The 327,924-nt window shown below is 68.6% G+C and carries 318 protein-coding genes, 1 tRNA gene and 10 pseudogenes; 155 read left to right on the plus strand and 174 right to left on the minus strand.

Annotated elements, in window-relative coordinates; genetic code table 11:
• Together ACIO52_RS20820 and ACIO52_RS20825 are read left to right on the plus strand one after the other, a co-directional pair.
• Positions 1-286, plus strand: a 286-nt coding sequence (locus ACIO52_RS20820) for an acyl-CoA dehydrogenase C-terminal domain-containing protein (protein WP_402645951.1), incomplete at its 5' end; no start/stop codon positions are given.
• 149 nt (positions 287-435) lie between these two features.
• Positions 436-2,232, plus strand: a complete 1,797-nt coding sequence (locus ACIO52_RS20825; RefSeq protein ID WP_402646579.1) for an acyl-CoA dehydrogenase — start codon at positions 436-438, stop codon at positions 2,230-2,232.
• A 7-nt stretch (positions 2,233-2,239) separates the two neighbouring features.
• Here the strand turns inward: ACIO52_RS20825 and ACIO52_RS20830 are convergent, their stop codons facing one another.
• Complete coding sequence (locus tag ACIO52_RS20830; protein ID WP_218716102.1) at positions 2,240-2,881, minus strand: response regulator transcription factor; 642 nt, start codon at positions 2,879-2,881, stop codon at positions 2,240-2,242.
• Positions 2,882-2,895: 14 nt separating this feature from the next.
• Complete coding sequence (locus ACIO52_RS20835) at positions 2,896-4,296, minus strand: sensor histidine kinase (RefSeq protein ID WP_402645953.1); 1,401 nt, start codon at positions 4,294-4,296, stop codon at positions 2,896-2,898.
• 169 nt (positions 4,297-4,465) lie between these two features.
• Here ACIO52_RS20835 and ACIO52_RS20840 point away from each other — a divergent pair, with 169 nt between their 5' ends.
• Both ACIO52_RS20840 and ACIO52_RS20845 read left to right on the plus strand, forming a co-directional pair.
• Complete coding sequence (locus tag ACIO52_RS20840; protein WP_402645956.1) at positions 4,466-4,912, plus strand: hypothetical protein; 447 nt, start codon at positions 4,466-4,468, stop codon at positions 4,910-4,912.
• Between the two features lie 80 nt (positions 4,913-4,992).
• Complete coding sequence (locus ACIO52_RS20845) at positions 4,993-5,877, plus strand: alpha/beta hydrolase (protein WP_316574557.1); 885 nt, start codon at positions 4,993-4,995, stop codon at positions 5,875-5,877.
• Positions 5,878-5,932: 55 nt separating this feature from the next.
• On the opposite strand, the gene ACIO52_RS20850 is transcribed toward ACIO52_RS20845, so the two are convergent.
• The gene (locus tag ACIO52_RS20850; RefSeq protein WP_402645959.1) at positions 5,933-7,321 is read right to left on the minus strand and encodes a wax ester/triacylglycerol synthase family O-acyltransferase; all 1,389 of its coding nucleotides are present in this window, start codon (positions 7,319-7,321) and stop codon (positions 5,933-5,935) included.
• Between the two features lie 300 nt (positions 7,322-7,621).
• Here ACIO52_RS20850 and ACIO52_RS20855 point away from each other — a divergent pair, with 300 nt between their 5' ends.
• On the plus strand, positions 7,622-8,335 hold the full coding sequence (locus ACIO52_RS20855; RefSeq protein ID WP_402645962.1) for a cutinase family protein: 714 nt from the start codon (positions 7,622-7,624) through the stop codon (positions 8,333-8,335).
• A 2-nt stretch (positions 8,336-8,337) separates the two neighbouring features.
• Here ACIO52_RS20855 and ACIO52_RS20860 read toward each other — a convergent pair whose 3' ends face one another.
• Positions 8,338-8,724: a hypothetical protein gene (locus ACIO52_RS20860; RefSeq protein WP_402645965.1), complete on the minus strand. Its 387-nt coding sequence runs from the start codon at positions 8,722-8,724 to the stop codon at positions 8,338-8,340.
• Between the two features lie 230 nt (positions 8,725-8,954).
• Between ACIO52_RS20860 and ACIO52_RS20865 the strand changes: the two genes are divergently transcribed.
• Together ACIO52_RS20865 and ACIO52_RS20870 are read left to right on the plus strand one after the other, a co-directional pair.
• The gene (locus ACIO52_RS20865) at positions 8,955-10,115 is read left to right on the plus strand and encodes a zinc-binding dehydrogenase (protein ID WP_402645967.1); all 1,161 of its coding nucleotides are present in this window, start codon (positions 8,955-8,957) and stop codon (positions 10,113-10,115) included.
• Between the two features lie 185 nt (positions 10,116-10,300).
• Positions 10,301-10,963 carry a hypothetical protein gene (locus ACIO52_RS20870; RefSeq protein ID WP_402645969.1) on the plus strand — a complete coding sequence of 221 codons (663 nt, stop codon included), beginning with the start codon at positions 10,301-10,303 and terminating at the stop codon, positions 10,961-10,963.
• Between the two features lie 32 nt (positions 10,964-10,995).
• On the opposite strand, the gene ACIO52_RS20875 is transcribed toward ACIO52_RS20870, so the two are convergent.
• Together ACIO52_RS20875 and ACIO52_RS20880 are read right to left on the minus strand one after the other, a co-directional pair.
• Positions 10,996-11,523, minus strand: a complete 528-nt coding sequence (locus tag ACIO52_RS20875) for a hypothetical protein (protein WP_402645972.1) — start codon at positions 11,521-11,523, stop codon at positions 10,996-10,998.
• 143 nt (positions 11,524-11,666) lie between these two features.
• A complete protein-coding gene (locus ACIO52_RS20880; RefSeq protein WP_402645975.1) occupies positions 11,667-12,278 on the minus strand; it encodes a hypothetical protein in 612 nt (203 codons plus the stop codon).
• Positions 12,279-12,559: 281 nt separating this feature from the next.
• Between ACIO52_RS20880 and ACIO52_RS20885 the strand changes: the two genes are divergently transcribed.
• Positions 12,560-12,778, plus strand: coding sequence for a hypothetical protein (locus ACIO52_RS20885; RefSeq protein ID WP_402645977.1), 219 nt, complete (start codon positions 12,560-12,562; stop codon positions 12,776-12,778).
• Here the strand turns inward: ACIO52_RS20885 and ACIO52_RS20890 are convergent.
• The gene (locus ACIO52_RS20890) at positions 12,770-13,408 is read right to left on the minus strand and encodes a hypothetical protein (protein WP_342801905.1); all 639 of its coding nucleotides are present in this window, start codon (positions 13,406-13,408) and stop codon (positions 12,770-12,772) included. The genes ACIO52_RS20885 and ACIO52_RS20890 overlap by 9 nt on opposite strands.
• A 268-nt stretch (positions 13,409-13,676) precedes the next feature.
• Here ACIO52_RS20890 and ACIO52_RS20895 point away from each other — a divergent pair, with 268 nt between their 5' ends.
• From ACIO52_RS20895 to ACIO52_RS20905, 3 genes are all read left to right on the plus strand, one after another.
• Positions 13,677-14,285 carry a hypothetical protein gene (locus ACIO52_RS20895; RefSeq protein ID WP_218716086.1) on the plus strand — a complete coding sequence of 203 codons (609 nt, stop codon included), beginning with the start codon at positions 13,677-13,679 and terminating at the stop codon, positions 14,283-14,285.
• 96 nt (positions 14,286-14,381) lie between these two features.
• The gene (locus tag ACIO52_RS20900; RefSeq protein ID WP_402645980.1) at positions 14,382-15,665 is read left to right on the plus strand and encodes a class I SAM-dependent methyltransferase; all 1,284 of its coding nucleotides are present in this window, start codon (positions 14,382-14,384) and stop codon (positions 15,663-15,665) included.
• Between the two features lie 287 nt (positions 15,666-15,952).
• Positions 15,953-16,756, plus strand: a complete 804-nt coding sequence (locus ACIO52_RS20905; protein WP_402645983.1) for a HEAT repeat domain-containing protein — start codon at positions 15,953-15,955, stop codon at positions 16,754-16,756.
• A gap of 89 nt (positions 16,757-16,845) precedes the next feature.
• Here ACIO52_RS20905 and ACIO52_RS20910 read toward each other — a convergent pair whose 3' ends face one another.
• The 4 genes from ACIO52_RS20910 to ACIO52_RS20925 form a co-directional block, all read right to left on the minus strand.
• Positions 16,846-17,013 (minus strand): CsbD family protein, encoded by a 168-nt coding sequence (locus tag ACIO52_RS20910; protein ID WP_402646582.1) that lies wholly within the window; start codon positions 17,011-17,013, stop codon positions 16,846-16,848.
• Positions 17,014-17,204: 191 nt separating this feature from the next.
• The gene (locus tag ACIO52_RS20915) at positions 17,205-17,573 is read right to left on the minus strand and encodes a MerR family transcriptional regulator (protein ID WP_308248328.1); all 369 of its coding nucleotides are present in this window, start codon (positions 17,571-17,573) and stop codon (positions 17,205-17,207) included.
• Positions 17,574-18,110: 537 nt separating this feature from the next.
• Entirely contained in the window at positions 18,111-18,314 is a 204-nt protein-coding gene (locus ACIO52_RS20920; protein WP_218716083.1) for a hypothetical protein, read from the minus strand.
• A 197-nt stretch (positions 18,315-18,511) separates the two neighbouring features.
• Positions 18,512-18,931 carry an Hsp20/alpha crystallin family protein gene (locus ACIO52_RS20925; protein WP_402645986.1) on the minus strand — a complete coding sequence of 140 codons (420 nt, stop codon included), beginning with the start codon at positions 18,929-18,931 and terminating at the stop codon, positions 18,512-18,514.
• Between the two features lie 156 nt (positions 18,932-19,087).
• Between ACIO52_RS20925 and ACIO52_RS20930 the strand changes: the two genes are divergently transcribed.
• Positions 19,088-19,405, plus strand: coding sequence for a MerR family transcriptional regulator (locus ACIO52_RS20930; RefSeq protein WP_218719173.1), 318 nt, complete (start codon positions 19,088-19,090; stop codon positions 19,403-19,405).
• 5 nt (positions 19,406-19,410) lie between these two features.
• Here the strand turns inward: ACIO52_RS20930 and ACIO52_RS20935 are convergent, their stop codons facing one another.
• The gene (locus tag ACIO52_RS20935) at positions 19,411-19,857 is read right to left on the minus strand and encodes an STAS domain-containing protein (RefSeq protein ID WP_316574549.1); all 447 of its coding nucleotides are present in this window, start codon (positions 19,855-19,857) and stop codon (positions 19,411-19,413) included.
• Between the two features lie 148 nt (positions 19,858-20,005).
• Between ACIO52_RS20935 and ACIO52_RS20940 the strand changes: the two genes are divergently transcribed.
• Both ACIO52_RS20940 and ACIO52_RS20945 read left to right on the plus strand, forming a co-directional pair.
• Positions 20,006-20,743, plus strand: coding sequence for a VOC family protein (locus ACIO52_RS20940; RefSeq protein ID WP_402645990.1), 738 nt, complete (start codon positions 20,006-20,008; stop codon positions 20,741-20,743).
• A gap of 138 nt (positions 20,744-20,881) precedes the next feature.
• Positions 20,882-22,195: a DUF1254 domain-containing protein gene (locus tag ACIO52_RS20945; protein WP_402645992.1), complete on the plus strand. Its 1,314-nt coding sequence runs from the start codon at positions 20,882-20,884 to the stop codon at positions 22,193-22,195.
• Here ACIO52_RS20945 and ACIO52_RS20950 read toward each other — a convergent pair.
• Positions 22,177-23,472, minus strand: coding sequence for an APC family permease (locus ACIO52_RS20950; protein WP_402645994.1), 1,296 nt, complete (start codon positions 23,470-23,472; stop codon positions 22,177-22,179). The two genes, ACIO52_RS20945 and ACIO52_RS20950, sit on opposite strands and share 19 nt — an antisense overlap.
• A gap of 37 nt (positions 23,473-23,509) precedes the next feature.
• Here ACIO52_RS20950 and ACIO52_RS20955 point away from each other — a divergent pair, with 37 nt between their 5' ends.
• Positions 23,510-24,271 carry a MarR family transcriptional regulator gene (locus ACIO52_RS20955; RefSeq protein ID WP_402645997.1) on the plus strand — a complete coding sequence of 254 codons (762 nt, stop codon included), beginning with the start codon at positions 23,510-23,512 and terminating at the stop codon, positions 24,269-24,271.
• A complete protein-coding gene (locus ACIO52_RS20960; RefSeq protein WP_402646000.1) occupies positions 24,268-24,666 on the plus strand; it encodes a VOC family protein in 399 nt (132 codons plus the stop codon). Before ACIO52_RS20955 ends, ACIO52_RS20960 begins: the two co-directional genes overlap by 4 nt.
• A 32-nt stretch (positions 24,667-24,698) precedes the next feature.
• Here ACIO52_RS20960 and ACIO52_RS20965 read toward each other — a convergent pair whose 3' ends face one another.
• Both ACIO52_RS20965 and ACIO52_RS20970 read right to left on the minus strand, forming a co-directional pair.
• A complete protein-coding gene (locus tag ACIO52_RS20965; RefSeq protein ID WP_218719167.1) occupies positions 24,699-24,851 on the minus strand; it encodes a hypothetical protein in 153 nt (50 codons plus the stop codon).
• 48 nt (positions 24,852-24,899) lie between these two features.
• Positions 24,900-25,793 (minus strand): DUF5994 family protein, encoded by an 894-nt coding sequence (locus ACIO52_RS20970; RefSeq protein WP_402646003.1) that lies wholly within the window; start codon positions 25,791-25,793, stop codon positions 24,900-24,902.
• A gap of 145 nt (positions 25,794-25,938) precedes the next feature.
• Between ACIO52_RS20970 and ACIO52_RS20975 the strand changes: the two genes are divergently transcribed.
• On the plus strand, positions 25,939-26,631 hold the full coding sequence (locus ACIO52_RS20975; protein ID WP_402646005.1) for a TetR/AcrR family transcriptional regulator C-terminal domain-containing protein: 693 nt from the start codon (positions 25,939-25,941) through the stop codon (positions 26,629-26,631).
• Here the strand turns inward: ACIO52_RS20975 and ACIO52_RS20980 are convergent.
• A pseudogene (locus tag ACIO52_RS20980) lies at positions 26,600-26,979 on the minus strand (DUF5994 family protein). The gene ACIO52_RS20975 and the pseudogene ACIO52_RS20980 overlap by 32 nt on opposite strands.
• 137 nt (positions 26,980-27,116) lie before the next feature.
• On the opposite strand from ACIO52_RS20980, the gene ACIO52_RS20985 reads away from it, so the two are divergent.
• Positions 27,117-28,304, plus strand: a complete 1,188-nt coding sequence (locus ACIO52_RS20985) for a fatty acid desaturase family protein (protein ID WP_402646008.1) — start codon at positions 27,117-27,119, stop codon at positions 28,302-28,304.
• A gap of 84 nt (positions 28,305-28,388) precedes the next feature.
• On the opposite strand, the gene ACIO52_RS20990 is transcribed toward ACIO52_RS20985, so the two are convergent.
• The 5 genes from ACIO52_RS20990 to ACIO52_RS21010 all read right to left on the minus strand — a co-directional run bounded on the left by ACIO52_RS20990 (position 28,389) and on the right by ACIO52_RS21010 (position 32,879).
• Positions 28,389-29,015, minus strand: coding sequence for a hypothetical protein (locus ACIO52_RS20990; RefSeq protein ID WP_218719162.1), 627 nt, complete (start codon positions 29,013-29,015; stop codon positions 28,389-28,391).
• A gap of 115 nt (positions 29,016-29,130) precedes the next feature.
• On the minus strand, positions 29,131-30,672 hold the full coding sequence (locus ACIO52_RS20995; RefSeq protein ID WP_218719161.1) for a molybdopterin-dependent oxidoreductase: 1,542 nt from the start codon (positions 30,670-30,672) through the stop codon (positions 29,131-29,133).
• A gap of 49 nt (positions 30,673-30,721) precedes the next feature.
• Complete coding sequence (locus tag ACIO52_RS21000) at positions 30,722-31,456, minus strand: anti-sigma factor domain-containing protein (protein ID WP_402646012.1); 735 nt, start codon at positions 31,454-31,456, stop codon at positions 30,722-30,724.
• Positions 31,453-32,100, minus strand: a complete 648-nt coding sequence (sigK, locus tag ACIO52_RS21005; protein ID WP_218719159.1) for an ECF RNA polymerase sigma factor SigK — start codon at positions 32,098-32,100, stop codon at positions 31,453-31,455. The genes ACIO52_RS21000 and sigK overlap by 4 nt, the downstream gene beginning before the upstream one ends.
• 122 nt (positions 32,101-32,222) lie before the next feature.
• Entirely contained in the window at positions 32,223-32,879 is a 657-nt protein-coding gene (locus ACIO52_RS21010; RefSeq protein ID WP_218719158.1) for a fasciclin domain-containing protein, read from the minus strand.
• A 185-nt stretch (positions 32,880-33,064) separates the two neighbouring features.
• On the opposite strand from ACIO52_RS21010, the gene ACIO52_RS21015 reads away from it, so the two are divergent.
• Positions 33,065-33,688 (plus strand): carbonic anhydrase, encoded by a 624-nt coding sequence (locus ACIO52_RS21015; RefSeq protein WP_218719157.1) that lies wholly within the window; start codon positions 33,065-33,067, stop codon positions 33,686-33,688.
• Between the two features lie 51 nt (positions 33,689-33,739).
• Here ACIO52_RS21015 and ACIO52_RS21020 read toward each other — a convergent pair whose 3' ends face one another.
• Positions 33,740-34,276: a DUF732 domain-containing protein gene (locus ACIO52_RS21020; protein ID WP_218719156.1), complete on the minus strand. Its 537-nt coding sequence runs from the start codon at positions 34,274-34,276 to the stop codon at positions 33,740-33,742.
• A gap of 106 nt (positions 34,277-34,382) precedes the next feature.
• A complete protein-coding gene (locus ACIO52_RS21025; protein WP_255587959.1) occupies positions 34,383-35,999 on the minus strand; it encodes a sigma-54-dependent Fis family transcriptional regulator in 1,617 nt (538 codons plus the stop codon).
• Between the two features lie 132 nt (positions 36,000-36,131).
• Here ACIO52_RS21025 and ACIO52_RS21030 point away from each other — a divergent pair, with 132 nt between their 5' ends.
• Positions 36,132-37,247: an NDMA-dependent alcohol dehydrogenase gene (locus ACIO52_RS21030; RefSeq protein WP_218719155.1), complete on the plus strand. Its 1,116-nt coding sequence runs from the start codon at positions 36,132-36,134 to the stop codon at positions 37,245-37,247.
• A gap of 16 nt (positions 37,248-37,263) precedes the next feature.
• The gene (locus ACIO52_RS21035; RefSeq protein WP_342801668.1) at positions 37,264-38,772 is read left to right on the plus strand and encodes an aldehyde dehydrogenase family protein; all 1,509 of its coding nucleotides are present in this window, start codon (positions 37,264-37,266) and stop codon (positions 38,770-38,772) included.
• A 69-nt stretch (positions 38,773-38,841) separates the two neighbouring features.
• On the opposite strand, the gene ACIO52_RS21040 is transcribed toward ACIO52_RS21035, so the two are convergent.
• Both ACIO52_RS21040 and ACIO52_RS21045 read right to left on the minus strand, forming a co-directional pair.
• Positions 38,842-39,183 (minus strand): LGFP repeat-containing protein, encoded by a 342-nt coding sequence (locus ACIO52_RS21040; RefSeq protein ID WP_218719153.1) that lies wholly within the window; start codon positions 39,181-39,183, stop codon positions 38,842-38,844.
• Between the two features lie 316 nt (positions 39,184-39,499).
• Positions 39,500-39,901: a hypothetical protein gene (locus ACIO52_RS21045; RefSeq protein WP_402646019.1), complete on the minus strand. Its 402-nt coding sequence runs from the start codon at positions 39,899-39,901 to the stop codon at positions 39,500-39,502.
• A 231-nt stretch (positions 39,902-40,132) separates the two neighbouring features.
• On the opposite strand from ACIO52_RS21045, the gene ilvD reads away from it, so the two are divergent.
• A complete protein-coding gene (gene ilvD, locus ACIO52_RS21050) occupies positions 40,133-41,824 on the plus strand; it encodes a dihydroxy-acid dehydratase (protein WP_218719151.1) in 1,692 nt (563 codons plus the stop codon).
• Positions 41,825-41,830: 6 nt separating this feature from the next.
• Here the strand turns inward: ilvD and ACIO52_RS21055 are convergent, their stop codons facing one another.
• Positions 41,831-42,781, minus strand: coding sequence for an ABC transporter substrate-binding protein (locus ACIO52_RS21055; protein WP_402646022.1), 951 nt, complete (start codon positions 42,779-42,781; stop codon positions 41,831-41,833).
• A 250-nt stretch (positions 42,782-43,031) separates the two neighbouring features.
• Here ACIO52_RS21055 and ACIO52_RS21060 point away from each other — a divergent pair, with 250 nt between their 5' ends.
• The 3 genes from ACIO52_RS21060 to ACIO52_RS21070 all read left to right on the plus strand — a co-directional run bounded on the left by ACIO52_RS21060 (position 43,032) and on the right by ACIO52_RS21070 (position 45,783).
• Positions 43,032-43,694, plus strand: a complete 663-nt coding sequence (locus ACIO52_RS21060; RefSeq protein ID WP_402646025.1) for a HEAT repeat domain-containing protein — start codon at positions 43,032-43,034, stop codon at positions 43,692-43,694.
• Positions 43,688-44,701, plus strand: a complete 1,014-nt coding sequence (locus ACIO52_RS21065; RefSeq protein WP_402646027.1) for a MerR family transcriptional regulator — start codon at positions 43,688-43,690, stop codon at positions 44,699-44,701. Before ACIO52_RS21060 ends, ACIO52_RS21065 begins: the two co-directional genes overlap by 7 nt.
• A 182-nt stretch (positions 44,702-44,883) precedes the next feature.
• Complete coding sequence (locus tag ACIO52_RS21070) at positions 44,884-45,783, plus strand: SDR family NAD(P)-dependent oxidoreductase (RefSeq protein ID WP_402646030.1); 900 nt, start codon at positions 44,884-44,886, stop codon at positions 45,781-45,783.
• 166 nt (positions 45,784-45,949) lie between these two features.
• Here ACIO52_RS21070 and ACIO52_RS21075 read toward each other — a convergent pair whose 3' ends face one another.
• Positions 45,950-48,331: a glycoside hydrolase family 3 C-terminal domain-containing protein gene (locus ACIO52_RS21075; RefSeq protein WP_316574534.1), complete on the minus strand. Its 2,382-nt coding sequence runs from the start codon at positions 48,329-48,331 to the stop codon at positions 45,950-45,952.
• Positions 48,328-49,179, minus strand: a complete 852-nt coding sequence (locus tag ACIO52_RS21080) for an alpha/beta hydrolase (protein ID WP_316574533.1) — start codon at positions 49,177-49,179, stop codon at positions 48,328-48,330. The genes ACIO52_RS21075 and ACIO52_RS21080 overlap by 4 nt, the downstream gene beginning before the upstream one ends.
• A 135-nt stretch (positions 49,180-49,314) precedes the next feature.
• Between ACIO52_RS21080 and ACIO52_RS21085 the strand changes: the two genes are divergently transcribed.
• The gene (locus ACIO52_RS21085) at positions 49,315-49,917 is read left to right on the plus strand and encodes a TetR/AcrR family transcriptional regulator (protein WP_218719145.1); all 603 of its coding nucleotides are present in this window, start codon (positions 49,315-49,317) and stop codon (positions 49,915-49,917) included.
• Between the two features lie 104 nt (positions 49,918-50,021).
• On the opposite strand, the gene ACIO52_RS21090 is transcribed toward ACIO52_RS21085, so the two are convergent.
• From ACIO52_RS21090 to ACIO52_RS21120, 7 genes are all read right to left on the minus strand, one after another.
• Positions 50,022-50,858: an SMP-30/gluconolactonase/LRE family protein gene (locus ACIO52_RS21090; RefSeq protein WP_218719144.1), complete on the minus strand. Its 837-nt coding sequence runs from the start codon at positions 50,856-50,858 to the stop codon at positions 50,022-50,024.
• Positions 50,855-53,116, minus strand: a complete 2,262-nt coding sequence (locus ACIO52_RS21095) for an acyl-CoA dehydrogenase (protein ID WP_316574532.1) — start codon at positions 53,114-53,116, stop codon at positions 50,855-50,857. Before ACIO52_RS21095 ends, ACIO52_RS21090 begins: the two co-directional genes overlap by 4 nt.
• A gap of 147 nt (positions 53,117-53,263) precedes the next feature.
• Positions 53,264-54,076 (minus strand): enoyl-CoA hydratase-related protein, encoded by an 813-nt coding sequence (locus ACIO52_RS21100; RefSeq protein WP_316574531.1) that lies wholly within the window; start codon positions 54,074-54,076, stop codon positions 53,264-53,266.
• Positions 54,073-55,086, minus strand: a complete 1,014-nt coding sequence (locus ACIO52_RS21105) for a TIGR03617 family F420-dependent LLM class oxidoreductase (protein ID WP_316574530.1) — start codon at positions 55,084-55,086, stop codon at positions 54,073-54,075. Before ACIO52_RS21105 ends, ACIO52_RS21100 begins: the two co-directional genes overlap by 4 nt.
• Positions 55,087-55,186: 100 nt before the next feature.
• A complete protein-coding gene (locus ACIO52_RS21110; protein ID WP_316574529.1) occupies positions 55,187-55,771 on the minus strand; it encodes a TetR/AcrR family transcriptional regulator in 585 nt (194 codons plus the stop codon).
• A gap of 60 nt (positions 55,772-55,831) precedes the next feature.
• Positions 55,832-56,860 (minus strand): phosphotransferase family protein, encoded by a 1,029-nt coding sequence (locus ACIO52_RS21115; protein WP_255587956.1) that lies wholly within the window; start codon positions 56,858-56,860, stop codon positions 55,832-55,834.
• Positions 56,860-57,975: a hypothetical protein gene (locus ACIO52_RS21120; protein ID WP_402646037.1), complete on the minus strand. Its 1,116-nt coding sequence runs from the start codon at positions 57,973-57,975 to the stop codon at positions 56,860-56,862. The genes ACIO52_RS21115 and ACIO52_RS21120 overlap by 1 nt, the downstream gene beginning before the upstream one ends.
• 127 nt (positions 57,976-58,102) lie before the next feature.
• On the opposite strand from ACIO52_RS21120, the gene ACIO52_RS21125 reads away from it, so the two are divergent.
• The 3 genes from ACIO52_RS21125 to ACIO52_RS21135 are packed head-to-tail and all read left to right on the plus strand — an operon-like array spanning position 58,103 to position 60,872.
• Complete coding sequence (locus tag ACIO52_RS21125; protein WP_218719139.1) at positions 58,103-58,711, plus strand: TetR/AcrR family transcriptional regulator; 609 nt, start codon at positions 58,103-58,105, stop codon at positions 58,709-58,711.
• Positions 58,708-60,258, plus strand: a complete 1,551-nt coding sequence (locus ACIO52_RS21130) for a hypothetical protein (protein ID WP_316574527.1) — start codon at positions 58,708-58,710, stop codon at positions 60,256-60,258. The genes ACIO52_RS21125 and ACIO52_RS21130 overlap by 4 nt, the downstream gene beginning before the upstream one ends.
• Entirely contained in the window at positions 60,255-60,872 is a 618-nt protein-coding gene (locus tag ACIO52_RS21135) for a DUF305 domain-containing protein (RefSeq protein ID WP_218719137.1), read from the plus strand. Before ACIO52_RS21130 ends, ACIO52_RS21135 begins: the two co-directional genes overlap by 4 nt.
• A gap of 2 nt (positions 60,873-60,874) precedes the next feature.
• On the opposite strand, the gene ACIO52_RS21140 is transcribed toward ACIO52_RS21135, so the two are convergent.
• Positions 60,875-62,122 (minus strand): helix-turn-helix transcriptional regulator, encoded by a 1,248-nt coding sequence (locus tag ACIO52_RS21140; protein ID WP_316574526.1) that lies wholly within the window; start codon positions 62,120-62,122, stop codon positions 60,875-60,877.
• A 147-nt stretch (positions 62,123-62,269) separates the two neighbouring features.
• On the opposite strand from ACIO52_RS21140, the gene ACIO52_RS21145 reads away from it, so the two are divergent.
• The 13 genes from ACIO52_RS21145 (at position 62,270) to ACIO52_RS21205 (ending at position 75,264) form a co-directional block, all read left to right on the plus strand.
• Entirely contained in the window at positions 62,270-63,283 is a 1,014-nt protein-coding gene (locus ACIO52_RS21145; RefSeq protein ID WP_342800168.1) for a hypothetical protein, read from the plus strand.
• Positions 63,284-63,305: 22 nt separating this feature from the next.
• The gene (locus ACIO52_RS21150; protein WP_402646043.1) at positions 63,306-65,690 is read left to right on the plus strand and encodes a glycoside hydrolase family 3 protein; all 2,385 of its coding nucleotides are present in this window, start codon (positions 63,306-63,308) and stop codon (positions 65,688-65,690) included.
• A 42-nt stretch (positions 65,691-65,732) separates the two neighbouring features.
• On the plus strand, positions 65,733-67,364 hold the full coding sequence (locus ACIO52_RS21155; protein ID WP_402646046.1) for an MFS transporter: 1,632 nt from the start codon (positions 65,733-65,735) through the stop codon (positions 67,362-67,364).
• A complete protein-coding gene (locus ACIO52_RS21160; RefSeq protein WP_402646049.1) occupies positions 67,361-68,719 on the plus strand; it encodes a PucR family transcriptional regulator in 1,359 nt (452 codons plus the stop codon). The genes ACIO52_RS21155 and ACIO52_RS21160 overlap by 4 nt, the downstream gene beginning before the upstream one ends.
• A 359-nt stretch (positions 68,720-69,078) precedes the next feature.
• Positions 69,079-70,452, plus strand: coding sequence for a cutinase family protein (locus ACIO52_RS21165; RefSeq protein WP_316574521.1), 1,374 nt, complete (start codon positions 69,079-69,081; stop codon positions 70,450-70,452).
• A 91-nt stretch (positions 70,453-70,543) separates the two neighbouring features.
• On the plus strand, positions 70,544-70,894 hold the full coding sequence (locus ACIO52_RS21170; RefSeq protein ID WP_316574520.1) for an HNH endonuclease: 351 nt from the start codon (positions 70,544-70,546) through the stop codon (positions 70,892-70,894).
• 162 nt (positions 70,895-71,056) lie between these two features.
• Complete coding sequence (locus tag ACIO52_RS21175; RefSeq protein ID WP_218719131.1) at positions 71,057-71,263, plus strand: cold-shock protein; 207 nt, start codon at positions 71,057-71,059, stop codon at positions 71,261-71,263.
• 52 nt (positions 71,264-71,315) lie between these two features.
• Positions 71,316-71,582 carry a GlsB/YeaQ/YmgE family stress response membrane protein gene (locus tag ACIO52_RS21180; protein WP_316574519.1) on the plus strand — a complete coding sequence of 89 codons (267 nt, stop codon included), beginning with the start codon at positions 71,316-71,318 and terminating at the stop codon, positions 71,580-71,582.
• 8 nt (positions 71,583-71,590) lie between these two features.
• Positions 71,591-71,827, plus strand: a complete 237-nt coding sequence (locus tag ACIO52_RS21185) for a hypothetical protein (RefSeq protein ID WP_402646054.1) — start codon at positions 71,591-71,593, stop codon at positions 71,825-71,827.
• 56 nt (positions 71,828-71,883) lie between these two features.
• Complete coding sequence (locus ACIO52_RS21190; RefSeq protein WP_218719129.1) at positions 71,884-72,363, plus strand: Fur family transcriptional regulator; 480 nt, start codon at positions 71,884-71,886, stop codon at positions 72,361-72,363.
• Positions 72,360-74,585, plus strand: a complete 2,226-nt coding sequence (katG, locus tag ACIO52_RS21195; protein WP_218719128.1) for a catalase/peroxidase HPI — start codon at positions 72,360-72,362, stop codon at positions 74,583-74,585. Before ACIO52_RS21190 ends, katG begins: the two co-directional genes overlap by 4 nt.
• 141 nt (positions 74,586-74,726) lie before the next feature.
• Positions 74,727-75,059, plus strand: coding sequence for a hypothetical protein (locus tag ACIO52_RS21200; protein ID WP_218719127.1), 333 nt, complete (start codon positions 74,727-74,729; stop codon positions 75,057-75,059).
• 40 nt (positions 75,060-75,099) lie between these two features.
• Positions 75,100-75,264, plus strand: a complete 165-nt coding sequence (locus tag ACIO52_RS21205; RefSeq protein ID WP_218719126.1) for a hypothetical protein — start codon at positions 75,100-75,102, stop codon at positions 75,262-75,264.
• 42 nt (positions 75,265-75,306) lie between these two features.
• Here ACIO52_RS21205 and ACIO52_RS21210 read toward each other — a convergent pair whose 3' ends face one another.
• The 4 genes from ACIO52_RS21210 to ACIO52_RS21225 are packed head-to-tail and all read right to left on the minus strand — an operon-like array spanning position 75,307 to position 78,396.
• Entirely contained in the window at positions 75,307-75,930 is a 624-nt protein-coding gene (locus ACIO52_RS21210; protein ID WP_402646057.1) for an SAM-dependent methyltransferase, read from the minus strand.
• Positions 75,927-76,679 carry a PIG-L deacetylase family protein gene (locus ACIO52_RS21215; protein ID WP_316574513.1) on the minus strand — a complete coding sequence of 251 codons (753 nt, stop codon included), beginning with the start codon at positions 76,677-76,679 and terminating at the stop codon, positions 75,927-75,929. The genes ACIO52_RS21210 and ACIO52_RS21215 overlap by 4 nt, the downstream gene beginning before the upstream one ends.
• Positions 76,661-77,701 carry an acyl-CoA dehydrogenase gene (locus ACIO52_RS21220; RefSeq protein WP_402646061.1) on the minus strand — a complete coding sequence of 347 codons (1,041 nt, stop codon included), beginning with the start codon at positions 77,699-77,701 and terminating at the stop codon, positions 76,661-76,663. The genes ACIO52_RS21215 and ACIO52_RS21220 overlap by 19 nt, the downstream gene beginning before the upstream one ends.
• Complete coding sequence (locus ACIO52_RS21225) at positions 77,698-78,396, minus strand: glycosyltransferase (RefSeq protein ID WP_342800158.1); 699 nt, start codon at positions 78,394-78,396, stop codon at positions 77,698-77,700. Before ACIO52_RS21225 ends, ACIO52_RS21220 begins: the two co-directional genes overlap by 4 nt.
• 217 nt (positions 78,397-78,613) lie before the next feature.
• Here ACIO52_RS21225 and ACIO52_RS21230 point away from each other — a divergent pair, with 217 nt between their 5' ends.
• Positions 78,614-79,177, plus strand: coding sequence for a hemerythrin domain-containing protein (locus tag ACIO52_RS21230; RefSeq protein WP_374104877.1), 564 nt, complete (start codon positions 78,614-78,616; stop codon positions 79,175-79,177).
• Between the two features lie 171 nt (positions 79,178-79,348).
• Here ACIO52_RS21230 and ACIO52_RS21235 read toward each other — a convergent pair whose 3' ends face one another.
• Both ACIO52_RS21235 and ACIO52_RS21240 read right to left on the minus strand, forming a co-directional pair.
• The gene (locus ACIO52_RS21235) at positions 79,349-79,510 is read right to left on the minus strand and encodes a hypothetical protein (RefSeq protein WP_402646064.1); all 162 of its coding nucleotides are present in this window, start codon (positions 79,508-79,510) and stop codon (positions 79,349-79,351) included.
• Positions 79,511-79,700: 190 nt separating this feature from the next.
• Positions 79,701-80,519: an alpha/beta fold hydrolase gene (locus tag ACIO52_RS21240; RefSeq protein ID WP_402646067.1), complete on the minus strand. Its 819-nt coding sequence runs from the start codon at positions 80,517-80,519 to the stop codon at positions 79,701-79,703.
• A 93-nt stretch (positions 80,520-80,612) separates the two neighbouring features.
• Here ACIO52_RS21240 and ACIO52_RS21245 point away from each other — a divergent pair, with 93 nt between their 5' ends.
• Positions 80,613-81,242, plus strand: coding sequence for a TetR/AcrR family transcriptional regulator (locus tag ACIO52_RS21245; protein ID WP_402646070.1), 630 nt, complete (start codon positions 80,613-80,615; stop codon positions 81,240-81,242).
• A gap of 225 nt (positions 81,243-81,467) precedes the next feature.
• On the opposite strand, the gene ACIO52_RS21250 is transcribed toward ACIO52_RS21245, so the two are convergent.
• The 7 genes from ACIO52_RS21250 to ACIO52_RS21280 all read right to left on the minus strand — a co-directional run bounded on the left by ACIO52_RS21250 (position 81,468) and on the right by ACIO52_RS21280 (position 87,600).
• The gene (locus ACIO52_RS21250) at positions 81,468-81,680 is read right to left on the minus strand and encodes a helix-turn-helix domain-containing protein (protein ID WP_218719120.1); all 213 of its coding nucleotides are present in this window, start codon (positions 81,678-81,680) and stop codon (positions 81,468-81,470) included.
• 194 nt (positions 81,681-81,874) lie between these two features.
• Positions 81,875-82,849: a helix-turn-helix domain-containing protein gene (locus ACIO52_RS21255; protein ID WP_218719119.1), complete on the minus strand. Its 975-nt coding sequence runs from the start codon at positions 82,847-82,849 to the stop codon at positions 81,875-81,877.
• A gap of 173 nt (positions 82,850-83,022) precedes the next feature.
• Positions 83,023-83,649, minus strand: a complete 627-nt coding sequence (locus ACIO52_RS21260; RefSeq protein WP_316575365.1) for a GNAT family protein — start codon at positions 83,647-83,649, stop codon at positions 83,023-83,025.
• A 2-nt stretch (positions 83,650-83,651) separates the two neighbouring features.
• The gene (locus ACIO52_RS21265) at positions 83,652-84,830 is read right to left on the minus strand and encodes a ThiF family adenylyltransferase (RefSeq protein ID WP_402646073.1); all 1,179 of its coding nucleotides are present in this window, start codon (positions 84,828-84,830) and stop codon (positions 83,652-83,654) included.
• 379 nt (positions 84,831-85,209) lie between these two features.
• Complete coding sequence (locus ACIO52_RS21270; RefSeq protein WP_402646076.1) at positions 85,210-85,407, minus strand: hypothetical protein; 198 nt, start codon at positions 85,405-85,407, stop codon at positions 85,210-85,212.
• Positions 85,408-85,681: 274 nt separating this feature from the next.
• Entirely contained in the window at positions 85,682-87,100 is a 1,419-nt protein-coding gene (locus tag ACIO52_RS21275) for an ammonium transporter (RefSeq protein ID WP_402646079.1), read from the minus strand.
• A gap of 83 nt (positions 87,101-87,183) precedes the next feature.
• On the minus strand, positions 87,184-87,600 hold the full coding sequence (locus ACIO52_RS21280; RefSeq protein WP_402646082.1) for a hypothetical protein: 417 nt from the start codon (positions 87,598-87,600) through the stop codon (positions 87,184-87,186).
• A gap of 245 nt (positions 87,601-87,845) precedes the next feature.
• Here ACIO52_RS21280 and ACIO52_RS21285 point away from each other — a divergent pair, with 245 nt between their 5' ends.
• Positions 87,846-89,366: an alpha/beta hydrolase gene (locus ACIO52_RS21285; RefSeq protein WP_316574507.1), complete on the plus strand. Its 1,521-nt coding sequence runs from the start codon at positions 87,846-87,848 to the stop codon at positions 89,364-89,366.
• Between the two features lie 12 nt (positions 89,367-89,378).
• Here the strand turns inward: ACIO52_RS21285 and ACIO52_RS21290 are convergent, their stop codons facing one another.
• Both ACIO52_RS21290 and ACIO52_RS21295 read right to left on the minus strand, forming a co-directional pair.
• Complete coding sequence (locus ACIO52_RS21290; protein WP_218719114.1) at positions 89,379-90,032, minus strand: response regulator transcription factor; 654 nt, start codon at positions 90,030-90,032, stop codon at positions 89,379-89,381.
• Positions 90,029-91,198 carry a sensor histidine kinase gene (locus ACIO52_RS21295; protein WP_402646086.1) on the minus strand — a complete coding sequence of 390 codons (1,170 nt, stop codon included), beginning with the start codon at positions 91,196-91,198 and terminating at the stop codon, positions 90,029-90,031. The genes ACIO52_RS21290 and ACIO52_RS21295 overlap by 4 nt, the downstream gene beginning before the upstream one ends.
• A 168-nt stretch (positions 91,199-91,366) precedes the next feature.
• Here ACIO52_RS21295 and ACIO52_RS21300 point away from each other — a divergent pair, with 168 nt between their 5' ends.
• On the plus strand, positions 91,367-91,594 hold the full coding sequence (locus ACIO52_RS21300; RefSeq protein WP_218719113.1) for a DUF6480 family protein: 228 nt from the start codon (positions 91,367-91,369) through the stop codon (positions 91,592-91,594).
• Positions 91,595-91,703: 109 nt separating this feature from the next.
• Here the strand turns inward: ACIO52_RS21300 and ACIO52_RS21305 are convergent, their stop codons facing one another.
• The 3 genes from ACIO52_RS21305 to ACIO52_RS21315 all read right to left on the minus strand — a co-directional run bounded on the left by ACIO52_RS21305 (position 91,704) and on the right by ACIO52_RS21315 (position 94,107).
• Positions 91,704-92,357 (minus strand): MBL fold metallo-hydrolase, encoded by a 654-nt coding sequence (locus ACIO52_RS21305; RefSeq protein WP_402646089.1) that lies wholly within the window; start codon positions 92,355-92,357, stop codon positions 91,704-91,706.
• A 388-nt stretch (positions 92,358-92,745) separates the two neighbouring features.
• Entirely contained in the window at positions 92,746-93,258 is a 513-nt protein-coding gene (locus ACIO52_RS21310) for an STAS domain-containing protein (protein ID WP_402646092.1), read from the minus strand.
• A 267-nt stretch (positions 93,259-93,525) separates the two neighbouring features.
• The gene (locus ACIO52_RS21315; RefSeq protein WP_402646095.1) at positions 93,526-94,107 is read right to left on the minus strand and encodes a hypothetical protein; all 582 of its coding nucleotides are present in this window, start codon (positions 94,105-94,107) and stop codon (positions 93,526-93,528) included.
• A 254-nt stretch (positions 94,108-94,361) separates the two neighbouring features.
• Between ACIO52_RS21315 and ACIO52_RS21320 the strand changes: the two genes are divergently transcribed.
• Both ACIO52_RS21320 and ACIO52_RS21325 read left to right on the plus strand, forming a co-directional pair.
• The gene (locus tag ACIO52_RS21320) at positions 94,362-94,742 is read left to right on the plus strand and encodes a hypothetical protein (RefSeq protein WP_402646098.1); all 381 of its coding nucleotides are present in this window, start codon (positions 94,362-94,364) and stop codon (positions 94,740-94,742) included.
• Between the two features lie 86 nt (positions 94,743-94,828).
• Positions 94,829-95,386 carry a type 1 glutamine amidotransferase domain-containing protein gene (locus ACIO52_RS21325; protein ID WP_402646100.1) on the plus strand — a complete coding sequence of 186 codons (558 nt, stop codon included), beginning with the start codon at positions 94,829-94,831 and terminating at the stop codon, positions 95,384-95,386.
• A 33-nt stretch (positions 95,387-95,419) separates the two neighbouring features.
• Here ACIO52_RS21325 and ACIO52_RS21330 read toward each other — a convergent pair whose 3' ends face one another.
• Positions 95,420-96,043 carry a hypothetical protein gene (locus ACIO52_RS21330; protein ID WP_402646103.1) on the minus strand — a complete coding sequence of 208 codons (624 nt, stop codon included), beginning with the start codon at positions 96,041-96,043 and terminating at the stop codon, positions 95,420-95,422.
• A 90-nt stretch (positions 96,044-96,133) separates the two neighbouring features.
• Here ACIO52_RS21330 and ACIO52_RS21335 point away from each other — a divergent pair, with 90 nt between their 5' ends.
• Entirely contained in the window at positions 96,134-96,571 is a 438-nt protein-coding gene (locus ACIO52_RS21335; RefSeq protein ID WP_218719107.1) for a hypothetical protein, read from the plus strand.
• A gap of 68 nt (positions 96,572-96,639) precedes the next feature.
• Here the strand turns inward: ACIO52_RS21335 and ACIO52_RS21340 are convergent, their stop codons facing one another.
• Positions 96,640-97,245 carry a hypothetical protein gene (locus tag ACIO52_RS21340; protein WP_316574503.1) on the minus strand — a complete coding sequence of 202 codons (606 nt, stop codon included), beginning with the start codon at positions 97,243-97,245 and terminating at the stop codon, positions 96,640-96,642.
• Between ACIO52_RS21340 and ACIO52_RS21345 the strand changes: the two genes are divergently transcribed.
• Both ACIO52_RS21345 and ACIO52_RS21350 read left to right on the plus strand, forming a co-directional pair.
• Entirely contained in the window at positions 97,238-97,414 is a 177-nt protein-coding gene (locus ACIO52_RS21345; RefSeq protein ID WP_255587950.1) for a hypothetical protein, read from the plus strand. The genes ACIO52_RS21340 and ACIO52_RS21345 overlap by 8 nt on opposite strands.
• A gap of 407 nt (positions 97,415-97,821) precedes the next feature.
• Entirely contained in the window at positions 97,822-98,331 is a 510-nt protein-coding gene (locus tag ACIO52_RS21350; RefSeq protein ID WP_255587949.1) for a MarR family winged helix-turn-helix transcriptional regulator, read from the plus strand.
• Here the strand turns inward: ACIO52_RS21350 and ACIO52_RS21355 are convergent.
• The 3 genes from ACIO52_RS21355 to ACIO52_RS21365 all read right to left on the minus strand — a co-directional run bounded on the left by ACIO52_RS21355 (position 98,316) and on the right by ACIO52_RS21365 (position 100,963).
• Positions 98,316-99,290, minus strand: a complete 975-nt coding sequence (locus ACIO52_RS21355) for a hypothetical protein (RefSeq protein WP_402646107.1) — start codon at positions 99,288-99,290, stop codon at positions 98,316-98,318. The genes ACIO52_RS21350 and ACIO52_RS21355 overlap by 16 nt on opposite strands.
• An 86-nt stretch (positions 99,291-99,376) precedes the next feature.
• Positions 99,377-99,673 carry a hypothetical protein gene (locus tag ACIO52_RS21360; RefSeq protein ID WP_218719105.1) on the minus strand — a complete coding sequence of 99 codons (297 nt, stop codon included), beginning with the start codon at positions 99,671-99,673 and terminating at the stop codon, positions 99,377-99,379.
• A gap of 48 nt (positions 99,674-99,721) precedes the next feature.
• Entirely contained in the window at positions 99,722-100,963 is a 1,242-nt protein-coding gene (locus tag ACIO52_RS21365; protein WP_316574501.1) for an oxygenase MpaB family protein, read from the minus strand.
• A 434-nt stretch (positions 100,964-101,397) separates the two neighbouring features.
• Between ACIO52_RS21365 and ACIO52_RS21370 the strand changes: the two genes are divergently transcribed.
• Positions 101,398-101,859: a DUF4383 domain-containing protein gene (locus ACIO52_RS21370; protein WP_402646111.1), complete on the plus strand. Its 462-nt coding sequence runs from the start codon at positions 101,398-101,400 to the stop codon at positions 101,857-101,859.
• Between the two features lie 88 nt (positions 101,860-101,947).
• Here the strand turns inward: ACIO52_RS21370 and ACIO52_RS21375 are convergent, their stop codons facing one another.
• Together ACIO52_RS21375 and ACIO52_RS21380 are read right to left on the minus strand one after the other, a co-directional pair.
• Complete coding sequence (locus tag ACIO52_RS21375) at positions 101,948-102,550, minus strand: chloramphenicol phosphotransferase CPT family protein (protein WP_402646114.1); 603 nt, start codon at positions 102,548-102,550, stop codon at positions 101,948-101,950.
• Positions 102,551-102,854: 304 nt separating this feature from the next.
• Positions 102,855-103,265: a Rid family hydrolase gene (locus ACIO52_RS21380; protein WP_316574500.1), complete on the minus strand. Its 411-nt coding sequence runs from the start codon at positions 103,263-103,265 to the stop codon at positions 102,855-102,857.
• A 78-nt stretch (positions 103,266-103,343) separates the two neighbouring features.
• Between ACIO52_RS21380 and ACIO52_RS21385 the strand changes: the two genes are divergently transcribed.
• The 4 genes from ACIO52_RS21385 (at position 103,344) to ACIO52_RS21400 (ending at position 105,498) form a co-directional block, all read left to right on the plus strand.
• Positions 103,344-103,721, plus strand: a complete 378-nt coding sequence (locus ACIO52_RS21385) for a winged helix-turn-helix transcriptional regulator (RefSeq protein ID WP_402646116.1) — start codon at positions 103,344-103,346, stop codon at positions 103,719-103,721.
• A 144-nt stretch (positions 103,722-103,865) separates the two neighbouring features.
• Positions 103,866-104,216 (plus strand): hypothetical protein, encoded by a 351-nt coding sequence (locus tag ACIO52_RS21390; RefSeq protein ID WP_316574499.1) that lies wholly within the window; start codon positions 103,866-103,868, stop codon positions 104,214-104,216.
• A gap of 100 nt (positions 104,217-104,316) precedes the next feature.
• Positions 104,317-104,541 (plus strand): hypothetical protein, encoded by a 225-nt coding sequence (locus ACIO52_RS21395; protein ID WP_402646120.1) that lies wholly within the window; start codon positions 104,317-104,319, stop codon positions 104,539-104,541.
• Between the two features lie 240 nt (positions 104,542-104,781).
• Positions 104,782-105,498: a histidine phosphatase family protein gene (locus tag ACIO52_RS21400; protein WP_218719097.1), complete on the plus strand. Its 717-nt coding sequence runs from the start codon at positions 104,782-104,784 to the stop codon at positions 105,496-105,498.
• A gap of 96 nt (positions 105,499-105,594) precedes the next feature.
• On the opposite strand, the gene ACIO52_RS21405 is transcribed toward ACIO52_RS21400, so the two are convergent.
• The 6 genes from ACIO52_RS21405 to ACIO52_RS21430 form a co-directional block, all read right to left on the minus strand.
• A complete protein-coding gene (locus ACIO52_RS21405; RefSeq protein WP_402646123.1) occupies positions 105,595-107,961 on the minus strand; it encodes an arylsulfatase in 2,367 nt (788 codons plus the stop codon).
• A 476-nt stretch (positions 107,962-108,437) separates the two neighbouring features.
• Complete coding sequence (locus ACIO52_RS21410; RefSeq protein ID WP_402646126.1) at positions 108,438-109,676, minus strand: PucR family transcriptional regulator; 1,239 nt, start codon at positions 109,674-109,676, stop codon at positions 108,438-108,440.
• 137 nt (positions 109,677-109,813) lie between these two features.
• Entirely contained in the window at positions 109,814-111,976 is a 2,163-nt protein-coding gene (locus ACIO52_RS21415) for an elongation factor G-like protein EF-G2 (protein WP_316574496.1), read from the minus strand.
• Positions 111,977-112,299: 323 nt separating this feature from the next.
• Positions 112,300-113,526, minus strand: a complete 1,227-nt coding sequence (locus ACIO52_RS21420; protein ID WP_316574495.1) for an AraC family transcriptional regulator ligand-binding domain-containing protein — start codon at positions 113,524-113,526, stop codon at positions 112,300-112,302.
• 84 nt (positions 113,527-113,610) lie between these two features.
• A complete protein-coding gene (locus ACIO52_RS21425) occupies positions 113,611-113,967 on the minus strand; it encodes a DoxX family protein (protein WP_218719094.1) in 357 nt (118 codons plus the stop codon).
• A complete protein-coding gene (locus ACIO52_RS21430; protein ID WP_402646130.1) occupies positions 113,964-114,647 on the minus strand; it encodes a TetR/AcrR family transcriptional regulator in 684 nt (227 codons plus the stop codon). The genes ACIO52_RS21425 and ACIO52_RS21430 overlap by 4 nt, the downstream gene beginning before the upstream one ends.
• A gap of 197 nt (positions 114,648-114,844) precedes the next feature.
• Here ACIO52_RS21430 and ACIO52_RS21435 point away from each other — a divergent pair, with 197 nt between their 5' ends.
• Together ACIO52_RS21435 and ACIO52_RS21440 are read left to right on the plus strand one after the other, a co-directional pair.
• A complete protein-coding gene (locus ACIO52_RS21435) occupies positions 114,845-115,093 on the plus strand; it encodes a phage tail protein (protein ID WP_218719092.1) in 249 nt (82 codons plus the stop codon).
• Positions 115,094-115,478: 385 nt separating this feature from the next.
• Positions 115,479-115,784, plus strand: coding sequence for an OsmC family protein (locus ACIO52_RS21440; RefSeq protein WP_402646587.1), 306 nt, complete (start codon positions 115,479-115,481; stop codon positions 115,782-115,784).
• A gap of 147 nt (positions 115,785-115,931) precedes the next feature.
• On the opposite strand, the pseudogene ACIO52_RS21445 reads toward ACIO52_RS21440, so the two are convergent.
• Positions 115,932-116,957: pseudogene (locus ACIO52_RS21445) on the minus strand (LuxR C-terminal-related transcriptional regulator); the annotation flags it as partial.
• A gap of 167 nt (positions 116,958-117,124) precedes the next feature.
• On the opposite strand from ACIO52_RS21445, the gene ACIO52_RS21450 reads away from it, so the two are divergent.
• The 5 genes and pseudogenes from ACIO52_RS21450 to ACIO52_RS21470 all read left to right on the plus strand — a co-directional run bounded on the left by ACIO52_RS21450 (position 117,125) and on the right by ACIO52_RS21470 (position 122,549).
• Positions 117,125-118,597 carry an FAD/NAD(P)-binding protein gene (locus ACIO52_RS21450; RefSeq protein WP_316574491.1) on the plus strand — a complete coding sequence of 491 codons (1,473 nt, stop codon included), beginning with the start codon at positions 117,125-117,127 and terminating at the stop codon, positions 118,595-118,597.
• A gap of 67 nt (positions 118,598-118,664) precedes the next feature.
• Positions 118,665-119,162 carry a MarR family winged helix-turn-helix transcriptional regulator gene (locus ACIO52_RS21455; RefSeq protein ID WP_218719088.1) on the plus strand — a complete coding sequence of 166 codons (498 nt, stop codon included), beginning with the start codon at positions 118,665-118,667 and terminating at the stop codon, positions 119,160-119,162.
• 37 nt (positions 119,163-119,199) lie between these two features.
• A pseudogene (locus tag ACIO52_RS21460) lies at positions 119,200-120,694 on the plus strand (MDR family MFS transporter); the annotation flags it as partial.
• Positions 120,695-120,972: 278 nt separating this feature from the next.
• Positions 120,973-121,731, plus strand: a complete 759-nt coding sequence (locus ACIO52_RS21465) for a collagen binding domain-containing protein (RefSeq protein WP_402646590.1) — start codon at positions 120,973-120,975, stop codon at positions 121,729-121,731.
• A complete protein-coding gene (locus ACIO52_RS21470) occupies positions 121,728-122,549 on the plus strand; it encodes a YceI family protein (RefSeq protein ID WP_402646134.1) in 822 nt (273 codons plus the stop codon). Before ACIO52_RS21465 ends, ACIO52_RS21470 begins: the two co-directional genes overlap by 4 nt.
• Positions 122,550-122,601: 52 nt before the next feature.
• Here the strand turns inward: ACIO52_RS21470 and ACIO52_RS21475 are convergent.
• Positions 122,602-122,754: pseudogene (locus ACIO52_RS21475) on the minus strand (CGNR zinc finger domain-containing protein); the annotation flags it as partial.
• On the opposite strand from ACIO52_RS21475, the pseudogene ACIO52_RS21480 reads away from it, so the two are divergent.
• Positions 122,745-123,854, plus strand: a pseudogene (locus ACIO52_RS21480) (epoxide hydrolase family protein); the annotation flags it as partial. The pseudogenes ACIO52_RS21475 and ACIO52_RS21480 sit on opposite strands and share 10 nt — an antisense overlap.
• A gap of 109 nt (positions 123,855-123,963) precedes the next feature.
• On the opposite strand, the pseudogene ACIO52_RS21485 reads toward ACIO52_RS21480, so the two are convergent.
• From ACIO52_RS21485 to ACIO52_RS21495, 3 genes and pseudogenes are all read right to left on the minus strand, one after another.
• Positions 123,964-124,575 (minus strand): annotated as a pseudogene (locus tag ACIO52_RS21485) (type II CAAX prenyl endopeptidase Rce1 family protein); the annotation flags it as partial.
• Positions 124,576-124,782: 207 nt separating this feature from the next.
• On the minus strand, positions 124,783-125,439 hold the full coding sequence (locus ACIO52_RS21490) for a response regulator transcription factor (RefSeq protein ID WP_218719085.1): 657 nt from the start codon (positions 125,437-125,439) through the stop codon (positions 124,783-124,785).
• The gene (locus tag ACIO52_RS21495) at positions 125,436-126,575 is read right to left on the minus strand and encodes a sensor histidine kinase (RefSeq protein ID WP_402646138.1); all 1,140 of its coding nucleotides are present in this window, start codon (positions 126,573-126,575) and stop codon (positions 125,436-125,438) included. Before ACIO52_RS21495 ends, ACIO52_RS21490 begins: the two co-directional genes overlap by 4 nt.
• A gap of 159 nt (positions 126,576-126,734) precedes the next feature.
• On the opposite strand from ACIO52_RS21495, the gene ACIO52_RS21500 reads away from it, so the two are divergent.
• Positions 126,735-127,214: a DUF6326 family protein gene (locus ACIO52_RS21500; RefSeq protein ID WP_402646141.1), complete on the plus strand. Its 480-nt coding sequence runs from the start codon at positions 126,735-126,737 to the stop codon at positions 127,212-127,214.
• A gap of 12 nt (positions 127,215-127,226) precedes the next feature.
• On the opposite strand, the gene ACIO52_RS21505 is transcribed toward ACIO52_RS21500, so the two are convergent.
• From ACIO52_RS21505 to ACIO52_RS21520, 4 genes are all read right to left on the minus strand, one after another.
• A complete protein-coding gene (locus ACIO52_RS21505) occupies positions 127,227-128,099 on the minus strand; it encodes an alpha/beta hydrolase (RefSeq protein WP_316574486.1) in 873 nt (290 codons plus the stop codon).
• A 66-nt stretch (positions 128,100-128,165) separates the two neighbouring features.
• The gene (locus ACIO52_RS21510; protein ID WP_402646144.1) at positions 128,166-128,921 is read right to left on the minus strand and encodes a helix-turn-helix transcriptional regulator; all 756 of its coding nucleotides are present in this window, start codon (positions 128,919-128,921) and stop codon (positions 128,166-128,168) included.
• A gap of 263 nt (positions 128,922-129,184) precedes the next feature.
• The gene (locus ACIO52_RS21515) at positions 129,185-130,615 is read right to left on the minus strand and encodes a phytoene desaturase family protein (RefSeq protein WP_402646147.1); all 1,431 of its coding nucleotides are present in this window, start codon (positions 130,613-130,615) and stop codon (positions 129,185-129,187) included.
• Entirely contained in the window at positions 130,615-132,348 is a 1,734-nt protein-coding gene (locus tag ACIO52_RS21520; RefSeq protein ID WP_402646151.1) for a DUF3556 domain-containing protein, read from the minus strand. The genes ACIO52_RS21515 and ACIO52_RS21520 overlap by 1 nt, the downstream gene beginning before the upstream one ends.
• A 101-nt stretch (positions 132,349-132,449) precedes the next feature.
• Here ACIO52_RS21520 and ACIO52_RS21525 point away from each other — a divergent pair, with 101 nt between their 5' ends.
• Positions 132,450-133,082, plus strand: coding sequence for a TetR/AcrR family transcriptional regulator (locus tag ACIO52_RS21525; RefSeq protein ID WP_402646154.1), 633 nt, complete (start codon positions 132,450-132,452; stop codon positions 133,080-133,082).
• 527 nt (positions 133,083-133,609) lie between these two features.
• Here ACIO52_RS21525 and ACIO52_RS21530 read toward each other — a convergent pair.
• The 6 genes from ACIO52_RS21530 to sigJ all read right to left on the minus strand — a co-directional run bounded on the left by ACIO52_RS21530 (position 133,610) and on the right by sigJ (position 139,878).
• On the minus strand, positions 133,610-134,830 hold the full coding sequence (locus ACIO52_RS21530) for a PucR family transcriptional regulator (RefSeq protein ID WP_402646157.1): 1,221 nt from the start codon (positions 134,828-134,830) through the stop codon (positions 133,610-133,612).
• Positions 134,831-134,872: 42 nt separating this feature from the next.
• Complete coding sequence (locus tag ACIO52_RS21535; RefSeq protein WP_402646159.1) at positions 134,873-136,207, minus strand: lipase family protein; 1,335 nt, start codon at positions 136,205-136,207, stop codon at positions 134,873-134,875.
• Positions 136,208-137,139: 932 nt separating this feature from the next.
• Positions 137,140-137,541, minus strand: coding sequence for a cold shock domain-containing protein (locus tag ACIO52_RS21540; RefSeq protein WP_342800121.1), 402 nt, complete (start codon positions 137,539-137,541; stop codon positions 137,140-137,142).
• A gap of 322 nt (positions 137,542-137,863) precedes the next feature.
• Positions 137,864-138,130: a hypothetical protein gene (locus tag ACIO52_RS21545; protein WP_342800120.1), complete on the minus strand. Its 267-nt coding sequence runs from the start codon at positions 138,128-138,130 to the stop codon at positions 137,864-137,866.
• 19 nt (positions 138,131-138,149) lie between these two features.
• Positions 138,150-138,569: an Hsp20/alpha crystallin family protein gene (locus ACIO52_RS21550; protein WP_402645986.1), complete on the minus strand. Its 420-nt coding sequence runs from the start codon at positions 138,567-138,569 to the stop codon at positions 138,150-138,152.
• 418 nt (positions 138,570-138,987) lie between these two features.
• Complete coding sequence (sigJ, locus tag ACIO52_RS21555; RefSeq protein WP_402646164.1) at positions 138,988-139,878, minus strand: RNA polymerase sigma factor SigJ; 891 nt, start codon at positions 139,876-139,878, stop codon at positions 138,988-138,990.
• Between the two features lie 128 nt (positions 139,879-140,006).
• Between sigJ and ACIO52_RS21560 the strand changes: the two genes are divergently transcribed.
• Both ACIO52_RS21560 and ACIO52_RS21565 read left to right on the plus strand, forming a co-directional pair.
• Complete coding sequence (locus ACIO52_RS21560) at positions 140,007-140,606, plus strand: NADPH-dependent FMN reductase (RefSeq protein WP_402646167.1); 600 nt, start codon at positions 140,007-140,009, stop codon at positions 140,604-140,606.
• Positions 140,603-141,067 carry a YybH family protein gene (locus ACIO52_RS21565; protein WP_402646170.1) on the plus strand — a complete coding sequence of 155 codons (465 nt, stop codon included), beginning with the start codon at positions 140,603-140,605 and terminating at the stop codon, positions 141,065-141,067. Before ACIO52_RS21560 ends, ACIO52_RS21565 begins: the two co-directional genes overlap by 4 nt.
• A 236-nt stretch (positions 141,068-141,303) precedes the next feature.
• Here ACIO52_RS21565 and ACIO52_RS21570 read toward each other — a convergent pair whose 3' ends face one another.
• Together ACIO52_RS21570 and ACIO52_RS21575 are read right to left on the minus strand one after the other, a co-directional pair.
• Entirely contained in the window at positions 141,304-143,088 is a 1,785-nt protein-coding gene (locus ACIO52_RS21570; protein WP_402646172.1) for a phytoene desaturase family protein, read from the minus strand.
• Between the two features lie 224 nt (positions 143,089-143,312).
• Positions 143,313-144,536 carry a hypothetical protein gene (locus ACIO52_RS21575; protein WP_402646175.1) on the minus strand — a complete coding sequence of 408 codons (1,224 nt, stop codon included), beginning with the start codon at positions 144,534-144,536 and terminating at the stop codon, positions 143,313-143,315.
• 227 nt (positions 144,537-144,763) lie between these two features.
• Between ACIO52_RS21575 and ACIO52_RS21580 the strand changes: the two genes are divergently transcribed.
• On the plus strand, positions 144,764-145,366 hold the full coding sequence (locus tag ACIO52_RS21580; protein ID WP_218719063.1) for a TetR/AcrR family transcriptional regulator: 603 nt from the start codon (positions 144,764-144,766) through the stop codon (positions 145,364-145,366).
• A gap of 114 nt (positions 145,367-145,480) precedes the next feature.
• Here the strand turns inward: ACIO52_RS21580 and ACIO52_RS21585 are convergent, their stop codons facing one another.
• The 5 genes from ACIO52_RS21585 to ACIO52_RS21605 form a co-directional block, all read right to left on the minus strand.
• Entirely contained in the window at positions 145,481-148,345 is a 2,865-nt protein-coding gene (locus ACIO52_RS21585; protein ID WP_402646179.1) for an alkaline phosphatase D family protein, read from the minus strand.
• A complete protein-coding gene (locus ACIO52_RS21590) occupies positions 148,342-150,657 on the minus strand; it encodes a PEP/pyruvate-binding domain-containing protein (protein ID WP_316574471.1) in 2,316 nt (771 codons plus the stop codon). The genes ACIO52_RS21585 and ACIO52_RS21590 overlap by 4 nt, the downstream gene beginning before the upstream one ends.
• Positions 150,654-150,929, minus strand: a complete 276-nt coding sequence (locus tag ACIO52_RS21595; RefSeq protein ID WP_316574470.1) for a hypothetical protein — start codon at positions 150,927-150,929, stop codon at positions 150,654-150,656. Before ACIO52_RS21595 ends, ACIO52_RS21590 begins: the two co-directional genes overlap by 4 nt.
• Positions 150,930-151,256: 327 nt before the next feature.
• Complete coding sequence (locus tag ACIO52_RS21600; protein WP_402646182.1) at positions 151,257-151,628, minus strand: nitroreductase/quinone reductase family protein; 372 nt, start codon at positions 151,626-151,628, stop codon at positions 151,257-151,259.
• 443 nt (positions 151,629-152,071) lie between these two features.
• Positions 152,072-152,734 (minus strand): DUF2267 domain-containing protein, encoded by a 663-nt coding sequence (locus tag ACIO52_RS21605; RefSeq protein ID WP_218719057.1) that lies wholly within the window; start codon positions 152,732-152,734, stop codon positions 152,072-152,074.
• Positions 152,735-153,206: 472 nt separating this feature from the next.
• On the opposite strand from ACIO52_RS21605, the gene ACIO52_RS21610 reads away from it, so the two are divergent.
• The 3 genes from ACIO52_RS21610 to ACIO52_RS21620 all read left to right on the plus strand — a co-directional run bounded on the left by ACIO52_RS21610 (position 153,207) and on the right by ACIO52_RS21620 (position 155,641).
• Complete coding sequence (locus tag ACIO52_RS21610; RefSeq protein ID WP_402646185.1) at positions 153,207-154,388, plus strand: universal stress protein; 1,182 nt, start codon at positions 153,207-153,209, stop codon at positions 154,386-154,388.
• A 297-nt stretch (positions 154,389-154,685) separates the two neighbouring features.
• Positions 154,686-155,117 (plus strand): hypothetical protein, encoded by a 432-nt coding sequence (locus ACIO52_RS21615; RefSeq protein ID WP_218719055.1) that lies wholly within the window; start codon positions 154,686-154,688, stop codon positions 155,115-155,117.
• A complete protein-coding gene (locus ACIO52_RS21620; RefSeq protein WP_316574468.1) occupies positions 155,117-155,641 on the plus strand; it encodes a flavodoxin domain-containing protein in 525 nt (174 codons plus the stop codon). The genes ACIO52_RS21615 and ACIO52_RS21620 overlap by 1 nt, the downstream gene beginning before the upstream one ends.
• 137 nt (positions 155,642-155,778) lie before the next feature.
• Here ACIO52_RS21620 and ACIO52_RS21625 read toward each other — a convergent pair whose 3' ends face one another.
• Positions 155,779-156,234, minus strand: coding sequence for a pyridoxamine 5'-phosphate oxidase family protein (locus ACIO52_RS21625; protein WP_308248523.1), 456 nt, complete (start codon positions 156,232-156,234; stop codon positions 155,779-155,781).
• A 321-nt stretch (positions 156,235-156,555) separates the two neighbouring features.
• On the opposite strand from ACIO52_RS21625, the gene ACIO52_RS21630 reads away from it, so the two are divergent.
• Together ACIO52_RS21630 and ACIO52_RS21635 are read left to right on the plus strand one after the other, a co-directional pair.
• Positions 156,556-157,536, plus strand: coding sequence for a PfkB family carbohydrate kinase (locus ACIO52_RS21630; RefSeq protein WP_316574467.1), 981 nt, complete (start codon positions 156,556-156,558; stop codon positions 157,534-157,536).
• Positions 157,537-157,633: 97 nt separating this feature from the next.
• Positions 157,634-158,533: a universal stress protein gene (locus tag ACIO52_RS21635; RefSeq protein ID WP_402646189.1), complete on the plus strand. Its 900-nt coding sequence runs from the start codon at positions 157,634-157,636 to the stop codon at positions 158,531-158,533.
• Between the two features lie 123 nt (positions 158,534-158,656).
• Here the strand turns inward: ACIO52_RS21635 and ACIO52_RS21640 are convergent, their stop codons facing one another.
• Positions 158,657-159,562 carry an NAD(P)H nitroreductase gene (locus tag ACIO52_RS21640; RefSeq protein WP_402646191.1) on the minus strand — a complete coding sequence of 302 codons (906 nt, stop codon included), beginning with the start codon at positions 159,560-159,562 and terminating at the stop codon, positions 158,657-158,659.
• A 249-nt stretch (positions 159,563-159,811) separates the two neighbouring features.
• On the opposite strand from ACIO52_RS21640, the gene ACIO52_RS21645 reads away from it, so the two are divergent.
• Together ACIO52_RS21645 and ACIO52_RS21650 are read left to right on the plus strand one after the other, a co-directional pair.
• Complete coding sequence (locus tag ACIO52_RS21645) at positions 159,812-160,831, plus strand: diiron oxygenase (protein WP_402646194.1); 1,020 nt, start codon at positions 159,812-159,814, stop codon at positions 160,829-160,831.
• Between the two features lie 97 nt (positions 160,832-160,928).
• A complete protein-coding gene (locus tag ACIO52_RS21650) occupies positions 160,929-162,554 on the plus strand; it encodes a flavin-containing monooxygenase (protein ID WP_402646196.1) in 1,626 nt (541 codons plus the stop codon).
• Here ACIO52_RS21650 and ACIO52_RS21655 read toward each other — a convergent pair.
• The 4 genes from ACIO52_RS21655 to ACIO52_RS21670 form a co-directional block, all read right to left on the minus strand.
• A complete protein-coding gene (locus ACIO52_RS21655) occupies positions 162,499-163,509 on the minus strand; it encodes a hypothetical protein (protein ID WP_342800402.1) in 1,011 nt (336 codons plus the stop codon). The two genes, ACIO52_RS21650 and ACIO52_RS21655, sit on opposite strands and share 56 nt — an antisense overlap.
• A gap of 2 nt (positions 163,510-163,511) precedes the next feature.
• Positions 163,512-163,673 (minus strand): hypothetical protein, encoded by a 162-nt coding sequence (locus ACIO52_RS21660; RefSeq protein WP_402646199.1) that lies wholly within the window; start codon positions 163,671-163,673, stop codon positions 163,512-163,514.
• On the minus strand, positions 163,674-164,480 hold the full coding sequence (locus ACIO52_RS21665) for a sigma 54 modulation/S30EA ribosomal C-terminal domain-containing protein (RefSeq protein ID WP_402646201.1): 807 nt from the start codon (positions 164,478-164,480) through the stop codon (positions 163,674-163,676). It abuts the gene before it with no gap.
• A 648-nt stretch (positions 164,481-165,128) separates the two neighbouring features.
• Entirely contained in the window at positions 165,129-166,514 is a 1,386-nt protein-coding gene (locus ACIO52_RS21670) for a rhodanese-like domain-containing protein (RefSeq protein ID WP_218719044.1), read from the minus strand.
• Between the two features lie 98 nt (positions 166,515-166,612).
• Here ACIO52_RS21670 and ACIO52_RS21675 point away from each other — a divergent pair, with 98 nt between their 5' ends.
• From ACIO52_RS21675 to ACIO52_RS21700, 6 genes are all read left to right on the plus strand, one after another.
• Positions 166,613-166,816, plus strand: coding sequence for a hypothetical protein (locus tag ACIO52_RS21675; RefSeq protein ID WP_402646205.1), 204 nt, complete (start codon positions 166,613-166,615; stop codon positions 166,814-166,816).
• 146 nt (positions 166,817-166,962) lie between these two features.
• Positions 166,963-169,149 carry an MMPL family transporter gene (locus tag ACIO52_RS21680; RefSeq protein ID WP_342800399.1) on the plus strand — a complete coding sequence of 729 codons (2,187 nt, stop codon included), beginning with the start codon at positions 166,963-166,965 and terminating at the stop codon, positions 169,147-169,149.
• Positions 169,150-169,235: 86 nt separating this feature from the next.
• On the plus strand, positions 169,236-169,505 hold the full coding sequence (locus ACIO52_RS21685; protein WP_402646208.1) for a metal-sensitive transcriptional regulator: 270 nt from the start codon (positions 169,236-169,238) through the stop codon (positions 169,503-169,505).
• Between the two features lie 20 nt (positions 169,506-169,525).
• Positions 169,526-169,771 carry a DUF2892 domain-containing protein gene (locus ACIO52_RS21690; RefSeq protein ID WP_218719042.1) on the plus strand — a complete coding sequence of 82 codons (246 nt, stop codon included), beginning with the start codon at positions 169,526-169,528 and terminating at the stop codon, positions 169,769-169,771.
• A gap of 40 nt (positions 169,772-169,811) precedes the next feature.
• Positions 169,812-170,225 carry a DUF302 domain-containing protein gene (locus ACIO52_RS21695; protein ID WP_402646211.1) on the plus strand — a complete coding sequence of 138 codons (414 nt, stop codon included), beginning with the start codon at positions 169,812-169,814 and terminating at the stop codon, positions 170,223-170,225.
• Positions 170,226-170,277: 52 nt separating this feature from the next.
• The gene (locus tag ACIO52_RS21700) at positions 170,278-171,051 is read left to right on the plus strand and encodes a sulfite exporter TauE/SafE family protein (RefSeq protein WP_402646214.1); all 774 of its coding nucleotides are present in this window, start codon (positions 170,278-170,280) and stop codon (positions 171,049-171,051) included.
• 348 nt (positions 171,052-171,399) lie between these two features.
• Here ACIO52_RS21700 and ACIO52_RS21705 read toward each other — a convergent pair whose 3' ends face one another.
• A complete protein-coding gene (locus ACIO52_RS21705; RefSeq protein ID WP_255587935.1) occupies positions 171,400-171,525 on the minus strand; it encodes a hypothetical protein in 126 nt (41 codons plus the stop codon).
• A gap of 132 nt (positions 171,526-171,657) precedes the next feature.
• On the opposite strand from ACIO52_RS21705, the gene ACIO52_RS21710 reads away from it, so the two are divergent.
• The 6 genes from ACIO52_RS21710 (at position 171,658) to ACIO52_RS21735 (ending at position 177,680) form a co-directional block, all read left to right on the plus strand.
• Positions 171,658-172,110, plus strand: coding sequence for a hypothetical protein (locus ACIO52_RS21710; RefSeq protein WP_402646218.1), 453 nt, complete (start codon positions 171,658-171,660; stop codon positions 172,108-172,110).
• A gap of 106 nt (positions 172,111-172,216) precedes the next feature.
• Positions 172,217-173,179: a universal stress protein gene (locus ACIO52_RS21715; RefSeq protein WP_402646220.1), complete on the plus strand. Its 963-nt coding sequence runs from the start codon at positions 172,217-172,219 to the stop codon at positions 173,177-173,179.
• Positions 173,128-173,760 carry a response regulator transcription factor gene (locus ACIO52_RS21720; protein ID WP_218719037.1) on the plus strand — a complete coding sequence of 211 codons (633 nt, stop codon included), beginning with the start codon at positions 173,128-173,130 and terminating at the stop codon, positions 173,758-173,760. The genes ACIO52_RS21715 and ACIO52_RS21720 overlap by 52 nt, the downstream gene beginning before the upstream one ends.
• A 54-nt stretch (positions 173,761-173,814) precedes the next feature.
• On the plus strand, positions 173,815-175,569 hold the full coding sequence (locus ACIO52_RS21725; protein ID WP_218719036.1) for a GAF domain-containing protein: 1,755 nt from the start codon (positions 173,815-173,817) through the stop codon (positions 175,567-175,569).
• A 415-nt stretch (positions 175,570-175,984) separates the two neighbouring features.
• On the plus strand, positions 175,985-176,455 hold the full coding sequence (locus ACIO52_RS21730; protein ID WP_402646224.1) for an RrF2 family transcriptional regulator: 471 nt from the start codon (positions 175,985-175,987) through the stop codon (positions 176,453-176,455).
• A gap of 1 nt (position 176,456) precedes the next feature.
• A complete protein-coding gene (locus ACIO52_RS21735) occupies positions 176,457-177,680 on the plus strand; it encodes a globin domain-containing protein (RefSeq protein ID WP_402646227.1) in 1,224 nt (407 codons plus the stop codon).
• Between the two features lie 58 nt (positions 177,681-177,738).
• On the opposite strand, the gene ACIO52_RS21740 is transcribed toward ACIO52_RS21735, so the two are convergent.
• From ACIO52_RS21740 to ACIO52_RS21775, 8 genes are all read right to left on the minus strand, one after another.
• Positions 177,739-178,509, minus strand: coding sequence for an ArsR/SmtB family transcription factor (locus tag ACIO52_RS21740; protein ID WP_402646230.1), 771 nt, complete (start codon positions 178,507-178,509; stop codon positions 177,739-177,741).
• Between the two features lie 6 nt (positions 178,510-178,515).
• A complete protein-coding gene (locus tag ACIO52_RS21745; protein WP_402646233.1) occupies positions 178,516-178,956 on the minus strand; it encodes an SRPBCC domain-containing protein in 441 nt (146 codons plus the stop codon).
• 268 nt (positions 178,957-179,224) lie between these two features.
• Positions 179,225-180,295 carry a metallophosphoesterase gene (locus ACIO52_RS21750; protein WP_218719030.1) on the minus strand — a complete coding sequence of 357 codons (1,071 nt, stop codon included), beginning with the start codon at positions 180,293-180,295 and terminating at the stop codon, positions 179,225-179,227.
• A 37-nt stretch (positions 180,296-180,332) separates the two neighbouring features.
• On the minus strand, positions 180,333-181,574 hold the full coding sequence (locus tag ACIO52_RS21755) for an MFS transporter (protein WP_402646236.1): 1,242 nt from the start codon (positions 181,572-181,574) through the stop codon (positions 180,333-180,335).
• A gap of 36 nt (positions 181,575-181,610) precedes the next feature.
• Positions 181,611-182,666 carry an alpha/beta hydrolase family esterase gene (locus ACIO52_RS21760; protein ID WP_402646239.1) on the minus strand — a complete coding sequence of 352 codons (1,056 nt, stop codon included), beginning with the start codon at positions 182,664-182,666 and terminating at the stop codon, positions 181,611-181,613.
• A complete protein-coding gene (locus ACIO52_RS21765) occupies positions 182,663-183,424 on the minus strand; it encodes a hypothetical protein (RefSeq protein WP_255587934.1) in 762 nt (253 codons plus the stop codon). Before ACIO52_RS21765 ends, ACIO52_RS21760 begins: the two co-directional genes overlap by 4 nt.
• A gap of 1 nt (position 183,425) precedes the next feature.
• A complete protein-coding gene (locus tag ACIO52_RS21770; RefSeq protein ID WP_402646242.1) occupies positions 183,426-184,133 on the minus strand; it encodes a hypothetical protein in 708 nt (235 codons plus the stop codon).
• Positions 184,134-184,163: 30 nt separating this feature from the next.
• Positions 184,164-184,769, minus strand: a complete 606-nt coding sequence (locus tag ACIO52_RS21775; RefSeq protein ID WP_218719026.1) for a PadR family transcriptional regulator — start codon at positions 184,767-184,769, stop codon at positions 184,164-184,166.
• Positions 184,770-184,922: 153 nt separating this feature from the next.
• Here ACIO52_RS21775 and ACIO52_RS21780 point away from each other — a divergent pair, with 153 nt between their 5' ends.
• Together ACIO52_RS21780 and ACIO52_RS21785 are read left to right on the plus strand one after the other, a co-directional pair.
• A complete protein-coding gene (locus ACIO52_RS21780) occupies positions 184,923-185,579 on the plus strand; it encodes a hypothetical protein (protein WP_402646245.1) in 657 nt (218 codons plus the stop codon).
• Between the two features lie 70 nt (positions 185,580-185,649).
• The gene (locus tag ACIO52_RS21785; protein ID WP_402646247.1) at positions 185,650-186,468 is read left to right on the plus strand and encodes an alpha/beta hydrolase; all 819 of its coding nucleotides are present in this window, start codon (positions 185,650-185,652) and stop codon (positions 186,466-186,468) included.
• Positions 186,469-186,572: 104 nt separating this feature from the next.
• Here the strand turns inward: ACIO52_RS21785 and ACIO52_RS21790 are convergent, their stop codons facing one another.
• Positions 186,573-186,950, minus strand: a complete 378-nt coding sequence (locus tag ACIO52_RS21790; protein WP_402646250.1) for a DUF4267 domain-containing protein — start codon at positions 186,948-186,950, stop codon at positions 186,573-186,575.
• A gap of 92 nt (positions 186,951-187,042) precedes the next feature.
• Positions 187,043-187,684 carry a hemerythrin domain-containing protein gene (locus tag ACIO52_RS21795; protein ID WP_218719022.1) on the minus strand — a complete coding sequence of 214 codons (642 nt, stop codon included), beginning with the start codon at positions 187,682-187,684 and terminating at the stop codon, positions 187,043-187,045.
• Between the two features lie 114 nt (positions 187,685-187,798).
• Here ACIO52_RS21795 and ACIO52_RS21800 point away from each other — a divergent pair, with 114 nt between their 5' ends.
• Both ACIO52_RS21800 and ACIO52_RS21805 read left to right on the plus strand, forming a co-directional pair.
• Positions 187,799-191,062, plus strand: coding sequence for a BTAD domain-containing putative transcriptional regulator (locus ACIO52_RS21800; RefSeq protein ID WP_402646253.1), 3,264 nt, complete (start codon positions 187,799-187,801; stop codon positions 191,060-191,062).
• A 47-nt stretch (positions 191,063-191,109) separates the two neighbouring features.
• Positions 191,110-192,030, plus strand: coding sequence for an NADP-dependent oxidoreductase (locus ACIO52_RS21805; protein ID WP_218719020.1), 921 nt, complete (start codon positions 191,110-191,112; stop codon positions 192,028-192,030).
• 589 nt (positions 192,031-192,619) lie between these two features.
• Here ACIO52_RS21805 and ACIO52_RS21810 read toward each other — a convergent pair.
• The 4 genes from ACIO52_RS21810 to ACIO52_RS21825 form a co-directional block, all read right to left on the minus strand.
• Positions 192,620-194,065: a flavin-containing monooxygenase gene (locus ACIO52_RS21810; protein ID WP_402646256.1), complete on the minus strand. Its 1,446-nt coding sequence runs from the start codon at positions 194,063-194,065 to the stop codon at positions 192,620-192,622.
• A 115-nt stretch (positions 194,066-194,180) separates the two neighbouring features.
• Positions 194,181-194,717: an SRPBCC family protein gene (locus ACIO52_RS21815; RefSeq protein WP_402646258.1), complete on the minus strand. Its 537-nt coding sequence runs from the start codon at positions 194,715-194,717 to the stop codon at positions 194,181-194,183.
• Between the two features lie 96 nt (positions 194,718-194,813).
• Positions 194,814-195,719, minus strand: a complete 906-nt coding sequence (locus tag ACIO52_RS21820) for an SDR family NAD(P)-dependent oxidoreductase (RefSeq protein ID WP_402646261.1) — start codon at positions 195,717-195,719, stop codon at positions 194,814-194,816.
• Positions 195,716-197,149, minus strand: a complete 1,434-nt coding sequence (locus tag ACIO52_RS21825) for an amidase (protein WP_402646263.1) — start codon at positions 197,147-197,149, stop codon at positions 195,716-195,718. Before ACIO52_RS21825 ends, ACIO52_RS21820 begins: the two co-directional genes overlap by 4 nt.
• 89 nt (positions 197,150-197,238) lie before the next feature.
• On the opposite strand from ACIO52_RS21825, the gene ACIO52_RS21830 reads away from it, so the two are divergent.
• Positions 197,239-198,267 (plus strand): AraC family transcriptional regulator ligand-binding domain-containing protein, encoded by a 1,029-nt coding sequence (locus ACIO52_RS21830; protein WP_402646265.1) that lies wholly within the window; start codon positions 197,239-197,241, stop codon positions 198,265-198,267.
• A gap of 594 nt (positions 198,268-198,861) precedes the next feature.
• On the plus strand, positions 198,862-200,901 hold the full coding sequence (locus ACIO52_RS21835; protein ID WP_402646267.1) for an erythromycin esterase family protein: 2,040 nt from the start codon (positions 198,862-198,864) through the stop codon (positions 200,899-200,901).
• 255 nt (positions 200,902-201,156) lie between these two features.
• On the opposite strand, the gene ACIO52_RS21840 is transcribed toward ACIO52_RS21835, so the two are convergent.
• From ACIO52_RS21840 to ACIO52_RS21860, 5 genes and pseudogenes are all read right to left on the minus strand, one after another.
• Positions 201,157-201,417 (minus strand): DUF1918 domain-containing protein, encoded by a 261-nt coding sequence (locus tag ACIO52_RS21840; protein WP_218719018.1) that lies wholly within the window; start codon positions 201,415-201,417, stop codon positions 201,157-201,159.
• 505 nt (positions 201,418-201,922) lie between these two features.
• Positions 201,923-202,585 (minus strand): annotated as a pseudogene (locus ACIO52_RS21845) (DUF4389 domain-containing protein); the annotation flags it as partial.
• Positions 202,586-202,695: 110 nt separating this feature from the next.
• On the minus strand, positions 202,696-203,025 hold the full coding sequence (locus tag ACIO52_RS21850; RefSeq protein ID WP_218719016.1) for a spore germination protein GerW family protein: 330 nt from the start codon (positions 203,023-203,025) through the stop codon (positions 202,696-202,698).
• A 302-nt stretch (positions 203,026-203,327) separates the two neighbouring features.
• Entirely contained in the window at positions 203,328-205,079 is a 1,752-nt protein-coding gene (locus ACIO52_RS21855) for a class I adenylate-forming enzyme family protein (RefSeq protein WP_316574452.1), read from the minus strand.
• Between the two features lie 54 nt (positions 205,080-205,133).
• Positions 205,134-206,324 carry a thiolase family protein gene (locus ACIO52_RS21860; RefSeq protein ID WP_402646271.1) on the minus strand — a complete coding sequence of 397 codons (1,191 nt, stop codon included), beginning with the start codon at positions 206,322-206,324 and terminating at the stop codon, positions 205,134-205,136.
• Positions 206,325-206,425: 101 nt separating this feature from the next.
• Here ACIO52_RS21860 and ACIO52_RS21865 point away from each other — a divergent pair, with 101 nt between their 5' ends.
• The 3 genes from ACIO52_RS21865 to ACIO52_RS21875 are packed head-to-tail and all read left to right on the plus strand — an operon-like array spanning position 206,426 to position 210,208.
• On the plus strand, positions 206,426-207,643 hold the full coding sequence (locus tag ACIO52_RS21865; protein ID WP_402646273.1) for an acetyl-CoA acetyltransferase: 1,218 nt from the start codon (positions 206,426-206,428) through the stop codon (positions 207,641-207,643).
• Positions 207,644-207,662: 19 nt separating this feature from the next.
• Positions 207,663-209,195, plus strand: a complete 1,533-nt coding sequence (locus ACIO52_RS21870; protein ID WP_402646276.1) for a carotenoid oxygenase family protein — start codon at positions 207,663-207,665, stop codon at positions 209,193-209,195.
• Positions 209,196-209,203: 8 nt separating this feature from the next.
• Positions 209,204-210,208 carry a winged helix-turn-helix transcriptional regulator gene (locus tag ACIO52_RS21875; protein ID WP_402646279.1) on the plus strand — a complete coding sequence of 335 codons (1,005 nt, stop codon included), beginning with the start codon at positions 209,204-209,206 and terminating at the stop codon, positions 210,206-210,208.
• An 85-nt stretch (positions 210,209-210,293) separates the two neighbouring features.
• Here the strand turns inward: ACIO52_RS21875 and ACIO52_RS21880 are convergent, their stop codons facing one another.
• The 7 genes from ACIO52_RS21880 to ACIO52_RS21910 form a co-directional block, all read right to left on the minus strand.
• Positions 210,294-211,778, minus strand: coding sequence for a carotenoid oxygenase family protein (locus tag ACIO52_RS21880; RefSeq protein ID WP_218719011.1), 1,485 nt, complete (start codon positions 211,776-211,778; stop codon positions 210,294-210,296).
• 48 nt (positions 211,779-211,826) lie between these two features.
• A complete protein-coding gene (locus ACIO52_RS21885; protein ID WP_402646282.1) occupies positions 211,827-212,288 on the minus strand; it encodes a PaaI family thioesterase in 462 nt (153 codons plus the stop codon).
• A 3-nt stretch (positions 212,289-212,291) separates the two neighbouring features.
• Positions 212,292-214,031, minus strand: a complete 1,740-nt coding sequence (locus ACIO52_RS21890) for a class I adenylate-forming enzyme family protein (protein WP_402646284.1) — start codon at positions 214,029-214,031, stop codon at positions 212,292-212,294.
• A 38-nt stretch (positions 214,032-214,069) separates the two neighbouring features.
• Positions 214,070-215,275 carry a thiolase family protein gene (locus tag ACIO52_RS21895; RefSeq protein WP_402646287.1) on the minus strand — a complete coding sequence of 402 codons (1,206 nt, stop codon included), beginning with the start codon at positions 215,273-215,275 and terminating at the stop codon, positions 214,070-214,072.
• Complete coding sequence (locus ACIO52_RS21900; protein ID WP_402646593.1) at positions 215,272-216,930, minus strand: aldehyde dehydrogenase family protein; 1,659 nt, start codon at positions 216,928-216,930, stop codon at positions 215,272-215,274. Before ACIO52_RS21900 ends, ACIO52_RS21895 begins: the two co-directional genes overlap by 4 nt.
• Before the next feature lie 209 nt (positions 216,931-217,139).
• Positions 217,140-218,063: a winged helix-turn-helix transcriptional regulator gene (locus ACIO52_RS21905; protein ID WP_402646290.1), complete on the minus strand. Its 924-nt coding sequence runs from the start codon at positions 218,061-218,063 to the stop codon at positions 217,140-217,142.
• A gap of 37 nt (positions 218,064-218,100) precedes the next feature.
• A complete protein-coding gene (locus ACIO52_RS21910; protein WP_316574444.1) occupies positions 218,101-219,297 on the minus strand; it encodes a thiolase family protein in 1,197 nt (398 codons plus the stop codon).
• 118 nt (positions 219,298-219,415) lie between these two features.
• On the opposite strand from ACIO52_RS21910, the gene ACIO52_RS21915 reads away from it, so the two are divergent.
• From ACIO52_RS21915 to ACIO52_RS21930, 4 genes are all read left to right on the plus strand, one after another.
• A complete protein-coding gene (locus ACIO52_RS21915; protein ID WP_402646293.1) occupies positions 219,416-220,969 on the plus strand; it encodes a class I adenylate-forming enzyme family protein in 1,554 nt (517 codons plus the stop codon).
• Positions 220,970-221,004: 35 nt separating this feature from the next.
• Positions 221,005-222,003 (plus strand): NAD(P)H-dependent flavin oxidoreductase, encoded by a 999-nt coding sequence (locus ACIO52_RS21920; protein WP_402646296.1) that lies wholly within the window; start codon positions 221,005-221,007, stop codon positions 222,001-222,003.
• Between the two features lie 543 nt (positions 222,004-222,546).
• The gene (locus ACIO52_RS21925) at positions 222,547-222,819 is read left to right on the plus strand and encodes a hypothetical protein (protein WP_402646298.1); all 273 of its coding nucleotides are present in this window, start codon (positions 222,547-222,549) and stop codon (positions 222,817-222,819) included.
• A 247-nt stretch (positions 222,820-223,066) separates the two neighbouring features.
• Positions 223,067-225,007 carry a hypothetical protein gene (locus ACIO52_RS21930; RefSeq protein ID WP_402646301.1) on the plus strand — a complete coding sequence of 647 codons (1,941 nt, stop codon included), beginning with the start codon at positions 223,067-223,069 and terminating at the stop codon, positions 225,005-225,007.
• Positions 225,008-225,082: 75 nt separating this feature from the next.
• On the opposite strand, the gene ACIO52_RS21935 is transcribed toward ACIO52_RS21930, so the two are convergent.
• Positions 225,083-225,568: a hemerythrin domain-containing protein gene (locus tag ACIO52_RS21935; protein WP_402646304.1), complete on the minus strand. Its 486-nt coding sequence runs from the start codon at positions 225,566-225,568 to the stop codon at positions 225,083-225,085.
• 706 nt (positions 225,569-226,274) lie between these two features.
• Here ACIO52_RS21935 and ACIO52_RS21940 point away from each other — a divergent pair.
• Positions 226,275-226,466 (plus strand): hypothetical protein, encoded by a 192-nt coding sequence (locus ACIO52_RS21940; RefSeq protein ID WP_402646307.1) that lies wholly within the window; start codon positions 226,275-226,277, stop codon positions 226,464-226,466.
• A 27-nt stretch (positions 226,467-226,493) separates the two neighbouring features.
• Here the strand turns inward: ACIO52_RS21940 and ACIO52_RS21945 are convergent, their stop codons facing one another.
• The gene (locus ACIO52_RS21945) at positions 226,494-227,159 is read right to left on the minus strand and encodes a TetR/AcrR family transcriptional regulator (RefSeq protein WP_402646310.1); all 666 of its coding nucleotides are present in this window, start codon (positions 227,157-227,159) and stop codon (positions 226,494-226,496) included.
• Between the two features lie 97 nt (positions 227,160-227,256).
• Between ACIO52_RS21945 and ACIO52_RS21950 the strand changes: the two genes are divergently transcribed.
• The 4 genes from ACIO52_RS21950 to ACIO52_RS21965 all read left to right on the plus strand — a co-directional run bounded on the left by ACIO52_RS21950 (position 227,257) and on the right by ACIO52_RS21965 (position 230,361).
• Positions 227,257-227,721, plus strand: a complete 465-nt coding sequence (locus ACIO52_RS21950) for a DUF6069 family protein (protein ID WP_402646312.1) — start codon at positions 227,257-227,259, stop codon at positions 227,719-227,721.
• Between the two features lie 80 nt (positions 227,722-227,801).
• The gene (locus tag ACIO52_RS21955) at positions 227,802-228,341 is read left to right on the plus strand and encodes a dihydrofolate reductase family protein (protein WP_218719000.1); all 540 of its coding nucleotides are present in this window, start codon (positions 227,802-227,804) and stop codon (positions 228,339-228,341) included.
• Between the two features lie 512 nt (positions 228,342-228,853).
• Positions 228,854-229,984: an alpha/beta hydrolase family esterase gene (locus ACIO52_RS21960; RefSeq protein WP_402646314.1), complete on the plus strand. Its 1,131-nt coding sequence runs from the start codon at positions 228,854-228,856 to the stop codon at positions 229,982-229,984.
• Positions 229,985-230,055: 71 nt separating this feature from the next.
• Positions 230,056-230,361 (plus strand): hypothetical protein, encoded by a 306-nt coding sequence (locus tag ACIO52_RS21965; RefSeq protein WP_402646317.1) that lies wholly within the window; start codon positions 230,056-230,058, stop codon positions 230,359-230,361.
• A 660-nt stretch (positions 230,362-231,021) separates the two neighbouring features.
• On the opposite strand, the gene ACIO52_RS21970 is transcribed toward ACIO52_RS21965, so the two are convergent.
• Positions 231,022-231,477, minus strand: a complete 456-nt coding sequence (locus ACIO52_RS21970) for an OsmC family protein (protein ID WP_402646320.1) — start codon at positions 231,475-231,477, stop codon at positions 231,022-231,024.
• Between the two features lie 233 nt (positions 231,478-231,710).
• Between ACIO52_RS21970 and ACIO52_RS21975 the strand changes: the two genes are divergently transcribed.
• Positions 231,711-231,992, plus strand: coding sequence for a carboxymuconolactone decarboxylase family protein (locus tag ACIO52_RS21975; RefSeq protein WP_402646596.1), 282 nt, complete (start codon positions 231,711-231,713; stop codon positions 231,990-231,992).
• A gap of 318 nt (positions 231,993-232,310) precedes the next feature.
• Here the strand turns inward: ACIO52_RS21975 and ACIO52_RS21980 are convergent.
• Positions 232,311-233,125 (minus strand): annotated as a pseudogene (locus ACIO52_RS21980) (transposase); the annotation flags it as partial.
• On the opposite strand from ACIO52_RS21980, the gene ACIO52_RS21985 reads away from it, so the two are divergent.
• Positions 233,090-233,425: a class I SAM-dependent methyltransferase gene (locus ACIO52_RS21985; protein WP_402646323.1), complete on the plus strand. Its 336-nt coding sequence runs from the start codon at positions 233,090-233,092 to the stop codon at positions 233,423-233,425. The pseudogene ACIO52_RS21980 and the gene ACIO52_RS21985 overlap by 36 nt on opposite strands.
• 74 nt (positions 233,426-233,499) lie before the next feature.
• Complete coding sequence (locus ACIO52_RS21990; RefSeq protein ID WP_402646598.1) at positions 233,500-233,958, plus strand: spore germination protein GerW family protein; 459 nt, start codon at positions 233,500-233,502, stop codon at positions 233,956-233,958.
• On the opposite strand, the gene ACIO52_RS21995 is transcribed toward ACIO52_RS21990, so the two are convergent.
• Positions 233,867-234,538: a metalloregulator ArsR/SmtB family transcription factor gene (locus ACIO52_RS21995; RefSeq protein ID WP_308248517.1), complete on the minus strand. Its 672-nt coding sequence runs from the start codon at positions 234,536-234,538 to the stop codon at positions 233,867-233,869. The genes ACIO52_RS21990 and ACIO52_RS21995 overlap by 92 nt on opposite strands.
• Before the next feature lie 161 nt (positions 234,539-234,699).
• On the opposite strand from ACIO52_RS21995, the gene ACIO52_RS22000 reads away from it, so the two are divergent.
• The 4 genes from ACIO52_RS22000 to ACIO52_RS22015 all read left to right on the plus strand — a co-directional run bounded on the left by ACIO52_RS22000 (position 234,700) and on the right by ACIO52_RS22015 (position 238,268).
• Positions 234,700-236,067: a rhodanese-like domain-containing protein gene (locus tag ACIO52_RS22000; RefSeq protein WP_402646325.1), complete on the plus strand. Its 1,368-nt coding sequence runs from the start codon at positions 234,700-234,702 to the stop codon at positions 236,065-236,067.
• On the plus strand, positions 236,064-237,347 hold the full coding sequence (locus ACIO52_RS22005; RefSeq protein WP_218718987.1) for an MFS transporter: 1,284 nt from the start codon (positions 236,064-236,066) through the stop codon (positions 237,345-237,347). The genes ACIO52_RS22000 and ACIO52_RS22005 overlap by 4 nt, the downstream gene beginning before the upstream one ends.
• 103 nt (positions 237,348-237,450) lie before the next feature.
• Positions 237,451-237,786, plus strand: a complete 336-nt coding sequence (locus ACIO52_RS22010) for a helix-turn-helix transcriptional regulator (RefSeq protein WP_218718986.1) — start codon at positions 237,451-237,453, stop codon at positions 237,784-237,786.
• Positions 237,783-238,268 (plus strand): SRPBCC family protein, encoded by a 486-nt coding sequence (locus ACIO52_RS22015; protein WP_218718985.1) that lies wholly within the window; start codon positions 237,783-237,785, stop codon positions 238,266-238,268. Before ACIO52_RS22010 ends, ACIO52_RS22015 begins: the two co-directional genes overlap by 4 nt.
• Positions 238,269-238,293: 25 nt before the next feature.
• Here the strand turns inward: ACIO52_RS22015 and ACIO52_RS22020 are convergent, their stop codons facing one another.
• Positions 238,294-238,533: a hypothetical protein gene (locus tag ACIO52_RS22020; protein WP_402646328.1), complete on the minus strand. Its 240-nt coding sequence runs from the start codon at positions 238,531-238,533 to the stop codon at positions 238,294-238,296.
• Positions 238,534-238,857: 324 nt separating this feature from the next.
• Between ACIO52_RS22020 and ACIO52_RS22025 the strand changes: the two genes are divergently transcribed.
• Positions 238,858-239,427 (plus strand): AAA family ATPase, encoded by a 570-nt coding sequence (locus ACIO52_RS22025; RefSeq protein ID WP_316574417.1) that lies wholly within the window; start codon positions 238,858-238,860, stop codon positions 239,425-239,427.
• 621 nt (positions 239,428-240,048) lie between these two features.
• Here the strand turns inward: ACIO52_RS22025 and ACIO52_RS22030 are convergent.
• Complete coding sequence (locus ACIO52_RS22030) at positions 240,049-240,810, minus strand: hypothetical protein (RefSeq protein WP_402646331.1); 762 nt, start codon at positions 240,808-240,810, stop codon at positions 240,049-240,051.
• Positions 240,811-240,943: 133 nt separating this feature from the next.
• Between ACIO52_RS22030 and ACIO52_RS22035 the strand changes: the two genes are divergently transcribed.
• Positions 240,944-241,273 (plus strand): transposase family protein, encoded by a 330-nt coding sequence (locus ACIO52_RS22035; protein ID WP_402646334.1) that lies wholly within the window; start codon positions 240,944-240,946, stop codon positions 241,271-241,273.
• A gap of 57 nt (positions 241,274-241,330) precedes the next feature.
• Here the strand turns inward: ACIO52_RS22035 and ACIO52_RS22040 are convergent, their stop codons facing one another.
• Positions 241,331-242,149, minus strand: a complete 819-nt coding sequence (locus ACIO52_RS22040) for an alpha/beta hydrolase (protein ID WP_342800371.1) — start codon at positions 242,147-242,149, stop codon at positions 241,331-241,333.
• Between the two features lie 78 nt (positions 242,150-242,227).
• Between ACIO52_RS22040 and ACIO52_RS22045 the strand changes: the two genes are divergently transcribed.
• Positions 242,228-243,052, plus strand: a complete 825-nt coding sequence (locus ACIO52_RS22045; protein WP_402646337.1) for a helix-turn-helix domain-containing protein — start codon at positions 242,228-242,230, stop codon at positions 243,050-243,052.
• Positions 243,053-243,137: 85 nt separating this feature from the next.
• Here ACIO52_RS22045 and ACIO52_RS22050 read toward each other — a convergent pair whose 3' ends face one another.
• From ACIO52_RS22050 to ACIO52_RS22080, 7 genes are all read right to left on the minus strand, one after another.
• The gene (locus tag ACIO52_RS22050; RefSeq protein WP_402646340.1) at positions 243,138-243,341 is read right to left on the minus strand and encodes a hypothetical protein; all 204 of its coding nucleotides are present in this window, start codon (positions 243,339-243,341) and stop codon (positions 243,138-243,140) included.
• Between the two features lie 485 nt (positions 243,342-243,826).
• Positions 243,827-244,483, minus strand: a complete 657-nt coding sequence (locus ACIO52_RS22055; protein WP_218718980.1) for a nitroreductase family protein — start codon at positions 244,481-244,483, stop codon at positions 243,827-243,829.
• Between the two features lie 1,273 nt (positions 244,484-245,756).
• Positions 245,757-246,050: a hypothetical protein gene (locus ACIO52_RS22060; protein WP_402646343.1), complete on the minus strand. Its 294-nt coding sequence runs from the start codon at positions 246,048-246,050 to the stop codon at positions 245,757-245,759.
• Positions 246,051-246,131: 81 nt separating this feature from the next.
• Positions 246,132-247,919, minus strand: a complete 1,788-nt coding sequence (locus ACIO52_RS22065) for a hypothetical protein (RefSeq protein ID WP_402646346.1) — start codon at positions 247,917-247,919, stop codon at positions 246,132-246,134.
• A 124-nt stretch (positions 247,920-248,043) separates the two neighbouring features.
• A complete protein-coding gene (locus ACIO52_RS22070) occupies positions 248,044-248,397 on the minus strand; it encodes a hypothetical protein (protein ID WP_316574287.1) in 354 nt (117 codons plus the stop codon).
• Between the two features lie 476 nt (positions 248,398-248,873).
• Entirely contained in the window at positions 248,874-249,098 is a 225-nt protein-coding gene (locus tag ACIO52_RS22075) for a hypothetical protein (protein WP_402646349.1), read from the minus strand.
• A 355-nt stretch (positions 249,099-249,453) separates the two neighbouring features.
• On the minus strand, positions 249,454-249,717 hold the full coding sequence (locus ACIO52_RS22080) for a hypothetical protein (protein WP_402646352.1): 264 nt from the start codon (positions 249,715-249,717) through the stop codon (positions 249,454-249,456).
• 62 nt (positions 249,718-249,779) lie between these two features.
• Between ACIO52_RS22080 and ACIO52_RS22085 the strand changes: the two genes are divergently transcribed.
• Complete coding sequence (locus tag ACIO52_RS22085) at positions 249,780-250,118, plus strand: hypothetical protein (protein ID WP_402646355.1); 339 nt, start codon at positions 249,780-249,782, stop codon at positions 250,116-250,118.
• 563 nt (positions 250,119-250,681) lie between these two features.
• On the opposite strand, the gene ACIO52_RS22090 is transcribed toward ACIO52_RS22085, so the two are convergent.
• Together ACIO52_RS22090 and ACIO52_RS22095 are read right to left on the minus strand one after the other, a co-directional pair.
• Positions 250,682-250,755, minus strand: a tRNA-Pro gene (locus ACIO52_RS22090).
• 377 nt (positions 250,756-251,132) lie between these two features.
• Entirely contained in the window at positions 251,133-252,371 is a 1,239-nt protein-coding gene (locus tag ACIO52_RS22095; RefSeq protein WP_218721071.1) for a CdaR family transcriptional regulator, read from the minus strand.
• A gap of 158 nt (positions 252,372-252,529) precedes the next feature.
• Between ACIO52_RS22095 and ACIO52_RS22100 the strand changes: the two genes are divergently transcribed.
• From ACIO52_RS22100 to ACIO52_RS22115, 4 genes are all read left to right on the plus strand, one after another.
• On the plus strand, positions 252,530-254,038 hold the full coding sequence (locus tag ACIO52_RS22100; protein ID WP_402646359.1) for a flavin-containing monooxygenase: 1,509 nt from the start codon (positions 252,530-252,532) through the stop codon (positions 254,036-254,038).
• A 71-nt stretch (positions 254,039-254,109) separates the two neighbouring features.
• Complete coding sequence (locus ACIO52_RS22105) at positions 254,110-254,658, plus strand: nitroreductase family protein (RefSeq protein WP_308248639.1); 549 nt, start codon at positions 254,110-254,112, stop codon at positions 254,656-254,658.
• A gap of 211 nt (positions 254,659-254,869) precedes the next feature.
• Positions 254,870-255,127 (plus strand): hypothetical protein, encoded by a 258-nt coding sequence (locus ACIO52_RS22110; RefSeq protein ID WP_402646362.1) that lies wholly within the window; start codon positions 254,870-254,872, stop codon positions 255,125-255,127.
• Positions 255,128-255,235: 108 nt separating this feature from the next.
• On the plus strand, positions 255,236-255,751 hold the full coding sequence (locus ACIO52_RS22115) for an AAA family ATPase (protein WP_402646365.1): 516 nt from the start codon (positions 255,236-255,238) through the stop codon (positions 255,749-255,751).
• 206 nt (positions 255,752-255,957) lie between these two features.
• On the opposite strand, the gene ACIO52_RS22120 is transcribed toward ACIO52_RS22115, so the two are convergent.
• The 3 genes from ACIO52_RS22120 to ACIO52_RS22130 form a co-directional block, all read right to left on the minus strand.
• The gene (locus tag ACIO52_RS22120) at positions 255,958-257,133 is read right to left on the minus strand and encodes a cytochrome P450 (protein ID WP_342799968.1); all 1,176 of its coding nucleotides are present in this window, start codon (positions 257,131-257,133) and stop codon (positions 255,958-255,960) included.
• Positions 257,134-257,215: 82 nt separating this feature from the next.
• Positions 257,216-257,425: a hypothetical protein gene (locus ACIO52_RS22125; protein ID WP_342799969.1), complete on the minus strand. Its 210-nt coding sequence runs from the start codon at positions 257,423-257,425 to the stop codon at positions 257,216-257,218.
• Positions 257,410-257,556 carry a hypothetical protein gene (locus tag ACIO52_RS22130; RefSeq protein WP_218721066.1) on the minus strand — a complete coding sequence of 49 codons (147 nt, stop codon included), beginning with the start codon at positions 257,554-257,556 and terminating at the stop codon, positions 257,410-257,412. The genes ACIO52_RS22125 and ACIO52_RS22130 overlap by 16 nt, the downstream gene beginning before the upstream one ends.
• 164 nt (positions 257,557-257,720) lie before the next feature.
• On the opposite strand from ACIO52_RS22130, the gene ACIO52_RS22135 reads away from it, so the two are divergent.
• From ACIO52_RS22135 to ACIO52_RS22165, 7 genes are all read left to right on the plus strand, one after another.
• On the plus strand, positions 257,721-258,935 hold the full coding sequence (locus tag ACIO52_RS22135; RefSeq protein ID WP_402646369.1) for an MFS transporter: 1,215 nt from the start codon (positions 257,721-257,723) through the stop codon (positions 258,933-258,935).
• Positions 258,936-259,017: 82 nt separating this feature from the next.
• Positions 259,018-259,368 carry an Lsr2 family protein gene (locus ACIO52_RS22140; protein ID WP_316574234.1) on the plus strand — a complete coding sequence of 117 codons (351 nt, stop codon included), beginning with the start codon at positions 259,018-259,020 and terminating at the stop codon, positions 259,366-259,368.
• A 101-nt stretch (positions 259,369-259,469) separates the two neighbouring features.
• Entirely contained in the window at positions 259,470-259,985 is a 516-nt protein-coding gene (locus tag ACIO52_RS22145; RefSeq protein ID WP_402646372.1) for a methylated-DNA--[protein]-cysteine S-methyltransferase, read from the plus strand.
• Positions 259,986-259,990: 5 nt separating this feature from the next.
• Entirely contained in the window at positions 259,991-260,482 is a 492-nt protein-coding gene (locus ACIO52_RS22150) for an RNA polymerase sigma factor (RefSeq protein ID WP_374104910.1), read from the plus strand.
• Entirely contained in the window at positions 260,479-261,093 is a 615-nt protein-coding gene (locus ACIO52_RS22155) for a methylated-DNA--[protein]-cysteine S-methyltransferase (RefSeq protein ID WP_218721061.1), read from the plus strand. The genes ACIO52_RS22150 and ACIO52_RS22155 overlap by 4 nt, the downstream gene beginning before the upstream one ends.
• On the plus strand, positions 261,090-261,821 hold the full coding sequence (locus ACIO52_RS22160; RefSeq protein ID WP_316574231.1) for a 2OG-Fe(II) oxygenase: 732 nt from the start codon (positions 261,090-261,092) through the stop codon (positions 261,819-261,821). The genes ACIO52_RS22155 and ACIO52_RS22160 overlap by 4 nt, the downstream gene beginning before the upstream one ends.
• A complete protein-coding gene (locus ACIO52_RS22165; protein ID WP_316574230.1) occupies positions 261,818-262,084 on the plus strand; it encodes an Ada metal-binding domain-containing protein in 267 nt (88 codons plus the stop codon). Before ACIO52_RS22160 ends, ACIO52_RS22165 begins: the two co-directional genes overlap by 4 nt.
• A 4-nt stretch (positions 262,085-262,088) precedes the next feature.
• Here ACIO52_RS22165 and ACIO52_RS22170 read toward each other — a convergent pair whose 3' ends face one another.
• Positions 262,089-263,885, minus strand: a complete 1,797-nt coding sequence (locus ACIO52_RS22170; RefSeq protein ID WP_402646377.1) for an FAD-dependent oxidoreductase — start codon at positions 263,883-263,885, stop codon at positions 262,089-262,091.
• Positions 263,886-263,986: 101 nt separating this feature from the next.
• On the opposite strand from ACIO52_RS22170, the gene ACIO52_RS22175 reads away from it, so the two are divergent.
• Positions 263,987-264,667, plus strand: a complete 681-nt coding sequence (locus ACIO52_RS22175; RefSeq protein WP_308248637.1) for a TetR/AcrR family transcriptional regulator — start codon at positions 263,987-263,989, stop codon at positions 264,665-264,667.
• A gap of 15 nt (positions 264,668-264,682) precedes the next feature.
• Here the strand turns inward: ACIO52_RS22175 and ACIO52_RS22180 are convergent, their stop codons facing one another.
• Entirely contained in the window at positions 264,683-266,743 is a 2,061-nt protein-coding gene (locus ACIO52_RS22180) for an AMP-binding protein (protein ID WP_342799972.1), read from the minus strand.
• A gap of 504 nt (positions 266,744-267,247) precedes the next feature.
• On the opposite strand from ACIO52_RS22180, the gene ACIO52_RS22185 reads away from it, so the two are divergent.
• Both ACIO52_RS22185 and ACIO52_RS22190 read left to right on the plus strand, forming a co-directional pair.
• Entirely contained in the window at positions 267,248-268,870 is a 1,623-nt protein-coding gene (locus tag ACIO52_RS22185; protein ID WP_402646601.1) for an AMP-binding protein, read from the plus strand.
• A 191-nt stretch (positions 268,871-269,061) separates the two neighbouring features.
• Positions 269,062-269,772, plus strand: coding sequence for a hypothetical protein (locus ACIO52_RS22190; RefSeq protein ID WP_402646380.1), 711 nt, complete (start codon positions 269,062-269,064; stop codon positions 269,770-269,772).
• A 6-nt stretch (positions 269,773-269,778) separates the two neighbouring features.
• Here ACIO52_RS22190 and ACIO52_RS22195 read toward each other — a convergent pair whose 3' ends face one another.
• Together ACIO52_RS22195 and ACIO52_RS22200 are read right to left on the minus strand one after the other, a co-directional pair.
• Positions 269,779-270,540, minus strand: a complete 762-nt coding sequence (locus tag ACIO52_RS22195; protein WP_218721054.1) for a glucose 1-dehydrogenase — start codon at positions 270,538-270,540, stop codon at positions 269,779-269,781.
• Complete coding sequence (locus ACIO52_RS22200) at positions 270,540-271,427, minus strand: SDR family NAD(P)-dependent oxidoreductase (protein WP_402646382.1); 888 nt, start codon at positions 271,425-271,427, stop codon at positions 270,540-270,542. The genes ACIO52_RS22195 and ACIO52_RS22200 overlap by 1 nt, the downstream gene beginning before the upstream one ends.
• 184 nt (positions 271,428-271,611) lie before the next feature.
• Between ACIO52_RS22200 and ACIO52_RS22205 the strand changes: the two genes are divergently transcribed.
• From ACIO52_RS22205 to ACIO52_RS22215, 3 genes are all read left to right on the plus strand, one after another.
• Positions 271,612-271,872, plus strand: coding sequence for a hypothetical protein (locus ACIO52_RS22205; RefSeq protein ID WP_218721052.1), 261 nt, complete (start codon positions 271,612-271,614; stop codon positions 271,870-271,872).
• Positions 271,873-271,955: 83 nt separating this feature from the next.
• Positions 271,956-272,651 (plus strand): DUF2993 domain-containing protein, encoded by a 696-nt coding sequence (locus tag ACIO52_RS22210; protein ID WP_342799975.1) that lies wholly within the window; start codon positions 271,956-271,958, stop codon positions 272,649-272,651.
• Between the two features lie 241 nt (positions 272,652-272,892).
• Positions 272,893-273,879, plus strand: a complete 987-nt coding sequence (locus ACIO52_RS22215) for an Acg family FMN-binding oxidoreductase (protein WP_402646386.1) — start codon at positions 272,893-272,895, stop codon at positions 273,877-273,879.
• A 9-nt stretch (positions 273,880-273,888) separates the two neighbouring features.
• On the opposite strand, the gene ACIO52_RS22220 is transcribed toward ACIO52_RS22215, so the two are convergent.
• Positions 273,889-274,284, minus strand: a complete 396-nt coding sequence (locus ACIO52_RS22220) for a RidA family protein (RefSeq protein ID WP_218721080.1) — start codon at positions 274,282-274,284, stop codon at positions 273,889-273,891.
• A gap of 133 nt (positions 274,285-274,417) precedes the next feature.
• On the opposite strand from ACIO52_RS22220, the gene ACIO52_RS22225 reads away from it, so the two are divergent.
• On the plus strand, positions 274,418-275,416 hold the full coding sequence (locus ACIO52_RS22225; protein ID WP_402646389.1) for a helix-turn-helix transcriptional regulator: 999 nt from the start codon (positions 274,418-274,420) through the stop codon (positions 275,414-275,416).
• A 140-nt stretch (positions 275,417-275,556) separates the two neighbouring features.
• On the plus strand, positions 275,557-276,942 hold the full coding sequence (locus ACIO52_RS22230; protein WP_402646392.1) for a DUF1214 domain-containing protein: 1,386 nt from the start codon (positions 275,557-275,559) through the stop codon (positions 276,940-276,942).
• Between the two features lie 7 nt (positions 276,943-276,949).
• Here ACIO52_RS22230 and ACIO52_RS22235 read toward each other — a convergent pair whose 3' ends face one another.
• Positions 276,950-277,117, minus strand: coding sequence for a hypothetical protein (locus ACIO52_RS22235; protein WP_402646395.1), 168 nt, complete (start codon positions 277,115-277,117; stop codon positions 276,950-276,952).
• Positions 277,105-277,902, minus strand: a complete 798-nt coding sequence (locus ACIO52_RS22240; protein ID WP_402646397.1) for a metallophosphoesterase — start codon at positions 277,900-277,902, stop codon at positions 277,105-277,107. Before ACIO52_RS22240 ends, ACIO52_RS22235 begins: the two co-directional genes overlap by 13 nt.
• Positions 277,903-278,037: 135 nt before the next feature.
• On the opposite strand from ACIO52_RS22240, the gene ACIO52_RS22245 reads away from it, so the two are divergent.
• Positions 278,038-278,802 carry a GTP pyrophosphokinase family protein gene (locus ACIO52_RS22245; RefSeq protein ID WP_316574218.1) on the plus strand — a complete coding sequence of 255 codons (765 nt, stop codon included), beginning with the start codon at positions 278,038-278,040 and terminating at the stop codon, positions 278,800-278,802.
• A 10-nt stretch (positions 278,803-278,812) separates the two neighbouring features.
• Here the strand turns inward: ACIO52_RS22245 and ACIO52_RS22250 are convergent, their stop codons facing one another.
• A complete protein-coding gene (locus ACIO52_RS22250) occupies positions 278,813-279,379 on the minus strand; it encodes a hypothetical protein (protein WP_316574217.1) in 567 nt (188 codons plus the stop codon).
• Between the two features lie 46 nt (positions 279,380-279,425).
• The gene (locus ACIO52_RS22255) at positions 279,426-280,340 is read right to left on the minus strand and encodes a serine hydrolase (protein WP_316574216.1); all 915 of its coding nucleotides are present in this window, start codon (positions 280,338-280,340) and stop codon (positions 279,426-279,428) included.
• Positions 280,341-280,560: 220 nt separating this feature from the next.
• On the opposite strand from ACIO52_RS22255, the gene ACIO52_RS22260 reads away from it, so the two are divergent.
• The 3 genes from ACIO52_RS22260 to ACIO52_RS22270 are packed head-to-tail and all read left to right on the plus strand — an operon-like array spanning position 280,561 to position 281,837.
• Positions 280,561-280,848: a hypothetical protein gene (locus ACIO52_RS22260; RefSeq protein ID WP_374104909.1), complete on the plus strand. Its 288-nt coding sequence runs from the start codon at positions 280,561-280,563 to the stop codon at positions 280,846-280,848.
• 47 nt (positions 280,849-280,895) lie between these two features.
• A complete protein-coding gene (locus ACIO52_RS22265; RefSeq protein ID WP_218721045.1) occupies positions 280,896-281,501 on the plus strand; it encodes a bifunctional 2-polyprenyl-6-hydroxyphenol methylase/3-demethylubiquinol 3-O-methyltransferase UbiG in 606 nt (201 codons plus the stop codon).
• A gap of 57 nt (positions 281,502-281,558) precedes the next feature.
• Positions 281,559-281,837 (plus strand): hypothetical protein, encoded by a 279-nt coding sequence (locus ACIO52_RS22270; RefSeq protein WP_218721044.1) that lies wholly within the window; start codon positions 281,559-281,561, stop codon positions 281,835-281,837.
• Between the two features lie 4 nt (positions 281,838-281,841).
• Here ACIO52_RS22270 and ACIO52_RS22275 read toward each other — a convergent pair whose 3' ends face one another.
• Together ACIO52_RS22275 and ACIO52_RS22280 are read right to left on the minus strand one after the other, a co-directional pair.
• Complete coding sequence (locus tag ACIO52_RS22275; protein WP_218721043.1) at positions 281,842-283,215, minus strand: FAD-dependent oxidoreductase; 1,374 nt, start codon at positions 283,213-283,215, stop codon at positions 281,842-281,844.
• A 39-nt stretch (positions 283,216-283,254) separates the two neighbouring features.
• Positions 283,255-283,878, minus strand: a complete 624-nt coding sequence (locus ACIO52_RS22280) for a hypothetical protein (protein ID WP_218721042.1) — start codon at positions 283,876-283,878, stop codon at positions 283,255-283,257.
• Between the two features lie 460 nt (positions 283,879-284,338).
• On the opposite strand from ACIO52_RS22280, the gene ACIO52_RS22285 reads away from it, so the two are divergent.
• The gene (locus ACIO52_RS22285; RefSeq protein ID WP_218721041.1) at positions 284,339-284,887 is read left to right on the plus strand and encodes a dihydrofolate reductase family protein; all 549 of its coding nucleotides are present in this window, start codon (positions 284,339-284,341) and stop codon (positions 284,885-284,887) included.
• Positions 284,888-284,983: 96 nt separating this feature from the next.
• Positions 284,984-285,436 (plus strand): MarR family transcriptional regulator, encoded by a 453-nt coding sequence (locus tag ACIO52_RS22290; protein WP_218721040.1) that lies wholly within the window; start codon positions 284,984-284,986, stop codon positions 285,434-285,436.
• Positions 285,437-285,449: 13 nt separating this feature from the next.
• Here the strand turns inward: ACIO52_RS22290 and ACIO52_RS22295 are convergent, their stop codons facing one another.
• Entirely contained in the window at positions 285,450-285,617 is a 168-nt protein-coding gene (locus ACIO52_RS22295; RefSeq protein ID WP_218721039.1) for a DUF4236 domain-containing protein, read from the minus strand.
• 142 nt (positions 285,618-285,759) lie between these two features.
• Between ACIO52_RS22295 and ACIO52_RS22300 the strand changes: the two genes are divergently transcribed.
• Complete coding sequence (locus ACIO52_RS22300) at positions 285,760-286,227, plus strand: hypothetical protein (protein ID WP_402646404.1); 468 nt, start codon at positions 285,760-285,762, stop codon at positions 286,225-286,227.
• On the opposite strand, the gene ACIO52_RS22305 is transcribed toward ACIO52_RS22300, so the two are convergent.
• A complete protein-coding gene (locus ACIO52_RS22305; RefSeq protein ID WP_218721037.1) occupies positions 286,187-287,194 on the minus strand; it encodes an FkbM family methyltransferase in 1,008 nt (335 codons plus the stop codon). The two genes, ACIO52_RS22300 and ACIO52_RS22305, sit on opposite strands and share 41 nt — an antisense overlap.
• Before the next feature lie 230 nt (positions 287,195-287,424).
• Between ACIO52_RS22305 and ACIO52_RS22310 the strand changes: the two genes are divergently transcribed.
• Together ACIO52_RS22310 and ACIO52_RS22315 are read left to right on the plus strand one after the other, a co-directional pair.
• Entirely contained in the window at positions 287,425-287,694 is a 270-nt protein-coding gene (locus tag ACIO52_RS22310) for a hypothetical protein (protein ID WP_218721036.1), read from the plus strand.
• Positions 287,691-287,840 (plus strand): hypothetical protein, encoded by a 150-nt coding sequence (locus tag ACIO52_RS22315; RefSeq protein ID WP_316574211.1) that lies wholly within the window; start codon positions 287,691-287,693, stop codon positions 287,838-287,840. Before ACIO52_RS22310 ends, ACIO52_RS22315 begins: the two co-directional genes overlap by 4 nt.
• A 6-nt stretch (positions 287,841-287,846) precedes the next feature.
• Here the strand turns inward: ACIO52_RS22315 and ACIO52_RS22320 are convergent, their stop codons facing one another.
• The 3 genes from ACIO52_RS22320 to ACIO52_RS22330 form a co-directional block, all read right to left on the minus strand.
• Positions 287,847-288,476 carry a LysE family translocator gene (locus ACIO52_RS22320; protein WP_402646407.1) on the minus strand — a complete coding sequence of 210 codons (630 nt, stop codon included), beginning with the start codon at positions 288,474-288,476 and terminating at the stop codon, positions 287,847-287,849.
• 33 nt (positions 288,477-288,509) lie between these two features.
• The gene (locus ACIO52_RS22325; RefSeq protein ID WP_402646409.1) at positions 288,510-289,370 is read right to left on the minus strand and encodes a DNA/RNA non-specific endonuclease; all 861 of its coding nucleotides are present in this window, start codon (positions 289,368-289,370) and stop codon (positions 288,510-288,512) included.
• 110 nt (positions 289,371-289,480) lie between these two features.
• The gene (locus ACIO52_RS22330; RefSeq protein WP_218721032.1) at positions 289,481-290,209 is read right to left on the minus strand and encodes a GntR family transcriptional regulator; all 729 of its coding nucleotides are present in this window, start codon (positions 290,207-290,209) and stop codon (positions 289,481-289,483) included.
• 174 nt (positions 290,210-290,383) lie between these two features.
• Between ACIO52_RS22330 and ACIO52_RS22335 the strand changes: the two genes are divergently transcribed.
• Positions 290,384-293,677: a protein kinase gene (locus tag ACIO52_RS22335; protein WP_402646412.1), complete on the plus strand. Its 3,294-nt coding sequence runs from the start codon at positions 290,384-290,386 to the stop codon at positions 293,675-293,677.
• Here ACIO52_RS22335 and ACIO52_RS22340 read toward each other — a convergent pair.
• Positions 293,638-294,327, minus strand: a complete 690-nt coding sequence (locus ACIO52_RS22340; RefSeq protein WP_402646415.1) for a LysR substrate-binding domain-containing protein — start codon at positions 294,325-294,327, stop codon at positions 293,638-293,640. The two genes, ACIO52_RS22335 and ACIO52_RS22340, sit on opposite strands and share 40 nt — an antisense overlap.
• A gap of 330 nt (positions 294,328-294,657) precedes the next feature.
• On the opposite strand from ACIO52_RS22340, the pseudogene ACIO52_RS22345 reads away from it, so the two are divergent.
• Positions 294,658-294,855: pseudogene (locus ACIO52_RS22345) on the plus strand (DMT family transporter); the annotation flags it as partial.
• A 394-nt stretch (positions 294,856-295,249) separates the two neighbouring features.
• Here ACIO52_RS22345 and ACIO52_RS22350 read toward each other — a convergent pair.
• The gene (locus tag ACIO52_RS22350) at positions 295,250-295,882 is read right to left on the minus strand and encodes a maleylpyruvate isomerase family mycothiol-dependent enzyme (protein ID WP_218721027.1); all 633 of its coding nucleotides are present in this window, start codon (positions 295,880-295,882) and stop codon (positions 295,250-295,252) included.
• 215 nt (positions 295,883-296,097) lie between these two features.
• Between ACIO52_RS22350 and ACIO52_RS22355 the strand changes: the two genes are divergently transcribed.
• Complete coding sequence (locus ACIO52_RS22355) at positions 296,098-297,033, plus strand: alpha/beta hydrolase (RefSeq protein WP_402646418.1); 936 nt, start codon at positions 296,098-296,100, stop codon at positions 297,031-297,033.
• A 22-nt stretch (positions 297,034-297,055) separates the two neighbouring features.
• Here ACIO52_RS22355 and ACIO52_RS22360 read toward each other — a convergent pair whose 3' ends face one another.
• The 4 genes from ACIO52_RS22360 to ACIO52_RS22375 all read right to left on the minus strand — a co-directional run bounded on the left by ACIO52_RS22360 (position 297,056) and on the right by ACIO52_RS22375 (position 303,414).
• A complete protein-coding gene (locus tag ACIO52_RS22360) occupies positions 297,056-300,565 on the minus strand; it encodes an indolepyruvate ferredoxin oxidoreductase family protein (RefSeq protein WP_402646421.1) in 3,510 nt (1,169 codons plus the stop codon).
• Between the two features lie 12 nt (positions 300,566-300,577).
• Positions 300,578-302,242: an FAD-dependent monooxygenase gene (locus tag ACIO52_RS22365; RefSeq protein WP_218721024.1), complete on the minus strand. Its 1,665-nt coding sequence runs from the start codon at positions 302,240-302,242 to the stop codon at positions 300,578-300,580.
• A complete protein-coding gene (locus ACIO52_RS22370) occupies positions 302,239-302,754 on the minus strand; it encodes a VOC family protein (RefSeq protein WP_316574202.1) in 516 nt (171 codons plus the stop codon). The genes ACIO52_RS22365 and ACIO52_RS22370 overlap by 4 nt, the downstream gene beginning before the upstream one ends.
• Before the next feature lie 90 nt (positions 302,755-302,844).
• On the minus strand, positions 302,845-303,414 hold the full coding sequence (locus tag ACIO52_RS22375) for a TetR/AcrR family transcriptional regulator (RefSeq protein ID WP_218721022.1): 570 nt from the start codon (positions 303,412-303,414) through the stop codon (positions 302,845-302,847).
• A 102-nt stretch (positions 303,415-303,516) separates the two neighbouring features.
• Between ACIO52_RS22375 and ACIO52_RS22380 the strand changes: the two genes are divergently transcribed.
• Together ACIO52_RS22380 and ACIO52_RS22385 are read left to right on the plus strand one after the other, a co-directional pair.
• Positions 303,517-304,383: a fumarylacetoacetate hydrolase family protein gene (locus tag ACIO52_RS22380; RefSeq protein ID WP_342799995.1), complete on the plus strand. Its 867-nt coding sequence runs from the start codon at positions 303,517-303,519 to the stop codon at positions 304,381-304,383.
• Positions 304,380-306,263, plus strand: a complete 1,884-nt coding sequence (locus ACIO52_RS22385; protein ID WP_402646426.1) for an acyl-CoA synthetase — start codon at positions 304,380-304,382, stop codon at positions 306,261-306,263. Before ACIO52_RS22380 ends, ACIO52_RS22385 begins: the two co-directional genes overlap by 4 nt.
• Positions 306,264-306,356: 93 nt before the next feature.
• Here ACIO52_RS22385 and ACIO52_RS22390 read toward each other — a convergent pair whose 3' ends face one another.
• Complete coding sequence (locus ACIO52_RS22390) at positions 306,357-311,822, minus strand: carboxyl transferase domain-containing protein (protein WP_402646428.1); 5,466 nt, start codon at positions 311,820-311,822, stop codon at positions 306,357-306,359.
• A 284-nt stretch (positions 311,823-312,106) separates the two neighbouring features.
• Positions 312,107-312,361: pseudogene (locus ACIO52_RS22395) on the minus strand (LysE family translocator); the annotation flags it as partial.
• A gap of 152 nt (positions 312,362-312,513) precedes the next feature.
• On the opposite strand from ACIO52_RS22395, the gene ACIO52_RS22400 reads away from it, so the two are divergent.
• Positions 312,514-312,840: a thioredoxin domain-containing protein gene (locus tag ACIO52_RS22400; protein ID WP_316574199.1), complete on the plus strand. Its 327-nt coding sequence runs from the start codon at positions 312,514-312,516 to the stop codon at positions 312,838-312,840.
• Positions 312,841-312,846: 6 nt separating this feature from the next.
• On the opposite strand, the gene ACIO52_RS22405 is transcribed toward ACIO52_RS22400, so the two are convergent.
• The gene (locus ACIO52_RS22405; RefSeq protein ID WP_316574198.1) at positions 312,847-313,437 is read right to left on the minus strand and encodes a TetR/AcrR family transcriptional regulator; all 591 of its coding nucleotides are present in this window, start codon (positions 313,435-313,437) and stop codon (positions 312,847-312,849) included.
• Between the two features lie 185 nt (positions 313,438-313,622).
• Between ACIO52_RS22405 and ACIO52_RS22410 the strand changes: the two genes are divergently transcribed.
• Positions 313,623-314,639: a DUF6670 family protein gene (locus tag ACIO52_RS22410; RefSeq protein WP_402646433.1), complete on the plus strand. Its 1,017-nt coding sequence runs from the start codon at positions 313,623-313,625 to the stop codon at positions 314,637-314,639.
• Between the two features lie 15 nt (positions 314,640-314,654).
• Here ACIO52_RS22410 and ACIO52_RS22415 read toward each other — a convergent pair whose 3' ends face one another.
• Positions 314,655-315,263, minus strand: a complete 609-nt coding sequence (locus ACIO52_RS22415) for a TetR/AcrR family transcriptional regulator (protein WP_402646435.1) — start codon at positions 315,261-315,263, stop codon at positions 314,655-314,657.
• A 250-nt stretch (positions 315,264-315,513) separates the two neighbouring features.
• Between ACIO52_RS22415 and ACIO52_RS22420 the strand changes: the two genes are divergently transcribed.
• Positions 315,514-316,086, plus strand: a complete 573-nt coding sequence (locus tag ACIO52_RS22420) for a maleylpyruvate isomerase family mycothiol-dependent enzyme (protein WP_402646438.1) — start codon at positions 315,514-315,516, stop codon at positions 316,084-316,086.
• A 16-nt stretch (positions 316,087-316,102) separates the two neighbouring features.
• On the opposite strand, the gene ACIO52_RS22425 is transcribed toward ACIO52_RS22420, so the two are convergent.
• From ACIO52_RS22425 to ACIO52_RS22440, 4 genes are read right to left on the minus strand one after another with little or no spacing between them, the layout of a single operon-like run.
• Entirely contained in the window at positions 316,103-317,200 is a 1,098-nt protein-coding gene (locus tag ACIO52_RS22425; protein WP_316574194.1) for a PQQ-dependent sugar dehydrogenase, read from the minus strand.
• A gap of 12 nt (positions 317,201-317,212) precedes the next feature.
• The gene (locus ACIO52_RS22430) at positions 317,213-319,795 is read right to left on the minus strand and encodes a LuxR C-terminal-related transcriptional regulator (RefSeq protein WP_402646442.1); all 2,583 of its coding nucleotides are present in this window, start codon (positions 319,793-319,795) and stop codon (positions 317,213-317,215) included.
• 53 nt (positions 319,796-319,848) lie between these two features.
• Positions 319,849-320,943, minus strand: a complete 1,095-nt coding sequence (locus tag ACIO52_RS22435) for a catalase family protein (RefSeq protein WP_402646445.1) — start codon at positions 320,941-320,943, stop codon at positions 319,849-319,851.
• Positions 320,940-322,757: a peroxidase family protein gene (locus ACIO52_RS22440; RefSeq protein WP_218721012.1), complete on the minus strand. Its 1,818-nt coding sequence runs from the start codon at positions 322,755-322,757 to the stop codon at positions 320,940-320,942. Before ACIO52_RS22440 ends, ACIO52_RS22435 begins: the two co-directional genes overlap by 4 nt.
• 220 nt (positions 322,758-322,977) lie before the next feature.
• On the opposite strand from ACIO52_RS22440, the gene ACIO52_RS22445 reads away from it, so the two are divergent.
• Complete coding sequence (locus ACIO52_RS22445) at positions 322,978-323,733, plus strand: hypothetical protein (RefSeq protein ID WP_316574190.1); 756 nt, start codon at positions 322,978-322,980, stop codon at positions 323,731-323,733.
• Between the two features lie 3 nt (positions 323,734-323,736).
• Here ACIO52_RS22445 and ACIO52_RS22450 read toward each other — a convergent pair whose 3' ends face one another.
• Both ACIO52_RS22450 and ACIO52_RS22455 read right to left on the minus strand, forming a co-directional pair.
• The gene (locus ACIO52_RS22450; protein ID WP_402646448.1) at positions 323,737-326,433 is read right to left on the minus strand and encodes a hypothetical protein; all 2,697 of its coding nucleotides are present in this window, start codon (positions 326,431-326,433) and stop codon (positions 323,737-323,739) included.
• Between the two features lie 6 nt (positions 326,434-326,439).
• On the minus strand, positions 326,440-326,724 hold the full coding sequence (locus ACIO52_RS22455) for a hypothetical protein (protein WP_218721009.1): 285 nt from the start codon (positions 326,722-326,724) through the stop codon (positions 326,440-326,442).
• Positions 326,725-326,945: 221 nt separating this feature from the next.
• Here ACIO52_RS22455 and ACIO52_RS22460 point away from each other — a divergent pair, with 221 nt between their 5' ends.
• On the plus strand, positions 326,946-327,806 hold the full coding sequence (locus ACIO52_RS22460; RefSeq protein WP_402646452.1) for a caspase family protein: 861 nt from the start codon (positions 326,946-326,948) through the stop codon (positions 327,804-327,806).
• Positions 327,807-327,924 lie beyond the last annotated feature (118 nt).

The raw sequence follows: 327,924 nt of genomic DNA on the forward strand, positions 1-327,924 counted from the left end.
GATGGGCGCCCAGGAGCAGCCGACCGAGCTGTACAAGGTCGGCCTGGGTTCGGTCCGCTTCCTGATGGCCGTCGGCGACCTGTTCATCGGCTGGCGCCTGCTGGTCAACGCCGAGGTCGCCCTGGCGGCCCTCGACGGCGGGACCGGGGAGCGGGACTTCTACGACGGCAAGGTGGCCGTGGCCGCGTTCTTCGCGCGCGAGGTCCTGCCCCGGCTGACCGCCGATCGCGCGGTCATCGCGGGGCTGACCGACGACGCCATGGCCGTCGCCGAAGCCGCGTTCTGACCCGAGTCGGCGCCGCGGCGAGACCTCGCGTCTCGCCGCGGCGCCGACCCCGCGGCGGGATTCTCCGGAACCGCCGACCGATCGTCGGTAGCTTGGTGCCGACAGCACAGGGGCTACCGGCCGAGGCGGGCGCCCCGGAGAGGACGACCGTGCGCTCGACCTTGATCTCCCGCCGGGATCTGGACTTCCTGCTCTACGAATGGCTGCGCGTGGAGGACCTGACCAGGGCAGCGCGGTTCGCCGAACATTCCAAGCAGACCTTCGACGGTTTCCTGGAGCTGTGCGAGGACATCGCGACGCGCTACTTCGCCCCGCACAACAAGCGCAACGACAGCCACGAACCCACCTTCGACGGCACGACCGTCACCATGATCCCCGAGGTGGGCGTCGCGGTCGAGGCGTTCACCAAGGCCGATCTCATCGGCGCGAGCATGGACGAAGCCCTGGGCGGGCTGCAACTGCCCGCGACCGTGCAGGCCGCGGGCATGAGCTGGTTCCAGGCCGCCAATGTCGGCACCACCGCCTACGTGTTCCTGACCATCGGCAACGCGAATCTGATCGCGGCGCACGGCAGCGCCGAGCAGATCGACCGGTTCGTCCGCCCGATGATCGAGGGAACGGCCACCGGCACCATGTGCCTGTCCGAGCCGCAGGCGGGCAGTTCGCTGGCCGACATCGTCACCCGCGCCGAACCGCGGGACGACGGCACCTACCGACTGTTCGGGTCGAAGATGTGGATCTCCGGCGGCGATCACGAACTGACCGAGAACATCGTGCACCTGGTGCTGGCGAAGATCCCCGGCGGGCCCGCGGGCACCAAGGGCATCTCGCTGTTCATCGTGCCGAAGTTCCTCGTCGACGAGGACGGCTCGCGCGGCGAGCGCAACGACGTCGTGCTGGCCGGGCTCAACCACAAGATGGGCTACCGGGGCACCACCAACACCGCGCTCAACTTCGGCGAAGGCCGCCACACCCCCGGCGGAGCGCCCGGCGCCGTCGGCTACCTCGTCGGCGAACCGCACCGCGGCCTGTCCTACATGTTCACGATGATGAACGAGGCCCGCCTCGGCGTCGGTCTGGGCGCCACCGCGCTCGGCTACACCGGCTACCTCAAGTCCGTCGAGTACGCGCGCAGCCGCCACCAGGGTCGCGCCCTCACCAGCAGGGACCCGGCCAGCACGCAGATCCCGATCATCGAACACCCCGACGTGAAGCGAATGCTGTTGGCGCAGAAGGCCTACAGCGAGGGCGCGCTGGCGCTGCTGCTGTACTGCAACCGGCTCGTCGACCTGGAGCGCACCACCACCGACCCCGATGCCGCCCGCGCACACACCCGGCTGCTGGAAATCCTCACCGGGGTGGCCAAGAGCTGGCCCTCGCAGTGGTGCCTGGAAGCCAACAATCTGGCGATCCAGGTCCACGGCGGCTACGGCTACACCCGCGAGTACGACGTCGAACAGCACTACCGCGACAACCGGCTCAACCCCATCCACGAGGGTACCCACGGCATCCAGGGCCTGGACCTGCTCGGCCGCAAGGTGATCCAGCACGACGGCGCCGCCCTGCTGCTGCTCAGCGAACACATCGCGGCGACCGTGACCGCGGCCCGCGAAGCGGGCGGACAGCCCGCCGAGCACGCCGAACGACTCGACGCCGCGTGGCAGCGACTGCTCGCCGTCACCGCGGCCATGTTCGCCGCGGGCGACCCGGCGGCGGCCATGGCCAACGCCGCCGTCTATCTGGAGGCGTTCGGCCACCTCGTGGTCGCCTGGATCTGGCTCGAGCAAGAGCTGGCGACCGTCGGCAAGGACGGCGACTTCTACGACGGCAAGCGCGCGGCGGCCCGCTACTACTTCCGCTACGAACTGCCCAAGACCGCACCGCAATTGGATCTGCTCGCCGCGTTGGACCGGACCACCCTGGAGACCGACGACACCTGGTTCTGACCGCAGGTCATCCGCGCAGGCGCAGGACCGCGAGGACCCGGCGGTGGTGGGTGTCGGAGGGCGGCAGGTCGAGTTTGGTGAAGATGTTGCCGATGTGCTTCTCGACCGCGCGTTCGGTGACGGTGAGGGCGGCGGCGATCGCGTTGTTGGTCAGGCCCTGGGCCATCAGTTCCAGGACCTCGCGCTCGCGCGGCGTGAGGCGGGTCAGGGCGTCCTGCTGCCGAGACGCGCCCATCAGCTGCTTGACCACCTCCGGGTCGAGGGCGGTGCCGCCGGTCGCGACCCGATGCAACGCGTCGACGAAATCGGCGACATCGGCGACCCGGTCCTTGAGCAGGTAGCCGACACCGCCCGCACCCGCGGCGAGAAGTTCGGTGGCGTAGCGGGTTTCGATCCACTGCGAGAAGACCAGTACACCGGTGCCCGGGTACGCCCGGCGCAGCTCGATCGCGGCCAGCAGGCCCTCGTCGGTGAACGTGGGTGGCATCCGCACGTCCACCACCGCGACGTCGGGCCGCTGGGCGCCGACCACCTCACTAAGGGAGGTGGCGTCGCCGACCATCGCGACCACGTCGTGGCCGCGCTCGGTCAGCAGCCCGGCCAGGCCGTCGCGCAGGATGGCGCTGTCCTCGGCGATCACCACCCGCAGGGGTCCGGGCGCGCTCACCGGGGACCCGCCATCGGCAACACCATGGTGACCACCGTAGGCCCACCGGCCGGACTGTCGACGCTCAGTGTGCCGTCGACAGCACGGGCGCGGGCGGCGAGACCGGCCAGCCCGCTGCCGCCCGCAGCGTCGACACCGGACGCGAGCGCGCCGCCGATTCCGTTGTCACGCACGGTGATCGCCAAGGCGCGCAGACTGTCGGGCAACACCGTGACGGTGGCCGCCGTCGCCCGCGCGTGTTTGACGACATTGGTGAGCAGTTCGGCGACCGAGAAGTAGGCGATCGCCTCGATCGCGGGGCTCGGTCGGCGCGGCAGCTGCACGCGCAGTTCCACCGGCACCGCGCATCGGGCCGTGAGTGTCTCGAGGGCGGGGCCGAGGCCGAGTTCGAGCGCGGGCGGGTGGATGCCACGGACCAGTTCCCGCAGCTCGGTCAGCGCTTCCTTTGCGCCGGCACGCGCCTCGGCGATGAGGTCGCCGGGATCGCCGCCGGTGGCCAGGCGTTCCTCGGCCCGGCCGAGCGCCATCGCGATGGTGACCAGCCGCGCCTGGGTGCCGTCGTGCAGGTCGCGCTCGACCCGGCGCAGTGTCGCGGCGGCATCGTCGACCGCGGCCCGTCTGCTGGCGCGCAGCTCGGCCAGCTGCCGGTCCCGCGGTGTCGCCGCCAGCAGGTGGGTGATCAGCATCCCGTGCACCCAGCAGACGCCGCGGATCAGCCACGGCAGCGTGAAACACAGGGCGACGCCGATACCGGCCATGGCCAGTGACCGGGGCCAGGTGTCGATATAGAACGAACCGAACTGCGCGAGGCTGTGTCGCTCCACGCCGCTCTCGTCCACCTGGACCGGGTCGAACAGGACCCAGGGAATCGGCGAGATCGCCGTGAAGACGACCATCGCGGTCACGACGAGCACGACGTAGCCGACCACGACGCCCAGCACCGCCTGGGCGAGCAGGAACAGCGTCGCGCGCCAGCTCACCCGATCGGTGAACGCGCTCCTGAGGAATCCGAGCAGGCCCGGTGCGCGGACGAAATCCGGGGGCGCCTCGACCCGGACGCCGAGCAGTCCTCGCCCGAGCGAGCGGTAGATCCGCCCCCACACCCGGCCACCGAGCAGGATCAGTGCCAACAGCGGGATGCCGACGAGCAGGATCGACGCGTACAGCCCGCCACCGAACCCGAAGAACAGATAGCACACGACCACGCAGCCGAGCACGAACGACAAGACGAGGTAGCCGAATTCCTTCCAGGTCCGCGGCTGGAAGGGTGCCCGTGCCACGGTGGCGAGGACGCCGCGACGGCGGGCCGGGTCCGCGGGTGGTCCGGGATCGATCACCTCGGTCTGCGCACCGGGACCAGGGATGATCAGGGTCGGCTCGGCTGGAGTGTGGGTCATGACTCCCATGGTTGTCGTGGCGGACCGGGATCTCGATGGAGCTGCCCACCGGTTTGCCGGTGTAGCCAGCCACACCCTTTCTACCTTGGGCCGCCCGCCACGAACCACCCGCGGAAGTGTCGGCGGCGCGCCTGTTCACGAGTCGGCCCGCACGAACGATGATCACCGCATGAGCACCCTGTGGTTCGTCGTCGTTCTGGTCGCCGGGATTCTCGCGGTACTCGCGATCGTCTCGATCCCGATCATCGTCTGGTTGCGGCGGCGCGGCGCGCGCGTCACCGAGGAGCTGACCCGCGACCTGCGCCACGACGTGCTCGTGCGCGGACCGGAGCAGGCCCTCTATCGGGGCGCGTCCGCGCCGGGGTTCCCGGCGGCGAAAGGCAACGGCGTCGTCGCGCTCACCGCCACCGAGCTGCATTTCCGGCCGTACCTCGGGTCGTCGTTCGCCGTGCCGGTGGCCGAGATCGTGTCCGCGCACGAAGCGAAGGTCTTCCGGGGAGCGGTGACCGGCGGCCGCACCCACCTGGTTGTCGACACCAGGGCGGGCGAAGTCGGCTTCTTCGTCGCGGACAACGCCGCCTGGCTCCACGCGATCGAGCAGGTCACCGGGCGATAGCTCCCGCGCCGCCCCCGGGCCCGCACCCCGATATGGCATCATGAACTAGAACGCGTTCTAGAAATGTCGAGGAGGTCTTCGTGGGATCCGCGCGATCAGTACGGACGGGACCGTTCGTCGTGCCCGCCGTCGACGAGATTCCCGGTGGACGGATGCTCGACCTCCCTGGGCGTGGCCGGACCTACGTCGTGGACATCCCGGGACCGGCCGGCGCACCGGTCTTGATCCTGCTGCACGGCACCGCCTGCACAGCCGTCCTGAACTGGTTTCCGGCGCTGGAGACACTGAGCGCGCGATATCGCGTGGTGCTGTTCGATCAACGCTGGCACGGGCGCGGGATCCAAGCGGCACGGTTCCGCCTCGACGACTGCGCCGACGACGTGGTCGCGGTCGCCGACGCGCTGGGCCTGGATCGTTTTGTCTGCGTGGGCTATTCGCTCGGCGGCATCGTCTCGCTGCTCACCGCCCACCGGCATCCGGACCGGGTCGCGGGGCTGGTGCCCTGCGCGACGCCGTATCGCTTCCAGGAGAAGTGGCGCGAGCGGGCGTTCCATCGCGGTTTCGCCACCGTCGCCGAATCGCTGGGCGACTATCCGTACCGGCGGGCTCGGCGGCTGACGCGCGCCCTGCCGGAACTGCCGCCCGCCCTGGTGCCGGGGCATCTGCGGCAGTGGGCGGTGGGCGAATTCCGCAGTACGAGCGGATGGGCCCTGGCGCCGGTCTTGGCCGAGATCGGGACGTTCGACGCCACCGCGTGGCTGTCGGAGCTGCGGGTGCCGACCGCGGTGGTCATCACCACCAAGGACCGGGCGATCCCGGTGTACCGGCAGATCGAACTCGCGGCCGCGATTCCCGGATCGAGTGTGCATCCGGTCGCGGCGGGTCATGCGGCGTGCGCTGTCGCGCCGGACCGGTTCGTGCCGGCGCTGGCCGACGCGTGCCGGGCGGTCACCGCGCGGCGGTAGTCGACAACCCTGTTCGACGCCGGTGGCGAACAGGGCGGACATTCGGAGGGGGCGATCAGCCCCGCGCGCGGGCCGCGGCCAGCAGTTCGTCGATCACGGCGGGCACCGCTTCGGCCAGCGCGTCGACATCGGGAACCAGGTCACGGCAGGCGATGAAGCCGAAATCGAGATCCCCGCAGTTCGACAGCACCGTGACAGTGAGCCCGGCGCCGTGGAAGACCGGGCCGAACGGGTACATGCCGTCGACCCGCACACCGAGGAAGTACAGCGGCATCGGCGGACCGGGCACGTTCGAGACCACCAGGTTGTGCACCACCGGGTGCCGCTCGGCCAGCTTCAGCGACGAGTAGACGCGCGAGGCCAGGCGGAAGGTGTTGGGCGGGGCGTACTTCGACCAGTCCTGGAGGAAGTCGGCGCCGATCAGGTCGTGCTCGGCCTTGGCGTCGCGGTTGGCCACGGCCAGCGATTCCAGTCGCTCGACCGGATCGGCGATATCGGTGCCCAGACGGCAGAACAGGGTCGAGACCTTGTTGATGCCCTCGGTGTGCCGGGTGGACTCGTGCACCGACACCGGCACCGAGGCGACCAGGGAGCGATCGGGCAGCTCGCCGTGCTCGGCCAGGTAGCGGCGCAGCACGCCACCGACCACGGTGAGCACGACATCGTTCACCTTCACCCCGAACGCGGCCTTGATCTCCTTGATCGCGCCCAGGTCGGTCTTGGTGAACGAGACCGCTCGCGTCCCGGTGACGGCCTGGTTGAACGGCGTGCGCGGCGCGGAGAACGGCAGCGCCATCCCCGCTTCGTTGTTCCGCCGCCGCTGCGCGAACCCCGCGACCATGCCGAGGGTCTTGGGAACCATGCCGAGCATCCCGGCCCTGGCGGGAAACCGGACCGCGGCACGCGCGATGAGTTCGAGGTCGCCGGGCACCGGTTCCGGTCGCCACGGTTCGGGTTCCGGGCGGCTCAGTCCCGGCTCCAGATCGCACAGGTGCATCATCATGTTCGTGCCGGTGATGCCGTCGACGGCCGAATGATGGTACTTGCACACGACCGCCACCTTGCCGTCGTCGAGCCCCTCGACGACCGACATCTCCCACAGCGGTCGGTTCTGATCCATCGGCCGGCTCGCGATCTCCCCGATCAGCGCGGCCAGACCGGCGTGCCCGCCCGGCTCCGGCAGGTCGACGCGCCGGATGTGGTTGTCGATGTCGAAGTCGGCGTCGTCGACCCACAGCGGGTGGTCGAGGTTGAACGGCACCGAGTGGACCCGGCGGCGCATGTGCGGGATGAGCGGCAATCGCCTGCGGAGTTCGTCGCGGAGGTGGTCGAACGAGTACGGCCCGTCGGCCGGGTCGAGAATCAGCAGGGCGCAAACGTGTAGATGCTGGGTATCGGTCTCCAGATAGAGGAAACTGGCATCCAATCCAGTGAGTCGTTCCATAGCCGAAGCCTACTAGAACACGTTCTACTTTTTCCGCCGCTCGAGGCCGAAATAGACGACGCTCACAGCCCAGGCGGCCACGAGACGCAAGCCGGGTAGCCGACGGGGCGCCGGTGGCAAGCGTTTTGGCGAGTACGTGATTCATGACTACCTCCTGCCAGTGCACTCCCCGACATCAGTCGCATTCCGCAAATGTGAAATACCCAAACTTTGCCGTCTGTCGCCCCCCGTCGACCAGTGAGAACGTGCGGAAACCCGGTCTGCCTCCCGCCGACCGCGCCGGCGCAATACAGTGAGCGCATGCGTGGACGATCCCGAATCCTGCTGCGGTCGGCGGCGACAGTCGCGGCGGCACTCGCGTTGACCGCTGTCCCCGCCGCGGCCGCCGAGCCGTCCGCAGGCCCGACCGACTGCGCGCAGGTCCGGGTCGTCACCGTTCGGGGCACCCTCGAACCGCAGATCGGCAGCCTGCTCCTCACACCGCTGGGCAGCCGGATCGCCCTGGAGGCCGGCCGCAGCACCACGGTGACCGAACTCGAATACCCGGCCTCGATGGCTCCCGACAGCGCCGTGCGCGGCGTCGAGAACCTGACCGCGCTGCTCAACGCGACCGCCGCCGCCTGCCCGGACCAGCAACTCGTACTGCTCGGCTACTCCCAGGGCGCCCGGGTCATCGGCAACACTCTCAACGCGCGCACCGCGGTGACCGACCAGGCGGCCGCGCGCATCGACGCCATCGCCCTGTTCGGCAACCCACTGTTCAACGGCGGCGAGCCCTACAATCGCGGCAGCTTCGACCCCGCCCTGTCCGGCACCGGCCCCCTTCCCTCGGGCGCACTCGCCGAATTCGCCGACCGGCTGCGCGACTATTGCAACGCGGGCGACCGGGTCTGCCAGGGCGGCAACCCGGCCGCCGGCTTCGGAAACGCCCTGAGCTATGGGCATTTCGCGTACTTCGTCAACGACAACCGCGACCAGGCCGCGGCCTTCGTGCACGACCGGCTCGGCGCGTAGCCTCAGGGACGATCGACGTCGGCCAGAATGGTCTCGGGCTTGAAGATCACCTTGTAGCGGTACCGGCTGACCTCCGCGGACTCGAGCTGTTCGACGAAGTAGCTCACGTTGTCCGAGAGCCCGAGGAAGTGCTTCTTGTACTCGTCGTCACCGGTCTTGCAGGTGACCTCGAGCTGGTTGTTCTCGTCCTTGATCGAGCACTTGCCCTCGATCGACAGCAGGTACTTGTCGGTGATCCCGTTGAAGAACACCACCCGGCGGTCGATCTTGAACTGGTCCGATTCCTTGGACAGGTTCTTCGACACCACATCGGCGTCGCTCGAGCACCCGGTCGCGACGACCGCACCCACCGCGAGCGCCAGCACAGCGGTGATGAGTTTCGGCTGCATTTCCTACCCCCTGTATCCCGAGAAGCCCGGACGACGATCCCACGCTCCTTGTTCTCGAAGATAGACGACCGCAACACTTTTCGGCCCCGCTCCGCAGTCGATCGATTCAGCTGATCGCGGACAGGGGAGCGGATGCGCCGAGGTGATCGGCCCGGCCTACCCGGACAGCTACGATGACGACCGGGGTCGGCGACCCGAGGGATGGCCCAGCACTCGTCTAGGAGGCGCTCATGCGTGCGACGGTGGTCAGCAAAGGTGAGTTTCGCGTCGAGGAGCTGCCGACGCCGGAACCCGGACCGGGCCAGATACTCGTCTCGGTGACCCGCTGCGGCATCTGCGGCTCGGACCTGCACGCCCGGGTGCACTGCGACGAGCTCGCCGACCTTGCCGCCGCCACCGGCTACGGCAACTTCATGCGGTCGGACCAGCGGATCGTGCTCGGGCACGAGTTCACCGGCGAGATCGCCGACTACGGGCCGCGCACGCACCGTCGCTGGAAGCCGGGCACCCCCGTCGTCGCGATGCCGATTCTGCGCAGAGACCGCGAGCCGGAACTCACCGGACTGTCCGCCCACGCGCCCGGCGGGTACGCCGAACAGGTGCTCACGCAGGAATCGGTGACCTTCGAGGTCCCCAACGGGCTCTCCCCCGACCTCGCCGCACTCACCGAGCCGATGGCGGTGGGCTGGCATGCCGTCCGCAAGAGCCGGATCACCCAGGGCCAGACCGCGTTCGTCATCGGGTGCGGGCCGATCGGACTGGCCGTCGTCACCATGCTGAAGGCCGCGGGCGTGCGCACCGTGGTCGCGAGCGACTTCTCGCCGCGCCGCCGGGATCTGGCCCGCGCCTGCGGCGCCGACGTCGTGGTCGACCCGGCCACCGAATCCGCCTGGGAGGTCGCGCCGAAGCCGCCGCGCATCGCCGGTGCCGCGGACATGCTGAACCTGGCCTTCGACGTCATGGAACGCGTGCGCCGCGTCCCGAAGGTCCCGTGGTGGTACCTGTTCCGTGCGGCACACACCCTCGATCGAGGCCCGGCCGGTCCCGTGGTCTTCGAATGCGTCGGGGTGCCCGGCATCATCGACCAGATCCTGACCGCCGCGCCGCCGTCGACCCGCGTCGTGGTCGTGGGAGTGTGCATGCAGCAGGACACCTTCCATCCCGCCAACGCCATCAACAAGGAGATCGAGCTGCGCTTCGTCCTGGGCTACGACCCCGGCGAATTCCGCGACACCCTGCACATGATCGCCGACGGCACCGTCGACCCCCGCCCGCTGATCACCGGCACGGTCGGGCTCGACGGCATCGACGCGGCCTTCGCGGCACTGGGCTCCCCCGAGCACCACGCCAAGATCCTGATCGATCCGCGCAGCGACAAAATTGCGCCCTGAGGCCGGGGCAAGGGTGTCTCTCGTGCGCCACGACGACTGAAACGCAAATAGTTCAAAAGTTCTGCTAAGCAACGGGTTTCGTTGATACCGTCGCGCGACCGGGCCGACATGTCCGGTGCAGCTCGCGAACCGTCCAGGCGGACGATCGTGAGATGCGTTCTCCCGCTTGATGAATCGAGACCGCCATGTCCTCCACCCTGCGCCTGCGCCGCGCGCTCGCCGCGATCGTCCTGGCCGCGCCGATGGCCGCCGCGCTCACCGCCACCACGCCCGCCCACGCGAGCACCACCACCTGGACAGTCGTCAACCCCAACGGCAACGGCGCGTTCTCGGCGGTATCGGGTCAGCTGACCGTGAAGAACAAGAGCGGCGCGACGGTCTTCACCTGTCCGAGCCTGTCCTCGACCGGCTCGCTGCCCGCCGGCACCCGGACCACCTCCGGGCTGGGCGCCATCAAGAGCACGAATCCGGTCACCTGCACAAGTCCGGACGGGACGTCGTGGCAGGGCATGTTCACCGCGGCCGCGGGGCCGTCCAACTTGACGGCCACCTCCTACTCCGCGGCCACCGGCACCACCTCGATCACCAATGGCGACCAGTTCAACTCGATCAACCTGGTCTTCCGGACCGCCGTCGGCTACTCGTGCGCCTTCTGGACCCATCACACCGCGATGACCTACACCAACGCCACGTCCACCCTGAAAGCCACCACCGCCGTCGTCAAGCTGGCCACCGACGACGGCGGCGCCACGCTCTGCCAGGGACTGCTCACCCAGGGGGAGACGATCACCTTCGCCACCGAGTACAAGCTCACCCCGGCGATCAAGATCACCGCCACCGTCAGCTGACCCGCAGTCCGCGCAGCCGGGCGGCCGACGGGCTACCGACCAGGATCGCCCGACGGTGACGCATCGCCGTCACCGCCCGGCTTCGTCTCGCCCGCGCCGATTCTGCGCGGGCGCATCGCCGGCCGAGGGCCGCCGGCAGAGGCATCCGTGCCGGTGCGTTTCCGACGCGAGGCGCCGAGGTCGATGACGTTGCGTTCGTGCTCGGCGGTGCCACCCGCCGGTGCCGCGGGCCGACCCGCGGCGTCGACCGGCCAGGCCCCGGTCTCGCCCTGCAATTCCGCGCGAGTCACCGGGCGGGTGGGCGCCGGGTCGTACACGGTCTCCGGATACCAGGTGCGACGCCGGGAGTCGCCGCTATCCTCGCGACCTCGCCGCGGCCGCCTGGGCAGCCGGACGACGTTCGACGCCCCGCCCTCGGCGGCACTCGAACCACCGTCGGCGGCCTTCGTCTCTTCCCACTTCCGACGCAGCTGCTCCACCGCGTCGAAACGGCTTCCACCAGGCCCCGACCCGGCTTCCTGGTCCGACATCGAACTAACCGCGAACAGGCGTCGCGACACCCATCGATCCCACAGCGGCCACTCCGAACTTCCTCTCAGGTCTATCCTTCACCTTCACATTCTGCATCAACGCGCCCATGACTCGTCTTCGACCCGTCCGCACCGGGGCTCGGATCACGCGGAAACGGTCGGCCGCCGGTCGGCTAGGTCCGGGCCTTCGGTGTCGTCGGCGGCGTCCTGGCCTCGCTGCGGTACTGGTCCCACCACGAGGCGCTCTCGCTCGGCGCGGCGTTCGGATCCTTCGGCGGCGACGACGGGCTGGGGATGCCGAGGGCCCGCAACCGCCAGTCGTCCTCCCGGATGGCGGCCACGATGCGCACGGGGACGACGGCGGTGAGCAGCAGGTAGTTGCCCACACAGATCATCAGGCAGACCGGCGGAATGGCGACCACCGTCGCGATCCCGAAGGTCCCCAGCTCGATCGGCCCACGGGAGATGGCCACGACGTTTCCGCAGATGCTCGCCAGCACGGCGGCGACGAGCAGCAGCTCATAGACCCGGACCAGACCCGTGGCCTTCTCGTCGCGAATCCCCACGAGCGTGATGAAGGTGCAGGCGACCAGCGCGACGGTGAGACCGGCGACCACCGGCCACAGCCAGGTGAGGTCTTCGGGTATGCCCGCCACCTGGGCGAGCGTGGAGGTGAAGGTGAACGACGCGATCGCCGCGGCGACGACAAGTACTAGCCCTAGGCCCACAAGCAGCTTCGGCACGGTGAACGGAACAGGTCGAGGGAAAGGGTCCGTGTGGTCCATCAGGCTCCATCCTACGGGCTACGGCCACCAAACATGCAGGCCCTCAACAGAGTACGGCCACACACGCACTAGACGCCGTACGGTCACGAGCCCGAGGCGGCCGGGACCCGCCGGTGACCCGAAGACCGGTCCCCCGGCACGGACAAGGGAGCATGCTGGGGCATGCCGCACGACCTCACGCCCGACGCCACGCCGACCCCGCGAGCTTTCGATCATCCGGACTCCGCTCACCTGCTCCGCGCCTACGCCGTCGAGCGACGCGCGATAGTGGGCTTCGGCGCGTGCTCGCACACCTCGAATCCCTTGCCGACACCCAGGGCATCCGACGGATCCTGCTGGAAACAGGCTCCTACAACCGAGCAGCCACCCAGCTCGACCCGTCCGCCGGATACGACCCGATCCCGCCCTCTGTGCCGGGCAGACCCGACTTCAACAGGGCCTACGCGAAGATCCTGAGCGAGCCCGCGGTTGGGGACCCGGGTACGTGGCGCTCAGCGTGAGCTGACGCAGACGACGTAGCGGCGCTCGTCGTAGACGACGCCGCGGTCGCCCGCCGTGCAGACGTTCACGTCCGTGGTGTCGTGGCGGATCTCGAGGACGCGGACCCGGCCGGGAACGGCGGCAGCGCATTCCACGTGCCGGACCGCGTCGCCGGACAGGTCCAGGCAGCCGCCGACCGTCCAGTCGATGTCCAGGCACAGAGTCTCCTGGACGCCACCGGGGAGCGTGCGCGCCTGGGAGCGGTCGACGTCGCCCGGGCAGTGACCGCCCGCCGACGCCAATTGCGTCACTTTGTAGTGAGAATTCGCGCTTCCGCACGCGGCCTGCTGAATATCGGATGCGCCCACATCCACGCAATCGCCGACACTCAGATCCACCCGGGGAATCCGGGACGCGGATTTACTCAATGTGGACGCCACACCGCCGGATAGCTCGAGAATAGTACCCAGCGGCTGAGTTGCCGAAACCTCGGACAGCGAAGCAGTTGCGGGAGAATCATTCTCGGGCGGTCCGGACAGCCGCGCACCGAACCCCGCGATGACGGAAAGCGCGCCGTAGAAGGCCCCAGCCAGGGCGAACACCGCCACTACCGACACACCGGCCACGGCAATGCTCTTTCGACGCGCCATCTGTGTTGTTCCTACTCATCCGCTGGGCGCCCCGACCGACACCCCACTCGCCTGACAGTTCTTACACGGCCGGACACGAACGTGTCGAATTGTGAATCTGCGCAGTTTTACAGCAGAAAGCTGGTCCAGCGCCCAATTCGGGACGGATAACTCTCCGCCGGAAAAGGGTGCTAGGGTCTGCCCGATCTCACTGGCGGACACCACGGTTCGTGCCCTCGCGCACGCCGGTCGGCCGCGCAGTCTTCGTCATGCGTAAAGGAAATCCCTGATGAAACTCGGTCACTTCCCCGCTACCGCGCTCCTGGTCGGCGCCGCCGTCTGGATCTCCTCCGGAGCCGTCGCCGCGCAACCGACGGCACCGGCGCCCCAGGCCACCGCGTCCGGGGTCGAGCAGTCCGTGCGCTACGAAGCGACCCTCACCGAGTTCTCCCGGGTGCTGACCACCACCGTCTCCGGCGGCACCTTCACCACCACCGACGACAACACCGCGGTCACCCTCACCTCCGACGCGGGCGAGGTCGTCGCCCGCATTCCGCTCACCTACCAGATCTCCGGTGCGACAATGCGAGTCGCGCAGACGATCTCCGACGGCGGTCGCCACCTCGTGCTCGCCCCGCAGGCGAACGCCACCGAGATCGGCGAGATGCAGACCATCAGCCCCATGTCCCAGCTGACGAACGAGATCAACCGCAACGTGGTCGGCGTGGTCGTCGGCGGCCTCCTGGGCGGCCTCATCGGCACGGTGCTCGGCTTCGGTTTCCTCAGCATCATCACCGGCCCCGTCGGCCTGGTCCTCGGCGCGATCGCCGGCGGCTACGCCCTGGGCGGCCAGCCCTTCCTCGACGCCGTCACCGCCGTCGTCAGCGGCCGGCCCTGATCCGCCTCCTCGCCGACGATCGACACCGCCACCGCGCAACGCGCCGCGCCCGCGTCGCTGCCATCGCGGCGGCGCGACGCGGGCCATAGTGGTCGTATGGCTAACCAGACCACGGTCGCTGCCGCGTTCGAACCTCTGCTGCGAGCCAGCTTGGGACCGCGCCCCGCGATCGGGTTCGAATTCTGGGACGGCAGCGCGATCCTGCCCGAGGGTGCGAGCCCCGGCACCATGCGCGTGCGATCCGCGGAGGCGCTGCGTCACCTGATCTGGTCGCCCGGTGAGCTCGGGCTGGCGCGCGCCTTCGTCTCCGGCACCGTGGATCTGGACGGCGACATCTTCCGGATGCTGCGGGCGCTTCAGTCCACCGCGCCGAACGACGCCCGCCTCGGTCTCGGCGCGGCCTGGCAGGCCATCGGCGCGGCACGGCAACTCGGCGCACTCGGGCGCCGCCCGCAGCCTCCCGCGGAGGAGGCACGGCCGCGGCGCGGACCGCTGCACACCAAGCGCCGCGATGCGGCGGCGATCAGCCATCACTACGACGTCGGCAACGACTTCTACCGGCTGGTCCTCGGTCCGAGCATGACCTACTCGTGCGCGCGGTTCGTGCCGGAGGACGACGGCTCCCTCGAACACGCCCAGCGCGCCAAACACGACCTGGTCTGCCGCAAGCTGGGTTTGCCCGAGCGGTCGGGCATGCGCCTGCTCGACGTGGGCTGCGGCTGGGGATCCATGGCCATGCACGCGGCCTCGACCTACGGGGCACAGGTCGTCGGTGTCACGATCAGCAGTGCTCAGGTCGAGCTGGCGCGGCGGCGAGTCGCCGAGGCGGGATTGTCGGACCGGGTCGAGATCAGGCTCGCCGACTATCGGGACCTGCGCGGCGAGACGTTCGACGCCATCTCCTCGATCGGCATGTTCGAACACGTCGGCTCCCAGCGCGCCGCCGAGTACTTCGACACCCTGCGCGCCCTGCTGCACCCCCATGGACGACTGCTCAACCACGCGATCTCCGCACCGGGCGGCTCGGTCATGCAGAAACGATCCTTCATCGGACGCTACGTGTTCCCGGATGGTGAACTCGTCGATGTGGGCGAGGTCGTCCTGGCGATGCAGCGTGCCGGCTTCGAAGTCCGTGATGTCGAGGCCTTGCGCGAGCACTACGCGCGCACCCTTCGCCAGTGGGTCGCGAATCTGGAAAACGGTTGGGAACAGGCGGTTTCCCTCGTCGGCGACGGCCCCGCCCGAATCTGGCGACTCTATATGGCCGCCTCCGCGCTGGGCTTCGAGGACGGCGGACTCGGAATCCACCAGGTACTGGGCGTCGTCCCGGAACCGACAGGAGAGGCCGACATGCCCGCGACCCGGCGCGCCTGGGGATAGATCGCGGGACAGCCCACCGCGGGCGATACCCCGCCGGGGTGGCCGATATCGTCCCGAATATCGGCCACGATCTGCGGTAGGTGAATCCGGAACAGATCGTCCTCCCCCGGGTTCTTGATGATCGTCGAAACCCCCGACCAGATCCGGGCCTGACTCCCCGCACTGCGCGGCACACTCCGGCGGGGCCACCTCCACTACTTCCACCGTTGGCCGGAGCGTGTCGTTCGAGTTCAGCCCACCCGAGCGCGGTCGGCGGTGGCGCGGACATCGCCAGGTACCGTTGGCCGGTGAACCCAGCTGACGCGCGCATCCTCCAAGACGGCGATCTCGAGACCCGCGAGGAGAATCTGCGACTGCTGCTCGCGCGGGCGGCCGACGGCGACGCCTCGGCCGCGCAGGCATTGCGCACGTTGGTCCGCGACTATCCCGACTATCACCGCGCGCTGTACAGCCGAGCCCTCAACCGGGCCGCGGTCTTCGGCGACGACACTCTCCGGGAGCCACTGCTGGCGGCACTGGCCGACACCCGGTACAACTGCCAGGCGTGGGCGGCGATGGGCTGCGCGGCGCTCGGATTCCGGGAGGCGGTGCCCGGCCTGATCGCGATGCTGGATCATTCCCAACAGCTGGCGCGAGAGCAAGCGGTGATCGCGCTGGGCGTACTAGGCGACGAGTTGGCCGTCCCGGCGCTCACTCCCGTGCTGGGCGACTCCATCGCGGGGATGCGCGAGCGGGCCGCCGAGGCCCTCGGCCGGATCGGCGGCGATGCCGCCCTGGCCGCGCTCTGGGACGAATTCGAGAATCGCCGGTACTACCGCATCGGCTATATCGCCAGCGCGCTGTCCACCTTCACCCCGGAGGTGATCCCACGGCTGCGCGACGCGGCAGGCAGCGACGACCCGGACCAAAGGTATTGGGCGGCAGTCGCACTCGGCTCGACCGGCGACGACCGTGCCGTGCCGACCCTGGAACGGCTGATGGCCAACGACCGTGGTTCGACCGTCTTCGACGGCATGGTGAGCGTCGCCGCGAAGAAGGGCCTGCGCACCCTGCGGCGGATCCAGGCCGCGATCGCCGCGCGCGAATCCTGACTCCGATCCAGCCGGGCACGACCCGCGGCGAGCCTGCCGGAATCGTCGGCCGCCGCCACATCGTGGAATGGAACCGGACGCACCGAGACCTAGCGCTTGAAGGCGTCTTTGATCTTGGCGCCGGACAGTTTCAGGTTTCCTCTGATTTGATCGGCCCGGCCTTCCGCCTGGAGGGTTCGGTTACCGGTGGCCCGACCGAACACCTTCTTGATCTTGCCCTTGGTCGCCTCGGCGGAATAGGCGATCTTCTTGCTGATACTCATGGCACTTCTTCCTCGGGCCTGCACCGCCGACGAGCCGGCAACGCCTCCGAATTCATGGTCGTGACAGGCGTCGGCGACCATCGTGTCGTTACCAGTCAACGCGCCCCATCCACCGGAGTCAACGGCGTCTGTCCTGCACCGACCGGTCGAGCGCGGCGTCGGCACAGGCGCGCCCGCGCCGCCGGTCAGGTCGGCGGATGGTCGGCGGTACCGCGTTCGTCGAGTTCGCGCTGCAGGTTCGAATTGATGCGCTGCGCCTCGGCGAGTTGGTCCTCGAGAATCACGATCCGGCACGACGCCTCCAGCGCGTTGCCCGCATCGACGAGTTCGCGGACGCGGGCGGCGATGCGCAGCTGGTAGCGCGAGTAGCGCCGGTGCCCGCCCGCCGAACGTTGTGGAGTGAGCAGCCGTGCGGCGTCGAGGCCGCGCAGGAACGCCTGGGTCACGCCGAGGATCTCCGCGGCGCGGCCCATGCTGTAGGCGGGGTAGTCATCGTCGTCGAGTTTGTCCGCCGGGCTGGTGCCGTCGGCGGGATTGATGTTCGGGTGCTGCACGAGACCTCTCGGATTCAACGCCGGAAGGCCCCGGCGCACTGAGCGCCGGGGCCGTGATTACGACTGAGGGATTGATTTCACTTGCGTACACCGGCCACCGAGGCCGGTCTGAGACACCGCATCCGACAACTCCCGGGATGCGGGACTGGTAAATGACTACTCAGTGGCCACCACCTCCAATTCGTCGGTTCTACTGCGGTCGTGCGGGGGGTCTTGCGGTCTTCGTCCCCTCCGGCGGTCCGGCCGAGTGCACCGGATTCGCTTCTCCGCCGGAGGGGACGGTCGAACTGTCATCCCGGGCAGTTCGCCTGCCCGGCCACCTGACTTCATCTTGCAACGACACCGACTGTATACCCAGTCATCGATAATGTCTACACCCGCCGCTACAGATTTCTTCGACCCGCAGCAGCGCTATCCGGTCAGCGCCGCGGGGGCGGCGGCACGCCGTCCATGATCTCGGTCCACCAGGTGTCCAGCGGGCTGGGGTCGGGCCAGATCGCACTCGGCTCGACCCTCGCGACGGGGTCGGTGTGCCGGTCAGTAGGCGAAGCAGGAGAAGTCGTCGTCGACACAGGGAACACTCCAGGCTTGGTCGATACGGTCGGACAGATCAGCGGTGTCGACCGCATGCTCGCCGACGCGCACTGCGGTGACATCGAGGCCCAGGTCACGGTCGGCGGTGCAGACGAAGGTCTCCTGATCGGCACGATCGGCCTGGGTGGCTGTCGGTAAGACGGTCATCGGATCCTCCTCAGCGATCGGACGGATGGGTCTTGCGGTGGCCGGGCGGACCGGCCACCGGGAAGTCGACTTCGGGTCATCGGAAGAGTCGTTCGCGACGTTGTCGATACACATCACCTCTCTTTCGCTTCCCCTCGTCACACCGGGCGAGGTCGGGTGGCGGGAGCGAGGCCGACATCGTCGACCTCCACCCCGGCTCAGGCGTCGATGGCCTGGAGTTCGCTGTCGCGGGAGATCTCGATCTTGCGAGGCTTGGCCTTCTCCGCCACCGGAACCGACACACGCAGAACCCCGTTCCGATAGTCGGCACGAATCCGATCGGTATCCAGACTCTCCCCCAAGAACAACTGACGACTGAACACCCCACGCGGACGCTCCGCGGCGATCATCGACCGATCCGCATCCAGACCCGGCCGCGACGCACGCACCGTCACCACATTGCGCTCGACATCCAGATCCAAAGAGTCCGGATCGATCCCCGGCAGATCGAACTCGACCACGAACTCGTCCCCCTCACGCCAGGCATCCATCGGCATCGCCGCCGGCCGCGCCGCCGTGCCGAACACCTGCTGGCTCCACCGGTCCAGATCACGGAAAGGATCGGTGCGCATCAACATGGCCGCCACCTCCAACTCACTCCATTCTCGATAGGATCGTCGCCAGATAACCTCTGTCATTCGACATAGATATTATTTAGCACTCGACCCAGATGAGTGCAAGCAGCAGAACCAAGTAATCTGATACAGAACCACAGAATCGAGGTGAAGGCGCCGATGATCTCCCCGCACGACCCGATACCGGCAGCACAGGCGGTGTACGCGATCTCCGTAGCCGCGGAACTGGCGGGCATCGGGGTACAGACCCTGCGCCTGTACGAACAACACGGCCTGCTCACCCCCGCTCGCAGCGCCGGCGGCACCCGCCGCTACAGCGGCGACGACCTCACCCGCCTACATCGCATCACCACCCTCACCGGCGAGGGCATCAACCTGGCCGCGGTGGCCCGCATCCTCGAACTCGAAGACACCGTCGCCACACTGCGCGCCGAACGCGATCGACTGCGCTCCGAACGGAAATCGCCCCGCGCGTAAGCGCCCTAGCCGGCGGCAGCGTGCTCCGGCCCCCGCTTGTGCGCGACCAGGGCGTCGACGAGGTAGGTGTGCACCGGTAGCCAGGCGGACAGACCGGCGATGGCAATGACGCGGTCCACGACCGAAGGCACCGGATTCACCAGACTGACCCCGACTCCCTCGGCCATGGCCTGTTGCGCACCGGCCGCCAGGTCCAGAACGGCGCGGCAGCCGAGAAATCCCGCGTCGCCGATGTCGACGACGAGGTGGCCGGTCTCGGCGGCGGCGAGGAAGGCGGCATCGAGCATGCGTCGCCACCGCGGGAGCGTGTAGGCGTCGACCTCACCGCAGACGTACAAGATCACCGCGTTGGGCCGGGCGACCAGTTCGCCCTGCAGCCGCGCGCACACCTCGGCGGGCTCGCCGGGAAGGGGCGGAAAGTGGTTTCCGCCGTGACGGGAGTGGACGCTCACGAGTCCTCGAATTCTCGGGGCACCGGTGCAGGCCCCGAATGCACGATCGGCCCTGTTTCATCAAGGACGGTCGCCGCCTCGATTCCACCACTGTCAGCCCTCGGTGTCAGCGACTGTGACAGCACTGTTGCCGCATAGGATCGGCCCCGTGGCTACGCGGCTGGTGCAGATCCATATGAAAGCTCGCGATGACGGTGCGCTCGGACGGTTCTGGGCGGCGGCGCTCGGTTGGGAGACGGGCAGGGAGGCGCCGGGGGTGACCAATCTCGAGCCCGAGGACTTCGCCTATCCCGATCCGAGCGCGGTCTGTATCGATGTGGTGGCCGATCCCGCGCCCAAGACGGTGAAGAACCGCGTGCACATCGACCTCGCGACCATTTCGGCGACCGAGCAGACGGAGCTGGTCGCGCGACTGCGGGCGCTCGGTGCGACGCCCGCGGACGTGGGCCAGGGCGAGGTGCCGTGGACGGTGCTCGCCGACCCCGAGGGCAACGAATTCTGCGTGCTGGAGCCTCGGGCGGTCTACCGGGGCACCGGGCCGATCGCCGCGGTGGTCGTCGACTGCGTCGATCCCCGGGCCATGGCGGAGTTCTGGGGCGAGGCGATGGACTGGACCGTGCACGAGGTGTCCGACGATCACGCGACACTGCGCTCCGCCGTCGGCGTCGGCCCCTATCTGGAGTTCCTCCGCACGCCGGAGCCGAAGACCGTGCGCAACCGCATCCACCTCGACCTGCGGCCCTATCCGGGCGACGACCACGCGGCGGAGGTGGAGCGGCTGCGGACCCTGGGCGCGACCGATCTCGACATCGGCCAGGGCGAAGTGCCGTGGACCGTCCTGGCCGACCCCGAGGGCCACGAATTCTGCGTGCTCACCCCGGCCTGACGGCAGCACACCACTCGTCGGGACAGCTCCCGGCCTCCAGCAATCGAGCGAACATCGTGTGATTGCGCCGTTATCCGCCCCTGATACGTTCGAAAAGAGGCTGGTACCGGGCGGATTGCGATCCACAATGGAGGCGTCATGAGCGTTTTGTCCGACGACTTGCAAACTCTCAGCTACGAATCGTACGTCTATCTCTACTCGCTGGTGACGATGGAGGTGACCCGTCAGCAGCAGACGAACTCACCCGCCGGTTCCACCCCCGGTTTCGGACCTCCGAACCAGTTCCACCACATGCGCCAGTTCCCGGATGTCGAGTTCCGCGCGGTCGTGCGGCCGAACTTCGACACGCTGTACTCGTCGGCCTGGCTGGATCTGACCCGCGGCCCCGTCCTCGTCCACGTTCCCGACAGCGACGACCGCTACTACATGCTCCCGATCCTGGACGCCTGGACCGATGTGTTCGCTACCCCGGGCAAGCGGACCACCGGCACCGCCGAACAGGACTTCGTCATCGCCGGCCCCGGCTACCGCGACGAGCTGCCCGCCGACGTCACGGTGATCCGCTCCCCCACGCCTCATGCCTGGATGATCGGCCGTACCCAGACCAACGGGCCCGCCGACTACGCGGCGGTGAACAAGTTCCAGGACGGACTGCGGATCACCGAACTGGCCGACCCGCCCCCGTTCGAGCCGGATCCCGCCCTGGTCACCGAAACCGAACCATTGCGGCAGGTCGATACGATGTCGGCGACCGAGTTCTTCGATCGCGCCGCCGCCGCACTGAAAGCCGACCCGCCGCACAGCACCGATTTCTCCCAGCTGGCACGGATCGCGCTGCTGGGCATCGTGCCCGGGCAGGACTTCGACGCGACCCGCTTCTCCCCCGAGGAGCTGGAAGCGATCGAGGCGGGTGTCGCCGCGGCGCGCGCGGCGGTGGCCGCGGCAACGCCTCACCTGGCTCCGCCGGTCAACGGGTGGGTGAGCGTGCACGGCAACATCGGCGTCTATGGCAACGACTACCTCAAACGATCTGCCGTCACGCTGGTCGGGCTGGGCGCCAACCCGCCCGAGGACGCGATCTATCCGCTGCTGACCGCCGACGCCGACGGCGAACCGCTCGTCGGCGACAACGACTACGTGATCCACTTCGACGCGGGGAAACTGCCACCGGCCACGGCGTTCTGGTCGATCACCATGTACGACGCCGAGGGCTTCCAGATCCCCAACGAACTCGATCGCTTCGCCATCGGCGACCGAGATCCCTTGCGGTACAACGCGGACGGTTCACTCGACATCTCCGTCTCCCGCAAGAACCCGGGCCCCGACCTCGAATCGAACTGGTTGCCGGCGGCGAGCGGCCCGATGGGCATCACCATGCGCCTCTACGCGCCGCGCTCCGAAGCACTCGACGGCACCTGGGCGCCGCCACCGGTTCAGCGGCGCAAGGACTGAGCACCGCCGCGGCGCACGGCATAGATCACGATGCCGAGCACGACGACGCCCGCCCCGGCCAGCACGGAGATGGCGGGCAGCGTGCAGGCCAGGACCGCACACCCGAGCAACCCGATGACCGGCACCCACCGCGGCGGGCGACCCTCCGACGAGGTCAGCGTCCACGCGGCCGCGTTCGCCACGGCGTAGTAGAGCAGCACGCCGAAGGAGGAGAATCCGATCGCGGCCCGGATGTCGGCCGTGGCCGCGGCGACGGCGACGATCACCCCGACCGTTACCTCGGCCCGGTGCGGCACCGCGAAGCGCGGATGCACCGCCGCCAGTCCGTGGGGCAGGTGGCGATCCCGGGCCATCGCCAGCGTCGTGCGCGACACACCGAGAATCAAGGCCAGGAGCGATCCGAGTGCGGCCACCACGGCACCGACCCGAACCACCGGCTCGAGCCACCCGGCGCCGGCGACCCGGACGACCTCGGTCAGCGGTGCGCTCGCCCGCGCCAACCCCTGCGGCCCCAGCACGACCACGGCCGCGACCACGACGAACGCGTACACCACCAGCGTGATGGCCAGCGCCAGCGGAATCGCGCGCGGAATCGTGCGCGCCGGATCGCGGACCTCCTCACCCAGCGTGGCGATCCGCGCGTACCCGGCGAACGCGAAGAACAGCAGGCCCGCCGCCTGCAGCACCCCGAATACGGTGACCTCGGAGCCGAGTTCCAGCCGCGCGAACTCGGCGGACTCGGACGTGCACGCCGCGACCACGACCGCGGCCAGCACCGCCAGCACGATCGCTACGATCACCCGGTTCAGCAGCGCCGATTTCTGGACACCGCGGTAGTTCACCGCCGTCACCGCCACGACCGCGCCGACGGCCACCGCGTGCGCGTGCGCCGGCCACGCATAGGTGCCCACGGTCAACGCCATCGCCGCGCACGAGGCGGTCTTGCCGACGACGAAACACCAGCCGGCCAGGTAGCCCCAGAATTCGCCGAGCCGTTCGCGCCCGTACACATACGTGCCACCGGAGGCCGGGTACCGAGCGGCCAATCGCGCCGAGGAGGTCGCGTTGCAGTACGCGACCACGGCCGCCACCGCGAGCCCCACCAGCAACCACGATCCGGCCGAGCGTGCCGCCGGTGCCAGGGCCGCGAAGATCCCGGCGCCGATCATGGCGCCCAGCCCGATCATGACCGCGTCGGTGACCCCCAGGCTGCGGCGCAGGCCGGTCGGCGTTGTGTCGGACACCTTGCTCCCGTCTCGGGTGATCGCGATATCCATCAAATTCATTTGATGGGTTCGGTGTTATCCTGGATCGGTGACGTCGACTCGTCAAGCTGTTCCACCGTTTGTTCATCTGGCCGCCCATCCGGTGCGATGGCAGTTGCTCAGAGAACTCTCGGGCAGCGACTGTCGCGTCCGCGACCTCGCGACCCGCCTCGACCAGCCGCAGAACCTCATCTCCTACCATCTGCGTCTCCTGCGGGAAGGCGGGCTGGTCACCACGACGCGCAGCAGCCACGACGGCCGCGACAGCTACAACCACCTGGATCTGGACCGGTGCGCCGCCCTGCTCACCGCCGCGGGCCCCGCACTCCACCCCGCGTTGCGCCTGCACCCGCACGCGCCTGCCTTCGATCCGCCGTCGACACCGGCGGTGCTGTTCGTCTGCACCGGCAACAGCGCCCGCTCGGTGATCGCCGAAGCGCTGCTGCGCCACCGAGGTGACCACCGGGTCGACGCCGTCAGCGCGGGCACGCGCCCGAAACCGGCGATGCACCCCGCCACGATCCGGGTATTGCGCGAGGAGTTCGGCATCGACATCAGCGGACGATCTCCCCGCGCGCTGACCGAGGTCGACGACACCCGATTCGACGCGGTGATCACCCTGTGCGACAAGGCCCGCGAGGTCTGCCCCGACTTCGGCGAGAATCCCCGCCACCTGCATTGGAGTATCCCCGATCCGGCGGCAGCGGGCGAGAACTACCCGCTCTTCCGCGCCACCGCGAGCGAGATCGACACCCGCGTTCGCTACCTGCTGCCCACCCTCACCGTCCGCACGAAAGGAAGTGCGTCATGACGTCCTCCACCGAATATGTCGGCGTCCGCTATCTCGTCGACGACGTCGCGGCCGCCATCGAGTTCTATACCGGCACACTCGGTTTCACCGTGCACATCAATGCCGCACCCGCATTCGCCGACGTCGTGCGGGGATCGCTGCGGCTGCTGCTGTCCGGACCGGCCAGCTCCGGTGCGCGGGCCACCCCCGCCGACATCGCGACGCCCGGCGCCAACCGTATCCATCTGATCGTCGACGACCTGGCTGCCGAGGTCACCCGCCTGCGCGACAACGGCGTCGTCTTCCGCACCGACATCGTTTCCGGGCCGGGCGGCAGTCAGATCCTGCTCGCCGACCCCGCGGGCAACCTGATCGAATTGTTCCAGCCGGCCGCCCACCCGCCGGGCCGCCACTGACCGAGGCCATGGTGCCCGCGCGGTCGCTCCGCCTAGTCGTGACCGGCGGAGCGCGTAGCCGGGGAGCCGCCGTCCATGATGTCGAGCCACCAGGATTGCAGGGGGCTCGGATCGGGCCAGTCCACGAACGGTGTCTCGGGGGCGGGTTCGGGGCGCGTGGGGTCCGCGTCGAGTTCATCGGTCATGACGGAGGTCTCTCGATAATGCCGCGGCGGCCGAGGGCGCATACGCGGTCAGCCGATATCGGGCAAATGGTGGCCGACGCGGCCGACCGCGTGCAGGATCTGGGCGTTCGCCACGTCGTCCGGGGTGTCGGCCGCGATCACCAGCAGGGTCAGGTGGACGCCGTTCACGCCGACGAGGTGCATGGTGTCGGGCAACTGGCCGATGTCGGGGACCCGCAGATCGATGCCGTCGTCGTGGTCGATGCGGCGCTGGTTGCGGCTGGTCACGTTCCAGTCGAAGCTGATTCGCGCCGTCTGGCCGAGGCGGGGCGTGAGGGCGCTGATCAGATCGTGGAGTTCGGCGGTGAGGTTCACCGTCCGGGGCCACCAGGCGCCGTCGAACAGCTCGGTGTGACTTTCGCTGCCGCGCAACAGCAGTCGCGGGGTGCGGGTCGGCACCGGGAAGGGCTGCCGGTCGCCGCCCATCGCCTGGTGATCGGTGATGGGCCGCGGACTGTCCGCGGGCTCTGGCTCGGACTCGGCGGGGTCTGCTTCGGCCGCGGCCATCAAGGACTGGTGGGCGACCCGTTCGTCGGTGTCGGACGGAATCACCTGTAGCACCAGCATGCTCGCGTCGCGCCCGAACACATACATCGTGTTCCACAGCTCGAAGTGATAGGAATCCAGCCGGACGGTCTCTCCCGCGACGGTGATCCGCGCGGGCGCCGAGGCCCAGCACGACGGGTCGTACACGACCCGCCAGACCGGGCCGAGCCGCACGCTCAGCACCGCGAGCAAGTCGGGAAGTTCGGCGGCCAGGTCGGTCGAACGCGGCCACCAGGCACCGTCGATGTAGCGGTCTCCCGCGGAGCGTGACCGCATCCGCAGCCGCGGCGTGTAGAGCGGGGGAACCTGGTGGCGGGCGGGTGCCGCGGCGGGATGATGAGTTTCGCGAACGCGCATGTCGATCGGTCCTTTCGGCCGGGATCCGAGGAATCGGTATCAGCTCCGGGGACCTGTACACCTCCAGTAGACGCGCGAATCCCGCGCTTGTCAACGTTGTAGGTCTACACTGGCAACGACAACCGAAGCAGACGGAGGTGCCCTCATGACCGAGGCTTCGACCGATGGCGCCCGCCGTCCCCCCAGCGCGGTGACCAGGGATTCCGTGCTCATCGCGGCGCTGATGATCGTCGATCGCGACGGCGTCGCCGCGCTGTCGATGCGGCGGCTGGCCGAGGCGGTCGGCCGGGACCCGATGGTGATCTACCGCCACCTGCCCAACAAGGCCGCGGTGCTCGACGGCGTAGCCGAGTTGGTGTTCGAGCAGTTGATGGTCGACGCCGACGATCCGGACTGGGCCGCACAGCTGCGTGCGGTCGCACGCTCGTTCCGCGCCCTGGCGCTCGCCCACCCGAATGTGGTCCCGCTGCTGGTGACCCGGCCGTTGTCGACCCCGCTCGGCATGCGCCCGATCGCGGTGGTCCGGCCACTCGAGAACATCCTGCGGCTGCTCACCAACGCCGGTTTCGCCGGCGCCGACGCCCTGCACATCTACCGCGCGCTGTTCGGATTCCTCTACGGCCACGTGCTCAACGAGCTCCAGGAGGTGATCGAGCGGCCGGAGGAGTCCGACGAGGTCCTGCGCCTCGGCCTGCACCGTTTGCCGATCACCGAATTCCCGCTGGTGCGCGAACTCGCCCCGGTGCTGGCCGCCTACGATGGCGCGGCCGAACTCGAGCGCGGCCTGGACATCCTGCTCACCGGTCTCACCGCGACCCTGACCTACCCCGCGGGCTGACACCCGCCGGCTCGGCCCCGCCCTCGGACTCCCACCGCTGCTCGGCGGACTCGCCGTCGAGGTCGGCCGGGACCACTCGCAGGTGGAGCCGGTAGCCGTCGACGCCGAGCACATCGACGGTGTGCGGGCGCATGTAGTGATAGCCGTCCAAGCGCACCCGATGACCCCGATTGTCGAAAGTACGTGCGGTGGCCGACCATCGCCGATGTTGTAGCTCAGCCGATGAATCGGTCCGCGCCGGGTCTCGAGCCGCGCCAGCAGGTCGGGCAGCTCGGCGACCAGGTCTGCGCCGTGCGGCCACCAGGTCGTCGAGGCGTCCGCGTGTGGTCCGGCCGATATCCGCGTCATGATCCGGCGCTCCTGTCCCGGCTCGCGCCGACTCCGTCGCACGGCAGTCACCGCGGAGGTCTATGTCGTTAGTCTACGCTGTAGACGTCGGTTGTAGGAGTACGTAGAATCACTATTACGACCAGGCGAGGACCCTCATGGCCATTACCGAAGTCGCGGTTTACGCGCACCTGAGCAGAGCCGATGTCGAGGCGCTCGGCGAGGAACTCGACGCGATCCGTCGCGATATCGAGGATCGGCGCGGCACCCCCGACGCCGACTACATCCGGCGCACGATCGCCTTCCAGCGCATCCTCGACGCGAGTGCGCGGTTGCTCCTGGCGAGCAGCGGCTCACGACTGGGCTGGCTCGTCGGCACCTCGGCGCTGGCCGCGGCCAAGAGCATCGAGAACATGGAGATCGGCCACAATGTGTCGCACGGCCAATGGGATTGGATGAACGATCCCGAGATCCATTCCCGCACCTGGGAATGGGACATGGCCGGGGTGTCGTCGCAATGGCGCTACTCGCACAACTACCGCCATCACATGTTCACCAACGTGGTCGGCATGGACGACGACGTCGGCTTCGGCGTCATCCGGGTGACCAGGGACCAGCAATGGCGCCCTCGCCTGTTGCTGCAACCGCTGCAGAACCTGCTCCTGGCAGCCACTTTCGAGTGGGGCATCGCCCTGCACGGCCTGTACTCCGAACGCGACCGCGCCGCGACCGACGCCGAGAAGACCGCGCACACCAAGGCTTTGGTCCGCAAGATCGGCAGGCAGGCCGCCAAGGACTACCTGTTCTTCCCGATCCTCAGTAGACGGCGCTGGCGCCGCACCCTGACCGCCGACATCGCCGCCAACGCGCTGCGCAACATGTGGGCCTATGTCGTGATCTTCTGCGGCCACTTCCCCGATGGCGCAGAGAAGTTCACACCGGAAGCGATCGAGCACGAAACCCACGGTGAGTGGTACCTGCGTCAGATGCTCGGCACCGCCAACTTCGACGCGGGCCCGATCCTGGGCTTCCTCAGCGGCCATCTGTCGCATCAGATCGAGCATCACCTCTTCCCCGACCTGCCCAGCAACCGCTATGCCGAGATCGCGGTGCGGGTGCGCGCGCTCTGCGACAAGTACGACCTGCCCTACACCACGGGCCCCCTGCCCAAGCAGTACCTGCTCACCCTGCGCACGATCAACAAGCTCGCCCTCCCCGACTCGTTCCTGCTCGCGACCAGCGACGACGCGCCCGAAACCGCGTCCGAGCGCAAGTTCACCACCGTGACACCCGCCGAGCCCGGCGCGATCCGGCGCGGCCTGCGCACCGCCTTGCGCTCGCGGTAGGTACCCGGTCTCGGTGCACCAACCTTCGATGAGCACCGATGCCGTCTGCCCCATCGCGGCGGTACCGACCTCCCGGGATTCCTGTCACTGATGCGCGGCGTGCCTGGGGCTCCGCGCCTCTCCCTTGCGCACCGGCGCGGAAAGACCCGAGCCTCGCCCGCCCGGCGCCGGCCAGTCCTGCGGGATGCCCAAGATGGCGCTCACGCCGCGGATCGCCGACAGCACCGCGTGCAGGTCGTCGAATCCCTGTCCGAAGGCTTCGGTGCGGTCGTCGATGCGGAAGGGGCACAGGCAGGTGTGGGGGCTGTACGGGTCGCGGCGGGGGCGACCGAGCACGATGACCACGGGGCCGGCGGCGGTGTCGACGGCTCGTGCGCCCAGAGGCGGGCCGAACTCGCGGGCGTGCGCGGCGGGGGCGCCGCCGATGCGGGGGCGGGCGGCCACGGGTTCACGAGGCCGATGGGGGTCGTCCGCGTTGTCCGGGGAGCCGAATCGGGCTGTCGCACTGTGGATGTCGATCAGGGCCGCGTAGACCGCCGACAGCCGGTCCGGGCCGCGGACTCGATGAGTGCGCGTACCCGCGACGCGATAGGTGCAGTGCCAGTCCTGTGTCATGGCGTCCTGCCGGGGATCGGCGATCTCCACCCCGAACTCACGGTCGCCGTCGCGGACGGTGCTCGCCACGACTACTTCGCCCAGCTCACTGTTCACAGTTCCTCCTAGGGGTCCAGCGAAAAGTCGCGCCGTCGGGCCAGATGTGCCCGTAGTGCGCAGGGAGTTCGCGCCGCGCCCGGGCGCAGATGGGTGCGATCGCGATGCTCGGCCGTCAGCGGACGGTGACCACCCGGGAATGCCGGCCGGTGGCGCCGTCGGGGAACGGCGCGGCGCGGGTCTCGGTCTGGACGACACCGGTGCCGTCCACGGCACGGACGCGCAGGGTGTGCGTACCCGGCATGGCATCCCACGTCCAGGTCCACTGCCGCCAGGTATCGAGGGAATAGGCCGTGGCCAGCGTGGCCTGCCGCCACGGTCCGTCGTCCACCTGCACCTCGACGGCGGTGATCCCGCGGCCCTGTGCCCAGGCGACGCCGGCCACGGTCACCGGTCCGGCGGCGAGGTTCGCGAACGCGGCGGGGACATCGATCCGCGACGCGGTCTTGATCGGTGCCCGCTCCGACCAGCCGCGCTCGGTCCAGTACGCGCGGGCCTGGTCGAAGCGGGTGAGTTCGAGGTCGACGACCCATTTGGTGGCCGAGACGTAGCCGTAGAGTCCGGGCACGATCATCCGCACCGGATAGCCGTGGGCGACGGGCAGCGCCGCGCCGTTCATGGCCACCGCGAGCAAGGCGTCCGGGTTGCCCAGGACCGCGTCCAGCGGGGTCCCGGCGGTGAAGCCGTCCACACTGCGCGACAGGATCATATCGGCGCCGGGCGCCGGACCCGCTTCCCTGAGCAGGTCGGTGAGGCGATAGCCGGTCCAGGTGGCCGTTCCGGCGAGCGTGCCGCCGACCTCGTTCGACACACAGGTCAGCGTGATCAGTGATTCGACGGCGCGGCGCGCGCTCAACGCGTCGAAGTCCAGCACGATCTCCCGCGCCACCATCCCGTGGATGCGCAGCCGCCACTGCGCGCGGGTCAGCGCCGGCAGTTGCAACGCCGTGTCGATGCGGTAGAACTCCGCGGCCGGGGTGACGAACCGGGTCAGGCCGGGCACCGGGAGATCCATCTCGGGCAGGACCGGCGGTGCCGGGTCGGCCACGCGCGGCGGCACGAAAGCCGCTCGGTCCGCGCCGATATCGCGCAGTCGGCTACCGATGACGCGCCCCGCGGCGCCCGCGGCCACCGCACCGGCGGTCACTCCCGCGACCGCCAGCAGGAAGCCACGCCGGGTGAGACCATCTCCGGGTCGCCGAGCGGCCGGGACGACGAAAAGCAGACAGAGGGTGGCGATTCCCGCGGCCGTTCCCGCCACCGCGGGTATCGCGAAGTCCGGTCCCGCGGTCGGCCGCAGCACCGCGAGAACAGCGACTGTGGTCCCGAACCCGGCCAGGACGACGGCGCCCCGAGCCGGGCTGCGACGCGCGAGCAATCCGATCAGCGCGGCGGCCGCCACCATGACTACGGCCATCGTGATCGCCAGCGCCAGTTTGTCGTTGGTACCGAACCAGCGGATGGCACTGTCCTTCAACCACTTCGGGGTGTGGTCGACGACGGTGGCGCCCAGCACGAAGAACGGGGAGGCGGCCGGATCGAGAACCGCCGCGACCAGGTGTCCGATGCCGAGCACCGTCGCGGCGGCGGCCGTCGCGGCGAGCGCTGCGGTGGCGCGGCCCAGCGGCCGTGGGGTGTACGCGTTGCGGCGGACCATGCTGTCACTCCTGAGGTATCGAGTGTCGGCGCGGCCCGCCGCGGGCGGGTCAGCCGACTGTCATGCTGACGATCACCGGTGTGGTGGGGCCGGCCGAACCACCGGCGGGTTCGACGGTCACCGCGAGGGTGTCGGCGGCGTCGACGGCGGTGACCACCGAGGCCGGACCTTCCATCACCGCAACCGAGCGGGGGGCACCGCCCGTGGGAATGCGCCACAACTGGTACGCGCGGTCGGCGGGCAGCGCGGGCATGTCCTGGAACGACACTGCCGCGGCGCCCAGTGCCGTCGACTGGTGCACCGTCATCGCGCCGCCGCCGGTGATCGCGACCGACGACTCCCGGCTGTCGGGCTGGTCGAGCACCTGTTGCGCGGTGATCGCGCCGGTGCCGTCGTTCGTGCGGTCGATCACGACCGCGACCCCGGTGCCGATGCCGACCGCGACGACCGCGGCCGCGGCGGCGGTCAACCAGCGCAGTCGCCACCCTTTGCCCTGCGTGTCCCGCCGGGTCAGCGGGCGCACCTGCGGATCGAGCCGGTCCAGCGCCCGCATCAGCGCGGCTTCGAGCCGGGCGGGTGGGGGCACCGAGTCGGACACCGTCAACGCGGCCATGGTCTCGCGAATGCGCGACACGGCGGCGAGGAACTCCCGCGCGCGTTCGGGATCCGCGGCCGCGAGCTCGTCGTCGATAGCGCGTCGCTGCTGGGGATCGAGCGCGTCGAGGGCGTAGGGGTAGGCGTCGTCGAGCAACGGCCGAGGGGTCCGCCGATCTGTCTCGCTCATCGGGAATTCCCTCCGGTCAAACAGTTTTCGAGTCGCTTCAAGCCGTCCCTGATCCGGCTCTTCACCGTCGGCAACGGCACGTCCAGGGTCTCGGAGACCTCGGCGTAGGTGCGCCCGCTGTAATAGGCCAGCGCCACCGCCTCACGCTGCAGCTCGGTCATCGTCGCGAGACAGTCCTGGACCGACTGCTCGTCGAGCCGCTGGGTGACCTCCTCGGCCACGGTGTCGTGGTCACGGCCCAGATGGGTGTGCCCGAACACCAGGTCACGGCTGGTCGCCGACTGTTCGGCACGCACCCGGTCGACCGCGCGGCGGTGGGTCAGCATCATCAGCCAGCCGATCGGGCTGGCCTTACCCACGTCGTACTCCCCCGCCAGCGACCAGGCCTGCAGGAACACCTCCTGCGCGATGTCCTCGGCCGCGCCGTGGTTGCGCACCACCCGCAGCGCGAGTCCGAACACCCGCGGGCTGGTCGCCCGATAGAACTCGGCGAACGCCGTCCGGTCCCCGGACGCGATCGCGCCGAGCAGCGTCACCAGCCGCGCTTGCACGGCGTGGTCGGGCTTGGCGGGCGCCGGGCATGCGGGCGCCGGATCGGTCACCACGCGCAACCGGATCGGCGAGGAGCCCGGGCGGTTCGTCATCGTGTGGTCCCTGCGTGCATCAGCATGAGAGGGATTTCGGCCAGCCCCGCGGTACGGATGGGCGCCGCCGAAAACTTTCTTCCGCAACTCTACGGTTCCCGGCGGCGTGACCATCGTCGACCTCACGCCGCGGGCGGCATGAGCACGCTGTCGATCATGTAGACCGTCGCGTTCGCCGTGCGCACGCCACCGCAGACCACGGCCGCGTCACCGACCTTCAGGCTGTCCCCGGAGCCGGTCACCGTGACGGCCGCGCCCTCGACGGTCTTGTGCGTGCCCGCGACATCCTGGGGCGCGAGCTGACCGGGCACCACGTGGTAGGTCAGGATCTTGGTGAGGGTGGCCGAATCGGTCTTCAGCGACTCGATGGTGGCCGGGTCGATCTTCGCGAACGCGGAGTCGACGGGCGCGAAGACGGTGAACTGGCCGCCGTTGAGGGTGTCGACCAGGTTGACCTGGGGATTGAGTTTGCCCGACACCGCCGCCACCAGCGTGGTGAGCATGGGGTTGTTGGACGCGGCGACCGCGACCGGGTCCTGAGCCATCCCGCTCACCGAGCCGGGGCCGCTGGGAACCTGGGCGGCGTATTCGGCGCACCCGGGCCCGACGAGACCCGACGCGCCGGAGCCGTTCGCCGCGGACGCGGTCATCGACGAGGAGGAGGTCGTCGCCGAGGTGGTCGCGGACGAGGTGGTCGAATCGTCGTCGGAACAGGCCGAGGCGCCGAGTACCGAGCCGAGAAGGGCTGCCGCCACGAGGGTGCTGCGCAGGGTTCGCATGGTCGTTCCGTCGCTTCCGAAAGGGCGGCGAGAGTGCCGCGCTGATGTGGACGCAACGGAGTTCGGCCAGCCCGCCCGGCCGGATGGCTCGGGATCGAGACCCGGTTCACCGGACACCCGGCGGGTGACGAAGCCGTCAGGGGGTCGGTGTCGCCACGCGTCGCAATTCAGGCACTATGGGGGTTATGCCCCATTCGAATCCTGTTGCCGCGTGGAAGTCCCTGCGTGATGGAAACGACCGTTTCGTCACCGATACCCTGCAGCACCCCAGCCAGGGTGCCGCGGATCGCGCCAAGCTGGCGGGTGGCCAGCAGCCCTCGGCGATCCTGTTCGGGTGTGGTGACTCCCGGGTCGCCGCCGAGATCATCTTCGACCGGGGGCTCGGCGACATGTTCGTCGTGCGCACCGCCGGTCATGTGGTGGACAGTTCGGTGCTCGGCTCGATCGAGTACGGCGTCGCGGTACTGCAGGTGCCGCTGATCGTGGTCCTCGGCCACGACTCGTGCGGCGCGGTGGCCGCCACCATCGATGCCCTCGACAACGGGACGGTGCCGGGCGGTTTCATCCGTAGCGTGGTCGAACGCGTCACCCCGTCGATCCTGCTCGGCCGCCGGGAAGGTCTGACCAACGTCGACGACCTGGAAGCCCGTCATGTGGAGGAAACCGCGCGCCTGCTCATGCAGCGTTCGTCGACCATCTCCGACCGCGTCGAGGCGGGCCAGCTGGCCATCGCCTGCGTGACCTACAACCTCGCCGACGGGCGCGCCCAGCTGCGCAGCGTCATCGGCGACATCGGCGAAGTCGCCTGAGCGGGTCGGCCGGTTCCGCCTCTGCGGGACCGGCCGACCAGCACCACCTCGTCAGGCGTATTCGGGACAGAACTGCATCTGGGCAGCGACGACGAGGTAGGCGGCGTCGCGGCTCGAATACCCCTTCTCGGTGAGCGCGGTCGCCATCTCGACGTCGGTCGCCCCGGCGGCCCGTTCCTCGCAGATCGCCACGCCCATGTCGAGCGCCGCCTGGCGTGAGGAGTAGTAGATCCCCTCGCGGTCGAGCGTCGCGATGAACGCGTCCTGTTTGGTCGTGTTCTGGCTGTTGCTCGACGCGCTCGGTGTCGAGGGCGCGGTACGTGGAGCGCTGGTGCGGGGTGCGCCCGAACCCGGTGGCGGCTCGGCGGGTCCACCCGGCGGTGGCGTGCTCACCGCGGTCCGGCCGGTGTCCTGGGTGTCTCCGGCGGCGAGCAGCACCGAGGTGGCGCACCCGCCACAGACCAGCAGCAGAACACCGACAACCGCGAGCAACACCCACAGGGTCGTGTTGTCGCGGCGCGGCGGCTGCGGTGGATAGGCCGGGTAGGGCGCGGACGGATACTGCGGTGGAATCGGCGGCTGAGTCACGAATCTCCTTCGGTGCGAGACGAACAGCGGTGCAAGATCGCCATTCATCGCACCCGCGTTATCAACGACCCGCGCGCCCGATTCCCGGTGCCGCCGCGCGTGCGCGTCAGTAGACGGTGATGCGCAGCGCACGCATCTTCGCGTAGAGCGTGGTGCGCGAGATCCCCAGGGCCTGCGCGGTTTTGACCTTGTTGCCCTCGAATCGGCGCAGCGCCTCGACGATGACGTCGCGTTCGGCGCGGTCGATCGGCATGAGTTGCCGGATCGGCTGCTGCGTGCGGTAGGCCTCGGGGAGGTCGTTCACGACGACCGCGCCGCTTCGCCGGTGCCGGATGACGTCGGTGACGACCGCGCGCAATTCGCGCAGATTGCCGGGCCAATGATGCGCGGACAGCGCCGAGAGCGCGCCCGGGGTGAAATACAGCGAGCTGTCCGCGCCCGCCTCGCGTAGCATCGCCGCGACCAGCGCCGGGATCTCGCCGCGGCGGTTGCTCAGCGGCCCGAGTTCGACGCGGTCGGTGCATTCGGCGGCCAGCGCGGCGGCCCGGCCGGTGAGGGTGTCCACCGCTCCGGTGACCAGCACGACGCGCGGCACCTGCCGGTCGGCGACATGGGTGGCGACGAGATCGATCAGATCGTCGGGCAACAGGTCGAGGCCGTCGACGCACACGGTGCCCTGCCGGGCGCGGACCAGCGCGGCGAAGTCACGGGCGAAGACGTCGCTGCCGTCGAGCAGGGCGTTGGCGGCGGTCAGGACGGTGACCGGCTGTTCGGTGGCGTGTTCGCGCGCGGTGCGCGAGCGCCCGGAACCCGGTGGTCCCGCGACCAGGAGCGGGTCGCCGGGCTCGAGCGCCCGGCGGGAGTAGGCGATGCTCGCCCGTTCGCGGGGTTCGACGTTGAGCAGGGTTCCCCCGGCCGGACCGCCGACCCGGGTCGCTTCGACCCGCACCGCCAGCCCGGACTCCAGCGTCAGATCGAAGACCGAGCTGCGCCGCACATCCGGTGCCATCATGCGCAGCAACGCGACGTCGGTGGCGCCGAGCAGGTCCGCGGCGGCCTGGTTGGACATGAGCAGGTCGCGCCCGATGGCCAGCACCGCGCGGCGGCGGGTGCCCGCGGCCTGGAACGCGGCGAGCAGTTCCTTGTCCGACACGCGGGAGCCGTCGAGCAGTCGCTGCTCGATGTCGGCGACCGCGCGGGCGACCAGCGGCGGCAACAGCGGGCTGGCTTCCCGGGCCACCGTCGACAGATCCAGCACACCCTCGATCCGGCGGGTGGTGGGGTGGAAGATGGGATGTCCGTAGCAGCTCATGCGCCGCAGTGGGACAGCGAAGTGCTCGTCGCCGTTGACGGCGATGCTGGTGCGGGTCTCCAGCGCCACCCCCGGCGCGGTGGTGCCGACCGCCTCCTCGAGCAGGGAGGCACCGATGTCGACGCCGAGGTCGTCGAAGACCTTGCGGGCACTGCGATTTCCGCACCACTGATGCGCGACGCGGCCTTCCCGGTCGATGACGATCGTGGTGAAGTCGGTGCCCTCGAGTCGATGGTTGAGGTCGTCGAGGACCACCGCGGCCGCGGCCATCAGCGGACTGGTCTCGTCGATGTCGACATAGCTGATCGTGTCCAGCGCCGAGCCCGGCTCCAGTCCGGCCATCGTCGCCCGATGCCAGGACGCGGCGATCGGTTCCCGCTTGGCCACCATGCCGTTCACCTCGGGTTCCATGCACTCACCGTAGCAATGGTGACCGGGGTCACGATTGTCCAGTTTCTGAACAGTCGCGTCAGCCCACCGTTGCGACTGTGGTTCGGCGTCGCTCCGGACGGGACGCATCGACGAGGATCAGGAGAACCCGCCATGAAGACCAAGGCCGCGGTCGTCTACCAGCCAGGCAAACCGATCGAGATCGAAGAGCTCGAACTCGACAAGCCGCGCGAGGGAGAGGTACTCATCCGGTACCTCTACGGCGGGCTGTGCCATTCCGATGTCCATATCGCCCACGGTGACCTGGAGGCGCGGCTGCCGATGGTGCTCGGCCACGAGGGCGCGGGCATCATCGAGGAGGTCGGGCCCGGCGTCACCCGGGTGGCGCCCGGCGATCACGTGGTGTGCTCGTTCATCCCGAACTGCGGCACGTGTCGCTACTGCTCCAACGGTCAGCAGTCCATCTGCGACATGGGCGCCACGATCCTCGAGGGCTATCTGCCCGGTGGTCGTTTCCCGCTGCGGGGACCGGCCGGTGACTACGGCGCGATGTGCATGCTCGGCACGTTCAGCCAGTACGGGGTGATCCACCAGAACTCCTGCGTCAAGGTCGACGACGACCTGCCGCTGGACAAGGCGGTGCTGGTGGGTTGCGGTGTCCCCAGCGGGTGGGGTTCGGCGGTCAACACCGCCGAGGTGAAACCCGGTGACGTGGTGGTCGTCTTCGGCATCGGCGGGCTCGGCATCAACGCGGTGCAGGGCGCGCGCTTCGCCGGCGCGCGCTATGTCGTCGCGGTCGACCCGCTGCACAACAAACGCGAACGCGCCCTCGAACTCGGTGCCACGCACGCGTTCGCCGACGCCGGTGACGCCCTGGCCACGATCAACGACCTGACCCGCGGCCAAGGCGCCGACGCCGCGATCCTCATCCCGGACCTGATGACCGCCGAGATCGTCAGCGCCGGCTTCGACGCTGTCGGCAAGGGCGGCAAGGTCGTGCTGACCGGGCTCAACAAGCTCGACGAAATCAACATCCAGCTCCCCGGTTCGATCATGACGCTGTTCCGGAAGGAACTGCGCGGCAGCCTCTTCGGCGACTGCAACCCGACCGTCGACATCCCCAAGATCCTCGGTCTCTACCAGAGCGGCGATCTGAAGCTCGACGAGCTCATCACCCGCACCTACACCCTCGATCAGGTCAATCAGGGCTACGACGACCTGCTCAACGGCCAGAACATCCGCGGCGTGCTCGTGCACGACCACTCCTGATCCGAAAGGCACGACGATGACCGAAGTACTCGAACCCACCACCACCGCGGTGCTGCCGCAGGTCCGCGCCTGGCTGTCCACGCCCAAGCAGCTGTTCATCGGCGGCCGGTGGGTCGACGCGGCCTCGGGCCGGACCTTCCAGACCCGCGACCCGGCCACCGGCCAGGTGCTGACCGAGGTCGCCCACGCCGAGGCCGTCGATGTCGACCGCGCGGTGCGCGCGGCACGCATCGCCTTCGAAGGCGAGTGGTCGCTGTGGACCCCGGCCCAGCGCCAGCGTCTGCTGTTCCGCGCGGGCGAGGCGATCTACGCCCATGCCGAGGAATTGGCGCAGCTGGAATCGCTCGACAACGGCAAGTCCGCCGGCGTCGCCCAGGCCGTCGACATCACCTGGGTCGCCGAGCTCTTCCAGTACTACGCCGGCTGGGCCACCAAGATCGAAGGCCGCACCATTCCGGTGTCGGTGCCGTGGGCACCCGGCACCCAGTGGCACGCCTACACCCTGCGCGAACCGATCGGCGTGTGCGGAGCCATCGTCCCGTGGAACTTCCCGCTGCTGATGGCCGCGTTCAAGATTCCCGTCGCGCTGGCGACCGGCAACACCGTCGTGCTCAAGCCCGCCGAGGACACCCCGCTCACCGCCCTGCGGCTGGCCGAGATCCTGGCCGAGGTCGGTCTGCCCGACGGCGTGCTCAATGTCGTCACCGGCTACGGCGACGCCGGGGCCGCGCTGGCCGCCCACGACGATGTCGACAAGATCGCTTTCACCGGTTCCACCGAGGTGGGCAAGCTCATCGTCGACGCCGCCAAGGGCAATCTGAAGAAGGTCAGCCTCGAGCTCGGCGGCAAGAGTCCCCAGGTCGTCTTCGCCGACGCCGATCTGGATCTGGCGATCCCCGGTACGGCGTCGGGATTCCTGTTCAACCAGGGCCAGACCTGCACCAGCGGCACCCGATTGTTGGTGGAGGACAAGATCTTCGACGAGTTCACCCGGGGCGTCGCCGAGGTCGCCGCGGCCAGCAAGATCGGCTCGGGGCTCGACCCGGCCACCGAGGTCGGCCCCCTGGTCTCGCAGACCCAGCTCGACCGGGTCCTGGGCTATGTCGATGCCGGATTGCGGGCGGGTGCGCGAGCACTGACGGGCGGGCGCCGCCACGGCGAGAGCGGCTACTTCGTCGAACCGACGGTGTTCGTCGACGTCGAGTCCTCGTTCAGCGTGTACCGCGAGGAGATCTTCGGCCCGGTCGTGGTGGCGACCCCGTTCAACGCCGAGCAGGGCGTGGCCGCAGCGGCCAACGACACCCCCTACGGGTTGGCCGCCTCGGTGTGGACCCAGGACGTGTCCAAGGCCCATCGCACCGCTCGCCAGATCAAGGCGGGCACGGTATGGATCAACGCGCACAACGCTTTCGACGCCGCACTGCCGTTCGGCGGCTACAAGCAGTCCGGCTGGGGCCGTGAACTGGGTACCGCGGCGATCGAGGCCTATACCGAGCAGAAGTCGGTCAACACCTTCCTCGGCTGACCGTCCCCGACCCGGCCACGGTGGGCACCGCCTCGCAGATCGGCGCCCACCGTGGCTACCGCGCTCGCGTCAGTTCGCGTTGACGGTCACCGCGTCGTCGGCGATCGAGTAGCTGATCGACCCGTTCTCGAAGTAGCTGATCTTGCCGCCCTCGATGTCCTGCTCGTCGGAGGTCGGGTAGCCGAGGCGGCCCCCTGCGCCGCCCTCTGCCTCCCACGCCTGCCGGATCGCGCCGTAGACGGTCTTGGTTCCCGTCGCCAGGTTGAAGTAGATGACACCGCCGGTGAACTCCTGGTACTTGCCACCGTTCGCGGCGTCGAGTTCCTCCGAGATCGGTTCGCCCAGCGGGCTCGACGCGCCGCCCGCTTCGTTGTAGTGGTCGCCGATCGTGCCCTTGACTTCGAATGCCATCCCACAAACCCTTTCGTACGGATACCAACTGGCGATTGCCAGCGGCGACGCTATCGCATAGCGACCGCACCGTACAGAGACTCGTACTGCGCCAGATCAGCTGTACACACGCAATTCTCAGCGACAGACCACGTTCGAGATCGGATGTTTGAAGGGCCATCAGCTACCGACCAGCATCGATAGGGTCGATCGGTCTCCGAGCCAGCGCTTTCCCGCCGTCATCCATACCCAGTCGCCGCGACTCCACACCTCGACACGCCGCGAACGCACCCGATGTGAAGATGTCCTCAATCCGTTCGGACGAACAGTCGACGGGTCACATGGCCTGGGCGGCCACGTACCCGAAGCTCGAGCGGTCCTCGTCGCGGGCCACCAGCTTGCCGTCGACGTAGATCGCGGCGTACGCGTAGCGCGCCTCGGAGTGCGAGATCGCCGCCCAGGTGAAGGATTCCTTGGGGAACCGCACGTCGACGGTGCGGCACCACCGGTCACCCTCCATCGGGTCGGTCAGTGTCACGACCTCGTCGCGCTTGCCGAGCGAGTCGTAGTAGGTGATCTCGTTGCCTGTCTGCGCGTCCGAACAGAAGACGTAGCGGACGTTGCCGTAGGCAGGGACTTCGGCGGCGTTCGCCACCCCACTGCCCGCGACGACGGCGCCGGCGAGGGCGCCGCCCGCTCCGATCATCGCGATGGTGTGCCGGAGGGCGGACCGTGTCATGTCAAGCTGTCCTTTCGCGAAACGATGCGCCGACGGAACGCTCCCGTCGGCGACAGTCCGCACGAGGCACTGCCCGGGCGAACCGAACATTGAATCACAGTGCGGCACTTGCGTTGTCGTTGCGGCGCAGCGACGACCGACTGCCTGGTGCGTCCGGGCCGGCACGACGAGCGCCCAAGTGTTGGCCGCAGGCTGATCAGCTTCGGACCGCGCGGGTCCTACACTCGGGTCATGGCAGACGACACCGACCGGTCGATCGACATCAAGCCCCGTTCACGCGATGTCACCGACGGACTCGAGAAGACTGCAGCGCGCGGCATGCTGCGCGCCGTCGGGATGGGTGACGAGGACTGGGCCAAACCGCAGATCGGGGTGGCTTCGAGCTGGAACGAGATCACTCCCTGCAATCTGTCGCTCGACCGGCTCGCGAAAGCGGTCAAGGAGGGCGTCCACGCCGGCGGCGGCTACCCGCTCGAGTTCGGCACGATCTCGGTGTCCGACGGTATCTCCATGGGCCACGAGGGCATGCATTTCTCGCTGGTCAGCCGTGAGATCATCGCCGACTCGGTCGAGACCGTGATGATGGCCGAACGCCTCGACGGCTCGGTGCTGCTCGCCGGGTGCGACAAGAGCCTGCCGGGCATGCTGATGGCGGCCGCCCGGCTGGACCTGGCGAGCGTGTTCCTCTACGCCGGATCGACCCTGCCGGGCAATGTCGACGGCCGCGACGTCACGATCATCGACGCGTTCGAGGCCGTCGGCGCGTGCATCAAGGGCCTGATCACCCGCGAGGAGGTCGATCGCATCGAGCGGGCGATCTGCCCCGGTGAAGGTGCCTGCGGCGGCATGTACACGGCCAACACCATGGCCTCGGTGGCCGAGGCGCTCGGGATGAGCCTGCCCGGCTCGGCCGCGCCGCCCGCCCCCGATCGTCGCCGTGACGAGTACGCCCGCAAATCCGGCGAGGCCGTCGTCGAGCTGCTGCGCCGGGGAATCACCGCCCGCGACATCATGACGATGGAGGCGTTCGAGAACGCGATCACCATCGTCATGGCGCTCGGCGGGTCCACCAACGCCGTACTGCATCTGCTGGCCATCGCCCGCGAGGCCGGCGTCGGCCTCACCCTCGCCGACTTCAACCGCGTCGGCGAGAAGGTGCCGCACCTGGGCGATCTCAAGCCGTTCGGCCGCTACGTCATGAACGATGTCGACAAGGTCGGCGGCATCCCGGTGGTGCTGAAAGCGCTGTTGGACGCGGGCCTGCTGCACGGCGACGTCATGACCGTCACCGGCAAGACGATGGCCGAGAACCTGGCCTCGATCGAGCTCGGCCTCGACGGTGACGTCATCCGGCGCCTGGATCGGCCGATCCATCGGACCGGCGGACTCACCATCCTGCACGGTTCCCTCGCCCCCGAGGGCGCCGTCGTCAAGAGCGCGGGCTTCGACTCCGACGTCTTCCGTGGCACGGCGCGCGTCTTCGACGGGGAACGCGCCGCCATGGACGCGCTCGAGAACGGCACGATCGTCGCCGGTGACGTGGTCGTCATCCGCTACGAGGGTCCCAAGGGCGGACCGGGCATGCGCGAGATGCTCGCCATCACCGGCGCCATCAAGGGCGCGGGCCTGGGCAAGGACGTCCTGCTGCTCACCGACGGCCGCTTCTCCGGCGGCACCACCGGATTGTGCGTGGGCCACGTCGCGCCCGAAGCCGTCGACGGCGGCCCGATCGCCTTCGTCCGCGACGGCGACCCGATCGTCCTCGATGTCGCCAACCACATCCTCGACGTCGAGATCGACGACGACGAACTGACCGCGCGCAAGATCGGCTGGGAGCCACTGCCGCCCAAGTACACCTCCGGCGTCCTGGCCAAATACCGCAAACTCGTCAGCTCCGCCGCCCACGGCGCCGTCACGGGCTGACCCGGCTCAGCGCACCGTCCGCGCATCCCGGATCGTGGCCGCCAGCCGTTCCAGCAGCGGCGCGGTGGCCGCGGGGGAGAACCGGAAGATCGGCGACCACGACGCGACCTGTCCGGCCGCCACCGCGGGCAGGCTCCGCCACACCGGCCGGTCGGCGAGCGCGTTCGGCCGCAGGCCCGTTGACCGGTCGTCGAGCAGGATCACATCCGCCGCGTACCGGTCGGCCGTCTCCCAGCTCAGCGACTGGAAGTAGCCGCCCGCGTCCACCCGTTCGGGCACAACGAATTCCACGCCGAGCTCGGTGAAGTACCGCAGATCCGCCGAGGCGCGCGGATCGGAGACGTAGAACAGCTCCGGAGACGCCGAGGCGGCGAGTACCCGCACCCCGGGGCGCGCTGCCGACGCGTCCCGCACCGCCTGCGACGCGGCCAGGAAGCGCTGCTGCGCGGCGGTCACCGCGGGAGCGGCGGTATCGGCGCCGAGCGCCTCGGCCAGCGCCCGGTACTGCGCGATGATCTCGGGCAGGCTCCGGCCGGAGACCTCCATGGCGACGACATTCTGGTTCGCGGACTCGATCTTGGTCAGGTTCTCGTCCGGGACGTACCAGAGCCGGCCCGGCACATAGGAATCGGTGACGAGCAGGTCGGGCTCGAGGGTCGCGTACTTCTCGATGTCGAACTCGCCCCACGCGTCCCCGATGACAGCCACCGAGGCGGGGTCGAGGTCGCCGCGCAGGTGCGGCGCGTGTGCCTCACCGAAGACACCCACGATGCGCCCGCGCACCCCGTAATCGACCAGGGCGCCGGCGGAGCCGGTGAACGCGACCACCCGGCTCGGCGTCGCACCCGAGCGAACGGTGCCGCCGCGGCCATCGGGAAACTCCCAGTCCCCCGCACTGTCGGGCGCGTCGTCCGGTCCCCCGCCGCACGCCACCAGGCCCGCACTCACTCCCGCCATCCCCGCCACCGCGAACAACCGTCGGCGACTCAGCACGCGGTCGTGCCGATTCTCGTTCGCGATGACGATCCTCCTCCACACGTGGCTCCTGGTTCGCCACCACTAGACCACACAGAATAAGGCAAGGCAAACCTTATCCAGAGTAGCCACCGGCAGAGCGGAGCACACAGTGACGGAGCGGCGACGAGGTCGCGAGCGCTTGACCCTGACACAGTGACAACGTCTTCACTGGACGCAGGAGGTGGTTCCCATGACCTGGACACCAGAACATTCCGTGGACCCGCGGCTGCTCGCCGCACTGAACGCGCCGACCGCGTCGACCCGACTACAGGCGGCGCTGGCCGCGGGCACCCACCCCGGCCCGGCGCTGCTCGGCGTGCTGATCGACCGTTGCGCCGTGGAGCCGGACTTCTTCGTGCGCGACATGCTGACCTGGGCGCTGACGCGGCTCCCCGCGGAGCTGACCGTGCCCCGGCTGCGCGCCGAGCTGGACTCCGACCACGCTCAGGCTCGCAGCCAGGCGCTGCACACGCTGTCCAAGATCGGGGATCCGGCCGCCTGGCCGGCGATCACCCCGGCGCTGCTGCGCGATCCCGACGACGAGGTGGCGCGCAGTGCCTGGCGGGCCGCGGTGGTACTCGCGCCGCAGGCCGAACACGAGGCATTGGCCGTCGCACTCGCCACCCAGTTCGGGCGCGGTGATCGGGAGGTTCGGCGCAGCCTCAGCCGGGCGCTGACGACGCTGGGCGAGGTGATCGCCCCGGTGCTCGACCGGGCGTCGCGCAGTGCCGACCCCCGCGTGCGCGCGCACGCCGCGGCCACCGAGCAGCTGCTGCGTGATCCGGACGCCGCCTTCGATCTCGATGTCGACGCGGCGAAGCGGGTCGCGGCGCTCGACGGTGCCCCGTGCTGATCGGTGAGGTGGCGCGGCGTTCGGGTGTCAGCACCCGGATGCTGCGCCACTACGACTCGCTGGGGCTGGTGTCGCCCACCGGGCGCACCGTCGGCGGCTATCGCGAGTACTCCGATGCCGATATCCGGCGCATCTTTCATGTCGAGAGCCTGCGGTCGCTGGGACTCTCCCTGCGCGAGATCGCCCGGGTGCTGGCCGATCGGTCGTTCACCCCGCAGGCCCTGGTCGCCGGTCTCATCCAACGCACCGAGGAACGGCTCGTGCGCGAGCGCGAGCTGCTGGCGCGGTTGCGCGCCGTCGAGGACGCCGAACCTGGCGACTGGCGCGATGTGCTACGCATCGTCGAGCTGGTGCGCACGCTCGGTTCGGCGGACGCGCCGCGCCGCCTGCAGGCGGTGCTGAACCCCGCCGAGAACGAGCCGGTACCGACCGAGCTGCTGGCCACGGCGGTGCTCGGCGAGGCCGAGCCCAACATGGCCGGCGCGCTGCGCTGGGCGCTGTCGCGGGCCGGCGCCGACGGCCTGGCCGCACTCGCACCAGGGCTGGCCGCCGTCGACGTCGAGGTCCGGCGGCGGGCCGTACTGGCGGTGGCCGAGATCCCCGGCGAGGCCGCGACCGAGCTGCTCACTTCCGCGCTCGACGACCCGGACCCCGCCGTCCGCGGCCCCGCCGCCCTGGCCGCCGGCAGCCGCGGGGTGAGCGCGGCCGAACCGATCCTGGTGGCCATGGTGATCGCGGGCGCCAATGATGTCGAGGCGGGTGAGGTCCTCGGCGCGCTCGCCCAGGATCCGGGATCCGCCGATCGCGTGCTGGGTGCGCTGACCCACGCGCTGACCGCGCACGCCGACGATGCCGCCATCCGGATCCGGCTCGTCCAGGCCTTGGTCGAGTTGCCCGGGACCCACGCACTGGCGACCCTGCGATCGCTCAGCGAGGACGCCGATCACTCCGTCGCCCTCGTCGCCACCGCCTGCACCGAACTGGTCGCCGCCCGGACCACGAGCTGAGGTCGTCGGGCGTCCGAACGTGAGCGGTGACAACGCCCGGCCCGCGCCGACCGATTTCGCACAATCGCTTGCCGCGCCGCCTCCGAGGTGACATATACTATTAAATATATTTAACTGTGATGGGTCGCCCAACGGCGCATCGACCTGTTGTCCATGCCACGCATGGAGGGAAGTGAGAGACCATGTTGCGTTTTGACGGGAAGGTCGCCATCGTTACGGGCGGCGGCCGGGGGCTCGGCCGCTCGCACGCGCTGCTGCTGGCCTCACGGGGAGCATCGGTCGTGGTCAACGACTTCGGATCCACCGCCGCGGGCAGCGGGTCCGACACCTCCCCGGCCGACGACGTGGTCTCCGAGATCGTCGCGGCGGGAGGGAAGGCCGTCGCGAACTACGACAGTGTGTCGACCGGCGCCGAAGCGATCGTGCAGACCGCGATCGAGGCCTTCGGCCGTCTCGACATCCTCGTCAACAATGCCGGCATCAACCACATGACGCCCTTCGGCCCGGAGGCGATCGAGGGCATCCGCCAGCACATGGAGGTCAACTTCCTCGGCACCGCCGCCGTGACGGCCGCCGCATGGCCCCATCTCATCGCGTCGGGCGCGGGACGGGTCGTCAACACCGCGTCGCCGACGCTGGTCGGTTTCGAGAAGCAGAGCGCCTACGTCGCGTCCAAGGGCGCCGTCTTCTCGTTCACCCGCACCCTCGCCATGGAAGCCCTCGAGGTCGGCATCCGCGTGAACGCGGTCGCCCCCACCGCCTACACCCGCATGGCGGCGGAGGCGGAGATCCCCGACGATCTCAAGAAGATGCTCGAGAAGACGATGACCACCGCCATGGTCTCCCCCACCGTCGCCTACCTCGCCCACGAGGACTGTTCCATCACCGGCGAGACCCTGCTCAGCCAGGGCGGCCTGATGCAGCGCTTCGCGCTCACGATGACCACCGGGTACACCAACACCGAGCCCACGCCGGAGGACATCCAGGCGAACCTCGAGGCGGTCCTCGACGATGCAGGCAGCAAGCCCGTCGGGATCATCGGCACGGAGAACGAGGGTTCGTTGCTCGACCTGTTCGACTGAGCTCAGCCGACACCGAGTTTCCCCGGGCCCAGCGCGCCCGGGGAAACGGAACCAGCCTGGTCGACACTCCCATCGGTGACCCACGCGACCTCGGTATCGAGTGGCTCCACGTCGACGGCGAACCACACCTCGGTCACCTGCTTCCGGCTCGGGGACGAGCGCCGGATCAGCTGATTTCCGCGGTGAGCGGGACAGCGGCGACCGAGGTGCCGACATGCAGGGTGAACGCGCCCGGTTCGACGGTCCACCCCTGGTCGGTCCAGTGCTCGAAGGAGCGCTGCGGCAATTCGATGGTGGCGGTGACGGTTTCGCCCGCCTCGGCCTCCACCGCGACGAAGCCCGCGAGCCAGCGCACCGGGCGGTCGACGGCGCTGTCCTCGCGGGACAGGTAGGCCTGCACCACCTGGCGGCCCGAACGCGCACCGATATTGCGGACGGTGACGGTGGCGGTGTGCCCCTGCACGGTCAGGTCGACGAGCTCCCAGTTGGTGTAGCCGAGACCGTGACCGAACGGGTAGGCCGGAGCCACACCGGATTTCAGCCAGGCGCGGTAGCCGATGTGGATGCCCTCGGGGTAGGGCAGGGTGTTGTCGGCGGCCGGCGTGGTATCCAAAACCGGCACGTCGGCCATCGCCTTGGGCCAGGTGGTGGGCAGCCGGCCACCGGGTTCGGTCACGCCGGTGAGCACATCGGCGAGCGCATCGCCGAATTCCTGGCCCGGGAACCAGGCCAGGATCACGGCCGCCACGTCGTCGCGCCACGGCATTTCGACCGGCGCGCCGGCGTTCACCACCACGATCGTTCGCGGGTTCACCGCGGCCACCGCCGCCACCAGGTCGTTCTGGCGGCCCGGCAGCGACAGGTCCGTGCGGTCGTAGCCCTCGGATTCGATCGCCTCGGTGGTACCGACCACGACCACGGCGACCTCGGAGGTCCGCGCCAATTCCACCGCAGCGGCGAACTCTTCGTCGGCGGAGCGGCGCGGGCGGCCGATGCCGAAGGTGAGGCCCATCGCGGGCAGGCCCTTGTCGAGAGCGGGAACCAGCTCGATCCGCACATCGACCTCGTCGCCCTCGGCGAGAGTCCTAGTGACCCAGCGCTGCGGCGGATTCAGCAACATCTCGACCGGATCGCCGCCTTCGGGGAAGACGGTCTCGCTGAGCACCGTCTCACCGTCGAGCTCGAGGCGCAGTGTGCCCACGCCCGCGTAGCCGATTCGCCACTCCCCCGCCGCATCGGCGCGTAGGCGACCACGGACCTCGACGGAGGTGGCCTGCAGGGCGAACGGCGTACCGAAGAGCATGAGATTGCCCGCGGTGCGGTGCTCGGAGTGCAGGACGGTCTCGCCGTCGAGGAAGCGCAGGTGCAGGCCCGCGGTGCCGGTCTCGGGATCGGTGACGATGTCCAGCGGCACCGCGATCATGTTCTCGTCGAGGTGGACGCCCGGTGTGTGCACCACTGGCAGCACCTCGCGCAGGCCCTGCAACGGCGACCTGGTGTGCGACGGAACAACTGTCGAGCTACCGCCGCCGCCGAGGCGCGGCTGGGCGGCCGCCGCGCCCAGCAGGGCGACCTGGGCGGGCTCGCCCAGCGGCAGCACCCCGTCGTTGGCGGCCAGCACCATCGCCTTGGCGGCGGCATCACGTACCAACCGGCGCGCGGCCGCCTCGGTGAAAACCGGTGGCTGCTGCGGCGTTCCGTTCAGCGCGCCCACACGCTGCGCGAATCGCAGTATGCGGCGGACCTTCTCGTCGATCGCCGCCTCGGATACCGCACCCGCGCGGACGGCCTCGACCAGCGGCGCCCCCCAGAGTTCCCACGGTCCGGGCATGGCGACGTCGGTGCCCTTGGCCGCGCCCGCGGTGGAGCGCACGGCGGTCCAGTCCGAGACCACCACGCCGTCGAAACCCCATTCGCCCTTCAACGGCTCGTCCAGCAGCGGATTCTCGGTCATGGTGACGCCGTTGACCGAGTTGTAGGCGTTCATGATCATCCACGCGCCCGCCGCCACCGCCCGCTCGAACGGGTACAGATACAGCTCCCGCAGGGTGCGATCGTCGACGATCGCGTCGGCGGTGAAGCGCTCGGTCTCGGAGTCGTTGGCCACGTAGTGCTTCGGGCAGGCGCTGACGCCGTGCGCCTGCACGCCGGACACGTAGGCCACGGCCATCTCACCGGTGAGCACCGGGTCCTCGGAGAAGCACTCGAAATGCCGTCCGCCGAGCGGACTCCGGTGCAGGTTGACGGTCGGGCCGAGCACCGCGTACACATTCTTGCGCCGCGCTTCGGCGGCGACGAGCCCGCCGATCTCGGCCAGCAACTCACGATCCCAGGTGGCGGCCAGTGCCGAGCCGGACGGCAGGCTGATCGAGGGGTCGCGCTCGTCCCAGGTCTCGCCGCGCACCCCGGAGGGACCGTCGGACACGGGCATCTCGGCCAGGCCGATGCTCTCCTCGCCCGCGAAGCGGAAGACACCGGATCCGGAGATGAGCCGGATCTTGGCCGCCAGATCCAGTTTGTCCAGCAGGTCGTCGATGTCGTCGGTCATGCCAGTTCCCTCCAGAAGTTCACCAGGTCGGCTGTGACCTGTGCGGGGACGTCTTCGTTCGGCACGTGGCCGATGCCCGGGTACACCGCGGTCCTGGCCCGCAGCTGCCGAGCGAAGTTCTCATGGACCTCGGGGTCCCACAGGTCGTTGGTGTCGCCGTAGGCGACCAGCAGCGGCACTCCGGCATCGCGCAGCGCGGCGGGATCGACCGACGGCGGGGTCTGCATGCATTTCAGAATGCCGAGGATGTTCGCCTTCTCGGTCCGCACGAGCCGGTTGCGCAGGAACTCGGCGCGCTCGGGTGAGGGCGTCCGACCGGCGGCGGCCATGGCATCGCTCATCTGCTGCCACAGGAACTCCTGGCCTGCCGTCTCCACCACCTGCGTCACCATCTGCGGAGGCGGGAACTTGATGTCCTCGACGGAGGACGGCCCCGACGCCAGCAGGGTGAGGCTACGGAACCGCGCGGGTGTCTCGACCACCGCGACGCGGGAGACAAAGCCGCCGAAGGAGTGCCCGACCAGATGCACGGGCGCCCGCGGCGACACCTGATCGACGACACCGTGCAGGTCACCGCAGAAATCGGCCATGGCGTAGCCGGCGATGTCGTCGGGTCCCTCCGACTGCCATTGGCCGCGCTGGTCGTAGGCGACCGCGCGATATCCGGCCGCCGCGAGCAGCGGGAGCATCGCTTCGAAGTCTTCCTTGGAGCCGGTGAAGCCCGGCACCAGCACCACGGTGCCGAGTTCCGGTGTTCCGGAGGGCGGGGTGATCTCCCATCCGGCGAGCGCACCCGCGCCACCCCGCAGCATGATCGATTCGATCACTGCCTCGGTGCTCCGAGTCATCGGCGGTCCTTCCCTCGCAGAATTCCAGTCCGGCAGCCACGAGTGTGCCAGGTTCCCGAGTGGTCACTCGGTACTGTGACTTGTTCGTTATCTTCCGGTTTGCAGGTCCCGCCGTTCGGACTACTGTCGCTGCTCATGACGCCGCATCCCCAACGCCGGAGACGGGGCGAGGACCGCCGCGAGCAGATCATCGACCAGGCGCTGCACAGCTTCGCCGCGAACGGCTATCACCACTCCTCGCTCGCCGAGATCGCCACGCGCTGCGGACTGTCCCAAACCGGCCTGCTGCACTACTTCCCGACCAAGGCGGCGCTCCTCGCCGCGGTCCTGGACTACCGCGATCGCCTCGACTACGACCGCCTGGGCATGAACCGGCAACTGCGCGGCACGGACGCCCTGCAACAGCTGGTCCGCCTGGTCGAGCACAACATGCACGTCCCCGGCCTGGTCCAGCTCTTCACCGTCGTCACCAGCGAGGCGGTCACCAGCGACCACCCCGCCCGTGCCTGGGTCGTCGAGCGCTACCGAATCCTGGAAACCTACCTGGCCGAGGCCCTCGCAGGCGGCGTCACCGACGGAACCTTCCGCCCCGACATCGACGCCCCCGCCGTAGCCCGCCAGATCTCGGCCATGATGGACGGCCTGCAACTGCAATGGCTCCTCGACCCCGAACGCGTCGACATGGCATCCCTGTTCCGCACCTACATCGACGACCTGACCACCCAGCTCTCGAGCTGATCCTGTCGCCCCACAGGACAATCCACCACTAAAGCGCGCGCTCCCGGGCGCGCGGCGGGGATGATCGGACTCGCTGATCGATCAGATGAACGCCCGCCCCGGCGTCACTCGGGGGTGAGTCGGAGCAGGCTGCCGGTGCCGGCGGCGGTGACGAACAGTGCCGGGCCGGGGCCTAGGCAGGCATTGGTCGGCATGCTGCGTGGTGGGAGGGGGTGCTGGGTCAGGGGGAGGCCTTCGGGGGTGAGGACGTCGATGCGGTCTGCGGTGGTGGTGGCGATCCAGAGGCGACCGGTGGGGTCTACGGCGAGTCCGTCGGGATGCGCGGCCGGGAGGGTGGCGAGGATGCGGGCGTGTTCGAGGGCGCCTGCGACGAGGGGGTACGCGGTGATGTGGGCGTGCACTGTTTCGGTGACGTAGAGGGTGTGATGGTCGGGGCTGATGCCGATACCGTTGACGAAGATCGGGCCTTGCGCCATCAGCTCGGGTCGCCCGGTGTCGAGGTCGATGGCCCAGACCTGGCCCGGGGATATGGATTCCGGGCGCCGGAAGTCGGCGTCGGCGCGGGAGTCGGTGACCCACAGTCGGCCGTCGGGTCCGAAGACCAGGTCGTTCGGTGATTCCAGGCCACGGAATGCGTAGTCGACGCGGCCGTCGCGGATGACCTGGATGCCCGGTGCGGCGGTGCTGCGCGCCGCGAAGCGACCGCCGTTCTGCGCGACGTACAGTGCGCCGTCGGCGCCGACGGCGAGGCCGTTGGGGCCGCCGCCGGTGTGATGCTCGGCAGCGACGGTGCCATCAGGGTCCAGGATCAAGACGCTGCCCCGGCTCATCGAGACCAGCGCGATCCGGCCGTCCGGGAGGACGGCCGGGCCTTCGACGAAGCCGAGCCCGTCGGCCACGACCTCCACGCGTAGCGGTCCGTCGCCGAAACGCCCTGTCATCGGGGCAGACTCAGCACGCGGCGGGCGATGATATCCAGCTGGATCTCGATGGTGCCGCCACCGAAGAGGATGGCAGGCAGGCCGAGGAAGTCGAAGGTGTAGGGCTGTTCGGGGGCGCCGACGGCGGCGCGGGGGCCCAGGACCGAGACCAGCGCGCGGGAGGCGTCGCGCTGGGCGATGGCATGCCAGACCTTGCGGACGCTGTCGCCCGCGCCTGCGCCGACAGCGCTGCCGTTCATCCTGATCACGGCGTTGCGCAGGTTCAGCGCGGCGACCGAGAGCTCGAGCGCGGTGTTGCGGCCGAGCACGCACACGGCGTCGTCGCGGGTGCCTGCGTGATCGCCGGATTCCAGCAGGCGGCGCACCAGGGTGCTCGAGCCGTGGCCGAAGGTGGCCGAGCCCATGGCGAGTCGTTCGTTGGACAGGGTGGTGACCGCGATCCGCCACCCATCACCGGGGTTCGCGACCACCTGAGTGTCGGGCACGAAGACCTCGTCGAGGAAGACCTCGTTGAATTCCCAGATCCCGGTGGCCTGCCGGAGCGGACGAACGTCGACGCCGTCGGCGTCCATCGGGATCAGGAAGTACGTCAGGCCCGCGTGCTTGGGCACGGTGGCGTCGGTGCGGGCCAGGCACACGGCCCAGTCCGCCTCCACCGCTTGGGAATTCCACACCTTCTGCCCGGTGATCATCCATCCGCCATCCACCTTGCGTGCGCCGGTGGACAGCCCGGCCAGGTCCGATCCCGCGCCCGGCTCGGAGAACAGCTGACACCAGATGATCTTGCCGAGCAGGGTATCGGTGACGAACCGCGCGCGCTGCTCGTCGTCACCGTGTTCGATCAGCGTGGGGAGCACCCAGCCGCCGATGCCGAGTTCGGGCTGGGTCAGGTCGCGGCGCGCGAATTCCTCGGCGATCACGGCCTGATCGGCCGGGCCTGCGCCGAGCCCGTACGGCGGCGGGTAGTGCGGGGCGACCAAGCCGGCGGCGGCCAACCGGGCCCGGCGGGCCGCTCCTCGCGCGGGAGCCCAACCCGCCGTGGCGATTTCGTCGTCGGGTAGCGTGCGGACTTCGTCGAGGACGGCGCCGACCGTGGCGCGCAGGGCCGGCAATGTCTCGGCGGTGACGAAGGCGAAGTCACGCTCGGCGCGCAGGCACCGCTCCCCCAGCTCGCGAGCCGCCGCGTCTTCACCGCCGACCGTGGCGGCCAGGGCGATCGCGCGCCGCCAGTACAGGTGGGCGTCGTGTTCCCAGGTGAATCCGATGCCGCCGAGCAGACTCACGCAATCGACCGCCTGGTCGATGGCGGCGGGCAGCGCGGTCAGCGCGGCGCTCGCCGCGGCGAGGAGTCGCTGCTCGGCCGGTTGACTCTCGGCGCGGGCCGCGTCCCAGGTCACCGCGCTCGTCACCTCGGCCCGGACCAACATGAACGCCGTCTTGTGCTGCACCGCTTGGAAACTGCCGATCGGACGACCGAACTGGTGTCGGACACGGACGTAGTCGACGGTGGTGTCCAGACACCACCGGCAGATTCCGGTCGCTTCCGCGGCGGCCAGTGTGGTCGTCCACAGCTGCGCGACGGCAGGGTCGATGCCACCGAGGACCCGTGCCGGATCCACGCGGTAGGCCTCGAACGCAGCGCGCCCGAGCGATCGGGTGAGGTCGACGGCTTCGGCGGTAGTCAGCTGAACCGCGGGGACCTCAACGGGGTCGGTAGTGCCGGAGGCGACCACGTCAACGGAGTCGAGCCAGAACCACACGCTCGCTTCCGGATCGCCGTCGATGGCGGCGCGCACCACCACGCGTTCGGCGCCGGGCAGACCGATGGCCGGATCGGAGGTTCCCGATACCACCCAGCCGTCGCCGTCGCGAGTGGCACGCAGGTCGGGGCCGGTGGCGACCGCTCCGGTCATCCCCGCGCCGAAGTCGGCCAGCAGGGCCTGGGCGTCAGCCGCGGCCATGGCGAGCGCGCTAGCGGTCACGGTCGGCAGGTAGGGCCCGGGAAACAGCGTTGTGCTCAGTTGCTCGACGGCGACCGTGAGTGTGGCCAGTCCACAGTCGTCGCCGCCGTAGGTCGCGGGCAGGTGCAGCGCGTGTAAGCCCTGCTCGCACAATGCCGTCCATGCCTCGGCAGGCATGGTCCCGGCCGTATAGTCGGACAGGTGCTCGCGCGTCTGCGCCAGCGGGGCGATCTTGCGCGCGAACGCGGCGACCGATTCCGCCAGTGCCTGCTGGTCTGCGTCTACGGCGAGGGACATCGGAAACTCCTGGGGGCTGAAACAGCGAGTACCTGTGTGGATTTCGACGGCACCGCGTGGTGTCGAGAGGAACGGACAAGAGGGTCTACGACCGGACGAGCACAGGCCGGTGCAGCTCCGCTCGCCCTGTCGAGTGCGACCGGAAGGTCACGACCGCGGCAAGTCCTGCCAGTCGGTCGACAGCCGGGCAGACCACACCGGCGTGCGGTGATCGAGCCGGGCGCGCATCCCCTCCGTGGCGTCGGGACTACCCATCACCCGCAGGTGCAGTTCGGTTTCGAGGTCGGCGACGCGGGTGGGGTCGTAGCCGTGGATCGCGGTGTCCCACAGCAGCCTTTTGCTCAATGCCGCCGACATCGGCGCGACGTTGGTGGCCATGTCGGTGGCCATCGCGCGGGCGGCGGGCAGGACATCGGCGGTGGGCAGGCTGCGGGTGGCGAGGCCGAGCCGCACCGCCTCGGCGCCGTCGATCGTCCGCCCCGACAACAGGATGTCGGCCGCGACCGACAGACCCGCCACCTTGGCCACGGTCCAATGCGCCACCGCGTCGGGCACGACACCGAGGCGCACCTGCGGAATGGCGTAGCGGGCGTCGGCAGCGACCAGGCGGATATCGGCTTGCATCGCCAAGGTCAGCCCGATGCCGATGGCGTGCCCGTTCACCGCGGCGATCACCGGTTTCCGCAGGGCGAAGGCAGGCGGGTCGACCGGGGAGGCGGAAAAGGCGGCACGGTCGGGCCGGTCGAAGGTCGCCGCTCCGCCACCCAGATCCGCTCCGGCGCAGAAGGCGGGGGCGGTACCGGTCAGGAGGATGACCCGGACCGTGTCGTCGGCGTCCAGCTCGCGGTAGGCCCGGCCCAGCGCGCGACCCATCGTGGCGGTGAAAGCATTGCGGCGTTGCGGCCGGTTCAAGGTCACCACCGCGACACCGTCGGCGATATCGATCTCGACCTCGTTCATGCGACCTGCAATGCGGTGACCAGGTCCCGGATGTGTGCGTCGGCGACGGGATATCCCGGGAAATAGCAGCAGATCCGCTCGGCGACCGCACCGAAGCGCGCCACGATCTCGGCGGCGCACTCCTCGGGGGTGCCGTAGACGGCGAGCGTCCGCAGCATCCGGTGATCGATCAGTTCGGTCATGGCCGTGACCTCCCCGCGCTTGGACAGCGCGTTCAGCGCGGGTTGGAGCTCACCCCAGCCCTCCACCTCGAGGACCGGCCGGTAGGCGGGCGTCGACCCGTAGAAGGCGAGCAGCCGGCGAACGCCGACGGCGGCGGCCTCGAGTTCGCCGGCGGTCCGGCCCATCGCGACGATCACCTGGGGATAGATCGCCAGGTCGGCAGCGTCGCGACCGGCGCGGGCGAGTCCTTCCCGAATAGCGGGCACGGTGCGCTCGGCGAAATGGCGGGCGCTGTTGAACGGCATGACCAGCAGTCCGTCAGCCACCTCGGCCGCGGTTCTGGTCATGATCGGGCCGAGCGCACCCAGGCAGATCTCGGGCACGCCATAGGGATTGGGACCGGGAACGAAGGTGGGCGGCATCAGGGTGTGCCGGGTGAATTCACCCTCGAAGCGCAAGGGGGTGCCGTCCTGCCAGGAACCGAGGATGGCCTTGACCGCCAGGACGACCTCGCGCATCCGCGCCGCGGGCCGGGACCACTGGCCGCCGTACCGCTTGTCGATGTGCGCGCGAGTCTGCGAGCCCAGGCCCAGCCGGAACCGGCCCCGGCTGAGCAGGTGCAGGTCGTAGGCCGTGTGCGCCAGGTGCATCGGGCTGCGCGGCAGGGCGATGGCGACGTTGGTCATCAGGTCGACCGGTTCGGCACCGGTTGCCGCCAGGGTCAGCGGCAGGAACACGTCGTGGGGCCCCTCGAAGGTGAACAGACCATCGGCGCCGCACGCGATCAATTCGGCTGCCCGCGAGACGGCTTCGTCGGGACGACCGTTCAACTGGAGATCGACCTTCATCGATCCGCCGCGAACTGCGGAAGCACTGCGATCATAATTACATAATAGCATGTAACGTTATTAGACGGGTGCAGTGAGTCACACATTCCCCCGCCGCCGGTCAGCCCGCGGACACCAGCGCGTACAGCGCGTCGGCCATCCGCGACACGAACAGGTCGGCCTGTTCGCCGCCCCGCGACAGTGCGTGGAATGTCGTTGTCCCCGCGAGTATCTCGAAGACGAGTTCGGCCTCGGCGCCGGGCGGGATCCGGCCGTCGTCGACCGCGCCCGCGAGCAACTCGGCGAACGCCTTGCGCACCGGGGCCCCGATCGCCAGCAGCCGCCGCCGCGCCTCCTCGGTCTGCGAATCCGCCAGCAGGCCGGGCACCCCCGCGCGCGCGGCGGGACTGTCCGCGCGCGCGAGGAAGATGCGCACCCAGGTCGCCAGGTCGGCGCGCAGGTCGCCGGTCGGCTCGGGCGGCGCGTACGCGCCCGGACCGTGAATGGCCTCCTCCAGCAGGGCCTGCCGAGTCGGCCAGCGCCGGTAGATGGCCGGCGAATTCACCCCGGCACGCTTGGCGATCGCCACGACCGTGGTCTGCGGATAACCCACCTCGGCCAGCAGCTGCCTGGCCGCGATGAGCACGGCGAGGTCCTTGTCGGCGTCGCGCGGACGGCCGGGGCGCGGCGAGGTCTCCGAAGTCACTATTACATACTAGACTGTAATGTTATTCGGAGCCGCCGCGACCCGTGCCCACACCTGACCCTAGCCCTCGGCCAGCAACTGCTCGATCCGCTGAGCGCAGAACGCGGTGACGTCGACCTCCGGCGGCAGCTGGAGCCGGTGCGCCATCCGCAGCAGCGGAATACTGAGCAGGACCGCCGCCAATACCTCGTTGTAGCGCAGGTTGCGCACCTTCATCCCACTGCGCTCCTCGTAGCGCGCGATGGTCTCCTCCCGGGTCGGCGTACCCGGAAGTCGTTCGGTGTTCTGGAATTCCGAACACGCCCAGTCCAGGAACAGCATCCAGGCGAGGTCGGCCTCATGGTCGCCGAGGTAGGCGATTTCCCAGTCGAGCACGCCGGTGACCCGGAATTCGTTGTCGTAGAGGATGTTCGACATGCGGGCGTCACCCCAGCACAGCGTGACGTGCTCGGGTTCGTACAGATGGGCGCGCAGCCAGTCCACGGCCCGGCGCAGCGCGGGCGGCTGAGTGGTCGAGGCCCAGCCGAGCGCGGCATCGACATAGCCGATCATCTGCTCGAGCGGCGCCGTCCCGAATTCCGGAAACGCCAGGAAGTCCAGACTCAAGGTGCGCCAGTCGAGCTGGTGGATCTCGGCGATGGTGTCGACGCAGCCCCACCACATCGTGGCCCGGTCGGCGGGCTCGGCCTCGAAGTAGAGCCCGGCCGAATGATAGGACGGCAGGTCACCGGGCGCGCTGCCCTCGATCCGGTCCATCACGAAGTACGGACTGCCGAGGGCCTCGGTGCCCCGATCCAGCCAGCGGACGATGGGCACCGGGATCGCGGTGCCGGCGAGTCTACGCATGACCAATACCTGTCGCAGCAGGTCGTAGTCGGGAAACAACGCCACCTCGGGCGGGCGGCGCAGCACCAGCGACACGGGCTCGGCGTCGTCGCGTTCCAGATCGAACAGGAAGGTCTCGGTCGCCAACCCGCGCGGGCTGGCCGACCAGTTCGTCACCTCGGCGGCGTTCGCACCGGGAATTCCGGCGCACACCACGGGACCGACTGCGGTCGGCAGATCTTCTGCCGCGGGTCGCGCGGTCATCAGTAGCCCTCGTATCCGTACCGGGCGTTGCGCCCCATGAACACCATCTCGACCAGGCCGTAACCGACCTTTCCGTCGCTGCTCTCGACCTTGCAGAAGGTCTCGGTGAGCATGCTGACCTGACGCAGTTCGTCGGTGTCGTCCAGGTCGACGGTGAAGCCGTCACTGTAGGACTCGCCCTTCCAGATGCCCGAGGCGTAGCCGCGGTACATGTCGTAGCCGGCCAGACCGGGCCAGAAATCATGCAGCGCGGTCACGGAGAAGGTACGGACGCTGCCGTCGGCGGCATTCGTCGTGAACGTTCCCTCGGTGACGATCCGGAAGTCGTCGCGGAACTTCAGGTCGTGGGTGACACCGACGATCGGCACGACCGGTGCCTGCGCTTCGATGGGCTGCTGGATGGAGCCTTCGAAGTGCCAGCGCTGCCCGTCGGCGGTCTCACGCTGGGCGAAGTGCACCAACTCGTCGTCGAACTGGAAGATGCCCATGAAATACAGGACACCGTCGGGGATTTCGGACGGCTGCAAGCCGCTCCCCTCGCCCAGACTGCCGCCGCCACCACCGTGCCGGGTGCCCCACGAATGGTCGCGACCGAACCACCAGGTCCTCGGATCGATCTCGATGCGTTCGCCGTCGACCTCGAGCCAGCCGGTGACCGCACCGTTCTGGTAGTAGCGTCGCGCGTCCTCGCGGACCCGCCCGCGGCTGCGGAAGAAGGCAGGCTCCTGCTCGTAGGCGGGGAACTGTCCGGCGAAGTTCAGCTCGAGGCGCACCCCGTGGTCGTTGTCGCCGAGGCTGGCGCGCACCCCGCGCAGCGGCTCGGTGATCTCGTAGCGGTAGGGGCCGACCTGCCAGGCGCCCAGGTCGTCGTACCTGCCGCCGATCTCGCGCGACAGGCGCGCCACGTGCGCTGTGCCGTCGATGGTGACCATCGCGTAGGCGTCCATGACGTTGCGGTTGGGGTAGCGGGCCATGCCGGTCATGACGCTGACCCGGCCGGTGGTGTCGAAGCCGTAGAGCACGATGCGCTCGGTCCAGCGCAAATCGCTCTGGACGACGTGGTCGAACGTGGTCGGCAACTGATGGCAGAGCAGCTCGTCCTGGGGAGTCAGCATGGGCTTTCCTTCGCGAATGTGGGGTGGAACAGGTTTCAAGTTAGCTAATTTGAATACACCATGACGCGTTTTTAAAAAGATCCGATCTCGGCTACGCTCTGCCCAGCCGACGGAGGAGTGAACAACGGTGAGTGAACGCCGCGAGGCTCGATCGGGGCCGGGCCGCCCCCGCGACCCGCAGCTGGATGCCCAAGTGCTGCGAGCCACCCAGGAATTGCTGGTGGAGCAAGGTTTTCAGGCCACCACCATCCAGGGCGTCGCGCGCCGGGCCGGGGTCGTCGCCACCTCGATCTACCGCCGCTGGCCCAACAAGATCCACCTTGTCGAGGACGCGATCTTCGCGCTCGAGACCGGCGTCGTCCCACAGCCCACCGGTGACATCGGCGCCGATCTACTGGCCTGGACCCGGTTGTTCTTCGCCGCCGCCACCCACCCCGCGGCACGCTCGGGCATTCCCGGCTTGCTCTCGGCCTATCACGACGACGAGCAGAGTTACCAGCGGCTGCGTGAGCGCGGCGAAGGTTTGGCGCGGGTCGCGCTACGCGCCACCATCGACGCGGCGATCGAGTCCGGCCAGGTCTCCCCCACCTGCGATCCCGATCTGCTCTTCGAATTCCTGCGCGGCGCAACGCTGCTGCGCGCTCTCACCCGCGGCGACGAGGACGGCGAGCGATTCTGCCGCCAGACCGCCGACGCCCTGGTCACCCTGGCCATCCACCACGAAAGTACGACATGAGAACTCCCTATCGCCGCCTGCTCATCGCCGTGGCGGCCGTACTGCTGATTCCCACCACCACCGGCCTCGCACAGCCCGACACCACCGGGGTCGTCCTGGAGACCCGCACGATCGCCGATACCGCCGTCGCCCGGGCGAGCTGCGCGGGCGATGCGCTCCCGGAACCCGGCCTGCAGGGCGACGTGCCCGCCGCCGACCGCGACAGCGGCCGCAGCACCCAGGGCTACCGATGCAATATCAGCCGCATCGGCGGCTACGCGGGGCGCGGCGCCGGAATCACCTCGACGCAGTTCGACCACTGCGTCTACCTGGGCAGCTTCTTCCCCGGCAATGTACTCGGGCCCGCCCAGGGCGTGCAGGTGATCGACGTCGCCGATCCGGCGAACCCGGTGCTCACCGCAACGCTCACCGAGCCGGCCATGCTGGCCGGGACCTGGGAGAGCCTCAAGGTCAACGCGGCGCGAAAGCTGCTGGTCGGCACCGGCGTTCCCGCTTTCACCGGCGCCGGGCTGATCTCGGTCTACGACATCTCCGACTGCGCGCACCCGCGCCTGCTCAACCCGGGCCCCGGCACCGACCTGCGTCTGCCGGTGCAGATCACGGCGCACGAAGGCGGCTTCTCCCCGGACGGCCGCACCTACTGGGCCTCGGGCGTCATCCCCGGCATCGTCAGCGCCGTCGACCTGACCGATCCGGCCGACCCCCGCGTGATCTGGCAGGGCATGCCGGGTCAGTCCATGCACGGCATGGGCCTGCGTGCCGACGGCAACCGCCTGTATCTGGCGAACAACATGGGCGGGCTGACCATCCTGGACACCTCCGCGGTCCAGCGACGCGACCCCGACCCGCAGGTGCCGATCATCTCCCAGCTGACCTGGACCGACGGCTGGGCGACCCAGCAGAACGTGCCCGTCACCTACAACGGCGTGCCGTTTCTGTTCACCGCGGACGAGGCGGGCTCCGGCGGTGTCAAACTCATCGACATCTCCGACGACACCCACCCGCGCGTGGTGAACACGATCAAGCTGGAGATCAATCTGTCCCAGCACCGCGACAGCGCGATGGCCTCCAGCATGGGCGGCTCGCTGTTCGCCTACGACGCCCACTACTGCTCCGCCGACCGGCCGGTGAACCCCACCGCGCTCGCGTGTGGCTGGATCTCCTCGGGCATCCGGGTGTTCGATGTGCGCGACCCGCTCCGGGTGCGCGAGATCGCGTACTACAACCCACCCGCGCGTACCGGCCAGAACAGTGAGCTGTGGAACTCCCCGCATGCCCTCGCTTCGATCATCGGCGTCCCGCTGCTCAGCGCGCCCTCGGTCCTGCAGGCCGTCGAGTCGGGCGCCTTCGATCCGGAGCAGGCGATCGGCTCGCGTACCGGCGAGGTGGCCTTCGGCGATCTGTCCACCGACTGGTGCTTCTCGGCCCCCGAATGGCGTGGCAATCAGCTGTGGGCGGCCTGTGCCGACAACGGCCTGCTCACCCTGGAGTTGTCGCCCGAGGTGTACCTCCCGCCCGCCGACCAGCACACGACGGTCGGCGCATGAGTCGACGGGTGACCCTCGGCGCCGCAGTGGCCGCCTCGATCCTGCTCCTGCTGGTGCTCGGGGCAGCTCTGCGACCGCTGGTGGTCTCCGAGAACGTCACGGCCACACCGGTGTTGACCCCGACCGAGATCGGCTTCGTGCAGGACATGACCGGACACCATCAGCAGGCGCTGATGATGGTCGACCGTCTCGCCGCCGACGTCGATCCCACGGTGCGGCAGCTGGCCGATCAGATCGCCGCCGCCCAGCGTCTGGAGATCGGCATGATGCTCGGCTGGCTCCGGTTGGCCGCGGTGACCCCGACCAACCCGCACCCGATGTCGTGGATGCCGACCGGCCATCACCACGCCGTGTCGGCCACGATGCCCGGCATGGCCACCCAGGCCGACCTCGACGCTCTCGCCCAGGCCCACGGCGCGGAGGCGGAAACGAAGTTCCTGCGTCTGATGTATCGGCACCACCAGGGCGGGGTGGCCATGGCCCAGACCTTCGACGAATTGTCCACCGGCGGCCCGGTCGAACAGGCGGCGCGCGACATGATCAGCACGCAGAGCCAGGAGTCCGGGCTCATCGGTCTGCTGCTCGGCAGGCGCGGCACGGCAGCCACCGGCTGAGCTCAGCCGAGCCCGACCATGTCGTGGATCGCGCCGCGGACGTCGCTCACCGCCGGAACCGCGGCGAACTCCACCGACTCGTGCCAGAAGTCGGACAGCCGGGCCGCAGTGCGGCCGGTCGGGTTGCCCTCGAACGACAACGCCAGTTCGACCTGCTCGACCGCCTGTTCTGGATCGCCGAGCATCAACTGCAGACGAGCCGAGGAAATCGCGGTCATCGCCGGTGTCAGGAATTCCCGCGGCACCGGTGGGTGGACGTCGCCGAAGGCGATCCGGGCCAGATCCGGCCGGGTCGCGATGAGCTGCCGGTAGCTGTTTCCGAGTAGCCGCGACTGCTGGCCCGGCCCCGGCCAGTCCCGACGCGGGCCGAGGAGCATGCCGATGGTGGCCGCGATCAGGCTGCGGTCGGCGGGGTGATCGGCGGACGCGGTCGCCGCGGCTTCGCCACGGCATTCCGCGGCGACGACGATCGCGCGCTGAAACGCCGCCTGTTCACCGAGAATGCCGTGCGCGTAGGCCTCCAGCTCGGCCAGCGCCACGCGCAGCAGCGGCGTCGCCGTGCGGCGCGCCAGATACTGGGCGAGCTGGGCGATCTCCAGTGCCTCCGCCGGGCTGCCGCTGTCGAGCAACTGCCACGTCGACTCGGTGAGGATCGCAGCCGTCAGCACCGTGTCGCCCGCGGCGTGGGCCAGCCGAGCGGCGGCCACCGAGTAGCGGCGGGCCGCGACGATGTCCTCCACGTCCCAGCTCATGGCGGCGGCGATATCGGCCAGTTCCGCACCGATCCGCAGGGCGCGACCGTGCCGCTGTGCAGCCGAGAGTTGCTGCAACCGTGGCAGATTCGCGGCCAGCCAGGCCGTGACCGCGTGGCGCGGCGCCTGCCCGTCGCTCCATTGCCTGCCTCGCGCCCACGTCACGAGCTGTTCGGCGGCCGCCAGCTCGGTCGCGGCGAAGGCGGGGTGCTGGCCACGGCCGTGCGCGCCGTGTGGCGGTAGCAGCAGCGACGACAGCTGCGTGGGCAGATCGTCCAGTTCGCTGACCGACTCGACGGTCAGCCGGTCGTGCAGAGCAGTCAGCGAGGTGTCCAGTGCAGACTCGTAGGCGGCCACGTGTTCGGCACGCACCACCCGGGCCCCGGTCTCGAGCTGACCGAGGTACGGCTTGGAATAGTTCGTGCGCGCGGCCATCCCCTGCAGGCTGATCCCCGCGGCGGTGCGCGCCGCACGCAACGCGGAGCCGACCTCGCTCATGCGAGGTCCGCGACACTGCGGGCCGACTCGTTCATCGGTGTCGAGAATACGTCGCCGGTGTTCCCCCGCGCGGGGTGTCTGCAAACAGTCTGCAAGACGGCGCTGACCACGTGGTCCGGCCCGTGGATCTCCCTATCGTCCGAGATCGTGAGCAATAGAACTGTCTTGTCCGGTCGGCGCCCGCGCACTGGCGCGCGGGTCGCGCTGATCTCCCTCGCGCTACTGGTCGCCGCCGCGACCGGGGTGACCCCGGCGGGGGCGGCGCCGCCCTACCGACCCACCGCCCCCGTCGAAGCCACCTACTACGCGCCGGGCCCGTGGGCCGTGACCGAGCGGACCGGTATCGACTGCTGCACATCGACCGGCGACAGCTACGACATCTGGTACCCGGCCGACCTCGGCGCCGGCGGCGTCGTGCACCCGGTCATCACCTGGGGCAACGGCACCCTGGCTCACCCGCGCGAATACGCGTATCTGCTCGCGCATCTGGCGTCCTGGGGATTCGTGGTGATCGCCGCCGACCGCACCGACACCGGCACCGGCGTGCAACTGCTCGACGCGGTGCGGTACCTGGCTCAGCAGAACAGCGACCAGACCGGCATCTTCCACGGCAAGATCGACATCACCGCTGTGGGCGCGGCGGGGCATTCGCAGGGCGGCCTCGGCGCGATCAACGCGCTCGCCCGCGGCGGCGGCGCCGTCGATACCGCGCTGACGCTCGAGATGCCGTGGTCGGCGGCCTGCGGGTCACTGCCGACCGTCGACGGCCAGAGCCCCTGCGTCGACCCCACCGCGGTGACCTCGGGCTCGGTGCTGCTGGTCAACGGCACGGCCGACGGCGCCTCGCCCTCGACGCAGCAACTCCCGCCGCAGCTGATCGGGATGCAGTCGATGCAGGCGTACTACGACGCGCTGCCCGCCGGACTGCCCAAAGCCCGCGCCGCGGTGGTCGGCGCCCAGCACAACGACGTCCAGGGCCAGCCGCACTGCACGAATTACAGCTGCACCGAGGGCGTCTACCGCTACCTCGGCTACGTCACCGCCTGGTTCATGGACCGACTGCGCGGCGATTCCGCCGCTCGCGCCGCGTTCCTCACCGAGACCGGCGAAATACTGCACAACCCCCACTGGTCCGATCAAGCCAGCACCATCACCCGCTGACCTAGGAAAGGCTGCGTCTTTCATGCAAGACCACCTCGAGGAACTACTCACCGAACTGGATCTGGACGGCAAGCTCCGCCTGATCTCCGGTGCGAGCCTGTTCCGGATGGCCGGTGACCCCGCGCTCGGACTCGCCGAGATGCCGGTCTCCGACGGCCCCTCCGGTGTGCGCGGCGAGAACTGGGACGAACGCGACCCGTCGATGAGCCTGCCCTCCGGCACCGCGGTCGCCGCGACCTGGGACCCGGCGGTGCTCAGCGAGATCGGCGCCCTGATCGCCGCCGAGGCACGCCGCAAGGACGTCTACGCAGTCCTCGGCCCGACGATGAACCTGCATCGTTCCCCGCTGGGCGGCAGACATTTCGAGTGTTTCTCCGAAGACCCGCTCCTCACCGCCGAGATGGCCGACGCCTACGTGCGGGCGGTGCAGGCGCACGGCGTCAGCGCGTGCCCGAAACACTACGTGGCCAACGATTCCGAGACCGAGCGCTTCACCGTCGACGTCCGCGTCGACGATCGGGCACTGCGTGAGCTCTACCTCTACCCGTTCGAACGCACCGTCGAGGCGGGCGCGTGGATGATCATGGACGCGTACAACGCCGTCAACGGCACCACCATGACCGAGAATCCGCTGCTCGACGAACCACTCAAGGGCACTTGGGGATTCGACGGCGTGGTGGTCTCGGACTGGACTGCCGTGCGCACCACCGAGAGCGCGGCGCAGGGCACCGACCTGTGTATGCCCGGCCCGCCGTACCTGTGGGGTGAGCCGCTGGCCGCCGCCGTGCGCGCGGGCGAGATCGCCGAGTCGGCCATCGACGACAAGGTGCGCCGCATCCTCCGCTTCGCCGAGCGCGTCGGCGCTCTGGACGGAACACCGCAACCCACAACGGTTTTCACCGACGCGCAAGCACAGGATCTGGTCCGCCGGGTCGCCGCGCAGGCCATGGTCTTGGTGCGCAACGACGGTGTCCTGCCACTGGGGCCGGAGACGAACATCGCGCTGCTCGGTCCGTCGGCGGGCGAACCCCGCTTCCTCGGCGGCGGCAGCGCGACCGTGATCCCAGGCCACACCACCACCCCGGTGGAAGGCCTGACCGGCCGCCTGCCACTGACCCACACCGCGGGCGTTCACCTGTCCGAGGATCTGATTCCGGCCCCGGTGGCGATCATGACCGATCCCGAGACCGGCGAACCGGGCCTGTCCGCGCGGTTCCTGAAAGACGACACCGTGCTCGGCACCCAGCACCGCACCACCAGCCGCCTCGTGCTGCTCGGTGAACCGCTGGCGGCGCAGTCGAACACGGTCGAGATGCGCACCCGCCTGCGCGCCGACAGGGCAGGTGACTGGCAGATCGGTTTCGGCGGCGTCGGCCACATCCGGCTCGACCTCGACGGCGAGACCGTGCTGGACGAGAACGTGCCGCTGGATTCCGGCGATCCGGCCGCGGCGCTGCTCGACCCGCCCCAGCGTCACGTGACCCGAACCCTCGCCGTCGGCGACGAGGTCGAGGTGCGGCTCGTGACGAGCATCGAAGAGGCCATGCCCGGCCTCGGGATCATCCTCGGCGCCACCCTCGGCGTCCGGCGTCCCCAGCGCGACGACGAGGAGGAGTTCGCGGCCGCTGTCGAACTGGCGCGCGCGGCCGGGGTGGCCGTGGTCGTGGTCGGCACCACCGAGCAGATCGAGAGCGAAGGTGTCGACCGCACCTCGCTGCGGCTGCCCGGCCGGCAGGACGAGCTCGTCGCCGCCGTCGCCGCGGTGAACCCGCGCACCGTCGTCGTGGTGAATTCCGGCGCACCGGTGGAGATGCCGTGGCGCGACGACGTCGCCGCCGTGCTGCTGTCCTGGTTCCCCGGCCAGGAGTTCGGCGCGGCACTGGCCGATGTGCTCACCGGCACCGCCGAACCCGGCGGCCGGCTGCCGACCACCTGGCCCAAGACCATGGCCGACGTCCCGGTCCTGAACACCACGCCGGTCAACGGCGTCCTCGACTACACCGAGGGCATCCACATCGGCTATCGCGCGTGGCTGCGGGCGGGCACCGAACCCGCCTACCCCTTCGGCCACGGCCTCGGCTATACGACGTGGTCGACCGACGACCTCGTCGTGGCAGGGCGCACCGTGTCGATCACGGTGACCAACACCGGAGATCGCGACGGCAAACAGGTCGTTCAGGTCTATCTCTCGCGCCCGGACAGCGCCGTGGACCGACCGGTCCGCTGGCTTGCCGGTTTCACCGCAGTCACCCTGGCTCCCGGCGATTCCCGGACCGTTGCGATCCCCCTGCCCGATCGCGCCTTCCAGCATTGGGGACCCACCGGCTGGGAGAGCGAGCCCGGCGAGTTCGTCGTGCAGGTAGGCACCTCGGTTGCCGATCTCCCGCACACCGCCCACATCTACTGACCCGACTTGCTCGACCATTCGACCGAACAACGGAGCCTGGCCATGTCCACCAGTACCTCGCAACTCGACAAAGACGACGACAACGACACCGGACGACTCGACAGCGCCTCGCGCACAAGGATTCTCACGGTGCTCGCCGTGATCGTCCTGTTCTCCGAGATCGCCCCGATGCAGTACACGATCGTCGCGGCGGCACTGCAGAAGATCGCGCCGAGCTTCCCCGGTGTCGGGGCCGACATCAACTGGGCCATCATCGTTTTCGGGTTGATCGGAGCGGCCGCGTCTCCGTTGATCGGCAAGATGAGTGACGTGTGGGGCAAGAAGCGGATGTTCCTCATCTGCGGTGCCCTGTTCGTCATCGGCTGTGTGCTCGACGCGACCACCTCGAACTGGGCCGTCTTCCTTCTCGGCCGCTGCCTGCAGGCCACCGCCATCGCCACCGCGGTGATCGCCTACGGCCTCATCCGGGACCTGATGCCGCGCGCCATGGTTCCGCTCGCGCTCGGACTCACCGCGACGGGCTTCGGTGTCGCCTCCATCGCGGGCCCGATCCTGGGCGGCTACCTGGTCGACAACCACAGCTGGCGCGCCATCTTCTGGGTACTGGCCGCGTTCACCCTGGCGATGATGCCACTGGTGTGGTTCCTCGTGCCCGAGTCCAAGCTGCGGGTCGCCGAGCGGATCGACGTCGTCGGCGCGGCGTTGCTCTCCGGCGGCGCCGCGCTCACCCTGATCTACGTCGACAAGGGCCACGACTGGGGATGGGCGAAGCCGACCACGGTGTCCTGGTTGATCGCCGGCATCGCGCTGCTGGTGCTGTTCGTTGTCGTCGAAAAGCGCGTGACGACACCGATCATGGACATGCGGCTGCTCTTCCATCCGCGTGTCGCACTGGTCCTGGGCGGGGCGCTCCTGGCATCGCTGCAGATCGGCATCGTCTCCTATGCCATCGCCTATATGGCGCAGACCCCGCCGGAGTCGACGGTCGTGGCCGGTGTGCGGCAGGCGGCGCTGGCCGAGATCCAGGGCCTGACCGGTCAGGCGTTGCCGCCCGAGGCGGTGCAAGTGGCCCTCGATCCGGGATACAGCTACGGCAGCGGATACTCCCTGCTCGAGTTCGCCATCCGGATCGCCCTGATCGGTTCGATGATCACGATGGTCTTCGGCGCGGTGGCGGGCCTGCTGGCCAAGCGGATCGGTGCCCGGCTGCCGCTGGTCGTCGCCCTGGTCGTCTTCGCCGGTGCCGGCATCGCGTTCGCGCTGCTGCCGCTGACCACCACCACCTTCCTGATCGTGAACTCGATCTTCAGCATCGGCTTCGGGATGTACTACGCCAGCATGCCGATCCTGCTGGTCGAGGCGGTGCCGCAGGAGCAGCAGGGTATCAGCCTCGGCATGCTCGGCGTCATGCAGTCCATGGGCGTGGCGATCGGCCTGGCCGTCGTCACCGCGTTGCTGCACGACAACGGCATGAGCGCACTGGTCTCGGTCGGCGGGCAAGCCCAACCGGCGACCCCGCTGCCCGACCTGTTCGGCGATCACGGCTACCGGCTGGGCTTCTGGGTCTGCGCGGTCGCGTCGGTGGCGGCCCTTTCGCTCGCACTGGTGATGAAGCACGGCCGCACTCCGGCCACCGGCGGCGCCGCTCATCGACAAGGAGAGATGGCGGTGTGACCACGGGCGACACCCACACCAGCGCCTGCGCGCCCGGAGCCGGGCGCATGAGCGTGGCCGGGAGGGCACTGTCGTCGGGCGGCTGGCTGCCGCCCGACGACGAGGCGGCCGGACAGGTTTGGGAAGACATCCTTCGCCCCCTCGCGCGGGAGATCCGCCGCTGCGCCCCCGACCTCACCGCGGCGTCGGTGGCGCGGATGCGGGTCGAGATCCCCGAACTGTTCCCCGACGACCAGGTGGCCGAGGCTAGCCGGGCCGGCATCAGTGCGCACATGCTCCAGCTGGCCGACACACTCGAGCACGGCGGCGATCCCCGGCGCTTCGACCTGCCGGAGCCGGGGCTGGCGCTGATCCGGGCCAGGGTGTGGCGCGGTGTTCCGCTCACCGAGGTCATGCGGCTGTATCGCCTGGCGCAGGAGGGCATGTGGCAGTGGATGTTCACCCGCATCACCGCCACCGCGCCCGGGTCGGTCCAACTGCCGACCGCGCTGCGGATGGCGACGGGATGGCTGTTCGCCTATCTCGACGGCGCGATGATCCGGGCCGAACACGCCTACGAAGTCGAACGTGAGGGCTGGATGCGCAGCGCCGCGGCCGCACAGGCGGCGGCGATCGCCGACATCGTCGCCGATCGGGAGCACGATCCGGCATGCGCCTCGACTCGCCTGCGCTACGAGGTGAACCGGTACCACCTCGCGGCCGTGGCCTGGCTCGACCGCGCCCCGGAGCATTGCGACGCCCAGACCACCCTCGGCGCGGCCTTCGCCGAGCTCGCGCGGCACCTCGGGGCCGAGAACACCCTCACCCATCCGCTCGGCGCGCTGATTCTCGCAGGCTGGTCCGGGTCGCGTGCATCCTTCTCGCCCAGGGCTTTCACCGAACTCCAGCAGGCGCTGCCGCCCGGTGTGCGAGCGGCGATCGGTGGCCCCGCGCACGGACTGGACGGCTTCCGGCGCAGTCATCTCGAAGCCGAGCATGCCCGCCGCGTCGCCACCATGGCCGCCCACCGCGCCGATCCGGTGACTCGCTACGGCGAGATCGCGGTCGCGGCGCTGTGCACGGCCGACCCAGGGCACGCACGCGCGTTCGTCACCAGGGTGCTCGGCCGCCTGGCCGCACCCGACGAGACCACCTATCGGCTCGCAACGACGCTGTCGGTCTTCCTCGGGGAGAACGGCAGTCGCCGCCGCGCCGCCGATCGGCTGCTGGTGCATCCCAACACGGTCAGCTACCGGGTGCAGCAGGCGGAGGCGATCCTGGGCCGCAGTGCCGATATCGGAACCCTCGAACTCCAGGTCGCCCTCGCGATCCTGCCGACCCTGGGCGAATCCGTCGCGCCCGGCCCGGATTCGTGACGCGCGCACAACCCGCACCGACAAGTCTGTCGTCCGGCGACGAGTGCCGCGGCCCGTACCTCGCCTACCGTTCTGTGCCGGTGAGCGTGGGACGGTTCGCCCGGATCCGGCACAGACTCGGTGGAACTGGCGCCACCGTGAAGACCCGTCCCCGGCTCGGCGCGCGGCCGGCCGGGGACGGCGTCGGTCGACGGGTCCGACGACGGACCGCGCAGCCCGGATCGAATCTGAAATGAAACTGTATCTGAAAGTGTGGGCGAAACCCGCGGCGAGCGGCCAGAATTGGCCACGACGGTCCGGCGCGCTGCAACACCTGTCGCACCGTCGCGAATCACCTTCGGCAACAGAGGAATTGGACGATGAACAGGTTGTCGAGATCCGCCGCCGCGACGCTGGTCGCCGCCGTCGTCGCGGCCGGGACCGCGGCGGTCGGCGACGCGCGGGCGGAAACATCCGGCCCGCAGCCCTGCACCCCGTACACCGCGATACTCGGGCCGGGAACCTGGGAGACCACACTCGACGCCGATCCCGAGGTGCCCGTCGGCATGCTCCGGCCTGTCGGCGACGGCCTGCGACGGCAGTTCGGCCGCGACATCACCGTGCTCTACGCCCCCTATGCCGCCAGCGCTTTCGATCAGGGCCTGAGCTACGCCGAGTCCCTGAGCACCCTGGAATCCCGTCTGCGCCAGATGCTGCGTGGCCTGTGCGGCTCGACGCGGGTCGTGCTCGCCGGTTACAGCCAGGGCGCGGACGGCATCGGCGATCTGGCCACCGAGATCGGCAACGGCGACGGCCCCATCGACGCCGATCGGGTGGTCGGGGTCGGGCTACTGGCCGACCCGCATCGCGATCCGAACACCACACTCTCCCTGGGCAATCCGCAGCCCGGCCGCGGCATCGCCGGCACCCGGAGCCGTGATTTCGGCGCGCTGTCGGAGCGGGTTCGCACGCTGTGCGCCGACGGCGACCTGTACTGCTCCCTCGACGCCGCCACCTCCCCGTTCCTGGCCGTGCTGGGCCGGGTCCTGAGCGGCGATCCCACCCCGATCGCGAACTTGCTCCCCGCCACCGCCGATCCCAGCAGTCTGATCGCCCAAGCCGTCACCATGGGCGCCGGCTGGACCGCCACCGCGGCGAACCTGCCGACCATCGTCGACGACCTCACCCGTCTGCCGGAGTCCCTCGCGGCGGGCGACATCCGCGGCGCCCATCAGACCGCACGGGCCGTCAACGCCGCCTTGGCCCCCTTCGTGGAGGCCGCCGCGGGGGTAGACCGGGTCCTGGTCGCCCAGGTCATCCGCGCGGCCGCCGCGGTCGACCCGTCCGGCCGGACCGCGGGCGTCAGCGTCATCGCCGACGCCCTGACCCACCTCGATCTCCTCGGTATCGCCGAGCGCGTCGGCCACCTCCAGGAAATCCTCTGGCGTGCGGTCGAATCCCTCGACCGCAACGACCCTCTCGCCGCCGCCGCCGACCTGGCGGCCTTGGCCGCCACCGGCGCCGACCTCACCGGCTCGGTGCTCGGCCCCGTCGCTGCGGGCATCCGCTCCGACCTCAACGCGACCACCCGAACCCTGCTCAGCGTCACCGATCCCGCCACCGTCGACGAGCTCGTCCAACTGGGTCGCCAAGGCGTGGACATGGCCAACTTCTACGCCTCCGAAGCCCACATCGACTACGGCGAGGACGTTCCCCTCCTGCTGAACTACCTGAGCTCCCAGGTCGTTTCGTAGCCCACCGCACCCGTCTGCGGCGTCGCGGCCGGGTCGGACACGGTGTGCCCGCCTGCGACCCGCCGACCGTCGCGGCACGTATTCTCACCTGGTGCCGACCGGCGGTAGCAGACAGGTGCGCGCCGCGCGCAAGCGCAAGAAGCGGATGGCGCGCGTCACCCATGACCTCACCGACGCGCAGTGGGACGCGCTCAAGACGTCCTGGGGTGGGTGCGCCTACTGCGGCTCCCCCGCCACCTCGCTGCAGAAGGACTGCGTGCAAGCCATCTCGCGTGGCGGCCGCTACACCCTCGGCAACGTCGTCCCCGCCTGCGGATCGTGCAACTCCAGCAAGTGCAACGCCGAGGTCACCGGCTGGCTGCGGCGCAAGAAGCTCGACGAACGCTCCTTCCTCCTGCGCCACTACGAGATCGCGGCCGAGCTCACCACCCGCTTCGCCTAGAGCGGAGCCCGAGGTGACGGTTCGCGGTCGGCGGCGCCGGGCCACCACGGAGCAGACCGTGGGCCCATCGTCGCCGAAGATCGGTGGGTGGTGACCCGTTTACCGATTCCGGTCCGGGACATCCTCCGATCGAGAGGTACCGATCGAACGGAGTGGGAAGCAATGGCTCAAGGCACTGTGAAGTGGTTCGACGCGGAGAAGGGGTTCGGGTTCATCGAGCCCGACGAGGGCAGTGCCGACATCTTCGTTCACTTCTCCGAGATCCGCGGCGACGGATTCCGCACCCTCGAGGACAACCAGAAGGTCGAGTTCGAGATGGACCACAGCGACCGGGGCCCGCAGGCGACCGACGTCCGCGCCCTGGACTGAGAATCCACGCACAATCACGGCCCGCCAGGGCCGGAAACGATCGGAGGCAGCAATGCTCGGACTGGGAATTCTCGGCTGGATCATCATCGGCGGCATCGCCGGCTGGATCGCCAGCAAAGTCATGAAGACCGATGCCCAGCAGGGCATCGTGCTCAATATCGTCGTCGGCGTCGTCGGCGGTCTGCTCGGCGGGTTCCTGCTGAAGGTGCTGGGCGTCGATGTCGCCGGTGGTGGTCTGCTGTTCAGCTTCCTGACCTGCTTCGGTGGTGCGGTGCTGCTGCTGGCACTGGTCGGACTGGTCACCGGCCGCACCCGATAGTCGATGCTGTGGCGGACCCGGGCGTCCGCGTCCGCCACAGCGGTGTCCGGCGACGATTCCGCTCAGGCCCCGAGCAGGCGGATATCGGTGTCGAGCAGCGCCACTTGCTCGGCGAGGCGGCGTTCGTCGATCGGATCGCCGACGCGGTCGAGCAGATCCGCACGCGTGATGAGCAGCAGGCCGCCGCCCGCGGTGTCGGGGGTGACCGTTCTGCTGGTGGCGGTACCGCGGATTCCCGGCCCTAAACACGAGGCCGGTCATATGCTTGACCGATTCCAGACAACGGAGAACACTTTCGGACGTGCCGACGGACACGGAATTCCAGCAGTTGCTGCAGGGAGCGTCCCTCCGCGTCACCGCCCCGCGGGTGGCGGTCCTGCGGGCGGTCCACGACCATCCGCACGCCGATACGGACTCGATCATCCGCGCCGTGCGCTCCAGGCTGTCCGCGGTCTCGCACCAGACCGTCTACGACTCGCTGCGTGCGCTCACCGCCGCAGGCCTGCTCCGGTCCATCCAACCCCGGGGGTCGGTGGCACGCTATGAATCGCGCGTCGGCGACAACCATCACCATCTGATCTGCCGCACGTGCGCGAAGATCGCCGACGTCGACTGCCGCATCGGCGAGGCACCGTGCCTGACGGCCGCCGACGCCCAGGGCTTCACGATCGACGAGGCCGAGATCATCTACTGGGGCCGGTGCCCCGACTGCGCCACCGTCCCCTCCGCCGACGACTCCGCTCGCAGCCCGCACGACTCGTTTCAGGAAGGAATATCGTGACCACCGATAACCGCCCTCCCACCGGCGACAGCGACTCCACCAGCGAGAGCGAAAACCCGGCGATCCCCGCCCCCACCCCGCAGACCGACCGCAGGCCGAACGCCAACAAGGACTGGTGGCCGGAGCAGATCGATGTCTCGGTGCTGCACGCGCACTCGTCCAAGGCCAACCCGCTCGGCGAGGATTTCGACTACGCAGCGGAATTCGCCACCCTCGACGTCGAAGCGCTCAAGGCCGACATCGCCGCGGTCCTGACCGATTCCCAGGACTGGTGGCCCGCCGACTACGGCAATTACGGCGGCCTGTTCATCCGGATGAGCTGGCACGCGGCCGGGACCTATCGCATCGCCGACGGGCGTGGCGGCGGCGGCCAGGGCGCGCAGCGCTTCGCCCCGCTCAACAGCTGGCCCGACAACGCCAATCTCGACAAGGCGCGACGACTGCTGTGGCCGGTCAAGCAGAAGTACGGCACCAAGATCTCCTGGGCCGACCTGCTGGTGTTCGCGGGCAACGTCGCGCTGGAGTCGATGGGTTTCCAGACCTTCGGTTTCGGCTTCGGCCGGCCCGACATCTGGGAGCCCGAGGAGGTCTTCTGGGGTCCGGAGGACACCTGGCTCGGCGACGAGCGCTACGCCGGTGACCGGGAACTGTCCGGCCCGCTCGGCGCCGTGCAGATGGGCCTGATCTATGTGAACCCCGAAGGCCCCAACGGCACCCCCGATCCGGTGGCCGCCGCCCGCGATATTCGCGAGACGTTCGGCCGGATGGCGATGAACGACGAGGAGACCGCCGCGCTGATCGTGGGCGGCCACAGTTTCGGCAAGACCCACGGGGCAGGCGATGCGAGCCTGGTCGGGCCCGAACCCGAGGCCGCCCCGATCCAGCAGCAGGGGCTGGGCTGGCAGAGCTCCTACGGCACCGGCAAGGGCAGGGACGCCATCACCAGCGGCCTGGAGGTCGTCTGGACCGCGACCCCGACCCGGTGGAGCAACGGCTTCCTGCAGAATCTGTACGGCTTCGAGTGGGAACTGACCAAGAGCCCGGCCGGCGCCTGGCAGTGGAAGCCGAAGGACGGTGCGGGCGAAGGCGCCATCCCCGACCCGTTCGACGGCCCGGCGCGCACACCGACGATGCTGACCACCGACCTGTCGCTGCGTGAGGATCCGATCTACCGGGAGATCACCCGCCGCTGGCTCGATCACCCCGAAGAGCTGGCCGAAGCGTTCGCGAAGGCGTGGTACAAGCTGCTCCACCGCGACATGGGACCGCTCAGCCGCTACCTGGGCCCCTGGGTCCCCGAGCCGCAGCTGTGGCAGGATCCGGTGCCCGCGGTCGATCACGAACTGATCGACGAGCAGGACATCGCGACGCTCAAGAGCACCGTCTTGGCCTCGGGACTCTCGATCGCGCAGCTGGTCAAGACCGCGTGGGCGGCGGCGGCGAGCTTCCGCAGCACCGACAAGCGCGGCGGCGCCAACGGTGCCCGCCTGCGCCTGGAACCGCAGCGCAGCTGGCAGGTCAACGAGCCGAGCGAGCTGGCGCAGGTGCTGCCCGTGCTCGAGCGCATCCAGCAGGACTTCAACAGTTCGGCCGCGGGCGGCAAGCGCGTGTCGCTGGCCGACCTGATCGTCCTGGCCGGCTCGGCCGCCGTCGAGAAGGCGGCCGCCGACGCCGGTCACCCGGTCACCGTGCCGTTCCATCCGGGCCGCACCGACGCCACCCAGGACGCCACCGATGTCGAGTCCTTCGCAGTGCTCGAGCCTCGGGCCGACGGCTTCCGCAACTACGTGCGCGACGGGGAGAAGGCACCGCTGGAACGCCTGTTGCTCGACCGCGCGTACATGCTCGACGTGACCGCGCCGCAGCTGACCGCGCTCATCGGCGGGCTGCGTGTGCTCGGCGCGAACTACGCGGGCAGTAGCCACGGCGTCCTCACCGAGCGTCCCGGCGTGCTCTCGACCGACTTCTTCGTCAATCTCCTCGATCAGGGCACCGAGTGGAAGCCCTCGGAGTCGACCGAGAACGTCTTCGACGGTGTCGACCGCAAGACGGGTCAGGCCCGCTGGACGGCCACCGCCAACGACCTCGTCTTCGGCGCGCACTCGGTGTTGCGCGCGGTGGCCGAGGTCTACGCGCAGCAGGACGCGGGCGCGCGGTTCGTCGACGACTTCGTCGCCGCCTGGGTCAAGGTGGTCGACAACGATCGGTTCGACCTGCGCTGATCGGGTGTCGAAGAGCCCGGGCCGACCCTCGGCCCGGGCTCTTTTCGCGTCGAGTTCGCCCTCCGGTCCGCCGCCCGGTGATTGACCAGCGGCCCAGCGGGTATGGCCCGCTCATACCGGTCAACCTGGAGGGAACCATCCATGACCTACCCGAATCCGCACCACGATTCCGCGCCGCAGCGCGCCGACCGACACGACGACGAATTCCCCGACCATGCCCGCACGACCCGCAGCCACGCCGGCGAGGGCCTCGAAGACGGTTACAACTTCCCCGGGATCATCCTGTGCGCGTTGGGCGTCATCGCGCTGGGTCTGTGTCTGACCGCGACCGGCTACGGGTTCACCGGCTGGGCGACCGTCGCCGGCGTCGCGGCGGTCCTGCTCGCCGGCGCGGGTGTCGTCTGGCTGCTGCTCGAGCACCGGCGCATCAAGGCCAAGGAGGGCCTGAAGCTCACCGATCAGCGCGGGCACTGACGGCCACCGCGCTGCGAGACCACCGAGGAAGGAACCCGCGATGAGCGAGTCCGACGACCCGGTCCCCCGGCTCGACCGTGACTTGGCGCTGGATGCGACCGGGCAGGCCGCCGATGTCGCCCGCACGCCCGCGCTGCCGGTGGCAGCCGCGGTGCTCGCCGGGTTCGTGGTCTGGCTGATCGCCCGGCGACGGCGGCGGTCCTGAGTCGCGGCCGGGCCGCCGCGCCCGGCCCGCGGTTCCCCGGCCTCAGACGAGACCCTCGAGGCGGGCCACCGACGGCGGGTTCGGCGGCGAGGCCGCGAACACGTCGATCAGCACATCCTCGTCGCCGTAGTGGGCCGTGGCCGCCAGTCCGGCGGTGCGATGCGCGATCGCGTGTACCTCGTCGCCGGTCAGCGGATAGTCGGCCACCACGTGGCGCCAGTGCGCGCACAGCAGCGTGCCGCCGGGTTCGAGGTGCCCGACCGCACGGTCGAAGGCCTGGCGCAGCGTCTCGGCATCGAGGTAGTAGCAGACCTCGCTCAGCACGATGAGATCGAATTCCTCCGCCGCCCAGCGCTGTCCCAGCCCCCACCGGCGCAACTCCACCGACGCGTGGCCAGAACGCGACAGCCGTGCGCGCGCCGAATCCAGGGCCCGCTCGGCGACATCGGTGCTTACGAGGCGATCGCAGCGCCCGGCGAGTTCCTCGGTGAGCACGCCGATGGAACAGCCGGGCTCGAACCCGGCGCGGTAGCGCGCCCTGGGCAGCATAGCCATCGTCAGCGCGCGTTTGCGCCGCTCGTACCAGCGGAGCGTGAACTGCCACGGGTCGTCGTCGGTGGCGTACATCCGGTCGAAATAGCCTGGCGGCAGGGCGGACTCGGTCACTGGAAGAAGACCTCGTCGCGTGTGGTGAACCGATGCAGGACATGGGGAGGCAGGACGGGACGGTCAGCCGGATGGTCCGACAGCGGACGGATCTGACTGCGGTGCTGTGCCAGTGCCCGTGCCTTGGCCGCGACCGCCGACGACGGCAACGCCAGGCCGAAGGCATTGGCCGCGGCGACTCGCGGATGGTCGGGGCTGCCCCAGTGCCACATCCAGACGGGATACTCGAGCAATTCGGTCGCTGTGTTCGCGCACGCCTCGGCGGTCGCGCGGCCGACGGCTTCGTGGTCGGGATGGCCGTCGTGTCGCCACGTGGCGGCGCATCGAACCCCCGGCCCGCCCAGGACCGCGAGCACCTCGGTGAGCAGGTCGGTGAGTTCGGCCTGCTGCTCGGCGACCCGGCCGTCGGGCATGCCCAGCCGCATCGGCGCCCCGATGGCGAGTTCGTGGGCCGCGTTGGCCGATTCCTCGATCCGCAGGCCGGCCAGCTCGGCCGGGGTGTGGGTGGGCGAGCCGGGGTGCGAGGCTTCACCGTCGGTGACCGAGATCAGGGTGACCGGCAGATCGGCCGATCGCAGGTGCGCGATCAGCCCGCCGACGCCGAGCACCTCGTCGTCGGGGTGCGGGGCGACGACGATCAGATGCCGCCAATGCTCCACGCGCAGTTCGGGTCTGCTTTCGCGCCACGGCGTCCACGCGCCTTCCGCGGTGCCGGGATCGGTCGGGTCGATCAGGGGCATGGCCACCATGAGAACTCCTTGTCCGCCTGGTCTCGTCCGAGGGCGGCGAGATCGCGTTCGGCATGGCTCTGACGCAGGTACACCGTCAGGTCGGCGACTCTGCGCGCATGGGCTTCGTCGCCGCACAGCGGGCCGGCGCCCAGGGCGCGCCCGACACGGTCGAGCGTTTCGGTCGCCGCGTTCTCGACGATCGCGCGCACGGTCCTGGCCCGGAGTCGACCCGCTCCGGTGAGGTCGGCGGGGTCGGCATCGATCGCCTGCGCGGCCGCGGACAGGCTGTCACGGGCGGCCGACAGACTCGCGGTGACCGCGCCCAGATGGGCGAGCGCGTGGTCGTCGGCGCGGCCCGCGGCGGCGCTGCGGTGCAGTGTCGCGGCGACCGCGCACGCGCTGCCGTACCAGCAGGCGGCCACCCCGATGGCGCCGTGCCAGAAACCGGGACGGCTCAGGTACGCGCCGGGGTCACCGATCATCCGCGCCGGCGCACTGTCGAAATCGACGGCGCCGGAATCGGACCCCCGCATACCGACCGCAGGCCAGGTGTGCGGCACCGGCCGGACGACGGACCGGTCGAGCGCCACCGCGAACAACGCGCGCTGACCGTCGATCTCGGCCGTGACCAGTGCGTGTGTGCACATGCTCGCACCCGAGCACCACAGTTTGCGCCCCTCCAGCACCCAGCCCTCGGACACCTCGCGCGCCCGCAGCACCGGAGCAGGCGGCTCCGCGGCCCACACGCCCCAGAGTTGCTCCGGCGCCACCGCGAGTTCGGTCGACGGCCGCCCGGGGGCGCCGTGATCGATCTCGGCCAGGATCGCCGTAGCATCGGTGTGGGCTTCGGCCAGACGCCCGACAACCGTATCCGCGTAGGCGATCTCGGCCAGCGCGCGCCATCGCTCGAGGGTCTGCCCCGAGCCCGGTAACGGCAGATCCAGCCGTCCGGATCTCGCCAGCGACCGCAGTTCCGCGGCGATCACCGGTTCCGATGCCTCGGCGCACAGGCCGGAAACCCGACTGTCGACGCCGGTCATGACACCTCCCGCGATGCGTCCCGCCCGATACGGCGCAGGTGCTCGGCGAACCCGTGCGGTGCGCGCCCGTGCCGCCGCGCGGAGGTGGTGACAGCGACGTCCCCGGCCCAGGCGATGGCGGCTCCGGACGCGCGCAACCGCGCGACCAGATCCACGTCCTCGCCGGTCGGCAAGGCCCGAAACCCACCGATTCCCCAGTAGGCGTCGGCGCGGAAGCCCAGCGCGGCGCCGTGCACATGACTATGACCCTCCGGCCCGTGCTCGAGATACTGCCGCTCGTAGATCCGCCGGGTCCGCGCCGAGTGCGCGTCCCACTGCCGCACCGCGACGACACCCGCCACCACCTCGAAACCCGCTCGCGCGTAGTCGAGCTGGGCCGACAACCACGATGGCTCGACCTCGGAATCGGCATCGGTGGTCGCGAACCAGGTCTCGGACGCACACCCCGAGCCCGCGTGTTCGAAGCCCAGCCGCCGCGCTGCCCCCACATTGCGCTCCCACACCGTCAGCACCTCGGCCGACGCCGCGACCCGCGCCGAACCGTCGGTGCAGGCGTCGAGCACGAGCTGCACGCGGACCGGGACGTCGACCCGGCGGACGGCACGTTCCAGCGCCGCGAGACACCGAGGCAGCAGTCGCTCTTCGTTGCGGACGGGGACCACCACCACGATCCCGTCGATGTCGTCGCCGATCATGGGCGTGTTCTCACAGCCGCCGAAGACTGACTCATAGGGGGCGGCTACCCGTCCTTCGGCAGGGCAAACAGAAGGCCCAGGTCAGCCGGGTCGCTCGCCGCGGCGCGGCCGGCCCGTGGCCCGCGGTCGTCGAAGACGGTGCGCTATCGTCGGCATGTCGACGACGACGCCCGGTGCCCCCGGCGTTGCATGCTGTGACGAGCAGTCTCAGGGAGGAATCGTGGATATCACCCAGCTGATCCTTGACGACCACCACGAACAGCGGCGTCTGTTCGCGATCCTGGAACAGATCAACCGCACCGACACCGAGGCGCTGTCCGCGATCTGGGACCGGCTCGCCGCCTTCCTGGAACTGCACGCGCTGGCCGAGGAGGAGATCTTCTACCCGGCCTTGTTGCACGCCGGAATCGCGGCGAGGCGCACAGGCGCGGTCGAGAGCGAAACGCTCGACGCCATCCACGACCACAACGACATCAGGGACGCGGTGGCCGCGGTCGCGGATCATCAGGTCGGCACCGACGACTGGTTCGCGGCCGTCGCGGCAGCCAATCTCGCCAACAGCGACCACATGGCGGAGGAAGAACGCGAGGGCCTCACCGATTTCCGCCGCCTGGCCGGCGTGCCGCAGCGCCACGCGTTGGCTGTCACCTTCGCCGCCTACGAGGCCCGCCACTACGCCGGCGTGCGGCCGGTCGACAAGGACCCCGTCGCCTACGTCCGCGCCGCCGAGAATCAGGAGCCGCCGCCGAACGGATCGCTCGGTGTCGGCAGTCTCCGCTGATCGTCGCTACGAATCACCGTTCCCGGCCCGGTCCTCGGCGGCCATATCGGTCGAGAACTCGGCGCCGTACAGCTCGATCTCCCACATCTTGTCGATGACCCGCTCGACCGCACGGGTGAGATGTCGGCGGTAGGTGGAAAAGGGCAGTCCGAGTAGTTCGGCGGCGCGTTCCTAGGTGGGCGCGGGTCGCAGGTAGGTGCGGTCGAGTGCCCGGTGCAGCTTCTCGCCGCGGGTTTCGTCGCCCAGGGATTCGCTCATCGTGGTGAGCAGCTCACGCAGCGTGGCGCCGGTGGCCGGACCCGGCCGACCGTGCACGACCTTCGAGCGCAGCAACGGGTTTCGTTCGAGTCGGCCCCCTCGGCCGAGCTCACGCAGTGCCGAGCGCACCGCGTCGGCGAATTCGGGATGGGACAGAACCGGTTCGGCACCGGCGGCGCGGGTCGTATGGCGTCCCCGCCGACGACGCGATCATTGGTCAGGTCGAGCCACCCGGCGATCCTCACCCGCCGCCAGTCGTGGGCGTCTACCGCGTAACGCAGTCCGCCGACTTCGTACCCGGCGTCGTGCGCGCCACGAAAGTCGATGTAGTGCATGAACAGTTGCCAGACGTCGGATTCCGCGAACGCCGGTGCAGCTGTTCAGCGCCCGTGGCCGCTTCGAGAACGATGTCGACGAAACGTTCAGGATCGGCCAAGGGCAGGTAATGCCCGGCGCGGGGGACCACACTCAGCCGTCCGGCGCGGCAGGCCCGAACGAAGCGACGTTCATGTACCCGCAGGTGGTCATGGCGGCCGTTGATCAGCCACACCGGGCCTGGGTGTGAGCCCAGCGCTCCGAGTACGTCGAATCGGCCGAGCTCGGCGACCACGTCCGGGATCACCTCGGTGGCGATGCCTGCGCCGCTGACGGCGACCGCCACCGGCTCGGGCAGCATCGCGTCGAACAGCCGCGCACTCGTCCGCTGGCCGCCATCGGATTGCCGCGACAGCACTCGATGCATGACGGAGAACGGCAGCATCAGCGATCGACTCGGCACGCAGGTGGAGCCGGCGACGACGAGGCCGGCCACTGCGTCAGGAGCCGCGGCCGCGGCCGCGATGCTGACGTATCCCCCTAGAGAATGCCCGACGACCACAGCGCGGCCACCGACGGAATCGATGGCGGCGGTGACTGTTTCGGCAGCGGCGGCGAGCGTGAACTTCTCGCCGCGACGACGTCCGTGGCCGGGCAGATCGACCGCGATCACCGGATGAGTGTCGGCGATGCGATCGGCGACCATCGTCCAAGCCGCCCCGCTCAGCCTGATTCCGTGGACGAGAACCACCGGCAGAAATTCCGACATCACAGCCCTCCTCAAAAAACAACGCTACGTTGCGTTGCATTCAACGTAGCTGAGGCAGAGACTCAACGCAACGTTGCGTTGTATCGTTACGACATGTCCGCAACCGACCCACCTCCCGCAGGCCCGCGCAAAGCCGAGGTCATCCACCTCGCCGCCCTCGAACTCCTCGCCGAGGCCGGATATGACGGCTTGACGATGGAGGCGGTCGCCCAGAGATCCGGGGTCAACAAGACGACGTTGTATCGGTGGTGGCCGTCCAAGGATGCGTTGCTGGCCGCGGCACTGACTGTTGCCGCGCCACTGCGGATTTCCATCCCCGACACCGGTACCTTTCGCGGCGATCTCGCCGCGCTCGGAGTCGAGATCGCCCGATTGCTGACCGCGGAGGACACCGCGGCCATCGCGGCGGCGGTCTTGTCCGCATCGGCGTCGCGACCGGCACTCGCCACCGTCGGCCACCAGTTCTTCAGCGAACGACTCGAACGCGAGCAGGCCATCTTCGACCGGGCGATCGCACGCGGGGAGATCCCGGCCGACGTCGATGTCGGCGCCGTCATAGATCTGCTGGCAGGCTCGCTGTGGGCGCGCTCGGTCCTGCGGGGGCTACCCCTGGGCACCGACTACATCGACACCGTCGCCGGAATCGTCGCGCACGGAACCCATTTCCCCGACGCGCATGCCGAACGCGACGAGGAACATGCGCTCCGCCACGACGGCGCCTGACGGGTCAGCCACCGCGCATGCGTCGGTGTTCCGACGGAAACATCAGCCTGGTGTCGAGTCGTCGACAGCATTCGAGCCGTGGCCCTGAGCAAGGGCCACGGCTCGAATGCTGCGCGGTCGTACCGACGATCGTCCCTCCCCCCGAACTACCCGACCTCCCAGGTCGTTTCGTAGCTCTCGCAGCCGTGGGCTCGACCGCAGCCTCCGGCGGGAAAGGCGTTCAGGTCAGCACGACATCGCACCTCCGGACGTGTTGTCGAGACGCACCCCCAGGACCCTCTTCAACTCGCCGACACTGTCGGCACTGGGTGTCACCACATCCCGTTCCCAACGACTGATCTGGTTTCCGTCCCTGATGCCGATCCAGTCGGCCAACTCCGCCTGCGTGAAACCGGAGGCCGTCCTCGCCGCCCGGATGGCTTTGCCGATCGTGGACATGGTCTCCCCTCTCTCTCGATGCCTCGGCGCGGACCGCATCGGAGCGGGTGTCCATCGGCGAACACTCACACTCCTGAAGCGGTCTCGCGCAGCCACATTCGAACGATAAGGGCGAATTCGCCGCCGAAGCAGGCTGTGACTGCACGGCCACTGACTGTGCACGCACAAACTTCCGCGCCGTGGGAACTCCGTCGCTACGTCGGCGGGGTGTCCGCGTCGGAGGCGCTGCGGCGCCAGTCCCGGGGCGTCATGCCGAACGCCTCCCGGAATCGCCGGGTGAAGTGGGCGGCATCGCGGAAGCCCACGGCACCGGCCACGGCGGCGACGGAACGGTGTGCGTAACCCCGGTCGATCAGCATGTCGCGGGCCCGGACCAGGCGTTGTTCGATGATCCACTGCTCGAGGCTGATACCCGACTGCGCGCAGACCTTGTACAGGTGCCGGACGGAGATGTTGTTGGCGGCGGCGATGCCGGGAATCTTCAGGGTCGAATCGGCCAGGTGTGTCCGCACGTACTCGAGGATCTGTTCGATCAGCAGTTGCTCCGGGATGGCGCCACCATCACCCGGACCGCGGCCGGCCGCCGAGATCAGCAGCGCCCGAACCATTTCCAGGCACGACTCGCCCACCGAGGCGGCGGCCGGGTCGGCTTCGAGCTGGTCGGCGATCGCGACGAGATGCTGGATCTGCGCCGTGACCATCGGGTACAGCGGCGATGCCGCCAGCCGCCCGTGCGCCGCGACGACCGTTTCCGCGGAGATCCCGAGGCGCTCCCTGGACAGCTGCAGACAGAGCGTTCCGCCGAGACCGTGCCAGCCGGAGGCGAACGTGGTGGCCAGGTCGATCACCTCGCAGGCGCCGGGCTCGATCAGCGTTTGCGCACCGAACTGTTCGTGCCTGCGGACCTGCCCGTTCTGAACGGTCACCGTCAGGGTGTCGCTGGGCGTGATCCGCTCGTGCCGCCTGGTGCGGCAGACCTGGTGGCCGGAGACCTCCGAGCGGGTGAGCGCGATCGGACCCAGCATCCAGGCCTGGTGCCGGCTGACCACTTCCGCCGGTGAATCCCACATCTGCAGGTTCGCCCCGATATCGGCTTCCTGCAGGATGGCGGTGACCGCCTCGCGGCGGTCCGCCGGCGTGAAATAGTCGGAGTCGATCAGCACTGCCATCGGTGATCTCCACTTCGGATCCAAGCCGGCGGTGGAGTGCCTCCCGTCGCCGGCCGATGCGCGTTTCGGGTGGTGGCAATTCGGGGCAAAGGTGATTGCATGGGCCTGTAGTCGGCGATGCTATCGCGACATCGCCCGCTCGGAGCCCGATTCGGCAGGGTTGCGCACCGACCTCACCGGCCCGCGATGGCGTGTTCCCTTGCCGCGGTGGGCCGCAACGCCAGAATCCGGCGTTCGGCCGCGGTCGCCGTCGCAGCCCATTCCGGCCGCAACGCCGCGTAGGTGCACACGTCGCGCCACCGGCCCTGGGTTCGGTACAGCTGTCGCAGCCGCGCCTCCGGTGTCAAGCCCACTCCCGCCATCACCGTGTCCATCACCGGATGATCGTGCCGATGCCCCGCCCAGACCCGGTGGATCCCGAGCGGCCCGAAGGCGAAGGCCGCCATGAGCCGCCCCGCCTCGATGCCTCCCGCGCGCAGCGCCCCTTCCGGAATCACGACCAGACCGCCGATCATCGCGTTGCTGCCGAAATCCTCGACCAGCAGGCCGATGGTGCCGACCATGGTGTCCTCATCGGGTGCCGTGATCGCCAGCGTGTACTTGCGCCGCGGGCTCTCACCGCGGGCGCGCAGGGCGGCGTCGAACGCCGCCGCCGCTGCCCGGACACCCATGCTGTCGGTGCCCATGAATCGGGTCAGCTGTGGATCGGTGAAGATCCGCTGATAGGTGCCCAGATCACCGGCACGCAGATCACGCAACCGCAGTCGCGTACCGACCAGTTCCACGTCGCGCAGGTCCACCGTCAACGGACTTCCTCCATCACCTGCGCGAATTCCGCGTCGATCCGCCGACCTTCGGCGGGTATGAGCTCGTCGAGGTCGATATAGCTCCGCCCCGACGGGATCAGCTCGCCGAGCAGGATCCGGCGTGCGGTGTCCGCCACCAGCGCGCCGCCGAGCATCACCCCCGAGGCGAGTTGTGGCCAGCTGGACAGGGTTCGGCCGATCTCCCCGATCGCGTCGCGCATCGCCGGACTCAGCCGCGGCTCGTCGACGACCGCCAGCAGAAACGACAGCAGCTCGTCCCGGTTCATCCTCGCGACATCGGACGAGGTCGCCGTGCCGGTGCGGCCGTGGAACAGCGGGCGCAATGGTTCGAGATCGAAGCGCTCGACATCGAGCAAGCCGCGATCATTGGCGTCCATCAGCACCGGGATTCCCCGGCTCCGCGCGTACTCGCGGGCGGCGACTTTCGCCCACACCGTGTCGCATTCCTCCACGAGCAGATCGAGCGGCCGGGTGCCGTCGACGCCGTCGAAGAACGACCCGATCGATTCCTCGGTCAGCCCGGCCGTGAACACCTCGATGTCGAGATAGGGGTCGATCTCGAACATCTGCCGCGCCGCCAGCACCGCCTTGGAAACCCCGAGATCACCGATCCCCGCCCGCAGCCGGTTCAGGTTCGACAACCCGATCGTGTCGAAGTCGGCCAGGCGGAACGAACCGCCGACCCCTTCCATCGCCAGCGTCACCGCCGCGCTGTTGCCCACCGACAGCCCGACCACACCGATCCGCCGCTCGCGCAGGTCGCGCTGCTGCCCGCGGTCGATCTTGTTGCGGTTCCGATCGGTCCGCACCCGCTGGAAACCCTCGCGCGGCAGCACATGCACCAGCCGGCCGTTCCACGGATAGAACACCCACGTTCCCCACCGCCACAATGCGGTTTCGCCGCAGATCCGACGTCGCGACGCCGCCAGGGACTCCACTGTCTGCGAGACAGCGGGGTCCTCGCAGCGGATCAGTTCGTCGAGCTGATCGTCGATCGTGTCGTGCACCGCACCGACAGCATCCGAGCCCGCCAGCGCTTCCAGATCGCGCAGTCCTTCCGGGCTCGACGCGTCGAGCAGCACGGGACGGAAATGCGATGTCGCGACGCCGGGCGCGAGTACCGGCGGACGCGGAACCGAGCGATGCCGAATCATGTGTGCACAAACCTCCGACCCTCATGAGACGAGCGGACACCGCGCGCCTCCTTCGACCAGGACGCGCAAAGACTACACACAGCACACTTTCAGCTAACTGACCTTCGGTCCACCGGCATGGCGCGCCCGCACTCCGGCCAAACTGCGACGATGACCCGCCGAGTCGACATGACCGGCAATCCAACGCCTCACCCGTCGTCGGTCTCGCTAAAGTCCCGCAAGCATCGATTTCGCGGCGTCGACGGTGCGGCGCCGTCCGGTCCACGGGGGCGGACCACCACGTGGATCGGTGGGCGCCGCCACCGGGCTCCGGGCAGAGCAGCCGTCAGATCGGCGATCGGGTCGTCGACTCCCTCGCGGCCGACCGACCAGTGCTCCCTCACCTGCGTCCCCGTTCGGCGAGCACATCGGCCGCGGGCCCTGGCGGCGAGGTCGGCGGGCAGCGCGAGCGGTTCGACGATCGCTTCGAGGCGGGCCCGAGAAAGAACAGCACCGAGTACCGGTCGACTCCGGCGGGTGGGCTGACCACGCGATGCCGGGTGGCCGTCAGATAGCCCCGGGTGGCGATCTCGCGCATCTCGCCCCGTCCTGTTGCAGCAGCGCGAGATATCCGTAGTCCTTGTGGGCGCCCACCCCTGGTCGTCGCCGGAGGTGTCCCGGCCCGGACAGTGGATGATCTTGCCGTGAGTGGAGGCCTCCTCGTCGAACCACCGATCGATGTATCCCTCTGTTCCATCGGCGGGGCGACGACTCCCGCGCGACCGCCGCCCCCGACAAGGGCTTTCGTTCACCGTGAACCCAACACCGATCACCCCGCGCAGGCCCCGGTCCACATTCCGGCCAGCCCGCGGTCACCAGAAGTGGTCGTTGGGCCGCGGAGCGGGACGGGGCACCGGGACACGTGGGGGCCGGGACACCGGCCGAGGCTGGACCGGAGCGGGGGCCAACGCACCGGGCGGGGTGGTCGGGCTGTAAGCGGACTCGGCGTGTTCGGATTCGTCGATGCCCTCGGCCTCGGATTCGGAGTCGACGCGCAGGCCGACGAGCCTGTCGACCAGCCACGCCAGCAGGAGGGTCACCAGGAACGAGTAGGCCATGACGGCCACCGAGGCGATGGCTTGGCGCTGCAACTGGACGAATCCGCCGCCGTAGAGCAGGCCGTCGCCCCCTGCGGGGTTGACCGAGACGTCGGCGAACAGCCCGACCAGCAGGGTGCCGACCACTCCCCCGACCAGGTGGACTCCGACCACGTCGAGGGAATCGTCGTAGCCGAAGGTGTATTTCAGGCCGACGGCCAGTGCGCAGCAGATGCCCGCGGCCACCCCGATGCACAGGGCGCCGACAGATCCGACGAATCCGCACGCCGGCGTGATCGCGACCAAGCCCGCGACCGCGCCCGAGGACGCACCGATGGTGGTGGGTCGCCCGTCTCGGAGTTGTTCGACGACGATCCAGGCGAACGACGCCGCGCCTGCCGCGATGGTGGTGTTGGTGAACGCGAGGGCACCGAGATCGCCTGCGGCCAGCGCGGATCCGGCGTTGAAGCCATACCAGCCGAACCACAGCAGCGACGCACCGAGCAGGGTGAACGGCACATTGTGTGGGCGAGCGATGCTGCGCGGCCAGCCGTGACGTTTGCCGATCACCAGCACCAACGCCAGCGCCGCCGCGCCGGCGTTGATGTGCACCGCGGTGCCGCCGGCGAAATCGAAGGCCCCCAGCCGGTTCGCGATCCACCCGCCGACCTCCGAGGAGGTACCGGAGGAGTCGGTATCGGTGAAACCGCTGACGTGGAAAACCCAATGCGCCACCGGGAAATACACGATGCTGACCCAGAGCGCCGCGAACACGATCCACGACCAGAAACGAGTCCGACCGGCGATCGCACCGGTGATCAGCGCCGTCGTGATGACCGCGAACATCAACTGGAACATCACGAACGCCATGGTCGGAATCTGGTGGCCGACCGGCCCGGACAACGTCCCCTGAGTCGTGCGCAGCAGCGCGTGCGACATGTCGCCGACGAGCCCGTACCCGGCATCGTCGCCGAATGCCTCGCTGTAGCCGTAGAGCAGCCAGAGCGTCGACACCACACCCAGACAGCTGAAGTTCATCATCAGCATGTTGAGCACACTTTTGCTGCCCACCATGCCGCCGTAGAAGAACGCCAGTCCCGGTGTCATCACCATCACCAGCGCGGCGCAGGCCAGCACCCACGCGGTATCTCCCGAATTCACATTCGTACCTCTTATCCGACGGGATTCCGGCACAGCATCGAGAAGCGCTGTTTCCCGTAACAACCCGCGGTGTTTCGAGTCGATGAATTCAGCGAACCAGGTCGGCCACGGCCGGTTCAGATCCGGCGCATCGTGGCGTCATAGGCAGCCTCGGCCATGTCCGGACGGTCCGGGTCGGGCAGCCAGGTACCGGTGATCGTGGCACCGTCGGTGCTGATGGCGCCGGTGTAGGTCATGCCGAGTCCGGCATGCACGATCGTGTCACCCCGACGGCTCCACCGGTAATTCAGCGGGGCGCCGGAACCGGAATACACGTGCGCGGCGAAACCCGAGCCGGTGTCGTCCGGCCAGATCAATTCCAGGCTGTGGATCTCGGTGTTCCCGACCAGCATGCGGCCGTCGAGTTGCAAGAGCCCGCCGTCCAGGAGGCGGGTCGCGGTGAGAGTCCCGGTGATGTCGTCGTGATCCGCGGTGTGGCTACGCCCGGTCAGTTCCCACGCGCCGAGCAGTACATCGAGATCGTTGCCAGTCATTTCGCATCCTCATTCGGGTAGGTTGTCCGGCCCTGCCGCCGGCCGTCTTTTCCTAGGTCGAATGGGAGCCCGGAAAATCGACAGACCGCATACGCCAGAGCGTCCAGGGCGAATCGCACCACCGATGGCCAGGTATCCCCAGCGACGGAGTCCACAGTCGTTCGCCGGGTAGATGCCGGCGGCCACGCCGCTTCCTAACGTCGACTGCCATGAACGAAATCAGGATCGACCGCTACTGGAAAACAATGGCATCGGCAGTCTCGGTGCTCGTCTCCACGGTGATGCTGACCGGTTGCGGTCCCCAGCCGGCCGCGTCGGGAAGCCCCGATCACATCATCGACTGGCACGATTGCCGCACCAGCGCACAGGACACGGTCGGTGCCCGACTGGCCGCGGCGGGAGCACTGTGCGGAGAGTTCCAGGCACCGCTGGACTACGCCGATCCCACGGGTCGGAAGATCACGATCGCGGTAGCGCGCCGACCCGCGTCCGACCCCGCGCACCGGCTCGGCACCCTGGTGGTGCAGACCGGCGGACCGGGACCGTCACGGGACGGGGTATCGATGCTCGTCGACGGGCCCGAGGGTGGTCATCCGGCAACGGCAGCCCTCGCGGAGCGCTACGACCTGATCGGCATGGATCCCCGGTTCTTCGGCGCCGCATCACCGCTGGAATGCGGTTGGTCCACGAGCGCCTATCTCGGTCTCGCGCAGACCGCGCCGGCGGACCGGCCGGGGTTCGACCGCACCGTCGCACAGGCGCGCGAGCTCGCTCGCCTGTGCGAACCGCAGCGAGAGCTGCTGCCGCACGCCTCGACCCGGGCGATGGCACGCGATATGGACCTGCTCCGGACGCTGCTGGAAGTACCGAAGATCTCGTATCTCGGCTGGTCGTGGGGCACGTACCTGGGCGCCGTCTATCTCCAGATGTTCGGGGAGCACGCCGATCGGTTCGTCCTAGACAGCAGCCTCGATCCCGGTGCGCCGGGCCCGGACCTGACCCGCGCCACCGCACCGGCCGCCGCGGCGGCGCTCGCGGATTGGGCACGCTGGGCTGCCGGCCGCGATGCCGAACTCGCCTGGGGCACAACCCCGGAGGCGGTGCTCGCGGCGATCGACGCGATGTTCGACGCGATCTCGACCGTGCCGGTCGGCATCGCCGAGGTCACCATCACCGCGGACATGGTCGCGGGCCTGCTCCTCACCGTCGACGACTCCGACACGTCCTACACCGACTTCAGCGCCCAATTGCGGGCACTGTCCGACGCGACCCTCGGTCACCCCGTCGACCCGCCCGCCGGCTTGGCGGCCAAACTCGCGCTGTACGCCGACTCGACGGTGCTGCCCGAATTCGGTTTCAGCGCGACGGTCGCCAATCAATGCGCCGACCGCGCCGCCCGCGACATCGAGGACACCTACGCCGATATCGAGAGCCACCGCGCCGCCGAGCCGATGTTCGGGGCCCTCGCCCGCCGCGTCACCCCCTGCCCGCTGTGGCCGGTGAGCCCCGTCGAGCCCGCGACCACCATCGGAAACCGATCGCCCGCCTTGCTCGTCGGCGCCGAGGGCGACCCGGTCGCCCCCGTCGCCGGACAACGCGCGATGCGCCAGGCACTCCCGGCGGCCCGCGCGCTCACCTTGGACAACGCCTTCCGCCACGGGGTCTACCTGTTCGATCGCTCGGCGTGTATCGACAACGCTGTCGAGGGGTACCTGTTGGACGGCACCCTGCCTGCCACCGACTCCCACTGCGCGCGGGATCGGTAGCGCTGCGCTGATTCAGCCGACGGAGCCGGACCCGAGTCCGGCCTCGTGGGCGAGAATCACTGCCTGGACCCGGTCGCGCACACCGAGCTTGCCGAGGATGTGGCGGACATGAGTCTTCACCGTGCCCGCCCCGACGGCCAGCGTCGCCGCGATCTCGGCATTGGACAGACCACGGGCCATGACCCGCAGCACCTCGGTCTCACGCTGGGTGAGGACGCCGACCTGGCGGCGGGCGGCCAGGTTGACCGGCGGGGCGAGGCGGTCGAGCAGGCGGCGGGTGGTGGAGGCGGCCAGCACGGCATCACCGGCGTGCACGGTGCGGATCGCGGCCAGAAAGTCTTCCGGCGGAGCGTCTTTCAGCAGGAACCCGCTGGCGCCGCCGCGCACGGCGGCCACGGCGTAGTCGTCGAGGTCGTAGGTCGTCAGCACCAGCACCTTGGGCTGATGTTCGGTCGCCAGCAAGCGGCGGGTCGTCTCGATGCCGTCCAGATGCGGCAGCTGGACGTCCATGACGACCACATCCGGCGCGACGCTCGCCGCTACCGCGAGTGCGGACAACCCGTCCCCGGCCTCTCCGACGACACGCAGGTCGGGTTGGGAGTCCACCACCATGCGCAAGCCCGCGCGGACGAGAACCTGATCCTCGACGAGCATCACCGTGATCATCGGCTCTCCCACGGGATTCGGGCTTCCAAGAGGTGGCCGCGCCCGGGTCGCGGGCCGAACTCGAGTTCGCCGCCGTAAGCCGCCAGCCGCTCGCGCATCCCGATCAGCCCGTAACCGGCGGGGCCCGGAACGGTGGCGGACCCGTCGTCGGCGATACGAACGCACAGCCGGCCCCGGCCCGAACGCACCGAAATCTCGGCTCGCGCATCAGGTCCCCCATGCTTGACGATATTGGTCAGCCCCTCCTGCACGATGCGGTACACGACCAGATGCACGCCGGAGTCGGGCTCCGCACCGGCCATCTCGATCGTCAGGTCCACCGTCAGCCCGGCGCCGCGAACCTCGTCGACCAGGGCGGGCAGGTCCGAAATACCCAGCGCCGGTACGGCATCCGGTCCCCCGCCGTCGTCCTCACGCAGTACTCCGATCGCTCGGCGGGTCTCGACCAGCGCCTCTCGACCTTGAGCGCCGATGGCCTGCAACGCCTCGATCGCCCGCTGCGGCTCCGCGCGCGCGGCGTATCGGCCGCCGTCGGACTGCGCGATGATCACCCCCAGTGAGTGCGCGAGAATATCGTGGATGTCGCGTGCGATCCGCGTTCGTTCGGACAGCACCGCCAGCCGGGTCCGCTGTTCGATATTGGTCTCGAGCAATGCCGCGCGTTCGGCCAGCGCCGCGAACTCCCTTCGCCGGGACCGCTGCCAGGCGCCCCCGAGCCAGGCCGCGACCACCGTGCTCGCCAGAAACGCGCCGACGATCAGATGCGCCAGCGCGGGCATCGGCAGCTGCGGCCAGCTCCAACCCCCGAGAATCGCCCCACCCAGGCCCGCGGCCAGCCCGATCCGGCTCCAGTACCACCGCCCGTACGCGGCGAGGGTGTACACCATGATCGGCACCGCGACGTCCGCCACCAGAGCTCCGATCGTGGCCCGGACCGTCGCCCATTGCGCCAACGCCACCACCGCCACGGCGACCGCCGCCCATTCCGGCCATCGCCTGCGAAACGCCACCGGCACGAGCAACGCGACCGTGAACCCGAAATGCGCACCCCCGGCCCCCACCAGCACCCCGATCAGCGCGCACACCACCCCCAGAACCAGCGCCGAAACCCCATCCACCAGCGCCGTCCGCTGCCGCATCCAGACCACGACCCGCTCGTCGACCACCCGATCACCCTAGATCGGACAGCGCACCCCGGCCTCCCCCTGTGGTGTGAGATCCGGTCGCCTGACCTCCACCTTCCGGAACATGCCGTCGTCGGGCGTTCCCCCCGCGATTGAAAACGACGACAGCGTCTATAGCGGGGAGAGGGAACCCGAAGAAGAGAGGTGCGAATGAACTCGACAGACCCCGACCCAGCCAACACTCCCGATCTGGAACCGGGAGGCGGCGTGCCACCGGGATCGACGCCGCCGGAATCCGCCCAGACCTCGGGGCTCTCTGCGCCGGAGCCGCGCACCAGCCGCCATTTCCCACCGACCGGGGTGGCGGCTGTCATCGTGGCGGTGCTGTTGGTGGCGGTCTTCGTCGTCGCCGCCGTAGGAGTGGTACTCGCTCGGTGAGGAAAGGGACCATTCTCATGCCACCCGCGAACGGACCTCCTCACGAGGAATCCGACAGGAGATCGCCTCGTCGCCGATTCCCGACGCTGGTTCGGTCCGTGGGAGCGCCTCAGACCGTGACAGGCACGCCGACGTCGAGGCGCTGGTAGCGCACCGTCTCGGGCAGCAGGCCGGCCAGCTGGTCGGTCAGGGTGCGGCCGATGTCGTTGAGGTCGCCGTCATGGATGGGGACGACCAGGTCCGGCCGGGTCTCGGCGACATAGTCCACGGCATCGGCGTACCGCATCCACGGCCCACTCACCGGCAGGAACAGCACATCGAGCGCGGTACCGTCGGGCAGCGCGGGGAAGGCGTCACCGGGATGCAGAATCCGGCGGTCGATCAGGTAGGCGACGTTGGGTGAATCCGGCAGGGTCGGATAGATCGCGGCGTGCTCACCCACCACCGCCCGGACCGTCAAGCCCGCGACCTCGAAAACGGTGTCCGCTGTTGCTGTTTCGAGCTGCCGGGCCTCGACGCCGGCGGCGAGCAGCTTGTCGATCACCACCTGCGGAGCCAGCACCCGGGCGCTCGGCTGTGCGGCCAGCGCCGAGGCGATGCGTCCGCCGTCGACGTGGTCGTCGTGATCATGGGTGATCAGGTAGGCCGCCACGTCCTCGAAGGCCGCCGGTGGCGCCAAGACCCCCGGGTCGATCACGACCACACCGTCTGGCCCCGCCAGCCGCACCGTCGAATGCCCGAGCGACGCTACCGACATGCTCATCGTGCTTCTCCCGTCGTCACGAAAACGCACCTGCCCCTCGGCGACCGCGAGGGCCGTCGGGTCGGCAGCATCGGTGCCGACGCTGCCGGCTCACAGGATCAAGGCTAGCTGTACCTCGAGTGGCGAACTCTGCGCGACGCGACACCGGTATCGGCGGGCGGCGTTCCGGCAGGGGTCGCCTTGTGTCCGCGCCTGCGGGTGGAGCCCGCGGTCGGGATGACGTGGTCGCCCATGACCTGGTCCCACCACGATTGCAGTGGGCTGGGATCAGGCCAGGACACGAACGAGGCATCGCCGAAGGGGGCCGGGTGGTCCAACTGCGCAGGTCGATGGTCGAGCTCACGGGACATGACGGTTCTCGATTGCGGGAAGAGCGGGCGAAGCGGCTTCAAGAGCGGGTGGTCGGGGTGGAGGTGAACCACGGCCGTCGTCGTCGCCGCGTCCGTCCTTGCGAATGCCCAGGGTGGTGGCTACCGCTGATGCTCTGCGCCAGCGGAGGCGCATCGGTCTTGGTCGCGGCCAACGCGGCAACGAATTCGGGATAGACCGGCAGCCACTGGCTCAGCCCGGCGATCTCGGTGACCCGGCCCGCCATCGCATACGGGTGTGCGTCGACCACGCTCACCGCCACACCTCGTCGGCGCGCGTACCCGGTGCACTCGGCCATCGTCAGGACCGCGCGCAACGACAGGAACTCGACATCGGTGAGGTCGACGATGAGATATCTGCCGCCGTCGGCGGAGGTGGCGCTGATCGTCGAATGCAGCAGCCGCTGCCAACGGGTCAGGGTATAGGCGTCGATGCTGCCGCGCACCGCCAGCACAGTGGTGTGCCCGCACGGTTCGGTCTCGGCGTGCAACCGTCGGCCCGCGCCGACCGGATCGGCGGGCGTCGACTTCAACCAGTGGCGTGAATGGCGGGACGTGTTCCACATCGGCCTGGAGCAGGCAATCGATCGTGATGCAGTTGTGGCTGTTCGCGCAGGTACAGGTGGTGGCCGTTTGCCGCCGTTGATTGCCTTGACGAACTTTATCGGTTCTCGACGTGTGGTGCGGCCGGGTGGGGGTATCGCGGCCGTAGGTCGTCGCGACCGCCCGGGCGGATCGCCGATCGAGAACGCGCCCCGTTCAACAACCCAGCAGCGGGGCGCGTTCGCCCCACGAGACGGTCAGCTCGGCCGCGTGTAGTAGTAGATCGTGGCGAATTGTGAGTCACGAGCGATGGTGAGCGTGGGGTAGCCGTGCACCTCGTCGCCATAGGGGAGGCTGGCGAACAGATCGATCGCGTTCGTACAGTCGAACTTCCAGTCGTTGTCGCCTGTCCTCGTCGCCGGGTCGAAACCCAATTGCTTCTTCAACTCGGCGCAGGTCACCGGGCGCAGCGGTTGGCGATGCGTGGGATCTGTGTACATCGACCGGTAGTCCGGGAGTTGTTCCGCCGGCGCGACATAGCTGCCGACATAGCCGCACATCCCTGCCAGGGGCGGACAGCCGAAGCGCCGCATGCCGACGAATTCGAACGACTCGGGAATCTGTATCCGGCGCCGTTCCATGAGTCGTTGCGACTCCGCAGCGGACAGATCCGTGTCCAGCTGCGAGATGACCAGGACGTTGGCACATCCCCAGAGCAGGGCCCCGCACGCCACCAGTGCCGAGACCGACCAGAACCACCGTAGAGGCGAGCGTCGAATCACGATTTCCGCACTCGTCACCGGAGGCATGGCGGGGAAAGCGCCAGGATGCTCGGTCATCGGGGAAGGCCTCCGCGGTCGGTATCGCCGGCGGCACCACGGGAACCCGCACTCGCGCCCTGGAGTCGTCTGCGGGTCCACCCGGTAGCTCCGCCGACCGCGTTGATCGTACCCGAGCGGTCCGCTGTTCGACCTGACGCGGCTGCGCCAACGCCCTCCGGTCGCCAGCGGGCGACTCCCGCTGCGCCCGAGAGCATCCAGGCGCCGATGGGCCGAGCGCGCACGCACCGCTCAGGGCCCCCGTCATGTTTGGCATGCCCATCCTCGGTAACCCGAAGGGTGAGGTGATGGTCATGGTCGATACCGACAGCCGAGTCGGTAGGCAGGCGCTGTTCTACTCGATCGTCGTGATCGCGCTCGCGGCGCTGACCGCCGTGGTCGCCGCGATCTGGGCCGGCGGCCGGGCGGCCTGTGCCGACGCCGCTACCGCGCTGTGCGATTCGGCGGCCGAGACCGCGGTGCTGCTCGGGCCCACCGTGATCCTGCTCGCGGGCGGGGTGGGCGCCTTCGTGCGGACCTATGTGGAATGGCGGCGGGGACGACGCTGGCCCTTGTGGCAGGGCGCCGGATGGTTCCTGTTCGTTCTGATGATCGTCTATCTGGGTATCGGCGCGAGCGCGGTCGCCAGCAGCTGATCCGGTCCCGACCGGGCCGCCGCCCACCGCGCTGTTTCGCCGGGCGGAATCGGGTAAGCGCCCCGCAGACCCCGAACGAGGAGATCATGATGTCCCAGCACGCACTGACCGGAAAGCACGTCGCCATCCTCGCCACCGACGGTGTGGAGCAGGTGGAGCTCGTCCAGCCGCGCGCCGCGGTCGAGGGCGCCGGCGCCACCACCGAACTGCTGTCCCTGCGCTCCGGCACGGTCCAGGCGATGAACCACGATGTCGAACCCGGTGACACCTTCACGGTCGACCGCACAGTCGCCGAGGCGAGCCCGGACGACTACGACGCCCTGCTGTTGCCCGGCGGGACCACCAACCCGGACAAGCTGCGCCAGGACGCCGCCGCGGTCGGTTTCGTCAAGGAGTTCGTCGCCACGGGCAAACCGATCGGCGTGATCTGCCACGGACCGTGGACGCTGGTCGAAGCCGATGCCGTGCGCGGCCGCACGCTCACCTCCTACCCCAGTGTCCGCACCGACATCCGCAATGCGGGCGGCACGGTCGTCGACGAAGCGGTGGTCACCGACAACGGCCTGGTCTCCAGCCGCAACCCCGACGACCTGCCCGCCTTCTGCGCCAAGATCGTCGAGGAGTTCGCCGAGGGCGAGCACTGACCCACGCGGGTGCGGGGTCGGTGCTCGCGATGGTCACACCGGGCGATGGCGCACGTCGGGCTTGCGCAGGTGCGGTTCGGGCGTGGCCGTGTCGTCGAGGACGACCACCTGATCGTCGACGACGACACGATCACCACCGGCCCCCACGACCGCTTCCCGGCGCGCGAACGCGATGTCACGCGCGCTGCGCACCGACAGCCGGCCCAGCGAGGTGGCGGCAAAGAACAGGATCAGCGCGCCGAGCCCGTAGAAGTACGTCAGGTGCAGCAGCGCGCGTTTCAGATCGCCGGTGGCCACGGGTTCGCCCAGATCGCCGAGCCGGAGTAGATCGGCGAGGAACGGCCCGATCACGAACCACGTACCGGCTGCCACGGCCAGCCAGCCACCGGCACTGGCCACCACCCGGTTCCTGCTCATCAGCATGAGCAGCCCGCCGACGATCGCGACCACACCGGGCAGCACCTCCAGCCAGCCCCGTGCCGAAGTCCAGGCCCAGGGATCGTCCGGGGTGAACGCGAAATCGAAGTACGGTCCGAGGAAGGGTATGAGCGCGCCCCACACACCGAGCAGCAGAACCGCCAGCCCGCCCACAGCGCCACGACTGCGGGGAATCCGCACCCGGCTGCCGCCCGAGTCGTTCTCGTCGATGTAATTCATGGTGCCTCCGATCATCGACAACAGGGATACCTCGCCAATACCCCCTGCCGGACGGGATACGCAGCTCGCCACCGGCGATAGCCTCGGAACATGACCGACAACACTCAGCCTGCCCAGCGTCACCAGCGGCCCGCCGGCGTCGACACCGCGACCGTGGCGGCCGTCGGAAAACTGTCCGAGGCGTTGGAGACCACCGAACGTGCCCGCGGACACCTCTACAGCTTCCACCAGCTCACCGGCGGCGCCGATCTCGCGCTCGGTGCGGCCGTGGACATGCTGCGCGAGGCCGGGCACGTCCACCTCGCCGAGAAGCTGGCCACCGAGTTGGTGGGCCGCAACGTCCTGCCCGGCCGCTGGACTTTCCAGATCGTCGAGGAATACGACGAGGGCTACTACGCGCAGTTCCGGCGCATCGAACGCGAGATCCGCGGCGAACTCGTCGACGGGCGCACTCACCTCTACGAGGCCGAGATGAAAGAAGCCCGTCGCACCCACGGCCATCCCGGTCACGAAGCCACCCCGGAGTGAGCAGCGCTCGGACGTCGCAGGTCCGCGCGCCCTCGCGAACAATTCGGAAGCTTTCCGGAATTAACTATTCAGAGTAAATATCTAATCGCGAATAATGATAATTCCGAGAGGCCCGGATTCACGATTTCGACCCCGGAAAGAGAAGAGCGCGCTATATTTTTCGAACACCCCCATTTGCGGCTCGACAACCCGTCACACCGCTGCTCGATATTTCTGGAGATCGCCATGAGATCGACCTCTTCGCTCTTTTCCGCCGGATTTCTCGCACCGGTGGCCGTCGCCACCATATTCTGCTTGGCCGCACCGGTAAATGCCGCCCCGGTCAGCGTGAATTGGAGCTGCCGGGGCACCGTCCTCGGTATCGGCCAAACCTCGAGCATGAACACCTCGGTCACCGGCACCGCGCCGAGCTCGGTGGCCTCGGGTTCCGCGGTGGCCATCACCATCACGCCGGGCGCCTCGTCGGTGCCCAGTTCGGCGTCCGGCTTCACGGTGAACAACATCAGCAACCTGAAGATGACCATTCCGACGCCCGCGAATTCGACCCTGGTCTCGGCGACCGCCTCCGGCGGGACCGTGGCGGGCACGGTCGCCACGTCGGGCGGGAATGTCGTTCTGACGGTGCCGGGTCCGATCGCGGGCGGCACCAGCTTCACGCCGCCGGCGGTGACCATCAACGTCACCGCCGGTGCCGCCGGAACGCCGATCACCAGCAAGTACGCGGGGACCAGCTATGCCAGTCCCGGCATGACGATGACGACCAACGTCTCCTTCGTGGGCAACGTCGCGACGTCGTGCTACCCGAACCCGTCCCCGACCCTCACCACCACCAATGTGACCTGACCCCGCGCGCGGTCGCGGGCGTGAGCATGTCCACGTGCGCGGCGACACCTCCGGGCCGGGTTGCGCGAGCAACCCGGCCCGACGACTATCGCCTCCGATACTGCTTGCCCCACTTAGCGTTTGGCGCACAGCAGCCACTTCGACCGAATATTTCGATGCGCGGTGTCGCATCCCCGGCTATGTCGTACAGTGCATGTCCGGCACCGCCACGAATGCTCCGACGGCCGGAGCGGGTGCCGCTTTCGTGATGTTCGTCAGCCGTGGTCCGAGCTGCCGGTCGATCGATTGACAGGAGCCACCATGCCCGATCTCACACCCCGACTCCCCCGGCCGGAATCGGGCGCCCGGCGATCGAGCCCGCCCTGATCGGTGAGTTCTGGTGAGCGGTTCCATGTTTCAAGTGATCGATGGGAAAGCCTGTGTGCCCGACGACAAGCCAACCCGCCAGGATCCCGGCCGAGCTCAAAAGGGCGCTGGAGTTCTATCACGGATCCGTCGAGGATCTGATCCGCGAGCTGATCAGAGTGCTCGGCGTGAACGAGACCGATCGGCGCGCACTGGAGATCGTCCTGCTCGAAGACGAGAAATCCACGACACCCGGCAGGCTGGCCGAACGGCTCGGACTCACCTCCGCCGGTGTCACGATCATGCTCAATCGCCTGGAGAAGCAAGGCTATATCGCGCGCTCCCTGCACCCGACCGATCGTCGGCGCGTGATCGTGATGGCCACCGAACTCGCGGCCCATCGGGTACAAGAACTCGTCGTACCGATGATCGTCGAGAGCTACAAGATGCTGCTGAACTATTACGACACCGCCGAACTGGAAACAATCGCCGACTTTCTCACCCGGGCCGGCGAGTTGCAGCGAATACACCGGCAACGGTTGCGCGAGGTCGATCCCTACTCGAATCCCTGACAACACCCACGCCGACCGCGCTGTGCCGTCGTCGATAACCACGCTCGGCACCGGGGAGAAAGCAGGAGCTGGATGCACACCGTCGACAACACCGAAGAACCTGGGCGATCCGACCGGCCCGACCCGGTGTCATCGGCCGAGCGGCTTCGACGACGGCTGACGCGCGCAGGCGTGGCGGCGGCGTTGGCGGCCACGGTCATCGGGACGACGCTCGCCGTCCGGGCGGACCCGGACCCGCCGGCGCGGGCGAACGAGGCGAAGAATCTCTCGTGCGAACCTGCTGTAGTCCCGCCCGATTCCGGCGTGGCCGCCGGCGAGCCGGGCGCACTGCTCCCGAACACAGTTTCCGACACACCGAGCGAGGTCTTCACCCCAGGCGACATCGCCCACGCAGACACCTCGACCACTGATCTCTCGCTCGACCCCGACCCCGAGTCGGAGCCGGACCCGGAGCCGGAGCCTGCGAGCACAGTCGACGAGACGGAGACACCGACGACCCCGCCGTCCGAGACCGCCTCGGACGACTCGCCGACGATCTCGGTGAGCGCGAGTTTCTCTGCCACAGTAAGTGTTTCGCTCGAGAGCACGTCCAGCGCGCCGTCCACCACGACCTCGACATCCACGTCGGCGGTCCCCCAGACGACGACTGACGCGGGCACCACCACTCCGAGCACGGCGCCGACCACCACCACGATCACGGGCTCGACCGGTTCGCCTACGACGACCACGGGTCCGGCCGGAAAAACGACGACGACCACGGGCCCGGCCAGCTCGACCACGGGCCCAGCAGCTTCGACCACACCGACCACGGGCCCGACCGGTTCGACCACGACGTCACCGACACTGTCCACCCCACCACCGGCGCCGACGACCACCCCGACACGACCCCCGACGACGACCGAGCTCCGGCTGTCGCCGAAACCTCCACCCCCGACGACATCGCGCCCGACTCCGTCCATCGCGCGCCCACCGGCCCGGCCACCCAAGGCGCCGCCGACGGGATAGACGATCGCGTCGGCGGCGCAGGCCTGCCGGTGACGTCGATTCAGTACCGGGTGGGGCTGCAGGGATTGGACGATCCGGCGCCGACAGCCAGGTCGCACACCCCGCCGGTAACCATCTGGATCGGGGTGATCGCCATCAGCACGAGGAATCCGATGAGATCACCCCGCTGAGCGAGTTCGACCGCGGATTGCGCTGCCCTGGAGGCGGAGTCGACGACCGACGAACCGGTGCCGGCATCGGCGACGGGAGCGGTCGGCTGGGCCGCCGCACTCGGGGCGGGGCCTAGAACGGCCGCCGACGTGAGTGCGGCAGCGGCGAGAAAAAGCGTTGGACGCATCGTGCGTCTCCTTACTTCAGGAATCGGAACGGCAAGACAGGGAACGGATCAGCGGTGCGGCCGACTCATGTCGCGGTTCATGGTCGGGATCTCGATACTGATCGGCATCTGCAATTCGGCCAGGTAGATCAGGGCCGCCTTGCGCAAGAACTCGTCGAGCAGCCAGTACGGATCGCCGATCGGGGGCACCGCGGTGAGCAGACCTTCGCGGACCGCGATGAACGGGCCCCAGCTGAAACGCAGCAGCGGATCCCAGACCGGTTCGCGGGGAATGGCCAGCCCGTCGGCGATCTTGTCGCCCAGCAGAAAGCGGGTGAACGCGCCGAGGACCGGCTTGCTCAGGATGGCGAAGTCGATATTGGCGCCCAATCCCAGCAGCCGGTCGGCGAGCTTGACCCCTTCTGGTGTCACCGCCAGGATCGGGTCGAGAACCTGCGCGGCCTGACCGTTGGCCTCCGGCCAGGAGTTCGGGATGTACTCGTCGCGGACCCCGAGGAGAGACGCGGCCACCTGCCAGGAATGCAGGAAGCCCTCGGACTCGTTCGCCGGCATCGGAACGTTCCAGGAGAGCAGGTATTTCATCACCGTGGTGGCCAGGCTGTGCCAGGTGACCATGATGTCGTTCTGGCTGATCGGCGTGTCCTCCTCGGCGGAGTGCACCCAGTGCGGCGACTGCGGCAGCAGGTGCCGCACCGCGGCGTGAACCAGGCGGGTCTTCACGCACGTGACGATCATTTCCCCGTCGGGGGCATAGGAATTCGCGGTGCCGATGTCGTAGCCGAGCTTGGCGGTCTTGGTGATGCGGTCCTTGAGATCGTGGCCGCCCTTGGAGTAGTAGACCGCCTTGGCCTCCTTGGGAATGACGGTGCTCATCATGCCGCTGGCGAATCCGTAGAGCACCCCGAGATAGAGGCCCCGCTTCTTGTTGAACTGGATCGCCGCGTCGAGCTTGCCGGGGTCGGTCCACGGCGGCAGCTTGCGCGCGTTCTCCATGAAGTCCCGGAGATCGGCGGGCAGTCCGGCCGGGAGTGGTTGTCCGTTGGTCTTCCAGGTCCGGAGCAGTTCGTTGACCCGGGGGACGTCGCCCCGGTCGATCAGCCCGGGAATCAGGGCATCGGCTTCGGGATCCCACACCGTCATCGGGTCCGCGCCCGAGCCCGAGCCCGCGATGGATCCCTCCGGTGACCAGCTCCACGGTTGCGAGCGTGCGGGCGCGGCGACGGCGAAGGCGCCCGCCACTCCCAGCATCCCACCGAATTTCATGGCATTACGCCTGCTCAGTGCGTCCATGACGCCACTCCTCGTTGAGTATCAAGCAATCCGACCGTCGTCGCACAATGCGCACTCACGCACCGTGTCTGACGGAATGAGTATTAACTTAACACCGCGGTCGCCGTCGGGGGCACGTTCCGATTCACGCTCTCCAACAGTCGAACTATTGCCATATATGCAGAGAATGACCGGACATTTTCGGGCAAAACGTCAGTTCCCCCGTTCGCTCGCCGCTCCGCAACCTGCCCTCAACCATCGGAACGCAAAGTAACTTATCGCCCGTGAGCGCGGCGGGACACTGGCTGTCTTCGCCGCGCCGTTAGAGCGGCCGCCGTCCTGTGACCACGGGATTCGCTGTTTGACCAGCCACGACACGGGCAAGCGACAGTCGTCCGAACAACCGCAGGCGGGTCGGCCCGCGGGTCGGCCTGTCACGGCGAAAGGAGACAGCTGTGTCCACATCCGTAGGACGTACCGGAACCGCACGTTCGCTGGTCCAACTGGCGGCGCTCGTCGTCGGAGCCGTCTTCCTGGTGGTGGGCATCCTCGGCTTCGTGCCGGGTATCACCACCGACTACGAGGACCTGCAGTGGGCCGGTCACGAGTCCGGCGCGAAACTGCTCGGCGTCTTCGCCGTGTCGGGACTGCACAACATCGTGCACATCGTCTTCGGCGTGGTCGGCCTGGTCGCGGCCGCCACCGCCACGGCGGCCCGCGCCTACCTGGTCGGCGGCGGCGTCGTCTATCTGGCGCTGTGGCTGTACGGGCTCCTCGTCGACGAGCACAGCGAAGCGAACTTCGTGCCGCTCAACGACGCCGACAACTGGCTGCACCTCGGCCTCGGTCTCGGCATGGTCGCCCTGGGCTTCGCCCTCCCCCGCCGGACGACGACCACCACGACGCACCGTCCGTGATCGAGCACCACGCTCATCACGCACCGGGGCGGTCCCGGCGCATTCTGCCGAGCTGAGACCCGACCGCACCGGCCGGCCTCGACGCCCGTCACTCGAGCGGGCGGCTCCCTCGCCCCAGCACGACCCTGGCCAATTCGGCGGGTGTCGCGGTACTCGTGTCGACGATCGTGTCATAGGGGTAGCCGTGGTCGTGCACTGTACCGAAGTGGCCTCGCGCCAGCCCGATTGTCCTGCCACGCAGCAGTTCCCGCTGCTCAGCCACTGCCAGCGGGCAGGTGACACCCACCAGCTGCACGTCCAGTCCCGCCAGTGCCTCCATCCAGATCGGCAGCAAGTCCGGAGACAGCAGCATCTCGTCGATGACCAGATGATCACCGCCACGGGCGAACTCGGCAGCCGCAGAACACGCCGACCGCAGCATCCGGTAGCCGACGTGCCCGTAGCGGATCACCAGGAGGGGGTGACCGTCCGCATCCTGCTCACTCCGGTCATACCAGAATCCGTCGCGACTGAGCGGACCGTCGCGTCCGCCACCCCACTTCGGCGGCACCAGGCCGAACAAGGTGTCGATCCCCCAGTACACGAACGGGACGTCGCTTTCGTCCTGGATGGCCCGGGCCAAGGTGGTCTTTCCCGCGCTCGAGACACCGTTGAGGAAGACGACCGGCGGCGGACGACCTGCGCTTCGCATTCCCCCACGCTAGCCGCTCACCGAAATGTGCACTCTCCTATCATCTTTCAGATGAAGGGTACGGCGTCGAGGCGAGCCGATACGGACGTGTGAGAATGCGCCGTGGCCATGTCACCTGGGCGCCCGTGCTCGCCCGGACCGGGGTCAGCATCGTCGCCGCAGCGGCCATCCAGGACTGACGCTGGCGCCCCACCTCATCCCGCTGACAGTGCCCGCGCAGGCCCGTCCGCCGCAGGGCCGGGCAGTGAGCACCATGAGCCACAACCACTTCGGCGACTTCCGGCACGACCTCGGAGTGGGAAGGTCAGTCGAGGACGGCGGTCGCCTCGACTTCCACACGCACGTCGGCCTCGAAAAGGTAGTCGACACCGATGAGCGAGGCCGGAGGCATCGGAATCGGCAGTCCGATGTCCGCGGCGACCGACTCCACGCCCGCCATGAAATCGCCTATCTGATCGGGACTCCACCCGGTGACGTAGAACGTCAGGCGCACCACATCCGAGAACGAGGCGCCCGCCCCTGCCAAGCCGAGGGCTGTGTTGCGCAGCGATTGAGCGATCTGTCCGGCGAGGTCACCGGGTGCGACAGGAGTCCCGTCGGCCAGCCGGGAAACCTGCCCGCTGACGTGCACGTGCCGCGATCCGGTACCCACCGCCACGTGGTGATACGGGGTCGGCTGCAGCATGCCCTCGGGCGTGAAGTGCTGAACGGTCATGGTCTCGCCTTCCGTTTGACTAAGTATCGCTAAGCTACCTAGTGGAAAGAAGACACTGCAACGAAACCAGGTTTCAGCATGGATACCGCCGGGGAGATCCGCATCGACACCGCGCACCGCGAGTTGCTCGATCAAGTGCTCGACAAATGGTCGCTCAGCGTCCTGAACGAACTCTGCGAACGCCCGTCCCGATTCAACGAACTACGCCGCGCGATCCCCGCGGTCACACAGAAGTCGCTCACCGCGACCCTGCGCCGACTGGAGCGCAACGGCGTGATCGAACGGATGGTCATCGACACCCGTCCGATCGCGATCGAGTACCGGATCACCCCACTCGGCAAGACACTGCGCCAACCCGTCGACGTACTGCTGGCATGGGCGGCTGAGCACATGCCTTCGATTCACCGCGCTCGCGCGGCCTACGACGCACGCGAGGACACCGCAGAACTGGCTTGACCCCACACTCGGCCGGCGCACGGGTAGCGGGCGCACGCCTCCACGAACCGGCGCTCGAAAGCGCGGCTCCTCTCACGATTCCCCGAGGCCGGAGTCGATTCCCTCCAGCTCGCCTCGGCGTGCCGGCCCTGGTTCACTGTGGGTGTGCGTGGACTCCTGGGGCTTCGAGAGCGAACGAGACCCGACGATTGGTGGGGCGGCGCGGCACTGGGCTTCCTGGTCGTCGCGGTGGCGGACCTGGTCTGGATGATGAACCGGCCCGGTGTCGAGCTGCCGACTGTCGTCGTCACGATCGGCAGCTTCGCAGCGCCCGCCGCCATCGCCATCGCGGTGTCGCTGGCTGGTGTGGTGATCAGTCGCAGAGCAGGTCTTCGACCGTGGTTGTCCGCTGTGGCGCTGCGTCTTTCGCTGAGCTTCGTCGCGCTGTGCGGCGTCGGCGCCATCGCCTATGTCGTGCTGATGCTGCGCGGGCTCGACGCCCTGTCCCGGTTCTGACCGTGTGGGTAGCCGAACACCACTGATGGAGTCGGAGGCGCCCGTCTTCCGACCCAAGACCCACCCGATATGACGGGGGGAGGAACTATTCGGTGTTGGCGTGGTCGATCTCGGCCATAGCCTGCCGATCAGCGCCGACCAGCTCGATCAGGCCGCGGCGGCCCACCGGCTCACCATGCCCACCCTGGCGATCGGCGCCCACCCCGTCGGCGACGCGTTGGAGCGACAGCTCCGACCCATCACCGATGACCTCGTCGGTCAGGTCATCCCGGACTGCGGCCACCTCATCCCGCTCGACAGCCGCACGAACTGCTCGACCTCATGATGCCGTTCCTCATCGCTGAACGACCGGCAGTCGATATCCCGAAGCAGTACACCCCATACACGCAAGAGGCGCGATAAGCACCGAAATCGGTGAACACGGCCATTCAGCGAGAAGGCCGCCGAGATGATCCCGGTCACCGGGAGACCCTCCCGAGGTGCTGTCGAGCCGACTTTAGTGTCCCGAATCGGGCCACAGCGTTCCGTCCCGATCGGCCCGGTTCTCGACGACGAAGGAGTCCTTATGAGTCCGCTGAAATCTCGCCTGTCCGCGACAGTCACCTCGATAGTCGCGGTACTGACACTCGTCACGGCGGGCGGTGGAAGCGCGCTCGCTGCGCCGGCGACCGGTGAAATGACCCTGACTCTTGTCCGTCACGGCGAATCGACGGGCAATGCTTCCGGCCTGATCGACACCACCGTCCCGGGACCCGAACTCACCGCCAAGGGCTGGGAGCAGTCCGCCGCGGTCGCCGAACTCCTCGCCGACTGCAAGTTCGACGGCGTGTATGCCTCGACGATGATCCGCACCCAGCAAACAGCGGCACCGACCTCGCAGCTGTGTGGTCTTCCCACCGTGATCGAAGACGGCATCCACGAGATCGAGGCCGGCATCTACGAGGGCACGCCCGAGCGCGATGCCGGCCGCGACTATTTCGCCGCACCGCTGCAGTGGATTCAGGGCAACCTGGACGCGCGAATCCCCGGGTCCATCAACGGCCACGAATTCAAGAAGCGGATGAATGATTCCATCCAGGACATCCAGGACCGCGGCAGCAAGCGCGCGGCCGTCTTTTCCCACGGCGGTGCCATCATGGTCTGGACACTGATGTCGGTGTCCGATCCTGATCCGAGCAAGCTGCAATCCGATCCGTTGCACAACACCGGCCGCGTTGTCGTGAAGGGCAGCCCGGCGAAGGGTTGGAAACTCGTTTCCTGGGACGGCCACTCGGCAGGCTGAACTTCGGCCCGCGTCCCGCGCAAGCGTCAGGAGCCCGCAGCCCCGGGCTCCTTTCGCTTGTCGCACTTGCGCGTTCGGGCAAGGTATCGGTCAGGTCTACTGCCTCGAGATCGCGACCCTGGCGACCTCGGCGGGGTCGATGAGGTGTGAGTGGTCGTCCGTGCCGACGTCGATCTGGACCACGCTGATGCGGCCGGTGAACTTGCTCGCGCCCGCGTAGTCCTGACTGACCGGGAGCCCGTAGTCCTCGCCGATATCGGTGGTCTCCTCGGCCGAGAACACCATCGGCTGAGTCTGCTCGACCCGGCCCTTTCCGACCGGAGTGCCGTCATAGAACAGCGTCACGTCGCCCCCCTTGGCCAATCCGCCTCCGTCATAGGCGAATTCGGCGCGGACCTGATGGCTGCCTGGTGAGAGGACCTCGCTCGCGGTCGTGATGAACTCGGTCATTCCGAGCAGGTTGTAGACGAACGCCGCGTACCCGTCCTTGAAGTACAGGGCCCAGCCACCGAACCGGCCGCCCTGGGCGATGACCACGCCCTCGGTGGGGCCCGCGGTCGCGATCTCGACCGAGGCGGTCACGCTGAAGGAGCGATTCTTGATATCGATGACGCTGTGCTCGCTGAGTCGCTTCATCCCGGGGAACAACACTTGCGTTGTCCCCTTGATCAGTTGCGGGCGCCCGGCGATGGTCGGGTTGATCCGCTCGAACCGGCGGTCGTCGATCGGCAAGACGTTGTACTTGACCGCCTCGATCAACCACAGTCGCTGGAGCGCGGCGAGTTTGTCCGGATGGTCGGCGACCAGGTCCCGCGCCTGCGTCCAATCGGTGTGACCGTCGTAGAGTTCCCACACATCGTCGTCGAGGGCGGGGAGTTCTTCGTTGGGCAGCCATGGCGTGCTGTGCCGGGTGACCGCGCTCCAACCCTGGAAATAGATGCCCCGGTTGCCCGCCATTTCGAAGTATTGCAGGTTGTGGCGTTCGGCGACGTCGTCGGATTCGAAGGTGTAGTTCATGGCGGTGCCCTCGATAGGCGATTGCTGAACGCCCATCACGAAGGTCGGCTCGGGAATTCCGGCCGCGGCGAGAATGGTGGGTGCCACATCGATCACATGGGTGAACTGCGAGCGCACCTCACCTCGGGCGCAGATCCCGTCGGGCCAGTGCACGACGGCGCCGTTTCGAGTGCCACCCCAGTGCGAGGCGACCTGTTTGGTCCACTGGAACGGCGTGCACATCGCCCACGCCCACCCCACCGAATAGTGGTTGTAGGCGTCGGTGCCGCCGAGTTTGTCCTTGACCTCGGCCATGAACTCCGGCGTCTCGATCGCGGCGAGACCGTTGAAGTTGGCCATCTCGTTGAAGGCGCCGTTGACGGTTCCCTCCGCGGAGGCGCCGTTGTCGCCGATGATGTAATAGATCAGCGTGTTGTCCAGCGCGCCGATGGATTCCACCGCGTCGACGAGTCGGCCCACCTGGAAATCCGTGTGCTCCAGGAACCCGGCATAGACCTCCATCTGCCGTTCCAGCACCGGTTTCAGCGCATCGCTCATCTCGTCCCACGCCGGGATCACGGCCGGACGCGGGGTCAGCTCGGCCTCGGCGGGCACCACCCCCAGTTCCTTCTGCCGGGCAATGATCGACTCGCGCTGGGCATCCCAGCCACCAGCGAACTTGCCCGCGTACCGGTCCGCCCATTCGGCGGGCACATGGTGGGGCGCGTGCGTGGCACCCGGCGCGAAGTACACGAAGAAGGGCTTGTCGGGCGCCAGCGCCTTCTGGGTGCGCACCCAGTCGATGGCGCGATCGGCGAGGTCCTCGGTGAGGTGATATCCCTGCTCCGGGGTTTTCTCGGGTTCGACCGGGGTCGTTCCTTCATACAGGGCCGGGTAGTACTGGTTGCTTTCACCGCCGATGAATCCGTAGAAGTATTCGAAGCCACCACCGCCGGTCGGCCACGCGTCGAAGGGCCCGATCGGCGACGTCTGCCACGGCGGCACCTCGTGGCATTTGCCGAACTGCGCGGTCGAGTAGCCATTGAGTTTCAAGGTCATCGGCAGCGCGGCCTTGGTGTTGGGGCGCACCCCCGACGAACCGGGCGCCGCCGTCGCCGTCTCGGTGATCATGCCCATCCCGACCGAATGATGATTACGGCCGCTGAGCAGAGCGGCCCTGGTCGGGGCGCACAACGCTGTGGTGTGGAAACGGTTGTAGGTCAGGCCATTGTTCTGCAGTCGTTCGGCGGTCGGTGTCGCCGCGGGTCCGCCGAAGGCGCTGGCCGCACCATAACCGACGTCGTCGAGCAGGATCACCAAGACATTCGGTGCGCCTTCCGGCGGCAGCAGCGGCTCGATGGGCGGAAACGTCGTCTCGGGATCCTTGGCGTCATAGGTCACCAAACCCAAGTATTGGCGATCGGGAATCGGAAGATTCTCACGTCCCGAACTCGACTTGTCCGCCACGGTGGACTCCTTGTTCTGCGATGTCGGTGGAACGCCTGCGACGCTCTCGATCGAACGTAGGACCTGGTCGACCGGCGCGGATCACCCGAAGCGGGTGAACCCGACGGATTCGGCGCAGCACGGACGGCTCGCGCCGTGACGCCTTCTGCGCGTTCTGTTCGCGGCACCAACGAGCCCGGCGGCAGGTGGAGCACATTCCACCCCGGGACGGTCGTCGGTTACCCGTCTCCACTGCGATCAAGGACGCGCTGTCGGGCACCGCCGACGTCTACCGGGTCGACTGCCCGGTGAGCCTCGATCAGCCTGCTTCGGTCCAGCAGGGCAATCGAGACCTGGTCGACCCGTGGTGCGGCAGGTTGCGAGCTACCCGAACCAGCGTCTTGTGCTGTGGAGTACGAAATCGACTGGCACGTTCATACGCGCTACCCCCGCCATGTCGACGCCGCAGCCGATTTCGTCACCGCGGTGCCGAATTCCTAGGCCTGGCCATGAGACTGGGACGAGACGAGCCGGTGCACGGTGAGCGCTGCCGCCAGCATGCGCGAATCCGTGGGCTCGGCCGGGTCGAGGCCGGTGAGTTCGGCGATGCGGCGCAGCCGGTAGGTGAAGGTGTTCGGATGGACATGGATGCGACGCGAAGCGGTCTTGCGGTCCGCGCCGTGTCGAAGATGAGCCTCCAGCGCCTCGAGCAGATGCGGGCTCGCGAGCAGCGGAATCACGCGCTGCGCCAATCGTTCTCGCGCCGGACCCGGCCGGGTGAGCTGGTACTCCAGCAGCAGGTCGTCGAGCCGGTAGCTGCCTCCCGGTCGACCGCACAGCCGGGCCAGCTCGGCCAGTTCGCCCGCGTCCACGGCTGCCGCCGGAATACCCTCGCGGCGCACGGTGGAGAATTCCCCCAGGTACACCGTGACCCCGAACTGCCGCGTCAGCCGAGCGGCCAGCTCGTCGAGTCGCGCGGCGTCGACGACGTCGGACTCGGAACTGTTGCTCAACAACGCGATCCCGCTGGTGCCGTCGAACGTCGCGGGAGTGATGGCGCCGGTGAGCTCGTAGAGCGCGCTCTGCAGCAATCGGATCCGGCGCCGGGTCACCAGGTTGACCGCGCTACCGGTGCGCGCCGGTTCGCTCACGTGGATTGCCAGCACCGTGTACCAGTCGGCGAGGATGGTGTCCGCCCGCACGGCGAGTTCTTCGGCGGGCAGCCCGCGCACCAACGCCGAACACAATTCGCGCCTGGCCTCCCGCTCGGCGTGGTAGATCGACTGTTCGACCTCGGTATAGGTCTCGACCACGGTCATGTTGATACGCCGCAGCAATTCGAGCAGCCGGTTGAAGACCTGGATGAACTCATCCATCCGCGTGGGGTCGGCGACCGCCGCGGCTTCCGCGAGTACCGCCTGCGCCGACCGGTGGATCGCGCTGATCAGCATCGACAGCGGGAGTCTGTCCTCGGCATGGCGCTCGGCGACCGGGGCCACGAATGCGGTGACCTCCGCACGGGTGAACTCGCGGTCGGCGCCGATCGCTTCGAGTACCGCCCGCCCACAGGCATAGATCGTCGGCAAGACCTCGGCGGTGAAGTGACCGTCGGGCAGTTCGGCGGGCGCGGTGGCGTCCAGGCCCTCGGTCAGCATGCGCTCCGCGATCTGCGGCCAACGACCGAGCAATCGAGCCGTCAGCGGGGACGAGGCAGAAACCGGGTGTTGCACGAGCATGGCTCCGATTGTGTCTCCACACAGCGAGACGGGGGATGCTCTGGTGAACACGGTGAAAAACTTGGTTGCTATGACAATTCCGAGAACGCATTCTCGGTTCACGAGTGCAGCTCACGCCCGGGCCACGGCCGCGACAATCATACGGCCCCCGACACCTCGGGGCTTTCCTTGCGTGCCCGCGCGGCCACGGCGGCCGGCATCGGCTCGTGCCGCAGGTACCCGCGGGCGAACGCTCCCGCGCCGTGGGTGAGCGATCGCAGGTCGATGACATACCTGCTCAGTTCGAGTTCGGGTACCTCGGCCCGGATGTGGGTGCGGCCGGGCTCGGCCGGTTCGGTGCCGAGGATGCGGCCGCGGCGGGTGGACAGGTCGCCGAGGACGTCGCCCAGCTGGTCGTCGGGGACCGTGACCCGCACCGCGGCGACCGGTTCGAGCAGCAGGGTTCCGGACGCATCCGCCGCGTCGCGAAGGGCGAGGGCACCCGCGGTCTGGAAGGCGGCGTCGGAGGAGTCCACCGAGTGCGCCTTCCCGTCCACCAGTGTCACCCGCACATCCACCAGCGGATATCCGGGAGTGACCCCGCGCGCGGCCTGCGCCCTCGCCCCCTTCTCCACCGATCCGATGAACTGTCGCGGCACCACCCCACCGACCACCCGGTCGACGAACTCGAATCCTGTTCCCACCGGCAGCGGTTCCGCCTCGATCCGGCACACCGCGTACTGCCCGTGCCCGCCGGACTGCTTCACCAGCCTGCCGCGCCCTTCGGCCGCGGCGGCGAGCGTCTCCCGCAGCGCCACCCGGTACGGCTCCACGTCCACTCGCACCCCGAACCGCCCGCGCAATCGTTCCAGCGCGACATCCCGGTGGGCCTCCCCCAGGCACCACAGCACCAGCTGATGGGTGTGTTCGTTGTTTTCCAGCCGCAAGGTCGGATCCTCGGCGACGAGCCGGGTCAGGCTCTGCGAGAGCTTGTCCTCATCGGCCTTCCCTTGCGCTCGAATAGCCACGGGCAGTAAAGGTTCCGGCAGCTGCCACGGCGCGATCAGGAGGGGATTCTCGGTGCCGGACAGGGTGTCGCCGGTTTCCGCGTGGCCGAGTTTGCTCACGAACGCGATATCGCCGGCGACGGCCTCGGTCAGTGCCCGCTGTTGTTTCCCCAACGGTGCGGTGACCCCGCCGACCCGGTCGTCGGCATCGTGCCCGGGTCCGCAGACGCGGACGGTGTCCTCGCCGTGCAGCGTGCCGGAGAACACCCGCACCAGCGACACCCGTCCCACATACGGGTCGGACGAGGTCCGGATGACCTCCGCGGCGAGTTCTCCCGCCGGATCGCAGCGCAGCGCGGCGGGCGCGGCGCCGTCGCCGCGCGCCACGGCCGACAGCGGGTGTTCGATCGGTGTCGGGAACCCGGCCGTGACCAGTTCCAGCAATTCGAGCGTGCCCAGGCCCTGTTCCGCGTCCTCGGCGGCCGGTGCCGCGAACAGCACCGGATGGAAGCTTCCGCGCGCCACGGCTCGTTCCAGGTCCGCGACCAGGGTGTCGAGTTCGACGGGTTCGCCGTCGAGGTAGCGCTCCATCAGCGTTTCGTCTTCGCTCTCGGCGATGATCGCCTCGATCAATCGATCGCGAGCCGGGTCGATCACCCCGAGCTGGTCGGCGGAAGGTTCGGTGCGCTCGCGTTTGCCGCTGCGATAGTCGGCGACCTGTCGCTCGAGCAGTTCCAGCAGTCCGATCGCGGGCCGGTGCCCGTCGGGACTCCTCTGCCCGTAGACCGGCAAGTGCAATGGGAGCACGGTATCGCTCGCTCCGTCGGTCAGCAGTGCCTGACAGGTCTCGACCAGTTCCGCGTACTCCGCCCGCGCCGTGTCCAGATGTGTCATCACGATCGCCCGCGGCATCCCCACCCGCGCGCACTCCGCCCACAGTTCCCGCGTCGCCCCCGCCACGCCCTCCACTCCGTCGGCTGCCGACACCAGGAAAAGAGCCGCGTCCGCCGCGCGCAACCCGGCGCGCAGTTCGCCGACGAAATCCGGGCATCCAGGCGTATCGATCAGATTGATCTTCACCCCGCCCCACAGCACCGGGACCACCGACACCTGCACGGATCGGTGCTGTCGCCGTTCGACCTCGTCGTAGTCCGACAGCGATGTCCCGTCCTCCACCCGGCCGGCCCGATTCACCGTGCCGGTCGCCAACGCCAGCGCCTCCACCAGCGTCGTCTTGCCCGCACCGCTGCTGCCGACCAACGCCACGTTCCGGATGCTCTCCGGTCGCTGCGCCCCGTTCGTCCGGTCCACCATGTCGCACGCTCCCTCGGATTAGGGACCCGGCTCCTTCGAGCTTCCCACCGCAGGTGGGGGCACGTCCATGGTTTCCGGGTGATCGATGCCGCGACCCCGCACGGGAGGTGGTTTGCCGGGGCAACCGGTGCGACACCGACCGCCCACGGACACCCCCCTGCCGCCACCTGTCGCGGGAGTATGCACACCGCGACCGGCACAGGCCGCGGGCACCAAGACCTATGTCCCGCGTGACGCGTATCGAGCCCGGCCGCAGTAGACGTTCGACGTCGGGAATCAATCGCAGCGAATCGCTATCCTGTCCAGTGGGCTGCCTGTCGTCCTCACCCCGCGGCGAGCTCGTCGCGAACTGCCAAGGCCGGCAGTCCATGCCAGCGGCGGACGGCCCGGCGCAGCGCGCGCTCATCGCTGTAGCCGACGCGGCGGGCGATCGACCGCATCGACAGGTCGGGATCGCGCAGCAGGTCCAGCGCGCGTTGCCGACGGACTTGTTCGACCTCGCTGCGCCAAGTCGTCTCATGTTCGGCCAGGCGCCGTTGCAGGGTGCGCGGGCTCATCACCAGCCGCTCGGCAACGGCTTCCAACGAGACGATGCCCTGCTCGAAGACGATGTCGAGCGCGACCCGGAAAGCGTCGTACCAGCGCAGCACCGGTTTGGCGGCGGCCAAGGTCAGCTCGGCGTGGTTCTGCAGAATCTTGCCGAGGCCGGGCTGGCATTGCGGCAGCGGCGCGTGCGCGTCGTCCTCGAGCAGGATGATCGAATTGACCGGCGCCTCGTAGTCGATCCGCGCGGTGCCGAAGAACTCGACCAGCCGGCGATGCTCGCGAGGCGCACGATGCGACAGGCTCACCCGCAGCGGAACGACCGGACGGCCGGTGGCCTCGCGCGACCGCTGCAGGAACAGCGCCAGCACGAAGATCTCGATCGCCTCGACCACATCGGGCACCGCGGGACCGGTCGCGTGCCCGATCGTGAACTGGCTGCCGCTCTGCAGCACCCGTGTCTTCTCCGCGCCCGGATCGCCGATCACGTCCAGATAGTTCAGCGCCTGCGGTGTGGTCTCGATCAGACTGGCGCCGGTCGTGTACAGGTAGTCCCACAGTCCGAGGGTGCCCACCGGCGCTTGCTCGGCGACATGCACGCCGATCGCGGTTCCGGCATCGCTGAGTGTGAGTTGCTCCCACAGAGCGATCATGGTCGGTGTCGACACCCGGGCCAGATCATCGGCCAGCACCTCCGGCCGCAGATCCGGCAGATGCGCGAACTGACCCCGATTCATACCCAGGTCTTGTACGACGCCCGAAACCAACCGGGCCAGGCTGGAAGCCACAGTGCCGTCATTTGCGGCACGAGATCTGCCCGAAGTCACCACAATCCTCGATCGATCAACCTTCGAACCGTCTCCGCGTCCTCGGGAGATTCGAGAACTCAGCAGCGTGAAGAGTTCCGAGGTGACTGTAGCGCCAGATTCGCTGAGGGCCCGGTCTCCAGTTCCCGCCTCTCGGGGACGACCAGCCCACGCACTCGGCCCGATCGCGGCGGTGTTCATCCGCTGACTTGTGCGAAGGCTGCCCGGAGTCGTCGCAGGCCACGATCAGGTGGCGCCGAGTCGGATTCCGGGCAGCGCTGCCGCTCACACCACGTACGTGATCGTCGCTACCACCGCCAGGGCCAGCATGCCGAGGCAGTTGATCCAGAACTCGTATCCGAGGAAGCGGGCCCGGTAGTGGGCGTAGGCGGCGCACACGAAATAGCCGATCACACCGACCGCGGTGGCGAATCCGACACCCGGATACTTCAGTCCGACAAGGAGACCCGCGGTGGCCGCCAGTTTGATGGTGATGAGCGTCCACCACCAGTCGCGTGGAAACCGGACGCCGTCGAGGCATCGCTGGATGAACATCGGCGGGCGCACGGACATGAGCGCGTCCGCGAACAGCGAGAGCGCGAGTAGCGCTGGTAGCCACCAGGGTTGGGGAGCGTGGATCATGGTTTTCCTTCCGGAGGCGTGATGACGAATTCGATGGTCTGTCGCAGTTGTTCGGCCGCGTCGGGCATCGCGATGGCACCGCTGGCCGCGGTCATCAGCAAACCGAGGTAGGCGAGATAGATGGTCCGAGCGCCACGACCGACCTGACTGTGGGGCAGCGCTGTTCGGGCGAGCACGGTTTCGAGTTCGCCCAGCAGGGCGAGTGCGAGGTCTCGAAAGATCACCGACTCATGGTTTCCGCGGACGAGGATCGCCAGGTACTCGCGTGAGAGCTCGGAGTCGAGCGCGAAATGTCCGACGAAAGGAGCGAAGAGGTTCAGCACGTCCTCGGCGGTCGCGGTCGTCGCCGAGGGCACGAGTTCGGTGTGCCTGCTGTTGTGCACCGAGGTTATCCAGTTGTCGTAGATCGAGACGAGCAACGCGTCCTTTTCGCCGGCCGCCATGACAGTCCCGGTGCTCACCTTCGCTTCGGCGGCGATCTGCCGAATGGTGGTCGCTTTGAAGCCCTGGGCACGGAAGAGCCGTTCGGCTGCCGCCAAGACCTTCTGTCGCGTCGCCGCTTGTTGCTCCGACCGCGACTGAACATGTTCATTGAACATGTTCAGAATGCTAGGCCATGGTTGGTCGTGAACGCAAACGCGGGTCCTCGGCCGGTCGATGGCCGCCGCACTGCCGAGCATCGGGCGATCCCCCCGCCTCGCGATCACCCGACGCTGGGACCGATCCACCGGGCGAGGATCAACGCTCGCGGGCACCACCCGATCGACAGGCGCGCAGGTTTGCCCCCGAACGAGGTCTGCTGTAGAACTGATGCGGCCGCGTCGTCGGCCGTCGTCCGATCTCGTCAAATCAGTTGCATGAGAGGACTTTTCAGCACATGGATCCAATTCTCGGTCAGATCGCGCTCTTTCCCTATCCCTGGACGCCGATGGGTTGGGCTCCGTGCGAGGGCCAGATCGTGAAGATCAACGACTACCAGGCCCTGTTCAGCCTGCTCGGCAACACCTACGGCGGTGACGGTCGGGAAACCTTCGCCCTGCCGAACCTGAAGGTCGCCGCCGAGGGGTTGGGCGGCACTCTGCACTACGCGATCGCCACCGAGGGCATCTACCCTCAACGCACCTAGTCCGCGCGGGCGTCGAGCACCCGGCCCCGTCGCTCAGGGGTCGGGTGTCGCGCTTTCAGCGCATGCCCATGATGTCGCAGCCGGCCTGACGCACCTGGTACCGCGCGCGGTACCAGGGCCACGGTTCAGCGCGGCGCGCGCGCCTCTGCCCGTCGCGGCGGCCTACGCTTGACAGATGACCACGGCGGCGGAGTTGAAAGCCCGGCAAGCTGGCGTGAAACAGCGCTACCGAGACGACCCGGCGACCGCGGTCACTCCCCTGCGCGGCGGCGGTTCGTTCGCCGACCCCGGTATCACCTGCACGGTGCGGACCTTCGCCGGTCCGGTGCGCGCCGGCCTGCACCCGGCCACCGGCGGTGACGGTTCCGATGCCTGCTCGGGCGACATGCTCCTCGAAGCGCTGGCCGCCTGCGCGGGAGTGACCTGCCGCAGCGTCGCCACCGCCATGGCGCTGCCCATCACCGGCGCCGAGGTCGAGGCCACCGGCACCTTCGACGCCACCGGCACGCTCGGCATCGACCGGACCGCGGACGTCGGGATATCGCCGATCACCGTGACGATCACGGTCACGACCTCGTCCGACGTGGACCCGGCCGCGCTGACGAAACTCGCCGACCTCACCGAACGGTATTGCGTGGTCGGCCAGAGCCTGCGACATCCGCCGGCGATCCGGGTAGTGCGTGCCGGGTGAGCGAACGGCGAAGGCCGGCCACCCTTCGATCGACGCGAATCCGGCCGATCCGCCGCTAGGCGCCCTTTCCCCGTCGAACACGCGCGCGGTTCGGGTAGCGGCGAGTGGCGCGTAGTGGTCGGTGAACAGTGTGGCGACGAGCTCGCCCCGGCTGGTGACGCCGACCTTGTCGAAGATCGCTTTGACGTGGTCGCGCACGGTGTGGGCGGACAGGAACAAGGTGGCCGCGATCTCGCCGGTGGACCGGCCACGCGCGATCAGTTCGGTGACGTCGAGCTCGCGCCGGGTGAGTTCGTAGGCGGCCACCACCAGCGAGGCCACCTCCGACGGCGTGGCGGGCTCGATTACCAGCGCCGTCATTCCCGGCGCCCCGGCGAGGTCGCGTAGGCAGGAGGCGTGGCAGACCAGCCAACGGCCGGTCGTGCCGCGGATGCGGATCCGGGAATTCTCGCCGGTGATCCGGGCCCGGCCCGCGGTGCTGAGAATCCAGACGGGCAGCGGCAATTCGATGCCTTGCGCGGTCGTGGTGGCAGGGCCGGCCGGCATCTGGGCGAGCAGGTGTCTGGCCTCGTCGTTGATCGAGACCAGGCCACCCTTCGGGTCGAACAGCAACATGCCGGGAGCTGCCGTGCGCCCCGGCGCAACGGGGCCGAGTGGCTGGGCAAAGCTGCGCAGCCGGCGGGCCATCGGCGTGGACAACCCGCTCAGCAGCGCGATATCGCTGTCCTGGAACGGCTTTCGCCCGCGTTCCCGGAACAGGCTCAGCTGACCCCATGGCTGCCCGTCGACGCGGAACACAGCGCGCAGTTCGTCGTCGAAACCGCGCGGGCACATGAAATTTCGATACAGCGAGCTCAGCCCCGGGTCATCGCCGGTCGCCGCGCGCAGACCAGCGACCGGAACCGGCGCCCGCGCCAGATCCCGGAAGAGGTTTACATGTTCGGAGAAGAGCTCTGATTCCCAATAGGTGCCACAGCCGCCTTCGTGGAGGTTCTCCACCCGGACGGGCGCGGTGGTAAGACCGTTGATCGGATCGGTCGCCACCCAGACCGCGGCGTCGAACGGCATTATGCGGCGTAACCGCGTCGAGGTCTCGGCGAACAGCGCGTGCGCGTCCGCCGCCTGCTCGATACCAGCCAGGAGTCGGCCCATCCCGAGCGCAGTCACACCCATGCCCGCAAGCTTGCCGTCCCGGACAAGCGACCGCCATCCCCCATCTGCGGGGTCATCGACCGACCGCGTGCGAAATTCCCACGACGGCGCTACCCCTCGAACGAGGGATGTTCCACGTGCGGCGTGCGGGCGACGCTGGTCCGGTCTCAGTGATCGGAAGGAACACAATGGATCTCGGCATTATCGGTGCGGGCGCGGCGACCGTCGGGCTGCTCGACGCACTCGCGGCCATCGAGGGCGCGCCCGGCGCCATCACCGTGTTCGACGGCTCATCGGCGGTGTGGCGGGGCCGGCCGTACCAGCCGGACCTCGAGGCGGTCCGGGTCAACGCGCCGCCCGCGCTGATGTCGGTGCGCGCCACCGACCGCGCGCATTACCAGCGGTGGCTGCGGGACCGGGGCGAAATGGCCCGGTATCTCGACGAGGGCCTAGGTCAGCCGCTGGTTCCCCGCAGCGTCTACGGCGAATACCTGGAGCAGACCGCCTACGCCGCGATCGATCGACTGCGCCGGAACCGCTGGCAGGTCAGCATGGTGAATTCGATGGTCGTCGGCTTCTCCCGTCCCGGCGCGAGCGACGGCCGAGCGGTCTTGCACACCGCGAACGGCGGCCGTCATCCGGTCGATCGCGCGGTGCTCAGCGTCGGGAGCGGGCGTCCCCGTGACCAGTACGGGCTCACCGGTGCGCCCGGCTACATCAACGAGCCGTACCCCCTGGCCGCCACGATCGCCGGGATACCGGCCGACGCGCACGTGGCGGTGGTCGGTAGCGGTCTGACGGCGGTCGACATCGCCGCGGCGCTGACGACCGGCAACCACACCGGACCGATCAGTCTTCTCTCTCGCAGCGGCGTGCTCCCGTTCGTGCAACAGCGTCCACTCCCGCTCGCACCGAAACACCTCACTCCGGCCAATGGGCTGCGGCTGGCCGCCGCCGGCGTGGTGCACCTGCACCAGTTGGTCGAGCTCATGCGCGCCGAACTCGCCGAGCTGGGACAGGATTTCGAGTCGTTCGCCACCGAGATCCGCGCCGTGGAGGAACCCGTGACCCGGCTGCGCCGTCAGCTGACCGAGCTGGACAACCCGCATCAGGGACGCCGCCTGCTCACCATGGCGATCCGTGTGCTCGGTCCGATCGTCTGGCCGCTGCTGGCCGAGCCGGACCGGAGGATGCTGCGCTCCGAGCACTTCCGTACGATCAGCAGCCTGAGTTCACCGATGGTGCCGCACAACGCGAAACTCCTACTGCGGCTGCTGGATTCGGGCCGACTCCGGCTCCGTTCCGGCCTCGGCGAGATCGAAGCTCGACCCGGCGGCGGTTTCACCGTCCACGACGACGCCGAATGGCACGCCGATGTCGTCGTCAACGCCGTCAACCCGCCCGCGTACACCACACCGAGGGAGACCGAACCCCTCGTCAGCGCGCTACTCACCGGCGGCGCAGCCGAACCGTCGGCCACCGGCGGCCTGCGCGTCGAACCCGGTACCCGCCGATTGCTGGTCGCGGATCGACCCGATCCCACCTGGCACGCCCTGGGCAATCTGGCCGCCGACTCCATGTTCATCGCCACGAACCCGCCCGGGCTGGCCATGGAAGGTGCCGCCCTCGCCCATCACCTCATCGACTCCACGGCCAGTTAGTTGCTTAGTACAAGTAAGCTAGATATAGTTGTATACCGCAAGCAAATATCTAGGGCTGGGAGTAGGCATGGCAGTGTCCCCCGATACGGCTCAGAGCCTGATCAGGGAGCTCTTTTTCATGGGCCGGGCGATCCGCGCTGCGCTCTCCCACCCCGAGGAAGGGGACCTTCTTCCTGGAGGCGTGGGGGTGCTGGGTTCGCTCGAGGCTCGGGGGCCGTGTCGACAGGTGGATCTGGCTGCGGACTTGTGCATCAGTCAATCGACCCTGAGCAGGCATGTCGCCGAGCTGGTGAACTCCGGCAATATCGCCCGCCATGCCGATCCCCTCGACGGCCGAGCCACCCTCATCCGGATCACCGATCAGGGAAGCGATCTGCTGCGGCGCGTCCGAGAGTCGCGGGCCCGGGGATTGCGCGCCGCGCTGGCCGATTGGACCGAAGCCGACGCCGAAGAGGCCACCGCGGTGGTGCGGAAGCTGAGGAATTCACTGGCGGCCGCTCCGCACCGCACCGGTGTGGGTGAGCATCGACCCGATTCGACAGAAAGTCAGGAAGTGGATGTCTAGTTCAGTCGAGACGGAGACTCGGCGCGCCCCCACCGTGATGACGCACCGTCAGGTCTTGGAGGCGATGACCGGGCTGCTGGCGGCGTTGTTCACCGCGCTGCTCAGCACCACGATCGTGTCGACCGCGCTGCCGACGATCATCGGGGACCTGGAGGGGTCGCAGACCGCGTACGCCTGGGTCATCACCACGGCGCTGCTGGCCAATGCCGCGTCCACCCCGATCTGGGGCAAGTTCGCCGATCTGTTCAACAAGAAGCTGCTGGTCCAGTCGGCCATCGTCGTCTTCGTCCTCGGTTCGGTGATCGCGGGCTTCGCGAGCACTGTGCCGATCCTGTTGGCGGCACGCGTCGTCCAGGGCATCGGCATGGGCGGATTGACCGCGCTCGTCGTCGCGATCATCGGCTCCATCGTCTCGCCGCGGGAGCGCGGACGCTATTCCGGCTACATGGGCGCCGTGATGGCGGTGTCGATGTCGGGCGGACCCATCCTCGGCGGCGTCATCGTCGACAGCCCGCTGGGCTGGCGCTGGTGCTTCTTCGTCTGTGTGCCGCTGGCTGTCGTCGCGCTGGTGCTGCTGCAGCGGACCCTGCGGTTGCCCACCGAACGCAAGGAGGGGGTGTCGATCGACTGGTTCGGCGCCGCCCTGCTGACCGCGGGTGTGTCGGTGTTGCTCATCTGGGTGTCGTTCGCCGGCAAACCGGACTACTACGACTGGTTCTCCCGCGAATCCGCCCTGTATGTCGGTGCCGGAGTGCTGCTGCTGCTCGCGACCGTCGTGGTCGAATCGCGCGTCGAGTCACCGATCATCCCGCTGTCGATCGTCACCGAGCGCACCACCGGTCTGGCGATCATCGCCTCGATCGCGGTCGGTGTCGGCATGTTCGGGTCGACCACCTTCCTGGGCCAGTACTTTCAGACCGCGCGCGGCTACTCGCCGACCATGGCCGGCGTGCTGACCATCCCCCTGGTGCTGGGCATGCTCGTCGCGTCGACCGGTTCGGGACAGCTGATCACCCGGTTCGGGAAATGGAAGTCGTTCGTCGTCACCGGCGCCGCGTTGCTGGTGGTCGGGTTCGGCCTGCTCTCGACGATCGATCACGCCACCGATCTGTGGCTGGTGGGTGCCTACATCGCCGTTGTCGGGCTCGGCGTCGGCATGATGATGCAGAACCTGGTGCTCGCCGTGCAGAACACGGTGAGCGTGCACAATATCGGCGCCGCGTCCAGCAGTGTCGCGTTCTTCCGCACGTTCGGCGGCGCGATCGGCGTCTCGGTATTGGGTTCGGTGCTGGCCACCCGGGTGGGCGAGCTATCGGCGAAGGGTTTCGCCGAGCTCGGCGTGACGACCGGTTCCTCGGGGGGCAGCAATCTGAATCTGCACGCCCTGCCCGCACCGATCGTCACGGTCGTGCGCGCCGCCTACGGCGATGCGACCGGACGGATCTTCCTCATCGCCGCGGGGGCGGCGGTCGTCGCGCTCCTGGCGACCGCCGTGCTGCCGAACCGCCCGCTGCGCAACACGATCGACATCGATCCGGCCCTCGATCCGACTGCGACAGCGCCTGCGTCGCAAGATGACGCGGCTGATGCTCTGGATGCCGAACTGGCCGCACTCGCCGAGTCGAGCCAGCCCGGGGAGCGGGTCTGGGAGGGCGCCGAGCGGGTGCTGTCCGAGGCGGACCCGGTGTCGACCACCGCGGCCGGGCGGCATGCGACAGCCGTACAGAACGGTCATCGGGCCGCCGCGGTCGAGGTGTCGTCGCGGGCCGCTCTGCCCACCGCCACGGCGTCCGGGACGGACAGCGGCACGGTGAACGGTCGCGTCCGCCGCGAGGACGGCCGGCCGCTGCCGGGGGCGGTGCTGACATTGATCGATCAGAGCGGCCGTCAGGTCGCGCGGGCGAGCAGCGCCACCGATGGCGGTTATGCGATCAGCGCGCCGACGGCGGGCGGCTACGTGTTGATCGTGTCGGCGATGGGACACCAGCCGACCGCGGTCACGGTGTCGGTCGGCGAGCGGCCCCAGCGCTTGGATCTGAGCCTGGTGGGCTCCGGTGAGTTGTCGGGAGTCGTCCGTACCGCCGACCACGGATCGGCCGTGCCGGGTGCCACCATCACCGTGACCGACCTGCGTGGTGAGGTGATCGGGGCCGCGGTCACGGGCGGCGACGGAGCCTACACGTGCCACGGCGTGGTGGCGGGTGTCTACACCCTGGTCGCGGCCGCCGAGCACATGCGCCCCAGCGCGATCACCTTGACGGTGCCCGCCGACGGAGCGCTCCGCCACGACATCGAGTTGTCCGCGATGACGGTACTCACCGGATCCGCGCGGGCCGACGACGGCAGGGCCGTGCCCGACGCGCTGGTCAGCTTGCGCGACGCCGCGGGTGAGGTGACCGCGACGGTGCGTACCGATGAGAACGGCCGCTATGTCGTGCCCGACCTGCTCGAAGGGCAGTACACCGTGACCACCCGTGGGTATCCGCCGGTGACGGATCAGGTCACCGTGTCCGGTGCCGAGGTCACCCATGACGTGCGGCTCGGCTACGAGCCCGAGGACCACCGATGAGTGGGCTGACCGGCCACGTCCGCACAGCGGAGGGCTGGCCGGTGCCGAACGCGGTGCTGACGGTGACCGACATGTCGGGGCGTCAGATCGCCCGCACGGCGGCCGACGAGACCGGGGCGGTGCGCACCGGCCCCTTGCCCGCGGGAACGCACACCGCGGTGCTCACCGCGGTCGGGTTCGAACCGGTGGCGCGGATCGCGCAGATCTCCGCCACCGGGACAGGCGCGGTCGGTGAGGTGGTACTGGCACCCGCGGCGGGGACGGTGACCTCGCCCCCGCCGGGACCGTGGACGATCGATCCGCTGCATTCGACGGTGATCGCCACCGCGCGCCACCTGGGTATCGCGAGCATCAAGGCCCGATTCGCGGAGGTGAGCGGGCGGCTCGATATCGCCGAGCCGTTCGAGCGGTCCACCGGGCACGCCGAGATCAAGGCGGCGGGCATCGACACCGGCGTCTCGATGCGTGACGATCACCTGCGCTCACCGGAATTCCTCGATGTCGACAGTTATCCGACGATCACGTTCACCGGCCTCGGGTTTCGCCGCACCGGTGCCGACACCTGGGTGATGCCGGGCGAGCTGACCCTGCACGGACAGCGTCGCCCGATCGACCTCGCGGTGACCTACGGCGGCTTCGGGGAAGATCCGTGGGGCGGCGTACGTGCGGCGTTCCACGCCGAAACACTGTTGCACCGCAACGATTTCGCGATCGACTACAGCGCGGTCGTGCGCGCGGGAGTGGCCGCCGTCGGCACCACCGTCAAGATCGAACTCGACATCGAGGTCGTCCGAGGCGAGCAACTACCCACAATGTGAGGCGGGTGGTGGCTCGTTACCGTTCGCACCCTCGAATGCGTTCAACCTCTGGCTATTTGCGCTGATTGGCGTTGAAACGTGCCTTCTTCTCGCGATTCCCGCAGGTGTTCATATCGCACCATTTTCGAGTGCGGCTCCGGCTGGTGTCGAAGAAGGCAGCCCGGCAGGTCGGCGCCGCGCACAAGGCCAATCTCTCGCCCAGCACCCGACCCTCGTCGATGGGACCAGGGTGTGCCGCTGGCCGACCTCGTCGAGGTCGTGAACTACTGGCGCACCGGGTACGACTGGCGATCGTTCGAAGAACGCCTCAACCGAATCGGCCAGTTCCGCACGCTCATCGACGGTCTGGGTATCCATTTCCTGCACCGCCGCTCCGCGCGGGCAGACGCCACTCCCCTGATCTTGACGCACGGCTGGCCGGACAGCATCGCTCGGTTCATCGATGTCGTAGACGAGCTGACGGACCCGAAAGACGCGGGCGCGGAAGCTTTCCACGTCGTGGTTCCCTCGCTGCCGGGCTTCGGTTACAGCGACAAGCCGGCCACCACTGGGTGGGGCACCGAGAAGATCGCGGCCGCATGGGTGGAACTGATGGGAAGACTCGGCTACGACAAGTTCCTGGCCCACGGCGGCGACTGGGGCGGCAATATCACCACTGTTCTCGGTGGCCGGTTCCCGGCGCAGGTTCTCGGCATCCACACGACATTCGCGGAGGCACCGCCCGGGATGACCACGGCGGGGCTGACGGCGACCGAGCGCGCGTGGGCCGAGGAAACCCGCGACTTCTGGCGCCACCGCGCGGCTTACGCCAAACAGCAGGCGACCCGACCGCAGACCATCGGCTACTCGCTCGTCGACTCACCGGTGGGACTACTCGCCTGGATCCTCGATAAATTCGCCGAGTGGAGCGATACCGAGGACAGCCCGTTCGAGACCATTGCCCGCGACCGCATCCTCGACGACGTCACCCTGTATTGGCTGACACGAACCGGCGCATCGGCTGCCCGCATCTACTACGAAAGCCACGACTCACTGGACCCCGAACTCCGGGTCGAGGTCCCGTCGGCTCTCACCATGTACCCCCGCGACACCGAGAAGTGCCCGCGCCCTTGGGCACAGCAGCGCTACCGGCAGATCGTCCGATGGACCACGCCCGCGGCCGGGGGCCATTTCCCCTCGCTCGAGGTTCCCGAGTACTTCGTCGAGGACCTGCGAGAAGGGCTGGCGGCAGTACTGGCCGCCGGTTCGTGCGCATCAGCCACACCGCGGCGGCGAGGGTCAGCACCCAGCCGATCGCTTCGATGAGCAGATGATCGGTCGCATCGGGGACCGATTGCAGCAGGTACACCCGGACGCTGTTGATCGCTCCGTGCGTCATGACTGCCGGCCAAACACTCCCCGACCGCCAACGAAGCGCGAGCAGCAGGGGCGCCCAGGGCAGCATGCCCGCGAAATAGAGGACGACATCCCACGGTGGGCGGTCTCCGACGACGGCGAGCACCGGCAGGTGCCAGACGATCCAGACCGCACCGCTGACAAGGGCCAGCGGCCAGAATCCCCAGGACGCGGCGCGAGTCGCCAGCCAGCCGCGCCAGCCGAACTCCTCTCCGATCGCGAAGACCGACTGCAGGACGAAGACCGGAACGATCCACACCGTCGCCGCCGAGATCTGGTCGAGCGGGTTGAGCGGCCAGATCCCCGATGCCACCGCGATGCCCGTCTGGATGGCGGCGATGGCGGCGATGAGGCCGATGCCGATGCCTGCCCACCGGGGTGTGCCGCGCCACCCGGTGGCGAACGTCTCGCGGAACGTTCCGGGTCGGCGGGCGAGCCACAGGATGATCGCGGCGAGGAGCGGGGTCAGTTGCAGGATCGGAACGATCAGGTTGTTGAGATCCGTGGAGACGAGCCGAAAGACCATCGGGACGGACAGGGTGTAGCACAGCACGATCGCGATCCCGAAGAACCACGCGACATCGGGGAAAGTCGATCCGGTTGAATTGCCGCGCGCACGGACTGTTGTCATGGCTGCCCGCTGCCGCCGGCGACAGAATCCTTGCCTGCCAGTCCTCGCGTCGACGTCGACAACGGGCTGTACAGAACAGAATTCGTTGTCGAAAAGCACGCATCATGGTTCATGCACGGACCGTAGCAACGGGTTTCGTTCACCGAATCCTGGAAAGACCCGGAAATCTACCCTGAAGACTCCCCTACCCGGCGTCCCCCGCACCCGCTAATCGACGCGTCCGCGTCTGGTGTCGTATGCCCACATCGCGATCTCGACGCGGTTGCGGGCGCCGAGCTTGCTCATCAACGAGGCGACGTGGGTCTTGACCGTGCTCAGGCCGACGAAGAGCTCGATGGCGATCTCGGCGTTGGTCCGGCCGCGTGCCACCAGCGCGAGCACCTCCTCCTCGCGCTCGGTGAGCGGGTCGATGGGCTGGACCGGTACCACCGGCGCCTGGCCGGCGAAGGTCGCCAGCAGCCGGCGGGTGACGTTGGGGGCGATCAGGGCGTCCCCGTTGGCCGCCGCGTGGATGGCCTGGACGAGCAGCTCCGGCCCGGCGTCTTTGAGCAGGAAGCCGCGGGCGCCGGCGCGTAGGGCGCCGAGAACGTACTCATCGAGGTCGAAGGTGGTGATCACGACGACCGCCATCGGGTCCGGGACGCCCGGCCCGGCGAGGCGTCGCGTCACCTCGACGCCGTCGAGCCCGGGCATCCGGATGTCGACCAGCAGGACATCGGGACGCAGCCGAGTCGCCAGGTCGAGCGCTGCGAGCCCGTCCGCCGCCTCCCCCACGACCTCGAGATCGGGTTGCGCGCCGAGGATCATCACCAGCCCGGTCCGGACCAAGTCCTGGTCGTCGGCTACGACCACACGAATGCTCATGCCGGCGCGTCCACGGGCAGGACCGCCTCGACCACCCAACCACCGTCGCGCCCCGGCCCCGCGGACAGCGACCCGCCCAGGAGCTGGGCACGTTCGGCCATGCCCAGCAGACCGAATCCAGGTGCCGGGACCGGCCCCGGCGCGGTCTGTCCATCGTCGCTGACCCGCAGCTTGACGGTGTCGCCGTCGCGGCGGACGTCGATCGCGACGCGGGTCGCGCTCCGGGCGTGCCGTGCGGCATTGGTCAGCGACTCCTGCGCGAGCCGGTAGAGCGCGGCGTCCACGGGACGTGCCAGCCGGGTCGACGAACCGTCCAGCGAGACCTCGACGGTGAGCGTCGCGTCGGCGCGCGCCAGCGCAGGCAGGTCCGCGACACCCAGCTGCGGTGCGTAGGCGACGGCTTCGTCCGCACGCAGCACCCGCACCATGGACCTCATCTCTGCCAGAGTTCGCGACGCTTCGGACTCTATCGCGGCCAGGATCTCGACGGCCTTCTCCGGCTGCACGGCGGCGACCACGCCACCGGCCTGTGCTTGCACCGCGATGGCCGAGACGTGGTGGGCCACGGTGTCGTGCAGCTCGCGCGCCAGCGCCACCCGCTCCTGATTGCGGATCTCGCGCTGTTGGCGATGCCAGAGGTCCGCGCGGTAGCGGAACACCGCCGCCAGGGCGACGAACAACAGCACGAGGACGGTTCCGCCGAAAACGTCGGCCAAGCCCGCGGAGGAGGCGTACATCCCTAGCGCGACGACGACTGCCACGAACGCCGTGCCCACGACGATCTCCCGTCCCGAACCCCACCGCACCAGCGAGTAGAGCAGGATCAAGACGGCCATCATGGAATAGCGGGCGAGGTCCCCGGCATAGGCCGTCAGCTGCAGGATCGAGAGCAGCCCCGCGATGCCCCACCCGACCAGGGCGGCCGACAGGGGGCGGATTCGCCGCCAGAGCAGGGCGGGCATCAGCCCCAGGGCGAGCACCGCGACAAGGGGTCGCCAAGCAGAGCCCGGCGCAAGGGCGAGTTCGACCAGGGTGGCGGCCGCGAACACCCCCACCAGCAGCCAGTCGAGACGACCGATGGGCGGGGCGTCTCCGGGCCGCGGCTCATGCCAGAGGGAGCGACGGACGGTGACCACGGCTCCAGCCTAGGGATCGGAGTGCCTCGGCGTATCCGCCGAAAGAACGAGACCCAGACCATGCCATCGGCCAGGTGAACTCCGGCCTCCGGGCCGGTGTGCCCGGCGCCGGGCGCAGCGATCGTGGACCTACCTACCCGTCCCACAACGGAGCCCATGATGAGAACACCGCAACCCACCACCACCCCGGACGCCCAGCCGATGCCGGTGCGAGCCAAGCTCGCCGCCGCGTGGACGAGCTTCATGTTCCTGTACGCCTACGTGGACATCCTCAACTTCTTCACGCCCGGCGTCGTGCAGGACATCCTCGACGGCAGGGTCTTCGAGTTCGCTCTCTCCCAGACCTTTTCGACCTCGGCGCTGACCCTCCTGGCCGTCCCGATCTTCATGGTCGTGCTGTCGATGACGCTGCCCGCCGGGGTGAACCGTGTCGCGAACCTCGTCGTGGCTTCGCTCTACGTCCCCGTCACGGTGTTCAACGTGGTGGGCGCGTCCTGGCTGTACTTCTACGGCCTCGGCATCGTCTTGGAACTGATCCTTCTCGGCCTCATCCTGCGGTACGCCTGGAGCTGGCCCCGCACCGTACCTTCGACGACCAGCCCGGACCCCGAAACCGTTCGCGCGCAGCAGCAAGCGTGAACTGTCTCGGGGTCACCCGGGATGACGCTCGGCGTCGGACTTCCCGCCGCCGAGCGTCCGGTCGACCCATGCGATGACGTCGGCCAGGATGGCCGGCCCCTCTGGTTCATCCTCCACCCCGTGGTAGACGCCCGGACAGGTCATCAGCGTCGCCGATGGCACGCGGTCGACCACCCGGCGGCTGGCGGAGAGCGGATTGATCAGATCGGCGTCGCCGTGAACCACGAGGAGCGGTACGGCGACTCGGGTGGCAGCCGATGCCACGCGATCCATCTGTGCCACGACGTCGATCGCGAAGCGTGCCGTCGCCCGCCCATGAACCAAGGGGTCGGCGTGCCGTTCGGCGACGACGTCGGGGTCGCGATTGACACGCTCGAACCGCAGCCCGTTCGGCAATGTCAGGGTGGCGAAGGTGCGTCCGAGGCTCCTGACCACAGCCAGCTTGAGACGCTGCTTCCGCAGCTCCGAGTCGAAAGCGGGTCCGGTCGCCACGACCGCGGCCACGTCCGTCCCCGGCCGGTCCGCCGCGTAGAGGAACGCGTAGAGCCCGCCCAGGCTGTGGCCGTACAGCACGACCGGCGCGCCGCCCGTTCGCCTGCGCTCGTGGGCGATCAGATGGTCCACGGCCCGCGCCGTCGACTGGTATCGGACGTCGCCGCGGCGTCCTTCGGATCGCCCGAATCCTTCGTAGTCCATGGCAAGCACGGAGAAGCCGGCCGCGGTGAACGATCGAGCCGTGCGGTCGTAGCGGGCGGCGTGCTCGCCGAGACCGTGCAAGAGGACGACACTGGCCCGCGCAGGCCCGCTCGGGGCCCAGTGGTGCGAGGTGAGTCGGGGGCCGACGCCGTCCGGCGTGAAGGAGTCGACGATGGGTGCGTTGTTCACGAGCAGTTCCTTTCCGGTCTGCTCGAGCCTCGCCGCTTCCCCTTGCTCCAGGATTGGACCAACCTGCTAGGTCGGCAGGATCTCCCAACGGATCGTGCCGAACGCGGTGGGCGGGCCGCCGAAGGTGCGGCGACACGTCCTCGTGAGGTGGGAGCTGTCGGTGAACCCGGCCAGGTGAGCCGCGTCGGTGAGCGTCCGGCCCTGCGCGACCGCCGCGGTCGCCCGGAGCAGCCGGAGCCATCGCACGTAAGCCCGGAAGGTGATTCCGAGCTCCTGGGCGAAGAGGTGGGCCAGTCTGCTCTCCGACAGATGAACGCTCGCGGCGAGGTCGCGAAGCCGAATGGGGCGTGAGTCCAGCTCGGCCTGCAGGCGGGCGCGCGCGGCGACGACTCCCGGATGCAGCGGGAGCGAGGTGTGTCCGGGAGGGCGCAGACGCCCTTCCACGTACGCGCTGTGACCGTCGAGCAGAGTCTGTCCCGCGTGATCCCAGGCGTGAGCGTGGGACGGGTCGCCGACCAGCGCGATCAGCTCGGCGCCCAGACACGACTCGGGCTCGACGTGCGCCACGACGCCCCAGGCGTCGACGGCGCTGAACGCGTGCGACTGATCGGCGGGAACGATCGCCGCGGTGGTCCGCCGCTGACGGCCCTGGGGATCCTCGACGACGAACGTCCCCCGATGGGCGACGGCCACCTGCACGGAGTGGTGCGAATGGGCGGGCAGACTTCCCAACGGACCCTCGATCTCGAGCACACCGGGACGCAAGCGCCCGATGCCGGACCACCGCGAGATCAATGGCTGTCGCTCGTCCGGCGCGTGCATCGCCTGAAATATACGCGGCACGGGCGCGCGGCGACCACCGCCGCGAACCGGCAGTCCGGGCATCGGCACCGTGGACAGCTACGCGACCGTTCGGTGTGCCGACGTGCTTGCCCGGCGACCCGCCCCGCGCCGGCGAGCGTCAGCACGCCCATCTCCTGGGCAGCGTCCTTTGCCTTGGCAGCACCATGGTGGCCAGGGCGGTGTCGACAGCCATGCAGCAGCCGAACGCCTGCCCCAGCAACCGGAGCCCCGCCGTGACGGTGTCACCGCCGACGTGGGGCGTGACCGTCGCGGCGAAGCGCCGACAGCGCGGCGAGATGTCCACACATGCCGTGCACCCCGGTACCGGGCGGTGTCGAGGAGGAGCACAGGTAATGGCCGTCGACACCGAGCCAGTACGGATCCAGCGAAAGCCTCGGGCGAGCGATGAGATTCACCAGGTCGAGGGCTCCGCCGTTGATGTCCCCGCCGACATAGTTGGGGTTCGAGCGCTGCAGCTCCCGCGGAGTGCTGACGTGGATGGCGGCGATACGTTCCCGGAAGCCGGGCGCGAACCGTTCGATCTGGCCGATGACGGCCGCCGTCGCATCGCCGTCGTATCGGTGCGGCACATGCGCGTAGGCGTAGATGGGCACCATGTCACCGACCGCACGGCTGGGATCCATGACGGCCTGTTGAGCGACCAGGACGAACGGACGTTCCGGCATCACGCCTCGGAAGGTGTTCCGCTCGGCCGCGACGACCTCCTCGTAGCTTCCGCACACATGAACGGTCCCCGCGGCTCCGACCGCGGGGTTGGACCAGGGAATCCCGCCGTGAACAGCCATGTCGACCTTGAAGGCCGCCGCGCCGTAGCGATGTCGGCGTAGCGCGCGCCGTACACGCCCCGGCAGGCGATAACCGAGGAGCCGCAGCGGCAGCTGTGGACCGGTATCGAACATCACGTAATCGAAACCGGTCAGTTGGTGTACTTCTTTTATGACACAACGGGTTTCGATGCGACCGCCCAGTGCGCGCAGCACACCGGCCATGCCGTCGGCCAGCCGTCCCGTTCCGCCGACCACGCAGGGCCACCCGTGCCTGTGCGCCACGGCGCCGAACATCAGTCCGATCGCCGAGGTCGGCGGACGAGTCAGCGGCGTCCAGGCGTGAGCGGCGTTGCCCGCGAACAGGGCTCGGGCTTCAGCAGTTCGGAAGGCCTGTGACAGCACGGTGGCGGGCACGATGCCCGCGGCCGCGAAGAGTCCGAACTCGACGGGACGACCGGGTACCTTCACCATCGGCGCCCAGATGTCGGGTGCGAGCGTGTCGTAGTCGCGGCTCAGTCTGCCCATCAGCGCGCGCCAGGCACGCCCGTCGACGCCCAGCTCCCGGGCGGTCCGGTCGATGGACCGGTAGAGCAGCCCGGCACCTCCGCCGTCGAGCGGGTGGGCGAGATCGATGTCCGGCCAAGCCCACCGCACCCCGTGGGATTCGAGATCCAGCGACTGAATGAACGGCGACCCGACGGCGCTCGGCACGATCGCGGCGCAGTGATCGTGCAGTAGTCCGGGAAGCGTCAGTTCGCTGGACCGCAATCCGCCGCCGATGGTGTCGGCGGCTTCGGCGACCGTGACCCGCACGCCGGCCCGGGCGAGCGTGATGGCCGCGGCCAGCCCATTGGGACCCGAGCCGACGACCAGTGCGCTCGACATCAGCGCAGACTCCACGCGACCGACACCGGCACCGTATCGTCCCAAGGCTGACGATCGACGACGTCGGCGACATCGATACTGCCGCGTTCGAACTCACCGGAGACCGCATCGACGAGGCGGTATTGCTGGCGCTGCCGATGGATGGGCTGGGCATCGAGCATCACGATGCGCACTTCGCCCGGCTCGAATCCGCAGCGCTTCCGCAGCGCGGCGACGAGCTGCTCGTTGCTCATGTGGCCGTCGCCGAAGTTCCAGCCGAGCACGGTGGATACCATGCGTTCGCCGTCGACGAGCACGTAGTCGTCCTCGTTCAGCCCGGCCATCGCCCGGTGCGCGAGGGTGAACAACCCTTTGCCGTGGGTGTTGAAGGCACGGAAGGCGTATCCCATGTACATCGGAATCTGCGCGGCCTCCTTGCTGCCGTAGAAGCGCTCCAACTGCGCGGCAGGCATGCTCGCGATCGACACCACGTTCTTTTCGATCTTTGCCGATGCCGACGGCTTCACGCACCACAGGGTGGTATCCCAATTGCCGGCGTAGTACCTCATCCCCGGAAGGAAAGACACCTTGCGGGGAAAGAGGTTTCCGATGATGACGATGCACACCAACACCCCCAGCAGAACCAGAGGCAGTGGGGTGGTCATATCGCCGAGTCCGACGGGTGCCTGCCCGACGAACAGCGCCAGCACGGCGAACATCATGAAGACGTTCCACTCCAGCGGCACGCCCATGGGAATGGAGGACAGGATTCCGAAGTGGAAACCCAGCATGATGATCGCGAAGACCCAGGTCGACCAGCCACCGTGCGAGAGCAGCAGTCCGACGGGTGCCACCATTTCGACAACGGTCGACAGATGCGCCAACCACCTCGCGATCCAGCTCGGGCGGAGGTCATCGGGGAAGCGCACGAAGAATCGCCGTTTGATCCATCGCGGTCGAAAGACCGGATTGTTGGCCATCATCGTGGAGATCACGAAAGGGAAATGCTTGTTGAGCTTGGAGGTGGCCGCGCCCATCCAGATGACGACGCAGACCAGCTTGGCCGCGAGGATCATGTCGACGCCGTAGCTCGCGAACAGGAAGGCCACGGTGAACGACCCGTACACCTCGCCTCGCGCAGCGAGGAAGATGACTTTGTCTCGCAGGCCGAGAACCGCCAGCAGTCCCAGCACCGTCCAGATCTGCCAGGCGGGCAGCACTCCGATGTCGGTGCCCAGCGCCTGGACGGGGCCGGTGCCGTCGGAGAACAACGCGGTCACCAGTGCCATCAGGAGCGCCGCGTACAGCACGACATCCCACAGCGTGCGGCTGTCGCCCGCGGTCAGCGGGATCCGATTCGGCCACGGCGCCAAGCGAATCGTCTGGGGACGCAGCCAATACAGAATGGACCCCATCGGCGGGAAGAACCGGTTGTTCAGCGGGCCGAAGCCGCAGCCGAAGCCGACGACCTCGAACAGCATCGTGTACAGCACGGCCTTCTCGAACACGATCGGCTCGGCGTACCAGTCTGCGACATCGGTGAAGCCGTCGATACCGTCGGTGGTCAGCATGATCAACCACGCCGCGAGCACATACAGCGCGATCTTCGCGACGTAGAACAGGTGTAGCACGACGGGTGTTCCGAAACCGACCTCGGCCCAATGCCGGGCCATCGGCATGATCTTCTCGGCGCGAGTGCCTTTGCTCCACTGCTCGAAGTCGATCTCCGGGACTTCCTGCTCGAAGAACCCCATCAGATACTCTCCCTGCGCAACGACATCAGCAATCGACTACGCCGTTCGACACTTCGAGACCGCCGCCGAGACCCCGCCGGGTACGGGGTGGAAGGGGATGCATGACCGAGAACGCCGTGCCGCGCCGTGTCCCGTGGCGTGTGCCGACCGGTTCCACCGCGCAGGATCCGCGAGATCGCATCATCGAGGCAGCGTCGCGATGCCTGGAGCGATTCGGTGTCGACCGGACGTCGATCACGGCGATCGCCCGCGAGGCCGGGGTATCTCGCCAGACGGTCTACAACCACTTCACGACCCGCGAGGACATCATTCTCGAGGCCGTGCAGACCGCGGCGACGGCCGCCTCCGAACGCATCCTCGCCACGGCGCGGACCCAGCCCACGGCCGCGGCTTTCGTGGTCGAACTCTGTTTGGCCGCAATGGCAGAATTCCGACGCAATCCGGCCATCTCGCCGCTGATCCCCGTCTTGGATTGGCCACAGACTCGAGCGCATGCGCTCGAACCCGACGTCATCGCAACTGTCCGGCATTTTCTTGAACCGATCCTGTCCTACTTGCCTGAGCGAGAGCCGTTCCTCGACGAGATGACCGAGACCTATCTGCGCTTCGAGCTCTCGCTGCTGACCATCGAGAGCGCCCGATCCCGCTCGCCCGAGATACTGCGCAGCTACCTGCACCGCGTTCTCGTACCAGCCCTTGGACTGCCTCTGGATTCGCATCACATTGACAGTTAAGACACCCGCTGTCAATGATGAACTTCGACTGGTCGACGTCTACCACTCCAGGGGGACCAATCGGCCCAGGAAGGCCGGTAGCCACCAATGCGTGCCGAGCACTTCCCGGCAAGCCCATCAGCGCCTCGACTACTACCGATTGCTCGGGCTGTGCCGCTCGCCGCCGCCGAAGGCGAAGAGGCCACCCAGACCGGACGTGGCGGCGAAATGCGTCGTCCGAGTTCGACTGCGCCCGCCGGCGCGGCCGTCGACGGGGCTCGACAAGACTCGGCGAACGCGAGTTTCCGCTCGATGCTCACAGCCGTCGGGCCGTGCAGCTGGGCCGGATCGAAGATCTCCACAGACAATGTCGCGACGCACAACCACCCACCGCCCGATGTGCTCATCCTGGATGGTTGGTGGGGCACGTCAGCAGACACCGACGTCGACGTCGCTGGTGACGACTGCGGTCGCGGACGACGAAGCAGTCGGCTTCGCCGCGGAGAACTGGGCGTGCTCCGGGAGGGCTGTGAATCCAAATCCCGAGATCAATCGGCGCGGCGCCGAGGAGGATCCGTGGTGCGCGCAGGGTAGGTGACGATGCGCTGGGCGACCCGCGCGGCCATCAGAGTGGAAACGCCACTGGGCAGCAGCGGGTCGTAGCCGCTCAGTTCGGCGATGCGGGAGAGCCGATAGGTGACTGTGTTGCGGTGGATGAACAGCACCTGGGCGGCAGCATTGTGGTTGAACTCGCGGTCTATGAACACATCGAGCGTCTCCAGCAGCGCAGGATGGTCCGCGAGCGGATCGAGCAGCGCGGCCAGGGCGGGGAGGGTGGCTCCACCCGCTGCCACGGAGTATTCGAACATCATGTGGCTTCGGGTGCAGATCGTTTCGGGCCGGGCCAGGGCGCGGGCGGTCTCGGCGACGGTCTGCGCTTCGGTGTACGCCCCGGGGATGTCCGCCCGGGTGCGTGCGGTCGCGACTCCGATCCAGCATTCAGGCTGAATAGCATTGTTGGACAAACCGATTCGACTCGACAGCGCGGCCGCTGGATCGTCTTCGTCGGCCGGACGCAGAGGGACGAGCGCGATCCAGCCGCCGTTGTCGCGGTAGAGGAATGTACCTGGGAGCAGCCCCAGCCGGTTACGCAGAGCGGTGAGAGTGCCGGGCGCGGGTTCACCGAGCCGTACCGCGGCAACGAGAAACGCCTCCGCGATAGGGATTTCGGGTGCGCCTGTCCCGCCACTGACCTCGCGTCCAGCCAGCAGGTCGGCGGCGATCTCGCCCTGGCGTTCCAGGATGTCCCAGCGTGGCTGGCGACTGTCCTCGATCAGGACGGTGGCGATATGGGTGACCACCAGGTTGAGGTAGTTGGTCAGGCGCAGCCCGAGTTCCGGCAGCAGCGGGTACTCGTCCGGTTCGAGGGCCGAGATGGACTGACTCCACAGGAACGCGGTGCCGACGCGATAATTGGTCAGGATCTCCTCGAGCGACATGCCGTCACGGACCAGCCGCATCGCCCGCTCGACGATCGGGCGCGTGTCGTCTCTGGACAGCTCGTGGTCCATGGTGAGCGACTGGAAGAACAGTGCGATGTTGAGTTGAACGCTCGGTACGAAGTCCGCGTCCAGCATGGAGTGTGGCAGCAGATCATCGGTTTTGAGGGTGGCGGCCAAGCCGGCCGCTTTGGCGTGCGTCCGCTCGACGACCTGCTGCCACTGCTTGTCGCGCGCGACGCCGGGCTCAGGGGAATACCTCTGGGTCATGTGCCCTCCTAAGACACCGGTCCCAAGCGGCGACCGATTCACTCAAGCGCCCGGGAAGCCTTCGGGCAGCGGTGCGGGGAACCCGAGATTGAACGTCGGGCCCGGAGGCAAGCCGCGCAAGACGGCACTGGTCCACGCTACCGACGGAATCCAGCCGGTGACGGCATTCACCCCGTGTTCGGGCAGGGGAACGGTGATGAACCGCAGGTTCGCTCCGCTGTCCCAGTACTTGTCCACTGTCGGCAGCACTGTCGACGGTGGCACGACCTCGTCCCAGATGCCGTGCCACCACAGAATCGGGGTGTCCGGAATGTACTTGCCGAGACTGTTGTCTTCCAGCACTCGCAAGATCGCCGCTTCGGATTCCAACGATTTGCCCGGCATGAAATAGGCACCGAGTGGGCGATAGATACCTGACGGGGCGAGGGTGATGACGCAACGGGACTGGAAATCGCGCAGCAGTTGCCGGCCTTCCTCGGTCAGCAATTCCTCGGGGCGGAACACGTCCGGATACTCCCGCGCCAAGGCCGCGAACCCGAGCCACATGGTGAAATTGCCGATACCCGCGAGACCGCTTTGCGGCTGCACCGCGTACCTCGCGATAGCCGTGAGGTCGCCGGGGGTGCCGCCGATAGCCGTGCCGAGCAGCCGCACGTCGGGGGCGTAGGTCGCGCGCAATTCGGCCGCGCGGATCGAGCCCGAGCCACCCCCGGAGTATCCGTACAGCGCGATGCCGGCATCGGTCAGGCCCAGACCCGCATCGTTCTTCACCGCGCGCAGGCTGTCGAGCACCATCTTGCCCTCGGCGTAGGTGTTGAACGTATTGAACTTGCCGTCGAAGTCGGGGACGTTGAGGGCGAAGCCTTGCATCAGCCAGTAGATCGCGAGCGCGGACTCCTTCATCGTTCCGACCTGCAACGTGTAGGACGGATTGCAGGAGGAATCGGTGGAGTCGATGGCTTCCTGGAACGACACCACCGGCCGGGTACTGCCCTGCCACGGAATGCCCGGCACGATCACAGTCGTCGCCGTCACGATCGGATTGTCGTGGACGTCGTTGGACCGAAACAGCAGTTGCTTGGTGTACACCGGGAACGGGATGCCGACCAGGCGAGTCTGAACCTCCCGCGTGCGCACGATCTGCCCCGGCGCGTAGGACGCGAGGTCCTCTGGATCGTCGTACCAGCGGTCTTCCGCGGGCGTCGGAATCGGCAGCAGATCGTAGAGCTGCGGTTCCGCCGGCAGTTGCGGTAACTGGTTCTGGTCTGGAGGGAATGCGATATCGGTGGCATCACCCGCCGCGGTACCGGCACTGACCAGCACAGTTGCCGCGGATATCGTCGCGACAGTCAAGTGCCGCAACCACGTCTTACCCATTGAACCTCCAGCGTCATTGCCATGAAGTGTCGAAAGCCTCCCGGCACCTCAGACAAGAACATCGCATGACACAGCGCGGAGTCTTCGGCACGATCCCAGCAGTGGATGCCGGCATTAGTGCGTGTGCACAATCGAATCCGAGTCGTTTCACCAGTCTTGATCGACATTGCCGGCCGGATGCTGCGGGGTTGACGGCGCCGGCAATGCCGGCTGCGGCTGCCACGGAATCAGCCATCGGCGCCGACCGGGGCGGCGAAGTACAGGTCAGTCACCTCGCCGCGGGAACCTGCTCGACGGCACGGCTGTCCCATCCCGGCTGCTGTAAGTCGGGTAGGTGTCGTCGTCGAGTTTGTCCGCGGCACGGGGCGGTTGGCGGGGTCGATGTTCGGGTGCCGCACGAAGCGCCTCGGCTTCGACACCGGAAGGCCCCGGCGCGCTGGCGCCGGGGCCTTGATGTACGACTGAGGGATTGGTTTCACATGAGTTCGACGGCCGTAAGGGCCGATCTGAGACACCGCATCCGACAACTCCCGGGATGCGGGACTGGTAAATGACTGTGCAGTGGCCACCACCTCCAATTTCGTCGGTTCTACCTGCGGTGTCTTGCGGTATTCACCCCCTCCGGCGGTCCGGCCGAGTGCACCGGATTCTCTTCTCCGCCGGAGGGGACGGTCGAACTGTCAACCCGGGCAGTTCGCCTGCCCGGCCATCTGATCTCTCCACTGGAACGTCAGCGACTATATACCTCTGCCTCGAGAATGTCTACACTCATCAGAACAGATTTACTCCACTGCCGGGGGTCGCTACGCGGGGTGACGTCCCGTGCCGATGCCAGAGCTCGACCGAGCGCCGCCGACAGGTTTCGACACTGCGACCTTGCGGTCATCGTGACCGGGTGGGCGGCGGCATGTCGCACCGCAATCGGCTAGGGGTCAGGCGGCCAGTGCTCGTCGGCAGCGGGTACGGCGTGACCACGACAGCTGCCGCACGCCGGCCCGCGGCAGCGGAGTCGACGCGATGGCGTCGATGTCGGTGGCAGGCTCGTCGTAGGTCAGGATCCGGACGGCCTCCGGGCCGCGGCCGGTGTCGGTCGCGGTGAAGATCACGCGCTGCCCGGCGTGCAGCGTCTTGTAGCCGGGGGTGTCGATGGCGGTGTAGTCGCAGAACACCGCGGGTCCGCCGTGGTCGGGAGTCAGGAACCCGAACCCCTTCTCGGCATCGAACCAGTCGACTCGGCCGGGCTGCCAGGCGATGGCGTCGGCACCGGGGTGCCGGTGCGGGTCCGGAGGGGTATGCGGATCAGCAGGCGAGGCAAGAGAAGTCGTCGTCGGCACAGGGAACGCTCCATGCTTGGTCGATACAGTCGAACAGATAAGCGGGTGTCGATAACGCGGGCGGATTCGCCCGCGTGCACCGCGGTGACATCCAGGCCCAACTCGGGTCGTCGTCGAAGACGAAGGCCTCCTGGTCGGCGAGGTCGGCCAGAGAGGCTTCGGTAAGACACCGGACGGAACCGGAGCCGGTGGCCGAACCCCCGCCAGGGTTCGGCCACCGGACTCGAGGGGAGTCGGATCGAGCTCCTTGGAAGAGTTCTTCGGGAATCGGTCGATACCCATCACCTCCTCGTCGAGAACAGGGTCGGATCGAAACCAGCGGCTACTCCAGCGGCGGAGGACTGCGCTGGGTGGGCGCCACCCGTCTCGTCGGCCACCGGCTTGATCGCAGCCTCGGCGCCGGGGGCCTCGGGCGGAACCCGGGCGAGTCACCCACGCAGGGCGGACACCCTCGCATTCGGGCGCCGATGGCGTCGATCTCGGCGACCAGGGCCGCGTAGTCGGGATCGAGGGCCACCAGCTCGGTGTCGTACCACCACGCCCGCCCGCGGCCGGTGTCGTTGCCGTAGTTGATGATCGAGGTTGACATCGTCGACCTCCACCCCGGCTCAGGCGTCGATGGCCTGGAGTTCGCTGTCGCGCGAGATCTCGATCTTGCGAGGCTTGGCCTTCTCCGCCACCGGAACCGACACACGCAGAACCCCATTGCGATAGTCGGCACGAATCCGATCGGTATCCAGACTCTCCCCCAAGAACAACTGACGACTGAACACCCCACGCGGACGCTCCGCGGCGATCATCGACCGATCCGCATCCAGACCCGGCCGCGACGCACGCACCGTCACCACATTGCGCTCGACATCCAGATCCAAAGAGTCCGGATCGATCCCCGGCAGATCGAACTCGACCACGAACTCGTCCCCCTCACGCCAGGCATCCATCGGCATCGCCGCCGGCCGCGCCGCCGTGCCGAACACCTGCTGGCTCCACCGGTCCAGATCACGGAAAGGATCGGTGCGCATCAACATGGCCGCCACCTCCAACTCACTCCATTCTCGATAGGATCGTCGCCAGATAACCTCTGTCATCCGACATAGATATTATTTAGCACTCGACCCAGATGAGTGCAAGCAGCAGAACCAAGTAATCTGATACAGAACCACAGAATCGAGGTGAGGACGCCGTTTGATCTCCCCGCCCTCCCCCGGCGACCCTGCACTGCGCTGGCACGGCGATCCCCCGCCACCATGCGGTAGGCGCCAATGGCACCTGGCCGACGAGTTCAGCAACTGGATGATCGCAGCGGCCCCGGTCGCGGCGACCGCCTGACACCGACAACCCCGCAGACCGATACCCGGCCCATCTGTCCTGGGAATTCCGTTCTGCTCGAACACCCCCTGGAGGCTCTCGGCCCGGCTGCCGCGTCCGGCTGACTCGACCCAGGGTTCAGTCGGCCGTCCACGGCCGCAGCTTCTCCGGATTCCGGATCACCCAGATACGGGTGATCCGGCCGTCGGCGATATCGAAGGCGTAGACCGACACGACAGTGCCGTCGAGCTCGGCGACCAGCCCGGGCTGTCCGTTCACCGTGCGTTCGGTGAGGGTCGGCGCGAGGCCGCGGGCAGCGATCTGCATCCACGCGGCGGCGATCTGCTCGCCGCCGACGATCGGGTCGAGGAACGACAACGCGAGGCCGCCACCGTCGGCCGTGGCGACGGCCCGCGGATCCAGCAGCCCGACCAGCGCCTCGATATCCATCGCTTCCCAGGCCCGCTTGAAGTCCCGGACCACCTCGGCGCGTTGGGCATCCGGCGCACCCCGCGCGGAGTCGATGCGGCGGCGAGCACTGGAAGCGAGCTGACGGCAGGCCGCGGGGGTGCGCCCGACCACATCGGCGACCTCGGCGAAGGTGTAGCGGAACACGTCATGCAAAACGAACGCCACCCGCTCGGCCGGCGTCATGGAATCGAGCACGACGAGAAAGGCCATGCTGATCGATTCATCGAGGGTGATCTGGTCCGCGGGATCGGCGGGCCCAGGCCTACCGAACCAGTCGGAGTGACCCGGCACCGGCTCCGGAATCCATTCGCCCACATACTGTTCCCGCCGAACGCGCGCGGAACCGAGCAGATCCAGGCAGATCCGGCTGGCGACCGTCGTCAGCCACGCGCCCGGCGAGGCCACCTGCCGCCGCTGGCTGTCCGACAGCGCGTACCAACGCGCATAGGTCTCCTGCAGGACGTCCTCGGCTTCGGCGAGCGAGCCGAGCAGCCGGTAGGCGAGATTGATCAGCTGCCTGCGCTCGGCGATCACGGTGTTCAGATGCGGGTCGGTCATGTCGGCTCCTGCGGTCTCCTGGTCTGCATCTTCCGACGAAATACCGCTCGGATGTGTGAGGTGACCTGACATTCCGGACGGCTGTGTCGTCGGAAGGTCGAGAAGCCCAGCAAACCAGGAGTTCGAACATGATCAGAATCGGCATCCTCCTCGGCAGTACCCGCCCCTCCCGCACAGGCCCACAAGTCGCGCAGTGGGTCCTGGACACCGCATCGCGACGCGACGACGCCGAATTCGAGCTGATCGATCTGCGTGATCACCCGCTACCGCATCTCGACGAGGCCACCCCGCCGATGTTCGGCCCGTCGGTGCACGCCCATACCCGTGCCTGGGCGGAGCGGATCGCGCCGTTCGACGGTTTCGTGATGGTGACCCCCGAGTACAACGGCGGCGTCCCCGGCGTGCTGAAGAACGCCATCGACCATCTGTGCGCCGAATGGACCGACAAGGCAGTGGGATTCGTCTCCTACGGGGTGAGCGGCGGCGCTCGTGCGGTCGCGCAGCTGCGGGTGGTGTGCAGCACGCTGCGCATGGCCGATGTGAGCCGCCCGGTGGAGATCTCGCTGCTCACCGATTTCGAGAACCACACCACTTTCACCCCGCGTGACCACCATGTCGCCGCCCTGGGCAAGACGCTCGATCAGCTGGTGGCATGGAGCACCGCGCTCGCGCCACTACGGGCGGGCACCGACCCCACCCTCGTCACCTCGAGAGGATCCCGATCATGACCGTACCCAGCTCGCCTTCGCACGCCGACCGCACCCACAGGGACGACGCCCCGCTCCGCCGCCAGATCGCGAAGGTGATCGACGGTCTGCGCGCCGGAGACCTCGAGGCCGTCCGACAGGCCTACACCGCCGATGTCGTCTCCTTCGATGTCGAGCCGCCACTCCAGCATGTCGGGATCACCGCGAAACTCGACAACTGGGCCCGGGTGTTCCAGGTCTTCGAGACGGTGACCTACGAAATCCGGGACCTGACATTCACCATGGGCGAGGACGTGGCGTTCGGGCACGCGTTCGCTCGCCTGCGCGGCACGCTCAGGAATGGGGCGGAAACGGACGGCATGTGGGTCCGTGTCACCTACGGGATGCGCAAGATCGACGACACCTGGTTGATCTCGCACGATCAGGTGTCGGTGCCGCTCGATATCTCGACCGGTCATGGCATGGTCGAGCTCGAGCCCTGAGCACACGCCTACGTCGACATCCGCCGGAGATCGCGCCGGATGCGATCCCCGCTGGTGCTGATCGCCCGGATTGCCCCACCGGGCATCAGGACTGCGACGATGACTGTGGCGGCCTTCCGCCGTGTCGACGAGCGCCTTCCCGGTGGATCCACCGGTTCGCCGAGGTCCACAGGAGCCGGCGTCGATTTCGTGCCACCGCCGGTGAGGCCCTGAATACACTCTGTCGGCGCTGCGGATTACGTATCGGATCCATGGGGGCTTATCGCTGGCGCGTTCGTACGCGCCCGCTTGCCCGGAGCGGCGCGGCTGAATTGTCGAGTCGCTGCGAGCGAATCGAAGTTTCCCGGCCACGTCGACAGCCGCTTCGGGTCGGCGATGACCTGGCCTCGTCGAATCTCACCGACCAGGTCACGACCTGTGATCGCCGCAGCAGCGTACGCGCCGCTGAGCATCGAGCCGACTGTTCCCGGGCCCCATACCGTGCTGGTTCCGGCCAAAAATAGGCCACGGACAGGGGTTTCGGTCCCCGGACGCAGTGGTCCAGCCTGGTCGAGGCGAAGCGCAAGCCCAAAGGGTGCTCCTGCCGTATTTCCGACGAACCGAGTCTGGGTCGCAGGGCTTCCCAACTCGGCGAGCCGAACCCGCGACGACGCCCCCGGATAGGCTTGCTCCATCCGTTCGAGCATTCCGTCGAGCACGATCTTCTTGATCTCGTTGTAGCGGCGAGTATTGCGGTACTCGCCCGATTCGACGTCATAGCCGTCGAATCCCCACAGCCTCGGATCGGCCGGGGTGATCGTCTGCACCTCGATCGTGGCGTGCCCCTCGGGCGCGGCGGCATGGTCCGGGTCACGGCGTGACGAGGACTGCAGGTACATCGGCTGCTGCGCCGCCATCGCGTGTGCCCAAGCACGTCCGTCGCAGAATCCCTTGCCGTCGATAACACTCCGCGAAAAGCGGGTCAACGAAAGCAACGACGTGGCCACACCCCAGTCGGGGATCGCGAAATAATTGCTGTTGAGCTGGCTGTGGACGTCGAATTCGACACCGAAGAATCCATTGATCAACGGATGCGACATCGACCAGTGTTTGACACGTTCGCGATGAAGCCTGGGTAGGTGTTCGAGACCGACCAGCTCCTTGTAGGTTTTGATGATGTCGGCGTCGGAGACCACTGCAGCCGCGGCGATCTCCTCCCCACTCATCAGCCGCACCCCAGTAACCCGCCCGTTGTCCACCAAGATCTTCTCGACCGCGGCGTTGGTACGGATAGTGCCACCATGCGAGGTGATCACCTCAGCGAACCCAGCTGCCAGGACCTGTCCTCCACCGCGCGGGTAGTAGGCGCCTCCGCCTACATAGTCCTGGTAGAAGCCCGCCATTGCCGCCGTCGGCATGCTCAGTGAACTCGAGGCGAGCGCTCCGCATTGCACCGACAGCGCGAGTACGGCACGTGGCGAGAATCCGCACGAGGCCAGGGTGGCGGCATAGGGCATTGCGAGGAACGGCGCCGCCCAACCCGCCGCGGCAACCCACCGCGCCAGCGTCGCCGCCGGGCGATGCGGGCCACGACGATCCAGGCTGTCGGCGAGTCGGTGCATGATCGAGTGAAACCGGCGAACAGCCCTCTGCTCGTCGGGGAACGCTACAAGGAGCTCGGCGAGGAATGATTCCCAGCCGACCGGCACGTTGAGAGCAAAGTCCGGAGCGATAATGCGGTCGAATGCCGACTCTTCCAGCGGAAGCCATTGAATACGGTCGTCGAGTGCGAGTCCGTGGATCATCGCCGAAACGATGCCTCCTGGCCCGCAATCGCCGACATAGTGGACTCCGCAATCGAATTCCCAGCTGCCGCGACGTCGGAAGACGTGCGATGAGCCGCCGAGTACCGAGTATCGCTCGAGCAGAATCACTCGTTTACCCGCCGCTGAGAGATGGGCAGCCGCCGACAGTCCGCCAAGGCCCGCGCCGACGACTACAGCGTCGAACCCCTTTGAAGCGGCGCCGTTGTGCTGCGACATGGCAGTTCCTTTCCGGCATCCGCCCGTACGGCGTCAACCCAATCCGGTATTGATTCCGACATGTTTCTCGTTGGGGGCATACCACCCGGTCACGGTCCACGACTTCTTCGAACCACGCTGAAACCATCGCCAGTCGTGGCGCGGCATGATGCCCGTCCCGCGGATTATGGGACAGCGGGGTGTCGCCGATGGCGTCGCTAGCTGTCACCTGCGCCGGAGACGGTCTAGCCGGGCAGTACGTGGGTGCGGAAATCGGCGTCTTTGCCCGCGAGACCTCGTTCGACGAAAACTGCCATGAACTTGATTCCCGCGGATGCGGCGCGCCTCCGCACAAGCGGTATTCGGTAGATCTGATGAACGAAGCGCAATCCTGCCGCCATAGCGGCCACGATCGGCGTCAGCAGCTTGTGGCGCCGAAGCCCCAACTCCTCGGGGACCCGCAGGCCCCCGTACCGAGTAGAGGCGGGCAGTTTCAGCAGGTTCCAGCCGATGGCTTCATGAGCCTTCAACGGCAGCGCGCGAAACCCCGTTGTCTCGGACAGGCCTCGGTAGTTCGCCGCAACAAGCGCCTTGCTCTGCGCGTCTGGCCGGTACAACAGCCCGAGGATGCGAGCGTCTATGTCGCGTTGTACATCGAGGGAACTTTGAATGCACTCCACCGGGGCACCTTGGAGCCGTGCAACCCACTGCCACATCCGCATCCAGGACTCGATTTCGCGCCGGCTCGTCGGTCCGGCAACCCACTGCGCGATCGCTGCGCGGTACCAACCGAACAGAAATACACCTGCACCGAGCGAGAGGGAACTGACCGGCACTCCGTCGAGCGTCCACTTGCCGCTTCTTTGCAGCCCAATCCGAACCATGGTGTGCATGAGTCGTACCCGAACCCACGTCTCCCACTGCTGACCGCCGGGTTTCATGCCCTCGACATCGAACGTCGAGATGAAGCCCCGGGCGGTTTCGAAAAGGCGCCGACTGTAGTCACCACCGTCGCGTAGTCGCCCGGTCGCGGCGAAAACCGCGGCCGTGTGGCTATCGAGGTAACTCCACGGCAGCGCGCCATGGAAGCCCAGGGCGAATCCGATCGGGTTGCGAGCAGCCCAGTCGACGCCATCCTGCAGTTCGTCGAAGTTCAGCCAGGACGGCACATACTCGACTTCAGCCAGGAAGTCGACCGCGCTTCGAATTCCCTGATCACGCAACGTACGAGCGTTGGCGATCAGATCTCCCTTCATCATGTTCCGCGCTCGCATATCCGCGATCAGCGCCTCGCCCAGAGGATCTCCCACGTGATCCCATGCTTCATAGTCGATTTCCTCGGCTGACGCGATCACCTCCCGCGCCGGTATCAACGCCGCAGCAACAGCATCGGCGACTCGAGCGTCGAAGGATGTATGTCCCGTCGGCGGCTCGAACGACGATGACGAACGAACAAACTGGGGCGCCATTGCTTGCAACCTCCTGGGAATGACCATCTCCGGGCTCCCGGCGCCGTGCGCCGCCATAGAACCCTTCAGTGCTGTATGTGACACTGTCACATACAGCACTTGACACTGTCAAGTGGGCCGGTGGCCTCGACATCCGGATCCCCACATCGCGGTAGCGGCGGCGCTCGGCGAGGGCATCCGTCAGCCCTGTTCAGAACCGGAGGCCGACAGGCTGTAGACACGTACCCATGAGCGACGCCACAGCTGACGTGCCCTCTGTGCAATCACTACACGACCGACTCCTCGTCGCCGCTGTCGCCGAGATCGACGATGTCGGCATCGACCGGGCCAGTTTGCGGTCGATCGCGCGTCGAGCAGAGGTGTCACATCAAGCACCAGGGCACCTGTTCAAGAACAAGACCGGCCTGCTCACGACGCTGGCGGTTCGAGTCATTCGATTGCTCGGCTCCCAGATGAGCGAAGCACGGTCGGCCGCGCACGCAGCGGGAACCAACGGCAAGGACCTCGTCGTGGCCATCGGCGCCGCCTACATACAGTTCGCGGTCAGCCGCCCGGCACTGTTCGCGTTGATCAGCCGCTCGGAAATGCTCGACCATACGATGATCGAACTTCGCGAGTCGCTCGATACCACGTGGCAGGTGCTCACCAGCGCCGTTCGCGACGCGCAAGCAGAGGGGTGGCGAAGCGATCAGCCCGTCGAAGATGTCGCGCTCATGTGTTGGTCAATCGTCCATGGTCTGGCCGCGATCCAGATCGGCCGGCTTCAGCCGACCGAACTACGTGATCATGACGCCGTCGAGTTGATCCACTCCGTGGCCGGCCTCCTCTAGCGAGCTGTCGAGCAGGAGAGAAGTCCTTGCCCTGTCGACCGGCCCACCTTGCGACACCAGGTCGATGGTCGACTGATGCTGCGACGTGGGCGGAACGCGCACCCTGTACGCGTCTCAATCACGCGGCGGCACGGCGAAGGTCGAGCTCGTGAGCGTCGTTCCGTCCCAGCGCTTACCGGTCAACGTCACCGCGACGTGGTTGCCGTCGTCGGTGATATCGAGCACTCCGTATTGCCCGCCGCCAGGGAAGACGCCGTGGCTGTACGGCCCACCCTTCACGCTTCCGGGACGGTCCAGAGCCGCCGCCTGCAGGATGGGAAATCCGCCGCCGCCCTGTGCCGAGTAGTCGGAGTTGGTGCCGTCGTCGATGGCCACCATGTGCGCGTCACCACCGACCATCACGAGGTTCCGCATGCCGGCCGTGGCAATCGCGTCGGCGATGTATCGACGTTCCTCCGGATGCCCAGGCCAGCCGTCGCCCCCCGGATTCGCGGCACCGATCCACGGCAAGGAATTCCCCCAGACGACAAGAGCATGTGTGCGACTCGAACGCACCAGCTCATCGACGAGCCAGGCCCGCTGTGCGGCACCCAGCACCGAATCGGACGTGGCACCCGATCGGTCGTCGGTCATGACGAACCGGACCCGCCCGATCGTGAAGGCCTGATTGATCGTCCCCTCCGGCGCGACGAAGGGGTAGTGGGGAACAACCGTGCCGAACGCAGTACGCGACGCTTCTCTGCCCGGCGAGTCCGCCCCGGCGTCATTGGGGCCGTAGTCGTGGTCGTCCCACACGTAGGCGACCGGACTGCCGCGATAGAACGCGGATTGGCCGGGGCTGGTCAGGACCCGGTCGTACGCGGCGAAGAACGGCCCGGGAACAGTGCTTTCGATATTCCCGTAGTGCAGATCGCCCAGAGCCAGGTGGAGCAGCCCGCGCTCGCGGGCCAACGCGTCGAAGACGGCGCCATCCGACCCGACCCTGGCACAGGAGCCCGCGGTGACGCGGAACGACAACGGCCCCACCGCCGGTGTGCGGAGGTGCCCGACGCCGCGGGTACCGTCCGGCTTCCCATCGACGACGACGGTATAGCTGTAGTCGGTGCCGGGGCGGAGCCCGTCGACCTCCATTCGCGCGATCCGATGCTCGCCCGCCGCGACAGCAGGGGACTCCACCACCGCTCCGTCCGCCGCGGTGAGCCGCGCGCTCGCGCGGCTGTGACCGTCGGCCAGCCGGGCATTGACCGTCACCCCGTCGCTGCGCAAGCCGCCCGACCACGACCACTCGACGCGATCCACGTCGAGTACGGGTGCTGAACTCGCCGGATGCGTAGGGCCGAAATAGATGGCGTACACCCGATTGGCGCCGACCCAGGTGCCGACGAGCAACAGCAACGTGACCACCGCCAGGATCACCAGCTCGAGCGCGGTACGCCGATGCTGCCAGCTCAGCCACAACAACACTGCGGGCACCATCGCGCCACCCGTGAGTAGCATCGCGTAGACCGGCTCGTACTCGATGGCGGCGAAGATCCCGAGGCAGCTGGCCGCGAGCGCGATCAGTACCGCGCCCACCGCCTCCCAGCGCCAGGAGATCAACGCACCGAGCGAAACCAGGGCGGCGAGAGTCAACTGCACCGGCGTTTCGATACGCGAACCGAAGACGAAGCCTTCGCCGTTCGACGGCACTCCGACGGTCATGGTCAACACGGCCAGGGTCAGCGCGGCAGCGGCCGCCGACAGGTGGGCGAGCACGCGGACCAGGCGAGCTCCGGAGATCGTCAACGGGATCACCCCGCGCGGGGAATGGTGCTGCTGCGGATGTGGCGACCACAGACAGCTCCGGCAGGCGACGTGCGCACGGGGCTGCTCGATCACCCACCGGGCTCCGAGGACCAGCGCCAGGCCGATACCGGCACCGCCGAGTACGTCGGTGGGCCAATGCAGTCCCTCGGCGACCCGATCGATCGCGGCGGCAGCGGCCGCCAGTCCCATCACCGTGGTGAGCAGGGAGATCACGCGGCGGCGATGCAGCAACGACGCGACTGCCAGCGGCACCAGACCGGCGATCAGGACAGCCTGGATGACATGGCCACTCGGGTAGGAATCCCACGCACCGGCCAACGCCCCGTCACCCGGGCGCGGGCGCTCGATCGCCGCCCGCAACGCGACACTGGCCAGCAATCCGAACCCCGTCGCGACCGCGTAGCCGACGGCGAGCGCCCGGCACCGTAGCGAGGCCAGCCCGACCAGAACCACCAGTACCAGCACGGTTCTCGTGTCGAATGCCGCAGCCGTGAACCGGGACCACAGGGGCGCGGACAATCCGTCGAACCACGCCGCGGCCGTGCGGTCGAAGCCGTCGACCACATACGGCGACGCGGCGACGACCAGCGACAGCAGAGCGGAGGCCGCGGTGGCCGCCATGAACCCGGCGCCGAGCTGCCACGGTGGGCGAGCGAGCCACTCGGCGCCGTCCACCGGCCGGGTGGTCAGCGGGGTGTTGGTCAGCACTCGCGTCAAACGAGAAGGTGGTGCCGGGTAGCGAACGAACACGACCGCGGCGACTGCCGCATAGCAGGCGGCTGCCACCGCCACCGCGAGCGACAGGCTCAGCAACCAGGCGATATCGGCCACCCAGCCCGGCTGCTGGAAGAAGTTGGCGACCGATCCGATCGTCACGTACAGAGCCCCACCCGCGAGCGTCAAGGCGATCAGCAGATAGACCGGCCGCGGCCGCAGGCCACGAGCTGCGGCGGTATCGGGCTCGCCGGTGGCGGTCGCACTACGCGCGACCGCGTGCCCGGCGATGCTCGCTCGTTTGGCGCGCGAGGCGTCATCGCTGCTGCGCAGGAGCTCGCGCAATTCGCTGGCCAGCCAGAACAACAGTCCGACGCTCATGATGGCGGGGACGAAGATGTGCAACCGATCGACACCGAGCAACGCGGCGCGGGCGCGGTCACGGGGTGAGTAGGTCATGGCGTGGTTCCTTCGTCGAGGATCGTCACGGTCCCTGTGGTGCCGTCGACTTCCACGCGGCGTCCGTCGAGCGCGCGTGCGGCGCCGGGGAGGTTGAACACGGCGGGCACGCCGAATTCGCGTGCCAGGATCGCGGCGTGTGACAGTGGACCGCCTTGCTCGATCACCATCGCGCCGCAGCGCATCAGCAGCGGTGCCCAAGAGGGGTCGGTGGTCGTCGCCAGGAGAATCTCGTCGTTGCCCAGCGGCTGATCCGGTCGGGTCAGCCGACGCGCGACACCGCGAAATCGACCGTTACCCGCGGCCCAACCCTGCAGCTGCGGTCCGGTCGTGGCCGTGGTGGGCGCGATTGTGCCGGGGTCGCCTCGGAAGTTCTGTGGCAGCGGCTCGAGCTGCTCTTGACGAAGCACCCGGCGCCGACGGCGATCGAGCACCGCGGGCACGGGCAGCCGCCTCGTGCGCGCGGCCGCCCGAAACTCACCGACGGTCAGCAATTCGATATCCGCCGCGCGGGTGAGGACACCGTCCCGCACCAGCCGTCGACCGAGTTCCAGATGCACCCGGCGGATCTCCCCGCCCAGCAACAGGATCGCGCTCTTGACTCGTTCGCGGCGCTCGAACTGTCCGCGCGCCTCATCGATGAGCCGTTCCACCTGGCGCAGGCGCAGCCAGCGGCCGATGTCGGACTTGGGGCGTCGCGGGCCCCTGTCGATCATCTCCATGACCGCCTCGATCGCGCTCGGCGCAGTTGCGCGCGGTGACCGGGTCGGCGGTTCCTGCCCGGACTCGGCCCAGGTCGGGCCGCAGGGGATCGCCATCGATGCTCGCGGACTGGGCACGATGACCGACCCGGGAACGGTCGACGTAGCCGCCAGTCGCGCCGCGTCCGCCGCCGAACCGAACCGCGCGAGCAGCAACCGAAGCCCTTCGTGAATGGCGCCCGCGTCCGCCGCGACCGTGATCTCGGCAGCCATGGCCCGGGTGGACAGATCGATCAGCGCAAGGTGGTAGCGCATCAGCTCGCTGTCGTCCAGCACCTCCGATCGGGGTGCGGTGCGGTCGATTTCCTGTGCGGCGTGGATCGCGACGTCGGCGTCGAATACGGCGCGGCGCCGGGCTCGCGCCGCGCGAGCTCGGTGCCGCAGCGCGGCGACGCGGGCGGCGAGCCCGCGCGCGGCATCCGGTGCGATCGCCGATCCCGTGACCGCCGCGTCCAGGGCCGCCCGCCCGTGGAGCCGGACCAGCAGCTGGTGTGGCGCGGTCATCGCGCCGAGGGGCAGCGTGCCGAGATCGTCGAACATCGCCCGCAGCGCCTCCTCGACGATGAACGAGCAGACATCCCAGCGCAGCGGCGGCAGCACTCCGGGAAGCATCTCCGCGATGCCCGCGGTGGTGAATTCCGCGCCCGGCAAGTCCCGCGTGTCGGTGTCGCAGGGGTCCTCATCCGCGGCGTTCACCGTGATCGGCCGGGCCTGGACGATCCAGAGCCGGAGTCCGTCCCAGGCCCATTCGATGTCCTGCGGGCGCCCGGCTCGCTGTTCGATCTCGCGCGCGACGGTGACCAATTCCGCGGCTTCGGCCGGGGCTTCGGCCGGCACCTTCCCGTCCGGCACCAGCACTACTCGCGGCGTCTGCTTACCCGAGACCAGCGTCTCCGCCAATCCACGCACGGTCTCGATCCGCACTGTCCCCGCGGGACCGGTGGGATCCTGGGTGAACAACACCCCGGCCCGGACCGCGGGCACCATCGACATGATCAGCGCGGCCATCGCCACGCCCTCGTCGTCGATGCCGAGCGCACGGCGATAGGCGCGGGGCGCCGGGTGATGCAACGAGGAAAAGACTGACAGCACAGCGCTTTCGACGGCCGCCCGGTCGCTGGGATCGACGTCGAGAACCGAGTGGTACTGACCGGCGAACGACGACGCGTCCATGTCCTCCACCGTCGCCGAGGAGCGCACGGCCACGGCGCGGCCTGCGCCTACCCGCTCCGCGACCGCACACACCTCGTCGATCAGGGTCCGGGGAAGACCCGCGCGGGAGAACGCGGCATCGACTTCAGGGGCGGGCACCGGCTCACCGCGATCGAGACGCGCCAGCAATTCGGCGACAGCGGGCCGACGGGCAACGGCACGGTATGCCGCTGCTGTCACGCAGGCCGCCGCGGGGACCTGGATGCCCCAGCCGATCAATCGGTCCAGCGCTGCGGCTTTGCCGCCGACGAGGCCTCCGCTGCACCCGGCCCCCGACAGGATCAGCACCTCGGTGCAGTCGGCCGACGCGGTGGCGCCGAGCGTGTCGATGCTCGTCATGCCGGGTCGTTCCCACTGGTGAGGCCCAGACGGTAGGCGGCGACGGCACGATCGGCGACCCGCTCCACCGGCTCGTCGCCCGCGGCGGCGCGATCTTCGAGCCATCGAGTCAGATCGTCGCGGAGACCGATGGATCGCCGTGCACCGGACAGCCGGACGGCCGCCGCGGCGGTGAACACGATGCTCGCGCCGAAGACGACCGCCAGATCCCAGTTGCGCCCGGCGGCGGCATCGACCAGCCCGATGAGGGAGATCGCGCCGACTGTGATCATCAGCCCTCGCGCATGGTCGCCGACACTCATCGCGCAACTCCCGTGCCGGTGCGAACATTCCTCATCTTGATCTCCTCGAGTCGGACGGGGGCGGGTCGTTCAGCCGACGCCGCGCCGCCGTCGTTTCCCCAATTCGACCAATCCGGTGACTATTTCGTTAGGGCCCCTGGTCCTGGCCACAGGTGCCTTTCGCCACCGGCGATTCCGGCAGCCGAGGGCGTCGGGACGGTTCCAGTGACACGAGCGCGAGCTGTCGCACCGGAGAAGCGCCGGCGATCCCGCTGGTTTGTCGGCGAAAACCCAGGGCCTCACCGACCGTCACCGACGTCATCCAGCGCCGCCAGAACGCGCTCGGCGTCCACCGTGCCCGGACTCACGAGGTCCACGTCGGCGCCGGGGCAGCTGGATCACCACCAGGGGATCGTCCACCGGAACCGCACAGCGGGTGAAGGTCTGCTGATAGTAGGCCGCGAGCTCCTCGTGCTCGAGCGAACCCGGGTAGGCGACATGCGCCACGCCGTCCGCCCAGCGGCCGCGTAGCCGAATCGACACCGGGTGCGGCGCAGCGAAATTGCGCCACCAGGTCTTGGTCTCGGAGCGCGCCACCCGGACGACGGCGAGATCGCCCACCCGCGCGTACGCCACCGGTAGCGCGATGGGCCGTCCGGAACGTCGTCCCCGGTAGCGCAACTCGGTCATCGTGGGCACACACCGCGCGACCAACGGTATTCCGAGAGCCGAGACCAGGAAGGACGCCCCGATGCCAGGGGCGTGAAAATTCGTCGAGAGGCTCATGATCGGATCATCGTCTCGCCACCACGCACGTCGCCAGAAGCCGAAGTCCCTGTCCCGAGGGCATTTCGGACTCCGAACCCGCTCGCGCGCCGTTGTGTGTCGGGCACCGCGCCGACCGGATGCCGAAGTTCGTGCGCCGGGAGCGAATTCGTTCTACCCGAACCCCGATACTTCGCTCTCGTTCCGAGACTCGTCGAGGCCATCGACATCCAGGATGCTGTCGACCGGTCGGCGAGCGGTCCGCGGGGGCGGCGGCGTTCGGGTGTTGTGCAACCACGGGGTCCGGGCCGCCCGCGCGTGTACGGCACGCACTGTCGTCAGGTCACGTTTCGCGCGTCCCCGTGGCGTCAGACCGGTGTGCCGCCACCGAAGCCACTCGCGAGCAGCAGATCGTGCGCGCGGCGCGCGGACTCGGCGGTCCGCGTGGAGGTGTCCGCTTCCGTCGGCAATTGCTCGAGTCCGTGTGACAGCGCCATAACCGCCTCGGTGAGCGTCGTCACGTGCTGCTCGAGTCGCGTCAGACGATCCGGCTCCGGCTGTTCCTCCACGCCGACCGCGGGCAGGTGCAGTTCGCCCGCGATATCGGAGGTCGCCCCGTACAGAAGGCGGAACAGCGTGATCGGCATCCCGGAGAACACGCGCGGGAGCAGGCCGGGGGAGAATTTCGCGTCCAGCGCGTAGGTCACCGCCGCCACCACTCCGGGAACCTCCGCGAGCTCGATCCCGGCTTCCCGGGCGAACTGCGAGCAGAACTCCCGCAGGCCGTGCCGTACCGGAAGGTGACTCGGTACCCAGTTCTCGAAGTACACACCCCGCAACAGCTCCGGCAGCTGCGCGGACAGATGAGCCGAACTGTCGATACCGATCCGATCGCGCACCGTGTGCAACCACGCACGCAGTGCCCGCATGGCGAACCGGCGATCGTCGGTATCGAGACTTTCGGCTACGGCACGTAGCCACACATGGGCCGTGTGGACCGTCGGGGCCAGCGGATCGTGATGGTTCGACATGAGTTCCTCCTGATTGCCGGCACGGGGTTCGGCGAACTTCGCCGAAACGGCGCGAGACCCCGCGGAAACAGCCACGCCAGGCGCACGAGCCACGCCGTCCACCACGCTGTGCCGGTGTAGCTGGGTGAACGACGTCGTTGTCGCCCACCCGGGGATCGTGCTCGATACCTCCATCATCGGCACCGCGGCCGAACCGCCCCAGATCCGAAGGACACCGCCGTCAAGGCTGAAAGCCCCCCGCGTCGAGGACTTCTTCGTCGGTCGGCGGGCCCGGCCGGCGGTTGTCGTGAGCCTTCGCGGATCTACCGAGGACCAACGCCGCAGCCACGCGGGACCTTCGACCGTATCCGGCCGATGCGGGTCCCGGCGAGGCTGGAAACCGACACCGCCGGATCGGAATTCGTGCTCGCCGGCGGCGCGACCGCGGGCGCCGCCGGCTCAGGTCTGGGAGACCCACCGGTGTCGTCCTGCGGTGCGCCTGCCCCGAGAACTTGCCCACCAACGCATCGGTGACCGACGCGGCAGCGAGTCGGACGCGACCGCCGAGATCGCCGACGCGACGGCGGCCTCCGACGTCGCCTGCCCCGGCGCTGTCACGCTGGACACCAGCGCACCACTGGTCGAGACCCTCGCGGTCGCCGATGACACCTGGCATCGCGGCGCGTTCCCGCCCCGCTCCCCCGGACACCGCCCTCGCGACAGCAGACCACTCGGCAGGAACAATCCCAGCCATCAGGAGACGACCATGACACAGCACACCGAGAGCCCGCACCAGATCGCCTCGGCCGCGATCGTCGTGGGAATCGACGGATCGGAAGGATCGATCAGCGCCGTCCGCTGGGCAGCACGCACGGCCGCGGACCGCGGCCGTGCCCTGCGCATCGTGCACTGCACCGAACCGATCGCCGATCGAACGCCGCGCAGCGCCTACGACGCCTTCATCTACGCCACCATGCAGGACATCCGGCGCGCGGCCGAACAGATGCTCGCCGCCGCCGCCGACGAGGCGCGCGCCGCCGCGCCGGCCGTCACCCTGACCACCGAACTCGCGAACGGGCGGATCGCCCGAACGCTCATCGATGCGTCGGCGCACGCGCATCTGGTCGTGCTCGGCGCGACCCCCGCCGCGGGCGCGCTCGCCCATCTGGGCTCGACGTTGCTCGCGGTGACCGCGCACGCCCACGGTGCCGTCGTCATCGTGCGCGGACCCGATCCAGATCGCCGCGACGGTCCGGTGGTGGTCGGGGTCGACGGCAGCGGCGTCGGTGAACCTGCGATCGGCGCGGCTTTCGCCGAGGCCTCGCTGCGCGGGGCCGAACTCGTTGCGGTGCACGCGTGGAGTGATCTGTCGGAGGGGCAGTTCGGCGGTGTCGACTACCTGGCGATGCCGGTTGACAACTTCGCCGTCGCCGAAGAGGCGCTGCTGGCCGAACGCCTGGCCGGATGGTCCGAGCTGTTCCCCGACGTGGTGGTCCGGCGCGAGGTCGAGGTGTTCGGGCCACGCGAACGCCTGGCCCATTGGTCGCAGACCGCACAGCTGCTCGTCGTCGGTAGTCGGGGTCGTGGTGGCTTCCGCGGTCTGCTTCTCGGGTCGACCAGCAACTGGCTCGCGCAACACGCCGAGTGCCCGGTCATGGTCGTGCATCACGACTGATCCGTGACGCCTGCTGTTCCGACGCCGACGCCGCGTTTGTACCGCGACCGCGTCGACCCACGCGTGCCGACACCGACCTGTCGTCGTCGACGGACGAACCGGAGGGGCAGGTCAGGGCGTGACCGGTGACGCCGCGAGTACCGTTCCCGGCGGCAAACGCATCAACGTCGTTCCCGTGTCGGCACGGCGTACCGGGGCGCGGGACGGCCGAAGGTCATCTGATCGGGCCGCTGGTCCTCGTCTCCCAGGACCTTCGGCCCTGACCTCGACCACGGCGGACCGGCCATGCTCGGGTTCATGATCTCGAGGTATCTGCGGCGACTCGACCCACGCCGATCGGTCCTGTGCCTACTCGCCGGGCTGATGGCGACGTGGGCGTTCGCCGGGGCTTTCGGCCTGATCACCGGCGCGGTGCCGTTGAGCCCCGCGTCCGTCGAGCGGATCCCCCTCCACAGCCCGATCCTGGCGGGAGTGGGGCTCGCGCTGGTGGTCGGCCTGCCGATGGCGGTCGTGGCACTGACAGTCACCGACGACGACACGCACAACGCGCAGACGACGTTGGTGGCCGCGTCCGCGCTGATCGGCTGGATTCTGCTCCAACTCGCGCTGCTGCGCGAGTTCAGCTGGCTACAACCGGTCTGTCTCGTTTTCGCCTTCGCCGTTGCCGCTCTGGGCACGCCACCACTGCACGACCACACCGACCTCCGACCGCGAAGCGAGTTGAACTGATGCATGCGCAGGTTGTCTACGAGTCCATGTTCGGCAACACCGCCGCGATCGCCGAAGCCGTCGCGACCGGCCTACGGTCACATTTCGAGGTGACGGTGTCCCCTGTCGCCGAGGCCGTGAATCACCCGGCACCACAGGTCGACCTGCTCGTCGTCGGTGGTCCCACGCACGCGTTCGGGCTCAGCCGAACCGCCACCCGCCAGGATGCGGCGGGCCAGACCGACGATCCCGTCGAGATCGAGATCGGGATTCGAGAATGGCTCGACGCGGCGCTGCCAGTGCCGTCGCCACGGTCGGCCGCCGCCTTCGGCACCAAGATCGCTCATCCGCCCTGGCTGCCGGGTTCGGCGGCGAAAGGCATCGCCAAGCGTCTGCGACACCTGGGGTACCACCTCGCGGCCGCCCCTGCCGATTTCCTGGTCGAGGACATGACCGGTCCGCTTCGTTCCGGTGAGCTCCAGCGCGCCACCGAATGGGCGGCCCGGCTGGCCGCCGCCTCACCGAGCCTCCCGGATGCGCGATGAGCATGCCGGTCGCGCACGGCCTCTCGCGGGTCGGCGCGATCAGGGCACCAGCACGGCGGCATCGACTCACCGCTGATCATCGCTCGGCCCGGCGCCGAGTTTGAGCTCGTGGCCGGGCGGTGCGCTCGGGCACAGCGTCAGCTGTGCTCGGGTACTTCCCTTTCCCGCAGGCGGATACCGGTGACGATGTCGGGATCGATCGTGATGACGGCGTCCATCATGCCTTCCACCCAGGGCCGCAGCCGCCGCTCGTAGCTCGCGATGCGCCCGGGGTCGGAGACGGTGCGGGCCAGTCCGGTCACCGACACCGACCATCCGACGCGGCGCACCGGATCGATCTCGTCGGCGCCGTAGGTGACCACCACCGGCGAGCTGTGGGAGGCGAGCCCGGTGAGCGGGGAGTGCAGGCGGGTCCGCACGACGATCAACCCGTCCTCGTCGAGGAGGTGATTGACCGGGCGGATCGCCGGCAACGCGTCGCGGGTGTAGACCACCCTGCCCATCGGCACGCTCGCCAGCAGACGCAACGCCTCCGCCCGTCCCAGCTCGACTACCTGGCGCTGCGCATCACCCGCGTTCCCCGAGTCGATCACCGCGGGACTCCGGCGAGAGGCGAACGCCACATCTCGATCAGCCGCACCAGGTTTCGACCTCGCCTTCTGTTCGTCGGTCCGGTCCTGATGAGACCAAATAGGCCGAGCGATGGCCTAGTGCCGAAGGCCCCTTCACGATGGGCCTTTCAGCCCTTCGAAGCAACGATGCCGTGGTGATGCGGAAGGCGGCCACCGACCGGCGGACCACCCTGGGGCATGTCATCGCCCCGACGTTCGAGACCGCGCACAGGCGACCAATGGCGAACCCGGCGTGGACGTTCGGCTCTGCCGGGACGCAACCCGCCACGCCATGCTGGCGTCATGGACCCCAGCACGCATCCGGTACCGATCGCGACCTTCACCATCAATCCCACGGTGGATCTGTCCCTGGAGGTCGCGCGCCTGCGACCCGAGGGCAAGTCACGTGCGCGGCTGCGATCGATACGCGGTGGCGGCGGGGGCATCAATGTCGCGCGCGGTGTCCGGCGTCTGGGCGGTACGGCCCTGGCCCTGCATACCGCGGGCAGAGAAGTGGGCGCGCGGTTGAACCGGCTGCTCGACGACGAAGGGCTCGCGCACCTACCCGTCGATATCGGCGAGGACACCCGCGAGGCCCTCGTCATCGCCGAGCGGGAGTCGGCGAGCAGCTACCACGTCGTTCCCGAGGGGCCGACGTTGTCCGCCGCTGAGGAGCGGCACTGTCTCGACATGATCACCCGAACCGCTCGGCACTGCGACTATTTCGTGCTCTCCGGCAGTGCGACGCCCGGTCTGAGCGCGGAGTTCAGTGCCACGGTGGCGCGCACCGTCGCCGATGCCGGCGCCGCGCTGATCGCCGACATCGCCGGCAGCCAGCTGACGACGATGCTGGCCGAACGCGTCTTCCTGGTTCGGCTGGATCGCGTCGAAGCCGCCGCCCTGATCGGCCGTCCGATCAGCGGGTACGACGACGCGTGCGCGGCCAACGCCCTGCTGCTCGAGCGCGGCGCCTGCGAACACGCGATCACCACGGTCGGTGCGCTCGGCGCGGTGTGCTCCGACAGCAACGGCCACCGCGTGATAGCGGCGCCGCACCTGCCGACGCCGCCGCGCAGCGACGCGTGCGCGGGAGACAGCCTGGTCGCGGCGATCACACACCAGTTGGCTGAGGGCGCCGACGTGCCGCTGGCATGCGAGCTCGGGGTGGCCGCCGCGGCGGCCACCGTCATGCTGCCCGGCACCGACATCTTCGAATCCGCGACGGTGGACACACTCGCGGCTCGGGTCCGCGCAGTGCGGGCGACCGGCTCCGTCACCGAATGACGGTGTCCGGCCATTCCGGGCCCACTGTGCCGAAAGTCCCCGTTGTTCAGGTACAGGTGCCCTGCCGGAGGCCGGCCGGTACGGCGACCCTGAAGATATGAGTGAGATCACCACCGACGACCACGACCGGCAACGGACTTCCGCGGCGCCCGTGGTCGTCGGCGTCGACGATTCAGCCACCGCCATCCGCGCGGCGCAGTGGGCCGCTGTCGTCGCCGACGCCCGGCGCGTTCCGCTGCGGCTGGTCCACGTCGCGGGCCGACATGTCGACGCACCGACGAAGGCGGCAATCCTCGACAGCGCCCGTCGCGCTGTGCTCGACCGGTGGGCACGCACAGCACCCACCCCGGCGCCCGCGATCAGCACGCGGGCGCTGCGCGGGGATCCGGCGACCAGGCTGACCGGCTTGTCGGCGAACGCCTCCGAGGTCGTCGTCGGCAGTGCGAGCCGAACCACGCGGTCGATGCTCGGGTCCGTGGCGACCACGCTGGCGGCGTCGGCGCACTGCCCCGTCGCGGTGATCCGGCCCCCAGCCAGCGGGGCCGCGGCGGTGGGGCCGGTGCTGGTCGTCACCACACCCACGGACAGCGGCGCGTCCCTGGCGCTGTCGGCCGCGATGCGTGCCGCCGCTGAGCGCCGCAGCGAGATGATGGTCGTGACCGTCACCCGACCGGCCGCGCGTACCTCGACGCCTCGCGCCGAGCAGGATATCGAGGCACTGCTGGCCTCTCACGGACGCCACTTCCCCACTGTCCGGGCTCGGCTGGTCACCTACTTCGGCCATACCCGCACCGCCATCGAGAAATTCGGTGCCACAGCGCAATTGGTGGTCACCGCCCGGCACCGCAGACCGTTCTGGCCACAGCTGAGCGGAACCTCGTACCTTGCCCTCCAGCACACTCGTTGCGCGGTCCTGATGGTTCCCGAGCAGCAGGCGCATCCGACCGCCATCGAACGCCTCCGCCTCCGTCGCGCGGCCGACCAGATGATCGGCTGAGTCCTGCGCCCGTGAGCAGAGGCCGCCGCCCATATTCTGCTCGATCCCGACAATCTGCCGATGACCTCGGTCGTCGTCGTTCCTCCGCGCTTCGAGTGAGGGCCGACCACGCCGACGTCGGTGTCAGCCGCACTCGGGAAGCATCAGGTCCTCGATCGGACGACGAGGAGTCATGGTCGGCGCCGCACCGATATCCGGCGCCCATCCCACGCGCAGGAGAGCTTGGGGAAACGCCGTGCCGCCCAGCGCCTCGGTCCGGAGGAAGTCCCGTCGCGACTCGAGCGGCTCTGTGAGCAAGCACGTGGCCAGCCCGATATTGGTGGCGGTCAGCAGCACAGCGCTGACCGCCTCACCGGCACGCAGCCTCGACAGCGCATCGTCGGTCGGTGTGCCGGCCACGAAGAGCTCGGCGTAGTCGACGACCGCAACGTCCGCGCTCTCCGCGGAACCGGCCTCGATCGGCGACCATCGCGGCGCACCTCCGGGAGGCTCCCCAGCGAGCGCAGACCGGCTCGCCGAGAACACCTTCGGGCGAGGCGAGCCCGCGAGGCATTCGCGATCTCTGTCGGAGAGGAGATGCACGACGCCACCCGACGCCGCCGCGCGCTCACGGAACAAGCTCAGGTACCCGGCTGGTATCGGACGCATCTGGTAGGGGCGTTGATCGCTGCGCCGCTCCGTGATCGCCTCGCGCAGCGACTTCTCCAGCATCGTGGCGCGATGCGGTACCCATCGAAGCGACGCCAGAAGCCCGGGTCGGGCAACATCCGGCAGCCGGCGGACGACCGTGGCCCACCCGGCTGCGGCGAAGGCCACGCTCAGATGGTGCAGCGCGATGCCACAGCCCAGCATCGCGTCGCGCGATTCCCGGTCTGTCGCGAACGGCGAATATCGCGGATCCAGGTACAGGTGGACAGCGCGATCGGTCACCCGCCACCGCCACGGCTGGGTGTTGCGCCGGGACGGCGCACGCCCAGCGAGCGTCAGTGCCGCTGTGACGGTGCGGCGGTCGGGCATTGCGGGGTCCATGGGGCGTCGTCCTTTCGTCTGCCTCTCCCACCGTGCCACCGCGCTCCGAGCGAGGTTAGAGCACGAAGGCATCGTCTGAGATGACTTCGGGCCGATACCCGGACCGCCGAGAATCGCGCCAGGACCGCGCCGGACACCTGGGTTTCCGCTCCCGCAGCGAACACCACCCAGGGCCGAAAGACCCCTCGCACGTAGGACCGAAGCCCTTGATGGTGTTGCCTTTCGGCGCGTTGGCACGACCAGAGAAACATGCAACTCTCAGTTACACCTATTTGCGGCCGTCGGCCGCCGAGCCCTGGGAGTGAAATGACCAGCGAGCAGACCTTCGACGAAACCATGAAGACCCTGTCCGAAGCATCGGTCACCGTGCACTTCGACGCCTTCACCGACATCGCCTGGGACAACCCCGACTACGAGATCCGCTGGAACGACCCACGCTGGGTGCTGCCCGACGTGGATCCCCTCGGCAGGCACCCCTGGTACCGGGCCCTTCCCGTCGAACGGCAGATCGCGATCGGCATCTGGCGCCAGGCCAATGTCTGCAAGGTCGGACGCACGTTCGAGGAGATCCTGATCGGCGGGATCATGGCGTTCGCGATCACCCTCCCCAACGGCAGACCGGAGTTTCGCTACATCACGCATGAGGCGACCGAGGAGTGCCATCACACGCAGATGTTCCAGGAGTTCGTCAACCGCTCGGGGGCCGATGTTCCCGGGGCGCGTCGACTGTTCCGTCGGGCGGGGCCGTTCATCTCGCTTGCCGGGCAGTTCACCCCGGCGCTGTTCTGGGCCGGAGTGCTGGCCGGCGAGGAACCGATCGACCACATCCAGAAGGCGTACCTGAGGTCCGATGTCGAGCTGCATCCACTGATCGAGCGGATCATGCAGATTCACGTCGCCGAGGAAGCGCGCCATATCTCGTTCGCGCATCGCTACCTGCGCGAGACCGTCACCACCTACCGGCCCGTCCGCCGGCTGCTGCTGTCGCTGGCATTTCCCCTCATCATGCGGGTGTTGTGTGACGTCATCGTGATCCCGCCGAAGGAGATGACCGATGAGCTCGGCATCCCGAAAAGCGTGATCCGCGAGGCGTTCTGGGACAACGCGGATTCCACCCGGCAATTGCGGGACGTCTTCGCCGATGTCCGCGCCCTGGCGACGGACGCCGGGCTGATGAACCCCCTCGCCCGGCAGGTGTGGCGGTTGCTCGGCATCGACGGTCCGGCATCGCGGTACCGCAGCGAACCCGCGCGCCGTTCGGCCGCCTGAGGCGCGACCCGGTCACCCAGCCGTTGCTTCGCACCGCGTGGGCGCGATCGGGCCGTGCGCCATCACCACACATCAACCTCGACAGGAGTCACACATCATGTCCAGTGAGCCGGAACTTTCACATCCCCAGCACGATTCGGCGGTGGATCTCGACGTGCTCGTGGTCGGCGCCGGACTCTCCGGCATCGCCATGGGCCATTACTTGAAGACGCAGCTGCCGGGCAGGTCCTTCCTGCTGCTGGACGCGCGGGACAGGATCGGTGGCACCTGGGACCTGTTCCGCTACCCCGGCATCCGATCGGATTCCGACCTGCAGACCTACGCCTACGCATTCAAGCCATGGGCCCACGATTCGGCGATCGCGGACGGCGCGGACATCCTCGACTACCTGGCCGAGGCCGTCGACGAGGACGAACTGGCGCCGAACATCCGGTTCGGGCACAAGGTGCTCAGCGCGGACTTCTCGACCGAACAGGCCCGTTGGACGGTGCGCGTGCAGGTGGCGAACGACCGCATCGTCACAATGACCTGCCGATTCCTGTTCAGCGCGGCGGGCTACTACTCCTACGAGCAGGCGCACGCGCCCCATTTCGACGGTCAGGAGAACTTCGCGGGGCCGATCGTCCACCCGCAGTTCTGGCCCGAGGACCTGGACTACCGAGATCGCCGGGTGGTGGTGATCGGCAGCGGCGCGACCGCGGTCACCCTGGTGCCTGCGATGGCCGCGACCGCGGCCCGGGTCATCATGCTGCAACGATCACCGAGCTATGTCCTGCCGCTGCCCGGTACCGACTATCTGGCGGTCGCGCTGCGGACGGTGCTGCCCGGGACTACGGCGTACCGCGTCGCCCGGCGGCTCAACATCGCCCGCCAGCGATTCCTCTGGGAGTTGAGCACACGGCATCCGACAGTGACCCGCCGGATGATCCGCGCGGTGAACAAGGCGCTGTTGCCGCGCGGGTACGAGGTCGACGTCCACTTCAACCCCCGCTACGACCCCTGGGACGAACGGCTGTGCGCGGTCCGGGACGGCGACCTGTTCAGGGCCATCCGTGAGGGGAGAGCCGAAGTGGTCACCGACCACATCGACCGTTTCCTCGAGCACGGCATCGCGTTGACCTCCGGCAGGCGGATCGACGCCGACATCGTCGTCACCGCGACCGGTCTGCGCTTGCTTCCCTTCGGCGGCATCCAGCTGAGCAAGGACGGTGCGCCCATCGACGTCGGCCGGACCATGGCGTTCAAGGGAATGATGCTCAGCGGCGTACCGAACTTCGCCTACGCGATCGGCTACACCAATTCGTCGTGGACGCTGAAGCTGGATCTGGTGTGCGAACACCTGTGTCGCTTGCTGCGACTGCTCGACGAGCGCGGCTACGACACCGTGGAACCGGTCGCCGACAGGTCGGTCGAGCATCGGCCGATGCTCGACTTCCATGCCGGCTACGTACGCCGGGCGGCGGACGCGCTCCCCAAACAGGGCACCTCCGGCCCGTGGACCGTGACGATGACCTACGCCTCCGACCTCGCACGCCTGCGCAACGGCCCGGTCGACGACCCGGCCTTGAAATTCAGCCGGCAGAACGTGGATTCGGCCGTTACCACGCATCGGACTCCATCGGCGGTTCCCGAGATCATGGTCACGGACACTGTGGATAACCGTGAGCTCACGAGGACCGACCGCGCTCCCCGCCGCGACGCCCGGCCGCGGTCAGCGCGGTGAGCGCTGCGCAGCTCACCCATTCGTTCGGCAACCGGTGACTGGTAGGTCCCCAGCTGACCAGGGACGACCCACCGCCGGGGTGCGCGGAGCTGACGCGATAGAACTTGGCCTCCGCGGGAAAACCGCCGTCGGGCAAGCGCTTCGCCTCGACCGCGTCGAGAGCCTCGGCGCAGCGTGGGTCGTCGATCAACTCGGCCTCGGCCAGTACTGTCAGCGCGAACAGGATGTCGTAGTGCCAATAGCACGGGAAGTGCAGCGCGAGAAAGGACCGATCGATGATCGAGCCGTCGGTGCGGCGGCGGAACAGTCGACGGCCGAGGAACAGCTCGGAGGCGCGCAGGACCGCCTCACGAGCCTCACAATCTCGAGTGGTGCGGGCATAGGCATTCAGTGCCCGCAGCGGGACGAGGCTCTCCCCGAAGGACGACACGCGACCGGTCGCTCGCCGATCGCAGTTCCAGCCGCCGTCGGGCCATTGAGCACGGAGCAGACGGGCGGCCAGGCGATCGACCCGCTCGTCGGCCAGCCCCAACCGCAGCAGCGCCCAGATCAGGTTGCCCTCGATCGACGCGTGCAACGTCGGCAGCTTCTGTCCCCGAACCCGGCCCATATGACGCCGCTCGTATTCCGACGACAACACCCAGTCCAAGGCTTGCTCGCGCAGCGGCACCAAGGCGTCGTCACCCGACGGGTACCCGAGCTCGGCCAAGGCGACCAGCACCCAATGCGCCCCCCGCCATTTGGCGCTGTAAGGGTGGAAGGGCAGGGTGCCGTCGGCGAGCCGTTCGGAGAGCAGACGCCCCACGCGCTCGCTGCCGGGTACCGCAGCCACCGCCGCGAGGACCGCGGGATCCCGAGACGGCAATCCGACCACACCGACGAGCGTCCGCCAGCGGATGGACGGCTCCCCGGAGCGGAGCAGTCGTGCGACGATCGGGTCCGGTTCGATCGGCATCCTCAGTGCCTCCGTACGGCCGGTTCCGCCGCCGCCCACTGAGCAGATCGGCGGCGAAACGGTGTCGACGACTGTGCCCGGTCGCTGGTGCCGTCCGGCGCGAGAAGCACCAGGCCGATCGGGAACAGCGCCGGAAAACCCACCACCACGTCGACGACGCGCATCTACACCGCCGCAGGGGTGAGGAGGCCGTAGTGCCCGTCGTAGCGGTGATACAGCACTCGGCCGCGACCCCGCTCCGGGTCACGGAAGAACACGAACGGCCATCCCGTCACCTCCAACCGGTCGACGGCGGCGTCGACACCGAGCTCGGGTGGGCGCGCGGAACTGATCGAGACGGCTTCTCTACCCCCGATCACCTGGTCAGGCCGTGGGTCGAGCTGCGCCAGGCGAAGCCCCGTGGGACCCGACCGGTACAGGACGCTGTCGAGGCCGCTTCCGGATTCGGTGAACAGGTGGAAGTCGTAGTCCAGCAACGCCATATCGAACGCCGCCTCGTCACAGGTCTCCGCCGCGAGGGCGAACGACTTGCGGCGCAGAATCTCACGCTCCTCGATGGGGCGCGGAAAGTAGGGCAGGCGTTGCCGAGGGGCGGCCCCGTGATGCCAGCCCGTCGTGTCCGCGGGCAGGCGATCACCACCGCGCTGCGCTTCCCAGCGCCGCGACAAGCGCTCCAGCCGAACACGCAACCGATCCGCCAGCGCATCGATGGCTTCGCGAGTGGTCGCGGCCGTCACCTGCGCGCGCACCGCGACTCCGGCCATGTTCACATTCGCTTGCGCCATGATCGGCTCCACGACCGCCGGGTCCGCGTGACCCACGAGCCGAACCCGCACCGACAGCACCGGTTCCGACGCTGACCGCAATGCGCAGCCGATCTTCTCGCGCGCGTACTCCGTCGCCGCGGCGGACACGTGCCGCCCCAACGAGATCCGCACAGTCGCCTCCGGCGATTCCGTGCTCTGCAGCATGGCGTTCTCCTTCTGTCTCACCTGATCAGACTCGCCGACCCGGGCGCGCGCGGGCAGGGCCCCAATACCGGCCGACTCAGCGCATTGGGCACAGATTCGGAGGTCTTTCGTCACTCCCCCGACCGACAGCAGGCAGTGCCGCTGCCGGTCCTCGCTCGCTCCGGGTGGCGACTCGCGTTCTTCTCCGCCTGGTGGCTCTTCGTCGATTCGGCCCTGGCACCGGCTCCGACACCATCGGTGCGACATCATCGCGCCGGTCCGGCCGAGCGGTGTCAGGCGCGCCTCGAGTAGATGAAGAGCCGTGCGGCCCGGCAGACACGGACTTCCGGCACTTCTCGCCGCTCCCCCCGACATTCCAGACTGTGACACCGGCCGAGTCCCACCAGGAGGTACCCATGTCGCTCGCCCGTGGCGAAGACCCCGCTCCCCTGCCGCTCGACGACGGCGCCGAATCAGCGACGACGGTGCGCTGGCCGGAACCGAGTCCGCTCCAGGGATGGTGGAACGAGGTGATGAGCTCGGCCGGAGGAGGTCCGAAGCGGCCGTCCGAATGGGCATGACGGAACCCGCGGTGTTTCTCGAGGCCGCTCGCCACCTCGGCGTTCTCCCACCGCCGGTCCGGACCATCGGCCGACGGCGATGCCGAGGTCAGGCCGTCGCCGCTGCCCGGTGGTCGATCCACGCGTTGTAGCCGCCGACCAGGTCGCTGACCTGTTCGACGCCCAGCGAACGGAGCAGCGACGCGGCAACGCTCGAGCGCCAGCCACCCGCGCAGTGCACCACGATCGGCACACCCGTGGGCAGCTCCCCGATCCTGGACCGCAACTGCGCCAACGGGATCGAGGTCGCTTCGGGAATGTAGCCGAACTCCCGCTCGCCGGGGTTGCGGACATCGACGAGGGCGACCCGGTCGGCGTCGAGTAGCTGTCGCAGCTGCTCGACGGTTGTCCTCGGTGCGGCTTGCACGAGATCCGTCAGTTCAGCCGGGAAGACTCCGCCGTGGTCGACTGTGAAGTACCCGACCGCCTCGTCGGACCCGATGCGCGCCAGTCGCAGCGCCGCGTTCTGTTCTTCGCCGGGATAGGCGATCAGCACGATCCGGTCGCCGATCTCGGCCACCATGCCGCCGGTTTCGGCGAAGCGGCCGTCGAAACCGACGTTCACCGATCCGCGCAGGTGCCCGGCAGCGAAGTCCTCCGGGGTGCGGGCATCGAGAACGATCGTGCCGGAAGCCAATTCGTCGCGAACCTGTCGCGCGGTGAAGGACGGAACGGCGCGGCTCGGATCCAGCACGGCACGGTTGCCCTTGTTGAGGGCGGCGTCGACATGGAAGTACTCCGGGACGGCCGGCTGACCGTGGGTGATCAAAGCGACGAAGGATTCCTCACTCATCGGCTGCACCGACGGATTGGTTCTACGCTGCTCCCCGATCGTCGAGGTCAGCTCTGCGGAGAGGTTCTTTCCGCACGAGGAACCCGCGCCGTGTGCGGGCATGACGATCACCGAATCCGGCAGCGTCAGCAGTGTTTCGTGGATGGTGCGGTACATCGCCCTGGCGAGGTCGGCGGTGGAGCCGTCACCGAGGTTGACCAGGTCGGGTCGGCCCACGTCCCCGATGAAGAGCGAGTCACCGGTCAGCACCGCCGTCGGCCGGGCCGTCGGGTTTTCACGCACCAGCAGGCTGATCGATTCCCAGGTGTGCCCGGGAGTGGACAACACCTCCAACTCGACCTCGCCCAGCGAGACGCGTTCGCCGTGCGCGAGCCGGCGAATCGGGTAGGCGGTCTCGGCCGCGGCACCGAATCCGATCCACGCACCGGTCGCGTCGAGCAGCTCGAGGTGCCCGGAGACGAAGTCCGCGTGGAAATGCGTGTTGATCACGCCTTCGATCGTCAGCCCGAATCGCCGCGCGTCGTCGAGATACTCGGTGACGTCGCGCCGCGGATCGACGACGACGGCCCGTCCGGAGCTCTCGTCGCCGATCAGGTACGAGGCATGGGACAGGCATTCGAGGTAGTACTGCTCGAGAATCATCACGCTTCCTCCATTCCGCGACGACACGTTCTCGCTGCCGCTGTGGACAGATTGCCACATACCCCCTAGGGTATGCAAGTACCCCCCGGGGTATCTTGATGTCAGATCTCTACATCTCCGAGGAGGAGCTCATGTGCTACCCGGTCACCTGTTCGACCTGCAAGAAGACCACATGGGGCGGCTGCGGATCGCATGTCGCCAGCGTGATGAATTCGGTGCCCGCATCGCGCCGGTGCACCTGCGAGACACACGCCGACCGCGCCGGTAACCGCGGAATCTTCGGCCGCATCCTGGGCCGCTGACCACCCGAGCCGGGCGCGCGATGAGCCACCGGGTCGAGTGACAACCGGCGGCACCGCTCGCCCTGCCGCCCTCGCTGTCAATTCCCCACTCTCCAGGGGCAGATCCCGCCCGAAAATATACCCCCTCCCGTATAAGGAGCCTCGCATTGAGCAGCAACACCACATCCGCCGGTGAACTGTCGCCGACGACATCGAAACCCGAGCACGGATCCGCCCCGCCGGGGATCCCCGGCGGGGCGCTGGCCCGCTGGGGTGCGCGGATGGCCACGCACACGAAGTGGGTCTTCGGTGTGTGGTTGATCGCGCTGGTCGCCCTCGGCGCCGCGGCGCCGGGCGTGTTCAACTCCCTGGCGGGCGCCGGCTGGCAGGCCAACGGCTCGGAGTCGGTGCGCGTCCGCGAGCTGGCACAGCAGCACTTCGGCGGGAATTCCTCCGCCGCGGTGCAGGTGGTCGTGCACTCGGATTCCGTGCCGGTTTCGGATCCGTCGATGCAGCAGGTCCTCGCCGAGGCGATCGCCCTGCTCCAGGGCGACGACCGCTTCGGCGACGTCATCGCCCCCCAGCCCGGGATGACGATCAGCCCGGACGGTCATACCGGCGTCTTGATCGCCGGCTCCGCCGCGAGCACGGACGAGATGGTCAAGGCGGTCGACGACCTCGGGCACAAGCTGACCGCGCTGTCGACGGCGGACATCGAGGTCTATCCCACCGGCGCTTCCGCACTGTGGAGCGAGTTCAACAAGGCCAACCACGACGCCATGATCAAGGCGGAGATGCTCTCCTGGCCGGTGACACTGGCGATCATGGTGCTCGCGTTCGGCTCACTGGTCGCCGCGGGCCTGCCACTGCTGCTGACCCTCGCAGGTCTGGTGGCCTCCGCCGGCGGCCTGGTGCTGCTCAACTCGGCCACCCCGATCTCGGTGTGGGCGATGAATTTCGCCATGATGTTCGCCCTGGCGCTCGGCATCGACTACGCCCTCTTCATCGTCGCGAGGTTCCGCGATGCGCTGCGAAAGGCCGCAGATACCCCTGCCGCCGTCGCCGAGACGATGGACACCGCAGGCAAGGCGGTCGTCCTGTCCGGCTTGACCGTGCTGGTGAGCCTGTCCGCCGTGTTGCTCGTCCCCGCACCCGCGGTGCGGACCATGGCCGTGGGCATCATGCTCGCCGTCGCATTCGTGCTCGCCGCGACGCTGACCCTGCTCCCGGCGGCACTGGGCGCACTCGGCCCGAAGATCAACGCTGGATCGCTGCCGTACGCCACCCGCCAGCAGCACCGGTCACCCCGGTTCGAGTCCTGGGGAAATCTGCTGCACAGGCACCCCTGGCCCTTCGCCATCGGCTCCCTCCTGGTGCTGACGGCGTTGGCGCTGCCGGTACTCGGCCTGAAGGTGGCCATGCCCTCGATACAGGTCGTGCCCGCCGACGCTTCGGTGCGCCAGGGATACGAACTGATTCAGGCTCAGATGGGCGAGGGCGCGCCCGGTATGTACCAGATCATCGCCCCCGCAGCCGATGCCGAGGCTACCGCCGCCACCGCCAGGACGACCGAGGGCATCGCCATGGTCACACCGCCGATGCCGAGCGCGGACGGCTCCGATCATGTGATGCTCCAGGCGATCCCGGCCGTCGACCCGTCGGATGCGGAGATGGGCGCGATCCTCGATCGCTTGCGCGCCGATCTGCCGTCGCAGGCGCTGGTCGGCGGCGCCCCGGCGGAGAACCTCGACCTCCAGCAAGCCCTCGACGACTACCTGCCGGTGATCATCGGCGTCATCCTCGTGCTCGGCTTCGCACTGCTGCTGGTCGCGCTCCAGGCTCCGCTCATCGCCATCCTCGGGACCGTGGTGAGCCTGCTCTCGACCGCGGCGGCGTTCGGCGTGGCCAAGCTGATCTTCCAGGACGGCCACGGCGCGAGCCTGCTCGGGTTCACCCCGCAAGGCTTTCTGGACGGCTGGGGGCCGGTGTTCTTCTTCGCGATGATCTTCGCCATCGCGATGGACTACACGGTATTCCTGCTCGCGACCGCCAAGGAGCACTATGAGGAATCCGGTGATCCGCACGTCGCGCATGTCATGGGTCTGGCTCATTCGGGCCGCATCATCGCGGCCGCCGCCGCGGTGATGGTCGCGGTGTTCTTCACCTTCGCGCTCGCGGAGCCGCTGCCGCCCAAGGAGATGGGAATCATCCTCGGCGTCGCCGTGCTGCTGGACGCGGTGTTCATCCGCCTGATCCTGCTGCCGGTGCTGCTGCGCTTGACCGGCCACGCCGCCTGGTGGTCACCGGCCTGGCTGCGGCGCGCCTTACCGAAGGTCAGCTTCTCGCACGGCTGACGCGAACGGGGTATGTGTGGTGCGGGTTACCCCACCACACATACCCCCTAGGGTATACTTGAGGTCCGTCCCAGAAAGGATTCGCCATGGTCGGAAATGACGAGAGTATCGCGCTGGTACTCAACCGCCTGCGCCGCGCGCACGGGCAGCTCGCCGGGGTGATCTCGATGATCGAGAACGGGCGCGACTGCAAAGACGTGGTCACTCAGCTCGCAGCTGTGTCCCGCGCATTGGACAAGGCGGGGTTCAAGATCGTGGCCAGCGGACTACGCGAATGCCTGGCCGGCGACGCCACGGACGGCAAGGAACCCATGAGTGAAGCAGAGCTGGAAAAGCTCTTCCTCGCCCTCGCCTGACGACAAGGAAGGTGAACCCGGTGGGAAACCTACCCCGACATCAGGGCTGGACTGTCGAACGAGTTGTGCCACTCATGGCCGGAGCGATCGTGCTGGTGAGCGTGGCCTCGGCCCTCGTCTTCACGCCCTGGTGGCTGCTGCTCACGACCTTCGTCGGCGTCAATCTCGTCTTCTACGCCGCCGTCGGCTGGTGCCCCGCCAGTCTGATCATGGAGAAGGTCGGACTCGAACGCGCCGGCTGCCGAGTCCGACCTACCGGCCACTAGCCCAGTGCAGAACCCGGACCAACCAGAACGGAGACCATCGATGAACCTCGCGCTGTCCACCACGTTGACGACATCGTTCGCCGAAGCGGTCACCCGCACCCGAGCGGCGTTGCAGGAACAAGGGTTCGGTGTACTCACCGAGATCGACATGCAGGCCACCTTGAAGGCCAAACTCGACGCGGACATGGAGCGCTATCTGATCCTCGGTGCCTGTAACCCGCCACTCGCGCACCGCGCGGTGGAGGCGAACCGGCAGATCGGACTGCTGCTGCCCTGCAATGTGGTCGTCCGGGAGGACGCGGCCGTGCCGGGCACCGTTGTGGTCGAGGCGATGAATCCGCAGCTGCTCGTCCAGGTCACCGACCAACCCGCCCTCGCGCCGATCGCCGACGAGGCGGGCCGCCGCCTGCAGGCCGCGATCGACGCACTGACCACCGGCGATCGAGCGCGCTAGCGCGAGCGTCCGACGAGGACATCACGACACCCGCGTCCAGAAGGAGACATCGTTGACGATCCTCGTCTCCGTGCTGCTGGGTGCTGTCATCGGCATCCTGCTCGGCCTCCTCGGCGGCGGCGGGTCGATTCTCGCCGTGCCAGGGCTCGTCTACGGACTGGGGATTCCGCTCGGCCAGGCGGTGCCGATGTCGCTGCTCGTCGTCGGCGTTTCCGCACTGGTCGGCGCCATCCCCAAGATCCGGTCGGGTCTCGTGCAGTGGCGAGTCGCGGGCGTGTTCGCCGTGACCGGACTTCCTGCCGCGTTCGCGGGAAGCGCCGTGAACCGCTACCTTCCCCCTGCGCTGACCCTCGCCGGATTCGCCGTGGTCATGATCGCCGCTGGAACCCGGATGCTCGCGAGTGACGACAGCATCGGTACCGCGTGCCGGGTCGACGGATCGACCATCAATTGGCGCCGCTGCGCCTCCCGTGCCGTGCCCGTCGGACTCGGCGTCGGCTTTCTGACCGGACTGTTCGGGGTCGGCGGCGGCTTCCTCATCGTCCCTGCCCTCGTCCTCCTGCTCGGCATCGAGATGTCGGTCGCGATCGGCACATCCCTGGTGATCGTCACCGCCAATTCGGCCTCCGGGCTGCTCGCCTACCTCGGTGATCTCAGCCTCGACTGGCGCGTCGCCGCGGCGTTCACCGCGACCGCCATCGGCGGATCGCTCGTCGCGGGCCGGTATGGACAGCGGGTCGACGTCGCACGGCTCCAGCGGTGGTTCGCCTTCCTGATCTTCACCGTGGCGGCCTTCGTCATCATCGAAGTGCACTTCCTCCGTTAGCGGCCGCACCGAACCGGTCGTCGGGCCGTCAGCGGTTCGCGATGTCGGGTGCGGCGAGGTTGGCCCGCCGTTCGTCCGACCCGCCCGATCGCCGGGCGGGTTCGGCAGAGGCGCGCTCGCTGGGTCGCTCCGGCCGACGTGACCGAGGGCATTTGGTCCTCACCAGACAGGCGTAATGGCCGTCCCGGAGAAGGGCCCGTCCCGAGCACACTGGCCGCTATGACCTATGGACAAGCCCCCGCGGTCCCCAGCCGGTGGACTATCCGGGCAGGGATTCAGCTGGCGTGCCGCGTCCCGTCGATCCACAACACCCAGCCGTGGCGATGGGACTTCGACAGTTCGCGACTGTCACTGCGCCGCGACCCCGACAGGTCCGGCTATTTCGATCGAGTGCGCCGCTTCCGGGTTGCCGACCTGCGCGCTGACCCAGATCACCGAACTCGTCGCGGGTCGACGACTGCTCAGCAGCCTCATCGGCCATCCCCGGTCCCCAGGTCGTCCTGCGCATCGGTCCGGCACCTGACGACCGGCGACCACCACCCACACCCCGTCGACCTCTCTCCGACGTGCTCGGTGGGAGTAAGTAGCTCACCAGGAGGCACAATCATGTCCACCTTCGAACAACGCAAGACTCGACGCGCGCTACGCGCGGGCCTCGTCGGCACTGCCGGATTCGTGGCGCTGTGGGCCTTCGTGGGCGCCCTCGGTCTCGTCGGCGGTGGCGTCGACCTCGGCGACGAGATCGCCGCCCGCCTCCCGTTCAGCAGTCAGATCCTCGCCGGACTGCTCCTGGCCACGATCGTCGGAGTGCCGATGGCGGCTACCGCGGCCCTCGGGGTGCGCGCCGACCCCAGGACGGCGATCGTCGGGTCGTACAGCGGCCTTCTGCTGGTCGGCTGGGTCACGCTGCAGCCGTTCATCATCGGCCGGTTCAACTGGCTGCAGCCAGTATTCGGGCTGCTCGGCGTCGCCGTGTGCCTGCTCGCCTACCGGCTGCGTCGGCCGAGTGCGCGCGCCGGCTTCTCCCCGCCCCTCCCGTACGGATCGTCGCCGGCATGACGGGCCACAGGCGTCGCTGCTCGAACTGGGGTGCCCTGGCTCATCCCGACGGTGCCGCCGATACCGAGGTGTCCCGGTGAAGACATCGCGGCGGGACAGGCCGGTCATGGCCGGCGTCGACAACTCCCAGCTCGCCCTGGCAGCAGTTCGATGGGCTGCCGAGGAAGCGAGTCTGCAGCACGTGCCGTTACACCTGGTGCACGCCATCGGGACAGGATGGGACCTGGGCTCTCGGCTGGGCGAAGTGGGCCTGCACCACCAGTCATACCTGGACGAGGGCATCGCCGCGCTGGCCGCCGCCGAGCGCGAGGCACGGCGAGTCGCCGGAGCGAACACCATCGATATCTCGACCGAGCTCACGTGGCCTGCCCCCGTGCGGGCACTCAGCAAGAGGTCGCGCTCGGCGCGGCTGCTCGTGCTCGGGACTCGCGGAATGGATGCCTTCGACCGGGCGGTTCTCGGCTCGGCCAGCGCCGCGCTCGTCCGGCGCTCGATGTGTCCGGTGGTCGTCGTTCCCGCCGCCCCGGCGCCCGAGCGCTCCCGTTCCATCCTGGTCGGCATCGATGGGTCCGCGGCCAGTGCGCACGCGGTGGAGGTCGCGTTCGCACAGGCCACGGCGCGCGGCGTCGACGTGGTCGCCTTGCTGGCGTGGACCCGAACCGGCGACGACCCGGCAGCGCTGGACGAGGCTCAGCAGGCGCAAGCCACGTTGTCGGCGTGTCTCGCCGGATACGCCCAGGAGTTTCCGCACGTCAGGGTGCGGCGGATCCTCGCCGAGGGCGATCCCGCCCAGCGGCTCCTCGACGCGGCCGAAGACGCGCAGTTGATCGTCGTCGGCAGCCGGGGCCGCGGCGGGATCGCCGGGTTCACCCTCGGATCGGTGAGCCGTACGGTACTCGACAATGCGCCGGTACCCGTTATCGTTGCGCGCCCACGATCGGGCGATCACCATCGATCGCACGGCGCGCGACCGCACCGTAGGCTGCAACTGTCACAGGAAACGAAAGGTCCGCACCCATGGTCAAGGTCTTTTTGGTCGACGATCACGAAATCGTTCGACACGGCGTAGCCGATCTCATCGACCTGGAGCCCGACCTCGAGGTCATCGGCGAGGCCGGCACCTGCTCGCAGGCGCTGGCTCGCATCCCCGCGCTGTGTCCGGACGTCGCCGTGCTCGATGTCCTGCTCCCGGACGGCAACGGCATCGAGCTCTGCCGTGAACTGCTCTCGGCGAACCCCGCGCTGCGGTGCCTGATCCTCACCTCGTTCACCGACGAACAAGCCATGCTCAACGCCATTCTGGCCGGCGCCAGCGGCTATGTCATCAAAGACATCAAGAGCCTCGAGCTGATCACCGCCATCCGCGACGTCAGTGCTGGTAAGTCCCTGCTGGACAATCGCGCCGCGGCCGCCCTCATGACCAAGCTGCGCACCGAAGCGGCGGGGAAGACAGGCCCCTTGGCCACCCTCACCGAACAGGAACGCACCCTGCTCGCCCTGCTCGGCGAGGGTTTGACCAATCGGCAGATCGCCGCGCGCATGTACCTGGCGGAGAAGACCGTCAAGAACTACGTCTCCCGACTGCTGACCAAGCTCGGGGTCGAACGCCGCACTCAAGCAGCTGTCATGGCATCGAAACTCGACGAGTAGGGACGATATGTCGCCCTGCGCCGGGCACACGCGACAATGGCTCGCCGTGAAACAATGTCGCCCGTGAGCGAATACGGTCTGGACTCTACGAATGGCCCGCAGGTAGGGGTCACCGAGACGCTGTCGCAATTGCGGCTGCGAGAGCTACTCGGCCAGGTCCAGGACCGTATCGCGCAGATCATCGACGTGCGCGACAACATGGACCGGCTGATCGAGGCGATGCTCGTCGTCACTGCGGGACTCGATCTCGACGACACACTGCGCTCGATCGTGCACACCGCCATCGAACTCGTCGATGCCCAGTACGGCGCCCTCGGTGTCCGCGAGACCGACAAGACCAGCAACCAACTCGCGGAGTTCGTCTACGAAGGTATCGACGACCGGACCAGAGTCCTCATCGGTGACCTGCCCCGCGGTCACGGTGTGCTGGGACTCCTCATCCAGGAGCCGACGCCGATCCGGTTGACCAGGTTGTCCGATCATCCCTCCTCCGTCGGCTTTCCCCCACACCACCCGCCGATGAACACATTCCTCGGTGTGCCCGTCAAGGTCCGGGACGAGATCTTCGGGAATCTCTACCTCACCGAGAAGGCCGGCGGTCAGGAATTCACCGACGACGACGAGGTGGTCGTGCAGGCACTGGCCGCCGCGGCGGGCATCGCCATCGCCAATGCCCGCCTGTACGAGGAATCCCGCGTCCGCCAGCAATGGCTCGAAGCGACCAGGGACGTCACGACCGAACTACTCGCCGGCGGCGAGCCGAAGGAAGTCCTCGACCTGGTCACCCAGCGGGCCCTCACCCTCACACAATCCGCGTGCACATTCGTCGCGCTGCCCGAGGATCCCGACGTGCCACCCGAGGAAGTGTCCGAATTGGTGGTGATCGCCGCGGCGGGGGTCGACGCCGAAGCGATCATCGACCAGCGTCTCGCCGTCGACGATTCCCAGTCCGGTGCCGCGTACCGCTCCGATGAGATTGTCGTCTCCGACAAACTCCCCTACAACTTGTTCTCCCCGGCCAGGACCCGCTTCGGGCCCGCCGTGGTGGTCCCGTTGCGGGTGGGTTCCTCGGTGATCGGCGTCCTCACGACCATCCGCCCCGCCGACTCCCCGGCCCTGGACGAGACCACTACGGCCATGCTCGCCGCCTTCGCCGATCAAGCCGCCCTGGTCCTCCAGCTGTCCGATACCCAGCGACGTATGCGCGAACTCGACGTGGTGTCCGACCGCGACCGGATCGCACGGGGCCTGCACGATCACGTCATCCAGCGGCTGTTCGCCGTCGGACTGTCCCTGCAGGGCACGATGCAGCGAGCGCGGACTCCGGAGGTCAAGTCGCGGCTGATGGAGACCATCGACGATGTGCAATCCATCGTCCAGGACATCCGACACTCGATCTTCGACCTGCAGAGCAACAACACCGCCGATTCCTCGAAGTACCGCAAGCATCTGCACGGCATCATCGTCGACACCACCGCCGACACCGGGCTGCGTACCACCGTCCGGCTCGCCGGGCCCGTCACCGTGTTGGCCCCGCCGCTGTCCGACGATGTCGAAGCGGTCCTGCGCGAAGCGGTGAGCAACGTGGTCCGCCACGCCCAGGCCAGTCTGGTCGCGGTCGAACTCCGCGTTGGCGACGAGGTATCGATCGAAGTCGCCGACGACGGTGTCGGCGTTCCCGACGACATCTCGCGCCGCAGTGGATTGGCAAATCTCGCCGTCCGGGCCGAGCGGGCGGGCGGGTCCTTTCACCTCGACAACCGCCCCGAAGGTGGAACCGTCCTGCGCTGGACAGTTCCGCTTCCCTGATCACCCGGCCCAAGGGCCGGTTGGTCCTCATTCCGAGGCCGGAGGTCTCTACCCCGGGTGCGCCGCGAGGCGGACGCTTCATGCATCACCAAGATGCGTGTGCGCCGCCGGTACCGGGAGACAAACCATGACCACACCGACCATCGACGATTCGCGCACCCCAACCACGGTGCCGACCCCCATCTTCCCGAACCTGAGCGGGATGCCACCACGCGACCTGTCCAGGTCGCGGCCGACGGAGCGCGCGACCGCCTCGTCCGGGTGGTCCGCCGGACCCTGATTCCCGGCTCGGCCCACCTAGCCTCAGCAAGCCGTCGTGGGGCAGGCCGAGCCCACGCCGAACCCTCCGTACGTCTTCCGGTTACCCGGCTCACAAAATTGGTATCTCGAATACGAATTATTGTAGGTTCGGGCCATGCAGCTCACCCGCTTCACCGACCTCGGACTTCGCGTTGTCATGCGGCTCGCGGTGACCTCGGACGATCGGCCGGGCAGCCGCGAGGTCGCCGACGAACTGGCGGTGTCCTACGCCCACATGGCGAAAGTGATCACCCGGTTGGCCGAACTCGGAATCGTGGACGCCCGGCGCGGACGGCGCGGCGGTCTCGCCATCACCGAGCTCGGCCGCACCGCTTCGGTCGGCTGGCTGGTGCGGCGGCTCGAAGGCGAGAGCGAAGTCGTCGAATGCGACGGAGCCACCCCGTGCCCGCTGCGGGCGAACTGTCTCCTGCGGTCGGCCCTGCGCACCGCGCAGGAGTCCTTCTTCGCCTCCCTCGACGCCCTCACGATCGAGGACCTCACCCGAACCCCCACCCGCACAGTTCTTCTCGCCCTCCCCCGCGTGGGCGACACCCACTTAGACACCGCCACAACGAACGGAGAATGACATGCTCTCGGCCCCCGCGAAAGAGATCATCCGCGCCACCCTGCCCGCAGTCGGCGCCGCCATCGGCGATATCACCGCCCTGTTCTACCGCAGGATGTTCGCCGCGCACCCCGAACTCGAACGCGACCTGTTCAACCGCGGCAACCAGCGGCAGGGCGACCAGCAGAAGGCGCTCGCCGGCGCCATCGCCGCCTTCGCCGCGCTGCAACTCGAACCGGATCAGGACCGGGTGGACCTCATCCTCTCGCGGATCGCGAACAAGCACGCCTCCTTGGGAATCCGGCCCGAGCAGTACCGGATCGTGCACAAGCATCTCTTCGATGCCATCGCCGAGGTACTCGGTGACGCCGTCACCGCCGAGGTCGCGACGGCCTGGGACGAGCTGTACTGGCTGATGGCCGACACGCTCATCGCGATGGAAGCCGGACTGTACCGGGCAGCGGGCGTCGCCGACGGTCACGTCTGGCGGCAGACGCGGGTGCGCGAGCGCCGCCAGGAGTCGGCCGACGCCGTCTCCTTCGTGCTCACCTCGCTCGACGGCGCGCCGCTGCCGTCCTTCGCACCGGGCCAATACCTGTCGGTGGGTGTCCGCCTCGAAGACGGCGCCCGCCAGATCCGTCAGTACAGCCTGTCCTCGGCGCCCTCCGCCGGAGACTGGCGCATCACCGTCAAGCGCGTCGACCCGCACACGCTGCCCGACGAGTCGATCGCCCCCGCCGGCGAGGTCTCGAACTTCCTGTACCGCAACGTCTTCGAGGGTGACATCCTCGACGTGACCACCCCCTTCGGAGATCTGGTACTCGCGGACGACGACGCGCCGCTGCTGCTGATCTCCGCGGGCATCGGCTGCACCCCGATGATGGGCATGCTCGGTCACCTCGCCGACACCGCCGACCCCCGCCCCGTCTCGGTGGTCCACGCCGACCGCGCGCCCAGCAGCCACGCCCACCGCGCCGAGCTGGCCGAACTCGTCGACCGGCTGCCCCTCGCGGTCATGCACCGCTGGTATGAAGATCTCGGCGCCCGCCGACCCGAAGACGGGCTCCGGGAGGGCCGCGCCGACCTCGGCGAGATCGCCATCGCCGACGGCACCCGCGCCTACCTGTGCGGACCGCTGCCCTTCATGCTCAGCGTGCGCGAGGCGCTCCTGGACAAGGGTGTGGCGGCTGAGAACATCCACTACGAGGTCTTCGGACCGGATCGCTGGGCGCCGGCCCCCGCGTAGATGTCGCACATCGACGAGGTGGGGACACCGAGGTGGCGCGACACCGACGCCAGGCGCCTCAGCGAACCGTTTCGGTCAGCTCGCCTGTTTCCAGCAGGGTCTTGAGGTCGGCAAGGACACGCGGCCAGCCCTGGCCGATGCTCTCCAGTACCGCGCTGCCCGGCAGGAATCCGTCGTGGACCACGGTGAGTTTCACGAGGCCGCCCGTGTCCTCGAGGTCGAAGGCCACCCTGGAGCGCGGTTCGGATGTCCCGCCGTGGCAGGTCGTGGTGCGATGCCAGGTGTAGACAAGGCGGCGGTACGGATCGGCTTCCAGGACAACCTGTTCGGGGTCGTCGGCGACGGTGCCGTCGCCAGCCGTCACGACGATGGTCGAGCCGGGCCGCCAGTCCGACTCGAAGGTATAGCCGGCCCAGTACCTGCGGGTGAAGGCCGGTTCGGTGAGGGCCTGCCAGAGCAGTTCCGGGGTGGTCCGGATGTAGGTGGTGTAGACGAATTCGTGGGTGCCGGTCGCGTCCATGTGGGTCCGTTCCAAGGCATGTTTCAGATCCGAGAGGGCCTCGACGCGGGCCCGGTCGTACTGATTGATCCAGCGTTGCGCGATCTCGTTGATCGGCGCCAGGTTGAGGTAGTGAACCTTCTCTCGGCCCCGCCGGACGGGGGTGACCAGGTTCGCCCGCTCCAGGATCGCGAGGTGCTTGCTCACCGACTGCCGGGCCATGTCCAGGCCGGCGCACAGTTCACGCAGCGTCTGCCCGTTGTGAGCGTTGAGGTCGTCCAGGAGCCGGCGGCGGGTCGGATCGGCCAGTGCCCGGAAGACGTCGTCCACCGTCGGTCAGTTCCAGCTGCTGGCGGGGGGCATCGCGGCGACGGGCTGCCAGCCGCCGTGCTCCAGCCCGTTCTTCAGACTGAACAGGAACTGCCCCCAGCGAGTGGAACAGTGGTGCATGAACTCCACCGGCTCACGCCAGTTCGCATGGGTGAACTTCACGACCGTCTCCTCCGCCACCGGTCCGGGATAGATGTCGAAGGTGATCGTAGTGCCGACCCACTCGCCCGGCCCATCCATACATTCCCACACCACGCGCCGCCCTGGGACGAGCTCGACCACCCGCACAGTGAGGATCGGCTCGTCGCCGTCGCCGAACTCGAGCGCGTGCTCGGGGTCGCCGCTGGCGGACATCCACCACTTCGACACTCCGCTTGGCGTGCTGACGGTGTCGTAGACCTTCTGCTGTGGGGCGAAAACCCCCACACGGTGCCGGATATCGGCCATGGCGAGCCTCCTCTGCAATAGGCAGCCAATCAGCTGCCCATACAATTTAGGCAGCCAATCGGATGCATGTCAACGGCATCGCAGGCCTGCCGGGTATCGATCATGGGGGCAGGGACGCTGAGCCAGCGGCTGGACGGAAGGCTCGGAGAACCATCTGTGCAGCGGTTCGATCGGTGTTGGTCGGCGCCGACGCTTCATCCCACGTCCGGCAGCGGGGTCCTCGTCCGCATCGCGTGTCCCCACCCTCTTCGACTCGGAATCCCGTCGGTCAGCTCAGGCGGCGGTCGAACACCTGGCTACTCACACCCGCGGTCGGCTCCACGGTGATCACGCGAAGATTCACGGCGTCGACACTCAGGTCCATGACCATGAATCCCAGCTCGTGCTGGGTTTCGAAGAGGGCCGGGTGCGCCGACTCCGAGTGGGTGGCGGAGAGCCCGGTCGCGGTCTTGCTCGCCGCGCCCGAGATGATCTGTCGGGTGCCTTTGGTCGCGGCGGTCGGTTCGAGGACCTGGAGGGTGTGGTCGTGACCGGAGAGCAGGAAGGAGACCTTGCCCAGCACATGGTCTTCGAGGAACCGTTTGACGTGCACACCGTTGATCGGTTCGATCGCCAGCCCTTCGTAGCGGCCCGCGTCCCCGTGTGGTCCGTTGCTGAGATACGGCTGGTGGGTGCAGGCGATCTTCCACCGCGCGGTCGACTCGGCCAGCGCGCGGTCGAGCCAGGCGCGCTGCTCGTTCATGTAGGGACCGTCCACCGACCAGTACGGTTCCAGCAATGGTGGCAGGTAGGCCGCGAGCGGGTTGACATCGAGGATGAACAACTCCAGCACGGGGTTCTGTTCGGGCACGCACACCGAGTAGTAGCGGCTCGGCATCCACCAGCGTGCGGATTTGGCGTGATACTCGACTTCGTGGTTGCCGCGGGTCAGCCAGCCGCCGTCGCCGGGGAACACCCCGGAGGTGTCGTGGTTGCCGAGCACCATGGCCCACGGAAAGTCCAGGCCCGCATTGGGATCCTCGAATTTCGTGGTGAATTGGACGTCGTCGGGGGCGTGCGGGCCGGATTCGTAGATGTTGTCGCCGAGGCCGACTGCCATGGTGAACGGCTCGCGGGCGTGAAACTGCCGCGCCGCGTCCGCGACCGCCCATTGGGTGCGGGTACCGGTGCCTGCGTCGCCGGTGATCAGAAGACGCGCGGTATCGACAGCTCGCGGCGCGAACTTCGGCACTTCGGCGGCGACGGCCGCCGCGGGTGTCAGGCCGGCAAGGGTGATCCCTGCGACGGCGCCGGACAGAACGTCGCGGCGGCTGATGCCGGACCGGGTTGAATGCGTCATGGAGGTGGGTGTTTCCTGTCCGGGATCGGGTGCGACTTCAGCGCACTGAACGAATCGGCGCCACGGCCAGCGCGCCGAGTACCGACAGCACGGCGCCGACGACGAAGAGGGCGGTATAGCCGCCCAGGCTGACGACGGCGGAAGCGACGAAGGGACCGAGGATCTGGGGCCCCGCGTTGGCGATATTGAGCACGCCCATATCGCGGGCGGCATCCTCGGCCTTCGGGAGCACCATGGTGACCAGGGCGGTGTCGACAGCCATGAAGCAGCCGAACGCCAGACCATTGACCGCGGCGAAGGCCATCATGCCGGGCCAGGTCGGGCTGATCACCGGGATCATCTGGGCCGCGGCCGCCAGCGCCGCGGAGAGCGCGACGAAGAGCTTTCGGCGGTTCAGCCGATCGGAGAGCACTCCGCCCACCACGGTCGAGAAGGCCATGGTGACAGCGGAGATGGTCGCGAGGACGGCCACACCATCGGCCGGATCCAGCCCCTCGGGCAGCCGGGTGTGGTCCTGGAGAATGTAGAGCTTGTAGCCCACGACCGCGAAGTAGCCCAGCACCAGCAGCGCTCGTCCGATGAACGCCCATCGAAAGTCGTGCTCGCGCAGCACATTCAGGAAGACAGTCACCTGTTCTCGCCATGGCACGGACGCTGTGACCTGCCTCCGCTGTTCGCGGGCGCCGGAGGTGAACAGCACCGCCGCCACCGCGACCAGCGTACCGAGCACAAGATATCCGGTGCGGAAATGCTCGGCGAACACCGAGGCGATCAGCACGCCCGAGACCGATCCGACGGGCAACCCGAGACCAACCGCGGCCGAGGCGATCCCGCGCCTTTCCACCGGCACCCGGTCGGGCACCACCGAAGTCAGCGCGGCCTGATAGACGTTCATGACCGCCTGCCCGAGGCACCAGGCGATGGCGACCAGAAGCACCGTGTTCACACTGCCCAGCAGGGCCATCGCCGCGATCGCCGCGAGCCCGGCCCCCAGGATCCAGGGATTGCGGCGGCCGGAGCGATCCGACAGTGCACCCGCGACCGGATTGAACACCGTCGCGAAGATCGCTGCCACGCCTGCGACCAGCCCGAGGTTGGCGACCTTGTCGGCGGGATCGATTCGTTCGATCTGCAAGGGCAGCAGCACCCCGGCGACACCGGTGTACAGCGCGTACATGGCGGTGTTGGCGGTGAACAGCAGTGACAACAGGCGCCGGTCGGAAGGGACTGCGGCAGAGGTATTCTCGCCGATGCTGTGGTCGGTCTCAGGAAAGGTCACGTGGTTCCAGAATTCTCGGAAAGGTCGAGCCGGCGCTTATGCGGATCGGCGGCAGTGGTAACCGTTCTCGGTCCGATCGATGCGGGAGAAGAACTGCCACACCAATTCCGAGGCGTTGGGGCCACGAGGGTCGGTGAACTGCGCCGAGCGCGCATCAGGAGAGCCACCGGACCAGAAATGGCCTTCGCCGTGGACGGTCCAGGATTGCAGCACGGGGCACGGCGAGTTCGGGAGCTCCCATGTTCGGACCGTGAAGCGGTGGCCCTGGGCAACCTGCGCGACACCCTCACCGATGTTGGACGGTGTGGCGGGAATCGGTTCCGGAACACCTTGGGCGGCAAGGGTCGTGTTGTTGGTCAGTCGCCACTGCTCGACCGCCTCTTGCCCGCACTCGTAGGGCACGGTCTTGTCGGCGTCGCCGTGGAAGGCGATGACCGGCAGCACCCGGCGATGCTCGCCTTGAGCGGAAAATGCTCGCGCCGCCAGCGCTTCCGGTGCGGCGATCGGCAGGTAGGTGCCGACACATCCCGGCACGCCATGACCGAACGGACCGCCCGAATGCAGGCCGATCGCGGCATACAGGTCCGGGAAATGACCGCCGAGCATTGCCGTTTGGAATGCACCCGAGGACATTCCGAGCGCATAGATCCGCTGAGAATCGACGTGGTGGCGGTCGGCGACGAGCCGGGTCATACCCGCGATCGCGGCCGCGTCGCCCGATGTTCGCGATTCGTTTCCCGGTGCCGCCAGCCCCGACCAGCAGCGCCCTTGGAGTTCGTTGAGCGGGCTGCCGTCGACGTAGAGGACGACGAAACCCGCACGCCGGGCTATCGGGTCGAGCTGACTTGCCTGCTGCTGTTGCTCGGCGGTGGTGTTGCAGCCATGGACCATGACGAGCAGGGCCGGGGCCTCCGGTAGTGCGCCGGGCACGAAGCTGCGGTAGTCGTAGGTCAGCCCGCCCGCGGTGTAGCTGCCGGTGTCGGTGCGGTCTGCGGGCGGTGCCGCTGCGGCGGATTGGCTCAGGCCGAACACGGTGGCCAGTACTGCGGCGATCGCGGATCGGACAATCGTGGAAACGCCTGTCGGGATCACCGGGACGATCCGCTCGAGGAGCCGGTCTTGAGTCCGTTGGCCGATCCGCTCGGCAACCGCAGGTTGGCATCCGGCACCCCGGTTCCCTGCGGATCGAGCACGCCGTCCTGGTTCGCGAACGGGCTTTGTCCGGGCTCGGATTGTCTGGTGCGCAGGTATTTCCATACACCATCGACCAGCGTCGCCGCACCGGCGAGCAGCGTTCCGGCGAGCCCGCCCGCGCCGGCGAACGCGGCGATCGCGGCCGGTGTGGTGGCCAGGCAGGCCGGTCCGACGATCAGACAGGAACCCAGTCCGATCACCGCGCCGACGAGCGCCCCGACCACCGTGCCGACCAGGGTGCCGACGACGGTTCCCCGGGTGAGGTTTCCGGCGAGTTCGTTGAGCGCGAGCTGCTCCTCCATCGGCGAGGCAATGGAGCTGATACCGGCGGTGTCCGGCGTCAACGTCAGCGTGCGCCCGGCATCGGAGATGTGCTGGGTGATGCGGTGCCGTTGGCCCTCGAGCTCGAAAGCCAACGGCAGCACATCGATTCGGGTACCGCCGTCATCGCGGATCTCGATCGTCAGACCGTCGGCGGCGACGGCGAATCCACCGCTGGTCAGGGTGGTGACCACGGCGCCGCCGACCACCGCCGATTCGAACTGTGCTGCCGCGCCCGACTCGGCCGAGGCCGGTGCCGCCGCGATCGCGGCTGCGGCGAGAAGGACTGCCATCGCGCCGGCGGACGATCCCATGCCGATCGTGCGAGATGCCATATCAGCGAACCTCGGGTGCGGTGCTGGGCTTGCCCTGCGCGTACTCGCCGTACTTGCTCGTGCCGGGCGCCGCGTTGAGGGTGGTGAGATATTCGTAGAGCGCGAACGCGGCGGTGGAACCGCCGCCCAGCACGACACCGGCCAGGGCGCCGACGCCACCGACGAGCGTGATGATCGGCAGCGCGGCTACCACGCAACCGATACTCAAAGCCAGGCAGGAGGCGCCGGCGAGGGCGAACCCGGCGCCGATGCCGATGACCGCGCCGATCGCGGTACCGATCAGCGAGCCGACCGAGGTGCCGATACTCACCGAGTTGATGAGGTCGTTCATGGCCAGCTGGTTCTCGATCGGCGACGCGATCGGCTGAGCCGGGTGCAGCAGCAGGGCCGTGGTGTCCGGGACCAGGGTGAGCTGGCGGCCGTCGGCGGAGATGTACGGCCGAATCGGGAGATGCGCACCGTCGACGGTGGCGGCCAGCGGTAGCGATTCGAGATCTCGCGCCGCGGTGTCCCGAATCGTCACCGTTCGCGAATCCGGCGCGAGAGTGAAGGTTCCGTTCTCGAGGGTCGTTATTACGGAACCGCCGACCACGGACGCATGGTAGGTCACCGGTGACGTCGTCTCCGGTGCCGCCGCAGCATTCGAGGCAGTCGAGACGGAGGCGATCGCGGCGATGACGGCTGCCGAAATCGCACTGTACTTACTCATGTTTTCTTCTCATTTCACAAGGCGTGGACGTCAGTCCGGACGGCCCGCTTCGAGGCGGGCGAGGGTGAGCTGGAGCCAGGTGATGTAGGACCGCGCGTACGCGTAACCGTTCTCGTGGGCCAACGTATGGATTTCCCGGGCCCAGTTCGGGTCCAGCTCAGGGATTTGCGGGTCGTAGATTTCCGGGAGCGGCGCGGCGGGCGAGGTGGCGTCGTGCTCGATCCGGTAGGCCAGTTCGGTGCGGACGATGTCGATCGCGATCTCCCGATCCAACTGCCCGGCGAACACGAAGCGCAGGTTGAACTCCGGGTCCATCGGCCGCGGTGACGGCTCGTACGGGGAGCGTGCCCATTCCAGCAGCGCGGCTCGGCCCGCCTCGGTCATGGAATAGACCTTCGCGTCCGGCCGCCCTTCGCGTGCGTCGATCTCGAAACCCACCAGACCGCGATCGACCAATTGCGCTAGGCGCCGGTAGATCTGAGGCAGTTGGACCCCATAACCGAGGTAGCGGCCGGAGCCTGTCATCCACAGCCGCAGGTCGTAGCCGGTCAGGCGCCGCACCGAGAGCAAGCCGAGGATCACATAGTCGAGCTGCATCGGACTCCTATGTTCCTTCGAATGTATGAACACGATCACATCGACAGGCAGTCCGTGTCAAGAACTAAGTTTTGAGTGCTCACCAAGTTGACCCACCGGACACTCTTCATCGCGCCTATGTTCCTACGAACATAGGCACCGGACGTGGGTAGCGTATGCGCGCGGCCGTGATTGCTGTTAGAGTCCGCCGCCATGAGTTGGAATCGCGCCGCGGCGGCCGTGAGCATCGCCGCGGTCTCCGCACTGTTCACCTACGCTCCCGCCGCCGCCGACTTCCCTGTCCCGGCTTTCGATCAGTCGACGCTCGATCTGTGGACCGCACCCGCCGGTCCAGCAGAGTCGGCCACGATCGTGCTCGCCTACAGCTTCGGCAACCGGATTCCGGCGGGCGTGGACCCGGCGCGCGAGGTCGGCGCGCCGGGACCGGTCAACGAGGAGCTCGCCGCGGCGGTCGTCGCCGCCCGCGGTGATCGCGACATCCCGGTGTATGCCCAAACCGAAATCGCCGAGGTGCTCGTGTCCCGCTACCACCTCACCGATGTGGTCTCCATCGATCCGGTGCGCGCCACGGACGGCACGCTGGTATATCTGTCGACCGAAGGGGTGGCCGCCAAGGTCGCGGAGCTGCGTGGACCGTCGATGAAGTCGGACGCCGTGGCGGTGGTCGCCTTCGCCGACCATCAGTGGCGCGCCACCCACACCACCATCAAGCAGGGCTTCCACGCGTTCGCCCCGGCGGGGGTGACCATGCCCAGCACCTACGATCCGGAGTCGGGGCAGGCATGGACCCGGAGCGCCTCGGTATACCGGCCCAACGACCTCGTCAGCCGACTCGCCCTGCTGCGCTGATCCGCGTGACCAATCTGCGCATCCCTCGAGTCAGGAGTTGACAGTGCACAAGCCCACTCTGCGGTGGTGTATGGCCGCTGCCGCCGTACTCGCCGCAGCCACCGGGGTTCCCACCGTCGCGCGATCGGACGCAGCGCCCATCCAGATCGAAGAATCCGCTTACCCCACCAGCCAGGGCGAGCAGCCGATGACGGTCTACCGGCCCGCTTCGGACGGCCATGGGGCACGCCACCCCGGTCTGATTCTGGTCCACGGCGGCGCGTGGGTCCGAGGCAACCGCGAACTACTCGACAGCGAGGCGCGGGCGGCAGCACATCGCGGTTTCGTCGTATTCAACATCGACTACCGGCTGGACGCACCGCGCAATCCGCGGCAGTACCACGATGTCGAGGCAGCCATAGAATTCGCGCGTAGCCACGCCGCCGACTACGCACTGGACCCCGAGCGTCTCGGCGGTCTCGGAACCTCGGCCGGTGCCCACCTGCTCATGCAGGCGGTGACAGCCGATAAGGCGCCGTTGGCTGCGATGGTCGGATGGTCAGGGCCCTATGACCTCACCGGTCGCGCGGGAACGTCGGACGCGATGCTGGCGTCAGTGGCGGCGCTGGTCTTCCTCGGCTGCCTACCGGCCACTCCCAGTTGCGCCGAGCAAGCGGCCGCGGCATCACCGGCGCTACACACGGCATCATCGAACCCGCCGATGATGCTCTTCAACTCGAGTCACGAGCTGATTCCGCTCACCCAGATGACGAGCTTCGCCGATCGCCTCCGCGCCGACGGCGTCACCGTGCACACCCAGATCATCCCTGGACGCGGCCACGCGGTGGCCTACGCCGACACCGCGATCGGCCCGACACTGGACTTTCTCTCGGAACGTCTCCATTCCTAGAGACCCGAGACCGCCCCAGCGAATACCCGCGGATCACGGCGGCGACAGAAACCCGCTGTTCTGCCGCACATACCGCGTGGTCCTCAATGGTCGAGCGGGCGGGTTCAGGCAGTCAGCAGCAGTGCGGCGGTCGTCAGCATCACGGCCGCGGTGGTGGCGTGGACGCCGTAAGCGGCGGACTTCGGGCCTCTACTGAGCAGCACGATCATCGCGTCCCCGACCGGAATGAGCGCGAGGACGAGAATAAGCCCGCCGAGCAGCGTGGTGGTACCGGCAGCGAGGACGACGAGAATGCCTACCCCGCAGGCCATGTCACGGACACCCTTGACGCGCAGCCAGGCGCGGAAGGCGGTGTCTTGGATCGGCGAGTTCGGAATGCCGAAGCCGGCCGCACCCTGTGGCGCCCAGAAGAAGCTGGTGCCCATGACGAAGACGGCGAGGGCGATGACAGCGGCCAAAGAGTTGCCGACGATCGAAAGCATGATGAATTCCTCTGCACGATAAGTAATTTCGAAATTGGAAAACGAAGACAGGAAGGGACGGCCGCGCCACCCGTCCTCGCGGAGGACAGCGATCAGGCCGCGCGGACGCGGCGGATGTGACGGGCGTAGCGGGGACGGCCGATGACGTGCCAGATGGCGCGGACCGGTGCGGGGAGGCCCCCGAGCAGCGTGGCGCGTTCGGTTCGGTCGGCGTCCTCCAGGACCAGTCCGAGGAGCGTGAGCAAGGTGAGCTTGGGTGTGTGGGCCACCATGTGCTCGCCCAGGGCAGCCCACTCCCGCCCCGTGATGTGCACGGCCGCGAGCGGCAACAGCGCCGCCTCTTCATCGTCGAGATGTTCGACCAGGACCGCCCGGTGGTCGACGAGCAGCGCTACGAGGGTGTCGCGTTCATCGGCGCCGGCCGTGGCCTCCCACGCCGGGACCGCAGCGTCCAGTTTGGTCAGACCGATGTCGACGCGCTCGTGCTGGGCGCGCATGCGCAGGATGACTTCCGCTCCCGGGTCGACCCGGGACAGCAGTGGCGGCCACAGCAGTTCGTCCTCGCCCTCGTGGTGGTTCTTCAATCCGAGTCGGTAGTCGCGGAAATGAGCGGCGATGAGCGCGGCCCGCGCGGTGTCACCCGGAGTTACCGCCGCGACGAGGTCGATCAGCATTCGGGATTCGCGACGGAATGCGCGGTGCACGATCTTCATATCCTGGGTGTCGATGCTCATTGTTCGTGTCCTCCAAGTGTTTCGAATGCCTCGAGCCTGCGCTCGGGCGTTTGGAACGGACTGGGAACCGACTTGGAACGCTCGGACCTCGGCGTGCGTATGATGTGACGCGTCATGGTCTTTGTGCGGGTGCTGGGTTCGTTTGCTGCCGAGAGCGGCGGCGAGTCCATTCCACTCGGCGGGCCTCGGCAGCGCGGCGTACTGGCGCTGCTGATAGCCGCTCGCGGGCAGGTGGTACCTGTCGATCGATTGATCGAGGACCTGTGGCGCGGTGAACCGCCGTCGCGCGCCCTGGCGTCATTGCAGGCGTACGTGTCCAACCTGCGTCGTCTGCTCGAACCCGGCCGCCCGCCGCGAGCGCCGGCCCGCGTGCTGGTGAGCGCGGCGCCCGGCTACGCCTTGCGGCTGCCGCGAGAAGCGGTGGACGCCTGGCGTTTCGAGGAACTGCTCGACGAGGCCCGCACGCTGCCCGATCCACGGGCAGCCCGGATCCGGCTGACCGAGGCGCTGGCGCTGTGGCAGGGGTCCGCCTTCGCCGAGGTCGCCGACGAGCAGTGGGTCACCGCCGAGATCGCGCGACTCGAGGAGCTACGCCTGGTCGCCCGCGAGCTGCATATCGCGGCAGGCCTGCGCCTCGGCGACCCGACGGCGGTCGTGCCGGACACGGAGACATTCACCCGCGACCATCCGCTGCGCGAGGAAGGCTGGCGCCTGCACGCGCTCGCGCTGTGGAGCAGCGGCCGACAGGCCGACTCCCTCGGCGCGCTCCGCCGTGCCCGTGCCCACTTCGCCGAAGAACTGGGCCTGGATCCCGGACCGGATCTGGTGGAGCTGGAAGAGGCGATCCTCACCCAGCGCACGGACTTCCTCCGCACGGCCGTCGCGCCTGCGACGGACGAGCCCCGCGCCGCGGTGATCGTGCCGCCTCCCGTCGAAAAGCCTTGCACGGTACCGTTCGTCGGCAGGGAGAGCGAGCTGGCGGCGCTGATGGATACCGCCCGGGACACCGGTCACGCGGGCGTGCGTGTCGCGCTCGTCACCGGCGAGGCCGGGCTCGGCAAATCGAAGCTGCTCGAATGCCTCGGCGTGCGGCTGGCACGGGAGGGCTGGCTGGTGGCCGCCGGACGCTGTCCCGACCTCGACAGTGCGCCGCCCGCCTGGGCGTGGGTCGAGGTGCTGCGGACTGTCGCCGGAAGCGTTCCGCCGGGCGAGTTCGCCGACGACCTGGCGCCGTTGTTGTCGGAGTCGGTGACCGTCACCGGGGACGCGGCAGCCGGCCGTTTCCGGTTGCGGCAAGCCGTGTGGGCATGGCTGTCGGCGATCGCGGCGTACCGCCCCGTCGCCGTCATGCTGGACGACCTGCACTGTGCGGACGCCGCCACCCTGGAACTGCTCGCCGGTGTCGACACACGGCACCCCCTCCTGATCGTCGCGGCATACCGTGCGGACGAAAGCGAGCGCCTGGCCGCGACACTCGCGGCCCTCGCCCGCACCGCGCCCCTGCGGCTGGAGCTGCCCGGTCTCGATCGCGACGCCGTCACCGACCTGGTCCGCTCCGAATGCGAAGCAGACGACGCGACCGTGGCCGGTATCGCCCAGCGGACCGGCGGCAACCCGTTCTATGTGCGGGAGACCGCGCGGCTGCTGAACTGTGAGGGCGTGCTGACCGCACTTTCCGGGGTTCCGGAGGGTGTCCGCGACGTACTGCGGCGCCGGTTCGCCCGGCTGCCCGAGAGCAGTGTGTCCGTCCTGCGGCTGGCGGCGGTGGCGGGCCGGGAAAGCTCGGTGGATGTGCTCGTGCGGGCCGCCGATACCGACGAGGACGGCGTGCTGGACGCGCTCGATGCCGGCGTCATCGCCGGATTGCTCGACGAGCCCGGGCCCGGGCGGGTCCGATTCGTGCACGCACTGGTCCGGGACACGCTCCTGACCGATGTCAGCCGGCTGCGGGTCACCCGAATGCACGCCCGCATCGCCGTAGCGCTGGAGGACTCCGGTGATTTCGCCGCGCTGGCCCACCACTACGCACGAGCGGGATCGCCGAAGGCCGCAGGTTATTGCGCGCGGGCCGCCGAGCTCGCCGAGGCCCGATACGCTCACGATGTGGCGGCCGCACTCCTCGGCGACGCCGTCGCCAACTCCAGCGATCCGGACGAGCGGGTCGATCTGCTCGGCAGGCTGCTGCGCGCGCAGGTCAGAGCCGGAGCCTTCGACGCGGCCCGACGTACTCGTGAACAGGCCGTGGAGTACGCCGAGTCGCTCGGCCGCGAGGACCTGATGATCGCCGCGTTCACCGCCTGGACCGAACCCACCCCCTGGCAGGCCCGCGCCTACGCCACCGTCGACAAGCCCATCGTCGACCGTCTCCGCCATCTGCTCGAACGGCACGATCTCGACTCCGGCACCCGGTCCCACCTCCTCATCGCCTACGCCCACGAGTTGGTGGGCGAGAACGATCCGACGGTTATGGCGGCGGCGCGGGAAGCGCTCGACCTCGCCCCCTCTCCGCGCCTGCGGGCCGCGGCGCTGCTGCTCGTCGCCCGCGAGTCCGGGCGGGAAGAGTATTCGCGTGAGCTGGTGGAGATCAGCGTCGAGCACGACCTGCCCGTCTACCGGGTGACCGGTTTGCTCGAGCAGGCCGCGAACGCGGCCGCCGCCAACGACCCCGCGACCATGCGGCGCGTGACCGAGGAGGCGCTCGACCTCGCCCGCACATACCGGATGCCGGAAGCGATCGGCGCGGCCGAGATCGCGCTGGCGACACTGGTGCTCATCGAAGGCCGCTTCGCCGATGCCGCGCGGCTCTACCACGAGGCCACCGAACGCATGGAACGCGCCGGATCGGTGCATGCCGCGGGTTTCCTGCGGCTCCCGCGGGCGGCGATCTGGATCAACGACGGCACACTGGGCGACCACGTGGACGACGTGCGCGCGCTGCACGCGGCGCTCGGCCCGATAGCCGCCGACCTGCTGACCCTCGCCCTCCACGCCGCGGGACGCGGCAATGAAGCGGATCGGGTCCGCACCGAACCCGCCCCGATCCGGCGCGACTTCTTCTTCACCTTCCTGACCAGCCTGCGTGCGCTGGCGGCCGTCGCCACGAACGACCGCGACGTCGCCGCACAGAGCTACGCGGACCTGCTTCCGCATCGAGAAGGTCCCCCGGCGGGCGCGGAGAGCGTCTCCCTTGCCCTGCGCCCGGTCGCCCACACGCTCGGCGAACTCGCTCTGTACCTGGGCCGCGCCGAGGAGGCCGCAGCGCATTTCGCCCGGGCCGCCGCCATCGCCGACAGGTGGAACGCCTCCGGCTGGGCCGCGGAAGCAACTGCTCGCGCCGATCGCGTTCCAAGTCCGCTCCAAGTTCCTTCCAAAACCTGAGGCGCAGTGTCGAGCCCATCAGAACCGAACTGATGGAGGCACGAAACATGCACAACCCGCACACCTTCCGGGCCGCGGTCGTCCGTACCCCGAACGGACCCGACTCGATCGAGATCATCGACTTGCCGGTCACCGAGCCCGGCCCCGGAGAGGTCCGCATCGCGGTCGCGGCCGCGCCGGTCAATCCCACCGACCTCGGCGTCACGGGCGGATTCTTCCACCAGATGGGCATGATCAACCAGCCCTCCCACACCGGCCTCGGCTGGGACTTCGCCGGCACCGTCGTCGCCACCGGCGCGGGCGTGGAACTGGCCGTCGGTACCCGGGTGGCCGGCGTCGTCCTCGGTTTCGACCGCGACTTCGGCACCTACGCGGAACAACTCGTCGTCCCGGCCACTGATCTCGCCGTGGTTCCCGACGAACTCGACCTGGTCGCGGCATCGACTGTGCCGCTCAGTGGATTGAGTGCGGCACAGATCGTGGATCTGCTCGGCGATGCACCCGCCGAGGGCAACCGATTGCTGGTGGCTGGCGCGGCCGGGGCGATCGGCGCGAACGTGGCCGCGCTGGCACCCGACCGCGGCTGGCAGGTGACCGGACTGGCCCGCGCCGAAGACGAACCGTTCGTGCGCGGTCTCGGCGCCGACTTCCGTACCGAAGCCGAACCCGGCTGGGACGCCGTCGTCGACACCACATCGCAGCAGGCATGGAGCTTGAACCCGGTCCGCGACGGCGGATCCTTCGTCGGCGTCCGACCGAACCTGACGCCCACGGCCGAGCGCGGGATCACGGTGAACATTCTGATGGTGCACTCGGACGGCCCGTGCTTGGAAAAGCTGCTCGCCCGCGCCGCCGGCGGCGGCCTGCCCGCCCGGGTTCACGCGGTCCTGCCTTTGACCGAGGCCGCCGAAGCCCACCGCGCCATGGCCAAAGGCGGGACGCGCGGGCGCTACGTGCTCCGCCCCTGATCCCTCCCGCGCACAGGCAAGCTGCCCGTACACGGGCGTTGACCTGGCCACTTGATGGCTGGGCCGGGTCCCGACCAGGATTCGGTCCAGGTTCCCGGTGGGATACTCACCCATTCGGCAGCCCACCGTCGCCATCGGTGCGGCTCTCTGCCGGGTGTCGTCCTTCCGGACACCCTGCCGGGGTAGCCGAAAAAGGGGGGACTGCCCCGCTGTGGAGTAGCGGTGCCCTCCCCGTACGGACGAAACCAGTGCTTCGTCCGTACGGAGAGGGTTTACGGTGAGCATCATCGGCGTGCACCGGCGCAAACGCTCTCCGTCCACCCTCAGACGCGTCGCGTGATCGCGACCATCGAAGCCGTGGACCTCGAACTGCAAGGCCGGTCACCGACCACGACGCGACACTGATGGGCCTCAACTACCTCGGCAGTCCCGGCGGCCCTGTCCGGCCCGCAGGCGGCACCGAAAATGCGACGGCCTGGCCTGCTCCGGCCTGCATACAGGCTCGACGCTGGTGCGCCCGATATCGGTTCCGATCTTGAAAACCTTTCGCGGGGCATCGTCCAGGGCAGCCTCCCGGGCCCGTCCGTGCTCACCGCCGCGTTATCGACGTGCGGCTGCGGTCGGAATTGCGTTCCTTGAGGTGGTCGGCGAACCCCGGAGACAGGTCGGCCCAGCCCATCTGTTCGCGGGTCCGCGCAAGGGTCTTCTTGTAGGTCTTCGCATCGACGTATCCAGCGTGGCGAGGGGAATTCACCATGGCGATGCCACCGTTCAAGTCGGGACGGTCATTGGCAACGAGCTGGTCGAACCGACGGGCCGTCGCAGGGCGGGTGATCTGGTCACGCAAGTACTGAGCGATGACGTTGGAGATGTTGTCGAACAGGGTGTAGGCACTGGAGTTGGTTTCGAGAAAACCCAAGGTGAACAGGTTGCGATGGTGTCGGTTGAACGCGGTGAGGTACTGGGCGGGCCGGTCCCCGTTCCACGCGAACAGATCCGCGTCGACGTAAGGGATACGCATCTCGTAGCCGGTCGCATACAGGACCAGATCGACGCGTTCGCGGGAACCGTCGGTGAACACGACATCGGGCCCATCGAAACGTGCTAAATCGGGCTTGGCGGTGATGTCGGCATGCTGGAGATGATGCAGCAGCTGACTGTTGAGCAGCGGGTGCGATTCGAACAGCTTGTGGTCGGGCTTGGGCAGGCCCCAGCGGGTCAGGTCGCCGACCATCAGACGAAGCAGCCGGGTAGTGATGGGCCGTTCGATCCAACGCGGCACAGCGGCGCTCGCCTCGCCGAATTGATCGGCCGGGACGCCGAAGATGTGCTTTGGCACGATGTGGTAGCCGCGTCGGACACTGATGAAGGCGCCATCGGCGGCTTGGGCTGCGTCACAGGCGATGTCGGCACCGGAATTGCCCAGGCCGACGACCAGTACCCGTTTCCCTGCGAAGTCGCCGGCGCGCCGATGGGTGACGGCGTGCCGGACCTCGCCGTCGAACACCCCGGGGTGCTGGGGCATCCTGGGGTACCAGTTGGTGCCCGAGGCACAGATCACCCCCCGGTAGCGTCGTGGAGGACCGTGGTCAGCCGTGAACAGCAGCCACCCATCGCCGTCCTCGACAACCGATTCGACCTCAGTAGCGAATGCGATGTTCTCGTGCAGCGCGAACTCTGCGGCGAAGTCGCGGGTGTAGTCCAGGATCTGTGCCCTGCTGGGATAGTCACCGAAGTGATCGGGCATGGGGAAGTCGAAGAAGCCGGACACGTCGCGGGAGGAGATGAAGTGCGCCGATTCGTACATCGGCGTGCCTGGGTTGTCGAGGTCCCAGATGCCGCCGAGGTCGGTGTGCCGTTCGAAGTGGTCATAGTCGATGCCGTAGTGGCGCAGCATCCGCGCGGCGCTCAGACCCGCCGGCCCGGCACCCACTATCGCGACCGCTGAACCGCGGTCGATGACGTCGTGGCGGTGAGAGTCGGCGGTGTCGACCTCGGCAAGGTGCGCGGTCGCGTCGTCGTGGCTGGCAGTCATGGAGACCTTCCGTCGTCGATTGTCAGGTTCGGGTTGGCGGGCCCAAGTCCGGTGTCAGCGAACGGCTGTGCTCGTTGACGAACGACTCGGCGCATCCGGACTGTGCCGCCACCGATCACGTTCTCGCCGGCGCGGAAGGGCCATGATCGGCGTCGACCGGGAGGGGGTTGGTGGCGCCGCTCGTCAGACTGGTTTCGACTGGGTGTCCCCCGGCCATGTGCGCGAGCATGTCGAGTGAACGGCGTTGCCGTTCCCGCAATACCGTTGCGGCGAGTCCGCCGAAGAGGCGCCCGAGTACGGCCGAAGTAGGCATGAAGCTGATCGTGAAGCCCACAGTGGTGGTGCGGCGATCTTGTTCAGGTATCAGGTCGAACTCGATCGATAGGTCGGTGACGAACGGCAATCCCGTTCCATGGTGGACCTGACGAACAAGAGGCAGATATTCGGTGACGGTCCAGTGGGTGGTCCAGGCCAACGGCCCCAGAATTCGGGATCGTTCCCGATAGGTGACCCCGATGTCGGCTGCACCGTCGACGGACAACATCGCGACGGTGTGTGCGACCCACACGGGGTATAGGCCGGTGTCGCTGATCAATTCCCAGGCACGTTCCGGCGTTGCCGGAATGGCCCGAGATGCGCAGTAGCTCCGCACGTTGGTCTCCTGGGTGATGGGGCGATCGATGTGCGCTTCCGGTTCCGAACGGTGGGCGTGCGCGCTCGACTGTGCAGTTTGTCCGTGCTGGCAGGCTCACCGCTCGGTGGTGCGCTCGTTCTCGCCCGCTCCCAGGCGGCGTGGTTGGCGCGCGATCGCTGCAAAGGCACCGTCGCGCAACCATGTCGGCACTGCGACGCCGGCAGCGAAAGCGTGTCCGCGCACGCCCACCGGGTATCGGGAAGAGGGCCGTCTGCTCGTCGCCGCGCGTCGAACGGTGGCGACGACATCGTCGGTAGGGACCACCAGCCGCTGCAGCAGCGCCACCGATTTGCGAGCGCCGTCGATATGACTGCGGTATAGCTGGCGCTGTGATTCGGTCATCGACTCGGCGGTCGCGTCCACGAGTTCGGCTGCGCTGCCCCACATGTCGGTGGCGGTGGCACTTGGTTCGATCAAACTGACAGGTATGCCCCACGGGCGCAGTTCGACACGCAGTGCATCCACCAGCCCTTCGAGGGCGAACTTGGAGGCAGAGTACGGACCCATCCATGGCAGCGCCACTCTGCCGTTGAGTGAGGACAGGAAGATGATCCGGCCGCGGGCACGTCGGATCGCGGGAAGAACGGCTTGGGTCACTCCCGTCGCGCCGATCACGTTGACCTCGAACGCCTGCCGCAACGCCTGCAGTGCGACAGTCTCCACTGGTCCGTCGACGACCACCCCAGCGTTGTTGATCACCACATCGAGTGCGTCTGGCACTCGCTCGGCAAGCATGTCGAGGTGATGCTGGTTCGTGACGTCCAGCAACAGCGGAACAACGTTCGGATGGATACTGGCGACGTCGTCGAGATCACTTTCACTCCTGACACCCGCGATTACCTGCCAGCCATCGGTCGCGAATCCAGCCACGCAGGCCCGACCGATTCCGCGGGCGGCGCCGGTGACCAACACGGTCCCCCTGGCATGTGTTGCTCTGCCGATGCGGCGTTCTGTGGTCACTGGAGTTCCTCCTTGGTCGCGGCGGGGTTGCCGATCTGCGGAAATGGCTGGGCAGCTTCGATCTCGTAGGCGAGTTCGAGGAGGGTGCGCTCATTGCCAGTGGCAGCGGCGAGGTGGATCGAGCCGGGAAGACCGTTGTCCAACATGCCGAACGGCAGCGAAATCGCCGGCGTGCCGCCGACATTGTTGAGCGCGGTGAACCCCCCATAGGCGATGGTCCGATCGAAGAACTCGCGAAACGGCAGACCAGGATTCAAATAGCCCAGTTCAGGTGCTGGATGGCACAGGACCGGTGACAACACGACATCGAACCGTTCGCTGATCTTCTCGGCCTGAGCGGCGTCGCGACGCAGGCGAACGATGGCGCCCGGCCAGTGCTGGACCTGCGACAGCGAGTCGCGAAACAGCGCTCGCGTGAAAGGGTCGAGGCGCGTGGGGTGGAACGCACCAGGCTTGGTGAGTTTGCTCGACGCGGTCAGGGCGACTGCGAAGAATCCCCAATACCGGGCGAAGTCGGTGACGAAGCGCCGATCAACCGGCATGGCGACATCGACCGTGATCTCGTGTCCGAGACCGGCAAGGAGGGCCGCCGCCGCGTGAACTGTCACGATCATCTCCGGGTCCACCTCCCCTGCTGGAGTCTCGGTGATGACACCGATTCGCAGGCGAGTGGTCCCAGGTCCCTCGACAAGGCCGATCGGGGGCAAATGGCGACTCGGCCGCGGGCGTTCCAACGCGGCCAGGTGGTGGGCTGTGTCCCGGACGGTTCGGGTGACGACGCCTTCGGCAGCGATGTTGATCGGCAGTTGGTTAGCCCCGGGCTGATTCAGCAACCGGTCCCTCGTCGGCTTGAGTCCGACAAGGCCGTTGACAGCGGCCGGGATCCGGATCGAGCCACCGCCGTCATTGGCGTGCGCGACCGGGACCACCCCGGATGCGACCAGCGCGGCACTTCCGCCGGAGGAGGCACCAGCGGAGCGCCCGGTGTTCCACGGATTGCGGGTGGGTGGCCGATCGGCGTACTCGGTGCTGGCGGTCAATCCCCACTCGGGCATGGTGCTCTTACCGAGCACGATGTAGCCCTGCTCGACGACTTGTCCGGCCGGTGCGGCCGTACGTTTTGCCGGGTGGGGATCGAAGGCACGCGATCCGTAGCATGTCGGCATCCAGGAGACGTCGACGTTGTCCTTGATGACCACCGGTACCCCGGCGAAAGGCCCTGCGCCGCAGCGTGCCGACTGGTCACGGGCACTCTGGAACGCGGTATGGGCGAATCCGTTCAGGCGCGGATTCACGTGCTCCGCGCGGGCGATCGCGGCCTCGGTGACCTCCTCGGCACTGACCTCGCCGACACGAATGCGTTCGGCGATCGCGACAGCATCGAGACAGCCCATGGCATCGTCCGCGAAGCCATGCACAATGTCAGACATAGTTTATGTTCCTTTGGTTGATTCACCGGTAGGCACCGGGATGAATGCCGTTAAGCTGCGGCGATGGCAGCGTTGGGGAAAGGAAGCGAGTGAGAGATTCCGTCGATCTGGACGCTGCGGTCATTCCGCCGGTGATCGTGCTGAACATGATCGATCTGGCAGATCGGCGCGGCGTGTACGTCGACCAGTGGTTTTCGGGCACCGGACACTCGACGGAAACCCTCAGCCAAACGGACGCCAAACTCTCGTTCCGGCAAGCCTCGCTGATCCTGCAACGCGGTCTGCGCGCGCTTCCGCCGGAGCCGGTGGGACTACAGTTGGGGACCACCGATTTTCTTGTGTCATGGGGAATGCTCGGTGTCGCGATGCGGGCGTGCGACACAGTCGGGGAGGCGGTTGATCTGGGAGTCCGGTTTCACCAAGCATCCGGAAGCTTGGTCGACGCCGAATACCACCTGAGCGGCGACGAGATCGCGATCGAGTTGGCCGAACGCGCGCCCGTGCCCGACCTGCGGCCGCTGCTCGCCGAGGAGGCCTTCGCTGCCACGGTGGCGCTCGGCAGGGTGATGATGGGCGAACAGTTTTGCCCGTCCCGCATCGAGTTCGCCTATCCGAGACCCGCCTATGTCGCGACTTATGATCAGTTCTTTCGCTGCCCGCTGATCTTCGGCGCAGAAGCAACGCGGTTGCTGGCCCCCGCCGACGTGCTCTCCCGACCTGTCCCCACCCGTAATCCCTCGCAACTCAGTCTCGCCCTCGACGCGACGCGACGACTGCTCGACCCAGCGGATCGACGCCCCGCCATCGTGGCCACCGTGGAGTCGGTGCTGCGACGAAACCTCGGGGAAAACCTCACGATGGTCGATGTCGCCGACAGGCTCTGCATCACCGAACGCACCCTTCACCGCAAGTTGGCGGCGGCCGGTCACAAATTCAGCGAAATCCGTGACAACGTGCGTCACCGGCGCGCGCTGATCCTGCTCCGCGAATCCGACATTCCGATCGGTTCGGTAGCGCATGCCGTCGGGTACAGCGACGCGAGAGAGTTTCGACGCGCCTTCTACCGCTGGACCGGCCATTCTCCGACGCAGGAGCGCGCCACCGCGTCGACAGCGTGAAGTGTAGGTGTGTGCTGGTGGGCCACCGTGGCCGATATGGACCATCGAGTACCGCTCCCCTTTCCTTCGGGCGTGTTCCCAGTGAACAGCGACCGGAACACCGTGGCGAGTGCCTCGCACGTCAATGATGGGGGGGCAAACCAGACATGCAGCCCGCCCAGAAGCCGGGAAGGTCCCACCGCCCTGGGCGGATCATCGATAGGTCGGCCTCGCCTGCCGACCGCGCCTGCGTTTGGCAGCGTGCTCGAGTGACGCCCAGTCGGCGCCGCATCGGACCCGAGGCCGACCTATGGCCTCCCACAAGGGGACGAAGTGCTGTATCGACGAACCGGTGCGACATCGAGACTCAGAAGCAAGCTATCCAGCGCGTATCCGCCGAAATCGGACCGACCTGACGGATCCACGCACAACCGGTAGCCCGGCCGCCCCTGCCGGCGACCTCGAAACCATCGAGAAGGAGCCGTCATGAGTTGGACAGTCGCCGCGGTGATCATCGCCGCGATCTTCGCCGCCATGGTCATCGTCACCACCTACCTTTCCGCCAGGAAGCCCTGACGCCGAGTCGACGGTGCTCCCCATCGAATCGAGGCAGCGATGAACCCCATCAAGTTGCGCGAGGATTCCGCTCGTCGGATCTTCCGTGATCGTCGTGAGGCCGGCCAGGCCATGGCGGAACTACTCGGCCACTACCGAGGTCACGGGGAGGTGATCGTGCTCGGGCTACCGCGCGGCGGAATCCCGGTGGCGTGGGAAGTGGCCGCCGCCCTGGGCGCGCCGCTGGACGCTCTCGTAGTGCGCAAGCTGGGAGTACCCGACAACCCGGAGTTCGCCTTCGGCGCCCTGGCCACAGGTGGCCGCATCGTCCTCGCCGACGATGTCGTCCGGGCGCTGCGTCTGACCTCCGACCAGATACGTGCGGTGGCAGAGGACGAGGCAGCCGAACTCGCGCGCCGAGAAGCTGCCTACCGCGGCAGCCGTGGCCCCCTCGATGTCGCCGGACGAACGGTCATCCTCGTCGACGACGGCCTGGCCACCGGCTCGAGCATGTTCGCGGCGATCGAGGCGATCCGAGCCCAGGAACCGCTTCGTATCGTCGTCGCCGTGCCCGCGGCACCGGAATCGACATGTCGTGAACTCGCCGCGATGGTCGACGAAGTGGTCTGCGCGACGATACCTTCACCGTTCCGCGCTGTCGGCGCCTCCTACTGGGACTTCACCCAGGTGACCGACGAGCAGGTGCACACCCTGCTGAACACACCCACCACCGGATCACCGAGTTCAGCTCCCGACCCGGTGCAGGCGATCCGCGCGTGCGCGATCCACGCGCCCGACGGGATTCCGCCTCTGGAGCACTTCGACGATCTGATCGGCACCGCGAGCATCGTCCTGATCGGCGAAAGCACCCACGGGACACACGAGTTCTATTCCGCGCGTGCCGAAATGACGAAATGGCTGATCGAGCACAGAGGCTTCGACGCGGTCGCGATCGAAGGAGACTGGCCCGACGCCGCGCGCGTCAACCGCTATGTGCACGCCCGTGGCAGCGACACCACCGCGGAAGAAGCGCTCCGTGGGTTCGAGCGATTTCCGGCCTGGATGTGGCGCAATACCGTGGTCCGCGATTTCGTCGACTGGTTGCGTGACCACAACGACGAACAGGTGCGGAACGACGAGCGCACCACCGGATTCTATGGCCTGGACCTCTACAGCCTGCATCGATCGATGAACGAGGTCGTGCGCTACCTGGAGCGGACAGACCGTGCAGCCGCTCAGCGCGCCAAGACCCGATACGGCTGTTTCGGCGAAGCCGACTCCGGCGACGGGCAGGCCTACGGCTACGGTGCGGCATTCGGTGCGGGCAAGACCTGCGAAGACCAGGCCGTCACGCAATTGGTCGAGATGCAACGCAAGTCGCTGGCCGAATTCAGCACCGGCACCGACGCCGCCGAAGAGCTCTTCGACGCCCTGCGCAACGCGTGGTCGGTCCGTGACGCCGAGCTCTACTACCGCACGATGTTCGGCGATCACACCGCTTCCTGGAATCTGCGTGACGAACACATGGCCGACACTCTCGACGCACTGCGCGAGCACCTGAGCCGCGGTCAGCGCCCAACCGGCGTCACCCGAGCTCCGAGAATTGTTGTCTGGGCGCATAATTCACATGTCGGCGACGCTCGGGCCACCGAGTTCGGAGCGGAGGGCCAGATCACTCTCGGACAGCTGATGCGGCAACGTCACGGCGCGCACTGCCGAGCGATCGGCTCGAGCACGTACTACGGATCCGTCACCGCGGCACAGGAGTGGGGTGGGACCGCGGTCCACGAAACCGTTCGCCCGGCACTACCGTCCAGCATGGAAACTCTGCTGCACGATGCCGGCATCGGTGAATTCCTGGTTCGTCTGGACACCGGCGACGCCGCCGCGGACACACTGGGTCAGCCACGGCTGCAACGAGCGATCGGCGTCGTCTACCGGCCGGGCACCGAGAGACAGAGTCACTACTTCCACACTCGTGCCGCCGACCAGTTCGACGCCCTGATCCACATCGATCGCACGACCGCGCTGCAGCCGCTCGAACCCACCAGCATCTGGAGCGCGCAGAGAACACCGGAAACCTATCCGACAGGTTTGTGACGTGACCGGATGTCTTGCACGGCGCTCGCCACGCACCTGTACCGGAACACCGAGAAGGGTCCGATCGGCGGTTGATTCCCCGGGGAACCCGACCGAGGACGGCTGACCGGCCAAGAGCCGAAGCGGCTTCGACGCGGTGACCAGCACCCGGTCGGCACGCGTCGCCACGCGGCTGAGCCGGACAGCCGCATCCTGTCGACGCAGGGCAACCGCGGTTGCGCCTCGAGCCGTTCGGGGGTTGACGTCGCACGCCGCTCAGACCGGATGACCGGGCTGATGCTGCATCGAGGAGAACCTCGCTGTCGCGACCTCCTCCCGCGCCCGTAGCTCGGCCCCGGTGAGTACATAGGCGTCCGGCCCGGGAAAGGTCAGCGCTCGATGACCATCATCGGTCCAGTGCACCAGATAGGGTGGAGACCCGTCTGCCGAGCGGACTTCCTCGATCAGGCCCCGCCGGACGGCGCCGCCGACGGTATGTCCCTCGATGACGAGCCAGTCGCCTGGTTTCGCATGCATGACATTCCTCCTCGCCGATTTCCTTGTCGTCGCTCATTGCCCGAGCTCCTCGCTCGCTGTGACCGTGCCGCCGGTCCCGCGATCGAACACGTCCTGGCGCCCGGGGCGACGCACAGTGCTCAACTCCTGTGCTGCATTCTCGGACTCCTCGATCCCATCAAAATGGGGTGAACCAGCCCTAGGGCCGACCGTCCCCTGGGCCGACGACCTGTGGCACTATTCGCTATCCCGCGCGGATCGAGGTCGACGTCCGCCTTCTCGGCAGCAGATCGACCGACGCTCGGCGTTGGCTGTGGACAACAGCTCTGCCACGATCTCCCTGCCGGCTACGTCGGCCCGGGCCCGGCTCTGACGCCCCGGTAACGCTGTGGGCTGCCGTCGAGCCGCACAGCAGGATCGACGCCGTCGTCATCCGGGGCGGACGCCCAGACCTCGCAGGTGTACGGCTGACCCGAATCACCGCTGCGACGCTGTTCCCGACCGGCGGCGCGGATCGCACCGTCGGCTACACGAGGGGATCCGGAGTGCCTGGCTCGCGTGGGCCTTGGTCGAGCCGGAACGGTGGATACTCGTCTCGCATCAGCCCCGCGTACGCGACGACCCGGTACAGCCATCGGTTGATACCGAGCACGAAGTCGAAAAGCCGACGCGGATACTGCGCGGTGAACAGCAGGATCACCGCCGCGATCACGACCAGGACCCCGAGCAGCGGGATAGTGGTGGCACCGGTTTCACCACCGAATCCGACGCTGCCGCCGGTCATCGCCAACGCGATCGCGTAGTGCGGGATCGCCAGCAGCCACCATTTGAACAACACCGACGTCCGGGACAGGCGCTCCGGATACGTGACCTGGAAGTCGGCCGGATAGTCGGTCGAGCGCAGCGTGAACGGCGGATACCGATCAGTTCCCAGCGCCGCACAGGAATAGAACTGGACCCGCCACGACCACCGGACGACCCCGACATTGAAGTCGAAGATCGCTCTCGGGTACCGGCCGGTGAAGAGAATCGCGACCCCGGCCACCACTGTGAGCAAGAAGAACGCGACCCACAGAAAGAACAAGACGACGACATGTGGAATCACCAGGACCCATTTGACCAGCCACAGCCACCGCGACAGCGGCTCGTCCAAATCCCCCCGCAATCGCACCGGATAGGGGCTATCGGGAGCTTCCATCACGACCTCCTCGAATCTCGATACCGAAACACGGCACCGCGCCGGACCAGTTGTTCGGGGGCGTCACGTTCGACGACGCCGATGGTGAGTTCGGACCTCGGTTATCGTCTGTTCGCGTAGCGCGCGCCGACGGCGAGCGCGGCCAGGGCTACTATCCCGGCAACGACGATCAACCGATTCGCATCGACCGTCGGCTGCCACCGCACCCGGCCGTCTCGGATGACGAAGGCACCGACCGGCTTTGCCCCGATCCCGAAGCCGGCGCCGGAGCCCTTCTCGCCATCCGGGCCCGACCCGCCGCCTCCGCCGGCACCGCCGGAGATCGTGGCGACGCCGATCACCGTTGTTCCGTCACGTTCGATCGGCGGCGCGTACACACGCTCGACCGACATCGATTCCTTGACGCTTTCGACTACTTCATCGATTCTCACAGGGCTCTCCTCGCCTACGCGGTCTGTATGTCGACATTCGGCGCCACGCCGAACCGCACGGGTCGGTCCGATCGGTGTCCGCGCCTTGTTGTCGAACGGACCTTTCGATTCGACCACCCGTCGGGCGACGGCCACCAGGGACCACCGACCCCGACCCGGGTGCCGTTCGTCGTTACCTGGCAGAGCGACCGACGCCGGTGCTGGAGCGTCGATCGTTGTGGGTTCGGTTCGGTCGCCCTTCGGACCTGTGCGAGCACGTGCCCGAGCACTCGAATTCGATCGGGTGAGCCGACCGACAGAATCTAGACGGGGGGTGTCAGAGCGTCACGGATGGTCCGGCGCATGATCTTGCCGACCGGGTTGCGGGGAATGGTATCGACGATTTCGAGCCGTTCGGGCAGCTTGAAGGACGCGACCTGACGATCCCGTAGATGGTTCACGAGGTCGGCGAGTTCGACCGAGGCTCCCGGAGCCGGAACTACCACGGCACAACACTTCTCCCCGAACACGTCGTCGGGGTAGCCGATCACCGCGACATCGCCCACCCCGGGATGCTCCATCAGCAGGCCCTCGATCTCGGCGGGCGCAATGTTCATACCGCCGCGGATGATGATCTCCTTGATCCGGTCGACGAAGATCAGGTATTCGCCGCGCTCGCCGCCGAGTTCGAACACATCCCCGCTGCACAGATAGCCCTGGTCGTCGAACGGGCTGGACGCCGCGGTGCCCTCGAGGTAGCCGCCGAAGACGCTGGGTCCTTTCAGACGCAACTCGCCCCGCTCACCGACAGCGTGGACGTCGGCGCCGGTCACCGGGTCGACCAGACGTACCGACGTCATCTTCGCGACGCGCGTCGCCCATTCCCGGTCCGGGGCACCGTAGTTCGGCAGGTGCAGGGCGCGGACGGCCGGATCCGGGATGTCGGCGGGCGCGCCGAGCAGGCACACCCCCTCGTTGGAGCCGAAGAAGTTGAGGACCTCGATTCCGAATTCGTCCTGCCACCGACGAACCACACTGGGCGGCAACGGTGCGCCGCCCGAGCCGACCCGCTGCAGCGACGACAGGTCCACCGATTCCCGGAGCGCGTCCTGCTGGAGCAGCATCGCCAGGATCGCCGGCGGCATCGAGGTGTGTGTGACGCGGTGGCGGGCGATCTGCGCCAGGAACACCGCGAGGTCCAGCGGCTGGTGCTGGACCAGGTGCCCGCCGCCGACCAGCCAGGGCAGGAACGCCGCCGCGAATCCCGCCATGTTCACCATGGGAAACGGGTTGAGGATGACCGACGACTCGTCGGTCTCGAGCCCGTCCTGAGCCGCCTGCGCGCTCGCGAACCAGTCGGCGTGACAGCGCGGGACACCTTTGGGAGCGGCCTCGGTCCCGCTGGTCCAGCAAATCGTGATCCGGTCGCCGATCGTGCGGACCAGGCCGTCGACGTAACGCCGCGCTTGCTCGGTGGCGGCAGACGACGCCGACGAGTCCATCGACACCGCGCGTGGGTCCGGATCGGGACCGAAGACGAACACGCTCTCGATCCCGTCAGCCGGTTCGGCGAGCGCGAGCGCCTCGGCGGTCATGTCGCGTCCGAGCAGGCGTGACACCGTCACGACCGCCCTGGCCTCGGTGGCACGGCAGATGTTCGACAACTCGTGCTGCCGGTACGCGACCGGTACGGGGCTGACGACCGCGCCCAGGCGCCACAGCGCGAGGTACGTCGCGACCAGTGCCACCGAGTTGGGCACCTGGACCACGACCACGTCGCCCTGCCGGATCCCGCTCTCGTGGTACCTGGCCGCGAGTCGTTCGACGCGATCGGCCATCGCCTTCCACGTGAGTGTCTCTGCCTCGATGCCCGCGAGGTCCGTCAGGTTCGCCGGATCGGACACGGCGTCGTGGTCGGGTCGGGCGTGGACCCAGCCGTCGAAGGCGTCCAGCAGGGTGGTCTCCCGCCACCACCCCTTGGCAACGTAGTCACGGATCTTCTCTTCCGGGTGGCAGAGCACAACCCGGCGCTGATTCGGGTCGGCATTCCCGGGCGCGGTGAACGGTTCGGACATGGCTATCTCCTGGAGAAGGACGGGTGTCGAGAGGGGACGAAGCGAGGAAGGGACTCAGCTCAACCGGCGCAGGACCAGCGCGGAGCCGAGGCCCAGCGCGGCCGGAATCGTGACCAGGGCGTGTTCGCCGTCGACGCGGCGGAGCCCGTCGAGGGCCGAGACGAGGAGGTTGCCGCCGGTAGCGCCCAGCGGGTGGCCGACGGCGTGGGCGCCGCCCGTGGGGTTGACCCGGTCGGGGTCGAGGCCGAGTTCGCGGATCAGCAGCAGCGGGCTGACGGCGAAGGACTCGTTGGCCTCGACGATGTCGAGGTCGCCGGCCCCGATCCCCGCACGGCGCAGTGCGTCTCGCGCCGCGTCGACCGGTGCGCTCAGCAGCGGCGAGCGGACCGACCGGTGCGTGACGGCGACGATCTCGGCGACCGGTGCCCGCCCGCGCAGCCGGCCGTTCGCCGCGTCGGGACCGGCGATCACGGCAGCGGACGCGCCGTCGGCGAGCTGCGGGGCCGTCGCGATCGAGTGCAGGCCACTCCGGGGCCGGGTCAGCTCCGGGAGCCGTCGGCGCACGCGTTCCCACGCCAGGTCGTCGTCGAAGAGGGCCGGGAGCGCCGCGAACTGCTGGGCGGTGGCGTCCGGGCGGGCGCCCTCGTCGACCGCGAGGATCACCTCGCCCGAGCATTTCACCGCCACCACCGCATCCGACGGCGGCGCGGCGGCCGCTCGCCGATGCGACCGCGCCGCGAACTCGTCCAGCTCGATGCGGGTGAACCCGTGCGCGACGGCCGTCGCGTCGGCGGAGACCCCGATGGTCACGAATCCAGTGCGCTCGCCCAGCTCGTGGTCGGTGGCGATCGCGGGTGTGTCGGAGAGCATCGGTACCCGCGACATCGATTCGACGCCACCGGCGACCACGACATCGACTTGTCCCGCAGTCACTTTCGCGGCGGCGGTGCCGATCGCTTCGATGCCCGAACAGCAGAGCCGGGACACCACCATGCCGCCCACGGCGTCGGGCCACCCGGCGGAGAGAGCCGCTGCCCTGGCCAGGTTTCCCCCTTGCTCCCCGGTGACCGTGCCGATCCCCAACACGATCTCGTCGACGCCCGCGGCGGCCAGACCGCGCTGCTCGAGTGCGGTCAGGAGCTGGGCGAACAGCGCGTGCGGCGGAATCTGCGCGAGAGTGCCGCCGCTGCGGCGCACCCGCCCGCGGGGCAGCCGGACCGCGTCGTAGACCAATGCCCGCGTCATGGCATCCCCCGCCTTCTCGACAGTTGAGTGGCTTGCATCACTCTGTTAGTTGTAGTCTGACCATCACGGAACCGCAAGACCTTCAGCAGAGAGCGGCGTACATGCGTACTGACACGATTCGAATAATCGGCGGCTACCAAACAGATTTCGCACGAAACCTCACCCGGGAAGGCCTCGATGTGTCCGACCTGATCCGCGAGGTCGTCGAGGGCACCCTCGCCGACTCCGGGCTGGATGTCGGCGACATCGGCGTCGTCCACGTCGGCAACGCCTTCGGCCAGCTGTTCACCGGTCAGGGGCACCTGGGTGCGATGCCACCCTCGGTGGTCCCGGACCTGTGGGGTGTGCCCGCCTCCCGGCATGAGGGTGCCTGCGCATCGGGATCGCTCGCGGTGCTCGCCGCCATGGCCGACATCGAGTCCGGCCGCTACGACTGCGCCCTGGTGGTCGGAGCCGAACTCGAGAAGACCGTGCCGGGCGACCTCGGCGCCCGGCACATGGGCACCGCGGCCTGGGCGGGCCGCGAGGGCACGGACGCAAAGTTCATGTGGCCGTACATGTTCGACAAGATCGCCGACGAGTACGACCGACGCTACGGTCTCGCCGACGAACACCTGTGGGCCATCGCGGAACTGAACGCGCGCAACGCCGGCCGCAACCCCCTGGCACAGACCCGGGATTGGGACCGGACCGCGGCGTCGTTCAGCGCCGACCCGATGGCCAATCCGCCCGTCGAGGGCCGCCTGCGCAAGGCGGACTGCGGGCCGCTCACCGACGGCGCCGCCGGCGTCGTCCTGGTCCGCTCCGACCACCCGGCCGTGCGGCGGGACGCGGCACGGCAGTCGAGCATCCTCGGCTGGGGGCACCGGACCGTAGGGCTGTCCCTCGCGGAGAAGCTCTCGCGCAGCGCCGAGGACACGTTCGTCTTCCCGCACGTGCGCGACACGATCGGCGACGCGTTCGCCCGCGCCGGGATCGCCGGCGTAGACGACCTCGACCTCATCGAGACGCACGACTGCTTCACCATGAGCGAGTACCTCGCCGTCGACCACTTCGGGATCACACCGCCCGGGGAGAGCTGGCGCGCCGTGGAAGCGGGCGACCTCGAGATCGGTGGCCGGATCCCGGTGAATCCCAGTGGCGGCCTCCTCGGCGTCGGGCACCCGGTCGGCGCAACCGGTGTGCGGATGCTGCTGGACTGCCACCGCCAGGTGACGGGCCGAGCGGACGCGTACCAGGTCGACGGCGCGCGCCGGGCCGCGATGTTGAACTTCGGCGGAAGCACCTCGACGACAGCCAGTTTCGTCGTCGGGCACTGATCGGAATCAGGAGAGGAACATGGAGATCGAGGTACTCGGGCGCGCCCTGACGACGCTGCCCGCAGACGACGACCACCCGTATCGCACCGGCGCGTGGCGCCCACAGACCGTCGAGCGCAGTGCCGACGATCTCGAGATCGTCGGCGAACTGCCGGCCGACCTCGACGGCGTCTACCTGCGTAACACCGAGAACCCGGTGCACCCGGCCCTCCAGGGCCGCTACCACCCGTTCGACGGCGACGGCATGATCCACGCGGTCGGCTTCCGGGACGGCAAGGCGTTCTACCGCAACCGCTTCGTCAAGACCGACGGCTTCCTGGCCGAGCAGGAGGCCGGGGGGCCGCTGTGGGCCGGCATCGCCGAGAATCCCGAACGATCCGTCCGCCAGGACGGCTGGGGGGCGCGCGGCCGGATGAAGGATGCGTCCAGCACCGACGTCATCGTGCACAACGGTAAGGCACTCACCAGCTTCTGGCAGTGCGGTGACCTCTACACTCTCGACCCGACGACACTCGAGACGGTGGGCAAGGCTACGTGGAACGGACAGTTCCCGACAAGCCTCGGCGTATCGGCGCACCCGAAGGTCGACGAGCGAACCGGCGAACTGCTGTTCTTCAACTACAGCACCGACGCCCCCTATATGCACTACGGCGTCGTCGATGCGCAGGACCGCCTCGCCCACTACGTGGACATCGAACTGCCCGGGTCGCGCCTGCCCCACGACATGGCGTTCACCGACAACTACGCGATCCTCAACGACTGTCCGCTGTTCTGGCTGCCCGAGGCGCTCGAGGCCGGCCGCTACGTCTCACGCTTCCACCCCGACATCCCGCTGCGACTCGGCGTGATTCCGCGTCGGGGAACCAGCGATCAGATCCGCTGGTTCGAGGCCTCCTCCACGTACGTGCTGCACTGGACCAACGCCTACGAGACCGGTGACGAGATCGTCCTCGAGGGCTTCCACCAGGAGCACCCGGAGCCCGAGGACACCGGAGACGGCGGGATCTACCAGCGGATGTTCCGATTCCTGGCCCTCGACCGGATGGGAACCCACCTGCATCGGTGGCGGTTGAACCTGCGCACGGGAGAGGTTCGCGAGGAACGACTCTCGGACAGCGTCACCGAGTTCGGGATGATCAATCCCCGGCATGCCGGTCGCTCGCACCGCTACACCTACGCCGCCACCGGCCGCCCCGGCTGGTTCCTGTTCGACGGCCTGGTCAAGCACGACACCGTCACCGGACAGGAAGAGCGCTTCGTGTTCGGCGACGGCGTGTTCGGCAGCGAGACAGCGATGGCGCCGCGCGTCGGCGGCACCGAAGAGGACGACGGCTATCTGGTCACGATCGTCTCGAACGTCGACGAGGACCTGTCGGAGTGTCTGGTTTTCGACGCCGCTCGTGTCGCGGACGGGCCGGTGGCGCGGATTCGCCTGCCGGAGCGTGTCTCCAGCGGCACGCATTCCACCTGGGCACCGGGTTCGGTCCTGCCGCGGTGGCGAACGAACGACGACCCGACGGAGGCGATAGGACTCGATCGCCCCGGGCTATAGTTCTGGGGATGTCCGATGAGCATGCACCCGACGCGGAGCCCAGGACTCCGACCGCCGGGCGCATGCTCACCCCGGGCGGGGACAACTCCATCGCTGTGGCCCTGGGACTCCTGGGAGACGAGTGGAACCTGTGGATCCTGCGCCACTCCTTCCAAGGGGCCAAGCGATACCGCGATTGGATGGGCGCGGGTGGAATCTCGCACGCCGTGCTGTCCTCGCGACTGGCGGTGCTCACCGATGCGGGGCTGCTCGAGCGGACCCCCTACCAGGACAAGCCCGCCCGGTACGAGTATCGGCGGACCGCCTGCGGTCAGGAGCTGTGGTCGATTCTGCTGTCGGTGTGGTCATGGGAATTACGGTGGGCGCCCGATCACGGCGTACTCCCCCTCATGCGCCACACCACGTGCGACCGGCACTTCACACCGCGCCTGGAGTGCGCATCGTGTGGGTCCCCCGCCGACGCCCGTGACGTCGTCGCCGAGATGGGCCCGAGCGGCGGTTGGACGCGCAGCGTCCCCGCGGCCTCGAACCGACGGCGATCGAGTGGCGCCGTCCGGATGCCCCACGTGCTTCCACAGACGATGGATCTCATCGGCAACAGGTGGTCCGCCGCGATGCTGGGTTCGGCGCTTCTCGGCGCCCGACGCTACAGCGAGTTCGCCGAACGGATGCGGGCGTCTCCGACGATCGTGGCCGAGCGGCTGCGCACCTTTACCGAGCTCGGTGTGCTGAGCGAAACGCCCAGCACCGAACGTGCCGACCGGACGACCTATCACTTGACCGACAAGGGACGCGCCTTTTTCCCCGCCGTGGTGGCCATGATCGCTTGGGGCCAACGGTGGTTCCCCGCCCCCGAAGGGGACGCGATCGCGTTCACACACGTCGCGTGTGGCGACGGATTCACACCACGGTTCTCGTGCAGCGAGTGCGGTGGTGAACTGGAGCCGACCACCGTGATGGTGGAGCCGCGATCCGCGCATGTCGATCGACGAGGCCTTCCACACCTCGATTGAACTCCTCCGAGCCGACGGGGCTGCCTGGCGCCGTGGCGGATCGCGGGATCACCCACGGCGCAAGGCCGCTCCGCGTCTCGGCGGCTCAGCCCGCTTGGGGTTCGGCAAGTTGATCGCTGCGGATCCAGCATGCATGGAAACCGGACGGCACGCGCTGCGGTAGCAGCACTCGCGCAATCGGACCCGCGGCGACATCCTGAGCGTCGAAGATGTCGATCTCGCCGCGATTCTCGGCCTCGTCGTTCACGAAGCAGACCAGGTAGCCGTCGGTCTCACCGGTCGATCCGTCGCGCGGCGCGAACGGTGCTTCGGCACCCCAGCGCCCCGCGCCGAACTTGTGCTCCTCCTTGGTTCCGGTCAGGGAGTCGAAGCGCACCAGGCCGTCGAAGAGCAACATCGGCTCGTGTCCGAGGCTCATGCTGTAGGAGTAACGATGCGACTGCCCCACGATCCGCGAATCCACGCTCGGGAACTCGAGGTTCGCGTCGTCGAGCGGGGTTTCGGTCGTCGTCCCTGTCCGCAGGTCGAACCGGTATCGGTAGAGCTGCGCATCGAGACGCATATAGGCGAGCATGCTCGCCAGTGGATGATCGAAAGTCGTCTGGTGTTGCGGATTCTTGACCCGGCAGACGTCCATGATGATCTCGTCGCCCTGCTCCCAGGAGTTGACGACGTGGTAGATGTAGCACGGCTTCGCCTCGAACCACCGCACCTGTGCGCCGGTGCCGTGCCGCGGGATGACCGCGAAGCGCGAGGGCAGTGCCCGGTCGTAGAAGATGCGGTACTTGCCCGCCCGCCGGGCATCCTGATCCTGGACCAGCGGCAGGTCCATGAGGATCGAGTAGTTCTGTGTGATCGCGATGTCGTGCGGCAGCCGCGGCGCCGGCAGGTCGATCTCGGTCAGATGCGTCTGTTGTCCGCTCGGCCCGATAATGCCGTAGCGCAGGAAGTTCTGGTCGGGACCGTAGTCGAACCAGATGAGCTCACCGGTCGACTCGTCGACCTTCGGATGGGCCATCATGTCACCGGCGAAGGTCCCCAGGAAGTCCTGGGCGCCGAGCGTTTCCAACGACAGGGGGTCGATCCCGTACGGGGTGCCGCACAGGTACCAGGTGGCGAGAACCTGACCGCGGTGGAAGATGACGTCGGTGTTGGCGGCGTCCTTGATCCCCAGTCCGTGGCCGTTGCCCCACGGGTTGTTCGCGGGGTTCTCCATCAGTCCGGTCCACAGCGCGCGACCGGCCGCGGATTCCTCCGTGAACGCGCGGGTGCGGACGTATCGGTTGCGATAGCGGACCTTGCCGTTGTCGAAGTGAGCGGCGTGGATCATGCCGTCGCCGTCGAACATGTGGTACCGGCCAGGGGCCGCGAACTGCCGGTTCGGACCGTTGCGCAGGTAGACACCGTTGAGATCGTGGGGAATCTCGCCGATCACCGGCAGATCGTCGAGCGTCAATTCCTCCTGCACCGGCGCGAAAACGCCGAGGAGGTAAGGGTTTTCCGCGGTGCTGTCCGCGGGGCGCGCGACGGCAATCGGGGCCTCGCTCGCCGATGGCTTCGTGTTCGTCATCGAGTGTTTCCTTTCGTCGAATGACCTATGCCCCGGTTCGCGGTCTCTTCAGGGGTGGAATATCAACTGAGTGCAGCGGAACAGGGCGATCGTGCTGCCTTGGTCGTCGCGAACGGTCGCGTCCCAGATCTGTGTTCGTCGGCCGCCGTGCATGCGTACCGCGGTCGCGGTGACAACCCCCGACCGCGCCGTGCCCAGGTAGTTCGTCTTGAGTTCCACCGTGGTGAAACCGGTGGCGTCGGCAGGCAGCGCCAACCGGGTCCCGATCCCGCAGGCGGTGTCCGCCAACGCGACGACGCTCGCCGCATGGAGGTATCCGTTGGGGGCGAGCACCCGTTCCTGAACGGGCAGTTCGCCGACGACCTGCTCCGCACTGGCCGCGAGGATCCGCATGCCGATCGTGCCCGGCAAGCGGCCCGTGAGCATGTCCGTCAGTTCCTCGGCGAGGGGCCGATCCACGCCGGTCGGGGTCGGTCGCGACGCTGCCACCGGGGCTGCCTTCTCACTCATGGTTCAGCCTTCTCGAGCGATCTCGCCACGCAATGTGCGGCGTTGCAGCTTGCCGATCGGGTTGCGGGGCAGTTCGTCGACCGTGACGAGTTTCTCCGGCAGCTTGAAGGATGCGACGTCCTTGGCGCGCAGGAAGGCGACGAGGTCGTCGAGTACGACCTCCTGGTCCGAGGCGGGAACGACCACCGCGCAACACTTCTCGCCGAGAACTACATCGTCGTAGCCGACGATCGCGACATCGGCGACCGCTGGGTGCTCGAGGAGCAGACCTTCGATCTCCGCCGGCGCGATATTCATCCCGCCCCGGATGATGATCTCCTTACTGCGGTCGACGAACTTCAGGTACTCGCCGGACTCGCCGCACAGCTCGAATACATCGCCGCTGCAGAGGTATCCGTCGTCGTCGAACGGGCTGTTCGCCGCCGTTCCGGCGAGGTAGCCGGCGAAGACGGTCGGCCCCTTCAGCCGCAGCTCGCCGCGACCGCCGACCTCCGTGACCACCTCGCCCGTCGCTAGGTCGACGAGCCGGACCGATGTCCGCTCAGCCACCGCCGTGACCCACGTCTTGCCGGTCGCGCTGTAGTTCGGGAGATACTGGGCGCGCACCATCGGATCCGGCGTGTCCGACGGTGCGCCGAGCAGGCAGACGCCCTCGTTGGAGCCGAAGAAGTTGATCACCTCGATGCCGAGATCGTTCTGCCAGTCGCGGACGACGCCGGGGGGAAGCGGTGCGCCGCCCGAGCCGACCGTGCGCAGCGACGACAGGTCGAACGTGGTGCGTAGGCTCGAATTCTGCAACAGCATGCTGAGAATCGCCGGCGGCATACTCGTGTGGGTGGCTCGGTGCCGCTGGATCTGATCGAGGTACACCGCAAGATCGAGCGGGTGGTGCTGGACCAGGTGCCCGCCGCTGAGCAGCCATGGCAGCAGCGATGTCGCGAACCCCGCCATGTTGACCATCGGAAAGGGCCCGACGATGACGGAATCGGGCTGTGCCTGCAAACCGTCCTGCACGGCGTGCCCGATGGCCAGCCAATCGGCGTGACACCGGGGAACGCCCTTCGGCGCGGCCTCCGTACCGCTGGTCCAGCAGATGGTGAGGCAGTCGTTCACGGTCCGTGTGAGCCTCCGCTGCGCACACCGCGCCGCGTCGACCTCGTCCGCGGTGGCCGGGTCGCGGTCCAGCGGCACACCCACACCGTCGGCGGCTGGTCCGAAGGTGAAAACGTGCCGCAGGCAGGCCAGCTCGGCGGCCAGGGACAGTGCCTCCTCATGGGGCCTGCGGTCATGCAGGCTGGTCGTGGTCACGACGCCGACCGCTTCGGAAGCCGCCACGATTCGGCTCAGCTCGTGTCGCCGGTAGGACGCCGGCATCGGTGCCGCGATCGCCCCGAGTCGCCACAACGCGAAGTACGTGGCGGTGAGGGCAACCGAGTTCGGGAGCAGCACCGCGACCACATCTCCCGGGCGCACGTGGCTCGCATGGAGTTTCGCGGCGATGTCATCGACCTTCGCGGCGAACTCCGCCCAGGTCAGGGACTGCGGAGTGAGGCCGGCGAGTTCCGGCAGATTCCCGGGGTCGGTGACCGCAGGTGCGCCGGGCCGGTCCCGGACGTGTCCGTCGAGGAGGTCGAGCACGGTGTCCCGGCGCCACCACCCGCGAGCGAGATGGTCCTCGACCCGGTCTTCCGGATGACACGCGCGTAAGCGGTTGGAGGACAGGTTGTCCGCAGTGACGTTCATGGGTTCCACTTCCTTGGACGCTCGAAGGGGGCGGGCGCTCATCCGAGTCGCCGGACAACTGCGGCGCCGCCGAGTCCCAGCGCCGCCGGAATGGTGATCAACGCGTACTCGCCGTCGACGCGACGCAGCTGATCGAGTGCGTTGACCAGCAGTGCGCCGCCGGCGGCGCCGAGCGGATGGCCGGTCGCCATCGATCCGCCGTTGGGGTTGACCCTGTCCGGGTCGAGCTTCAGCTCCCGCATCATGACGAGCACCGAGGCCGCGAAGGATTCGTTCGCTTCGACGACATCGAGTCGGTCGGCGGAGATCCCGGCGTTGCCGAGGGCACGTCGCGCTGCCACCACCGAGGCGGTCAACAGCGGAGAGCGCACCGCTGCCTGCGCGACGCCGACCACCTCCGCCACGGGTTCGGACCCGATGCGGGTCGCCGCGGCTGCGGTGCCGAGCACGGCAGCAGCCGCGCCATCGCAGAGTTGCGGAGCCGTCGCCGCGGTGTGCAGCCCGACGGCGGGCCGCGGCGCACCGGGTAGCCGCTCCGCCACTCGCTCCCAGAGCGGATCCCGACCGAACAGCGGCGCCAAGTCCGCGAGACCGGCCAGGCTGATGTCGTCGCGGGGTCCCTCGTCCGCGGTGAGGATCGTTCCGGTGTCGGAACGCACCGGCACGATCGAACCGGACCGGGGTGCGGCGAGGGCACGGCGGTGCGAGGTGACGGCGCACTCGTCGAGTTCGGCTCGGGTGAATCCGTACTGCGCGGCGGTAAGATCCGCCGAGACGCCGATCGTCACGAATCCGGTCCGTTCGCCGAGGTCGGCGTCTTCCGCGAAGGCGGGCCGGTCGGACATCATCGGCACGCGCGACATCGATTCGACACCACCGGTCACCACGACCTCCGCGATGCCCGCGGCGATCTTGGCGGACGCTGTCTCGATCGCGTCGATTCCCGAGCAGCACAGTCTCGACACCACGCCGGCGTTCACGGCGTCGGGCCAGCCTGCCCAGAGCACGGCGGCGCGGGCGACATTGCCGCCCTGGTCTCCGACCGCGGTGCTCGTCCCGATCACGACGTCGTCCACCACGTCCGGCGACAAGCCACGCTCCTGAACGGCCGAGAACAACTGGGCCAGAAGGTCGTAGGCGGGGACGTCGGCGAGGGTACCGCCGTGTCGGCGGACCCGGGCCTTGGGAGTGCGAACGGCGTCGTAGATGTAGACGCCGTCGGAGAACTGGGACACGGACTTCACCCCTGCACCTGGCGGCGATCCTGGACCATACGGAATCGGCCGGCCACGAAGGACTCGTCGGTCAGCGTCGCGTTGCCCGCCGGATTGAGACCGGTGACGTGATAGTCGCTGTAGGCGGCCGCGTACTGCATCGGCATCGAGGAGACCAGATTCGCCGACAGCGACGCGCCCGCATCCGCGTAGGCGTCGGCGATGGCGTCGACGGCCGCGTCATCGGTGCAGTACAGGTACGAGCTGATGGCGCCGTGCCGACGGACGCTCGCGGTCGCGTGCTCGACGGCGGATTCCCGGTCGGCGCAGTCGATGACGAACGCCACGGGTCCGAATTGCTCGCCGTCGGGCAGCGGGTCGCCACGCCGTGGATCGACGCGGACCAGCAGCGGGGTCACCGCCCGCGCCTGCGGGTACTCGGGATGGACGTAGGCCGAGGGACGACGCACCAGGGTGCCGTCCGCCGCCGCCCGGTCGGTGAGGGCGTCGAGCGCCTGCCGGGTCGCTTCCGACTGCAGCGCACCGCAGACGGCGGCGGCGCGGCGCGGCGCGCCCGCGAGGTCGTCCATCGCCGAGCGGAGGGCGGCGACCACGTCGTCGCGGGAGACGGGGCCGTGGTCCGTGCGGACTCCCGCGTCGGGGATGTAGATGTTCTGCGGCGTGGTGCACATCTGCCCGCTGAACAGCGACAGGCCTCCGGCCAGAGTGCGCATGGCGGCGGGCAGGTCCCGGACCGAGTCGAGGATGACGGTGTTGACGCCCGCGGTCTCGGTGAACACCAGAGTGTTGTCGACGTTGCGCTCGAGCCATGTCCCGAAGGACTGGCTGCCGGTGAAGTCGACGATGCGCGTCGCGGGATCTGTGGCCAGCCGGGCGGCGACGGGATCATCGACGGTGTCGACGACGAGTTGGATCGCGTCGGTGGGCAGCCCGGCCTCGGCGAGGACCTCACGGATGACGCTCACGGCCACTGCCGTTGCCAGCACCGAGCGCGGGTGTGGTTTGACCAGGACCGGATTGCCGGTGGCGAGGTTGGCGAGGATCGCCGGGTAGGCGTTCCAGGCCGGGAACGATGCGCAGGCGATGACCAGTGCCGTACCGAGCGGGCGCGCACGGAACCGCTTGCGCAACGTCACCTCCGACGTGCCGAACGTCTGCTGCCAGGTCACTTCCGGGGGCACGCGGCTCATGGCCGCCCACGCCATCGCGACGGCTTCCAGTCCGCGGTCCAACGCGTTCGTCCCGCTCCCGCTGCAGGCCATAGCGAGACTCTGCCCGGTGGTGTGGGACGTGATCGCGGCGAATTCCCGACCCCTCAGATGAATTCGGTGCAGAGCTTCGAGACATACCCCGACTCGCAGCTCTACGTCGGCGTCGCGGAGGGCCACCGCCGCTCGCGCAGCGCCGCCGAGCGCTTCCTCCGCCGAAGGGGCGCTGTAGGTGACGTTCAGAGCCTTGCCGGTATAGGGCGACACCTCGTCGGCCGTGATCCGGCTGGGTGTCTGCACCGAAAGGCACAGGGTTGCTCCATCGTAGGAACCGACGATGTCTTCCGCCTGCCCGCATTCGGGCGGGGCGATGGCGGTGTATCCGGTCCACGCGGAGCGTGTCTGATTGGCATCTACTGCGGCCTGCAGTAGATCGCGATGTGTTTCGAAGAACATGAAGGCTCGTTCCTGTCGACGGGGGTGCGACTGGGCGACATCGGCGGGTCCGCTGCGGAGAGATGGGCCGCGGCGTCCCACGCGCCGGTCACTACTATTATTGAAGTGAAGCAAGTCGCACAAAGATTGTCAACGGTCGACTTCTCGGCAAGGCGGCGCTGCGCCGATCGCGCGCCAACCGCGGCAGGCAGGGCGGCCGGACCGCGCTGTCAGGCTTCGAAGATGACGGTCGTGCGTTGCAGATTCACATCGCAGCCGCGGCAGCGCAGGGCGGGCCGCAGTGGGTTGCCACAGCCGTCGTGGCGCAGCCTCGGCCCCAGCTGCTCGGCCGGTACACCCGGGTGCGCCGTCGGTGTCCAGGCGAGAAGAAAGGCGAAGATCGGGAACAGCGCCCGCCCCCGGGGCGTCAGCACGTACTCGCGGCCGCCGTCACCGCGGGCGAGTATCTGCACGTCGGAGAGACGGGTCAAGCGTTCGGTGAGGGTCGTGGGTGAGATCTTCAGGATCGACTGGAACTCACCGAAGCGCCGGACACCCGACAGGGCGAGGCCGGTGACCAGCGCGCTCCACCGATCCCCGATCGCCTCCATCACCTCAGTGAACTGGAGATCGGCCCGGCTCAGGGCCGGCGAGTTCCGGGTCGACCGCCGACGACTGCCACGCGCCACCATGACCAGAGAGTCACGGTCCAGCTCGAGCCTCGCGTCTCGCGGCTTGACGGTCTCCCCGCAGTGCCCGCACACCAATTCCGGCGGGCCTCGATGCCCGCAGTCCACATGGACCATTTCGGGCTGGAGCAGCCCCTCGGCGGACCATTCGCGTTGCCACGACCACACACTGACCAGGAACTCCCACGTCGCGAGACCCAGGTCGGTGAGCATGTAATCGTGCCGCTCGTGGCCTCCCGGCTGTGGGCGCCGCACCATCAGCCCCGCCTCGACCAGCGCGTTCAGGCGCGACGACAGCACCGCGGGCGGTGCCCCGGTCCGGTCGATCCACTGACTGAATCGCCGCACGTGGTCGACGAACGCGTCGCGAAGCACTGCGACGGTCAGACGGTCGCCCAGGAGGTCGATCGTCTGCGCCACCGGGCTCGGCGCCATCGCAGCCCCAGCCTCGTCGACCACAGCCACCCGCCTTCCCGAACCGGCGCCCGTCGCACCGATCGCGTCAGGCCTCCAACACAATAGCGATGCCCTGCCCCACCCCGATGCAGGCCGAGGCGACGCCGATTCCACCCCCGAGCCGTCGCAGGTGCCGCAGGCAGTCGATGACCACGCGAGCGGCGGACGCACCGAGCGGATGTCCCATCGCGATCGCCCCACCGAAGGGGTTGACCCGATCTGCCGAAATGCCGGGTAGCTCACGCAGACACGACAGAACCACCGCCGCGAACGCCTCGTTCAATTCGAGGACACGGACGTCCGCGGGCTTTCGCCCCGCCCGCTCCAGCGCCTTCCCGATCGCCGCGACCGGGGCCAGCGCGAACAGTTCCGGCTCGATCCCCACGACGGCCGACGCCAGAACCCGCCCGAGCGGCTCGACACCGAGTTCCTCGGCGACGGCTCCGCTCGCCACCAGCGCGGCGACCGCACCGTCACTGACCGGCGACGAGTTCCCCGCCGTGACGCTGCCGTTCGGGGAGAACGCCGGCTTCAGCGCGGCGAGCGCGGCACGATCGGCCGCACGGATCGGCTCGTCACGTTCGAGGCCCGCTTGCCCAACCACGAATCCGTCGTGCACACCGTCGGCCCACCCGCGGGTCGCGAGTTCGTGGGATCGCAGCGCCCACTCGTCCTGCTCACCGCGACCGACGCCCTGACGTGCAGCCACCAGTTCGGCGGAGCGGCCCAGGGATTCGACCCACGGTGCGGGAAATCGGGGGTTCGTCATGCGCCATCCGACGGTGGTGGACACCAGGTCGAGCGCGCGCGGGAAGGCCGAGTCGACCGGAGGCAGGACATAGGGTGCCCTGCTCATACTCTCCGAGCCTCCCGCGAGCACGATATCCGCGTCACCGACCGCGACCCGCCGGGTCGCGGTCAGCACCGCTTCGGCGCCGGATCCGCACAGTCGATTGACCGAGACACCAGGGATCGTGTGGGGCAAGCCCGCGAGCAGCAGCGCCATGCGAGCGATATTGCGATTGTCCTCACCTGCGCCGTTGGCGTTTCCCCAGACGACGTCATCGATGCGGGCAGGATCGAGCCCGGGGTGTCGGGCGACCAAGCCCGCGATCGGCAGCGCCGCGAGATCGTCCGCGCGGATGGACGACAGCGCACCCCGAGCGGAACCGAACGGCGTTCGAACCGCGTCGATCACCCACGGTGTCCGCCCGTCCCCTGCCGAAGTCGCAAATCGGGTCATGCCGCGCTCCTCTCCTGCCGGCGCCGAACTGTTGTTGCGTAAACCGGGCCGACTGATGTCTACTTCAATAAGTGTAGCGAAATGGAGGAGTAGGGCTCACATGTCTATCGCCAGTGTGGTGCGCGTCGCAGCCGCGCGCTTCGGTCCCGACGTCGCCGTGGAAGACGGCACGACCTCGCTCACGTTCAGGGAACTGTCCGACCGTGTCCACCGCCTCGCGGCAGGCCTCGCGCAGATCGGGGTCGAGCCAGGGCGCACCGTCCTCGCGCTGTTGCCCAACTCGACGGCCGCCGTCGAGATCGACCTCGCGTTGACCATCGGGGGCTATGTCCGCGTGGCGCTCAATCCACGGGTGGGCGAGCGGGATTGGGTGCGCATCATGGCGGACTGCGCACCCGCGGCGCTGATCTTCGATCCAGCGGTCGCCGGTGCGCGGGAATTCGCCCTGCGGTCGCCAACCGAGATCGTGATCGCGGCCGGCGCGGGAGATGACCTTCCATCACTCGACGACGTCCTCGCCCGGGCACCGGAGAGTTTCGCACTGCCCGACCTGGACCCCCGGTCGCTGTGCGCCCTCCACTATTCCTCCGGGACGACCGGAGTACCGAAGGGCGCGCAGCGATCGCACGCCAACCGACTCGCGTCGCTTCGCGCGATGCGTGAGCACGTCCTGGCGGGCACCCTGGACGGTGCCGAGCGCCCGGTCTTCGTCCACGCCGGGCCGATCATCCACACGAGCGGACTGTTCGTTCTCCCGTTTCTCGAAGCAGGCGCGCGCCAGGTCATTCTCGATCACGCTCGTCCCGCGGACGTGATCGCCGCTGTCGAACGCCACGCCGCGACACACACCGCGCTCGTGCCCACCGTCATCGCGCGAATGCTCGACTTCGACGACGCCCGGCTCACACCGATGCGGAGGTTGCGCATGCTGGCGTACGCCGGAGCGCCGATGCCGGTCGAGCACATCCGCCAGGCGTACCAGCGGATCACGCCGAATCTCGTCCAGTACTACGGAATGGTCGAGGCGATCCCCCCGCTGACCGTGCTCGATGCCGCCGACCACCACCGCGGGATGACCGACGATCCCCGCCTTCTCAGCTCGGTCGGGCGGCCCTGCCCAGGAATCGAGATCGAATTCAGGGATGGCGACCGCCCCGTTCCCGACGGTGAGATCGGCGAGCTCGTGGTCAGCGGCGCGGCGGTCAGTCCCGGATACCACAATGCGGGTGCGCGAACGGATCTCGGCAAGAACCACGCGGACGGCGTCCTGTACTCGGGCGACCTCGGCCTGCGGACAGCCACCGGCTGTATCCATCTGACCGGCCGGAGCAAGGACATGATCATCACCGGCGGCTACAACGTGTACCCCCGCGAGGTCGAAGAGGTCATCTCCGGCATCGCCGGCGTGAACGACGTCGTCGTGGTGGGACTACCGGATTCCGTGTGGGGACAGCGCATCGCCGCCGCCTACACGGTCCACTCCGGTGCCGCCCTCGACGACGACAGCCTCCTCGCCGAGTGCCGAGACCGCCTGCCGGACTTCAAACGCCCCAAATCGGTCCACCGGGTCGAGGCAATCCCCCTGACACACCTGGGGAAGGTGGACCGCACGAACGCGGCACGCATGCTCGAGCGCCGCACGCAGGGCGCCTCTTCCCCATTCACCCACTGAACCGCTGACACCCCACTCCTGAGCAGGACACCATGATGAACACCCTTCTCGACTCTCTCCGCCTCCCCGTGGTCGCCGCACCGATGTTCCTGGTCTCCGGCCCGGACCTCGTGGTCGCGGCGTGCCGATCGGGCATCGTCGGTTCTTTTCCGACCCAGAACTGCCGAACCGTCGAAGATCTCGACGCCTGGATGGGGACGATCACCGACAGCCTGCGCGACGACGACGCGTCGCGACCCACCGGCCCCTGGGCGGCGAACCTCATCACCCACAGCAGCAACGCACGATTGGCCGAGGACCTTCGACTCATCGCCGAGTACAAACCACAGATCGTCATCACCGCCCTCGGCTCGCCCCGGCCCGTCATGGATGTCGTCAAGAGCTACGGCGGTGTCGTCATCGCCGACGTGGTCAACATGAAGCTCGCGAGGAAGGCCGCGGAGGCCGGCGCCGACGGCATGGCCTGTGTCTCGGCCGGCGCCGGGGGCCACACCGGTCACCTCTCCCCGTTCGCCTTCACCTCCGCCGTGCGTGAGTTCTTCGAGGGGATGGTCATCATCGGCGGCGGCATCAGCGACGGGTACGGCGTCGCCGGTGCGATCACCGCGGGCGCCGACCTGGTGTACATGGGTACCAGATTCCTGGCTGCCGCCGAAAGCACAGCCCCAGCGGCGTACAAACAGATGGTCGTCGACCACGGACCGGACGACCTCGTCGTCAGCGCCGCGATCACCGGAACCCCGGCCTCGTGGCTCAAGCCGAGCCTGATCGCGTGCGGCCTGGACCCTGACGATCTCGAACCGCCGACCGTCGAGAAGAACTACACCGCGGGCACCGCCTCGCTCAAGAGGTGGAAGGACGTCTGGGCCGCCGGTCAAGGTCTACAAACCATCCGAGCCGTCGAATCGGTGAGCACGATCGTCCACCGTATCGAAAAGGAGTACGACACTGCCCTCAGCCGAGTTGCGGGCCGAACGGCCACTCGTCCTCGGGCCGGAGGCGGATCTGCACGAGATCGATCTTGGGGAGCGTAGCCAGAACCGTGACGGAATGATGATGCGGCCGGAGTTCGCCTTCGAGGCCGACCTGCTGTCTCGGGGACTCTCCGACCACCTCTTACGACGACTCCGAACGCACCTGTTGCGGCCCACGTCTCGGCATCAACCCACTGGATACGCCACACCACCCTCGCCTACATCGAACGGGACTGCTCCGAGTTCGGTTGACTCGCAGGATGCGGGGTTTCAGGCCTCGAGTGCGGGCTGGTTGACCCGTTCGATTCAGATGGCGATGGCCACCCGCGGTTCCTGACGGGAATCCCAGTGTCGACTGTCGAGAACGTTGCGGACTCGCAGGCCGACCTCGCGAAACCCAGGAGCAAAACGTTGGGTCTACCTGCATGTCTATAGCGTAGACCTACACCATCCGTCTTCGTCGTTGACATCACTTCCCGGTAGGCGTGTACTGGGAACACCACCCGGTTCGGAAGTCGGAGACTTGCGGGTGATCAGGGGTCAGCTTGCGTCTACGTGGAAGCTGGCAAGCTCCTCTGTGGCCAACCACGAATGAGGAATCCGATGAGCCCCACGACCTTAGACCACGTTGTCGGCAGTGTGATCAAGGCTCACCCCGAGCAGGCTGGTGGCGGCAGAGGTCTACTACCACCCGATAACGCCATGGCCGTTCACCTTGCTCAGCATCTGGACGACATCGGAGACGCGGTCTCGGCAATGGTTGAGCAATGCCGAGACAATGCCGCAGGCGTTGATGAAGCTGTGACCGAGGTGGTCACCGACCTCGACGAGATCGTCTTCGAAGCACATTCCTTCCTGCGCAGACTCAGCCCGTAGTCCATGCAGCACACTGCTGCAGATCGACACGCAGCTACCCCGGACAGTTCTGCCTGAGCTGTCTGCGCAGGAAAGAGGCCGGCTACCCGCCTGCACGGCGAGAGCCGCTGCGAACCGCGTGCGCTCGCAGCGGAGATGCGATCAAGCCGCGCGCGATCACCGACCCGTCGAATCGTTCGCACGCAGACGACGCCACCGCCCATCGCACATATGCTTTACGCACCTGCGGAGAACGAGGGGGGATCAGGTGGGTGACACTCTGCATGTCGGCGACACGATCGGCCACGGCCAATTCCTGAGCAATGGGCGATTCCGCTTGACTCTACAGTCGAACGGAGTCTTGTCGCTCTCGGAATCCGGACGCGAGGTGACCGCGATGGCGCAGCGCGAAGATGGTCTCGTCACACAGATCATCGAGATGACCGCCGGTGGGCTCGTCGCCTACGATGCCGCCGGAACCGTGCTGTGGGAGGTCCCGTCGAGAGCGCCGGTCAGCTATGTGAAACTCGAAGGCGACGGGGACATCGCCATGTACGACGCGCGGGGCGAGGTCATCACTGCCCAGCACTCGGGGCGCTTTCGCACTGTCGGCGCGGAACTACGCGTCGGCGAGAGCCTGACGCGTGGCGAATCCATCACGCGAGGGGGGTTCGAGTTCGCCCTCGCCCGGGACGGGGTTCTGGTTCTGCGGAAGGGGATCGATGCGCTGTGGGTCTCCCCTCCAGACATCGTCCCTGCGACACGAGCAACCCTCCAGTTCAACGGACGATTCACGGCGCACGGTGACGAAGGAGAGAACTGGAGCTTCGGCCCCGGCAGCCGCGACATCGACCGGTTGACTTTCCGCGATGACGGCGAGCTCGTCATCCTGTCGCGCACCGGCAGGCAACTGTGGTCCCTGCGCACCGGAACAGGATCGACAGCACCGATCGATATCGGGCGGAAACTGGACAGAGGCGAGTCGATGCAGATCGGTGAGCAGCTCCGAAAAGGAGTCTGCACGGTCACCCTGCACGAGAACGGGAACCTGGTGTGGCGGATGGGTACGCAATTCTTGCGTGAATCCTTCACCGGCGAATACGGATTCGAACGTCTCAGCATGAACTTCAACGGCAGCGCATCCCTGGACACGGCCGACGACATGTTCTTCGATCTCTCCGAAACCGCGGGCAGCGCCGCGACGCGGCTGTCGCTGCACCGGGACGGACGCCTCGTGCCCACCAGCGATATCGGAACGGCGATCAGCGACGACATTCGGGGATTCACCCCGTACGATCTCGGCTACTCGTTCCTGCCTGTTGGTGACGGGTTGACGCATGGCCGGTATCTGAAGAACGGCACCACCACACTCACGTTCGGACCGGACGGAAACCTGACCCTGCACCACGGCAGCTCCATCTCCTGGAACACCGAAACCGCCGGCACCGGAGCGGATATCGTGCTCCTCGACGACAGCGGAAATCTCAGGCTGTCATCGAGCGGCGGCGACGTGTGGCAGACATATACGGTCGGATATCGAATCGACGCACTGGAGATCAACAGCTCGGGCACCGCCGAACTCAGATCGGAGAACTCGGTTCTCTGGTCTTCGGCACATGGTCGGCTCGTCAGCGAGTTCCATCTCGTCGGGCACTACTTGCCGCGCGACGCCGGCTTGCGCTGCGGCGACTACCTCAGCAACGGAAACTACACGCTGACCTTTCGTTCCGACGGCGCACTGGAACTGCGCTCCAGCGAAGCCGACAACGCCACCGGATGGGTGCGAAACGCCGGCTGCGGTGCGGTTCGGGCAACCCTGCAGGGGGACGGGAATTTCGTCGGCTACGACGCGCGCGGCCGTCCCATGTGGGCTACCGGCACCAACGGCGTGGCGGTCAGCTGGCTCGTCCTGTACGCCGAGGGAACGGTGGCCCTCGTGAACTCCGCGGAACAACAGGTATGGTCGATAGAACCGTCGCGAACACCACCGGTCCAGCGACCACCGGCCGAACAATCTCCTGCCGTCGCCGGTGTCGTCCAGGAACCCGCACAGGCCGGCGTTTTCGCCACGATGCTGGAGCCGTATCACCAGGAAGCCATGGCCCAGGCCGAGGAATTTCGGGCAGAGATGATTTCCCGTGGCACCGAGATAATCGGCGAGGTCGTTCGAACCGGGTTCCAGACGCTCGGAGACTTCTTGAACGAGTAGGAGCGCCGCCGTCGGAAGCGCACGTCAGCGCGTCCACGGAGAGTCAGAGGCGCGGGCTGCGCACCGGTCATGACGTCATCGCCTGCGGCTGAACAGCTCCGCTGCGGTGTATTCGCGACTCGGCAGGGTGTCCAGGGCCGCTACGATCCGACGTTCCTCCCACTGGAAATGGGACTCCAGAATCGCCGACAGCCCAGCGATCTCCCCACGCACCGTGTCGAGTCTCTCGACGCTGAGCTCGGCGAGCGCGGCGGTCATCCGGGTCAGGATGTCTGCGACCAGATGGTGGTCGGCGGCGAGTTCGGCCAGTACCGGTGCCAGATCGGGGAAACGCTGGGCCAGAAGGGGAAACGCCGTCCGGCCCTCGCTCGTATGGTGGTCGGTGAGGGCCTGGCAGAAGGCCAGGCAGTGCGTACGCAAGTCTCGCAGCGGGCCGATCGGTTCGTTGTCCGGATACTGCTCCAGTGCGCGGGCGATGCGGCGCAGTTCGCCCCGCAGCCAGTGGTGGGTGTCGATCAGTTCGCGGCCCAGGGCGCCGACGTGCTGGGATTCGGTGGACATGGCGATCTCTCCTCGTGACGGAGGCCGGATGCGGCCATCGCTGCCGACGAGGACACGCGAAGGCCGAAAAATGCTGGGGCAGTAGGGTTATGCGCCACGCACGGCGCGAGCCGTGGTGTCAGCAGGGCAGGAGAAGTGGTCCCATTGGCTGCCTTCCGAAAGCGGTGCCTCCATGCCGACGCCGTCCACCCGGCGTGTACACGCGACACCGCATCCTATGCTGCGGCAGCGAGGGGTCTGTTCGCCATTACCGATTCGGCATCGTGGCCGCCCGAGCGCGGCGAGTGCGCGGGCGGCCGAAGTCCTCGCCGAATGTCGCGACACACAGTCACATGCCCGATGTGCTCACCCTGGCGGGTTGGTGGGTTGCGTCGAGAGGGATCAACTAGCCGAGGTGAACTCAGGCCGACTACTGCGTGGTCGGGAATCCTGCAGGCAGCTCGGCGGAGTCGAGGATCGCCGAGGCGGCAAGGACCGCGAGTGGGCTGAAAGCCGCTGCGACCTGCCTGGAGAGGGGCCTATTGATCTCAATGTCGTCAGCCCTAGACGACTAGGAGACACTGGTGATCGAAGGGGCAGTGGACGTGGCGCTAACGCTGGGGTGCGAGGGGCAGCTTTGCGCCTTGCTGGATCGGGTCGAGGATCGCGACCGAACCACGGTGCCGATCAGCATCACGCCGAGCGCGGCGGCGACGTTGTGCCGAGCATGTTCGATTTTCCCTTTCCTCAACAACATTCACGTTCAGCCAAGCATGCCGGTACGAACGTCAGCCGCATGGCCGCGGCAGACTTGCTCCCGGCTCCGGCAACAGCAGAAGCGCCCGAGATCAGTGATTGCACCAATCCCTGGAACATCAACCCGGTGAAGTGCCTGCTCACCTCCCCGTCGGCATCGTGATCCGCAGCTCCGGCGGGACGAAGGAGGTCAGGGGGCCTGCGGCGTCGGTGCCCGGTAGGCGGCGAGGAAGACTTCGACTCCGGCGTCGGCATAGTGGTCGAGTTCGGCATCGGTGAATCGGGTGTCGTCACCGCAGAACATGACCTTGTTGACCGGGACCGAGACCACCAGCCAGGTGAAATGATTCGCGGCCAGCTCGGGCTCGCCGGTGCACAGCAGGCCGCGTTCGGTCAGTTGCGCGAAGCAGGAGGCCAGCATGGCGTGGACGCGTTCGGGACCGGCTTCGAAGTAGGCCCGACCCAGCTGCGGGAAGCGGCCGGCCTCGGCGATGACGAGCCGACGCACCCGTAGCTGCGCGGGCCGGGTGAGCAGGTGGACGAACCGGTGCGCCACCATGCGCAGGGTGGTCTCCACGTCGTCGGCGGAGGCGAGCTCGCCGATGGCTTCCCGGAACACCTGGTCGATCCCGCCGAGGCGGTCGAACACGATCTGCTCGAACAGCTTGTCCTTGCTGCCGAAGTGTTTGTAGATCGTCTGCTTCGACGAACCCGCGACTTTGGCGATCTCGTCGGTCTTCGCGCCGAGGTAGCCGTCGCGCAGGAACACCTCCATGGCCGCCTCCATGATCCGGCGGCGCGCCTGCTCGGCCGCGGTGTTCCCGACGAGGTCGGGTGCAGTTTCGGTCTGGGGCATGAGGCCTCCGGTATGTCGGATTCTCGGATCTGTTGACACCGACACCAGTGTACCGTACTGTTCAGTTCACTCAGAACTGTACGGTACAGTACACGCTATGAATCGAGCCGAGGACCTGCTCATGACCACCACTACCCCCGTCGCTCCCACCCTCGACCCCGCAGCGCACCACCACCACCCCGCGCTCGTCATCGCCGCCACCACCGCCGCAGCGCTGGGCGCGAATCTGGCGCTGTGGCTGGCCGGTTCGGCCGCCGGTGCGGAATTCAGCTACCTCAGCAACGGGACCACCGCCACCGCGACACTGATGTGGGTCGCAGCCGAGACCGTGCTGCCGCTGCTGGTCGGACTCGGGCTGGCGACGGTGCTGGCGCTGCGTTGGCGCCGCATCCTGACCGTCGCCTCGGTCATCGGCGCGGTGGCGGCCCTGGCGACCGGGATCGGCCCGCTGGTGACCGATTTCGACTCCACCACCAGCTCGGTCTGCCTGGCGCTGATGCACCTCGTTGTCGCCGCGGCCGTCGTGATCGGGCTGCGTTCGGTCGCGACGTCGCTGCACTGACCTTCACCACCCAGCACCACTGCTCACCCACACTCTCTCGACCGATCGGCCGAGAACGACCACCACTGATGGAGAATCCGATGCGCAAGATCATTTCCAGCCTCTTCGTCTCCGCCGACGGCGTCGCCGAAGCCCCCGACACCTGGCACTTCCCCTACTTCAACGACGAGATGGGCGCCGCCATCGGCGCCGGTATGGGTACCTCCGATGCCATGCTGCTGGGCCGGGTGCAGTACGAGGAGTTCGCCGCCCACTGGCCCACCAGCGACGACGAGTTCGCCGGCTTCATGAACAACCAGAAGAAGTACGTCGCGACCACCACGCTCACCGAAGCCACCTGGAACAACACCGAGATCATCGGCGGCGACGTCCTCACCGGGATCAGCGAACTCAAGACCACCGACGGCGGCGACATCGCCATCACCGGAAGCCTCACCCTGGTCCAGTCCCTGCTGCGCGCAGGCCTGCTCGACCAGCTGCAGCTGTTCGTCCACCCCATCGTCCTGGGCAAGGGTGCACGCTGGTTCGACAAGCTCGACGACAGCGTCGAGCTGAAACTCGCCTCGGCCGAGGCGTTCAGCACCGGCGTGATCAACCAGATCTACACCCCCGCCAAATAGCGGTCACCACCACCGAACCCGGACGGGGATGGTGCTCGACACACTGGAGAACATCGACTGCGGTCAGCTTTCCGACGTCGGCGCTGCAGGGCTACTAGCCGGCCGGCTCGATGTGGATCACGCGGCGGTGGGCGGTCACTCACTGGGTTGCCGCCGCGCTACTCGCCGCCGCGCAGGACAACCGATTCGACGCCGCGATCAACGTGGAGGCCCTCCTCGCATTGCTTTCGACGGGCGGGCCCCCGTCCTCGCCCTCGTATCGGGGCAGGGAACCGGCAGCACCGATGGGGACGAGCGCTACGCGGATGCGCTCAGGCATGTGCTGGCCACCGCCGCCGAACCCAACTACCGACTCACTGTCCCTGGCGCGGCACACCGCGGGTTCACCGACGCACCGCTGTATCTTCCGCCTATACCTGCGCTACTCGGGACACTGAAACGTGAAGAGAGCCTGCGGATCCCAGCCGGGGCCTCGCGCCCGTACCTGGACGCCGTGGTCCGCGGACAAGACAATGGGCTCACGAACGCTCGCCGATCTTGGAACGCTGGATCAGCCGCGACAGGTGCGGCACTGTAGGGCGAACCAGGGAAGGGAATCTATGAAGTCGATCGACACAAGTCTGCGGACGGACTCCTCGCGAAAGCCGGCCCTCGAATCCATCCGCGCCGCGCTGCGGCGGATCGGCGGGCACGTCATCTCACCGGGCCGTCTCGCTGCCCCGGTCGCCCTGGCGGTGCTGGTATCGGGCCTGGGCGCGCTGAGCGGCCCGGAGGCACACGCGTCCGAGGTCACCCAGCGCAGCTACACCAATGCAGCGGGCACCCGCGACTACTACCTACACGTCCCGCCCGGCGATCTTGCGGGCAAGCCCCTCATGATCTACCTGCACGGCTGTACCGATCCGGAGGCGCAGCTGGCCGGCAACGGGTTCGCGCTGACGCGGGTCGCCGACGAATTGGGCTTCGTTCTCGCGTACCCGATCCAGACCCGAGCAGCCAACGAGCGCCACTGCTGGAACTGGTTCGATCCGGCCAACCAGCAGCGCGAGACCGGTGAGCCGTCGATTGTCGCGGGCATCACCACCACCCTGATCCAGGAGTTCGGGCTCGATCGCGACCGGGTCTATGTCGGCGGCTACTCTGCGGGCGGCGGCATGAGCACGGTCATGGCCGCCACCTACCCGGACCTGTACGCCGCGATCGCACCGATGGCCGCAGGGCCGTACGGGATCAACCCGCAGCCGCCATACACCGACATCACCGGCGCCGGCATTATCGAGGCCATGGGCCCGCGCGCCCGCCCGGTGCCCGCCTTCTTCCTCCAGGATCTGGCCGACCAGACCAGCCTCTACCCGATCGGACGCGCGAACATCCTGCAGTGGCTCGGCGCCGACCGGCGGGCAGGCATCCGCACCCTCGCGGACACCCCTACCGCCGTCACCACCACCGCCGACCCGGTGCCCGCGACTATCGAGCACTACTCGAGCCAGGGCTGCGAGCTGGCCCAATTCGTCACACCGATCGGACCGGATCACATCGGCGGCGGACTACTGATGCAATCGACCAGCGGTCTGGCCCTGCAACGCAGAATGATGGAATTCCTGCTGGCGCACCGACTTTCCAGCCTGGAAGGAGCCTGCTGAACCCGGCCGTCCGGCGCCCCGGCTCGACGATGGTGCACGCAGTCACCCGAAGCGATCATGGGATTCTGGCAATGAAATACGACTCCCCCACAGTTCTGGAAGCACTCGACACAGCCTGGGACCCAGAACGCGGATACCTCGGCGACCTCCGCGACGACAGATTCGTCTCCGAGCTGGGTGACGCGTACCTGGAGCTCCTCCAGACGATCGAGATACCCGAACGAGAACGGCTTCACCCCGACTTCGTCCGACTGCTGTGGTTCGCCCCGCAGTTCTCCGGATGGCAGATCAAACACGCCGTAGACCGAGGAGCCGACCGGGTCGAAGTATCGAACCTGATTTGGAACGCAGTCACAGAACTGCTCGGCGCACCGTAGCCACCAACGTCCAGTCCTCGCTGCTGCCAGCATGCGTGCACCGCCGGGCGGGCGACAGGGGCACACGACTCACGTCGGGGGGCCATTCGTCGTTCGTGTCCTCGTCAGCCGGGCGACGGCATGTCATGGTCACCGCCGCGTCGATGACGGGGCTAACGAGGGCGTGACCTGTGGCGATCCAGGAGAGTCTTCCGACCCTGTTCGCTTTGTTCCCTGGACGCGCACAGTCGAACGGTGAGTCGCGCACTCCGCGCGACCGGAGGAGGAAACACGCGATGCTCGGATACCAGATCCATCAGATCCTGCACGCCATGATGATGCTGATGCACGAATGGGGCGTCTTCCCGCCGATGGAGCCGATGTAGCCACGGCTCGCGGTACGGATGACGTCCACGAGGGCATCGCCCACGCCATCCGGCCGAGGGCGAGTATGTCCGACTGCGAACACGACCGTCCACGACCTGGGCGAGTCACCAGCCGCGGCCGCGCTGGTCGTTGCGCGATACCTGTGTCGTAATGCCGAAGGTGGGATTGCCCAGCTCATGCGATCGCGACTTTGTGCCTGATTCGGCGACGCCGATGAACGCCGGGACCCCGACCAGGTCTGCTGTCCGGCTGCTTCGTACTGCCACCGTGCTGGATTGATCGATTCCGACGGTGTCAGGAGCCGCTCGGTACGGCGACAACGGAGCCGTGGACCTCGCAGGTAGCCGCGAGGGTGTTGTACACGGTGCCGTACCCGGCCAGATTGCGCTGCAACAGGTCCAGACGTCGTTGGGGCTCGTCGGTGACCAGTCGCAGCTGGTAGGTGAACTCGGCGAACTTCGGCGGGACGTCCTGACGACGGGCGGTCACTTGTACCTCGGCGCGTTGGTAGCTGAACGACAGCAGATCCTCCGCACGCGCCAGGTTCTTCAAGAGGCAAGCCGCCAGTGCCGCAGCCAGCAGGTGCGCCGGACCCGGCAGCCCTGACGGCGCCTTTCCCCAGCTGGCGTCCAGATCGATAGTTTCCTGGCCGGTGTGCACCTGAGCGGGCCCGGCCCCGGCAATCGAGGCGGCAGTGACGGTGTAGATCGTCGGCGCGGCCGACGACGTCGTGGTATCGGCGTTTTGCATGCCCCGAGCTTGTCGCACGGCCGTGCAGACCGGCCAGGGTCCGACGTCACCAGTCCAGGGGCGCTTCGGCCGTGTCGCCGCACCTGGACAGGGCCATACGATCACCCCATCGACGACGAGACACGCCACGCACCACGTGGAAGGGAGCCGAGATGACAAGCAAGGACTATCCGGAGATCAACGACCACCTGCGCGCGGTCATGAACCAACTCGGTCGCGAAATCCCCTCGACCATGCGGTCTTTCGGCGGACTACACGCTGCCGCAATCGGTGCGGGAGCGCTCACCGGTGCGACAAAGGAATTGATGGCCCTGTCAATCGGCATCGCCGTGCACTGCGACGGCTGCATCGCCTACCACGTCCACGACGCCATCGCCGCGGGCGCCACCCACGCCGAGGTCGTCGAAACCATCGGCGTGGCGATCATGATGGGCGGCGGCCCCGCGGTCGTCTATGGCTGCGAGGCGTTCGAAGCCCTCGAACAATTCGAAACCGCCGCCCGCCGACAACGCTGAGCTGTGTAATCGCATCCGACTAGGACTGTGATCAGCAGCAGCGCCATCGGGGACGCCAGATCGATCGCCCCACCACACCCGAACGGCGACCTTGCCGGCACGGGCGCCGACCCACTGGAGCCCGATCAGAATCGACATTGTCGAGTTTCTGTGGAGGTTGACCAAAACCACGTCAAATCTTCGGGTATGAGAAGAACTGAACCGATTTGGGACCGCTTCCGTCTTTGAGGAAGATGGTTTCGTCTCATGTCGAAGCGTGTACTCACCAGAGGTTCGCGAGAAGGCCGTGCGTCTGGCTCTCGAACGGCTCGATGAGTAATCACCACGCACCGCCTCGGTCTTGTAGAGCCCGATCGTGGTCTCGGCGAGCGGATTGCCGAAGGCGTCCCCAACCGAGCCGATCGACGGGAGGATCCCCGAACGAATCAGTGTCTCAATGTCTTTCACTGACGCGTATTGAGATCCGGCGTCGCTGCGGTGAATCGTGGACCCGGTCCACGGCCGTCCCTGACGCCCCCGCCGCGCGGCAGATTGCCGGATAGCCGACTCCACGAACGCGGCCTGTTTGCTGGGCGAGCATTCCCAGCCCGCGATCCGCCCGGCGTAGGCGTCGACGACGAACGCGGTGTAGACGAACCCGCCGCTGACCAATCGCAGGTAGGTGAAATCGGCGACGACCAGCAGATTCGGAGCCGGAACCCGGAAATTCCGGTCCACCAGATCCGCCGCCCGCGTCCCGCCCGGTTCGGCCTCGGTAGTGCGAATTGCCTTGCGCCGCGACACACCCCGCCATCCGTCGACACGGATCAACCGCTCCGCCGCGCTCCGGGCGACCGGGATGCCTTCGCGTCGCAGATGGCCGCCCCATATCTTTTCCGCGCCATAGAGCGATTCGGGTTTGCGACGACCATGCTCGTCGGGTTCGTCGAAACGCCGTCGGACTAACCCTCATCGACCTCGGTTTGGCGGAACCACTTCCGCGGCGTCTCCGCGGTCATCCCCCACCGGGACGACACGGCCTTGATCGCCGCCCGCTCGGTGGCGTAGTCCTCACGGTGATCGAGAACCAGCCGCACGGCCTTCGCACGGGTCGCTGCATGACCAGTCTGGTGCTGTGTTCGGTGCCCGACCAGTCGGCCGCCCTGAGCGAGATCGCCCGAGTCCTCGAGCCGGGCGGGACGCTGCGGTTCTTCGAGCACGTCCGATCCGAGTCGGCGCGGATGCGGCGAGCGCAGCACGTCCTCGATGCCACGATCTGGCCCCCGCTCAACGGCGGCTGCCACACCGGCCGCGACACCCTGCGCGCCCTCGCCGACGCACGCTTCACTGTCACCGAATGCGAGCGAGTCCGGTTCCCCGACACCAGTTTTCCGTTGCCGGCGGCCGAACACGTCCTCGGCACCGCCGTGTTGCGCGATCGGCGTCCGTCGTGACCGGCCCCGTGATGCCCGAAGCCTCGCCCGGAGTATCTGGCGCCGCCGAAATGTCGGTCCAACTGCTGGAACGAATGCTCGACAGACTGGGAGAAAACGCGCACGCGGCAACGGTTTTCGGTGCGCCGGTCACCGTCGACGCGGTCACGGTGATACCGGTCGCGCGGGCAGGGTTCGGCTTCGGCGGAGGTCTCGGGCGCGAATCCGGTGCCGACAAGGTCGCTGAAGGCGGCGGGATGGACGTGCGGCCGTTGGGCTTCATCGAAATGCGCGACGGCGTCGCTCGCTATCGTCCGATTCGCGACCCGTGGGTCGATGTCGTGGTCCCGCTAGCCGCGATCGCCGCCGGATTGGGCGCCCCGAGGTTGTTTCGCGCAGCCCTTCGACTGCGCAGGACGCGACGCCGCTGCGGGCCCGTGTCGATGCCGGGCCGTGCGCCCGTCAGGCGGATGCGAAGGCGAGGGGGAGTTCGGCCAGGCGCCATTCGAGCATTCCGTCGTGGAGGCGGATCGCTCGGCGACCATGGTCGGTGAGCAGGCGCACGGCATCGTGGGCCAGTACGCAGTACTCGCCGCGGCAGTAGACGACGATGTCGGTGTCGCCGGGGAGCTCGGCGATGCGGTCGGCCAGCTGGTCGACGGGGATGTTGACCGCAGCGGGGATGTGGCCTGCCTGATATTCCGGCGCGGGGCGCACGTCCAGGACGATGATGTCTCCGGATTCGGCGCGGGCCAGCAGTTCCTCGCGGGTCATCTCCGGGCTGTCCGCGGGACCTAGGTAGCTCTCGCGGGCCGGTGCCACAGCAGGCTGGTGAGCTTCGGCGACCTTGCGCAGCAACGCGAACAGTTGCGCCACGTCCTCACCGGCGAGGCGGTAGTGGATGCGCACCCCTTCACGGCGGGTCGCGACGAATCCGGCCTGCTTGAGAGTCTGCAAGTGCGCCGACGCGGTCGTGAGGTTCAGCCCGGCAGCGGCGGCGAGCGATTCGACACTGCGCTCCCCCTGGGCCAGCAGATCGAGCAGTTCGAGTCGTTTGCCGCTGCCCAGAGCCTTACCGCTGGCAGCGAACGACTCGTACAGCGCCGCCTTCGCGGCGGTGCGATCAACACTCACGGTTCCTCCAATCATCTGTGGAATATGGTACGTGCCTGCATCGCGGCCGTACCGATTGCCACCGAGAGTTGTCTTCCATGAAACCATGGAATAGTCTCTATTATATTCCATGGTTGATTGGAATATCAGCACGGAGACGAGCAGCGACCGAGGAGTGCGCGATGCCCACCGACTTCACCCTGATCCCTGTCATCGATGAAGGACTGGGCAACTCGACCTATCTGCTCGACCTCGGCGACGGGCGCGCTCTGGTCATCGACCCGGAACGCGACGTGCGGCGGGTGCGGGCCGAAGCTCGCCGTCACGGCCTGCAAATCGCCTATGCCGTGGAGACCCATCTGCACGCGGACTTCATCTCGGGCGTACGGGAACTCGCCGAGACCGAGGGTGCCATCGTCATCGCCCCGGAAGTCGGGGCTCGCGGGTTCGCCGTGACCGCGCTCGCCGACGGCGAGACCGTCGCCGTCGGCGCGTTCGTCCTCGAAGCGCTTGCGACACCGGGGCACTCGCCCGAGCACCTGTCCTACCTGCTGCGCGATGCGGATCAACAGTTGCAGGGTGTGTTCACCGGTGGCTCGCTGATGGTCGGCACCGCCGGGCGCACCGACCTGGTCAGCCCTGAGCAAACCGTCCCCCTCGCCCGAGCGCAGTACCACTCGCTGCAGCGATTGATGGAACTGCCCGACGACACCCAGGTCTGGCCCACCCACGGCGCAGGCTCGTTCTGCTCGGCAGCCACCGGCACCGACCGCACCACCACCATCGGCCGCGAGCGTGCGACCAATCCGCTGTTGCAGGTCGACGGCGAGGACGCCTTCGTCGAGGCCCTGCTCGCCTCGCTCGGAACCTTCCCCGACTACTTCCTGCGCCTCGGCGAAATCAACCACCAAGGCCCCGCCGTCCTCGCCGACTCCCCCACCCTGACCCCGCTGACCAGCGACCAGGTCAGCGAACTGATCGCCGACGGCGCGCAGATCGTCGACGCCCGCCCGGCCGCCGATTTCGCCGCAGGCCACATCCCGGGAGCACTGTCGATTACCCTGCGGCCGGTGTTCGCGACCTGGCTGGGCTGGCTCGCCGACCCCGACCGGCCCGTGATCATCGTCCGCGACCGCGCGCAGGACAGCATCGACATCGCTTGGGAGGCGGCCAAAGTCGGATTCGACACCCTTGCCGGTGAACTCGCCGACGGGATGAGCGCCTGGAGCGGTCCGGTCGAGAAGGCGCAGCTGGTCGGCGCCGACCAGCTCGCCGCACACCCCGCTCCGACCGTGCTCGATATCCGCCAGCGCGGCGAGTACCTCGCCGGCCACGTGCCTGCCGCCCGAAACCTCGAACTCGGCACTCTCGCTGCCCATCTGGTCGATGTTCCGGCCGGGCCGCTGGCGGTGATGTGTGGGCACGGCGAACGGGCCATGACCGCAGCCAGCATCCTGGAACGCAGTGGCCGCACCGACATCCGCATCCTGGAAGGCTCACCCGCCGACTACGCCGCCGCACTCGGCCAGGATCTGGCGGCCGGAGCATGAGCCTGCGCCCGAGCGTGCGGACCCCTGTTCTCGGCCTGCGGGAGAACGCCGCCCAGTTCACGCTGCTGGTCGCGGTCAACGCGCTCGTCGGTGGCATGGTCGGCCAGCAGCAGACCGTGCTGCCGCTGCTGGCGGAGTCCGAATTCGGGCTCACCGGTTACACCTTCATCTTCACCTACGTCGCCGCGTTCGGGATCACCAAAGCGATCGCGAACTACTTCGCGGGCACCTTCTCCGACCGCTACGGCCGCAAACCCGTTCTGCTGATCGGCTGGCTGTTCGCGATCCCGGTGCCGCTGATGCTCATCACCGCCCCCAGCTGGGGGTGGGTCGTGGCCGCGAACGTGCTCCTCGGCATCAACCAGGGCCTCACCTGGTCCACCACCGTCGTCATGAAGATCGACCTCGTCGGCCCGAGCCGGCGCGGACTGGCGATGGGCCTCAACGAAGCCGCCGGATACGGTGCGGTCGCGATCAGCTCCCTGCTCGCCGGATATCTCGCCGAACACTTCGGGTTACGCCCTGCCCCGTTCCTGCTCGGCCTGGCCTACACCGCACTGGCCCTGGCCATCTCGGGCTTCTTCATCCGCGAAACCCGCGACTACGCCCGCCTGGAAGCCGCCGCGCACACTCCGCGAGCCGACGGCCTGCACGACCACCTCCACGCCGACCTGACCGACCGCCAGATCGCGATCGCGACCAGCGTGACCGAACCCGCGCTGTCCTCGGCCAGCCACGCCGGACTGGTCAACAATCTCAACTTCGGGTTGTCGTGGGGACTGTTCCCACTACTGTTCGCCACCGCGGACTTGTCCGTGGGCCAGATCGGGCTGTTGTTCGCTCTCTACCCCGGGGTGTGGGGCGCCGGACAACTCCTCACCGGAGCGCTGTCGGACCGGTGGGGCCGCAAGCACCTCATCACCGGCGGCATGACCCTGCAAGCCGCCGCGCTGGCGATCATCGCCACCAGCGACGGGTTCACAGGATGGGCTCTCGGCGCCGTCTTGCTCGGCGCCGGAACCGCGATGGTCTACCCGACACTGCTGGCGGTGATCGGCGATGTCGCGCATCCGCTGTGGCGGGGGCGCGCGGTCGGGGTGTACCGGGTCTGGCGCGACCTCGGCTACGCGGTCGGCGCGATCCTGGGCGGCATCGTCGCCGACCTGCTCGGCCTGCACGCCGCCGTCTGGGCCGCCGCCGCCATCAGCGCCGCCACCGCGCTGATCGTCGGGGTCCGCATGTATGAAACCCATCCCCCGGCCCATCGACAACCCTCCTGACACCTACCGGTACCGCTGCCCTCGTTCGCGCCATCAGGCGACCGAGGGCAGCGCCGTATCCCAGGTCTTGCGCGTCCACTTTTGAAAGCGCACACTTACGCAAGTGAAGGCTTTCAAAGATGTGGATCTCGCGATTCTCGGCGATCCGACCCGCAAGGCGATCTTCGAACGACTCGCCCGGCGACCGTCGTCGGTGGGCGAACTGGCCGAGTCGCTACCAGTCACCCGCCAAGCGGTGTCGCAGCATCTGCGTGTCCTGAAGGAAGGCGGTCTCGTCGTGGCGACGCCGGAGGGCACCAAGCGCATCTACCGCATCAATCCCGCAGGCCTCGCCGCGATCCAGGCCTATTTTCAGAACATCTGGGACGAGGCGTTGACCGCTTTTCAGAAGGCCGCCGAGCAGACGGCGACCGACCCCGAACAGGAGAATCGACCATGACCAGCACCGGACAACTGAACGTCCTGGAAGGCACAGCCACCGTCGCGATGACACCGGAACGCGCGTTCGCCTTCTTCACCGAATCCTTCGGCCGCTGGTGGCCTGCGGCCTATCACATCGGCACGTCCGAGATGGCCGACGCGATCCTCGAACCCGGCGAGGGCGGACGCTGGTACGAACGCGGTGTCGACGGCACCGAATGCGACTGGGGCCGGGTACTGGCGTGGGAGCCACCGCACCGGCTCGTGGTGACCTGGCAGATCAACGGCCGCTGGGAATACGACCCCGACCCTGCGCGGGCCAGCGAGATCGAGGTCCGCTTCACCGCCGACGGGCCGGAGCAGACCACCGTCACCCTCGAACACCGCCACCTCGACCGGCTCGTCGACGGCAAAGCCATCCAGGACACCATCGTCGAACGCGGCGGCGGCTGGAGCACCCTGCTCGAACTGTTCGCCGATACCGCGCAATCACCGTCCTGACACTCGTCCGAAACTCCTGACCAAATCAGGGGTTTCGACCCCCGGCCAACGCCGCCGCCGGCAACACCACCGAATCCCAGGGCGCGAGCGCGGCCAGCAACCCGGCGGCGAGCAACGCGATCCCGGACGCGCCCGCGACCGGCAGCCGACCAAAACGGTCAACGAGCCACCCGGTCAGCGGCGAGGGCGGATACATCGCACCGACATGGACCGCGATCACCATGCCCGCAGCCGCTGTGCCGTGACCGTGGGCGAGCATGTACACAGGAGAGCACCAAGATGGTCGCGACCAGCACCGTCGACACCGCCCGACCATGGTGCGCGGCGGCCAGATCCGCTCCGGCATACCGGGCCTGCGAATTGGTGGCTGTGCCCGCGCCGTAGACGAACAACGCGACGAACAACAAAGCCGGATTGTCGGCCACCGCTGCGGCGATCATCCCGACACTGCCGATCGCGCCGAGATGGCCTGCACTCACCCCGCCCAGTACGGAACCCACTCCTCGCCCGGTTCATCGACTTCCGACTCACCAAGCCGACCACCGGGGACGACAGACCGCTGCCAAGGCCTGACATGCGAGAGTGCACCATGGCCATGTCACCTGGGGCGCCCACGCTCGCCGTCGTTTCCGGTCCCCCGGGATCGGGGAAATCCACGCTCGCCCACGCCCTGGCCGACAAGATCGGCGTTCCGGCGATCATCCGCGACGAGATCAAGCAGGGCATGGTCGCCGCCACCGGTCCGCGCGACACAGGTTACGGAGACCTCGACATCCCCGCCCTGCACGCCTTCTTCGACACCCTCACCGTACTCGCTCGCGCAGGCGTCACCGTCGTCGCCGAAGCGGCGTTCCAGGACAAACTCTGGCGCCCCAACCTCATACCGCTTACAGCGCTCGCGCAGGTCCGCATCATCCACTGCACCTCGCCACAGCATGTCCGTCGCGACCGCATCGCCCATCGCGCCAACCGCGATGTTCACCGACGCGCACACAACGACGCCGACATCCTCGCCGAGATCGCCACCGGAACCCGCACCGCCGACTCTTTCGTCGCGGTGAATTTGGACGTCGCGCAGATGACGGTCGACACCACCGAGGGATACCAGCCGGGTCTGGATGCCATCGTCGGCTTCATCATCGCGCCGCCAGGCAACTGATCCGACAGCCACCGGCTTGCCCCGCCGCGCGTCCCTGGAAAACCGACACAGGTCGATCCCGGCGAGACGATGCACAGGCCGGCGGCCAACATCGGAAGCTGATCTAGATTCGCTGCGACAGTGCAGGATCGGTCGCAATGAAGGCGGCCTGGCCTGGCACAGTGTCGTGTCGTCGTCGGGTGGGCTGCTCGCCGAGCGTGGAGAAATGGGGAGGCAGTGAAGATTCAGGTTCCGTTGCAGATGTACGTCCGGACGGCACGCACGAGCCGTTGTTCCCGAGTCACTCGGTCCACGACATTCGAGTCTCAGACAGCGCCTACCGGTGGTCGAAGCTCCCGCGAATCTTCCTGCGGCTCGAGCACAACACCGTGGCCGAGATCGTCCAGGATTCGATGGACGACCCGGACGCACTGGCGTTTCGATCATCCGGCGCTCTGCTGGAAGGAACCATATTCGGCGGACTCTACCTCGCCCCGATCCTGGGCAGTCTTTCACCGAACGTTTGGGGAATCGGCGCCTCGCGTCTCGGACAGATCATCGTCTATACCCCCTTCGCCGGTCGCTCAGGACTCCTTCTCCCAGATGGCCGCGGTTGGTGGCTGCCGATCCGTGCGCATCCAGCTATGCCGTACTTTGTCCGCTCAGCAGCTTTTCTGCGTACGCGTCCAGCAAATCGTCCTCGTCGTCGGGGAGCCCCAGGACGCGGGCCGCGGCTGGGAAGTCCCAGTCGGTTACCCGCTCCCGGACGGCGACACGGCCGAACGCGTTGTAGCGCTCGAAGTCGACGAGGACGTCGCCGTCGTACGACGCTGCACGTGCGGAGTAATCGTTGTGACCGAAAAAGAAGGTGCCCGGACACCGGATGCCGCCCAGCGCCAAGACCTCGCCTCCGGTGGCACCATCGGCACACTCGATCTCCCTCGCGGCGACCACGGAGTAGCACGGCCTGCACACCAGCGCCCCACTCACCGACAGTCCGCCCAGGACGAACAGCACTGCCCCTTCCTCCAGTACGAGGTCCCCATCGACCTGAACGTCGCCTGCGACAACATGGACCGCGTTCCCCTGCACCAGGACAGGTCCTGCGAGTTCGTGCCGGTCGGCTGACGGATACGCCTCTACCAGAACCCGCAACACAGCCCATCGATAGTGCTCCGGACCGTCGAGCCAGTCCCACGACGTTCCGCTGTCCAGCCGGGCGGGCGGCTGCTGCATTCGCTGGTCGAGCTCGTCGACCGTGACGCCATACCGGGCTGCGTCCTGGATGAACAGTGCGTCATCGATGAGTGATGCCCTGACGCGGGCGTACGCGTCCTTGACCTGCTGTGCCGAAAGCGGGAAGGCTGCGGGCTGCCAGAGAAGGGCACGCGAGGATCTGACCATCCTCCGAAGCTATCAATGCAGAGTGGCGAAACAACGGTATATCCACGTAACCGCATGCCTAAGGGTTGTCCCGTAAGCCGTTGAGCAGCAGCAGGTATCGTGCCAACGATGGTGATCGGCGGCTGATCCGGTGATGGTGGAATTGTTCTCCGGGCTGCGGCCACGCACGTTCGCTCATCTGATCACCCGGTTGCGGTGTGACGGCGCTGATCGGCCGTTGCGGGTAGGCCGTGGGAGCGTGCCGCAACGTGGTGGTGATCGCCGACGGCGGTTACCAGGGCCTGCGCACCGCCGGGCACCCGGTGCCGAGCTGTCGGAGTGGAAACAGGCCGACAACAAGTCCCACCGCAGAGTCCGTGCCCGTGTCGAACACGTCTTCGCCCGGATGAAGACCTGGAAGATCCTGCGGGACTACCGCCTACGCGGCGACGGACACTCTGGCCAAGCTCGCCACACCCACTAACGCAAACGAGCACACCGACGCGACTATTCCGGACTTACGGGAAAACCCTTAGGCCCTCTAGAGCGTGTAGTCGAGTATCGCGCGGGCGAGGGCATCGCTGTCCTCGAGCATCGCCATATGCCCGACTCCGCGAAGGTATCGGAGCTCGGCACCCGGCACCGCCTCGTACTGGTGTGCCGAGGCCGGGTCCCACCGGGGGTCGGAATCCCCGAAGATCACGAGGAGGGGCTTCCGGGTGGCGATGAGGCGCTCGGGCACAGTCCCCGCGGCGATGTAGTCCATGTTGGCGGCGAGAATCGCGCGGAACGTTCGATAGGTCGTCCTTCGCAGATCGGCTACAGCGGTGTCGGGCACCGTGATCGGGGCCGCCGCAGTCGCTGCCAGTCCGCGGCGGATCATCGAATCGGTACGAATCGCCCACACGAGCGGGCCGAAAGGTGGCGAGGCGAGCGCCTTGATGATCGCCGGCTCGGGCAAGAGCGCTGTGAGGCTCGGCCCTGTGCTGACCAGGACCAGCTCGCCGACCAGGTCCGGGCGACGCTCCACGAGGGCGGTAGCGACGTATCCCCCGCTGGAGTGACCGACCACCTTCAGATTCCGGAACCCGAGCTCGTCCAACACTGCCGCCGTCCGATCCGCCTGCTGTGGAACGGCATACGTGGACGCCGGCTCCGATCGGCCGCATCCCGGAAGGTCGATCGTGATCACCCGATACGCCGTGGTGAGCATTGGCACCACCGGCGACCACGTCGAACCGGTTGCGCCCGAACCGTGGATGAGCAACAAGGGCGGTGCCGCCGGGTCTCCGTCGATGACAACGTGCAACCCGTGGACTGTCGTTTCATTGCGTGTCCGGGTGGGGCTCGATTCGTTCATGCCGACAGCTTCGTCGCGGGCTCGTCGCACCGTCTTGTACGAATGTCACGTTGTCCCGATCCGGCTAGCCTGGGATGCATGAGCGCAACTGGCCTACTGGACTGGAGCCGGGTCGAGGTCGCTGTCCCGGCCGGTCGCCCGACTCCAGGAGTCCGGATGGCGGGTTTCCGTTACTACGACATCGGCCCCGTGGACCTCACGATGATCCCGCATCCCTCGGTCACGATCCTGCTGGATCTCACCGAGCACGGAGTCGCCTACACCAGCCCCGGAGGTCCGGTCGAGGGGAGCGCGGTCATCGGACTCCGTGCCGGCGCCTTACGAATGACCAGCGCGGGGGCCGGCGAAGTCTTGCAGATCCGCCTGTCCCCCGTCGCCGCCGCAGCGATTCTCCGAGACACCGAGATGATCGGCGGTACCGTGACATCGTTGCCGCAACTGTGGGGCAGCAGCGCCACCATCTTGACCGAGCGGCTCCGTTCGACACCGTCGTGGGACGACCGTTTCGCCCTCACACGCGCCTTCCTTCGAAGCCGGGCGCCCGGCGAATTCGCGGTAGCACCCGAATTCGTCTACGCCTGGGACCAGACCGTCCGGAGCAGAGGGCAGCTGCGCATCGAGACAATCGCCACCGAGACCGGCTGGACCCGCCAGCGACTCTGGTCCCACTTCCGGAACCGGATCGGAGTCTCGCCCAAGCGGATGTCCGAACTCGTCCGCTTCGACCATGCCGCCCACCTGCTGGCGGCAGGTCGCTCGCCCGCAGATGCCGCGGTCGAGGCAGGCTATACCGACCAATCCCACCTTCACCATCGCACCAAGGCGATCGCCGATATGACCCCGCCCCGCGTCGCCGGCGCACCGTGGCTCGCGATCGACGAAACTGCGTGGCCGACGAGCTGATCCCGCAGCCGACCGTACAACAACCGCCGGCCCGACGGGCACGAGACCGCCTCGGCCCGCCAGCCTGGCGTGCGGCCCGCGTCGGTCAGACCGCGCTTCGCGCCAGCAACGTCCCGAGCGCGCGCATGGCCTCCGCGGTCGCCCACTGGGCTTCCGCCTGCGCGAGGGCAGCATGCGCCTGTGCCTGAGCGATCACGTTCCGCCGCTCCGCGCCGCTCACCGCGTCGCCGGCGGCAAGGCCACTGAGCAGCGCCTCGGCGCGCTCCTTGTGAGTGGTGTAGTCATCCATCGCTCAATTCTCGCACCCCTGGAACTGCGGGCGAATTCGGCAACCACACGCGGGACATGATGTGCGCCGGAAGAATTGCGGACATGCAATGGCCGAGCCGAGGATCGCCGCATGGCGACCTCGACCATCACGATCGCACTGATGTACTCCCTCCGTGAAAGCCGACCTGGTCGGTTCTCGTGGCCGCGGAAGCGGCACAAAGGGCTCGGGTAGTTCGCTCGCGCGAAGGATCGGTGTCGACAGTCAGCATGGTCATCGCCTGCAGGCCCCGTGTAGTGCAGATCGTGCAACGCAATGCCGCGGGCGGCTCCCGGCTCACATGCCGGTCGCCGCCCGGCGGGGGTTGCTATTACACCGGCTACTCGCAAGCCCTCCGGCACGTCAGACGAGCTGGGACGCACTACACAGGCAGGCAGAAACGTACGTAGAACTTCTCGATCGCCAGCCCTGGTCGATACGGTCGCGAATCGGCCTGTCGAGACGCATTACCACTTGTTGACGTGGAGCACGGTCTCGAGCGGGGCGCGTTTGGCGAGCTTGAAATCGGTGCCCTTCGTGTACGCGACAGGCAACAGCACGCCCTGCCGGACACTCCCGGGAATTCCCAGTGCCTCGGCAACCTCCCGTTCGTACTCCAGATGCAGTGACGTCCACGCTGATCCGAGGCCCCGTTCGCGCAGCGCGAGCGCGAGGCTCCAGGCAGCGGGAAGCAGCGAGCCCCACAGACCGGCCTGGTTACCCTCCGGCAGCTGCCCACCCGGCACGTGGATCGCACCGATGACCAGCACCGGCACCTGCTCCATCACCTCCGCCAGATAGGTCGCACTCGAGGCCACCTTCTCCGCGGTCTCGAGATCCTTGGGCGGCTTCGCTGCCCGTGCTGCCGCACCCGCCGCGGCGTAGGCGGTGTAGGACTTGCGGTAGTACTCCGCGACGATCTTCTTGGGCTCGGGATCGGTCAGCACGATCCAATGCCAGCCCTGCATGTTGCTGCCCGACGGCGCCTGCAGCGCCACCTCCAAAGCGTCGGTGATCACCTCCAGCGGCACCGGCCGTTCCAGGTCGAGCCGTTTGCGCACTGACCTGGTCGTGGTCAGTACCTCGTCGGCAGACAGGTCGAGATGCGGGAATTCGACGGTCATGGCCTCTCCAATCATGCAGTCGGTCTGGGGATCGCAGCGTCATTTGGTCGGCGGCGCGGTTATCACGAATGCGGCGATCCGTTCACGGGCCTCATCATCGCCGATCGAGTCGGTCATCCTGGCCGTCAGGGGCCGCACCGGGCAACGCCGCATCGACGGCGGCATCGATCAACCGTCCGCCCTCGGACACAACTGGCAGTGTGGTACCCGGGCGAGTTGCCCAGAACCGAGCGATCTGACAGATCCGCCTCACGCGTGGTCGGGTCCGTCTTCGCTGGCCTGCCCCTTTCCATTTTGGTTCCAGCGCGTCGATGCCCTTCTCATCGAAGTCGTGGATCACCATCGGGCGATATCTTCCAGGTGCGGGCCTTGCCCTTCAGTACAGCCTGCCGAGTCGGGTAGGCCTTCTTCTCCGGATGAGGGCACAGCGCACGGTTCAACCCCAGGGCATGGGCGGCGGCCTTCGCTTCGGCCTTACCGCGGGTATGCCCAGTCGAGGACCGGCCACAGGAACAGCTCACGACATACTGGTGCGGTCCGAGCTTCTCGGTCGTGAACGTGTGGGCTTCCACGCATCCAGCCTACCGAGAGGCAAGTGTCCGGCTTGACAAGCGCGCGATACCACGAAACGCCGAACACCCCTCGCTCGAACCCGAACTCGCTCGTCGGGCCCCTTCGTTCAAGCAACCGCATAGTCGCCGCCGCGTTGCCGGCACGTTCGGGTTGCTCGACTGCTAGCTGTTGCGGGGCTGGAGGTTGGTGACGCGCGCATGAGCGTAGATGTATGCAGATCGCATACATTCCAGTTGTGGACTCAAGCCTCGAAGCAGAACCCACGAGTGGCACGCGAGCGTCAATGCCGGCGACCTGGAACCATCTGCGAAGACGGTCGTCGTCCTGGGCTGCCGCGGTGGTAGGAACGGGCGTACGCACTGGGTCGACCGAGCTCACCCCGGGCACTGAACGGTAACGCATGGCGTAGCTAGGGCCCACCACGCAAGATGCGTATCCTCACCGTCACCGCCATCGCAGAAAGAATCGTGTTGAACGGCAACGGGTTTGCGCGCGCCACCGAACCAACGACGCCGCCCGCCCCGGCCATGTCTGATGGAGGGCGCACCATGCGTGCAGCATGTACACATCGACGCATGCCGAATTCAGGAAACGGATGCGGGCGTGGATCGTCCGACAGCTCGCGAACGGTAGGCCCCTGGAGTGGTCGAATTCCCGAAGAGGGACTTCCACTTCGAGATCGATCGGAAGCCGACAACCCTCAGCCCTCTACTTCTGTCGGTGTTGCAGCACGTTCGAGGTCGGCGACGATGACCGCGTACTCAGGGTCTTCTGGATCGGGGACGTCATTGGCTCTGAAGGCCGCGACGACCGCGGGGTACTTCGCGAACTCGGAGAGGGAGCTGAGCGCACCGTCATAGCCCCAGTCGTTTCGGAAGAGTTCGCGAATGACGACGGTCAGGATAGGGGTGATGAATTCGGGCGATGGTTCGCTGTCGAGCAGAATCTCGGCGATCGGCCCGAACACGGTGTCGCCTGCGGAATTCCAGGCCATGAAAGTTCCTTCCGATTGTCGTGTGTCTGGTCCCGGCTTCGGTTCGAAACCGGTGAGGCCGCAGTCGATACGCGACCTGAACTAGCGGATCATCGCAGGCTGCCCAAGAGCGGCTGCCTCTATCGGTTGATCGGTCTGGATAATCCGGTAGCGGACGTGTCCGTCGAAATCTTCCCCCACGTACCGTGCGAGAACCGCGCGTGGATGGGTCGGTGTGACCTTGATGTGGTCGTCGTCGGCTTCGACGATCCGGCCGCGCATGAAGCATGCGGATCGGCCGACGGTGATGGTCTCGGTGTCGAGTTCGATCTCGACATCGCGGATCAGGCAGAAGTCGAACTCGTCGTCGACGGCGAAGGTGGACGGCTCGTCGAGGGCGATCGGGAGTTGGTCCCAAGTGCAATGAACGAGTTGCCCGCTCAGCAGGTTGGCAGCCTGGATAAGGTCTCTCGCTTGCTCGCGGGTGAGCTGGGCAGGCATCAGTAGGCGTTGATGTACGTGCTCTTGGACGGTGACAAGGGCCGCCGCGGATCGGGCCATCGCTTGCAGTTCGGGATCGGGGTCGCCGGTCATCGTGGTTGTGGTGTCGAAGGCGCGCGGCCCATAGACATTCGAGAGTGCGACGCGATTGGGGTGGTGCAGGGCGGAGATGAATCGCAGCGCATCGACGATGTCTTCGGGAGGTCGGCCAGCTATCTCGATGGCCATCGAGATGTCGACTCCAACGCTGAGACCGTCACCGTCGTCGGCCCGCCGCCCCGCGGTCTCCACTGAAACGAGCCCAGAGGAGTCGCGCCACACCGTGCGGACGCCAACGACTCCTTCTGAGCGTTCAGTGCGCTGAACCTTCAACTCGGCCAGCACGCTGTCGGTGTCGGCATCCAGCAGCGAGAGCATGAGACCTCGGTCGGTGGTGACAGCGGCCTCATCGATCGTGATCGGCACGATGCGTACGGCACCATTTCGGAACTCTCCGCCAAGCCCGGCGGGGAGATCGAAAGATCCGCTCGCGGCTCCGCGCGGCATCGTCAACGGTGCCCCGTAGTCGATGAACCGCTGTAGGTCCTCGCACAATCCGGGCTGGTCCGCTGGAGCTGTCAGCCGGAGATTGATCGGGATCGGGCGCTCTTCGAGAGCGGCCCACGTTCGCGCGTAGATCTTGGTGATCACCCAGACATCACCGTCGACCATCACCGCCGACACCGCCGTCAGCCCGCGATCGCCAGCAGACTCGTGCGATGGCGCCCGGTGGCTGACCTCAACGGCATACCGGTAGTGCGGATCGTGCGCGTTGATCGCCTGATAGATCCCCACCAGATCCGATCGCACATCGAAAGGCGTCAGCGGCGCACCGGGCTGGCGATTCTGTCGACCAGCCAAGATCGCCGCGAGCGAATCGACCGCGTCTGACAGCCGCTGCCTGCCGTCATGCAGATACCAATCGACAACGTTCGGATACGAGCTGGCAAGCAGATTGAGCCGGTCCAGATCCATCCAGCGGCACGGGAATCCGGCATCCGCGGTGAACTCGGCGAACCATGCCAGGTTGGCGGGCGTAGGCAGCAGCGGGCAAACCAGATGCCACTCGTCGATCGACCACCCCTCGGCTTCGCTGGTCCGAAGAACTCGGGTAAACGATCGCTTGATCTGCCGCTTCTGTCCGTTCGTCAGATTCGTCGCGAAGTTCTTCACCTGGTAGACGGTGCGAGACCGCAGGACCCCCTCAGGGCCTGGAACGAACATGTCGATGCCGCCGTCGCCTTGCCCAGGGCGAAGCCTCTGCGCTGTGGGAACCTCGCTGCAAAGCAGCATCGAAGCAACCGTTTCGACCTGTTCACCAGACAACAGGGTCCACTCGACGCGCGCCATAGGTGTATCCGGTTCCTCTCACGCCATTCCGGTCAGCGACCACCAGCAAACCACGAGCCTCCGACACGATGAGCGCTGTCAACTGTCCGTACAGTCCCCCTCGCACCCTGGATTTGAGGAATTGCTACAGATTGATTTCGAGGGCTTGAATGTGGCCGCCCGCAGCGACGGGGCCGGTGACGGTGGCCCCGAGTCGGGTTGTCGCGTCGGCGAAGTAGCGCATCGCCCCACTGGCGGTGACACGCTCGCGCCAACCGGTAGTACGCCGGTACCCGGCAGCCGACATCGTCCGGTCGAGTCCGTCCAGGTCGGCCGACACATCTTGCGCCGGTTGCAGGGTCCTCGACCAGCTTGCGCTGGTTCGGCCGCCGAAGGAGCCGTTGGCAGAGTGAACGAAGACCTCGCAGAAGTAGACATCGACAGCAACATCTCCGACGTCCAGCCGGGCGATGACGTAGAGATCGACTTGTGCCGTCATCGCTCACGCCCGAAACTCACATCGATGAACCACAATGTCTCGGCGCTACCCGAGGCATCTCGGGTGTCCGAGGTTGCCCCGCAGCAGATAGCGTCACCAACACCTCGAGAGGCCCGGCGGGCGACACCGCAGCGGTATCGGGCTCTGGCGATGTGCCGCAGTCGCCGCACCGTCGGCAACAGGGAATCGATGGCGACCTCGCTTTCACAACGAGGTGGACCAAATGATATGGAAGAAGTCATCTGAGGGCCCCTTTTCAGAATATGCATGCAGCGTTTCGCGGGCCCCGATCCCACCACGAACCCCATCAGGCACATAGAGCATTAGGTCCTCTCAAATCGGGACCATGGTTCCCAAAAGCAAGCCTGCTGACCCTGGATTCTTCGCACACCATCGCGACTCCGACTACATTCTGAGCGCCACATTTTTCGCACACAGCGCCCAACACCCGGGTTCCCGATTTCCCTCCCACCCTTCTATGTTGGCAGAGATTCCATCAGACTCGAACGGGCCGAGGGGGGTCTTCGACCGCCGTTCTTGGGCACAGAATCCACCCAATCCAGCCCCACGCCGACCGATACCAGAAAAATAGCCGCGCTAATCATGAACTCTGCCCCAGTCAGACGATCATCCTCGACGGTCGCCACCATGCCGCACAGCGGTTCATCTATCCGGCAGAAGGTGAGATCTTCTTTAGCCATCGCTACCGCCCCTTGTAGATGTCGCAGTGTGCGAAGCCTGAGGATTCACAAGCGCGGACGGCTTCTGACTGTGTCGGCTAGTTCTCGTCGATAAGAGATGGGGCTGCTGCAGGATCGGGTGCCAGCGTGATCTGTCGTGCCGGCCCGGCACTGCTGGTGTACCCGTGCCCAAGCCCTACCCCAAAGAGTTCCGCGACGACACCGTCCGGGTCGCTCGCAACCGAGGACCAGGCCAATAGCTCAAGCCGATCGCCGCCGACTTCGGGATCAGCGAGTCCTGCCTGGTCAACTGGATCAAACAGGCCGATGTCGAAGACGGCATCAATCCGGAACCACTGCGACCGAGAACGCCGAACTACGCGAAGGACGGAAACGGATCCGATTGCTCGAGCAGGAGAACGAGATGCTTCGCCGGGCCGCAGCCTATTTGTCGCAGGAGACCCGGCGGGACATCAACTACCCACTCGTCCGCGAGCTGGCCGCAGACCGGATCGCCGTCGCGGCGACGTGTCGGGTCCTGATCATCGCGCGCCAACTGTACTACCGGGTGGCTCGCGGCCCGATCACCGACGTCGTACTCGAGCAGACATACCGGGCCAGCGCCTTGTTCGATGCCCACCGCGACGACCTCGAATCGGGTACCGATTCCTCGCCGACAAGGCCGCCGACGCGGGCCAGCCGATGGCTGCCCGGCCCGCGTGGCGGATCTGCTCGGCCAACAAGTGGTCGAGCAGTTTCGGCAAGAAGCGTGGTACCAAGGCCCCCCGATCGGGTCCACCGGTCCATTACGACCTCGTCGAACGGAAGCTCACGACCCAGCCGCCAAATAGGTTGCTGTTCAACGATATTCACGAGCATCGCACCGATGAGGGGAAGCTCTACCTTTGCGCGGTCAAGGACGTGTTCTCGAACCGGATCGTGGGCTACTCGATCGATTCGAGGATGAAGGCTCCCTCGCTGTTGATGCTCTGGCGTCGGCGATGGCCCGACGTAGCTCGGACCGCGTTCGAGGCCAGCTGACCACTGAGAAGGTCTCTTATCGGCGGTCAGGCCGACCTCGCCCCTGCAGCGGCCGCTGTCTTCCTGGTCCGACCATTGGGGGGTCGGCCGGACTGCTGGCCGTTAAGTCTTGCGTGTCTGCGCTGCCGCGAGATGGGTAGGCGTTCGCCCTCGTCTTCCTGGACGGTGTGTTCGTCTCGACCGGTCGACCGGTCGAGGCGAACCTTCCCCGTTCACTTTCGCGCCGCCGACACGTCGCGGGCTTGTCCACCCTATGCGGTTGGGCACTTGGATCGGGCGCGCCACGCTTCGGCCGCGACGCAGAGCGGGACGGAGCCTTCCCCACGCCACTGCGACTGGCCCGAACAGATCGGCCCCGGATCGCTCTTCCGACCGCAGCCCACGGTGTAGCGCGATCCTCGACTGGCGAACGAAAGAACCGGCCAGACGAGGAGTATCGAACTTCTACTGGGACGGTCGATCAGATTCAAAAATGAGGGGTTTCTGTGGTGGCGGGGCAAAAAACGTCAAATCTCCGAAACGGAGAAACCCCCTCCGACCCAGGTCAGAGGGGGTTTCCACTGTCGGGCTGACAGGATTTGAACCTGCGACCACCTGACCCCCAGTCAGGTGCGCTACCAAGCTGCGCCACAGCCCGTTCTTGCCCCCGTCGCCGGGTGCTCGAAAAGATTACCGCACCACTCTGCGTAGGAACTAATCGGCTGGTAGATGGCTGTTTTTTGCAGGTTTCCGCTGCGGATCCAGTGGAGGTAGGGCGCGGGCGCGCACCCCTCCGAGCGGGTCGACGACTGGGCGTAGGCCGACTCCGGCGGATCGGAGATCGTCGAGCCCGGGGCGGCGTCCGGAGGATGTTCGTCAAGCGGGCCAGGGATCTCGCCGAACGCACCTCCACCCCTCCGGATTTCACGCGCTGCGGGAGAGGCCGCTGGGTACCGACCTTTTCTCCGCCATCGGAAGTTGATCGGCGGCAGGTCAATTCAGTGGCGTTGCGGGCGAAGGGGTTCGGCGGTGAGTTCACCGTGTCCAGCGGAGCACCTCGAGGGCAGCGCCGATGGCGATCGTATTGCTCGCCAGTGGGCGGGGCAGCAGTTCGTCGGCGCGGGACAGGCGGCGGACGACGGTGCTGCGGTGGGTGTACAGCCGGTCGGCGGTGCGGGTGGTGCTGCATTGTTGTTCGAGGTAGGTGGTGACGGCTTCGATCACGTCCGGTTCGGCGGTGACCAGGGCGCCGAGGGTGTCGGCGACGAATTCGTCGGCGCGGAGCGGGTCGGCGGTCAGGACGGTGACCAGTTGGACGTCTTCGTGGCGGGCCACTCGGCGGTGGGAGGTGAGGCGGGTGAGCATGCGCTGGGTTTCGAGGGCGTCGAGGTGGCTGCGCCGGAATCCGGGGATGCCGAGGCCGGGACGACCGATGGCGACGCGCACGTCCGGTGCGTCGGCGAGCCCGGCGTGCACCGGGTCCAGTTCCGGTGCCGCGTCGACCGGCAACCACAGCCACAGGGCGGCGGCGCCGGCCACGATCGTCAGGCGGTGGGCGGCGCCGGCGACTCGCAGGAGCAGTTCCGCCGCCGCTTCGAGCTGGTCGCTCGCGCCGGGTGAGGTCGCCCAGAGGACGGCCGCGGTGTGGGGTCCGGTCAAGCGGTAGCCGAGTTGGCGTTCGGCTTCTCCGCGCCGGATCGGCGCGCCTTCGAGCAGTAGTGAGACGGTGGCGCGGCGTTCGGCGTTGGTGCCGCGGGTCAGGTCCTCGCGTTCGGCCTTCATCTGCTGGGTGACGGCGGCGACGGTGTCCTCGACGTAGGTCGAGATCGACAGCGACGCCAGTTCCAGCAGTTCGCGGAGTTGAGCGGGGTCGTCGGTCAGCCCGAAGCAGATCTCCATGCAGCGGTTCCAGACAACGCTGTAGCTGGAGCGATAGGCGTCGAGGGAGGTCTCGTCCAGGCCGCGCCGGACCAGGTCACGGGCCGCGGAGAGGGCTTCGGGGCCCAGGTTCGGTGGGACCCGGCGACCGGGGTGCTGCACATTGGACCAAGCCCAATGGGTGATGTTGGCCAGGTTCGCGCGGCGCACCGCCGCGGCGAGGACGGGGTCTTCGGCGATCCGGCGCATGCGCTCGCCGGCGAGCGAGGCCGCGTGCAGTTCCTCCAGCCACTCCCCCGACGGCCGCAGTGCCGACTCGGCCGCCTGCCGGATGAGGGTGACGATCTCCGGACCGGGCTCGGGCCAGCGTGCGTCGCGTGCATCATTTTGCCGCATCAGTGGATGATGCTGCGTCGTTATGTCGTAGCGCAAGCACGTCGTGTTGCCCGACTCTGGACAACACACCCCGCCCCGGCGCAGTTCCGCCCGGCGCGGCCACGTACCTCGCCCTCCGCGCAGGCACTCGCGCAACGGAGCCGGACCAAGGAGCCGCTATGACATCCACGCCGACCGCCGCCGATCATGTCGACGTCCTGATCATCGGCGCCGGGATCTCCGGTATCGGCGCGGGCCGATATCTGCGAACCCTGCTGCCGCACAAGACCTTCACCATTCTCGAAGCCCGCGCGGGCCTCGGCGGCACCTGGGACCTGTTCCGTTACCCCGGTATCCGCTCGGACTCCGATCTGCACACCTTCGGCTACGAGTTCAAGCCCTGGCGCGACGAGCAGTCCATCGCCGACGGCGCGCGCATCCTGGACTACCTGCGCGAAACCGCCACCGAGAACGGGCTCGACGAGAGCATCCGCTACCACCACAGGGTCGTCAGCGGGTCGTGGTCCTCGGAGCAGGCGCGCTGGACGGTGCAGGTCGACCGCACCGATACCGGCGAACGCCTCGAGCTGACCGCGAGCTGGATCTTCTCGGCCGCGGGCTACTACCGCTACGACGAGGGATTCACCCCCGAGTTCACCGGCCGGGACCGGTTCCAGGGCACCGTCGTGCATCCGCAGCAGTGGCCCGAGGACCTGGACTACACAGGCAAGCGTGTCGTGGTGATCGGCAGTGGTGCGACGGCCGTGACCCTGGTGCCCGCGATGGCGGAGTCCGCGGCGCACGTGACGATGCTGCAGCGCACCCCGACCTACATTCTGCCGGTGCCGAGGAAGGACGCGATCGCCAACGCGATGAAGCGGGTGCTCGGTGACGCACGCGGCTACGCCCTGACCCGGCGCAAGAACATCGCCCAGCAGAAGCTGGTCTGGAGCCTGTCGCAGAAGTACCCGAGCGTGATGCGGCGGATCATCCGGTGGACCAACGCCAAGCAGCTGCCGGCAGGCTATCCGGTCGACGAACACTTCAACCCGCCCTACAACCCGTGGGAGCAGCGGCTGTGCACCGTGCCAGACGGTGACCTGTTCACCTCGATCAGGCGGGGCCAGGCCTCGGTGGTCACCGATCGCATCGACACCTTCACCGAGAACGGGATCCGGCTGGTCTCGGGCCGGGAACTCGACGCGGACATCATCGTCACTGCGACCGGCCTGAACGTGCGGGCGTTCGGCGGTATCCCGGTGACGGTCGACGGCCGCGCGGTCGACGTGGCGAACACGGTGGCCTACAAGGGACTGATGCTTTCGGGTGTGCCGAATCTCGCGTACGCCATCGGCTATACGAATTCCTCGTGGACGCTGAAGATCGGCCTGCTGTGTGAGCACTTCTGCCGCCTGCTGGCCCACATGGACGACAACGACTACCGGATCGCGCGCGCCGAGGTCGCGGACCCGTCGATGCCGACCCGGCCGTTCCTGGACTTCGCCGCGGGCTACATCCAGCGGGCCGTGGCCGAGTTGCCCAGCCAGGGGGACCGGATGCCGTGGCGGACGTCGATGAACTACCAGGACGATGTGAAGCTCCTGCGCGAGGCCGCCGTTCTGGACCCCGAACTGCATTTCGAGACCGCGCGTCAGCGGGCCCGGCGCACGGCGACGGTCCCCGCGTAGCCGCCACGTGCGACCGGCCCGCCGTCCGCGTGGTGGGCATAGGACTGCGCGGCGCGGGGTTGGCAGTGGACGTGTCTTCCGAACAGCCCCGCCCCACCCGCTTGCATCCCCTGCTGGCCGACCGCTACAGCCCGCGCGCGTTCGATCCGGCGGGAACCGTCGACGACGAGAGCCTCGAATTGCTGCTCGAGGCGGCGCGGTGGGCGCCCTCGGCGGGCAACTCGCAACCGTGGAGCTTCTATCCGGCTCGGCCGGGCGAGGTCGAGCACAAGCGGATCGCCCGGTATCTGGCGCCGAGTTCGGCGCGCTGGGCGTCCGCCGCGGGACTGCTGATCGTCACGCTGACCCGGCGATTCGTCGACGACACCGATCTGCCCTACTCGGAATTCGCCGACTACGACCTGGGGCAGGCCGTCGCCCACCTCACCGTGCAGGCCCAAGCGCTCGGGCTGGCCTGTCACCAGTTCCGCGCCTTCGACCGTGACGCGATCACGGCCGAGCTCGCCCCGAACCCGGGCTGGGTCGTGATGTCGATGATCGCGGTCGGTCGCGCCGCCGACACCGCGAGCGGACGCACCCGACACGACATCGCCCAGCTGCGCGCGGCACCCTGGCAGTGAGTCGGCGCCGCCAACGCTCCGCCTTGTCGCGATCCCGCTGGGCCGCTGGTCCCGCAGACCTTTCCGAGCTCCCCGGGTCCAGCGGTCGGCGCGGGGGCAGGCGAACGACGAGTGCGATCGAGCCGGTTCGGGGGCCGCCACAGTCCGCGCCCGGCCGCCTGGCCAGAATGGCCGCACTCGTCCGCGCGACCGCCCACGCGGACGAGTCCGGGTGATCGAAGTCGTCAACCGGATGCAGGCGTCTTCGACGCGCTGCAGGCCGGTGCCGGCGCTGCGGGTCACCCGCGGCCTCCTCGGGCAGTTCACCGCGGAGCGCCGGCTGCCGCGCCCGCGGATCGGCTGTCGGTGCTCACCCGACCGTGAACGCGAGGTCCTCGCCCTGGTCGGCCGGAGCATGAGCAACGACGAGATCGGGGCGGCGATGTTCCTCAGTCCGCCACCGCCCGCACCCACGTCGGTCGCGCGATGACGAAACTCGATGCCCGGGACCGCGCCCAGCTCGTGCTCGCCGACCAGACCGGACTGACGACCCCCCGAACGGTGATCGGCGCTTTCGGCCGGTCGCTAAGGTGAGTCGGTGCAGCGGATTCTGATCGCCGGGATCTCAGGGGCGGGGAAACCGACATTGGCGGGCGTGCTTGCCGAGCGGCTCGGGATACCCCGGCGGGAACTGGATGCGTTGCATCACGGGCCGGGATGGGTGAAGCGGCCGGAGTTCGAAGTAGAGGTCGAGGGGTTCACCGCGGGTCCGCGGTGGGTGACCGAAGACCAGTATCGCCGATGGCTGGGCGATCTGCTGTGGACGAGGGCCGATACCGTTGTGTGGCTGGACCTTCCGAAGCGGACGGTGATGCGGCGGGTCCTGTGGCGTTCGTTCACGCGCGCGATCACCGGGCGGGAATTGTGGAACGGTAATCGCGAATCGTTCCGCAACTGGCCGGCTCGGGACCACCCCATTCGGTGGGCGTGGGACCAGTACGAGGCCCGGCGACTGCGCACCGAGGAGCTGATCGCCCGCTTCCCCGAGGTGACCGTGGTGCACCTGACATCGGCCGCCGATGCGCGACGCTGGGTCCGCGGCCTGGGGTCGTGACGACGGAAACGTTCTCGACCCGTGCTGCGCGGTCTCCCGAGGCCCTGCTCGGCGGTCGTGACAGCGTGAAGACCGCTCTCCCCTCGAGCCGCCTCCGCGCACACGACTCCCACCGACCTGCCGAGTGGTCGGTCGGTGGGGCTGTTCGCCCTCGAGGCGCCGCGGCTCGGCACGGCGGCGCGGGGCTGACGCGGCAGCGGCACCGATCAGCTCCGGACGCGGTCGAACTGGAGGTGCAGTTCGCGGGGCGCGCCGACGCTGATGCCTACCGAGCGAGCGATCTGGGTGCCGGGGGCGAGGCGGAAACCGGTGAGGCGGTCCAGGAGGCGGGTGATGCCGATGTCGAGTTGCATGCGGGCGAAGTGGCGGCCGACGCAGCGATGGATGCCGATGCCAAAGGCCAAGTGCGGGTTGTGGTTACGGTCGAAGTCGAGCTGTTCGGGATTGTCGAAGCGGACGGTGTCACGGTTGGCGGAGCGCCAGTGCACCGCGATCCGATCGCCCTTCACCAGGGGGACGCCGAGCAGGTCGTTGTCCTCGGCCACTACTCTGCCCATGACGCTCACGGTCGAGGTGTAGCGCAGGATTTCGTCGAGATCGCGTGTCGCCCAGTCGGGTTCGCGCAGTCGCGCTTCCAGGCCGGGCATTTCGGTGAGATATTCGGCGATATAGGCCAGGGCGCCGCGGGTGGTGTCCAGACCGCCCAGCAGGAGCACGGTGACGACTCCGAGCCGTTCTTCCATGGTGAGTGGACGGCCCCCCTCGACCGTGGCATCGACGATGGATTGCAGCAGGTCATCGCGGGGTGCCGCGGCCCGCTCCGCCATGAGTTCGGCGGCCAATCCCGCGACAGCGGCGAAACTTTCGGGTGTGTTCTGCACCGAGACCTGGGTGACGGCATCGACCGCGCGGGCCAGCCGCTCCTCGTTGTCGTCGTCGAGCACGATCTTGGCCAGTGCGCCCGCGGTGAACGGGATGGCGAACTCGCTCACGAATTCGACCTGCCCGCGATCGGCGAATCGGTCGATGAGTTCGTCGGCAAGCTGCCGCAGCACGGGTTCGTACCGGCGCAGTGCGGGCTTGGCGAACGGGCCGTTCAGAAACGCCCGGAAGTCGTGGTGCAGTGGCGGATCCACGTCGATGGGCGGCAGCGCGACCGGGACCGTCGTCAGTCCGGGCATGGCCGAACTGAAGATCTTGGGATGCGCGGCAACCGTGACCAGATCCTCGTACCGCGTCACCACATGCATGCCACCGCCGAATCCGGTGTGCACGACCGGACAGTGCTCGCGCGCCCACGCCAGCTCCTCGTCCAGCTGCGCGCAGTGCCCCTCGTCGAACCAGTCGAGATGATCGAAAAACCCTTGGCGACTGACGTTCACGGCCAACCCTTCCCACCCCGAAGCAGCAACCCCACCGATGGTCCGCCCGCACGGTCACCGCGTCAACCCTCGGGTGCGCCGGTCAGAGCGCCTGGGAGTGGAAGACGCGCTCGATCAGGCCCCGCGACGGTCGATCCAACGGTTTTCCGCCCGTATCGAAGCCGGGAACGGGGTTGCCGCTGAATCCACCGATGAGTTCGCTGTTCCCGTCGGCCGCGGTGGCCCAGACCTCGGTGTCGGCAGGCCGCCAGAGGACCACCCCGTCGGGATAGTGGGTCAGTTCGGCCAGCATCGCGTCGGGCCACGGAAGACCCGGACGACCTTGCCCTCCGCGGGAAACCCGTAGGCCATCCCCTCCGGCTCGACCATGACGACGAACCGATGACTGTCGGGCCGAGCCGACATCGCGAGCTGGAACTCCATCCACCGATCATGCCGCGGTCGAGGCGAGTCGAGGGCAATCACGGGGGGCCGCTCGACTCGCGGCGCGTGGATCGGTGAAAGCTTGGCCGCGATAGGAGCTTTAGGGTCGCTGACCCTGGACAGAGTGGACGCCCCGAGACTGGGAGCATGCTGGGTGGGCCGCGATGAGCACCGGAGTCGATGTCGACGCGCGAACCGGGGCCGGGCCGCGGAATCTGACCGTCGCCCACCTGCTCGTCCTCACCATCGGCACCTTCACCCTGGGGGTGGACGGTTACGTGCTGGCGGGGCTGATCCCGGAGGTCGCCGCCGATCTGCACGTCTCGATCAGCACGGCGGGACAGCTGACCGCGCTGTTCGCGGTCGGGTACGCGGTGGGGTCGCCGGTGATCGCCGCGCTGACGGGTAGCTGGGATCGCCGAGTGCTGCTGGCGGGTGGAATGGTGGTGTTCGTCGCCGGGCTGGTGGTGCAGGCCGCGGGACCGAATTTCGCGACGGTGGCCGCCGGACGCGTGGTCGCGGCATTGGGGGCGGCCGCATATCAGGCGAACGCCTTCAGCACCGCGGGTCTGCTGAGTGACGACGCGCATCGCGCCCGGTCGCTGGCCATCGTCTCCGGCGGTGGTTCGCTCGCGCTGGTGGCGGGGCTCCCCTTCGGGATCCTGCTAGGCCAGGCCTGGGGGTGGCGGACCGCCGTGTGGATCCTGATGGTGCCCGCGGTGATCGCCCTGTGCGCGGTGGCGTTGCTTCCGGCCGCGCACGCGCCGAGACTGTCGCTGCGCGATCGGCTGCGGGTGCTGACCGATGCGCGGGTGCGGGCAATCCTGCTCGGCACCGTGACGGTGATCGTGCCCGCGTTCCTGCTCATCGCCTACCTGCCCGCGGTGCTGGAGGTCTCCGGCACGCTGGTCGTGGCGGCGATGCTGGCCTTCGGCGGCGGGCAGGTCGTCGGCACCACCGTCGTAGCGCGACTCATCCGCCTGCGCGGTGCGCCGTCCACGCTGGTGCTCGGCGCGAGCGGGATGGCCGCCTGCGCGGTCCTGCTGGCCGTCGGCCGCACGAGCACGCTCGGCGCGGTCGTCGCCATGACCGGGCTCGGCGTCGCCGTGGGCATCGCGATCGTGCCGCAGCAGCACCGCTTGTTCGCCCTGGTCCCGGCGATCGCGCCGATCGCGATGGGCCTCAACGGGTCCGCGGTCTACCTCGCCGTCGCGCTCGGGACCGGCCTCGGTGGCGGCGCGCTGGCCCTGGTCGGGGCGAGCGCGCTGGCTCCCACCGCGGCCGTTCTCGGTCTGCTCGCTGTCACCGTCGGCCTCGCGGTCCGCCCCGAAGGACAAGGGTCGGCCGGAAACACTCGTGGTGTTCGGAGAGCGAAATGACCGGAATTGTGGGGCGACCGAGGCGCTTGTCGGGCTCGCATTACGATCACTGAGGACACAGCCCCTCACGAACAGGATCCTCATGGCGCGCAAAGTCGTTGTCACCCTCGTCGATGATTTCGACGGCGCATCCGCCGCCGATGAGACCGTCTCGTTCGGCATCGACGGCGCGAGCTACGAGATCGACCTGTCCGAGACGAACGCGGCCAAGCTCCGCGATCTGTTCGATCAGTGGATCCCGGCGGCCCGCCGCACCGGGCGCGTCAAGACGAGCGGTCGCCGGTCCGAGGTGAGCGGTACGGCCGCCGCGCCCGCGCGGCGCAACGACCTGACCGCGATCAGGACCTGGGCCAGCAACAACGGCCACACGGTCTCGGCGCGCGGCCGGATCGCCGCCGACATCATCGCCGCGTACGAAGAGGCGAACGCCTAGAACACACCGCGGCCCGAAGGCCCCACCGGTTCCGATCGACAGTCGGATCTCACGTTTTCCCGATGCGCAACGTCTTCACGGTGTCAGCGAAAGGAAAGCAGATGAATACTCGACACCTCGTTGTCGATGCCGGTGTCCTCGGGCCGATCACCCTCGTCGCGTCCGGCGCCGCCGTGACGGGCTTGTACTTCCGTCGCCACGTGCGCGGGCCCGCGGCCGAGACCTTCGGGCGCGCGGTATCCGGGACCGAGGACGAACTCCTGTCCGAGGCGGCCGCGCAGGTGCTGGACTATCTCGCGGGTCGCCGTCGGAACTTCGAGCTGCCCCTGCACGCGACCGGTGACGAGTTCCGACAGGACGTGTGGCGGATCGTGGCCGAGATCCCCTTCGGCGAGCGCACCAGTTACGGCCGGATCGCCGAGCGGCTCGGCGATCGCCGGCTCGCCCAGGCGGTCGGCAAGGCCGTGGGCGCCAATCCGCTGTGCCTGTTCGTGCCCTGCCACCGGGTCGTCGGCGCGGACGGGTCGCTGACCGGCTACGCGGGCGGCCTCGCGCGCAAACGAGCTCTGCTCGACCTCGAGGAACCGGCCGCGGTCGGCGCCGGTCGCCTGTTCTGACCGGGGTGCCCGTGAAGCAGCCTTTCGAGCAGGTCGTCACCCGGCACGGGCCCACCGTGCTGCGGGTGTGCCGGGTCGTCCTCGGCGTCCACGACGCCGAAGACGCCTGGTCGGAGACGTTCCTGGCCGCGATGCGCGCCTACCCGGACCTGCCCGAGGACGCGAATGTCGAAGCGTGGCTGGTGCGCATCGCCCATCGCAAGGCGATCGATGTGGTGCGCGCGGCCACCCGCCACCCACTGCCCGTGGACCGGCTGCCCGACGCGCCGAGCCCCGTCGTCGACCCCGAGGACACCGAGCTGTGGACCGCGGTGGGCGGATTGCCCACCAAACAGCGCCAGGCGATCGCCTACCGCTATGTCGCGGGGTTGTCCTACGCCGAAATCGCCGAGGTCCTCGGCGGCAGTGTCGATGCCGCCCGGCGAGCCGCGGCCGACGCGGTGAAGACCTTGCGCAAGACCTACCCGGGCGCGAACCCGGAAGGAGCACCATCATGAGCGATACCCGTCGCGATGACGACATCGTCGCCGCACTGTCGGCGCCCGTGGACGCCGACGTGCTGTCGCGCCTGCATCGGCGGCTCGAACAGCGGGCCGACGCCGCCGGCCTCGTCGACGTCGCCTACACCACCATCGACTCCCCCGTCGGCGAGCTACTGCTGGCCGCGACCCCGCGCGGCCTGGTGCGGGTGGCCTATGCCGGCGAGGACCACGACCGGGTCCTCGCGGTGCTGGCACAGAAACTGAGCCCGCGCATCCTGCGGGCCCCCCGCCGGCTCGACGACGCCGCGCGCGAACTCGGCGAATACTTCGACCGCCGCCGCCGGGTCTTCGATCTGCCCCTGGATCTGTCGTTGTCGCACGGCTTCCGGCAGCTGGTGCAGCGCCATCTGCCCGAGATCGAGTACGGCCACACCCGCAGCTACCGCGAGGTCGCCGAACTCGTCGGCAACCCGAAGGCCGTGCGCGCGGTCGGTACGGCGTGCGCGACCAACCCCCTGCCCGTGGTCGTGCCCTGCCATCGGGTGCTGCGGGCCGACGGCAGCCTCGGCGGCTACATCGGTGGCGCACAAGCCAAGACGACACTGCTCGAACTGGAGGCCGCGTGACCGCCGCGAGCCGACGCACCGATCGGTGGCGCGAGCGCGTGGACGCCGGCGATTGGACGGCGATCACGGCCGAGCTCGACGAGTTCGGCGGCGCGCTGCTGCCCGAGCTGCTCACCGCCGGCGAGACCGCGCGGATCCGAAACCTCTACCCCCACGACGAGCTGTTCCGCAGCACCGTCGACATGGGCCGGCATCGTTTCGGGCAGGGGCAGTACCGGTATCTGCGCGCGCCCTACCCGGAGCCCGTCGAACGCCTCAAACAGGCGCTGTACCCACACCTGCTGCCGATCGCGCGGGACTGGTGGGCCCGGCTCGGCAGGTCCGCGCCGTGGCCGGACACCCTCGACGAGTGGCTGACGATGTGTCACGCGGCGGGACAGCACAAATCCACGGCGATCCTGTTGCGCTACCAGACGGGCGACTGGAATGCCCTGCACCGGGATCTGTACGGCGACTTGGTCTTTCCGTTGCAGGTCGTCATCAACCTGAACGAACCCGGCGTCGATCACACCGGCGGGGAGTTCCTGCTGCTCGAGCAGCGGCCCCGCGCCCAATCCCGGGGTACCGCAACGCTGTTGCCGCGTGGACACGGCTACGTGTTCACCACCCGCGATCGTCCCGTCCGCTCCGCGCGCGGCTGGTCGGCCGCCCCGGTCCGGCACGGAGTGTCGGTTGTCCGTTCCGGACATCGGACGACCTTGGCGCTGGTCTTCCACGACGCGGCATGAGCACCCCGCTACCGTACGTGCTGCTCGACCGCGACGGCCGCCCCTTTCGGTCCGCGAGCGCGGGCCGCTGGGGTGGCCATCGGCGGTCGAAGATCTACGGCCGCTTGGACTGCCCGTCGGCGCGGCGGGCGATCGCGCGCGGCGGTTACGTCTGCCACCGGGTGTTCTTCGCCGACGAGACCACCGCCGTCGCCGCGGGCTACCGACCGTGTGCGGTGTGCTGTCCCGACCGCTACCGGGCGTGGCGCAACGCCCGGCGCTGACCGATCACCCGAGATCGAACAGGTTGGGCTGCCCCGCGCGGAAGCGGGCGGCATCGGCCAGGCGCAACGGTTCGAACGCCGGAATCGACTCCCGGGTGAACAACCGCGCGGGCGTGGCCGCCGAGCCCGCCGCGGCGAGCAGCGCGTTGGCGGCGCTGCGGCCCGCTTCGTTCGCGCCCTCCATGGTGGCCAGGTCGAAGTTGGTCTGCACGTAGTCGGCGGCCAGGAACAGGTTGGGGACGCGGGTCCGCGCGGTCGGCCGGTTGTCCCAGGAGCCGATCGTGTTCACCAGCAGCGGTTCGTCATTGGTGTTCTCGCTGCCGGTCCACACGATGCCGGGATCGATCATCCATGCCCGGACGATGCCGTCGGGCAACTGGATCCGGCCGTCGTCGTTGAGCGCGGCGGTCAACTGGGCCCAGGTCTCCTGGTAGATCTCCTCGTGGGTGCAGTATTTCGCGGGTTTGCCGAACAGGATGCCCGGGGTGTCCCAGTCGGCGATGTCGATGGTGAGGCCGTCGGCGACGGCGCCGTCACCGTAGACGGCGGGATAGTCGACGTCCCAGAACGCGCGCTGGGTGTAGGAGGTCAGCCGCCACGGCGCGTCGAGGTAGATGTTGTAGCCCTTGCCGAGGTCGAGTTGCTCGCTGACGAACATCTGCATGCCGTTCATCCAGTCCAGGTTCAGCGCGTCCATCCGGCCCAGCGCCGGATCCAGCTCCCGCAGTTCGGGTGTCCAGAGCGCGCGGGCCCGGTCGGTCGGCACGGCGCACACGTACCAGTCGGCCTCGATCCGCGTCGACCCGCCATGCGCACCGCGGATCCGGGCACCACCGATCCGGCCGTCCGCGACCACGAGTTCCTCGAGCGCTTCCCCCGGCCGGAACCGCACCCCCATGTCTTCGAGCAGCGCGATCCACGGATCCAGCCAGGCCTGGTTGGTCGGCCCGTTGAGCACCTCGTAGACCTTCGGCCCGCCGGTGAGCTCGCGCATCAGCGCGATGAAGAACCCCTCCATCATGTTGCCCATGGTGCGGGTGCTGGCCACGTACTCTTTGGCGGCGACCAGCGCCCGCGTCAGGCCGGTCGCGGCGAGCGCCTGGAACTGCGCGGACCTGGTGCCCGCGCCGATGAAATCCCACCAGCTGACGTGCTCCCACTGCCCGAAGCGACGTTCCTCGCTCGAGGTCAGGTAGGTGACCACCCGCCCCGCCATGTGGATGGCCTCGGGCAGCGGGACGAGATCGTTCTTCATGAACACCTCGGTCAGAATCCGTTGCAGTCCCCTCGGTGTGAGCGCTTCGGCCGGATCGAAGTAGAAGCCGAACATCAGCGGGAAGCCGTCGGGCAGGTTGCCCGAACGCGGGTAGCGCGGATCGGTGACCGAGAACGGAATCAGGTTGTCGTAGACGGTCTTGCGCGTTCCCGGTACCGGGATGCGGCGCATGGTGTCGTGGACGTGGTGATAGAACGAGGTGAACCCACGCGCGCCGTGTTCGCCCGGCAGGGCCGCCCGGCCCCCGGCTCCGGTGCCCGCCATCGGGATCGTGCGCGACTTTCCGCCGAGTTCCTTGCGGTCGTAGACCGTCACCGCGAAGCCGCGTTCGGCCAGTTCGTGCGCCGCGGTCAAGCCCCCGATCCCCGCGCCGAAGATCGCGACGGTGGTGCCCGCCGGACCGTTGCGCCTGCGTGGACTCGCCTGCGCGGTACCGGCCGCCAGCCCTGCGCTCGCAGCCGCCGCGGCGGCACCGCGCAGCACCGTACGACGGCTGACCAGGTGGTTCTGATGTCGAGCTGCCATTGATCGACCCCGTTCTCAATCTGACGATCGCGATCGTCACATGCTGACACAGAGTCGGCGCGCATGGGAGACAATGCCGACATGACGATCACGGTGACGCGGTGAGCACCCCGGCCCGGCCGGGCCGCACCTACGGTGGCATGGGCGCCCAGGAGCGGGCCGCCGCCCGACGCGAGAAGCTGCTCGCCGCCGGGCTCACGCTGTTCGGCACCCACGGCTACGCCGCGACCGGCGTGAAGGACCTGTGCCGCGAGGCCGGGCTCACCGACCGCTACTTCTACGAATCCTTCAGCGGCACCAGGGATTTGTTCGCCGCGGTCTTCGACCGTGTCATCGACGAGCTGTACCGCGCGGTGTCGGCGGCCGTCGCCGCGACCCCCGCGCGGGGCACCGACAAGCTGCGCGCCGGCATCGGCACCTATCTCACCGCCCTGGATCGCGATCCACGCACACTCCGGGTCGTCTTCGTCGAACCGGCGGGGGCGGGCGCCGAAGACCGTATGCGCGAGGCACTGTGGCGTTTCGCCCGGCTGGTCGCGGCGACCGGCACGAGTGCCCGGCCCGAGGAGCACCCGGCCGCCGAGGTGATGGACATCTTCGCGCTCTCGGTGGTCGGCACGCTGGAGCGGGTCATCGTCGAGAAGCACAGCGGACGGCTGGAGGTTCCGATCGCGGACCTGATCGACTACTGCGCCGCCTTCGCCGCGACGTCCCTGCGGGCGATCTACAGCGGCCGGATCGCCGTGCCCGGCACCGCGGGCGGTGAGGATCGGCCGCGCTGAGAGCTCGCCCCGGACTCAGCCCGCCAGTCCCTCCGGATCGACCAGCAGCCGCTTGAGTACCTTGCCGGTCTCCCCGCGCGGCAGCGAGTTGAGGAAGGTGACATCGCGCGGCACGGAGAAGCGGCTGAGCCGGTTGCGCACGTAGGTGCGCACCATGTCCGAATCGAGGCCGGAGCCCTCGTGTTTGACCAGGAACGCGGCCAACCGCTGCCCGAACTCACGATCCGGCACACCCACCACCGCGACATCGCTGACCTGCGGCAGGTACGACAGTGCCTCCTCGACCGGGCGCGGGAAGACGTTCTCGCCGCCGGAGATGATCATCTCGTCGTCGCGCCCGGCCACGAACAGCCTGCCTTCGGCGTCGAGATAGCCCAGGTCACCGGTGTCGAGCATGCCGTCGGACTCCTCCGGCGGGGTATCGCTGACATAGCCGTCGAACAGCATGTGGTTGCCGACGAAGATCCGCCCGATCATGCCGATCGGTACCGGCGCGCGATCGGGGTCGAGAACGGCGATGCGGGTGCCCAGCGGCGGCCGACCGGCCGTGGTGGGTGCGGCCCGCAGGTCCTCGGGGCCTGCCACGCTGGCCCAAGAGACCTCGGTCGAGCCGTAGAGGTTGTACAGGACGTCGCCGTAGTCGGTCAGGAAGCGGTCCACCGTGATCGCCGCCAGCGGCGCGCCACAGCTGATCACGTGCCGCAGGCTGCTCAGGTCGTAGCGGGCGCGGACCGCCTCGGGCAGGTCGACCATGCGCTGCACCATGGTCGGCACCGCGATCAGCGTCTGGACCCGGTGTTCGGCGATGCGGCGCAGACAATCCTCGGCGTCGAAGCCCTGGGTCAGCACCACGGTCGCGCGGACGGCGGTGCTCAGTTGCAGCGCGGACAGTCCCCACGTATGGAACAGCGGCGCGGGGATCATCATCGTGCTGCCCACGTGGATCGGAATCCGCGACAGCAGCGCGACGAGGGTGTCGAAGCCCTTCGCGTGCGGACGGCGCGCGCCCTTGGGGGTGCCGCTGGTGCCCGAGGTGAGCACGATCTGCCTGCCGGGCACCGTCGGCACCGGAAACTTGGTGCGGCGCAGAGCGATCAGGTCCTCGATGGAGGTCCGGCCCGGGTGCGCGGGTACGTCGTCGGTGACGAAGCGGGGCAGATCGCGGTGCAGGTACTGCACGAGATGGGCCAAGCCGGTGTCGACGAACAGTGCCGAGAGACGGTGCCGCTGCACGATCTCCTCGATGCGCCGTCCGGACAACCCGGCATTGAGCAGCGCCACGTCGACACCGAGCTTCCCGGCGGCGACCATGGTTTCGACCATGCCGCAATGGTTTCCGGCCAGCAGGCCGACCGCGTCGCCCGCGCGCAGGCCGACCTCGTACATCGCGCCCGCCAGCGCGGTCGTGCGCTTGTCGGTCTCGGCGAAGGTCACGGTGCTGACGTCGTCGAGCAGCGCGAGCTGGTCGGGGCTGTGCGCGGCGCCCGCGGCGTAGCCGCCCGCCAGATTGAATCCCCACCGGTACAGCGACCGCAGTTGCCGGGCCGAGGTCAGCGGCGGGGCGACCAGGCCAGAGTTCACCCACCACCGCGCGATTTCGGTGGTGCGCCGGATCGGGGCCCGGTCGCCGTTGGCCACCACCGAGGTCCGCGCCCCGCGCACCAGGTCGGCCGCCCGGCGCAGACCGTCTTTGACCCAACCGATGACGGTGGCATTGGTCGCGCCTTTCAGCGCCGGATGCAGGCGGGGTGCGGCGAACACGGTCACGCTCACCGAGGTGCGGTCCTCGGCGCCGGTGAGCCGCACCATGGCGAAGCTGCCGGTCTCCGGATTGTGCAGTTCGAAGCTCTCGTACCAGCGGCCGATCGTCAGGGCCAGGCCGACGGTCCGGACGCCGAGGGCCGCGTCGCCGATCCTGACCTGCCAGACGGTGCCGCCGTCGGGGTGCAGAATCCGCTCGCACCCACCGATTCCGGTCCACAGGCGCGGATAGCTCTGCGGCTCCAGCAGCACATCCCACAGCGGCCGACGCGGGACGGCGAAGTCCACGACCACATCGACGACGTCACTCGGCATTTCTTCGCGCTTTCGCCGGCCCGGCCACACTGCCGGGAAGTGCCTCGTCGCCGCGGCCCCCGTGCCACGGCGGTGCCCGGTCGGCAGGCACTGCACCAGAACCCATCGTGGCGCGCCCGCTCGTGGGCGAATGGAAGATCTACGGATTCTTGCGACCCTACGAAACCAGACCGGTCGCGTTGGTGACAGTGACCAAACTTTCGTGGGCCGCGCGAGCGATTCCGGTCACCGTGGTGCGCGGGCCTCGATGAGATAGCGGGCGAGCCTAGCCCACGCCCGACTTCGGCCCGTGCCATCCAGCGGGACAACCGGGGTGGAAAGCGGCCGCGACCCGGCATGCTGCTGACAGTCCCCGCCAGTGGAGGTGCCGAGATGGATGCGAACGATACCGAGCCGCCGCCGGGTGAGCTCGCCGCCGGACTCGCCGATCCGGCGTTGCTCGAGGTGGAGCTGTCGGAGGATCAGACGGAACAGCCGAGCCCGCACCGCGCGGATATCGCGACCATGCTGCTCGACCGGCTCGGCGATCAGCGTCTCGGCCTGCGCACCCGCGACGCCGACTGGACCTGGGACGCGGTCGTCCGCGAGTCGGCCGCCCGTGCCGAACTGGCCCGCGCCCTGCGCCGCGCGGGTCCGTTCCACCTCGGCGTGCTGCTCGACAACGTGCCCGATTTCGTCTTCTGGCTGGGCGCGGCGGCCCTGGCGGGCGCCACCGTCGCCGGGCTCAATCCGACCCGCGGCAATGCCCAGCTGGCCGAGGACATCCGGTACGTCGACTGTCAGCTGATCGTCACCGACGCGGCGGGGATGACCCGACTGCGGCAGCTCGATCACGGCCTCACCGAGGACCGGTTCCTGCTGGTCGACAGCCCGGACTACGCCGACCGCGTCACTGCCCACCGGGTCGAGCCCACGGCGCTGGGCGGGCCGACGGATCTGCTGCTGCTGTTGTTCACCTCCGGCACCACCGGGACCTCGAAGGCGGTGCGGTGCACCCAGCGCCGTCTCGCGGCGGTCGGGTACGCGGCGGCGGCGAAGTTCGGGCATGTCCGTGACGACGTGGACTACTGCTGCATGCCGCTGTTCCACGGCAATGCCATCATGGCGCTGTGGGCGCCCGCGCTGACGGTCGGCGCGACGGTCTGCCTGACCCCGAAATTCTCGGCGTCGCAGTTCCTTCCGGATGTGCGGTACTTCGGCGCGACCTTCTTCACCTATGTCGGCAAGGCGCTGGGCTACCTGCTCGCGACACCCGAAACCGCGCTGGACGCCGACAATGCGCTGGTTCGCGGTTTCGGGACCGAGGCGTCGGTGGCCGACCAGCGCGAGTTCCGGCGCCGCTTCCGCGCGGAACTGCACGAGGGCTACGGCTCCAGCGAGGGACCGAGCCTGGCGGCGCTGGATCCGGCCGCACCGCCGGCCGCGCTCGGCAGACCCGCGCGTCCCGGTGTCGCGGTGGTGGACCCGGACACGCTGCGCGAGTGCGCGCGGGCCGAGCTCGACGAGTACGGCCGGGTCCGCAATCCCGACGAGGCCATCGGGGAGATGATCGACAAGGCGGGCGCGCTCGTCTTCGAGGGCTACTACAAGAACGAGGCCGCCGACGCCGACCGGATCCGCAACGGCTGGTACTGGACCGGCGATCTCGGCTACATCGACACCGACGGATTCCTGTACTTCGCGGGCCGCAAAGGTGATTGGCTGCGGGTCGACGGCGAGAACACCTCGACGCTGCTGATCGAACAGGTGCTGCGCCGCCACCCCGCCGTCATCGCCGCCGCGGTGTTCGGGGTGCCCGATCCGCGCTCCGGCGATCAGGTCATGGCCGCGGTCGAAGTCGCCGATCCGGACCACTTCGATCTCGACGAGTTCACCGCGTTCCTCTGCGCTCAGGACGATCTCGGGTCCAAGGGCATGCCGCGATTCGTGCGGGTCTCGGCGAATCTGCCGGTGACCGGATCGAACAAGGTCCTCAAGCGCGAACTCCAGGAGCAGGCCTGGCGCACCGACGAACCGGTCCACCGGTGGGCGGGCCGCGGCCTGCCGCGCTACCACCGCATGACCGAAGCCGACAGAGCGGAACTGGCAGCCGAGTTCGCCGCCCACGGCAGGCAACGCCTGCTGTGAACGGGCGCCGAAAACCGCTGGCGTGCTGTGCTTCAATGGGCTGGTGACGATGACAGCGCAGGAGTGGTGGCCGCGATAGCGGCCGTCATCGACTGTGCGTGCGGCCGCCCTCCGAGCGGCCGCATCCCGTCCTCGCGTCGGACCCGCGCTCCGCGCCGGTCGGCGGCCCCGACGAGAACGGGGTACCGGCCATGACTTCCGACGACACCAGCGATCAGCCGTTCGGCGGCTTCCTGATCAGCTCTCGCTCGCTGAGCGAATATCGGTCGATGTTCGCCCTCACCGACGCCGACCTGCGCCGCCGCCTCCTGGACTGTCCGGGCGGCGCGGCCGGGTTCACCGCCGAGGTCCGCGGGCTCGGCGGGGACGTGACGGCCTGCGACCTGGCCTACGAAGACGACGGCACGACCGCGGTCGCCGCCACCGCAGTCAGCGAGGCCGTGCGCGGCAACGACTACGTCCGCGCGCATCCGGAGCAGTTCCGGTGGACGTTCTTCGCCGACCCGGCCGAGCACCTGACAGTCCGGCAGCGCGCGGCGGAGTTGTTCGGCGCGCACAGCCGGGCCGAACCGGACCGTTACGTGGCGGGCCGGCTGCCCGATCTGCCCTTCGGCGACAACGCCTTCGACCTCGTGCTCAGCTCGCACCTGCTGTTCAGCTACGCCGCCGACCTGGACTACGAGTTCCACCTCGCCGCGATCGGCGAACTTCTCCGGGTGGGCGCCGAGGCACGGATCTTCCCGCTGCTCCCGATCGCGACCGAACAGCGCTACCGCGATCTCGACCGGCTCCGCGCGGATCTGCGCGAGCGCGGGGTCCGGACACGGATCGTCGACGTCGGATACGAATTCCAGGCGGGCGCCGATCAGATGCTGGTGTGCCGCCGCGCTGTTCGACGCTGAGTGCGGCTAGCCGTCGACGCGGACGACCGGCGGGCCCGCGGTCCAGCCGCCGTCGACGGCCAGCTCGGCGCCGGTCGTGTATGAGGCGGCGTCGCTGAGCAGGTAGGTGACGGCACCGGCCAGTTCCTCGGGACGGCCCACCCGGCCCAGCGGGGCGTTCGGGAAACCGCCGTCCGCGAGGCCGATGCCGGTCGGCGCGGTCATCGGGGTGAGCACCATGCCGGGGTGGACCGAGTTCACCCGGATCCGGTCGCTCGCGAGTTCGATCGCGGCCACCTTGGTCAGCCCGCGCACGCCCCACTTGGCCGCGCCGTAGGCGCCCGTATGCGCCAGGCCGACGAGTCCGGCGGCCGAGGAGATGTTGACGATCGAGCCGCCACCGGCCGCCCGCAGTGCGGGCACCACCGCGTGGATGCCCATGTTGACCGAGACCAGGTTCACCTGGATCACCCGCTGGAAGGTCTCCAACGGCTCGTCGACCAGCGGAACGCCCGAGGCGGTCACTCCGGCGTTGTTGACCAGCCCGGTCAGCGCGCCGAACGCCTCCACCGCGGTATCGACCGCATGCTGCCACGAGGCCGGGTCGGTGACGTCGAGGTGCACGAAGCGGGCGCGCTCCCCCAGGTCCGCCGCGACGGCGGCACCGTCGGCGTCCAGCAGGTCACCGATCACGACGCTGCCGCCCGCGGCGACGATTCCGTGCGCGAAGGCGGCGCCCAGACCGCGCGCACCACCGGTGACCAGCACTACCTTGCCCGAAAGATCCATCACTGTTCCATTTCTTCTCGAATGCCGAAGACCGCGCCGCCGCCGAAGGCCGCGCGATGCGAGACCGGTTGTCCACCGTCGATGTCGGTGATGCCGTAGTCGAGCGCCGCCTCGGCCGTGATCACCGTGGCGCCGCTGCGGTCGCCGATCGACGGATCGGTGGCCAGTGCCAGCACGACCCGCCCGACGAATTCGGGCGTCTCCGCGCCGGCGATCGGGAAACCCTCGATGTCCTCGACGCCGAGGGCCAGCACCTGCTCGGTGCGCACGATGCCGGGCCACAGCGACAGGGTGCTCACGCCGGTGCCGCGCAGTTCCACCGCCATATCGGCGGCCATCTTGTCCAGGCCCGCCTTCGACATCCCGTACAGCACCGAATGCAGGTAGCCGCGGGTGCCGAACGAGGAGATATTGGCGATGACGCCGCTACCGCGCGCGACCATGAGTCGTGCCGCTTCGACCGCGGCGACGTAGTGCGCGCGCAGGCCGACGCCGATCAGCGAATCCCAGTCGCCGACCGGTCGACGCCAGAACGGATCGCTGAAACCGGCGAAACCGTCGGGATTGGCCCAGACATTGTTGACCAGCAGATCGAGGCCGTCTTGTTCGCCGGCGATGCGGGCGAAGACGGCGGCGATCTGCGCATCGTCGCGGTGATCGCAGCGCACGGCGATGCCGGTGCCGCCACGGGCACTCACCTCGGCGGCGGCCACCTCCAGCGGACCGCCGTCACCGGCGCTGCCCCGGCCGGTCAGGTAGACGGTCCAGCCCGCGGCGCCGAGCGCCAGCGCGATGCCTTTGCCGACGCCGCGGCTGGCACCGGTCACCAGGGCGACTCCGGGCACGACTGTGCTCGCCACGCCGTCGGAGTGCGATGTTGCTGTCATGTCGCTCACCGTAGGACCGGGTCCGCGCACCTGCCTGCGGCCCTTCCCGCTCATCGGGAACGGCGTCCGGTCCGGTTGCCTGGGGTTTCCTGCGCGCGGCCGGTGGGTAAGAAGACTCCGATACCCGCTCGCGAGACGGCGGCGGGACGCGGGTTTTCGCGATGGACACAACTGGAGACACACAGTGTTAGGTTTGCTCGGCGGCCAGCGCCGCAAGAACACGATCGAGAGTTGCCCCGGCGCCGCCACCTCGGCCGGACTGCTGCGCACAGGCGATGTCGTCCTCACTCCGCGCCGCAGCTTCCGGGTGATCAGCACGAGCTTCGTCGGTGGCGCCCATCACGCCGGACGGGTGATCGCCGACACGATCGACTTGGTCAACGGTCGGCTCCGGGTGATCGAATTCCCCAGCACCGACACCGTGGTGACCGTCCGAGCCAGCTAGCGGTTCCCACTTTTCGGCGTCGCCCTGCCCGCACTCGGGCCCGATCCACAGCATGATGGTGGGATGGCCGAGAGGGTGAGCGTATGCGCGCGTTGCTGATACTGATCGTCGTCCTGGGGATCGGACTGGTCGTCGGCGACCGGGTCGCAGTCGTGTTGGCGCAGAACGAGATCGGCCGCGCGATCGCCGCCGAGTACGACCTCGCCCAGCCACCCGAAGTCGAGATCAGGGGTGTTCCGTTCTTGACCCAGGCCATCGACGGCACCTACCGCGACATCGACATCCGCGTCGGCGACTGGCGCGGCCAGGACCTGTCCGTCCACGATCTCGATGTCGCCCTCGCCGACGTCTCCGCCCCGCTGGCCGACGTGCTCGGCAACCGCACCTCGAACCTCGTCGCCGCCACGGCGACCGCGACGGCCGTGGTCCCCTACGACGTCGTCCAGGGCTTCGCTCCCGCGGGTGTGGAGTCGATCTCCCACAGCCCCGAGGGACTGCGTGTCACCGGCACCTTCCCGGTCGCGGGCTTGTCGGTGCCCGCGACGGTCTTCGTCACCGTCGCGCCCACCGACAGCGGCATCGAAGTCACCCCGGTCTCGGTCCGCTCCACCCTCGGCGGCCCCACCGTCCCCCTCTCCCTGTTGCGCAGCACCCTCACCTTCGTCGTCCCCCTCCAGCAACTCCCCCTCGGCGCCCGCCTCACCGCCATCCAGCCCGCCGCCGACGGCCTCCACGCCACCGCCGTTGCCCACGATGTCCACTTCGCCGACCTCCCCTGATCAATTCGACGGCGAGACGTCCGACACAGGGCATCCATTGTTTTCGTTACGGAACCGATAACCCCGGTGACGATCTCCCCGGTCAGCTCGATAGGTGGCCGAGCGAGCGCGGAGCAATTTCAGGGTATTTGAAACGTTATGGGTTCGCTTATTCGGTGGGGTCGACTTATGGTCGATTACGGCGCGTCTGGACGAGCGAATGACAAACGCGTGCCGCAATCCCGTCAGGAGGGATCGTGAAATGACACCGTTGATATTCGATGTGGATACGATGACCGCCGCCCTGGAGCTCGCGGTGAAGGCGCCGTCTGTGCACAACACCCAGCCCTGGCGCTGGCAGGTCGGCGACGGGCGGATCGACCTGTTCAGCGATTCCGACCGGCAGTTGCCGGTGGAAGACCCCGACGGGCATGCCATGGTCGTCAGTTGTGGCGCGGCCCTCCATCATTTGCGCGTCGCGCTCGCCGTCACCGGGTGGTCGGCGAGTCCCGAATTCCTACCCGACCCGGATGATCCGACCCATCTGGCACGGGTGACCGTGTCGCCGCGGCCGCCCGCCGATTCCGATATTCAGCTCGCCGCCGCGATTCTGCTGCGGAAATCCGAACGTCGCCGATTCGCGCCGCTACCGATCCCGGCGGGCGCCTTGCGCGCGTTGTCCTCCTCGGTTGTCGAATTCGGGGCGGTCGCCCGGAATATCCCCGAACAGATGCTCCCCCTGCTGGCCGAGCCGATGCGAGCCGCGGCGGCACGGCACCGCACCGACGCGGCCTATCTCCGCGAACTCGCGTCCTGGAGCGGGCACACCGGTCACGACGACGGCGTGCCCTCGCACACGACGGTGCTGCCGCGGCGGACCGACGCCATCCCGCTGCGCGCCTTCCGCGACCCCGGCATCGACGACCCCGGCGAGGGCCCCGACCATGCCGGCTGGGTCGTGATCTGCACCGCGACCGACGACCGCCGGGCCCAGCTCCGAGCGGGCGAGGCGACCAGTGCCCTGCTGCTGGGCGCCACCAGCATGGGCCTGTCGACTTGCATCCAATCCGAGCCGCTGGGCATCCCCGAACTCCGTGACACCATCCGCCGCACCCTGTTGCACGACTGCGCGCACCCCCAGGTCGTGGTCCGGGTCGGCCGGATGCACCACACCGCGCCCCCGGTCTCCCCGAGCCCGCGCCGTCCGCTCGCGGAGGTGCTGGAACACCCGTCCCGCCGCGTCGCCTGACGCGAGCGCTCAGTCCACGGCGGTTCCCTCGAGTTCGACCAGCTGGCCGGGAATCGCCAGGCGGGTCACGCCGAGCATCGTGGTGGCCGGTGCCACCGCGGCCGCGCCCAGCCGGGCCGCCAGCACGCCGTAGTGCTGCAACAGCACGTCGACATCGGTCGTGTAGACGTTGAGGCGGACCAGATTCGCCAGTGACATGCCCGCCTCGGCGAGCACGGCCGCCAGATTGTCGAGGCTCAGCGCCAGCTGCGCGGCCATATCGCCGTCGTGCCGCGGCGTGCCGTCGCCGCTCATCGCCGTCTGCCCGGAGCAGTACAGGGTCCGGGTGTGCCCGGCGACGAGTTCGCCCTGGTTGAATCCCATAGCCACCGACCAAGTCACCGGGTTGACCGCAGTTCGTTCCAGTACCACTTCAGCTCCATTCGATTCGTCGAAGTACCGGCGCCCTCGGTCCGATGACCGATGTCCGTGCTGCCGTGGTGGTAACCCTCGCAAGCAATCACGACATCCTGTGTCGTGTATTCGGTAGGGTTTTCGGGTGCGCGCAGACCGGTTGGTGTCGCTGGTGTTGTTGCTGCGCCAGCGCGGTCGCCTGACCGCGACCGAGCTCGCCGACGAGCTCGAGGTGTCCACCCGCACCGTGCTGCGCGATATCGAGGCGCTGTCGTCCGCGGGCGTCCCGGTCTACGCCGAACGCGGGAGACACGGCGGTTTCGCCCTGCTTCCCGGCTTCCGGACCGAGCTCATCGGGCTGAACCACGAGGAGGCGCTGGCCCTGCTCGTCGCCGGATCACGGCGCGGCACACAGGCTTTCGGTCTCGGCTCGGCGCTGGCCTCGGCCATGCTCAAAGTTGTCGACGCACTGCCGGACACCTACCGTGATACCGCCGCCGAGGTGGCCGAGCGCCTGCTCATCGATCCGGAGACCGATCTGCTGTCGCGTCGGCTGGTCGACGACGAGGTCCCCGGCGACATCTCGGCCGAGGTCCGCCGCGCGGTGTTCGCCGGCCACAAGCTGCGCATCCACTACGCGGCGGTCGACCGGGCGCCGACCTGGCGGACGGTGGACCCGATCGGCATCGTGATCGTGCGTGACCAGGCCTATCTCCTGGCCACCAGGTCCGGCGCGGACCGCACCTACCGGCTCTCGCGGGTGCTCGCCGCCCAGGAGTTGCCCGAACCGGCACAGCGACCGGACCGGGTCGATCTGGACCGGGCCTGGCAGGAACGCAGCACCCGGTTCCGCACCGGCGGTGACCAGATCGCCGTGCTGGTCCGGGTACACCCGGCGCGCAGAGAGGAACTGGTGCGCACCGCGCTGGCCGTCCGTTCCGAAGAGCCCGACGGCGACGGGCTGCGGCTGGAGGTGACCTTCCAGGACTCGCGGCACGCCGAATGGGCGCTGTGGCAGCTCGGCACCGACGCGGAGGCGCTGGCCCCGTTGTCGTTACGTGCTTCGCTACGTGCACGCGCCACCGCCATCGCCGCCCGATACGGCGCGACAACGGCTCGGCAACCGGCCGGCGGGCCGGAGTGACCGCGCGAATCGGCCGACAGGCGAGGCGAGCCCAGCGGCACCGGAGCGCGTGGTTCATCCGTTTCGGGTGAAGCGTGCTGGTGCGCGCCTGCCTAACGTCGGCGACGAGGGGCCGATGCTGTCGACGAAAGAGGTCGGGCATGACTGCACCGCAGTACATTCGTGGCGGCTATCCCAGCCCGGACGCTGTCCGCCGCGCCTACGACGAACTGGATTACCACCGGGCGCTGGCGATGTATCGGTTCTTCCTCCCCACCGTCTCGCTGGAGGCCACGTGGCGCGAGTATCTCGCGGCGGGGGCGGTGCCGAACCGGGTGATGGCGCTGCTGGTCGGCACCCCGGATCAGTTCGCCTTCACCGCCGATTCCGATACGCCGTACGCCGGACTCACCATCGACCTGTCGGACGGACCGATGGTCGTCGACGTGCCGCCGGGCACGCTCATGGGCACCGCAAACGACCTCAACCAGCGGTGGGTACTCGATCTGGGGCTGCCCGGACCGGCGGGCGCCGAGGGCGGCAGACATCTGCTGCTGCCGCCCGGCTACGACGGGCCGATACCGGACGGCTGTTTCACCGGCACCGCGACGACCAACCGGGTGCTCGTGCTGGTGCGCGCACTGCCGCACGGCACCGAGGTCGACCCCGCGATCGAGCTCGTGAAGCAGGTGCGGGTATATCCGCTGGACGCCGACGCCGAGTCGAATCCCCTGGAGTGGGTGGATCTTTCGGAGCAGAAGGGGCTGGACTTCTCGCCGGTGCGGTGGGAGGAGACCCTCGACTACTGGCGAGTCCTGCACGAGATCCTGAACTCCGAGCCGCCCAATCCCGACTTTCACTACCAGTACGGCGAACTCGCAGCGCTCGGCATTCTGCGCGGCGCCCCGTTCGCCCCCGACCGGCGGATGACGGCCATCCTCACCGACGCGGCCCGCCGGGGTCATCTGCACCTGTGCGTGCAATCATTCGCCGATCGTCGACCGGACAAGCAGGCGTGGCCCGACAGCCGGTGGGAATGGGCTGTCCTGCGCCCGGCGAACGGCACGTTCGACGCCGCGGGCTACACCGACCTGTACGCGCGCGGGAAGTGGTTCTACCAGGCCCAGATCGTGTCACCGGCGATGCTCGCGCGCAGTCCCGGCGCCGGCTCGCTGTACTGGCTCGGCCTGCGCGACTCCGCGGGGGCCTACCTCGAGGGCGCGGGCTACTACAGTCTCACCGTCGCGCAACCGGTTCCGGCGACACTGTCCTGGTCGATCACCGCCTACGACGCGCGCACGCGCAGCCAACTGCGGAGCCCGCAGAACCGGCCGACGCTGCGCTCCCTGTACGAACTCGCCGATGTCGACACGACCGCGCCCCTGACCCTGTACTTCGGGCCGACCCCGCCACCGAACACGCCCACCGATCGCTGGATCCAAACCGTGCCGGGCACAGGCTGGTTCACCTACTTCCGCATCTACGGCCCCGACGGGCCGGCCTTCGACGGCAGCTGGCAACTGCCGGACTTCCGGCGTCACGGCTGAGCGTTCCTCAGCGGGCCCGCAACGTCACCACGGTGATGTCGGGCGGCGCGCCGACGCAGACCGGCGGGCCCCACGCGCCGATACCGCGCGTGGTGTACAGCTGCAGGTCGCCGATGCGGCTCGCACCGGCGACGGTGCCGTTGATCCAGCCGACCGGATACCTCAGCGGCCACATCTGACCACCGTGGGTGAGTCCCGACAGTTGCAGGTCGACCCCGCGCTCACTCGCCCCAGCGCCCTGCAGGGGCTGGTGGGCGATGAGCATCTGTTGCGCAGGGTGGTGAGACCGAGGGCGTCGTAGTAGTCGAGCCAGTTGTCCGGACGGTCCACGTACCCTTCGTGATTACCCGCGACGACGAACTTCCCGTACTTCGCGCGCAGCCCCGCGAGCGGATCGATATCGGGGCCGACATGGACGACCGCGCCGTCGAGCAGATCACCGGGCAACACGATCACATCGGGCTGCTGGGCATTGACCAGCTCGACCACCCGCCGGGTGAAGTCGGCGCCACGCGCCGCGCCGACGTGGATGTCGGCGACGACCGCGACCCGCAGCCCGTCGGCCGCGCGCGGCAGCTCGGCGAAGGACAGGTCGGTCTCGAGCACCCGCAGGTCGTTCGCCTTGGTGACGCCGTAGGCGACCGTCCCGAGGGAAGCCACGACCAGCACGCCCGAGGCCACCTGGATCAGCCCGCGACGGTGCCGGAACTCCAGCAACCGGGCCACCGCGAACACCACGCCGAGCACGGCCAGCCCGATCAGCAGGTAGAAGATCACCGCGAGCCAGACCTCGCCCCACCACACGATCGGCCGGATCGGCTGCGGCGAGTACGCGTTCCCCGCGCCGACCGCGACGACCGGGGGAATCCACAGGAGCACCAGCCCGACGGCGAGCGCACGGCGGGCGGTGCGGCCGAGGCCGGTGGCGACGCCGAGCCGCCGGTAGAGCAGCCAGTGCACGAGTCCGAGGATCGCACCGAGTGTCCCCGCCGAGGTGCGCAGCGTTGCCCGGCACGCACCGGGGACGGGCCCAGCGGCCCGTGACCCACCTCACCCCGCGGACCAACCCCTGGGGAGCAGGCACAATGGAGGGCGATGAAACCCTGGCAGCTCGACCTCAACGCCGACGACGGCCCGCCCGGGAACGGGGAGCGCGCCACCGTCGAAGACATCCGAGTCCTGCGCGAGCAGTTCGTCGACTTCATGCTCGGCTACAAGTTCGCGATCGACGAGATCACCACCAAGATCAACATCTTGCGCGAGGACTTCAACAACACCCACGAGTACAACCCGATCGAGCACGTCGGCTCGCGACTCAAGTCGCCCGAGAGCGTGCTGGAGAAGGTGCAGCGCAAGAACTACGCGATGAACCTGGCCGCGATCCGGGAGAACGTGCTCGATATCGCCGGTGTGCGGGTGGTGTGCAGTTTCATCTCCGATATCGGCACGATCCGGGACATGCTGGCCGGTCAGGAGGACATCACCGTCCTCGAGGAGCGCGACTACATCACCCATCGCAAGCCGAACGGCTACCAGAGCCTGCATCTGATCGTCTCGATCCCGGTGTTCCGCTCCGACCGCACCCAGCGGGTGCCGGTGGAGATCCAGATCCGGACCATCGCGATGGATTTCTGGGCCAGCCTCGAGCACAAGATCTACTACAAGTACCGGGGTGAGGTGCCGCCGAACCTGCGCAGCGACCTCGCCCAGGCCGCCGAGGTGGCGACCCAGCTCGACGAGAAGATGGAGGCGCTGCACCGGCAGATCGACCGCACGGCCCAGCCGCGGACGCACCCGGCCGAGACGCTCGACCTCAGCGTGCTCTACAACGCCTTCACCGCGGGCGCCCCGCACCGCTGAGCGCGCCGGGCTACCCCATCATGGCCAGCAACCCCAGGTCCGGGGCGAGGGCGCCGTCCTGGCCGAGCGCGGTGAAGTCGGCCTCGACGTCGGCGCGCGCGAGTGCGCCCGCGCGCACCGCCCGATAGCGCAGATACGACCAGAGGAAGACGTCGAGGTTGTCGAAGCGGGTGCCGCCCTCGAGCACTTCCTCCTCGTGGAACCACACCGCGATCTGGCCGGTGGCGAGCACGACGTAGAGGTTGCCGCCGCCGTCCGCGCCGATCGAGAACACGTCGTCGTCGGTCAGCTCGGTGGTGTAGTCCGCGTCGAGGATGCCGCAGTCGTTGCCGGCGAAGTCGAAGGCGTAGGACCAGTCGAAGATGTCGAGGAACTGCGGCAGCCGACCGGAGCGGACCCGGCGGTCGAAGGCCGCGAGCGCGGCCGCGTCGGCGGGGGCGAGCCGATCGAGAAACGGTGCGACCGAACGGGTTTCGGCCGGGATGACGACGGGTTCGGCAGCCGGGAACCACCGGGCGAGATCGCCGTCGAGGTCGCGTTCGGTGTAGCCGAGGAGATCGGCGGGAGTGAGCGTCACGCCGGCCAGTGTAGGAATGCCGACCGACATCGGCGCGCTGTCGCCGTCAGGCCGGTTGCAGGACGCGCATGATCGGGTCGTAGGCCCAGTTCAGCAGCCGTTCGGCGTCTTCCTTGGCGGCGGCGCTGCTGTGCGCCGAGCTGTGCAGCACCACGCCGATCACCGGGATGCCCGCCCGGACCGTCTCGAACAGCAGGCAGTGCCCAGCGGCGTTGGTGCTGCCGGTCTTGATGCCGATGGTGCCGGGGTACTCCCGCAGCAGCCGGTTCGTCGTCTCCCAGCGGTGTTCACGGTTCCCCGGTCCGGCGGGCACGAAATAGTCACGGGCGGCGACGATCTCGCGGAAAACCGGCAGGCTCATCGCGCGCACGCCCATCGCGACCAGGTCCACCGGTGTCGAATGGGTGGAGTCGTCGGTGGGGTTCGGCAGGCCGCTGGGATCGGTGAATTGTGTTCCCGCCAGGCCCAACAGGCGCGCGGTGTCGTTCATCTTGGCGATGAACGCGTCCTGGCCGGGGCCGAACGACTCGGCGACGGCGTAGGCGGCGTCGCAGCCGGACGGCAGCATCAGCCCGTACAGCAGCTGCCGGGCGGTGAGCACCTCGCCGGGCGCCAGGCCCGCGGTGCTCCCGTTGTGCTCGGCGCAGTACCCGACCACCTCGTTCGGCACCGTCACCGGTCGCTCGAGATCGTTGCCCGCGATCACGACGATGGCCGTCATCACCTTCGTGATGCTGGCGATCGGGACCGGGGTGTGCGCGTTGCGCGACCACACCACCGTGCCAGTGAGGCCGTCGGCCAGCGCCGCCCCGGTGGCCTGGACGCCCTCCGGACCGACCGTCCAGGGCAGCTGATCGAGGGCGGCGCTGCCGGACGGCGCGGCACCCGCGACCCCGTGACCAGCAGCGACGACCAGAACTCCGGCGACAACAGCGTGCAACATCCCGGCAAATGTCCGCATGGCGACATTCTGTCCCACAAGCACGCCGAGTCGTGGGATTTGACCACCGCTTTTCCGCATCGGCCGGTTCCCTCGGTCGCGACACCGGCATAACGGTTGACTGTCCGCGCGCCGGGCTGCACTGTTGATAGCACTGAGCGTCGCGCGTGTCGGTGGTTCCACAGGATCGGCCCTGTTCGCAGGGGGTATCAGCGAGCTACTCGGAAACGGGAAGGACGCGATGACGATGAACGGTCGCCGGAATCGCCGCAATCGAGAGATTCGCGAAGTTCGAGAGATCCACGCTCGGCCGTCGCACCAGATCGCCAAGTTCGTCCTGTCGACGCTGATGCTGGTCTGGTTCGGGCTCGGGCTGCTGGCGGCGGCACAGCGCCAGTACTTCGCGAACCCGCCCACCGACTGCGGTGGCCTGGGCACGATCGGCGTCACCGTGCTCGCGGGCCCGCTCAACTATCTGGGCGCCAATCCCCGGATCGCCTCGTGCCAGCTGCCGGAGCCGAGCCGATGAGCATCACCGGCTAGGGTCGATCGGGTCGACCCGAGGAGGATCCGAGCATGAGCGCGTCGCCGAGCAAGCGCACCCCCAGCCGCTGGGATGAGCTCACCGCCGCCGACCCGGCGCATTCGACCTGGTATGTGGAGCGCTTCCGCTCCCTCGCCGCCGCGGGCGAGGATATCGTCGGTGAGGCGCGCCTGATCGACGCGATGCTCGGGCGCGGCCGGCGGGTGCTCGACGCCGGCTGTGGGGCGGGCCGCATCGGTGGCTACCTGCACGAGGCCGGGCACACCGTGGTCGGCGTCGACGGTGATCCGATTCTCGTCGAGGCGGCCAGAGCGGATCATCCGGGCCCGACCTGGCTGGTCGGTGACCTCGCCGAACTGGATCTGCCGACCCGCGACTTCGACGTGATCGTGTGCGCGGGCAATGTGATGACCTTCCTCGCCCCCTCGACGCGGTCGGCGGTGCTGACCGCCTTCGCCCGGCATCGCGGGCCGGGCGGCCGGGTGGTCATCGGTTTCGGCGCGGACCGCGGCTACGAGTTCTCCGAATTCCTGGCCGATGCCGAATCCGCCGGGCTCACCGTCGATCTGCTGCTGTCGACCTGGGATCTGCGCCCGTTCACCGACGACGCGGACTTCCTGGTGGCCGTGTTCTCCTGACGCGCGACCGGCCGTCGGTGGGACGCGCCGACGGCCGAGACCGGCTAGCCTCGTGGCATGCCCGACCCCGAGGTCTCGCCGCCCCCGCGCAACGGCGTGGGGCTGTCGGCGTTGGTGCTCGGCATCGTCGCCTTCGTGCTCTCGTTCATCCCGTTCGCCGGCGAATTCCTGGCGGCTCCGACCGCCGTGGCCGCGGTGACGGCGGCGTTCTTCGGGTGGGACCGCATCGAGCGCGGCGAGGCGACCAATCGAGCCGACACGCTGGTCGGCGGCATTCTCGGCGCCCTCGCCCTGGGACTGAGCCTGCTGATCTACCTGGCGACCCGCTCCGGCTGAGGCACTACTCGCCGCGCACCACCGCGCGGGCCGCGGCGCGCGCGGCGACCAGGATCGGGTCCCAGACCGGCGAGAACGGTGGCGCGTAGCCGAGATCGAGCGAGATCACCTGCTCCACCGTCATCCGCGCGGTGAGCGCGACGGCCGCGGTATCGATGCGTTTCGCGGCGCCGTCGCGACCGACGATCTGGACGCCGAGCAGCCGGCCGGTGCGGCGTTCGGCGAGCATCTTCACCGTCATGGGCGCGGCGCCGGGGAAATAGCCTGCGCGGCCGGTGGATTCGATGGTGACGGGGTGGAATTGCAGACCCGCGCGCACGGCGTCCTTCTCCCGCAGGCCGGTGCGCGCCACCTCCAGATCGCACACCCGGCTGATCGCGGTGCCGACGACGCCGGGGAACGTGGCGTAGCCGCCGCCCACGCCCGAGCCGATGACCTGGCCGTGTTTGTTGGCGTGAGTGCCCAGCGGCACGTAGCGCAGAGCGCCCGAGACCAGGTCGAACACCTCGACACAGTCTCCACCGGCCCAGATCTCGTCGTGCCCGCGCACACGCTGGGCGAGGTCGGTGAGCAGGCCGCCGGACTCGCCCAGCGGCAGCCCGGCGCGCCGGGCCAGGTCGGTGGCCGGGCGCACGCCGATCCCGAGGACCACCACGTCGGCCGGATACTCGGTGTCGGCGGTCGTCACCGCGCGGACCCGGCCGTCCGCGCCGGTCGGCAGACCCGTCACCTCGGCATCCGGCACGACCCGAATTCCCATCCCCTCCATGGCTTTCCGGACCAGTGCGCCCATGTCGGGGTCGAGCGAGGACATCGGTTCGGCGCCCCGGGTCACCATGGTGACCCGGAATCCGCGGGTGACCAGCGCCTCGGCCATCTCCACACCGATGTACCCGGCGCCGACGACCACCGCTTCGCGCCCCGGCGCCGCCGCCAGCCCATCGATCAGGGCCTGCCCGTCGTCGAGGGTCTGCACGCCGTACACGCCGTCGGCATCGATGCCGGGCAGCGGCGGCCGCACCGGTGTCGCGCCGGTCGCCAGGACGAGCTTGTCGTAGTCGGTCCAGGACTGTGCGCCGGTGCCGAGATCACGCGCGCGCACCCGGCGACCGGCCGGATCGATGTCGAGCACTTCGGTCCGCAGCCGCAGGTCGATCCCGCGATCACGGTGCTCGGCGGGTGTGCGGGCGATCAGATCGTCGGCGGCGTCGACGTCCCCGCTCACCCAATAGGGGATGCCGCACGCCGAATACGAGCAATGGTGTCCCTTCTCGAACACCACGATCTCGAGGTCGTCAGCATCACGCAGCCTGCGGGCCTGCGACGCGGCGGCCATCCCCGTCGCGTCGCCGCCGATGACCACCACACGTTCGCCCATGCCGTCCACCGTACGGGCGCGACGTGTGATGGTCGGGGATCACACCATCTCGGGCACGCGCAGATGCGCGAATCCCAGCCGGAACTCGGCTACGTCGACGATCTGCGCACCCGTGACCCGGGTCGCCATCGCCCTGATCCGGTCCGCGTGCTCACGGCTGCTGTCCAGTTCCTCGCGACTCGCCCACACCGTCGAGCCGACGCCGCGGCCGGTGGCCCGGTCGACGAACAGGCTGGCGCTACGGAAACCGTCGAGCTTCTCGAACTCCGGCAGCAGTTGCGCCTTGAACGTCTCGATCGCGCCGTCGACAGCGGACGGGTCGACCTGCACCCACGTGCACCGCGTGCACGCGTTCGGGCCGGCCAGGTGGTCGCGGTGCATGACCGCCACTTCCCATTCCTCGACCTTCTCCACCGGTCCGTTCAGCGCCTGGGCCAAGCCGTCCCGCAGCATCTGGACGTGTGGCCTGCTGGCCTGCATCAACTCCTCGGATTCCCACGCGGTCGTCGCGATACAGCGTCCTGTCGCCCTGTCCACCATCAGCGACAGACCGACCCAGCCCTGGACTTCGGGCAGATTCCGCATGATGTCGTTGCGGAGGTATGCGATCCCGCCGTCGATCGACGACGGCTGGGCCGCGATTGTGCTGGAGCGTGCGTACACGAGCCACCTCCTACCTGGGTAAAGGCGGCGCCCCGGTGGGCACCACCGGACATACCCACTGTCCTCCACGCCCACCGCCGGCACAATGCCCATTTTCCGTCGTATTCGGGTAGGCGCAGGTATTGACACCGGCGAAATCCGGAGAACACTGGACATATACCGGAAAACCGGAAAAGAGCCGCACGGCCGAGGGAGACGTCCGTCGACAGTGGCGACGATTTTCCAGGCTCCGGCCAGGCCCCCGGCAAGCAGATCGGACGACCAGGGCAGTCAGCGACGACTGAGGTTCATGGTGTCGGATCAACGCTACCGGGGACTGTTCTGTCCGGGGGTCCCGCGCACTGCCGAGGACGGTTTCGGTGCGCCCGCGCGCCACCGTAAACAAACCGTAAGGCGGTCCCGGCACGGTAGTTTTCGACAGCGAGACACCGCTGACGACAACCACCGAAGGGACATCATCATGGGCACCATCGCAGTACACGAATTCATCGCTCTCGACGGCATGTACGACGATCCGTCGTTCACCGTCGCCTACGGATTCGATCCGAAGATGGGCGAAACCCTCGGCGCGATCACCGGCGACGCCACCGCGATCCTGCTCGGCCGCAAGACCTTCGAGATGTTCGCCCCCGCCTGGTCGACGCGCACGGTCGAGGACGACCCGGGCGCCCCGTTCTTCAACGAGACCACCAAGTACATCGTCGGGTCGCAGGAGCCGAAGGAGCAGTGGGCCAACAGCGTCCGCCTCGGCGCCTACGACGTCGACGCGATCCGCAAGCTCAAGGACGAGACCGAGGGCACCATCTACATCAGCGGCAGCGGCACCCTGGTCCGCGCGCTGCTGCGCGACGGCCTCGTCGACCACCTGCACCTGTTCGTGTACCCCATCGCGCTGGGCACCGGCGAGCGGTTCTGGGTCGACGGCGAGCAGACCCCCCTCGCGCTGCTGTCGACCGACGTCTACGACAACGGCGTCATCCACCTCGACTACGGCCCGGCCGCGAGCTGAGCACCCTCGTCCCAGGCGGTGGTTCCGGGGGATCCGGCCCCCGGTCCCTGCCGATCGGTAGCCGTCGAGGCCATTTTGTTCGTAAAGTTCATGGGTATGACCACGCCTCTGCCGGACACCCGCGCTCTCGCCGGTGATCTCTCCCTGTCCACCGTGCGGCTCGCCCGGCGCCTGCGCGGCCGGCGCGCCGATCCGCACATCTCCCTGACGCAGCTCTCGGCGTTGTCCACGCTGGCCAGAGAAGGCGCGATGACACCGGGAACGCTGGCGGGCCGGGAATGCGTGCAGCCTCCGTCGATGACCCGTGTCATCGCGTCCCTCACGGATATGAACCTGGTCGAACGATCCCCGCACCCGACCGACGGGCGCCAGATCATCATCGCCGCTTCACAATCCGGCCTCGCCCTGCTCTCCGACGAGGCTCAGGCCCGCGAGGAATGGCTGACCGAGCAGCTGTCCAAGCTCTCCGACGAGGACATCTCCGTCCTCACCCACGCGGTGGCCATCATGACCCACATCGTCAGCGAGCAGACACCGCTGGCAGGCTGACGACGTGGTTCGGTCAGCGCTGGCGCCAGCTCAGCGGACCCGGCAGGTCGACGCTGTTCTTCCGGGTGCGCGAGTTCCAGGTCCAGGGGCCGATCTTGATGCTCCACGAGGACAGACCGGATTCGGTGAAGTTGAATTTCAGCGGGCCGAACGACTTGCGCTGACGGAATCTGATGGGCATGTGAAGCCTTCCTGAGATCGGCTCCAGGATAACCGATCACGGCGGGTCGCACGGGACCCCGCGGTTCTGTCACCCGCCCTCGCTAGGCTGGCACCCGCTCGCGCACGCAGGTGCGCGCCGATCCGTGAGGAGAACCCGCGCCATGTGGCCGACCGAGTGGCCCGCACCGGCCCGCAAGATCGCGACCGCGATCGAGGCGGCCCTGCTGGCGGCGCAGGCCGCCGACGAGCCGGGATTCGCTTCCGCCACCGGCGATCTCGCCGAGTTGCCGTCCGATCAGGTCGACGTGGTGCTGGCGGCGATCGTGCGGGAACTGCTCGAGATCGCGCATCCGGACGGTCTCACCGGTGACGACGTGCGCGACGTCCTCGAGACGGTGGTGCGACGGTCGGTGGTCTGGCTGCCTCGGCTGGACGCGGCCGCGGTCGTCAGCGCGCTGACCGGTGCGCTGGGCATCGACGAGGGCGAGGACCGTCCGCCGACCGATCCCCGGCCCGCGGCGATTCTGCTGATCGATTATCTGGCCACGACCGCGCGGGTGCCCGCCCAGCAGTCGGTGCTGCGCGCCATCAACGAAGTCGCCAGGGCCGAAACCGTCGAAATGCCCTGAGCGGCATCGTCGATGGGTCCGGCCCGGCCCGGGAGAGCAGCAGGTCGGTCTGGCCGTCGAGCGCTCCGGTCGACGGCGTGAGCGGCGGCGGCCGTCGCAGCAACACCGGCGCGTCCTGCGGCGCGTAGGAGTTGGGTATCCGGTAGACCCGGAATCCGTTGCCGGTGAACGGTTCCAGCAGGTGTTCGACGGTGTGGCCGGTACCGGCGAGCCAGCGCGGCGTCAGCTCGACGAGGATCTCGCAGTCGGCCCGCAGTCGCGGGATCAGCGCGGCCAGGTCGGTCAGCACGATACCTTCGGCGCCCTCGACGTCGATCTTGATGATTCGCGCCCGGGCCAGCTCACGCGGACTCACGATGTCGGCCAACGGCGCACCGGGGACGACGATCTCGGCGATGTGACTGCCGGGCCGGATCGTGGTCGTCGCGCCCGCGTTGCCCCGATCGGGCACGTACAGCCGCACGGGTGCGGATTCGGCGGCGATCGCCACGGCGGCGACGCGGACGTTGTCGCAGCGGTTGAGCGCCAGATTCGCGCGCAGCTGCTCCTGTGCCGCGGGCGCGGGCTCCACGGCGACGACCGATCCGCTCGGCCCGACGAGGTGGGCGGCCGGCACCGTGTGCCAGCCGCCGGCCGCGCCGAGGTCGATCATCGTGTCGCCGGGCCGCAGCCGGGACACGATGACCGCCGTGACCACCGGTTCCCAGCAGCCGTGCAGGTAGATCGCGCGGGCGACGAAGTCCAGCGTCGTCGGGATGTGGAAACGCCGACCATGGCGGGTCCGTACGGTTCTGGCCACGCGCGGGTGCTGACGCAGGCCGACGTCGAGCCATTCACGCAGCAGTCGACGTTTGACCGCCACGCCCGGCCCGTAGCGCACCCACCAGCGGGCGGCGACCTGCAGGGGCGTCCACGGCGGCGGCACCAGCACGGTGTCGCGCCATGCCGCCGGATCCGACTCGACCATGCCTCACCCTAGAACCGCTTCGGGACGGTCGGGCCGAAGCCGGTGCTGCCCGCCCGTCGCGACCGGGCCCTGATGCCGTCTCGAAGACGCAGTCGCGGTGCCCGGCAGCGGGACTGCGGCGTTTGCGGAGTCCTACACTTGCCGGTACCCCCGTTACCGGATAACGTGGTGATGTCAGTGCACAACTGTTCACTCAATAGTCCGGCGGGGTGGCGACGATGAGGTTGCTGGTGTCAACGGTAGTAGGCGGGTGGGTCGAGATGGCGACGCAGGATCTGGCGGCGTTGCGTGAGTTCGCGCGCGAGGTGGGTGCCGCGGTGGCCGTCCATCAGCGGGAAGCCCGGCGCGCGGCCGCCGATTCGGGTCGCGATCTCGTCCGGGAGGGACGCTCACTGGCTTTCGATATCGCCGACTTGGCCGATGCCGCCAAGCGTGCGCGAACGGATCGGCTGCGCGGGGATCGTCGCGGCGGGTCGGCCGAGCCGGGACAGAAGTGGTGACACTGCTGGCCCTCATCGGCGGGCTCTGTGCTCTGGCCGTGGGCTCGCTGGTGTCGGGATACGCCGTGGTCGTGCTCAGCTATTGGCTGGAGCTGCAACGCGATCCGCCGCAGACGCAGACCCAGCCGGACGAACGAATCGTCTGAACGGGATCAGGATTCGGTCGCCAGGCGGACGCCGAACCCGACCAGCACCAGCCCGGTGAGCGCATCGATGCGGCGGCGGACGCGGGCGGTCCGCATCCAGGTCGAGATCGAGCCGGCGGCGACGACGAGCGCGGCGCAGTACAGCGCGGTCAGCGCGATGTACACCGCGCCAAGGCCCAAGGTCGTCCACACCGGCGAGTAGCCGTCGGGGACGAATCCGGGCAGGAAGCTGACGAACAGCACGCCGATCTTCGGATTCAGGATGTCGGTCAGCAAGCCGGCGCCGAAATTGCCCACCCGGTCCAGCGGCGCCGTCGACCCCGACGGATCGAGGATTTCCGCGTCGATCGGTCTGCGCAGCGCCTTCAGCGACTGCACGCCGATCCACACCAGATAGCAGGCGCCGACGATCTTCAGCGCCTCGTAGCCGACCTCACTGGCGCGCAACAGCGCGGACAGCCCGAGCACCGCCGCGACGACCCACACCGTCAGCCCGCACAGCACGCCCGCGGCCGTGCGGATCCCGGCCCGGCGCCCGCCCCGGACGAGACTGCGCACGACGACCAGCGTGTCCGGCCCCGGCAGCAGGACGAGTACGACCGCGGCGAGGGTGAACGACAGGACAGCACCAACCATCGCCCCATCGTAGAAGCGGGCGCGGCGCTGCCTTCACCAGGTGATGTCGGCGGTGGTGGTCAGCGGCACTTGCGGTCCGGCCGACTCGGTGAGCGCCAGGGTGTCGGCGGCTCGCACGGCGTCCGGGAAGCGGAGCCGGGTGCGCTGCTCGAGCTCGGTCACCGACACCTGGAAGACGCGGAATTCGTCGAGTTCGAGGGCTTCGAGGTGGTCGAGACGCTGGGTCAGCAGGAAGGCCCGGCACGTCAGCCGACCGTCCTCGACGAAGCAGATCACCTTCCAGTACTCGCGCGGCAGCGCCACGCCACGGTGCACGCGATCGTCGGCGGCGAACACCGGTCCGCCGAACACGCTCACCTTCAGGTCATCGATGTCGACGTCGGCGAACACGGCGTCCTCGAGCCTGCCCCACACACCGTTGCGGCTGCTCTGATTGAAGTCGTCCATCTGCGGCGTGATGTTGGTGTAGAAGAACGAGTCGACATTGGCCTGCTCGGCTTCGGACATGCTCCCCCACAGCAGATCCGCGCGTCGCGCCAGATGCCCGCGATCGAGCCGATTGCGTTGGTAGAGCTCGTTTCCCACTTGCGCCTGAGCGGGCAGCCGGGCGTCCTTGACGAACTCGATGCCGGTCCGGTCGATCCGCTTCATCGACGCGCCGTCGATATTCCACCCCACCCAGCGGGCGAAGCGCCGCGAAGCGCTCAATACCAGCGAGAAGTGGGTGTACGGGACGACCGCGGAGCCGTCGAGGCGCACCGCGTCGGCGGCGATCTCGGCGTCGAGTGCGGGCACCTCGATCCTGGTGGCCAGGAATCCCGGCATGTAGCCGGTCCCGGGTACGGCATCGCTCGCCGGACTCACGGCTGTCGTCGGTGTGTGGATGGCAGTCATGGCGATCACTTCCCGGGGCCGGCGGTGCGATGGGTGTGCACGCCATCGTCGTCGCCGGGCTCGGTGACCTCACGCGTAGTCGACTACCCGCATCACGCTCCGGATTCCTTTCACCGGGCGGTGGATTTCTCCGCAGGAAGTCGGTCCTGCTGCTCCAGCGTCGCGATCAGCGCGTCGGCTCCCGACATGATGTGGTCGCGCATCAGGCTGCTCGCCGTCTTCGCACGCCCCTTCCGCAGCGCCTCGAGCATCGCCGGTAGGAAGTCCAGCGAGTCGTCGGTGTCGCGGTGGAACCGGCTCGGCAGTTGCTTGGCGATCGAGCCGAGCAGTAACGCGAGCCGACGCGATTCGGCGGCCGACACGATCGTGCGGTGGAATTCGTCGCGCAGGGCTACGGTGCGGTCGGCCTCGGCGCCGTCGGCGACCGCCTTTTCGTGTTCACCCACGATGTCGGCCAGGCGGGCGAGGTCGCGCGGGGAGATGGATTTCGCCGCGCGCGCTGCCAGCTCGCCGGCCAGCGTGGCCTGCGCCCAGAACAGATCCCGCACATCGCGCGCGCTGAAGGCCGAGACCATGAATCCGCGCCGGGGCACCAGTTCGACGAACCCCTCACCGCTGAGGAGCAGCAGACCTTCTCGCACCGGCGTGTTGCTCACGCCGACCGCCTCGGCTATGGGCTCAGCGCGCAGGAACTCGCCCGATCGAACCCGTCCGGAGATGATCAGCTCCCGGACGTAGTCGGCGACATCATCGGAGAGCTGCTGACGCTGCGAGTTCGCCCGCGGTGGCAGGTCTCGCGTCGTCGAGATCGGCGGGCGTCGGTCGGTGTCGTTCGACATGTTGTGCATTATGCGTCGTGCTCGGCGGTGTCCGCAGCACGACCCGGCGACGCGTGGTCCAGGGATGCCCGAAACGCGCCTGACGTCGTCGAACACCGACAGTTTCGGCGCTATCCTCGGTAGAGGCGAGCGCACCAGCGCACCGCCGACACGCCGTGACCGAATCGAGCCGAGATGGCCGACAACCTGCCGACTCAGCGCAGCTCGGCCTCGGGCATCGCGGCGGAACTCGCCGCCGAGGGCTTCGAGGACGCCGAGGAGATCGGGCGCGGCGGTTTCGGCGTGGTGTACCGGTGCGCCCAGCCCGATCTGGATCGGGTGGTCGCCGTCAAGGTCCTCACCGCCGAACTCGACCCCGACGGGCTGCAACGGTTCGTGCGCGAGCAGCAGGCGATGGGCAGGCTGTCCGGCCATCCGCACATCGTCGCGGTGTTCCAGGCGGGCACCACGCATGGTGGGCACCCGTATCTGGTGATGCCGTATCACGCGCGGGGCTCGCTCGAGCAGCGCATCCATGCCGTCGGCCCGCTCGACTGGGCGGCGACGCTGCGGCTGGGCGTGAAGATGGCGGGCGCGCTCGAGACCGCGCATCGGGCGGGCATCCTGCACCGCGACGTGAAACCGTCCAACATCCTGCTCAGCGACTACAACGAGCCCGAGCTCACCGATTTCGGGATCGCCCGGATCCAGGGCGGATTCCACACGACCACCGGCGTCGTCACGGGCTCGCCCGCTTTCGCCGCGCCGGAGGTGCTGCGCGGCGCGCAGGCGACCACCGCCGCCGATGTCTACGGTCTCGGCGCCACCCTGTTCTGCGCCCTCACCGGCCATGTCGCCTACGAGCGGCGCGTCGGTGAGCAGGTGCTGTCGCAGTTCCTGCGGGTATCCGCGCAGCCGGGACCCGATCTCACCGATCAGGATGTGCCCGAGGAGGTCAGGGCTGTCATCGAGCACGCGATGGCCCCAGATCCCGCCGATCGGCCCGACAGCGCCGCCGCGTTCGGCGCGGAACTGCGCGAAGCCCAGCGCAGCACCGGCGGCGAGGTCGACATCTTGCGGATTCCGAGCACGGTGCGTCCGGCGACGGCGCCGGTCGCGGCGCCGCGCGTGCACGAACGAACCACCGCCCCACCGACACCCGCCACCAAGTACCGCCCGCCGACTCCCGCCCGCGCCACCCTCGCCAGGAAGCGTCTGCTCGAGCACTTGCGCACGAGCGAAGGCACCCGGCTCACCGCCATCCACGCGCCCAGCGGATTCGGCAAGACCACGCTGGCCGCGCAGTGGCACGACGAACTGATCGAGCACGGCGCGGCCGTCGCGTGGCTCACGCTGGACGAGGACGACGACAACGTCGCCTGGTTTCTCACCCACCTGGCCGAAGCCCTGCGGCCCGCCGTCCCCGACCTCGCCGACGAGCTCGACCGGCTGCTGGAAGCCGACCCCGACGATCCCACCCGCGCCGTGCTCACCGCGCTCGTCGACGGCCTGCACACCCGCGACCGGCGGGTGACACTGATCCTCGACGACTGGCAGCGGGTCACCGGCACGGCCTCGGTGGCGGCCGTGCGGTTCCTGCTCGAGCACGGCTGCCACCATCTGCCGCTGGTCGTCACCAGCACCGCGCGGCTCGAACTGCCACTGAGCAGGTTGCGTATCCACGGCGAACTGGCCGAGATCGACGCCGCCACCCTGCGTTTCGACGCCGACGAGGTGCGTGCCTTCCTGGCCGAGGCCGGTGGCGTGCGGCTGACGGCCGACGAGGTCGCCGCGCTGGCCGGCGCCACCGACGGCTGGATCGCGGCGCTGCAGCTGACCGTGCTGTCGCTGCGCGCGGGCGAGGCACCCGAGCACCTGCTCGACAGCCTCGCGCTGCACCCCGATATCGGCGCCTTCCTCGCCGAGAACGTGCTCGACACACTGGATCCCGACACGCTCGACTTCCTCATGACGACCTCGATCTGCGAGCGGATCTGCGGTGGCCTGGCGACCGCGCTCACCGGCCGCGCCGACGCCGCCGCGCTGCTCGCCGACCTCGCCGACCGCGGGCTGTTCCTGCTGCCGACGGGCCCGGACCACGACTGGTATCGCTACCACCAGCTGTTCGCCGGCTACCTGTGTCGCCGCCTGGCCAAGGACCGGCCGACCGAAATCGCGCCGCTGCGGCAGAAAGCCGCGACATGGTTCGCCCGGCAGCACCTGCTCAACGACGCGGTCGAGCACGCGCTGGCGGCCGACGATCCGGAGCGGGCGGTCGACCTGGTCGAGGAGGGCGCGGGGTACCTGCTGGAACGCTCGAGAATGATAATGCTGCAAGGCATTCTGGCCAAGCTGCCCGCCGCGGTGTGCCGGACCAGACCGCGGATCCAGCTGTTCGGCGTCTGGATCGATCTGGTGCTGCGGCGTCCCACGGCCACCGCGGCCTCGCTCGCCCGCTTCGAGACCGCGCTGGTCGCGGCCGCGCCCGCCGAGCCGGATCGCACCGAGATGCGCACCGAGGCCGACGTGGCGATCAGCGTCGGCGAGATGTTCGCCGACCGGATCTCGGAGCTGGACGGCCTGATCGGCGACGCGCTGGCCCGTCCGGACGACTTCTCTCCGCGCATTCCCGGCGTGGCGGCCAATATCGCCACTTACGTGGCGATCCACCGTTTCGACTACGACAAGGCCCGCCGTCGGCAGCTGTGGGCGGCGCCGTATCACGAGCAGAGCGGTCCGTTCCTGTCGGTCTACGGGCGCTGCTACGCCGGGCTCGCGGCCTGGGAGCAACTCGATGTCGCCGGCGCCGAGGACCTGCTCACGACCGCGTACGACACCGCGCGGTCGACGATGGGTCCTGCCGCGCACGCCACCCGTCTGGCCGGTGCGCTGCTCGGCGCTTTGCGATACGAGACAGGCGATCCGGACACCGCCGCCGAACTCCTCGAACAGAGCAGGGAACTGTCCACCGAAGGGGGCGGCGGGGTCGACTTCATGCTGGCCACCTACGCCACCGGAGCCCGGGTTCGCGCGCTGCGCGGCGACCGGGACGGCGCGCTCGGCCTGCTCGACGAAGGCTTGGCCCACGCCGAACGACTGGGGCTGCCCCGCCTGGCCGCCCGTATCCGCAATGAACAGGTGCGGCTCGGTGTCGTCCTCGAGCCCGCGGTGGTCGCGGAGATCACCCGCCCGCGCACGATCCGGCGCGAGGACGGAATCGCCACGGCCATCGACGAAACCGACGAGGACTCCGCGATCCGGTTGCTGGCCGCCACCGACCGCCACCAGCTCGCGGTCGAACGCGCGGAAACCCTCCTGGCCGGGATCGACGCCGAACGCAGGCCGCTGGCCGCGGTGCGCGCGGGCCTGCTGCGCGGCGCGACCCTGCGGCGAGCGGGCCGGGCGGCCGAGGCGGACCGTCTTCTCGCGCCGCTGGTGCGGCGCTGCGATCAGCTCGGCCTGGCCCGCCTGCCCGCCGACGCGATGTAGGAACGCCACCCGCGTCTGGACGCTGTGCGGGAGGCCGCGAAATCACCCGCGACTGCCGCGAAGGCGCGTATCAGCTCGGTCTCGGAGTCGGCGCGCCAGACGAAGGTCCAGCGGCAACGCGGGCCGTCGGGCATCGGCACGTACACCACGCCGGGGCGGGCGTAGTACCGCACGCAGTGTTCCCGGGCCAGGGCGACGGCCCGGCCCGCGGCGATGGCGGCCAGCATCTCCTGGAAGGTGTGCACGCGGGGACCACGCGGGATCGGGCGACCCGCGGGCGTGCGGGGCGGGATCAGCTCGTCGGCCCAGTAGCCGGGTGCGCCGGTGCCGATATCGCACAGGATGTGGTCGCCGAGGTCCTCGATCGGAATCGTCGCGCGCGTGACTGATTCGCTGCCCTCCGGCACCGCGAGCCGGACCGGTTCGACGAGCACGGTGGGGCCGACGGTGATGTCGGGCTCGCGGTCCGGCAGCCACAGCAGCTGGATGTCGACGGTGCCTGCGCGCAGCGGGCCGAAGGGGTCGGCGAAATGGGCTTCGCGCAGGACCAGCTCGACCCCGGGGTGGGCATCGGTGAACGCCCGCAGCACGGGGGCGACGACGTGGCCGAGCGCGCCCATGATGCCGACCTCGGTCGGCTTGTTCGTCACCGGGCAGATGTTCGCCTCCCTCGCGCTCGACGTCGGCGGGCTGCTCGGCGTCGAGCCGCGGCCGTTGACCGGGCATGCTGCTGGGCGCCGCGGTGCTGCTGGCCGGGATCGTGGTGGTGATCCGCAGCCAGCTCACCGGTGGTCGGGGCCAGACCTCCGCGAGGGCGCAGGCGGGCTGGATCGCGCTGGGACTCGGTGCCGGCGCGGCACTTCCGGTCCAGGGCGCGACCAACGCAGCGTTGCGCCGGGCGCTCGACGATCCGTTTCGTCACCGGACTGTGGTCGTTCGTCGTGGCGACGGTGACCATCGCGGTGGCGCTGGCCGTCCTCGTGGTCACCGGCCGCACGCCGCGGCCGCGGGTCGCCCCGTTGCGGACGGTGCCGTGGTGGGGCCGGCTGGGCGGGGTCGCGGCGGCGACCTACGTCACCGTCATCCCGCAGACCGGCGCCGCCACCACCATCGCGCTGACCGTGACCGGCCAGCAACTGGTGGCGGCGGCCATCGACCGCCGTGGCTGGTTCCAGCTGCCGAGCAAGCCCGTGACCAGCGCCCGCCTGGCCGGGCTCGCTGCGCTGATCACCGGATGCCCGCTGGTGCAACGGAAGATCTCCGCGTTTGCCCGCGGCGTCGTCGTCGAGGAAGGCCACGCCGATTCGCCGGAGGCTGGACGGGAGCACCGCCGACGGGATGGCGAAGGCGGTGATCGCGGCCCATCGAGGGACGTCCGCCACCGGGGTATGCGCGGCCTGCCACGCGGTGCGCAGCCGCCCGGCGCGCACCGGCGTTCCATACGCCCGGCCACTTCGCTCGGGCCGATCGGCGGACGGTGCGCCGCGCACCACCGGCGACCCAGGTGCGGCGAGGTCGGCCGCGCCGGTGGCCGGTCAGCGTCGACGGCGGTTCACCGCGTGGGCGTCGCGCTCACCCGGCGTGCGGCAGGCCCGTCAGGGTCGTGGCGCCCGGACCGTCCAATTCGCCGGCCTCGAGCGGTCTTCCGGACAGCGCGAGCAGCAGCGCCAGGGCGGTGCCGCGCACCTGCGGACCGGCACCGACCTCGAGGTCCGCGTCGGTGGCCGTCAGGCGAAGGCCCTGTGCGCGTTCCTTGCCTCCGCCGACCTTCACCGAGGTGCCGAGCTGATGTCGCACCGCGGTCACGATCGGCGCGACGGGGTAGTCCCGGTGCAGGCCGAGGGGGCGGCGGATGTCCTCGCCGTGGACGAACGCTTCGATCAACCTGGTCGCCTTCGGCGCGGGGGCACCGGTGGTCCGGTGGCTCGCCGCGCGGAACGCGGCCAACGTCAGCACCGGGTCCGCGGCCCGCTCCCGCGCGATGCCCGCGTCGTTGAAACGGTCGAAATCGAAACGGGCAGCGGCGAAGTGGACGAAGAATCCCAGGCGGGTGGTCTTCGCGTCGTCGGTCAGATGTGCCACGACGTCGTGCACGTCCCAGCCGGCACACAGTGACGGCGTGGACCACCGCTGCGCGGGCAGGTCCGTCAGGTCCGCGATCAGGGCAGCACGCTCGGCGTGCACCACCGGCCAGATCTCGTTCACGTCAGCCTCCGCTCCGTGGGTACCGACCCGCACAGTACCGCCGAGGCGCCCCCGCGTCGGTCCGACCACCGGCGCCGGGCGCGGGGAATGCCGCGGATCGCCAGCGGAAGAGATTGTCGAACACTAGTATTCGCCGATGTGCCCAGCGCTCGGGTCGCGCGTCGACGCCGCCCGTGACCACCGCGGCGCGCACCGTCGATCGAGAGGACCCTCCGATGTTCGGACCTCGCCTATCCCTTGCCCTCGCAGCCCTGCTCACCGCCGTCGCCGCCACATTCACCCTGCCCGCTCCCGCGCAGGCCGCCGCGGGCACGGTGCGCTGGGAAACCAGGGTCAGTGACCGCATTCTCGACATCGGGATCTCCTCCCCCAACCTCGAAGGCCCCGGCTTCGCGGTGAAGGTCGTGCGGCTGTTGCTCCCGCCCGGCTGGTCCAAGAACGCCGGACGCACCTGGCCCACCATCTGGGTGCTGCACGGCGGGTTCGACGACCACAAGTCCTGGACCGACAAGGGCGACCTCGAAGCCCTCACCGCGGGCACCGAAGCGATCTACGTGCTGCCCGAAACCAGTTGGTGCAGCGCCTATTCCGACTGGTGGAACTACGGCGCGTACGGCGCACCCGCCTGGGAGAAGTACCTCACCGACGACGTGCGTACGATTCTCGAATCCGGCTACCGGGCGGGCACCACCCGGGCCGTGGCGGGCAACTCGATGGGTGGTCTCGGCGCGATGAAGTTCGCGGCGAAGTACCAGGGATGGTTCCGCTCCGCCGCCGCCTTCAGCGGCAATGTCGACCCGCTGCACGACTCCGGCGCACCCGGTGACCCCGACAAGCCGGGCCAGGGGTGCGCCGCGGACTGGAAGCGGGTGTGGGGCGACTACACCGCGCAGCGCTCGATCTGGGAGCAGAACAACCCGTACACCCAGGCGTCGAAATTGACCGGAATCCCGCTGTTCGTCTCCTACGGCAAGAACGATCCCGTGGAATCGCTGGCCTACGAACAGAACTACCGCTTCGTCGACAAGCTGCAGTCGCTCGGCGCGAATGTCGACGAACGCTACGTGCCGTCCCAGGGCCACAACTGGGACGCCTGGCAGGTGCAGATGCGCAACGCGCTGCCCATGCTGCTGTCCTCGGTCGGCGCCTAGGACCCGATGCGCACCCACCGCGTCATCGGGAACCTCCGCGCGACGCCGCGTCGGAGTATCCGGCCATCAGCTCGGCCATCCGGGCACGGTAGCGCGCGACGTTGTCCATCTTGATCGACTCGTAGCCGCGGACCATGTCCGGTAGATCGGCGATTTCGACCGCGAGCGGAAGGGTCTCGCTGCTCAGCCCGGCGAGAAGCTCGGTGACGGCCGTCCGGTATTCGGCGATCAAGGCACGCTCGGTCCGGCGAACCCCCGCGGCGCCGAAGGGATCCAGGCGGGTGCCACGGACTCGGCGCATCGAGACCAGACTCCGATAGACCGGACGGAACCACGGCCCGAGTTCGAGCTTGTTCTTCATACCCAGCGCACGCAGCACAGGCGGGTGCAGCCGGTAGGAGATGCGGGCGCCGCGACCGAATTCCGCCTCGACGGACGCGCGGATATCGGGGTCGAGCGAGAGGCGGGCGACCTCGTACTCGTCCTTGTAGGCCATGAGCTTGTACAGATGGCGCGCGACGGACTCGGTGAGGGCGGTAGAACCGGGCGTTCGCTCGGTCTCGACGAGGCGCACCTGTTCGACGAATGTGCTGAATTGCCGTGCGTAGGCGACGTTCTGGTAGTCGATCAGGTCGGGGATGCGCAGCGCGAGCAGTCGGTGGAGCTCGGATTCGGGTGCGGCGTGCACGGTCGCCAGCAGCTGGTCCGCCGAAGCCGAACGCGCGCGAGGTGTTTCGGCCGGGCCTGTCGCCTCGGCCAATGCCACGGCAAAGGCGTCGGGGTCGGCGACCGCCAGCCGGCCGTAGCGGAAAGCGGCCGTATTCGCCGCGACCTGCACGCCGTTGAGGTCGATGGCCGTTTCGATGTCGGCCGGCGCCAGCGGCAACGCGCCGGTCTGGACGGCGATTCCAGCGAGCAGCAGATTGGCGAACTGATCCGCGCCGAGCAGCGCGATCGCCACGCTGCGTGCGTCGAGGAAGCGAGCTTCGACCACGGTCGCCTCGATCGTGTCGCGGATCGGTCCGGCCGCGGGAAACGAGACGGCGGGATCGGTGACCATCTGCCCGGTCGGGACCTCGCTGGTGGAGACGACCGCCGCGGTCCGCGCGGGATCGGCGGCGACGAGATAGCGGGGATCGGCGGCGACGAGCAGGTCGCACCCGAGGTACAGGTCGCAGCCCCCGGCGATCGCCTTGCTGCCCTGGTCGATCGGCTCGCGGGAGACGGTGATGTCGGAGACCACCGCACCACCCTTCTGGGCGAGCCCGGTCTGATCCAGTGCCCGGACCCGGAGCCCACCCAGTGTGGCCGCGGTGCTGAGCAACTGCGCCAAGGTCACCACGCCGGAGCCGCCGACACCGGTGATGCGCGTGGTGTGAGTCGCGGGGAAGGTCGCGGGCGGCCGAGGCACATCGGTCGGACCGGCGGGCACCGCGGGCGCGCGGCGATGGTCCGGCGCCGGCACGACGGACAGGAACGACGGGCAGTCACCGGCCAGGCAGGAACGGTCGATATTGCAGGAGGACTGATCGATTCGGGTCTTGCGGCCGAATTCGGTGTCGACGGGCTGGACGGACAGACAGTTCGACTTCTGTCCGCAGTCGCCACAGCCCTCGCACACCCGTTCGTTGATCACGATGCGCTCGATCGGCTTCGGCGCGAGTCCACGCTTGCGTTTGCGCCGCAGCTCGGTGGCGCACTCCTGATCGTGGATCAGCAGGGTGACACCCGTGATCGTGGCCAGGGTCTCCTGGGCTTCGATCAGCCGATCCCGATGCCAGACCTGGACTCCCCTGGGCAGCGCGATCTTGCGGTACCGGCGCGGTTCGTCGGTCGTCACGATGATCCGCGCGACTCCCTCGGCGCGCATCGCCGCGCAGATCTCGGCGACGGACATGACCCCGACGGCCTGCTGACCACCGGTCATCGCCACCGCGGAGTTGTAGAGCAATTTGTAGGTGATGTGACTGCCGGCCGCGATCGCCGCGCGCACGGCGAGACTGCCCGAATGGTGGAAGGTCCCGTCACCGAGATTCTGGATCAAGTGGGTGCGGGCCAGGAACGGCGCCATGCCGATCCACTGCGCGCCCTCGCCACCCATCTGGGTGAGGCCGGTGACATCGCCGACCTGCGCGGGACTCATCAGCGACACCATTCCGTGGCAGCCGATGCCCGCGCCGACCGTTGCGCCTTCGGGTGTCTTGGTGGAGATGTTGTGCGGACAGCCCGAGCAGAAATACGGCGTCCGGGTGATCAAAGGCAGAGCGCGCGACAGCGTTTCGCTGCGAGCGCGCCCACGCCACGCGGCCACCGACGGGAATCCACCGAGCTGGGTCAGCCGGACGGCGAGCTTGGTCGCGATGATGTCGGGGTCGAGTTCACCGTCGACAGGCAGGAAGGCGGCGCCATCGGGCAGCTTCTTACCGGTGACCTGGGGGGCGTCCGGCTTGCCGTAGAGCACGTCCTTGATCGCGGTCTCGAGGAAGGGCCGCTTCTCCTCGACCACGATGATCTCGTCGAGCCCCTCGGCGAACCGCCGGACCACCGTCGGCTCGAGCGGATGAATCATCCCGAGGCGCAACAGGCGGATACCGCGTCTGGCCAATTCGGCGTCGTCGAGGCCGAGGCTGCCCAGTGCCTGGCGCACATCGAGTGCGGTCTTGCCCGCGGCGACGATCCCCAGCCGGTCGCCCACGCCACGGTGGGTGATCCGGTTGAGGTCGTTGGCCACGGCATAGCGCCGCGCGATCTCCAGCCGCGCGCCCTCGCGGCTGCGTTCGAGCACGCCGAGGGTCGGCTGCAGCACGTGTGCGGTCACCTCGTGCCGGTAGACGGTGCCGTCGACGGTCCGGTCGGGTTCCACCGGGCGGACCCGGTCGGGGGCCAGGTCCACCGTGCCCGATCCGTCGGCCACATTGGTCGCGATCTTCATCGCCACCCACAGCCCGCAGGCCCGCGACATCGCCACGCCGTGCAGCCCGAAGTCCAGGGCCTCCTGGGGATCCGCCGGATACAGGGTCGGCAGGCCGAGGTCGGCGAGCAACGCCTCGGACGCGCCGGGCACGGTCGACGACTTCGCGGCCGGATCGTCACCGACGAGGGCGAGTACGCCGCCGTCGGGGTGGGTGCCCATCATGTTCGCGTGCCGGATGGCGTCGGACGCGCGATCCAGCCCGGGCGACTTGCCGTACCAGAGCGCGACGACCCCGTCGACGCGCTTGTCGTCCTGGACCGACGCCAGCTGCGTGCCCTGGACCGCGGTCGCGGCCAGTTCCTCGTTGACGCCGGGCTGGAAGACGATGTCGTGCTCGGTCAGCAGCGCGGCGTTGCGGGCGAGTTCGGTGTCGTAACCGGCCAGCGGCGAGCCCTCGTAGCCGGAGACGAATGCGGCGGTGCGCCTGCCCGCCCGCAGATCGGCGCGGCGCAGTTCCAGCGGCAACCGCGCTAGGGCCTGAATGCCGGTGAGGTGCACGGCACCGGTCAGCTGGGTGTACCGGTCCGACAGTGCTACCGGCGCGGGGTGTTCGGTCACATCGATGGCTTTCTACGAGGTCTGTCGGGACGCGGATGCACAGATGCCGAGGGCACCGCGCAGGGCGAGGGTCAGGTCGGTGACCGGTGTCTCGGACGCGCGATCGGTCAGCCAGGCGATGTGCCCGTCCGGCCGCACCAGGACGGCGCCCGTCGTGCCGATACCGAGCCGGCCGGGGTCGAGATCGAGCTCCCGGCCGACCACGAAGGCGCGGATCGGGATCTGCCCGGCGGCCTCGGCTGTCGCTGTCGCCCAGGACGATCCGGCCGCGCCGGCGATCACGGTGAACCATGGCCCGAGCAGATCGAGGGTCGAGATCGTCGCCTGGTCGTAGCGGGTCCACACGTGCGGCAGCCGGGCACCGACGACGGCGGTGCCGAGCGGATCGGTGGCGACGCCGTCCGCGTCGTAGACATAGGCCAGTTCCTGGTCGAGGTCGTCGAAGTGCGCGCGGTGCTGCGGGATCGCGGCGGCCAGCCGGTCGCGTTCCCGCTGCGCCACCTCGGGATCCGGGCTGTCGAGCCGCTGGGCGATCTCGACGGTCAGCGGGCCGACCCCGGCATCGACCATGCGCAGCGCGTTGCCGACGCTGTGCTCGGTATTGCTGACCGCGACCGCGCGGCGCTCGGTCTCGTAGCTGTCCAGCAGGGCGTCCGGCGCCCAGCCGCCGAGAACGGCGGCGAGCTTCCAGCCCAGGTTGTCGGCGTCGGCGAGACCGGTGTTCATGCCGAGCCCGCCGGTCGGCGGAAACTGGTGCGCGCTGTCCCCGGCGAGCAGGACCCGCCCGGCGCGATAGCTCGCCGCGGTCCGGGCCGCCATCGTCCATGTCCCCACCGACCGGATGTCGACGGCGAGATCGGCGCTCCCGACCGCGGTGCGCACCAGGTCGATACAACGCTGCGGGGTGTAGTCCGACAGCGATTCCTGAGCGGGGTCGAACGGCCGGTTCAACGTCCAGCGGTGGTCGCCGTCCATGCCGATGAGCACACCGGGCGAGTGGGCGTTGATCAGCCAGATCAGCAGCGCGGGGTCCGCCTCGGTCCACGGTGCGAGATCGGCGTGGAAATAGATGTTGAGCTGCTGCCCCAGCTCGGGCACGCCCGCCATGCCGATGCCGAGATCGTCACGCAGAGTGCCCGCGGCACCGTCGGACGCCACGACGTAGCGCGCCTGCACCGTACGGCGCCTGCCACCGGATTCGAGCTCGACCGCCACGTGATCACCCACGTCGGCGACACCGCGAACCTCGGTCTCGAAGGCCAGCGTCGCCATGCCCTGTGCCCGCAGCGCGTCGAGCAGTCGCTGCTGGACGCGATCCTGCGCGCACGAGGTGATCATCTCGGGAGAAGCGCCCGCGCGGCGCAGGATTCGGTCCTGTCCGCCATCGGCGAGGTCGATCCGACCGAGCGCGGAGCCGGCCAGGGTCTGCTTCCAGACGATATTGCGCATCCACTCCGGCGCGACGGCGTCGCCGGTGACCGCGTCGGCGATGCCCCAGGAGCGCAGCAGTTCCATCGATCGGGTGTTGACCACATGCGCGCGGGGATGCGGATTGATCCCGCCGAACCGCTCGCAGACGAGGCTCGCGACACCGTGCCGACCCAGCACATACGCCGTCGCCAGGCCGACCGGTCCCGCGCCGACGATGAGCACCGGCGTCCGATCGGGCGCGCTCACGGCCGCCGCACCAGGTCGGCGAACGACTCACCCGCGCCGAAGCGCGCGACGAGGTCGTCGGGATCGAATTCCACGCCGATCGGGTTGGCGGCGAAGGCGCCGGACTCGAAGAAGTCGGCCAGCTCCGCGTCGGTGGCGAAGTTGTCGATCTGCAGCTCGATGTGATTGCCGTCGGGGTCTTCGTAGTACATCGAGGTGGTCGGGCCGTGGTTGATCGTCCAGAACGGCCGCACCTCGAGCGCCTTCAACCGTTCGTAGGTGGCGAGCAGGTCGGCGAGCGTGTCGTAGGTGAAGGCCACGTGATGCAGGCCCGAGTGCGCGTCGGTCGGGCGCTGCGAGGCGCCGGTCGCCAGGAAGGCGACGCGGTGGTGTTCCTCGTCGTAGGTCACGAACGCCAGCAGGTCGGTGCCGAAGACCAGGCGTCCTTCCAGGACCTGGACGTACCAGTCGACCATCTCCGATAGCCGACCGGTCCGCAGGACGACGTGCGCGAGTTTTGCCGGTGATGCCATGAGCGGACTCTCCTTCGAGCCGAGAACATCTCTTGAATGCGATACAAGAGAAGCTAGGCCCGCTCATGAATGAAAGTCAAGAGGTGGCGGTCATCCCGCTTTCGCGGCGGCGGCGACGAGGGTGGCGATCAGCAGATCGATCAGCTCGTCGGTCGGCCGATCCAGGCGGCGCACGCTGACCAGCAGCCCCTCGAACAACACGTGGGCGAGGTCGGCGACCGAGGCGAGATCGGCACCGTCACCGGCCCGCTCCGACATCGCCGCGAAAAGCCGCTGCTCGAGCCAGTCGCGCATCTGTTCGTAGACCGCCCGCAGGGTCGCCGTTTCCTCCATCCGCTCGTAGGCGACGCGATGCAGCGCCCGATAGGGCTCCATCCGCACCAGCAGGGCGACCAGTTCGGCGCGCGGATCCCCCGACAGGGTCGCGTCGGCCTCGACCCGGGCCCGCTCCGCCTCGAAGATCGAGGCGATCACCGCGGCGAAGAGGTCATCCTTGGTGGGGAAATACCAGTGCACCGCCGCGGGCGCGATACCGGCCGCCCGGCCGACCGCCGCCACGCTGGTGCCGCGATAGCCGTTGCCGACGAAGAGCTCGCGCGCCTGCGCGACCAGTTCGGCCTGACGTTCGGCCTTGGGGATCTCCTGACGATTCTTGGGCATGCGACCACTCTATGCCCGCTCTTGACTGAGAGCTAAGACATGCTCTTAACTGACACTCAAGAGAACGGGCCGGTGGGTAGCCGGCGAACAAGGAGGTTCGATATGCGTCTCTACGCCCTCGACAGCGGACTCGCCAGGGAAGACCGGGCTGGCGTGCTCGCCGTGCTCGATCTGCCGTATCCGGACGTGGGCGCGCTCCTGCGCGGTCCGGGCATCGACGCCGCCCGGACCGCGCCGGTGCTGCGGGAACAGCCGCTGACGCCCGCGACGCTGCGCTCCCCCGTGTCGCGGCCCGGCAAGGTGTTGATCGTCGGGTTGAACTACGGCAGCCACGCGAGCGAGGCGCTGGCGATGTTCGCGGCGCTGGGCACACCGGATATCACGCTCCCGGACGAACCGAACCTCCAGGTCTGCGCCGGGTCGGCGGTGACCGGTCCCGCCGATCCGATCCGGCTGCCCGCGGTGGCGGCCGAGTACGTCGACTACGAGGGTGAGGTCGCCGTCGTCATCGGCACGACCGCCACCGCGGTGACCGTGGACGAGGCGTGGGCGCACGTGGCCGGGCTGACGATCGTCAACGACGTGTCCGCGCGCGATATCCAGCGCCGGGCGATGACCGGGGACCCGACCGCATCGATCGGCGTCGCCAAGAGCTTCGACACTTTCAAACCGCTCGGCCCCTGCTTGGTCACCGCCGACGAGTTCACCGATACGCCGGATCTCGGCCTCCGCACCCGGGTGAACGGGCACCTGCGCCAAGAAGATCGGACCAGCGGCTTCCTGCATTCCATCCCGGAGCTGATCGCGTATCTGTCGTGCTATCAGACCCTCGAACCCGGTGACGTGATCTGCACCGGCACACCGCGCGGCGCCGGGGTGTTCTCGGAACGCTACCTGCGCGCCGGCGATCTGGTCGAGGTGGAGGTCGAGCGGATCGGCGTGCTCGGCAATCGGGTGGTCAGCGCGTGAACATCGTGCCCACCCCGCCCGACATCGTCGCCGTCGCGGAACTCGCGCGGCTCGAGTCGATATCGCCGGCCGAGCGCGCGTGGCCCGACAGCACCTACGAACTGCTCGCGGCCGCCGCTCGCCGGGCAGGCGACCGTCCCGCCCTCCACCTGCTGCGGGGTGGCCGAGGGTGGGATCGGCCCGAAACCTGGTCCTACGCGGATCTCCTGCTCCGGGTGAACCAGGCGGCGAACCTGTACGCGGCGCTCGGTCTCGAGCCCGGCGGGGTGGTGGGCCTGCTGTTGCCCAACACCGGCGCCACGTACGCGGCGCTGTTCGGCGCCCAGGCGGTGGGCATCGCCAATCCGGTCAATCCGATGCTCGCGACCGAGCACATCATCGATATCTTCCGGCTCACCGAAGCGCGGATACTCATCGCTGCCGCACCGGAACTCGACCCGGGGATGTGGCGGACGGCGTGCGAGGTGGTCGCGGCGCTGCCCGGATTGCGGGCGCTGATCACGGTCGGTGGCGAAGTGGCCGAACCGCCCGCACAGTGGGTCGGCGACTTCGACGCGCTGTCCGCCGGTCAGCCCGCGGAGCTCACGACAGATCGGCTGCCCCGGCCTACGGATGTGGCCGCCTATTTCCATACCGGCGGAACGACCGGCACGCCGAAGGTCGCGGCCCACACGCACGCGAACGAGGTCTCTCTCGCGTGGGCGCTGGCCCAGCACGAGATCTTCGGCGAGGACGCGGTCATGCTGGCCGGACTGCCGCTGTTCCATGTGAACGCGGTGCTCGTCACCGCGCTCGCACCGTTCTACTCGGCACGGTCGGTGGTGTCGCTCGGACCGCTCGGCTATCGGGACCGGACCGCGATGGCCGATTTCTGGCGGATCGTGGAACGCTATCGCGTCACCGGCTTTTCGGCGGTTCCCACGGTGTACGCGGGGCTGCCCGCCGTACCGGACGGCGTCGACATCTCCAGCCTGCGGGCCGGAATCGTCGGTGCGGCCCCGCTTCCCAGCCGAGTCCGAAGCGACTTCGAAACCGCGACCGGGGTACCCATGCTCGAAGGGTACGGACTGACCGAAGCCACCTGCGCCAGCGTGCTCGCGCCGGTGCGCGGCAACCGTCCCGGCGCGCTGGGACTGCGGCTGCCCGACCAGCAGATCAAGGCGGTCCGGGTCGACGACGCCGGCAGGCCGGTCGCTGACTGCGCGCCCGGGGACACCGGGGTCCTCGCCGTGCGCGGACCCAGTGTCTTTCCCGGCTATCTCCGCGCGGGTCCCGGCGGCCCCACGCCCGACCCCACCGGGATCGTGGTCGACGGCTGGCTGATCACCGGCGATCTGGGACGGGTCGACGCCGACGGATTTGTGACGCTGGCAGGCCGAGCCCGCGACGTCATCATCCGCGGTGGGCACAATATCGACCCGCGGCTGGTCGAGGAGTCGCTGCTCGCGCATCCGGATATCGAAGCCGCCGCGGTGGTACCGCGACCGGACAGCCACGCCGGCGAAGTGCCCGCGGCGTATGTCGTCCTGCGGCTCGGCGCCTGCGCGTCACCGGCGGAGTTGCTGTCCTGGGCCGGCTCCCACGCACCCGAACCGGCGGCCGCACCGAAATTCGTCCATATCGTCGAGGAAATCCCGGTCACCACGGTGGGCAAGGTGCACAAGGTGCCGCTGGTCCACGATGCGGTCCGGCGGGTGGTGATGCGGGAAACCCACGACGCCGGGCTCCGCGGCGATGTGGAGGTCAGTTCGCGAGACGGTCGCCCGCACGCGCTGCTCCGAGTGCGGGACAACGCCTCGGCCGGTGACATCGAGGCCCTGATCGGGCGGCTCGACGCCTATGCCTTCTCGTGCGCGATAGACCGAGGGCCCGATTCCTGAGCATCACCCGGGACGATCGCCCACCCGACGAGCCGAGAAATGAAGCCGCCCACCCTGTCGAACCAGGGTGGGCGGCTTCGTTTCGGCTCGAACCTACTCCGGCAGGCCGGTCTCGATCGCGGCGATGATGCGCGGGCGCAGATCGCTGACGCTGACGATGGCGTCGACCGAACCGACCTCGACGGCGCGCTGGATGTTGTGGACGCGGTCGAACTCCGCGGCCACATCGCCCAGCTTCTCCGCGCGCACGGAGGAGCGGACCTCGTCGAGTTCGGCGGTCAGAGTCGCGCGGTCGGTGCCGAACGCGTTGGCGGCCTGGGTCTCCAGGTCGCGCACGCGCGGGTCGGCCGCGGTGCGGGAGTTGACTTCGCCCGCGAAGACCACCGCGGCGGCGGGGGCGCCACCGAGGACCGAGGCGAACGAGCCCTCCAGGGCGAGCACGGTCATGTTCGGGTTCAGCGCCTTCGAGAACACCACGAACGCACCGCCGTGGTACCGCGAGATCACGGTGAACACGATCGGGCCCTCGAAGTTGACGATGGCGCGACCGATCTCGGCACCGTACTCGAGCTGCAGCTTGCGCATCGACTCCGGCGAGCCGTCGAAGCCCGACAGGTTCGCCAGCACCACCAGCGGACGGTTACCGCTGGCCGCGTTGATGGCCCGGGCGGCCTTCTTCGACGACCGCGGGAACAGGGTGCCCGCCGTGTAGGTGTCGGGACCGTCGGTCGACGGGAAACCGCGCCGCGGCACGCTGCGCGACTCGATCCCCAACAGGCACACGGGGATACCGCCGAGGTGCGCGTCCTGCACCACCGCGGTCTCGGCGTCGGCCATGCCCGCCCAGCGCTCCAGCACCGGGTGATCCTGGTCGGCCAGCGCGCGCATCACGGTCCGGATGTCGAAGGGCTTCTTGCGATCCGGGTTCGCGGCGGCGGAGAAGATCTCGCCGACGGTGGCGAAGGAGCTGTCGGCCAGCACGTGCGGGAAGCTCGAGATGTCGCGGTCGCTGGGGTCGACGGTCTGCGCGCGGCGCGGCGACTGCTCGCCCGGCGCGACGTAGGTGTGGTCGTAGTGCGCCATCAGCACGTCGCGGGCGGCGGTCAGGTTCGGCGCCCAGTACTGCGCCTGGCCGTTGGGGCCCATGACGCGGTCGTAGCCACCGATGCCGAAGTTGTCCTCGGCCGAGACGCCGCCGGAGAAGTCCAGCGACTGCTTGCCGGTCAGCACCATGGCCGAGTCCGGCGTCATCACCAGCACGCCCTTGGTGTGCATGAGCATGGTGGCTTCGGCATTCCAGTACGGCTGCGCGCCGACGTTGATGCCGGCGACCACGATGTTGATCTCGCCGCCGTCCTGGGTGAACTCGACGATCCGCTTGAGCGCGGCGGCGACCCAGTCCATGTTCTCGGTGCCGGACTCCATCGAGATCCGGGCGCCGGAGGACAGCGCGTACCACTCCAGCGGCACCTGCAGGCGTTCGGCGAGATCGAGCGCGGCGATCACGCGGCGGCACTCGGGCTCCGAGAGCGCGCCCAGCGACTTGGTCGGGTCACCGAGCAGCAGGACGCGGGTGACGCCCTCGGGGTGCTGGATGGTCGGCGTGCTGATCACACCGGCGACGATGGCCGCGGTGTTGCGGCCCTTCGGCCGGTCGACGGGGACCAGGGTGTGGTCGGCGTCGAGGTCGTACTCGGCGAAATCGCCCAGCACACCGGTCAATTCGTACGGGTACACGGTGTTGCGGCCCGCGGCGCGCAGCACCTTCTGGCGGTACTCGTCGAGCGGCTCGACCGGCTCGTCGGTCAGCTCGCCGACGGTCACCTGGGAACCGCCGGTCGCGTCGATCGCGATCCGGACGCCGACCTTGGTCAGCTCACCGGTCTGCGGATCACGCTGACGCGCGATGAGCAGGATTTCCTCCAGCCCGGCGCCGACGGCGGTCGGCAGCACGTGTCCGCCGATCGTGGCCAGTTCCTCGCTGGTGACGTCCATCGGCGGCCAGATGTACATCACGATGCGGTTGGTGTTGAGCCGCTTGGCCGAGGGCCGCCGCGACTGCGCCCGACGGATCGAGTCGACACAGGTCGCGATCGTGCTCTCGGCGGTGGGCAGGGCGAGCAGCCTGCCGTCGTGTTCACGCAGCGCGGCCAGGTCGCGGACCTGGGCGAAGGCGATCAGGCGGTCGTCGGACGGATTGCCCTTGGCGACGCACCGGAACAGGTAGACCTCTTCGTCGTCCGAGGACGGCAGGCGGGTCAGGTCGAACTTGCGCAGCCGTTCCATCTGCATCCGCTGCGCGATGTAGGGGTGCAGGCCGCGGATCAGCCGCTCCTCCGCCATGCCGGTGGCCGAGGGACGGAAGGTGAAGTGGTGGTGCATGACCGCGCCGTTGCTGCCCGCCACGGTGGCGGTGATCCGGTGCACCTGCTGCGGCAGCTGGTAGCCGCCGAGGACCTCCTGCAGGGCCGCGGCCATGGCGTCGAAGTCCTCGGGCTGGGCTTCCCAGCTGAGGTAGATGTCGGCGTCGATCGAGGCGGCGCCGTTGGCCAGCTCGCCGAGGCCCTGCAGCGCGGTGCCCAGCTCGTCGAAGCTCACCGCGGCCGAGACCAGGCTCGCGCCGTCGCGCTCGGCGACGACGAAGGACGTGCCGCCGACCTGCTCGGTGTGCACGCCGGTCAGGCCCTTGTTGCCGTAGTAGCGGCGGGTCAGCACCTCGAGCAGGACGGTGTGGTCGGGCTTGTCGCGCTCGAGCCGCTGGCCGAGCAGGCGCACCAGCGGTTCGGTGCTGCGCACCATGTCGGCGATGCGGGTGGCGCGATCGGCCGAGTCCGGGTGCGCGTCCAGGTAGGTCAGGTGCTTGCGGACATTGGTGTAGACGCGGGCACGGTTGCGGCGCAGCAGCGGCTGGCCGTACCAGCCGTAGACCAGCCCTCGGGTGAGGTCGGCGATCACCGGGAAGCGCACCTGCGTGGCCGCGACCAGGCGCTCGAGCGCCAGGCCGACGGGCTCGCGCAGCACCTGGTCCGGCATCGGCTCCCGCAGCCACTCGCGCAGCAGCGTGGTGATGACCTCGACGGTGTCGGTCGGGCGCTGCTGGGCCAGGAAGATCCGGAACACCGCGGCCTCGAGGTCCGGGGTCCGATCCAGCTCGGTGACGCCGTAGTGGCTCAGCGCCTGCGCCAGCTTGGCCTGGTACGCCTCGGGCAGACCGGCCCGCTCGACGTCGAGGCTCTGCAGGTAGGTGTGGAAGTACTCGCGCGCACTGTGCAGGTGGTCCGCGCTGTGCTCGTCGTCGGCCGCGCGGTTGTGGCTCAGTTCGGCCAGATCGGCGAAGACCTGGACGAGTTCGAGTTCCTCGGCCAGCGGACGGTGATCGCCGGCGACACAATCGCGGCGGGCCGCGAGGTATTCGTCGAGGACGCGGCGGTCGTCGTGCGGGTCGACGTCGAAGCCGAGCAGCAGGCTGCGCAGATCCTGCAGGCCGCGCGCGAGCCGCTCGTGCGGCTGGCGCGGGGTGGGCTCGGTGGGCAGGTCGAGCTCGACCGTCCCGACCGCTTCGGTCTCGCCTGCCTCGTCGTCGTCGGCGAGGGGCTCGAGCCGCAGCAGCGGCGCGCCGGTCTCGACCTGGGTACCGACCGAGACGTTGCATTCCTTGAGCCGGGCGCGGAACGGCGCGCGCAGCACCGTCTCCATCTTCATGCTCTCCAGCACGAGCACCGCGGCGCCTGCCTCGACCTCGGCACCGACCTCGAGCGGGGTGCCGACGACCAGGGCGGGCGCGGGCGAGCGGACGACGCCGCCCTCGTCCCGGCTGATCCGGTGGGTCACGCCGTCGACGTCGACCAGGTGGGTCGGTCCGTGGGTGCCGGTGATCAGGCGGTAGCGGGTGCCGTTGACGACGATCTGCCCGGTGTGCTGGTCGAAACGCTCGAGATCGACGTCGGCGGTGGTCAGTTCGGCGCCGGCCTCGATGCCGACGCGGAACCGGTGCGCGCCGATGCGCGCCACCCGGACCCGGTAGCTCGCGCCGCGCAGCTTCAGGTCGAGCGGGCGGCCGCTCTCGTGCTGGACCTGCGGACGGCCGCCGGAGGCGGTGGACAGCAGGCGGTGCCGCTCGGCGCGCTCGTCGTCCTCGTAGGCGTCGATCGCGGCCGCGGCGAGCGCGATGGCGGAGTGCTGGTGGGTCACCAGGCGGCCCTCACCGCGCACCCGGTCGATCCAGCCGGTGTCGGCGCTGGCGTCGATCACCTCGGGCTGCTCGAGCAGGTCGAGGACGAAGCTCTTGTTGGTCGCGCCGCCCTCGATGACCACCCGGGTCTGCGCCATGGCCCGGCGCAGCCGGCCGAGGGCCTCGTTGCGGTCGCGGCCGTAGGCGATGATCTTGGCGATCATCGAGTCGAAGTCGGCGGGGATGGTGTCGCCCTCGCTGACGCCGGTGTCCACGCGGATGCCCGGGCCCGCGGGCAGGTCGAGCCGCACGATGCGGCCGGGGGCGGGGGCGAAGTCACGGTCGGGATCCTCGGCGTTGAGCCGGGCCTCGATGGCGTGGCCACGCTCGACCGGCGGGGTGCCCTCGAGCTTGGTGCCGGAGGCCACCGACAGCTGCGCGTGCACGAGATCGACACCGGTGGTGCACTCGGTGATCGGATGCTCGACCTGCAGGCGGGTGTTCACCTCGAGGAACGCGAACAGCTGTTCCCCCGGGTGGTACAGGAATTCGACGGTCGCCGCGCCGCAGTAGCCGACCGCGACGGCGAGGCGCTCCGCGGAGGCCTTCAACTCGGCGGTCTGCTCCGCGCTGAGCACGGGCGACGCGGACTCCTCGATGACCTTCTGGTTGCGCCGCTGCACCGAGCAGTCGCGGACGCCGAGCGCCCACGCCGTGCCCTGTCCGTCGGCGATCACCTGGACCTCGACGTGGCGGGCACCGGTGACCAGACGCTCCAGGAAGACCACACCGCTGCCGAAGGCGCGCGCGGCTTCCTGCTTGGTGCGCTCGTAGGCGTCGACCAGTTCGGCCTCGTTGGTGATGACGCGGATGCCGCGGCCGCCACCACCGGCGGTGGCCTTGAGCATCAGCGGGTAGCCGATCTCGGAGGCGGCCTCGATGGCGTCCTCGACGGTGTCGACCGCGCCGCGGCTCCACGGCGCGACCGGGACCCCGACCTCCTCGGCGAGCAGCTTGGCGCCGATCTTGTCGCCCAGCTTGCGCATGGCCTCGGCGCTGGGGCCGATGAAGGTGACGCCGATGTGCTCGCACAGTTCGGCGAAGGCCGGATCCTCGGCGACGAAGCCCCAGCCGACCCAGGCCGCGTCGGCCTTGGTGGCCACCAGGGCCTGCTCGAGCACCTTGAGATCCAGGTACGGGCGGGCCGAGGCCGGGCCGAGGTCGTAGGCGACATCGGCGGCCCGGACGAACGTGGCGTTTCGGTCGACGTCGGTGTACAGGGCGACCGTTTCGATCGGTAGCCCACTCGCCGCTGCCAGATCACGGACGGCATGGATGAGCCGCATGGCGGCCTCTCCCCTGTTGACGATGGCGATGCGGCTGAACACTCGCCGACTCCTTTCCAATACCGAGTTGTGTGGCCCGGACGGGTACGAATTCGAACTCCGGTTCCAGGGCAGTGTGCACCTCTACTCCGTATATGTGAACAGCGTCCAAGGGTTACCCGCACGTATTAATGAAGTCGGCCGCACACGCCCCGGTCAGCGCGGGGTCTCGGCGCGCCTCGACGCGCGCCGACGGCACGGCCCGGACGCGATGTCTTCAGTGTCCTCCGAATCGCGCGACGGGCCGAGAGTAGTGCGCTACCCGGCGCGTCCCGGCCTGGTTCGTTTCACTTGACGGCGCCGGTGAGCGCGACGGAGGCGCCGAGCCCGATGATCATCGCCCCGCCGGTGGCGCCGACCGCTTCCAGGCGGCGCGGCGAGCGGGCGAACCAGCCGCGCGCGGTCCCCGCGACCAGCGCCCAGCTGCTGTCGAGCACCAGCGCCGGCACCGCCATGATGGTCCCGAGCACCACCAGCTGCGCGACCATCGATCCGGCCGCCGGATCGACGAACTGCGGCAGCACCGCCGCCGCCACGAAGGCGAGCAGATCCGGAAGCGGAACCATCGACCGACCGTACGGACCGATCGGCCTGCCCGGCAGGGGTTTCCCGCCTCGGGCTTGCCTTGACCTCGGCGTCAATCCCTAGCGTGGTCGACCCGGGGCGAGGTGCCCCGCCGACCGAGGGAGAGAACATGACCCACGCGATGACCGCGGTGACGGATGCGACGTTCGCCGGCGCGGTGCTCGCTGCCGAGGTACCGGTGCTCGTCGAGTTCACGGCGTCGTGGTGCCCGCCGTGCAAGATGATCGAGCCGATGCTGGGGGAACTGGCCCGCGAGGAGGCGGACCGGATGACGGTGGTCCAGCTCGATGTAGACGCCAACCCGCGCACGACCGCCGACTACGCCGTGCTGTCGATGCCGACGCTGATGCTGTTCCGGGACGGCGAGCCGGTGCGCACGGTCGTCGGCGCGCGGTCCAAGCGGCGGCTGCTCGACGACCTGGCGGACGCGCTCTGAGTCCGATCAGAACAACGCGCCCATGAGCCGGGTGCAGCGGGCGATCATGGCCTCGGCGCTTTCCTCCGGGTGCCGCAGCCACCAATTCACCAGTGCCGTCACCACACCCATCCAGACGTCGGTGAGCGCCGACAGGTCGGCGGCATCGGTGATTCCGCGTTCGGCGAGCAGGGCGGCCGCGCCCCGGTAGGCCTGCTCGGCGAGGCGGCGTTCGGCGCGATGTGACGCGTCGGCCGCGATGCCGTCCGGCGGATAGGACCGGTCCAGCAGCACGTTCCAGTCGTGGGGCCTGCGGGCCAGCGCGGCGATGACGACTTCGAGTGTGTGCTCGGCCATCTCGATTCCCGGGGTGCCGTCGAAGACCGGCTCGATGGCGCCGCACACCGCGTCGGCCGCCCGCTCCACGCACGCGGCGTAGAGGCCCTCTTTGCTGCGAAAGTAGTGGAACACCATGGGTTTCGAGACCCCGGCCGCGCTCGCCACGCCGGCCGGGGACAGCCCGGCGTACCCCACCCGGCTGATCTGCTCACCGGCGATGTCGAGAATCTGCTGTTCCCGCTCGGCGCGCGGCACCCCTTTCGTTCCCGCCGTGCCCATCACGCCCTCCTTCCGCTGGTTGACCGTGCCCGGCCACCAGGTAATTTACCGCCTCGCCAGTGCAGGTCAATTGGTCGGACGTCCACGTCGACGGGCATCCACGGACTGGTTGACGACGAATTGACCAAACGGTAATTTTCCTATCGGTCAGCTCGATGTCCGTCCAGCGAAAGGCGCCGGTTTCCATGGCGATGACGACTCCCCTGCTCCACGGCATTCAACGCACCGTGTCGAGTTCCCACGCGGTGAACGGCACCCCGTACGACCCGAGCACCCCCTTCCATCCGCCCCGTGGGCGCTACCGGACCGTCCACTACGGCCTGATGTTCCCCGGCCTGCCCGCGCCGCTGAACTTCCTGGACTTCATCACCGTGATCGGGCAGCCGAAGGTGCGGGCGTTCCGCAACGCGCATCTGATCGAGACCTCGGCGGCCGACACCGCGAACCTGCTGGCGGGCACGGCGGTGCGATTCCCCGGCCAGTTCCGCGGCTACCAGGTCGCGCGCGATCTGGAACTGGCGCCGGACGCGAGCCTGATCCGGTTCGGCGAGGACTTCGCCCTGCGGGGCAGCTACCCGAATTTCCTGGTCACCTACCGCAATCCGGAGTTCCGGGCGGATCTGCGGGTGCGCGCCACCGACAAGATCGCGCATTTCGCCAAGCTGCGCGGCGGGCTCTACGACCACTGGTCACTGCTGTGCGAATACGAGGGCACCGTCGACCACCAGGGCACCCGGTACGACCTGTCCGGGCTCAGCACGCTCGAATACGCCCGCGCCGTCGCGGTCGACCTGTTCCTCACCTTCTTCACCTATCAGATCATCAACATCGACGCCGACACCCAGGTGCTGATGGTGGAAGTCCGTGGGCCACTAAGCATTCCGCTCCAGCAGACCGTCTACGTGCGCTCCCGCACCGACCACGGCGGCGCCTACGAGAACGGCTACCGCTATCGCGTCGCCGGGTACGAACACACCCCGCGACACACCCCCGAGGGCCGGGACATGACCCTGGCCACGACGTTCACCTGGGCCGTCGACGACGACAACGGCGACCCCCTGATCCAGATCGACGCCGTCGCCAACGACGACTATGTCTACGGCATGACCGGCGGCTACGTCGGCAGCTACCGCTACACCGGCACCTTCCGCGGCCGTCCGGTCACCGGCACCGGCTACGTCGAACAGATCGGCACACCGTAGCCGCGCGCCGCCGAGCTATGGCGAATGCGGCAGACCGGCCGCGTCGCGCATGGCAGCACGGCCACGCCGCGCGGCGGACGCGTCGCCGAGTAGCTGGATTTCCTGGTTGACCGCCATCGAAATGCCGATGAGCACGGTGGCGATCTGCTCGGGTGGCCGCTGCGCGGCGGGGGTTTCGCCTTGCGCCGCGGCGATTTCGGCGGTGAGGTAGGCGCGCCAGTCGGCGACGACCACCCGCAGCCGGTCCCGCAGTACGCCGGGCCGTCCATCGAGTTCCGACGATGCCGCGGTGACGAAACACCCTCCCGGAAAAGGACATTCGGCCAGGTAGTCGATCCAGGCATCGATCAGTCGCGCCAGCCGGGCCGGGCCCGGCGCCAGGTGCGACATTGGCGCCAGGACGGCGGCCCGAAAGATCTGACCGGCCCGCTCGAGGGCAGCGGCCTGCAAGTCCTCCCGAGATCCGAAGGGGCCGACGACTCCCGCCTTGCTCATCGCGAGCCGGGAGGCGAGTGCGCCGACCGTCAGCCCTTCCAAACCGAGACACGATGCCTCGTCGACAGCGGTCCGCACGATCCGATCCCGGGTACGGGCCGCTTCGGCGACGGAGCGACGGGGAGACATCGTTCCATCATAGCGGTGGGGGGGGGGGGGGGGGGGGTGGGCCCCCCAAAACCCCCCAAAAAATAAAAATCGACGACGAGGTAGCGCACGCCCCCCCCCCCCCCCCGCCCCCCGCCGCCCCCCCCCCCCCGCCCGCGGGGCGCGCGCGGGGGCCGGCGGGGGCGGGGGCTTTAAACTATTAAAACCCCCCCCCCCCCCCCACCCCTTCCCCCCCCCCCCCCCCCCCCACCGCTAAAAAGGATGTCTCCGAATGAGTGAACTGCTCCGACTCGACGCGACGGCGATCGCGCTGATCGCCCACGATGTGGCCACTGTCTCCGACGCGGAGATGGACGCGCCGACCCCGTGCGCGGGCTGGACCGTCGCGGACCTCATCAGCCACATGAACGAACGGCACGAAGCCGTCGTCGCGTCGGTCCTGCCGCCGCTCGCGGACCACGCCGACAATCCCCGCGACGATTTCGCGCGGACCGCCGCGCGCTGGGTGGTCGCGATGGAACAGACCGGCGAGGTCGTGAACTTGCCGCACCGCGGCCCGCTGGCGACGGACGAAGTGCTGTCGGTCCATGTCGTCGATATGCTCGCGCACCGCTGGGATCTGTCGCGGGCATTGGCCCGGCCCTGCGCGGTCCCCGATCGGCTCACCGGGCTCGCGTTGCCGATCGCGCGGTCGATCACCGCGCCGGGCAGTACGCTCAACGGCCCGGGCGGGGTCTATCGGCCCCCGGTCGAGCCGGACCGGCCGCTGCCCGCACTGGACGCGATCGCGGCCCTGCTCGGCCGTGATCCCCACTGGGTCAGCCGCCGCGACGGTGGCCACTAGCGCGGCCGGAGACGGGTCAGCGGGCCGGGAAGCGCAGGATGCGGTCGTCGCCGGTGCGGGGGTCGCCGCGGCCGTCGGTGTTGGAGGTGGTGAGCCACAGGGCACCGTCCGGGGCCACCGCGACGGTGCGCAGGCGGCCGTAGGTGTCGCGGAGTAGATCCACCGGAGCGGTCGCTTCGCCCTCGGACAGCGTTGCGGTCCAGAGCCTTCGGCCACGCAGGGCGGCCAGGTAGAGGGTGTCGCCGGCGATGGCGAGGCCGGAGGGCGAGGACTCGGCGGTCGACCAGGACAGCAGCGGGTCGGTGAAGCCGCGGTCCGCGCCACCCGCGCCTTCGACGGTGGGCCAGCCGTAGTTGTGGCCCGGTTCGATGCGGTTGAGCTCGTCCCAGCGGTTCTGGCCGAACTCGGCGGCGTAGAGGGTGCCGGCGCGGTCCCAGGCCAGGCCCTGCACATTGCGGTGGCCGAGACTCAGAATCGGTGAGCCTGCGGTCGGATTGCCCGGTGCCGGTGCGCCATCGGGGGTGAGCCGCAGGATCTTGCCGTTCGGGCTCGCCGGGTCCTGCGATCGTGCGCTGTCGGCCGCGTCACCCGTGCCGACGTAGAGCATGCCGTCGGGTCCGAAGGCGATCCGGCCGCCGTTGTGGTTGCCCGCCTTCGCGATTCCGGTGAAGACGACCTCCGGCGTCGCGCCCGGCCGCAGGCGCACGATGCGGTTGTCCTCGGCGGCGGTGAGATACGCGTACACGTATCCGGTGTCGGCGTAGTCGGCAGCGACGGCGAGACCGAGCAGTCCGCCCTCCCCGCGCGCCACGACACCGGGCACCTGATCGACCATCTCGGGCGCGCGGCCGGGCGTCACGCGCAGGATGCGGCCCGAATCCCGCTCGCCGACCAGGGCGCCGCCGTCCGGCAGGAACGCCAGTCCCCACGGCACGTCGAGGCCGTGCGCGATCTCCTCGGCGGCGCCCAGATCGGGACGGCCCGCGGGCAGGCTCGGCACGGTCGAGGTCACGGCGGCGGGCGCGCTCCGGTCCGGCTCGTCGCTCGCGCAGGCGGTGACCGTGAGGGCGACCAGCGCGGCGCCGAGGACAGCTCGTGGGCGACCGGTCGTCACCCACCCATGGTGTCAGATCAGCTTGGCGAGCTGGTCGCGATCGGTGGCGTCGAGCTTGATGCACGCGCGATAGATGTGCCCCTCGACAGTGCGGACCGAGACGCAGAGCCGTTCGGCGATGGCCCGGTTGGACAACCCGCGGCCGATGAGGGCGGCGATCTCCCGCTCGCGTTCGGTGATCGGCAGGGGACGGGCGGCGGCCGTGATCGCCGGTGTGCAGGCGCCGTCGCAGCGGGCGGCCAGCGCGGTGGCGCGGGCCGCGGCCTGGGCGCTGGGACGGCGCTGACCCGCGTGGTCGAAGATCGGGACGGCCTGAGCCGCGGCGTCGGCCGCCGCCAGCAACAGCCCCGCGTCCTCGAACTCGACGCTGACCGCCGCGAGCGCCGTGGTGTCGGAGTGGGCCAGCGCGGCCGCGTGGCGGGCGTAGATGCCGGCCGCGGGTCCCTGCACCCGGGCCGCGACGGCGGCGAGCCGGGTGGCCAGGGTCCGGTCACCGAAGCGGGCGGCGTGGTGCAGCGCCTCGGCTTCCTGCGCGTACTGGCCGGTGAGGTGGGCCAGGTCGGCCGCCTTGCGGGCCAGGTCGATCGCGGTGTGCTGACTGTGCTCGGCCGCGGCCACCCAGGCGCGCGCGATCATCCGCTGCGGCTCGTGCAGGGCCATGTGGGGGCCGCTGTGCTCCTCGGCGTCGGCGAGGACCCGTTCGGCCTGGTCGACCTCGCCCACCGCCGCGTAGGCGCGGGCCAGCACCAGCCGGGCGGGCAGCTGCCAGGGCAGGGTGCAATCGGCGTTGAGCGCGGCCAGCGCCTGCTCGAAGGCGGCGATCGCGGCCCGGAACCGGCCGCGATAGGTCGCGACGACGCCGATCGCGATGCGGGCGATCGCCCAGCCGGCGAACTGGCCCGCCGAGGAGAACTCCCGGTATTCCGAGGCCCGCTGTTCGGCCAGGTCCAGGTCACCGATCATCGTCAGGGCGACCACGTCGCCGTAGCGCACCATCACCCGGATCAGGCCGTCGGTGGATTTCTGCTCGGCCGTGATCCGGGCGGCGATGGGCGCGAAGTCGGCGCCGCGACCGACGTAGGGCAACGCCAGGCCCAGCGAGAACGCGGCGAAATCGGCGGCCTGCCGGGGCGAGTCCGGATCGGCGAGCACGCGCTCGGCCTCCGCGACGCCGACGCCGAGCCGGTTCTCGTGCACGGCCATCGCCGCGCGGACCGCGTCGACCAGCAGCCGCAGCGACGGATGCTCGACGCGCGCGGCGACCAGGTCGATGAGCTGGTGGGCCCGCGCGACATCGCCGAGCGACCAGAACTGCAGACTCGCGCGCGGCAGCCCCCACTGCACCACCTGCAGCGGATCGAGCCGGTCGGGGTCGAACCGGGCGAGGATCTCGTCGGCCTCGTGCGGTTTGCCCTGCCACAGCAGCGCCCGCGACAGCAGTTCGGCCGCGCGCAGGCCACCGCAGCGTTCGCAGGCGGCGCGCGCCAAGCGCTCCCCCAGCGGCAGGTTCGCCAGCGCGATCGCGTCCTTGGCGGCATTGATCAGCAACACGATGTCGATCGGCTGATCGCTGTCGACGCACAGCTGGGCCAGCCGGATCCGCTCGGCCGGGGTGTCCAGCGGCCGGTCGCGCAGCGTCTCGACGATGCGACCGCGCCGCGTGCGGGCCGCGGCGGTGCCGATCCGACGGCGGACCACCTCGCCCAGCAGCGGATGACTGAACCGGGCGTCGACCGAGCCGCCATGGCGGCAGACCCGGATCAGGCCGCTGAGCTCGGCGGCGTCGACGGCCTCGACGCCGACGAGCTCGGTGAGGATGTCGATGTCGAGCGGCTCGTGGACCGACAGCATCCGCAGCGCGTCGAGTACCGGTTCGCCCGCCCTGGACAGCCGCTCGTCGAGCAGATCCACCAGCCCCGACGGCACGGCGGTCGGACCGCGCAACTGCCAGACCCCGTTGACATCGGTGAGCGTGCGCGCCTCGACCGCGCCTTCGACCATGTTGCGCAGGAACAGCGGGTTACCGCCCGAGGCCTCCCACATGACGTCGGCGCTGAGCCCCTCCAGGGTCCCGCCCAGCACGGTCTCGACCAGGGTGGTGCACTGCGTCTTGGACAGCGGTGTCAGTTCGACGCGCGCGAGGAAGCCGTCCTTCCACAGTGAGGTGATCGCGTCGGGCACGTGCTCACCGGAGCGGACCGTGGCCACGATGCGCGCGCTGCGGTCGGCGGCGATCTGGTGCACCAGGGTGGCCGACAGGGTGTCGAGCAGGTGCGCGTCGTCGACGCCGATCACCGTATCCGGCTGGGCCAGAACGTTTTCCCGTGCCGAGTGCAGCAGGGCGAGCGGATCACGAGAGGCCGACGCGGCGATCCAGGGGGCGAACGCGCCGAGCGGAATGGCTTGCGACGAGGCGGTGCACGCCACCCAGCGGACCGGGTCCGTGAGCACCGAGGTGACCAGCCGGGCCAGCGTGGTCTTGCCGATGCCTGCGGCGCCGACCAATATCACTCCGCCGCTGTTCCCATTCGTCAAAGCCGTACGCACGGTGTCGAATTCGGCGGGGCGATCGAGCAGTTGCCACAATTCGCCCATACGCCACAATTCTAGTTCGCGACCGGCTCCCCCACAACGGACCTGTGCGGTGGTCATGGCGGCAATTCGGTCGCGTCACGGGGCTCGAGCCGCGGCGCGTTGTTGACGTCGTGGCGATAGTCGCTCGACGCCTCGTAGACCCGCTTTTTCAGCCGGTTGATCGACCCCAGCGGACGGTGCGCGTCCAGGCCGCGCCAGGAGTTGAACGACAGCACGTCGTCACCGTAGGCCCGCCGCTGCGGGGTGTAGGGATCCTGGACGTCGAACCGGATGGTCGCGACCGTGCGATGCGGAGACGCCTCCTCCGGCCACGGCACGGTCGCGTCCTCGATCGGCATCGTGGCCACGTCCGTGCACAGCTGCGCGCGCAGTTCGTAGGTGGCGCTGTGCGTGGCGAAGAAGTCGACGACGGCGTCCTGATGGGCATTGACCCCGGCCCCCGTGCTCACCGGTTGTCCTTGCAGCGCGGCGACTTCCGGCGACACCGGGACATAGAGCAGCTTGGCGACATAGTCGCCGTAGCGCACCGGCGCCGAGGTGTAGAAGGTCTCGCCGAGGATGTTGGTGTTGGGCGCGACGAACACGCCCAGATTCGGGGGCACCCGCTTGCCGATGCGCCGCAGCACGTGCTTGTCCAGGGCCGCGACGAGATCGCTGCCCGCGCGAAGCACCTCGTCGGGCAGCCGGGCCAGCACCCAGGCGGTCGGCATGCCCCGGGTGAGGTAGGCGTGCGCGTCGGCGAACAGGAACTCCCGGTGGGTCACCATGATGAAGTCCTGGGTGGTGGCCTCGTCGCCGGGCATCGCCCGCGGACCGTGCACGCCCAGCACCTTGATGCCGAGGCCCCGCACGCCCCGCAACTGATCGCTGCGGATGACCCCGGAGGTGCTCGACAGCCGGGCGATGACCGGATAGGTCGCCGGGGCGGCGAACAGGCCCTGCGCCAGCTCGGGCGGCAAGCCGGCGGGCACGGTGAGCTCGCCGCGCAGGATGCCGTGGCTCTTGGCGTGCGCGTCGCGCAGTCCGCGCTTGTATTTGCGGTAGGCGCGTTCGTTGTTGTCGCGCAGCACCGCGATGATCTTGTCGATGATCTGTTCTTCGTCGGGGCGCGGCTGTTCCAGGTCGTCGCGGAAGCGCAGGTAGGTCATCGCGGAGTCCTCCACGGCGCGAAGGGATTCGCGACGCCCGCGAGCGCAGGCGCCAGCGTGGGGAAATGGCGCAGCAGCACGGTGCGCATGCTGTTGTCGCGCACCCAGGCCATACCGGCCTCGGTGTAGATCTCGGGCCGGAAGTCGGTGGTGAAGAACCGGTCGGCCGACAGCCGCCGCGACGCCATCAGCACGAAGATCCGGAACGCGGTGTCGCTGAAGCCGAAACCGGGAGGCTTGGGCTCGGCGTAGAGGCCGATCATGAGATCGACGTCGTCGACGTTGCCGTAGACCTGTTCGAGTTCACGCGCCCACCGTGGATTGTCGGTCAGCTCGTCGAACGAGGCGGCGGGCCGCAACCGCAGTTGCCGCCGGAACTCGTTGTAGCGCGGCACCCCTCGCTCGCGGACCCGCAGGATGTCGATGGTGGCGAGGTCGATCAACGGCTGCCCCGGCCTGGCGAGCTGCTGCAGATGGCGCGGATAGTTGTGCAGCGTCAGCGCGCCGGGGTTGGCGCGGCCGAAGGAATAGAACAGCGTGTCCATCGGCGTCTCGCCGAGGCGCTCACGGATGTGAGCGACGCCGAGCTCGGGGAACGGATACTCGGCCAGTACGCGGTCGTCGGTGAGACTGCGCACCACCAGATCGTCGGGGATCAGCGGGTGCATCCGGTACACCGAGACGAATTCCTCGGTCAGCGCGTACGGCACGCCGTGGTCGTCGACCGCGGAGCCGGGGATGCCGGAGAGCACCTCGTTGCCGACGAGCCTGCCGAACCGGCGCGAGATCCGTTCGCCGAGGACGCCGAACCAGTTGGCGCGCATGGCCGCGACGGTGGTGGGGTGGGCGATGATGGCCGGGGTCCAGTCGACGGTGTGGATCTTGGCGATCAGCGCGGCGTTGATCAGGCGAGCGGTGTCGTAGAGCTGCTGGTCGTCGAGGTCCGGATAGCGCCGCGACAGGCGGCGGCAGATCGCGTTGTGCTCGCGCAGGAACAGTGAATGCAGCAGCGCCAGACCGACCCAGGCGTTGGCGGCCGCGTCCGAGAGCGCCAGCAGCGTGGCCGCGTCCAGCGGCGGCAGGCCGAGCTCGTCGATCACCAGTTCGCCGTTCTTGCCCGAGCGCAGGGCGGACGCGAAAGCCGCTGTGCTGCCGTAGATCTGGGAGGCGTCCCACCAGTGCGAGTCCTCGGTGACATGGCTGGGCGGGTCGCCGGGCCCGGCCCCGGGGACGGTGGCGGTGCGCTGGATCGTCATCGGCCGTTCGGGCCACGTGTCGTGCTCGTCGAGCGTCACCCGGAACGGCTCGCTGTCGGTGCGGGTATGGCTGAACCAATCGTGCACCTCGAACTGGATCCAGGCCGCGGCCAGCAGGTTCAGGGTGGTGGCGGGCTGGAAGCCGTCGCGGGCCAGCAGGCGCAGGCTGACCTGGCGCGGGTTCGGTTCCTGGATTCGGGCGGAGTCCTCGGGGTAGCTGTGCTCGGGTGCGAAATTGCGCCCGAACCGGCAGCCGACCGACCCGGTGCGCGGATCGGTGGCGCTGTTGTACGAACCGTCGATGGTGCGCGCGGCCCGGTGTTCGCCGGTCGTGTCCGGCGGCAACGGTCCGGCCGGATGTCGGCCGGTGTCGAACAGATTGCGCGAGCGCAGCCTGCTGCGCAGGCCGACCAGCACGGCCAGCCCCAGCGGGGTGGGTAACCGGAACCAGCCCACGCGCCGGTCGAGCGCTTCGGCGGCCTCGACGGCGGCGCGGGCGACGAACGACCGGTGGGGCGGCGACGACTGCGGCGGAATCGCCGGCTGTGCCTCGACCATCGAGAACCTCCACGTAGCTGACTGGCTCGAACCGCGGTGTACGAGAAGTGGTCGCAGATCAGTGTCCGGCACCGGGTGATCTATGTCACGAGTAGTGCACTACTCGGTGCCCTGACCGGCCCGTGTTCCGGCGGCCGTGATGTCGCCGCGGCCCGGCCCACGGCAATCGAGTAGCGAATTACGCGCGCCGAACGGCGGGGGCATGGGCGACGCTGCTCGGGTGACTACTCCGATCGAAATCAAGGTCAATCTCGACGGTGACCTCCTCGACGCCCAATCCCGGCTGGGGTGCACCAATGCCGCCGCGATCAGCCGGGACGTGTGGTTCGCCGAACCCGCCGTTCCCGGCGCGCGCGGCGCACCCGCCTTGCTGGCGGGCCGGATCGCCATCCGGCTGCGCAGTGGCGACCACGACGACCTCACCGTCAAACTGCGGCCCTGCGCCACCGCGCAGCTGGTGGGCCGCTGGGCGACGCCGTTCAGCGAACCGGGGATGCAGTACCGCATCGAGGGCGACTGGTGCGGCGAACGCCGGGTGCTGTCGGCCTCGGTGGTGAGCAGACGCCCGGCCGGTTCGCTGCGGGTGGCGGCCCTGTGCGGCGAGGACGTCACCGACGCCCTCGACTCGGCCCAGCGCCAGTTCCTGGTCAGCTGCACGCCTCCGGGTGTCGTGGTCGATCATCTACGCGCGATGGGTCCGGTCGCGTCGACGAAGTGGACCAACATCGCCGTCGGCGATCTGGCCGCCGACGCCGAGCGGTGGACGGTCGACGGGCTCGACCTGTTCGAGCTCACGCTGAAAGTGACGCCCGCGCCGGGCGAATCCCCCACCGCCCTGCACGCGCGCGCCCTCGACGTGCAGCACCGGCTCCATGCCGCCGTCCGCGGCTACGGTCTGTCGATCTCGACCGAGCTGACCAAGACCGAGCGGGTACTCACCACGCTGACCGCCGCGCGATCGGTCGTCGGCGAGTAGGCGCTAGCGGGCCAAGACCGGTGCGCCGGTCTCGCCGTCGGACTCCGGCGCTCCGGCGCCGGGCGCACCGACCAGCCCGGCGAAGACGGGATCCGCCAGCGCCCGCTCGGTCACCTCGTGCCCGAGGGCGCGGTAGGCCTCGAAATCCCATTCGCTGTAGAGCTGGTCGCCGGTGGAGGTGTACGGGAAGTCCGGATGTGCCCTGCTGTAGTTCTCCAGGTCCCAGCTCAGGTCGTCGATCAGCTGGGACCGGAGGTAGTAGATGTCGGTGGTGGCGCCGTCGAGATGCCGGGCGACACCGTGTGCCCACGCCTTGTGGGCGCGCTTGCGCTCCCCGCGCAGCATCTGCCGCAGGTCGATGGTGATCTCCACGCAGTGGTCCATGCGCGCCGTCGCGATGGCTTCGGCCAGCGCGCAGAACCGGTCGTCGGGACTGCCGCTGGCGTCGAGGACGAGCACCGTCGCCGGCCGCCTGCGCAACGCCTCCACCAGCCCGAGGTTGTCGTAGTGGCCACCGTCGGTGACATAGAGCCAGCGGTCGTACAGCGACGGATTGCCGAAGGCCTCGCGCAGCAGCCGGTACGGTCCCGGTTTGTCGGCCCAGCTGTAGGCCGCGGGCAGTTTCGCGGCGAGCCTGCCCTGGGGGACCGGCCGCCAGTACGGATTCGGCAGCCACACTCCCAGACGCGCGTTGAGCAGGGCGAGCAGGATCCGGACCGGCCGGGTGCGGGCGCTCTCGCGGCCGGTGAGCGGGCTGAACGCGGCGCCGCTGATCGCCATCGCCGCGGGCACGGTGACATCGCGATACCGGTAGTCGGCCACCTGCTCGTAGGTCGCGGTCGGACGCAGGCCGTCCTGGGTGAGCGCGCGGTCACCGACGACGCCGATCCGGTCCGGATCGAAGACGAACGGCACGCAGCCGCGCCGGGTGGGCACGAAGGCGACGTCGTTGGCGTTGGCGGCCGCCGCGATCACCAGCCGCGGTCCGTGACCGACCGGCTTGCCGTAGTCGGAGTAGCGCAGCGCGGTGCTGTAGGGCAGCGGCACCGCCTGGTGCGACCGCGGATCCTTCTCCACGAGAAAGGCTTTCGACAGCGCTTCGCGGTAGTAGGTGTGCAGCGAGGTGCGGTTGGCGTCGGTGAACACCTTGATCGCGACGGCGACGCCGATCATCCACCAGGCCAGCGTCCAGTTCGCGCGCGCGTGCGCGTCGGTGGCGAAGACCGTCGTCCAGCGCAGCAGCAGCACGACGGCGACCGCGACGATCAGCGCGCTGCCCAGCCACGGGGCGAGCTGCTTGCGCACCACCGCGAGCACGCGCCCGTACCAGCCGCTCGCCGCGTCGCCCGTGTGCAGCCCCTTCCACGCCGAGCGCCCGAGCCCGATCACCGCGACCAGCGTCGCGCCGAAGGTGAGCGCGCCCTTCGCGCCCGGGTCGACGAGCCCGACGAGCAACGTGGTCGGCGCGCCGGCGGACCCGTCGGTCACCCTGCTCAGCACGTACAGGGCGACCGGGACCCCGACGAGCAGCACCGCCAGCGGCGCCCCGATCCCCAACAGCACGGAGGACCCCTTCGCGAGTACGTTGCGCATCCGGTCCGGCACCATGGTCAGCCGATCCCAGGCCTTCTCGACCACGAACGCCGCCAGTGCGAGCGCGAACGGACCGAGCGCGATCGCCAGGTACCAGTACCCGCCCGCGGGCACCAGGTGCAGTTCGAGCCGATCGCCGTCGCGGGTCAGCACGTCGATGTCGTCGAGCAGCCAGCCCAGCCACCACGACACCGCCAGCAGCGAGATCCCGACCAGCGTCGCGTTCACGGCGATGCCGTAGAGCAGGGAGAACACGGCGCGGAACTTGTCGGTGCCGCGCGGCATCAGGTAGCGCGTGCGGCGGCGCAGATAGGCCAGCTCCGAGGATTCGAGCGCGTAGGGATCGGTGAAGTTGCGGTGCAGGATGTGCATGGCCGCGGCGATGTAGCCGCCGCCGCTCACCCCGACCACCGCGGTCGCGCTCTGGTAGCGTCCCCGGTCGCGCAGTACCTGGAGCGCGCCGAGGCAGAACGACGCGGACCGGATGCCGCCGCCGGAGCAGCAGATGATCAGCCCGCTCGGCGCGGGGGCGGTGGTGGGGGTCGGCGCGTACTGCGGTTGCGACGGATCGTCGCCGGCGAGGCGGTGCTTGGTGCCGAGGTACCAGATCATGGCGGTGACCACGAGGGCCAGCAGCAGGAAGAACAGGTGCAGGCCCGCCTGGGCGCGCAGCAGCGTCACCGTGGTGCCGCCACAGGACGCGGGCTCGCCGGTCAGCCGGATCGCCAGCGCGAGATCGGCGCCACCGTCGAGCACCGACAGCAGCAGCGAGCCGGCGAAGACCAGCTTCGCGAACCGGGCGTACTTCGGGTCCAGCCGCAGCGAATAGATGTAGACGTAGTACCGGTAGGTCGCCGTCGGCGCCGCGATCGCCATCATGGCGCCCACCAGCAGGGCCAGCAATCCCGCGGTGTGGCATTCCTGGGCCGTGCGCGCGCCGAGCGGAAACGCCATCGTCGCCTGCACCGCGACGAGGAAGACCACGATGCCGGTGGTGGACGCGAAAACCTTGCCACGCCCGACCTGTTCGATGGTCGCCAAGCCCGAGGTGACGTGGTCGCCGCTGGCTCGCACGGGCGATCCGGCGTGCTGTTCCGCTGTGGTCATGGCCGGTCAGTTCACGATGATGGAGTTGCGCAGCATCCGGAGCTCGGCGTCCCGGCCGACGGGGTACCGCACCGTCATGGTGCCGTCGGCGTGCGGGACGCCATCGAGGACCCGCATCGTCGCGGGTCCGAGGAACAGGGTGCGGTCGGCGTCGACCTCGGTCCGGTCGATTCCCCTCGTCCCGACGCCGTTGTCGGGCCTGCCGGCCGGTGCTTTCGCCGCTTCGAACCACTCTTCCCCGGTGTCCGGGCTGGCTGCCAGGACCGCGTCCTCGATATCCGAATCGAACATCTCCCTGTCCTTTCGAATCGTGGGGAGATTCCCACCCCGATATCGTCGCGCACCGGGTACCCGTGCCGAACGCGTAATGCACTACTCCACCTCCGCCGGGCGATTCGCCGGATTGGGGTAGTGCGGCACGCTATCGAGTCCGGCACGGCCGCCGAAGAATTGATCCGCGCCGGACTCCCCCGGCACCCCCTGATCGGACATCCCAGACGGAGGGAACGACAGTGAGCGGATACTCCTTGCACATCGGACTGAACCGGGTCGATCCCACCGCCTACGGCGGCTGGGACGGCGCACTCGCGGGCTGTGTCAACGACGCGAATGCCATGGCCGCGCTGGCGGCCGCGCAGGGTTTCGCCGGCCCACGCGTGCTGCTCGACAGCGCGGCGACATCGTTCGCGATCATCGGCGAGATCGCCCGGCTCGCCGGCACGGCGCGAGCGGGCGATCTGGTGCTGGTCACCTACTCCGGCCACGGCGGCCAGACCAGCGACGTCGACGGCGAGGAGGACGACCGCCGCGACGAGACCTGGGTGGTGTTCGATCGCCAGATCGTCGACGACGAGCTGTACCGGATGTGGTCGCGGTTCGCGCCCGGCGTGCGGGTCGTTGTCTGTTCGGACAGCTGCCACAGCGGCACGGTGGCGCGCGACGCCTTCACCCGCGAGACCCGCACGGCGATCGTCGATCTGGCCGCGCGCGACGATCCCGGTGGCGACCTCGGCACCGTGGTCCACGGCAGCGCCAAGGCGATGCCGCTGGAGGTGCAGACCGAGGACAACAAGCAGCGCGCGGCCATGTACGCGTTCGTCCAGCAGCTGGCCGGACCGAACTCGCGGGCCGCCATCGAGGCGGGCGTGGTGCTGCTGGCCGGCTGCCAGGACTCGCAGCTGTCCTACGACGGGCCGGTCAACGGACAGTTCACCGGCGCGCTGCTGCAGGTGTGGGGCGACGGCGCCTTCGACGCCGGCTATCGGCAGTTCCATCAGCGGATCATGAACGCGATGCCACCGGACCAGGTTCCGAACCTGTTCACGATCAACGCCGATGCCGCGTTCCTGGATCAACGTCCGTTCACCCCGTGACCACGGCGCGGGGGGGGGGGGGGGCGGCGCGGCGGCCCCCCCCCCGGCGGGGGGGGGGGGGGGGCGCCCCCGCGGGGGGGGGCGCCCCCCCCGGGGGGGGGGCGCAGCGCCACGTGGG

It is taken from the genome of Nocardia sp. NPDC087230, assembly GCF_044744725.1.
In the GTDB taxonomy this organism is placed as follows: Bacteria; Actinomycetota; Actinomycetes; order Mycobacteriales; family Mycobacteriaceae; genus Nocardia; species Nocardia canadensis.

Excerpts from the sequence above, each read along its gene's own strand:
- ACIO52_RS22275 (WP_218721043.1), bottom strand. The coding sequence starts at position 283,215 with ATGGGCGAACGTGTGGTGGTCATCGGCGGCGACGCGACGGGGATGGCC.
- ACIO52_RS20835 (WP_402645953.1), bottom strand. The coding sequence starts at position 4,296 with ATGACCCACACTCCAGCCGAGCCGACCCTGATCATCCCTGGTCCCGGT.
- ACIO52_RS22005 (WP_218718987.1), top strand. The coding sequence starts at position 236,064 with ATGAGCCTGCGCCCGAGCGTGCGGACCCCTGTTCTCGGCCTGCGGGAG.
- ACIO52_RS21785 (WP_402646247.1), top strand. The coding sequence starts at position 185,650 with ATGGCCGCTGCCGCCGTACTCGCCGCAGCCACCGGGGTTCCCACCGTC.
- ACIO52_RS20900 (WP_402645980.1), top strand. The coding sequence starts at position 14,382 with ATGGCTAACCAGACCACGGTCGCTGCCGCGTTCGAACCTCTGCTGCGA.
- ACIO52_RS21180 (WP_316574519.1), top strand. The coding sequence starts at position 71,316 with ATGCTCGGACTGGGAATTCTCGGCTGGATCATCATCGGCGGCATCGCC.
- ACIO52_RS22170 (WP_402646377.1), bottom strand. The coding sequence starts at position 263,885 with ATGGCAGCTCGACATCAGAACCACCTGGTCAGCCGTCGTACGGTGCTG.
- ACIO52_RS21245 (WP_402646070.1), top strand. The coding sequence starts at position 80,613 with ATGTCCGCAACCGACCCACCTCCCGCAGGCCCGCGCAAAGCCGAGGTC.
- ACIO52_RS20995 (WP_218719161.1), bottom strand. The coding sequence starts at position 30,672 with ATGGTCCGCCGCAACGCGTACACCCCACGGCCGCTGGGCCGCGCCACC.
- ACIO52_RS20975 (WP_402646005.1), top strand. The coding sequence starts at position 25,939 with ATGACCGAGGCTTCGACCGATGGCGCCCGCCGTCCCCCCAGCGCGGTG.
- ACIO52_RS22085 (WP_402646355.1), top strand. The coding sequence starts at position 249,780 with ATGGCTGCCCGGCCCGCGTGGCGGATCTGCTCGGCCAACAAGTGGTCG.
- ACIO52_RS21865 (WP_402646273.1), top strand. The coding sequence starts at position 206,426 with ATGCGTACTGACACGATTCGAATAATCGGCGGCTACCAAACAGATTTC.
- ACIO52_RS20880 (WP_402645975.1), bottom strand. The coding sequence starts at position 12,278 with ATGGACCACACGGACCCTTTCCCTCGACCTGTTCCGTTCACCGTGCCG.
- ACIO52_RS21150 (WP_402646043.1), top strand. The coding sequence starts at position 63,306 with ATGCAAGACCACCTCGAGGAACTACTCACCGAACTGGATCTGGACGGC.
- ACIO52_RS22260 (WP_374104909.1), top strand. The coding sequence starts at position 280,561 with ATGACGATGAACGGTCGCCGGAATCGCCGCAATCGAGAGATTCGCGAA.
- ACIO52_RS21520 (WP_402646151.1), bottom strand. The coding sequence starts at position 132,348 with ATGGGGTTCTTCGAGCAGGAAGTCCCGGAGATCGACTTCGAGCAGTGG.
- ACIO52_RS22195 (WP_218721054.1), bottom strand. The coding sequence starts at position 270,540 with ATGGATCTTTCGGGCAAGGTAGTGCTGGTCACCGGTGGTGCGCGCGGT.
- ACIO52_RS21435 (WP_218719092.1), top strand. The coding sequence starts at position 114,845 with ATGGATCCAATTCTCGGTCAGATCGCGCTCTTTCCCTATCCCTGGACG.
- ACIO52_RS21710 (WP_402646218.1), top strand. The coding sequence starts at position 171,658 with ATGTCCACCTTCGAACAACGCAAGACTCGACGCGCGCTACGCGCGGGC.
- ACIO52_RS21620 (WP_316574468.1), top strand. The coding sequence starts at position 155,117 with ATGCATGCGCAGGTTGTCTACGAGTCCATGTTCGGCAACACCGCCGCG.
- ACIO52_RS21330 (WP_402646103.1), bottom strand. The coding sequence starts at position 96,043 with ATGAATTACATCGACGAGAACGACTCGGGCGGCAGCCGGGTGCGGATT.
- ACIO52_RS21335 (WP_218719107.1), top strand. The coding sequence starts at position 96,134 with ATGACCGACAACACTCAGCCTGCCCAGCGTCACCAGCGGCCCGCCGGC.
- ACIO52_RS21140 (WP_316574526.1), bottom strand. The coding sequence starts at position 62,122 with ATGAGCGAGGTCGGCTCCGCGTTGCGTGCGGCGCGCACCGCCGCGGGG.
- ACIO52_RS21515 (WP_402646147.1), bottom strand. The coding sequence starts at position 130,615 with ATGTCGAGCGCACTGGTCGTCGGCTCGGGTCCCAATGGGCTGGCCGCG.
- ACIO52_RS22430 (WP_402646442.1), bottom strand. The coding sequence starts at position 319,795 with ATGGGCGAATTGTGGCAACTGCTCGATCGCCCCGCCGAATTCGACACC.
- ACIO52_RS21585 (WP_402646179.1), bottom strand. The coding sequence starts at position 148,345 with ATGACCTACTCACCCCGTGACCGCGCCCGCGCCGCGTTGCTCGGTGTC.
- ACIO52_RS21565 (WP_402646170.1), top strand. The coding sequence starts at position 140,603 with ATGACCGTACCCAGCTCGCCTTCGCACGCCGACCGCACCCACAGGGAC.
- ACIO52_RS21030 (WP_218719155.1), top strand. The coding sequence starts at position 36,132 with ATGAAGACCAAGGCCGCGGTCGTCTACCAGCCAGGCAAACCGATCGAG.
- ACIO52_RS21265 (WP_402646073.1), bottom strand. The coding sequence starts at position 84,830 with ATGATTCGGCATCGCTCGGTTCCGCGTCCGCCGGTACTCGCGCCCGGC.
- ACIO52_RS21470 (WP_402646134.1), top strand. The coding sequence starts at position 121,728 with ATGAGTGGGCTGACCGGCCACGTCCGCACAGCGGAGGGCTGGCCGGTG.
- ACIO52_RS21500 (WP_402646141.1), top strand. The coding sequence starts at position 126,735 with ATGAGAACACCGCAACCCACCACCACCCCGGACGCCCAGCCGATGCCG.
- ACIO52_RS22065 (WP_402646346.1), bottom strand. The coding sequence starts at position 247,919 with ATGGCGCGCGTCGAGTGGACCCTGTTGTCTGGTGAACAGGTCGAAACG.
- ACIO52_RS21100 (WP_316574531.1), bottom strand. The coding sequence starts at position 54,076 with ATGAACGAGGTCGAGATCGATATCGCCGACGGTGTCGCGGTGGTGACC.
- ACIO52_RS21965 (WP_402646317.1), top strand. The coding sequence starts at position 230,056 with ATGAAATACGACTCCCCCACAGTTCTGGAAGCACTCGACACAGCCTGG.
- ACIO52_RS22255 (WP_316574216.1), bottom strand. The coding sequence starts at position 280,340 with ATGCGGACATTTGCCGGGATGTTGCACGCTGTTGTCGCCGGAGTTCTG.
- ACIO52_RS22380 (WP_342799995.1), top strand. The coding sequence starts at position 303,517 with ATGCGTCTCTACGCCCTCGACAGCGGACTCGCCAGGGAAGACCGGGCT.
- ACIO52_RS21175 (WP_218719131.1), top strand. The coding sequence starts at position 71,057 with ATGGCTCAAGGCACTGTGAAGTGGTTCGACGCGGAGAAGGGGTTCGGG.
- ACIO52_RS22300 (WP_402646404.1), top strand. The coding sequence starts at position 285,760 with ATGTGGCCGACCGAGTGGCCCGCACCGGCCCGCAAGATCGCGACCGCG.
- ACIO52_RS20965 (WP_218719167.1), bottom strand. The coding sequence starts at position 24,851 with ATGACCGATGAACTCGACGCGGACCCCACGCGCCCCGAACCCGCCCCC.
- ACIO52_RS21910 (WP_316574444.1), bottom strand. The coding sequence starts at position 219,297 with ATGACCCGATTTGCGACTTCGGCAGGGGACGGGCGGACACCGTGGGTG.
- ACIO52_RS21960 (WP_402646314.1), top strand. The coding sequence starts at position 228,854 with ATGGGCTCACGAACGCTCGCCGATCTTGGAACGCTGGATCAGCCGCGA.
- ACIO52_RS21595 (WP_316574470.1), bottom strand. The coding sequence starts at position 150,929 with ATGATCACAGTCGGCGCGATCTCCCTCATCGGGCTGGTCGATGCCGCC.
- ACIO52_RS21285 (WP_316574507.1), top strand. The coding sequence starts at position 87,846 with ATGGCATCGGCAGTCTCGGTGCTCGTCTCCACGGTGATGCTGACCGGT.
- ACIO52_RS21535 (WP_402646159.1), bottom strand. The coding sequence starts at position 136,207 with ATGGGTAAGACGTGGTTGCGGCACTTGACTGTCGCGACGATATCCGCG.
- ACIO52_RS22210 (WP_342799975.1), top strand. The coding sequence starts at position 271,956 with ATGCGCGCGTTGCTGATACTGATCGTCGTCCTGGGGATCGGACTGGTC.
- ACIO52_RS21640 (WP_402646191.1), bottom strand. The coding sequence starts at position 159,562 with ATGGACCCCGCAATGCCCGACCGCCGCACCGTCACAGCGGCACTGACG.
- ACIO52_RS21795 (WP_218719022.1), bottom strand. The coding sequence starts at position 187,684 with ATGAGCATCGACACCCAGGATATGAAGATCGTGCACCGCGCATTCCGT.
- ACIO52_RS21060 (WP_402646025.1), top strand. The coding sequence starts at position 43,032 with ATGACCTGGACACCAGAACATTCCGTGGACCCGCGGCTGCTCGCCGCA.
- ACIO52_RS22155 (WP_218721061.1), top strand. The coding sequence starts at position 260,479 with ATGAGCGATACCCGTCGCGATGACGACATCGTCGCCGCACTGTCGGCG.
- ACIO52_RS21200 (WP_218719127.1), top strand. The coding sequence starts at position 74,727 with ATGACCTACCCGAATCCGCACCACGATTCCGCGCCGCAGCGCGCCGAC.
- ACIO52_RS21660 (WP_402646199.1), bottom strand. The coding sequence starts at position 163,673 with ATGCGCGTCGTCGACGTGGTGGTGGGTTTTCCGGCGCTGTTCCCGATC.
- ACIO52_RS20930 (WP_218719173.1), top strand. The coding sequence starts at position 19,088 with ATGATCTCCCCGCACGACCCGATACCGGCAGCACAGGCGGTGTACGCG.
- ACIO52_RS22070 (WP_316574287.1), bottom strand. The coding sequence starts at position 248,397 with ATGACGGCACAAGTCGATCTCTACGTCATCGCCCGGCTGGACGTCGGA.
- ACIO52_RS22450 (WP_402646448.1), bottom strand. The coding sequence starts at position 326,433 with ATGACCACAGCGGAACAGCACGCCGGATCGCCCGTGCGAGCCAGCGGC.
- ACIO52_RS22125 (WP_342799969.1), bottom strand. The coding sequence starts at position 257,425 with ATGCTGGCCGAACTGACCCACTATCCCGACGGGGTGGTCCTCTGGCGG.
- ACIO52_RS21015 (WP_218719157.1), top strand. The coding sequence starts at position 33,065 with ATGCCCCATTCGAATCCTGTTGCCGCGTGGAAGTCCCTGCGTGATGGA.
- ACIO52_RS22355 (WP_402646418.1), top strand. The coding sequence starts at position 296,098 with ATGTTCGGACCTCGCCTATCCCTTGCCCTCGCAGCCCTGCTCACCGCC.
- ACIO52_RS21675 (WP_402646205.1), top strand. The coding sequence starts at position 166,613 with ATGTCAGATCTCTACATCTCCGAGGAGGAGCTCATGTGCTACCCGGTC.
- ACIO52_RS22405 (WP_316574198.1), bottom strand. The coding sequence starts at position 313,437 with ATGGGCACGGCGGGAACGAAAGGGGTGCCGCGCGCCGAGCGGGAACAG.
- ACIO52_RS21870 (WP_402646276.1), top strand. The coding sequence starts at position 207,663 with ATGGAGATCGAGGTACTCGGGCGCGCCCTGACGACGCTGCCCGCAGAC.
- ACIO52_RS21645 (WP_402646194.1), top strand. The coding sequence starts at position 159,812 with ATGCAACTCTCAGTTACACCTATTTGCGGCCGTCGGCCGCCGAGCCCT.
- ACIO52_RS22235 (WP_402646395.1), bottom strand. The coding sequence starts at position 277,117 with ATGTGGCCGCTGAGGTATCCGGTCGGCTGGATCAACGGCACCGTCGCC.
- ACIO52_RS21105 (WP_316574530.1), bottom strand. The coding sequence starts at position 55,086 with ATGAAGGTCGATCTCCAGTTGAACGGTCGTCCCGACGAAGCCGTCTCG.
- ACIO52_RS22060 (WP_402646343.1), bottom strand. The coding sequence starts at position 246,050 with ATGGCCTGGAATTCCGCAGGCGACACCGTGTTCGGGCCGATCGCCGAG.
- ACIO52_RS22135 (WP_402646369.1), top strand. The coding sequence starts at position 257,721 with ATGAGCACCGGAGTCGATGTCGACGCGCGAACCGGGGCCGGGCCGCGG.
- sigK (WP_218719159.1), bottom strand. The coding sequence starts at position 32,100 with ATGACGAACCGCCCGGGCTCCTCGCCGATCCGGTTGCGCGTGGTGACC.
- ACIO52_RS22100 (WP_402646359.1), top strand. The coding sequence starts at position 252,530 with ATGACATCCACGCCGACCGCCGCCGATCATGTCGACGTCCTGATCATC.
- ACIO52_RS21695 (WP_402646211.1), top strand. The coding sequence starts at position 169,812 with ATGAACCTCGCGCTGTCCACCACGTTGACGACATCGTTCGCCGAAGCG.
- ACIO52_RS22095 (WP_218721071.1), bottom strand. The coding sequence starts at position 252,371 with ATGCGGCAAAATGATGCACGCGACGCACGCTGGCCCGAGCCCGGTCCG.
- ACIO52_RS21400 (WP_218719097.1), top strand. The coding sequence starts at position 104,782 with ATGAGTCCGCTGAAATCTCGCCTGTCCGCGACAGTCACCTCGATAGTC.
- ACIO52_RS21340 (WP_316574503.1), bottom strand. The coding sequence starts at position 97,245 with ATGGTCACCGCCGGCGGCGTGAAGCTGGTGCCGCCCGCGATCGGACCC.
- ACIO52_RS21290 (WP_218719114.1), bottom strand. The coding sequence starts at position 90,032 with ATGATCACGGTGATGCTCGTCGAGGATCAGGTTCTCGTCCGCGCGGGC.
- ACIO52_RS22200 (WP_402646382.1), bottom strand. The coding sequence starts at position 271,427 with ATGACAGCAACATCGCACTCCGACGGCGTGGCGAGCACAGTCGTGCCC.
- ACIO52_RS22145 (WP_402646372.1), top strand. The coding sequence starts at position 259,470 with ATGAATACTCGACACCTCGTTGTCGATGCCGGTGTCCTCGGGCCGATC.
- ACIO52_RS20920 (WP_218716083.1), bottom strand. The coding sequence starts at position 18,314 with ATGACCGTCTTACCGACAGCCACCCAGGCCGATCGTGCCGATCAGGAG.
- ACIO52_RS21305 (WP_402646089.1), bottom strand. The coding sequence starts at position 92,357 with ATGAGCATGTCGGTAGCGTCGCTCGGGCATTCGACGGTGCGGCTGGCG.
- ACIO52_RS21270 (WP_402646076.1), bottom strand. The coding sequence starts at position 85,407 with ATGCGCGAGATCGCCACCCGGGGCTATCTGACGGCCACCCGGCATCGC.
- ACIO52_RS21855 (WP_316574452.1), bottom strand. The coding sequence starts at position 205,079 with ATGTCCGAACCGTTCACCGCGCCCGGGAATGCCGACCCGAATCAGCGC.
- ACIO52_RS20840 (WP_402645956.1), top strand. The coding sequence starts at position 4,466 with ATGAGCACCCTGTGGTTCGTCGTCGTTCTGGTCGCCGGGATTCTCGCG.
- ACIO52_RS20865 (WP_402645967.1), top strand. The coding sequence starts at position 8,955 with ATGCGTGCGACGGTGGTCAGCAAAGGTGAGTTTCGCGTCGAGGAGCTG.
- ACIO52_RS21835 (WP_402646267.1), top strand. The coding sequence starts at position 198,862 with ATGAACCCCATCAAGTTGCGCGAGGATTCCGCTCGTCGGATCTTCCGT.
- ACIO52_RS21615 (WP_218719055.1), top strand. The coding sequence starts at position 154,686 with ATGATCTCGAGGTATCTGCGGCGACTCGACCCACGCCGATCGGTCCTG.
- ACIO52_RS21360 (WP_218719105.1), bottom strand. The coding sequence starts at position 99,673 with ATGCGTCCAACGCTTTTTCTCGCCGCTGCCGCACTCACGTCGGCGGCC.
- ACIO52_RS22285 (WP_218721041.1), top strand. The coding sequence starts at position 284,339 with ATGGGCACCATCGCAGTACACGAATTCATCGCTCTCGACGGCATGTAC.
- ACIO52_RS21840 (WP_218719018.1), bottom strand. The coding sequence starts at position 201,417 with ATGCATGCGAAACCAGGCGACTGGCTCGTCATCGAGGGACATACCGTC.
- ACIO52_RS21350 (WP_255587949.1), top strand. The coding sequence starts at position 97,822 with ATGGGAAAGCCTGTGTGCCCGACGACAAGCCAACCCGCCAGGATCCCG.
- ACIO52_RS22265 (WP_218721045.1), top strand. The coding sequence starts at position 280,896 with ATGAGCGCGTCGCCGAGCAAGCGCACCCCCAGCCGCTGGGATGAGCTC.
- ACIO52_RS21885 (WP_402646282.1), bottom strand. The coding sequence starts at position 212,288 with ATGAGTGAGAAGGCAGCCCCGGTGGCAGCGTCGCGACCGACCCCGACC.
- ACIO52_RS20855 (WP_402645962.1), top strand. The coding sequence starts at position 7,622 with ATGCGTGGACGATCCCGAATCCTGCTGCGGTCGGCGGCGACAGTCGCG.
- ACIO52_RS22030 (WP_402646331.1), bottom strand. The coding sequence starts at position 240,810 with ATGGTCAGATCCTCGCGTGCCCTTCTCTGGCAGCCCGCAGCCTTCCCG.
- ACIO52_RS21090 (WP_218719144.1), bottom strand. The coding sequence starts at position 50,858 with ATGACAGGGCGTTTCGGCGACGGACCGCTACGCGTGGAGGTCGTGGCC.
- ACIO52_RS21635 (WP_402646189.1), top strand. The coding sequence starts at position 157,634 with ATGAGTGAGATCACCACCGACGACCACGACCGGCAACGGACTTCCGCG.
- ACIO52_RS22420 (WP_402646438.1), top strand. The coding sequence starts at position 315,514 with ATGAGTGAACTGCTCCGACTCGACGCGACGGCGATCGCGCTGATCGCC.
- ACIO52_RS21825 (WP_402646263.1), bottom strand. The coding sequence starts at position 197,149 with ATGTCTGACATTGTGCATGGCTTCGCGGACGATGCCATGGGCTGTCTC.
- ACIO52_RS21415 (WP_316574496.1), bottom strand. The coding sequence starts at position 111,976 with ATGGTGGACCGGACGAACGGGGCGCAGCGACCGGAGAGCATCCGGAAC.
- sigJ (WP_402646164.1), bottom strand. The coding sequence starts at position 139,878 with ATGACCGACCCGCATCTGAACACCGTGATCGCCGAGCGCAGGCAGCTG.
- ACIO52_RS21920 (WP_402646296.1), top strand. The coding sequence starts at position 221,005 with ATGAACACCCTTCTCGACTCTCTCCGCCTCCCCGTGGTCGCCGCACCG.
- ACIO52_RS21575 (WP_402646175.1), bottom strand. The coding sequence starts at position 144,536 with ATGGCGCCCCAGTTTGTTCGTTCGTCATCGTCGTTCGAGCCGCCGACG.
- ACIO52_RS22045 (WP_402646337.1), top strand. The coding sequence starts at position 242,228 with ATGAGCGCAACTGGCCTACTGGACTGGAGCCGGGTCGAGGTCGCTGTC.
- ACIO52_RS21725 (WP_218719036.1), top strand. The coding sequence starts at position 173,815 with ATGTCGCCCGTGAGCGAATACGGTCTGGACTCTACGAATGGCCCGCAG.
- ACIO52_RS20860 (WP_402645965.1), bottom strand. The coding sequence starts at position 8,724 with ATGCAGCCGAAACTCATCACCGCTGTGCTGGCGCTCGCGGTGGGTGCG.
- ACIO52_RS22000 (WP_402646325.1), top strand. The coding sequence starts at position 234,700 with ATGCCCACCGACTTCACCCTGATCCCTGTCATCGATGAAGGACTGGGC.
- ACIO52_RS21430 (WP_402646130.1), bottom strand. The coding sequence starts at position 114,647 with ATGCTCGGCAGTGCGGCGGCCATCGACCGGCCGAGGACCCGCGTTTGC.
- ACIO52_RS21115 (WP_255587956.1), bottom strand. The coding sequence starts at position 56,860 with ATGACCGCGCGACCCGCGGCAGAAGATCTGCCGACCGCAGTCGGTCCC.
- ACIO52_RS20945 (WP_402645992.1), top strand. The coding sequence starts at position 20,882 with ATGAGCGTTTTGTCCGACGACTTGCAAACTCTCAGCTACGAATCGTAC.
- ACIO52_RS21685 (WP_402646208.1), top strand. The coding sequence starts at position 169,236 with ATGGTCGGAAATGACGAGAGTATCGCGCTGGTACTCAACCGCCTGCGC.
- ACIO52_RS21165 (WP_316574521.1), top strand. The coding sequence starts at position 69,079 with ATGAACAGGTTGTCGAGATCCGCCGCCGCGACGCTGGTCGCCGCCGTC.
- ACIO52_RS21455 (WP_218719088.1), top strand. The coding sequence starts at position 118,665 with ATGGCAGTGTCCCCCGATACGGCTCAGAGCCTGATCAGGGAGCTCTTT.
- ACIO52_RS21735 (WP_402646227.1), top strand. The coding sequence starts at position 176,457 with ATGCTCTCGGCCCCCGCGAAAGAGATCATCCGCGCCACCCTGCCCGCA.
- ACIO52_RS21220 (WP_402646061.1), bottom strand. The coding sequence starts at position 77,701 with ATGACCGGCGTCGACAGTCGGGTTTCCGGCCTGTGCGCCGAGGCATCG.
- ACIO52_RS22050 (WP_402646340.1), bottom strand. The coding sequence starts at position 243,341 with ATGGATGACTACACCACTCACAAGGAGCGCGCCGAGGCGCTGCTCAGT.
- ACIO52_RS21375 (WP_402646114.1), bottom strand. The coding sequence starts at position 102,550 with ATGCGAAGCGCAGGTCGTCCGCCGCCGGTCGTCTTCCTCAACGGTGTC.
- ACIO52_RS21255 (WP_218719119.1), bottom strand. The coding sequence starts at position 82,849 with ATGGCAGTGCTGATCGACTCCGACTATTTCACGCCGGCGGACCGCCGC.
- ACIO52_RS21135 (WP_218719137.1), top strand. The coding sequence starts at position 60,255 with ATGAGTCGACGGGTGACCCTCGGCGCCGCAGTGGCCGCCTCGATCCTG.
- ACIO52_RS21805 (WP_218719020.1), top strand. The coding sequence starts at position 191,110 with ATGCACAACCCGCACACCTTCCGGGCCGCGGTCGTCCGTACCCCGAAC.
- ACIO52_RS22415 (WP_402646435.1), bottom strand. The coding sequence starts at position 315,263 with ATGTCTCCCCGTCGCTCCGTCGCCGAAGCGGCCCGTACCCGGGATCGG.
- ACIO52_RS21570 (WP_402646172.1), bottom strand. The coding sequence starts at position 143,088 with ATGTCGCAGCACAACGGCGCCGCTTCAAAGGGGTTCGACGCTGTAGTC.
- ACIO52_RS21205 (WP_218719126.1), top strand. The coding sequence starts at position 75,100 with ATGAGCGAGTCCGACGACCCGGTCCCCCGGCTCGACCGTGACTTGGCG.
- ACIO52_RS21215 (WP_316574513.1), bottom strand. The coding sequence starts at position 76,679 with ATGGTGGCCATGCCCCTGATCGACCCGACCGATCCCGGCACCGCGGAA.
- ACIO52_RS21750 (WP_218719030.1), bottom strand. The coding sequence starts at position 180,295 with ATGACGCATTCAACCCGGTCCGGCATCAGCCGCCGCGACGTTCTGTCC.
- ACIO52_RS21010 (WP_218719158.1), bottom strand. The coding sequence starts at position 32,879 with ATGCGAACCCTGCGCAGCACCCTCGTGGCGGCAGCCCTTCTCGGCTCG.
- ACIO52_RS21810 (WP_402646256.1), bottom strand. The coding sequence starts at position 194,065 with ATGACTGCCAGCCACGACGACGCGACCGCGCACCTTGCCGAGGTCGAC.
- ACIO52_RS21890 (WP_402646284.1), bottom strand. The coding sequence starts at position 214,031 with ATGAACGTCACTGCGGACAACCTGTCCTCCAACCGCTTACGCGCGTGT.
- ACIO52_RS21545 (WP_342800120.1), bottom strand. The coding sequence starts at position 138,130 with ATGTCAACCTCGATCATCAACTACGGCAACGACACCGGCCGCGGGCGG.
- ACIO52_RS21580 (WP_218719063.1), top strand. The coding sequence starts at position 144,764 with ATGAGCGACGCCACAGCTGACGTGCCCTCTGTGCAATCACTACACGAC.
- ACIO52_RS20850 (WP_402645959.1), bottom strand. The coding sequence starts at position 7,321 with ATGGAACGACTCACTGGATTGGATGCCAGTTTCCTCTATCTGGAGACC.
- ACIO52_RS21320 (WP_402646098.1), top strand. The coding sequence starts at position 94,362 with ATGCCCATCCTCGGTAACCCGAAGGGTGAGGTGATGGTCATGGTCGAT.
- ACIO52_RS21530 (WP_402646157.1), bottom strand. The coding sequence starts at position 134,830 with ATGACCCAGAGGTATTCCCCTGAGCCCGGCGTCGCGCGCGACAAGCAG.
- ACIO52_RS21975 (WP_402646596.1), top strand. The coding sequence starts at position 231,711 with ATGCGGTCTTTCGGCGGACTACACGCTGCCGCAATCGGTGCGGGAGCG.
- ACIO52_RS22190 (WP_402646380.1), top strand. The coding sequence starts at position 269,062 with ATGACTTCCGACGACACCAGCGATCAGCCGTTCGGCGGCTTCCTGATC.
- ACIO52_RS20925 (WP_402645986.1), bottom strand. The coding sequence starts at position 18,931 with ATGTTGATGCGCACCGATCCTTTCCGTGATCTGGACCGGTGGAGCCAG.
- ACIO52_RS21945 (WP_402646310.1), bottom strand. The coding sequence starts at position 227,159 with ATGCCCCAGACCGAAACTGCACCCGACCTCGTCGGGAACACCGCGGCC.
- ACIO52_RS22375 (WP_218721022.1), bottom strand. The coding sequence starts at position 303,414 with ATGCCCAAGAATCGTCAGGAGATCCCCAAGGCCGAACGTCAGGCCGAA.
- ACIO52_RS21355 (WP_402646107.1), bottom strand. The coding sequence starts at position 99,290 with ATGGACGGAGTCGGGCGCGATGTCGTCGGGGGTGGAGGTTTCGGCGAC.
- ACIO52_RS21720 (WP_218719037.1), top strand. The coding sequence starts at position 173,128 with ATGGTCAAGGTCTTTTTGGTCGACGATCACGAAATCGTTCGACACGGC.
- ACIO52_RS21730 (WP_402646224.1), top strand. The coding sequence starts at position 175,985 with ATGCAGCTCACCCGCTTCACCGACCTCGGACTTCGCGTTGTCATGCGG.
- ACIO52_RS21765 (WP_255587934.1), bottom strand. The coding sequence starts at position 183,424 with ATGGCATCTCGCACGATCGGCATGGGATCGTCCGCCGGCGCGATGGCA.
- ACIO52_RS21510 (WP_402646144.1), bottom strand. The coding sequence starts at position 128,921 with ATGCACGCGCCGGACGAGCGACAGCCATTGATCTCGCGGTGGTCCGGC.
- ACIO52_RS21365 (WP_316574501.1), bottom strand. The coding sequence starts at position 100,963 with ATGGACGCACTGAGCAGGCGTAATGCCATGAAATTCGGTGGGATGCTG.
- ACIO52_RS21955 (WP_218719000.1), top strand. The coding sequence starts at position 227,802 with ATGCGCAAGATCATTTCCAGCCTCTTCGTCTCCGCCGACGGCGTCGCC.
- ACIO52_RS21935 (WP_402646304.1), bottom strand. The coding sequence starts at position 225,568 with ATGTCCACCGAATCCCAGCACGTCGGCGCCCTGGGCCGCGAACTGATC.
- ACIO52_RS21325 (WP_402646100.1), top strand. The coding sequence starts at position 94,829 with ATGATGTCCCAGCACGCACTGACCGGAAAGCACGTCGCCATCCTCGCC.
- ACIO52_RS21045 (WP_402646019.1), bottom strand. The coding sequence starts at position 39,901 with ATGACACGGTCCGCCCTCCGGCACACCATCGCGATGATCGGAGCGGGC.
- ACIO52_RS21900 (WP_402646593.1), bottom strand. The coding sequence starts at position 216,930 with ATGTTCTTCGAAACACATCGCGATCTACTGCAGGCCGCAGTAGATGCC.
- ACIO52_RS20960 (WP_402646000.1), top strand. The coding sequence starts at position 24,268 with ATGACGTCCTCCACCGAATATGTCGGCGTCCGCTATCTCGTCGACGAC.
- ACIO52_RS21605 (WP_218719057.1), bottom strand. The coding sequence starts at position 152,734 with ATGTCGAACCATCACGATCCGCTGGCCCCGACGGTCCACACGGCCCAT.
- ACIO52_RS21440 (WP_402646587.1), top strand. The coding sequence starts at position 115,479 with ATGCTCCTCGAAGCGCTGGCCGCCTGCGCGGGAGTGACCTGCCGCAGC.
- ACIO52_RS22025 (WP_316574417.1), top strand. The coding sequence starts at position 238,858 with ATGGCCATGTCACCTGGGGCGCCCACGCTCGCCGTCGTTTCCGGTCCC.
- ACIO52_RS22325 (WP_402646409.1), bottom strand. The coding sequence starts at position 289,370 with ATGACTGCCATCCACACACCGACGACAGCCGTGAGTCCGGCGAGCGAT.
- ACIO52_RS21080 (WP_316574533.1), bottom strand. The coding sequence starts at position 49,179 with ATGACTCGGAGCACCGAGGCAGTGATCGAATCGATCATGCTGCGGGGT.
- ACIO52_RS21410 (WP_402646126.1), bottom strand. The coding sequence starts at position 109,676 with ATGCTCGTGCAACACCCGGTTTCTGCCTCGTCCCCGCTGACGGCTCGA.
- ACIO52_RS21000 (WP_402646012.1), bottom strand. The coding sequence starts at position 31,456 with ATGAGCGAGACAGATCGGCGGACCCCTCGGCCGTTGCTCGACGACGCC.
- ACIO52_RS21315 (WP_402646095.1), bottom strand. The coding sequence starts at position 94,107 with ATGACCGAGCATCCTGGCGCTTTCCCCGCCATGCCTCCGGTGACGAGT.
- ACIO52_RS21770 (WP_402646242.1), bottom strand. The coding sequence starts at position 184,133 with ATGAGTAAGTACAGTGCGATTTCGGCAGCCGTCATCGCCGCGATCGCC.
- ACIO52_RS22330 (WP_218721032.1), bottom strand. The coding sequence starts at position 290,209 with ATGTCGAACGACACCGACCGACGCCCGCCGATCTCGACGACGCGAGAC.
- ACIO52_RS21560 (WP_402646167.1), top strand. The coding sequence starts at position 140,007 with ATGATCAGAATCGGCATCCTCCTCGGCAGTACCCGCCCCTCCCGCACA.
- ilvD (WP_218719151.1), top strand. The coding sequence starts at position 40,133 with ATGGCAGACGACACCGACCGGTCGATCGACATCAAGCCCCGTTCACGC.
- ACIO52_RS21525 (WP_402646154.1), top strand. The coding sequence starts at position 132,450 with ATGACCGAGAACGCCGTGCCGCGCCGTGTCCCGTGGCGTGTGCCGACC.
- ACIO52_RS20890 (WP_342801905.1), bottom strand. The coding sequence starts at position 13,408 with ATGGCGCGTCGAAAGAGCATTGCCGTGGCCGGTGTGTCGGTAGTGGCG.
- ACIO52_RS22370 (WP_316574202.1), bottom strand. The coding sequence starts at position 302,754 with ATGGCATCACCGGCAAAACTCGCGCACGTCGTCCTGCGGACCGGTCGG.
- ACIO52_RS21120 (WP_402646037.1), bottom strand. The coding sequence starts at position 57,975 with ATGCTGACTCCCCAGGACGAGCTGCTCTGCCATCAGTTGCCGACCACG.
- ACIO52_RS21665 (WP_402646201.1), bottom strand. The coding sequence starts at position 164,480 with ATGCTGCAGAGCACGGAATCGCCGGAGGCGACTGTGCGGATCTCGTTG.
- ACIO52_RS21925 (WP_402646298.1), top strand. The coding sequence starts at position 222,547 with ATGAGCCCCACGACCTTAGACCACGTTGTCGGCAGTGTGATCAAGGCT.
- ACIO52_RS21130 (WP_316574527.1), top strand. The coding sequence starts at position 58,708 with ATGAGAACTCCCTATCGCCGCCTGCTCATCGCCGTGGCGGCCGTACTG.
- ACIO52_RS21875 (WP_402646279.1), top strand. The coding sequence starts at position 209,204 with ATGTCCGATGAGCATGCACCCGACGCGGAGCCCAGGACTCCGACCGCC.
- ACIO52_RS22180 (WP_342799972.1), bottom strand. The coding sequence starts at position 266,743 with ATGCCGAGTGACGTCGTCGATGTGGTCGTGGACTTCGCCGTCCCGCGT.
- ACIO52_RS22435 (WP_402646445.1), bottom strand. The coding sequence starts at position 320,943 with ATGACCTACCTGCGCTTCCGCGACGACCTGGAACAGCCGCGCCCCGAC.
- ACIO52_RS22400 (WP_316574199.1), top strand. The coding sequence starts at position 312,514 with ATGACCCACGCGATGACCGCGGTGACGGATGCGACGTTCGCCGGCGCG.
- ACIO52_RS21745 (WP_402646233.1), bottom strand. The coding sequence starts at position 178,956 with ATGGCCGATATCCGGCACCGTGTGGGGGTTTTCGCCCCACAGCAGAAG.
- ACIO52_RS22295 (WP_218721039.1), bottom strand. The coding sequence starts at position 285,617 with ATGCCCATCAGATTCCGTCAGCGCAAGTCGTTCGGCCCGCTGAAATTC.
- ACIO52_RS21950 (WP_402646312.1), top strand. The coding sequence starts at position 227,257 with ATGAATCGAGCCGAGGACCTGCTCATGACCACCACTACCCCCGTCGCT.
- ACIO52_RS21085 (WP_218719145.1), top strand. The coding sequence starts at position 49,315 with ATGACGCCGCATCCCCAACGCCGGAGACGGGGCGAGGACCGCCGCGAG.
- ACIO52_RS22040 (WP_342800371.1), bottom strand. The coding sequence starts at position 242,149 with ATGAACGAATCGAGCCCCACCCGGACACGCAATGAAACGACAGTCCAC.
- ACIO52_RS22140 (WP_316574234.1), top strand. The coding sequence starts at position 259,018 with ATGGCGCGCAAAGTCGTTGTCACCCTCGTCGATGATTTCGACGGCGCA.
- ACIO52_RS21025 (WP_255587959.1), bottom strand. The coding sequence starts at position 35,999 with ATGGAACCCGAGGTGAACGGCATGGTGGCCAAGCGGGAACCGATCGCC.
- ACIO52_RS21240 (WP_402646067.1), bottom strand. The coding sequence starts at position 80,519 with ATGTCGGAATTTCTGCCGGTGGTTCTCGTCCACGGAATCAGGCTGAGC.
- ACIO52_RS22185 (WP_402646601.1), top strand. The coding sequence starts at position 267,248 with ATGCTGCTCGACCGGCTCGGCGATCAGCGTCTCGGCCTGCGCACCCGC.
- ACIO52_RS22055 (WP_218718980.1), bottom strand. The coding sequence starts at position 244,483 with ATGACCGTCGAATTCCCGCATCTCGACCTGTCTGCCGACGAGGTACTG.
- ACIO52_RS22230 (WP_402646392.1), top strand. The coding sequence starts at position 275,557 with ATGACTGCACCGCAGTACATTCGTGGCGGCTATCCCAGCCCGGACGCT.
- ACIO52_RS20985 (WP_402646008.1), top strand. The coding sequence starts at position 27,117 with ATGGCCATTACCGAAGTCGCGGTTTACGCGCACCTGAGCAGAGCCGAT.
- ACIO52_RS21380 (WP_316574500.1), bottom strand. The coding sequence starts at position 103,265 with ATGACCGTTCAGCACTTCACGCCCGAGGGCATGCTGCAGCCGACCCCG.
- ACIO52_RS21940 (WP_402646307.1), top strand. The coding sequence starts at position 226,275 with ATGTTCGATTTTCCCTTTCCTCAACAACATTCACGTTCAGCCAAGCAT.
- ACIO52_RS21650 (WP_402646196.1), top strand. The coding sequence starts at position 160,929 with ATGTCCAGTGAGCCGGAACTTTCACATCCCCAGCACGATTCGGCGGTG.
- ACIO52_RS22015 (WP_218718985.1), top strand. The coding sequence starts at position 237,783 with ATGACCAGCACCGGACAACTGAACGTCCTGGAAGGCACAGCCACCGTC.
- ACIO52_RS22455 (WP_218721009.1), bottom strand. The coding sequence starts at position 326,724 with ATGTTCGATTCGGATATCGAGGACGCGGTCCTGGCAGCCAGCCCGGAC.
- ACIO52_RS21715 (WP_402646220.1), top strand. The coding sequence starts at position 172,217 with ATGGCCGGCGTCGACAACTCCCAGCTCGCCCTGGCAGCAGTTCGATGG.
- ACIO52_RS21780 (WP_402646245.1), top strand. The coding sequence starts at position 184,923 with ATGAGTTGGAATCGCGCCGCGGCGGCCGTGAGCATCGCCGCGGTCTCC.
- ACIO52_RS21670 (WP_218719044.1), bottom strand. The coding sequence starts at position 166,514 with ATGATTCTCGAGCAGTACTACCTCGAATGCCTGTCCCATGCCTCGTAC.
- ACIO52_RS21420 (WP_316574495.1), bottom strand. The coding sequence starts at position 113,526 with ATGAACACCGCCGCGATCGGGCCGAGTGCGTGGGCTGGTCGTCCCCGA.
- ACIO52_RS21155 (WP_402646046.1), top strand. The coding sequence starts at position 65,733 with ATGTCCACCAGTACCTCGCAACTCGACAAAGACGACGACAACGACACC.
- ACIO52_RS20970 (WP_402646003.1), bottom strand. The coding sequence starts at position 25,793 with ATGCGCGTTCGCGAAACTCATCATCCCGCCGCGGCACCCGCCCGCCAC.
- ACIO52_RS22305 (WP_218721037.1), bottom strand. The coding sequence starts at position 287,194 with ATGGTCGAGTCGGATCCGGCGGCATGGCGCGACACCGTGCTGGTGCCG.
- ACIO52_RS21800 (WP_402646253.1), top strand. The coding sequence starts at position 187,799 with ATGGTCTTTGTGCGGGTGCTGGGTTCGTTTGCTGCCGAGAGCGGCGGC.
- ACIO52_RS22075 (WP_402646349.1), bottom strand. The coding sequence starts at position 249,098 with ATGGCTAAAGAAGATCTCACCTTCTGCCGGATAGATGAACCGCTGTGC.
- ACIO52_RS21985 (WP_402646323.1), top strand. The coding sequence starts at position 233,090 with ATGACCAGTCTGGTGCTGTGTTCGGTGCCCGACCAGTCGGCCGCCCTG.
- ACIO52_RS21280 (WP_402646082.1), bottom strand. The coding sequence starts at position 87,600 with ATGACTGGCAACGATCTCGATGTACTGCTCGGCGCGTGGGAACTGACC.
- ACIO52_RS22035 (WP_402646334.1), top strand. The coding sequence starts at position 240,944 with ATGGTGGAATTGTTCTCCGGGCTGCGGCCACGCACGTTCGCTCATCTG.
- ACIO52_RS21070 (WP_402646030.1), top strand. The coding sequence starts at position 44,884 with ATGTTGCGTTTTGACGGGAAGGTCGCCATCGTTACGGGCGGCGGCCGG.
- ACIO52_RS21040 (WP_218719153.1), bottom strand. The coding sequence starts at position 39,183 with ATGGCATTCGAAGTCAAGGGCACGATCGGCGACCACTACAACGAAGCG.
- ACIO52_RS21095 (WP_316574532.1), bottom strand. The coding sequence starts at position 53,116 with ATGTCCCTCGCCGTAGACGCAGACCAGCAGGCACTGGCGGAATCGGTC.
- ACIO52_RS22440 (WP_218721012.1), bottom strand. The coding sequence starts at position 322,757 with ATGGTCGAGGCACAGCCGGCGATTCCGCCGCAGTCGTCGCCGCCCCAC.
- ACIO52_RS22245 (WP_316574218.1), top strand. The coding sequence starts at position 278,038 with ATGAAACCCTGGCAGCTCGACCTCAACGCCGACGACGGCCCGCCCGGG.
- ACIO52_RS21490 (WP_218719085.1), bottom strand. The coding sequence starts at position 125,439 with ATGAGCATTCGTGTGGTCGTAGCCGACGACCAGGACTTGGTCCGGACC.
- ACIO52_RS21790 (WP_402646250.1), bottom strand. The coding sequence starts at position 186,950 with ATGCTTTCGATCGTCGGCAACTCTTTGGCCGCTGTCATCGCCCTCGCC.
- ACIO52_RS21300 (WP_218719113.1), top strand. The coding sequence starts at position 91,367 with ATGAACTCGACAGACCCCGACCCAGCCAACACTCCCGATCTGGAACCG.
- ACIO52_RS21970 (WP_402646320.1), bottom strand. The coding sequence starts at position 231,477 with ATGCAAAACGCCGATACCACGACGTCGTCGGCCGCGCCGACGATCTAC.
- ACIO52_RS21880 (WP_218719011.1), bottom strand. The coding sequence starts at position 211,778 with ATGACGAACACGAAGCCATCGGCGAGCGAGGCCCCGATTGCCGTCGCG.
- ACIO52_RS21250 (WP_218719120.1), bottom strand. The coding sequence starts at position 81,680 with ATGTCCACGATCGGCAAAGCCATCCGGGCGGCGAGGACGGCCTCCGGT.
- ACIO52_RS22320 (WP_402646407.1), bottom strand. The coding sequence starts at position 288,476 with ATGGTTGGTGCTGTCCTGTCGTTCACCCTCGCCGCGGTCGTACTCGTC.
- ACIO52_RS20895 (WP_218716086.1), top strand. The coding sequence starts at position 13,677 with ATGAAACTCGGTCACTTCCCCGCTACCGCGCTCCTGGTCGGCGCCGCC.
- ACIO52_RS21630 (WP_316574467.1), top strand. The coding sequence starts at position 156,556 with ATGGACCCCAGCACGCATCCGGTACCGATCGCGACCTTCACCATCAAT.
- ACIO52_RS21425 (WP_218719094.1), bottom strand. The coding sequence starts at position 113,967 with ATGATCCACGCTCCCCAACCCTGGTGGCTACCAGCGCTACTCGCGCTC.
- ACIO52_RS22290 (WP_218721040.1), top strand. The coding sequence starts at position 284,984 with ATGACCACGCCTCTGCCGGACACCCGCGCTCTCGCCGGTGATCTCTCC.
- ACIO52_RS22165 (WP_316574230.1), top strand. The coding sequence starts at position 261,818 with ATGAGCACCCCGCTACCGTACGTGCTGCTCGACCGCGACGGCCGCCCC.
- ACIO52_RS21075 (WP_316574534.1), bottom strand. The coding sequence starts at position 48,331 with ATGACCGACGACATCGACGACCTGCTGGACAAACTGGATCTGGCGGCC.
- ACIO52_RS22215 (WP_402646386.1), top strand. The coding sequence starts at position 272,893 with ATGACACCGTTGATATTCGATGTGGATACGATGACCGCCGCCCTGGAG.
- ACIO52_RS21550 (WP_402645986.1), bottom strand. The coding sequence starts at position 138,569 with ATGTTGATGCGCACCGATCCTTTCCGTGATCTGGACCGGTGGAGCCAG.
- ACIO52_RS22130 (WP_218721066.1), bottom strand. The coding sequence starts at position 257,556 with ATGGAGTTCCAGCTCGCGATGTCGGCTCGGCCCGACAGTCATCGGTTC.
- ACIO52_RS21990 (WP_402646598.1), top strand. The coding sequence starts at position 233,500 with ATGCTCGACAGACTGGGAGAAAACGCGCACGCGGCAACGGTTTTCGGT.
- ACIO52_RS21450 (WP_316574491.1), top strand. The coding sequence starts at position 117,125 with ATGGATCTCGGCATTATCGGTGCGGGCGCGGCGACCGTCGGGCTGCTC.
- ACIO52_RS22270 (WP_218721044.1), top strand. The coding sequence starts at position 281,559 with ATGCCCGACCCCGAGGTCTCGCCGCCCCCGCGCAACGGCGTGGGGCTG.
- ACIO52_RS20950 (WP_402645994.1), bottom strand. The coding sequence starts at position 23,472 with ATGGATATCGCGATCACCCGAGACGGGAGCAAGGTGTCCGACACAACG.
- ACIO52_RS21035 (WP_342801668.1), top strand. The coding sequence starts at position 37,264 with ATGACCGAAGTACTCGAACCCACCACCACCGCGGTGCTGCCGCAGGTC.
- ACIO52_RS21600 (WP_402646182.1), bottom strand. The coding sequence starts at position 151,628 with ATGACCGAGTTGCGCTACCGGGGACGACGTTCCGGACGGCCCATCGCG.
- ACIO52_RS22335 (WP_402646412.1), top strand. The coding sequence starts at position 290,384 with ATGGCCGACAACCTGCCGACTCAGCGCAGCTCGGCCTCGGGCATCGCG.
- ACIO52_RS21590 (WP_316574471.1), bottom strand. The coding sequence starts at position 150,657 with ATGACGAGCATCGACACGCTCGGCGCCACCGCGTCGGCCGACTGCACC.
- ACIO52_RS21385 (WP_402646116.1), top strand. The coding sequence starts at position 103,344 with ATGGATACCGCCGGGGAGATCCGCATCGACACCGCGCACCGCGAGTTG.
- ACIO52_RS21705 (WP_255587935.1), bottom strand. The coding sequence starts at position 171,525 with ATGAGGCTGCTGAGCAGTCGTCGACCCGCGACGAGTTCGGTGATCTGG.
- ACIO52_RS22410 (WP_402646433.1), top strand. The coding sequence starts at position 313,623 with ATGGCGATGACGACTCCCCTGCTCCACGGCATTCAACGCACCGTGTCG.
- ACIO52_RS21225 (WP_342800158.1), bottom strand. The coding sequence starts at position 78,396 with ATGATCGGCGACGACATCGACGGGATCGTGGTGGTGGTCCCCGTCCGC.
- ACIO52_RS20870 (WP_402645969.1), top strand. The coding sequence starts at position 10,301 with ATGTCCTCCACCCTGCGCCTGCGCCGCGCGCTCGCCGCGATCGTCCTG.
- ACIO52_RS21860 (WP_402646271.1), bottom strand. The coding sequence starts at position 206,324 with ATGACGCGGGCATTGGTCTACGACGCGGTCCGGCTGCCCCGCGGGCGG.
- ACIO52_RS21655 (WP_342800402.1), bottom strand. The coding sequence starts at position 163,509 with ATGCCGATCGAACCGGACCCGATCGTCGCACGACTGCTCCGCTCCGGG.
- ACIO52_RS21055 (WP_402646022.1), bottom strand. The coding sequence starts at position 42,781 with ATGGCGGGAGTGAGTGCGGGCCTGGTGGCGTGCGGCGGGGGACCGGAC.